370 protein-coding genes, 3 pseudogenes and 2 other annotated features (1 of these 375 only partly in view) are annotated in these 461,373 nt (G+C 50.3%); of the genes and pseudogenes, 300 read left to right on the forward strand and 73 right to left on the reverse strand.

From position 1 onward, the window contains the following. The first annotated feature begins 55 nt into the window (after nucleotides 1-55). From ACFOLF_RS25110 to ACFOLF_RS25230, 25 genes are all read left to right on the forward strand, one after another. The gene (locus ACFOLF_RS25110) at nucleotides 56-607 is read left to right on the forward strand and encodes an RNA polymerase sigma factor (RefSeq protein ID WP_379114324.1); all 552 of its coding nucleotides are present in this window, start codon (nucleotides 56-58) and stop codon (nucleotides 605-607) included. After that, complete coding sequence (locus ACFOLF_RS25115) at nucleotides 604-2,118, forward strand: extracellular solute-binding protein (RefSeq protein ID WP_210046814.1); 1,515 nt, start codon at nucleotides 604-606, stop codon at nucleotides 2,116-2,118. Before ACFOLF_RS25110 ends, ACFOLF_RS25115 begins: the two co-directional genes overlap by 4 nt. Further along, the gene (locus ACFOLF_RS25120) at nucleotides 2,115-3,521 is read left to right on the forward strand and encodes an ABC transporter substrate-binding protein (RefSeq protein ID WP_210046815.1); all 1,407 of its coding nucleotides are present in this window, start codon (nucleotides 2,115-2,117) and stop codon (nucleotides 3,519-3,521) included. The genes ACFOLF_RS25115 and ACFOLF_RS25120 overlap by 4 nt, the downstream gene beginning before the upstream one ends. Then, nucleotides 3,518-4,969: an ABC transporter substrate-binding protein gene (locus ACFOLF_RS25125; protein WP_210046816.1), complete on the forward strand. Its 1,452-nt coding sequence runs from the start codon at nucleotides 3,518-3,520 to the stop codon at nucleotides 4,967-4,969. The genes ACFOLF_RS25120 and ACFOLF_RS25125 overlap by 4 nt, the downstream gene beginning before the upstream one ends. 148 nt (nucleotides 4,970-5,117) lie before the next feature. Then, nucleotides 5,118-6,473, forward strand: coding sequence for an S-layer homology domain-containing protein (locus ACFOLF_RS25130; protein ID WP_210046817.1), 1,356 nt, complete (start codon nucleotides 5,118-5,120; stop codon nucleotides 6,471-6,473). 178 nt (nucleotides 6,474-6,651) lie between these two features. Further along, the gene (locus tag ACFOLF_RS25135; protein ID WP_210046818.1) at nucleotides 6,652-7,050 is read left to right on the forward strand and encodes a GNAT family N-acetyltransferase; all 399 of its coding nucleotides are present in this window, start codon (nucleotides 6,652-6,654) and stop codon (nucleotides 7,048-7,050) included. A 92-nt stretch (nucleotides 7,051-7,142) separates the two neighbouring features. Beyond that, the gene (locus tag ACFOLF_RS25140) at nucleotides 7,143-7,640 is read left to right on the forward strand and encodes a GNAT family N-acetyltransferase (protein ID WP_210046819.1); all 498 of its coding nucleotides are present in this window, start codon (nucleotides 7,143-7,145) and stop codon (nucleotides 7,638-7,640) included. A 259-nt stretch (nucleotides 7,641-7,899) separates the two neighbouring features. After that, the gene (locus ACFOLF_RS25145) at nucleotides 7,900-8,853 is read left to right on the forward strand and encodes a D-2-hydroxyacid dehydrogenase (RefSeq protein ID WP_210046820.1); all 954 of its coding nucleotides are present in this window, start codon (nucleotides 7,900-7,902) and stop codon (nucleotides 8,851-8,853) included. Nucleotides 8,854-8,940: 87 nt separating this feature from the next. Continuing rightward, a complete protein-coding gene (locus ACFOLF_RS25150) occupies nucleotides 8,941-9,825 on the forward strand; it encodes an SMP-30/gluconolactonase/LRE family protein (RefSeq protein ID WP_210046821.1) in 885 nt (294 codons plus the stop codon). A gap of 140 nt (nucleotides 9,826-9,965) precedes the next feature. Beyond that, the gene (locus ACFOLF_RS25155; protein WP_210046822.1) at nucleotides 9,966-10,967 is read left to right on the forward strand and encodes an aldo/keto reductase; all 1,002 of its coding nucleotides are present in this window, start codon (nucleotides 9,966-9,968) and stop codon (nucleotides 10,965-10,967) included. A 17-nt stretch (nucleotides 10,968-10,984) separates the two neighbouring features. After that, nucleotides 10,985-11,977, forward strand: coding sequence for a DUF4432 family protein (locus ACFOLF_RS25160; protein WP_210046823.1), 993 nt, complete (start codon nucleotides 10,985-10,987; stop codon nucleotides 11,975-11,977). Between the two features lie 25 nt (nucleotides 11,978-12,002). After that, a complete protein-coding gene (locus ACFOLF_RS25165) occupies nucleotides 12,003-14,129 on the forward strand; it encodes a hypothetical protein (protein WP_210046824.1) in 2,127 nt (708 codons plus the stop codon). Beyond that, nucleotides 14,101-15,642, forward strand: coding sequence for a response regulator transcription factor (locus ACFOLF_RS25170; RefSeq protein WP_210046825.1), 1,542 nt, complete (start codon nucleotides 14,101-14,103; stop codon nucleotides 15,640-15,642). The genes ACFOLF_RS25165 and ACFOLF_RS25170 overlap by 29 nt, the downstream gene beginning before the upstream one ends. Nucleotides 15,643-15,688: 46 nt before the next feature. Next, a complete protein-coding gene (locus ACFOLF_RS25175) occupies nucleotides 15,689-17,443 on the forward strand; it encodes a cache domain-containing sensor histidine kinase (RefSeq protein WP_210046826.1) in 1,755 nt (584 codons plus the stop codon). A gap of 88 nt (nucleotides 17,444-17,531) precedes the next feature. Beyond that, nucleotides 17,532-18,887, forward strand: a complete 1,356-nt coding sequence (locus ACFOLF_RS25180) for an ABC transporter substrate-binding protein (RefSeq protein WP_210046827.1) — start codon at nucleotides 17,532-17,534, stop codon at nucleotides 18,885-18,887. A 91-nt stretch (nucleotides 18,888-18,978) separates the two neighbouring features. After that, a complete protein-coding gene (locus ACFOLF_RS25185; RefSeq protein ID WP_210046828.1) occupies nucleotides 18,979-19,872 on the forward strand; it encodes a carbohydrate ABC transporter permease in 894 nt (297 codons plus the stop codon). Between the two features lie 3 nt (nucleotides 19,873-19,875). Continuing rightward, a complete protein-coding gene (locus ACFOLF_RS25190; protein WP_379114322.1) occupies nucleotides 19,876-20,694 on the forward strand; it encodes a carbohydrate ABC transporter permease in 819 nt (272 codons plus the stop codon). Nucleotides 20,695-20,706: 12 nt separating this feature from the next. Further along, entirely contained in the window at nucleotides 20,707-23,214 is a 2,508-nt protein-coding gene (locus ACFOLF_RS25195) for a beta-mannosidase (protein WP_210046829.1), read from the forward strand. Nucleotides 23,215-23,251: 37 nt separating this feature from the next. Next, entirely contained in the window at nucleotides 23,252-24,427 is a 1,176-nt protein-coding gene (locus ACFOLF_RS25200; RefSeq protein ID WP_210046830.1) for an enolase C-terminal domain-like protein, read from the forward strand. 96 nt (nucleotides 24,428-24,523) lie between these two features. Continuing rightward, nucleotides 24,524-25,609, forward strand: a complete 1,086-nt coding sequence (locus ACFOLF_RS25205) for a mandelate racemase/muconate lactonizing enzyme family protein (protein ID WP_210046831.1) — start codon at nucleotides 24,524-24,526, stop codon at nucleotides 25,607-25,609. 785 nt (nucleotides 25,610-26,394) lie between these two features. Further along, on the forward strand, nucleotides 26,395-28,527 hold the full coding sequence (locus tag ACFOLF_RS25210) for a helix-turn-helix domain-containing protein (protein WP_210046475.1): 2,133 nt from the start codon (nucleotides 26,395-26,397) through the stop codon (nucleotides 28,525-28,527). A gap of 309 nt (nucleotides 28,528-28,836) precedes the next feature. Beyond that, nucleotides 28,837-29,763, forward strand: coding sequence for an ABC transporter permease (locus tag ACFOLF_RS25215; protein ID WP_210046526.1), 927 nt, complete (start codon nucleotides 28,837-28,839; stop codon nucleotides 29,761-29,763). A gap of 19 nt (nucleotides 29,764-29,782) precedes the next feature. Beyond that, the gene (locus ACFOLF_RS25220) at nucleotides 29,783-30,676 is read left to right on the forward strand and encodes a carbohydrate ABC transporter permease (RefSeq protein WP_210046476.1); all 894 of its coding nucleotides are present in this window, start codon (nucleotides 29,783-29,785) and stop codon (nucleotides 30,674-30,676) included. Between the two features lie 31 nt (nucleotides 30,677-30,707). Continuing rightward, nucleotides 30,708-32,321, forward strand: coding sequence for an extracellular solute-binding protein (locus ACFOLF_RS25225; protein WP_210046477.1), 1,614 nt, complete (start codon nucleotides 30,708-30,710; stop codon nucleotides 32,319-32,321). Between the two features lie 367 nt (nucleotides 32,322-32,688). After that, complete coding sequence (locus tag ACFOLF_RS25230; RefSeq protein WP_210046478.1) at nucleotides 32,689-34,140, forward strand: FAD-dependent oxidoreductase; 1,452 nt, start codon at nucleotides 32,689-32,691, stop codon at nucleotides 34,138-34,140. A 242-nt stretch (nucleotides 34,141-34,382) separates the two neighbouring features. Here ACFOLF_RS25230 and ACFOLF_RS25235 read toward each other — a convergent pair whose 3' ends face one another. Both ACFOLF_RS25235 and ACFOLF_RS25240 read right to left on the reverse strand, forming a co-directional pair. Then, nucleotides 34,383-34,943, reverse strand: coding sequence for a redoxin domain-containing protein (locus ACFOLF_RS25235; RefSeq protein ID WP_210046479.1), 561 nt, complete (start codon nucleotides 34,941-34,943; stop codon nucleotides 34,383-34,385). A 76-nt stretch (nucleotides 34,944-35,019) separates the two neighbouring features. Then, on the reverse strand, nucleotides 35,020-35,706 hold the full coding sequence (locus ACFOLF_RS25240) for a Crp/Fnr family transcriptional regulator (RefSeq protein WP_210046480.1): 687 nt from the start codon (nucleotides 35,704-35,706) through the stop codon (nucleotides 35,020-35,022). A 444-nt stretch (nucleotides 35,707-36,150) separates the two neighbouring features. Between ACFOLF_RS25240 and ACFOLF_RS25245 the strand changes: the two genes are divergently transcribed. The 13 genes from ACFOLF_RS25245 (at nucleotide 36,151) to ACFOLF_RS25305 (ending at nucleotide 50,947) form a co-directional block, all read left to right on the forward strand. Continuing rightward, nucleotides 36,151-36,888 carry a GntR family transcriptional regulator gene (locus ACFOLF_RS25245; RefSeq protein ID WP_210046481.1) on the forward strand — a complete coding sequence of 246 codons (738 nt, stop codon included), beginning with the start codon at nucleotides 36,151-36,153 and terminating at the stop codon, nucleotides 36,886-36,888. Nucleotides 36,889-36,916: 28 nt separating this feature from the next. After that, nucleotides 36,917-37,780, forward strand: a complete 864-nt coding sequence (locus tag ACFOLF_RS25250) for a BtpA/SgcQ family protein (RefSeq protein ID WP_210046482.1) — start codon at nucleotides 36,917-36,919, stop codon at nucleotides 37,778-37,780. Further along, nucleotides 37,770-38,717, forward strand: coding sequence for a ribokinase (gene rbsK, locus ACFOLF_RS25255; RefSeq protein WP_210046483.1), 948 nt, complete (start codon nucleotides 37,770-37,772; stop codon nucleotides 38,715-38,717). The genes ACFOLF_RS25250 and rbsK overlap by 11 nt, the downstream gene beginning before the upstream one ends. A 2-nt stretch (nucleotides 38,718-38,719) precedes the next feature. Further along, the gene (locus ACFOLF_RS25260) at nucleotides 38,720-40,297 is read left to right on the forward strand and encodes an ABC transporter substrate-binding protein (RefSeq protein WP_210046484.1); all 1,578 of its coding nucleotides are present in this window, start codon (nucleotides 38,720-38,722) and stop codon (nucleotides 40,295-40,297) included. Nucleotides 40,298-40,319: 22 nt separating this feature from the next. Further along, nucleotides 40,320-41,273 carry an ABC transporter permease gene (locus tag ACFOLF_RS25265; protein ID WP_210046485.1) on the forward strand — a complete coding sequence of 318 codons (954 nt, stop codon included), beginning with the start codon at nucleotides 40,320-40,322 and terminating at the stop codon, nucleotides 41,271-41,273. Then, nucleotides 41,274-42,146 (forward strand): ABC transporter permease, encoded by an 873-nt coding sequence (locus tag ACFOLF_RS25270; RefSeq protein ID WP_210046486.1) that lies wholly within the window; start codon nucleotides 41,274-41,276, stop codon nucleotides 42,144-42,146. 21 nt (nucleotides 42,147-42,167) lie between these two features. Further along, nucleotides 42,168-43,775: a gamma-glutamyltransferase family protein gene (locus ACFOLF_RS25275; protein ID WP_210046487.1), complete on the forward strand. Its 1,608-nt coding sequence runs from the start codon at nucleotides 42,168-42,170 to the stop codon at nucleotides 43,773-43,775. A gap of 38 nt (nucleotides 43,776-43,813) precedes the next feature. Beyond that, nucleotides 43,814-44,809: an ABC transporter ATP-binding protein gene (locus ACFOLF_RS25280; protein ID WP_210046488.1), complete on the forward strand. Its 996-nt coding sequence runs from the start codon at nucleotides 43,814-43,816 to the stop codon at nucleotides 44,807-44,809. Continuing rightward, complete coding sequence (locus tag ACFOLF_RS25285) at nucleotides 44,806-45,771, forward strand: ABC transporter ATP-binding protein (RefSeq protein WP_210046489.1); 966 nt, start codon at nucleotides 44,806-44,808, stop codon at nucleotides 45,769-45,771. The genes ACFOLF_RS25280 and ACFOLF_RS25285 overlap by 4 nt, the downstream gene beginning before the upstream one ends. 29 nt (nucleotides 45,772-45,800) lie before the next feature. Then, nucleotides 45,801-46,568, forward strand: a complete 768-nt coding sequence (locus tag ACFOLF_RS25290) for a glutamine amidotransferase (RefSeq protein ID WP_210046490.1) — start codon at nucleotides 45,801-45,803, stop codon at nucleotides 46,566-46,568. Between the two features lie 13 nt (nucleotides 46,569-46,581). Then, entirely contained in the window at nucleotides 46,582-47,832 is a 1,251-nt protein-coding gene (locus ACFOLF_RS25295; RefSeq protein ID WP_210046491.1) for an ArgE/DapE family deacylase, read from the forward strand. Between the two features lie 585 nt (nucleotides 47,833-48,417). Further along, a complete protein-coding gene (locus tag ACFOLF_RS25300) occupies nucleotides 48,418-49,890 on the forward strand; it encodes a protein adenylyltransferase SelO (RefSeq protein WP_210046492.1) in 1,473 nt (490 codons plus the stop codon). Nucleotides 49,891-50,113: 223 nt separating this feature from the next. After that, nucleotides 50,114-50,947, forward strand: a complete 834-nt coding sequence (locus ACFOLF_RS25305) for a helix-turn-helix transcriptional regulator (protein ID WP_379114319.1) — start codon at nucleotides 50,114-50,116, stop codon at nucleotides 50,945-50,947. An 80-nt stretch (nucleotides 50,948-51,027) separates the two neighbouring features. Here the strand turns inward: ACFOLF_RS25305 and ACFOLF_RS25310 are convergent, their stop codons facing one another. After that, on the reverse strand, nucleotides 51,028-51,468 hold the full coding sequence (locus ACFOLF_RS25310) for a VOC family protein (RefSeq protein WP_210046493.1): 441 nt from the start codon (nucleotides 51,466-51,468) through the stop codon (nucleotides 51,028-51,030). Nucleotides 51,469-51,726: 258 nt separating this feature from the next. On the opposite strand from ACFOLF_RS25310, the gene ACFOLF_RS25315 reads away from it, so the two are divergent. From ACFOLF_RS25315 to ACFOLF_RS25325, 3 genes are all read left to right on the forward strand, one after another. Beyond that, entirely contained in the window at nucleotides 51,727-52,464 is a 738-nt protein-coding gene (locus ACFOLF_RS25315) for an alpha/beta fold hydrolase (RefSeq protein WP_210046494.1), read from the forward strand. Nucleotides 52,465-52,648: 184 nt separating this feature from the next. Continuing rightward, a complete protein-coding gene (locus tag ACFOLF_RS25320; protein WP_379114339.1) occupies nucleotides 52,649-53,719 on the forward strand; it encodes a CHAP domain-containing protein in 1,071 nt (356 codons plus the stop codon). A 367-nt stretch (nucleotides 53,720-54,086) separates the two neighbouring features. Continuing rightward, nucleotides 54,087-55,355: an alkaline phosphatase gene (locus ACFOLF_RS25325; protein ID WP_210046495.1), complete on the forward strand. Its 1,269-nt coding sequence runs from the start codon at nucleotides 54,087-54,089 to the stop codon at nucleotides 55,353-55,355. A gap of 116 nt (nucleotides 55,356-55,471) precedes the next feature. Here the strand turns inward: ACFOLF_RS25325 and ACFOLF_RS25330 are convergent, their stop codons facing one another. Then, on the reverse strand, nucleotides 55,472-56,383 hold the full coding sequence (locus ACFOLF_RS25330; protein WP_210046496.1) for an NADP-dependent oxidoreductase: 912 nt from the start codon (nucleotides 56,381-56,383) through the stop codon (nucleotides 55,472-55,474). Between the two features lie 202 nt (nucleotides 56,384-56,585). Here ACFOLF_RS25330 and ACFOLF_RS25335 point away from each other — a divergent pair, with 202 nt between their 5' ends. The 22 genes from ACFOLF_RS25335 (at nucleotide 56,586) to ACFOLF_RS25440 (ending at nucleotide 80,959) form a co-directional block, all read left to right on the forward strand. Continuing rightward, on the forward strand, nucleotides 56,586-57,461 hold the full coding sequence (locus ACFOLF_RS25335; protein WP_210046497.1) for a LysR family transcriptional regulator: 876 nt from the start codon (nucleotides 56,586-56,588) through the stop codon (nucleotides 57,459-57,461). A 16-nt stretch (nucleotides 57,462-57,477) separates the two neighbouring features. Beyond that, a complete protein-coding gene (locus ACFOLF_RS25340; RefSeq protein WP_210046498.1) occupies nucleotides 57,478-57,831 on the forward strand; it encodes a hypothetical protein in 354 nt (117 codons plus the stop codon). 100 nt (nucleotides 57,832-57,931) lie between these two features. Further along, nucleotides 57,932-58,483 carry a histidine phosphatase family protein gene (locus ACFOLF_RS25345; protein ID WP_379114317.1) on the forward strand — a complete coding sequence of 184 codons (552 nt, stop codon included), beginning with the start codon at nucleotides 57,932-57,934 and terminating at the stop codon, nucleotides 58,481-58,483. A gap of 113 nt (nucleotides 58,484-58,596) precedes the next feature. Then, on the forward strand, nucleotides 58,597-59,025 hold the full coding sequence (locus ACFOLF_RS25350) for a MarR family winged helix-turn-helix transcriptional regulator (RefSeq protein WP_210046499.1): 429 nt from the start codon (nucleotides 58,597-58,599) through the stop codon (nucleotides 59,023-59,025). Between the two features lie 146 nt (nucleotides 59,026-59,171). Further along, nucleotides 59,172-60,038: an NmrA family NAD(P)-binding protein gene (locus ACFOLF_RS25355; RefSeq protein WP_210046500.1), complete on the forward strand. Its 867-nt coding sequence runs from the start codon at nucleotides 59,172-59,174 to the stop codon at nucleotides 60,036-60,038. 4 nt (nucleotides 60,039-60,042) lie between these two features. Continuing rightward, nucleotides 60,043-60,528 carry an anthrone oxygenase family protein gene (locus ACFOLF_RS25360; protein ID WP_210046501.1) on the forward strand — a complete coding sequence of 162 codons (486 nt, stop codon included), beginning with the start codon at nucleotides 60,043-60,045 and terminating at the stop codon, nucleotides 60,526-60,528. Between the two features lie 144 nt (nucleotides 60,529-60,672). Then, entirely contained in the window at nucleotides 60,673-61,701 is a 1,029-nt protein-coding gene (locus ACFOLF_RS25365) for a serine hydrolase domain-containing protein (protein ID WP_210046502.1), read from the forward strand. A 75-nt stretch (nucleotides 61,702-61,776) separates the two neighbouring features. Continuing rightward, a complete protein-coding gene (locus ACFOLF_RS25370; protein WP_379219632.1) occupies nucleotides 61,777-62,133 on the forward strand; it encodes a MerR family transcriptional regulator in 357 nt (118 codons plus the stop codon). Nucleotides 62,134-62,165: 32 nt separating this feature from the next. After that, nucleotides 62,166-62,927, forward strand: a complete 762-nt coding sequence (locus ACFOLF_RS25375; RefSeq protein WP_210046503.1) for an AAA family ATPase — start codon at nucleotides 62,166-62,168, stop codon at nucleotides 62,925-62,927. 402 nt (nucleotides 62,928-63,329) lie between these two features. Beyond that, nucleotides 63,330-64,958, forward strand: coding sequence for a response regulator (locus tag ACFOLF_RS25380; RefSeq protein WP_210046504.1), 1,629 nt, complete (start codon nucleotides 63,330-63,332; stop codon nucleotides 64,956-64,958). A 37-nt stretch (nucleotides 64,959-64,995) separates the two neighbouring features. After that, nucleotides 64,996-66,723 (forward strand): cache domain-containing sensor histidine kinase, encoded by a 1,728-nt coding sequence (locus tag ACFOLF_RS25385; RefSeq protein ID WP_210046505.1) that lies wholly within the window; start codon nucleotides 64,996-64,998, stop codon nucleotides 66,721-66,723. Nucleotides 66,724-66,919: 196 nt separating this feature from the next. Then, nucleotides 66,920-67,840 (forward strand): ABC transporter permease, encoded by a 921-nt coding sequence (locus ACFOLF_RS25390; protein WP_210046506.1) that lies wholly within the window; start codon nucleotides 66,920-66,922, stop codon nucleotides 67,838-67,840. A 74-nt stretch (nucleotides 67,841-67,914) separates the two neighbouring features. Next, nucleotides 67,915-68,808: a carbohydrate ABC transporter permease gene (locus ACFOLF_RS25395; RefSeq protein ID WP_210046507.1), complete on the forward strand. Its 894-nt coding sequence runs from the start codon at nucleotides 67,915-67,917 to the stop codon at nucleotides 68,806-68,808. Nucleotides 68,809-68,907: 99 nt separating this feature from the next. Beyond that, on the forward strand, nucleotides 68,908-70,641 hold the full coding sequence (locus tag ACFOLF_RS25400) for an extracellular solute-binding protein (protein WP_210046508.1): 1,734 nt from the start codon (nucleotides 68,908-68,910) through the stop codon (nucleotides 70,639-70,641). An 85-nt stretch (nucleotides 70,642-70,726) separates the two neighbouring features. Further along, nucleotides 70,727-71,383, forward strand: coding sequence for a histidine phosphatase family protein (locus ACFOLF_RS25405; RefSeq protein WP_210046509.1), 657 nt, complete (start codon nucleotides 70,727-70,729; stop codon nucleotides 71,381-71,383). A gap of 39 nt (nucleotides 71,384-71,422) precedes the next feature. Then, the gene (locus tag ACFOLF_RS25410) at nucleotides 71,423-73,123 is read left to right on the forward strand and encodes a CehA/McbA family metallohydrolase (RefSeq protein WP_210046510.1); all 1,701 of its coding nucleotides are present in this window, start codon (nucleotides 71,423-71,425) and stop codon (nucleotides 73,121-73,123) included. A 171-nt stretch (nucleotides 73,124-73,294) separates the two neighbouring features. Continuing rightward, on the forward strand, nucleotides 73,295-73,717 hold the full coding sequence (locus tag ACFOLF_RS25415) for a VOC family protein (RefSeq protein ID WP_210046530.1): 423 nt from the start codon (nucleotides 73,295-73,297) through the stop codon (nucleotides 73,715-73,717). Nucleotides 73,718-73,990: 273 nt separating this feature from the next. After that, the gene (locus tag ACFOLF_RS25420) at nucleotides 73,991-75,526 is read left to right on the forward strand and encodes an extracellular solute-binding protein (protein WP_210046511.1); all 1,536 of its coding nucleotides are present in this window, start codon (nucleotides 73,991-73,993) and stop codon (nucleotides 75,524-75,526) included. 95 nt (nucleotides 75,527-75,621) lie between these two features. After that, complete coding sequence (locus tag ACFOLF_RS25425) at nucleotides 75,622-77,940, forward strand: helix-turn-helix domain-containing protein (protein WP_210046512.1); 2,319 nt, start codon at nucleotides 75,622-75,624, stop codon at nucleotides 77,938-77,940. 85 nt (nucleotides 77,941-78,025) lie between these two features. Further along, on the forward strand, nucleotides 78,026-79,123 hold the full coding sequence (locus ACFOLF_RS25430) for a mandelate racemase/muconate lactonizing enzyme family protein (protein WP_210046513.1): 1,098 nt from the start codon (nucleotides 78,026-78,028) through the stop codon (nucleotides 79,121-79,123). Next, the gene (locus ACFOLF_RS25435; RefSeq protein WP_210046514.1) at nucleotides 79,123-80,067 is read left to right on the forward strand and encodes an ABC transporter permease; all 945 of its coding nucleotides are present in this window, start codon (nucleotides 79,123-79,125) and stop codon (nucleotides 80,065-80,067) included. Before ACFOLF_RS25430 ends, ACFOLF_RS25435 begins: the two co-directional genes overlap by 1 nt. Before the next feature lie 13 nt (nucleotides 80,068-80,080). Next, entirely contained in the window at nucleotides 80,081-80,959 is an 879-nt protein-coding gene (locus ACFOLF_RS25440) for a carbohydrate ABC transporter permease (protein ID WP_210046515.1), read from the forward strand. A gap of 106 nt (nucleotides 80,960-81,065) precedes the next feature. Here ACFOLF_RS25440 and ACFOLF_RS25445 read toward each other — a convergent pair whose 3' ends face one another. Beyond that, complete coding sequence (locus tag ACFOLF_RS25445; protein WP_379219544.1) at nucleotides 81,066-82,097, reverse strand: peptidoglycan-binding domain-containing protein; 1,032 nt, start codon at nucleotides 82,095-82,097, stop codon at nucleotides 81,066-81,068. Between the two features lie 326 nt (nucleotides 82,098-82,423). Here ACFOLF_RS25445 and ACFOLF_RS25450 point away from each other — a divergent pair, with 326 nt between their 5' ends. After that, complete coding sequence (locus ACFOLF_RS25450) at nucleotides 82,424-83,212, forward strand: class I SAM-dependent methyltransferase (protein WP_210046517.1); 789 nt, start codon at nucleotides 82,424-82,426, stop codon at nucleotides 83,210-83,212. Between the two features lie 139 nt (nucleotides 83,213-83,351). Here ACFOLF_RS25450 and ACFOLF_RS25455 read toward each other — a convergent pair whose 3' ends face one another. Both ACFOLF_RS25455 and ACFOLF_RS25460 read right to left on the reverse strand, forming a co-directional pair. Further along, nucleotides 83,352-84,320: a metal-dependent hydrolase gene (locus tag ACFOLF_RS25455; RefSeq protein ID WP_210046518.1), complete on the reverse strand. Its 969-nt coding sequence runs from the start codon at nucleotides 84,318-84,320 to the stop codon at nucleotides 83,352-83,354. 62 nt (nucleotides 84,321-84,382) lie between these two features. Then, a complete protein-coding gene (locus ACFOLF_RS25460; protein ID WP_210046519.1) occupies nucleotides 84,383-85,567 on the reverse strand; it encodes a glycosyltransferase family 4 protein in 1,185 nt (394 codons plus the stop codon). Nucleotides 85,568-85,818: 251 nt separating this feature from the next. Between ACFOLF_RS25460 and ACFOLF_RS25465 the strand changes: the two genes are divergently transcribed. Next, on the forward strand, nucleotides 85,819-87,444 hold the full coding sequence (locus tag ACFOLF_RS25465; RefSeq protein ID WP_210046520.1) for a right-handed parallel beta-helix repeat-containing protein: 1,626 nt from the start codon (nucleotides 85,819-85,821) through the stop codon (nucleotides 87,442-87,444). A 21-nt stretch (nucleotides 87,445-87,465) separates the two neighbouring features. On the opposite strand, the gene ACFOLF_RS25470 is transcribed toward ACFOLF_RS25465, so the two are convergent. Next, nucleotides 87,466-87,624 (reverse strand): hypothetical protein, encoded by a 159-nt coding sequence (locus ACFOLF_RS25470; RefSeq protein ID WP_210046521.1) that lies wholly within the window; start codon nucleotides 87,622-87,624, stop codon nucleotides 87,466-87,468. A gap of 103 nt (nucleotides 87,625-87,727) precedes the next feature. Between ACFOLF_RS25470 and ACFOLF_RS25475 the strand changes: the two genes are divergently transcribed. The 3 genes from ACFOLF_RS25475 to ACFOLF_RS25485 all read left to right on the forward strand — a co-directional run bounded on the left by ACFOLF_RS25475 (nucleotide 87,728) and on the right by ACFOLF_RS25485 (nucleotide 92,752). Continuing rightward, the gene (locus ACFOLF_RS25475; RefSeq protein ID WP_210046522.1) at nucleotides 87,728-89,539 is read left to right on the forward strand and encodes an ABC transporter substrate-binding protein; all 1,812 of its coding nucleotides are present in this window, start codon (nucleotides 87,728-87,730) and stop codon (nucleotides 89,537-89,539) included. A gap of 85 nt (nucleotides 89,540-89,624) precedes the next feature. After that, complete coding sequence (locus tag ACFOLF_RS25480; RefSeq protein ID WP_210046523.1) at nucleotides 89,625-90,032, forward strand: DoxX family protein; 408 nt, start codon at nucleotides 89,625-89,627, stop codon at nucleotides 90,030-90,032. Between the two features lie 215 nt (nucleotides 90,033-90,247). Next, nucleotides 90,248-92,752 carry a right-handed parallel beta-helix repeat-containing protein gene (locus tag ACFOLF_RS25485; RefSeq protein ID WP_210046524.1) on the forward strand — a complete coding sequence of 835 codons (2,505 nt, stop codon included), beginning with the start codon at nucleotides 90,248-90,250 and terminating at the stop codon, nucleotides 92,750-92,752. A 134-nt stretch (nucleotides 92,753-92,886) separates the two neighbouring features. Here the strand turns inward: ACFOLF_RS25485 and ACFOLF_RS25490 are convergent, their stop codons facing one another. Then, nucleotides 92,887-94,158, reverse strand: coding sequence for a lactate racemase domain-containing protein (locus ACFOLF_RS25490; protein WP_210046525.1), 1,272 nt, complete (start codon nucleotides 94,156-94,158; stop codon nucleotides 92,887-92,889). A gap of 206 nt (nucleotides 94,159-94,364) precedes the next feature. On the opposite strand from ACFOLF_RS25490, the gene ACFOLF_RS25495 reads away from it, so the two are divergent. Beyond that, entirely contained in the window at nucleotides 94,365-94,847 is a 483-nt protein-coding gene (locus tag ACFOLF_RS25495; protein WP_379114315.1) for a GNAT family N-acetyltransferase, read from the forward strand. Nucleotides 94,848-94,905: 58 nt separating this feature from the next. Further along, nucleotides 94,906-96,127, forward strand: a pseudogene (locus ACFOLF_RS25500) (IS256 family transposase). A gap of 260 nt (nucleotides 96,128-96,387) precedes the next feature. On the opposite strand, the gene ACFOLF_RS25505 reads toward ACFOLF_RS25500, so the two are convergent. After that, the gene (locus ACFOLF_RS25505) at nucleotides 96,388-98,130 is read right to left on the reverse strand and encodes a UvrD-helicase domain-containing protein (protein WP_210044064.1); all 1,743 of its coding nucleotides are present in this window, start codon (nucleotides 98,128-98,130) and stop codon (nucleotides 96,388-96,390) included. A gap of 1 nt (nucleotide 98,131) precedes the next feature. Then, on the reverse strand, nucleotides 98,132-100,276 hold the full coding sequence (locus ACFOLF_RS25510; RefSeq protein ID WP_210044065.1) for an ATP-dependent nuclease: 2,145 nt from the start codon (nucleotides 100,274-100,276) through the stop codon (nucleotides 98,132-98,134). Nucleotides 100,277-100,638: 362 nt separating this feature from the next. Here ACFOLF_RS25510 and ACFOLF_RS25515 point away from each other — a divergent pair, with 362 nt between their 5' ends. Further along, nucleotides 100,639-100,917, forward strand: a complete 279-nt coding sequence (locus ACFOLF_RS25515; RefSeq protein ID WP_210044066.1) for a hypothetical protein — start codon at nucleotides 100,639-100,641, stop codon at nucleotides 100,915-100,917. An 85-nt stretch (nucleotides 100,918-101,002) separates the two neighbouring features. Here ACFOLF_RS25515 and ACFOLF_RS25520 read toward each other — a convergent pair whose 3' ends face one another. Then, a complete protein-coding gene (locus ACFOLF_RS25520; RefSeq protein ID WP_210044067.1) occupies nucleotides 101,003-101,869 on the reverse strand; it encodes an MBL fold metallo-hydrolase in 867 nt (288 codons plus the stop codon). Nucleotides 101,870-102,128: 259 nt separating this feature from the next. On the opposite strand from ACFOLF_RS25520, the gene ACFOLF_RS25525 reads away from it, so the two are divergent. The 4 genes from ACFOLF_RS25525 to ACFOLF_RS25540 all read left to right on the forward strand — a co-directional run bounded on the left by ACFOLF_RS25525 (nucleotide 102,129) and on the right by ACFOLF_RS25540 (nucleotide 104,352). Beyond that, nucleotides 102,129-102,479: a winged helix-turn-helix transcriptional regulator gene (locus tag ACFOLF_RS25525; RefSeq protein ID WP_210044068.1), complete on the forward strand. Its 351-nt coding sequence runs from the start codon at nucleotides 102,129-102,131 to the stop codon at nucleotides 102,477-102,479. A 164-nt stretch (nucleotides 102,480-102,643) separates the two neighbouring features. Then, entirely contained in the window at nucleotides 102,644-102,946 is a 303-nt protein-coding gene (locus ACFOLF_RS25530; protein WP_210044069.1) for an antibiotic biosynthesis monooxygenase family protein, read from the forward strand. Further along, on the forward strand, nucleotides 102,943-103,521 hold the full coding sequence (locus tag ACFOLF_RS25535) for a TMEM175 family protein (RefSeq protein WP_210044070.1): 579 nt from the start codon (nucleotides 102,943-102,945) through the stop codon (nucleotides 103,519-103,521). The genes ACFOLF_RS25530 and ACFOLF_RS25535 overlap by 4 nt, the downstream gene beginning before the upstream one ends. Before the next feature lie 51 nt (nucleotides 103,522-103,572). Continuing rightward, nucleotides 103,573-104,352, forward strand: coding sequence for a glycosyltransferase (locus ACFOLF_RS25540; protein WP_379113374.1), 780 nt, complete (start codon nucleotides 103,573-103,575; stop codon nucleotides 104,350-104,352). A gap of 130 nt (nucleotides 104,353-104,482) precedes the next feature. On the opposite strand, the gene ACFOLF_RS25545 is transcribed toward ACFOLF_RS25540, so the two are convergent. Further along, the gene (locus ACFOLF_RS25545) at nucleotides 104,483-105,616 is read right to left on the reverse strand and encodes an aldo/keto reductase (RefSeq protein ID WP_379113376.1); all 1,134 of its coding nucleotides are present in this window, start codon (nucleotides 105,614-105,616) and stop codon (nucleotides 104,483-104,485) included. 102 nt (nucleotides 105,617-105,718) lie between these two features. Here ACFOLF_RS25545 and ACFOLF_RS25550 point away from each other — a divergent pair, with 102 nt between their 5' ends. Continuing rightward, on the forward strand, nucleotides 105,719-106,573 hold the full coding sequence (locus ACFOLF_RS25550; RefSeq protein ID WP_210044072.1) for an AraC family transcriptional regulator: 855 nt from the start codon (nucleotides 105,719-105,721) through the stop codon (nucleotides 106,571-106,573). 182 nt (nucleotides 106,574-106,755) lie between these two features. Here the strand turns inward: ACFOLF_RS25550 and ACFOLF_RS25555 are convergent, their stop codons facing one another. Together ACFOLF_RS25555 and ACFOLF_RS25560 are read right to left on the reverse strand one after the other, a co-directional pair. Next, on the reverse strand, nucleotides 106,756-106,899 hold the full coding sequence (locus ACFOLF_RS25555) for a hypothetical protein (RefSeq protein ID WP_210044073.1): 144 nt from the start codon (nucleotides 106,897-106,899) through the stop codon (nucleotides 106,756-106,758). 21 nt (nucleotides 106,900-106,920) lie between these two features. After that, nucleotides 106,921-108,621, reverse strand: coding sequence for a carboxypeptidase-like regulatory domain-containing protein (locus tag ACFOLF_RS25560; protein ID WP_210044074.1), 1,701 nt, complete (start codon nucleotides 108,619-108,621; stop codon nucleotides 106,921-106,923). A gap of 308 nt (nucleotides 108,622-108,929) precedes the next feature. Between ACFOLF_RS25560 and ACFOLF_RS25565 the strand changes: the two genes are divergently transcribed. Beyond that, nucleotides 108,930-109,700 (forward strand): SDR family oxidoreductase, encoded by a 771-nt coding sequence (locus ACFOLF_RS25565; RefSeq protein WP_379113378.1) that lies wholly within the window; start codon nucleotides 108,930-108,932, stop codon nucleotides 109,698-109,700. Nucleotides 109,701-109,979: 279 nt separating this feature from the next. Further along, complete coding sequence (locus ACFOLF_RS25570) at nucleotides 109,980-110,942, forward strand: NAD(P)H-dependent glycerol-3-phosphate dehydrogenase (protein WP_210044075.1); 963 nt, start codon at nucleotides 109,980-109,982, stop codon at nucleotides 110,940-110,942. A gap of 176 nt (nucleotides 110,943-111,118) precedes the next feature. Here the strand turns inward: ACFOLF_RS25570 and ACFOLF_RS25575 are convergent, their stop codons facing one another. Continuing rightward, nucleotides 111,119-111,319 (reverse strand): hypothetical protein, encoded by a 201-nt coding sequence (locus ACFOLF_RS25575; protein ID WP_210044076.1) that lies wholly within the window; start codon nucleotides 111,317-111,319, stop codon nucleotides 111,119-111,121. A gap of 163 nt (nucleotides 111,320-111,482) precedes the next feature. On the opposite strand from ACFOLF_RS25575, the gene ACFOLF_RS25580 reads away from it, so the two are divergent. Next, the gene (locus ACFOLF_RS25580; RefSeq protein WP_210044077.1) at nucleotides 111,483-113,054 is read left to right on the forward strand and encodes an ABC-F family ATP-binding cassette domain-containing protein; all 1,572 of its coding nucleotides are present in this window, start codon (nucleotides 111,483-111,485) and stop codon (nucleotides 113,052-113,054) included. A gap of 31 nt (nucleotides 113,055-113,085) precedes the next feature. On the opposite strand, the gene ACFOLF_RS25585 is transcribed toward ACFOLF_RS25580, so the two are convergent. Beyond that, nucleotides 113,086-113,496, reverse strand: coding sequence for a hypothetical protein (locus ACFOLF_RS25585; protein ID WP_210044078.1), 411 nt, complete (start codon nucleotides 113,494-113,496; stop codon nucleotides 113,086-113,088). Between the two features lie 116 nt (nucleotides 113,497-113,612). Between ACFOLF_RS25585 and ACFOLF_RS25590 the strand changes: the two genes are divergently transcribed. The 3 genes from ACFOLF_RS25590 to asd all read left to right on the forward strand — a co-directional run bounded on the left by ACFOLF_RS25590 (nucleotide 113,613) and on the right by asd (nucleotide 116,616). Beyond that, nucleotides 113,613-114,185, forward strand: a complete 573-nt coding sequence (locus ACFOLF_RS25590; RefSeq protein WP_379113380.1) for a DinB family protein — start codon at nucleotides 113,613-113,615, stop codon at nucleotides 114,183-114,185. 491 nt (nucleotides 114,186-114,676) lie between these two features. Further along, nucleotides 114,677-115,123 carry a GNAT family N-acetyltransferase gene (locus ACFOLF_RS25595; RefSeq protein WP_210044080.1) on the forward strand — a complete coding sequence of 149 codons (447 nt, stop codon included), beginning with the start codon at nucleotides 114,677-114,679 and terminating at the stop codon, nucleotides 115,121-115,123. A gap of 69 nt (nucleotides 115,124-115,192) precedes the next feature. After that, nucleotides 115,193-115,453 (forward strand) — a binding site (T-box leader). Nucleotides 115,454-115,542: 89 nt separating this feature from the next. Continuing rightward, nucleotides 115,543-116,616, forward strand: a complete 1,074-nt coding sequence (gene asd / locus ACFOLF_RS25600) for an aspartate-semialdehyde dehydrogenase (protein WP_210044081.1) — start codon at nucleotides 115,543-115,545, stop codon at nucleotides 116,614-116,616. A 135-nt stretch (nucleotides 116,617-116,751) separates the two neighbouring features. On the opposite strand, the gene ACFOLF_RS25605 is transcribed toward asd, so the two are convergent. Next, entirely contained in the window at nucleotides 116,752-118,461 is a 1,710-nt protein-coding gene (locus ACFOLF_RS25605; protein WP_379113382.1) for a M20/M25/M40 family metallo-hydrolase, read from the reverse strand. 348 nt (nucleotides 118,462-118,809) lie between these two features. Between ACFOLF_RS25605 and ACFOLF_RS25610 the strand changes: the two genes are divergently transcribed. The 8 genes from ACFOLF_RS25610 (at nucleotide 118,810) to ACFOLF_RS25645 (ending at nucleotide 128,037) form a co-directional block, all read left to right on the forward strand. After that, complete coding sequence (locus ACFOLF_RS25610) at nucleotides 118,810-119,304, forward strand: DinB family protein (protein ID WP_210044082.1); 495 nt, start codon at nucleotides 118,810-118,812, stop codon at nucleotides 119,302-119,304. Nucleotides 119,305-119,368: 64 nt separating this feature from the next. Beyond that, entirely contained in the window at nucleotides 119,369-119,491 is a 123-nt protein-coding gene (locus tag ACFOLF_RS25615; RefSeq protein ID WP_379113384.1) for a hypothetical protein, read from the forward strand. Between the two features lie 167 nt (nucleotides 119,492-119,658). Continuing rightward, a complete protein-coding gene (locus tag ACFOLF_RS25620) occupies nucleotides 119,659-121,140 on the forward strand; it encodes a stalk domain-containing protein (protein WP_210044083.1) in 1,482 nt (493 codons plus the stop codon). An 80-nt stretch (nucleotides 121,141-121,220) separates the two neighbouring features. After that, nucleotides 121,221-122,453, forward strand: coding sequence for a S41 family peptidase (locus tag ACFOLF_RS25625; RefSeq protein WP_210044084.1), 1,233 nt, complete (start codon nucleotides 121,221-121,223; stop codon nucleotides 122,451-122,453). A gap of 204 nt (nucleotides 122,454-122,657) precedes the next feature. Continuing rightward, nucleotides 122,658-123,821 (forward strand): Gfo/Idh/MocA family protein, encoded by a 1,164-nt coding sequence (locus ACFOLF_RS25630; RefSeq protein WP_210044085.1) that lies wholly within the window; start codon nucleotides 122,658-122,660, stop codon nucleotides 123,819-123,821. A 175-nt stretch (nucleotides 123,822-123,996) separates the two neighbouring features. Continuing rightward, nucleotides 123,997-125,100: a Gfo/Idh/MocA family protein gene (locus tag ACFOLF_RS25635; RefSeq protein ID WP_379113386.1), complete on the forward strand. Its 1,104-nt coding sequence runs from the start codon at nucleotides 123,997-123,999 to the stop codon at nucleotides 125,098-125,100. A 148-nt stretch (nucleotides 125,101-125,248) separates the two neighbouring features. Next, nucleotides 125,249-125,935, forward strand: a complete 687-nt coding sequence (locus ACFOLF_RS25640) for a GntR family transcriptional regulator (RefSeq protein WP_379113388.1) — start codon at nucleotides 125,249-125,251, stop codon at nucleotides 125,933-125,935. Between the two features lie 5 nt (nucleotides 125,936-125,940). Next, nucleotides 125,941-128,037, forward strand: coding sequence for an alpha-glucuronidase family glycosyl hydrolase (locus ACFOLF_RS25645; protein WP_210044086.1), 2,097 nt, complete (start codon nucleotides 125,941-125,943; stop codon nucleotides 128,035-128,037). A gap of 496 nt (nucleotides 128,038-128,533) precedes the next feature. Here ACFOLF_RS25645 and ACFOLF_RS25650 read toward each other — a convergent pair whose 3' ends face one another. Beyond that, the gene (locus ACFOLF_RS25650; protein WP_210044087.1) at nucleotides 128,534-130,330 is read right to left on the reverse strand and encodes a glycoside hydrolase family 36 protein; all 1,797 of its coding nucleotides are present in this window, start codon (nucleotides 130,328-130,330) and stop codon (nucleotides 128,534-128,536) included. A 318-nt stretch (nucleotides 130,331-130,648) separates the two neighbouring features. On the opposite strand from ACFOLF_RS25650, the gene ACFOLF_RS25655 reads away from it, so the two are divergent. The 20 genes from ACFOLF_RS25655 to ACFOLF_RS25750 all read left to right on the forward strand — a co-directional run bounded on the left by ACFOLF_RS25655 (nucleotide 130,649) and on the right by ACFOLF_RS25750 (nucleotide 157,851). Beyond that, nucleotides 130,649-131,704, forward strand: coding sequence for a LacI family DNA-binding transcriptional regulator (locus tag ACFOLF_RS25655; protein WP_210044088.1), 1,056 nt, complete (start codon nucleotides 130,649-130,651; stop codon nucleotides 131,702-131,704). A gap of 71 nt (nucleotides 131,705-131,775) precedes the next feature. Then, nucleotides 131,776-133,068, forward strand: coding sequence for an ABC transporter substrate-binding protein (locus ACFOLF_RS25660; RefSeq protein ID WP_210044089.1), 1,293 nt, complete (start codon nucleotides 131,776-131,778; stop codon nucleotides 133,066-133,068). A gap of 12 nt (nucleotides 133,069-133,080) precedes the next feature. Continuing rightward, a complete protein-coding gene (locus ACFOLF_RS25665; protein WP_210044090.1) occupies nucleotides 133,081-134,139 on the forward strand; it encodes a carbohydrate ABC transporter permease in 1,059 nt (352 codons plus the stop codon). Continuing rightward, nucleotides 134,117-134,968, forward strand: coding sequence for a carbohydrate ABC transporter permease (locus ACFOLF_RS25670; RefSeq protein WP_210044091.1), 852 nt, complete (start codon nucleotides 134,117-134,119; stop codon nucleotides 134,966-134,968). The genes ACFOLF_RS25665 and ACFOLF_RS25670 overlap by 23 nt, the downstream gene beginning before the upstream one ends. 15 nt (nucleotides 134,969-134,983) lie before the next feature. Then, a complete protein-coding gene (locus ACFOLF_RS25675; RefSeq protein ID WP_210044092.1) occupies nucleotides 134,984-136,372 on the forward strand; it encodes an MGH1-like glycoside hydrolase domain-containing protein in 1,389 nt (462 codons plus the stop codon). A 416-nt stretch (nucleotides 136,373-136,788) separates the two neighbouring features. Then, complete coding sequence (locus ACFOLF_RS25680; RefSeq protein WP_379113409.1) at nucleotides 136,789-137,682, forward strand: ABC transporter permease; 894 nt, start codon at nucleotides 136,789-136,791, stop codon at nucleotides 137,680-137,682. 16 nt (nucleotides 137,683-137,698) lie between these two features. Beyond that, on the forward strand, nucleotides 137,699-138,556 hold the full coding sequence (locus ACFOLF_RS25685) for a carbohydrate ABC transporter permease (protein WP_210044093.1): 858 nt from the start codon (nucleotides 137,699-137,701) through the stop codon (nucleotides 138,554-138,556). A 51-nt stretch (nucleotides 138,557-138,607) separates the two neighbouring features. Then, a complete protein-coding gene (locus ACFOLF_RS25690) occupies nucleotides 138,608-140,197 on the forward strand; it encodes an extracellular solute-binding protein (protein ID WP_210044094.1) in 1,590 nt (529 codons plus the stop codon). Nucleotides 140,198-140,221: 24 nt separating this feature from the next. Beyond that, nucleotides 140,222-143,506, forward strand: a complete 3,285-nt coding sequence (locus ACFOLF_RS25695) for a carbohydrate-binding protein (protein ID WP_210044095.1) — start codon at nucleotides 140,222-140,224, stop codon at nucleotides 143,504-143,506. An 85-nt stretch (nucleotides 143,507-143,591) separates the two neighbouring features. Beyond that, nucleotides 143,592-144,626, forward strand: a complete 1,035-nt coding sequence (locus ACFOLF_RS25700) for an S-layer homology domain-containing protein (protein ID WP_379113393.1) — start codon at nucleotides 143,592-143,594, stop codon at nucleotides 144,624-144,626. Nucleotides 144,627-144,668: 42 nt separating this feature from the next. Beyond that, on the forward strand, nucleotides 144,669-145,592 hold the full coding sequence (locus tag ACFOLF_RS25705; protein ID WP_210044096.1) for a dockerin type I domain-containing protein: 924 nt from the start codon (nucleotides 144,669-144,671) through the stop codon (nucleotides 145,590-145,592). A 168-nt stretch (nucleotides 145,593-145,760) separates the two neighbouring features. Beyond that, nucleotides 145,761-147,401: an extracellular solute-binding protein gene (locus ACFOLF_RS25710; protein WP_210044097.1), complete on the forward strand. Its 1,641-nt coding sequence runs from the start codon at nucleotides 145,761-145,763 to the stop codon at nucleotides 147,399-147,401. Nucleotides 147,402-147,539: 138 nt separating this feature from the next. Next, on the forward strand, nucleotides 147,540-149,792 hold the full coding sequence (locus ACFOLF_RS25715) for a helix-turn-helix domain-containing protein (protein ID WP_210044098.1): 2,253 nt from the start codon (nucleotides 147,540-147,542) through the stop codon (nucleotides 149,790-149,792). Next, entirely contained in the window at nucleotides 149,782-150,567 is a 786-nt protein-coding gene (locus ACFOLF_RS25720; protein WP_210044099.1) for a helix-turn-helix domain-containing protein, read from the forward strand. Before ACFOLF_RS25715 ends, ACFOLF_RS25720 begins: the two co-directional genes overlap by 11 nt. 374 nt (nucleotides 150,568-150,941) lie before the next feature. Continuing rightward, complete coding sequence (locus ACFOLF_RS25725; RefSeq protein WP_210044100.1) at nucleotides 150,942-152,087, forward strand: cohesin domain-containing protein; 1,146 nt, start codon at nucleotides 150,942-150,944, stop codon at nucleotides 152,085-152,087. A gap of 27 nt (nucleotides 152,088-152,114) precedes the next feature. Continuing rightward, nucleotides 152,115-154,154 (forward strand): glucuronyl esterase domain-containing protein, encoded by a 2,040-nt coding sequence (locus ACFOLF_RS25730; RefSeq protein WP_210044101.1) that lies wholly within the window; start codon nucleotides 152,115-152,117, stop codon nucleotides 154,152-154,154. A 219-nt stretch (nucleotides 154,155-154,373) separates the two neighbouring features. After that, nucleotides 154,374-154,931, forward strand: a complete 558-nt coding sequence (locus tag ACFOLF_RS25735) for an NAD(P)H-dependent oxidoreductase (RefSeq protein WP_210044102.1) — start codon at nucleotides 154,374-154,376, stop codon at nucleotides 154,929-154,931. Between the two features lie 490 nt (nucleotides 154,932-155,421). Continuing rightward, nucleotides 155,422-156,303 carry an NAD-dependent epimerase/dehydratase family protein gene (locus tag ACFOLF_RS25740; protein WP_210044103.1) on the forward strand — a complete coding sequence of 294 codons (882 nt, stop codon included), beginning with the start codon at nucleotides 155,422-155,424 and terminating at the stop codon, nucleotides 156,301-156,303. Between the two features lie 167 nt (nucleotides 156,304-156,470). Continuing rightward, on the forward strand, nucleotides 156,471-157,022 hold the full coding sequence (locus tag ACFOLF_RS25745; RefSeq protein ID WP_210044104.1) for a TetR/AcrR family transcriptional regulator: 552 nt from the start codon (nucleotides 156,471-156,473) through the stop codon (nucleotides 157,020-157,022). 76 nt (nucleotides 157,023-157,098) lie between these two features. Then, nucleotides 157,099-157,851 (forward strand): glucose 1-dehydrogenase, encoded by a 753-nt coding sequence (locus tag ACFOLF_RS25750; RefSeq protein WP_210044105.1) that lies wholly within the window; start codon nucleotides 157,099-157,101, stop codon nucleotides 157,849-157,851. A 587-nt stretch (nucleotides 157,852-158,438) separates the two neighbouring features. Here the strand turns inward: ACFOLF_RS25750 and ACFOLF_RS25755 are convergent. Then, nucleotides 158,439-158,882 (reverse strand): SRPBCC family protein, encoded by a 444-nt coding sequence (locus ACFOLF_RS25755; RefSeq protein WP_210044106.1) that lies wholly within the window; start codon nucleotides 158,880-158,882, stop codon nucleotides 158,439-158,441. A 2-nt stretch (nucleotides 158,883-158,884) separates the two neighbouring features. Beyond that, a complete protein-coding gene (locus ACFOLF_RS25760; protein ID WP_210044107.1) occupies nucleotides 158,885-159,223 on the reverse strand; it encodes an ArsR/SmtB family transcription factor in 339 nt (112 codons plus the stop codon). Nucleotides 159,224-159,897: 674 nt separating this feature from the next. Here ACFOLF_RS25760 and ACFOLF_RS25765 point away from each other — a divergent pair. Continuing rightward, nucleotides 159,898-162,036, forward strand: coding sequence for a serine hydrolase (locus ACFOLF_RS25765; protein ID WP_379113395.1), 2,139 nt, complete (start codon nucleotides 159,898-159,900; stop codon nucleotides 162,034-162,036). 71 nt (nucleotides 162,037-162,107) lie between these two features. Here the strand turns inward: ACFOLF_RS25765 and ACFOLF_RS25770 are convergent, their stop codons facing one another. Next, nucleotides 162,108-163,268 carry an ROK family protein gene (locus ACFOLF_RS25770; protein ID WP_210044108.1) on the reverse strand — a complete coding sequence of 387 codons (1,161 nt, stop codon included), beginning with the start codon at nucleotides 163,266-163,268 and terminating at the stop codon, nucleotides 162,108-162,110. Between the two features lie 271 nt (nucleotides 163,269-163,539). On the opposite strand from ACFOLF_RS25770, the gene xylA reads away from it, so the two are divergent. Further along, nucleotides 163,540-164,853: a xylose isomerase gene (xylA, locus tag ACFOLF_RS25775; protein ID WP_210044109.1), complete on the forward strand. Its 1,314-nt coding sequence runs from the start codon at nucleotides 163,540-163,542 to the stop codon at nucleotides 164,851-164,853. A 50-nt stretch (nucleotides 164,854-164,903) separates the two neighbouring features. Continuing rightward, nucleotides 164,904-166,400 carry a xylulokinase gene (gene xylB, locus ACFOLF_RS25780; RefSeq protein ID WP_210044110.1) on the forward strand — a complete coding sequence of 499 codons (1,497 nt, stop codon included), beginning with the start codon at nucleotides 164,904-164,906 and terminating at the stop codon, nucleotides 166,398-166,400. Nucleotides 166,401-166,529: 129 nt separating this feature from the next. Here the strand turns inward: xylB and ACFOLF_RS25785 are convergent, their stop codons facing one another. After that, nucleotides 166,530-166,835, reverse strand: a complete 306-nt coding sequence (locus ACFOLF_RS25785; RefSeq protein ID WP_210044111.1) for a hypothetical protein — start codon at nucleotides 166,833-166,835, stop codon at nucleotides 166,530-166,532. Nucleotides 166,836-167,026: 191 nt separating this feature from the next. On the opposite strand from ACFOLF_RS25785, the gene ACFOLF_RS25790 reads away from it, so the two are divergent. From ACFOLF_RS25790 to ACFOLF_RS25800, 3 genes are all read left to right on the forward strand, one after another. Then, nucleotides 167,027-167,728 carry an ABC transporter ATP-binding protein gene (locus ACFOLF_RS25790; RefSeq protein ID WP_210044112.1) on the forward strand — a complete coding sequence of 234 codons (702 nt, stop codon included), beginning with the start codon at nucleotides 167,027-167,029 and terminating at the stop codon, nucleotides 167,726-167,728. Nucleotides 167,729-167,907: 179 nt separating this feature from the next. Further along, nucleotides 167,908-169,203, forward strand: coding sequence for an ABC transporter permease (locus tag ACFOLF_RS25795; RefSeq protein ID WP_210044113.1), 1,296 nt, complete (start codon nucleotides 167,908-167,910; stop codon nucleotides 169,201-169,203). 114 nt (nucleotides 169,204-169,317) lie between these two features. Then, nucleotides 169,318-169,713 (forward strand): hypothetical protein, encoded by a 396-nt coding sequence (locus ACFOLF_RS25800; protein ID WP_210044114.1) that lies wholly within the window; start codon nucleotides 169,318-169,320, stop codon nucleotides 169,711-169,713. Between the two features lie 118 nt (nucleotides 169,714-169,831). Here the strand turns inward: ACFOLF_RS25800 and ACFOLF_RS25805 are convergent, their stop codons facing one another. Continuing rightward, a complete protein-coding gene (locus ACFOLF_RS25805) occupies nucleotides 169,832-171,094 on the reverse strand; it encodes a BaiN/RdsA family NAD(P)/FAD-dependent oxidoreductase (RefSeq protein ID WP_210044115.1) in 1,263 nt (420 codons plus the stop codon). Between the two features lie 265 nt (nucleotides 171,095-171,359). Between ACFOLF_RS25805 and ACFOLF_RS25810 the strand changes: the two genes are divergently transcribed. The 8 genes from ACFOLF_RS25810 to ACFOLF_RS25845 all read left to right on the forward strand — a co-directional run bounded on the left by ACFOLF_RS25810 (nucleotide 171,360) and on the right by ACFOLF_RS25845 (nucleotide 178,389). Continuing rightward, nucleotides 171,360-173,042, forward strand: coding sequence for an ATP-binding protein (locus tag ACFOLF_RS25810; RefSeq protein ID WP_379113397.1), 1,683 nt, complete (start codon nucleotides 171,360-171,362; stop codon nucleotides 173,040-173,042). Between the two features lie 10 nt (nucleotides 173,043-173,052). After that, nucleotides 173,053-173,718 carry a hypothetical protein gene (locus ACFOLF_RS25815; protein WP_210044117.1) on the forward strand — a complete coding sequence of 222 codons (666 nt, stop codon included), beginning with the start codon at nucleotides 173,053-173,055 and terminating at the stop codon, nucleotides 173,716-173,718. A 46-nt stretch (nucleotides 173,719-173,764) separates the two neighbouring features. Next, entirely contained in the window at nucleotides 173,765-173,923 is a 159-nt protein-coding gene (locus tag ACFOLF_RS25820; protein WP_210044118.1) for a hypothetical protein, read from the forward strand. 124 nt (nucleotides 173,924-174,047) lie between these two features. Next, nucleotides 174,048-174,482, forward strand: a complete 435-nt coding sequence (locus tag ACFOLF_RS25825; RefSeq protein WP_210044119.1) for a BrxA/BrxB family bacilliredoxin — start codon at nucleotides 174,048-174,050, stop codon at nucleotides 174,480-174,482. A gap of 11 nt (nucleotides 174,483-174,493) precedes the next feature. Next, nucleotides 174,494-175,303 carry an ammonia-dependent NAD(+) synthetase gene (gene nadE / locus ACFOLF_RS25830; protein WP_210044120.1) on the forward strand — a complete coding sequence of 270 codons (810 nt, stop codon included), beginning with the start codon at nucleotides 174,494-174,496 and terminating at the stop codon, nucleotides 175,301-175,303. A 123-nt stretch (nucleotides 175,304-175,426) separates the two neighbouring features. Continuing rightward, on the forward strand, nucleotides 175,427-175,822 hold the full coding sequence (acpS, locus tag ACFOLF_RS25835; RefSeq protein ID WP_210044121.1) for a holo-ACP synthase: 396 nt from the start codon (nucleotides 175,427-175,429) through the stop codon (nucleotides 175,820-175,822). A gap of 379 nt (nucleotides 175,823-176,201) precedes the next feature. Beyond that, nucleotides 176,202-177,362, forward strand: a complete 1,161-nt coding sequence (locus ACFOLF_RS25840; RefSeq protein ID WP_210044122.1) for an MFS transporter — start codon at nucleotides 176,202-176,204, stop codon at nucleotides 177,360-177,362. Nucleotides 177,363-177,741: 379 nt separating this feature from the next. Further along, nucleotides 177,742-178,389, forward strand: coding sequence for a nitroreductase family protein (locus tag ACFOLF_RS25845; RefSeq protein ID WP_210044123.1), 648 nt, complete (start codon nucleotides 177,742-177,744; stop codon nucleotides 178,387-178,389). A 320-nt stretch (nucleotides 178,390-178,709) separates the two neighbouring features. On the opposite strand, the gene ACFOLF_RS25850 is transcribed toward ACFOLF_RS25845, so the two are convergent. Further along, the gene (locus tag ACFOLF_RS25850) at nucleotides 178,710-179,057 is read right to left on the reverse strand and encodes a c-type cytochrome (RefSeq protein WP_379113399.1); all 348 of its coding nucleotides are present in this window, start codon (nucleotides 179,055-179,057) and stop codon (nucleotides 178,710-178,712) included. A 293-nt stretch (nucleotides 179,058-179,350) separates the two neighbouring features. Between ACFOLF_RS25850 and ACFOLF_RS25855 the strand changes: the two genes are divergently transcribed. From ACFOLF_RS25855 to ACFOLF_RS25870, 4 genes are all read left to right on the forward strand, one after another. Then, entirely contained in the window at nucleotides 179,351-180,142 is a 792-nt protein-coding gene (locus ACFOLF_RS25855) for an AraC family transcriptional regulator (protein ID WP_379113411.1), read from the forward strand. A 1-nt stretch (nucleotide 180,143) separates the two neighbouring features. Then, nucleotides 180,144-181,601 (forward strand): A/G-specific adenine glycosylase, encoded by a 1,458-nt coding sequence (gene mutY / locus ACFOLF_RS25860; RefSeq protein ID WP_210044126.1) that lies wholly within the window; start codon nucleotides 180,144-180,146, stop codon nucleotides 181,599-181,601. Between the two features lie 72 nt (nucleotides 181,602-181,673). Further along, nucleotides 181,674-182,306 carry a bifunctional 4-hydroxy-2-oxoglutarate aldolase/2-dehydro-3-deoxy-phosphogluconate aldolase gene (locus ACFOLF_RS25865; protein WP_210044127.1) on the forward strand — a complete coding sequence of 211 codons (633 nt, stop codon included), beginning with the start codon at nucleotides 181,674-181,676 and terminating at the stop codon, nucleotides 182,304-182,306. 11 nt (nucleotides 182,307-182,317) lie between these two features. Beyond that, complete coding sequence (locus ACFOLF_RS25870) at nucleotides 182,318-183,205, forward strand: alpha/beta hydrolase (protein ID WP_210044128.1); 888 nt, start codon at nucleotides 182,318-182,320, stop codon at nucleotides 183,203-183,205. 923 nt (nucleotides 183,206-184,128) lie between these two features. Here the strand turns inward: ACFOLF_RS25870 and ACFOLF_RS25875 are convergent. After that, nucleotides 184,129-184,734: a TetR/AcrR family transcriptional regulator gene (locus ACFOLF_RS25875; protein WP_210044129.1), complete on the reverse strand. Its 606-nt coding sequence runs from the start codon at nucleotides 184,732-184,734 to the stop codon at nucleotides 184,129-184,131. Between the two features lie 207 nt (nucleotides 184,735-184,941). On the opposite strand from ACFOLF_RS25875, the gene ACFOLF_RS25880 reads away from it, so the two are divergent. From ACFOLF_RS25880 to ACFOLF_RS25900, 5 genes are all read left to right on the forward strand, one after another. Further along, nucleotides 184,942-186,093, forward strand: a complete 1,152-nt coding sequence (locus ACFOLF_RS25880) for a Gfo/Idh/MocA family protein (RefSeq protein WP_210044130.1) — start codon at nucleotides 184,942-184,944, stop codon at nucleotides 186,091-186,093. A 43-nt stretch (nucleotides 186,094-186,136) separates the two neighbouring features. Next, a complete protein-coding gene (locus ACFOLF_RS25885; RefSeq protein WP_210044131.1) occupies nucleotides 186,137-186,889 on the forward strand; it encodes a DsbA family oxidoreductase in 753 nt (250 codons plus the stop codon). A 27-nt stretch (nucleotides 186,890-186,916) separates the two neighbouring features. Further along, a complete protein-coding gene (locus tag ACFOLF_RS25890; RefSeq protein ID WP_210044132.1) occupies nucleotides 186,917-188,326 on the forward strand; it encodes an MFS transporter in 1,410 nt (469 codons plus the stop codon). Nucleotides 188,327-188,359: 33 nt separating this feature from the next. Continuing rightward, nucleotides 188,360-189,022: an NAD(P)H-dependent oxidoreductase gene (locus ACFOLF_RS25895; RefSeq protein ID WP_210044133.1), complete on the forward strand. Its 663-nt coding sequence runs from the start codon at nucleotides 188,360-188,362 to the stop codon at nucleotides 189,020-189,022. A gap of 143 nt (nucleotides 189,023-189,165) precedes the next feature. Further along, on the forward strand, nucleotides 189,166-189,765 hold the full coding sequence (locus ACFOLF_RS25900) for a nuclear transport factor 2 family protein (protein WP_210044134.1): 600 nt from the start codon (nucleotides 189,166-189,168) through the stop codon (nucleotides 189,763-189,765). A gap of 772 nt (nucleotides 189,766-190,537) precedes the next feature. Here the strand turns inward: ACFOLF_RS25900 and ACFOLF_RS25905 are convergent. The 3 genes from ACFOLF_RS25905 to ACFOLF_RS25915 form a co-directional block, all read right to left on the reverse strand. Next, on the reverse strand, nucleotides 190,538-190,855 hold the full coding sequence (locus ACFOLF_RS25905; protein ID WP_210044135.1) for a hypothetical protein: 318 nt from the start codon (nucleotides 190,853-190,855) through the stop codon (nucleotides 190,538-190,540). After that, complete coding sequence (locus ACFOLF_RS25910; RefSeq protein WP_210044136.1) at nucleotides 190,855-191,682, reverse strand: right-handed parallel beta-helix repeat-containing protein; 828 nt, start codon at nucleotides 191,680-191,682, stop codon at nucleotides 190,855-190,857. The genes ACFOLF_RS25905 and ACFOLF_RS25910 overlap by 1 nt, the downstream gene beginning before the upstream one ends. A gap of 108 nt (nucleotides 191,683-191,790) precedes the next feature. After that, nucleotides 191,791-192,228, reverse strand: a complete 438-nt coding sequence (locus ACFOLF_RS25915) for a hypothetical protein (protein ID WP_210044137.1) — start codon at nucleotides 192,226-192,228, stop codon at nucleotides 191,791-191,793. A 527-nt stretch (nucleotides 192,229-192,755) separates the two neighbouring features. On the opposite strand from ACFOLF_RS25915, the gene ACFOLF_RS25920 reads away from it, so the two are divergent. The 28 genes from ACFOLF_RS25920 (at nucleotide 192,756) to ACFOLF_RS26055 (ending at nucleotide 231,433) form a co-directional block, all read left to right on the forward strand. After that, on the forward strand, nucleotides 192,756-193,916 hold the full coding sequence (locus tag ACFOLF_RS25920; RefSeq protein ID WP_210044138.1) for a serine hydrolase domain-containing protein: 1,161 nt from the start codon (nucleotides 192,756-192,758) through the stop codon (nucleotides 193,914-193,916). A 408-nt stretch (nucleotides 193,917-194,324) separates the two neighbouring features. Continuing rightward, a complete protein-coding gene (locus ACFOLF_RS25925; protein WP_210044139.1) occupies nucleotides 194,325-196,046 on the forward strand; it encodes a sensor histidine kinase in 1,722 nt (573 codons plus the stop codon). Nucleotides 196,047-196,064: 18 nt separating this feature from the next. Then, the gene (locus ACFOLF_RS25930) at nucleotides 196,065-197,363 is read left to right on the forward strand and encodes a response regulator transcription factor (protein WP_210044140.1); all 1,299 of its coding nucleotides are present in this window, start codon (nucleotides 196,065-196,067) and stop codon (nucleotides 197,361-197,363) included. 104 nt (nucleotides 197,364-197,467) lie between these two features. Continuing rightward, entirely contained in the window at nucleotides 197,468-199,192 is a 1,725-nt protein-coding gene (locus ACFOLF_RS25935) for an extracellular solute-binding protein (RefSeq protein ID WP_210044141.1), read from the forward strand. A 74-nt stretch (nucleotides 199,193-199,266) separates the two neighbouring features. Next, complete coding sequence (locus ACFOLF_RS25940; protein ID WP_210044142.1) at nucleotides 199,267-200,217, forward strand: ABC transporter permease; 951 nt, start codon at nucleotides 199,267-199,269, stop codon at nucleotides 200,215-200,217. 16 nt (nucleotides 200,218-200,233) lie between these two features. Beyond that, nucleotides 200,234-201,124 (forward strand): carbohydrate ABC transporter permease, encoded by an 891-nt coding sequence (locus tag ACFOLF_RS25945; RefSeq protein WP_210044143.1) that lies wholly within the window; start codon nucleotides 200,234-200,236, stop codon nucleotides 201,122-201,124. Between the two features lie 52 nt (nucleotides 201,125-201,176). Next, nucleotides 201,177-202,298, forward strand: a complete 1,122-nt coding sequence (locus tag ACFOLF_RS25950; protein ID WP_210044144.1) for a glycosyltransferase WbsX family protein — start codon at nucleotides 201,177-201,179, stop codon at nucleotides 202,296-202,298. 522 nt (nucleotides 202,299-202,820) lie between these two features. Continuing rightward, the gene (locus ACFOLF_RS25955; protein WP_379113401.1) at nucleotides 202,821-204,548 is read left to right on the forward strand and encodes a sensor histidine kinase; all 1,728 of its coding nucleotides are present in this window, start codon (nucleotides 202,821-202,823) and stop codon (nucleotides 204,546-204,548) included. Between the two features lies 1 nt (nucleotide 204,549). Beyond that, the gene (locus ACFOLF_RS25960) at nucleotides 204,550-205,983 is read left to right on the forward strand and encodes a response regulator transcription factor (RefSeq protein WP_210044145.1); all 1,434 of its coding nucleotides are present in this window, start codon (nucleotides 204,550-204,552) and stop codon (nucleotides 205,981-205,983) included. Between the two features lie 148 nt (nucleotides 205,984-206,131). Beyond that, nucleotides 206,132-207,754, forward strand: a complete 1,623-nt coding sequence (locus ACFOLF_RS25965) for an extracellular solute-binding protein (protein ID WP_210044146.1) — start codon at nucleotides 206,132-206,134, stop codon at nucleotides 207,752-207,754. An 84-nt stretch (nucleotides 207,755-207,838) separates the two neighbouring features. Further along, nucleotides 207,839-208,729 (forward strand): ABC transporter permease, encoded by an 891-nt coding sequence (locus tag ACFOLF_RS25970; RefSeq protein WP_210044147.1) that lies wholly within the window; start codon nucleotides 207,839-207,841, stop codon nucleotides 208,727-208,729. Nucleotides 208,730-208,750: 21 nt separating this feature from the next. Next, complete coding sequence (locus ACFOLF_RS25975) at nucleotides 208,751-209,638, forward strand: carbohydrate ABC transporter permease (protein WP_210044148.1); 888 nt, start codon at nucleotides 208,751-208,753, stop codon at nucleotides 209,636-209,638. A 20-nt stretch (nucleotides 209,639-209,658) separates the two neighbouring features. Then, nucleotides 209,659-210,480: a phytanoyl-CoA dioxygenase family protein gene (locus tag ACFOLF_RS25980; RefSeq protein ID WP_210044149.1), complete on the forward strand. Its 822-nt coding sequence runs from the start codon at nucleotides 209,659-209,661 to the stop codon at nucleotides 210,478-210,480. 33 nt (nucleotides 210,481-210,513) lie between these two features. Further along, nucleotides 210,514-211,347, forward strand: coding sequence for a phytanoyl-CoA dioxygenase family protein (locus tag ACFOLF_RS25985; RefSeq protein WP_210044150.1), 834 nt, complete (start codon nucleotides 210,514-210,516; stop codon nucleotides 211,345-211,347). A gap of 11 nt (nucleotides 211,348-211,358) precedes the next feature. After that, complete coding sequence (locus tag ACFOLF_RS25990) at nucleotides 211,359-212,441, forward strand: Gfo/Idh/MocA family protein (protein ID WP_210044151.1); 1,083 nt, start codon at nucleotides 211,359-211,361, stop codon at nucleotides 212,439-212,441. A 47-nt stretch (nucleotides 212,442-212,488) separates the two neighbouring features. Next, a complete protein-coding gene (locus ACFOLF_RS25995; RefSeq protein ID WP_210044152.1) occupies nucleotides 212,489-213,280 on the forward strand; it encodes a sugar phosphate isomerase/epimerase family protein in 792 nt (263 codons plus the stop codon). A gap of 531 nt (nucleotides 213,281-213,811) precedes the next feature. Further along, entirely contained in the window at nucleotides 213,812-215,539 is a 1,728-nt protein-coding gene (locus ACFOLF_RS26000; protein ID WP_210044153.1) for a response regulator transcription factor, read from the forward strand. 19 nt (nucleotides 215,540-215,558) lie between these two features. Next, nucleotides 215,559-217,364 carry a cache domain-containing sensor histidine kinase gene (locus tag ACFOLF_RS26005; protein WP_379219548.1) on the forward strand — a complete coding sequence of 602 codons (1,806 nt, stop codon included), beginning with the start codon at nucleotides 215,559-215,561 and terminating at the stop codon, nucleotides 217,362-217,364. Between the two features lie 28 nt (nucleotides 217,365-217,392). After that, the gene (locus tag ACFOLF_RS26010; RefSeq protein ID WP_210044155.1) at nucleotides 217,393-218,853 is read left to right on the forward strand and encodes an ABC transporter substrate-binding protein; all 1,461 of its coding nucleotides are present in this window, start codon (nucleotides 217,393-217,395) and stop codon (nucleotides 218,851-218,853) included. 96 nt (nucleotides 218,854-218,949) lie between these two features. Then, entirely contained in the window at nucleotides 218,950-220,371 is a 1,422-nt protein-coding gene (locus ACFOLF_RS26015) for an ABC transporter substrate-binding protein (RefSeq protein WP_210044156.1), read from the forward strand. Nucleotides 220,372-220,486: 115 nt separating this feature from the next. Then, nucleotides 220,487-223,453, forward strand: a complete 2,967-nt coding sequence (locus ACFOLF_RS26020; RefSeq protein ID WP_210044158.1) for an extracellular solute-binding protein — start codon at nucleotides 220,487-220,489, stop codon at nucleotides 223,451-223,453. A gap of 21 nt (nucleotides 223,454-223,474) precedes the next feature. Further along, nucleotides 223,475-224,425, forward strand: coding sequence for a carbohydrate ABC transporter permease (locus ACFOLF_RS26025; protein WP_210044160.1), 951 nt, complete (start codon nucleotides 223,475-223,477; stop codon nucleotides 224,423-224,425). Between the two features lie 19 nt (nucleotides 224,426-224,444). Beyond that, on the forward strand, nucleotides 224,445-225,302 hold the full coding sequence (locus tag ACFOLF_RS26030) for a carbohydrate ABC transporter permease (protein WP_379113413.1): 858 nt from the start codon (nucleotides 224,445-224,447) through the stop codon (nucleotides 225,300-225,302). 12 nt (nucleotides 225,303-225,314) lie between these two features. Beyond that, on the forward strand, nucleotides 225,315-226,736 hold the full coding sequence (locus ACFOLF_RS26035; RefSeq protein ID WP_210044169.1) for a hypothetical protein: 1,422 nt from the start codon (nucleotides 225,315-225,317) through the stop codon (nucleotides 226,734-226,736). Continuing rightward, nucleotides 226,733-227,380 (forward strand): Yip1 family protein, encoded by a 648-nt coding sequence (locus ACFOLF_RS26040; RefSeq protein WP_210044170.1) that lies wholly within the window; start codon nucleotides 226,733-226,735, stop codon nucleotides 227,378-227,380. Before ACFOLF_RS26035 ends, ACFOLF_RS26040 begins: the two co-directional genes overlap by 4 nt. Nucleotides 227,381-227,389: 9 nt before the next feature. Beyond that, nucleotides 227,390-229,630 (forward strand): DUF5696 domain-containing protein, encoded by a 2,241-nt coding sequence (locus ACFOLF_RS26045; RefSeq protein ID WP_210044172.1) that lies wholly within the window; start codon nucleotides 227,390-227,392, stop codon nucleotides 229,628-229,630. Nucleotides 229,631-229,632: 2 nt separating this feature from the next. Beyond that, entirely contained in the window at nucleotides 229,633-230,502 is an 870-nt protein-coding gene (locus tag ACFOLF_RS26050) for a carbohydrate ABC transporter permease (protein ID WP_210044179.1), read from the forward strand. Between the two features lie 22 nt (nucleotides 230,503-230,524). Further along, nucleotides 230,525-231,433: a carbohydrate ABC transporter permease gene (locus ACFOLF_RS26055; protein WP_379113415.1), complete on the forward strand. Its 909-nt coding sequence runs from the start codon at nucleotides 230,525-230,527 to the stop codon at nucleotides 231,431-231,433. 264 nt (nucleotides 231,434-231,697) lie between these two features. On the opposite strand, the gene ACFOLF_RS26060 is transcribed toward ACFOLF_RS26055, so the two are convergent. Then, nucleotides 231,698-234,106: an amidase gene (locus ACFOLF_RS26060; RefSeq protein WP_379113403.1), complete on the reverse strand. Its 2,409-nt coding sequence runs from the start codon at nucleotides 234,104-234,106 to the stop codon at nucleotides 231,698-231,700. A 1,035-nt stretch (nucleotides 234,107-235,141) separates the two neighbouring features. On the opposite strand from ACFOLF_RS26060, the gene ACFOLF_RS26065 reads away from it, so the two are divergent. After that, nucleotides 235,142-235,495, forward strand: a complete 354-nt coding sequence (locus tag ACFOLF_RS26065) for a PadR family transcriptional regulator (protein WP_210044184.1) — start codon at nucleotides 235,142-235,144, stop codon at nucleotides 235,493-235,495. Continuing rightward, nucleotides 235,482-236,504, forward strand: coding sequence for a hypothetical protein (locus ACFOLF_RS26070; RefSeq protein WP_210044185.1), 1,023 nt, complete (start codon nucleotides 235,482-235,484; stop codon nucleotides 236,502-236,504). The genes ACFOLF_RS26065 and ACFOLF_RS26070 overlap by 14 nt, the downstream gene beginning before the upstream one ends. A 440-nt stretch (nucleotides 236,505-236,944) precedes the next feature. Here ACFOLF_RS26070 and ACFOLF_RS26075 read toward each other — a convergent pair whose 3' ends face one another. Both ACFOLF_RS26075 and ACFOLF_RS26080 read right to left on the reverse strand, forming a co-directional pair. Further along, complete coding sequence (locus ACFOLF_RS26075) at nucleotides 236,945-237,358, reverse strand: GNAT family N-acetyltransferase (protein ID WP_210044186.1); 414 nt, start codon at nucleotides 237,356-237,358, stop codon at nucleotides 236,945-236,947. Nucleotides 237,359-237,379: 21 nt separating this feature from the next. Next, nucleotides 237,380-237,844: a nuclear transport factor 2 family protein gene (locus ACFOLF_RS26080; RefSeq protein WP_210044188.1), complete on the reverse strand. Its 465-nt coding sequence runs from the start codon at nucleotides 237,842-237,844 to the stop codon at nucleotides 237,380-237,382. 509 nt (nucleotides 237,845-238,353) lie between these two features. On the opposite strand from ACFOLF_RS26080, the gene ACFOLF_RS26085 reads away from it, so the two are divergent. Then, the gene (locus tag ACFOLF_RS26085) at nucleotides 238,354-238,815 is read left to right on the forward strand and encodes a hypothetical protein (protein ID WP_210044190.1); all 462 of its coding nucleotides are present in this window, start codon (nucleotides 238,354-238,356) and stop codon (nucleotides 238,813-238,815) included. Nucleotides 238,816-238,889: 74 nt separating this feature from the next. On the opposite strand, the gene ACFOLF_RS26090 is transcribed toward ACFOLF_RS26085, so the two are convergent. The 3 genes and pseudogenes from ACFOLF_RS26090 to ACFOLF_RS26100 all read right to left on the reverse strand — a co-directional run bounded on the left by ACFOLF_RS26090 (nucleotide 238,890) and on the right by ACFOLF_RS26100 (nucleotide 240,212). Beyond that, a complete protein-coding gene (locus tag ACFOLF_RS26090; protein ID WP_210044193.1) occupies nucleotides 238,890-239,171 on the reverse strand; it encodes a dihydrofolate reductase family protein in 282 nt (93 codons plus the stop codon). Nucleotides 239,172-239,282: 111 nt separating this feature from the next. Further along, nucleotides 239,283-239,984, reverse strand: a pseudogene (locus tag ACFOLF_RS26095) (transposase); the annotation flags it as partial. Between the two features lie 81 nt (nucleotides 239,985-240,065). Further along, nucleotides 240,066-240,212, reverse strand: a complete 147-nt coding sequence (locus ACFOLF_RS26100; RefSeq protein ID WP_210044200.1) for a paeninodin family lasso peptide — start codon at nucleotides 240,210-240,212, stop codon at nucleotides 240,066-240,068. Between the two features lie 921 nt (nucleotides 240,213-241,133). On the opposite strand from ACFOLF_RS26100, the gene ACFOLF_RS26105 reads away from it, so the two are divergent. Then, nucleotides 241,134-242,060, forward strand: a complete 927-nt coding sequence (locus tag ACFOLF_RS26105; RefSeq protein ID WP_210044202.1) for an acetamidase/formamidase family protein — start codon at nucleotides 241,134-241,136, stop codon at nucleotides 242,058-242,060. Nucleotides 242,061-242,802: 742 nt separating this feature from the next. Here ACFOLF_RS26105 and ACFOLF_RS26110 read toward each other — a convergent pair. Continuing rightward, entirely contained in the window at nucleotides 242,803-243,885 is a 1,083-nt protein-coding gene (locus ACFOLF_RS26110; protein ID WP_379113407.1) for a lactonase family protein, read from the reverse strand. An 876-nt stretch (nucleotides 243,886-244,761) separates the two neighbouring features. Between ACFOLF_RS26110 and ACFOLF_RS38005 the strand changes: the two are divergent. The 3 genes and pseudogenes from ACFOLF_RS38005 (at nucleotide 244,762) to ACFOLF_RS26130 (ending at nucleotide 248,381) form a co-directional block, all read left to right on the forward strand. After that, nucleotides 244,762-246,096 (forward strand): annotated as a pseudogene (locus tag ACFOLF_RS38005) (IS110 family transposase). Between the two features lie 841 nt (nucleotides 246,097-246,937). Next, nucleotides 246,938-247,894, forward strand: coding sequence for a sigma-70 family RNA polymerase sigma factor (locus ACFOLF_RS26125; RefSeq protein ID WP_054975466.1), 957 nt, complete (start codon nucleotides 246,938-246,940; stop codon nucleotides 247,892-247,894). A gap of 61 nt (nucleotides 247,895-247,955) precedes the next feature. Further along, nucleotides 247,956-248,381 carry an SRPBCC family protein gene (locus ACFOLF_RS26130; protein WP_210044216.1) on the forward strand — a complete coding sequence of 142 codons (426 nt, stop codon included), beginning with the start codon at nucleotides 247,956-247,958 and terminating at the stop codon, nucleotides 248,379-248,381. Between the two features lie 79 nt (nucleotides 248,382-248,460). Here ACFOLF_RS26130 and ACFOLF_RS26135 read toward each other — a convergent pair whose 3' ends face one another. Beyond that, complete coding sequence (locus ACFOLF_RS26135) at nucleotides 248,461-248,877, reverse strand: VOC family protein (RefSeq protein WP_133235147.1); 417 nt, start codon at nucleotides 248,875-248,877, stop codon at nucleotides 248,461-248,463. A 527-nt stretch (nucleotides 248,878-249,404) separates the two neighbouring features. Between ACFOLF_RS26135 and ACFOLF_RS26140 the strand changes: the two genes are divergently transcribed. After that, nucleotides 249,405-249,668, forward strand: coding sequence for a hypothetical protein (locus ACFOLF_RS26140; RefSeq protein WP_210044218.1), 264 nt, complete (start codon nucleotides 249,405-249,407; stop codon nucleotides 249,666-249,668). A 228-nt stretch (nucleotides 249,669-249,896) separates the two neighbouring features. On the opposite strand, the gene ACFOLF_RS26145 is transcribed toward ACFOLF_RS26140, so the two are convergent. The 4 genes from ACFOLF_RS26145 to ACFOLF_RS26160 form a co-directional block, all read right to left on the reverse strand. After that, on the reverse strand, nucleotides 249,897-250,085 hold the full coding sequence (locus ACFOLF_RS26145; RefSeq protein ID WP_210044220.1) for a hypothetical protein: 189 nt from the start codon (nucleotides 250,083-250,085) through the stop codon (nucleotides 249,897-249,899). Between the two features lie 65 nt (nucleotides 250,086-250,150). After that, nucleotides 250,151-250,582, reverse strand: coding sequence for a hypothetical protein (locus tag ACFOLF_RS26150; protein WP_210044229.1), 432 nt, complete (start codon nucleotides 250,580-250,582; stop codon nucleotides 250,151-250,153). Then, nucleotides 250,579-250,785, reverse strand: a complete 207-nt coding sequence (locus ACFOLF_RS26155; protein WP_187102023.1) for a helix-turn-helix transcriptional regulator — start codon at nucleotides 250,783-250,785, stop codon at nucleotides 250,579-250,581. The genes ACFOLF_RS26150 and ACFOLF_RS26155 overlap by 4 nt, the downstream gene beginning before the upstream one ends. A gap of 327 nt (nucleotides 250,786-251,112) precedes the next feature. Next, nucleotides 251,113-251,664, reverse strand: coding sequence for a TetR/AcrR family transcriptional regulator (locus ACFOLF_RS26160; protein WP_210044231.1), 552 nt, complete (start codon nucleotides 251,662-251,664; stop codon nucleotides 251,113-251,115). A gap of 148 nt (nucleotides 251,665-251,812) precedes the next feature. Between ACFOLF_RS26160 and ACFOLF_RS26165 the strand changes: the two genes are divergently transcribed. The 7 genes from ACFOLF_RS26165 (at nucleotide 251,813) to ACFOLF_RS26195 (ending at nucleotide 257,846) form a co-directional block, all read left to right on the forward strand. Then, on the forward strand, nucleotides 251,813-252,751 hold the full coding sequence (locus tag ACFOLF_RS26165) for a ketopantoate reductase family protein (RefSeq protein WP_210044233.1): 939 nt from the start codon (nucleotides 251,813-251,815) through the stop codon (nucleotides 252,749-252,751). A 379-nt stretch (nucleotides 252,752-253,130) separates the two neighbouring features. Further along, on the forward strand, nucleotides 253,131-253,460 hold the full coding sequence (locus ACFOLF_RS26170) for a PadR family transcriptional regulator (protein ID WP_210044234.1): 330 nt from the start codon (nucleotides 253,131-253,133) through the stop codon (nucleotides 253,458-253,460). Nucleotides 253,461-253,475: 15 nt separating this feature from the next. Beyond that, the gene (locus ACFOLF_RS26175) at nucleotides 253,476-254,342 is read left to right on the forward strand and encodes a pentapeptide repeat-containing protein (protein ID WP_210044618.1); all 867 of its coding nucleotides are present in this window, start codon (nucleotides 253,476-253,478) and stop codon (nucleotides 254,340-254,342) included. A 14-nt stretch (nucleotides 254,343-254,356) separates the two neighbouring features. After that, the gene (locus tag ACFOLF_RS26180) at nucleotides 254,357-255,118 is read left to right on the forward strand and encodes an ABC transporter ATP-binding protein (protein WP_210044249.1); all 762 of its coding nucleotides are present in this window, start codon (nucleotides 254,357-254,359) and stop codon (nucleotides 255,116-255,118) included. Beyond that, nucleotides 255,118-255,885, forward strand: a complete 768-nt coding sequence (locus ACFOLF_RS26185) for an ABC transporter permease (RefSeq protein ID WP_210044251.1) — start codon at nucleotides 255,118-255,120, stop codon at nucleotides 255,883-255,885. The genes ACFOLF_RS26180 and ACFOLF_RS26185 overlap by 1 nt, the downstream gene beginning before the upstream one ends. A 290-nt stretch (nucleotides 255,886-256,175) precedes the next feature. Beyond that, on the forward strand, nucleotides 256,176-257,399 hold the full coding sequence (locus ACFOLF_RS26190; RefSeq protein ID WP_210044619.1) for a serine hydrolase domain-containing protein: 1,224 nt from the start codon (nucleotides 256,176-256,178) through the stop codon (nucleotides 257,397-257,399). 174 nt (nucleotides 257,400-257,573) lie between these two features. After that, nucleotides 257,574-257,846, forward strand: a complete 273-nt coding sequence (locus ACFOLF_RS26195; RefSeq protein WP_210044260.1) for a hypothetical protein — start codon at nucleotides 257,574-257,576, stop codon at nucleotides 257,844-257,846. An 18-nt stretch (nucleotides 257,847-257,864) separates the two neighbouring features. On the opposite strand, the gene ACFOLF_RS26200 is transcribed toward ACFOLF_RS26195, so the two are convergent. The 5 genes from ACFOLF_RS26200 to ACFOLF_RS26220 all read right to left on the reverse strand — a co-directional run bounded on the left by ACFOLF_RS26200 (nucleotide 257,865) and on the right by ACFOLF_RS26220 (nucleotide 262,757). Beyond that, nucleotides 257,865-258,071, reverse strand: coding sequence for a hypothetical protein (locus tag ACFOLF_RS26200; protein WP_210044262.1), 207 nt, complete (start codon nucleotides 258,069-258,071; stop codon nucleotides 257,865-257,867). Between the two features lie 159 nt (nucleotides 258,072-258,230). After that, nucleotides 258,231-259,691 carry an ABC transporter substrate-binding protein gene (locus ACFOLF_RS26205; RefSeq protein ID WP_210044270.1) on the reverse strand — a complete coding sequence of 487 codons (1,461 nt, stop codon included), beginning with the start codon at nucleotides 259,689-259,691 and terminating at the stop codon, nucleotides 258,231-258,233. A gap of 36 nt (nucleotides 259,692-259,727) precedes the next feature. Beyond that, entirely contained in the window at nucleotides 259,728-260,627 is a 900-nt protein-coding gene (locus ACFOLF_RS26210; RefSeq protein ID WP_210044272.1) for a sugar phosphate isomerase/epimerase family protein, read from the reverse strand. Between the two features lie 4 nt (nucleotides 260,628-260,631). Then, nucleotides 260,632-261,534: a sugar phosphate isomerase/epimerase family protein gene (locus ACFOLF_RS26215; protein WP_210044274.1), complete on the reverse strand. Its 903-nt coding sequence runs from the start codon at nucleotides 261,532-261,534 to the stop codon at nucleotides 260,632-260,634. Between the two features lie 194 nt (nucleotides 261,535-261,728). Next, the gene (locus ACFOLF_RS26220; protein ID WP_210044282.1) at nucleotides 261,729-262,757 is read right to left on the reverse strand and encodes a LacI family DNA-binding transcriptional regulator; all 1,029 of its coding nucleotides are present in this window, start codon (nucleotides 262,755-262,757) and stop codon (nucleotides 261,729-261,731) included. 343 nt (nucleotides 262,758-263,100) lie between these two features. On the opposite strand from ACFOLF_RS26220, the gene ACFOLF_RS26225 reads away from it, so the two are divergent. From ACFOLF_RS26225 to ACFOLF_RS26235, 3 genes are read left to right on the forward strand one after another with little or no spacing between them, the layout of a single operon-like run. After that, nucleotides 263,101-264,042: a carbohydrate ABC transporter permease gene (locus ACFOLF_RS26225; RefSeq protein ID WP_210044284.1), complete on the forward strand. Its 942-nt coding sequence runs from the start codon at nucleotides 263,101-263,103 to the stop codon at nucleotides 264,040-264,042. Continuing rightward, nucleotides 264,039-264,869 (forward strand): carbohydrate ABC transporter permease, encoded by an 831-nt coding sequence (locus ACFOLF_RS26230; RefSeq protein ID WP_210044286.1) that lies wholly within the window; start codon nucleotides 264,039-264,041, stop codon nucleotides 264,867-264,869. The genes ACFOLF_RS26225 and ACFOLF_RS26230 overlap by 4 nt, the downstream gene beginning before the upstream one ends. Nucleotides 264,870-264,917: 48 nt before the next feature. Then, the gene (locus ACFOLF_RS26235) at nucleotides 264,918-266,093 is read left to right on the forward strand and encodes an MFS transporter (protein WP_210044288.1); all 1,176 of its coding nucleotides are present in this window, start codon (nucleotides 264,918-264,920) and stop codon (nucleotides 266,091-266,093) included. A 187-nt stretch (nucleotides 266,094-266,280) separates the two neighbouring features. Here the strand turns inward: ACFOLF_RS26235 and ACFOLF_RS26240 are convergent, their stop codons facing one another. After that, the gene (locus ACFOLF_RS26240; protein WP_379219551.1) at nucleotides 266,281-266,559 is read right to left on the reverse strand and encodes a hypothetical protein; all 279 of its coding nucleotides are present in this window, start codon (nucleotides 266,557-266,559) and stop codon (nucleotides 266,281-266,283) included. Then, the gene (gene thpR, locus ACFOLF_RS26245; RefSeq protein ID WP_379219553.1) at nucleotides 266,510-266,950 is read right to left on the reverse strand and encodes an RNA 2',3'-cyclic phosphodiesterase; all 441 of its coding nucleotides are present in this window, start codon (nucleotides 266,948-266,950) and stop codon (nucleotides 266,510-266,512) included. Before thpR ends, ACFOLF_RS26240 begins: the two co-directional genes overlap by 50 nt. Before the next feature lie 261 nt (nucleotides 266,951-267,211). Between thpR and ACFOLF_RS26250 the strand changes: the two genes are divergently transcribed. The 4 genes from ACFOLF_RS26250 to ACFOLF_RS26265 are packed head-to-tail and all read left to right on the forward strand — an operon-like array spanning nucleotide 267,212 to nucleotide 270,326. After that, nucleotides 267,212-268,990 (forward strand): DUF5050 domain-containing protein, encoded by a 1,779-nt coding sequence (locus tag ACFOLF_RS26250; RefSeq protein WP_210044305.1) that lies wholly within the window; start codon nucleotides 267,212-267,214, stop codon nucleotides 268,988-268,990. 55 nt (nucleotides 268,991-269,045) lie between these two features. Next, the gene (locus tag ACFOLF_RS26255; RefSeq protein WP_210044307.1) at nucleotides 269,046-269,561 is read left to right on the forward strand and encodes a GNAT family N-acetyltransferase; all 516 of its coding nucleotides are present in this window, start codon (nucleotides 269,046-269,048) and stop codon (nucleotides 269,559-269,561) included. A 37-nt stretch (nucleotides 269,562-269,598) separates the two neighbouring features. Further along, nucleotides 269,599-270,003, forward strand: coding sequence for a hypothetical protein (locus ACFOLF_RS26260; RefSeq protein WP_210044316.1), 405 nt, complete (start codon nucleotides 269,599-269,601; stop codon nucleotides 270,001-270,003). Between the two features lie 59 nt (nucleotides 270,004-270,062). After that, on the forward strand, nucleotides 270,063-270,326 hold the full coding sequence (locus ACFOLF_RS26265) for an FAD-dependent thymidylate synthase (protein ID WP_379112998.1): 264 nt from the start codon (nucleotides 270,063-270,065) through the stop codon (nucleotides 270,324-270,326). A 112-nt stretch (nucleotides 270,327-270,438) separates the two neighbouring features. Here ACFOLF_RS26265 and ACFOLF_RS26270 read toward each other — a convergent pair whose 3' ends face one another. Together ACFOLF_RS26270 and ACFOLF_RS26275 are read right to left on the reverse strand one after the other, a co-directional pair. Continuing rightward, nucleotides 270,439-270,873: an SRPBCC family protein gene (locus tag ACFOLF_RS26270; RefSeq protein WP_210044324.1), complete on the reverse strand. Its 435-nt coding sequence runs from the start codon at nucleotides 270,871-270,873 to the stop codon at nucleotides 270,439-270,441. A 20-nt stretch (nucleotides 270,874-270,893) separates the two neighbouring features. Next, the gene (locus tag ACFOLF_RS26275; protein WP_210044325.1) at nucleotides 270,894-271,706 is read right to left on the reverse strand and encodes an N-acyl homoserine lactonase family protein; all 813 of its coding nucleotides are present in this window, start codon (nucleotides 271,704-271,706) and stop codon (nucleotides 270,894-270,896) included. Nucleotides 271,707-272,003: 297 nt separating this feature from the next. Here ACFOLF_RS26275 and ACFOLF_RS26280 point away from each other — a divergent pair, with 297 nt between their 5' ends. Together ACFOLF_RS26280 and ACFOLF_RS26285 are read left to right on the forward strand one after the other, a co-directional pair. After that, nucleotides 272,004-272,282, forward strand: coding sequence for a class I SAM-dependent methyltransferase (locus tag ACFOLF_RS26280; protein ID WP_210044327.1), 279 nt, complete (start codon nucleotides 272,004-272,006; stop codon nucleotides 272,280-272,282). Next, nucleotides 272,213-272,890 carry a class I SAM-dependent methyltransferase gene (locus ACFOLF_RS26285; protein ID WP_210044329.1) on the forward strand — a complete coding sequence of 226 codons (678 nt, stop codon included), beginning with the start codon at nucleotides 272,213-272,215 and terminating at the stop codon, nucleotides 272,888-272,890. Before ACFOLF_RS26280 ends, ACFOLF_RS26285 begins: the two co-directional genes overlap by 70 nt. A gap of 119 nt (nucleotides 272,891-273,009) precedes the next feature. Here ACFOLF_RS26285 and ACFOLF_RS26290 read toward each other — a convergent pair whose 3' ends face one another. After that, nucleotides 273,010-274,902, reverse strand: coding sequence for a PAS domain S-box protein (locus ACFOLF_RS26290; protein WP_210044332.1), 1,893 nt, complete (start codon nucleotides 274,900-274,902; stop codon nucleotides 273,010-273,012). Nucleotides 274,903-275,231: 329 nt separating this feature from the next. Here ACFOLF_RS26290 and ACFOLF_RS26295 point away from each other — a divergent pair, with 329 nt between their 5' ends. Together ACFOLF_RS26295 and ACFOLF_RS26300 are read left to right on the forward strand one after the other, a co-directional pair. Next, entirely contained in the window at nucleotides 275,232-276,137 is a 906-nt protein-coding gene (locus ACFOLF_RS26295; RefSeq protein WP_210044334.1) for an SDR family oxidoreductase, read from the forward strand. A 371-nt stretch (nucleotides 276,138-276,508) separates the two neighbouring features. Beyond that, nucleotides 276,509-276,721, forward strand: a complete 213-nt coding sequence (locus tag ACFOLF_RS26300) for an SRPBCC family protein (protein WP_210044336.1) — start codon at nucleotides 276,509-276,511, stop codon at nucleotides 276,719-276,721. Between the two features lie 131 nt (nucleotides 276,722-276,852). Here ACFOLF_RS26300 and ACFOLF_RS26305 read toward each other — a convergent pair whose 3' ends face one another. Then, a complete protein-coding gene (locus ACFOLF_RS26305; protein ID WP_210044343.1) occupies nucleotides 276,853-277,692 on the reverse strand; it encodes an SDR family NAD(P)-dependent oxidoreductase in 840 nt (279 codons plus the stop codon). Between the two features lie 303 nt (nucleotides 277,693-277,995). Between ACFOLF_RS26305 and ACFOLF_RS26310 the strand changes: the two genes are divergently transcribed. From ACFOLF_RS26310 to ACFOLF_RS26325, 4 genes are all read left to right on the forward strand, one after another. Continuing rightward, nucleotides 277,996-278,382: a MerR family transcriptional regulator gene (locus ACFOLF_RS26310; protein WP_210044345.1), complete on the forward strand. Its 387-nt coding sequence runs from the start codon at nucleotides 277,996-277,998 to the stop codon at nucleotides 278,380-278,382. A 174-nt stretch (nucleotides 278,383-278,556) separates the two neighbouring features. Beyond that, the gene (locus tag ACFOLF_RS26315; RefSeq protein ID WP_210044353.1) at nucleotides 278,557-283,170 is read left to right on the forward strand and encodes an S-layer homology domain-containing protein; all 4,614 of its coding nucleotides are present in this window, start codon (nucleotides 278,557-278,559) and stop codon (nucleotides 283,168-283,170) included. Between the two features lie 255 nt (nucleotides 283,171-283,425). Beyond that, nucleotides 283,426-283,857 (forward strand): SRPBCC family protein, encoded by a 432-nt coding sequence (locus tag ACFOLF_RS26320; RefSeq protein ID WP_210044355.1) that lies wholly within the window; start codon nucleotides 283,426-283,428, stop codon nucleotides 283,855-283,857. A 315-nt stretch (nucleotides 283,858-284,172) separates the two neighbouring features. Further along, nucleotides 284,173-285,168, forward strand: a complete 996-nt coding sequence (locus ACFOLF_RS26325; RefSeq protein WP_210044366.1) for an aldo/keto reductase — start codon at nucleotides 284,173-284,175, stop codon at nucleotides 285,166-285,168. A gap of 104 nt (nucleotides 285,169-285,272) precedes the next feature. On the opposite strand, the gene ACFOLF_RS26330 is transcribed toward ACFOLF_RS26325, so the two are convergent. From ACFOLF_RS26330 to ACFOLF_RS26345, 4 genes are all read right to left on the reverse strand, one after another. After that, complete coding sequence (locus ACFOLF_RS26330) at nucleotides 285,273-285,710, reverse strand: winged helix-turn-helix transcriptional regulator (protein WP_210044368.1); 438 nt, start codon at nucleotides 285,708-285,710, stop codon at nucleotides 285,273-285,275. A gap of 521 nt (nucleotides 285,711-286,231) precedes the next feature. Further along, a complete protein-coding gene (locus ACFOLF_RS26335) occupies nucleotides 286,232-287,599 on the reverse strand; it encodes an ABC transporter substrate-binding protein (RefSeq protein WP_210044383.1) in 1,368 nt (455 codons plus the stop codon). 140 nt (nucleotides 287,600-287,739) lie between these two features. Then, nucleotides 287,740-289,098 (reverse strand): LLM class flavin-dependent oxidoreductase, encoded by a 1,359-nt coding sequence (locus ACFOLF_RS26340; RefSeq protein ID WP_210044385.1) that lies wholly within the window; start codon nucleotides 289,096-289,098, stop codon nucleotides 287,740-287,742. A 47-nt stretch (nucleotides 289,099-289,145) separates the two neighbouring features. Further along, nucleotides 289,146-290,519 carry an LLM class flavin-dependent oxidoreductase gene (locus tag ACFOLF_RS26345; protein WP_210044387.1) on the reverse strand — a complete coding sequence of 458 codons (1,374 nt, stop codon included), beginning with the start codon at nucleotides 290,517-290,519 and terminating at the stop codon, nucleotides 289,146-289,148. Nucleotides 290,520-290,931: 412 nt separating this feature from the next. On the opposite strand from ACFOLF_RS26345, the gene ACFOLF_RS26350 reads away from it, so the two are divergent. After that, on the forward strand, nucleotides 290,932-292,551 hold the full coding sequence (locus ACFOLF_RS26350) for an ankyrin repeat domain-containing protein (RefSeq protein WP_210044405.1): 1,620 nt from the start codon (nucleotides 290,932-290,934) through the stop codon (nucleotides 292,549-292,551). Between the two features lie 128 nt (nucleotides 292,552-292,679). On the opposite strand, the gene ACFOLF_RS26355 is transcribed toward ACFOLF_RS26350, so the two are convergent. Beyond that, nucleotides 292,680-293,474 (reverse strand): cyanophycinase, encoded by a 795-nt coding sequence (locus tag ACFOLF_RS26355; protein ID WP_210044407.1) that lies wholly within the window; start codon nucleotides 293,472-293,474, stop codon nucleotides 292,680-292,682. Nucleotides 293,475-294,277: 803 nt separating this feature from the next. Here ACFOLF_RS26355 and ACFOLF_RS26360 point away from each other — a divergent pair. Next, complete coding sequence (locus ACFOLF_RS26360) at nucleotides 294,278-299,710, forward strand: S8 family serine peptidase (RefSeq protein WP_210044409.1); 5,433 nt, start codon at nucleotides 294,278-294,280, stop codon at nucleotides 299,708-299,710. Nucleotides 299,711-299,789: 79 nt separating this feature from the next. Here the strand turns inward: ACFOLF_RS26360 and ACFOLF_RS26365 are convergent, their stop codons facing one another. Beyond that, nucleotides 299,790-300,161: an iron chaperone gene (locus tag ACFOLF_RS26365; protein WP_210044411.1), complete on the reverse strand. Its 372-nt coding sequence runs from the start codon at nucleotides 300,159-300,161 to the stop codon at nucleotides 299,790-299,792. Nucleotides 300,162-300,600: 439 nt separating this feature from the next. Here ACFOLF_RS26365 and ACFOLF_RS26370 point away from each other — a divergent pair, with 439 nt between their 5' ends. The 27 genes from ACFOLF_RS26370 (at nucleotide 300,601) to ACFOLF_RS26500 (ending at nucleotide 331,179) form a co-directional block, all read left to right on the forward strand. Continuing rightward, the gene (locus ACFOLF_RS26370) at nucleotides 300,601-300,861 is read left to right on the forward strand and encodes a hypothetical protein (RefSeq protein ID WP_210044413.1); all 261 of its coding nucleotides are present in this window, start codon (nucleotides 300,601-300,603) and stop codon (nucleotides 300,859-300,861) included. 57 nt (nucleotides 300,862-300,918) lie between these two features. Next, on the forward strand, nucleotides 300,919-301,833 hold the full coding sequence (locus ACFOLF_RS26375; protein WP_210044421.1) for a phosphotransferase family protein: 915 nt from the start codon (nucleotides 300,919-300,921) through the stop codon (nucleotides 301,831-301,833). 109 nt (nucleotides 301,834-301,942) lie between these two features. After that, entirely contained in the window at nucleotides 301,943-302,779 is an 837-nt protein-coding gene (locus tag ACFOLF_RS26380; RefSeq protein WP_210044423.1) for a nucleotidyltransferase domain-containing protein, read from the forward strand. A 328-nt stretch (nucleotides 302,780-303,107) separates the two neighbouring features. Then, a complete protein-coding gene (locus tag ACFOLF_RS26385) occupies nucleotides 303,108-303,431 on the forward strand; it encodes a hypothetical protein (protein WP_210044425.1) in 324 nt (107 codons plus the stop codon). A 114-nt stretch (nucleotides 303,432-303,545) separates the two neighbouring features. After that, on the forward strand, nucleotides 303,546-303,737 hold the full coding sequence (locus ACFOLF_RS26390; RefSeq protein WP_210044427.1) for a hypothetical protein: 192 nt from the start codon (nucleotides 303,546-303,548) through the stop codon (nucleotides 303,735-303,737). 55 nt (nucleotides 303,738-303,792) lie between these two features. Further along, on the forward strand, nucleotides 303,793-304,401 hold the full coding sequence (locus tag ACFOLF_RS26395; protein WP_210044429.1) for a zinc dependent phospholipase C family protein: 609 nt from the start codon (nucleotides 303,793-303,795) through the stop codon (nucleotides 304,399-304,401). 246 nt (nucleotides 304,402-304,647) lie between these two features. Continuing rightward, complete coding sequence (locus tag ACFOLF_RS26400) at nucleotides 304,648-305,118, forward strand: DinB family protein (RefSeq protein ID WP_210044431.1); 471 nt, start codon at nucleotides 304,648-304,650, stop codon at nucleotides 305,116-305,118. A gap of 277 nt (nucleotides 305,119-305,395) precedes the next feature. Then, nucleotides 305,396-305,941 (forward strand): DinB family protein, encoded by a 546-nt coding sequence (locus ACFOLF_RS26405; protein ID WP_210044433.1) that lies wholly within the window; start codon nucleotides 305,396-305,398, stop codon nucleotides 305,939-305,941. 195 nt (nucleotides 305,942-306,136) lie between these two features. Further along, complete coding sequence (locus tag ACFOLF_RS26410; protein ID WP_210044435.1) at nucleotides 306,137-307,150, forward strand: ABC transporter substrate-binding protein; 1,014 nt, start codon at nucleotides 306,137-306,139, stop codon at nucleotides 307,148-307,150. Nucleotides 307,151-307,231: 81 nt separating this feature from the next. Next, a complete protein-coding gene (locus ACFOLF_RS26415) occupies nucleotides 307,232-308,827 on the forward strand; it encodes an AraC family transcriptional regulator (protein WP_210044437.1) in 1,596 nt (531 codons plus the stop codon). 253 nt (nucleotides 308,828-309,080) lie between these two features. Then, entirely contained in the window at nucleotides 309,081-309,299 is a 219-nt protein-coding gene (locus ACFOLF_RS26420) for a hypothetical protein (protein WP_210044440.1), read from the forward strand. Between the two features lie 180 nt (nucleotides 309,300-309,479). Continuing rightward, nucleotides 309,480-310,145: a short chain dehydrogenase gene (locus tag ACFOLF_RS26425; protein WP_210044442.1), complete on the forward strand. Its 666-nt coding sequence runs from the start codon at nucleotides 309,480-309,482 to the stop codon at nucleotides 310,143-310,145. A 235-nt stretch (nucleotides 310,146-310,380) separates the two neighbouring features. Further along, entirely contained in the window at nucleotides 310,381-310,719 is a 339-nt protein-coding gene (locus ACFOLF_RS26430) for a VOC family protein (RefSeq protein WP_210044444.1), read from the forward strand. Between the two features lie 182 nt (nucleotides 310,720-310,901). After that, on the forward strand, nucleotides 310,902-311,060 hold the full coding sequence (locus ACFOLF_RS26435; RefSeq protein ID WP_210044446.1) for a hypothetical protein: 159 nt from the start codon (nucleotides 310,902-310,904) through the stop codon (nucleotides 311,058-311,060). Nucleotides 311,061-311,217: 157 nt separating this feature from the next. Continuing rightward, the gene (locus tag ACFOLF_RS26440; protein ID WP_210044448.1) at nucleotides 311,218-311,709 is read left to right on the forward strand and encodes a hypothetical protein; all 492 of its coding nucleotides are present in this window, start codon (nucleotides 311,218-311,220) and stop codon (nucleotides 311,707-311,709) included. Nucleotides 311,710-311,800: 91 nt separating this feature from the next. Beyond that, the gene (locus ACFOLF_RS26445; RefSeq protein WP_210044450.1) at nucleotides 311,801-312,454 is read left to right on the forward strand and encodes a TetR/AcrR family transcriptional regulator; all 654 of its coding nucleotides are present in this window, start codon (nucleotides 311,801-311,803) and stop codon (nucleotides 312,452-312,454) included. A 118-nt stretch (nucleotides 312,455-312,572) separates the two neighbouring features. Next, nucleotides 312,573-313,817: an MFS transporter gene (locus ACFOLF_RS26450; protein ID WP_210044452.1), complete on the forward strand. Its 1,245-nt coding sequence runs from the start codon at nucleotides 312,573-312,575 to the stop codon at nucleotides 313,815-313,817. A 216-nt stretch (nucleotides 313,818-314,033) separates the two neighbouring features. Then, entirely contained in the window at nucleotides 314,034-314,570 is a 537-nt protein-coding gene (locus ACFOLF_RS26455) for a hypothetical protein (RefSeq protein ID WP_210044461.1), read from the forward strand. 327 nt (nucleotides 314,571-314,897) lie between these two features. Beyond that, complete coding sequence (locus ACFOLF_RS26460) at nucleotides 314,898-320,174, forward strand: Ig-like domain-containing protein (protein ID WP_210044470.1); 5,277 nt, start codon at nucleotides 314,898-314,900, stop codon at nucleotides 320,172-320,174. 76 nt (nucleotides 320,175-320,250) lie between these two features. After that, nucleotides 320,251-322,056, forward strand: a complete 1,806-nt coding sequence (locus ACFOLF_RS26465) for an S-layer homology domain-containing protein (RefSeq protein WP_210044472.1) — start codon at nucleotides 320,251-320,253, stop codon at nucleotides 322,054-322,056. Nucleotides 322,057-322,160: 104 nt separating this feature from the next. Next, entirely contained in the window at nucleotides 322,161-323,792 is a 1,632-nt protein-coding gene (locus ACFOLF_RS26470; RefSeq protein ID WP_210044490.1) for a response regulator, read from the forward strand. Then, a complete protein-coding gene (locus tag ACFOLF_RS26475) occupies nucleotides 323,785-325,509 on the forward strand; it encodes a cache domain-containing sensor histidine kinase (RefSeq protein ID WP_210044492.1) in 1,725 nt (574 codons plus the stop codon). Before ACFOLF_RS26470 ends, ACFOLF_RS26475 begins: the two co-directional genes overlap by 8 nt. Further along, nucleotides 325,485-326,483 (forward strand): substrate-binding domain-containing protein, encoded by a 999-nt coding sequence (locus ACFOLF_RS26480; RefSeq protein ID WP_210044494.1) that lies wholly within the window; start codon nucleotides 325,485-325,487, stop codon nucleotides 326,481-326,483. Before ACFOLF_RS26475 ends, ACFOLF_RS26480 begins: the two co-directional genes overlap by 25 nt. Before the next feature lie 114 nt (nucleotides 326,484-326,597). Continuing rightward, the gene (locus ACFOLF_RS26485; RefSeq protein WP_210044496.1) at nucleotides 326,598-327,635 is read left to right on the forward strand and encodes a galactose ABC transporter substrate-binding protein; all 1,038 of its coding nucleotides are present in this window, start codon (nucleotides 326,598-326,600) and stop codon (nucleotides 327,633-327,635) included. 79 nt (nucleotides 327,636-327,714) lie between these two features. Next, nucleotides 327,715-329,250 carry a sugar ABC transporter ATP-binding protein gene (locus ACFOLF_RS26490; RefSeq protein WP_210044498.1) on the forward strand — a complete coding sequence of 512 codons (1,536 nt, stop codon included), beginning with the start codon at nucleotides 327,715-327,717 and terminating at the stop codon, nucleotides 329,248-329,250. Beyond that, complete coding sequence (gene mglC / locus ACFOLF_RS26495) at nucleotides 329,247-330,266, forward strand: galactose/methyl galactoside ABC transporter permease MglC (RefSeq protein WP_210044506.1); 1,020 nt, start codon at nucleotides 329,247-329,249, stop codon at nucleotides 330,264-330,266. The genes ACFOLF_RS26490 and mglC overlap by 4 nt, the downstream gene beginning before the upstream one ends. A gap of 154 nt (nucleotides 330,267-330,420) precedes the next feature. After that, a complete protein-coding gene (locus ACFOLF_RS26500) occupies nucleotides 330,421-331,179 on the forward strand; it encodes a cyclase family protein (RefSeq protein ID WP_210044508.1) in 759 nt (252 codons plus the stop codon). Nucleotides 331,180-331,412: 233 nt separating this feature from the next. On the opposite strand, the gene ACFOLF_RS26505 is transcribed toward ACFOLF_RS26500, so the two are convergent. Then, nucleotides 331,413-332,315, reverse strand: a complete 903-nt coding sequence (locus ACFOLF_RS26505) for an aldo/keto reductase (RefSeq protein WP_210044510.1) — start codon at nucleotides 332,313-332,315, stop codon at nucleotides 331,413-331,415. 267 nt (nucleotides 332,316-332,582) lie between these two features. Between ACFOLF_RS26505 and ACFOLF_RS26510 the strand changes: the two genes are divergently transcribed. From ACFOLF_RS26510 to ACFOLF_RS26650, 29 genes are all read left to right on the forward strand, one after another. Beyond that, nucleotides 332,583-333,308, forward strand: a complete 726-nt coding sequence (locus ACFOLF_RS26510; protein WP_210044512.1) for a YebC/PmpR family DNA-binding transcriptional regulator — start codon at nucleotides 332,583-332,585, stop codon at nucleotides 333,306-333,308. A 237-nt stretch (nucleotides 333,309-333,545) separates the two neighbouring features. Beyond that, nucleotides 333,546-334,850 carry an ABC transporter substrate-binding protein gene (locus ACFOLF_RS26515; protein WP_210044522.1) on the forward strand — a complete coding sequence of 435 codons (1,305 nt, stop codon included), beginning with the start codon at nucleotides 333,546-333,548 and terminating at the stop codon, nucleotides 334,848-334,850. 68 nt (nucleotides 334,851-334,918) lie between these two features. Continuing rightward, nucleotides 334,919-335,713, forward strand: coding sequence for a Nif3-like dinuclear metal center hexameric protein (locus tag ACFOLF_RS26520; protein WP_210044540.1), 795 nt, complete (start codon nucleotides 334,919-334,921; stop codon nucleotides 335,711-335,713). 170 nt (nucleotides 335,714-335,883) lie between these two features. Further along, a complete protein-coding gene (locus tag ACFOLF_RS26525) occupies nucleotides 335,884-336,846 on the forward strand; it encodes a carbohydrate ABC transporter permease (RefSeq protein ID WP_210044542.1) in 963 nt (320 codons plus the stop codon). Then, the gene (locus ACFOLF_RS26530) at nucleotides 336,843-337,685 is read left to right on the forward strand and encodes a carbohydrate ABC transporter permease (protein ID WP_210044544.1); all 843 of its coding nucleotides are present in this window, start codon (nucleotides 336,843-336,845) and stop codon (nucleotides 337,683-337,685) included. Before ACFOLF_RS26525 ends, ACFOLF_RS26530 begins: the two co-directional genes overlap by 4 nt. Before the next feature lie 103 nt (nucleotides 337,686-337,788). Beyond that, nucleotides 337,789-339,543, forward strand: coding sequence for a sensor histidine kinase (locus ACFOLF_RS26535; protein ID WP_210044546.1), 1,755 nt, complete (start codon nucleotides 337,789-337,791; stop codon nucleotides 339,541-339,543). Between the two features lie 296 nt (nucleotides 339,544-339,839). Next, nucleotides 339,840-341,447, forward strand: a complete 1,608-nt coding sequence (locus ACFOLF_RS26540; RefSeq protein WP_210044548.1) for a response regulator — start codon at nucleotides 339,840-339,842, stop codon at nucleotides 341,445-341,447. 437 nt (nucleotides 341,448-341,884) lie between these two features. Further along, nucleotides 341,885-344,104 (forward strand): helix-turn-helix domain-containing protein, encoded by a 2,220-nt coding sequence (locus ACFOLF_RS26545; protein WP_379112995.1) that lies wholly within the window; start codon nucleotides 341,885-341,887, stop codon nucleotides 344,102-344,104. Nucleotides 344,105-344,424: 320 nt separating this feature from the next. After that, complete coding sequence (locus ACFOLF_RS26550) at nucleotides 344,425-344,604, forward strand: hypothetical protein (protein WP_210044553.1); 180 nt, start codon at nucleotides 344,425-344,427, stop codon at nucleotides 344,602-344,604. A gap of 38 nt (nucleotides 344,605-344,642) precedes the next feature. Next, nucleotides 344,643-348,020 carry a glucuronyl esterase domain-containing protein gene (locus ACFOLF_RS26555; protein WP_210044555.1) on the forward strand — a complete coding sequence of 1,126 codons (3,378 nt, stop codon included), beginning with the start codon at nucleotides 344,643-344,645 and terminating at the stop codon, nucleotides 348,018-348,020. Nucleotides 348,021-348,108: 88 nt separating this feature from the next. Next, complete coding sequence (locus tag ACFOLF_RS26560; RefSeq protein ID WP_210044557.1) at nucleotides 348,109-349,323, forward strand: S-layer homology domain-containing protein; 1,215 nt, start codon at nucleotides 348,109-348,111, stop codon at nucleotides 349,321-349,323. A gap of 237 nt (nucleotides 349,324-349,560) precedes the next feature. Then, entirely contained in the window at nucleotides 349,561-350,514 is a 954-nt protein-coding gene (locus tag ACFOLF_RS26565) for an ABC transporter permease (RefSeq protein WP_210044559.1), read from the forward strand. A 14-nt stretch (nucleotides 350,515-350,528) separates the two neighbouring features. After that, on the forward strand, nucleotides 350,529-351,401 hold the full coding sequence (locus ACFOLF_RS26570; protein WP_210044568.1) for a carbohydrate ABC transporter permease: 873 nt from the start codon (nucleotides 350,529-350,531) through the stop codon (nucleotides 351,399-351,401). Nucleotides 351,402-351,497: 96 nt separating this feature from the next. Beyond that, on the forward strand, nucleotides 351,498-353,144 hold the full coding sequence (locus ACFOLF_RS26575) for an extracellular solute-binding protein (protein ID WP_379112938.1): 1,647 nt from the start codon (nucleotides 351,498-351,500) through the stop codon (nucleotides 353,142-353,144). 508 nt (nucleotides 353,145-353,652) lie between these two features. Further along, complete coding sequence (locus ACFOLF_RS26580) at nucleotides 353,653-357,120, forward strand: glucuronyl esterase domain-containing protein (protein ID WP_210044581.1); 3,468 nt, start codon at nucleotides 353,653-353,655, stop codon at nucleotides 357,118-357,120. A gap of 461 nt (nucleotides 357,121-357,581) precedes the next feature. Next, entirely contained in the window at nucleotides 357,582-358,331 is a 750-nt protein-coding gene (locus tag ACFOLF_RS26585; RefSeq protein ID WP_210044590.1) for a 4'-phosphopantetheinyl transferase family protein, read from the forward strand. A gap of 206 nt (nucleotides 358,332-358,537) precedes the next feature. After that, nucleotides 358,538-360,184, forward strand: a complete 1,647-nt coding sequence (locus ACFOLF_RS26590) for an ABC transporter substrate-binding protein (protein ID WP_210044591.1) — start codon at nucleotides 358,538-358,540, stop codon at nucleotides 360,182-360,184. Nucleotides 360,185-360,292: 108 nt separating this feature from the next. Then, nucleotides 360,293-361,312, forward strand: a complete 1,020-nt coding sequence (locus ACFOLF_RS26595) for an iron-hydroxamate ABC transporter substrate-binding protein (protein ID WP_210044592.1) — start codon at nucleotides 360,293-360,295, stop codon at nucleotides 361,310-361,312. Nucleotides 361,313-361,333: 21 nt separating this feature from the next. Continuing rightward, nucleotides 361,334-362,341, forward strand: coding sequence for a FecCD family ABC transporter permease (locus ACFOLF_RS26600; RefSeq protein ID WP_210044593.1), 1,008 nt, complete (start codon nucleotides 361,334-361,336; stop codon nucleotides 362,339-362,341). Continuing rightward, on the forward strand, nucleotides 362,334-363,356 hold the full coding sequence (locus tag ACFOLF_RS26605; protein WP_210044594.1) for a FecCD family ABC transporter permease: 1,023 nt from the start codon (nucleotides 362,334-362,336) through the stop codon (nucleotides 363,354-363,356). The genes ACFOLF_RS26600 and ACFOLF_RS26605 overlap by 8 nt, the downstream gene beginning before the upstream one ends. Before the next feature lie 44 nt (nucleotides 363,357-363,400). Further along, nucleotides 363,401-363,958, forward strand: coding sequence for a nitroreductase family protein (locus ACFOLF_RS26610; protein WP_210044595.1), 558 nt, complete (start codon nucleotides 363,401-363,403; stop codon nucleotides 363,956-363,958). Between the two features lie 17 nt (nucleotides 363,959-363,975). Beyond that, on the forward strand, nucleotides 363,976-364,731 hold the full coding sequence (locus ACFOLF_RS26615; RefSeq protein ID WP_379112936.1) for an alpha/beta hydrolase: 756 nt from the start codon (nucleotides 363,976-363,978) through the stop codon (nucleotides 364,729-364,731). Between the two features lie 259 nt (nucleotides 364,732-364,990). Beyond that, complete coding sequence (locus ACFOLF_RS26620) at nucleotides 364,991-365,887, forward strand: alpha/beta hydrolase (protein WP_210044596.1); 897 nt, start codon at nucleotides 364,991-364,993, stop codon at nucleotides 365,885-365,887. 248 nt (nucleotides 365,888-366,135) lie between these two features. Then, nucleotides 366,136-366,921 carry a 2,3-dihydro-2,3-dihydroxybenzoate dehydrogenase gene (locus ACFOLF_RS26625; protein ID WP_210044597.1) on the forward strand — a complete coding sequence of 262 codons (786 nt, stop codon included), beginning with the start codon at nucleotides 366,136-366,138 and terminating at the stop codon, nucleotides 366,919-366,921. A 27-nt stretch (nucleotides 366,922-366,948) separates the two neighbouring features. Continuing rightward, on the forward strand, nucleotides 366,949-368,181 hold the full coding sequence (dhbC, locus tag ACFOLF_RS26630) for an isochorismate synthase DhbC (protein ID WP_210044598.1): 1,233 nt from the start codon (nucleotides 366,949-366,951) through the stop codon (nucleotides 368,179-368,181). Between the two features lie 29 nt (nucleotides 368,182-368,210). Next, nucleotides 368,211-369,863 (forward strand): (2,3-dihydroxybenzoyl)adenylate synthase, encoded by a 1,653-nt coding sequence (locus tag ACFOLF_RS26635; RefSeq protein WP_210044599.1) that lies wholly within the window; start codon nucleotides 368,211-368,213, stop codon nucleotides 369,861-369,863. A gap of 23 nt (nucleotides 369,864-369,886) precedes the next feature. After that, nucleotides 369,887-370,978 (forward strand): isochorismatase family protein, encoded by a 1,092-nt coding sequence (locus ACFOLF_RS26640; RefSeq protein WP_210044600.1) that lies wholly within the window; start codon nucleotides 369,887-369,889, stop codon nucleotides 370,976-370,978. 6 nt (nucleotides 370,979-370,984) lie between these two features. After that, complete coding sequence (locus ACFOLF_RS26645) at nucleotides 370,985-378,220, forward strand: amino acid adenylation domain-containing protein (protein ID WP_210044601.1); 7,236 nt, start codon at nucleotides 370,985-370,987, stop codon at nucleotides 378,218-378,220. Continuing rightward, nucleotides 378,204-378,416, forward strand: coding sequence for an MbtH family protein (locus ACFOLF_RS26650; protein ID WP_210044602.1), 213 nt, complete (start codon nucleotides 378,204-378,206; stop codon nucleotides 378,414-378,416). Before ACFOLF_RS26645 ends, ACFOLF_RS26650 begins: the two co-directional genes overlap by 17 nt. 142 nt (nucleotides 378,417-378,558) lie before the next feature. Here the strand turns inward: ACFOLF_RS26650 and ACFOLF_RS26655 are convergent, their stop codons facing one another. Genes ACFOLF_RS26655 through ACFOLF_RS26665 form a run of 3 tightly spaced genes read right to left on the reverse strand, consistent with a single transcriptional unit; the run spans nucleotide 378,559 to nucleotide 380,598 of the window. Then, entirely contained in the window at nucleotides 378,559-378,777 is a 219-nt protein-coding gene (locus ACFOLF_RS26655; protein ID WP_210044603.1) for a hypothetical protein, read from the reverse strand. Between the two features lie 25 nt (nucleotides 378,778-378,802). Then, entirely contained in the window at nucleotides 378,803-379,084 is a 282-nt protein-coding gene (locus ACFOLF_RS26660; protein ID WP_379112933.1) for a DUF6171 family protein, read from the reverse strand. 11 nt (nucleotides 379,085-379,095) lie between these two features. After that, nucleotides 379,096-380,598: an alpha-N-arabinofuranosidase gene (locus tag ACFOLF_RS26665; RefSeq protein ID WP_379112992.1), complete on the reverse strand. Its 1,503-nt coding sequence runs from the start codon at nucleotides 380,596-380,598 to the stop codon at nucleotides 379,096-379,098. Between the two features lie 295 nt (nucleotides 380,599-380,893). Here ACFOLF_RS26665 and ACFOLF_RS26670 point away from each other — a divergent pair, with 295 nt between their 5' ends. Further along, nucleotides 380,894-381,427 (forward strand): RNA polymerase sigma factor, encoded by a 534-nt coding sequence (locus ACFOLF_RS26670; protein ID WP_210044605.1) that lies wholly within the window; start codon nucleotides 380,894-380,896, stop codon nucleotides 381,425-381,427. A 161-nt stretch (nucleotides 381,428-381,588) separates the two neighbouring features. Here ACFOLF_RS26670 and ACFOLF_RS26675 read toward each other — a convergent pair whose 3' ends face one another. After that, nucleotides 381,589-381,843 carry a hypothetical protein gene (locus ACFOLF_RS26675; RefSeq protein ID WP_210044606.1) on the reverse strand — a complete coding sequence of 85 codons (255 nt, stop codon included), beginning with the start codon at nucleotides 381,841-381,843 and terminating at the stop codon, nucleotides 381,589-381,591. A 281-nt stretch (nucleotides 381,844-382,124) separates the two neighbouring features. On the opposite strand from ACFOLF_RS26675, the gene ACFOLF_RS26680 reads away from it, so the two are divergent. From ACFOLF_RS26680 to ACFOLF_RS26740, 13 genes are all read left to right on the forward strand, one after another. After that, complete coding sequence (locus tag ACFOLF_RS26680) at nucleotides 382,125-382,976, forward strand: NAD-dependent epimerase/dehydratase family protein (RefSeq protein ID WP_210044607.1); 852 nt, start codon at nucleotides 382,125-382,127, stop codon at nucleotides 382,974-382,976. Between the two features lie 994 nt (nucleotides 382,977-383,970). After that, the gene (locus tag ACFOLF_RS26685) at nucleotides 383,971-385,449 is read left to right on the forward strand and encodes an ABC transporter substrate-binding protein (protein ID WP_210045460.1); all 1,479 of its coding nucleotides are present in this window, start codon (nucleotides 383,971-383,973) and stop codon (nucleotides 385,447-385,449) included. Between the two features lie 99 nt (nucleotides 385,450-385,548). Next, on the forward strand, nucleotides 385,549-386,502 hold the full coding sequence (locus ACFOLF_RS26690) for a carbohydrate ABC transporter permease (RefSeq protein WP_210045461.1): 954 nt from the start codon (nucleotides 385,549-385,551) through the stop codon (nucleotides 386,500-386,502). Next, entirely contained in the window at nucleotides 386,499-387,332 is an 834-nt protein-coding gene (locus ACFOLF_RS26695) for a carbohydrate ABC transporter permease (protein WP_210045462.1), read from the forward strand. The genes ACFOLF_RS26690 and ACFOLF_RS26695 overlap by 4 nt, the downstream gene beginning before the upstream one ends. Nucleotides 387,333-387,616: 284 nt before the next feature. Next, on the forward strand, nucleotides 387,617-392,863 hold the full coding sequence (locus tag ACFOLF_RS26700) for an Ig-like domain-containing protein (protein ID WP_210045463.1): 5,247 nt from the start codon (nucleotides 387,617-387,619) through the stop codon (nucleotides 392,861-392,863). Between the two features lie 81 nt (nucleotides 392,864-392,944). Further along, nucleotides 392,945-393,991, forward strand: a complete 1,047-nt coding sequence (locus ACFOLF_RS26705; RefSeq protein ID WP_210045464.1) for an S-layer homology domain-containing protein — start codon at nucleotides 392,945-392,947, stop codon at nucleotides 393,989-393,991. 230 nt (nucleotides 393,992-394,221) lie between these two features. Continuing rightward, nucleotides 394,222-395,421, forward strand: a complete 1,200-nt coding sequence (locus ACFOLF_RS26710; protein ID WP_210045465.1) for a dockerin type I domain-containing protein — start codon at nucleotides 394,222-394,224, stop codon at nucleotides 395,419-395,421. A gap of 91 nt (nucleotides 395,422-395,512) precedes the next feature. Beyond that, entirely contained in the window at nucleotides 395,513-401,068 is a 5,556-nt protein-coding gene (locus tag ACFOLF_RS26715) for an Ig-like domain-containing protein (protein WP_210045466.1), read from the forward strand. Nucleotides 401,069-401,127: 59 nt separating this feature from the next. Next, nucleotides 401,128-401,421: a hypothetical protein gene (locus ACFOLF_RS26720; RefSeq protein WP_210045467.1), complete on the forward strand. Its 294-nt coding sequence runs from the start codon at nucleotides 401,128-401,130 to the stop codon at nucleotides 401,419-401,421. Between the two features lie 113 nt (nucleotides 401,422-401,534). Then, nucleotides 401,535-403,178, forward strand: coding sequence for a response regulator transcription factor (locus ACFOLF_RS26725; RefSeq protein WP_210045468.1), 1,644 nt, complete (start codon nucleotides 401,535-401,537; stop codon nucleotides 403,176-403,178). A 10-nt stretch (nucleotides 403,179-403,188) separates the two neighbouring features. Next, entirely contained in the window at nucleotides 403,189-405,030 is a 1,842-nt protein-coding gene (locus tag ACFOLF_RS26730) for a sensor histidine kinase (protein WP_210045469.1), read from the forward strand. Between the two features lie 57 nt (nucleotides 405,031-405,087). Then, on the forward strand, nucleotides 405,088-407,139 hold the full coding sequence (locus ACFOLF_RS26735; protein ID WP_210045470.1) for a glycoside hydrolase family 127 protein: 2,052 nt from the start codon (nucleotides 405,088-405,090) through the stop codon (nucleotides 407,137-407,139). A gap of 740 nt (nucleotides 407,140-407,879) precedes the next feature. Then, entirely contained in the window at nucleotides 407,880-408,698 is an 819-nt protein-coding gene (locus ACFOLF_RS26740; RefSeq protein WP_210045471.1) for a transglutaminase domain-containing protein, read from the forward strand. A 79-nt stretch (nucleotides 408,699-408,777) separates the two neighbouring features. On the opposite strand, the gene ACFOLF_RS26745 is transcribed toward ACFOLF_RS26740, so the two are convergent. The 3 genes from ACFOLF_RS26745 to ACFOLF_RS26755 form a co-directional block, all read right to left on the reverse strand. Further along, entirely contained in the window at nucleotides 408,778-409,929 is a 1,152-nt protein-coding gene (locus tag ACFOLF_RS26745; protein ID WP_210045472.1) for a metallophosphoesterase, read from the reverse strand. A 262-nt stretch (nucleotides 409,930-410,191) separates the two neighbouring features. Beyond that, nucleotides 410,192-411,172 carry an SPL family radical SAM protein gene (locus ACFOLF_RS26750; RefSeq protein WP_379112930.1) on the reverse strand — a complete coding sequence of 327 codons (981 nt, stop codon included), beginning with the start codon at nucleotides 411,170-411,172 and terminating at the stop codon, nucleotides 410,192-410,194. Between the two features lie 343 nt (nucleotides 411,173-411,515). Continuing rightward, complete coding sequence (locus tag ACFOLF_RS26755) at nucleotides 411,516-412,661, reverse strand: conserved virulence factor C family protein (RefSeq protein ID WP_210045473.1); 1,146 nt, start codon at nucleotides 412,659-412,661, stop codon at nucleotides 411,516-411,518. 223 nt (nucleotides 412,662-412,884) lie between these two features. Here ACFOLF_RS26755 and ACFOLF_RS26760 point away from each other — a divergent pair, with 223 nt between their 5' ends. The 6 genes from ACFOLF_RS26760 to ACFOLF_RS26785 all read left to right on the forward strand — a co-directional run bounded on the left by ACFOLF_RS26760 (nucleotide 412,885) and on the right by ACFOLF_RS26785 (nucleotide 421,539). Beyond that, nucleotides 412,885-415,605, forward strand: coding sequence for a CHASE3 domain-containing protein (locus ACFOLF_RS26760; protein WP_379112927.1), 2,721 nt, complete (start codon nucleotides 412,885-412,887; stop codon nucleotides 415,603-415,605). A gap of 154 nt (nucleotides 415,606-415,759) precedes the next feature. Then, the gene (locus ACFOLF_RS26765) at nucleotides 415,760-417,382 is read left to right on the forward strand and encodes an ABC-F family ATP-binding cassette domain-containing protein (RefSeq protein WP_210045474.1); all 1,623 of its coding nucleotides are present in this window, start codon (nucleotides 415,760-415,762) and stop codon (nucleotides 417,380-417,382) included. A 324-nt stretch (nucleotides 417,383-417,706) separates the two neighbouring features. Further along, complete coding sequence (locus tag ACFOLF_RS26770; RefSeq protein ID WP_210045475.1) at nucleotides 417,707-418,213, forward strand: zinc ribbon domain-containing protein; 507 nt, start codon at nucleotides 417,707-417,709, stop codon at nucleotides 418,211-418,213. A gap of 419 nt (nucleotides 418,214-418,632) precedes the next feature. Beyond that, complete coding sequence (locus ACFOLF_RS26775) at nucleotides 418,633-419,541, forward strand: cation diffusion facilitator family transporter (RefSeq protein WP_210045476.1); 909 nt, start codon at nucleotides 418,633-418,635, stop codon at nucleotides 419,539-419,541. A 277-nt stretch (nucleotides 419,542-419,818) separates the two neighbouring features. Next, entirely contained in the window at nucleotides 419,819-420,067 is a 249-nt protein-coding gene (locus ACFOLF_RS26780; protein WP_210045477.1) for a hypothetical protein, read from the forward strand. Nucleotides 420,068-420,549: 482 nt separating this feature from the next. Next, nucleotides 420,550-421,539 carry a C40 family peptidase gene (locus tag ACFOLF_RS26785; RefSeq protein ID WP_210045478.1) on the forward strand — a complete coding sequence of 330 codons (990 nt, stop codon included), beginning with the start codon at nucleotides 420,550-420,552 and terminating at the stop codon, nucleotides 421,537-421,539. Nucleotides 421,540-421,726: 187 nt separating this feature from the next. Here ACFOLF_RS26785 and ACFOLF_RS26790 read toward each other — a convergent pair whose 3' ends face one another. From ACFOLF_RS26790 to ACFOLF_RS26805, 4 genes are read right to left on the reverse strand one after another with little or no spacing between them, the layout of a single operon-like run. Beyond that, nucleotides 421,727-422,695: a type I phosphomannose isomerase catalytic subunit gene (locus ACFOLF_RS26790; RefSeq protein ID WP_210045479.1), complete on the reverse strand. Its 969-nt coding sequence runs from the start codon at nucleotides 422,693-422,695 to the stop codon at nucleotides 421,727-421,729. 40 nt (nucleotides 422,696-422,735) lie between these two features. After that, complete coding sequence (locus tag ACFOLF_RS26795; RefSeq protein ID WP_210045480.1) at nucleotides 422,736-423,131, reverse strand: VOC family protein; 396 nt, start codon at nucleotides 423,129-423,131, stop codon at nucleotides 422,736-422,738. Between the two features lie 40 nt (nucleotides 423,132-423,171). Continuing rightward, nucleotides 423,172-423,774, reverse strand: coding sequence for a class I SAM-dependent methyltransferase (locus ACFOLF_RS26800; protein ID WP_210045481.1), 603 nt, complete (start codon nucleotides 423,772-423,774; stop codon nucleotides 423,172-423,174). A 7-nt stretch (nucleotides 423,775-423,781) separates the two neighbouring features. Next, nucleotides 423,782-424,747, reverse strand: coding sequence for a TIGR01212 family radical SAM protein (locus ACFOLF_RS26805; protein WP_210045482.1), 966 nt, complete (start codon nucleotides 424,745-424,747; stop codon nucleotides 423,782-423,784). A gap of 311 nt (nucleotides 424,748-425,058) precedes the next feature. On the opposite strand from ACFOLF_RS26805, the gene ACFOLF_RS26810 reads away from it, so the two are divergent. Continuing rightward, a complete protein-coding gene (locus ACFOLF_RS26810) occupies nucleotides 425,059-425,262 on the forward strand; it encodes a hypothetical protein (protein WP_210045483.1) in 204 nt (67 codons plus the stop codon). A gap of 159 nt (nucleotides 425,263-425,421) precedes the next feature. Then, nucleotides 425,422-426,204, forward strand: coding sequence for a tRNA (guanosine(46)-N7)-methyltransferase TrmB (gene trmB, locus ACFOLF_RS26815; protein ID WP_210045484.1), 783 nt, complete (start codon nucleotides 425,422-425,424; stop codon nucleotides 426,202-426,204). Here trmB and ACFOLF_RS26820 read toward each other — a convergent pair. Further along, nucleotides 426,123-426,680 carry a phosphatase PAP2 family protein gene (locus ACFOLF_RS26820; RefSeq protein WP_210045485.1) on the reverse strand — a complete coding sequence of 186 codons (558 nt, stop codon included), beginning with the start codon at nucleotides 426,678-426,680 and terminating at the stop codon, nucleotides 426,123-426,125. The genes trmB and ACFOLF_RS26820 overlap by 82 nt on opposite strands. A 706-nt stretch (nucleotides 426,681-427,386) precedes the next feature. Here ACFOLF_RS26820 and ACFOLF_RS26825 point away from each other — a divergent pair. The 5 genes from ACFOLF_RS26825 (at nucleotide 427,387) to ACFOLF_RS26845 (ending at nucleotide 430,733) form a co-directional block, all read left to right on the forward strand. Next, nucleotides 427,387-428,625: a glycosyltransferase family 2 protein gene (locus ACFOLF_RS26825; protein ID WP_210045486.1), complete on the forward strand. Its 1,239-nt coding sequence runs from the start codon at nucleotides 427,387-427,389 to the stop codon at nucleotides 428,623-428,625. Between the two features lie 84 nt (nucleotides 428,626-428,709). Then, nucleotides 428,710-428,874, forward strand: a sequence feature (ribosomal protein L20 leader region). Nucleotides 428,875-428,879: 5 nt separating this feature from the next. Then, a complete protein-coding gene (gene infC / locus ACFOLF_RS26830; RefSeq protein WP_379219634.1) occupies nucleotides 428,880-429,422 on the forward strand; it encodes a translation initiation factor IF-3 in 543 nt (180 codons plus the stop codon). A gap of 27 nt (nucleotides 429,423-429,449) precedes the next feature. Then, nucleotides 429,450-429,650 (forward strand): 50S ribosomal protein L35, encoded by a 201-nt coding sequence (gene rpmI, locus ACFOLF_RS26835; protein ID WP_210045487.1) that lies wholly within the window; start codon nucleotides 429,450-429,452, stop codon nucleotides 429,648-429,650. A gap of 52 nt (nucleotides 429,651-429,702) precedes the next feature. Next, nucleotides 429,703-430,062 (forward strand): 50S ribosomal protein L20, encoded by a 360-nt coding sequence (rplT, locus tag ACFOLF_RS26840; protein ID WP_210045488.1) that lies wholly within the window; start codon nucleotides 429,703-429,705, stop codon nucleotides 430,060-430,062. 311 nt (nucleotides 430,063-430,373) lie between these two features. Next, complete coding sequence (locus ACFOLF_RS26845) at nucleotides 430,374-430,733, forward strand: hypothetical protein (RefSeq protein WP_210045489.1); 360 nt, start codon at nucleotides 430,374-430,376, stop codon at nucleotides 430,731-430,733. Between the two features lie 27 nt (nucleotides 430,734-430,760). Here the strand turns inward: ACFOLF_RS26845 and ACFOLF_RS26850 are convergent, their stop codons facing one another. Further along, nucleotides 430,761-431,216, reverse strand: coding sequence for a GNAT family N-acetyltransferase (locus ACFOLF_RS26850; RefSeq protein ID WP_210045490.1), 456 nt, complete (start codon nucleotides 431,214-431,216; stop codon nucleotides 430,761-430,763). A 711-nt stretch (nucleotides 431,217-431,927) separates the two neighbouring features. Between ACFOLF_RS26850 and ilvB the strand changes: the two genes are divergently transcribed. The 23 genes from ilvB (at nucleotide 431,928) to ACFOLF_RS26965 (ending at nucleotide 458,993) form a co-directional block, all read left to right on the forward strand. Further along, a complete protein-coding gene (ilvB, locus tag ACFOLF_RS26855; RefSeq protein ID WP_210045491.1) occupies nucleotides 431,928-433,673 on the forward strand; it encodes a biosynthetic-type acetolactate synthase large subunit in 1,746 nt (581 codons plus the stop codon). Further along, on the forward strand, nucleotides 433,670-434,155 hold the full coding sequence (gene ilvN / locus ACFOLF_RS26860) for an acetolactate synthase small subunit (protein ID WP_210045492.1): 486 nt from the start codon (nucleotides 433,670-433,672) through the stop codon (nucleotides 434,153-434,155). Before ilvB ends, ilvN begins: the two co-directional genes overlap by 4 nt. A 134-nt stretch (nucleotides 434,156-434,289) precedes the next feature. Then, on the forward strand, nucleotides 434,290-435,282 hold the full coding sequence (gene ilvC, locus ACFOLF_RS26865) for a ketol-acid reductoisomerase (protein ID WP_210045493.1): 993 nt from the start codon (nucleotides 434,290-434,292) through the stop codon (nucleotides 435,280-435,282). A 191-nt stretch (nucleotides 435,283-435,473) separates the two neighbouring features. Then, on the forward strand, nucleotides 435,474-437,018 hold the full coding sequence (locus ACFOLF_RS26870) for a 2-isopropylmalate synthase (protein WP_210045494.1): 1,545 nt from the start codon (nucleotides 435,474-435,476) through the stop codon (nucleotides 437,016-437,018). A 204-nt stretch (nucleotides 437,019-437,222) separates the two neighbouring features. After that, entirely contained in the window at nucleotides 437,223-438,584 is a 1,362-nt protein-coding gene (locus tag ACFOLF_RS26875) for a sensor histidine kinase (protein ID WP_210045495.1), read from the forward strand. Continuing rightward, nucleotides 438,581-439,243, forward strand: coding sequence for a response regulator (locus ACFOLF_RS26880; RefSeq protein ID WP_210045496.1), 663 nt, complete (start codon nucleotides 438,581-438,583; stop codon nucleotides 439,241-439,243). Before ACFOLF_RS26875 ends, ACFOLF_RS26880 begins: the two co-directional genes overlap by 4 nt. Before the next feature lie 261 nt (nucleotides 439,244-439,504). Further along, nucleotides 439,505-440,584, forward strand: coding sequence for a 3-isopropylmalate dehydrogenase (leuB, locus tag ACFOLF_RS26885; RefSeq protein WP_210045497.1), 1,080 nt, complete (start codon nucleotides 439,505-439,507; stop codon nucleotides 440,582-440,584). A gap of 247 nt (nucleotides 440,585-440,831) precedes the next feature. Next, a complete protein-coding gene (locus ACFOLF_RS26890; RefSeq protein WP_210045498.1) occupies nucleotides 440,832-441,380 on the forward strand; it encodes a peroxiredoxin in 549 nt (182 codons plus the stop codon). Between the two features lie 216 nt (nucleotides 441,381-441,596). Beyond that, a complete protein-coding gene (locus ACFOLF_RS26895) occupies nucleotides 441,597-442,022 on the forward strand; it encodes a hypothetical protein (protein ID WP_210045499.1) in 426 nt (141 codons plus the stop codon). A 99-nt stretch (nucleotides 442,023-442,121) separates the two neighbouring features. Beyond that, complete coding sequence (sigI, locus tag ACFOLF_RS26900; protein WP_379112925.1) at nucleotides 442,122-442,952, forward strand: RNA polymerase sigma factor SigI; 831 nt, start codon at nucleotides 442,122-442,124, stop codon at nucleotides 442,950-442,952. Further along, the gene (locus ACFOLF_RS26905) at nucleotides 442,949-444,376 is read left to right on the forward strand and encodes an anti-sigma-I factor RsgI family protein (RefSeq protein ID WP_210045500.1); all 1,428 of its coding nucleotides are present in this window, start codon (nucleotides 442,949-442,951) and stop codon (nucleotides 444,374-444,376) included. Before sigI ends, ACFOLF_RS26905 begins: the two co-directional genes overlap by 4 nt. Nucleotides 444,377-444,612: 236 nt before the next feature. After that, a complete protein-coding gene (locus tag ACFOLF_RS26910; protein ID WP_210045501.1) occupies nucleotides 444,613-444,984 on the forward strand; it encodes a hypothetical protein in 372 nt (123 codons plus the stop codon). 30 nt (nucleotides 444,985-445,014) lie between these two features. After that, nucleotides 445,015-446,388 carry an ATP-binding protein gene (locus ACFOLF_RS26915; protein ID WP_210045502.1) on the forward strand — a complete coding sequence of 458 codons (1,374 nt, stop codon included), beginning with the start codon at nucleotides 445,015-445,017 and terminating at the stop codon, nucleotides 446,386-446,388. Nucleotides 446,389-446,481: 93 nt separating this feature from the next. Then, a complete protein-coding gene (locus ACFOLF_RS26920; RefSeq protein ID WP_379112923.1) occupies nucleotides 446,482-448,005 on the forward strand; it encodes a leucyl aminopeptidase in 1,524 nt (507 codons plus the stop codon). A gap of 65 nt (nucleotides 448,006-448,070) precedes the next feature. Further along, nucleotides 448,071-449,345, forward strand: coding sequence for an MFS transporter (locus ACFOLF_RS26925; protein WP_210045503.1), 1,275 nt, complete (start codon nucleotides 448,071-448,073; stop codon nucleotides 449,343-449,345). Nucleotides 449,346-449,369: 24 nt separating this feature from the next. Then, nucleotides 449,370-449,978, forward strand: a complete 609-nt coding sequence (locus ACFOLF_RS26930; RefSeq protein ID WP_379112919.1) for a sulfite oxidase-like oxidoreductase — start codon at nucleotides 449,370-449,372, stop codon at nucleotides 449,976-449,978. Nucleotides 449,979-450,329: 351 nt separating this feature from the next. Then, nucleotides 450,330-450,704 carry an IDEAL domain-containing protein gene (locus ACFOLF_RS26935; protein ID WP_210045504.1) on the forward strand — a complete coding sequence of 125 codons (375 nt, stop codon included), beginning with the start codon at nucleotides 450,330-450,332 and terminating at the stop codon, nucleotides 450,702-450,704. Nucleotides 450,705-450,907: 203 nt separating this feature from the next. Beyond that, nucleotides 450,908-452,689, forward strand: coding sequence for a sensor histidine kinase (locus tag ACFOLF_RS26940; protein ID WP_210045505.1), 1,782 nt, complete (start codon nucleotides 450,908-450,910; stop codon nucleotides 452,687-452,689). After that, nucleotides 452,690-453,751: a response regulator gene (locus ACFOLF_RS26945; protein ID WP_210045506.1), complete on the forward strand. Its 1,062-nt coding sequence runs from the start codon at nucleotides 452,690-452,692 to the stop codon at nucleotides 453,749-453,751. A gap of 101 nt (nucleotides 453,752-453,852) precedes the next feature. After that, nucleotides 453,853-455,157, forward strand: coding sequence for an ABC transporter substrate-binding protein (locus ACFOLF_RS26950; protein WP_210045507.1), 1,305 nt, complete (start codon nucleotides 453,853-453,855; stop codon nucleotides 455,155-455,157). A 96-nt stretch (nucleotides 455,158-455,253) separates the two neighbouring features. After that, nucleotides 455,254-456,138, forward strand: a complete 885-nt coding sequence (locus ACFOLF_RS26955) for a carbohydrate ABC transporter permease (protein WP_210045508.1) — start codon at nucleotides 455,254-455,256, stop codon at nucleotides 456,136-456,138. After that, nucleotides 456,135-456,962: a carbohydrate ABC transporter permease gene (locus tag ACFOLF_RS26960; protein WP_210045509.1), complete on the forward strand. Its 828-nt coding sequence runs from the start codon at nucleotides 456,135-456,137 to the stop codon at nucleotides 456,960-456,962. Before ACFOLF_RS26955 ends, ACFOLF_RS26960 begins: the two co-directional genes overlap by 4 nt. A 27-nt stretch (nucleotides 456,963-456,989) precedes the next feature. Further along, entirely contained in the window at nucleotides 456,990-458,993 is a 2,004-nt protein-coding gene (locus ACFOLF_RS26965) for a beta-galactosidase (protein ID WP_210045510.1), read from the forward strand. Between the two features lie 81 nt (nucleotides 458,994-459,074). Here ACFOLF_RS26965 and ACFOLF_RS26970 read toward each other — a convergent pair whose 3' ends face one another. Further along, a complete protein-coding gene (locus tag ACFOLF_RS26970) occupies nucleotides 459,075-460,061 on the reverse strand; it encodes a LacI family DNA-binding transcriptional regulator (RefSeq protein WP_210045511.1) in 987 nt (328 codons plus the stop codon). A 356-nt stretch (nucleotides 460,062-460,417) separates the two neighbouring features. On the opposite strand from ACFOLF_RS26970, the gene ACFOLF_RS26975 reads away from it, so the two are divergent. After that, nucleotides 460,418-461,373 carry the 5' portion of an ABC transporter substrate-binding protein gene (locus ACFOLF_RS26975; RefSeq protein ID WP_210045512.1) on the forward strand. The gene runs 376 nt beyond the window's last position, so 956 of the gene's 1,332 nt are visible here — the first part of the coding sequence; it begins with the start codon at nucleotides 460,418-460,420; its stop codon lies beyond the right edge, outside the window.

A 461,373-nucleotide genomic window follows, 5' to 3' on the forward strand; every position in this document is an offset into this window, starting at 1 on the left:
TCTCCTTTCCGATTCGTCTACTTTTGCGAGGTGAACACAGTTGCAGTTCGATTACTTGAAACATGTTAAAGGCGGCTTGGACCGTCATGCCGTGCTCGACGAACTGATGCAGGCTTACGGCAAAGACGTCTGGAACTTCGCCTTCTTCATGACGCATCGAAGAGAGCTGGCCGACGATATTACCCAGGATGTATTCATCAAGGTGTTCGAGCATCTGTATAATTTCCGGGGTCAATCGTCGGTGAAAACATGGCTGCTGGCCATTACCCGCAATACGGCGCGCGACGTGCTGCGGTCGGCCTGGATTCGCCGTGTGACGCTCATGCCCAGCCGTCATGCGCAGCAGCAGACTCATGCTTCAGCGGAACAGGAGACAATCGACAAGCTCATGACCGAGCAGGTCTGGGGTGTCGTATTGAAGCTGCCTGCCAAGCTGCGTGAGGTAATGCTGCTGAGCAGTCATTACGGACTGTCGATGAATGAAATGGCGGACATGCTTGGAGTATCGACGGGCACCGTGAAATCAAGACTTCACCGGGGAAGGGCGGCGGTTAACCGCAAGCTGTCCGAGGATGCCATGCTGACCGGGGAGGAAAAGTGGACATGAAGGATCCGGTAAATCAATGGGAGCGCCGGTTGGCGGAGAAGCCTCCAATCCGAAATGGGTTCACCTCAGATATTGAACGCAAAGTGAGGGAACGCATCCGCATGAGAGAGAAGAAACGAAAATCGCCGTTTCGGGCTGCAGCGGCCATGATGTGCGTGGTTGTGCTGCTTGGCTGCGGCTGGTGGTTCCGCGACGATTTGATGCAAATTATACAGCCAGGCCATGCCGAAGACGCCATGGCTGCGCTTTTGAACGACTCCCTGGAGGATGAAGGGGATCTTATCCTTAAAGTCCAGGACTCCAAATACAGCAATTTCATGAATGATATCGGACGGCCGTTTGTTCTGCGTCATCCATCGGTGGAATTCCGTTTGACATTGCCTTCGGACGCTTCACTGAAGAATCTTGCGGAGTGGGTCGATCAGGAAATGCCCGATGTGCTCCGGTTGACGCCGGCTCAGTTCCAGGACCTCGCGGGACAGGGGAAATTGAAGTCTCTCGATATTCTGGCGGACAAGGATGGTGTAAAGCTGGATTCCATGTACGATCCGGTAGTCAAGACCATCCGTCAGCTTGGCGGAGGGGAACTGTACGGTTTTGCGCCTATCTTCAGTACGGAAGCCGTATATGTCAACAAGAAATTATTTGAGAAATACAAGATTGAGCTGCCAAAAGACGGAGTCACGACCGATGAGCTGCTGCAGATTGCCATGAAATTCAACGGCACCGGAGCAGCCGGACTATCCACCTCAACCGGCAGAAACGGATTCAGCTTGTTCAGCCAGCTGGGGAGCATCTCGGGACTGCGTTCGCTAAGTCCTGACGGCAGCCAATTGACGCTGGATACTCCGGCATGGAACAGCCTTTGGAGCGAAGTGACGGAGGGGCTGAAGGCTGGCTGGATCATAGACAATGTGATAGATTGGGCGGAACACCCGGGTGGACTATCGATGGAGCAATTGAGAAAGCTTGATGCCTTTGCCAATGGCAAGGCGGCGATGTCCATTAATACCTATTCTTACGGGAATCAGCTGGCCCAGTATAAGGTAAAGCCATCGGATGTCGAGTGGATGGCGGTTGCTCCGGCTGTGGTTGACGCATCGGCTGGTTTTTATCTGGATACGATCTATGCGGTCAATGCGCAGACGACCCAAGAGAAAGCGGCATGGGAGCTGGTGAAATTCGCAGGAGGGCCGGAGTACGCCAAAAAACTGCTCACTCAGACGGGCTCTTTGCCTGTTTATATGGATTCCAGGCAGTTAGCCTCCCTGCCTGCCGAGCAGTGGAAAGCCTTTTACCCGCCTGGTCTGGATCCGGAGCAAATTACGGCTTCCATCAAACGCTCCGGCAATGAGGAGCAGGCAAAGGCGCAGGGGCAAATCTATCAGATTGGCTCTGATACGATGAAGACGGTGTTGGACGGCAAGCTGCAGCCAGACCAAGCGCTGGCAAGCATGGAGGAGAAGCTGCAGAGCGCGAATCCCGATCTCCGAAAGGGGACTTCACCATGATTAGCAGCAGCTTGTTTACCCTATTCGCAGCCCGTCGGATTAAGCGATCCCTTATGAATATGACGGGTAGCCGTCTCGTCTTTGCAGGACTTGTCTCTCTCCTGCTGATGTCGGGCTGTTCGGATAGTTCAACTGCGCAGAAGCCTGCAGATGTCCTAAAGGTGGCCGGGGTAGACGAAACGACATTTGAATTCTATTATCAGGATTATTTTGATCTGGTTTACCCTGACCTTCCGGTTGAATTGGTTGCCATGGGAGATATTTATCAGGATAAAGACCCCATAAAGGCTTATAAGCAGCTGATTGAAAAGGAGAAGCCGGACATTATTATTTTGCCGTCGGCTTATTACAGCCCGCTCGCAGATCAAGGCCTGTTGGAGGATTTGACCGGCTGGATGAGCCGCTCGGACATGGCGGAGACGGATTATCAGCCGGGAGCTATAGCCATGCTGAAGGATAATGAAGAGAACAAAATATACGGTCTGGCTCCCTCATACGACTCTTCGCTGCTGTATTATAACGCCGATTTGTTCAAGCAGTATGGTATTGATCCCCCGACGAGCGGGATGACCTGGAAGGAGCTGCTTCAGCTGTCTTACCGCTTCAAGCAAGCGGGAGGCGGCATTGTCGGCTATCATGATCCATGGATGCAGGATTTGAACGCCCTTATATTCGATACGCTGAATGGAACCGAAGGCTTGCAGCTTGTAGATTGGCAGAGGGGCATACATTTGTTGGATACGCCCGCCTGGCATGATCTGCTGCAGACAGCCGTTGAAGCGGTTCGCAACGGGTCCATCGCCATTAAGGGCGTGGAGGTTCGCGTGGAGGACGGCGGCAGCTGGATCGACGAGGGGGCGATAGAGAAGCAGGATCTCTTCGCCAAAGGCAAAGCTGCGATGGCTATCGATATGTATGGCAACAGGAGCCGGTTTGATCAATCCAAGTTTGCCTGGAGTGCGGTCCTGCCTCCGGTGAACAGCGCTACCCGGGAGTCGGGCGGCTACATGCGGATGGATGGGGTTTTCAGCATATCCGCAAGCTCGGCGTTCAAGGAGGAGGCCTGGAAAATAATCCAGTTCATTGGCAGCGAGCGTGCCGCCAAGGTGATTTCCAAAACGGATGGCGGATTGTCGATCCGCCGCTCGGGACTTCAATTCAACACCAATCCGCTTGCGGCTGTTGCCTTCGAGCAGAAGCCGACTCTTAATGCGATTGACTTCACTGACCGAAGAGATTTCTATTTGAATGAGAATGCCATGGTTCAGAAGGAGCTGCAGATTGTGCTGCAGGGCAAGCAAAGCCTGGACGCCGCGATTCAAACCATGCAAAAGCAGGGACAGGCGTTTGTTGATGCTTTTGTGAAGAAGAACAAAGCGGATGAGGAGAAGACGGAACCGTGAGCGGGAGTGGGAAAAGAGATCATCGGATGCGCTGTGCCGCGGCTTTTCCGGCCGTTGAGGACATGAAGGCTGCTGACAATGCCGGAGAACAGGGTGACTGGCGGATTCCCCGCCGGAAGTGGAGCGGGGCCGCCATCATAGCCCTGCTGATGATTGGCTTGTCATTGATGGGAGGGTGCATGGATGGGCCCTCAAACGACAAGACGGCTAGCTCTCTAGTGATTGCTGTCAATTCCGAGATTGCTTACGATTCGGATTATCGGGATTATCTGGAGGCAGCTTTTCCGGATTTGAAATTCCGGCTGGTTGAGATGAAGATTGAGCCTGCCAAGGAGATGACCGGGCAATTAAAGCAGTTTATGCAGCGGGAGCAGCCGGATTTAATTATCGGCGTATTTGGTTATTACGTGTCGCTGGCCAACAGCGGATTGCTTGAGAATCTGTCGGTACGTCTGAAGGGCAGCGGAATATCAGCGGATGATTTTCAGCCTGGCGTTATCGAACGGCTTAAGCAGACGGCGGATGGGGAGCTGTACGGCTTGGCAGGGGAGTTTGACGCTCCTGTGCTTGTTTATAATGAGGATTTGTTTGCAAAATATGCCGTCGAGCTTCCCCATAATGATATGACGCTCCCGGAAATCTTCGAGCTGGCCAATTCATTCGCCCGGGCGGGCAGCGCTGGGGACGGGGTGGTCGGATTTCATCAATCGTTAAGCAGTATGCCGGCAGATCAGCTGAATAATTTGGCCCTGAGTGAAGGCATTCAGGCCTACAATCTGGACAAAGGCAAGATGACAATCGATACGCCGTCCTGGAAAATAGTCTTTCAAACGGTTGTCGATATGTATCGGGCCGGAACGCTTATGATGCAGGATGTTAAGACCGACAGGATAGGCGCGATGGAGGTATATGGACCGGAAGCGGTGGCTGAAGCAGATTTGTTCAAGCAGGCCAAGTCGGCCATGACGCTGGCGGATCATGGCCAGTATGCGCAGACCGGATTCAGGACCGGAGAGGCGACGCCGCCCGTTACCTCCTCCGATCGAAGCCGTACGTATCATATCTACGTACCCAATATTATGAGCATTCGCTCAGGATCACCAAACGCGGATGAGGCCTGGGAGGTTATCCGGTTTATGAACAGTGACCATATGGCGAAAGTCCGGGCCAATCTGAAGGATGATGGCTTCTCAAGCCTTAAAACCTATCAGCAGTATGATCGCGAGCCGGTCGTGGACGAGCTCTATGAGCTCCATTCCGTTCCACTGCCGACAGATGTTCCTCCTATGTCTCTCGATGTGGAAATGAAATTTTTTAATCAGCTCGCGGAGCTGGAAAACCGGGAAATCACGGCTGTAGTCAAGAAAGAGAAAACACTTGATGCAGCCATTCAAGTCATGCAGAAAGAAGGCCAGTTCCTGCTGAACGCGGCGATGCGCGCCGAGTGATAAAGAAGCGAATGAAGCGGACGAAAGAAAAAACAGAACGATGTTTATTCTTGGTATTGAAAAAATATTAATTCCTCATATTAGACTAAAAAATAATCTGATAGAATAGGAGGGGGATATAAAAAAAGGTATAAATTGGAGGAAAAACATGAAGAACAAGACGATCAGGATGTTTGCTCTTTCCTTGGTTTCTGTATGTTTGTTATTTTCATCGTTTGGCGTGGCATTCGGCGACACTGCATCAGCAGCATTGGATATTAAAGGGCATTGGGCGGAAAGCCAAATCAGCGGCTGGATCGATAAAGGCTATATTAAAGGTTACGAGGATGGGAGCTTCAAACCCAATAAGACAATAACCAGAGCAGAATTTAGTACACTGATTAACCGTTCTTTTGGATTTTCGGAAACAGCAGCAATTTCATTTGGAGATGTGGCCTCAAGCTACTGGGCCTACTCCGAAGCGGCAAAAGCTGTCAAAGCAGGATACATAAAAGGTTATGAGGATGGAACATTCGGGGTCAGCAAGCCGATAAGCAGACAGGAGGTTGCTGTTATTATTGGCAGATTGCTAAACCTGCCTGCTGTTAGTGCAGGAGCGTCATTTCAGGATGCAGGCCTGATCGCTGAATGGGCCAAAGATGCAGTGGGCCGGGCTGCTGCCAGTAATATTTTAGTAGGATATAAAGAAGACGGCAGCTTTAAGCCAACCAGCCCAATTACTCGTGCAGAAGCGGTCGTAACATTGGATCGCATTATTTCATACAAAGCGCCAACTGGATCAGCTGGATCAGTTGGGCCGGCTGGACCAGCAGGACCCGCAGGACCCGAAGGATCAACCGGACCCGCAGGACCAGCAGGGCCGTCAGGAGCAACGGGACCCGCAGGAGCAACGGGACCAGCGGGGCCGGCAGGAGCAGTAGGGCCAGCAGGACCGGCAGGAACTGATGGGGTAAATGGGGCAGATGGGATAAATGGAGCAGTAGGACCGGCAGGAGCAGTAGGTCCGGCGGGAGCAGATGGAGCAGATGGAGCCGACGGAGCAGATGGAGCCGACGGAGCAGCAGGGCCACCAGGACCGGCAGGTGTGGTAAGCTTTGCAGACTTTTTTGCCTTGATGCCTCCTGATAATGCAGCAACAGTTGCTCCGGGTACAGACGTAAATTTTCCGCAAGACGGACCTAGTAACGGAACTATTATCCGTACTGGTCCCAGTATGTTCAACTTGCCCGCAATTGGCACATATCAGGTCTTGTTTCAGGTGAGCGTGACCGAAGCGGGACAATTGATGTTAACGCTCAACGGCGCTGATTTGGCTTATACGGCAGTTGGGCGGGCTACAGGTACTTCTGAAATAGCAGGAATGGCTCTTGTGCAGACGACGGTCATCAATTCGGTACTCACTGTACGAAATCCAGCGGGCAATTCCACGGCACTAACCCTTACTCCTCTGGCAGGAGGAACAAGGCCTGTATCAGCACATCTTATTATTACGCAAGTTGCATAGATGGAGATAGAGCGGCAAATCTATGGTGTCCTCACCTTATTACAAGGTGGGGATTTTCCATGTCTGGATCGGTGCATGGGCGCGATATGGAGGAACAAAAATAGTGGAACAGCTTCTTTTGCCAGGACAAATATATGCTATACTAGCTGGAAACTAAACTAGAATAAGAGGTGGGCAAATGGCGATAGCGTACAAGATTAATGCTCCGCTTCTCTCAGGGGATGTTTCCGATGTATTCAAAAGCTCAGGAATCAAACGTCCGGCGGATGATCTTGACCGTATCCAGCGGATGATTGACAACGCCGACATTAACGTATCGGCCTGGGACGGGGACAAGCTCATCGGATTGGCCAGAGCGATTACCGATTTCTCCTATTGCTGTTATTTGTCCGATCTGGCAGTAAGTCAGGAGTATCAGAAGAGCGGGGTAGGTACAGAGCTTGTCAGGCAGCTGCGTGCGTATCTGGGGGATGAGGTCTCCTTATTATTAATCTCCGCGCCGACCGCGATGGATTATTACCCGCGTATCGGGTTTGAGAAGAATGATCGGGCATTTATAATACCAAGATCGAAGTAACGAGCGTTTGCAGAGCCTGTTAATCACTAAACCTTGGAAACATGAACGCCATTATTTCAATCCGGCAGCATGCCGTTTCGGAGGACTTCCACATGCATGAAATAAGATGGGCACGGCTGGAGGATGTCGAGGATTTGGGACGGGTGCACGCCGCATCCTATAGGGATGCTTATAAAGAGATCATGCCGGCTGATTATTTGGTCAAGGTTGCGGCTGAGGAACGGGCCAGGCACTTTGAACATTCCCTGTCTCAAGACATGGAACGGACTGCAATCATGCTGGTCAATGAAACAGCAATAGGCTGTCTGATAATCAACCCCTCCATTGAAGGCTTCGAAAGTACCGCTGAAATTTCGGCAATTTACCTGTTGAAGGAATATCAAGGCTCAGGGTATGGGACCCGTCTGCTTGATTGGGCAGTGGAGCGATTGAAGGAGCTGGGTTACATAAAAGTGATTCTGTGGGTGCTCCAGGAGAACAAGGCCGCAATCGGCTTCTACGAGCGTCGAAGCTTTGAATTCGACGGCACGGAGCGGGAGATCTACCGGAGCAGGAATTTGCGCCAAATGCGATTTCAAAAGGCGTTATGACAAGGCCTGATCGATTACGATGGAAAATAGGATAGAACCGTGCACAAGGCTGCCAATCCATTGGCAGCCTTGCTGCGTTTGCAAGCATGAACGCCAGCGTGAACATGGGTCTTTCCCGGCTTTCTGAAGTCTTTGTCCATGCCGTCCCGATCATAAAAAAGTGTAACGTATATTAAATTCGTTACAAATTATCAGAAGTAGCCGGTGATACAATATAAAGAGCACGATTAACCGAAGAATGTCCGGGAAGGAGATTGATATGATAGCGGCTATAAGCTATTCCGGCGATTTTATTCCGGACGATGGGCAGCTGCAAAGGATGAAGCGGCAGTTTCCCCAGGTGACGTTTATGGATAAAAAGCGGGATGAATGGGAGCTCGGCGGCCTCGAGAATGCCGAAATTCTGATTGGATTCCCATCTGACGGGATGCTTCAAACGATGAGAGCGCTAAAATGGCTGCAGCTGCCAAGCGCCGGAGCGGACAGCTATGCGAAGAGGCCTGCGCTGCCGGAGCATGTGGTCGTGACCTCCTCCAGCGGAGTATTCAGCGTCCCCGGAGCCGAGCATGCACTGGCGCTGATGCTGGCGCTGACGAGGCAGCTTCACGTTCATTTCCGCCAGCAATCGGAACGGATCTGGAAGCATAATCCGCGTTGTCTGGAAATTCAGGATTCGAACGTGACGATCATCGGCATGGGGGATATTGGAACGGAGTTGGCCCGGAAAGCGAAAGGGCTGGGAGCCTGCGTCATCGGGGTCAAACGGAGCTTGTCGGAACGTCCGTCTTTTGTCGATGAGCTGGTTGTGACCGCCGATCTGGACAGCGCCCTGGCCAAATCGGATTTTATCGTCTCCACACTTCCGCTGACGGCCGAGACCGAGGGTATAATCAGCGCTGAACGAATCGGGCGGATGAAGCGCGGAGCTGTTTTCATTAATATTGGACGCGGGCGCACCGTCGACGAGGAGGCGCTGATCGAAGCGCTGCAGAGCGGGCATCTTCATGGAGCGGGACTGGATGTTACGGCGGTGGAACCGCCCCAGGCAAGCAGCCTCTTGTGGGATATGCCGAACGTCATTCTGACGGCTCACGCGGCAGGCGTAAGTCCCAAAAAAGCGGAGAGAAGAACCGAATTATTCGCAGCCAATATTCAAAGATATTTGCAGGGCGAGCCGCTGCTTAATGTCATCGAACGGGGCAGAGGGTATTAAACGTTTATTGATCTTGGGTATGGCTGGTGATAAGATCGCATTACGGTAAAACCCAAGTATGACGCCTTAGGAAAGGAGAATGGATGAATGAAAATAATCCGTTATAACACGCTTCTCGATGAACTCATTCCCGAAGGGCGGGAAATTCATAAGCTTGCTTCCGGATATTCGTTCGCGGAAGGACCTGTCTGGTGTTCACGGACCAACCAGCTTTATTTCACAGACTTTCCCAACCATCATATTCATACCTGGAGCGAGGCGGATGGGGCACGGCTTTACAAGGAGCAAAGCGGCAGGGCGATCGGTCTTGCACTGGATGCGGAGGGCCGCCTGCTTCAGTGCGAATCGCTGGCGCGGCGGATTTCCCGCATTGAAGCGGATGGAGCCGTAGCCGCTCTGGCAACGCATTATCAGGGAAAGCGGTTGAATAATACGAACGATGTCATCGTGAAAAAGGACGGGACGATTTACTTCTCCGATCCCTACAGCGCGATGCTGGGAGATTCCAGAGATCTGGATTACAATGGCGTATTCAGGTACCGCCCGGCAACAGGAGCTGTCGATTTGCTGGTCGGCGACTTTGAGCGGCCTAACGGCCTGGCCTTTTCGCCCGATGAATCTCTGCTCTATATTAACGATACCAACAAACAGCATATTAAGGTGTATGATACTGCGCCCGACGGAACCGTAAACCCTGAAGGTCGGATCTTCGCAGAAATGGATGCGGCAATGGGGCCGGGGGCCGCGGATGGAATGAAAACCGATGAGCGGGGCAATGTGTATGTCACCGGTCCGGGCGGCATCTGGATATACGCGCCATCAGGGGAGCATTTGGGCAGAATCGAGCTGCCCGAGGTTGCAGCCAATTTATGCTTCGGCAGCGGGGCCGGCTCGCAGCGGAACGATATTTTGTATATTACCGCTTCCACTTCTTTATACAGTGTGAGGCTTGATGTTTGCGGAGCTATGTAGAATGGGTGCTTGCCACAACCTTATAGCATTTATAAGTTTTACGCCTATAAATGTCCATAAGATTTGAGGGAAGAAACGAACTGCTCCGCCAAAGAACGGCGATAGCCGTTTCTTCTTTTATAAACGGGGAGGGATACAGGATGAAGTTTGGTTATTTGGGACGATCCGGCATGAGAGTAAGCCGGTTATGCCTGGGTACGGCTGCTTTCGGCAGCGAGAAGAAGAAGCCGGGGGATTACGGCAGCGTGACGGAGCAGGAAGCGCATAACATCATGGATGCCGCTCTGGATGCGGGAATTAATTTTTTTGATACAGCCAATGTATACGGCGATCTCGGACAGCGCGGCATCACGGAGGAAATCATTGGCCGCTGGTTCGCCAAGGGCGGCAGCCGCCGCGAGCGGGTCGTGCTCGGCACGAAGGTCGGACGCATGTTTGACGATGACATCATCGACGGTCCGAATCAGCCGCAGGGACTGTCCTTATATAAAATCCGCCGCCATTTCGAAGCTTCGCTGAAACGATTGCAGACCGACCATATCGAGCTTTACCAGATGCACCACGTCGACCGCAACGTATTGTGGGAGGAGCTGTGGGAGGCCTTCGAGGGATTGGTGCGGCAGGGCAAGGTGGATTATATCGGCTCCTCGAATTTCGCAGGCCGGGATTTATTGAAAGCGCAATCAAGCGCCAAAGAGAGACATTTCATGGGCTTGATCTCCGAGCAGCATGGCTACAGTCTGGTCAACCGTTATGCCGAATTGGATACGCTTCCCACAGCAAGAGATCTGGGAATTGGCGTTACGATCTTCAGCCCCTTGGCCAGAGGGCTCCTGGCTCTCGACATCACGCGCCCTGTCCCGCAGACGCTGAGCGGTCATGCGCGCAAGCTGCTTGAGTCGCACCGTCCACAGCTTGAGCAGTACTCCGCCCTCTGCCGTGAGCTCGGGGAGAAGGAGGCTCACGTCGCCTTGGCCTGGTTGTTGGCGAATCCGGCAATCTCCGCGCCGATCATCGGCCCCTGTACGGTAGCGGAGCTCGAGGATTCGCTGAGGGCTGTCGAGATCGAGCTGGATGAGCCGACTCTAAGGCGGCTGGATGAGATTTTCCCGGCGCCGCGCGAGTTGAATATTTTTCAATAAAGAGGGTGGGGATCGCCATGTCGAATAACTCGCCGTGTACAATTGCTGAGACTGCTGTTTCCAATATAAAAATGCTGGTTTTGGAGAACATCCTGCTCAAAATCAGCATTTTGACCGGAAAAGGCGCCGATCTGTACGAATTCATCTATAAGCCCCTGGATATGGACGTCCTTCTGAAGACTGGCGCAGGACTCGAAGGCTTCCGCGGCAGGAATCTCGCCGAACAGCGGCTTGGGATGTATTCGGAGCTCTATGCGGGAGGCTGGCAGGACTGCCTGCCGCATAGAGCCCGATACGGCAGCATCGAGATTACGCAGGATACGGGCGGGATCGCCGCGACGCTTCCATGGGAGTATGAAATAATCGAGAACACGGCCGACAAGGCGGCTGTCCGCTGCTATATCCAGCTGCCGGAAATCCCCATGTATGTTGAGAAAACCTTCATGATCAGGCAGAACGATCCCGTCTTGTATATCGGGGAGCGAATCCGGAATACGGGAAACTCCGCTATCGCGTTTACCTGGACGCAGCATCCTGCGTTCGGGGGACAGTTTCTGGACGAACACGTGACCGTCGAGGTGCCGGATTGCATCGCATTCCATCCCCGTCAGTATGCGGCTGCTCCCGGCAGCGGTCTGGGCAGTTATGAGGAGCCGATAGACCGGATTACGCTGCCAAGCGGCGCAGCCAGGAATATTCGGGAGGTGCTTCCACGGGAGGCGCATGAACAATTATTTCTCGTGCTGAAAAATATCAGCGAGCCCTGGGCGAGGCTGGTCAACCGGAAGAAGGGAGTCGGCGTTTCGCTCCGCTGGAAGCTCGACGCTTTTCCGTACATCCGCTATTGGAGCAGCATCAGCGATGACATCTATACCGTTGCCATCGAGCCTTCCAATGACGCGTTTGCCTCGTTGGACGATTCTCTGACTCACGGCACTTTCCGGGAGCTGCAGCCGGGTGAGGAATATGCCACCGATTTTAGCTGCGGAATTTTTGAAACAACGGTCTAAATTCTCTGGAAAGAAGGGCTGCTCCATGACAGTGGCGATAACGGTTCGGGATGATTCTCCCAGATTGAAGCTGGCGCTTGGTCACTTGACCGAAGCGCTCGAAGAGATCGGGGAACCCTGGAGCTGCGGAGCGCCGGACAGTCCGGCGTCCACAACTATTATGATAACGGCAAGCGTAGAGGAAGCAGCATCGTACGGGCTGAACATGGATGCCGGCGTTCGAAGCGAGGGCTTTGAAATCCGCCAAGGCATTTATAAGGGCAGGCAGACGGTATACGTGCTGGCTGCCGAGGAAACGGGAGGGATGTACGGCATATTCGAGCTTGCCGAGCGGCTGCAGTCGAAGGGTAAGCTGCTGGATGTCCCGGAGTGCGTGATGAACGCCAAATTTCCCTTCCGCGCGCTGAAGTTTAATTTGCCCTGGTCCAGCTACAGGACGAATGAATGCTTCGACCTTCAGCACGACGCCGTCCGCGATCTGGACTTCTGGGTCCAGTTTCTCGATATGATGGCCAGGAACCGCTATAATACGCTGACACTCTGGAATCTGCACCCCTTTCCCTATATGATCAGGCCGGTGAATTTTCCGGAAGCCTGCCCCTTCACAGAGCAGGAATTATCGGAGTGGAGGCAGTATTGGACCTCGCTGTTCCAGATGGCGAAGGATCGTGGAATCGAAACCTATATGGTGAACTGGAATATTTTCGTATCGGAATCGTTCAAGGCGAACTACGACGCAAATGCTGTCAGCGATCTGCAGCATTATTACGGCGATTCCTATTCCACGGAGCAGATTAAGCAGTATAACCGCGAATGCGTAACGCAGTTGATCGACGAATACCCCGATTTGACCGGCCTTGGCACATCGCTGGGGGAAAGAATGCATGATATGACTCCGCAGGATAGGCAGACATGGATCGAGGATGTCTATTATGAAGGAATGAAGCGGGCAAGCCGGCCTGTCAAATTCATTCACCGCGCGCCGTTTTCCGTCGATCCGCAAATTACGAGAGACTCCATTGAGAACAACGGCTTTCTGCCCGAGCCGGTCTGGGTCGAAGTGAAGTTCAACTGGTCCCATGCCTATTCCTCCCCAAGACTGCTGCTCACGCATGGCGGTTCGGCAGGAATGGAGGGGTATTGGGATCGGCCGCCGGCCAATTACAAAATCACCTGGATGGTGCGCAATGAGGATTTCTTCACGCTCCGCTGGGCGCAGCCTGATTTCATCCGGACGCATATCTCGGCTAATGCTCATGACTATGTCGGCGGATATTATATCGGCTCCGAGTGCTTTATCCCTGCCGACGATTACTCTCATGCCGCGGGACATCCCCATATGGACTGGACCTATGCTTTCGAGAAAATGTGGCTGTATTACATGCTGTGGGGCCGGCTGCTGTACGATTCCGGGACGCCAGATACCGTCTTCGAGGAGGCAATCGGCCGGCGCTTCGGCAAATCCGCAGGGAGTCCGTTATTAAGCGCTTATTCCGCCGTCTGCAAAATGCCGATGGCGCTGGCCTCGTACTTTTCGTTCACATGGGACTTTACCTTATATGCGGAAGGCTTCATCGCAAGCGACAATACCAAATGCGACTCACCCGGCGATGCCTTCATTTCATTGCAGGATCTGCTGGAAAGCACGCCGTTCGATCCCGAATATTTGTCGCTCAGGGATTATACGGACCTGCTGCTGGGCGGCGGTTCCATGGAAGGGCGGACAACGCCCCTCCAGCTCGCGGATACGCTGGAAGCGGACGCCGGCCGCGGGTTGGCTTTGCTCGGGGCGATCCGCTCGGAGCGTCCGGCTCTTGACTGCGAGAAGGCGGATATTGAGGCGTGGGCGTATCTCGGTCTTTATTTTGCCGCCAAGCTGCGGGCCGGGGTGCATGCTGCGCTGTTTGAGAGAACCGGCGAAGAAGCGGAGCGGCAGAACGCTGTGGAATGGCTGAGTCCGCCGCATGCCGCCAGCCACTGGGAGGCGCTGATTGCGGTGACGAATGCCCATTACCGCGAGCAGCCTCTGATGCACCTGGGGGAAACGCCGTTCAGGTGGGATTTGTTCCGGCCGCAAATTGCGGCGGATATCGCATTTGCAAGCGGAAAAGAGGCGATAGAGCATGCTGAAGGTCATGATCGTAGAGGATGAGGATATCGTCAGAGATGAAATCAAGCATCTGATCGATTGGGAATATCACGGCTTCGCGCTCATCGCCGAAGCGAGGAACGGCCGCGAGGGCTTGCGGCTATTCGAGGAGCAGAATCCCGACATCATCATCTCGGACATCAAGATGCCCGTGCTCGGCGGCCTGGAAATGACGGCGGGCATTCTCGGCAGGCAGAAAAACAAGAAAATTATCCTGCTGACGGCCTTCGGAGATTTCGATTTTGCGCGCGAAGCGATCAAGCTGGGCATTCATTCCTATGTGCTGAAACATGAGCTGGACAGCGAAATATTAGTGGAAGAGCTCAATAAAGCGAAGCAGCAGATTGAACAGGAAGAGAGCGCGGGCTACCTGGCCAGAAAAGAGCATCTGCGGATGTTCCTCAAGCGCGCGGCATCGCAAACGGGTGAAGCGGAGACGGCAGGTCTCGCGAGTCCATTCCCCTGGCAGGGCAGGACGGGAATATTCATTGTGGGGCTTGACCGCAAGCCCCGGGAGCGGGAACCGCTGCAGCCTGTGGATGAAGGGATAGAGCGGGGCGAGTTTATCGACCTTCTGTATACCCGGCTGTTCAAAGGATTCGAAGCCGAGGCGGCCGATTTGTCCAACCGCGAATATGCGGTTTTTGTCCGGATTCCCCAGCCGTTCAGCGAGAGTAAAATGTACGAGTTCAACTGGGCGTTCGCCCGGCATCTTCAGCATCAAATTGCCCGGGCCAGCGGCCATACCGTGTCCATCGCCATCGGGCCGATTTTCGAGAATCCTCGCGCCACGAAGGAATCCTTGAAGAAAACAAGGGAAATCTACGCACTGAAAATTTTCAATAAAAGCAGCTGCATTCTGACCGGTGCCGGGAAGGCGCCGAATCAGGATATTCCCTATCCTGCGATAGAGCAGAAGCTGAAGGATATTCAGGATGACCTCAGCTTGAGTCGGTATGCTGACGTGATCGGGAAGATCAGAGATCTGTTTACACGCCAGCTGGTGTCGCTTCAGGATACGGGCTTGCTGCGCAAATGCATGTTTGAGCTGGTTCGGATCATCAATCTTCAGAAATCGCCGCAGCAGGGCGCTCCGATTATCGACCCTATTGAAAAGCTGGCGGAAATTCAGGATCTGGACAATGTATTTCAAATGTCCGACTGGTTTGAGTGCATTGTCGGGCAGATCTCGGAGGAGTCCAAATCGAAGCACAGCAGGAAGATCAGGGATGTGCTTCAATATATTCATGCCAATTATCAGAAGGATATTTCGCTGAATGAGGTTGCCGACAGGCTGGGGCTAAGTCTGATTTATACCAGTCAGCTGTTCAAGAAGGAGGTAGGCATTTCATTCGTCGTCTATCTCGCCAGGTACCGGATCGAACGCGCCCAGGAGCTTCTGGAGACGGGGAATTATAAAATCTATGAGGTGGGCTCGATGGTCGGCTATCAAACGGTGCAGTATTTTTGCAAAACCTATAAACGGATAACGGGAAGAAATCCCGGCAGCCGCTAACGCTATACGGCAGGAAGAGGGATCTTATGACAAGTCGGTTCAACTTATGAGAATCAAGACAAAAATCGTCACGCTGACTTTTCTCGCTATATTGCTTTCCGTCGGACTAATGGGAGTTTCCATGTACATTTACGTCAATCCCATTCTCAGCAGACAGACCATCAGAGACAACCAGACCATCGTCGGGAAAATAACGCAGCAGGTCTCGTACACGCTGGAGGATACGGTGACCTACGCCAAGGGGATTATCGTCAACGACCAGCTGCAGGCTTTATTGAAGAAAACGATGGTAACGGACGGTTACGACTATTTCTCGACGGTCTGGAAAATCAATACGCTGCTCAAGGAATACAATTTCCTTAGGGACAATATTATCGTGGATATGAGCATCGTCGATACGCATGGCAAGGCGCTCGAGCTGAGCGGCATTTACTACAGCGACCTGAGCGGGGGCTGGTACGACGATTTCAGAAACAGCCATACATATAACGGGGTCTCCAGACCCCATATCGTGGTCGCTCCGTCGAATACATCCCGTTTGAATGTGGTGACGTATGTGACCAATATCTATGATAAACAAAACCCCTCCCGGAGCGTTTATTTGGGCAAGCTGCTGATCAACCTGAACTATGCCGCACTGGTAAAGCCGATGCTCGTGGAGCCCTCACTCGGGATCAAGATTATCGCTTTCGACAAGTCGGAGCATACGATTTACTCCCCCGACCCATCCTCTGCCGCCATTCCCGATGAATTGCTGAAAGGGCCTTCACAGACCCAGAACGTCTTGTTCAGGGCGGGCCAGTATTATATCTTTGATTCGATTCCATCCAGCAACTGGACGATTACCGGAACGATATCCAAAAGCAAAATAAACGCGAATATGAAATATTTCAATTACGCGATTGTGTATATTTTTTTGATCTGCCTGCTGTTCATGTGGATCATCATTTATCCGGTAGCCGCCAATGTGGCAAAGCCCCTGCTCAAGCTGGTTCGCGGCATGAGGCAGGTGGCGAAGGGGGAATTCCACACCAATATCGTGGTGACAAGCGGAGACGAGATCGAGGAAGCGGCCAGAGTGTTCAACCGCATGGTCAAGGATATCAAGAAATTATTGGACGAGTCTGTCCTCATGGAGAAAAAGGAAAGAGAACTGGAGCTCAAAATGTTCATGCTGCAGATCAATCCGCATTTTATCTCCAACACCCTGAACGCCATTATTTACCTGGCGCGCAAGGCGAACGCCCCGGATATTGTCACGCTGACGAAGGCGTTCATCTCCTTCCTGCAGACAACGATCAGGAATCACCCCAAGATGCTCTCCAGCATCGGGGACGAGATGAACTATATCGACGACTACAATATGATCCTCAAATACAGGTATAACGATGCGGTGGAAGTCATCTGGCAGGTTGATGAGTCGTGCAAGGCATATAAAATTCCGAAAATGATCCTGTATCCGCTTGTCGAGAACAGTATCTTTCACGGGATTCTGCCTGCCTTGAGGAAGGGCTGGATACGGATCCATGTCTCATCCGACTCCAATGCGCTGAAGGTCAGCGTGGAGGACAACGGAGTTGGAATCAGCCCAGGCATTCTGGACAAGCTCCGGGGGCAGATGGCCTCGCCTGCGCTGGAGGAGGATCTGGATCACATCGGGCTGCTTAATGTAAACAACCGTCTGAAGCTGCTGTTCGGCCATACCAGTATTCTGAATATTGAAAGCACGGAAAACGAAGGTACGCTGATCTGGTTTTCGCTGCCGCTTATTTTCCTGACGCACGACCCTAAAAATGTATAACAGATCATAATTTTGAGCTATATTTTGCGATTCCCGCAGATGATAAATTCAAGATGCAGGAAAAAGATAAACAGGAGGAGGCAGTTGAATGAAATCACGCATTTGGAGGGGTATACCGTTATTTCTTGTCAGCATTCTTATAGGTACGCTGCTTGTGTCATGCAGCAGCGGCGGCGGTAACAACCAGACGGCCGCGAATAATGAAGAATCACAGCAGAGCTCAGACACAGGCGGGAAGACGGCGGAAAAAAAGACAGACATCAACATCTGGACATGGGATGTCTCGGACAGCCGCAAGAAACTGTATGAGGAATTTACCAAGCTGAATCCGCAGTACAATATCGTGCTGACCTCGGTTCTGGCCAAGGATATGGCGCAAAAGCTCCAAACTGCGCTTGCCTCGGGAGCCGATCTGCCGGATATCGCCTGGCTTGAACAGACGTTCCGCGGCAAGCTGCTGTCGCTGGACATTTGGGAGGATCTTTCCAAGGAGCCTTACAGTCTCGACACCTCCCAGCTGCTGGACTACCTGATACCCCTGGAAACGACAGATTCCGGCGTATATGTCGGGCCAGAGGCTCCTTCCGTAGCCGGCATGGCGTACAAGCGGGCTTTGGCCAAGGAATACTTCGGCACTGATGATCCTGCGGAGCTGGAGAAAATTTTTACCGACTGGGATGTATTTATCGAAAAGGGGAAGGAAGTTAAACAGAAATCAAATGGAAGCGTATTCATGTTTGCCAGTCTGGGCGATGCCTATGCGTTCCTGAAGGGCCAATCGAGCACGCCGTTCATCCAGGGCGATACGCTTAATTTCGATCAGGGCGTCAAGCCGATTCTGCAGAAGCTTGTGGAAATGAAGCAGGCGGGAATCGTCGATACGCTGGATGTTTCATCGCCGGCCGAAGGCACGTCATATACGGACGAGATTCATATCTTCTACCCGTGCGCCAACTGGTCCGTCGACTTCACGATCAAGGCCAATGACAAGGACGGGATTGGCCGCTGGGGCTTCATGATCCCGCCGGGCGGCCCTTTCCCTTTCGGCGGAACGGTTCAGGGGGTTCCGGCGAAGGCCAAGAACAAGGTGGGTGCAGCGGAACTGATCAAGTTCTTCTTCATGACCGAGAAGGGCTCGGAAATTATGCGTGACCAGAAAGGGAATTTCTCCCCTTACAAGCCTGTCTATGATATTCCGAATTTCTATTCCCATAAGGATGAGCATTTTGCGGGGCAGGATGTCATGGCCGTGTTCGATACGGATATTTTCCCCAAAATCAAATCGGTGCGTCTGCCGAGCAAATATGATCAGGATATCGATGATGCGATGAATGTTGCGATGCAGACGATCAACGCGTCCGAGGGCGGCAGTGTGTCCGTCGACGAGCTGGTCCAGAAAATGCAGGACGACATCATGACCAAGCAGCCGGATATCAAGGCATAGTTCCGTTAAAAGAAGCGGGGTTCGGGTTAACGCCCAACCCCCTTTATACACAGTCAGATGTTTTAACTCCATTCGTTAGAGGGTGAAGGATTTGCAATGGAATGGAAGAAAGCTGGTTCCCTATTTTCTCATTACTCCGTATTTTCTGCTGTATGCGCTGTTTAGTCTCTTCCCGATTGTGTACTCGCTTGTTCTCAGCTTTACAAGCTGGGACGGGATTTCCGCCAAGACGTTTGTCGGGTTGAAGAATTATATCCGTATCTTCACGGACGATCCGCTGTTCTACAAATCCATTTTCAACACGCTGCTGATCGTCGTGGTCACCATTCCGGTGGAGATTGTGCTGGGGCTGGCGCTTGCGGTATTCCTCAAGGATTTCTTCAGCAGATCCCGGACGACGTTCCAGTTAATCAATTTTTTCCCGTATATTACGACGCCCGTCGCGATCGGGATTATCTTTCAGATCATGTTCGACTGGAAGACCGGCACCGTGAACATTCTTCTGGAGAAGATCGGAGTGGACTCCGTCAACTGGCTCGGTACCTCCACGCCTGCGAGAATAGTGGTCATGATAATTGTAGGCTGGGTCGGATACGGCTATAAAATGGTGCTGTTTCTCTCGGGCTTGTCGACGATTCCCGAGGAGCTCTATGAATCGGCCAAAATCGACGGCGCGAAATGGATCAACTCCTTCTACTACATTACGCTTCCGATGCTGAAGCCGATCATGCTGTTCGTAGTCATTACGAGCATTATTAACGGGTTCAAGCTGTTCGATGAGCCCCAGCTTCTGTTCCAGTCGGCCTCACAGCCGATTGGAGGTCCCGATCATGCCGCAATGACCGTCGTGATGCGCTATTACGAAGTGGCGTTCAAGGATTTTCAATTCGGCTACGGCTCGGCGATTGCCTACAGCCTGTTTATCATCATTTCGATTTTTTCCTTTTTGACCTTGAAGATTATGAACCGCGGGGAGGAGACCTGACACTTGAGTATATCAATCGCAAAATGGCCGGTGTATTTCTTTGTGGCGGTCTTGTCCCTGCTTGCCCTGATTCCTTTCTATATGATGATTGTGATGGGCACCTATGTCAGCGAGGATCTGTACACGGGTCTAAAGCTGCTGCCGGGCAATTATTTCATTGAGAATTTCAAATCGATTATGGAGCAGAATTTTTTCAAATTTTATCTGAACAGCGTCTATGTCTCGGTGCTGAACACGGTCGGAGCCGTGCTGATCAGCGCCCTGACGGGCTTTGCTTTTGCCAAATACAATTTCAAGGCGAAGAAGTCGCTTTATTATTTTATTCTGGGCACGCTGATGATCCCTTCGCAGCTTGGACTGATCGGTTTCGTGGTGGAGATGCGGACGCTCGGACTTGCCAATACGCTGTATCCGCTCATTATCGGCGGCCTGGCCAACGCTTTCGGCGTTTTCTGGATGACGCAGTATATCGCAAGCTCCGTTCCCAATGAAATTATTGAGAGCGGTAGGCTGGACGGCTGCAGCGACCTCGGTATTTTCGCCAGGATTGTGCTGCCCGTCATCCGGCCGGCCATGATTACGCTTTTCCTGCTGTTCTTCTTATGGTCCTGGAACAATTATCTGACGCCGCTGGTTCTCATTAACAAGGAATCGTTATATACGATACCGCTTGCCATATCTACATTGGGGAGCGAATACCGGACGGATTATTCCGCCAGAATTCTGGCTCTTGCCATTGCGACGCTGCCGATTCTCGTCATATTCGGCTTCGGGTCCAAGCATCTTATCCGGGGACTTGTAGGCGGGAGCATCAAGGGATAGATAAGGAGTGCGATGATGAAACAGATTGTGGAGCTAAACGGGGACTGGGAGCTTAAGAGCTTCAAGCCGGTCGATCAAATAAACGCCGATAACAAGGAATGGGAGACGGCGGAGAACTGGATCAAGACTTCTGTGCCGGCGCAAGTACATGAGATATTGCTGCGGGAAGGCATTATCGAGGACCCTGCGCTGTGGGGGAAAACCGAAGCGTGCCTGTGGGTGGCCGAGCAGGACTGGATTTATCAATGTGAATTCGCCTGCGGAGAGCCTGCTGTATCCGGGGGAAAGGCCTATCTGCATTTCAAAGGTCTGGATACGCTGGCGGATATTTATTTGAACGGAAAGCATCTGGCCAGCCATAACGATATGTATCTGCCGCTCAGGGTGGATGTGACCGGCCGGCTGGAGCCGAATAACACCCTGATGATCCATTTTCACTCCGTGCATGAATATATCAAGCATCTGGAGCTGCCGGAGGAATGGATCGGCAAAATCAGACCGAGCCGGTTATTGCGGAAAAACGAGCATGATTTCACCATGTATCTGGGCGCCAAGCCTTATCTTACCCACGTGGGCATTTACGATAAGGTACTGCTGGAAGTGATAGACGAGGCGGAAATTATCGGGACGGATCTTCGGGTCAGGCTGCTGGACGGCTACGGACAAGGGACGATCAAGGTAACAGCCGACGGGTGGGGCAGCGTGGGAGAATGCGGGCTGAAGGTTGAAGTCCGAGATCCGGACCGGCGCCTTGTTGCGGAATACAGCGGCAGGGCAGACCGCAATCATAAAGGCCGATGGGGGCATTCCTGCGAATTGACCATCGACAGCCCCCGGTTATGGTGGCCGCGCGGCTACGGAGGGCAGCCGCTGTACGAGGTTGCCGTGGAGGTGCTGGTAAACGGCGAGGTCAGGGACCGTGAAGTGAAACAGATCGGATTCAGGGATGTTGTCATGGCGAAGCCGCTGGACTTTGTCATCAACGGGCGGCCTGTCAAATTATGGGGAGCCTTGTCTGCTCCGATTCAGGGCATTACGCATTGCTGGGACAATGAGAAATCCAATCTGCTGCTGGATATGCTAGAGAACTGCAATATGAACGCGCAGCGGGTATGGGGCGGATGCGACCGGTACGACGACGCGTTCTACCGGGAAGCGGACAAGAGGGGCATCCTCGTCTGGCAGGAATTTTTTCATGATTACGGCATGTTTCCCGATACGCCGGATTACCGCGAATTATGCAGGAAGGAAGCCGAATATCAGGTCAAGCGGCTGAAGCACCACCCTTCCATCCTGCTGTGGTGCGGCGGGAACGAATGCTTTATGGGGGCGGAATTCGAGCTGCCGGGCGAGTCTTATATTGGCGGCGAAATATTTCTCGAGGATTACAGAAACGTCTGCGGGACTCTCGATCCGGACCGGTATTATCATATCAATTCGCCATCGGGAGGCAGCTACTCCAATGATCCTCTGGAGGGGGACACGCACAGCTATACCAATACCTGGTATGTGCCTGGAGCCGATTATCCGGTCTTTATCGCAGAGGAAATCCGGACGTCGCCGCCAGCGGTGAAGAGCTTCGTCCGGTATATGGGAGAAGAGAGAGCGTGGCCCGCAGGGTACTCGGGAATGATCACCAGGAAGGACCAATACCCCTGGCCGGATACGTGGACGGAGCGCACGACTACATTCGGGTGGAGAAAAATCCCGCCGATCGAACAGTTCTACGATTCGGATGATCTCGAATCGGCGGTCTATAAATTCGGAGCGGCCCATGGACTCTACTTGAGGAAAATTATTGAGAACAACCGCAGAGGAAAACCGTCCGCAAGTCCGGAGGGAGAGCGGATCACCAAAGGGCATTTCGTCTGCAGATGGAATGATCCCTGGCCGGTCATCTATGGCTCGATGATCGACTATTATTTTGAACCCTATATTCCCTATTATGCTGTCAAAAGAGCGTACGAACCGGTTCTGCTCTCCTTCGACGTGAACAATTTCATTCATCTATGGGTGGTTAATGACAGCCCGGAGGATGTGGGGGGAACCTTGTTTATCAAGCTGTTCAACCCTACCGCCAACGGCTTTGCCGGAGAAATGACGAGGAAGGTAGCCGTCCCTCGGGGTGAATCGAAGCTCATTGCCAATCTGAATGAGTTCAACCAGTTTTCGAGAGAGTATATCCTCTACGCCTGTCTCGTAGACGGCACAGGCAAAGTCGTAGCCAGGACGAATGATTTCGTGGATATTGAAAAACATTTGAAATTTCCCGAAGCCAGGCTTAATATGGAAATAAACGGAAATTATTTGATGCTGACTACGGACCGGTTCGCCAGAAGCATTGAGCTTGGCGGCAGCGATGAGGGGGATGAGTTCGGCTGGCTGTTCGAGGACAATTACTTCGATCTGCTTCCGGGTGAAGAGAAGCGCATCCGAATATGGGGCAGGCACACGAAGGGAATCATTTCGGCCAAACCGTATTATTCGCCGTTCGTTACCAAGGTCTCTTTCAACCTGTAACTGTCATTCACGGCTCGGTTAAGAGAGGAGGAAACGAATGAAGATTACCGATGTTGAAGTCTGGAAATTGACCGGAGCGATCGATCCCGTGTGGGCGCATGACGAACGCTCCGCAGCGCCGCTGGACAGTTATTCCGACTACGCGCAGCGCAGCCAGCCGGTCAGTCTCGCGGATGGCAGGCTTCCCGTGGTCCGCCATTATGTGATCATTCATACAGACGAGGGAATTGACGGTCTATACGGGCCGATTGTGTACGAGGAGCAGGCGGATATTATCGTTAAAAGGATCAAACCGTTCCTGATCGGCCAGAATCCGCTTGATATCGAACGGCTGTGGGATCAAATGAGAGTTGACCGGCATGGACGTTCCGGATATTTCATGATGGCGCTCAGCGCGATTGACTGCGCGCTTTGGGATTTGCGCGGCAAATATTACAACGCGCCGGTTTACCGGCTGCTTGGAGGGCCGACACGCACACAGATTCCCGTATATGCCAGTACGCTCGGCTTTCCCATTGAGGCCGGAGCAGCCGGGAAGCAGGCGAAGGCTTTGGCCGGGGAGGGATTCACCGCGCAAAAATGGTTTTTCCGCCACGGTCCCTCGGGCGGCAGGGAGGGCAAGGCGATCAACCTGCGGATGGCGCAGGAGATCCGGGATGCGCTTGGCGGCGGGAGCGACTTCATGCTGGATTGCTGGATGGGCTGGGATGTGCCCTATGCGCTCGATATGATGGAGCAGCTGCGCGAATTGCGGCCGCTCTGGCTGGAGGAGCCGCTGCAGCCCAATCAATTGGACGGCTACGGGGTGCTTCAGGACCGGGGAGGGATACCGCTTGCGGCCGGCGAGCATCTGTATACGCGCAAGGAATTCAAGCCGTTCCTGGACCGGGGGCTGCTGGATTACGCGCAGCCGGATCCCGACTGGACCGGAGGCATTACGGAGCTGCGCAAAATCGCCATTCTTGCGGAAACCTTTGACGTCAAGTTCATTCCCCACGGCTGTACGGTAATGGCGAACCTTCATGTCATTGCGTCGCTGCCGCCTTCCGTCTGTCCTTATCTGGAATATTTAATCCGGTATCAGCGGCAGCAGAATCACTTTCATATCAATAAACTCGTACCGGTTGACGGTTTTCTGCCGCTGCCCGATCAGCCGGGTCTCGGAATTGAGCTGGACGAGAGCGCGATCCTGAGCAAAATGGTTTACAGTTAATAATACTAGAAGTCTGATGATTAACAGGTGGAGAAGGCGGAAGACGTTTCCGCATGCGCAGCCAGATTTTCACCAGACTTCTGCAGGAGGCCAAGAATGAAAATAACAAGCATCGAGACCTTTACGACCCGCCAGCTGTCGATCGTCCGCGTCACCTCGGAGGACGGATTGCAAGGCTACGGTCAGATTGCTCCCTATCATGCCAATATATCGGCGCTCGTACTTCACCAGCAGGTCGCGCCCCGCGCATTGGGCGCAGATTCGAATGAGCCGGGAGCGTTAGCCGAGCTTATTATCCGGGAAGAGCATAAATTTCCCGGCTCTTATATTTGCCGGGCGGTTGGCGGGTTGGATACGGCATTATGGGATTTGAAGGGGAAGCGTGCCGGGAAGAGCGTATGCGAGCTTCTGGGCGGACAGCCGCGGAAGCTGGATATTTACGGCTCCAGCATGAAGCGCAATATATCGCCGGCGGACGAAGCGGAGCGGATCAAGCGGCTCCAGGAAACGAATGGAATCCGTGCCTTCAAAATCCGCATCGCCAATAATTTCGGCAATGATGTGGACGTCTATCCCGGCCGTTCGGAACAGGTTGTTCGTGCGGTAAGGGAGGCTGTCGGCGACGATACGCTGCTGTTTGTCGATGCGAACAGCGGCTTGACGCCGGGCAAAGCGATCGAGACGGGCCGTATGCTGGAGCAGTACGGAGTATGCCACTTCGAGGAGCCTTGTCCCTATACGGAGCTGGAATGGACGAAGCAGGTAGCGGATGCGCTTGATATTCCGGTTACCGGCGGCGAGCAGGATACGGACCTGGCCCAGTTCCGGCGGATGATCGCGATGCGGGCGGTTGATATCGTCCAGCCGGATATCTGTTATGTCGGCGGCTTGAGCCGTGCCCTTGAAGCGGCGAAGATGGCGGAGTCGGCCGGGATGGTCTGCATGCCGCATGCCGCCAACCTGTCCATGGTCACGATATTCACGCTGCATATGGCCGCAGCGATCCCGAATGCAGGTGCCTTCATGGAGTATACCATCGAACAGGATGAATGGACGAAAGGTCTGCTTGCGACGCCCCTGGAGGTGGTCGGAGGTCAAGTGCAGGTTCCGGAAGGCCCGGGCTGGGGAGTAACGATCCGGCAGGAATGGCTGGATCGGGGAGACTATCAGATCAGCCGATAAAGAAGATTAACGCCTGCCTGAAGATATTCTTCAGGCAGGCGTTTTTTTTGAAATAGAAGAAAGTATAACCGTGGCCTATAGTCTGCTTCTATTTCACCGGAATGAAACAAGCCCCGCCTTCATGAGGACGGCGACAGCCGTTTCACCTTAAAATATAGGAAAGTATATCATTTCGCCATACTTTCTCTATATTTCACCGGAATGAAACGCGCCACCGCCATGAGGTCGGCGACAGCCGTTTCACCTTGAAATATAGGAAAGTATATCATTTCGCCATACTTTCTCTATATTTCACCGGAATGAAACGCGCCACCGCCATGAGGACGGCGACAGCCGTTTCACCTTGAAATATAGGAAAGTATATCATTTCGCCATACTTTCTCTATATTTCACCGGAATGAAACAAGCCCCGCCTTCATGAGGACGGCGACAGCCGTTTCACCTTGAAATATAGGAAAGTATATCATTTCGCCATACTTTCTCTATATTTCACCGGAATGAAACGCGCCACCGCCATGAGGTCGGCGACAGCCGTTTCACCTTAAAATATAGGAAAGTATATCATTTCGCCATACTTTCTCTATATTTCACCGGAATGAAACGCGCCCCGCCTTCATGAGGACGGCGACAGCCGTTTCACCTTGTGTGCCCATATCAAGAAACAAACCGCTTTTCCCTCACAGCAGCTGCTCAAAGACCCCTAAAAGGACGAACCCCGGCTTTATTTACCTGCAATAAATATCGTATAATGAAAGCGCTATATAATGGGTATGAGGATGGATGCCGTGTTCAATTTATATATAAAGTCCAAAGTGTTTCAACGTTATGTCTTCTCGTATCTGATTATTTTTTTCGTCCCGTTTATCGTCATGATCCTGTTTATTTACCATCAAACCGACGAGACATGGAATAATGAAATTGAAGAGGCGAACAGGAATAAATTGCTGCAGGCCAGTGAGCTGACCTATAATCGCATAAAGGAAATGAACCAAATTTCCGCCCGAATTACTTATGACTCGGATCTGACGCCCTACATGGTCAGTCATCCGTACAGCAGCCGGGAAGCGATCAAGAAATTGGGTATTTACAAGTCTTCAACCGCCATTATCGATGAAATTTTTCTGTTTTACCGAGATTCGCAGAATATGTACTCAGACCGCGGCTATTACTCTGTCGACACGCTGCTGAAGCGGATACTGGGGGCAAACGATATAGAGAAGGAACGTTTTTTAAATCTGATTAAAGGGCTCAAAACGCCGACTGTACTTCCTGCGGACTATTTCGGATCAGTGGATAATAAGAGGAAGGGTACGATGCTGTTTCTATGCCCCATCCCGCCGCATGAAACGAATAAGCACGGGACCGTCATCTATTTTGTCCAGGACGATGTGTTTCAGAACATGATGCACAGTGCCCTGGGCGACTTCGAAGGCCATGTTTATATTCTGAACGACAACAACGATATAATAACTTCTCAGAACAATGGCGGGGAGCTCCAATTCAAAGACTTGGAATCCGTTGATTTGTCGGCAGAAGGCATCTCCCAGGCAACTATTCATCATACGAAATATTCAGTGGTCACGGTCCGCTCGGCGGAGACCGGCTGGACGTTCGTCATGGCGATGCCGACCGCGCAATTCTTCAAGAAGGCGTTCCATCTTCCCATGCTCTTGCTGTTCATTGCTGCGTGGCTGATTCTTGCGGGATTGGCCCTGGCCCTGTTCTTCGCAGCGCATCAATACCGGCCGGTTAATCGTATGCAGGAACGGATGTCCGTTCAGGAGCCATACGTCCGGGATCAATGCTTGTTGAAGCTGCTGGGCGGGAGTTGGGAGGATCCGGACAATATCCGCGAGGTTTGCGCCATGTCCGGCATTGTTTTTCCATACCCTAATTTTTTCGTAGTTTATGTCTCTTTTGACGATTTGTTCTCGCATGAAGCGAAGGTGCGGAGTACGCTGCTAAAGAAACTGGAAGGCTGGCATTTGCAGGATGCGATTGGCTTTGGTGTGGAGCTTATTCATGATCATGCCATTGCGGTCTTGATAAATTGCTTGAATGACAAGTCCATGGAAAATGCGGTTCGCGACCTGGAACAGCAAAAGGCAGATTCGGGCCGAGGCGCGACGATGGGGGTCGGGGGAATATACGATGACATCACCCGCGTACATAATTCATACATCGAGGCCTCGGCGGCGACGGATTACAAGTTTGCCAGCGGAACCGATACCGTCGTTTATTTCAAGCCGTCAGGAGCCCAGATAGGGACGAGCGGCTGGTATCAGTCCGATATTCATCTCAAGCTTACGCAAAGCTTAAAAAAGGGCAATAAACAGGCGGCTGCGGAAACACTCGGTATGATGCTGCATCAGCTCAAGACGTTCCGCGTGCCGATTTATTTGCTTCGCTGCTATTGCTTCGATGTCATCAATATTGTCTTCCGGGCGGCGGCAAGCATGGAATATGCGAATGCAGCGCTGGAAGAGAAAATCGTCAATTTTACCTCTATTGAAGATTTGGAGACTCTGCTGCACCAATTCAATGAAGGAGTCTGCCGGCAAGCGGCCCAGAATAAGGAGATGGAGAGGCTGCTGTTAAGCGAACAGGTCATGCTCTATATCCAAAAGCATTTCAGAGAGAGCGATTTCAGTCTCGAGGGAACGGCAGCCCACTTCAAATTGTCCGAATCTTATCTTAGCCGGTTTATCAAAGAGAAAGCGGATATTACGTTCATGCAGTACTTGTGGGAGCTTCGGCTAAACGCGGTCAAGAGGGAACTTGAACATACCGTCAAGCCAATCAGAACCATCGTTCAGGAGGTTGGTTACCTCGACACGCCAAATTTCATCCGCAAATTCAAAAAGACGGAGGGATTGACGCCGGGCGAATACCGCAAGCGAAGAGCAGACATGCTTTGAAACAGGAGAGCACTTTCCATGGCGGATGTGCTCTTTTTTATCATTTCAAACGCGTTGTCATTTGGCGAATCGGTCCATTTGAAGTTCAAAAACTACATATTACTTATCAAGCTATGCGCCTGTGGCCGCCAAGTATTCGGCTTTGCGCATTGTCATTTGCAAAAATGACATGTTTACGGGGATACTGAGTCAGACATAAACTGAAAGCGCATCCAAAAACCGGTTTTTCTGGGCATGCACATCATCTTGCAAGGGGAGGAGATCTATTTGTTTAAAGCGGAGGAAGCCCTGGATCAAACCAGGAGAGGCATGGATAGAAAGCCGCAATCAGCGACAGGTATGGTTCTGAGAAACCTGAGTAAAACCTGGCAGCTGTATATACTGCTTCTTCCCTCTTTGCTCTACTTTTTCATTCTGCATTATATTCCGCTTTATGGCGTGCAGATTGCATTCAAGGAATACATTGCCACTCGGGGGATATGGGGCAGTCCATGGGTCGGCTTCGATCACTTTCAGCGATTCTTTAACTCCTACTACTTCAAGGACCTCATTCGAAACACGCTTGTACTCAATGTGTATGGATTGCTGCTGTTCCCATTGCCGATTATACTGGCGCTTTCATTTAACGAGGTCAAGCATGCAGCGTTCAAGAAATGGGCGCAGACGATTACTTATGCTCCCCATTTTATATCGACGGTCGTAATGGCAGGCATGATTATTGCCTTTCTCGACCCCGAGACTGGCTTGATCAACAATATTATAAAAGCGTTCGGAGGCGATTCGACTCCCTTCCTGATTATTCCGCACTGGTTCAAGCACATCTTCGTATGGTCGGGTCAATGGCAAGGTCTTGGATGGGGAGCGATCATTTACTTGGCGGCACTGGCAGGCGTGAATCCCGATCTGCACGATGCCGCGTCTGTCGATGGGGCTTCAAGAATGCGCCGGATATGGCATATCAACATTCCTGCCATTATGCCAACCATCATTATTCTGTTTATTTTGACGATGGGCAGCTTCATGTCAATTGGCTTCGAGAAGGTATTGCTGCTTCAGAATGCCTTGAATATGTCGTCATCCGACGTCATTCAGACCTTCGTGTACCGCAGCGGTCTGCTGCAATCGCAGTACAGCTTCTCTGCGGCGGTAGGGCTGTTCGATTCGCTTATTAATGTCGTCCTGCTGGTCACAGCCAACCAGATTGCCAGAAAAACAACGGAAAACAGCTTATGGTAAAGGGAGGGGAACGCTAATCATGAACCGGAGTCTGTCCGACCGAACATTTGATACGATCAATAATGGACTGCTGCTGATTGTCATCGGGATTATTCTTTTCCCCCTCCTGTTCGTCTTGTCAGCATCCATTAGCGATCCTATGCTTGTGAACAGCGGGAAGGTATGGATTTGGCCGCGCGGCATAACCTTCGAAGGCTACCAGCGCATCCTGCATAACAACGAAATATGGATGGGGTACCTGTACAGCATTGTATACACGGTTCTTGGAACATTGCTGCACCTGGCCGTGCTGCTGCCATGCGCCTATGCGCTGTCGAGAAAAGAATTGATGGGTAAAAAGCTGATACTGTGGTACTTTCTCTTGACCATGATGATCGGTGGAGGACTGATTCCGACGTATTTGCTGGTCAAGCAATTAGGCATGCTTAACACGGTATGGGCAATGGTCATTCCCGGCGTGGTGGGGGCGTGGGACATTCTTGTGGCAAAGACATTCTTTCAGCAAAATGTGCCTGATCCGCTCGTTGAGGCGGCCAAGGTGGACGGAGCATCCTACTTCTATATTTTTCTGCGTATCGCACTGCCCCTCTCCCTGCCCATAATTGCGGTCATGTCGCTCTTCCATGGGGTCGGCTTGTGGAATCAGTATTTCAATGCGCTGATCTATTTGAACGATGACAGTATGTATCCGCTGCAAATGGTGCTGCGCAAGATTCTCGTCGCTCAGGAGATGAGTTCCGAGAATATGTCGGGCAGTGCCATTCAGGCGGAAGCCATGGCTTCGCAAGCCCGTATCGCATCCATCTTAAAATATGGCGTCATCATCGTGTCCACACTGCCGCTGCTTATTGCGTATCCTTTCTTGCAGCGCTTCTTTCTGAAGGGCGTTCTGGTCGGTTCTATTAAAGAATGATAATAATCAGTTAAAGGAGATTTGAACAAGGATGAGGAAAAAATGGCTAACTATCTGTTTGTCATCTATAATGGCCGGATCCATGCTGCTGAGCGCATGCTCGAACGGCGGGGGCAATGAATCCGGGGCTGCGCTTGAGGACCGGGAACCAAGCGATAATTTCAACCAAACAGGATTCCCCATTGTTAAGGAGCCGATTAAAGTATCCATGATGGGCGCCAGGCACGCGCTTGTTGGCGAATGGAAGAATCTGCAGTTTTTCAAAGAAATGCAGGAAAAAACCAACATTCAATTTGAATTCAACACGCCTCCGCAGGCGGATTATGACGAGAAGAAGAATCTGTCCTTCGCCAGCGGTGAAATTCCAGACGTCTTCTTCGGAGGTCAGTTAACCCCGGATGATGAATTTACGTACGGCAAGCAGGGAGTTCTCATTCCATTGGAAGGTCTGGTCGAAAAATTTGCGCCGAATATTCAAAAGATGTTCGACGAGCATCCCGAAATTAAGAAATCGGTCACAACGCCGGACGGTCATATATACGCACTGCCATCCGTTAACATGGCTTCTATAGCCAAATTGCCGGCCACATGGATCAACGGGAATTGGCTGCAAAAGCTGGGTATATCAGAGCTTCCCCATACAACGGATGAACTGTATGAGCTGCTGACCGCGTTTAAAAACAAGGACCCTAACGGCAACGGCAAGCCGGATGAAATCCCGCTTACTTCGATTAATCTGGGTGATGTCCGCAACATCCTGCTGCCTGCCTTCGGAATTGTTGGAAGAGCGCATATCGTAAAGGATGGCAAAGTCATCTATGGAGCCGTACAACCTGAATATAAAGAGTACGTAACGTTTATGAATAAACTGTGGAGAGAGAAGCTGCTGGATCCCGGGACGTTCTCTCAGACGGTGGAACAGAAATCTGCCAAGGGAAATGCGGGGCAAATCGGCATGTTCACGGACTCGCTCCCCTATCTTACTTTGGGCGGAGACGCTGAGAGCTCCACCATACATCCGATTCTTCCGGCCCTTACCAGTTCTGCCGATCGTAAGCCGATGATTACCCAGTGGTCTGGAATGACAAGAGGAACGTTCGCCATTACGAACAAGAGTAAAGATCCGGAAGCGATGATCCGATGGGTCGATTATTTGTACAGTCCAGAAGGAGAAATATTGGTCCACTACGGCAAAGAAGGCGATCTGTGGGAATGGGCTGATCCGGAGAAGAAGCTGCGCAAATACAGGAACCCGCCTGCAGGCATGAACCTTGAGGAATACCGCGGAGGCAGCATTACACCTGCAGTCGGCGTGTCGATCCCGATGTTCACCCCCAATGAGGTAGAAGCCAACTGGAAAGATACCATGCATCAATACCGAATTAAAGAGGTAGACGAGAAGCTGGCGCCGTATGGAGAGCCCGTCTTCCCCGAAATCTATCTGCTGCCGGAAGAGAGACAGCAAATTCAGGGCATTGAAACCGACCTCAATACGTACCTGGAGAGCATGGAAGCCAAGCTGGTGGCAGGAGAAGCTCCCTTGGAGAATTGGGACACCTTCCAGAAGACGATTGAGGATATGCAAGTAGACAAGCTGCTCGAAGTGTATCAGACTGCCTATGACCGCTGGGCCGGAACGAACTAATAGAATAGAGCCGGCGGACAGCGCCGGACTGGTCCGCGAAGAAACGTCATAACCTATCCAAATTCGCAAGCCTGCTGCGCATATACCTTGGACCGGCTCCAGTTAAAGGAACCGGTCCGAGGTTTTCCTTTTATGATCGGAAAAACACAGGAAGACACCCTGGGAAGGAGTAGCTGACAGGCTTTACAAGGGAACTATTTTAATTGACAGCCGGAGTAAAATGAATTATTCTATTTTTGACTGAACAAATCAATCTAAAAACAGGATCGGAAACCCTCCCTTTCGTTTATTAAGGGGACTATCTTGGAGGGGGATTTTTTTTAACTTATTGTTGACTGAATTAATCAATCAAAAAGGAGAGGTTCACATGAACAGTACACAAAGGCAGGGAAAAGCGATTGTTATCGGAGGCAGCATGGCCGGTTTATTGGCGGGGAGGGTCTTGGCGGATTATTACGAAGAGGTGCTCATCATCGACAAGGATGAATTCCCCGGGCAGCAGCCCGAGGACCGTCTTGGCGTTCCGCACGGTTTTCATCCCCACCGGTTCACGAACCGCGGCAAGGAGATTACCGAGAAGCTTTTTCCCGGCTATGAGGAAGAATTGGTGGCACTCGGTTCCCCGTCTTCACTGAATAAGACCGCACATATGATGAGTCAATACGGCACGGTATCCAATCCTTATCCGCGCAACGATATCAAGTTCAGCCGGGCGGCGCTGGAGTGGGTCATCCGCGGCCGCGTAAAGCAAATTCCACAGATAAGGCTGCTTCCGAAGCATGATGTGCTGCAGCTCGTGACGACTTCGGACCGGACTGCCATTACAGGGGTTCAAATCAAGGAACGCGGAGCGTCCGGCCGGGAGAGTGAGCTTGCGGCGGATCTTGTGGTGGACGCCAGCGGCCGCGCCTCGAAGCTTACGCAATGGCTGACCGATCTGGGTTACGAGGTGCGTCAGGAAGACAAGATGAAAGCCGCAATCGGATACAGCACACGGCGTTACAGGGTGCCTGCCCATATGGCCCATCTGCCCGAGGAGTGGGATGTTATTAATATTATGGGCCAGCCGGCAAACGGAACGTTCACAGGCGTCTTCTCCTTTATCGAGAATCAGGTGGCCGAAATGGTGCTTTATCGCCCGGGAGGACAATACCCGCCAACGAATGCGGATGAATTCGAACAGGCTGTTGCCCAGCTTCCCAGCCCGATAATTGCGGAGATCCTGAAGGAGCTTGAACCGGTCACTCCGCCCCGGGGCTTTCGCGTACCGGAATTGTACCGCCGTCACTATGAGCTGATGGAAAGGTGGCCTGCCGGATTGCTGGTGCTGGGCGATGCTATCTGCATCTATGATCCTATCTTCGGTCAAGGCATCACGGTGGCGGCGATCGAAGCGGATATGCTGAGTGCCTGCTTGCAGGAGCAAAGGAGAAATCCTCAATCCGGCTTCGAGCAGAGCGTGCTGCGGAAAATGCAGGATGAGGCGATTACGCCTGCCTGGTGGCTCAACTGCGCGGCGGATTTGCAGTGGGAAGGCGTCGAATACGAAGCGGGGGGCGAGCCGCTCAAGGGGATTGCTTTTGCCCGGAGGTTCATGGATTTGATGCTGAAGGAGGGGACGGGAAATCATAATTTCCAATTATTCGGCATGTACTGGGCAGTGAATACATTATCGGTGCCGCTGCGCGAGCTGTTTAATCCGCAAATGGTCACAATGGCTCTTGAAGCATCCGACGAAGGCCGCCTGCTGCTTGCGGAGCTGCTGGAGGAGCATGGCCTGCCGCTTGCGGAAGCACTGGAAGAGATTATGCCTTGTTAAATAGACGCTTTATCCAGTGTCCAGGGGAGGCACTTTGAGGTCAAGAAGATCTACGATTACGAACGAATGATAGAGTAAGAGAGAGATGCTTATTTACAGCAATGAAGATTAGGGGGGCCTTACGATCGGCTCCCCTATTTGTTATACAGCCATACGGGACTGCTGAAGAAGCAGCAACCAAGAAACTGGTATTTTGGGCCTGGTACAGCCGCACTTGTAGACTTTCCTGTACGGGCTGAGTCTCAATTATCTTCAGTGACAAAATGCTCAATAACATCTAATGGCAGGTGATCCGTCACCAGCCGGCCGTAGTGTGCCATTTGGATAATGCCTTTCTCATCAATAAGGAATTCGGCCGGTATGCGGTGAAAATTGGCGCCTTCCTCCCGAGTCAAAGCGAAGCCTTCCGCCGCTGCTTCCTTGACGAACGTCTCTGTATTCGGATCTGCCATCGTTGCCTGCGTCTTCTCTTCGGATACCTCAACGGCATACAGGTCATAAAGCTTCGCCTCAGGATCGGCGATTATCGGAAATGGCGCTTCCTGCTGGCCGACATGGCGGGAAATACTGGTCTCAGGCGACTCGAATACCGCGATGATTTCGAGCCCATGCCGGCTCCACTGATCATAGCTGCGGATGTAGTGCCGCACCCGCAGATTGCACATGGCGCAGGCTGCGTTGCGGAAGAACGCAAGCAGCACCCTGCGGCCGCGCAGGCTGGACAATTGCAGTGGAGGGGCTCCGTCAACATGGGCAAACATGAAATCCGGTGCGGTCATTCCCTTGATTAATGGAATTCTCATGATAAATAGCCTCCTGGTGATATGATAGGGTAAACCTCAGTCTGAACCGACTGACTTTATCCTATCACGGAAAGCCTCAGTCTTCTGTGACCTGGTCACCAACAAGCTCCTTTAAAGCTTCCCGCTGCTGAATCGATACGCAGCCTCTTCCCGTTGTGATCCAGCCCTTCAACTGCATACGGTTCAGCTGGCGGCTGACTACTTCACGTACGGAACCAAGCTCGGCAGCCAGCTGTTTATGTGTAATATGGATGGTTGGCTGCTCCGCTGTCAGCTTCAACAGGACTTCTGCGAGACGGGCTTCCAGCGGCTTTGACAATTTTGCCGAGAGGCTGCCACCCATTCGGATCAGTCCATCCAGAATATTGCCGAACACCGCGTTCCGAATAGGGGCATGCCTCTGAATCCAGAGCAGAAACGAGCTCTTGGTGACGAAGAGGGCCGCAACCTCGGTCTCAGCCGTCATAGCCCCGGGATATTCGCGTTCGCTCAATCCGCTCAGCACCATCATGGCGCATATATCGCCGGCCGTCAGCCGGCTTGCAAGGGCTTCACGGCCGTCTTCGGTTATATTCGAGATTTGTACGGTTCCTGCTAGGAGGAACACGGCATATTCAGCGGCATCCTCGCTGCGGAACAGGGCCGAGTGCGCAGGAAAAACCCGGAGCACGGGCTGCGCATCGGCCCACTCCTCAGGCGAGAGCGCTTGAAAACAGGGAAAAACCTTGGATAGAGTGTGCAGCTCTGGGGAAAGTCGGGTCATGAGGATATTCTCCGATCGGACAGAATGATAGCCTTATTGTACAGGATCGGTGCGCGGATGGAAACTTTAGTTTGCTTGTAGGGATGAAGCAGATAAAGCAGGGGTATATTGCCGCATTCATATCATGAAACTGTATTGAAATTGAGCATAGACGATGAAAGAATACATTACATGAAAATAACATTGAATATGAAAGTTTCACATGATTATAGCTTCAATGGTAGATGGGCTTCGTCTCCAAAATATCTTGTCTATTAAAATAATGAACCTGCATTGACCCCTGGACCCCTTGATAAACGGGGTTTTTTCGCGTATCCAGTGATTTCCATAAAAAATATGATTGACAACATTCGATAGTATAGCTAAAATTCATCATAACAACATGATGTTATGTTATATTACATTAAATAATGATGAGCTCTATTTATGAAAAGAGGAGATTGAATGGCAGAAGTAAACCGATTGAACCGTTTACCTTTATATCTTCAGCTGAAGGAGGTCATTATCGAAAAAATCGATAACGGAGAATGGCTTCCGGGGGATAAAATTCCGACGGAAGAAAGCCTGCAGAAGCAGTTCGACATTAGCCGCATTACGGTGCGGCAGGCGATTACCGATCTGGTTGTCAGCGGCAGCCTGACAAGAATGCAGGGCAAAGGAACCTTCGTTGCAGAACCGAAGCTGGAGAACATCCGTCCCGAGCTGACAAGCTTCACCCATGAAATGAGCGAAAACCATCTTGTCGGCTCTCTGGTGCTCGATTGTTCGAATGTCATGGCGAGCGAGAGACTGCGCAGGAAATTCGATCTGCCCCCGAATTCCGAGGTGATGAAGCTGGAACGGATCCGGTTGGTTGACGGCCTGCCAATAGGCGTGAACAAAGTATTTCTAAACACCTCCATTACGCCTCAGGCGCATTTGAGCAAGTATGATTTTTCGTCCCATTCGCTGTATGCCGCCCTGGCCTTGGAGGGAGTCGAGCTGTCGGAAGCGGAAGAAACCGTTGAAGCCAGCCTGGCGGATGATTTACAAGCTTCGCTGCTCAACATCCCGGTTGGAGCACCTATTCTGCTGCTCACCAGGCTGACGAAGCTGAAGGATGGACGAACCTATGAATATGCCGAAATGGTGTTCAGAGCGGATAAGTACAAATATACGATCAAATTGAATTTGAAATCATAACTTACAACACGATTATAGGAGGACTACCATGTCAGGAATATTCCCACCCAAAACAAATGCCATCATGGATATTTTCAAAACAGACAAAGCGGTGATCGGCATGATCCACTTGAAAGCACTGCCCGGATCGCCCCATTTTCAAGGAGGAAATCTGGACGCGATCTTCGATTTTGCGATGAATGATGTCCGAGCTTTCGAAGAGGGCAAGGTTGACGGACTGATGCTGGAAAATTCCTGGGACATCCCCTTCTCCAAGCCGGAGGATATCGGGATGGACACGACAGCTGCATTCGCAGCTTTAGCGGTAAGAATCAAGCAGGAAACGAATTTGCCGATCGGCATTAACTGCCTGGCCAACGCAGCTATCCCGGCACTAGCCGTGGCCAAAGCCGCCGATCTGCCCTATGTCCGGGTCAATCAATGGGTGAATGCCTATGTAGCCAATGAAGGTTTTATCGAAGGGGCTTCGGCAAAAGCGATGAGATTCCGTTCGAATATCAAGGGAGAGAATATCAAAATTTTTGCCGATGTGCATGTCAAGCACGGCAGCCATTCGATAGTGGCCGACCGCAGCCTGGCAGACCAGACAAGAGATGCGATATTCTTTGATGCCGACGTTCTTATTGCTACGGGAAACCGGACAGGCCACGAAACATCTGTGGACGAAGTGAAGGGGATCAAGAGCAATACGGATTTGCCGGTCATTGTAGGCAGCGGAATGAGTGTCGATAACGCAGCCAACATTCTTTCGGAGTGCAATGGCTGTATTGTGGGCAGCTCCTTGAAAATAGACGGAAAATGGTGGAACCCGGTTGATGTTGACCGCGCGAAAGCCTTCATGCATGCAGTCATTGATTTACGCGTCAAGGAGGGTGCATCGGTTGGGAGCTGACATGCCGGATATCGTCGTATTTGGAACCATTAATATGGATTATGTTTCCTTTCTGGATCATCTTCCTGAAATTGGGGAGACGATTTCGACAAAGGTCTTCGGGATGTTCCCTGGAGGCAAGGCTGCCAATCAGGCTGTAGCGGCATCCCGTTTGGGATCCAAAGTGTCTCTGATCGGCCGTGTAGGTGATGACGAGTTGGGCAGGAAGCTGAAGGAGCATCTGGGCAAAGATGGCGTGTGCCATGATCTCGTACAATTCACGCCGGAATCACAGACGGGTATTTCCATGATCTGTGTGGACAAAGCAGGCCGGAATACGATCGTGACCCATTCGGGGGCAAGCGATTTATGGACGAAGCAGGATATCGACGCGGCCGAGACGATTATCAATCAAGCGAAATACGCCATGCTGCAAATTGAAATGGATATGGAGATCGCCCGCTATATCATCACGAAGGCCCGCCTTGCGGGAGTGAAGCTGGTATTGAATTTGGCACCCGTCATTCCGATCGATACCGAGCTTCTATCGATGGTCGATTACCTGATTGTGAATGAAACCGAAGCCTCCCAGCTTGCAGACATAACCGTAAATTCGGTGCAGACATCCAAGGCGGCAGCGCAAATCTTATTCGAGAGAGGCATTCAAAATGTTATTATTACGCTCGGTGAGGCAGGGGCCGTCTTGAAAACCGCCACATTATCCAGGCATTTTCAATCTCCGAAAGTAGAGGTGGTTGATTCCACGGCTGCCGGAGACTGCTTTGTGGCAGCGACGACACATTTTCTGTGCAAGGAAAAGGATCTGGAGATGGCGATCCAGAAAGCTGTCGAGGTTGCGGCATTGTCCGTAACCAAAGCGGGGGCTCAAACCTCTGCGCCGACTTACGACGAATATATGCAGTTCAAACAAAAAAATCAAAATTATGTGGAGGAATGACAATGAAAAGTTTCATTAAATCGGGAATTGCACTACTGACAGTACTTTTCGTGCTCGCAGGCTGCGGCGGAAACAACAGCGGCAGCAATAGCGGCAATACGTCTGCTCCACAAGATCCGGCGGCGCCAACCAATACTGCTCCCGCAGATGCAGCGCCGCCAGCCGCCTCTGGAGGTACGCTGAACGTTTCCCTGTACCTGTATCCAACTAAATTAGATCCGAAGTATTCCGTCTCCATAGCGGAGAAGAACTTGTACCAAAGCCTCTACGATAAGCTGCTTGATATCGACAAGGACGGCAACCTGATCCCGATGCTTGCAGAGAAGTGGGAGCTGTCTGACGATAAGAAAACCTATACATTCACTTTGCGCCAGGGCGTTAAATTCCAGGATGGCACCGACTTTAATGCCGACGCGGTGAAGTTTAACTTCGAACGCTACATGGAAGACGACTCCGCACAGAAAAACGCGCTGAAGAATGTCGATACGATCACTGTAGTTGATCCTTACACGGTCAAGGTTCAGTTAAAGGTGCCGTTTGCCCCATTCTTGTCTCTAATGATCGAAAAACCGGGCATGATGGTATCCCCGACTGCTGTGAAAAAATCGGAAACGGACTTTAACAATAACCCGGTAGGAACGGGCCCGTTCATGTTCAAATCGGCTGTAGCAGGCTCCTCGATTACATTGGTGAAGAACCCGAACTATTGGCAGGCAGGTCTGCCGAAGATGGATCAGGTCGTATTCAAAACCATTGAAGATACGAATGTAGCCTATGTAAATCTGGAAAGCGGCGATGTGGATATTTCCGATAAATTCCCCTTCAAAGAAATTGAAAATGCAAAAAACGATACGAAGGTGGATTTGATCAACGAACCGTCCCTTTCATTCGAAGGCATCTACCTGAACATGTCCAAGCCTCCATTCAACGATAAAGCGCTGCGTCAGGCAGTGGATATTATGATCGATCGCGACGCAATCGTGAAGGTTGCCTTGAACGGGGCGGGCGTACCTGGACGTTCACCGTTTGCACCGAATGTATTTGCTCATGGAGACAGCGATTCGGCTCCGAAACCGGATCTGGAGAAGGCCAAGCAAATCCTTAACGGCAAAACGTACTCCTTCACCTTGAAGGTCGGCACGCTGCCGGCCGATCAGCAAACTGCGCAAATGATTCAAAACATGCTCAAGCCAGCCGGAATCGAAGTGAAGCTGGAGAAGGTCGAAGTCGCCGCATTGGATGAACAAACCAAAAGCGGAAATTTCGAAGCCGCGCTCGCCTATTGGAGCGGACGTCAGGATCCGGATCAAAGCATCTACGATTGGGTTTACAGCACCGGAACGATGAACAGCTCCCATTACAGCAATCCCGATGTCGACAAAATGCTGGATGAAGCCCGCGTCGAGACCGACAACACGAAACGCAAAGCGATTTACGATCAAGTAATGAAGATTATTCAAGAGGACATTCCCTATGTATATCTCTATCACGGCAACAACACCTTGGGAGTTTCCAAGGCTGTCAAAGGCTTCACCTATATCCCGGATGGCATGATCCGAACCGTTAACATCAGCAAATGATAACATTACAGGGGGATTGTTCATGGCCTTTATAATCAGACGTTTGCTATTAACAATCCCGGTTGTTCTTCTGGTGACCATTATGGTTTTCTCGCTGCTGCAGCTGCTCCCCGGGGACCCGGCTTCCGTCATTCTCGGTCAGGATGCAACCCCGGAAATGCTGGATGCGCTTCGTGAACAGCTTGGTTTGAATAAACCGCTTCCGATTCAGTATGTGGATTGGCTGGTCGGGGTGCTGCATGGAGACCTGGGAAACTCGCTGGTCAACAATACGCCGGTCATCCAATTGATCAAGCAAAGTTTTCCCGCTACGCTGGAGCTGGCAATAGGCACATTCATCATTGTTATCCTGATTGCCCTGCCGGCAGGTATTATGGCGGCAACCCGTCCGGGCAGCTGGATCGACTACTCCAGTACATTATTTGCACTTTTCGGCATGTCGATTCCCCATTTCTGGCTGGGGATGATGTTTATTGTTATGTTTGCCATGAAATTAGGCTGGTTCCCGGCCTCGGGCTATGTTCCATTCATGGAAAATCCGGCGATGAATATGTCTGCCATGATCCTTCCGATTGTGGCGACAGGCCTCAGGGAATCGGCAGTTCTGATGCGGATGGTACGGAGCAGCCTGCTTGAAGTTATGAATGCCGACTACATCCGCACCGCTTATTCCAAAGGATTGGGCGAACGGTCCGTCATTGTGCGGCATGCCTTGAAGAATGCGCTCGTACCAATCGTAACGACCAGCGGCTTGATTATCGCCGGACTCCTGGGAGGTCTGGTCATTACAGAATCGATCTTCTCGATTCCGGGATTCGGCAAGCTGATAGTCGATTCCATATTCAAACGGGATTATGTTACCGTACAGGGTGCAATTCTCGTATCGGCATTATTGGTTGTATTCATCAATCTGTTCGTCGATCTGCTGTATATCATTATCGATCCGCGGACCAAATCCGGGAAGGGGGTCAAGTAAATGAGCAATCTGACTCCTGATCCAAGACCGAATAAGAACCTTCTTCTTTTCCGGAGATTTACACAGAACAGGCTGGCCGTCGTCGGTGCGGTAATCATTATATTGTTAGTGCTGGTTGCCCTCCTCGCGCCTTTTATTGCCCAATATGATCCCATTAACGACCAGGACTACTCGGCTCTGCTGCAAAATCCGGGTCATGGCCATCTCCTGGGAACGGATGATCTTGGCCGGGATACGTTCTCCCGACTCGTGTACGGAGCGCGATTAACGATTCAGGCTGCTGTCATATCGGTAGGCATTGCCGTACTGATCGGGGTTCCGATCGGACTGATAACCGGATACTTCCGGGGCTTCTGGGATGAATGGATTATTATGCGCGCCGTTGACGCGATCCAGGCATTCCCGTCCCTGATATTGGCGCTTGCCATGGCAGCCGCACTGGGCGGAGGCTTCTACAATGCCATGATTGCGATAGGAATCGGGTTTGTCCCCGCTTTTATCCGCATCACCCGGGCCCAGGTCATCACAGTGACATCTCTTGAATATGTCCAGGCCGCCAAGGCGATAGGCGGCAATCACTGGCGGATCATGTTCCTTCATGTTTTGCGCAACTCCATGTCCCCGATCCTGATCCAGATCACCTTGGCGATGGCTTCCGCCATTATTCAGGAAGCGGGGCTGTCGTATCTGGGGCTTGGCGCAAGACCGGAGCAGCCGAGCTGGGGATCGATGCTTTATATCGCGCAAGGCTACTTGAATGACACGCCTTTGCTTGCGGTCTGGCCGGGAATAGCGATCTTCCTGGTCGTCCTGAGCTTTAATCTCCTGGGTGATGGTATCCGGGAGCTGCTCGATCCGAAGTTGAAGAAATAACAAGGGGGAGGAACAAACGAGATGCCAAACGATCCTCTTTACTACCCGTACCCGTCGCGAAGAACGGTTATGTATGCCCGGAACGGGATGGTTGCCACCTCGCAGCCACTTGCATCTCAGGCAGGGCTTGAGATGATGAAACAAGGCGGGAATGCCATTGATGCCGCAATTGCGGCAGCAGCAGCGCTTACGGTAGTGGAGCCTCCGTCGAACGGAATTGGCGGCGATGCGTTTGCTCTGGTTTGGACGAAGGGCAAGCTGCATGGCTTGAACTCCAGTGGACCGGCTCCGCAGAACTTATCGCTTGATGCTTTGAATAAAATGGGCGTCAAGCAAATCGACAAGCACGGATTTATGCCGGTAACGGTTCCCGGAGCGCCGGCGGCCTGGGCGGAATTATCCGCCAGATTCGGCAGGCTGCCTCTGGAGAAGGTGCTTGAGCCTGCTATCCGCTATGCGGAGCAAGGATACCCCGTTTCTCCTGTGCTGGGCATGAATTGGGCGATGGAATTCCGCGATAATCATGAGCATTTGAAGGGCGAGGAGTTCAAAGGATGGTTCGATACCTTTATGCCTGGAGGAAGGGCGCCGGAAATCGGCGAAATCTGGCGTTCGCCCGATCATGCCAGGACGCTGCAATCCATTGCGGAGACGAAGGCGGAATCCTTTTACCGTGGAGAATTGGCTGAGCAAATAGACCGTTTCTCCAGAAAATATGGAGGATACTTGACGCTCGGAGATCTCTCCGCATTCAGGCCGGAATGGGTAGATCCGATTCATGTCAATTATCGCGGATATGAAGTTTGGGAAATCCCGCCTAACGGTCACGGGCTAGTGGCGCTGATGGCCTTGAATATTTTGAAGGGGTTCGATTTCTCCGCTCGCGATAGTGCCGAGACCTACCATAGACAACTGGAAGCCATGAAGCTGGCCTTCATGGATGGCAAGAAATATATTGCGGACAGCTCGAAAATGTCCGTGCAGGTGAAGGACCTGCTGTCGGATTCCTATGCGGAAGACCGCCGGCGGCTGATCGGGAACTATGCGCTGCAGCCGGAGCCGGGTAAGCCTCCCGGCGGAGGAACGGTATATTTAAGTACGGCGGACGCGGAAGGCAATATGGTGTCTTATATTCAAAGCAACTATATGGGTTTCGGATCCGGGCTGGTTGTGCCGGGAACCGGAATCGCACTGCATAACCGGGGATATAATTTTTCGCTGGATCCGTCGCATCCAAACTGTCTGGAGCCCGGCAAGAAGCCTTATCATACGATCATTCCCGGCTTTTTGACCAAAAACAATGAGCCTGTCGGACCGTTCGGCGTCATGGGAGCATTCATGCAGCCGCAGGGACATGTGCAGGTCGTGATGAATACAGTCGACTTCCATTTGAATCCTCAGGCTGCGCTTGATGCGCCGAGATGGCAGTGGCTGCAGGGCAAAACAGTTGAAGTTGAGCAGGCCGTTCCGCCGCATATTGTGGAGGCGCTCGCCCGAATGGGGCATGACATCATATATGCGGCAAGCTCGCGCACATTCGGACGCGGACAGATCATATGGAGACAGGAAAACGGAGTTTATACCGGTGGAACGGAACCAAGAGCGGACGGACAAGTGTCTATCTTTTGATTACTGAAGTCATCTTCACATGGAAATGAGGCAGGAATATGACAAACCTATTGGAAATCAGCGGTCTGAAGACGGAATTTACCAGTGACGGACGCATCATTCCTGCGGTAGACGGCGTCGATTTAACGATCAAAAAAGGTGAAATTGTAGGTGTTGTCGGGGAATCCGGCTGCGGTAAAAGCGTAACGTCATTATCCGTCATGAGACTGCTTCCCCGGAAAGGGGCGCGGATATCCGCCGGTTCGATCCGGTATAACGGCACCGACCTGCTGAAGCTGTCGGAGGATGAAATGCGAAAAGTCAGAGGCAACGAGATTGCGATGATTTTTCAGGATCCGATGACCTCGCTGAACCCTGTATATACGATCGGCGCTCAACTTAGCGAAGCGGTCATTCTGCATCGGGGATATTCGAAGAAGGAAGCCCGAAGCCATGTCATCGAGATGCTGAAGAGCGTTCATATTCCGAGAGCCGATAAACTGATTGATGAATACCCCCACCAATTGTCCGGAGGGATGCGGCAGCGGGTCATGATTGCGATGGCCATGTCATGCAGCCCCGACCTATTGATCGCGGATGAGCCTACAACGGCGCTGGATGTAACGATTCAGGCGCAGATTCTGGAGCTTATGCGGGAATTGCAGAACAAGCAGGGCACTTCCATTATGTTCATCACGCATGACTTGGGCGTCGTCTATGAAATGTGCGATCGAGTTCTGGTCATGTATGCAGGTCAGATTGTGGAGCAGGCCGATGTGGCCACCATCTTCGAAAAACCGTCTCACCCCTATACGCAGGGACTTTTGAAGTCGATCCCGCAGTTCGATAAGGTTCAAGCCCGCTTGGATTCGATATCAGGTCAAGTGCCTCTGCCCGGGACGGTAAAGCAGGGCTGCCGTTTTGCCTCCCGCTGCCCGGCTGTACACCCGAAATGTCTGGCGGAAGCCCCTCCATTATTTCAATTGGATAACGGGCAGATGAGCCGCTGCTGGCTGCACGAAAGCTCTGTCGTCAAGGAGGCTGCGCTAAGATGAATCCACTGCTTGAAGTAAAAGGATTGAAGAAATATTACCCCATCCAGTCCGTCGGAATCGGTAAATTGAAAAGCTTTGTCAAAGCGGTTGACGATGTGAGCTTCGAGGTGCAGGAAGGCGAAACCTTCGGCATCGTCGGAGAATCCGGCTGCGGCAAATCCACGACTGGCAAATCGATCCTCCGTCTGACCGAGCCAAGTGATGGAGAGGTTATTTTCCAGGGGCAAAACCTCATAAAGCTGAAATCATCCGAGCTTCGGAAAATGAGACATTATATGCAATTTGTCTTTCAGGACCCTTATGCTTCCTTGAATCCAAGAATGACCATCGGGGCCACTCTGGAGGAGCCTCTGAAGATTCACGGGTTGGTCAAAGGCAGGGAAATAAGGCGAAAAGTGAAGGAAATGCTGGAAATCGTAGGATTAACCGAGCATCATTATCATCGTTATCCGCATGAATTTTCCGGCGGGCAAAGACAGCGTATCGGTATTGCACGCGCCCTCATCACGAATCCGAAACTAATTATCGCCGATGAGCCGGTATCCGCATTGGACGTATCGATCCAATCGCAAATTCTGAATCTGATGAAGGATCTGCAGGATCAGTTTAAGCTGACATATATTTTTATTTCCCATGATTTGTCCGTTGTGCGCCATATCAGCGATCGGATCGGAGTTATGTATCTGGGCCGTATGATTGAAATGGCTCCCAAAAACAGCCTGTTTGAAAATCCCGCTCATCCCTATACGCAGGCCCTGCTGGGTGCAGTGCCGCAAACGAATAATCGTATCGCCCGCGAACGGATCGTATTGACCGGAGATGTGCCAAGTCCGGCGAATCCGCCTTCCGGGTGCACCTTCCATACACGCTGTCCTTCCTGCATGGACATTTGCAAAACGGACAAGCCGGAATTTAAGCAGACAGCCGACCAGCACTGGGTCGCTTGCCATTTGTTCTCGTAAATCAACCTCAAAATCGTGGAGGGACTTCTATGAAATCCGAATTATCCGTTCTTTTTGTTGGTGAAAGCTGGTTCATGCACACCATTGAAGTCAAAGGCTTCGATACATTCACGTTCTCCGGTTACGACGAAGCGGTTGAATGGATTCAGAAGGCGATCGAAACCTCGGGACATCGTTTCACCCATATTCCCTCTCACGAAGTATCGAAGCGGTTTCCTGCTACGCTTGCGGAGCTGCAGAAGTACGATGTGGTGTTGGTCAGCGATGTGGGAGCGAATACGTTCTTGCTCTCTCCCGACACTTTTCTCCGTTCCAAGCGGACGGTCAACAAGCTGGCGCTGATCGCTGAATTTGTGAAGCATGGCGGTGGTTTTGGGATGATTGGCGGGTATCTGACCTTCCAGGGAATCGAAGCGAAAGGGAATTATAAGCATACGATTATCGAGGAAATTTTGCCGGTCGAATTAATGGAAGGCGATGACCGGGTCGAGCTGCCGGAAGGAGTTGAGCTGACCATGAGTGAAGCTGCTCTTCCCTGGCTCGAAGGAATGCCGGAGAAGTGGCCTTATATTTTGGGATATAACCGGTTGAAGGCCAAAGAAGATGCAAATGTGCTCATTTCGAATGGGAAAGACCCGATTATTACAATCGGCAGCTATGGTGAAGGCCGGACACTGGCCTATGCGACGGATTGTTCTCCGCACTGGTCTCCGCTCGAATTTTGCGAGTGGGAATATTATTCCCTGCTCTGGGATCGCCTGATTACATCGCTGGCCCAGTCAGATCGTGTTAACTAAAGGAGTGTTACCCTTGGAAACCCCAGAAAAACAGCTGTTGTTCCTGGAGCGGTTGATCTCGCAGGATACAACCAACGAGCAGCATGGCGTATATGGAAAAGAAATGAACGCCCAGCAGGTCATCATGGAAAAATTCAATGAACTGGGCCTGGAAATAGATGTATTTGAACCGGAAAATGAGCGTTTATATGCCTATAAAGAAGCAGACCGGGGACATTATTATGAGAATAGACCCAATGTCGTAGGCGTTTGGAAAGGAACTGGCGGGGGGCGTTCCCTCATATTGAACGGACACATCGATACGATGCCATTCGACCAGCTGGATAAGTGGACCTCTCACCCGCTTCAGCCCACCCGTTCGGAAGGTAAGCTGTACGGACGGGGCAGCTGCGATATGAAAGCAGGCGTCGCCGCCATGATTATGGCGGTGGAGAACCTGGTCAAGCATGGAATGAGGCTCAAAGGCGATGTCATTCTGCAAAGCGTCGTTGACGAAGAAGGCGGAGGCAACGGAACGCTTGCCTGCCTCGACCGGGGTTACCGCGCCGATGCGGCGATCGTTACGGAGCCGACGGAGCTGCAGATCATGCCGGCGCATATGGGCTGGCTGTTCTTCAGAATATCTTTCACGGGCAAAGCGCTGCATTCCGCGCTGAAATGGCAGGGTGTCAATGCGATTGAGAAAGCCGCCAAGGTGATTCAGGCCTTGCAGGAGTTGGAGCGTGAATGGGCAATCAGCAAGCGTCATCCCCTGCTGCCTCCTCCGACGATCAATATCGGAACCATTCATGGTGGAATGGCTGGTTCGGTAGTGCCGGACCGCTGCATCCTGGATTTTGGGCTTCATTATCTTCCCGGAGACGCGGATGAGGAGAAGCTGGGCGGTCTCGTTGAAGCTGAAGTCATGGATATGCTCCGTCGGGTATTCGCCTCCGATGCCTGGATGACGGAGCATCCGCCTGTTATTGAGAAATATCAGGAAGGAAGCGGCTACGAGCTGCTGGCGGACCACCCGCTGATCGGCGCGGTTTCGTCCAGTTTTCAGAACATTTTTCATACGCTCCCACTCGTGTGGGGCTGCGAATATGGCAGCGATGCCCGGCTGCTGGCCAATTACGGCGATATCCCTACGGTCGTATTCGGTCCAGGCAGCATCCAGCAGGCTCATGGCATCGATGAGTTTGTGGAAATCAAGCAGTATTGGGATTGCATTAAGGTGCTGACGGATTTTATTTCCGACTGGTGCGGAGTCGCTGAGTCCTGATTTCAATCCTGCCTGTAGGAAGAGACGTCTTAAGCCGTCCTTTGGCGGGAAAGTTATTTTCTTCTCATACAAATATTAGAAAAATAGAGGCCAAATTTTATTCTTCTGATTTTCAAGAAAGCCGCAGCTTTGCGGCTTTTTTTAAAATAATAAGATGTAAAATACCTGAATATTTTACTTATATTTCTAAATGAAGAAACTTGCTGCACCGCCAAAAGGACGGCGAGAGCCGTTTCTTCTTGATTTATAGAATGTATAAGTTTCGCGCCTGTCATGTCTATAAAGTAAAGTAATTAGAATAAAATGTACTATAATGGAAGGTGAGGAAATTGGGGAAGCGCGAAGATATTTTGAATGCACTTCTCGGAGGAACAAGCCTTCATCAAGAACGATTGCCAATCGCCTGGGGAAATATCCGCTTGATGAAAATCGCATTCAGGAAACGATTGAAGCCTGCTGGAGGGCCATCAAGGCCTGATTCCGGCATTGGAGAATAATGGCAGCTGATAGGGCGGCAGGCATGTGTAAGCGGCACATGAGAGGGTATACTATCAGCAATACTAATCAGAAGGAAGAGTGAATATAATGGCGGAAGAGAAAACAAGAATCGAGCCGTGCTGGAGCTTTGACAATAGTTATGCGCGGCTGCCGGGAGCCTTCTTCTCCACGCTCGATGCAATCCCCGTACGGTCACCGGAATTAGTGATATTCAATGAGGGGCTGGCGGTCTCTCTCGGGCTGGATAGCCAGGCGCTGCAAAGCAAGGACGGCGTAGCGGAGCTTGCCGGGAACCGGGTTCCCGAGGGCGCCCTGCCGCTCGCTCAAGCTTATGCAGGGCATCAATTCGGCCATTTTACGATGCTGGGGGACGGACGGGCGCTGCTGCTGGGCGAGCAGATTACGCCTGCGGGCGAACGGGTGGACATACAGCTGAAGGGCTCCGGCCGTACGCCATATTCCCGCGGCGGCGATGGCCGGGCTGCGCTCGCGCCGATGCTGCGCGAATATATCATTAGCGAAGCGATGCATGCGCTTGGTATTCCGACCACCCGCAGCTTGGCGGTGGTAGCGACAGGGCAGTCGGTGATTCGCGAGGAGGAGCTGCCTGGCGCTATTTTGACCCGCGTAGCTGCCAGTCATTTGAGATTCGGCACTTTTCAATATGCGGCGGCACGGGATGCGATCGACGACCTCCGGGCTCTGGCGGATTATACATGGGATAGACACTTTAAAGACAGCGATGCCGGTGAGAACCGTTACCTTTCCCTGCTTCGGAATGTAATACAGCGTCAGGCTTCATTGATTGCCAAATGGCAGCAAGCGGGATTCATTCACGGGGTGATGAACACCGACAACATGACACTTAGCGGAGAGACTATCGATTATGGTCCCTGCGCCTTCATGGACGCCTATGACCCGGAAACGGTCTTCAGCTCTATTGATAGCCAAGGCCGCTATGCCTATGGCAATCAGCCGCGCATCGCCATGTGGAATCTCGCGAGACTTGCCGAAGCTTTATTGCCGCTGCTGCATGACGACGAAGAGCAGGCAGTCAGGCTGGCCGAAGAGGCGATCTCGCAATTTAGCGAGCTGTACAGCAGCAATTGGCTGGCAGGCATGAGGGCGAAGCTGGGAGTTTTCAATGAAGAGCCGGAGGATGAAGCTCTGATTGATGAGCTCCTCAAGATGATGCAGAAGCATGGCGCGGACTACACGAATACCTTCCGCGCTCTTACTTGGGATCGAACGAAAGAGACAGTACTGCACGGCACAGCCGAATTTGTCCAATGGCATGGCCGGTGGCAGGCGAGACGAAGCAGGCAGGAGCAAGCGAAGCCAGCCTCGCAGCAGTTGATGCAGGACAGCAATCCTGCGGTTATCCCGCGCAACCACCGGGTCGAAGCCGCTCTCGAGGCCGCCGTGAAAGGGGACCTCAGCGTCATGCAGCGGCTGCTTGCTGCGCTGTCGAAGCCTTACGCGCACTCCCCCGAACAGGAGGAGTATACTTCGCTGCCTGAACATTCCTCCCAACCTTATCGAACCTATTGCGGCACCTGAGTCTTCCGGTCTTAAATGCTTCAAATTATCCGTATTTACACACGAAAGAGAATACACACGAAAGAGAATGAGGCCGATACAAATGTATCGGCCTCATCAGCATGAAGATTTTATTGTGTTCGACGTTGTTTACGGAATAGACTTTCGGCAGTATGGCATAATATCCCTGGACGCGATATGACAATTCAATCCAAACGGATTATACTTTAAATGGTATGGATCAGTGAGAGTTTCGAAGGAGAGGGCGCATATAGCCACCGACGGCATTAAAATGAAAACGCTGGGTGAATTCCTGAAATCACGCAGGGAGCGGCTCCAGCCGGAACAAGCCGGCATCAACTTTTCCTATGGCAGACGAAGAACGCCAGGACTTAGACGGGAAGAAGCTGCCCTTCTGGCAGGAGTCAGCGTGACTTATTATACATGGCTGGAACAAGGGCGGGATGTGGCGGTATCCAGGGAAGTCATTGAGAGTATCGCAAAAGCGCTGCAGTTGACCGAAGATGAGCGCCTGCATCTCATTCAGCTGTCGAGTCCCCATTCATCCGGTCCCTCTGTCTCGATGGATGCGCAAATCAATTCGGAGTGGCAGATTATTATCAATCAATTAACGTATCCAGCCTTCATAACGAATGATCGATCGGAAGTGCTTGCCTGGAATCAGGCGGCCAATGAAATCATTGCGGACTTCGCAGCCTTGCCCGCTCAGGAACGTGTCTTGATCCGGTTATTGTTTGTTGATCCGGAATTGCGGCGGCGTCTGATCAATTGGGTAGAGTTCGCACGCTACTCGGTCGGGGTTTACCGGACTTATTACGATAATTATGCGGCAGACCCCTGGTATCGCGAGACGGTTGAACAATTAATCATGGACAGCGCTGAGTTCGCCGCCATGTGGGAACGGCATGATATCCAGCTCAAAAGAGTAAGCCGGGTGCTATACCAGGTCCCCGGAGCCGGAGAGCGCATGTATGACATCAATTCTTTTGACAGTCTCAATGGCAATATGAACTTGCACTGCTGCGTCTACATTCCGGTTGAGTCAGAGGAAGCATAGCCATAAAGGATGTGAGGCTTCCGCAATGCAGACGCTGTACACCAATCAGGCAGCCGGATCAATCGGCAGCCTGTCGGTTGTTATTGCTTGGGTGACTTGACCCACCATAAATTGTTGAAGGGATCAACAAAGCCGCCCATTATGCCATTTTCGTCTTCCATCACGGGTGTTACGGAAGTGCCGCCTGCCAGTTCTGCTCTCCGCACGGCCTCTGCTGCGTCATCAACATAGACATACATGTGAATATTCGATGGTTCCTTCGCTTTAAGTTCGGCATCGTACTTCTGTTCACCCGTGCTGCAATCCTCATCGCAATTGACGGCTTCCTCCGTACCATCAGCGAAGTAGAGCAGGCTTTCCCCGATTTTTAATTCACCATGCGTTATTTTTTTTCCGTTCGTACTCTTGACGATCAATCCGGCTTGAGCGCCAAAAGTGCTCTCTAAAAATTGGATCAAGACCTGCCCGTCAGTAACCATGATATAAGGAACAACATTCTGCTGCCCAGCTGGCACACCCATTTTATAACCACCTTTTCATTAAGAATTTTACGTACATCCTTATCCTACAACATTCATGCAAATGCCAATGTTTGCTTTCATTTATCCCTTTTTTACGGCATATGAATTATAAGGACTCTGTCATAAGGTTGAATTATTTATATAGGGCTGGAGAAGGGGATTTCGATGGTGGATTGAAACAGCCGGGAAAATAGAAATATGAGCTTGAAATGGCGTAGCGGCCTTCTTGTTTTAATCAGATATGTAAGGAGGAGTGTAATGACGCTGTATGCATCAACTCATGCGAATAACAACGATGTTAAAATCCATTACTACGATTCACTGGAAAAATCGAAATCAGATGGAAACAGCATTCCGTTAGTGGTTTGTCCAGGATTATCGGAGACAGCAGAGGAATATATTGACCTGCTTGAAGCTGTTTCACCCAGAAGATGTATACTTTTATCATTCCGAGGAAGAGGAGGGAGTGATACACCGGTTCATGGCTACAATCTTGACGATCATGTTTCCGATCTAGAAGCGGTTGTTCGACATGCTGGAGTGGAGTTGTTTCATTTGTTCGGCTATTCGCGTGGGGCATCATACGCGCTTGGCTATGCCCAAAAACATAAAGGGCAAATAAAATCTTTAATTCTTGGTGATTATCCTCCAGAACATCGGGCTATGTCCGAGGACTGGACGAAAGATTATATCCATAACTATTTGATGCCGCACAGTCGGACAAATTATATTCGTCCGGAAGCTGTTCTGGGTATTCAAAGTGAATCCTCCCAGTCGAGTCTTGAGAATGTGCTCTCAATGAATGTTTTAGTAGCCAGAGGTAAACTTCAGGGATCATTAATCACGGACAGCGATCTTCTGCGTTACAAGGAAATGTGCAGCAGATTATCTATAAAGGAATATCGTCGATCCGGACATGATATAAAAGAAAAGGAAAAGGAGCTTTTTTACAGCGATGTAGTGAGCTTTCTGGCTGGAATAAATAGCTCGCAATAGTTAAGAAAATTATGGTACTATTGATAGAATTATAGAAAATGAAGTTAATGGGCGACTAACTAATAAAGTCTTTATTTCGGGGCCAATGGATTAGAATAATGAAGGAGCTTGCTATCTGGCAGCTCCTCTTTTCAATTTGTACCTATTTATATTCGAACGAAATGAGGGAGAAAGCTTGAAAAGTGTGAAGACGAATAAGCGGCTGGACAGCGTCCGAGTGGCCGTTCAAGAAATGATCATGTCTATCGTTAGTAGAGCCAGGCAGCAGGAAGCGTGTGTCCATCTGTACGGAGTGTCCGCTTTTGCTTCGATGCTCGCATTGAAAAGAGGGCTTAATCAGGAACTGGCGGAGATCGCAGGATTGCTTCATGGTTATTATTTCTATAAAACCGGAATCCATGACTTTCCCGGTCCGAACAGCGCCGAGGCGGTAAGACCTGTTTTAAGAGATATGAACATTTTTACCAAAGAGGAGCAACTCATCATCCAACAGGCGATTTTCTATCAGGGAGAAAGAACCGGAACCCATGGTCCCTATGATGAAATGATCAAGGATGCTTATGTGATGCAGTCGTACTTTCAGAATAGGAGCCGAAGCTTATCGCAGCAGGATACCCCAAGGCTTCAAAAAGTGCTTCGTGAGCTGGGGATTTCTCATGAAATGCCGGAAAATATGCACAGTGAGGGTAGGGTATCCAGCAGCTTCTCCGCTGCCGGCAAACGGGGCAAGCTGGCCGACATAGCGGAAGCACTTGCGGGAGAAGACATAATTGGCGTTCCGGGAGATGAACGATATCGGGAAATCTGCCAGTATTGGCCGGATAGAAATGTCTATAAAGACTTGCAAAACAGCTGGTGTGCCGCATTCGTCTATCATTGCTGCCGGCAAGCCGGATTTCTACTGCCGATTCGGTACCCGAACTCGATCTGCCGGTTTGCAGGCGTAGGCGCTTGGCTAGAGTGGGCTGGGCTGCCGGAAACCGGATTTTTTCATGAAGACGATCAGAATGGGTTCACGCCGCAGCGCGGTGATATCGTGATCTATGAGAAGCTGCTGTTTGACGACCCGCATGATCATATTGGAATTCTACTGGCTTGTGAGGATGAGAAAATTCTAGTCGCTGAGGGCAATAGAGATAATCAGAATTTCTCCTGCGTCTTCTATAGGAACAGAAGGCATTGCATACGGGGCTATATCCGAATTGATGACAGCTACCGGTATCATTTTGACGGCAGCTATAGTCCGATTCTTTAGGGATAACAGATTTGTGAATGGATTCATAGTATTTTGGACAGCATTTCGCTTTATTTATTTTTGCTATAGAAATTGTTTATTTTTGGAAAATAACCCAGTTACCAAGGGCGGAAAGGGAGCCTTCAAGAGCTTTTATTGTCATGCACCGGATTGAATCCGTATAATGCGCGGTGGCTGGACCTGCGTTGTTAATAGCCCTATATACACAGGAAAAGCCAGCAAATACAAGGGAAATCCGAATGTCGTATATGCAGGCTTAAGCCGAATCTATCATTCTTCCCATTAACATTATATACATATTTCGAAAACATTCTCTTAATGTAAGTGCTTTAATATGAGGGAGTAAACATACCTTAGGAGGGAATATATGAAATCACAGAAAAAGAATGGATTCAAGGCAGCGATGGTAGCAACTGCGGCAACCGCCCTTCTCGTAACGAGCGTAGTCAGCGCACAAGCGCCTAATCGTGCAGAGGCTGCTTCTTCGCAAACGAAAAATGTAATTTTGTTCGTCGGCGACGGAATGGGAACAGCCCAGCGTGACGCAATCCGGCTTGCAACTGTAGGTGAAAACGGTAAACTGGCTATGGATGCTATGCCATACGTTGGTTTAATTCATACAAGATCCACTATCCCCGTTACGGATTCGGCTGCTTCAGCTACGGCTTATGCCAGCGGCGTAAAAACGTATAACGGCGCAATCGGCGTGGATGCCAACAAAAAACCGGTAAAAACAATCATGGAATACGCGAAAGATGCCGGAAAAGCCACTGGCGTAGTTACAACCAGCCAAGTTACGGATGCTACCGGCGCTGCATTCGGCGCGCATGTTGAAGACCGTGCCAAGCAAAGCGACATCGCCCTGCAGTACCTGACCAAAAGCAAAATTGACGTGCTTCTCGGCGGCGGCGAGGATTTCTGGTACCCTGCGGGCGATGCTGGCAAATTCAAAGACGAGCCGGCTGAAGATCCAGCAGAAAAAAGCAAGGGAACTCAAGGAAATCTGATCAACAAGGCTAAAGTATTGGGATACAGCTATGTTGCGAACAAAACCGATATGCAAAAAGCAAAAGGCGGCAAGCTGCTTGGACTGTTTGCCAATGAAGAGATGTTCCAGCAAAAACCGGAAGGCGAAGGGGATATTTACAACCCGATTGTCTCTCTTCCGGACATGACCAAAAAAGCGATTGACACGCTTGCGTCAAACAAAAAAGGCTTCTTCCTGATGGTTGAAGAAGAAGGCACGGATGAATTCGCTCACCAAAACAATGCCAAAATGACCATTAAAGCAGGTCAACAGCTGGACAAAGCCGTTCAAGTTGCCAAAGATTTTGCCAAGAAAAACCCGGATACGCTTGTCCTTGTACTTGCCGATCACGAAACAGGCGGGTTCTCCATTGAGGAAGTTGACGCCGAAGACGAGTCAGGCGACGCTATTTCCAAAGAAGACGGTCCTTTCGCCATTGTGAACTCCAAACATAACTTTGTTGTTGACTGGACAACCGCAGGTCATACGGCGGTCGATATCCCTTTAACGGCAATTGGCAAAAACGCCGAAATGTTCTCTGGTATTTATGAGAATACCGAAGTATTCACCAAGCTCATGCAGTCCCTGGGACTTAAAGTGAAAAAATAATGCATTAAAGTGCGAAACAAAGGCTAGCCAGTAATTCTGGCTAGCCTTGTTTGTGTCTCTGGAGGCACATATCTTCTCACAGATGAGTGTCCGACACGTCCGTTATTCCCGAGGAATTAATCGATTGTAAGAACAACCTTCCCGCGGCCATGTCCGGTTTCTACTTCCCGATGGGCATCGGCTGCGTCGGACAGCGTAAACGTTTTCCGTATATGAACCTGCAGCTTTCCCTGGGTATGAAGGTCGACGAGTTCGGCAAGCCGGGCTGCGGACCGCTGGCTGCGGATCGGACGAACTCCAAGCTCCTGTACAATGTCAAAGGCGGCGATTGTGCCGATGCGATCCTTGTTCGCAACGAGCTGTACCGAAGCGCGCAGAGCATCGCCTCCCGCCGCATCCAGCGCCGCGTCCACGCCATCCGGTGCGAGGCCCCGGACTCTTTCGACCAGACCGTCTCCATAGCTGACCGGAATCGCTCCGAGCGATCGAAGATAATCGTGATTTTGCTCGCTGGCTGTGCCAATGACGGTAGCCCCCCAGGACAAGGCTAACTGGACCGCGATCGTACCGACCCCGCCAGCGGCGGCATGAATCAATACGGTGTCGCCTTGGCTAACGCCCAATTCCTTCAGCGCAGTATGGGCAGTCTGCCCGGAGGCGGACAGCGCCCCTGCGACCTCCCATGCCATAGTCCGGGGTTTGGCCACGATCTGACTGCTGCTCACCACTACATAATCGGCATAGCATCCCAGCACCCGGAAGCCAAGAACCTCATTGCCGGCAGTGAAGCCGGTGACGCCTTCCCCGACCTGATCAATAATCCCCGCGAACTCGTTGCCAAGAATCTGAGGGAAATGCACTGCTGCCCCGGGTGGAGTCCAACCGCTGCGTACGGCCAAGTCGGCGGGCTGGACTCCGGCAGCCTTGACGCGGACCCGCACTTCGCCCGCGCCTGCTTGAGGAGCCTCAGCCTCGATTAGCTGCAAAACCTCCGGAGGGCCAAAGGAGAGAATTCCCGCTGCTCTCATGCTGCTTCCCCTCCCTGTCTGGGATAACGATTGTCCATCCAAGCTCACCCTTTCTTAAAATATTTGAACGTATAAAATGTATCTTTTCAGCCTTTCAATTGTTTGCCGGCATCATTTATTTTATAATAAAATGTAAATAAACAAAAATATATCTAAACACATATAATACATATACTTGAGTATATAAGGAGGAGGGACAAGGATGGAATTGCTGCAGCTGCAGTACTTTCGCAAGGTAGCCAAACTGGAGCATATGACGAAGGCTGCCGAGGAGCTGCGTATTGCGCAGCCCGCTCTCAGCAAGACGATTTCCCGATTGGAGGAGAGCGTAGGCGTGCCTTTGTTTGACCGTTATGGAAGACAAATCCGGCTTAATACATTTGGACAAATCTTTTTGAAAAAGGTCGAAGCGGCCCTTAGCGCGCTGGAAGAGGGGCAGAAGGAAATTACCGAGCTTGCGGGATTGGAGCATGGGGTCATTCATTTGGCGACATCCGCCCTGGACCGTTTAACAGAACCGCTGGGGGCGTTCCTCTCCCTCTACCCAGGAGTCAATATCCGGCTCACACAGGTTTCAAAAGAAGAAGAAATAACCCTTCTGCTTGGAGCAGGCGAAGCCGATATTTGTTTTACGGCTCTGCCCGTCGAACACCCGGAATTCAGTGCAACGACCGTGTTCAGCGAAGATGTTTTCTTGGCCGTTCCTCCCGGGCACCGGTTAGCGGAGCGTGGCAGTATTCGCTTGGAAGAGGTCGCGGATGAGCCGTTTATCGGCTACAAAGAGGGCATTCTTTTCCAACCGATGAATGATGGTTTCTTCCGCAAAGCGGGGATATCGCCAAAATACGTTTGCCAGGTAGACGAACCTGCCAGCATTTCAAATCTTGTCCGTGCCGGATTGGGAATTGCCCTTATCGGCGGGTGCGGAAGAAGTCCTGGTGTCCCGCTTCATCTGCTGCGTATTGAATATCCTGTGTGTCAGCGCAATTTTCAAATCATATGGCACGAGAAACGCTACCTATCTCTGGCAGCCCGCAAGTTCAGGGATTTTTTCGTCCAATATTTTGCCGAACAGTAAGGGGGGCTTGAATCTTATGAATAGACTGGCATGGGCTGCTCTTGTCATATTGTCTGCTATTGTATTGAGTTCCTGCAGCGCAATATCGCCCTCTTCGAGTGCAAATTGGGCATATGGCTTTGTGGTCTGGAACGGCGATATTTTTGAAGACATCAAGGAAGAGGTTGCAAAGGATGCAATTGAACAAAGTATCGGGGAAGTTAAAAAGTATTCCGATCACGAAGGAACATATGGCAATGGTTACTCTAATCTATTCAAAAAGGGTACAAAGCTTTATAAAATTCAGGGAGTAGATACGGAACAATTCATAGCAGCGGAATCAGACGGAAAGTATTTCAAGCTCAAGGATAACGGCAAGTATGGAAAATAACGAATCCGCCAGGTTTTTTGAGAAGGGAGCGTTACAAAATGGAGAAGACGACTTTATATTTAACGAGGCATGGAGAAACGCAATGGAATGTTGAAAAAAAATGCAAGGGCATCAGGATTCGTCGCTCACCAGCAGAGGGCTTTATCAAGCGCAAGCCTTGGGCGATTCTTTGAGAGCTGTTGATTTTGCGGCTGTCTATTCAAGCTCCAGCGTGAGAGCCGTTAAAACGGCTGAGCTTTTATCCCATTCGAGAAATCTGAGAATCGAGCCCAACGATTCCTTAAGAGAAATTTTTCTGGGAAGCTGGGAGGGTCAGAACAACATTGAACAATCTCAGCCGGAAGCTTATTATGCTTTTTGGAATACTCCGCATCTCTACAGCCCTCAGAACGGGGGAGAGTCTTTTCAAGACGTTTCCGATCGGGTCATTCCAGTGATTGAAGAGATCATTGCTGCCCACAAGGGAAAAGAGATTCTAGTCGTAACGCATTCCGTCACATTGAAACTGATTATGAGTTATTTTGAAGGCAGGCCCTTGGAAAAGCTGTGGGAGCCGCCATATCTGCATCCTACAAGTCTCAGTAAGGTTGTTATTCAAAACAACAATCCGACAATAGAGCTCCATGCAGATCTATCTCACATGAAAGAATAGAAAATGCGTAAAGGAAAATTCAGGCTTTACATTTTTTCGGGGATGTATTATATTTGTATGTGCAAACAATATTATTTTGTGACAGTGTCCATTCAAGAAATGAGGTACGATCCATGCTGGAAAATTATTTGAAGGAATGCCTGTATTTCACTGCGAACCGGCTCGGCAGGGTTATTACCAAGATGGCTGAGGATGAGTTTGCCGTAAGCGGATTATCGCCGACATATGGTTTTTTACTGATGGCCGTGTATGAGAAAGAAGGGATTTCACAGAAGGAGTTAGGCGGAATTCTTCATCTTCAGCCTTCAACGGTGACCCGCCTTGTCGAGAAGCTTGTCAGTAAAGGATTGATCTACAACCGTGTGGAAGGGCGATTGTCGCTCATATATGCAACGGATAAAGGCAAGGCATTGGAAGATGTGATCAATCAATGCTGGAACAATCTTCGGGCCCGCTATTCCGCCATTTTGGGGGAACAAGAAGGCGATGAACTAACCCTTCAATTATATAAAGTGAGCGATCAATTAGAAAATATCGAATGATTCAACTCCATTTTTTTAGAATAATATTTGCTTGTACAAACAATTTATGATGCTAATTGACGCTGATGATGATCGTTGTTTCCCCAGGTGGACAGAGGCTTAACGCCTTGCCTATAAACACAATTCATTTACAAGGAGGATTCATTATGAACGAAAATGCGCAAGAAAACGTCAACCAGGAGAGTGCTCATGAAAGGAAGCCGATCCTGATTCTTGGCGGAACAGGGAAGACAGGCAGCCGTGTGGCGATGCGGCTCACGCAGCTCGGCGTGCCGATAAGGATTGGCTCCCGCTCCGGTGAGCTGCCTTTTGATTGGGAGGATCAAGCAACCTGGGCAGCAGTCCTGCAGGGCGTGTCAGCGGTGTATATCACTTATTATCCCGACCTTGCACTGCCGGGGGCAGCAGCAGCTATCGGAGCATTCGCTGAGCTTGCGGTGAGCAGGGGAGTCAGGCGGCTGGTGCTGCTGTCCGGCAGAGGCGAGGAAGAGGCTCTGCTCAGCGAGCAAGCGCTGCGGAATTCAGGCGCAGATTGGACGATTCTGCGGGCGAGCTGGTTCTGCCAAAATTTCAGCGAAAGCTTCCTGATCGGGCCGGTCATGAGCGGTACGGTAGCTCTCCCGGCAGCGGATGTGGCTGAGCCGTTCGTCGATGCCGAGGACATTGCGGACGTCGCAGTCGCCGCCCTGACCGGGAACGGCCATGTGGGCCAGCTCTACGAATTGACCGGCCCGCGCGCGCTCACCTTTGCTGAAGCAACCAAGGAAATCGCCCAGGCCAGCGGACGGGAGGTCCGTTATGTGCAGGTCTCCGGGGAACAGTTCAAGTCGATGCTGGCGGAGGAGCATGTGCCTGACGAAATCGTACTGCTGCTGACCGATCTGTTCACCAAAGTATTGGACGGCCGCAACTCCCATCTGACGGATGGCGTTAAGCGTGCTCTGGGCAGAGAGCCGCGGGATTTTGCTGAATATGCACGAAACACTGCCGCAGCCGGCGTCTGGAGGATTTAGTATTATGGAGCGCTTGCTTGGCACATTAACCTTCGTCTCGGCACTTGGAACCGGATTGGTTGCCGGACTGTTCTTTGCCTTCTCGGCATTCGTGATGACAGCTCTCTCCCGTCTCCCGGCGGAGCAGGGCATTGCCGCTATGCAGTCCATTAACGTAACCGTCCTCAATCCATGGTTCAATACTGTGTTTTTCGGATCGGCCTTGACATCTGTTGTCCTGATCATCGTTTCATTCTTCAGATGGGGGGAAGCTGGCGTGATCTATCTGCTCGCCGGCAGCCTGCTCTATCTCGTAGGCTCCTTCCTGGTGACAGCTGTGTTCAACGTGCCGTTGAACGACATGCTTGCCGCTGTGGATCCCGCAAGCACCGAAGGCGCGGAACTATGGACACGTTACATCGCCGATTGGACGGCGTGGAATACGGTACGAACCGTCGCGAGCCTTGCTGCGCTGGCATCGTTCATCGCCGCATTCCGCATGGGGGAATGAGAGGAATCTTCTATAAGTATGGAATGGGTCAACCGGTATAGCGGTTGGCCTTTTGTTCATATCTAATCCCATGGTAGGATTAGGTTATCATGCTGTGTTGGTGAAGCGGAAAGAGCTTAATAACTGGAGGATGGAGACTTTAATTTGAAAAGAATCGTCAATGGACATTTTCAAGACCTCAATATCTACGCACAAAACATTCAAAAAGAGACAGGAGCAACAGCTGCTGCTGTTTGCATCATCCATAAAGACACTGTTGTAAACGAATGGTACGCTGGCACCCACGATTTCTCTCCGGAGTCGCGGAAGGTCGACGAAGCTACCCGGTTTAATGTAGGTTCCATACGTAAAACATATCTTGGGCTTGCAGTAAGCCTGCTCATAGAGCAGGGCAGGATCAACAGTGTTGATGACGAAATTGCGGGATACCTGAATGAGCCCGAGGAGGCCGCTAAAGGAGTAACGTTACGGCAGCTGCTCACGCATACTCACGGTTTAATGGAAGCAGACGGCGCGATCGTAAGAGAATTTCCGGCGGGTGAGAGCTGGGCGTACAGAAATACCGGCATTACCCTGTTAACCCGGTTGGTTAAGCATTTATCTGCACAAAATGTAAGCGAATTTGTGCAGAGCAGCATCCTTGCACCGTATCATTTGAATAAAACTGGTTGGAGAACTTCGTATGATGAGCACCTGATTTACAACTACTACAAGGACAAACATACCTGGGTTGGCCCTAATGACAGCGATGCGGGTGATCAAGGCAATTTATTTATCAGCGCTGAAGATATGGCGGCGTGGGGTTATATTCATCTTAGAAAAGGTTGTATGAATGGCAAGCAAGTCCTGCCGCAAACTGTTTTTGAACGGGTAACCGAATTACACACACCCTCCACAGTACCTGAGCATCTGCCCCGTAATGGATTTGTTTGGTGGCTTCAAAGCAGCAGTCCATTAAACCAGATCGGTGAACATGTACCCAATGGGGCGTATCAAATTCTCGGCATCACCGGATGTACTTGTTTGGTCATCCCGCATTATGACGCAGTAGTGGTAAGAATGTATAATCAATTAAACAATCCGGTTGGTTTTGATTATTTAAGCGAGATAAGGATGTTTGGAAATATCGCTGCCGGCCTGCTGGACAGCTATAAAGCCGCTCAACCCTCTTGACCTTCACATCATGTGATGGTTTAGTATGACATATATCAATCAAAGCGGGGAGGGCTCGTTATTCATATCAGTGAGCTGTCAGGGAGGACAGGAGTGAGTCTGCGTTCCCTGAGATACTATGAAGAAAAGAAGTTACTGAACCCCGTTCGCCTGGAGAACGGATATCGGGATTATGCGGAATCGGATGTTGAAAGGATTGCACTGATCCAGCTTTATTTTAGTCTTGGGCTCACAGCCAAGGAAATAATGGATTTCTTTGACTGTTTATTTCAAAATGGTACAAGACGGGAATGCCTGCCGAACGCCATAGAAGTGGCTGAAAGAAAGCTGGGCGACATCAAAAAACAAATCGGGATTCTTCGCAAAGCCGAGTCCCAGCTGGAAGAGCATTTGTACGAGTGGAGAAATGCGATCAATCAACAGTGGAATTAAATGAGAATGGCGCGAAGGAGGTCATGTGACAGATGGGCAGGCATTCTCCAGATCGTTTTTTGCGGGGCATTAGGCTTGATAGGGATGCGATCCCTTCCTTTGATCATTATCCATTTAATCTTGGCGTAATTCGGAGTCTCGGCAAGCTGGACTTTCATCCCAAAGTGAGCTACATCGTGGGTGAGAACGGAATGGGGAAATCGACGCTAATGGAGTCGATTGCCGTAGCCTGGGGATTTAATCCGGAAGGCGGCACCCGGAACTTCTCATTCTCCACGCAGTCCACACATTCCGATTTGCATAAATATATACGTTTGGTGCGCGGAGCGCATAAGCCGCGGGATGGATTCTTTTTCCGGGCGGAGAGTTATTATAACCTGGCGACGAATATCGAGGAGCTGGATAGGGAGGGCTCTGCCGGCCCACGCATTATAGATTCTTACGGGGGCAAGTCGCTGCATGAGCAATCCCACGGCGAGTCGTTTTTTGCCGCTTTCCTTCACCGTTTCGGAGGGCAGGGCTTATACATCCTGGATGAGCCTGAGGCCGCCTTGTCTCCTCTCCGGCAGATGGCCATGCTTTCGCGCATTCATGAGCTGGTCCAAAAAAACTCCCAGTTCATTATCTCCACCCATTCCCCCATTCTTATGGCATATCCGGATTCGATCATTTATAATCTGACTCCTGACGGGATTGAAACCACAACATTGGAAGCAACCGATCATTATATAATCATGAAGCAGTTCCTCAATAATAAAGAAAAAATGCTTCATGAGCTTTTTGACAATTTGTAAGGTGACATTGCACCCGCTTCACATCCTCCGTTCTTTGGAACCGTAAAAAATCAATCAAATTCAATCAAATGATAGAGTTATGACTAATATGGATCACTTTTACAAATAAAATGATTGACTGGAAGCAGCCATGTATCTATCCTTTAAATGAAGGCATGGTTTCAAGCGTTTGAATATCGGAACGATAGAGAGACCCAGCACCGTCCGGTGCTGGGTCTGTTTGGTTATGGCAAGAAATGGTCGGCATTTGATAAGTAATTGTTAAACCAGGAGCAAGCGGGATTATTCAGGAGGGTATTGGACTTTCCGTGTAGAACTAACGAAGATAGACCCTGTCGTTCAATGATGAACATGCTCTCGAGCAAATACGCGGTATAAACCTGTTTGCGAGGTGTAATGGAGATGAACACGCTTCTCATTGTAGAGGACAACGATTTTGAAAGAAATGCGCTGCAGCATTATGTCGATTGGGACTTATTGGGGGTCCGTGTCGTGGATACCGCTCATAATGGCAAGGATGGGCTGGAGAAAGCCAGGCTGCATCAGCCTGATATTATTATCAGTGATGTCAAAATGCCTGTTATGGATGGAATTGAGATGGCCAAAGCCATCGCTCATTTCAACCCGAACATAAAGTTTATTTTTTCAAGCGGACATGATGACGCGGAGACATTGAAGGAAGCGCTTGAGGTCAGGGCATACAGTTATCTGATCAAGCCTGTAAGACAAGAAGAATTGATTGCGGTTCTGAGAAGGATTGCATCGGTTTCCATGGACGAGAAGCTGTCGCATCGGGCAAGCAGGAAAATCATGGAGCAATTCCATCATAATCTGCCCCATCTTCAGACCAAATTTCTGGAGGAGCTGATGAACGGCCTGCACAGTCCGGATGAAGCGAACCTGATCTACACCCGGGCTAATGATTTGGAGCTGCAAATGACGGGGTCATACAAGCTGGCCTTGATTGAATTCGATTATGCGGCCAACACCGATATTTTCCAAAAATCCAGGTATCTGGGCAGCATTCTCACTGAGCTGCAGGATGCGTGCGATTCCAAGGACGTATTATTCATCAAGGATGGGGACAGCAGAATCATTGCGGTTCTCCATTCCCTGAAGGAAGATTCCGACAAAGATAAGCAGCTTCTTCACACGGTCGGGAACAAAATTGCTCTTCTCATGGAGGTGCAGCCCTTCAGGTATGTAATCGGCGTAAGCACCGGCGCTCCTAATTTGACCGATCTTGGAATGCTGTATAGACAGTGCTGCTCCACAATCAATGGAAAGGTCGGATTCGGGTATGGCAGCGTAATCACGTTCGAACAGGCGTATGCCCGTACATCTGCGCTGTCCGACCCGGACACTGGCCTTATGAAGCAGATTATCGACGAGATTGTGTCAGGGGCATGCGGGGGCAAGGATTGCGAAGAGAGCATACAGAAGCTGATGCATCTCATGACAACGGAGCATGATATGAAGCTGGAGCGCATTCAGAGTATAATGATCAGCTTATTCAGCAGCCTTTCCAAGAGCATGGCGAATATTGGAGAAAAGATCGACATGGTCGCAAAAGACGAATCGGAGCTTTTTCATGGTGTAGTCACGGCCAAGACGCTTCCCGATATTGTACATTACGTCCGTCAGGTTATGAATGAGGTTTCCTCGTATATGGGCCGCAAAAACCTGAATAAAGAAGATTATATGATCCAGGAAATTTTGAACATCCTGAATAAGGACTTTTGCAAATCGATCACGCTCTCATATATTTCCGACCGGGTGTTTTTGAGTCCCAATTATTTGAGGGTCCTGTTCAAGGATAAAATGAACATCAGCATACAGGATTATTTGACCCAGCTGAGGATCAACAAGGCCAAGGAGCTGCTGAGGCAAAACCGCTACAAGGTGCATGAAATCGGTGAAATGGTGGGGTATGAGAACAGCACGTATTTTAATCTTGTGTTTAAAAACAGTGTCCATATGACGCCCAAAGAGTACCGGAACAAGTATATGACCCAGGTAAGCGGGGCCTGACCCGTGAACGATGCCGGCAGCAAAAGGAGCAGGACTTATGAATACCGCATATAAAGTGAAATTTTTCTATGTTGTATTCGCCTTTACGATTGCAATCGTGCTGGTCAGCTCTGTCACCATCAGCTTGATTATTTATTACAGGTTCAATTCAGCCATCGCGAAGCAGAACGACGATTTCATTCAAAATACGAGCGCGCAGCTGAAGAGCAATGTGCTGACATTGGTCGATAATTGTGAAACCATTGCAGGAAATATCTATGCCGATACGGCTCTGCAGACTTTTCTGGAAGGCTATCATAATCAAAAAATCGATTACGATATGTTTGAGAAGTTCAATTCGATTACGGACAATCTCCAGAGCATTCTGAGCAATAATACGGAGATCAGCAGCATCAGCATTTACAAAAGGGATGCCGGGCTGGTCAGCAACGGAAAGGAAATCAGGATCTGGGGTCAATTCGGCCGAGTCGACCTGCTTCAGAAGGCAATGGATGCAGGGGGCAAGGATGTATGGGCCAGTTACCGGGATGAAGCAAGCGGCGCGTATAAAATTGTCCTGATGAAGTATTTGAATGTCTATGCGCCCGGAGGCGTGCTGGTCATCGAATTGAACGAAGAGAGCTTCTATGATCTTTACAAATCCGGAATGGCGAGCAATTATCTGTTCCTCATGGATAACCAGAATCAGGTGATCAGCTCCAACAGCAGAGGATCGATCGGGAAGGAAATCAATGCGCCCGTCAAGCGCTTTGTCAGCGAAGGAGAGGCGACAGGCAAGCTGGTTTATGACAATACCCGCTATTATCTGTTCAGCGAGCAGGTGAACGACAGCTGGTCGCTTGCCGTACTGTATGATTCCAACGAGATCGAGAAGGAAAAGAGAAACATAACCTACTATATTATCTTCTATACAGCCATTCTGATCCTTGTATCGATGCTTCTGGCCTTCCTTTTCTCGAAAAGATTTGCCGGGCAGGTAGACAAGCTGGTCGCCAAGATCAAGGAAATCGATAAGGGCAATCTGAATATCCAGCCGACAATCAGCCAGGTGAACGAGTTTTATTTGCTGGATCAGGCGCTTTATACGATGGCCCGGAATATTAACAGCCTGAACAGCGATATATTAAACGTCCAGAAGCAAAAGGAAGAAAGCGAAATTAAATATTTGCAGATGCAGATGAACCCGCATTTTCTGTACAATCTGCTCTCTGCCATCCGCTGGATAGCTTTTCGAGAGAAGCAGCAGCAGATTATGCACATCATCGATCATTTAAGCGATTTTTATAAAATTGCCCTGAGCAAAGGAAACGAAATCATCGGCATCCAGGATGAAATCAAACTGGTCCGAAGCTATGTCGAGCTGCAGAATTTGAGCTACAGCGGTCTCATTCGTTTAACAATCCGGATGGACGAGAGCCTGAACGACTTGCAGGTATGCAAAATGACCCTGCAGCCCTTTGTCGAGAACAGCATCGTGCATGGAATCGTGCGTGAGCAGCCCTTGAACATATCGGTCGAAATCATCCCTTTCGATGAAACGGGAGTGCGGATCCGCATCATGGACGATGGGTCCGGGATTGAGGAAGACTTTGTCCGGTTGATTGAGGATATGAACGGATTGAATACGATGACAAGCAGCGCAAGCTACGGGATTACCAATACGATTGTGCGGTTGAAATATTTGTACGGGGACCAGATAAGGATTCGCGCAGCACGGAGAACCCCTGGCACATTAATCGAAATCACCATTAAAAACGCCAGCTGAGCCATGTCGGTTCAACGGCGTTTTCATTTTATGCAGAATGTATCAAAAATGCATATATCCATCACAAATTGCCTGATCGAACTGCCATATTTACTATAAGCATTCGATGGATATTTGAATTGAAGGCACGGCCTGCCGGCACTAAAATTTAAGTAGAGAGAGAAACCAAAACATCAGGTGAAAGGAAGTTATCCATTTGACCGGGATTCAGAATCTTCTTTCGAAACTGAAGAAGCAGAAAGTGTTGATGCTCATGCTGATCCCTTTCCTGGCCCATCTGCTTTTATTTAAATATTATCCGATGTACGGCAATCTGATTGCCTTCAAGGATTATTCCTTCTCCAAAGGAATTATCGGAAGTCCCTGGGCGGGCTTCAAGTGGTTCGAGTATTTCTTCAATTCATCGGATTTCTGGATCGTTATGAGAAATACGGTTGTCATCAGCGTGCTTTCGTTGATTTTTACAACGGCGGCCTCCATCGTGTTTGCGATACTGGTATGCGAGCTCCGAAACCTGTACATGAAGAAGTTCGTACAGACGGTTTCGTATCTGCCTCATTTTATATCGTGGGTTGTCGTTGCGGGCATGGCTTTCACGCTGTTTTCTATTGACGGCGGCTCCATTAACAAGTTCCTGGTCGATATTCATGTTATCGATAAGCCTGTAAACTTCCTGGGCGACGAGCAATTGTACTGGCCGGTCATCACCTTTCTGAACGTATGGAAAAGTGCCGGATACAACTCCATTCTCTATATAGCCGCCATTACAGCCATAGACAGGCAGATGTACGAATCGGCAATTATCGACGGGGCCAACAAGTGGAAGCAAATTATCTATATTACGCTCCCTTGCATAAAACCGACCATTGTTATTCTGCTGGTACTAAGCTTGGGTTACGTGCTGAACGCGGGGCTCGATCAGCAGTTCTTCATGGGCAATCCCTTGAATATGGAGCATTCGCAGGTGCTTGATACGTATATCGTCCGATATGGGCTGCAGCAGCTCGAATATTCATACGGTACGGCGGTAGGCTTGTTCAGGAGCATCATCAGTCTGGTGCTGGTCGTCATCGCCAATATGATTTCGAGAAGGCTGTTTAAGATGGGCGTGTTTTAGTGAAAAAGTGCCCGTACGAACCGAAGGCCATTTTTGCACCATACTTTAAGATGATTTTTCGATGAGGTGGATTTGTGCTGATTTCAAGAGGCGAGAAGACGTTCCATGTACTTAATGCCATTATTCTGCTGCTTTTGTCGTTCACGGTCATATACCCCTTTATCAATATCTTCGCGATCTCGTTTAACGACGGGCAGGACGCCATGATAAAAGGCATATATCTCTGGCCGAGGAAATTCTCGATTGCGGCCTATGAGCTCATATTCAAGGAGCCTTTATTGGCGCACAGCGCTTATGTCAGCGTACTGAGGACGGTTCTCGGGACGATCGTTAATCTCGCAAGCACGGCGGTCATTGCCTATGTGCTGTCTAACAGACAGCTGTTATTCAGAAGAACGTTCATCTTTCTGTATGTGTTCACGATGTATTTTAACGGCGGCATCATACCCGAATTTCTGCTCATCCGGAGTCTCGGTCTCTATGATAATTTCGCTGTATATATTCTCCCCGGCCTTGTGGCTGCAATGCCGATCATGATCATGCGCCAGTTCTTCGAGGATCTGCCGCAGGCGCTGCTCGAATCGGCAAGGATTGACGGAGCTTCCGAGATACGGATCTTGATGCGGATCGTAATCCCGATGGCTGCGCCGGTTATGGCGACGGTTGCCCTGATGTATGCAGTCGGGCATTGGACCTCGTGGAATGATACGTATTTCTACACCAAGAACGATGGGAAACTGGCAACGCTGCAGGGCATCCTGGTCAAAATCCTGATGGAGTCGCAAGCCCAGAGCATGAGCTCCAACTACAGCGCGCTGATGGATTCCATGAGAGGCGAGAACAAGCCGACGTCCGAGGTGATCAAGATGGCTACCATCGTAGTAACAACCGTTCCGGTTCTGTGCGTCTATCCATTTCTGCAAAAATATTTCGTAAGCGGGATGACCATGGGAGCAGTCAAGGAATGAGGATTTCAATGATAGCCGGGGTCAGATGACGATTTGATCTCACGGCCGTTGCTGAAACTTTCAGATAGATAAACTATATAACGAAGGGAAATGGGAGAAATGAGACGTTGGACCAGAATGGCAAGTGTAGGATTAGTCGTATTTCTGCTTGCCGCCGTGTTTGCGGGCTGCAGCCAGCCGGAACCGGCTAAAAATAACGCACCGGCAGCTGATGCGGCCGCAAATACGGGGACAGCGGATGCTGGTTCCGAAACGGACGCTGCGGCACCGGATGCGAAAGAACCTCCAGTGGAATTGACCGTGCTGAATGCGGCAGGAGGTTCTCCAACCTTTGGTACAGGCGATCCTGTGTACGATGACAATCCGATCGCCAAGTATCTGCTCGACAATCTGAATATCAAGCTGAAATGGGAGGTTATCTCCGGCGACGGCGCCCAGGCTATGGGACTCAAGCTTGCGTCGGGTGATTACCCGGATATCATTACGAATTTGCAGCCGGAGACGTATCAGAAGATGCTGGACGACAACCGGCTGGTTGACATGGCTCCCCTTATTGAAGCCAATGGACCCAATATCCAGAAGGCGTATGGAGAAAAAACGCTTAATTTCCTTAAAACGGACGACAATCATTTGTATAGTCTGACTCAGCAATACGGCAATATCCCGGAAGGCTCTACACCGGCTGGCTATGGCTTCGGCTTTCAGATCAGAAAGGATATCTATGAAGCCATCGGCTCGCCCAAGATTGAGACAACCGACGACATCTATGCGGTCTTGAAAAAAATCAAGGACGATCCGAAGGTGAATAAAACCGGCAGCGGCGAAAGCGTGTGGCCAATCGGAACGTTCAAACGTTCATGGAACAACTTCCTGCAGGGCCTTGAGGCTATGGGAGGCTCCGGAACGGCCAAGTGGACCGTCAAAGACGGGAAAGTCCAATATTGGTTCAGAGAGCCTTGGGCGGAAACGGCCATGCAATTTTACAATAAGCTTTACAGGGAAGGGCTGCTGGATCCCGATTCATTCGTCGTGGAGCCGGATGCCTGGCAGAAAGAAAAGGTCAATACGGGAAGAATCGCAACTACGATCGGAGCCTGGAATATGGTCGCCGATGCCTGGGGCGAATTCAAGGCGGCGAATGTGCCGAATGCGGAAAATATGTACTTCCTGAATTTTGCCGTCAGCATACCCGGCGGCGAAACGCCGCAGCTCGTAAACATAAGCAGTGTAGGCAATGGCTATACGGTCATAACCGATAAGACGGAGGATAAGGAAGCGGCGATCAAGCTGCTGGATTTCCTGGCATCGCCGGAAGGCAATTTCATGGCGCATAACGGGCCGGAAGGCACGCAGTGGGAAATGAAGGACGGCGTTCCTACGCTGAAGCCCGAATATCTGGAAAGATGGAAAAACGGGGAAGGCGATGACAGCTTTGCCAAAGAAACGGGGATTGGCTTATACAGGCACTTCGTGGGTACGGACGTCCCCAAATCTCCTGCAGGCACCTATATGGTGCTGAAGGATGACCCTAAAGTGACAGGCCGGGTCGACTTTGCACAGCGGGATGAGGCGCTTGGCAAGTATTACTTCGACAGCGCGCCTTTCGTAGGTATTGAGACAGGACTGCCGCAGGATATCACGATGATGTACAGCACGATCGACAGCAAGCTCGGAGATGCCGTCTATAAGCCTGTTCTGGCTAATTCCGCAGAAGCCTCGCACGAGGAATGGCTTAAGTTCATCAAGGCAATGGATGATGCGGGAGCGGCCAAGGTCGAGGCGGCGGTTACCGAGAATTATCAGAAGAATCTTGTGAAGCTGGGATTGAAATAATCGTAATAAAGCTACAGGTGGATAAGGCCGGATGGCCTTATCCACTTTATTGGGAAAATTCACAGGACTGAAGGTGATGCCGATTATGAAATTGACCTTAATCAGACATGGAGAAATGTGCGGGGATCCGTTCATTTGCCCGGAAAGACCGGTACAGGGCTGCCTTACCGAAGAGTCAGGCATTCCGCAAGCGGAGGCGGCGGCGCAGGCGTTGAAGGATGTGCATTTCGATCATGCTTTCTCCTCTCCGTACGGCAGGGCTCTGCAGACGGCTGAAATTATTATGACTGGAAGAGAGACAGACATTGAAGTGCTGCATTTTCTGCATGAATGGATGCCAAGCCCAGAGCTTGCGAGCCTTCCAAGCACGGTATATGAACAAATCCAGCAGCAGGCTGAAGATGTGTATGCCGAAGAAAGCTGGAAGACGGACATGGGCGAAGGACATTTTGAAATGAGCGCCAGGATCATCCCGCCTTTTCTGAAGGAGTTGGACCGGTTGGGCATTCACAGCCGCATGGGCGGGTTTGTGCCTGAAGAGCACGCCCGGAATCTGTCCATAGCGGTATTCGCCCATGGAGGTTCTTTGGGGACGCTGCTGAATTTTCTGCTCGGGGTCAGGGCATTTCCGATAAGCGGCTTCCGCTTCGAGCTAACGGGTGTGGCGACGATTGATTTCAAGGAACGAAAAGGGATTTATTATCCCCAGCTGCGCATTTCGTCCATCCATGCCATTCAATAAGCGTTATGACAGCAATTCCAAATGTTTTGGAGGGACAGCATGGGAATCAGGATTAAGGTATATGATGCCAATGAACAATTAACGCCCTGCAGAATTGTGATCCGGAAATCCGGTAACGGGCCGGTTGAGGATAACGGGAACGCTGGCGAAATTATATATTGCAGCGGGGAACATGACTTTGAAGCGGTCAACGGCGAATACATGATCGAGGTGTTCAAGGGCAAGCTGTATGCTCCAGTCCGCCACACTGCGGCTGTGCATACCGGGAATGTCGAGTTCCGTGTGCAGCTCAAGCCTCTGGTGGATACAAGGAAGCTTGGCCTCTATTCATTCGATGCGCATTCCCATGTTTCCAGGAACGAGAACCTGGTGACCGGAAACCTCGGATGGGCCTCTACGGTTATGATGGCGGAGGATTTCAATTTCTTCTATGCCGGCTCGCCTTATGATCACGAAACGCATCTGGAGTATTTAAACAAAGAGTATAAGAGTGATGCCCCTTACCGCGAGCAGTTCGCTTCCGATATCAGGCAGATCAATCAGATCAATCAGGAAGGCTTCATCATCGATATCGGGAACGAGTTTGTCAAATGCAGGTATGGACATATATGCCTGTTCAATTTTGTGCAGAAGCCCCCCTTCAGCAAATATTACGACGAGGCGTGGGATCCCTGGAATGACAGCAACCGGCAGGGAGACGAGCCCCGCTATGAAATCTCCTATCCGTATGAAGCCGTTCTTGCGGAAAAGCAGGAGCATTCCTTCGCGTTCTCCGCTCATCCGACGAGCTGGTGGTGGGGAATGCACGATGTATTCATTACGAATATCGCGTCTACGCTGGCGTTTGATCTGTTGACGGGTGCCGTTGACGGTATGGTCATCATGGGCTATGGCAGCGACAAGAAAGCGTATCAGGACTTGTGGTTCGAGGCTTTGCGGAATGGCTATTTTATTCCCGGAGTGGCAGAAACGGACGTTTCCTTTGACGCAGTTCCGAAGCAGAGGTTTCTTCAATACAAGACGTATGCTTTTCTGGAAGAGTTCAGCATGCAGGCATTGGGAGCTGCTATGAAGAACGGCAGGAATATTGTCAGCTCCGGTCCCATTCTGGTTATGAGGGTAAACGGGCAGCTGCCGGGCGCCGTGTTCTCCTATGAAAGCGGGGAGGCGTTCGAGATTGCCATTGAGGCTTACAGCTGCTATGAGGCTTCACTTTCGACCGTACAGCTGATCGTCAATGGCGATATTGCAGCCGAGTATGCCGTGAGCGACATGCAGTATGATTGCACGCACCGGATAGAAGTGAAAGAAGACAGCTTCGTCATTGCCAAATGCTATGATTTTGCAGGAAATGTTGCGATTACCAGCCCGGTATATATTCGGAATCAACCGTTTGTGAATAAAGGCTATCTGTCGGACGTCAATGTTCATGTGCGTAAAGCGGGGAAACCCGCAGTTGGTGTGTACTGGTTGGATGATGAGCCGGGAAGAAACGCTTTCGAGGGCAAGGTGCTGGTGCAGATGAATCCGGTATCCAGCCTGCATATCTCCGTAGACGGAGAAGTCCGGACCGTCAAATTGTTCGAGCTGGATGAGCTGCAAAGGATATTTAAACATCTTTATCTGGGCGATTTTAACCGGGACAAGCGTTATCAGTCGGGCGAAGTGCCGGCTGACGCGTTCAAGATCGCGCGCGTGAAGGAAATACTCAACCATGTTGAGCTGAATGTGGAGTTCTAGGTTGAAGATGAGAGAAGCGTATAAGAGGTTCCAGATGAATCACCGCCCAGTCTGCCGCTATCGAGCGGGAGGTTGGGCTTTTTTTCATACTAGGATATAATGGATTCAAATTGGCGGTTGAGGCCGGTATTGCCGGGTGAAGAAACAGCAAATCGCGCAGGGAGGCAAATGATGAAACCACGGATTACGGTAATCACATTGGGCGTGGATGATTTGGAAAGATCGCTGGCATTCTACCGCGAGGGACTGGGACTGCCTACGCAAGGCATCATTGGCAAAGAGTTCGAGCATGGCGCCGTTGCTTTTTTTGAGCTGCAGGCAGGCTTAAAGCTTGCTATCTGGAACCGGAGGGATCTCGCCCATGAGGCGAAGGTCCATCAGACCGCATCAAGTTCTACCGAATTTACGATTGGCCACAATGTAGGCAGCAAGGAAGAAGTGGATCAGGTCATGGAGCAGGCCCGGAATGCTGGTGCCGTTATTACGGACCCGGCGCATGATGCTTTCTGGGGCGGATACTCCGGACACTTCCAGGACCCCGATGGCCATTTGTGGGAAGTCGTCTGGAATCCGCAGTGGGAGATCACGGAGTAGCGGAAATTCATCGTCTACATGCTCCACCAAGCAGGCCGCCAACCGGTTGTTACCGATGGCGGCTGTTTTGTTGTTCGCCAGCCTTCAAGCTGTCGCAAACCATGACAAAGGACTGCCAATCCTTGTTTTTACCCCGATTTTCACAGGCAGTTCAAGATCTGTCACTTACATGCAGTCCGGGATGCCGTTAAGATAAATGATGAAAACGTTGCCAAACGATGCGGATTCGTCCAATAATCCGGCAGCGGGTTAAAAATAATTTGGGAGGTCTATATGAACATTTTTTCTGGCAAGGCTCTAGGCTTGACCATGGTGCTGGTACTTTCCCTGGGCGTTGTCGCAGGATGCGGCGGCACCGGACAGAATGGGAACAAGGCGGCGCAAACGGGTGAGGCTGCGAAGAAACTGAGCGTTCAATTTATGGTTCCGTCATACGCCGATGTTCCGGATATGAACGATGAATACTGGACGGAATTTCAGAAGAGCAGCCAAACCGAACTGGATGTGGAATGGGTTCCCTCCGGCGACTACAACACCAAATTTGATCTGGTGCTGGCTTCCGGCAATATTCCGGAGGTGATCGTAGCCACCAGCACGACCCGCCCGACGCTGCAGAATGCCATCAATCAGGGAGCGTTCTGGGACTTGACGCCATTCCTGGACGACTTCAGCAAGTACCCGAATTTGAAAAACAACAGCTATGAGGAAATATGGAATTATATGAAGACAGGCGGCGGCATTTTCGGGATACCGCGAAACCGTCCGCAAATCGACATCAGCATCAAAATGCGGAAGGACTGGCTGGACAAGTTTAAGTTGCCGGTTCCGACCACTCTGGAAGAATACGAGACCGCTTTGAAAACAATCGTAAACGGCGATCCCGACGGCAACGGGAAGAAGGATACGGTCGGACTCATCGGGCAGGGCTTCCTGCTGGCTGATGGCGACGGGAGCTTCCTGTCCGCCTTCGGAGGATTGGATCCCGTATATGACCAGGAAGGCGGGCTGATCAATAAACTGCTAACGCCCAATTATACGGACATGGTGGGCTATTTCCGTCAATTGTATGCGGACGGCATTCTGGCGAAGGATTTCTCGGCGATCAAGCAGACGCAGGCGGAAGAAATGTACACCACCGGCCGCGCCGCATCCTATGCCCGGAATATTTGGCGGGATTATACCTTCGAGCAGGAGGTCAAGAAGGTTCAGCCGCAGGCTGAAATCATCTCTCTGCCACCGATGAAAGGACCAGGAGGTACAAGCGTGCAGCTGTCCACGCCATTCTCCGGAGCCTTCTATATTTCCAAGAAAGTGCCTGAAGAGAAAGTGAAGCAGATACTGGACTTTTTCGAGAAGACGACCACGATGGAGCAAACCGACTACAATTACTACGGCATCGAGGGCGTGGATTACACGATGGTAGACGGCCAGCAGCAGCTTACCGAGCTAGGGACCAGGCAGGTAACGGCGAACGGCACAGGCGCTATCTTCCCGCTTGCGTACAACAACAAGATGAAGGTTGTGAACCCGGCGGCCCCCAAAGCGTATAACGACGCAAAGATGAAATCGGTCGAGGAATACGCCAATGTCGGCAAGATCGATCCGTTCTCGATCATCAATTCCGATACCTGGACATCCGTCTGGACGAAATATGAGTCTGAATGGCAGTCGATGGTTATTAAAGCCATCGTCGGACAGGTGTCCATGGAGGAATACAAAGCTTACGTGGACAAGCTGAACGGCAGTCCAGATTTCAAGAAGTCATACCAGGAATTCGCGGCGGAGTACAAAGAGAAATTCGGCAAATAAAGCGCAAAGTGATCCTTGAACGTAAAGCTTGTAATTTCACGCTCTGCTCCCTATGATAATGAAAATAGAAATGGATTGGGAAAATGGGAGGATTTATGGCTAACTGGAGCAAATCTCTATTGAACTATTCAGGTATCGGTCGTCTGGCGAATCCGCGAAAGTATTTATACAAGCTGATCTGGCTGGGCTGCGTTTCCGTATGCATTCCCGTTATCTTGATCAGCATCGCCTACTATCAGTTCTCGATGAACCGGATGAACAGCTATATCCAGACCGAAAGCGGTTCGTCCCTGACGATCCTGAAAGACCGCGCCGAGAGAGTCCTGCAGGAAATCGAACAGGATTCGCTCCAGTTAGCCAAGGATCCCGTCATTCAGACCGCCTTTGCAGGCCCGTCCGATGAGAATGGACTTCTGAATATCGAGATTTTGAAGAAAATCGCTTTGGCCAAAAATTCCAACAGCTTCATTAATGAAATCTTCCTGTACGACAGTGCGGGAGAACGGATTCTTTCCAATGAATATGGTCCCATCGCCAAGTCGGAATACAAATATAAAGATAATATAGACCGGCTGCTGGAAAGCAGACATCCTGCCCAGTGGTCGCAGTTCAGCAGCAGACAAGGCTATATTACGTTTGCCAGAATGCTCCCGCTCATTGGAAACGGAGGACCTGCGGGGGTTCTGGGCTTCGAGATCGAGACCTCTGTTCTCAGCAAGTTTCTGGAAGCGGATACGGCTATTCTTACAGACGGCCAGGAGTTGATCGTCGTGAAGCTGCACGATCCGTTTGCCATCGATGGCCAGCCGGATGCCAGCAGGCTTCGCGAGACGGCCGGTTTAAAAGGCATTGACATCATCAAGGCATCGGATAAAAACGACGGTTATTTTACAGCGGAGGGCATGGACGGCAAATCCGCGCAGTACCGATATGTGAAAAATGTGTTCGGCCGAACTTATGTATCGGTCATCCCGGAACAAATCATTACCGATCAATTGAACTGGATCCGCAAAATGACGGTGCTTATTCTTGTCGTATTCGTAGGGATGGGAATCCTGTTGACCTATATCACCTCGAGGAGAGCCTACACGCCGATCGAACAGCTGATCAATCACAGCCGCTCTCTCAGCGCAGGAGGTATGAAGCATAAGGAGAACGAGCTGGATATCATCCGGGAGTCGCTGGATTATTTGAGCAAAGAAACCGGAAAGCTGGAATCGTATATGGAAACGATTGAGCCGTCCTTGCGGGAGAAGTTTCTCTATCAGCTGCTGGGCGGCGATTATACGAGAAATGAGACGCTTATTCAGGATTGCGGCATGTATGGCATAGAGGTTGAATTCACGAATGTCGTCCTGATTGTCGAGGCTGAAAATATATACAAGGAAAAACGGTTTCTGCCGGAGGATCGGGGAATTATCGCCTTCTCCCTGGCCAATGTGATGCAGGAGGTTCTCCGCGATCTGGGCCATCAAGGCTACGCGGTTCCTTATCAGGGAAGAGGGGCGGCGCTTCTTCAATTCAAGCCGGATATGCCGCAGGATACGATGCTGGAGAGGACCAAGGAATATGCCGCCGCTATAACGGAGGCGTTTACGAATTTTCTGTCCTTTGAGGTCACCGTCGGGATCGGGCGGTTCTATGCGCATGTGGCGGACGTTCCGGTTTCGTGCAAGGAAGCGGAAAATGCGCTCAATAACCGGATTTTTCAGGATTCGGAATCCGTTCTGTTCATCGAAGATGTGGAGCATGTCAAGAAACAGACTCATCTCAGTTATCCCAGAGAGCTGGAAGCGTCCATTGTGGAAACGCTGGACCAGGAGGATATCCCGGCTTCGATCCGGCATTTCAGGGCATTTACGGAAATTATGCAGAATTCCCAGTCATACGTGTTTACCTATCAGAGCTATCATGTCCTGCTATCGTCCTTGATCGTGGCCCTGGAGAATCAGGGGGCGAACGCGGTCGACATGATGGAGCATAATTTGTTCGGACAGCTCAGAAGCAAGGCAACCTCCCAGGAAATTTGCGACTGGTTCGAGGAGACGCTCTTTCCCCTTTATATATGGTTAACCCGCAACGACAGGGAAACAGCGGGAGAAACGGCCATTCAGACAGTCTGCAGCTATATCAGGGAAAATTGCGGAAGAGACCTGTCCCTGGTGCATTGCGCCGAAATCGTAGGCGTCAGCCCGTCCTATTTAAGCCGGCTGTTCAAGAAGAAAATGGGCAAGAACTTCCTGGAATATGTCGCGGAGAACAAGATCAACGAAGCCAAGCGGCTGTTAAAGGATACGGACCGGAGCATCAGCGAGGTTGCGATGGCTGTCGGATATTCCGAACGGAATTTTATCCGCATTTTTCAGCGTTATGTCCAGCTGACACCCGGCAACTTCAGAGCGCAGCACCGGTAGCTTGCGGAAGAAGTGCGGACATGGGCGGGACATGGGTGGACGCTGACGCGGCTGCCAAATTAGATGACGGACTGGAGGAACAGCAATGAAGATCAAAAGTATCGAGACCTTTACGACAAGACAGCTGTCTGTCGTCCGGGTTACTTCCCAGGATGGCCTTCAGGGATACGGGCAGATTGCCCCTTATCATGCCAATATATCGGCCCTTGTGCTGCACCAGCAGGTTGCGCCTCACGCACTCGGAGCGGATTGCAGCGAGATAGAAGCTTTGTCCGCGGCCATCATCCGCGAGGAGCATAAATTTCCCGGCTCCCACTTATGCCGGGCAGTAGGCGGATTGGACACGGCATTATGGGATCTGAAGGGCAAGCGGGAGGGGAAAAGCGTATGCGAGCTGCTGGGCGGCAGACCTCGCAAGGTGGAGGTATACGGTTCGAGCATGAGGCGGGACATCTCGCCTGGGGAGGAGGCGGAACGGCTCAGGCGGCTTCAGGAAACAGAGGGCTTCCGCGCCTTCAAAATCCGCATCGCAAGCAATTTCGGTCACGACAAGGATGTATATCCGGGCCGTTCGGAGCAGGTCGTGCGCGCGGCGCGGGCGGCAGTCGGTGACGACACCTCGCTGTTTGTTGATGCGAACAGCGGATTTACGCCGGGCAAGGCCATCGAGACAGGGGATATGCTGGCGCAGTATGGGGTATGTCATTTCGAGGAGCCATGTCCCTATACGGAGCTGGAGTGGACGAAGCAGGTGGCGGACGCTCTTGATATAGCGGTTGCCGGCGGCGAACAGGATACCGATCTGACTCAGTTCCGGCGGATGATCGCCATGCGGGCGGTGGACGTCGTCCAGCCGGACATCTGTTATGTCGGCGGCCTCAGCCGGGCGCTGGAGGTGGCCCGGATGGCGGAGTCCGCGGGCATGATCTGCATGCCGCATGCGGCTAATTTATCCATGCTTGCCGTGTTCACGCTTCATATGGTGGCAGCCATCCCCAATGCCGGAGATTATATGGAATACACGATCGAGCAGGATGACTGGACGAAGGGCCTGTTTACGGAGCCGCTGGCCGTGTCGGACGGCAGGGTGCAGGTTCCAGAGGGACCGGGCTGGGGGATAACCGTTAATCCGCAGTGGCTGGAGAAGGCGGAATACCGGATCAGTTCAAGCGGGGTGCTTTGATGCAAACTGCCGTCAAGAGTCAGCCTCGTCAGCCGCTTCTGTCCAGACTATGGGCCAGCCTGCTGCAGCACAAATGGATGTATGTGCTGGCGCTGCCGGGCGTCCTGTATTTTATTCTGTTCAAATTCGTGCCTTTCTGGGGGCTGCTGATCGCGTTCAAGGAGTACAACCCTTATAAGGGATTGTGGGGAAGTCCGTGGATCGGCTTCACGAATTTTACCGAGTTGTTCGCCAGCCAGATTTTCTACGATATGCTGCGGAACACATTTGCGATTAATATTTTCGGAATCATCTTTATGTTCCCTGTCCCTATCATACTGGCTATCATGCTGAATGAGGTCAGGCATGAGGTGTTCAAAAGGATCAATCAATCGATCGTTTACCTGCCTCATTTTCTGTCCTGGGTCGTAGTGGCCAGCATGACCTTCTTCATGCTCTCGACGGATGTGGGGATCGTGAACAAGATCATCTCCGGTATGGGCTTTGAAACGGTATCGTTTCTGTCCAATTCAAACTATTTCTGGGGGCTGATCACGCTTCAGAGCATGTGGAAGGAAGTAGGATGGGGCACCATTATCTTCCTGGCCGCCATTGCCGGGGTGGATCCCGGGCAATACGAGGCAGCCGTTATGGACGGGGCCTCGCGCATGAAGCAAATCTGGCATATTACGATCCCGGCGATTCGTCCGACGATCATCATTTTGCTTATATTACGGCTCGGCCATATGGCGGATGTCGGATTCGAGCAGGTGCTGCTCATGAACAACCCGCTCGTCACCTCCGTTTCCCAGGTATTCGACACCTATGCGTATACGATCGGGATTCTCGGAGGGAAGATCAGCGTAGGCGTAACTGTAGGGATGTTTAAAGGCGTTGTAGGCCTGATCCTTGTCCTGCTGTCGAATTATACGGTGAAGAAGCTGGGTCAAGAGGGCATTTATTAAGGGGGGACCAACTTTGAGTTTCGTAGCTTCCAAAAGATTGACTCTGTTCGATTATGTGAATTACTCGCTGCTCGCGATCATGTCGATCATTTGCGTCTTTCCGTTTATTTATGTATTCAGCGTTTCCTTCACCGATCCGAAGGTCTATGTGCCGCTGCAATTTTACTTGTTCCCGGAAAAATGGTCCTTGTCGGCGTACCGGTACATTCTGTCGACCAACAGCTTTATGAACGCTTTGAAAAGCACCGTGTTCGTAACGGGTATCGGAACCGTGCTGAGCGTTATCGTGTCGTTCACATTTGCCTATGTCCTCACCAAGAAAGCCGTGCCCGGCCGGAATGTGATGCTCGGAGGCGTTATTTTTACGCTGGTATTCAATGCCGGGATTTTGCCCAACTATTTGCTGATCAAGGATCTTGGACTGCTCAATTCACATTGGTCCCTGATCTTGTCCGGCCTGACCAACGCCTGGAGCCTGATCGTGATTAAAAGCTTTCTGGATACGCTCCCCTCGGAACTTGAGGATGCCGCCCGCATCGACGGCTGCTCCGATATCGGCGTCTTCTGGCGGATTATTGTCCCGCTGTCCATGCCGGCTGTCGCCGCTTTCACCTTATTCTTCGCAGTCGCGTACTGGAATACGTACTTCAATGCGCTGATCTATTTGACCGATGCCAAGAAATGGACGCTGCAGGTGCTGATCAAATCGCTTGTTATCGATTCGGATTCCAACGGCGTAGGCGGATCTGGCGGGTCAGACGACCGGGTTATTCCGCAGGAAACGATCCGTATGGCGTCCATTGTGCTGGCCATGGTGCCTATTCTGCTGGTCTATCCGTTCCTGCAGAAGCATTTTGCCAAAGGCGTTATGCTGGGGTCCGTGAAGGGCTAGAATAACTAATTAACCGAATAGAGAAGTTAAATAAGCCGGGACCCCTCCATTGGGAGCTTCCCGGCTTATATTTGTTTCTGATCAGGCTTGAAGGCTGCCGGAGATTTTATTGCGTGTCTTTTGATTGACCATATCCGCTGCCTTTATTATCGCCTTGGCTGTTTCCTTGATTTTGATCCTGACTTTGCTTGTCACCATGCCCATGGCTGCCTTCTCCGCCTTGGCCATAATCCTTGCTTTTGGTATCTTCTTTAGTTTTTTCTTCTACTTGGCCCTTGTCTTCTTGAATATTGTCATCTTGAATTTTGTTGTCTTTTTCCTTGGCTTTCTCTTCAATTTTTTGCCCTTGATCTTCTTGTTTGATTTCTATTTTTTCTTGGCCCCGATCTTGTCCCCGACCGGAGTCTTGACCTTGACCACCGCCAATACCGCCGCCATGGCCTTGACCACCGCCGATGCCACCGCCGTGGCCTTGTCCACCGCCAGTGCCGCCGCCATGGCCTTGACCACCGCCAGTGCCGCCGCCATGGCCTTGACCACCGCCAGTGCCGCCGCCGTGGCCTTGTCCACCGCCAGTGCCGCCGCCATGGCCTTGACCACCGCCGATGCCGCCGCCGTGGCCTTGTCCACCGCCAGTGCCGCCGCCATGGCCTTGACCACCGCCGATGCCGCCGCCGTGGCCTTGTCCACCGCCAGTGCCGCCGCCATGGCCTTGACCACCGCCGATGCCGCCATTTTTGCCGCCGCGAATACCTTGCTCGCGTATTTTTCCATTACCTTTACTTTGCGTGTGCATTTGGGTTCCTGTCTTCTTGCTTGCGTACACATAGATCAACGACTTGAGCGTCCTTTTGTCCACTGAGCCAGTCGCCGGAAGTCCATGTTTCTTCTGATAATATTTGACGCCGATGACAGTCAGAGCATTGTAATTCCCATCGATTGGGCCAGCGTAACTGCCAAGTGATTTCAGCATTCCCTGAATGACGTATACATCCGGACCCTTCGCCCCTTTACCGATCGCCGAGCTGACATCCGGAAAGCCAGTCATCAGCGCTATTACTAATAAGGCGGATCCGAGAAACTTTGCTGCCGATTTGAGGAGCTTTCCTCTTAAGCGAGGATATTGATTGTCCACCATTTTAATGAGACACCGTCCTTTGAATATAAGTTTATTTTGCCACGCCCTTACTATCCCATTATTTCATCCACATTATGCTTTATCTGGGCTGGTCAGATTTCCGGTTTATACTCAAAAACAATCCTTCCCAACCCTGCTGGTGAATGGATTAAACAAATAATCTGTTGAAATTATAAGGATTCCAAATTTTACTTAAATCAAGCTTGGAATTAATTTTACGCATCATTCGAATTCAGGAAAGCATTGAATAGACCCAGGAAATTACTTATATTGAAAGATGATGAATGGAATTTTAAGGAGATTTTGAATGAGCAGGAGGTTTTAGCGTGTATCCGAAGCTTGTAAACCCGAGGTCGCACAAGGACTGGTTAACGCCTCATTCGCATGCATGGTATGCTCAGCTTGCGCGTTTGACAGGGGAGTATGCTTTTCCATGGAATTCGACGGTCACGGAGCCGAATGGCGAGAGTAAGTTTAGAGATGAGGTCTCGCTGATGGTTCAGAATAAGAAGGTGCTGGATATTGGCTGCGGTCACGGCGACTTCACCATCCAATGGAGCCCGGTTGTGAAGCAGATTGTAGGTTTGGATATCACACGCGACTTTATTGAGACGGGCAGAAGCCGCAACCTGGCTAACGTATCTTTTGTTACGGCCAATACGAAGCATAAGCTTCCGTTTGAAACGGAAGCGTTTGATTGTGCTTACAATCGCAAAGGTCCGACCTCCGTCTATGCAGACTTAAAAAGGATCTTAAAAAAAGGCGGGCATATCCTTGGTCTGCATCCCGGGGATCGTATGTCTCCAGAATTGCCGCGGCTTTTCCCCAATCTTTTTGAACCGCTTCCTGATGGAACCCCCGTATGGGACAAAATCAAGAATAAGCTTGAAGAAGGGGGAATTACTCAAGCTGAAATCGAAACGGTCACGGCTGTCCAATATTTGCAGGAGCCTATGGACATTATTAAAATGTGCTGCTTTGGTCAGCTGCCATCCCTGCAAGAGATGGTCATAAATGAAAGCATGTCTGGAGTAGAACGGATTTTTTCCGGGCATGCGGTTGAAAGAGGGCTGCCAACAACGGTGGATCACTTCATCGTTCGCGCTGCCGTTTAATTGATGGACACGCGGCTCGGTTTATTGTGCAGCAAGGCAAAAGAAGAGAGCACCTGCTGCCAGGCGCTCTCTTATCCAAAGATTCAAGCACTATAACCACCCTTACGTACTCAACTGCTGCAACTGCCTCCCCCGAATATCATGCATATGGCGGCTCCCACATCTTCTTCCTCCACCCGATCGTGTCCCCGATCACCTGCAGCCGTTCATCCAGCATGACATCCATACCGAATGGAAGATCATGTCCGTGCCGGAAACGGACATCGCGCAGCTCAACCTTGTATCCGTCCTGAAGCTTCTGGCAGGAGATATGAACGCGATGCGTGAACCGGAGAAATGTTCGGACCCCGTCGCTGCCCATGACTGCTTGAATGATATCGTTTTGCTCCCCTTTTTCGAAGATCGCTTCTTCCTTCAAAGTCAATCCGCGGATCGAGCCCGTGATATAGGCCTGCCCGGTTTCATGAACATACTTCCACTCGTGGGGAAGCCCCCGCGGAATCAGGAAGGAATAGCCGGCGGTTCCGTAACGACGGCGGACAAGCTGCAGCATGAAGCGGCCAATCAGGAGGCGGCAGCCGATGAACAGAAAGGTTAAAGCATAGACAAGCGGAAAGACAGCCGCTGTCCCGAAGACGTCGAACACCCACAGGAGCAGCCCCGCTGCATGAAGAGAGAACAGAATCGGATCAAAGATCGGGATGATATCCGCATGGAACCATCTCCGCGAAACCGGTCTGAAGCACTGCACGCCGTAGGCATTAAATAAATCGAGGAAGACATGAAACATTACTCCGGCCATCGTCCATAGAAATATCGGGAGCAAATAGGCCCAGGCGTGGAAAGCGAGGGCGATCAGTGGGGCGAGGACAAGCGGCCACCCCGCAAGCATGGGAAGCGAATGGCTGAAGCCCCGATGATGCTGCAGGTATGATTTGTACCCGCGAATACGGATGACGGTATCGAAATCCGGAGCGTTCGAGCCGATGATTGTTGCCGCGAATAACCCGTAGACGGCGGTCGAATGACTGATGAGAGCGGGATCGGTAAGAGAGATTGCAAGTCCTCCCAACGTGGCGCCAATCAGAAGATGAGTTCCGGTATCCATATCCCATAAACCTCCTACTGAATCTTGGATGTGAACATGCGTCGTGCCGATGTGTGTCAGCTTCAGGCAATTTCGTCTTCTTCCGTGATAGCCGTCAGGATTTGACTTGCGGCGGCCAGTTGATTATTCTCCGTTTCGGCGATCTGCAGGCAGCGCGTATAGATGGCCTCCATCGCCTGGTCCCAGGTGCGCGTTAGCGCATAGGCCCTGGCTCTTGCCCCGAACTCCCGCCATTTGTCCGGATGCTCGAACCAGTCGGTCAAGGCCGCAAGGAAGCTCTCCGCATTTCTGGCTTGTGCATGCATTCCGGTCTTCCCATGCTGTACAATCTCGGTCACACCTCCGCTATTGGCGACAATAGCGGGAAGCCCGGACGCCGCAGCCTCCAGCACGACGTTGCCGAATGTTTCGGTCGAAGACGGGAACACGAACAAATCCGAGGATGCGTAAAGTTCCGCCAGAGACTCTCCGCTCTGATAGCCGGCGAACGTTACATTCTGCGGCACTTCCTGCCGGGCCTGCTCCATCATCGGGCCGTCGCCGACAACCAGCAGATGGACTTGATTGCGGATCGCATCCGGCAGCCGGTGCATCAGCTGGAAGAGGATATCCATATCCTTCTCCGGCGCCAGACGGCCGACGAACAGCAGCAGATACCGCTCCTTGATCCCGTAAATTTCCCGGATACGCTGCGAACGCTTCGCGGGTGTGAACAATTTGCAGTCGACTCCCCGAGTCCACAAGGCGAGATTGCTTAGCCCTTTGGCTTCCAGCAGGCTTATCGTCTCCAGCGAAGGCGCGAAGATGGCGCGGCAGGAACGGTGGAACCATTTGATATACGGCCAATAGCATGAACGGGCAAAAGGAAAGCGGTAGGATTCGAGGTAGCGGTCGAAATGGGTATGGTAAGAGGCTACGACAGGGATGTGCAGCTTTTGGGCGGCGGAAAGACCGGCGAGTCCGACATTGAACGGGGTTGCGATATGGACAAGATCAGGCTTGAACCGGGAAAGCTGCTTCCGAATGCGCAGCAAATTGGGAATAGCGAACCGGTATTCGGGATAGAGCAGGAGAGGGAGGCTGGCGAGCCTGCACACCTGATCTTCATAAGAGGGATCCGGTTCAGTCGGTACAAACAGCTTGCACTCGACTCCCCGGTCGGATAAATAATCGGTCCAGCGTTTCAAAGTAAGAGCAACGCCATTGATCTGCGGAATAAAAGTGTCTGAAAACACGGCAATTCGCATAGGGCCCACTCCTCCTTACGGATGATACCTTCACAGTAGTTCATGATTATTAGCGCTGATGCATGGTTGGGTAAAGAAATCATGAAGTTATGAAGGAGGAATCAGCCGGCGCGGCCGCAGCTTTTCAAATCCGTCATATTATGAAATAAATCGCCAGATCCTTGATGCTGCACAGGGCAGCTTTTCTTTATAGTGGAAGTGACGGCAGGGTGAGGCTGCTCCAAGACTAATGGGAGAAAGAAGGAGAACATATGAGTTCGGATAAAATCATCTATGTGAAGGATTATACCTCGCCATCCGGTCAGGACAGCGCGGATGGAATTCGGGAGGCGATTCGGGCAGCACTGGAGGCTGAAGCAGGATTAATCGTATTTGAGGCGGGGACATACAGGCTCACCTCGGTTGAGGTTGTCCAGACCGAAGGGATGGTGCATGATGCGGGGAGCGGCCATCAGTTGTGGAAGGATACCCATATTTCGATAAGCGGCGCGAAAGGCTTGACGCTGCAGGGAGCGATAGGCGATAACGGCGAGCCGGCTACCGTGCTGGCGGGTTACAATGACGGGAGTGTCAACGGTTATCTGCCGTCGATCCTGTGGTGCGAGGACAATGAAGCCCTCAGCCTGCGTCATTTGGCCTTTACGCGGGAGCCTGAATTTGCTTCTGCGGGAATCGTCACAAGCCGTTCGGAATCCTCCATTACGGTTGAGGTGTTCGCAGGGAATTCCTGCCATGAGGGGATGGGCACCTACTGCATGAACCGCCTGGATCCTTTGACCGGCGCGTTGACCGGCGAGAGTGTCACCTATGGCGGCGGGGCCGACGCGGATTGGGAGCAGGTCGGCAAGCGGAGTTTTGTCTTGAACAGCCAATCGGTTGCCTCCAAAGTGCAGCTGGGCGAGCATTTGTCATGGCATCAAGGCGCCCGGACAGATTTCCAGATTTACTTCGCCCGGTGCGACAATCTGGAGCTCAGCCGGCTTCGCATCAAGAATGCGAACGGCTTCGCCATGTTGACGGAAAGCTGCCGGCATATACGCGCCGAAGGAGTGGTCTTCAAGCCTGACGGGAACCGCTTGTTCACGGCACCGCGCGATGCCTGGAAGCTGTTCAAGTGCAGCGGCCATATCGAGATTAACCGGATGTATGTGGAAGGCGTCAGAATGGACGGGCAGAATATTCAGAGCAATTGGCTGTTTCTGGAGCGCAAGCTGTCTCCGCTGGAAGCTGTTTTCTTCTGCAAGTACACGTATGCGCCGCTGCAGATTGGCAGCCATATTGAATTTTATGATGGCGCGCATATGGAACGAAGAGTGATTGAGGATTGGTCGCTGGAAGAGAAGACCGAAGGGGGCCATAAGTATCGTATACGATTGCAGGAGGAGATTCCCGCATCCGCGCTCGAAGGCACGCTGTGTGCGGCAGACTGCTGGGAGGCTGACAGCTACACATGCACCGACTCGGAATTTGTCAACATCGCCGGTGCAGGCCATCTGGTGAGGAACGACCATGTTACGATCCAGCGCTGTACATACCGCAATACAATGAACCCGGGTATTCTTCTGGGGGCGGAGCTTCCAACCCATGCCGAGGGAGGCCATGCGACGCATATCCGTATAGAGGATTGCGTATTCGACCACTGCGGCTTCTATCCGCGATATGGCGCAGAAGGGTGCATCGGCATCAAATCCTCCGGCTTCGATGGTCCGTATAACCGGCATATTGCGATTAGCGGCAATGTATTCCGAAATTCGGCGATTGGCATTCACGCGATCGATGCGGATGAAGTTTCGGTGAGCCGCAACCTCTTCGAGGGTGTGGAGAGGCCGCTGGTGACTCAACCGGGAGTTACGGGAAAGGTAGAATTTGACGGCTAGACAACAGATGTACGATGCTGCTCACAGCTTTTGCAGCCACAGAGTCAGGCTTCTGAGCAGCTGAAGAACCAACCGCCCGGGCGGCGCTTGTGGTGATGTTTTCCAAGCCTCGCGCGCTGCTTTTTCCACATCGTCTCTGATTTGATTCATTCTCGTTTCGTATTCATACAGGTTGTTCATTTGTCACATCCCCTTTGTTTTTTATTATAGCTGGATAAAGATGAATAAAAATTGTAAAGTATTAATTATATATTTCATCTTTTATTCAGGGCAGGTGACCGGCATGATTCTGCAGCAGCAGTATTTGAAAATAAGGCAATTGCATCTGAACGAAATGCGGGGAACGAGCTTCGAAATCACCCTGCAGGAGCTGACAGATGTATTGGAATGCTCCGGGCGCAACGTGAATTTGATTCTGCGTAAAATGGAAGAGCAGCAGTGGATTGAGTGGGTTGCAGGGAGGGGGCGCGGCAATCGCTCGCAAATGACCTTCCTCGTCTCCCAGGAGTCGATCGTTCTGCAAATCGCACAGCAGTATGTGGAAAAAGGGGATCTTAAACAAGCGTTTGCTTTTCTGGATGAATACGCGCACTTGCCCTTTGTTAAAGAGCAGTTCATGTACTGGCTCGATACCCATTTTGGCTACCGGACGGAAACGAAGAATATGGATGTTATGGAAACACTGCGGATTCCATACGATAGAACGATTCAGTATATCGACCCGATTTTTATGCTCTATGCGGTGGAGTCGCATCTGGTCAAGCATGTCTTTGATTGCCTGGTCCGGTACGATTCGCTTCACGACCGTATTGAGCCTCATATCGCGCATTATTGGAGGAAGAATGAACAAGGTACGGAATGGATATTTTATATCCGCAAAGGGATTTATTTTCATCATGGCCGTGAGCTTACTGCCCATGACGTGAAGTTTACGCTGGAACGGTTGAATGACGATGAGATCAAGGCCCCCTTCCGCTGGCTGGTCTCCGATATTTCCCGGGTTGAAGTGGTCAATAACTATGTCCTGCGGATCTTTCTGACCAAAACCAATCACTTGTTCCTGCGGAATTTAAGCTTTGACCCCACTTCCATTGTTCCGCGGGATGCCGTACTGGACCTGGGAAGACAATTCACGAGATTGCCGGTAGGTACGGGACCTTTCAAGCTGGTGAAAAATGACGATAATATGATTGTGCTTGAGGCCTACCAGCAATATTTTGACAAGCGCGCCCATCTGGACCGGGTAGAGATATGGCGGACGCCGGAGCGGAATATGAGCAGCGGGAAGCGCGATACCGATTCCTATCAAATGCGCAATTATCTTTGCGGCGAGCTGGGGATGCAGGCCCCGTCCGCATGGATAGAGGTTGAGACCAGCGCTGTTTCCTGTCATTATATTTCCTTTAATTTATCCAAGGAGGGTCCGCAGCAGAATCCGTTATTCCGCAGGGCGTTGTTTCATGGATTGAATCGCAGGAGGCTGCTGGAAATCATGGTTTCAACAGATGCCAAAGCCGTGGAAAGCTTCTTTCCCGATCCTGAGATTACCGGTTATGAAGCTGCTTATGACCCTGAGTTAGCCCGGAAGCTGTTGGCGGATAGCGGCTACAAGGAAGAAAAAGTAACGGTATATGCAGCATTATCCAATGAAAGCACACAATGGTTTATGGAGGAATGCGGGATTCTGGGTGTTGAGCTGGATGTTATTGAACCGCCCAAGAATAGCATGGTGAAGGATGCTGGAATCAAGCAGGAGGATTTGACCATCGGTTCTATCGTAACGGAGGATGAATCGGCATTTTCGATGATTGAGTTATTTCTGTCCGGGAACAGCTGCTTCCATAAAAACCTGCGTCAGAGGGACTTGCAGCAGATCGAGGGGATTGTCCAACGAGTGTATGAGGAATCTTCGCCTGCCAAACGTTACGAGATCTCCAAAGAGCTGGAGCAGATGCTCAAGCTGGATGATGCCGTACTCTATTTGTATCATCGTCCGCTCAAAACACAGGTACATCCATCCTTGAAAGGGGTTCATCTCAACTCGATAGGCTGGGTGGACTTCAGAAGAGTGTGGTTTGAGACGAAGGACAAATGAGTGAAAATAGCAATTCAGAAGAAATCCGGCCTACCCGCTTATGCTAATATGGGTTTATCCAAAATTTGAGAAGGTGGGATAAATCATGACTACCAGCATTTCAAAAGGACGGCTTTGGACGGCGCGAATCATGAGCGGGGTAACGATTATATTTATGCTGTTCGACAGTATCCTTAAATTGTTTAAGCCTGCCCAGGTTGTGGAAGGGACAGTCACGCTGGGATATGCCGAGCATCATATCATGGTTATTGGAATACTCGGGCTGCTTTCTACTATTTTGTATGCCGTTCCACGCACGTCATTCCTGGGCGCACTGCTGCTGACCGGATATTATGGCGGAGTGCTTGCTACGCAAATTCGGATGGACGCCCCGCTTTTCAGTACGATTCTCTTTCCGGTCTACCTTGCTGTTTTGACTTGGGGAGGAGTTTGGTTGAGCAATGATAAAGTGCGCCAGCTTATGCCGTTTACGGACAGAGGGCTGGATAGATAGGTAGTCTCATCGTATCCGATAACATGATAGTCGATGCAATCAAGGACCGTCCGGGCAGCCGGACGGTCTTTTCAGCGCGGATTCATGTTCTGATGAAAGACGGGAGGAATCGCGGCGCGGACATTCATCTAATTTGCTCACATGCACAGACTATTCTTATCGATGCGGAATATGCTAAAACGACAAAGCTCTCAAATACAATAGGAGGTTTTAGTATGATGTATACTATTGATCTGGCTCTCTGGAACATCACTCCTGGACTACCATCTAAGCCTTACGTGACAGCCGACTACAACAGAGCGAATGACAATGTGAATGGATTCACAAATGCTATCGCATGGGCAGCGGATCAGGGATATAGCTACATTATCGTTCCTAAGGGCGAGTATGCGTTATGTTATCCCAATTCAATCAAGATCACCGACAGCTATATTACGGTCGACCTCAACGGTTCTACCTTCAAGGAAATATACGATTCCGAAGCGCAGTCTCCCTACGACACTGCAAATCGAACTGTGCTGCGTGATTACTATGCCTTCCCAAGCAATCAAGTACCTGGCGTTGCTTTTAAAATCGAAGAGTGTACACATACGAGTCTCATTAAGGGGATTATTATTGGAGACAAAGCCGACCGGTCATTTGCCGTTCCTAACGAAGAACGGAAAAATGAATGGACAAACGGCATACAGATCGGCAAAGGGGCCAGCTATATCAACGTAGGTAAAAATACGATCAGCTATTTTATGGCCGACGGGATATCGTTCATTAATTCCGGCGTAGCAGAGATGGTAGAATTTGCACTAGGCTTGTCTGTAAGCGATATCAACCCCAATACCGGCGCACTTATGGCTTCAACTACAAACATGGTCAGCAAGCTGCTGACTATACCTGCACATATACCGCCACATCAGGCTTTTCTTATTGCAGGATTTGGATATACCCGTGCAACTGCGATTAATGCAAAAGAGGTTGGTGTCTATTACTACAATGCTGCGGGTGCCTTCATCCGTGGTTTCAGCAACCAAAAGATATACAAACCGATCACAATCGTACCTGGCGCTGCGATGTTTCGTTTCGTATTCTACAACGAAACGAATATAACCAAGGATATGCAGATTCATCTGAAATTCGGTTTGACGCCGCATCATTGTACGGTTGAGGACAATGAAATCTTTGGCTGCCATAGAGGAGGCATTACGCCTGGCGGCAACGATCTGATTATTCAAAACAACATCCTTCACGATATCGGCGTCGAGTATCTGGACGGCAAGCCTATATTTAACGATCCAACCAGGTACTGCATCAATCAGGAGGATTCGTTTGGCGACAATACGCTCATCCGCAATAACATTATGTATAACTGCTTTCATGGCATCTTGTGCGGCGCCTACTTTCCAACGATAGAAAACAACCGGTTCTATAACTGCCTGGGTACAGCTATCAATCTGTACATCCTGAAAAAAGCAGTCGTAACCGGCAACTTCATTTACAAATGCGGCACTTCCCTTGGGCTTATGACTGCGGTTTTCCAAAACGCGCATGTAACATACAGAGACAATACAATCGTCGGCGGCAATCTGCTGCTGAACAATGGCGTGGGTTACCATATCACAGCCGAGGGCAATATGTTTGAGGACGTAATCAACCTCGCTTATCCTGACGATGACAGATGCGTATTCAGGGGCAACCACTTCAGGTGGAGCGATACTTTCTCCGGCGCACCCATGATCACAATTAACCATATTGAAGATTGCACGATGGAAGTAAAAGGAGCCAGAAAACTGATTACGCTCAAAGCCTATGAAATAAATCGTCTGGACGCCAAAAATACAACGATTCGGGTAAATACCCGTAACCAGCTGACTGTCAATGAAAATGTGAATTTCTATAACAGTACGTTTGATTCCTGCCAGATTGACAATCTTCTGTACGCAATGAAAGAACGGAAAGTAAATATTGTCAAAAGCAAGCTTACCGATACGATTGTGTTTATCGGCAATACGAATACCAATGGTCAGTACCCCTATACCGGCCTGAAGGACTGTACGGTCATTCTAAATACGCTGACCTGGCTTGTACAAACCAATTTCAATACTTCGAAAGGCACCGTACAAATTGAAGACAGCCAGCTTACGATCAATAATACCGCCTTCCTGTATCTGATCAAGAACGATTTGACCGCCGGGCTGCCGCCGCTCTTCACCTTTGCGTTGAAAAGAAGCCGTATCATCTATACCGGTCCTTCTAAATTGACGCTTGGTTTCTACAACAGCAAGGGTATAATTAAATCCTTCATCTCTGCACGAAATATATTCAGCAATATCACTTTGCCTGCAAGAGAGAATGTGTATGTTGGATACGATCCGGATAAGGAAAGAGATACCGTACCGACGTATGGCATTTTCTTTACGGGTCAAGTCATCCGAAATGCGTATCCGGCTGCCGGTGAACCTGAATATTGGCTGTGCTTATCCAGAGCGGGTACGCCGGATGATTTGCCAAGGACCGCTAATAATATTCTATGGACTGCTGCCACAGTCAAAGCGCTTGGCGATCAAGTAAATGCAGGAGGCCGTGTTTATACGGTTACGACTGCAGGTACGACCGGCGCTGCGGCTCCAGCCTGGCCAACAGTTGAAGGAAACACAGTTTCAGACGGCACTGTCGTTTGGACTGACAGCGGCTACCTTGCCGCTTTTGCTGCTGTGGGTAAAATTTAATAATATTTGACGGATGCATCAATGAAAAAAACGCAACGAGCGACAGAAAAATGGCTTCAGTCGTCTCATTGCGCTTATTTAAAGAAGCTCCAGATTCATGCAAGGCCTGGAGAATCAGGGGCTGCATGCCGGGCTCATTTCCTCAAATGCCCGCTTTCGTCAAACGCCAGTTCATAGCCCTCCGTTAAAATTTCAATATCCGGATGGTTCCGCGCTTCTTCCAGCAGCGTTTCGGATATCTCGATCTCCCCCAGATGCAGCGTATCTTGAATGCGCACCATTCTGCAGGCGGTATAATCCAAAATATTGCATGTCTTGACAGCCGCTTTGATAGCGTCCCTGTCATTAGGCAGGGTGGTCGCTATCTTCGTTGGGGCGCATACGGTTGAAGTCAGGCCATTCGCATAGGTGACTGGCCAGTCGGCTTGCTCGACCAGGCGCGAAGTTGTAAAGTCCGCTGTCCCGACACCGTTCGCGTTCCCTTTCGTTTCGGGCGTCAAATCAAGGACGACCATCTTGCTTACCTCAGGCCCGCCATGCGCATAGGGCGTAGGGTATCTGCCCGTGATATTAGGATCCATGCCGTCTCCGCTTATATTTTTGCCGATATAATCAATGACGAGCACATCCAGCCGCGGGAACAAGATCTTTGGAAGCCTTTGCTTCGCCTCAATGAGGAGAGCCGGCTCCAACGCTTCAATCTGATCCGCCGCAAGCACCTCAATCCGGCATGTTTCATCGTAGGCATTCTCGATCAGGGCCACTCCGAACAAAATCGGCAATTTGTCCATCATAAGCTTCGCCATTTTCGGAACATTCTCCGCCATATACGCAAAGCCCAGCTGGTGGCAGGCTTCCGCCCCCTTCTGCTTCCCTAAACCGATGGAGATCATCTTCATGATTCCGCTTTCAAATGGTCCGCGAAAAGCGGTATGCGGTTTCACTCTGTTCATCACCACGATGGCATCCGCTTCGGACGCGATTTTATCTACATAAACAGGCAATCCATTCTCCAGCTCATCCAGCTGAACGACCTCCATCGAAGAAAGGATCGGCGCTCCGACGGACAATTCTGTGATGCCGAGGTATTTCAAAACGTCCTTCTGCCCTTCAGCTGTGGCTCCGCCATGACTGCCCATGCAAGGTACGATAAAAGGATGCGCATGCCGTGCTTTTATCGCTTCTACCAATGTTTTGGTGAACGCGGCGATATTTGCAACTCCTCTGCTTCCAACAGCGACGGCCACTCTTTGTCCGGGTAGAATCTGACTCATTGCAGGACAGGCATCAAGCTTTCGGAGCAGTTCCCCGGCAGGATCATCGAGCTTCATCCCGTCGAATCTCTGCCGTATTCGAACCATCTTCGGAATCGGGATCGGCTCAAGCAGTTGACTGAGTATATTCATTCTGAAGTCTCCTTTTCTTTATTGCGTCTATACTCCAGTTTATCCGCTTTGTCATTCCGGGGCAATCGGAATAAACAAATTTGGAGTGGCTGCTGCACCCGACATCATGTGATTGTTTATTGGAAAAAAACAGGAAATCAAGTTATTTGCAAGAATATATACACAAGTATGCACAAATTTTTTTGATCAAATGAAGGAGGGTTACAATGATTCTCGAAACCAGGAGATTGATTATAAGAGAATTTAAGCCCGAGGATTTGGAAGATATACATGTCTATGCATCGAACCCATTAGTAGTCAAGCATATAATATGGGGACCCAACTCAAAAGAAGATACACAAAGCTATCTGAATACGGTAATTGAAATGCAAGAGCAAATGCCCCGCCTTGATTTTGAAGCAGCGGCAGTCTTGAAAGAAACAAGGCAGCTGATCGGCGGCTGCGGCTTCCACCTGTCCAGCCCATCACAAGGGGAGATAGGATATTGTTTTAATCCGCTTTTCTGGGGAAACGGCTTTGCAACAGAAGCTGCTGATGCTCTGCTTGGATTTGGTTTCCGCGAGCTCGGTCTCCATCGGATATTCGCGACTTGCCGTCCGGATAACATGGGGTCCGCCAAAGTGATGCAAAAAATAGGGATGACATACGAAGGACATATCAGGGAGCATATGCGGGAGTCTGTAAAATAGTTTGTGTAAACTCTCAAACCCATTACAATGGAAGAATAAGAGAGGTTGGGGAGAACACATGGGATTATGGACGAAACAGCAGCTCCGGCAGTTCATCAAGGAAAATAAGTTGGTCTCGGCACAAGATGCACAGAATGCATTGAAAGAGCTGTTTGCCGAAACGCTGCAGGAGATGCTGGAAGCCGAGATGGATGAACATCTGGGCTATGAGAAACACGACATGCAGAACAAACAAACGACCAACAGTCGTAATGGCAAGAGTAAGAAGAACATCGTCAGCGAGTATGGGGATCAGGAGATTGCTGTTCCTCGTGACCGGCAAGGGGAATTCGAGCCGCTTGTCGTCAAGAAGCACCAGTCCAATGTAACGGGGATTGAGGATCAAATTATCGCCCTCTACGCCAAAGGTGTCAGCACGCGAGACATTCAGGATCACCTGCAGAATCTGTATGGCATCGAGATCTCGCCCACCTTCATTTCCAACGTTACGAACAAGATCATTCCCCTAATCAAAGAGTGGCAGAACCGGCCCTTGCAAGGCGTGTACGCGGTTGTTTTTCTGGATGCCATTCACTTCAAGGTGAAGCAGGATGGGGCCATCGTGAACAAAGCAGCGTACATGGTTATCGGCATCGATTTGGACGGCAACAAGGATGTGCTGGGCATGTGGATTGGCGAGAATGAGTCGGCCAAGTTCTGGCTCAGTGTTCTCAATGATCTCAAGAACCGGGGTGTGCAGGATATTCTCATCATCTGTGTCGACAATCTGACGGGTTTCAGCCAAGCGATCCAAGCCTGCTACACGAAGACGGACATCCAGAAATGTATCATCCACCAGATCCGCAACTCCACTCGTTACGTCTCGTACAAGGATCTGAAGAAGGTAACAGCTGACCTGAAGCCGATTTACAAGGCCGCGACGGAGGAAATGGCGCTGCTGGAACTCGATCGCTTTGAAGAAACCTGGGGGAGTAAGTACCCGCTTATTATCCGCTCATGGCGCACGAACTGGGACGAGCTCGCCACCTTCTTCAAGTACCCACCCGAAATCCGCAAGCTCATCTATACCACGAATATCATTGAGAGTTACCATCGTCAGCTTCGCAAAGTGACGAAGGGAAAAAGCATCTTTCAGGGCGGATGAGTCGTTACTAAAAATGCTATATCTGGCCACCATGGATGTCACCCGTAAATGGACAGGCCGTGTTCAAAACTGGGGTCAAATGCTCCTGCAGCTCTCGGTCTTCTATCCGGATCGCATCGGGCAGCATTTACGATAAATCCCCCCTCGGGGGGAGCCTTCAAAAAAGAGTTTACACAAAAGATTTGACAGACCCATATGCGGCATAAAGGGAAATGGCATGACTCCTACCAATATTCTATTTTAGAAAATGAATATAAGTAATGAGCCTTTTTGGGTTGTATGTACGTTTGGTAAATAGTTGTCTCTAAGTTTCCCACCCTCTAACCAGTATTTTTTGAGTTCCCAATCGAATGGCTCTCGATAATTTTCCAAGCTCTATTAATTAGTCTTGAAAAGCTAATCCAGATTAAACTTTGCACAACAACTGATTAATTCGTCTGTTGGATTTAGCGGATTTCCTTTTCTAGTGACTCTCCCTTGTTCCGAAAATAAATATAGATTTTGTTTTGCACGTGAACATATTACGTAAAGTAATTTTCGGGTCTCAGAGGTTCTTTCTTCAGGAAAGTTAATAATCAAATCCCAATTGGGTATTAATCCATTTAAAAATCCAAACGCAATAACTGTTGTGTATTCTTCACCCTTCACTCCATGATATGAATTTATAACTACTCCACTTTTTTCTTGGAAACATTTTTTGAATGCATCCATGTCTGTAGTCAAGTTATTGTCAGTAATTCTTTGGTTAACTTTATCGAAAAAATCAATATAAGCCTTTTTCAAATGCATTTCTTGTTCTAAATCAATTTTACAAATTGAAAATAAAGAATTGACAGTATTTATTAATGTTTCTATCCCATTCTCATCACATACCTTTGCGGCATTAATGCATTTTAAAATGAAGTAACTATCAATGTTATCTGAAAGATGTATTTTATAATCGTCCGTTAAAATAGAAATTATTTCATTGGCAACTCTTTTCCTCATGCCAGTGTTCTTTCCAGCTACTGAAAACTTAAGTTGAGAAATGCGGTAAAAAACATTCATCGGGTCAAACTTTATAGGAGTTACATCTGGAGCATCGAAACTTACATTCGGCAATAGAGAACGCAGCGATTTGCTTATGGGATATAATAAGCCCCATTGTGGTGCAATAACACAAATTTCTTTTTCAGGCACCCCTAGCTCTAATTGTTCATTGATAATTTCTGCAATTCTTTTGGCTAGATCATCTCTATCTATTGTTCTATCATAAGATATTATTCCCATTTCATCTTTCAAATTTGACTCGGCTGATATATCAGACGATGCCACTTGAAAGTGTGAATAAAAGTCAATAGCTCTTTGGGTTGAACGGTAGCACCCATCCAATTGCTCTATCTCAAATGATGTTCCAAATAATTCATCTAATTGGGTTTTGTTTTTAGCTATACCTCCAATTCCTCCATATATAGCCTGATTTATATCACCTATAAAATAGAACCGGATAGCTCTATTTTCACGAGCAATGAGTCCTAATATATTGTATTGTAAGTCATTAGTGTCTTGATATTCATCGACATGCACACTTCGTAAGATACTTGATAGGTTATATCTAATAAAATTGTTAGAATTTACCAAGTCATAAGACAGTTTTAAAATCATATTGAAATCAATTTCCTTATTTTCTTCCAACCTTTTATTATATTCCTGAACTACTGTGGGATGTAAAAAAGGATCTTCATTAAAATTCAATTTAATTTGCAACTGCTCACATATTTCATTAGTGTATTGTCTTTGCACAAATTCATCAATGATATGATACCCTTTACTGATACGTTTAGAAAACATTGAATATGGCCTTATTATGAATTCTAGGCAAAATTGATGGATTGTGCCCGCCCATATGTTTTTTAAATCTATGTTGAAATTTATAAGTCTACTTTTAATTTCTTCGGATGCACGATTCGTATATGTAATTGCAATATTTAATTTATGAGAATCCGAGTGTGTTGTTGAAAGAAATGCCAGTCTGTAAGTAAGTGTTCTAGTTTTCCCGCTGCCAGGACAAGCTGTTAATAGCGTGTTTTTATCACTTATGCAAATTGCTCGCTGTTTGGGATTTAAGTCATCTAAAAACCATAATTTTTCGGTATCCATTTCAATACCATAAGAAAACAACATCTGTTTTTTGTATAAATAACGATACTATATCTTTTGGATATGTTCCACAAAATGTAGAAATTGCCTGTTCTTTTTCTTCCACAGTTTCGGCTTTCCTTGCAATTGAAAGCATGTCTATAATAACATCGCTTTCAGTATACTCAGACAAAGAGTACATCACCATTTTTAATTTAATATCCGTAGTAACAATTTCATGGCAAGCAAACGCAATTGCAGATAAGATGTAATCAGGTATCTGAACAGTTGCATTTATCTTACTAGAGAGCAAGGTTGCATACCAGCCTTTTCCGATTGAATCAGCTAATGTTAATACAGTATTAGCGCGATCTTCATCTGGACCTTCTAAAGCTTCTATGTGTCGCTTAATCGCCGCAGGTTGAGAGTAATGAGTTTCAATAATGTCCCTTATAAATTGTGAATTATCCTTGAATTTGGAAAATTCAACTTCAAATGTGTTTGTAGCGTAGAAAGTTGAAACCCAAGGGTTGTCAGCAAATAGACCGTCAAGCTTTTTCTGCCTACTTTCTCCTTTTTTCTCAGCGTTTTCACTGTAAAATGTACTAGTATCTCTAACTGCTTGATTATCCCTATCCGTAATAATAGAACAGTGTCGTTGAATTCTATCATTATCAAACAAGCATGCGATATATTCAAACACCGTACTTCCTACGTTGATTAATCCAATACCAAGTTCGTCTAATGTAATCCCCAATCCTTTTTTGACCATATTAGGAATTAGAATTTCTTCACCGTCTCCCTCAACAAGAAGAACTCCTTTTGAGAATAACAATACTGAACGTTTTGCATCTAAATACCTTTCAATACACTCCGATAGCCTTAAATTTTTTAAAAAAAGTCTGCTCTCTCCGAAGTGATCCAAATTTTGAATAGGTTGCATTACATATGAAACGTTTCCTCTTGTCTTAACAAGGTTTATTTTACTAATTTCTGATACTTCCGAAAGATGAGCTGAGTGTGTGGTCATAATGACTTGGGTATAATCTTTTGTAAGTTTTAAGTTGTCAAAAAGAGTCTTTTGAATATGAGTATGAATATGTGCCTCTGGTTCTTCAATAATCATTATATTGATAAGTTCACGAGTACGGTTAAATTTGTATTCAACTAATTTAAGTGCCATATAAATCATATTCAAGTGACCAAGCCCTAATAATTCGATATCATTTTGATTAGATGGTTTTATTGATAAATAGCGAGATAAAGCGTTTATTTCATCATTAAGCTGGGATTCCAATGCAATTTCGGGAGAATATACCATTCCTATCATATCCATAAGCTTTGAATTAATTTCTACGCCAATTTGGCCGATTTGCTTTACCTCAGAAATTGAAAGGTTCAACTCACTGATGTTATTTTTTATCTTTTCTATATCAACAGGATCAATTCGGGCTTCAATTGCCTCCACAATCCTTCGGATAGGATTTCTGGGCTTACGCATTTCATTTGCAACATCTCTTAATGCATCTATAAACATAACCGAGACATGATCTTGGATATCAGTAATATTCAGCTTACTTCCCAAAACCGTTGCGTCATCATCATCCGGGTTGCAGTAACTTCCCAGTTCAAAATCACCTACGATGCTTTTATATGCTGTTGGATCGGTGAAATCAGTTTGTGAACGTGATGTATAATAAAACTCATAATCTGATAGCTTTATCGCCTTTATAAGCTCATCAAATTCTGCTTTTGATTCTGCCTCATAAAGTTTTTTCCTAGTAGCCTTTTGGGGACGGATGAAAAGTGTAACTACTCCTATGTCTTCATTTCCACTATTAATATACGATTTTAGGAAACTCTCATTTTCTTGATCCGGTACAATTTCAGCACAAACCTCAGTTTGCTTGTCTTTTGTTGTGATATCCATAAAAACAGCAGAAATGATAATCCAGTGTCCACGCCATTCGCCAAGATCATATGAAAAGTCACTGTCTTTCAACTTTTTACTATTATAGTAATATGAGTCGTCTAATAGTAATCTTATTGCTGTAACTGCATTCGATTTTCCGGAGTCGTTTTCACCAATAATCGTGTTTGCACCTTGTGAAAAGTTAAATCTGACAGATTTTAAATTTTTGTAATTAACTATCTGTAAATATTTCAAGTACACGTAGATCCCCCCGATACGATCTGTCTATCGCCTAATTCTGATACATGAGTTTAAAACGGAAATCCTGAGAATATTCATAAATTACTGCTGTTATTTATGAATATTCGACAGTAAAACGGGTTCCCCTGCCAAAAGGCCCATTATTAGCCATGAGCAGGCAAAAATGGATGTCCTATCGAAGGATTTAAACTATCAACTCCTTCTTATGCCAGTAAACAACTACACAAATTATCATAGAAATAGCATGAAAGTGGTAAAACGGATTCTATGCAGACTAGAATTTTTATTACAAAGATGGCGGAGATTAAAACTCGCAGGGACGCGCGCGGAAGCGGTTAAGGGGATTGTTGAACATATTGAAGCTGAGAATTTTCCTTTCGATTGCAATGGGGACTTTTCTTGCCGCAATTATCCTGTTTCTAGTGGATGGATTGTTTATAGATTATCATCAGCGCTATGACGGTTTGGGAATATTGTCAACGTTCATATTCCCGCCAATCGGGATTGTTTGTGCGGGGCTTGCTTATAAAAAAACAGGCTCTGCCCTGGACATGACTTTGATAGGCCTTAATAGTATTGCTTTCCTGAGCTTCTTTTTGATGATGTTTTTTGGCATGTTATTCTTCGGTCCGTAGGATCGCCCGATCATTGTGTGATGCTCAGCTGCCAAAGTCCCTAAATAAGAGCTACGCCTCACAGTTGAGGCGTGGCTCTGGCAGCTTACTTCGTCGTTTTCAGATCGTATCGTTCTCCGGGCGCGAGTATGTGGAATCTTCTCTCCGAACGGGTAATGCCGCAAGACAGCTTGGCCGGGTCGCCGTTGAACGGCAGCGATTCAGGCGCGTCATATGTACCGTAGTGATGCGCGATAAGATCGGCGTCGCCAAGATGGTTGGCCAATTTAACGGCATTCTCAATTCCGAAGTGATACGGATCATTCGATACATCCAGCAGCAGGAGGTCGACTCCGCTCATCTCCAGATGCTCGGGCAGTAGACGGCTATCTCCAGTGTACCAGATAACCCCGTCCGGGCTGCTGATCAAGAAGCCGCAGCAGTCCTCCGGACCGTACGGCGGACCGAGTTTTTCCGGATCGGAAATTTGCCAGGCATGGTCGGCCCGCGTGAGGGCGATTTCGGCATTTCCGACCCGGAAGGTCTCGCCGATACGGAAAGCCCGGGCTTGATCGGCCGGTACTCCCAGACGCGCAAGCTCCCGTACAACGATGGCGGGACCTCCGTACATGCCGCCTGTTCGAATCAGAGCCGCGGCTGTATCCGGCGCCAGGTGATCATTATCCATATGCGAATAAAGCACAGCATCCAGATGCGGAACGTCCGCCGCCACAATCGGCAGAGGCACCAGCATCCGGTGGCCAAGCTCATTCACGCTAGGGGAGCCGTCCTTCATCATAATGACGGGATCAATCATAATCAGCGTTCCGCGGACGTTGATCAGGAATCCGGCTCCAGACAGCCACCAAATCGAGGTGCGGTTGGATGCGGTAAAGTCCTCAGCCGTGATCATCCTGGTATTGGGTGCAATGACTTGGGAGGCGGACGGTTCCTGCGGCATTTCCTGGGACATGCAGAATCATCTCCTTATAAAATTCGAATAGGGGATCGACTTCATAGTCTGGACCGGATGGATGGTTAACCTGGCAAGCAGACAAGATTCGCTGTTCTCCTTATATTCCCATACGATTCCCGGGACGGCAATCACTTAGCGGAAAATGTTGAAAACCATGTGACCTCATTTTAAACTATTATAGAGGTTGAACTGCGGGCCATAAAAAATCTTGTTCTCTCCCTTATCTGACCAAGCATTAAAGAGGAGTGGTATTGCCATGACCAAAGTATATGGTTGTCCGGTAGAAGTGACATTAGATGTATTGGGTGGCAAATGGAAGACAGTCATCCTGCGGTATCTTTCCAACCGGGCTTTACGCTACAGTCAGCTTCAACAGCGGATGCCGAATATTACACAGCGGATGCTGACCCTTCAATTGAAGGAGCTGGAGGAGGACGGCTTGATTCAGAGGGTCGTATTTGAGGAGCGGATTAAAAGGGTCGAGTATTCTCTCACCGAGTACGGCAAGAGTGTTGAGCCGATTCTTGAGCTTATGTGCGAATGGGGCAAACAGCGTATGCGTGAATTCAACCTGCAAGTGAGGACAATGGGGACGTCCGGCGGATAGTCCGCAGCTCAGGCAGCATTCAACGAACAAAAATGTGCCGTATTGTATGTTTGGGACCTGCTCTTTTATAATTCTGGATGTGGATATGCATTTTTCTGATCTGCGACAGGCCATACAGATCATTAAAGCGCAGCCAGAATAAATAATATGAAGGTGGGATACCCATGGTAGTGGAAATCATCCGGTATGACATAGCGCCAGAATCAGCTCAGCATTTCATAACAGCTTATACAGAGGCCGGGACGTATTTAAACCGATCTCCGCATTGTTTGTCCTATGAAATAATAAACGGCGTTGAAGAACCTAATCATTTCATTATCCGAATTGAATGGGAATCGATGGAGGGGCATATGCAAGGATTTCGCAGAAGTCCGGAATTTCAGCATTTTTTTGCAGGGGTTAAACCCTTCTTCAACGCGATCCTGGAGATGAAGCATTATAGCGTTATCGCAGCAAGCGACCGATGACCAAGACCCGGCTTGAGGCTCTGAGCGACGGCGTCATAGCCATCGTGATGACCATTCTAATCCTTGAATTTAAAGTTCCCAAGCTCGAATCCTCCGAAGGGGATTGGGTGCTCGTAAAGGATTTTATCCATGATCTGCCCGTTGTTCTCAGCTATATAATCAGTTTTCTGGTTCTGATTGTTTGGTGGATGTCTCATCATCAGCTGTTTCATGGAGCCGAATACATGGATCGCAAGACGATTATTCTGAACGGCATTTTTCTGATGTTTATCGCTTTCATCCCATACCCGACAGCGCTCATGGGTGAATACCCGAGCCTTCGTTTTCCTTCTATTTTGTATGGAATAATCGGTTTGCTCTGCGGAGGGAGTTATTATGGCCTGTATCACCATATACTGAACAAGAATGCCGGTCATCCGTTCAACGCTAGCGGGAATGCGCTTTCTTTCAAGAATACCTGGCTGCATTTGACTGTTTACATTATCGCAATAGGTATCGCTTTCGTCTCTCCGTATATTTCGATTGCCGTATACGCGGCAGTCCCGATCTATTTTATTGTTAAGAAAAATGGATAAAACAAACCCCTGCCCATTCTTGTCAACCTATCGCATAGGATGCGCCACCTCTTGAGAACTGACACCGTGCTTCAGCCGGTTTCATATGTTGAAGAGTGGAACGAAAGGGGTGACAATTTGGGCAGAGCAAGGGTGTCAGGTGGCGTTTCCATTATTACATGCACTAATCGCCCACAATTTTTTGATAATATATTAACAAATTATCGAAACCAGAAATATTCCAATAAAGAACTAATCATCATTCTTAATAAAAACAGCATGAATTTGAAGCACTTTAGAGGCAGAACCCGGGCCTATGACAATGTCTCGGTGTATAAGGTCCCCGAGAGAATATCGTTAGGCCAGTGTTTAAACTGTGGGATCATCAAAACAAGATTCCCGTTAATAGCAAAGTTTGACGATGACGATTATTACTCTCCGTACTACTTAAGGGAACAGGTTCATGCGCTCAGCCGCACAAAAAGCGATATTGTCGGAAAGCACGCTTGTCTTGTGTATCTTGAAGCCAGCAGGAAGTTAGTCATCAGGTCACCTATTGAGACTTCTAAATTTTTAGAGTTTGTGCAGGGAGGAACGATTTTATTTAAAAGAAAAGTGTTAAAGAACGTCCGCTTTGCGGACCGCTCCTTGGGAGAGGATGTCAACTTTTTGAGGAGCTGTAAGAAAAAGGGCTATAAAATATACGCCACATCTCCTTTTAATTACGTCTATATGCGCAGAAAAAATAAAAGCAATCATACATGGAGAGCTTCAGATCATTACTATTTGAATGGGAGTACACCATTAGCGGTGACAGGCGATTATCGAGCTATTGCAGATCGAAAAATATAAGGGACCTGTTCGTTTTATTAAAATACGAAACCTCAATTCGAAGGGCTGCCGCGTGGCAGCCCCTTCGTTGTGCGAACGGATTGACTAATATAAGGCTGAACGCCTGAGGGCCATCTCTATCTGCTGGTTATTATTTCAATGCCTCCGCAACGGGGGAATCCAGGGTCATGGTTGTATACCAATTCGGGTAGAGCGGTGCAGGGCGGGTCAATTGCTCCAGCCGAGCGATTTCTTCTGATGTCAAATTCAGATCGGCCGCATTCAAATTTTCCTCCAGCTGCGCGGCTTTGCTTGAGCCTATCAGCACGCTGCTCACATGAGACTGTGCCAGCAGCCAAGCGAGCGACACTTGTGCCGGTGTTGCGTCATGAGCACGAGCGATGTCGCCGACCGTATCAAGAATGCTGAACCCCCATTCTTTGTCAAGCGGGATAAAATCAAAGCTGCTCAGTCTGTTATTCGGATCCTTCAGATTGTCGCGGGTATATTTGCCGCTGAGGAAACCGCTGGCCAGAGGACTCCATACCGTTAATCCGACCCCGGCGCTCTTCATGAAAGGAACCGTATCGTGCTCGATATCTCTGCCGATTAAGGAATAGTACATTTGCCCGTTAATAAAGGTGGCCCATCTGCGTTCACGCTGCATCTGAACCGCCTGTGCAGCCAGCCAGGCCGGCCAGTTGGAATAACCGATGTACCGGATCTTGCCCTGCCGGACAAGATCGTTAAGCGCCTCCAATGTTTCTTCCAAGGGAGTGAATGGATCTGTCTTATGAACAATATACAGATCGATATAATCGGTGTTTAAACGGGCCAGGCTCGCCTCGCACGCAGCGAACAAATGCTTGCGGGACAGACCTGCCTGAACAAGGCCCGGGCCTGATCGAAATCCGGCTTTCGTGGCGATGACCGTCTCCTTGCGGCGTGCTCCCAGCAGCCTTCCCAGCATTTCCTCGCTTTGCCCGTCTGCATAACCGTCCGCCGTATCGAAGAAATTGATGCCGGCGGCGAGTGCCTGATCTATTAACCCCTGCGCATGATCTTGTCCTACCTTGTACACGCTTGGAATATTTCCCGTGCCAAATGTCATTGCCCCGAATGCCAGCCTGGATACGATTAATCCGGAATTGCCCAATTGAACGTATTTCATATTTTCCCAGTCTCCCGTTTTGTATGGCTTGAACATCACTTGAATCAAATTATACCTGGCGGAACCCAGGTTCATCTTGAACAAAACAACCGCATTATTGTACAAAATTCTCATGCCAAGCCTGTAACCCGTTGGTTATTACGAGAAGGATACGTTAAAATGATAGAGGACCAGATATGTTTTCGAGGGCTGTACTATGAAAAGGGGGATGGTTCCTTGCCAGATTCACCTGTTGCTACGAATGATGCTTCGGGATGGTCCGAATTGAAAATTTCGGCCTGGGAGGGCGTCTCCCCGCAGGAAGCGTTCGAGCCGGCTCTGGACAGCCATCTGATTGTTATTCATAAAACGCCGCAGCCGGTGCGAGTGTTTGAACGGGCTGACGGATATCATGGAGAAGGCATTGCAATGCCTGGCCACATTAATTTGTTCTCGGCAGGCGATATGTCGTACTGCAGATGGGATGAAGAACTTTCCTTTCTGAGGCTGGACTTGTCGCCGGTATTAACCACGAAAGTCGCCGCCGAGCTGGAGCTTCCTCTTGGAGGCGGCACCGCCATTGATTTTGGAAGACAAATCCGGCTGCAGGACGATCGGGTTGTGCAGGTAGCCCAGTGGCTGTACGAAGATATGAAGAATGGCGGGCCGGGAGGCAAGCTGTATACCGATTCCCTTATTCGGCTCTTGTCCATGCACTTGCTGCATCGGTTTGGTACGGCTTCCTCACGTCAGGCGGCTTCCCCCAGACAGCTGGCCCGAAAGCAATTGGACGGAGCCCTGCAGTATATTCATGATTATTTGGAACATGATATTTCCCTGGATGATATTGCGGCAGCGGCGCATGTAAGCCCATCCCATTTTATGAGGCTGTTCAAAGAGGCTACAGGGCTGCCGCCTCACCGGTATGTCATTCAAGAGCGAATCCGCAAAGCCCAGCATCTGCTGCTCGGCGGGCGTCCCACCCATGAGGTTGCCGCATCGCTGGGGTTCAGCGATCAGAGCCATTTTCACCGCCATTTCAAACGTATCCTCGGGGTCACTCCCCGTGAGTTTGTCCTTAATTTTCGTTAGCTGAGGCAGGATTGGAGCAGGAGGGTTACAATGATCATCGGAAAATGGTCGACAAGAGCAATTGGCGAACACCAGCCTTACGATAATAAAGCACACCAATTATTGTGAGTATGGATAATTTAGCATCGTAAATTGAAAAGAACGCGGGACCTCTCCCCGCGTTCTGGTTTTGTAATGCCGGATTAACTTATCCAAACCTCTTTCCACCACCCGGTCTCAATATCCCATTGATATTCCCAGTAGGCAGTGTCCTTAATTTCCAGCGACTCCAGGGTAGGCGGCTTCCACTCTTTTTTCTTGACTGCGGCATCGTCTGCATCATTCACTTTTGTCCCATCTCCTTTGATTTAAAAACTTCCGGAGCCCGAAAATTGACCAGTCACAAAATTCATTGAGTTCTGTTGGCCTGGTATATCAGAGAGACTTGTACTGTAATAACGTACATAATGTACCTGACCGGCCATTATCGTAATCGGTCCCGTATATTTTACGGAGGGCCCGTCATTGATCCAATAGAAGGTGTCCTTCACTCCTGATCCGCTGGGGTCACCAAAGGCTTTGAGAGTAAGAGTGAACCCGCTGATGTACTGGTTCCCGGCACTATTTACTGCAAAAATCGGATCAAGATGATATTTCGTGATGGGCGCTGTTTTATTTTCAATGTTTACAGTCATTTGATTCCTGGCCTCGACATGCCCCGCCCGGTCAATACTCCAGAACTCAAGAATATGGGCTCCGGGACCACCGTCAATGACGGCGTAGTGGACGTCTCCCCGATACGTCTTTTTGACAGGACCGCCATCAACGGTATAATACGTCCACTCCTCTACACCCGAAACCGTATCACTCGCTGCAAAATGAACGTAAGCGTAAGGTTGATAGGGCTCGTAGGTAATCTCACTTACAGTTGTAACAGGCGGGCTCTTGTCGACCGAGATGAAAATATCAGCTTCCCCCGTATTGCCGGCGGTGTCTGTGGCAGACCCATGGATGTAATGTCCGCCTTCTGCAGATACAATCTGAGGCGGGGAAATCGTAGCAACCGGCGTATCATCATTATCTTCTGCTATAAAGGATACCGTTACATCGTCCGTATACCACGCACCGAGATGCCCCCCATCGACATCAGGCGGCCGACTGGCCACAGCCGTCACCGCAGGTGGCATATCAACAAGATTCAATGCAATGTCAAGCGGCGCTGAAGAAGCGGCAGCTTGGATTGACGCGCTTCGGTACCCATCGGCTGATACTGTAATCGTATAATTGCTGTCAGGTTTGTTAAAAAAGACGAAAGCACCGATATTGTTCGTATATGCTACAGAGCCATCGCTCAATTCTACCGTTGCGGCGTTTAGTCCGTAATACGCGGATGCGAAATATCCAGTTACGGTACCATAGATGGTATGAGGAGGGGCTGGAATTTCAATAGACGCGTGATTGCCGATTCTTACATCGGATAATGAGCTGAAGCTCGGGTCTGTATTAACTGCTATTTCCAATGCTGTATGCGGTGTTGCGATATATTCAATTTCATAGTGACCGTTGGAATCGGTCATGTCCGAGCCCAATTCAATCCACCAGCTTGAGCGGACCCGGAATCCCACGCTTACCGTGTGATCGGGAACGGCAATACCGTTCAAAGTAATCGTGCCCTCGATCTTCTCGATCATGGCCGGGTCATACTGGAAATCAAATGTGGTTGCCCCAATTCCGATATCTTTCATTACCGGGTGGCCTTTAACGGTAAGCACAACAAGATTCGTGAAGTCACTCCGGTGAAATTCCGGAATTTCATAATGTCCGTTTTGATCAGTAGTCGCACTGGCAGTCTCGGGTCCAGGAAAATGACTATTGGCATAGGAGGCAAAGACCTTTAGACTCGCCCCTTGAATGGGTAGGCCATTCTCGTCGGTAATGGTTCCCTGCAAGGGGGCATACGTTACGGGATCCGCAGCAGCAAAGCCGGCATTGAAGTTGAGCAGTTGAATAACAAACACCACTAAAACGACCAACTTCACAATATATACTCTGGGCAAAACTGTTTTCATCTCAATCCTCCTTTTCGTTATAAAGGTAAGTTTCATTCTTAATAAAGAATAACACAATTTGCTAATGAAAGGTGGAACTTATTAACAATTTAGTGAGCTGTACAATTTCATGAAAAAGTGGCTGAAAAATGATGAAGGGCAGCTTATCCAGTACTTTTCAAAATTCTGTAATGGATGATTAGAATACCCCGTTGAGATCTCCACTTCGAGTCCGGTCAGGCTTGACCTTCACATGATGTGATGGATTAGAGTATCAGATACGGAATATGATTTATCGAAGAAAGATTTTACGTGAAGGAGACGGACAAATGATCAGTAAAATGAATCAGGAAATCCCCCGAATTGCCCTGGTTACAGGAGGCAACCGCGGTATAGGAAGGGAAATCGCCAGGCAGCTGGCTTTGAAGGGGCTGCAAGTATTGATCGGCTGCCGGGATGAAGACAAGGGACGGCATGCAGTTGAAGAGATGCGTCAGGAAGGACTGGCAGTTGAGCTGCAGGTCGTCGATGTAAATGATCCGGAAAGCGTCAGCAGGATGACAGAGCGAGTAAAACAACAATATGGACGTCTGGATATATTGGTAAATAATGCTGGAATTATACGGGATTACGGCGTTTCTGTGTTGGATGTGAAAGAGTCTGTAATTAAGGAGACATTCGAGACTAATTATTTTGGCGTATTGCGAATGATTCAAGCTGTTGTTCCTTTGATGAAAGAACATCAGTATGGACGCATCGTCAATCTGTCGTCTGGCCTGGGAGCTTTTGAGATTCTGGAGGGATTGTTGGGTCTTAAGGGATCCTCGTCAGCCTACCGCATCTCTAAAACCATGGTCAATGCCTTAACATGTTTAGCCGCACAGGATGTGGCCGGAACGGGTATCAAAGTGAACGCCGTTTGTCCTGGAAGGGTACAAACGGATATGGGAAGAGAGGCTGCTTCCCAGGCAGCCGCGGAAGGCCTGCCTGCTCTCCTGACGGTTGCAGAAGGAGCAGATACGGCCGTCTGGCTGGCAACTCTGGATGAAGAAGGTCCAAGCGGCGGATTTTTTCGCGAGCGCAAGCCTGTCGCCTGGTAGAGATTTATTTTATTGAAGGATCGGGGAAAAGGCTGCCGCGTGCAGCCTTTCTTGTTACTGAAAGTCAGCAACAAGGGATTCTTGCTTGCGGCAGCACTGCAGGCAGTCTGAGCGGAATGATAATACTGAAGAGTCCCACAACATGATTATGGAATTCATCCCCCTGTCCATCCTGTCACCTCCGCTCCCCTGCTGTTCTTTATTTTTCAGTGAGAGGGGGATATAATAGCCCCAACAGCTGCGGGCAGTGTAATGATAAAATAAAGGAAGTGCTAATTAATGAAAGTTGCCGTGCTTGGCTGCGGAAGATGGGGATCTTTTTTAGCGTGGTATGCCAATAAACTGGGACATGAAGTAACGTTATGGGGAAGAGAAGCATCCAAACATTATCAGAGATTGGTTGATAGCAGAACTAATGATTATTTAATATTACCTCAAACAATACATATAACGAATAAAATGGTAGAAGCCATTCAGTTTGCCGAAATCATATTGATCGCCATCAGCGCCCAGGAACTTAGAGGATTTGCAAAGCAGCTGAATACGATGGGAATAACGAATAAGTCCTTTGTTTTATGCATGAAGGGACTTGAAATGGAGTCTGGAGAAAGACTCTCGCAAGTATTAATGGAAGAAATACAATCACCTGTAAATGTAGCCATTTGGGTCGGACCTGGGCATGTTCAAGAATTTGTTCAAGACATTCCGAACTGTATGGTTATTGATTCAGATGACATGAACATAACGAAATGGATAGTAGACAGCTTCGGAAGCGACACGATACGATTCTATTATGGGCAGGATCTGTTAGGCAATGAAATCGGTGCTGCGGCTAAAAATGTAATTGGCATCGCAGCAGGCATGCTGGATGGATTGGGTTATACGAGCTTGAAGGGAGCATTAATGGCTCGAGGAACAAAAGAAATGGCGAGATTAGTCAAGGCAATGGGAGGCAGCGAATTAACGATTTACGGTTTGGGGCATCTTGGCGACTACGAAGCAACGGTGTTCTCCAGGCATAGTCATAACCGGCGTTTTGGCGAGGCATTTGTAACAAAGGAACCATTCGGGAAATTAGCTGAAGGAGCTGCAACTGTAAAAGCATTATTGCAATTGTCCGCAAAATATAATGTAGAGCTTCCTATCTGTCAGGCTGTTGACTCGGTACTCTCTGAGGGCAGCGATCCAAAAGAGCAGCTGATCAAACTATTTATGAGACCCGTGAAAGTTGAAGGTATTTAATGAACAAGTGGCAAAAGAGGGAGCGGGTTATGATAAGCCTGCGCCCTCAGTGATTACCAAGCCGTATTAATTCGTATGCGCTATCCCGAGATAATTTGGCCAGCCCTGCCTGAATGGAGAGGAGGGTTATTGCTGCTGAGCGAGATAGGGAAAATAACGCCATATTTCCTCTCGCATCAGCCTTTTTTCCGCTGCTGCTGAAGCTGGAGCTTCAGGGCTTTGTATTTGTTCACTCCGACTCCCACCAGGACTAAGCCGATGGCGAGCAGGATAATGCCCATCGGCTTGTTGACGTAGATCATGTCGACAATGCCGAAGATGACGAGCATCACGCCGAACACTGCAATGAGGAGCGGATTGGCTGGTTTGGATTTCATGGGACAAGCACCTCGTCTGTGAGTTTATATTTATCCACTCTAGTATAGCCCAAATGGCGGTTGTCCGCAGAAAAAACGAAGCGGGGATCAAGTATATGAAACATCAGGGGGGATCTGGGTTATAATCACGTTAGAATTAGCGGGATCTGGAAGGGTGATGACGATGAGCGTAATTCGTATGGAGAATGTAACCAAAAAATATGAAGATACATTGATTTTTCGCGATATCTATTTTCGTGTGGGCAAAGGAGAGCGCATCGGTCTTATTGGACGCAATGGCGCCGGTAAATCTACTGTGTTCAAGCTGATCCTGGGCAAAGAGGAGCCTACGTCCGGAAAAGTGGAAATAGATCCCCAGGTCAAGATCGGCTATTTCTCTCAATTCTCGGAAATGCAGGGAAGCTTGTCTGTGCAGCAGGAGCTGGAAATGTGCTTCGAGCAGGTTGCGCTGATCGAACGGGAGCTGCAGGAAGTAGGAGAGAAGCTGGGCCATGTTACGGATGATGGCGAGATGGAAGGGCTGCTTGAGCGGCAGGCGAAGCTCTTTGAACAGATGGAGCATTTGGACGGTTGGAATGTGTCCGTGGAAATCAATACGGTTCTAACCAAGCTGGGATTCGATGACAGGTCCCGCAATCAGCCCGTCAATGAGCTGTCAGGCGGATGGAGGAACCGCGCCGCGCTCGCCAAAATCCTGATTGAGCTTCCCGATGTCGTACTGCTCGACGAGCCGACGAACTTCCTGGATCTGGATGGCCTGGTGTGGCTGGAGCAGTGGCTGCACCGCTACAATGGCGCGATGATTCTGGTATCGCATGACCGGCAGTTCATCGATAGAGTGGTTACGCGTACGATTGAGATTGAGAACTATCATTTTCAGGAATACGAAGGGAATTATACCGATTTCATCCGAAAAAAGAAGCTGCGCAAAAAAGAATTGATCCGCCAGTTCGAGTGGGAGGAAGAGCTGCTCATCATGGAGTCTGAGGCGATCGACAGCCGCGCGAACAAAAAAACCTCAAAAGACCGGCTGTCGCGTCAGCTGGCTGATCGGAAGAAGCGGATTGAGCCTCATCCGGTTAACGTGCTCATTACCGACATTTATGAGAAATTGCGGTTCCCGGACAAGCTGTGCGAGCTGAAGCAGGTAGGGCAGACATATGGAGACCGGCGGATATTCCAGAACATAAGCTTCGATATCCAGAAGGAGGACCGCCTGGTTATCGTGGGCCCCAATGGAAGCGGGAAGTCCACGCTGATCAAGGTGCTTACGGGACAGGAGCAGCCCGACTCCGGCGAAGTGATCTGGGAGAAAGGCGTCAGCTACGCTTATTTCAACCGGATGTGGGATGAGCTTGATCTTAAGGATACCGTCAGTCATGCGGTGAATATTTACGGCCTTGGACTGGATGCTCCCCGGAAAAAAGTGAACAAGTTTCTATCCATGCTGCAGTTCTCGGAGCTGGATCTGGGCAAAGTCATTGGCACCCTTTCCGGCGGCCAGATGGCCCGGGTGGCTCTGGCGAAATGCCTTCTCTCGGGAGCAGCGGTCATCATACTGGATGAGCCAACCAACCATCTTGATCTGACAAGCATACAGGTTATGGAGCAGGCTTTGATTCATTTTCCCGGAGCTGTAGTTACGGTTAGCCATGACCGGTTTTTCATCGATAAAATAGCGACAAAAATGCTCGCTTTTGATCCTGAATCCGGAATAAGCGAGCAGAATGTATAGATTGTATGCGAGTGAGCGGGGGGCATTGGCTTCAGTGCTTCACGGCCAGCCGGCGGCATTCATGGTCAAGGCAGCAGAGACATCTGTCGGGGAGATTAGGGTCCAGCGCAGAATCGGTTTGTTGTTCTATCCTTTTTCCAAACAGCTCCTGTTCGTGGTGCTGGAACATGATCTCATGGTAAATATCGCCGAGCGGTGGTGGATGGGTTTCATGAATAGGAGGATCGTGGGGAATCCTTAGCTCCCGATTGCTTGTTCTGCAAATAGGCAGATTGATTGAACAAATTTTCACGATAATTAGCAGCAGCAGAGCCAGGCTTAGCATTACTATTCCTGATTTCCATGATGATGTTAAGCCCAGGACAAGGACAGAGAAAATAATGGCAGGATAAATAAAAAGGCAAGTAAAAAGAAGGATCAGAGGTTTTAATAAAAAATTCATGCGCCCCTCCTTTTTAATCGTTGTTATTTTATTAATATGCTGTCAGGGGTTATCCCTATTTTAGCGAAATCAAGGATAATGAAAATGCTCGTCTTGAAATGAAAGGAGAGGCAGCCTTGTCCATTAATAGAACCATCGAAGTAATAAACCACGAATTATTAAGCACAAAATCAGAGCTTAGTGCCTGGTTTAATAAAGATATTTCTAGTCTGAAGTATGCTCCTATCAGGGGCTGGAGTATCGAACAAATCCTTGAGCATATAACGATAACGAACCATTTTTTATTCATTTTGATTCGAAAAGCGAAGATAAAGGCACTCCATGCTGCATTAAAGGAAGATTTACTATCTGAATTAAGCAGGTATGAGTACAATCTGGACCAGCTCGACGATATTGCTGTTCATGGATCTTTCTCTTGGATAAGGCCGGATCATATGGAGCCGACAGGCAATGTGACTCACGATGAAATCAGAAGGAAGCTTGAAGAACAGTTTGACGAATGCTCCCGGATTTTGAATGAGATCAGACAAGGGGAAGGGATATTATATAAAACGATGATGTCCGTAAACAATCTGGGGAAGATGGATGTTTATCAATACATCTATTTCTTGTGTCAGCATGCCAAGAGGCATATTCAACAAATGCTTAAGGTGGAAGCGGAGTTTATGAGTCTTAAGGAAACAGAGTGACGATATACCTGTGGAGATGAATCAAGCTTTAATAAAGTACAATGGATTTTTCATTTTGAGAGGAGTGATGTGGTATGAACAATATCCAATCTGTGGTGGGAGTTACAAGAGGAGTATTGTTATAGAAGTCTGGTGACTAACTGGCGGAGCAGGCGGAAATAGTCTGGAGAAGAGTATGCGTTCGCCTTTGTACCCCGAATTTAACAATAGGGTTCAGACCAATCACATTTATACCGCGATTGGTTTTGAACCAGGGTGACAAAGCGATCCACGGTGTTTATTGTGGATTGCTTTGCACCAGAGGTATCCAAAATAAAAAAATTCAGGGGTACAACAGCGATCTCGAAAAGTGACAAGCGATAGACATGCTTGTAGCACTTGCGAGTATTGGAAGACGTTTCCTCATGCGCGCCTGTCTTTTTCACTGGGCTTTTAGAGACAGAGGAGCCTGTCAGATTCCTCTGTGAAGTTAACCTCGGGAGGAAATGTCCATGGGAATTATTCTAAAGCCGGTGTCTGCAGGGAACTGGTATGATTGTACGAAGCTTAAAGTCAAGACAGAGCAGCTCGGTGTTTTTCCGGCACCTGTTGTTTACTGGATTGCCGAATCCAAATATATAGATGAATATGAACTGCGAGCCGTATATTGGGATGAAGAATTAATCGGGTTTATTGTATTCTGCAATAAGCCGGATAACGACGGAAACTACTGGATACCTGCCTTCATGATCGATGAAAAGCATCAAGGCAAGGGCTACGGGAAAGCGGCAATGGAAAAACTAATCGAACTCATGAGCCTGATGAAATGTAAAAAATTAATGATTGGACATAGACCCAATAACGGGATTGCCGGGAGCCTCTATGAATCCTTGGGGTTTAATAAGGTCAGTGAAGAAGTAATAGACGGTGAAATCATACGTTTGCTTCAAATTCTCTAAAGGCAGGACATCGCGATACAAAAATATCTTTACTCTACTTCGATTAATTGTTATTCTTTTTCCAATACTTAAAATGCGATGATGAGAAAAGTAAATGAAGCATTCTTCCACAGAGAGCTCCGGCAGCTGAAAAGGAGTGAGGAATCCTTTATTGAAGAAAGCCTCTGAGCTGTACACCGGAACCTGTGAGGGGATGGTGTAACAGGAGCTCCTGTTATAGAGCTAGAGTATAAGCATCCTCGTATAGAGATGCCGTACTCGAAGAGGCGGATATGGCGACATATTTGCGAATCCGGGTGGTACCACGAGCATACTAATCTCGTCCCTGAGACTTTTTACAGTCTTGGGGGTGAGATTTTTTTTGTTTTCATAATCGGCATGCGGAAAGTAATATTCATACTAAACAAGGAGTGACTCAAATGTCCAGATTAAGAGCGGCAATCGTTGGAGCAACGGGAATGGCCGGGCAGCAGTTCGTGCAGGCATTGTCCAATCATCCGAATTTTGAAGTGGTTACTATGGTTACATCAAGAACGTTGAAAACATACGACGAGGCATTGCTGGAAGCAGACGGATCATCGAGATGGACACAGAATACGCCGGTTCCCGGAGATATGTCGGGAGTCCCGGTAGTCTCTTCCAGGGAATTCCGTCCAGATTCTGTCGATGTTATTTTCACGGCGATTGAATCCGATCTTGCCAAAGAGCTGGAGCCCTGGTTTGCCCAAACGACCCCGACCTTCTCGACGGCATCCGCATTTCGTTACTTCGATGATACTCCCCTTCTCATTACCGGAGTCAATGATGATCATGCGGAGTTAATCCGCAAACAGCAGCAGGAACGCAGCTGGAAAGGCTTCGTTCTGCCTGTTCCCAACTGTACGGTGACTGGACTTGCGGTGACTTTAAAACCGCTGCACGAGCATTTTGGAATTCAAAATGTTCTGATGGTCTCCATGCAATCCGTAAGCGGCGCCGGAAGAAGTCCCGGGGTCCGTACCCTGGATATTCTGGATAATATCATCCCGTACATCCCGAACGAAGAGGGGAAAGTCAGGAAAGAGCTTTTGAAGATACTTGGCGGATATTCCAGTGAGGGCATTACTCCGGCGGAGATTAGCATCAATTGTATATGTACGAGAGCGAACGTGCTGGATGGTCACACGGAATCCGTGTTTGTCGGTCTGAAGAAACAGGCAAATTTAACTGAAATTCGAGAAGCCATCAATCGCTATAATCCCTTCGACAGCTGCAAATTACATTCGGCTCCCGAGCGGATGATTCATCTATTTGATGACCCTTTTCGCCCTCAACCCCGCTTGGATCGCGAGCTGGGAGGCGGGATGACAACAAGTATGGGGAGACTGGAAGAGGAGCCGGTGCTGGGTGGCGTGAAATATGTCCTGGTCTCCCACAATACGAAGATGGGTGCGGGAAAAGGCGCAGTTCTGCTCGCTGAATCGATGCTGGCGCGTGGTTTGCTGAACGTGTAGTGCCTGGATATCAACGGACCGATACGGCAGCGCAAATAATAGCAGCGGCAGTTCTCAGACTTTATTTTATGAGTCCGAGTCTGCCGCTGCTTCTTTAATGGAAATACCTGTTACGGTCAATTGGAACGGAAGCTTTTATCTGTGACCATGATCCCTGGGCATACGGCAAAATAGAGGATAAATCAACGTGGATGACAGCGCTGCGAACGTGATCAGCGCGCCTGCCAGATCCAGCGTCATCAAGACGAATACGAGATACAATATCGGTGTGAACAGCAGGATGCCCGGCAACGCGAACAGCGTCGATACCCAGCTCCTGGCCCCTTCGCCCACCAGGTAAGATGCATTCAGCCCGATCAGGCTGATCAGAAGCGGCCATGTGAACAGGTAGCTCCCGCCCGGCAGATACAGGGTCGTCGCTGCGCAGAGGAGTACCCACAGCAGCAGCGCGCCGACCCACAGGTTCTCAGCCTTCACATAGCGCGAGCACCAGCGGATCAGAGGAACCGTTATCAGCAGCATGAACAGCAGCAGGCCAATGAAATAGTACGTACTGACACCGGGGTCTTTCACGATTGATACATAATACGGATGCGGCACGTTTGCTCGGAGAATATTCCATACCAAGGTGACTGCCCCGAACACCACCGCCAAACTAAGCAGGGACACGAGGAAGCCGCCTGTAAGTCCCTTCAGGCTCAAGCGGCGCCGATACAAGCCGTTCCATACGGTAAGGGCGAATAACAGAACGCCGATCAGCATGAAACCGAACGCCCAAGATTCCGGATAGCTGACCATGCTCCAGCCGAGGACATTAAAATAAACCCGGTTTTCCTGCTTTACGTCGTTCAGATCCAACTGGCCAAAATGCTTTGTCAGGCTAAGCATGTAGTTTCCTTGATGCTGGATGCTGGAACGATCGAGGTTCCCCGGCGTATCAATCTCCTCATGGTACGCATTCAAGCCCATGCCGAAGGCGAAATTCAGACCGGGCAGCCCGCCTTCGCGGAATTCCGTCAGATCGGTATCGTTGGGCATTAATTTATAGACGTTATAGATCAGGGAGTAAGCCACCGGTTGAGGAGCCGCCTTCATAAATTCCTGGATCATCCATCCGTTTTGCTCGCTGGTCTCGAACATGAAGGAAGGCCCCTTATTCCCCCGTGCTTCAAAATTGAGCACCATTCCGACATCCTTGGCTGAGGGATGCTCTTTCATAAATGCTTTTGCTCCCAGCATGCCGAGCTCTTCGCCGTCTGTCAAAAGCAGCAGAAGATCATTCTTAAGCGGCCCCGATGCTTGAAGCGCGCGTACCGTCTCCAGCATTGCCGCAATTGCCGAGCCGTCATCGGCAGCTCCCGGACCTTCCGGAACAGAATCATAATGCGCCGCGAGCATAACAGCCTTGCTGTTGTCCGTACCTGGAACACGCGCCATAATGTTCTCGATGGTTATGGTCTGCACGTCTGTCTGGAGATTGGGCCGATCCGGTCCGCTTGTCAGCCCGGACTCCAAACCCTGTGTGACCTCCACTCGCTGCACCTCCGGCTTCAAGCCCAAGCCTTCGAGCTCCGCCAACAAATAATTCCGGACCTGGTCATGCGCAGGAGAGCCCACTGGATGCGGTTCCTTCGCAATGACGTTTAGCTTCTCTATCGCGCGGGAAGCAGAGAATGTGTCTTCAGGAGCATCGGGCCCGGCGGGCTGCGGGGCCCGAATTTGAAGCAGTCCAATGAGCATTGCACCGAACAGTAGAGCCAGGATACAAATTCGCTTCAGCCACCTGGCTGCACCCGATCCGGCTGCTGGTTTTGCAGTGGTCGATATGGGATGATGGGGGGACACAAGATCACTCCTGATTTATAAATTTTAGAAAATTTGCAACCGATTTCATGAGCAGGTGCGCTGCCTATGATTTGCGGCGTTCCGAAGCTGCAGCAAGCTTCTTCCGTGGATTCGACCTCCTGAGCTGAATTATACGGGGCGGGGGAGGGGGCAGGAATGACCCTGAGAATGAGTTCGCTCCCGTACTTTGGTCGAGGGCAGACCAGCGGAAAACAGCATTTGCCGGGCAGGGGCAGCTTTAAAAAGTTGATTGAACAAACGGGCAGGAGACTTCGAAGGCTGTGGTAAAATAGGTTGTAAAAGCCTTATACTTGTGGAGAAGGGAATGAAGGCTGGAGGAGGGATTACATGAATTTTTCCAAAAAAGATGTTTTGTTAGATCAGCTTGCCGCATGTCATAATGACCTGAGCTGGTTTCCTACGTTTCTTGATTCCGTACAAGGGCTGACAGCAGAGCAGGCGGGCTGGCGTAGTGATTGTTCCAGTCATTCCATTTGGCAGCTTACCGGCCATCTGACCTATTGGAATGAAAAATGGCTGAGCTACTTTACCGGTAAGGAAACCTTCATAACAATTGGCAATAATAACGATAGCACCTTCGAAATAAAGGAAGAAATGAATGAAGAAAACTGGAAATCCGCGGTAGATAAACTGGATGCGGCATTCTTGGAATTTCGTAAAGTGATCGCGGACTCGCCTGAGTCGAAGCTGGATACCCACATCCCCAATTATCCGGATGAATGCCCTTGGTGGGCGGCCATCTCCAATCTTTGTACCCATAACGCGTATCATATTGGTCAGATTGTATTAATGCGCAAACAACAAGGCTGGACAAATAAATAATCTATACTTAGACAAACCTTCAATCGACGCGATTGTCCAGATCAGCTTCGATTCCAAGGAAGAGATGAGGAAGGCGCTGCAGGCCGACAGCTACAAGAAGGCGGACAAGATGCGCGAGGAGTACATGAGGGAAACCTCGATAGGTATTCACTCCGCCGTCGTCGACAAAATGCTGAAGCTGGTTTAGATGAAGAAGATCATTGAGGAGGAGCTTGCTATGGCGGCTCCTCTTTTTTTTGTGACTATAATCGCCTTAGCCTTATTTGTAACTAATTTCATTCGGCAGCGTCTAATCATAAGGAATTATATTCCCATGACTTGCTTAGTCTTACACTCGAGAGGAGAAACCGTTAAATGAAAAAATGGCTGATTCGTTTTAGTATGATTCTGTGTCTGGTTCTCTTGCCCTTCAATGCCCTGGCTGGAGCAGCAGCATCCAATGTCGAGGATTTCGATGCTTCATCGCTAATCAAATCCGACGGGACGTTATGGGTCTGGGGCAACCAACTATCCGTTCCTGCCCAGATACCAGGGATCACGGATGTTCAAAGGGTATTTTCTGATCAGTTCATTATGAAGAAAGACGGTTCAATTTGGCATTGGGAGCGGAATTTTGCAACTTCCGGGATACAAGTATCCCCTGTTGAGGCACTAAAAAATCTCACTCATGTATATTCCAATGGAAGCGAATCCCTGGCCATTGATGCAGACGGCAAGACCTATTTAATTCCTAAAGTCCAAGGCAAGCTCCAATTGGAGGAGATCGCAGCGCTGCCGGATATTGAAGATGTCGCGGACGTTAACTTTTATTATGAAATTCAGGATCAGCGCTGGATCCCGACATGGGTATTCCTGAAGCGTGACGGCACGGTATGGAGAAGCTCTGATTCGCTCAAGTCGTTTGAAGCCATCCAATCGCTTTCGGATATTGTGCAAATCGCACAGAACATAGCCGTCAAAAAAGACGGAACAGTGTGGTCCTGGCCATCGAAGTTCTCAGAAGATCAATTGCCGGCAGGCCCCTTGTCTGCAGTCCAAATGACTGCACTGACGCATATCAAACAGATCGTAACCAATGGCTCCACTGATTCTTATGCCGCTTTTGCCGTAATTGACGATAAGGGCAGCGTATGGTTTTGGGGAGCGACCACCACTGGCATGTCAGATGGAACGACCTCCCATCAATCGCCTGTACCGCTGCAGCTGACCAGCATCAAGGATGCCCGGTCCGTCTTTTTCGTTGAACAGTCCTTAATTGTGTTTACAGGTGATGGAAGCATATATGAGACCTCGGTCCATCGTGAAGCCATGCCTGCTAACCCCGATTTTACATTATTGGCGTCTGATGTGAGTCAAGTCAAGGCCGGAGATCGTCATGTGATCCTGCAAAAATCCAATGGCGGACTTTGGGGATGGGGCGTAAACAAGAATGGCGAGCTGGGAAGCGGGGATTACGAGTTCATGCATTCAACCCCCGTTCAAATGCAAAAGCCGGTTTCCATTCAGCTCAATGGAGAATCTGTGACAATGACGAGCGGCGTCATTATCCGGAATGGGCAAGCATTCATTCCGCTCCGTTCCCTGTTCGAGAAACTGGGCGCTAAAGTAACATGGGACGTATATAAGAAAATTGCCACTGTCAGCCGTGCGGCCGTTCAAATTTCGGTTGATTTTAATGGCGATACGAAATTGAACAACGTAGCGGTAAAGCTTGAGAACGAGCCATTTATACTAAGCGGCGCCTCGTACCTGCCGCTGCGTTTTATCAGCGAATCGCTGGGGGCAAAAGTCGAATGGGTGCAAGCACAGGACAAGATTACCATCACGATGAAATAGCACCGCGAACAAGGGAAGACACAAGCTTAAACAATTGTATAAGGCGCGGTTAAAATCAAAAATGGGGAGTGAAATCAACGATGGATGAGGGCTTGTCCCTGGAACGGCGGCTTCTTATCGTTTCGGAAACGTTCCGGTTGATCGAGAAATTTTTCATTCATTGGGAGGATGCGCTGATAACCCCAAACGAAATGGAACAAACGGCGGAGACTTTCTTTAAAAAAGCGGCAGATGCAAAAACGCGAATACAATTTAATTGGGTCAGGATGGAGTTGTTTGGCCGATTGCGCAACGCTCATTCCTGGTTTTCGGATCAAGGGGCGCCGGAGCCGGACAACGGCTATCTGGGATTTTCGTTATTGAATATGGGAGGGCAATGGGTAGTCGACCTTGATGCGACTGGTGCGCTGCAGCCGGGTGACGCCGTGTTAGCAATCGGAGGAAAATGTCCATCCGAATGGTATAGAGAGCTTGAGCCATTCATAGGCGCAAGCAAAGCTGATTCGAAGCAAATCCGCGCCCAATACTTATTTTCAGCCATTATTCCTGGAGTAACCTTGGAGGTAGAAATCCAGGATAAAAACGATTCAAGGCGTTCTGTCATGCTGTCAAGGATGAAGGGCGACGACAAACGATTGAAGACAGTGAATATGCCATCGGAAACGGAAGGCAAATGGCTTCAAAAAGGCAAGACTGCCTATATCAGAATCCCCAGCTTCACTCAACCCATATATGAAGAACGGGCATTGGGGCTCGTCAATGAGTATCAACACGCATCAACCATTGTAATCGATCTGCGCGGAAACGGGGGCGGTTCAACCCCCGTCCAATTGACAAGGCGGTTAATGGACCGGCCTTACCGGTCGTGGATGGAACGATCGCGTCATCCAGAGTGGCTCTGGCAGCGGCATGGAGGCGGCAATATAAAATTTGCAGACGATTACCGTTATGCAGAGAGGCAGCCTGATTGGATGCAACACTCAGGTGAAGGAGAACACTATACGGGCAGAATCATACTTCTTGGTGACCGCCGCGCCGGCTCTGCTGCTGAGGATTTTATTATGCCGTTCAAGGATAACGGAAGAGCTGAGATTGTAGGGGAGCATACCTGGGGCTCAAGAGGTCAGCCCATAATTAAGCATTTTGGCGATGATATCCAGATCGGAATCGGGACGATTCGCGCATACTTCCCCAGTGGGGATCCGTTTGAAGGCGTCGGGATAGCACCTGACATCGAGGTGGGATATACACGCGGGGAGCTTTATGACAAGACAGACTCTGCGCTTGAAAAGGCAATGGAGTTGATAGATTGATAGTTTTAAAGACGGAAGGGCTGTCCCTGTGGCAGCCCTTGATTCCGTTTTACAGGCAGATAAGCGCATTTGCCGGAATATGAACAGGAGCCTTCACAAACTATCATTGATATTTATTGCCATATTCGCTACAATACACCTTGTATACTAGTGCGATCAGTTGATGTTATTATTCATTTTTTTATCTAATTGGAGGTGCAGGCTATGATTCGAGTGGCTGTTATCGGTACGGGAGGTATTTCGGAAGCGCATTTGAAAGCGTATACCTCTCTTGGGGACCGCTGCAAAGTGGTGGCTTTATGCGATATTTCTCCGGAAAAGGCTGAAGCGCTGAAGCAAAAATACAATCTGGATTGCGAGATTTTTACCGATACGGAAGAAATTGCGTCCCACAATGAGGTGGATTTGGTATCGGTCTGCACACCTCCCTACATGCATGCTGAGCTTGCGATTGCCTGCTTGAATGGAGGTAAGCATGTATTGGTGGAAAAGCCGATGGCCTCCTCGCTTGAGGAATGCGACCGGATGCTGGAGGCGGCTGAGCGCTCTCAGCGGATTCTTTCCGTTGTGAGCCAGAACCGGTTCTATAATCCCATAATGAAATTGAAGCATGTGCTGGATTCCGGTCTCTTGGGCAAGGTCGTCCATGCACAGGCGGATTCGTTCTGGTGGCGCGGTCATGTTTATTATGATTTATGGTGGAGAGGGACATGGGAGAAGGAAGGCGGCGGCTGCACGCTGAATCATGCCGTGCATCATATCGATATGCTGCAGTGGCTGATGGGCATGCCGGACCGGCTCCAGGCTGTTACGAGCAATACTTCGCACGATAATGCGGAAGTGGAGGACTTGTCGATTGCCGTCTTGTCCTACGGAAATGGGGCGCTCGCCCAGATTACAAGCTCGGTCGTTCATCACGGCGAAGAGCAGCAGCTTGTGTTTCAGACGGAGAAGGCCAAGGTATCCGCTCCCTGGGACGTATATGCTTCGGTATCCCGAAGCAATGGTTTCCCCGAAAGGGACCCCGGGATGGAGCAGCGGATTGAGGAGATTTATCGTGAATATCCCGAAATCCCCTATACCGGCCATACAGGTCAAATCGACGATGTGCTGAAGGCTATCGAGAATCAGTCGTTAACTGTTCTTGCCGACGGGCATGAAGGGCGCAAAACGCTGGAGCTGATCACCGCAATTTACGAGGCAGCCCTGACCGGGCGGCAGGTCCAGCTGCCGCTGCAGCCGGACAGCTTGTTTTATACCCGGGCAGGCATTCTGGCGAACGCGCCTCATTTCTATGAAAAGACAAATTCAGTAGCGGGATTCGCGAATAACGAGATTACGCTTGGCAGCAATTATCAGGTCAAATAGCACTTATCATTCTGGGAATGAGAAGGGTTGGCGGTTATGTTATCGTTGGACAAAGCGGCAGTAATAGGAGGCATTGGCAGGGGCATCTGGGCTGCCAACGCTTTGTTTCCGGGATCCCCAGAGCCGGATTATGTCTCGGGAATTAATTTGAAAGTGAAAAGGGGATGGCTTGCTAATGGCTATGTATAAGCAATCTGGAGCCGCCACCTTCGGCATTATCGGGGGAGCCGGCTTCCGGGCGCAGTATTACCTGAGGATCGCGCAGGCGCTTCCCGACCGGTTCCGTGTTGGCGGCCTGGTGGTGCGGGATGCTGACAAGGGCAAGGCGATGGAGAAGCAGTGGAATATTCCTTCGTATCGTACGCTGGAGGAGATGCTGCAGGCGCAGCGGCTTGATTTTGTCGTCGTATCTGTGGGCTGGGCGGCATGCTTCGATTATTTGTTTCAATTGGCGGAGCGGGGAGTTCCGGCGCTCGCGGAAACGCCTCCGGCACCTGACCTGGACGGCCTGATCATGCTGCATGACAAGCTCACCAGCCAGGGCGCACGGATTCAGGTGGCTGAGCAGTATCAATATCATCCGCTGCAGATGGCGCGTTCGGCCGTTATCGAGGCGGGGCGGCTGGGGAGAGTGACGGAAACCACGGTATCGGTCTCTCAGCTGTATCATGCCGTCAGCCTGATCCGCAAAATGCTGGGTATCCGCTTCGAAGACGCGACGATCAAGGGAATGAGGTTCGAGTCCAGCTGGCTTGCGGGACCGACCCGCAGCGGTCCTCCAGCGGAAGAACGGCGGATCCCCATGCAGCGGGATTTGGCGTGGCTGAATTTCGGCGAGAAGCTGGGCATCTATGATTTTACAAAGGACCAGCATCGTTCGTGGACACGTTCCAACCACCTGTCCGTAAGAGGCGAGCGCGGTGAGATCTTCGACAGCCGCCTGACGGCGCTGGCCGACTTTTCCACGCCGCTCCATCTGGATTTCAAACGCATCAACAAGGGCGAGGTTGAAAATCAGGAGGGGTATTTCCTGCAGGGAATTATGGCGGGAGAACAGTGGGCGTACGAGAATCCCTTCGCGCCTGCAAGACTATATGACGACGAGATCGGGATCGCTGCCTGTCTGGCGCAGATGTCCGATTACGCCGCAGGCGGTGCAGAATTCTACGGGCTTCCCGAAGCGTCGCAGGATCATTATCTCGGAATGCTGCTGGAGCAGGCGGTACTGACCGGCGAAACGGTAACGTCAACCAGGCAGCCCTGGGCCGAAGGAGTCTGAAGAAGGCATTAGCAGGGACGAAAACGGCGGGTGGCGACAACAAGAGGGATCACGGCCCGTTGGCAGAAATCCGGCATCGGACAAGGGCGGAGCCGCCGTTTTCGTATAGGATAGGTGCATTAGCAGATTTTCCGGAGGAGTAGATGGGATGAAAGTAAGTATGGAAGCTTCGCGTTATGAAAAGGGATCAATGCGGGACTATGTGCACGATACGCTGAAAAAAAACATCATGGAGCTTAAGCTGGAGCCGGGGCGTTTTATCTCGGAGAAGGAAGTCGTTGAAGCCCTTCAGGTCAGCCGTACCCCGGTTCGCGAAGCTTTTGTCAAGCTGTCCCAGGAGGAATTAATCGAGACCATTCCCCAGAAAGGGTCTTTCATCTCCCTGATTGATATGAAGCAGGTCGAAGAATCCCGTTTCATCCGGGAGAAGCTGGAGATGGCGATCGTCCGCCAGGCGTGTGAAATACTGAGTGCCGAGCAGCTTCTGAGCCTGCAAAATCTAGTCGGCCTGCAGAAGCTTTGCGCCAGCGAGAATAACTATGAGCGGCTGTTTGAGCTCGATGAAGAATTTCATAAGCTGATCATAATCGGCTGCGGGAAAACGCGCACATGGACGCTGCTTCAGCAGCTCAATACGCATTACAACCGTATCAGGCTGCTTCGGTTAGCGGTCAATTATGACTGGGCTAATATCATCGTGCAGCATGAGGAGATCATAGAAGCCATACGCGGCAATAATCCGGATTTGGCGGAGCAAACGATGCTGCTGCATTTAAGCCAGGTGAATTTTGAAAAAGAGGAATTGAAGGAAAAATATCCGTCCTACTTCAAATAATAGATATGCAAGGGAGAGATGAGGTTTTGACGCAGGAAACAGCTGAAAACGGTTATGCGTGTTGGCTCGGTTATGCGGGAATTGCCGATGAAGCGCTTAGGAGCCAATATGAATCCTGGTGCTCTGAAATTGTGGCAGCCGCGGCAAAGACGGACATCCTGCAGACTGCAGCAGGGGAGCTGTCCGAGGGCATTGCTTCCTTGCTCGGAGTGCGGCCTGTCCAGACAGAATCGGCGCAGCGGAAGCGGTATATCCGGCTGGAAACGTTCGACCGTCCAGGGGATGCCGGCAGCGTTATCGACCCGGCTCATGCAGCCGGCTTGTCGGATGAAGGGTATGTGATCCGCACGGAAGAGGATGCCGGCAGCCAATATATCGTACTGGCAGGGAAAACGGATAAAGGCGTGCTCTATGCCGTCTTTCATCTGCTTCGTCTGATGCAGGACGGGGCGAGTCTGGAGGGGTTGTCCATTGCGGAAAACCCGAAAAACGGGCTGCGGATGATCGATCATTGGGATAATATGGATGGCAGCATCGAACGGGGGTATGCGGGAAAATCAATCTTTTACCGGGACAGCGATATCGCAGCTGACATGGCCCGTATCCGCGATTATGCCCGGCTGCTTGCCTCGGTCGGCCTCAATGCGGTTTCGATCAACAATGTCAATGTCCACCGCGTTGAGACAACCCTCATTACGGATGTGTTTCTGCCAAAAGTGGCGCAGATCGCCGGAGTATTTCGCTCCTACGGCATCAAGCTGTTCCTCAGCATCAACTACGCAAGCCCGATCCAGATTGGCGGCCTCACAACGGCAGACCCGGTCGATCCGGATGTGAAGCGCTGGTGGGCGGAGAAGGCGGCGGAGATTTACCGGTATGTTCCGGATTTCGGAGGATTTCTGGTCAAAGCCGATTCCGAATTCCGTCCTGGTCCGTTCACCTACGGGCGCGATCATGTGGACGGAGCGAATGTGCTGGCGGAAGCGCTGGAGCCGCATGGCGGTCTTGTCATCTGGCGCTGCTTCGTGTACAACTGCCTTCAGGACTGGCGTGACCGCAGCACCGACAGAGCCAAGGCGGCTTACGACCATTTCAAACCGCTGGACGGCAAGTTCCTGGATAATGTAATTTTGCAAATCAAGAACGGCCCGATGGATTTTCAGGTCCGCGAGCCGGTGTCGCCGCTCTTCGGCGCCCTGCCGCATACCAACCAGGTGCTGGAGCTGCAAATCACGCAGGAATATACGGGACAGCAGAAGCATCTGTGCTACCTGGTTCCCCAGTGGAAGGAAATTCTCGACTTTGACACTTATGCCAAAGGCGAAGGCTCAACGATTGCGGAGCTTGCAAGCGGCAGCCTATTCGACAGACCGCTTGGGGGGATGGCAGCCGTATCCAATATTGGCGACGACGCCAACTGGACCGGCCATACTTTGGCGCAGGCCAATCTGTACGGCTTCGGCCGGCTTGCCTGGAACCCGGCGTTATCGTCCGATCAGATTACACGGGAATGGATCAGCCAGACCTTCGGCAGCGATCCTTCCGCCCTGGATACCATATCCCGCATGCTGCTTGACTCATGGGGCATTTATGAGAATTATACAGCGCCGCTCGGCGTAGGCTGGATGGTGAATACGGGCCATCACTACGGTCCTGACGTGGATGGTTATGAATATTCCAAGTGGGGAACTTACCATTTTGCCGATAACTTGGGAATCGGAGTGGATCGAACCTTAAGTACGGGCACGGGTTATACCGCCCAGTACCACCCTCCACATGCGGAACAATACGAAGCTCTTGAGGATTGTCCCGATGAGCTGCTGCTGTTCTTCCATCACGTTCCCTACACGCACAAGCTCAAATCCGGTAAAACCGTGATACAGCATATTTACGACACGCATTTCGAGGGTGTGGAGCAGGCTGAGGGACTCGTGAATGCGTGGGCAACGCTCGAAAACAAAGTGGACAGCGGCCGTTACACGCAGGTGCTGGCACGGTTGACCGACCAAGCTGAGCATGCCAAGGAGTGGCGAGATATTATCAATACGTACTTCCTCCGCAAGTCAGGAATTCCAGACTCAAATAACCGCAAAATCTATTAAAACAAAAAGGCCGGGCATCCAGATGCCCGGTCTTTTTGCTATAAGTCTTTCTTTTTGAGCGATTAACTAAAGCTCTCAAGAACGAAAAAGATTTACGCTGGAAGCGCCAAAATCGCATCTCTGCCCTGCCAACATAGCTGGAATCAGCAATAAACGCATCACTGCCCCGCCAACATTACGCTGGAATCAGCAATAAACGCATCTCTGCCCCGCCAACATTACGCTGGAATCAGCAATAATCGTATCTCTGTCCCGCCAACGTTACGCTGGAATCAGCAATAATCGCATCTCTACCCCGCCAACGTTAGTAAGGGACGAAGTCCACCAGGCAACACGCGGGCGGCGCAAGGAAGTGTGTCCCGCAAGGGACGTAAACGCTCCTACATCAAAAGCCACAAAACCCCGTTCCTCTGCCTCGCCAACGTTATTCACCCGGGAGTCCAGAGGGCCGGCGCCTTCTGGGGTCCCCCTCAGGGGGATTTAGGGGGAGTAGTCCTCAGGGGGATTTAGGGGGGAATGTAAGCACCCTCTGAAAGCTGACAACACCCGCCCTCGGAACGCTCACCTCATGCAGTCCCTTATGCAGATCAAGCTCATAGGATTGGACGATCTGGCCGCGGCAATCTCTGGTCACCACATGGTAAAGCACATGATCAAGACCGCTTCTGACCGCAAGCCGGTCATGATAGGTTCCGTTCACAATAATCAGCCGATCCCATTCGTCATGGACCTCGACCACCATATCGGCGTATACGGCAGTGATCTGACTGCTGCGATCCCGCGCGCTGATAAGCGGATACATGAGCTCAGGCCCTTGGGGCAGCAGCTCGCCCTTCAACAGCAGCTCGCGGTGCTCCTTGCAGAATGCCAGCCAGAACCGGAGCATATCCAGATGGTGGGGTCCGATTTCGTCCAGACGGACGGATATTTGCGGAACCGAGAACAGCACGTTGATCAGCTGCATGGCCGCGCTTTCGACGGGTTCATTGGCATGGAACATAATCATATCGGAATGAACGGCCGTATTTCCCGACAACAAGCGGATATCCATTGTGCGGATACGGTTCTGGATCGAATCATTCGGGCAGTCGTTGGCCCGGAGCATGTTGCCGTATTTTCGCATCAGCGGGCCAATGTAGGTCTGCCGGAATTCGATCAGAATGTCGGGTTTGATCTCTCTCAGCCTGGCCATGACATCCGTGAGCAGCCTGTCCACCGCTTCCGGAACCGAATGATAGTCGCGGCCGTTCCCAAGCTCATCCTTCATATCCGGACTTAATTGAAAGCTGTCGACAAAATCGAGCTTCAAGCCGTCGATATTCCATTCCTTCACAGCCTGTTCATAGATATTGATCAGATATTCCCGGACCTCGGGAAAACGCGGATCCAGCACGCTGGCATTCAGCTTTTCATTAATGCCCAGATATTTTCCCTCAAAACGGCTCCACGTCCTGCTGTTTATCCCAACGAACGGCACCGAATACCACAGCATATAGTTCATGCCCTGTTCGTGAACGGCATCGACATGCTTCCTCATGTCCGGAATTTTCTCCGCACAAACCTCCCAATCGCCGGTATAGGCATAGCCGCGGTTATTATCGTCCGTTTGCCAGCCATCATCCACGATAATACTCTCACAGCCAATCGATCGGGCAAGCTCGGATTGACGTTCCAATTCGGAAGCGCTCAGCTCCTGATGGAAGGAATACCAGGTGGAGTACATGGGCTGCAGAGCGGCCTCGGGCACATTCGCGGGCAGGAATTCAGGGAAAGTCTCCCACCATTTCGATACATCGCGCAGCGTTACATAGTAAGGCAAATCTCTCCGGTCTATCCGAAGCACAGCTTCATAATGGTCGATTTCCGGCATAGGTTCTTCAAACAATGTAATCGAACATAGGAAAGTGGCATCTTCTTCATGAATGCCCGCTTTGATGGCCAGATGATTGAGCGCATCAGAGAAAGCAAAGGTCAGCCTGCTCCTGCCTTCCAGGTTGTACAGACAGGCAGCCGGGGCAAGCGAAGTGTTTTTGGACTGAAATCCCTCTCCCCAATCCACCTGGAATGCTTTATTGCGATCGGTGCCCGGATGCCACAACGAGTGAATATCGATGGCTGGATGGGACCAGCGGATATGATGGATGGGGGGAACCTGCTTCCGGCCGGCAGTCAGCCGGATATGAATCTCGAACACATCTTCTTCTATGGTTTTAACCTCTACAAAGCTTTTGAACGAGCTGATTTCGCTGCTGACGGTTACGACAGGATCATGCTTGTTGATTAAAGATTTCATAATTCCTCCTACTTGTGGGTAAAATCATTCCTGTGCGATGGTGCATTATGATTATAATGTTTACGAAACATATAGTAAACAATATTTTTTTTAATGCAGAAACCAGAATGTTGTTTCAAATATATCTGTCAAAAATTAAAATGAAAGCGTCGACATGATGGTATTGCCAAATAAACATCTGTTTGTTATAGTGAATTCATTCGATAGTTCGCTAATGTTTAGTAAACAAATAATTAATCATTGGCAGCTGTCTGCAAGAACATTACAATAAGCATGGGGGGATGTTTCCCAAATACTTTATTGAAAAGGTGATCTGGTTTGGCAACTATTCGTGATATTGCCCGTGAGGCAGGCGTCTCTCCATCTACAGTTTCGCGCGTACTCAGCGGAGATTCGTCATTATCGGTCCAGGAAGAAACCCGGAGAAAAATTATTTCAACCGCAGAACAATTACAATATAAAAGCGTTCAACGCCGTCAAACGACAAAAGCGGCACAGCTGAAGGATTACAAAATCGGATTGGTTACATTCTGTTCGGAGCAGCTTGAATCGGAGGATCCGTATTATCTGTCCATCCGGCTTCATATCGAGAAGGAATTCAATCAGCAGGGACTTCATATCACTAGAACCATCCGCTGGGTCAACCATGAATCCTATGAGAGCCTGTCGGGACTGGACGGCCTTATCGTGATCGGGAAATTCGAGTTTGATCCTTACAACCTGTTCTTCAGCCGGATTCAAAACGTGGTTTTCGTCGACTATTCTCCGGATGAGAACCGCTTTGATTCTGTCATCGTTGATTTTGAGAAAGTGACGACGACAGCGCTGGATCATTTGATCGGACTCGGGTACACCAAAATCGGCTTGATCAGCTCCAGGGATTTCATTAACCGTTTTGGCTCGAACACGGGCTTCGAATCGGTTGATCAACGGCAGAGCGGTTTCGAAAGCTATATGAAGCAAAAGAAATTATACATGCCCGAACATGTCCATATCGGACATAACTTCTCGATGTCCACCGGCTATCAGTTGATGAAGCAGGCGATAGAGAAGAAGAATTTGCCGCAGGCTTTTCTGATGGGGTCGGATCCTATGGCGATAGCGGCCAGCAGGGCGCTTAAGGAAGCGGGACTGAGGGTGCCTCAGGATATTGCCATTGTCGGCATTGACGATATTGAAATGGCCTCCTACTCGAATCCGCCTCTTACCACGGTCAAAATCTACACCGAACAAATGGGACAGACGGCTGTCAGAATGCTGTTGGAGCGTATCGGAGGAAGGGAAGTGCCGCTTAAGGTCGTGCTGCCGGCAAGACTGATCGTCAGAAGCAGCTGCGGGGCAAACAAAAGCCAATTTTCAGAAACGGTCGGTTAAGGCATTGGCAGAGGGCACCAATGATTCATGCAAGCAACCGGAGATATTATCATTACTAGGGGGAAATACAGATGAAAAAAGGGTTCGCCATCGTTTTGGCACTATGTATCGTAATCAGCTTATCCGCTTGTGGAAGCGGTAACGGAAACAACACCGCAAACGGCAATGCTCCGGCAGGAGAAAATACTGGCAATACCCCATCGGATGCCAATGCGGGAGGCGCCAAGGGCAGTATCACCTTCGCTTTCTGGGGGGCGCAGTCCGAAGCCGATGCCATCAATAATGTCGTCAGCAATTTCGAAGAGAAGAACCCCGATATCAAGGTCGAGAAGCAGTGGATTCAGCGGGATTATCTGACCAAGCTGCAAACGATGATTGCCGGAGGAACGGCGCCTGACGTCATTCTGATCTCAGGAGGCGACCTGCCGGGATTCGCAAACGCTTTCCAGGAAATGCAGGTGGATACTTCCGTATTCAGTTCTCCTTCCCTCGTGGAGTCCATGACTTACGAGGGCAAGGTTTATGCAGCTCCGTTCATTATCAAGCCCAAAGTAATGGCGGTTAATGTGGATCTTTTTGAGAAGAACAACATTCCGCTGCCAAGCAAGACAGAGCCCATGACGACAGATCAGTTCAAGGAGCTCTCCCAGAAACTGACCTCCGGCGAAGGGAAAACCAAGGTATTCGGTTCTGAACCGTTATGGCTGGGGAACTGGATCTATTCGTTCGGCGGCAGCTATTACAGCGAGGATAATACCAAATCGACAATTGATTCTCCGGAATCGATTTCGGCAGCCGAATACATCGTGCAAACCAAACAATCCGGCAATGTACCTAATGATACCGAGAAACAAGGGCAGGATATGATGAACTGGTTCCTGGGCGGAAGAATCGGCATGTATACCGACTTTGGTCCATGGTATTTGCCGCAGATGGCTGCAGTTGAAGGTTTTAATTGGGATATTTATCCAATACCGGGCGGCGGAGGCTCCAAAGAAGTCGATGGGCTGGCTATTGGCAAGACGAGCAAAAACGCTGAAGCGGCTCAGGTCTTCGTTAACTATTTGACGCAGAACGATGAAGCGCAGAAGATTATCGGGGGCAACAAGAACGCGTATGGTATTCCGGTTATTGCATCGGCAACGGCATCTTTCGAATCAATCTACCCGGAGAAGAATTTGAATGCCTTCGTTCAGGCAGCAGAGAAGCAGCACAATCAGGAAGCACAGAAACGTACAAGCGAAATCAATAATGAAATGAAAATGATCGACGACTTGACGCCTATCGGAATAGGCAAGCAGGATGTGAAGGAAGTATTCCCGAAACTGGCTGAGAATATAAACAAGATTTTACAACAAAACTAGCGGGAGCAGGCCATGAATGGAATAATCGAACGGATTTACAACTTCTATGAAACATTGGGGCTGCCGGCAGCTTTGCTGCCGCTTCTCCCTTTTCTTACGATTATTGCGGTTTTGTACGCCGTGATCATTATTATCGCCAGAATTCTGGTCAGGAAAAAAGTCATCCATAATAAAACAGCGAGCTTCTATTTGTTTGTCTCGATTTGGATTATCGGATTTTTGCTGTTTACATTAGGCCCTATGATATTCTCGTTCTATATCAGCTTCACCAAATGGGAAGTTGTCAGCTCGCCCCAGTGGACCGGCCTTGACAACTACCGAATGCTGTTTAAAGACACGATGTTCTACAAGGCGCTGAGCGTTACGTTTTACTACACGCTGGTAAGCGTACCCCTTCAGGTAGCGTTATCCTTTGCCATTGCCATGCTGATGAATTTGAAGCTGCGCGGCATTTATCTTTTCCGCACCATCTATTATCTGCCTACCTTGATTCAGGGTGTCGCGCAGATGGTGCTGTTTATCTGGATATTCAATCCGAACGTCGGTTTGATGAACTCCATACTTGGTTTATTCGGCATTACGGGCCCCGGCTGGTTCTCCAGTCCGAATTGGTCGATGCCTGCGGTCATCATCATGAGCCTGTGGACGGTCGGCGGCAACATGATCATCTATTTGGCCGGATTATCGGATATCCCCAAATCCCTGTACGAGCAGGCGGAGATCGACGGCGCCACGACCATGCGTAAGGTATGGCATGTGACGCTGCCGCAAATTTCCCCGATTCTGTTCTTTAACACGGTGACCAGCATGATCGGGGCTTTCCAGACCTTTACGCAGGGCTTCATGATCAGCGGGGGACCGGATAATTCCTTATTGTTCTATGCCTATTACCTCTATCAGAATGCCTTCATGTGGTTCAAAATGGGTTATGGCTCTGCGCTCGCCTGGGTGCTTTTTGTCATTATTCTGCTGTTTACCGCACTTGTTTTCCGGAGCAGCGCGATATGGGTCTATTACGAGACGGAGCAAAATGGAGGGAGGAAGCGTCGTGTCCGCAGAAAAACGTCATAAATCAGCCGGGAAGCCAATCAAATGGTTAGCGTATCTGGTTCTCATCATTGGCAGTGTTGCCTTCCTGTATCCCTTCGTCTGGATGATTGGCGCATCCTTGCGGAGTCTGGAAGAGATCGCTTCCTCCGGCATGAATGTATGGCCCGAAAGCTGGCGCTGGGATAATTATGCGAAGGCGCTGACGGCTTTTCCGTTCGGCCGTTACTTATTCAATACGCTGCTTACGACGGTCTTTCCTATTATCGGAACCGTGCTTTCCTGTTCCATTGTCGGCTATGCCTTCGCACGGCTGAAGGTGAGAGGAAGCGGGATCCTGTTCATTCTGGTCCTGTCCACCATGCTGCTGCCGGGCGAAGTAACCATGATTCCGCAATTTATTTTATTCAAACAGCTTGGCATGCTGGATACGCTGTATCCGTTAATCGTGCCATCATTTTTTGGCTCCGCCTTCTTTATCTTCCTGTTCCGCCAGTTTTATTCCCGGCTGCCTGTCGGCCTGGAGGAAGCGGCCATCATCGACGGGTGCGGCTATTTCAAAATTTGGCGGACGATCTTCCTGCCCCTGTCCAAACCGGCGCTCATCGGCGTAGCCGTTATGGTATTCATGGGGTCCTGGAACAACTTTATGGGGCCGCTGATCTATATCAACAGCGACAAATGGAAGACACTTACCCTCGGTTTGGCAGGATTCCAGGGAACCTATGCCACCGATACGAATTTACTGATGGCTGCGGCGATCGTCATTACACTGCCGTGTATCATTTTGTTCTTTGCCGCCCAGAAGGCGTTTATGGAAGGACTCACATTTTCAGGATCAAAAGAAAGCTAAAGAGAACGTATTGGAGTGGTGAAATTGACAAACTGGAATCAAATTCAATTCAAAGCTGGCGCAGTTACCTTCCAGTCATCAGATTCGCATCTGAATGACGGATTTAAATGGGCCAGGCAGCAGGCCATGGCATACGCCCATTCCGGCGGAGATCCGGTAGGCTTGTGGTATGAGGCGGCTCTGCCGAACAGGCAGGCATTTTGCATGCGCGATGTGGCGCATCACAGCATTGGAGCCGCTGTACTTGGCTTAAATTTGCATACGAAAAACATGTTTATGCGCTTTGCCGAGAATATAGCGGAGTCCCGGGACTGGTGCACCTATTGGGAGATAACCAAGGATAATGTGCCCGCTGAAGTAGATTATGAGAATGACCAGGACTTCTGGTATAATCTTCCTGCCAATTTCGACATTATCGAGGCAAGCTACCGTCAGTATTTGTGGACAGGCGATCAGGATTACCGGAATGATGCCATCATGCTTGATTTTTATCGCTTAACGGTAGAGAACTTTGTACAGACCTGGGACAAAGACGGAGACGGGATATTGGAGTACTATCCCGAATACGGCCGCAGAGGCCTGGCAACCTACAATGAAGCTGGCCTGCAGCCTTTGGCCGGCGGCGACATGATCGCCTTGCAGGCTGCCGGGTACCGAGCTTATGCGCGTCTGCTCGAACTTGAAGGCCGGCTTGAGGAATCCGCAGCCTATGCCGGAAAAGCCGGGGAGCTGGAGCAGCGCTACGACCAGGAATGGTGGAATGCAGACAAGGGACGTTTCTTCGGCGCCATGCTGCAGAATCGGACTTTCCTGGAAGCGTATAATGCTGAAGGCAATTTTTTGCCGCTATATTTTGGAGTCATCAAGGACAAGAGCAAATTGGAGAAAGCGCTTGAGGATTTGAAAAGGAACCGTGTGGCGAATGTGGAAGGAAAGACGTATCTCCCTGACGTTTTTTACCGGTATGGCCTTAACGAGGAGGCCTTGCAAGAATTGAAGGAGCTGGTTGATCCGTCATTGGAGCGCAGGGATTATCCTGAAGTATCCTACTGCGTGGTCGGTTCCATGGCAAGCGGACTCATGGGAATTTCGGCAGACGGCCAGTCGGCCATTACCACAATGTCCAGGCTGAGCAGCGGGCTTGAATGGGCGGAGCTGGGGAGCATTCCTATTTTGAACCGCACCCTTACGGTCCGGCATAACGGCATCGAAGAAACCACTGTCACCCTGCAGGAAGGGGAGCCCCTCCTCTGGAAGGCAGTTTTCCATACAAATTCCGGGACCATGCTGCATAACGGCAGTCCGGTTCAAGCAGCAACAGAACGGTCTGACGGCGGAGACGAGTACCGCTATCTTATGATTCAGGTGGCAGAAGGCGAGACTCACCGGGTCTCGTTGGGCTAAAAGCATCCAGCTGATTTCTCCTTCTTGATGGAAGAACCCGGAGGTTGAAAAAAACGCAGGGGCCAAGAGAGCTGCAGTAATCAATTGACGCGGACATTAGATTAATATGAACACGAACAAAGAAGGCAGCCGATTCCCGGCTGCCTTCTTTGTTATGCCCCATAATGCTTGTGCAGCGCGCTTTTCTACCCGTTTCTGCCTCTTTTACGAAAACAGTATCCTGCCGGAAATTTGTATGTTTGCCCGATTATCCTCCTTTTATGAAATGTGTATCTGATCGGAATCATGTCTGTAGATGCAAGCGGGCCAAAGCCGATACAATGACGAGGTGAAAATGACAGTCGACAAGAGGTGATCGTTTGGAGAAGGGACTTGCAATAAGAAAGGGCGGGACGCCAATTGGCAGCCGGTCTTCCATGTCCATCAGAATGTGGAAGGCCAGATGGTTTTATCTGTTTATGCTGCCGGGAATTATTTATTTTCTCATCTTTAAGATTTGGCCGATGTGGGGCGTCTTAATGGCCTTTCAGAACTATCAGCCGTCCCTGGGAATGTTCAGCAGCGATTGGGTGGGATTCAAGCATTTTGACCGGCTGTTTCATACACCGGAATTCTGGACGCTGTTCAGAAATACCTTCATGCTCGCCTTCTACAGTCTGGTGATCTACTTTCCGATTACGATCGTGCTGGCGGTTCTCTTGAATGAGGTGCGCCATGAAATGTTCAAGCGTTATGTGCAGACGCTGGTCTATGTTCCCCACTTCCTGTCCTGGGTGGTCGTCGCGGGAATTACCTTCCTGCTGCTAGGCTCCGAGGGCTTGATCAACAAATGGAATGAGGCCATCGGCTCAGGGCGCGTCGATTTCTTGTACAGTCCGGATTGGTTCCGTCCGCTCATTATGCTTCAAATTATATGGAAAGACGCCGGATGGGGCACTATTATTTTTCTTGCCGCACTGGCGGGGGTCAATGTGCAGCTGTATGAAGCGGCACGGATCGACGGAGCTTCCAGGCTGCGGATGATCTGGCATATTACGCTGCCGTCGATCCGAAGCGTAATCGTTATTCTATTGATCCTGCGGCTGGGCCACTTTCTCGACCTCGGGTTCGAGCAGATCTACCTGATGTTGAATGCCATCAACCGGGGAGTGGGCGAGGTATTCGATACGTATGTCTACCGCGTCGGTATTCAGCAGGGGCAGTTCAGCTACAGCGCGGCCGTCGGATTGTTCAAATCGGTGATCGGCCTGGTGCTGGTCTGGCTCGCGAATCGCTTGGCCAAGAAATTCGGCGAAGAAGGAATCTATTAAAAAAGGAGGTGCGGGCATGGTTTACGACAGGACGCTTGCGAATCGCCTGGGTGATATTCTGATCTACGTTTTCCTTGGCGCCGTATCAGTGCTGACCGTCCTCCCGTTCTTGTATGTACTGAGCAACTCTTTCTCTACAACGGAGGATATTTTCCCGCGGGAATGGACGCTGGATGCGTACCGGTACATATTCTCAACGGACAAATTCGTGCGCAGCCTCGGGGTCAGCGTCTACATTACGGCGCTCGGCTCCCTGCTCAGCCTGCTGTTCACATCCCTGATGGCTTACGGCCTTTCGGGCAAGAACATACCGGGTAAAAAAGCGGTGCTCATGATGGTGCTGTTCACGATTCTGTTCAGCGGCGGCATGATCCCGACCTATTTCGTCGTCCGCAATCTCGGGATGATCGACACGTATTGGGCGCTTATGATTCCGGGGCTGATGAGCGGATTTTATCTGCTCGTGATGAAGGAGTTTTTCCAGAATGTGCCTGAGGAGATGAAGGAAGCGGCGCAAATTGACGGCTGTCACGAGCTGTCCGTGTTCTTCCGGATCATCCTGCCGTTGTCCCTGCCTGCTATGGCGGCGTTCGGGATGTTCTACGCAGTCGGTCTATGGAATCAATACTTCAGCGCCATTCTTTATATCAACGACAATGAGAAATGGCCGGTGCAGGTGCTGCTCCAGCAGATTGTCGTGCAGGCATCGGGAAGCATCGGCGACTCCTCCCAAATGGGGGAGAACATGACCTTCTACGGACAATCGGTCCGGATGGCGGTTGTTATCGTGTCCACGATTCCGATCCTGCTTGTGTATCCGTTTTTGCAAAAGCATTTTGCCAAAGGCGTTCTTCTGGGCTCGGTGAAAGGCTGACCGGCCTTGAATTCTCCATAAAAAAATCAGCATTAACAGGAGGTCGTAAAGATGGTTAACAGAAGAAGATGGGCAGCGGGGGCATTATCCGTACTGCTCGCAGTCATGCTTGTCGTGACCGGATGCAGTTCGAATTCAGGGGGCGGCAATAATCCCGCACCGCAGCAGCCGGCAGACACGGCGAACAATGAAACGGCAAACAATGAACCGGCGGCGGCAGAGCCGGAGCCCGCTGATCCCGAGCCTTTTGCAATCAAGATGGCGGTGAATTTCGACGGAAAAGACGTTCCGCAGGCCGGAAATCCCGTGCAGCAGGCCATCGAAAGCTATACTCATACCCAATTGGAGATCGATCATTTCCCCGGAAATTCCTATCAGGATAAGCTCTCTGTCATGATCGCTTCAGGCGACCTGCCCCAGGTCATTGCAAGCTACGGCGCGCCGAAGCAATCGTACCTGCTCTCCGCGTTTCAAAATGATGTGTTTTGGGATATTTCTCCCTTCATCAAGGATTTTCCTAATCTATCCAGTCTGAATCAGGCCATCTACGATAATGTCGCATTCCAGGGAAAAGTATTCGGGCTTCCGAGGGAACGCCCGCTGGCCCGCGACGCTTTCATCTACAGGGTGGACTGGTTGAAGAATGTCGGCCTGCAGGAGCCGCAAACTGTTGAAGAGTTTCATCAGTTGCTTAAGGCGTTCAAGGATCAGGACCCGGACAAAAACGGGAAAAACGACACTTACGGCATGACGATGGGCGCATTGGGCGGCTCGGGACCTGCTCCATCCACATTCGGGGTATTCTTCGGAGCGCCGAACGTATGGGATGTTCAGGAAGGCAAATTTACCCGTGATGTATTTACACCGGAATATTTGGAAGGTCTGAAATTCCAGAAGCAGTTATTCGATGAAGGTCTGATCCATCCCGATTTCGCCATCATGGACCGTCCCAAAGTGGAAGGCGAATTCGAGAACAGCAAGGCCGGCGTCATCGCCAATTCCACTAATGTGGCGCTGTCTTATGAAGCCCGTATTCAACAGCACATTCCCGATGCGACAGTCGACTTCTTCAGCATTCTGAGCACGGACAAAGGCAAACGGATTGCGGCGGCTCTTGGCTCGAACGGCATTCTGATGTTCCCGAAATCTAGCGTGAAGACGGAAGATGATCTGAAGAAAATTCTGAAATTCTTCGACCAGCTGGCCGATCAGGAAATGGCGGATCTGCTGGAATGGGGAATTGAAGGAACGCATTATACCATGAAGGACGGCAAACCGGAAATTATCGACCAGGAGAAGTTTGACAACGAAGTCGGCTTCCCTTACAAATGGCCGCTTCGCGCCGTCTCGCTGGACGCGATCAAAATGCAGGGCAATGTGAATCCGCTGGTTACCAAAGAGCTTCAGGTTACAACGGAGAACCAGAATCATCTGGTGAACAATCCGGCTAATCCGTTCATCTCCCAAACGCAGGTGGAGCGCGGAGCCGAGCTTGAGCTGATCATCACGGATGCAAATACCAAATTCATCATGGGCGTGATGGACGAAGCGAAATGGAAAAGCGAGATGGACCGCTGGCTTTCAAGCGGCGGGGATCAAATAGCGAAGGAATATGAAGAGCAGTGGGCTGCCGCCCAATAGAAGCCAGAGGGAGTGACGTTCTTCATGATAACGAGGAATGCGGTCAAATTCTTAAGTTTATGCCTTTGTCTTTCTTTGGTCGTCAGCGGATGGGTGCTGCCGGAAGCAAAAGCGGCGGTCCCTGTCAGCAAGGTAACCTGGAACACGGAGCTGCAAAAGGTTGACGGCTTTGGCGGCTCCGGGGCCTTCCACAAGGCCGGCTCGATCATGCGGCTTCAGGAGCCTCTGCGGACGCAAATACTGGATATGATATTCTCCCGCGAAAGCGGCATCGGCATCAGCATCGTCCGCAACATGATGGGGGACGGCGGCACATGGGGCAGCAAAGAGTACGATGGGCCGACAGAAACGATCGAACCGGAGAAGGGCGTATTTGTCTGGGACGATCCCCAGTGGGCAACGAAAAAGGCTGACTTCGACAAATATCAAATCTGGTTCATGAATGAAGCCAAGAAGCGTGGCGTCACGACGTTTATGACCTCTTCCTGGAGCCCGCCGGCCTGGATGAAAACGAACAACAGCGTCCTGGGTACGGGCAACGGCAAATTGAAGAAGGAGAATTATCAGGACTATGCCGATTATTTGGCCGAATATGTTCTGGGCTACAAGAAGCATTTCGATCTGGATATCTCTTATATATCGCTGGCCAACGAGCCGAATATAGGCCCAGCCTATTCCGGCACGGTATGGACGGCCGATGAGATGAATGTCTTTATCCGCGATTATCTGGGACCGACCTTCGCTGCAAGAAAGGTGCCGGCCAAGATCGTTATGCCCGAGCATGTGAACTTCACCGAAGCTTATGCGCTTCCTGCGCTTAACGATCCCGTGACGGTCAATTATGTGGATGTCGTAGCTACACATGCTTATGGCATCGGCACGAATGTTCCCGAATTTCCGGTATCCAGGGAGAAAGGCAAGCCGATTTGGCAGACCGAGTATATGAATCAGGGAACGGGACTGCAAACCTTCGAGAACAACACCATTACCGATGCGCTGCGGTACGCAAACCTGATTGGCAATATGTTCGACAACACCGGCATCAGCGCTTACTTCTGGTGGTGGCCGGCCGCCAACAACGGAGCCGACGGCTCCGATCTGATCCGTCTGAGCAATGACGGCAGCAATCAGGCGCTCGCGCCGACGGAGAACGGCCAGTACCGGGTGTTCAAGCGATACTATTCTTTCGGCAACTACAGCCGGTTCATCCGTCCGGGTTATGTAATGATTGGCGCCGACAAGAATCCTGTGGACGAGGTTATGGTTACGGCCTATAAGGATCCGCAGACGGGGAATTTCTCTATCGTTGCGGTCAATAACGATTCCGGGCCGCAAACCATTACCTTTGATCTGCAGGACTTCCCGGGGGGAGTGGACGCAGTCGTTCCGTACCGCACCTCTCCCAATGAGAATTTGAAGAAGCTGGGCGATATCGCGGTTTCCGGCCAATCGTTCACGATGGAGCTCAAGGGCTCCAGTGTGACGACCTTTATACCAAAGAAATACGAGCTTCCTGCGCTTCCCGAACAGAAGGATGTCTTCTCGACTTATGAGGCAGAGGAAAATGACGGCCAGTCTCCGGGCGTGAAGGCGACAGTCGGCAGCGGCGGCGGTCAGGCAGTGACCGGTCTTAGCAATGGCGATTACATCAAATACGCGAATGTCAACTTTGCGGACGGCTCCGCAAACGGCGAAGCGAACAAGCGGTATGTGCTGAGCATGAATGCCCGTGTAGCCGCCCAGGGCGGGGGCAAAATTGAGATCAGGCTCGATGATCCGGCTTCCGGCAAGGTGGTCGGTACCCTGAATGTTCCTCCGCTGAACGATCCCGGCCGATGGCTGACGGTCTCTACGATGATCGATACCAATTCGGCCGATGGCGCCTACGGCTTCCACGATATGTATGTGGTGTTCACCGGCGGGCGGGACGGCAAGATGTTCAACGTCGATTCCTTTGCCTTCAACGACGGCAATCTGGCACCGGCGATCGGGGACAATCTGCTGGCCAATCCGGGCTTCGAAAGCGGTTCCTCAGCCTCTCCCTGGATTAGAAGCCATGGCGGCGGCAGCGATGGGACGGTCAATACAGTAACAACTTCCGTTTACAGCGGCTCGCGCGCAGGCCGGCTGCTGAACCGGCAGTCCGCAGACCCGACAGTGGGCATCGGACAGTCTATTCTGAACAAGCTTTATGATCAATTGAAATATGAGGTTACGGGATATTTCTATCCGTACAACAGCGGCTTCGAGCATGATACGGCGAGCATCTATCTGCGTGTGACCAGCGCCAGCAAAGGAATCTATACCGTTCCAGTCGCGCAGCAGGAATTGACAGCTTCAGCCTGGACGGCAGTCAAGGGACAGTTCACCTTCGAGGATCCGGGTGATGTGAGCGCGCTTCAGCTGGTGTATACGACAACGAGCTCCACAACTAATTTCTACCTGGACGATACCGGGCTGAAGGAGCTTGCAAGTCAGGCGAACGCGGTTACGCTTTATGGTGCCGATGCGGTTTCGGCTGGCGAATCCTTCGTTTTGACCTATGCTCTGGATGGTTCCCAGGGGGAAATAGCAGCTCAGGATATTACCGTGTCCTACGATCCGCAGAAGCTGGAGCTTGCTGATAATCCCTTAACGCCTGCCGATGATGAATTTATTGTGGCGGATTACAAGCAGATTCCGGGCCAAATCCGCATCCTCGCCATCCATCTGGGCGGGCTGCAGGCCAATCCTGACGGCGATCTCCTGAAGCTCCACTTCAAATCGCGGCCGGACGCGCAGGCGGGAACCACCGATGTCACCATCTCCAACCTGGTCGTTGCGAGCAGCGCGGGTGTCGAGAAGCAGCTTGAAGGCACGTCGCACAGCGTGCAGATCAATGTTATCGACAAGCAGGCTCTGACCGTGCAGATCGAAGCGGCGCAGGAAGCGTACGATGCGGCAGTGGAAGGCAGCCAAGTCGGACAATATCCGGCCGGCTCCAGAGCAGTACTGCTTGCTGCGATCAACAGCGCACAGGCCGTACACGACAGCCAGTCCTCCGCGCAGGCGCAAATCGAGCAAGCTGCAGCGGAGCTTCATACGGCGCTGCAGACCTTCCTTGCCTCTGTAATCGTGTCGGTGGGCGGCGATTACAACCATGACAACAAAGTAAGCGTCGGCGACCTGGCGCTTATGGTCAAAGCGTACGGATCAGTCTCTACCGATCCGGATTGGAATGATCTGAAGCAGTTCGACCTGAACAACGACAATGTTATCGATATTCAGGATCTTGTAACCGTTGCAAGACTTATTATCAACTGGCAATAGATACTGGAATGAACCGATTGCTTTGGGAGGAAGACATGGGATTCACGTCTTCCTCCCCCCCATTGATGGGAAGGGATGGATATGCATGTTGAGACGCAAATTTACCGCACTGGGCTTATGCTTGCTGCTTGGCCTTTCATTATTCCCTTATGCTGCAATGGGAGCGGACACGCCGCATTTTTCATTATCGGCAAACAATGAGGCTCCCGCTGTAGGTCAGGACATCCGCGTGACGGTCCAAGGGGAACAGCTGACTGATTTATATGGCTATGAATTGCGTATGAGCTATGATGCGGAGCATCTGCGCTTCAAGAGCGCTTCATCACACTGGACTGGACTTACCGTACCCGCGATGGACAAGGACGGGGAGATCGTCTTTGCGCATACGAAGCTTGGCAAGACTGCGGGGGAGAATGGCAAGGCTGCGATTGCGACCTTGTCCTTTGAGAGCATTGCCGCAGGTGAGACGGCTGTTGTGCTGACGAGGGTCAAGCTCGTCGACAGCCAGGTTGAGGCGGTGACGCTGACGCCGGATGTTGAGCTGAAGCTTGATATCGCTTCGGCGGAGAATGCCGTCACATACAGCGATCTGGATGGCCACTGGGCGAAGGCGGCGGTCGAGCGGGCGGCGGCACTCGGTATTGTGAAGGGCTATGAGGACGGCACCTTCCGTCCGAATGGCAAGGTTACCCGCGCCGAATTTGCCGCGATGCTGGTGCGCGCGGTTCAGCTGCCCGCGTCGGGAGACGGCGTGACGCTGAACTTCTCCGATCTGGACCGGATTCCCGAGTGGGCGAGGCCGTTTGTGTCGGAGGCGGCAGGGTCGGGCATCATCGTCGGGTATGCGGACCACACCTTCCGTTCCGCCAATTCCATTACCCGTGCTGAAATGGCGGTCATGATCGCCCGGGCTGCAGGGCTGAATATGGAAGCGGAGGGGAAATCCAAATTTGCCGATGCCGGCACCATTCCATCCTGGGCACATCCTGCCATCGCGGCAGCGGCGGAAGCCGGACTTGTAAACGGGAAGGGAAACAACCGCTTTGATCCTGCTGGTACGGCAACCCGTGCGGAAGCCGTGACTTTGATTATGGCTTTGCTGGACTACCGGGCGGATTAAGGCGTGAAGCTGCACCTGCTGGAAAGGAGAATGGAAAAGCCTATGAGATTGGGAGCGGGCGTAAGAAGATTGCTGGCGGCACTACTGCTGGGTATGACAGCAGGCCTCGGAGGATTGCCGGCTGCGCAGGCTGATAATGCGGAGAGTCCTTCTTTCGGGAGCATCCAGCTGCTTCCTGCCGTCGAGGGGGATTTGAACCAGGACGGCAACCGATCGGTCGGGGACTTGGCGATCGCAGCTTCGTCTATCGGCAGAACATCCGCCGATCCCGACTGGGGCAGCTATGCCGGTGCGGATGTGAGCGGGGACGGGCAGGTGGATATAGCTGACGTGTCCGAGATTGCCCGCTGGATACTGTCGGGCGTGGCGGAGGAGACAGCAGCCATCGTATTAACCGGACCGGGTACCGCAAGAGCGGGTGATAGCTTTGACTTGATATACGGATTAAGCGGGCGGAAGAGCGCCATAACCGCTGAGGATCTGACCTTGACGTATAATCCGGATCAACTGGAACTGACCGGCACAGAGGCTTTGGATGCCGAACGCTACGCGATCCTGGATCATGTCCAGTCACCGGGCGGAATTCGGTTCATAGCGGTCCGATTCGGAGAGCTGCAGTCCAGTCCAAGCGGCGACTTCGTCAAATTGCAGTTTAAAGTGAAGCCGGAAGCGGCATCGGGAGCATCGGCGATTACCGTTACCAGGTTGATTGTCAGTGACGGTCAAGGCATAGAAACTTCAGTGGGCAGCGCAGCCCATCATGTGACGATAAGCACCTCGCTGCCGGGTGATTACAACCACGACGGGAAAATGGGCGTAGGCGATCTGGCGGTTACCGCAAGATTCTATGGCCGGACTTCGGAGCAGCCGGATTGGATGGAAGCCAAGGATTATGACCTGAACGGAGATGGCATAGTCAATATACAAGACTTGGCGGAAATAGCAGCAGCGATTTTTGCAGGATAAGGAATAAAAAACTGCCACAAAGCATGCATGATATGGTGGAAGGAAGATTCTTTTTGGAATAATGTTAAGGCTCGGAAACAAGTATATGGACGTTTCCAGCTCACGCCTGCTACAATGATATTACTTCCAAAAGCTGGTGAAATAAGAGAAGGCGAGGCTGACAGATCCATGGTTATATGGAAGCGATTCCGGGTACTTACTGCCGCTAGTTCCTTAATGATTTTCTCCATGCTGCTGACGTTGACATCCTGCAACCCGGCAGCAGAATCTTCCGCCCCGCCCCTTGCAGCAGAAAAGCCTCAAATTACCGTCGGCATTTATGATCGTGGAAGCGTTCCCACCGCGGAAGGCACGGTAGACAATAACCGCTGGACCCGGTGGATTAACGAGCATAGTCCTGTGAATGTCAAATTTGTTCCGATCTCGCGCGGCGATTCCGTGCAGAAGTACAAGATGCTGCTGGCATCGGGAAAAGCGCCGGATTTGATCCTGGACTACGAATGGTCCTTTCTTAATGAGTTGATTGCCAATCAGCAGGTGCTTCCCATCGATGATCTGGTTGACCGCTACAGCAAGGATTACAAGCAGCTGCTGGATGCGTATCCTTCGGTGCGCAAGCTGGCCACGGAAGAGGACGGCAATATGTATCTGATCGCCCAGATAACAGGGATCAAGACCAATCATTCCCTGCTCATCCGCAGCGATTGGCTCGATGCGCTCCATCTGGAGCAGCCGCGTACGGCCGAGGAATTATATGAAGTATCGAAAGCGTTTACATATCAGGATCCTGACGGAAACGGCATCAAGGATACGCTGGGAATTAACTTTGCGGGATTGGGCTCGCTGCTGAACGGTCAAACGGCAGGCGGCATACGGCCTATCGATATGATGTTCCAGAACGTCGGTTATATCCTTGAAGACGGGAAGGTTATCCGGGCCTGGGACCGCGTGAAGGCTGCCCTGGACTATGAGAAACAATTGTTCGAGGACGGACTTATCGACCATAATTTCCTGGCGGACAGCAGCGGGGAGAAGGCCAAGCTCGATTTTGTGAACGGCAAGCTCGGCATATTCTGGGTAAGCAGCGGCATTGAGGATGCCTATCCCATTATCCAATCGCTCATTGATAAAGTCCCGTCCGCCAAAGTGAAGGCAATGCCGCTCCCGGAGGGGCCATTCGGTCAATTCAATCCGTTCGCCAAAGCCCCGGTTCAGCTCGTCGGAGCGATCAACAAGCAGGCGGAAAGCCCCAGGGATGTAATGAAATTCATCGACTTTATCGTGTCGGAGGAAGCCTTGACGGCGCTCCGGTTCGGGATAGAAGGCGAGCATTATTTCATCAATAAGGAAGGCTGTTATCAATATACCAGTCGGGAGAAGTATAATCGCGAGATGGCCTGGACCCTGGATCTGTACATGCCGGCTTCACGCATTATATTGGGCAAATGCAACTCGCTGGCGGCCTCGCTTAATCCGGAGGATCCGATCGACAAGGATTACATCATGATTGAGAAGCAGGGGGAGAAATTCTCTCTGAATCCCGCCCTGCAATTCGCTTATCCCATCGGGAATTGGCCGACCCTGCCCCAGACGCTGCAATTATCCATCAATGACGGCACCAAGGCGCTTACCGACATCTATAATAAAGCGATTGTGAACCCGTCGTATTCGGTTGAGCAGGCCGTTGCGGACGCACGGAATGCCTGGGAGCAGTCCGGAGGGCTTGCGGTGGATGAATATTACGGAAAATGGTTCACGGAGAAAAAGGATAGAGTGCTGTTCACCAAAGACTATTATTCTATCCGGTAGGGTGCCGGTTAACCTTGCAAAATAGCGGTCTTAAGTCAAGCTTGCTGCGCTGCTGCAAACGCTTGTTGTTGTGTCAATTGGGATACAAATTGTATCAGTTGGTGAATACAATGCTCATTTAAGAATTGAGGCGCCCCCGTGAACCGGAAATGGTTATATCGACAGCTCATTCCCTATGTCTCCTTTTTCGTGATGGTGCTTATCACTTTGGCCTGCATTACCTTCATCTCCCTGAACGACATGTCCAAGAAAGCCTCGCAGCAGGTCAATGCTTTAGCGACCGAACGCCTGCTGAGGCTGGTCGATTACTCGCTGCAGGAGATTGATAAGCTGGTAATAAAGGAATTGTCCGATAATTCCAGGCTGATTCGCTTCTTCTACGACAGCAAGGGCCTCGTCCTGGAGGAAGGCGCAGCCTCGGAGACGATCAGAGGCTGGAAGGTCATTAATCCGCTGATCGACTCGGTCTATCTGTACCGGAGAAGCGACAATACGGTTTTGACTAATCTGATGCGGATTCCCTTGTCCGCATTCCCGGATGCCGCCTTTCTGATTCCGCAGCTGAAGGAGCAGCCCTCCAAGCCGTGGAGCGATCCAAGAAGTTATCAGGAGCCGATATTTCAAGGCAGGACGGAACAGGTCGTCTCCCTGGTGAAGGATATCCCGTTCGCGAACGGAGAGCTCGGAGCCCTGGTGGTTAATGTCAAAACCTCCTCCATTAAGGCACTGCTGAATCCGGATTCCCAAATAAACGACGGCTATATTGAGCTGTTTAACCGGTCCGGCCATTCCTTCAGCGGCTCCGGCTCGGAGGAGGATGGGAAAATTCTGGCGGAGCTGCGCTCCGAATATACAGGATGGACGCTTCGCAGCGGTCTTAGCCGTTTTGCAGTGAAGCAGTTTCCCGAAGCCTCCATTATCATTCCTGCCGCTGCGGCATTATTTTTCACGATTATCGGCATTTTGTGGTTTATATTTATCGCCAGAATCAACTACAAGCCGATCGGTACGATCATGGACCGGCTGCAGTCTTTTACACAGCGGAAGGACAATATCATCGATTTTGAAGGCAATCATGAATTGATCATTATCGATTCCGCCATCGACCGTTTGATCCGCCAATCCATCGATTACGAGAAAACGCATGAGGAGGATCTGGTCTATAAGAAAAAGGTATTTTATCATGATGTGCTCATGGGCAACCGTGTCGTCGGGTCTGAGGAATGGCGGCGCGAGATGGCTGGCTTGCAGCTTCCTTACGATTCGCAGCAGTTTCGCGTCATTGTGGCCGAGATCGACAAGTATCCGCAATTTTGCGTGGAATACAGCCAGCGGGATCAGAATCTGATCAAATTCGCGATGGTCAACGTTGCCAAGGAAGTAGCCCTGTCCGTGAAATGCACCATTTGGCTGGAATGGCTGGAGAGCAACAAACTGGTTATGCTGCTTCTCGGCGACCCTCATAATGAAGTTCAAAAAAAGCCGGGCGTCACGGATCTGCTCGAACCCTTCCGCAGATGGGTCCAGGAGCATTTGAAATATACGGTAACGATTGGAGTAGGCAGTATCGTCGATTCGCCGGACAATATCTCGCTTTCGTTCGAGCAGGCGTCGGATACATTGAAGCAAAAGATTTTTTCGGGAACGAACAAGGTCATTTTTACGGAAAATACCATTGAGGATACGTACTACCTGTCGATTCATGAATTTTTGCCGGAAATCCGCCGAATACCGGTCATGTACCGGATGGGAGAGCCCAATTGGCAGGAAGCGTTCAATGAGCTGTTCGATTCGTTCCGCTCCGGAAGCATGAACCGGGATGACGCCGTTGCGCTGATCAACGTGCTTCTCAATACATTCCACAGAGAGATCAAAGAGCTTCCGGTGGATTATCAGAAAGTGTGGGAGAGTCTGGCGCTGCCGATGCTTAGCCAGACCTTCTCCACATTTGAAAGCCTGGAGGAGGTGCAGCAATCGTTTCTTGGTCCCTTGCTTACCTTCGAAGCACAGATGAAGCATTTGCGGGACAGCAAGCAGTATGCCTCCACAGTTGAGGAGGTACGACGCTATATTGATGAACATTATACAAATCCTGATCTCTCTCTGATTCATCTTGCCGATGTATTCAAAATCAATCCGAAATATATAAGCTACCTGTTCAAGGAACAATTAGGCATCAATTTCATCGATTATCTGTCTGTCGTCAGAATGGAGAATGCCAAGCAGATTCTATTGTCCACCGATCATTCGATTCCCGATATTGCCGTCCAGGTGGGTTATATTCATGCCGTTTCCTTCCATAGAGCCTTCAAGAAAATTGTTGGTGTGACGCCTGGGATTTACAGGAAGAAGAAAGAGCTCAATACGGGGGAGCGTTCATATGGGCATTAAACGATTTCAAAACCATATTCCCAGAGTCGTCTATTTTGTGGATCGGCGCTGCTTCCCCGAGTGGGAAATAGAGAAGCAAACGATCCACTTTCATGATCTTACTTTCGTCGTCGAAGGCCAGGCGGTTTATAAGGTGGACGGCCGGCAGCATGCGGTAGAAGCCGGTGACGTCATCTATATTCCGGCGGGCTGCGTCCGGGAGGCCAAGACGGTCAAGGAATCCCCGATGCACTCGTTCGCCTTCAATTTTGTATGGATGGACGCCTATCACAACAATCCTCTGCCATTTGAGAGGGTGAACAAGAATTTCAATACCAATGAGATATTCATTCATATCAGAGAGTTCAATGATGTCTGGATGAACAAGCAGCCGGGATATGTGATGCGGGCACGGGGGCTATTTCAATTGATCCTTCATCGTCTGCTGTCGATTTATTACGATCAATCCCTCGACACTCCCTATGATCCCAGAGTGAACAAAGTCAAGGCGTATATTATGGAGCACTTCGCTGAAGAGGTGGATATCGCGGAGATCGCCGCCATGCTTCAACTGCATCCTTTTTATTTAGGCAAGCTTTTCAAGAAAAATACGAATTATTCGGTCAAGGAATATATCAACAAAATACGCGTCAATCATGCGGAGATGATGCTGCATACAGGGGGATTTACCGTGAGCGAGGTAGCGGACCGGTGCGGGTTTAACGATATTTCGTATTTTAGCAAAGTATTCAAAGCGAGCAAAGGTTATTCTCCTTCTATGGCTGCAAAACTATAGTTAGTTTGAGCATTTCAAAAAAAATTACGATTTTTATATGGGATATATTATTATAAATATTTGATAATTACCAATTATTTTTGGTTTATCCATGGATTACAGATTATCGAATTCATATAATAACAACGTAAGAGGAGGCTGCAGTGAAGGGAGGAAAAGGTAGAGCATAATGCAGCCGCTATTTTCAACCTTATAGAATGTATAAGTTTCACATTTATCCATTTCTATAAGGTCTGAGGGAAGAAGCTTGCTGCGCCACCAAAGGACGGCGACAGCCGTTTCTTCTTATCTGGGCAATCTTCTTCGGGGATAAAATAATCGAAAAGAGGTGCCTTGGCGTCCAGGCAGCTTAATTCAAAGGAGAGATTAGGATTATGGGGAAAAGACTTTTATCCTGCATGCTGGCGATTGCTATGGTTTTCATAATGGCTAATACGCACGCCATGGCCGCAGACAGAGCCAGCGTCTTCGTCATGTTCTGGAATAATGACGATGCCAAAACCGTAAGCTTGTTTGAAACAAAGCACGTAGGCGACACAGTGGAAGATATAGTCCCGGCAGACTTGATACGCGAAGGCTATACGTTTGACGGGTGGTACCTGGATAATGAGACCTTCGTTAACAAATGGGATTTGAAAACGCCAGTTACCGGAACTAATCTGTTTCTATTTGCAAAATGGATAAAATCGGGCATTAGCGGCGGGAGCGTTCTGACCGGACCCGGAAGTGTTTCAGCCGGAGAAGCATTTGACATTACTTACAGTTTGAAGGATTACAGCGGCGAGGGGCTTGCGCAGGATATCACCGTTTCCTTCGATGCCGGCAAGCTGGAATTTGTCGGTTCGTCATCGCTGGACGAGGACTTTATCATCGTTGATCATAAAGAATCGGCACCGGGGGTTATTCGCTTCCTTAGCATTTTCCTCGACGATTTACAGACCGGTCCGGACGGCAGCCTGATGAAGCTGAGCTTCAAGGCGAAAGCGGACGCTGCAAGCGGGCAAGCGGATGTCAAAATCACGAATGCGGTGGTCGCTGACGGTGCAGGAGCAGAACATGAAGTCTCGGGAGCTTCGCATTCAATCGAGATTATCGGCGTCGAGAAGCTGACATTGGCCGAGTTGATTGAACAAGCGGGGACCTTGCATGACAACGCAGTCGAAGGAAAACAGGTCGGTCAATATCCGGCAGGCTCGAAAGCGGTGCTGAATACGGCGATCGTGGCGGCACAGCAGGTGCTGAACAATCCGTCCTCCACATTGACGGATATCGAACAGGCTGCAAATCAATTGAGGCAAGCGGTAAAAGTATTCAGCGATTCAGTCATTGTATACATTCCTGGAGATTACAACGACGATGATCAATTGAGTGTGGGCGATTTGGCAGTTATGGCAAAATCGTACGGCAAAACATCAGCTGATCCGGACTGGGATCTGGTGAAGAGCGGCGACATGAACGGCGACAACAAGATCGATATCGAGGATCTGGTGCTGGTAGCCCGAATGATCATTGAATGGTAGACCAATAGATAACAAGGAGGATGCACAATGTCCAGAGCGAAGAAATTATTATTCCTGCTGCTTTGTCTATTAATGATTTCAGAGACGGTTTCTACGGCAAACGCCGCCACAACCCCAACGGCCTTCCCGACCTTCCCGAATGTCGGAAGCCTTCAGCCTATTTATGAATTGCCTAATCTGTTTAAGTTTAATGACGGATCTATGGTTGAAACCGCTGCGGATTGGACGTCGCGCCGTGCGGAAATTGCCAATATGCTTCAATACTATGAATACGGCTACACTCAAAGGCCGGATACGCTAGTGGCAACACGTACCGGCAATACGCTGAATGTGACCATGACCAAAGAATATCCAAATCCTGACGATCAGGCAGCACCGATTGTTAAAACAACGACCTTTAGTGTTGCTTTCACGCTTCCAACCAAGGAGAATCTTGATACCATTGGCCAAAGCTTCCCGGTTCCGGCGTTTATCGGCGGCGGTCCGACAGGCTATCAGGCAAAGGGATATGCCTCTATCCCATGGCCAGGCAACACCAATGTTGGCAATAACGCCAATTACACCGGGACGTATTACGACTTGTTCCCTTACGACCCTGACAGTGTCGAGTTCAACACGGGCAAGCTGATTGCCAGCGCATGGGCCGCATCACGGGTTATAGATGCTCTGGAATGGCGTGATCCGGTTACCGGCAAGGGTCTTTTCCCTGAAATTGACGAAACCCAAATGATTTCTGCCGGATTTTCGCAAAATGGCAAGAGAGCGCTGTTGGCGGGCGCCTTTGATGAGCGCATGGGTATGGCGTATGTGCAGCATTCCGGCCAGTGGGGCGCGTCCAGTCTGCGTTTTACCCATGACTCCAAAAAATATCCCGCAGGCAACAACAACACCTATACGAACTATACAGCAGACGAAATGGATCCGAGCAGCTTGTACAGCGCCCGCACAGGCCTGCGCAAAGAACAGATGAGTCAGAATCAGGGCAGCTATGTTGCATGGTTTTCGTCTCGTGTGCAGCAGTTCACCAACGCCAACAAGTATGATTATCCGCTGGATCACCATGCTTTGATTGCGCTGATGGCGCCGCGCCCTGTGATGATAACAGAAGGTATGGACGATTTCTGGAACGGTCCTGAAAGTGTGGCTATCTCCACTGCCGGCGCAAAACCCGTATTTGAATTGCTGGGTGCGTCCCAGAACCTTGGGCTTGTCATCTCCCCCAAGACAAGACACGCGCAAACCAATCTTGAAACAGCCTCGGCTTTTGCCATGGCGGACATGAACTTCCGGGGGATTGCACCAACATTCACGGATTACCGCGGGAATGACATTGCAACCCAATCCGTTGTCCCAAGAGACTTCACGTTCCACCCGTTTGAAATCGACCCGACGGCAATACCATGGTCGGTACCGGGGCAGTATGGCGTTGCTACCGTTAATAAACGAGATTTTGTAGAGGGCCTTCCTGTAACGATACCGGTTGTGTCCGATGCTTCTGCGGTTACGATCAAGGACCCTGACGGAAAAGTACTAAGCACTCAGAATGTTGTAAACGGAAAAGCATCATTTGAGCTTGCGCCCAATCAAACCAAGGCCGGATATTATACCATTACCGCTTCCGGCGCAGAGAAGCGCAGCCGCGACATCAAGATTGAATGTATGACATTGGAATACATGTTCCGTCCGGAAATTCTGCTTGAATCCGAAGAGAACACATGGCATTGGGCTTTTCCCGAAAAAATCAACCCAGACACCATCCGCGTTTCCTTCGACAGCCGCAGCTATGAGGAGCTAAAAAAGGATATTCATAACGCTTCCGCAAATGTAAACGCACCAAGCACGGAGTACTCTCTTGAAATCCAAAACTATGGCGTCATGATACGCCGGTTTGGCAGGGATTACAAAGCCGGTCAAGCCCGCTACTTCGACGAGGCGCAGGGCAAAATGGTCACAGCCAAATTCGATCCTGTCAAAGTTATTCATATTGATGGCATTGAATTCCCGGATGTGCTTCCTGGCTATACCTTCTCGTTGACCATGGATATACCGGACGATTTGAATAATTGATGAACGAGCCTGTCTAAAATCAAACCCAAAAGCTGCGGACAAAAATATGCCGCAGCTTTTGGGTTTCTTCATGCGCCGCATGATGTACGTCGGCAGCCCAAACCATAACGGCACGGGAAGCTCCGGTATTTATTTAGCCAAGTCCAGTATATTTATCACTTGTTTGTTCACAATAATTTTGAAAATCAAATCCATGTTTGGAAAAGAGGCACATATGCAATGAAACATTTAATCATTTTTTCGCATCCCCAAAAAGACAGCTTTAACCATGCAATTTTGCAAAAGGCCACGGAAGGTCTCCGGAAAGGCGGGCATGAAGTAATTGTTAGAGATTTATATGATATGGGGTTTGATCCCGGCAAGAATATCTTTGAAGGAGCCGACGATGATGTACTCCGGGAACAAGAACATTTAATTTGGGCCGATGTAATCAGCTTCATATATCCCATTTGGTGGACAGGTCTTCCATCCATGATGAAAGGATATATTGAACGTGTTTTTTCATATGGATTTGCTTACAAATACATGGATGGAGTTCAAAAAGGTTTGCTAAAAGGAAAAAAAGCCGTGATTATTAATACGCAAGGTAAGTCCCTTGCTGAATATGAAGCAAATGGCATGCAGGATGCACTTCGTCTCACTTCTGATAAAGGAATATTTGAGTATTGTGGATTTGAAATACTGTATCACATATTCTTTGATTCAGTTGACCGCTCGGATGAACCTACGCGGAAAGCTTGGCTTGAAAAGGTAGCAGATATGACAAGTAAAGCGTAATATTGAAATTGAAGAGTAATATCTGAATCAAGTCCGCATTATCGCGGACTTTTAGTTTTCTAACCATATAACTTCTCATTATTCCAGCAGCAATTGAAAGGATTGCAAATAATTTTGATTGATCAATCAATAAATTTACTATTGCAAATCAATAGGGTGCGATTTATAATCAAATTATGATTGATCAATCAATAATAAGAAGCGGTGGCAACAATGAAAATATTCGTCAAGAAAAAAAACAAAAAAATGACCGATGAGGAAGTGAAAATATGAAACATAAAAAAATTATTGATAAGTGCTGGCGTATTCCTTTTACTTGCGGTTACTTACCTAAGTTTTGATTTTTAATTTGAATTAGAGGATAAATTTATTGAAGTTTAATTATTAATTATTGATTAATCAATTACTAAATGATGTTCTTGGAGCCTTTCCGTGTAGGAACAAAACAGGTAATTTTGCAGCTAATATTGAAAATACAGGAGTGAAAACGATGCGTAAAGCAATAGTTATTAGAGCAGGTCGTGGAATAGGTGGAGCATTAGTCGATGAACTAATAAGGGAAAGTGTAGATGTCATTGCCATTTCCGGGTCGCAGCGCAAGTTGGATCGGTTGAAAGAAACTTACCCTAATGCAACGAATTTGATTACTGTGCAGGGAAATGTACAGAATCCGGATGAACTACTAGTGGCTTCGTTGGGGGTAGACGTTATTTTCTGTGGCATCTATTTGACGTATGATGAGAAACCTGAGGCGGTTCAAGAAATGCTCAAAGCAGTTGAGAAAGTTTCGTCTCAAACGGGTGCGAAAGTTGTTGTAATCGAAGGTGTCTATCGTCCTGATAGAGAGAGCAAAATGACGTTCTCCGATAAACATTATTTACGTTTGATTAGTCCAGAGTTATATGGAGCAGCCGCTTCTAATACAATCATTCATTATCCGCTCAAAAAAATCGCGAAAGGGAAACCTGCGAAAGTTATAGGCAATCTATCTTTCAAACGGGAATACCTGTATCTCAAAGATGCCGCCAGATATGTGGTCGAGCTTGCCTTACAGGCATCCTCGTATGGGAAAACCTGGCGACTGCGCGGGGGGCCGGCAATTTCAACGGAAGAGCTGCTTTCCCTTGCAGGTTCGGCTATAAAAAGTGATCCCCATATCAAGCGAATCGGCGGATGGAAGCTGCGCCTGCTTCAAGCGTATGAGCCAGGAGCTAAGGCTTTTATGGAACTCTATGAAAGAGAAGACGGGGAGTCCCGAGAGAATAGTCTGGAATACAGCGGAAACGGATCGGTTACACCATATGAGGCGGGCACAGCCGAAACGATAACCAGCATGGTGGAAAGGTATAGAAGCCAGTCTTCGAAGGTATAACCAAAGATTGGTGCGGAGCTTATAAAGACCTGGCTCCGCATCAATTTCGTATAAAATTTGAATTCCTATAGTATTTGTGCTACAATACCTATCAACTAGTAAGTAAGTATCAATATGAGGTAAGCAACTTATTTGACACTTACTAATTAGTTGGTTAAAATGCGGATATGGACAATCGAAAAACACAAATTGTTGAGTTGGCGTTCAATTTAATTCAAGAAAAAGGTTACGTAGCATTCAGTTACGATGATTTGGCTAAGCCGCTCGGTGTAACCAAAGCCAGTATCCATTACCACTTTGAAAAAAAGGAGGATTTGGGGTTAACTATTGCCGATAGAATGCTGCAGGCTCTGGAACAATTCCCAGTACGCTTTGCATCACATACAGCTCAAGAAAGACTAAATAAATTTATTGAAGAGAGAATTGAACGATTCGGTGACCATGAAATCTGTCCGCTCTCCTCTCTTCAAACGGATTATGAGTCATTGCCGCAAGAGTTACAAAAAAAGGTTCAATTAGTTAGTCAAAAGGAAATAGCCGTGCTTGCGGATATTCTGACAGATATGAAAAGCGAAGGCTTACTTGAAAGCTCCAGCGACACCAATTCTTTAGCGTATCTAATTCTTTCTTGTGGTAAAGGAATTTTACAGTATCAGAGGGTTCTGGGTATAAGCGTATTCCCGCAATTATTCAAAGAAATGAGTCGCCTGATCTTTTAAAGAGAATGGCGACAAAAAAATGAAATAAACTTATTTACTAGTAAGTTAAATAAAATAACATTTAGGAGTGTTGAACATGGGTAAACTCGAAGGAAAAGTAGCGGTCGTAACGGGAGGAAACACGGGGATTGGTCTTGCAACAGCCCAACAATTCGTAGAAGAAGGAGCGTATGTTTACATCACGGGACGTAATCAGGCCGGACTTAATGATGCAGTGGAGCAAATCGGGAGAAATGTGACGGCAGTTCAAAGTGATGTTTCGAAAATAGCGGATTTGGATCGGCTTTACGATATTGTGACGAGAAACCACGGACACATTGACATTCTTTTTGCTAATGCCGGTATCGTGGAACACGCTCAATTGGGCCAAATAACAGAAGAAATTTTTGATCACAGTTTTGGTATTAATGTCAAAGGTGTGTTGTTTACTGTTCAAAAGGCGCTTCCGCTTTTTCGTGATGGCGGCTCGATTATTCTAAACAGCTCCGTCCAAGGCACCAGCGGTTCTTCTGGAGGAAGTATTTATGGTGCGACCAAAGCGGCCGTACGAGCTTTTGCGCGCAACTGGCTGGTGGATTTGAAAAATCGGCAGATCCGGGTTAATGTTGTAAGCCCCGGACCAATCAGAACGAACGGTCTGGCTGCAATTGCAGGTCCTGAGGAAGAACAACAGAACAAATTGCTGGAAGTCCTGGCAAACGCTGTACCGCAAGGAAGATTGGGCAGACCCGATGAAATTGCCAAGGCCGTTCTGTTTTTAGCTTCGGAGGATAGCAGTTTCGTAAATGGCATCGAACTCTTTGTTGATGGTGGCATGAAACAAGTATAAATTGGAAAACTTGCGTCTAACCCAAATAAGATACAGTGACGGCCAATTCCCTGTCGGGGAACTGGTCGTTTTTATTTCCGCGCGTGGTGTCGAGTTTTTCATTCGTTTATTTTGCCCTCTGATGACACAAACATCCCAACTTAACAATTCAATAAAATCAAGGAGCCTTGTTAGTATTGAGGGGATGTTTGTGTCGCGATCCAGTGACACAAACATCCCCTCATACGGTTCTATGGCACAATCATGTACGCATAAGAATCGATAATTATTTGCGGTGAATGCTCACCATGATCGCGTCTGCATTGGCGGCGGCGGCCGGCGATAGCCGGCAACGACCGTCTCCGCGACGTCCGGCGTCCCGATCGGACACGCCGGACGTCGCGGCCTGCTGCACAACGGGGGGGGGCGACCCTGATGCCAAAGCCGACGAGGACCGTGTGGGAGGACGATGCATCCTCGTCGCGGGCGCCGGTGGGACTTGGCCCATGCCGCCGTAGGCATCTTGCGAGCAGCCGTCTCACGGAGAGGATATCTGTTCGAAGATGAGAGGGACCCATGAAGGCTCCCTTTCTGTTCTTGCTCGCCATCTACTGCTTCTTGTCGTGCAGGTGCGTTGTCAAATCGTCCAGCGCATTGGACCAGCCATCGTAAAAGTACTTATCGCCGGGTTGACCGACCAATCCGCGCAGGTGGAAGATCATCTCGGTGCGGTCGCCCTGTGCGGTGAGGGTTAGGGTCACGACAGGGGAATTCTCGATGGGATCATCGGGGGAACCCCAGGTGAAGACGAGCCGTTCGAAAGGTACGACATCGAGGAACACACCCCCGGTGTGATACTCCTCGCCGGTCTCGCTGTTGACCATTGTGTAGCGGTAGCGTCCGCCTTCGCGGACGTCGAAGGAGATGGACTCCAGAGGTGTCGAAGGCAACCAGGCGGCGAGTTCCTTCTTCTCGGTCCAGGCGCGCCACACGAGCTCGCGGCGGACATTCAGGGTGCGGGTGATGGTGAACTCCGGTGCGGATGTAGACATGTTCATTGCTCCTCCTTTTTGATCATGGTCTTGAGGTGTTCTTCCAGTGCGTCGATGCGCTGGTTCCACTCACGGCGGTGTTTCTCGACCCAGGCCGATGCCTCATCGAGTGGCTCGGTGCGCATCGACAGGGTCCGCCACTGTGCATTCGCTGTGCGTTCGATCAGTCCTGCTCGCTCCAGCACATTGAGGTGCTGGGAGATCGCGGGTGCGCTAATCTCGAAGGGCTCGGCGATCTCCCCGACTGTCGCTGGCCTCTGTGACAGCCTGGTCAGGATGTTTCGGCGTGTCGGATCGGCAAGCGCAGCGAAGATGAGGCTGAGTGAGTCCTTCGCAGCCAATTAATAACCTCCTTAATTAAGTATATTATTAAATATAAGCCACAATGTGTAATCATGTCAAGCTGCCTGGAAAGGGTAGTGACGCACAGGACGAAGGATCGCTGGTGCGTACCTCGGCGGTGTGATGGTCTCGATGCGGGTGACAGGCGTCGGAGCGAGTTGCTAGGAGTTGATGCGCCCAGAGCCGATGGTGACTGTTCGCTGCCGACTTCCGTTTGTTTTGTTGGCATGTTTGTGTCACAACATTCTTCATCAACGGAATTGAATTTGAATCGTACGAAGCTTATAAGAATATGTTTGTGTCATTAGATATCTAGTTATCGATAATTTAAAGGAGATGTTACAGGTGCCAGTCTATTAAATATGGAATCTTATGGAACGACTGTGCCTCGGCTGCCGTAATATTATTACCCTCAAACAGGCAATTGTCCCGCTTAAATCTCCCATTGACAAAAATTACCCCTTTGATTACTATATCCTTAATAGATATATCCATAATGGATGTATCGATAAGTGATATTAAATCGATAGGGTTATCATGCGTGGATGATCCAATGACCTGATGGAGGTGATTTCTTGCCATAGCAAGAGAATTGTGGAATGCGGAAACAGTGATCTATATGAGACAACAATCCCATGGGAAAAATAAACGGTTAAGAGGAGTGAGCGGATAATTGAAACGGTTATTTTGGAAGTCGATGTCCTATGCAGGAGTTAAATCGTTAGTTATTGCGGCCTTGTCCATATCGCTCATAACACCAACAGCGCTTGCAGCAGAGGTTAGCAGCAGCAGCAGCGATTTGCAGCAGCCGAAGGACCTGACGGCAAGCAGCGCGGAAGTATTTCTGGATGAATTCTTTTCATCGGATGTTGTGAAACCCAATTATGTCGGAGCTTCAGTCGTCATCGTCAAAGACGGCCAGATCATCGCCGAAAAAGGCTATGGTTATGCAGATGCATCGAAGCAGAAAGCGGTAGACCCTGCCCAGACCGTGTTCCGCATCGCTTCCGTATCCAAAACCTTTACCGCTGCGGCCATTATGCAGCTTGTGGAGCAGGGGGAAATCGACTTGAAAGAAGATTTCCGCAGCTATGTCAACAATCTTGATTTCGACAATCCGTTTGATAAGCCTGTCACGGTCGAGCAGCTGCTCACCCACACAACCGGATTTGAAATCCGTGACCCGCAGGCAGAGGATATCCATCAGGATTTCGACAGGTTCGTGGAGATCGAAGACTATGTCCGCGGGCATATGCCGCCGGTAGTCCGCGAGCCCGGGACTTCATACATGTATGATAATTTCGCCTATCTGCTGCTGGGTCTTATTGTCCAGGAGGTCAGTGGAGAGCCCTACCAGACTTATATGGACGATCATATATTCGGTCCGCTCGGTATGGAGAACAGCGGTTTTCTGCTTGAAGGAAAGCTGAAAGAGAATCTGGCGATTGGTTATGATGCAGCCGGTAAACCGCTTGAGCTGTATACGGTTACACCAACGGTTATGCCGCATGGGGGGATGCTGTCGACCGCAGAGGATGTCGGTAAATTTATGACGGCATTCCTGAATGGGGGAACAAGCGGTTCAGGCCGTATTTTGTCAGAGGAATCCGTAGCTTCGATGGAACAATACCGTTCCTTTATTCATCCTTTGCTGCCCGATACCACCTATGGTTTTGAGGCGCCTTTCCAGCTTCCCGGAGCCGGCAGCAGCCCGCAAATCATTACCAAAGCCGGTGATTTAAACGGCTTCAGCTCTTATCTATTCCTGATTCCCGAACAGAATACCGGTGTTTTTCTTACTTACAACAAAGCGGGAGCGCTGCGGAATCTGTTCTATCCCCAGTTCATATCAACGTTCTTCCCGCAGTATGCCCAACCGGCTGTGCTGGACGAATATACACCGCAGTCCCCGCAAGAGCTGGATAAGTTCAAAGGGCTTTATGCCGATCTCCGGCTGAATGTTTTTGTTTCATCGCTTGGTGCTGATGAGCAGGGGGCGCTGTCGATTTCCGATACGTTTCTCGGTCCCCGCAGCCTGCGGCAACTAGACGATAATTTGTTTGTCGATAATATAACGAATCAGTTTACCGCGTTCAAGCTGGATGAAAACGGACAAGTCGCTTATATGAAGGAGCCCTATATTAATCCGCTGGGGTACAGCGGCAAGGGCGAGGAGGCAGTCGGGTTCAGCGATGTGAAGGATAGCCACCCGTATGCCAAATATATATTCGCGCTGCAGTCCCTGGGCTATTATCCTAATGATGCCGGAGAAGCATTCCATCCGGAGCAAAACGTAACAAGAGCGGAGTTTGTACAGAGAATATTGGAAGCAAGCCTTATCAAGGGCAGTAAAACAACCGAGCTTGCCTTCAAGGATATTGAAGGTCATCCGGCTGCGCCTTTCATTCAGATGGCCTATGAAATGGGTATGGTCACGGGAAACAGCGCCGGCCAGTTCGAGCCGGATCGGGCTATTACTCGCGAGGAGTATGCAGTCACGCTGTGGAGGCTCCTCAAAGCCCAGTACCCGCCGGAGATTTTTGAAGATGTGAAGCTGTCGGGGATAACGAAGGAATGGGCGGTTCAAGCCGTGCAAATGACGGTTGCACTGGGCTTGCATGGCCCGGAGGTTCAGATTGAGCCCGGAGGCGCTGCCGACTTCCATTCGATGAAGCCGGTGACACGTAAAGAGGAAGCGGCGGTCTTGTTCGCCATCCTTACCCAGCCAACTGATCAAATCGTGGCCGCGAAGAAGGCGGCTGCGGAGCAGCAGGCCAAACCCGACGCAGAAACGGCTGCAAAAGCATCATAAGATTCAGCGCGTTTCACCGATACTCCCGCTATTTTAGAGGAGGGTAAGCCCATTTCAGGAATGAAACGGGCTTACCCTCCGTCTTTTATTTTCACGAAAAACCGGCTGATTGCATAATACGCGGCTCCTCTTACCGCAGACTGTTCACTCAGCTCCGCAAACAGGATCTGCAGCTTCTCCCGGTGATAAGAGAGCGTACGTCTGCTTACGGCATCGCGCACAGCATCACCGATCCACTCGCGGGCCCGGCTCATCCGGTTGCCGATAATCACGACCTCGGGATTAAACACGTTGACAATATTGGCAATGCCAATCCCCAAGCATTCGCCGATCCTCCGCAGAAGCTCGATTACCTTTTCATCCCCTCTGCCGGCAGCTGCCAAAAGAGCCTCCAGATCGCCATAGCCCAAGGGCTCGGCCTGCTCAAGCAGCGCATTCTCGGAAGCGTACAGCTCCCAGCAGCCTTTATTGCCGCAGCGGCAGGGCTTGCCATTCATCTCGATCGACAAATGTCCGAGCTCACCGGAGAAGCCCGAAGCGCCCTTGTATAATTCTTTCCCGAGAATAATCCCGGTTCCGATCCCGATTCCCACACTGACATAGATTTGATCGGCAATTCCGCGCCCGGCGCCGTACTTCTGCTCACCCTGGGCTCCGGCATTCGCTTCATTGTCGATGGTAACCGGCACGCCGAAGCGCTCTCTCATGATGGCTTCCATCGGCACATGGGACCAGGCCAGATTCGGCGCAAACAGGATGTCGCCCTGATCATTGACGATTCCCGGGACGCCAATGCCGATCCCCACAAGACCGTAAGGACTCTCGGGCATGGCTGCGATCAAGGATTCGATGCAGTCATTCAGCTTCGGCAGCACGTCTTCAATCTCATGGGCCTTGAGCGTCAGCTCGCGCCCGGATATGACCGCTCCCTCCAGATCCGTAAGAACACCGCGGATGTAATTTACCCCCAGATCGATGCCAATGGCGTAACCTGCGCTGCCCCTGAATACCAGCATAACCGGCTTGCGTCCACCGCTTGACTCGCCAGGACCGGTCTCAATTACCAGATGAGCATCAATCAGATCCTGAACCAGACTGGATACGGTTGCTTTGTTAAGTCCGGTTTGCTCGGATATTTGGGCCCTGGATAGAGGAGCGTTCTTCAAAACGGCATCCAGCACAATCGCTGTATTGATTTTTTTGACAAGGGCCAAATCTCCGGTCGTTTTCATCGCTCAGGTTTCCTTTCTTCCAACTTCCTGTTCCACAATCATGGATATGGGAACGATTTTACCACGATCAGGACGAAGGTTGCATCTTTTGTTTGTTTGCTCAGGATAATAAGAGCGGGAGGAAGCAGCCAGAAGCAGAAGGGCAAATTTATTTTTTGAAAATTTGACTTAGTTTAATGGACAAACCAAGTTCGGGAATGCTAATATAACAATAAGAACGTTTTCAAGAATCAAACAGCTCGTCATAAACCATTTTAGGAGGCCCAAATTTATGAGTTATTTTAAATCAGTCGGCAAGATTGCGTTTGAAGGCAAAGGTTCGGACAATCCCCTTGCATTCAAGCATTACAACCCTCAGGAAATCGTACTTGGCAAACCGATGGAAGAGCATCTTCGTTTTGCTGTAGCGTACTGGCATACATTTACCGCATCCGGCGCAGATCCGTTTGGTGTAGGCACAGCGGTTCGCGGCTGGGATTCCGCCAACGCCATGGATCAGGCGAAAGCCCGCGTAGACGCCAATTTCGAATTCCTGGAGAAAATCGGCATTCCTTATTACTGCTTCCATGACCGCGATATCGCGCCTGAGGGCGAAACGCTGCAGGAAACCAACAAAAACCTCGATACCATTGTAGATCTGCTGGAGTCGAACATGAAGTCGACCGGAACAAAGCTGCTGTGGAATACAGCTAACATGTTCACGCATCCGCGTTTCGTTCATGGCGCAGGCACAACCTCCAATGCGGATGTTTATGCCTATGCCGGAGCGCAGCTGAAGAAAAGCCTTGAAGTGGGCAAGCGTCTGGGCGCTTCCAACTATGTATTCTGGGGCGGCCGCGAAGGCTACGACACGCTGCTTAACACGGATATGGCGCTGGAGCTCGACAACTTGGCGCGTCTGTTCCATATGGCAATCGCCTATGCGAATGAAATCGGTTTTGATGCCCAATTCCTGATCGAGCCGAAGCCGAAAGAGCCGACGAAGCATCAGTATGATTTTGACGCTGCGACGACGATTGCGTTCCTGCAAAAATATGATTTGAAAAATAAATTCAAGCTGAACCTTGAAGCGAATCACGCGACGCTTGCCGGCCATACGTTCGAGCACGAAATCCGCGTAGCCGCCATTAACGGCATGCTGGGATCGCTTGACGCCAACCAGGGCGATTTGCTGATTGGCTGGGATACCGACGAGTTCCCGACAGATCTGTATGCGACAACGCTGACTTTGTACGAAGTGCTCAAAGCCGGGGGACTTGGCGATGGCGGAATCAACTTCGACGCCAAAGTGCGCCGCGGATCGTTCGAGGACGAGGATCTGTTCCTGGCTCACATCGCCGGTATGGACAGCTATGCATGGGGACTGAAAGCGGCCGCCAAGCTGATTGAAAACAAAGTGCTCGACAATGTGCTCGACAACCGCTACAGCAGCTTCCGCGAAGGCATCGGCGCAGACATCGTTGCCGGCAAAGCCACGCTGCACACGCTGGAGCAGTATGCCCTGCAGAACAACCCGATCGTCAACATCTCGGGCCGCCAGGAACGGATTAAACTTCTGTTGAACGAAGCTATTTTCAACGTATAAGTTCGAGTATAAATTTTAACATCTATTTAATAGGGAGGCTCTGAGCTTATATGCCTTATGTTATCGGGATCGATCTTGGCACAAGCGCGGTGAAGGCGCTGCTGCTTGACAACAGCGGTGCGGTCGCCGGCGAAGCTACCCGGGAATATCCGCTGTTCCATGAGCATTCCGGCTGGAGCGAGCAGCGTCCGGATGATTGGGTGGAAGGAACGCTCGGCGCAATAGCCGAGCTGCTCCGCTCATCGGCAGTTGCGCCGGAAGCGGTAGAAGGCATCAGCTTCTCCGGTCAAATGCATGGACTTGTACTGCTGGATGGGGAAGGCAATCCTGTGCGCAACGCCATTCTCTGGAATGATACGCGCACAACGGCAGAGTGCCGCGAAATTGAACAGACGCTGGGAGCAGGTCTGCTCAACATTACGCGCAACCCTGCGCTGGAAGGCTTTACGCTGCCGAAGATTTTGTGGGTGCGCAAGCATGAGCCGGAGCTGTTCGCGCAGGCGGAGCTGTTCCTGCTGCCCAAGGATTACGTCCGTTACCGGCTGACAGGCACGCTGAATATGGATTATTCCGATGCGGCGGGAACGCTGCTGCTGGATGTTGCGGGCAAAAAATGGAGCCGCGATGTGCTGGCATCCTTCGGCCTTGGCGAATCCTTCTGCCCGCCGCTGGTTGAATCGCATGCACGGGTTGGAACGCTGCTGCCTGAGGCGGCTGAGCGCTCAGGTCTGCCCGCTGCGACTCAAGTATTCGCTGGCGGTGCGGACAATGCATGCGGCGCGATTGGAGCAGGCATCCTGCAGGAGGGACTTACGATGTGCAGCATCGGGACCTCAGGGGTTATTCTCTCCTACGAGGGCGGCAGCGGCAATGATTATGCCGGCAAGGTGCATTTCTTCAACCACGGCAAGGAGGATGCCTTCTATGCCATGGGCGTGACGCTTGCGGCCGGATACTCCTTGAGCTGGTTCAAGAATACGTTCGCCAAGGGCGAATCCTTCGATGAACTGCTCTTCGGCATTGACGGGATTGCTCCGGGTGCGAATGGCCTATTGTTTACACCTTATCTGGTGGGAGAACGTACGCCTCATGCTGATTCGGTCATCCGCGGAAGCTTCATCGGCATAGACGGCTCGCATGAACGGAAGCATTTTGCCAGGGCGGTTATGGAGGGCATTACCTTCTCGCTCAACGAGTCTGTCGACCTGTTCCGTCAGGCCGGCAAGACGGTCGATACCATCGTATCCATCGGCGGGGGCGCGCAGAATCCGGTCTGGCTGCAGATGCAGGCCGATATTTTCAATGCCGACGTCGTTGCGCTTGAGAATGAGCAGGGACCGGGCCTCGGAGCAGCTATGCTGGCCGCCTATGGCTGCGGCTGGTTCGAAAGTCTGGATGCATGCGCGGAACGTTTCGTGAAGCGGGCTTCTGTCTATAAGCCGCAGCAGGCGGCGGTAGACGCTTACGCAGGCCTGTTCCGTATTTATCAGGAGGTATATGGTCAGACACGGGGTTTGAACGAGGCGTTGAAGTCTTTCCGGAACTAGTTAACCGTATTACCGTTTAGCGCACTGGCTTATTGAGCCGCTTTCTTCGGGGTGCCCGAAGGGAGCGGCTATTTTTCGTGCCTTTATATTCGTGCCTTTATATTAGAAGACAGCGGATGAGATACGGAGCTATCCGCCCAGCTTGAACCGGGTCAAATGATCTTGAAGATTCTCTTTCATCAATATTTCCTGCTGCTTCTCCCCCATGAGATCGAAATGGGGAAAAGGGGGACGGTCATGAATATATTTGGGATTCAATCCATGCTTCACACACCATATCCTGAGCTGCTTCAGGTTGGCATTGCCGACTTTGGTGACGGAGGTGATATCGGGAAAACGCGGATCGTACCAGTAATGGGTCAAATAGGCGGTTTCTCCGCTTAAGACGGTTTTCTTCCAAAGGTTCAGTTCTGCTCTCGTTATGCCGAAGGCCAATGCTCCTCATCCTTTGCTTTGAGTGGTAGTAAAGAGTATATCACGGCCGGGACCGCTGTTGTATGCATGAATGCCTCCTCATCCTAAAGATGGTTATACGTGATTGACGGAGTACGATATACTATAATGAAGTGAAATAGGCTTGCCACGCGGTGAACGGTTTTGAAGATAAAGGAGTGAGCACGTAAACGATGAACGTATTAACGGTAGACATCCGAAATGCCGGCTATGAAGAGAGCAAGCCGATTATCCGCGACGTTTCCTTTTCCGTAGAGGCAGGCGAGCTGGTTGGATTGATTGGTCCCAACGGTGCGGGCAAAAGCACCACGATCAAGTCTCTGCTGGGACTTCTCCGCCATGTGGATGGGACGATCGTCTTCTCAGGCGAGAGCAAACGCTACGCCTATGTGCCGGAGCAGCCGGTGCTGTATGAATATATGACGCTCTGGGAGCATCTGCAGCTGGCGGCGGCAGCCTATGGACTGGATGAGACGACTTTTATGAAAAGAGCCGGATTGATGCTGGACAGGTTTCGCATGACCGATGATCGTCATCGTCTGCCTACTGGCTTCTCCAAAGGGATGCAGCAGAAGATGATGCTTATTATCGGCTTTATGCTGCAGCCTGATGTATATGTGGTGGATGAGCCCTTCGTAGGCCTGGACCCTCGCGCGACCCGTGATTTCCTGGAGCTGCTGGAGGCGGAACGACGCCGCGGGGCCGGAGTCCTGATGTGCACGCATGTGCTGGATACGGCCGAGAGAATCTGCAACCGGATCCTGCTTATTAATGGCGGCTCCGTTGTCGCCCAGGGGACGCTGGACGCCGTCAGGGAGCAGGCAGGCTGCGCTGCGGATGCGCCGCTTACGGATTGTTTCTATGCGCTTACTTGATCCGGGAAAACAGGCAGCACCTGCCGGAAGAGGCGCAGAACGCGGCCATCATGTTTTGTTTTTTAATTAGAAGTAAGTCTAATATCCGGTCTATATGGCAACATATATTTCTGAGATGAAGAAGCCTGCTGCGCCGTCAAAGAAAGACGGGCAGCCGGTTCTTCTTGGGAGGTTCTAAGGTGGAGTCAATACCAGCAGCACCGCTTGATGTGAAAGAGGACAAGCCCGGGAGCTGGACGGCAAGAAAGCTGTTCCGCCGCAGGGCGGTCCGTTATATCCGGGAGCAGTGGGGCGTCTGGCGTACGGCTCTGGATTGGTCGGTGTGGCTTTATATCGTGATCCCGGGACTCTGGATCGGGGGCGGGCTTTATGTGGAGCTGTGGCGCGACCCTCCGGTCTGGCTTGCCGACATGCCCTTGTGGGTTGGTGAGCGGGTTGCTTTGATTGCCGTATTGGTTGGACGTTTGCGGACGTTCGCGGAAGACGCCGATGTGCTCTTTCTCCTGCAGAGAAAAGAATGGGGCCGCAGCCTGACGCTGCGCGGCATGGGTTACACGGCTGTCATACTGTCTATTCTGACTGTTCTGATCTATGCGTTCCTGCTTCCTTTTCTCATTACCCTGCATGGCCTCACGATGAGCTCGGTCGTGTCATTGGCTGTATTTACCCTTATATGGTCAATGATCGGAGCAATTTGGCGCAACCTGATCGAAGGGCGCTACCGCGGCTGGCGCAAATGGCTGTGGAAGCTATTGTCCACCATTATATTGGGCGCCACCTATGTTATACCGGTTATCATATTCGGAGCGGATTGGCTTCAGCTGCTGCTGCCGATTGCGCTTGGAGCCGTCTTTCTCCTGGCTCTGATGCGCCTGAAGCTGCGGGCGCGCGATACATTCGACTCGGACGTCCAGCAGGAGCATAAGGCCCGTCTGGCCGTCACAGGGCTGCTTCTGCGGGGCGTCATCACCCGCAAGCCGCGTATCCAGTTGAACAGACCGTTGATTTTCCGCCAGTCGAACCGGATTTTCAAGTCATTTGATGCGGAGGCCATCTTGGCGGAGGCCGTTCTGAAATCTTTCCTGAGGCGCTTCTCCCTGCTTCGGATCTGGCTGAGCTTTGCCGCGCTTTCGGTGCTTGCCGTCAGCTTGTCGTCAGGGGGATTGAAGCTGCTCATAATCGCCGTTTTCCCTATTCTGTTGTCGCTTTGGGTTCAGTCTCATTGGCGGAATGTGATTGCTGAGGCTTTTATAGCTCAATTCCAGTGGCCGGACGACGTTCTCATGCAGTCCGGGGAACGTATCCGCTTCTGGATCGTGGTGCCTGCCGTTGGGTTTATGGGCCTGGTGGGAGGATTGCAAATGTACGGGCTTGGGGGGCTCCTGCTTATCGTACCGGCTGTATTCGTATGGATGGTCATCAATAAATTCCTGTCCACCTTCATGATGCTCAGATTCAAGCAGGAGAAGGGCTGAATCTCTGATGGATTCAGGCGGCGGTGAACGGCAGGTCTGCATGGCGCAGCATTAAAAAGGGCACACTGTTGACAATAGGGTCGACATTCCAAGTAGGAAGGGAAAGTGTGCGCGATGCGAAATTATATGGACCTGCTGTTTGAATTTGCTGATGAGAACGACGCGGCGCTGGCATCCAATACGCTGGATGAGCTTGGTTATGCTCCAGTGCTTTTGGAAGGAAAACCTAATGTTCATATTCAGCTGGACGGGGGAGATCTGACCTCTGCAATCGAGATCGCGCAAGCGCATGGCGGCAAGCTGGCTGTGCAGGAAATTCCCATTCCGGCGCATATGGTCAATGAGGACTGGATCGCCAAAGAGGAGCAAAGCGAGCCTGGGCAAACGGGATTAAATGTGCCCGATGACGAGGATTCCCTGCATAACCGCGACGAGGATACCCGGCAGGAAGATCTCACTGGCTGCGACAGCGGCACTTACGATCATTTTTCCGGCGATGTGCATAATTGAATAACGCGACAACCCAAACCTGGAATAGACGGCTTTGCAGGCATGCAGCGTCCGTCGTTCCTTCCTGCAAAGCTGACAGCGCCACAATGGCTGTCAGCTTTGTTCATGCCGAAGGGACTTATTGCCGCAGCGCAGCTGCGCTCATTCCTGCCGTATAGCCGGTTGTGAAGGCGGCCGTGATGTTATAACCTCCGGTGTACCCATGGATATCCAAAATTTCGCCGCAGAAGAACAGTCCCGGCGTCAGCCTGGATTGCATCGTGCCGGGATCGACTTCCTTCAGGTTTACACCGCCCCCGGTAACGAAAGCCTCTTCGATTGACAAGGTGCCGTTTACGTTGACCGGAATCCGCTTCATCAGCCGCATAAGCTCCATCCAGGGTCCTTTCGCCACATTGTCAAAGGTCAAATCCCCCGAAATTCCGCTGCGGCGCAGCAGCCATTCCAGCAGTCGCTCCTGCACGATCGAGCGAAGAACGTTTTTGATTGCCTTCTTGGGCTCCGCCTTGATGAGCGACATCGTACCCGTGTATAATTCGTCGGCCGATTGCTCCGGGAACAAATCAATACTGACCACTACATCACCCTTGGGATCCTTCCTGAGCGCCTTTACGACAAACTGGCTGCAGCGGAGTGCGGCAGGACCCGACAGGCCGAAATGGGTGAAAATCATATCCCCTTCATGCTCAACAAGCTTCTTTCCCTTCGCATTCCATACCGTGAGCGTGATGCTCTGCAGGGATATGCCCTGAAGCTCGCGGTTCTGGATCCAGGGCTCGGCAGAGGTAAGCGGCACCTCCGTGGGGTACAGCTCCGTAATCGTATGACCGGCCTGCTCCGCCCAGGGATAGCCATCACCGGTCGATCCGGTATGCGGCACGGATTTCCCTCCGGTCGCAATGATAACGGCTGCGCTTCTGATCTCTTCTCCTGAGCGCAGTTTCACGCCAAGCAGCCCTCCGTCCTTAATCAGTAGACCGGCCACCGGCTCGTTGACCCGCATCTCGACACCTTCCGAGCTTGCTTTGCGGATAAGAGTTTCCACGACCGATTTGGCTTTATCCGATACAGGAAACATTCGCCCGCGATCCTCTTCCTTCAAAGGAATGCCAAGCTGCTCGAAGAAAACCATAATGTCGCGGTTGCTGAACTGGGCAAGAGCGCTGTAGAGAAACCGCCCATTGCCGGGGATATGACGGATCAGCTCCTCGAGCTCCTTGGCATTGGTCACGTTGCATCGGCCGCCTCCGGAAATGCCAAGCTTTCTTCCCAGTTTATTGCCTTTATCAATAAGCAGGGTCCGGGCTCCTCTTTCTGCTGCAGCAATGGAAGCCATTAGTCCGGAAGGCCCTCCTCCCACAATGACGACATCGTAATTCATATATGCTCCTCGCTCATAAACAGTTATTTGGACAATGCTGCTGTGCTGCCAGATTCGTCTCCACTATCATACTACCTTTGTTCTTTTTGCGTCCATATTTGCTCCACTGCGTAGCGTCTATTCGACAACATCAGATTTTATGGCATTTTTCCTGAGTGAGTCAATGGATCGATGATTGTAAATTTGATAGACCTATGTTTTAATCGGAGTGAATGGGAATAAACAGCTGGTAAAATAAGGGATGGATTGGGGGGAGATCGGATATTTGTGGAAGCAAACGCTATTGCAACTCATTGTCGCTTTGATACCCGTGTTTGTCTTTCAGACGTGGACTGAGCATCTCAAACAAAACAAGGGATTTTCCATTTGTATTGCCTTGACCTGCAGCGTATCCATCTTGTTTGGATCCGTCACCACGATAAGCTTCCATGGGTTCGATCTTGATTTTCGGGCCATTCCATTACTGATCGGTTCTCTATATGGGGGAAGCTTTACAGCAGTCGCATTGGCATTCATGTTTGCGCTCTCACAGTTTCTGAGGAACGGATGGGGGATCGGAATCGATCTGGTCGGGCTTGTTATTGTTCTTATCCCAATGCTGTTTGTATCCATAAAACGATTTCAACAATCTTCGCTCAAAGAAAAACAGTTTATCGCCTTTTTTATGATCACCATTATGGCTTTGGTTATGGGAGATTCCTTATTCAGCCATCTTGTATCTTCCAGGCATTTCTATGATCCAGCCGCTGTCCGGTATTATTTATTGTATGGACTGATCAGCATGATTGCAGTGGTTTTTTGCATCAGCCTGATGGAAAAAATATTAAAAAGCCAAAAAAATATCGATGAGTTTCAAAATGTATCAAACGAGCTGCGAAGTGAGGCTCACACGCTCCACCAAATGCTTGAGGAAAGCCAAGTTGGCGTCATATTCGTGGACAGGAGCGGTATTGTTTCCCACATTAACAAGCGGGCCATGTGTATTCTGAACCATAAACTCTCATCGGGGGACCCGGAGGATTTGCTCGGCAAGTCCTATACCAGCCTTTACGAGAATGTGGAGCAGGACGAATTGGGACAGTTGATTGCTGAGGCGTTAAGCGGCAATAATATGTCCAGCGACAGCGTGCAGGAGCAGAGCAAGATTTATTTGAAGCAGGGATTCAGCGTCCGTGACCAGCAAAACAACACCGTTATCGGTGCGGCTCTTATGCTTTACGACAAGACGGAGGTAAGCCGTCTGCGCGATGAAGTCGGGCGGATGGAACGGCTTAGCCTCGTCGGGCAGATGGCTGCCAGCATCACGCATGAAATCCGCAATCCAATGGCCGTAATTCGCGGCTTCGTACAACTGATGCGGGAGCGCAGTCCCGATCATCAACAGGAATATTTTCGTATCGTCATGGACGAGCTTGATCGGGCCAACAGCATTATCAACGACTTTCTTTCTCTTGCCCAGAACCAGATGATTGAGAAGGAAAGCTGTTCGCTGCATGATCTGATCAATGAAATGCTGCCGCTGCTCTGGGCTGACGCCAATATGCGGGGGCAATCCATTGAACTGGAGCTGGCTGATCAAATGCCGCGCCTTCTGCTCAATGTAAAAGAGATGAAACAGCTTATATTGAATCTGGCCCGCAACGGGATGGAGGCCATGGATCAGAAGGGTGTGCTTACTCTTGGGACGGTCGTTCATGCCCAGCAGGTGGAGCTTCGGGTTGGCGACAACGGCTGCGGGATTTCCGCGGAGCAGCAGGAGAGGCTGTTCGAACCCTTTTATACAACAAAATTACGCGGTACAGGCCTTGGCCTTCCGCTTTGCCTTAGTATCGTAGAACGTCACGGGGGTCAAATCAAGGTTGAATCGACAGAAGGTGAAGGTACGCTGTTTATTGTAGCCTTCAGCATGCAGCAGCGAATACATGAGGCCGCAGCAGCGGTGGAATAAGGAGAATAGGATGCCGGAACTGGTTTCAATTGGATCAGCCCGCCTGGATGGCTTGCTGCTGACTTTTATTTTATCGGCCGCAGCCGGGCTTGGCGCATTGTGGCTGTGGCAGAGGAGAAGTCCGGATAGCCCGGACAGGGTCCTGCAGGATCTGTTGTTCAACGCAGTTGTAATTGCTTTGCTGGGATGGAAGCTGGCTTTTATAATAAGAGACCCCGAGTCAGTCTGGAATTCGCCGCAATCGCTGCTGCTTGTACGAGGAAGCGATACAGATGCCTTGATCGGCCTGTTCTTGGCCCTGTTGTATCTGCTGCTTGCGGTCAGAGTCCGCAAGCTTTCCTGGCTGCGTCTGTTGGATACCGCGGCTATGGCTGTCCTTCCGGGCAGTGCGGTTTGGAACGGGCTGACGGATTTTCCCTATCGGATTATCTATGCGCTGTTATTTCTTATTGTATACATATATCTTCTGCGGTCGGTCCAGGCAAGTGAGCCTGTAAGCGGAGAATACGGGAGAGCAGGGCTGCTGGGCGCGGGGATAGGAGGGCTGGTGGTCAGCCTGTTCGCTCCGTACCCGCCAGGCGATTTTCCGGATTTGACAGCGGGCCTGAGCGCTCTGCAGTGGTGCTTCATCCTGCTTGCGGCTGGAGGAGCGCTGCTGCAGGTAAAAAGGGGATAACCCGGCAGAATTGCGCACATACTAGCACCGGAAGGAGGTGCTGGCAGTGAACAACAGTCAAGACGGACAAACGAAGCAGGTTCCTGCGGAGGCGCAGGATAGCGCTGAGCAGAAGCAGCAGCGCAGACAGCAATCGGGCGGCAAGGCACCGGAATCGGCAGGTTTTGATAAGAAATTGGACGGCCCGAACCGGCCTTCGATATAGCGTCTGCGGCGGAAGCCGGCAATAGGGTCAGCAATCGGTCAGTGCCGGTTGCTTTTTCTTTTGCTTTCAAATTCCGTCGGCGTTATAATAGTAGAAAATGATCTCATATTAGGAGTGATTACACATGTCAATGTCTTTTGAACGATATATGCTCGATATGGTGCAGCCGATGCGCGATGATCTTACACGCCTTGGAATCGAGGAGCTTCGCACGCCTGAAGAAGTGGAAGCCAAGCTTCCGGATGCCAAAGGAACCGCGCTTGTTGTTGTCAACTCCGTTTGCGGCTGCGCAGCGGGTCAATGCCGTCCAGGGGTAGCCGAGGCGCTCCAGAACGAATTGAAGCCCGACCACCTGTACACCGTGTTTGCCGGACAGGATAAGGAAGCGACAGCCAAAGCTCGTGAATATTTTGCTCCATACCCTCCTTCATCTCCGTCGATTGCCATAATGAAAGACGGCGAACTGGTTTACTTTATCGAACGTCATCAAATCGAGAACCGTTCGGCAGCCGACATCGCGGCAGATCTGACTTCCGCTTTCGAACGTTTTTGCAGCTAAGAGGTGATGGGATGAGCTTACAGCAGGAAATTATTGCGAAGCTTGGCGTAAAACCGGAAATCGATCCGAAGGATGAAATACGCAAGCGGGTTGACTTTCTGAAGGAATACGTTGTGAAATCAGGGACGACCGGGCTGCTCATCGCAATAAGCGGCGGGATCGACAGCGCCGTTGCCACCGGCCTGTGCAAGCAAGCGACTGATGAGCTGTCTGCGGAGACAGGCAAGGATTATATGACGCTTGGCGTCTTCCAGCCCTACGGGGAGCAAAGCGATATTGCCCATAGCTACGAGGTGGCGGAGGCTTTTAACCTGAAGCACCGCATTGAAACCAACATTGAGGAAGCGGTTGATGAGGTCGCCCTTGAGGTGGAGCATGGCTTGAAGTCGATCGGCATGTCCCGGCATATCAGCCGCGGCGGCAAAGGCAATGTGAAGGCGCGTACCCGGATGGTTACGCAGTACGCATTGGCCTTTGAGCTTAATCTGCTGGTCGTTGGCACGGATCATGCCTCGGAAGCCATTACCGGCTTCTACACCAAATGGGGAGACGGGGCAGTTGATATTACCCCCCTCTCCACGCTGAACAAACGCCAGGTCCGCCAGCTGGCAGCCGTTCTCGGCGTTCCCGCAAGCGTACAGGGCAAAGCTCCTACCGCGGGACTTTGGGAAGGTCAGACGGACGAGGAAGAGCTGGGTATCACCTATGATGAGAACAGCGCTTATCTCGAAGGCAAAACGGTAAGCGATGCAGCACGCGAGAAGCTGGAACGCCAGTACATCAAGACTGCACATAAACGCGAGCCGATTCCCGGCATATAAGCAGTATGTCCAATAAGCTCTTCACCCTATCAGGTGGGGAGCTTATTGCCGTTTGCAGTCATTACGCTTCGGTGGACAATCCGGCATTCCGAATTACACAGCAAGCAAGGGAGAGAAATCTGAATGATTGTCGGGATCGGGCATGATTTGACATCGCTGGAACGAATGAAGAGGCTGCTGGAAGGAACTGCAGGAGCCCGTTTCCAGGAAAGGATATTAACGCCTCTTGAGCTGAAGAGGGCGGCTGAGATGAGCGGCCTGCGGCTTATTGAGTTCACAGCAGGTCGCTTCGCCGCCAAGGAAGCGGTATCCAAAGCCTTCGGCTGCGGAATCGGCCGTACGCTGTCCTTTCACGATATCGAGATTGGCCGCGATGATTGCGGCAAGCCGCTCTGCAGACTGGCTGACAAGGCTTGGGAGAGGCTCAGGATGTCTCCGACATCAACGGTCATCCATGTCACGATAACACATGATCACTCGCTGGCTTCGGCTTTTGTGATCGTTGAGCGAATGGCATAAGAGAAGCAGTCGGATTTCTGGTTAAAGGGAGCCCGGATTCACAGTCCGCGGGTCAGCATAATTTTGCAATAATAGGAAGGCAGTCCTGGTCTGAAACGGTCCGGGACTGCCTTTTTGCCGTTCTAATTTTTGATTTTACCTTCCAATTATTTGTACTGTTAGGTAAGATATAATGCTCTATAGACAGTCTTGAATTGTTTTTCCTTGAATTTTCTTATTGACAATAAAGGTTGGCTGCCTTATATTTACCTAACAGTACATATATATTGTGCCATAAAAAATGAGTTCGGAATAACTGCTATTACAGCTTAAAGAGACAAAGAATATAAACTGTAAAAGCTTAGATATCTCCATCTCAGAATTTCAGGAGGAGTACAAAATGAGCATGTCTTTGCCGTCAATTCGAACTTGGCTGGGAGTGATTTCTCTTGCGCTGGGGGCAGCCGTTATCGTGACGACCGAATTCATCCCTGTCGGCTTCCTGCCGAACGTTGCCGACGATTTGAATGTGACGCTTGGAGCTGCGGGATTGATGGTGCTCGTCCCTGGACTGAGCGCGGCTGTCGCGGCGCCTTTGGTTATCGTCGGAGCCGGCCGGCTCGACCGCCGCCTTCTGATTGTTATACTGGGCATTCTCGTCGTGCTGTCGAATGCGATTGCGTTCGTGGCGCCTAACTTCGGCATCCTGCTTCTGGCGAGAGTGTTCCTCGGGGTCGCGATTGGCGGTTTTTGGGCCGTGGTCCCTTCGTTGGGCTTTCGCCTGGCAGGCCCGGAGGCGGGCACGCGTGCAACGTCGGTTATTTTGGCAGGCTTATCGGCGGGTACCGTAATCGGACTCCCCGCAGGACAGTTCTTCGGGAACCTCATTGGATGGCGGTTGACTTTTGCCGGAGCGGCGGCTCTGGCGGTCCTGATCGTCGTCATTCAGCTTGCGGTTCTGCCGAAGATTCCGGCGATAGGCAGGATGCGGTTCTCTCACCTCATAAAGGTGTTCCGCGTTCCGATCGGCCGGACCGTGCTTATCGCTGGAGGAATGGTCACTGTGGGGCAGTTCGCCGCATCCACCTTTGTGACGCCGTTTCTCCTGCAGAATGCTCATATGGAGTCTGGGCTGGCTACTGTTCAGTTCCTTGGTTACGGGCTCGCCGGCATCGTCGGCACACTGCTCGGCAGTGCACTTGTGGCACGCAGCCGCATTTGGACCTTCGTGGGCGCCGCCGCCGCGTTCGGGGTCATCCTGGCCGTCCTGCCCGCACTGAGCGATGCTCCGATTATCGTCAGCATTCTTTTTGTGGCATGGGGCATCATATGGGGACTTGTGCCTCTGGCGCTTCAGACCCTGATGCTGACAGCAACTCCGGATGCCCCGGAAGCATCGTCCGCCATGCTGATCACCGTGATGCAGCTGGCCATTGCGGTCGGCTCCGCACTGGGGGGCCTGCTTGTTGACTCGGCCGGGCTGGCTGCCGTATTCATCGTCAGCGGAATCATTGCCATCGCTTCGTCGCTCTTTGGCCTTATCGCACGCCGCGGCGTGTGACTGATATCCAGTCGTTAAGAAACGGCGAAGCGTCGTGAGAAGGATGGGACTGCAGCGTACTGCATTGAAGATGTATGAATAGGCGATGATAACAGAAATTAAGGGCAGATGATTAATAATGATCCGGCCAGGAGGCCAGATTGACCGGCACATCGGCGAGATGGCTCCGCTTGCTGCCTGACGCTTCCGAAATGCAATTTACTGTGTCTCTACAATTCAACGGTTGACATTGGAGAGCGCAGGAATTAATATACCTTTAGGTACAAAACAATGTTCAACAATTTTTGCAAGGAATTTACCAGTGGCTCTACTGGGAAGTAAAGCCTTGTTTTAATGGCTTGACGAATTTATTAGTTCCATCATAGGAGGAGTTCAAAAAATGGAGACAAGCATATTCAAAGAGACTGATTTTTTCACCGTTATTCGCGATCGGCACGCGGTGCGCAAATATGATCCCAACGTGAAGATTCCCGTACAGGAGCTGAAAGAGATGCTGTCGCAGGCTACTCTCGCTCCTTCCGGAGCCAATGTGCAGCCTTGGAGATTTCTGGTCATTGACGATCCGGCTCTGAAAGAGAAGCTGCTGCCGGTTGCCTTTAATCAGGAGCAGACGGTGACTTCTGCCGCGATGGTTGTCGTATTGGCAGACCTGGAAGCCTATAAAGAAGTGGATAAAATTTATTCGCAGGCGGTCGAGGCCGGATACATGACGGGCGAGACGAAAGACCAGCTCGTCACAAACCTGACAAACCATTACACGAAATCCAGCCCTGACAAGACGAAAAGCGCTTTTCTCATTGATGCGGGCCTTGTCTCCATGCAGCTTATGCTTGTGGCAAAAGCGCATGGCTACGATACGGTACCAATGGCCGGTTATAACGCCCAGCAGCTCAAAGAATTGTTCGATATACCGGACCGCTATACCGATGTTATGCTGATTGCGGTCGGCAAAGCGCTTGAGCCCGCTCATCCGACTGTCCGCCTGCCTGTCGAAGACGTGACGTTCTGGAATGGTATCAGCAAATAATATCTCATCACCAGCTTGAAACTGTACTCCAATTGAAGGACATGTTTGAAATATAATGATCCGAAAACAGGCACCGGCGTTATCGCGCGCTGCCTGTTTTTCTTTTGTTTCAGGCGCTTTTCCGCATTTTCCCAAAGCGCCTGCCTCAGCTTGACTTCCTGAAGTCTGAAGCGTATGTTTATAATTCACGCCAAAATATAAAAAAAGAACCCTATCATCCGGTTGAAAGCGGATAGGGGTACTGTTGATCCTTTCGGATAGGTCAGTATGAAGAGCCTGCGCCAGTTGAGCGGGTTCTTTTTATATTAGAGGATAAATTGTCATTTCTTGCCGCTGAGCCAGCTTGCCAGCCCTTCGATCTCTTCGGCCGTCAGCCGCGACTCGAATGCAGGCATGCTCTCGCCGCCTTTTCTAATTTGCCGGGCGATTTGTTCCTTGGATAACCGCTTGCCTACATGCTGAAGATTCGTTTCAGGGCCCATTTTACCCTGGAGCTCCGAGCCATGACAGGATATACAGGCGGAGCGGGCGATTTGCACAACCTCGGCCGGGCCTTCCAGCGCGTTTGACGGACTTCCGCAGGCGCTTAGCAGCAAAATAGCCAGAATGGACAGAAGCAGGGATAGCAGCGGGCGCAAAGATGCCTGCCGATAGGATGGTATGATCACAAAGTCCTCCATTGTTCACCTTATAGAATCGTACTATGCCGCCAAAGGACAGTGCAGCCGTGTCTCCTGACTTTAGAACTAATCTTTCAGGGTATTTTCTCCAGTATAGGACGTTTGGGCAAACCTTTGCAAACCTGACATGCCCGGTCGTATCCTTTTAACCTTTTTGTACGTATAATGTTAGTTGGAGTGAATGAAAGTTTTCATTATTATGATGATTGGAGCAGAAAATGAAGCCTACCTACATGACGATCATCCGAAACTATTTTCACCATTTCCATGCTGATGTGGCAATGGCATCATTCTCATATACAAGACCGGGCTTGAGGGTGCAGAGCCTTCCCGAGTTTTATCGCTTATGGTACATAAAAGAAGGACAAGGGGTCCTTTATATGAACGGGCACCGCTATGAAGTACAAACAGGGCAGCTGTATCTGCTGCCGCCGGGATCCCAGATCGTTTTTGGCAGCGAGACTTTGCCTGCCATCGGCATCTACTGGTGCCACTTTCGCGCATCAATGGGAGATATGCAGCTGTTTGAGCTGCTCCAGCTCCCATTTTGCGTTAAACCCGTACATGGAGATCATATCATCGATTGCTTCGAAAGCCTCATCCATGCTTTTCACTCGACATCTTTGTCCAGTGATTTGAGGGTGAAGGCGGGCATGCTTGAGGTTATTGCTTATTATCTCGATTATTGCGGACAGCAGGAGGAGATTATGCAGCGAATCGATTCGCTCGAAGTGATCGATCGTGTGTTAGAATATATTGATGAGCACCTGGATGGCAATATTGGTGTGGACGAGCTGGCGAAGCTGGCTTTTTTGCACCCGAACTACTTTATCAGTTTTTTCAAAAGTGCAGTCGGTTTTTCGCCTATTCAGTATGTCAACAGAAGACGCCTGGAGGAAGCCAGACGGCTTCTGGAACAAACGGACCGCGCTGTGAATGAGGTTGCCGGGCAGGTGGGGCTGCAAAATCATTATTTGTCCCGGCTGTTCAAGCAGCATATCGGATTGTCTCCGACACAGTACAGGCGCGTTCACCGCGAATCGCATCTCTTGCTCGAGGAAGGTGACCACTAAGATGGATAGGGAAGCAGCAGATTATTTCAGCCGCGAGCTGCTCGGCTGGTACCGTGAGAATAAACGTGTCCTGCCATGGAGGATCAATCGTGATCCCTACAGGATCTGGGTATCCGAAGTGATGCTGCAGCAGACCCGGGTGGATACGGTCATTCCTTATTATGAACGTTTCATGGAGAAATTCCCTACGGCGGCTGCGCTTGCGCAGGCCCCCGAGGAGGAAGTGCTGAAGTGCTGGGAAGGGCTTGGCTATTATTCGCGTGCCCGCAACCTGCAGGCTGGAGCAAGCGAGGTGCTCACCCGGCACGGAGGCATAGTTCCGGATAACAAGGATGCCGTTTCGTCACTGCGGGGAGTAGGTCCTTACACGGCTGGCGCCATTATGAGCATTGCCTTCAACCGGCCGGAGCCGGCTGTGGACGGCAACGTCATGCGTGTGCTGTCGCGGTATTTCTGCCTGGAGGACAATATTGCCAAGCCCTCGACGAGGATCAAAATCGAGAAGCTTGCTAAGTCGCTCATTCCTGAGGGAGCGGCCGGCGATTTCAATCAGGCGCTCATGGAGCTTGGAGCGCTTGTCTGTACTCCCAAATCACCGGGCTGTCTGACCTGCCCGGTGATGGCGCACTGCGAGGGAAGGATGGCAGGGAAGGAGCATACGCTGCCGATCAAGACGAAGGCCAAGCCGCCGCGGCCGGAAATGCGGCTTGCCGCACTTGTTGTTGGCAGCGGCGAGCATGCCGGCAAGATACTGGTGCGTCAGCGACAGGGCAGCGGCCTGCTGGCCCGGATGTGGGAGCTGCCGCATGTATTGGGGCCCCAGCAGCCGCCAGGCGGCGAAGCGAGGCCCAGAGGCCGCGGGCGGAAAGCCGCCGCGGCTGGTGGCACTGCAGTTATCGGCAGCGGTGAAGCGCTGCTGATGCAGAGTGCAGCCGCAGCCGGAACAGATGGCGGCCTGCTTTCCCTGAAGAGCGCTGCGGAGCCGGATCTCATTCCGGATTCCGGGGTCGGACCTCGCGGCCCCGCTGCCAGCAGCGGCCTAGCAGGCAGGGCCAATACACACGCCATCCACGCGGATATGCTGTGCCGTGAGCTGTTTGCCCAGGATGGGCTGCTTGTCCGCCCGGCCGGCTGGTGGGGCGAGGCGGAGCATGTGTTCAGCCATATCGTTTGGGATGTGCAGGTGTACCGCGCGGAATTCGGGTATTGGCTTGCCAATGAAGCGGCGCTTGAAAAACCGGATCATTCGGGAGGAACGTTATTCGGGAGCGGAGGCGATCAGAATTTCCTCGCGGCTGAGTCGGATGCATCTTACACGACAAAGGGGAAACCGCGGAAGGAACCAAACGGCGGACTGCCTCCACACTACCGCTGGATCGGGCCGGAAGATATGCGCGAGCTGGCTTTTCCCAATGTTTTTCTGCGCCTGCTTCGGGATTATTGGGAAACCACCGATTGAATCTTGTACAGGATATCTTTTACAATAGAATAAGGCGCCAAAACAGCTATTAATGGAAATGGGGAATTTTGAATGAGCCAAATGTTGGATGTGCTGATCCGGGAGAAAATTGTGGCGATCTTCCGCAACATTGAGGACAAGTATGCCGACCAGGCAGCCGAGGCGCTGCTGGACGGCGGGATAACCCTGATGGAAATAACGATGAATACGCAGGGCGCTGCTGGGATGATCAGCCGATGGCGCGATAAATACGGGAACAGGGCGGGGATCGGCGCAGGAACGGTGCTTGATCTGACGATGGCGAAGGAAGCCGTCGCTGCAGGCGCCCAGTTTCTGATTTCTCCCAATCTGGATGAAGCGGTTGTCGATTACGGAACGAAGAACGGCATTTCCGTATGGCCAGGCGTTATGACGCCAACTGAGATTGTAAGGGCATGGAAAGCGGGAGCGGAAGCGGTGAAGATCTTTCCAATGGGTACGCTTGGATGGAAGTATTTGGCGGAAATCAAAGCGCCTCTGGATAAAATACCGATGATGGCCACCGGCGGCGTCGATCTGGACAATATTCAAGACTACTTCAAAGCAGGCGCCTGTTCCGTGGGAATGGGCAGCAAACTGGTAAATATGGAATGGGTGAGAGAAGGACGTTTTGATTTGCTGACCGAGCGGGCCCGTAAATTCGCGGATGCGGTCAAATCGCTGTAGGCGGTGTGAAGATGAGGATAGCTTTGATTATAAGCGCGGCGCTTGTCGCGCTTCTTTTGTGGTTGATCTGGATTATCGCAGCCAAAGCCCAGCAGCCGAGGAGAATGGCCAATCCTGCTGTTCCGGTCGGGCGCTACCGGTCATTAACATTCAACAGCGGAGGAATTGCGCTTCAGGCATGGCTCTTGTTTCCGGACAATGAGATGCAGTTCCGGGATTCCAGCCTGCTGCCGCTGGTTATTGTGGCGCATGGCTGGGGCTCTAATCGTTCGCGTGTGTTGAGATATACGCAGCCGCTGCTTGATGAGGGGCTCGCCGTTCTGCTGTATGATGCGCGAAGCCATGGGGACAGCGGAGCCATCAAAGCCCCTTCGGCGCTGATGTTTCGGGACGATATTCAAGCCGCGGTATTAGCTGCCCGCAAGCTGCCGGATATTGATCCGCAGCGGATAGCCGTTCTGGGCCATTCGCTCGGCGGCTTCGGCACGCTGCTCGCGCTGGGTGCGGGACTTCCTGTGCGGGCGGTTGTTACCGATTCGATGCCTACCCGCTTCGAGACCATGCTGAAGGCGGATTTGAAGCGGAAGAAGCTGCCGTTCTTCCCGCTTGGTTACTTCATTCCGGCGATTTGGCTGCTGCGTGCCGGGATCTCTCGTGCCGAATACAAGGCGGCACAAATTCCTTACGCGCTGGCGGCGAACGAAGCTGGTGCCGGGGTGCCGGTGTTGATGATTCATTCGAAGGGAGACAGCTTCATCCCGGCGGATGATCTGCGGATACTTGCGGAGCAGTGGCCGGTTGATGCCTTTTATGTGGAGGGAAGCGGGCACAGCCAGTCCGAGCAGGACCCGCGGTTTTGGAGCAAAGTGATTCCATTTCTTAAGGAGAATCTCTTATAACAAAAAAAGAGGCCTGCGGCAATATCCGCAGGCGCAAGAGAGAATATATAATAAAGGGGGGTCATGTCTCTATTATAGGCAAATAAGATGAAAAGAACATGAAGGAAACATTACAATTATATTACAAAAACATCCGGGTTCTGGAGCAGATAGAGAGCGACAGGTTCCGGATTAAAAAACATCCGGGTTCTGAGCAGATAGAAAGCGACAGGTTCCGGATTACAAAAACATCCGGGTTCTGGAGCAGATAGAAAGCGACAGGTTCCGGATTACAAAAACATCCGGGTTCTGGAGCAGATAGAGAGCGACAGGTTCCGGATTACAAAAACATCCGGGTTCTGGAGCAGATAGAAAGCGACAGGTTCCGGATTACAAAAACATCCGGGTTCTGGAGCAGTTAGAGAGCGACAGGTTCCGGATTAAAAAACATCCGGGTTCTGAGCAGATAGAAAGCGACAGGTTCCGGATTACAAAAACATCCGGGTTCTGGAGCAGATAGAAAGCGACAGGTTCCGGATTACAAAAACATCCGGGTTCTGGAGCAGTTAGAGAGCGACAGGTTCCGGATTAAAAAACATCCGGGTTCTGAGCAGATAGAAAGCGACAGGTTCCGGATTAAAAAACATCCGGGTTCTGGAGCAGATAGAGAGCGACTGATGAGGAAAATAAAGTTTTTTAATTGAAAATAAAGTTCTTTAGCGTAAAATAAAGTTCTTTAGTACTTATCCTGTTCAAATCGCTTCCGTGAATGAATTCGCTCCCAAGGCGGAAACAACTCATGCGTAGGCAGCAACCATTATTTATCGTTTATGTATTGAATCAATAAAGGCTATGGCATCAAACAATGTTAGGAGCCGCCACCTGAACAGCCGCTTACTTTGCGTAGGCGGCTGTTTTTTGCGTTTCGAATGCGATATCGTTCATCACTTGTGGAATAGCGGCTCGATGAACACGTGAAAGAGTTTGTTTTTAATCTCTTCTGTTGAATAACCGCGATGCTGCCTTTGGAAAATATAAACGTCCGGACGCAGCGTCGCCATGATGGCATCCGCCATGAAAACAGCAACGAGGGCGAGCTTCTCGTTATTCGTCGCGACTTCGTTCAATAATCGGACGATAACGGAATGAATGGACTCATAATGCTCCGAATAGAAAGGGACGTTTTGCTGCTCATCGCCGCCACTGTTCGCCTGAATGGCCGCCAGAACGGGAGAATGCGTCTCAAGCGATTCCAAATGATACAGAAGCACGGTTTCCAAACGATCTTTAATCGGGCTTGAGGTATGATCGCCTAAAAACGATTGGATCCGATCGTAGTTCTGGATGCAGCTTTCGCCGATGAGATCCCAGCACAATTCCCCTTTGTTCGTATAGCTTCGGTAAAGAGTACCTTGGCCGACTCCGGCTTCCCGTGCGATCTGACGCATGCTGACATGCTCGACCCCATATTCGGCGAACAAAGCGGCTGCCTTTTCTAAAATGATTTGTCTGCGTTCTTGCGCGTCTTTGCGAAGGTTTCTTTCCAACATTAGATTTCCCCCGTTTCCTAAGCATTATCCAGTTGACAACCGGACTGCGGTCCGGTTATATTGTATAGCAAGCGGACCGCGGTCCACTAACGAACTCGAATAACTCTTATTAGAACATATCTTATCCATCTTGTATAGGCGGATGAATATTGCAGGGAATAAAGTCCGAGGTCCGCGATCGCCAATTAGATTAGAGGAGGAAGTAAAATGTCAAATCGACAACAGCAAGCTAACCATAAGAAAATTGGTGTAGGTGTTATCGGTGCAAGTACGTCTAGCCCTGGGTGGGCCGTCGCGGCGCACATCCCGGCGGTTCAAGCGCTGCCGGACTTTGAACTGGTCGCGCTGAGCACGAGCAACCGTGAATCTGCGGATGCAGCCGCCAAAGCGTTCGATGTTCCCGGATTCGATAATTACCAGGATCTGATTAATTATCCTGAAGTAGACCTTGTCGTAATCGCAATTAACGTGCAATACCATTACGATATCGCTCGTGCTGCGATCGAAGCGGGCAAAATGGTATATAGCGAATGGCCACTCGGCATGTCCACGGAACAAGCGCAAGACTTGGCGGACCGTGCCAAGGAGGCGGGCGTTCGAACGTTTATCGGACTGCAGGCGCGTTATTCTCCGGCGATCCAACACGCTCGTGATTTGATCGTTCAAGGTTATATTGGCGATGTGCTTGCGACTACGCTATCCGGAACGGCTTTGATCTGGGGTCCCGTCACGATCCGGAAATTCGCTTATACGTACGATGTGAACTCCGGCGCGACCATGTTGGCGTCCGCAGGACTTCACGCCATCGACGGACTGAATTACGTACTCGGCGATTATGATAATGTGTCCGCGAAGCTGGAAGTTCGTCACCCCGAAGCTCAAATCGCAGACGATGGGACGACAATCAAAGTGACGGCTCCGGATCACATGGCCGTTATCGGCACACTTGAGAGCGGCGTGTTGGCGACGACCTTATACCGCAGCGGGACATCGCGAGACTTCGATTTGCGTTGGGAGATCATTGGTACGAATGGCGAGCTCGTCATCACCGCCGATTTTAACGGCAATATGCAAAATACCGAACTGAAATTGAGAGGCGGTAAAGGCGAGGACAAGACGCTCAGCGATATCGTCATTCCAAGCCAATTCACCGAAGATATCAAAGCGATTCCCGAAGGACCGGCAAGGGCAAGCAATATCGGAAAATTTTATGCAAGCTTGGCTAGAGATCTTCGCGAAGGCACGAATGAAACGCCGGACTTCGCACATGCCGTCAAACGCCACCAGCTGTACGACACGATCATGACGGCCTCACGTACCGGAGTCGCGCAACAAGTAAACCACACGAACACGCACTAAAAAATAACGGTTATGATGCGACCGGAGAGGATAGGGGAGGGGAATGTTCCACGTTCCTCCTCATCCGGCATGCATCCAGAAATCAGGAGAAAATAAGACGGAAATCGTGTGTCCATACTGTTGTATCGGAAAGCGGAAGTTTGAAGAAGGGTTAAAGAAGTTCGAGCATCGCGATTCGGTGGATATCGTGTACCGCAGCTTTGAACTTGATCCTCACATGGCAATTAACGTAAACGACGATATTTATGGGCTATCGGCCAAGAAATTTAGATCGATGAGAGCACATATGAAAGCTGTACATGACGATATCACAAAGCGAGCAGAACTTGACGGCCTTACATTCCATTATGATACTGCGATACACACGAACACGTTTAACGCGCAACGTCTACTGCATTATTCGGTGCAATTCGGAAAAACGAACGAATTGTTGGAACGGTTGTACAAAGCCTGTTTTACCGATTCCTTGCATATCGGGGACGTGAATACGCTTGTGGCGATTGCCCTAGAAGTCGGACTGGACGTCGCGGAGACGAAGGCGATGCTGGAAAGCGAGCAATACGCCGCCGAGGTAAGAGCGGACGAGCTTAAAGCACAAAAGTTAGGCATTCGAGGCGTCCCTTATTTCGTAATCAACGGAAAATACGCCACCTCCGGCGCGCAGAAGAAGGAAGTATTCACCGAGGCTCTAGAGCAAGCTTGGGCGGAAGAGCATTCCATCGTTCAATTTCGTTCCACAGTAGGGGATAAGGAAGCGCCGGCCTGCTTAGACGGTTCATGCGCAGTGGAGCACTGAGACTTAAACAAAATGGGGGTTAATTACGTGAGCGATCGGATTTCCAAAGCGAATATGTTGTTATTGATATTAGTTTGTTTCGCGCAATTTCTAGAAGTCATGAATTCTTCCACAGTGACTGTGGCAATACCGTCGATTCAATCGGCGCTTCATATGGATGCGAATAATTTACAGTGGATCGTAACGTCTTATGTCCTCACTTTCGCTTGTTTTCTGCTCATTGGCGGACGCGCAAGCGACTTGATCGGGAGGAAACGCGTGTTGACGCTCGGTTTAGCGATTTTTGCGGCGGCATCGCTTGCCGGCGGCTTCGCGATGAATCCGGTTTGGCTCATCGCGAGCAGGGCGATACAAGGGATCGGCGCAGCGCTATCCATTCCTGCGGCAATGTCGCTGATCAGTACGTCAATTCCCGAAGGCGCGCAACGGAATAAAGCTTTTGCCATCTTCGGTGCGTTAGGCTCGGGCGGTTTCGCGGCGGGTTCGATCGTCGGCGGGCTGCTGACGGACTCGGTCGGCTGGCGATCGTTGTTTTTCTTAAACGTTCCGCTCGGGATTGCGATCATTATCGGATTAGTATTTGTTAAAGAACGGCCGATGGAGCAAAAGAACAAGCCATCCATTGATTTGCCCGGCGCGATTGCCGTGCTGTTAGGCATATTCGTTCTGGTGTACGGGTTGTCCATGCCCGATGTGGATGGCAGCTGGTCGACCGCGAAAATCGCAACCTTGATCGCCGGAGCGCTTATTCTGGTCGGATTCGTCTTCATTGAGAAATATGCCATAAACCCGCTCATGCCGCTCCGATTGTTTCGTATCGGTTCGCTCGTATCATCGAATATTATCGGATTCTTGATGTATTCCTTCATGACCGCATTTATTTACTTTTCAACTTTGTATTTTCATGCGCTTGGCTATTCTTCATTAGTAACGGGCTTGGCTTTTCTGCCGCTCGGATTATCGTCCGTTCTAGCCACCCAAATCACGCCTTACTTCATGCGTAAATTCGGAGCGAAAATGTTATTGATCGTTTCGCAACTCATTAATGCGCTCGGCTTATTCTGGTTGAGCACGATGTCCATGGACAGCGTTTATGCCGCGTTTACTTTTCCGGTTTTCATTCTGTTGGGTCTGTCGACGGCAGCCGGATTTACGGCCATCATCGTAGGTTCCGTACGGGATGTACGACTTGAGGAGCATGGCGTCGCCGGCGGCATTGTGAATACGTTCCTGCAACTCGGAGGCAGTCTCGGATTATCCATTCTGGCAACGGTCGCGAGCTCGGTGACCGCCTCGGCAACCGATCCGTCGTCCAACGAAGCCATGCTTTCGGGATTCCACAACGCATTAGCCGTTGGTGGCAGCTTCGCGTTATTCGCTTTGCTCCTGGCCTTAATCAGCATGAGAAAGAAAAAAGCAACGGTGCAGCACACCTAGATCAATCTTTCGTCACCCCAAGGAGGAACCGACATGAATACGAACACGACAAAAAAAGAAGTGCTGGATGCTTATCATTTCAGACATGCGGCGAAAACATTCGACCCGACCAAAAAAATACCCGAAGAAGATTTTCGGTTTATTTTGGAAACGGGAAGATTATCGCCTAGTTCCAACGGGCTTGAGGCATGGAAATTTCTGGTCGTTCAAAATCCGGAACTTCGGGAAGAACTGCGGCCGTTCGCTTACGGCGCGTACAATCAACTGCCTACCGCGAGTCATATGGTCGTTATTCTTGCCCGTAAAGGACTTGTCCCGGAATCCCCTTATATTTTTGACCAACTGACAAAAGTTAAAAAATATCCCGCTGAAAAGGTGCGAAACAACGTAGGGGCATGGCATGATTTCTTCGATTCGTTCCATCTCGATAACGAACAAGCGAGAACGGCTTGGGCTGCCAAACAGACGTATATCGCACTAGGGAATATGATGACTTCCGCGGCGATGATCGGAGTCGACTCTTGTGCCATCGAAGGCTTTTTACCCGATAGGATCAACGAAATTTTCGCAAAACAGGGATTGCTCGGAGACGACGAGTACGAAGTAAGCGTCATGGTCGCTTTCGGTTATCGGGCGAAAGAACCGCACGATAAAACGAGAAGAACGATGGAGCAAGTATCCGAGTGGATTCTTTAACGTCCGTATAGTCGAGGTTGATTTATTATTGAGCGAAATAAGCCGAGATATTTCCTATTCCGGGCTTGATCTTGCCTGGAAGGAATTTCGGCTTCGTAGCGAAATGGCAGGCATTACCATAAACAAACAAAGGACGTGACGATATGTTGAAGAGTAAAAAGCTTCAAATAAGTTTGATTTTGGGGTTAGTTATTCTAACGATTATTATTTCGGGATGCTCGGATCAAAATATTGAGGCACAACAAACAACCCAGGACCCGCAAGCTGCTCAAATTACTGAACTTGAACAAAGATATCAAAACTTGGAAGACGTTGAAGAGATCAAAAAATTGAAAGCTCGCTATTTCCGTTTTATCGATGAAAAAAAATGGTCGGATTTTGCAGAGCTTTTTACTTCTGATGCCCATATTGAAATCGACGGCAATGTATTTAACGGCGGGGAAGCATTCGCCAAAGGGGCGGGGAGTGTCATCGGTGCTGCGCCTACGGTTCACCACGGACATATGCCCGAGATAGATATAATCGATCAGGAGAACGCGAAGGGCATTTGGGCAATGGAGGATATGTTGACCTATCCTGACGCAAAGGACGCTCCACCGGGGCATGACGGGTATGGTTCATATAGCGAAACATATAAGCGCGTGGATGGCGTCTGGAAAATTAGCAGCGTGGTTCTAACCCGATTCCGTATGGATCCTCTCGCAAACTGGAATCCTGGTACAGATCCTGTAACTGGGAAGTAACTGGCTTTTGACTACTAATATTGATAAAAATGAAAAAGTTACCCCTATGGACGCGATGGAGCTCCAAGGGACTTACAATATGAGCAATATTTGCTTTTTCGGTAAAAACCATCGTCGTACGAAGATGGTTTTGTATGATAACAATTGGCAAATCAGTTGAAACAAGGCTACCGGCAGTGGAAATGGGATGAAATTCTTGTCATTTCTGACATCAAGTTTTTTGGGCGAAACTATCAATTGGTTCTGTGTTTCTAATAGGAATAGTTTTGAAAGTGATTCGTGGTCTAAGGAATTACTACAGGACAGTATAAACTTGATTCTGATATACAAGAAAAAAGTGCTTAACTTTGCTTATGCAAGGTTGGGCACTTTTTTAATTGTTTCTTGGTTTCTAAGAAGACCAGTTCCTTATTTCCATTAAACAATTTTATTTTCCCTCACCAGCTACAGGTTCCGGATTACAAAAACATCCGGCAGCGCCGGGCAACTTCCGGACGGTGCAGGTCGGCGTGAATGACATTGCCCTCTCGTGGGATACGGTTACTTCGGCTACGTAATATAATCTGGCGAGAAACAACGAAGAGATCTTCAGGGGCGACCCGACGGCCAGTTACCACGATTGGGGACTGGAGTCGGGGATGTTCTACCGATACGAACTATTCACGGCGAACGGGACCGGACGAAGGGAATCCGCAGCACTGAACAGACTCATCACGCTCCAGAAACCCATTCGCTCGGTGTGAAGTGGGACATGTTCTTGTCATTCCGACAACTAACCGCTTTTATAAATATCGGAAATAAAGGATAATCCGGCTACGTTAGGAAAGGACATATATTGATCATAATTAATGACGGTGAAGGAGACGATTATTTTATACAGGCCAGCTGGCAATAGGCCGGTAGTGATAGAATAACAGCGAATAATTTGCCAATTAAAAGGAGGCTCAAGGATAACGGGCGTTGGATCCATGCTTCCATCCAGCAGCAATTGACCTAGTGGCGGGGTTGTTACGATCGTATTCGTAGTCGCATTGACCAAATCAATCTGCGCTTCCATTGCATTATCGGCAAATGCAGTTAAACTGATCATTAATTGTCCGTCTTCGGCAACCGTGAAGGGGGCCGTGGCCGCAGCGAAACCGAATACTGTCTATGTGCCGTCGTTGAATTCCAGATTGGTACCGGATCGGGAACAGTTCCGAACGCGGGATTATTGTCATTAACGAATTTCTGTAAGCGAGGCCACGTATAGTATTGAGGAACCTGGACGGCAAGCGTGCCTATCCCGGTAGTGGCGGCGGCCACTGCCGCAAAACGATCCGATGCCACGAATACATTCGTCGTAGTGCTGACTAGTCTTTGCACGGGAATTAACGGTGATGGCGCAATAAGCGGATCCTCGGTCAAGAATGGCATATATATGGTTACATTATCCGGGTCGATGATGGCTTGACCCGTTCCCGGACCACCGCCGTTAACCGATGGACCACTTGGATCTCCCCACCAATTATTCGTTGCATCCAGTTTTAAATTAGGCAAGGTTTGATTATAGCTTCCGGCTTCCACGTTTAATCCAGCTAGCAGATTGCCCATGATGCTATTGTGCTTGATTCGGACGTTGGAGTTCGGAGTAACGACAAACTCCAACCGGACTTCTATGCCACTGTCTCCATTTTCGCTCAAAATATTGTTCACAACCGTAATACGGTCATTACCACCCGCTAAAATGATCCCGAACAAATTATTGCTAATCGTATTTTCCAGAAAACAAACATTTTCGGCTGTTAGCACATATATCCCGCCATCAAAGGTGATTGCATTGTTGGAAACGAGTACGTTAAATACGGGAAAAGACGCCCCAATAAGAAGCATCGCAGCGTTTTGGTGATTCGTGAATTTATTGTTATCAATGTGCATTAGACAATCCGGAATCCGTATAAATGGCGGTGCCGCTCGACGATCCTGGTTGATTGTTATCTGTGATGAAGTTTTGGCGGACAAGGCTTTCAATCGTTCCGGTCGAGTTCATATTGATTCCGATGACATTATTGCGAATAATATTATTGAAAAGCCAGAATCCCGCAGAAGTATTCGTTGTCGATATGCCCGGTCCAACTGAGTTGTCTTGAATCGTAAGCCGTCGATTACGATCGCCTCGGCAGTCAGGACGAATGTGCCATTGGCAATATTCCCTTGTACGATCGACTCTTGATCAGAACTGCCGGATCGTGTTCGGGCATCTACGCCGTATTGGGCGCCATGCAACTGCATAGGTCTTAGGACGTTAATTAGCGGCTCATTATATAAACCGGCTGCGACCTGTACGGTTCCTTGCGTTGCCACCGCATTAACGCCTTCTTGAATCGTAGCAAATGCATTGGTTCCAATAATCATTCCTGGACCAACGACGGTACCGGCAGGCAATCCAGCCCAGCTGCTATTGACGTACACAACCTCTGGCATTTGCTATTCTCTCCTTGAATTTGATTTCTTTTCGAATGGATAAATTATTCAAAAGTTTCCATTTACGAATAAGCTTGAAGCAGACGATTACGCATCTGAATTTATTATTAAATTCATGCCATTTCACGAACACTAGATTTACACCAATAAATAGTTATATATCATATGACGGCGAATAACATTTGAATGGGTTTATCTACCTTGAGCGTTGAATTGCTGAAATTGAATTTCAATGCTGTACAGTACGTCTTTACAAGGGCATGGGACTGTTCCTCGCTGGCTCGGGCCGCAGGACATGACACAGCTTATCGTCCTCCGCGCCATCCAGGGGATCGGGCTTCTTGATGGGGATGGGCATGTTCGGCGCAATCACCTGCATTCCGCTGTTCTCGCAAGCCGTTTTGGGTTCTGGAGTTTCTTTATTACTTCTAATTAGTGGTATATTTATTTAGAAGCGGATTAATAGACTTAGATCCGGGAGCAACCTGCAAATAACCCATTTGGAGTTGGTGGAAGGAGGAGTAAAAATGAACTTTTCGAAACTGGAGGATTATCTGGATCGTTTTTACATGGAGAAAAACATTCCCGGCGTAGGTTTTGCAATGTATTACAAGCACAAGCCTGTCTTTGAGCACTATGCAGGATTTTCCGATGTAGAGAATCAAATCAAATTCGGACCCGATACGATTTTCAGGCTCTATTCAGCGACCAAAGTCATAACCTGTACGGCGCTCCTGCAATTGTTCGAGGCTGGAACGTTTAAGCTCAGCGATCCGCTATATGCGTATATTCCCGAGTACAGGAACATGACCGTCCGGCACATTCTGAAGGATGGGTCGGAGGAGGTGCGTCCTGCGCAGAACAACATCACTATTGAGCATCTGTTTAGCATGACGGCAGGTCTTGATAAACGGGATACCGGGGAGACCCGAAAAGTTATCGAGGAATCAAAAGGCGAGGGCAAAACGCTGGATGTTATCAAGGCGCTTGCCAAAGAACCGCTGATCTTCGAGCCGGGTACACATTTCAAATACAGTGCCTGCCATGATGTATTGGGTGCGCTTATCGAGGTGCTGTCGGGCAAGACCTTCGGGGCCTATCTCAAGGAGAATATTTTTGACAGGATCGGTATGAGTGAGACTTCTTTTGCTCTGAAGGACGAGAAGCGCTTCTGTAAGCTTTACAATAACTTCAATGGAAAGACGCATACTGCAAAGAGTATAGGGGAGACATTTGTTCTCCAACCAGGCAGGGCTTATGAGAGCGGCGGCGGCGGACTCTACTCTACCGTAGCCGATTACATCTTGTTTGCCGAGGCGTTGTGCAATTATGGCTTGGCGTCAAACGGCGAGCGCATCCTAAGAAAAGAGACAGTCAATGAGATGAGGACAAAGCGCTTATGCCAAGAGGCGCAGCAGGATTTCGCCAAATTCGGCGGAGTGAGCAAGAACGGCTACAGTTATGGTCTTGGCGTACGGACGCTGGTGGATAGGGAGGAAAACAACTCTTTGAGCCAAAATGGCGAATTCGGCTGGGACGGCGCCCGCGGGTGCTATGTTGTCATTGATCCGGAGGCAGAAGTGGCATTGTTCTATGCACAGCAAGAGGGAGGCTCTCCATGGTATCGCTGGCACGGGACGATACGAAATTACGCCTATGCCAGCGTCTGGGGAGATAAACCACTATAATATTGGTTATGAAAGCGATTAACCAGTGCAGCAAGATGAGCAAAAGATCCCGTCAAATACAATATTACATAAAACAGGCTGGTGCCCTTGACCGGGAGCCTTGGCTGCCTGTGGAAGCCATTAGGCAAATCTATCAAGGAATCTAACAAACAGGAAAAAAACTGAAAGAGGGCGTATCCAGATATGCGCTCTTTTTTAGCGCAGTTTAATAGATTTATGGAATTTATTTACATCAACATCAACCTCTCGTCTACTTCCATTTTATATAGTTTTGGAGTTTACGCCAATGATTTTACACACGCATTTCTATCTTTCCAGGCAGAGGAGCTCTAGCAGGGGGCTGTGTTTTTCGGTAACTTATGGCTTAATAAGGGAGGGAATATTTTAGTATAAGGAAGGAGATGGCCTTTGAAAATAGTCGGCTTTTGGCGAAGATCGATATTTATACGGCTTGTCCTTACCTTTCTGATCGTTATGGTACCGCTGTACGGAATCGGCATCAGTATGTACAAATGGGGCGTGACCGCGATCAAAAGGGAAATTCTCAATACAAAGGCAGCCCAGATGTCCTACTATCTGGATAAACTCGAAAAGGAGATTCAGGGACTCAAGCTGGTACAGTCTGATACGCTTTACAATGACGATATTAACCGGCTGGCCAATAGTGTTCCGTTCATGGACAATTACGAACGCGGTTATTATTTAAACAAGCTTCAACAGAGGCTGAGTGCGATTAAAAACGGCAGTAATTACATTGAAAATGTAATCGCCTACATACCATCCATAGGGCGGACAATTCCTGCAGAAGGCAGTATAGAAGATTTGCAGGAAACGGATTTGAAATGGATGACGTTCTTCGACAACTCGACTCCTTCGCAGTTGATTTATAGCGATGAGCAGCTGCTTCTTAACGCTTTTTTTCCGCCGAACTACATCAAGAAAAGCCCTCAGCCTTTATATGCTGTGCAGATCAAGCTATCCCTCCCTCGGCTCAAGGAGTCTCTGCAGCAATTCAACCTGAACGAGAATAGCGGTTCATTCCTTATGGATGCCCGCAAGCATTTGCTGATTTCAGACAATAGGGCAACGCCAACCCAGGAACGTATCCGCGTGCTGGTAGGCATTTCCGACAGCGGCAGCGGTTCAATTACGATTACAGATGAGCGTTACCTTTATATTTACCGCACTTCATCTTATATGGGTCTTACACTGGTCAGCTATATTCCGGAAAGCTCTCTGTTTGCCGGGCTGGGAAAATACGAATTCTCGTTCTGGCTGCTTTCTGTAGCGGTACTATTGATCATCATTCTTTTTTCGCTGACGATTCTCCGCTTTATCAGGATGCCGCTGCATACTCTGATCAGAGGGTTTAAACGGCTTGAAAACGGAGACATGGATTTCTCGATCGGTCATCGCTATGAAGACGAGTTTGGTTTTCTCTATGACAGATTCAATTCTATGCTCGGGCGGTTGCGATCGCTGATCGACCAGAACTATAAGCAGACCATCATGGTGCAGCGGGCGGAGCTGAAGCAGCTGCAAGCCCAGATAAACCCGCATTTTCTCTATAACAGTTTTTTTATCCTTTACACGATGACCAGGCGGGGCGAATATGAGCAATTAATGAAATTTCAACTTCAGCTGGGGGAGTATTTCCAATTTGTAACCCGAAATGCTTCGGATGAGGTAACTCTCGAGCAGGAAGTCAACCACGCGCGAACTTATTGCGATATACAGTCGATGCGATTCTCCAACAGAATTCGGGTGGAGTTCGGCGAGCTGCCGCCGGTCTATGCAAACGTAATTGTGCCGCGGTTAATTCTGCAGCCCATTATTGAGAACGCTTTCGAGCATGGATTGGAGAATCTGGAAGAGAACGGTCTGCTGAGAGTCCGGTTCCTTCCGGAGAAAGACGGGTTGCTCATTGAGGCAGCGAACAACGGAGCGCCGATGACAGACGAACAGCTCCGCAAATTCGAGTCCGATATAGAATCGAACGAACACGCGGAAGTCACAGGCTTGAGCAATATACACCGGCGGATCAGGCTGCTTCTCGGGAACGGGTGCGGTCTCAGCATTGCAAGCGGCGAGTTCGGTGTCGTGGTAACGATCCGGCTGGCAACAATCTGAACAAGAAGGGGGATTCCGATGTATACGCTTTTGATAGTCGATGATGAACCGATTATCGCCGACGGCTTGTATGAAGATTTCAAAGATTGCGGTGAATGGGAAATGGATGTGCATCGCGTCTATTCCGGGAAGGGAGCGCTCGAGCTATTGGGCCGGATGAAAGTCGATATTATCATTTCGGATATTCGTATGCCTGGTCTGGATGGAATCGGATTGCTTCATCATGTTAGAAGCAATTGGCCATCCTGCCGTGTGATCTTTTTAACCGGTTATAAGGAGTTTGACTACGCGCATCGCGCCATGGAGAACGGTGCAGTCCGATATATTCTGAAAACGGAAGGGTATGGCAAGGTAAGGGAGGCCGCCCGGCAGATCATAGCGGAGATTGAGCGGTCGCTTCGTGCCGAAGCGCTGATTGCCGAGGCGGAAGAAAGGCTTCAGGTATTGAACGAGATGATGCTGCAGGACATGCTGGCAGCCGCGCTGTGCGGAGAGATGGAGGCCGGTTCCGCCATTGCCGAAGAGCTGATGCGGATCGGCTTGCCTCTCAATCCCTTCAAGCCGGTCTGGATGGCTGTCTGCCGATTCGACACGCCATTCCCGCCGGTACCGTCAGGATATATGGCCAGGAAGGCATCAGTCGAAACGATCCGTCTGATTGCCGAGCAGTATTTTTCGCCACTTGTGGAGAGTGTCATGACCGCTTCCGGTTCGAATCTGATGGCATGGCTCCTGCAGGCGAAAAATACAAGCAACGGGTCTGAATTCTCCGGCCATCGGGATGAGCAAATCGGACTGTTCATCCGCGAAACGCTCGAAACCATCCAGAGGGCAGCAAAGGAAACGACGGAGCGGACGGTTTCGTTTGCGGTCTGCACGGAGACTATTGAATGGGAGCGGATTGCGGAAGCGTATCAATCGCTCGCGCTTCTTCTTGATTACCGGTTGGGTGCAGGTACGGAGATGCTTCGTACCGATAAGCAGGAGACCCGCTCCCAGGATATCGTTACCAAGGTCAAAGTCTATATTGACGCGCATCTTCACGAGGATATTTCTCTTGTTAGGCTTGCGGATCTGGTTCATTTCAATCCGACCTATCTGTCCCGCTTCTTTAAACAACAAACCGGTCTTAACCTTTCCGAATTCATCCAGACTGTCCGCTTAGACCGGGCCAAGCAGCTGCTGGCCGATTCCGAGAACCGCATCCACGACATAGCAGCATCGCTCGGTTATGGTTCCGCTTCGAACTTTGCCCGTTCCTTCAAGAAGTTGACGGGTCTCGCCCCACAGGATTACAGAGATGCATTTTGCAGGTAAACAAATGAATGGGGCGTAAAGAAATGATGATATGAAAACGCTTTAATCTTTTCTATAATGAAAACACGGTGGCCACTGTAAATAATGATTAAAGGGGAACGAGCATGGAAAAGAAATCTTCATACACAAAAATTTTCCTGATTGCTGTCTTTACGGCTGCAATTCTGGTTCTTACGGCCTGCGGAGATAACGCGACAACGAACAAAGAAAGCGATGATTCACCGCAAGCAAGCAATACATCGAACGACAACACGGGGGAAGCAGCCGTCTCTAATGCGGAAGACGCGAAGGGAATATACAGCCCTCCGATTACCGTTACATCGGTTATGGGCTTAAGCGATCAGGTCCAGAAAGCCGTCGCCATCAAGCCGGATGTTGCAAGCGACAACATATGGACCCGAGGCTATGAGAAGGAATTGGGAATCAAGGTTAACTACCTCTGGACGGTACCCGGGGCACAGATGGAACAAAAAATGAACGTGGCGATTTCTGCAAATGATTTGCCGGACATCATCCCTGCCAACTCACGTCAATTCAAGATGCTGGTTGATACGGGTGTGGCCATGGATATTACGAAACTGTTTGATCAGTACGCCTCCGATTTTACAAAGGAAATGATGGAAGCCGACAAGCAAATCGGTTTAAATCAGGCTACTGTGGAAGGCAAACTGATGGGTCTCCCGCAGCTGAATGGGGCTATTGATGCAGCATCGATGATTTGGATCCGGACGGATTGGCTGAAAAATCTCGGTCTGGAGCCTCCAAAGACAATGGACGATGTAATGAAAATCGCGGAGGCGTTCACTAAAAACGATCCGGACCAGAACGGAGTCAATGATACCTACGGACTTGGGCTCGTGAAGGACTTGATGGGCGGTTTTGCCGGGCTTGACGGTTTCTTCGAGGGCTATCACGGTTACATTAACGGGTGGATAGATGACGGAACGGGCAATCTTGTCTTTGGGGGGATACAGCCGCAAATCAAGAGCGCACTCGCCAAGGTGGCGGAACTGTATAAGAACGGATATATCGACAAGGAATTTTCCGTCAAAGACACCGCAAAGGTCGCAGAGTCGGTAACGGCTGGCAAAGTCGGAATGCAATTCGGCCAGCATTTCAACCCGTTCTACCCGCTGCAGGATGCGAAGAACAAGGACCCGAAAGCGGATTGGCAGGCGTTCCCGGTTGTCTCTGCAGACAGTGAGCCCGCTAAGCCGATGATTAACGGCTCTGCAGGCACGTTCTACGTCGTCAATAAGAATATGAAAAATCCGGAAGCAGCGATCAAGCTTTACAATTATTTCTATGCCAAAGACCCGGCGATCAGCCCGGAATTCGATCCCGCTTATCACGGCAAGAACGGCGAGCTCGAAAAAGCGCCGGATCAAAGCTTTCAATTGGCCACTATGTCGACGTTCTACCCGCAGCAGAACCTGTTCATCCATCAGAGCGTGAACAAGTATTTCAAGGAAAAGGATCAATCGGTCTTGGAGAATTACTGGGTCAAGGATAACGTGGAACAGATCGAGAAGTACAAGGCTGGCGATAATAAGCTCTGGAGCGCCTACGCTTGGGCGGGCCCCGACAACAGCGCATTCAACGTGATCGACTACTACGACAAGAATAATCTGTTTTTGCAAAACGGCTACATCAAAACCGATACGGACTCGACTACTCAAAAGGGAGCGACGCTTAAGCAGATGCGCGACGAGACGTTCACAAAAATCATTATGGGAACGGCGCCCGTCGATGAATTCGACGCTTACGTGATGAAATGGAAGAAGCTCGGCGGGGACGACATTACCAAAGAAGTCAACGCAGCCAAGTAAGGTCAACGAAGCCGGTTGGGTGGATGAATTCGATCCTTCAACCGGCTACAAATAGAACGGGGAGTGTAAAGGGAATGGCGATTAGACAAACCGCGGCTCAAATCGGCGGATATACCAAACGTGCGCGTGCCGCAGCGAAATTCAGGCAGCAGATTCCAATGCATCTCATGCTGCTCCCATGCATTCTGCTGGTCGCGGTCTTCAGCTACTATCCGATGGTTGGCATACTGATCGCATTTCAAAACTACAATCCGACGAAAGGGTTCTTCAATTCGAAGTTCGTCGGCCTCGAGAATTTTAACTATGTTTATGCGATGCCGGAGACGATGCAGGTGCTCTGGAATACGATCTTTATCGCGCTGCTAAAGATCATTTTCGGGCTGCTCGTACCCGTCATATTTGCGATATTGCTTGATATGGTCCGCCGCAGCTTCGTGAAGCGATCCATTCAGACGCTGATTTATATTCCGCACTTTTTGTCCTGGGTCATTCTGTCGGGCATCCTGGTTGACATTTTGTCCCCGACTGACGGCATCATCAGCTTCATGCTGAAAGGAATGGGGATCGAACCTGTTTTTTTCCTGGCAAACGAGAAAATATTCCCTTATATCCTGGTCGTTACCGATGTTTGGAAGGAGTTCGGCTACGGGACGATTATTTATCTGGCGGCGATCACTTCCATTAACACCTCGCTCTACGAGGCTGCCGTCATGGACGGCGCCAGCCGTTTCCGCCAAGTGCTGCATGTCACCATTCCGGGTATTATGCCCATTGTTGTGCTGATGGCGACGCTCAGTCTCGGCAACGTGCTGAACGCAGGCTTCGAGCAAGTGTTCAATCTGTACAGCCCCGTCGTATACAAGACCGGCGACATCCTGGATACATTCGTTTACCGGATCGGATTGCTGAACAGCCAATATGGCGTTGCTACCGCGGTCGGGCTGTTCAAATCAGTCGTTTCGTTTGTTTTCATCGTCGCGGGCTACAAGCTTGCCTCCAAATTCGCAGGCTATCGCATTTTCTGACAAAGGAGCGTGCAGCATGCATCACCAAACGTTCGGCAGCAAAGTATTCGAAGGCGTAAATTATCTACTCCTTGCTGCCAGTGCGCTGCTATGTATTTTTCCGATTATCCACGTGTTGGCCGTGTCCTTCAGCAGCAGTACCGCAGCTGCTGCCGGGGAGGTGACGCTATGGCCAGTCGACATTAACCTAAGCTCTTATAAATATGCGCTTAATAATCCGCAGTTTCTCACCTCCTTCCTTGTAACGCTGGAGCGTGTGGCGCTCGGCATTTCTGTCAATATGCTGTTGACTATTTTCGCGGCCTATCCTTTGTCCAAGGAACGCGGTGATCTGTATGGGCGGAATGTTTATTCGTGGTACCTGTTTATCACGATCATTTTCAGCGGCGGACTCATTCCCTGGTATATGACGGTTAAGCAGCTTGGCCTGCTGGACTCGGTGTGGGCGCTGATTCTGCCGGGTGCGGTCCCTGTATTCAACGTCATCATTTTGCTTAACTTTTTCCGCCAGCTCCCGAAGGAGATCGGCGAATCGGCCTTCATCGACGGCGCGGGTCATTGGACCATTCTAAGTCGAATTTATTTGCCGCTTTCGAAGCCGGCTCTTGCGACATTAGTGCTCTTTACCTGTGTAGGGCACTGGAACTCCTGGTTTGACGGGCTGATACTGATGAGCTCGCCGGATCATTATCCACTGCAATCCTATCTGCAGACGATCATCGTCAACCGCGATATGTCCCTGTTTACGACCGCCTCGCAGGAGGAACTCAAGACGTTGTCCCAGGTGTCCGACCGCACATTGAAATCGGCGCAGATTTTTATCGCGGCCGCCCCGATTCTGGCCGTGTATCCGTTTCTTCAGAAGTATTTTATGAAAGGTATTGTACTCGGCAGCGTGAAGGGTTGATGCCAGTTTGGCAACTATTGCTTTTCATACGTTTATATCAGGAGGGCTTCGCATGAAGAACATGAATAACTATGATGTAGCCGCTTATGTCTGGCCGGCTTATACGGGGGACGAACCCAGAACCAGGATGTTCTGGCCCGAAGGAATCGGAGAGTGGCAGTCCGTCAAAAATGCCGTGAGAAAATTTCCGGAACACGATTGGCCGAGGAAACCGTTATGGGGATATGTCAATGAAGCCGATCCCTATGTGATGGAAATGCAAATTAATGCTGCGGCAGACCACGGAGTCAATGTGTTTATCTATGACTGGTATTGGTATGACAAGCGGCCTTTCCTGGAGCAGTGTTTAAATAATGGCTACTTGAAAGCGCGAAACAATGACAGGGTTAAATTTTACTTGATGTGGGCGAATCACGACGTCAACCATACATGGGATATCCGGCTTTCTCATATGCAGGATACGGTCATCTGGGAGGCGTCGGTTGATCGGCCCGAGTTCGAACGAATTGCCAACCGGTTGATCGCCGAATACTTCAAACACCCGTCCTACTACACCATCGACGGCAAGCCTGTATTTATGATTTACGATCTGGCAAATTTAATGAAGGGCTTGGGAGGAGCAAGCGCAACCAAAGACGCGTTCGTATGGTTCCGAAACCGGGCGGTAGAGGAAGGGCTTCCGGGACTTCATCTTCAATTGACCCTATGGAGCGAGATGAGTTTCAATCTTAGCGGCGTCGATGGCGGCAAAGAGGCAACGACAAGCGAGGTTGTCACTCTGCTGGGATTTGACAGCTTGTCCCACTATCAGTTTGTGCATTTTGCAAATATCGACAGAGACTATGATGACATTATGAAGGATGTCGTTCAGGAATGGCAGCGTATTGACCAAACCTATGACATTCCTTATTTCCCGCATATTTCAATCGGATGGGACAACAATCCGCGATTTCGATTTCAGGAATTCCGTCCCGGCATTGTGAAGCAGAACACACCGGACAATGTGCAAAAGGCGCTTCAGCTGGCCAAGCAATATGCCGACAGTCATCCAGGTCAACGTCCATTGATCACCATTAACAGCTGGAACGAATGGACGGAAACCAGTTATCTTCAACCGGATGACCTATATGGGTACGGCTATCTTGAGGCAGTGAAGCAAACCTTCAAGAAGTAACAGGGCCAACTTCTATTAGATAGAAGTGATGTGGCAGAGAGAGTGTTAAACTTCCTTTATAAGGTAATTCTCGGTGGCTTCACACCTGCTTTTTTCGTGTTTTCATGCGACGCGTCGAACTCAATTAATTCAACAAAGCAGCTGGTTCCAGACTTTTTTTATCATGTGACAGAGGCAGGCGGCTCAACCGGCTGCCTTTTTGGCGCGCGCGATTGGACAGCATTCCTGGGGAATGGTTTTGGCTATCGAGATGGGATAGGCCTTGGACTTACGAAGGTCTGCAGGTAAGCTTTTACGGCAACGAAGTTTACGACCGGCATGGGCCGGGGCTGCATAGAGCCCCTGCCGGACACCGGGAAATGATTGTCGAATGTGCTGATGTTTTGATATACTGACCATAACTTTCTTGAAGGACGTCTCTCGTGGGCTGCACAATCAGCCTCGCGGTTAAGAAGAGACGTCTTTTTTCCACCTTACAGGAACCTATTTTACTCAATTCATAGAGTTTTGGAGGCGCATTCATTGAACCGCAGCTTATTGACCAGGCTATCCCTGAAGAAGCGGCTTCTCATCATTATTCTGACCAGCTCGCTTATCCCGTTGGCCTTAATTGGAACTCTTTCATACTATAAAATGTATTCCATGCTGGACAACAAAATCGAGTCAGGCGTGCAAAATAACTTGCAGCAGGTTGAACTTTCGCTGGAGAACACGTTATCCAACCTGAATCATGTTACACAGCAGCTAGCATTTAACGGAAGTATTGGACAAGATTTACAAAACTATCTGGATACAGCGGATGTATATGAAAAATCGCGATTAGAGAAGGAGCTCGTCAACGAGCTCAATATTATCAACTTTGCCAATCCGTCGATCGGGCTGACATTCTATTATTTTAAGAACGACCATCGCTTTTTATTTGAGAACTTCCCGATCAAAAAAGATTTTGATTTGGACAGCTTGCCCATTCTGCAGCAGTATGACAGCATCACTTATTATGGTCCGCACAAAGCCAGCAACCGGTTTGACGACAATAACGTCATCTCCGTCTTCCGGCAGGCCAATATCCCGGATCGGGACGATGTGTACGTTTATATTGAAACCGGATTCAAATTTGCCGAGAAAATATTGGAGAGCAGCCAGGATGGCATGCAGGTCGACCATCTGATCGTCAATGATCAGGGTTTGGTCAGCTACAGCGAGAATCCGGCTGATTTTCCTGTCGGCACGATGTATCCGGACGAGAATGTACCGGGCAAATCCTTGAAGCATAAGGGATATTATTTATTTCGGAATGTCAGCAATCAGGGCTGGAGCGTTGTTTCCGTCATCCCGCAGTCGGAGTACAGCAAGGAAATATCGGAATGGATCAAGCAGTTTGCCGGCTTCTCCCTATTGTCGATTGCCGTCAGTCTGCTGCTTGGCTGGCTGCTCTGGCGGATGGTGTACGTGCCTCTTACAAAATTCAATAAAGAGATCATGCAGCTGACAAACAAAAACTTTCATTCTGAGATCAAGACTTCGCAAATTCCCGAGTTCGATCATCTGCTGCATCAATTTTGGAACATGCGCAGGCGGATCTGGGAGCTGCTTGCCGAAGTGGAGCAGAAGGAGAAACGAAAAGCCGACCTTGAGGTCGAAAAGCTGATGTACCAGATCAATCCGCATTTTCTCTATAACACGCTCGATACGGTTTGCTGGCTTGCGCGCCTGAACGGCCAGGACGAGATCGACGGTCTTGTTACGTCACTCAACAAGCTGCTCCATTACAATCTGGACAAGCAGGGACAAGAAACGACGATCCGGCAGGAGATCGGCGCCCTGAGGGAATATTTGAATTTGCAGCAGATACGCTATGATTTTCGCTTTGGCGTGGAAATTGATGCTGACGCAACCATCGAAAATCTGGACATTCCCAAGTTTATTCTGCAGCCTCTTGTGGAGAACGCCTTATATCACGGATTGGGAGACGATGGGGTGATACAGGTGCGGGTCAGCCTGGAAGGATCGTCCCATGTCGTCCTCTCGGTAACCGATAACGGAATCGGATTATCCGGGGAGACCATTCATAAGCTGCTTCATAATGAGCGCGGCGAGAATAAGAAGATGGGGTTTGGCATCGGTATCAATTACGTCAAGCGCGTGCTTTCATCGCGATATGGATCGGAAGCCGTAATACAAATGAAAAGCAACGAGAGCGGAGGTACCACTGTTCTGCTTCGCATTCCTTTACAAAAGGCTGGTGTATGAGATGAACGTATTGATTGTGGATGATGATAAATTGGTCCGCAAAGGGCTGATGGTTCTGATGCCCTGGAAGCAATTCGGGCTGCAGGTTGTCGGAGAAGCGGCTAACGGCGAGGCAGCACTTCAATTTCTGCAGAATAATGATGTCCAAATGCTCGTTACCGATTTGGCCATGCCGGTCATGTCGGGCATCGAATTAATGCGCACCGTCCGCATCCGCTTCCCGGATATTTGGTTGATCGTCCTGACCTTCCATCAGGATTTCGAATATATTCAAGAATCGCTCCGGCTCGGTGCAATCGACTATATCGTGAAGACGCAGCTGGAAAAAGAGAAAATGGAGGATGTGCTTGCGCGCATTATGGGGAGGATTGCCGAAGAAACCGGGAAACGTCCGCCAGCGAGCCGGTTTCTGCCGGAGGAGAACGAGAAGCTTCAATTTCAGAGCGGGACCGGTCTTGTTTTATTATCCCTGACTCCCCGGCAGGACAGCGATTGGACTAGACGGCTGCCGGTTAGGCCGGGAGACTTTATGACGGAAGTGGAACAGGATTTATGGCTGTGGGTCCAAGGCGATAGCGATGCCTTGTCGCTGCAGGGTGAGGATTTGCCGGAACGGCTGCAGGTCGAGCCCGATATTGTTCTGATACGACTGCCCGATATTGAGGGCTTCGACAGAGGAGAGGCCGTCAAATGGCTGAGGGAGTTCCGCAACCGGGGATTGTTGTACGAATTGGAGGCGGGTAAGCGTCTGTACGATATATCTATTGTATCGGAGCAGGAGAACTGGCCGATCGTGTTCGAAGACGATGTGCGTGAAATGCATAAACGGTGGTCATCGCTCAGCTGGGTAAACAATGATCCGGTATTCAACGAGTGGTTGACTGATCTGAAGCTGATGCGGCTGCCGAAGGAGAGGCTGGAGAGTATCTTCTACTCCGCTGTCCGGGAATGGGAACGGACGCTCTCCGCCGATACAATATCCGGAAGCCGCCGGATCGGCAGCTTATTGTATTGGTACGAGTGGGAGGAATGGCTCCGCGAGACGCGGCGGAGCATGATCGATTTAACGAATAAATCGATGTACTCCGGGTCGATCGTGGACAGCATTCTCAAGGCGGCCGACTTGATTGCACAGGATATTACGCTGCAGACTGGTCTTGTCGAAATGGCCGGCACGGTTCACATGAGCCGCAGCTATTTCAGCCAATGCTTCAAGGATATTATCGGGAAGCCCTTCAATGAATATGTCCGCGACCGGCGGATTGCCAAAGCGGAGGAGCTGCTCGGACAGACGGGAATTCCGATCGTGATGATCGCGGAGAGAACCGGTTACCCGAATGAAAAATATTTCAGCCGGTTATTCCGCGAGCAGACGGGTCTGACGCCAAGCGAATACCGCCAGAAGCAGCGGGGTGCACTATCATCCAAAAAATAGCCATGAATCATCTTTTAGATAGGGATAGAGGACGTATATATAGTACGATCGTATACGAGATTATGGACGCTTGAGCTCCCGACGGGAGTTTTTTTCTTTTATAATGAAAACGCTAGCAAAATATTCAATCCAAAAAGGGTGGGAGAATATGAAAGTTGTGAAAATGCTCGGCCTTGTGTTGGCCGCCTCTCTTGTATTTGCGGGATGCAGCAGCAATAACGCCTCAGATACAAACACGGGAGGGCAGCAAGCATCCGACAATACGCCTGTGGATCCGTTTCGTTTGCCAGAGCCGGTAGAGATTCAGATCATCAAGTCCGTCCTTCCGGACCTGACCATGAAGGAAGGCGAGACGATCGAGGACAATGAGTATACCCGATATGTGTTCGACAAAACGAACATTAAAACCAAGGTCATGTGGTACGCTTCTTCGACCGATTATGATCAAAAAATGCAGCTGGCCGTCGCAAGCAACGACATGCCCGACATGATGGTGGTCGATGAGAAGACATTCCGCGCCATGGCGGCATCGGATCAGCTTGAAGATTTGACGGATGTGTACGAGAAATACGTGACGCCGGAAATCCGGAAGTTCTACCAGGCTACCGACAACAAGGTGATAGACGCCGCGACCTACGGCGGGAAATTGCTGGCGCTGCCGAGCGTGGGCATTCAAGCCGATGCCCCTTCCATGCTCTGGGTCCGTCAGGATTGGCTGGACAAGCTGGGCCTTCAGCCGCCCAAGAACATTGATGAATTGAGGGCCGTGCTCAAAGCGTTCGTGGAGAAGGATCCTGACGGAAACGGCGCCGCCGACACGATCGGCTTAACCGGCAATAACGTAACGCTCTCCGCCCAGGGCGGCGGCCTGCATGATTTCAAAGGGATCTTCAATGCATTCAATTCGTATCCCTTGACCTGGGTAAAGGATGAAACAGGCAATATCGTATATGGCTCGACGATGCCTGGAGTCAAGGAAGCGCTGAGCGTTATCCGCGATATGTACAAGGAAGGTCTTATCGATAAGGAATTCGCGCTGAGGAAAAGTCCCGATGAGCTTGTAGCCAGCGGCAAAGGAGGCGCGTTCTTCGGTCCCTGGTGGACGCCCTGGGCGCTGACCGCCTCAGTAAAGAATGACCCGAAGGCTGATTGGCGGGCTTACATGATTGGGGATAAGGACGGCAAGTACAATATCTCGTCACTGCCTGCCGCCCAGTCTTACCTCGTCGTCAAGAAAGGCTTCAAGCATCCGGAAGCGGCTGTCGTCTATGCCAATATGTATGATCAGGTGTCGCATACACCGGATGAAAAGGCCAAAAATCTGATCGTCGGCCATTCCCTCTGGCCGCTTACGATGATTACGGATTACCCTGATGCCGCAACGAAAAAACACGAGCTGCTTCTCGAAGCATTGGCAGGCAAGGTGAAGCCGGAAGAATTGGACGGGGAAATGCAATTGGTATACGAGCAGGCGCTCAAGGATAAGGCAAATCCCAAAGCGAATGCCGACGATTGGGCGGCGCCCCAGGCTTATTTGGTAGGAGCGGGCGTACTGGAGCTGGAAATGAATGCGATCGATCCCGTATTCAGCGCTTCAACCAAAACGATGGAGCGGCGGTGGGCCAACCTGCAGAAGCTGGAAAACGAAACGTTCTATAAAATCGTGCTGGGAAGCCTGGATTTGGATGCATTCGATAAGTTCGTGGAGGACTGGAAAGCCGAAGGCGGCGATACGATTATTAAAGAGATTGAGGAAGAAATACAGAAATAATCCAATGGATTGCATAAAGCGCCAAGGATGGACCGGCGCTTTATGTCCCTCTGCTGTTTCTTCAGGAAATGAGGCGTTATTAGAATGAAGCATAATACTTTTCAGAAGCACTACCACATGATGTTATTGCCGGGAATGATTCTGCTTATTATTTTTAGTGTCATTCCGATGGTCGGCATTGTGCTCGCCTTTAAGGATTTCAAAATGGGGCTGGGCTTTACGAAATCGCCCTGGGTCGGATTGGAAAACTTTAACTATTTATTTGATATGCGCGACAGCAAAACGATTTTTTTCAACACCATTAATATCGCTTTTTGGAAGATTGTCGCCAATAGCGTCCTGCCGTTGATTTTCGCCATTCTATTGAACGAAGTAAGGAAAGTAGCCTTCAAACGCTGGGTGCAGACGATCGTCTATTTGCCGCACTTCTTGTCCTGGGTTATTTTATCCGGCATTATAATCGATCTTCTCTCGCTCGACGGGGTGGTTAATAATGCGCTGCAAGCTTTTGGCATGGAGCCTATTATGTTCCTTGGAAGCAATACCCTGTTTCCGTGGATTATCATTTCAAGCGATGTTTGGAAGGAATTCGGTTTTAATGCGATTATCTACCTGGCGGCTCTGACCGGAATCAGCCTGACCTTATACGAAGCGGCTGAAATCGATGGCGCGTCATGGCTGCAAAAATTAAGACATGTTACGCTGCCGGGTATAGCACCGACCATCGTGCTTCTCGGAACGTTAAGCATCGGAAACATCTTGAATGCCGGATTCGATCAGATCTTCAATTTGTACAATCCGCTCGTGTATGACTCTGGCGATATTATTGATACGTACGTGTACCGTGTTGGTATTGTACAAGCCCAATTTGGTTTGGCGACTGCGGTTGGATTAATGAAATCGGTAATCGCATTGATCTTGATTTTCATCTCGTACCGGTTGGCCAGCAGATTTGCCAATTATCGTATCTTTTAACCAGAAAGGGGTGGCAAGCTCATGGTTCGGAACAAAACAGGGACGGCGCGTCTGTCACGAGGCACCTTATACCTCCTTATGACTGTTATAGCTGTTCTCTCATTGGCTCCGATTTTGTATACGGTCGCAGTATCCTTTAGTGATAAAGCCGCAGCGGCGGCGGGTAAAGTGACCTTGTGGCCCGTCGGTTTCAACACCTTTGCGTATGACACGATATTGAACGACAAAAATTTTCTCGGCTCTTTTTTCATATCCGTGAAGCGGGTGCTGGTAGGCGGCATCATCAATTTTGTGATAACGGTATCAATGGCATACCCGCTATCCCGTCAGGTTGCGGAATTTCGTTCCCGTGATCTGTACATGTGGTTCATCATTGTGACAATGCTGTTCAGCGGCGGGATCATTCCTCTCTATATTTTGATGAAATACTTGGGAATGTTCGACACCATTTGGGCTTTGGTGCTCCCGACTGCAGTACCGGTATTCAACGTTATTCTGCTGATGAATTTCTTCCGGAGCATTCCCAAGGAATTATCGGAAGCGGGGCATATCGATGGAGCAGGTCCATGGTACATGCTGATGAAGGTATTCATTCCGCTGTCCACGCCGGCTTTGGCCACAGTCACGTTGTTCAGCATTGTCAGCCATTGGAATTCCTTTTTTGACGGTCTCGTATTTATGCGGAGTATGGATAAATATCCGCTTCAAACGTATATTCAACAGTTTGTCGTTCAAACGAATCTGCAAAATGTATCCTCGGCAGAAAAGATTGAAATGTTCAAAAGGCTGTCCAATCAAACGTTGAATGCGGCGAAAATCGTGATTGGCATGCTTCCGATTCTTCTTATTTATCCATTCCTGCAAAGATATTTTATTCACGGCATCATGCTCGGCTCAGTCAAGGAATAGAACGCCCAGGGAGGACAGGTATGAACGGACAAATTCAACTGACAGGGGAAGAACTCGCGTTCTATCAGGAGAACGGATACTGGATAAGCGGCCGGATCTTCAATGACGAACAGCTGGAACGATTGCAGAGAGCCCATGACCGTATTTGGGACGGTGATTATGACGGAGACGGCTTTCCGCTGTCAGACTGGCATCCAAACGGCAATCCGCTTCAGCTTCGGAAGATGGACAATGCCTGGTGGATTAACGATGAAGTGAGAGAAGCGGTTACCAGCCCGCTGCTTGGGCAGATCGCGGCGCAGTTAATGGGCACTGGCGAAGCGAGGCTGTGGTACGACCAGGTCATTCATAAACCGGGAACCGGGCAGCAGGCCGCGGAGAAATCCGGGAATGTGGGCTGGCATCAGGATTATGCCTATTGGCAATGCACGGATACCGCTAATCTGGTGACGGCTTGGGTGGCGCTGCAGGATACGAAGGTACAGAACGGCTGCATGCTTGTCGTTCCGGGTTCGCACAAGTGGGGACTTATCCCGGCCAGCGATTCGTTCTTCGATCAGGATCTGGATTCCTTGAAGGAGCGGTTCGCCAAAGAGGGACGGGTGTGGAACGAGGTGCCGATGATCCTGAAGGCGGGAGAAGTGAGCTTTCATCATGCGTATACGCTGCATGCTTCGGGCCCTAATCTGTCCGATCAGCCGCGCCTGTCAGTCGTTGCGCATCTGATGCCGGGGAATACGGTTTACCGGAACAAAGGGCAGAATGTCGATAACATCCGCCTGCTTGGACCGCGGCCCAAAGAAGGGCAGCCATTCGATAATGCCTATTTCCCGAAATTGTGAATGATATTAAATCGAATAAATGGAGGAATTCAAATGAAAATTCAACTGACGGAACAAGAACGTTCGACCAGACAATTAAATCCGGAGACATTGGAAATTGCGGTTGAGCAGGTAAAAACCAATGGGTATATTCTATTCGATAAAGTGCTGAGCGATGAGAAAATCGCCCATATCCGCAAATCGTTCGATCCGCTTTTCGATGAATTTATTGAACGTAAAGGCTTCAATACGGGAACGAATCGCGCGCAAATGTTTCTCCCTTTCATGCAGCCCTACATCGACGAGGAGATTATTTGCAATCCGATTGCCACAGCCGTGCTCGACAGCATTCTCGGCGCAGACAACCGCTGTACGTATTTGGCTTCGGATACGCCGATGCCGGGCTCCGACTACCAGAATGTACATTGCGACATCATGCCTCTCTTCCCGGATTTGTCGATTCCGCTGCCAACCTTCAGCCTGGTTGTTAATATTCCGTTGGTCGATGTTACGGAAGAGAACGGGCCGCTTGAGGTTTGGCCTGGCGGTACACATCTGAATCCGGACCGGGCAAACCACGACACGCTGGACGGAAGCGTGAATCCGCATCTGCATATCGTGCGTGCGGCTGAACATATGCTCTCCGAGAAGGTGCTCATGTCCGCCGGTTCGATTGTGATTCGCGATATCCGGATGTGGCATCGCGGAACCCCGAACATCTCCAACGACCGCCGTACGAATCTGGCCATGATTTTTAACAAGAGCTGGTATGGCGGAGGCTCTTATATTCCGATCCCGCAAGAAACATATGATCAGCTGCCGCAGAAAGCCAAGGAAGCGTTCCGCATGGAGAAAATCGGTTTCCCGGCCAAGATGCCCTGGGAGTAATGGAGGATATAATGAGAATTTATCTTATTGGCGCAGGTGTAATCGGCCGGTATCACGCGGAGGCCATACGCAAGCTTCCCGCCGGCGAGCCTGTGGAGCTGAAGGCTGCAGATCCGAACGTGCAGGCGCTTGCCGCCTTCACAGAAACGTTTCCCGAGGCGAAAAGCTATTCTGATGCGCGTTCGATGCTTGCTGAGCCGGCGAGAGAGGACGATATCGTCATAGTCGGCACACCTCCGTTCACGCACTTTGAATTATCGCGGATGGCGCTGGAATCCGGCCGTCATGTATTATGCGAGAAACCGCTGGTGATGAACGGCCAGGAAGCCAAGGTGCTGCTTGAAACCGCAAAACGGCATAACCGCATGCTGGGATGCTGCAGCGACCGCTTCCTGGGCCTTTGCAAGACCGAAGAAATCAAATCCATGCTCCACTCGCAAACATTGGGCGAGGTTTATAAGGTGACATTCGTATACCGGAACCAGCGCGCCCGGGCGGGCGTGGAATACCAGAAGGAGAGCAAATGGTTTCTGGACCGCGCCAAGAGCGCGGGCGGGATTCTGATGGACTGGGGACCTTATGATTTCACAGTGCTCAATGATCTGCTGCAGCCTGAGTCAATTGAAGTTGCTGCAGCCTGGACAAGCAAGCCTGTAACGCAAGCCGATCCGGCGGATACGACATACGATGTCGAGGGCCATGTCGGCGCGATGCTGAAGTATTGTCTTGCCGGCGGCAAATCCGTATGGGTTCAATACGAGCGGGCATCCTGTACGCACGGCGAACCGTATCATCATGTTGAACTGGAAGGCACGCTGGGTGCGGTGAAGTGGTCGCCGTATTTTGAAACTGATCAGATTGATTACAAACGGGATAAAGAAGGACAAGTGGAAACGACGGAGAACCTAATGGCCCATAACGGCCCCTTTACCGTTATGGACCATCCGATCTATTACTTTTATTTGAAAGTCAAAGGACTGGACTCGCAAGCAACCATTAATGAGCAAGCGGTTTTCAATTTTCAATGCCTGCAGGCCATCTATGATTGCGCAGAATCGGGAACGCCGCAGACGGTGCCCCATTCCGTGTTATAGGAAGTTAACAATGCGCCTATCATCAGAAGGTAAAGGAGAATTGAGGGATGATCATAAAAGGATTTTCGACCGCGATGTACGGTTGGCATGAACGATTCCGGTTCGACCGAAGAGAGGCCTCCTGGGATGAAATATTCCGGGAGTGTGCGGCAGCAGGAATGAACGCCGTTGAAATCGATCCGGAGCCGGAGCTCGTAAGTCTGGCCCGGATGTACGGTTTATCCGTCTCGGGTGCCTATATCGGGCTTAATCTTCATGAACAGGCGATTCCTTTCGAGGAGAGCATCATGCCCCTGGCCCGCAGGCTGGCGGAGGCCGGAGGGACGGATCTGATCATAAATGCGGATCCCAAAGGCGGGTGGGGCGCTGCGCTCCCCAAAACAGAGGACGAATTTGAACGGCAAGGCGAGCATTTGTCGCGCATATCCGCTGCCGCAGGAGAATGGGGGCTGAAGGTCAGCCTGCATAATCATGCGGATGAGAAGCATAATGCGGAAGGCGACATGCGCAGCGTTATTGAGTACGCCAGTGCAGATGTGGGACTATGCGTGGACACGGGATGGGCGCATGCTGCGGGATACGACCCGATTGAGTGGATTCGGACCTACCCGGAAAGAATCGATGCCTTCCATTTAAGAAATCAACGGGGGCGAACTCCAACGGAAGATCTCCTTGAAGGGGACATCGATATGGAGAAGCTGCTTCAAGCACTGTCGGATATCGGATATAACGGCTGGCTGGCCTTCGAGCTGCTGCATAACGAAGAGAACCCGCCTGTGCGGACAATGGCCGAAGATGTCAGAAGATCGGTTGAATTTTTGAAGACGTTCATCCGCTAGGCGAGAGGGGGCATTTGCTCAAACGGCAAATGTCCCCTTTTATAATCAATATCGGAAGGGGACCGGAAATGCACACAGTGAAATCTTTTCGCACAAGTTAAGAGCATTTATAAATTATTTGCCCAAGAGCCGGCTGTTGCAGCCGGCTCTTTTTGCTGAACTGGAGCCGTGCCCGGTCCGGAATCAGCCCCTTTATGTATGCGGAAGATGTAGGGCGCCATATGTGTGCCCATTAACCTACCGCTACAATGGGACTGGGAATACTTGCCAAGCTATATTAGTTGTATGAGAATAAAGTAGACAGACTATAGTACTCCTTAACGAATATATAGGGATATTGGAGATGACTGCCTATGCGACCAAAATCGTGAAGTAAAAATAGTACACCAAATCCAAAAATATGCACATTATATAAATCCTTTCGCTTCTGTAAAATGGGTCACAACGGGCAGAGGGATGGGGGAAGGGGGGGATATGACGGAAACGGATGCGAGATACCAAGGATATCGATAGATTGAGGAGGACACTTGAATGTTTAAACTCATGATTGTGGATGATGAGCTTTGGATCCGGGAAGGTTTGAAACAAACCATAGACTGGGGGGCATACGGTATCCAACTTATTGGAGAAGCCGAAGATGGACGGAAGGCGCTCCTGCTGATAGATGACAATATCCCGGATATCGTTATTTCCGATATTAAAATGCCCTCCATGAATGGGTTGGAATTAATTGAAGAGCTAAAATTACGCGGCACAGATATTAAGGTGATCTTTATTAGCGGATTCAGCGACTTCGCATATGCCCAAAAAGCTGTCAAACTCGGTGCGTTCGATTATATTCTCAAGCCGATTGAGGAGAAGGTGCTGCTTGAGATCATTGAACGGTGTGTCTGCGAAATCATGAAAAAGAAGGAGGATTCTTACCGCTTGGAAGAATTATCAAGCCGGATTAGAGAGAGTTTACCACTCGCGAAACAGAAGCATCTGGAAATGTGTCTAACTCAACCTATGCCGGACAACGAATTACAGATCAAATGGAAAACGTTCCAGATTGAACTGGATCCGAATCGTCTCGTTATTTTGGCTGCCGTAGTACACGAATGGGGTGAACGAGACATGAATGAGAAGGAATGCTCACTTATTCGATACGCTCTTGGCAATCTGATGGAGGAGATGATTTCAGGCGATGGCATGCGATGCATCGCATGTCCTTTACATGAGAACGAGTTTCTTGATTTGGCGCTGATTGTTTCTCCACAAGAACATGACAAGCCGACAATGTATGAGCAATTATTCAGATGTGCTTATCGTGTCATCGAAGGAGCACAAAAATATCTGGGCATTCGAATTACCATTGGGATCAGCGATATTTCGGATAGAAAGAATCTTTATTCTGCATTTAAGGAAGCGCTTACAAAAAGTGCGGGTTATTTATCTGAAGAATCCGGTCATGTCTATGGCCCGGTAATCATGGAAAGCAGTTATATGGATGTCAATGCGCCTCCACGACATCCATTGCCGGCAGCGTATGCAGCATTCCAAATGCCGGGGGCGCGACAGTCAGTATCTTTTGCAGGGAGCATACCCGTCGCAACGATTAAAACAGAAGCGCTGGATGCTGCACGCTCTAATCGACTGCTGCACGCTTTGAAGCTGATGGATGAACATAAATGTTCCGAGATGCTTGACGATCAGACTGAGCATCTAAGAGAGCTCGTCAAACAAACATCCGCCATTGCGGTTCGAAGCGAGATGAACTTGTATATTGGTATTCTTCTTTCCAAATGGCGAGACCTATGCACCGCTAAGTATACCTCAGAACCCTTCAGAGTTACTCATCAACAGAAGCTTCAGCTTTATCGGTGTCCCCTTAATGAATGGAAATCCACGATCATGAGTGTCTTTTTAACAAAGAATACCACTGTGTCTGTGTCTGGACAGAAACGCATCATCGAAACAGCATTACGTTACATTCATGACAATTATCACCTTGGCATTAGCCTCAATAGTGTAGCGGAACATATATATTTGAACCCCTCTTATTTCAGCAGGCTGTTTCACGCAGAGGTTGGGGAAACGCTTAGCCGTTATCTCATTCGAATTCGGATTGCAAAAGCAAAGGAGCTGCTCGAGCAGACGCTGCTTAAGATTTATGAGATAGCAGATCGCGTAGGTTATAAGGACTTTCGGCATTTTGTCAAAATATTCAAAGAATATGAAGGGATGACACCAGCTCAGTTCCGCAACCACGGTATGTAGAAGAGGAGGAATCAGGACTGTGGCATTCATTAGGAGAATAAAGCTTACCAACGTAGGCATGAGGGTCTTTGGGTTGTATGTCGCCAGTATGCTTATCATTATTACGGTGATGGGGTATCTCTCTTATGTCAAATCCACCGAGATGATGGAGAACAAGATTGGCGGAATGGCTCTTCAGAATGTCCAGCAAATGAGTAAACGGATTGAAAAAATCATCGAAGGATACGAGGATCGCTCGCTGCTGGTCGTAGGCAACAAGGAAATTCAGAAGCAGCTGGATGGAGAGCTGTCTGACGAAATGGAACGAATCGAGAACAACAATAGCAATACGGCCTTTCTATCTAATCTGGTCAATTCAAGAAACGATGTGGATAGCGTTTACTTGTTTGGCGAGAAAGGCTTTTCCTATCATTACTCGCCTAGAGATTCAACCCCTGCCTATAATCCCTATATTTACGATCATTCCCTCGAGCTCTGGTACAAACAAATTCGCGAAGCAGACGGACAAGCGGTTTACTTCGGTATCCATAAGTCGTTTATTACGCCATGGAAGGCGGAATCCGGGCCCGTGTTCTGCTTCGGGCGGGCGGAGAAGGATTTTAATAGCCGCGGAGAAATTATCGGTGTTACGTTATATGAGATAGATCCCAAAGAGATTATGGATATTCTATCGGAAATCGACTACGACGGATCGGGCATGAATGTCATTATCGACGGAACCGGTCAGATTGTCGGCGACAAGGACGGCATACGCTTATCCAGTATGCTTGGTGTTCAATTGGAACAAAAGCATCAGGGTATATTCAGCAAACGAATCGATGGAGAAAAGGTGCTCGTTGTTTACAACAAGTTGGAAACAGCCCCCTGGACTCTAGTCGGTATGCTCCGCGGCTCGGAGTTGATGAAGGAAGCGAACGATATCCGCTTCTACATGTTATCGCTCGGAGTCCTGTTTTCCGCAATCGGTATCCTGTTGGCCTTGATTATTGCTTCGACGGTTCACCGGCCGCTGCAAAAGATGATTCGGGCTATGCATAAAGCGAAAAACGGCGATTTCGATGTACGTCTCGAGGACAAGCGGGAAGATGAATTCGGTTACTTGTTTATTCATTTTAACGAGATGGTCGCTCATATCAAGGAATTAATCAATGAACTATATGTGCAGAAGTTGTTGGAGCAGGATCTTCAGCTCAAGATGCTCGGCTCTCAGATTAACGCTCATTTTCTATACAATACGCTGGATTCGGTACACTGGATTGCACGGATTAACAAGGTGGACGATATCAGCACTATGGTCTTTGGGTTATCCAGGTATTTGCGGTTGAGTCTCAGCGAAGGCAGGGATGAGGTGTACGTCAGTGAGGTCGTACAATTGATCGATAGCTATATCATGATTCAGAAGGTTCGCTATCAGGATAAGTTCACTCTTCTCTTGAAAGCAGACACATCGCTTGCGGATTTTAAGGCGCTTAAATTTATATTTCAACCTATCGTAGAGAACGCGATTTATCATGGGCTGGAGAAAAAAACTGGCAAAGGCAGGCTTGATGTAGCATTTATTCGGGAATGCAATTGCATGAAGTTCATTGTAGCTGACGATGGGGCCGGGATATCGGATGATAAGTTGTCTGAGCTGCAGCTTATATTGAAAGGGGGGGAACCGCAGGATAATCGGAATTTTGCGCTGCGAAACATTAATTCACAGATTAAAATCGCTTACGGGCCTCAGTACGGGATTGAGATCCACAGCCGATACGGGGAAGGTACTACGGTTACGATGACGATACCGCTCACGAAGAGGGATCAGGTTAAGCATGCCAGCTGAACTCGTCCCATGCAGCAGATGCCGCAATATGCAACGGATTCCATTAATTGTAAGGGGGATTTATGTAAAGATGAGAGAGCTTTTACTTGGCGAGAAAAGCCGTGTATCTTCCATTCTTATCCTCATGATAGCCGTAATCATGTTATTGGCCGCTTGCAGCAGCAAAGAATTTTCGTATTCTGAAGCGGACACAGGGACGGCCAATGACAATGATGATTCGAGTGATGTAAAGAAGAGCAGCGAACCTGTAACGATAAGCTTCTGGTTTCCATGGGGAGGAGGATTTCAGAAAGAATTTTACGATACAGTCGTTAAACCGTTCGAAGCGGTTAATCCGGATATCAAAGTCCAAATGACTTTTGTTGAAAACTCTGATAATACCCAGGCTTCGGGTAAATTGCAGACCGCGATTGCAGGAGGCCAGGCACCGGATGTAGCAATGTTTGACCGGTTTATGGTCGGACAATGGGCCGAAATGGATTCTCTGGAGGATTTAACCTGGTATGCCATCCATGATGATATGGCAAGCCTCTATTACCCTAATGTATGGTCGGAAACTCAATATAAGGGCAGAACGTACGCCCTCCCTTGGAATATGGACAGCCGTGCTATGTTTTACAACAAATCCATGATGCAGGAAGCGGGCCTTGACCCGGACAAACCGCCGACAACGATAGCAGAGCTGGATGCAATGGCTGAAAGAATGTTCAAAAAAAACAGCAATGGAAGTTATGATCAGGTTGGTATTATACCTTGGATGGCCCAGGGGTTCTTATATACACATGGTTGGAACTTTGGCGGCCAATGGGAGAAGAACGGAGAACTTATGCCAAACGATCCGCAAATTGTCAAGGCGCTGGAATGGATCCAAAGCTATGCCAGGAAATATGACAACAAGAAAATGACGAATTTCTCGAATAGTTTGAGGCAACGCGGACAAAATCCGTTCATGTCCGGCAAAGTAGGTTTTATTTTTGAAGGCAACTGGCTGCTTAACGATATCGATAAGGCTAATTTTGAGTGGGGTGTAGCGCCGATGCCTTCAGAAGAGGGTAACAAATCGGTTACTTGGGCGGGAGGCTGGTCTTTCGTTATGCCTAAAGGAGCCACGAACCAAGATCAGGCGTGGAGGTTTATTAAATTCATTGCAGGTAAAGAGGGGGCGCTTCTTTGGGCAGGTCGACCGGCTAGCAATTATGATCTGACCTGTATTCCAGAAGTGAACGCACAGCTTGGATTGGATAAGAAGGAAAAAATGAACATATTCATCGAGCTGCTGGAGCATGCATTCATTCGTCCGGTAACGCCTGTGGGCGGATTCATGTGGGATGAGATGTATCGCATACAAAAACTGGCAGTCAATCTGCAGGGTGAACCAAAAGCCCTCCTGGGCGAAATGAAAAAGAATCTCGATGCTGAGCTTGCAAAAGTGAAGGCATTGGAAGGGTCGAAGATTGAGCGTAACCATAAAACAAAAATACTACACTAAATACAAACATAGGCACATTACCGAATTGAATTAAAGCGTTTACACTAAGGTGGTGTCAAAGATATCCATTGAGATGATTAAAAAGGAGGCTGGAAAGTGAAGAAAAAGAGTGTTGAAACTCTACAATTTAAAAGCAAAATGATTATGTTTGTTGTGGCTGCACTATTAGTTTCCATTGCATTAACAGGCTGCGGAGGCACGAATGAAGCAAGCGGAACGAATACATCAAATGGAAATAGTAAAAAAACCGGAGACAGTACAGCAAATGGAGATGATGCAAACAGCGGGGCCGATAACGGGAATAGCAAAGACAACGGCAAGCAAGTAACACTCGATTTTTGGTCATGGGGCGGCAAGTTCCAGCAGGATTATACGAAGATTGTTATTAGTGAATTCGAGAAATCGCATCCTAACATCAAAGTAAAATACATTACCGAACAAGGGACCGAGAAATTGACGACTCTGATTGCCGGAGGAACGCCTCCGGACGTGGCCTTACTCGATCGCTTTATGGCGGGAGCGTGGGCAGCCAAGGGGTCTCTCGAGAGCTTAACTCCTTATCTCGCAGACGGCACGGTTACCGCTGATGATTACTACCCCAGCGTTTGGGCAGAAGGGAATTACAAGAATGAATTATATGCTATGCCGTTCGGCACGGATAACCGGGCGATGTATTTCAACAAAACATTAATGAAAGAAGCCGGTCTTGACCCGGAGAAGCCACCGACTACTATTAGCGAGCTTGACGCGGCGGCTGAGAAGATATTCAAGAAAACAAGCAGCGGGTATGAGCAGGTCGGGTTAATTCCATGGATGAATCAGGGCTTCTTATATACCCAGGGATGGAACTTTGGCGGAGAATGGGCAAAAGACGAGGAACTAACGCCGAACGACCCTCAAATCGTGAAAGCGCTTGAATGGATGACTGGTTATGCGAAGAAGTATGACATGGCCAAAATTAACAATTTCAATGACGTAATGGGGAAAACCGGAATCAATCCATTCTGGACGGGGAAAGTCGGATTTGTGTTTGACGGAAACTGGATATTGAACGATTTGATCAATAATGCAAAGGTGAAACCGAAATTTGAATGGGGCGTCGCTCCGATGCCTGCAGAGGATGGACAGGCTCAATCCACCTGGGCAGGAGGCTGGTCTTGGGTTATGCCAAAAGGAGCCAAGCATCCTAAAGAAGCATGGGAGCTGCTCAAATATATCGGCGGTTATGAAGGTACGCTGCTCTGGGGAAAACGTGCGGATGCCGGAAATGATATTACAGCGATGCCGAAGGTGAATGAGGAGTTAAAAATAGCGGATAATCCAAAATTGAAAGTATTCCTGGATTTGATGCCAACCGCGCATACTCGCCCTGTTACCCCGGCAGGTCAAAAAATGTGGGATGAAACATTCCGTGTGACGGATTTAGCACTGAACGGGAAAGGCGAGCCCAAGAAACTGCTGGATGAAGCAAAAAAGAACGTGGATAACGAATTGAAAAAACTAGAAGCTGCCAAATAAATGATCAGACCGGTAAAGGGGAGATACGAAGCTGCCTCTTTCCTTTACCGATTTACCTGTAATGACAAATAAGACAACTGCCTGGATGAATTGAACGACAATGAGGTGACGGTTCTTGAAACGAAGTTGGAACAAAGCATTGAACTGGAAGAAATTCATGCTGTTATCGCTTGCCTTTCTTGTTTGTTCTGTAACCTTTGGTGGAAATTTTCAATCTTATGCCAGCGAGCGTTTAAGAGATCGGAATCAAAATCAAGGCATTCCGCAATCGGATAAAGATCATTTGTCTATAGACGATATTTTACAGCCGACCTACGGGAAGACATTGGCCGCTTATAACAAAGAAGGCTATGTACCTGCAGCGGGAGCGGAAATAGTCATCCCGGCAAATGAATTTTCGGCATTCGGCGGTTCTAGGCCTGCTTCGGAAGCTGTCGAAGGTCATTCAACCGCTCTGGTATGGGATAAAGGTACGACATGGCTGGAGTGGACGGTAGATATACCCTCAAGTGGACTTTACAACATAACGACAAATTATTATCCAATGCAGGGGAAACGGCTGCCTATACAACGTGAGCTGCTAATAGACGGACAGAGTCCATTTCGTGAAGCACAGCGGATCTATTTCTATCGCAACTGGATAGATCGAGGCGATCCCGTTCAGAACAATCAGGGAGATGATGTTCGCCCCAAGCAAGTGGAGGAGCCGGAATGGATGAGTTTGCCGGTTATGGACGGTAACGGGTTATATCCGGGACCCTTTCAATTTTACTTCAGTACGGGCAAACATGCCATACGGATGAATTATTTAGTAGAACCCATGGCATTGGATCAAATTCGGATAACAGCACCGGAACAATTGCCAAGCTATGACGCTATTAAACAATCCTATGGGGCGGAAGGATATGAATCCGTTTCGAATATAAATGTGAAGGTACAAGCGGAAAGCAATCCTGCAAAATCCGATCCGACCATTCGTAGAGAATCCAATGGCGATCCGCTAATGGAGCCGGCAGGGGATGGGAGTATACGGCTGAATGCATTCGGCGACTGGCGCTGGAGAAAAGGTGGTCAGAAAGCCACATGGGCATTCACAGTCCCAAAGGACGGATTATATAAGATTGGCATGAAATTTGGACAATGGTGGGGCGATGGGCTTCCGTCCTATCGTCAAATTCTCATAGATGGGAAGGTACCATTCAAAGAATTGGAATTATACCCGTTCACCTATTCGCGAAGCTGGCGAATCGAAACACTGCATAAACAAGGCAGCAAATCTGATCCTATGCTTATGCATTTATCGAAGGGGGAGCATACGCTCACCATGGTTGCCGAGGTCGGGCCTTACCAGCCGATTATCGAGGACTTAACGGCGGATACGCAGAAGCTGTCCGACCTGTATAGGCGCATCATTATGGTAACGGGACCTACTCCGGATCCAAACTTCGAATATGAACTGGGCAAGAAAGTGCCAAAGCTCATCGAGGATTTAAAGGTAATCGCGGACGACCTGATCGTTCAAATGGATGCATTGAAGGCTTTATCGGAGGAAGAGCCAAGCACGGTGAACAGTCTTCGTATGATGAATCATACATTCGAAAAAATGATCAAGAATCCGGATTCGATTCCAAGGCAGTTATCGGAGCTAAGCAATAGCCAAACGAGCTTGAGCACGCTGCTGATGGGTTTGCAGAATGTACCGCTTATACTCGACTACCTTGCAATCAGTTCACCGGATACCGAATATCCCAAAGTGAAGTCCAGCTTCCTGCAGAAGTCCATCAGTACGTTCCAAAACTTCATAGCCTCTTTCACGAAGGACTATACGGGCATTGGCAGTGTCTACGCTACAGGCGAGCCTGCTAAAGAAACGGGCCCGGTGATTGAGGTCTGGGTATCGCGAGGCAAAGAATGGGCGGAAATCATGAAGGATATGGCAGAAGAAGATTTTACACCGAAAACCGGTATCCGGATTAATGTCAATACGCTTCCAGCCGGACAATTAAATGCAGGCTCGGTCAATACGCTGCTGCTTGCCGCGAGTTCGGGCAAAGCGCCTGATGTCGCGACAGGTGTCGATGCACATTTACCTGTCGAATTTGCAATTCGGGATGCCTCGGTCGATTTATCGCAATTCCCGGATTATGCGGAGGTCAGTAAACGATTCTTGCCAGGATCGCTAATTCCGTTTCAATATAACGGGGGCAACTACGCACTCCCGGAGACACAGGATTTCAACGTACTTGTTTATCGTAAGGATATATTGAAGGAGCTCGGTGTGAGCATCCCGCAAACATGGGAAGACACGTACGCCATGCTTCCGATCCTGCAGCAAAATGGGATGCAGATGTTCTACCCGATCTCGTCACTTGGATTTATGCCTTTCCTTTACCAGAATGGCGGCGAATTCTATCATGCGAATGGGATGAATTCCGGACTTGATACTCCTGAAGCCTTTCAAGCCTTTACGGAGTGGACAGAACTATACACCAATTATAAATTTCCGGTTACAGCCAATTTCTTCAACCGTTTCCGGACGGGGGAAATGCCGATCGGCGTTGCCGACTATCTGACATACGTTCTACTCTCCACTGCAGCACCGGAACTAATTGGACGATGGGGTGTTGCACCATCGCCTGGCCATAAGAAAGCTGACGGTACGATTGACCGAACGAGCGGCGGTGCCGTTCAATCCGTTGCAATCTTCAAACAATCGAAGCATCAAAAGGAAGCGTGGGAATTTCTCAAATGGTGGACCAGTACAGAGAGCCAGGTTCAATTCGGTCAGGAACTCGAGGCTCTGCTCGGCGTAGAAGCGCGCTGGAATACAGCAAATATGGAAGCCTTCTCTCAGCTGCCTTGGCCAGAGGATGATTTGAAGGCTTTAACCGATCAGTGGAAGTATTACAAGGAACAGCCGTATGTGCTTGGCGGATACTTCACTGCGCGGAACATTGACAATGCGTGGAACCGCGTTGTTCTTGGGGGAATGAACATCAGAGAGTCGCTGGAACAGGGAATCAAGGATATTAATAAAGAGCTTGAAGCCAAACAAAAAGAATTCGGTTTTACTCCGGATTAGGGCGGCGGAAGGAGGAGCGAGATGCAAAGCAGTGTCGAAGTAAAAAGCCCGTTTCAGCTGGCATCACAGAAGGTAAGCCGATTCAAATTATCCCATGCAGGGAAGAGAGTTGCGCTTGGTTACTTATTTCTCAGCCCGTTTCTGATCCTCTTCATCGTGTTTACCGTTATCCCTGTCGTTCAATCCGTCTACCTCAGCTTTACCTACTACAACATGCTTCAGCCTGCCAAATGGGTCGGCTTATCGAATTATAGCGTCTTATTTCTGGAAGATGATATTTTCATCAAATCGCTCAAAAACACGTTCATCTTTGCTGTTATCGCTGGACCGCTCAGCTATTGTTTATCGTTTCTGCTTGCCTGGGTCATTAATACGCTTCGGGCTAGAATGTTATTTTCATTGGCCTTTTATGTGCCTTCCATTACAAGCGGAATCGCATTATCCATCGTCTGGCTCTACATATTCTCTGGCGACCGATACGGCCTGTTAAACAATTGGATGTTGAACTGGGGAATGATCAGCGAACCTATTCTATGGACGACCGACCCGGATACGATCATGCCTGTCATCATTATTGTTTCCTTATGGATGAGCATGGGGACGGGGTTCCTGGTCTTTCTTGCCGGGCTTCAGAATGTTTCGCCTGAGTTGTATGAAGCGGGGGCAATCGATGGCGTATCAAGCCGTTTCCAGGAACTCTGGTTTATTACGCTGCCGCGTATGAAGCCGCAGTTGTTGTTTGGGGCAGTGAACTCCATCGTGGCTGCCTTCGGTGTGTTCGATATTGCCGTAGCCATGGCCGGCATGCCAAGCCCCAACTATGCAGGGCATACGATTATTTCCCATCTCTTCGATTATGCGTTTATTCGGTTTGAGCTTGGGTACGCTTCTGCCATCGCGGTATTCCTGTTTTTTGTTACGCTTGGTTTGGGACGGATAGTCATGAAATTATTATCGTCCAAAGAACAATAAGGGGGCAAAGGACGTGTCGATGAACTATGCGAAATTTGTTACCCGCTTCAACAGGGGACTATTGTATGTCTTTATGATTGTTTTGGTCGGGTTCACGGCAATGCCGATCATTTATATGGTTTCGACGGCATTCAAGCCACTCGATGAGCTGTTCCTTTACCCGCCGAGATTCTTTGTGCAAAAGCCGACGCTGCGCAGCTTTTATGACTTGCTTACCGCTACGGACAGCTCTATCGTTCCTTTCTCGCGATACATCTTCAACAGTGTGTTCGTTTCAGGCTCGATCGTTGTTGCCAGCTTGATTGTGTGCAGCTTGGGTGCTTATGTGCTATCCAAATTCAGGCCGCCTGGCGCCGGGTTTATCTTTGCGGTGATTCTATCGGCTCTGATGTTCTCGCCGCAGGTCACGCAAATTCCGACCTATATGATTGTTTCCAGTCTGGGTTTGGTCAACACATATTGGGCATTAATTCTGCCGAAAATCGCGGTGGCCTTTAATATTTTCTTAATGAAGCAGTTCTTTGATCAAATTCCGGATGCGCTTATTGAGGCAGCACATATTGACGGCGCTTCGGAGTGGACCATTTTCTGGAGGGTCATCATGGCGGTAAGCAAGCCCGCTTGGTCGACACTGATCATTTTCTCTTTCATCGGGAACTGGAATGATTATTTCTCTGCCCTTGTTTTCACTACAAGTGAAACCATGAAGACTCTGCCGCTTGCGATTCAGACGCTTGCCGGGGGTCCGGGTGTGGTAGCGCGATCGGGTGCACTTGCTGCCGGTACCTTCCTGATTACGCTGCCCCCCATATTAATCTTTCTTTTGTTTCAGAAAATGGTTATGAATACGATGGTTCATTCCGGCATCAAATCCTAGGGGGCGGACACGATGGTCAAACGAATATCAGCGGTCCTGCTCGGCTGTCTGCTGTTTCTTATTTGCAGTTTGCCAGCCTATGCTCTCCCGCAAATGTCCTACACACTTGACCCGATGCATGGTTATAAGATTCCGATCCCGCTCACGTATACCGTCGATAAGGTCATCCTGGATGTGGGCAGTCCGGGATTGAATAAGCCAAGGGACCTGTTTATCGATGAGAAGGGTCTATTGTATATAGCAGACACAGATAATAACCGGATTGTGAAAATGAACACCGATGGAAAGGTGCTTGGCATCTACGGCAAGGAACAGGGAGTTGTGCTCGATCAACCGAGCGGCATCTTCGTAGATGGGCTGGGCGATATGTTCGTTGCGGATACGGGGAGCGGCAAGGTGATCCATCTGGCTTCTGATGGCAAGCTGGTTGAGGAATTCGTAAAGCCGGAATCCACGTTGATTAGTCCGGAAATGGAATTCGCTCCCGATAAAGTCATTATAGACCGTCGCGGCTACTTGTACGTGCTGAATAAGACGGATTACAGCGGGTTTATGATGATCGATGCCATGAATCGGTTTCGCGGTTATATTGGAGCAAACCGTGTTCCATTTGATTGGAAGAATCTCCTCATCCGGTTATTGGCAACGCCTGAGCAGAGAGAGCAGTTAAACAACGCCGTGCCTCAACAGAACGCTAATTTGACGATGGACAGTAAAGGATTTATCTATACGCCTACCGTTCTGATCGATACCGATCAGATTAAAAAATTTAATGCGATGGGTGAGAATATCTATAAAAAAGCTTTCTTCGGCGAGTCCTCGATTGATAGCGGAACGTTGGAGGTTCCGTATTTCGTCGATTTGGCGGTAGATCAATACGGTATTATTAATGCCTTGGATGCCATGTCGCGTAAGATTTATCAATACGATCAGGAAGGGAATTTGCTTGCTGTATTCGGCGGTCAAGGGGATGTAAAGAGCCGATTCGAATATCCAACCAGCATCGTAATCGATAAAAGCGGTACGATCTACGTCCTTGACCGTGATCGGAATAATATTCAAATCTTCAAGCCGACGCGGTTTGCGGAATTGATTCATCAAGCGAGTCAATTACATTTTAATGGGCGTTACCAGGAAGCCCTGCAGCCGTGGAAGGAAGTATTGAACATCGATGAAAATTATCCGTTAGCCCACCGGGGCGTAGCCAAGGCCCTGATGAAGGAAGAGAAATGGAAAGAGGCTATGAAGGAATTCAAGCTGGGTGAAGATCAGGATGGTTATTCGCTTGCTTTTGCCGAGTATCGGCATGACTTCATGCGTCAATACCTCGGCTGGATCCTGCTGGTGGCTGTTCTCATCATTTATGTGGTGTACCTTATTGTGAAGGTCATGATTCGCGTAACGAATTCCGTCATAAGGAGGTATGGCTATTGAACAGAGCAGCATCAATGAAACAGTCCTCCATGCGGTCCTTTCGGCTCGGGATCGCGATACTGTTTCATCCTGTGGACGGATTTGAAGAGCTGCAGAAGAACAAGCACCTGATCTCAGCCTTTGTGCTGATCCTTCTGACCTTGTGCGTCAGAATCGTGACGATATATATGACGAGCTTTCATATCACTTCTCTTCAGCCCAGGGACGCCGATTTGAATTTGGAATTAGTCCGATTCGTACTGCCGTTATTATCAGGGGTCATCGCTTGTTATTTGATTACGGCAATTATGGACGGTGAAGCTTATTTCAGCCAAATCCTCACGGCCATGTCCTATGCGCTGATTCCGTATATCGTGTTTGCGATTCCCTTGGCAGCGCTCTCCATTGTCATATCGAAAGGCGAGATTGGACTCTATAATAGTATCAGTCTCTTGATCTGGCTGTGGGTAGCCTTGCTCATCTTTATACAGCTCAAGGTGCTTAATGATTATTCCTTTAAGAAGTCGATTGGCGTCGTCCTGTTATCCATTTTTGCTTTCCTTACCTTCTGGGGGACGATCGGCCTCGTCTTTGCCCTGACGAACCATGTCATCCAATTTATCAACGAAATTGCCGTAGAAGTTCGATACTTGCTGGATAATTAAGGGGGTACCATGATTACGGGAAAATCCAAAAAGTGGATATACAATGTCGCGGTCATCCTGATATTTGCAGCGCTCGTGCTCTTGGCCTTACCTTCTCTGCAAAGAGCCATTGACCGGGCACATCAGGAAATAAAACCGAAAAACGGGGTCGTGGAGGCTTCTGCGGAACCATCTGCCTTGGATGCAGAGCCGGCGGATGCACAAAGCGAATTTGAGAAGGTGGGGGAAACGGACCGCCTCGAGTTAATGTTCCGCTCCTCTGATTCCGCCATTGTGGTGAAGGATAAGAAGAACGGATATAAGTGGGAATCTGCAGTACCGCTCGAGGACGTGGAGACAGATGGAAATGAGCTGTGGACGGCGAGCAGTCAGTCGGTCTTTCATCTGACGTTCACGGATCCAAGCTTGCCTGCCCTGGAAACCCAGGAAACAAACTCGGTCATAGAGCAGCCGAAGATGAAGGCGGTTTCTCTGGAAAACGGGATATCCGTTCACTACGATTTGCCCAGATTGCAAATCAGTTTTGATATGAGCTTTCAATTAAAGGGGAACTCGCTTGAGGTCACGGTACCGGGAAAGTCTATCAAAGAATCCAGGGATAATTGGGTCATGGCAATTGCTCCGCTCCCTTTTTTCGGAGCGGCATCGGATCATAAGGAAGGGTATTCCATTTATCCTGACGGTCCCGGCGCGCTGTCTACGTTTAAAACCAATCATCCCAATTATTTGAATCCTTATCATGCAAGTGTCTACGGTTCGGATACCATATCGTTCAACAATTATCAAAGGCAGCAGAATGCGCTGCTTCCCATATTCGGTCTGAAGGTCGGTAATAACGCATTCCTTGGGATGATTACGGATGGCGCTTATGACGCGAATATTCTCTACTCGCCAAGCGGCTATCTGATTAATTTAAACCGGGTTTCCTCCGAGCTCGTCTATAGACGGGAATATGAAGCTGTCAAGAAGGACGGGAATTTGACCAAGAAGCCGGAGAAAAACTTGATACGGGAAGATCATACGATCCGCTATGTTTTCTTCAGCGGGGAGGAAGCCGACTACAGTCACATGGCCTCGGCATACCGGGAATACCTGGTCAACGAACAAGGGCTGACTTCAAAAATCAGGAAAGAGGATCCTATTCCGTATGGTCTTGATTTGCTGATGGGGATCAAGAAGCACCAGATCCTGTTCGATGATTTCATTGCTTCTACTACATTCCCGCAAGCGCAGGAAATGATGGAAGACTTGAAAAAACGGGGTGTGGAATCCATTTCTGCAAATTTGCTTGGATGGACGAGAAAAGGCTATCTGGAATATCCTTCCGGAAGCGTTCCTTCCGGTCAATTGGGCGGTTTGAGTGGCTTGAATAAATTGAGCGATTATACTAAAAATAACAAATTCCAGTTATTTCTTCAGGATAATTACGTCGACGCCTGGAAGGGAAGCGGAGGATTCTCGACACGCAGCGACGTCGTTGTCGGAGCCAACCATTTTGCCGTGACGGATCGTTACAGTGAAATGTTTAATCTGAATGCGGGTAAGCAAAATTTGAAATTTCAAGGAGATGTGCTTGATCCGCTAAGTAAACTGGGGATTACCGGCATTAACTTTGATGGCATCGGTTATCAGGACTACTACGACTTTAACAAGGATTACCCCCTGACACGAGAAGGAACGGCCATGCAATGGATGGAGATGATGGAAAAATCCAGCAAGAAATTTGGTGGTGCCGCTGCTGTAGGCGGGAATGGGTACAGCATTCTGAAAGCGTCCCGCTTATTCGATATCCCAATGGAGGACAGCGGTTATTTCTTCACCGATGAAACCATTCCATTCTACCAAATGGTCGTACACGGACTCATTCCCTACTCGGGATATCCGCAAAATTTGTTTTATGATCCCCAGCTGCAGTTCCTTAAAATGGTGGAATATGGTTATATGCCTTACTATCAATTGACGAAGAATTTCTCGGAAGACCTAAAAGACACCTACTATAGCGATTTATTCAGTTCCTCGTACAACAACTGGGTAGATCAATCGGTCCAACAGTATAAAGAGATGAATGAGAAGCTGCAGCCGACATGGTCTCAATCGATCCAGGTGCATCGAAAACTGCAAAAGGATGTTTATGAAGTCGTTTATGGAGATGGCACTCGTGTCATTGTCAATTATTTACCGCGGGAAATTGAAATCGATGGTCTTCGTATTCCGGATAAAAACTATATCGTCGTGCCCAAGGGGGGATAAGCGTGAAAGAGCGAAGAATCGGCTTGGAAAGAAAAAAAATGCTGGCAGGCTACGTGTATATTGCCCCATGGGCCTTAGGCTTCGTCTTGTTTATGTTTTATCCGCTCGCTTACTCCCTTTGGCTTAGCTTTCATGAAGTCGTAGGCGTTGGCAATTTCCAGCTTGAATCTGTCGGCTGGAGAAATTTCAACAAAGCCTTTGTACTCGATACCGAATTCATTCCTTTATTTATCTCAGTCATTCAAGACGCCATAATCAATACACCGCTCATTTTAGTGTTTTCTTTATTTATCGCCATCCTGCTCAATCATAATATCAGGGGAAGGGCATTTTTTCGTGCCGCATTCTTTCTTCCCGTACTTATTGGTTCGGGGCTGGCCATGCAGCAGCTGCTGTACGCGGGGGTTGGAAAAGATACACTGGTGAACGGAATCGGCGTGCCTGATGAAGTGTTTCTTTATATGGGTCCGACATTCTCCCAAATCGTCTTTGATATGTTGAGCCGTTTAACCGTGATATTTTGGAAAACGGGTGTGCAGATCCTGCTCTTCCTTGCCGGATTACAGGGCATTTCCTTATCGCTGTATGAATCCGCAAGATGCGATGGAGCCACAGAGTGGGAGATGTTCTGGAAGATAACCCTTCCGCTCGTTACGCCAATTATTCTACTGAATCTGGTATTCACCTGTGTTGACTCTTTCACCGACATTAACAACCGGATGATGGTTTACATTAAAGATACGGCATTCACCAAGATCGAGATGGGCTACGCTTCGGGAATGGGCTGGATTTACTTCTTGTTTATATTTCTGCTGCTCATTATTGTATTCGTGTCGACCAAACGCTTTGTCATTTACACAGGAGAAAAATAAATGAGGAGGTGACCGCTGCGTGATGAGGAATAATAGTCTATTAAGCCGAATAGGCAGCAAAAGCCGCTGGATTGCGTTGATATATCGTATTTTCGTCTATGTGATTCTGATCGACTTGGCCTTTGTATTCCTATATCCTTTCATTTATATGATTACAACGTCGCTCAAGCAGCCGGCCGATCTCATGGATTTTACAATCAAATGGATTCCTACAAGTCTGGCTTGGGAAAATTTCTATTATGGAATGGCTGGTCTTGAATATTGGCCTCACTTTAACAATTCCGCCCTTATCTCTGTCTTAAGCGTGGTTGGGCAAGTATTGTCATGTTCCTTTGTTGCCTATGGATTTGCCAGAATCAAGTTTCCCGGGCGTGAAGCACTGTTTGTTTTGTGTATGTTTACGATGATCATTCCGCCGCAAACGATCATTGTGCCTTTATTTATCCAATACAAAACTATGGGATGGCTGGACAGCATGCTGCCTCTCGTCGTACCGGCATTTTTCGCAAACGGGCTTAGAGGCGCCTTGTTCATTTTTATCTTTCGTCAGTTGTTTCGAGGGCTTCCCTGGGAGCTGGAGGATGCCGCCAGGGTGGATGGCTGCGGGAGCTTTAAAGTGTACTGGAAAATCATCATGCCACTTACTCCTCCCGCAATTGTCGTAACAACGCTGCTTTCCCTAGTCTGGCATTGGAATGACTTCTTCGAGCCTTCTATCTTTCTTACATCCGAGGAAAAGTTCACTTTGCCGATGATGCTGCCGCGGCTCTACCAGTCACTGGATACGCTAACGGGCAGCAGCTTTGAAGTATTCAGTCTGCCGGTCGTTATGGCCGCTACGTTCTTTGCCCTGGTTCCGATGCTGCTTGTCTATCTCTTTCTACAGCGGTATTTCATTCAAGGCGTGGAACGTTCCGGATTAGTGGAGTAGGGTTGCGTGTGGTCTTACCTTGTCTTTTTATGGGAAAGATCCAGACTGGCACAAACTATTATATTTAGCGCAGGGATCATGGGTCTGCGGGCAGTTAGGTCCGACTCCTGTTGTCTTTTACCAACCCAATGAATTAAAAAGAGATCAGCCAGAAAAAACGGGCTGATCTCTCTTTTTTGTCCGGCCAGCGAAAACGTCAGCAGGTGAACGCGTGCAGGCTGGCAATCAACTGTCAGCCCCTGAATTATCCGGCTTACTTCTGTGCTAAGGCTTGTACGTAAGCGGCGGTACGAAGGCCGATAGCTGCCGCCCGTGGAATTTTTGCTCGAGGGCGTAGCCCATTCCAAGGATCTTTCCATCATTCCACGCACGTCCCACAAGCTGCATGGAGATCGAATACCCGTGCGGATTTGTACCCACTGGGACGATCACAGTCGGCAGACCGACGTTCGAAGTCAGAACGCCAGTGCCCCGGTCGGAAGACAGCTGGGAATCCGCGCTGCCATTGTTATACATGTCGCTGATAAATCCGGGATATAGAACGGCATCAACATTAAAATCATCCATCCAGTTCGCAATGATTTGTTTATAAACCGCACGATAGGTCAGATAGGAGTCGACCTGGGCCGGAGTCATTCTGGCGGTGTCACGAAGCTCCCGTTGATTGTACGGCAGGACGTGAGGAGATGCCAGCAGCTGGTCTCCGTCAGCGAATGGGAAGTCTTCATGCAGACCGATATAACGTGCCCAGCCTTCTTCGCTTCGGCTGCCCTCGGGGCTGCTTCCTCCGCTTGGCGGCGGCGTCATTTCGACCATCGTGCCGCCTGCAGCCTCGATCTCAGCAAATTTGTCCATTAACGCGTCTCCTGTTCCATCGTCTGCGTAGCTGGAGACGAAGGAGGCAGGAATATAACCGATTTTCTTGCCATTAAGCGCATTGGCGTCAAGGTAATCTGTCCAGTTATCCGGCTTGTACGTATCAGCGTTCTTAGTCAACACATCAAGAGGGTCTGTTCCTGTTGTCGCGTTAAGCAAATATGCCAGATCCGTGACAGTCCTGGCGATAGGACCCCCGTAGTCCTGCCCCCAAGTAAGCGGCATGACCCCGCGGGTGCTTGCCATACCGTCGGTGCCTCTGAACGTTGCCAGGCTGGCACCTGTGCTGGGAGCATATAATGAGACGCCTGTCTGGCTGCCCAGTGCACCGGCTGCCATGCTCGCAGCCACTGCTACAGCGGAGCCGCCGCTTGATCCGAACGATGTCTTCGACGGATAGAGAGCGTTCCAGACCTGTTTCCAGCCGCTTTCGCTGTAGCTGCCTGAATTGGCGAACTCGGACATGTTGGTCTTCCCAATCAGTACGGCGCCACTCTCACGCAGCTTCTCTACCTGGTAGGCATCCGTATCTGGCTGCCAGCCTTCAAGTGCGAGAGTCCCGCCGGTAGTTGGCATATCTTTGGTATCGTACAGATCTTTAATCGCAATTGGAATTCCGAGAAGTTCACCGGTTTCCCCGTTCTTACGAGCCTGATCAGCGGCTTTTGCCTGATCGATTGCATCGGTTGCGACGTACAGGAATGCATTAAATCCAAACTGTCCGCTATCGTACGCAGCAATCCGGTCGAGGTAGGCGCGGGTGATTTCTTCCGAAGTGGTTATACCCGCCTCCATGTCCTTTTGCATCTCTCCAATAGACTTGTTTACAATGTCGTATTTGGACGTTGTATACGGCTGAGCTGCCTCGGGAGATGCTGGAATATCGAGCCGGGTGACATCAGGACAAACACTGGCGTCAAACCATGGCAGATTGGATACATCCCAGTTCACTAACGAGCAGACTTCTGGTGAGGACAAATCAGAAAATTCCGGATCCACTGCAAGTTCCTTTAGTTCTTTAGCAGCGGCGCTCACTGCAGATGAACCGGTCGCGCCCAGGAATACGAAGTGGGCCAATGACTTTGTTTCGTCCGGTTTGACGGTTAAGCTGTTTACGTATCCATAGAAATTTGCTTCATTGCCGGTGGCAGCCAGAGGCGTTTCAAACGGGTTCCGTTCCTGGTTGCCCATTTTTGTCAGCGCGCCCGGGTATGGACCAGGTGTTCCCAGCACCACTCCGACCGGACGCTGCTCCTGGTTGGGAGTCGCCGCCAGCGTCCACGAATCTTCCGGAGTGATCGTTTTATCGCCGCTCGAAGTTGCTTGTACTATACTTTGAGCCTTGCCTGAACCGTAACCGAGATCCCCTCCAAACGAAACGTCAACCGTAACGGGTTCTTTGGTGGTATTCGTGAAGGTGTCAAAGAACCTCGTCCAGCTGCCGTCACTATCAACCTTTATTTCGCGGGTGATATGCACGCCTCCAAGATCAACGGCCTGCGTGGTTGCAAAAGTGTCAACTCCGTCGAACTTAAGTCCAAAACCGCGTATCATTTGACCGTTCAAACGTGGTTCAGGCTTCGTTGACACGCGGACAAAAATATTGCCAAACCCCTGAAGCGAAGATTCACTCGCTGTTCGGATGCTGCCGGTATCAAGTCCCGGCGGAGCAGCGTCATGGATCTGCCAAGTGATACCATTGTCGGAAGGTATGCTTGAAACTGCGGATACGGAGTTAGGGGATAACCCGACACTCAAAGATCCAAATGCGATCATGCCAGCAAGGAGTATAGACAAGTTCTTTTTTCGTCTGCTCGAGGATCCCGACGAATCGTGCGACGTGACTAGGTTCATTTGAGAACCACGTCTGGGTGAAAGTGCTGCAATCCTCATTTTCTTTAAGTTGTTGGTCAAAATCTCACAAACCTCCCTTTTAATAGGTACATAGATTACTATAAAATCTCTACAGCAAGTGACCCACATGACTTCATGTGGAAGTTAATCTAACACTTGTATCCTATGCAATTGGAAAATTGTAGTCAATCAGGAGTTCAGTTGATGAAAGCGCTTAAAATTATGTTTATCTGCCTATTAATCTATTTCTCTCTTGTTTACATATAATTCATAAATTTTGGTGTTATCAGAGATTTATATGGATATGGGGTTGACGAATATTTGCACTCCTTAAAACTCAAGAAAACATAAACGTTTCTATAAAATAATTATTTTTGTGTCATATTACATGACTTAATAACACGCGGGTCAAACTTCCATCATTCTCAGAGAATGAATCCCGGAACAAAAAATAACGTGACTGGAGCTGGTCAGCTACTATGAGAAAAAGCTTGGATGTCCTGAGAGCCGGATTGCCGAGGCGCGAAATGTTCTTTACTCAGTTATGTATCTGCTTGACAATCGTCAGCGGGATGATCGTTACCTGGAGCGATTGCACAAGCTGCGGCCAATCTGCACTGCGTTTAAAGTCGAACTCTGGAGACAGGGCATTGAGAGCAGGATGGCCTGTATAGGTATTCAGCAGGGACCGATGTCAACACCTGGCTGCAGAAGTACTTCATGTAACCTCAATCGAGCAGACGCCCGTATGGTCTGTACATCATATAAAGGGCCGGGACTTTCTCATTTTGAGGATCCCGGCTTTTGCGCTTTATATTGTTTGAAATATATAGGACTAGATATATTGAATCTTTCTTCAAGCATCACATACGCGTGTCGTACATGGATTGAAATCAAATATTATAAAATAAATGTTATTACACTATTTACAATAGTGTGTGACATACAGTATTATGAAATCAGGAGTTGATGAAATAAATGGATATCAATGAAACGATCAGCGGATTAACACAGGAGTTGCGGCGTGGAACGATTATTATCGGCGTGCTCAGTCAATTATCCGAACCGCAGTATGGTTATTCCCTGGTCTCCATCCTAGAGGAGAAGGGCATTAACATCGATCCAAGCACCTTGTACCCGCTCTTGCGTAGATTGGAGAAGCAGCAATTGCTTGAAAGCAAATGGGACACCAATGAAACTCGCCCTCGGAAGTACTATTTGCTCAGTTCTATGGGGAAGGAAGTTTACCTGCAGCTTTGTCTAGAATGGAGGAACATGAACATGAGCCTTGAAAATTTAATTGGAGGAGACGATGGGGATGGAGTTAGTTAATAGATACATTTTTGCGGTGACGCAAAAGCTGCCTGAGAAACAGAGGACGGATATAGAAAAAGAGCTGCAAGGTTTAATCGAGGATATGCTTGAAGAGCGCGTCCAAGGCAGAGAAGCGACCAGAACGGATGTGGAAGAGGTGCTTCTTGAACTCGGGAATCCGAGTGAATTATCTGAAAGGTACAGGGGAGATAAGAGATATCTGATTAGTCCGGCAATCTTTTCGACCTATCTGTCCGTTCTCAAGATGGTAATTATCTCGATTGCAGTTGCAATGGCAGTCGTGTTCACGATTGAAACGTTCATGACTCCATCGCAAGTCCTTCACCATTTGGTGAGCAATCTGGTTTCCTTCCTTATCGTGGGTTGCGTTCAAGGCTTCGCCTGGGTGACGATCATGTTTGTCATAATAGAGGTCGTAAATGCTAAGAAAAGGAAGCTGGGAATAAAGGGCGCCCATGACTGGAAACTGTCTGAATTACCAGCCCTGCCTGATCGTCGGATTCGAATTAAGCGTGCCGAACCTATAGCAAGCATAATCATTACCGTTTTATTCTTCGTGCTGTTTACCTTCTCAATCGACCTTCTTGGTGTATGGAGGTTTGAGGACGGCGGTTATTCGACGGTTGTGTCATTCTTCGATGAAGAAGTGTTTCGCGGGTTCCTGCCGATGATATGGATCCTGCTGGCCTTAAGCATCTTGAAAGATATCTTGATGATGATTTCAAGGAAGTGGACAGTAAGGCTAGTCGGCTTTGAAATCTTGCTCAATATGCTCTATTTCGTCCTCGCGGTGTTCATGTTCTCGGATATGGCGATATGGAATTCCGATTTTATGCAGCAACTAGCGCAATCCGGTATAACGCCGGTCCGCAGCGAGGCATTTGAAAGAGTGAGTGAGATTTGGGCTCGTATCAATGAAGGTTTAATCTATCTGATAGGATTAGTTATTGCCGTACACGTTATCTTCATGGCTGTTAAAGCATTTCGGATCAAACAGATCTCTTAATGTGTATCGATACTTGGTCGGGCCATTAGCGCAGAAACTCAAAGTTAATATAATTACAGATGACCGTATGCTGTCATCGTTACCCATGGGAACTTAATATCCTTGTTACTTAAATATTTCGACAACAATGTCGGTTTCGAGGAAGGGGAAGGTTTATCAAATCCAGATGTTTATGTACAATCGTTTACAAATAGGACCTCTATTACTTATTGAAGTAACAGGCACAGATAGCATAATTCAGACAAGAAATGAGGCAGCCGGCCAGAACAATCGGCTGCCTTTGCTCAACTAACAGGCAGGAATGATGAGGATTAGCAAAGAATAATTCATTGTCATGCAAATGAAAAGAGAAGTGAGGGAGAGCTTACTTGGAATCGGATGCGTGGATTCCCTTAATGAATATTGAAGATGATGGGTTTATTCGAGGTTCCCGGCAAAACCTAGCGAGCACAGAACGACTGGCTTCTCGATCTGCCGCCCCAGTACATTCCAATATTTTTGAAGCAAGTTCCTTTCTCGTCCGCATTTACAAGACCCAAACCATTCTTAAAATATAACGAGATAGCCCAAGTTGCTGCTTCCCATGTGCCGATCAGGATTGTCTTATCCGTAAGCTGCGTAATATTCATCAACAGTTTGGTTCCGATTCCACCTTGGCGTTGAGTTGTTCGGACATAAGCGTTCCGAATCAAGGCTACCTCGCCTTTATCTTGAATTCCCATGACACCACAAAGGCAAAGGTCTCCATGAACTAGTTCATCCCTATTCTTGACTGCTAATGATACCGATCCTCCGGAATGACGCCTTGTAAGCTTTAGCCGCATGGTTAATAAACCGGTAAATGTTGTTCTCATTCTTCTTCTCGCAAAATCGAATCATGCTATGTCTTCTTTAACATTATCCTGATTATAACCAAGTGCTGTATTTATAGCGACAGTGTCGAAATAGTATGGAAATCCTTCAATTACTAAATTGTCCTTTATTTTTAGGATTTGGGCGAAAGGTAGCCGGATTTCTATATCAGAATGTCTTGCAGTCGCCACTAAAGTACATCCCATAAAAAGGGTGTCACCGTCAAGTGTCGCAAGCATGTTCTCGGTATTCATGGAGTTCCACGAATTATGCATAATTTTAAAGAGTCTTCCAAGAGCTTCATAACCACGCCAATCGCCAGGATAAGGAAGCGAAGTTGGTTCATGCACCACGATGTCGGGGTGAAAGGCTGATTTAATACCACTAAAATCGCTTCCATCAGAGCGCATAAATTCCATCTCAGCTGTAAACATCCGGTTTAATATTTCCATTGCCTTTGTGTTGTTGTCGCTAAATGCATTATTCATTCATAAATTCCTCCATTCATCATTTTTCAATACATACTTAATTATAGATCATGAGAAGTTTCGAAATGTTGCTATTACATTCACAGATGTTCCAGATGGTTACATGAGAAGTTTCGAAATGTTGCTATTACATTCACAGATGTTCCAGATGGTTACTTTCAACTGAAAAGGAGACTTAGGATGAAATACAATACATTCAAATTAAAAGGATGAATTGTCCCCATCCATATGTGTTTTAGGTTTGCGAAGGACGAAGAGAAATGCGTAGCAGATTTAGCTGATTGGGGAGAAAGGAACAAGGTGAAGATAACCAATACATCTTTTTTAAATGGATATAAGATGTGAATGGAGTACCTTTGTTTGTTGAGCTAACTGGGCACGACAGCACAATTCCGAAGGGCAGCCGCGTGGCTGTCCTTCGGAATGCTAACAGGCAGGAATGCGCAACAAATATTTCCAATTTTCGTATATATCTGTGAGGATTAAAAGGTAAATGGGAGTGTGAGGAAGTGAAGCGAATAATCGGCATTATCTTTATATGTATATTTGTTCTTACCGGCTGCACAGAAGAAAATAATTATTATACCGATATTGAGAAAGATGATATTCCAGATATTAAAAATGCCCAGAATATAGAGTTTATCTACGAGTACAAGGGACATACCGACAATTGGGCAGCAGTTTATATCGTGTACAAAATGAAAGATAATGATAACCACATAACAAAAATGTCCTTAAAGTACATTGGAAAAAAGACAATACCGACTGGAAAGTTAAGCTACGCATATGATACAGAAGGTGGTGGAAGTGGGAGTGGTACTTTGCCCACTGACCAATCAAAATCTGGCATTTATAATCTAGGTTCTTCGGGAGGTAATGGCGCAATTGCAGCCAAAGATTCTATTGTTAAGATGCAGGTCAATTGGAATGAAAATACAGAAATGATGGAACTAAAACCCGATATGAATTGATGAGCATAATTTTAATACGGATTAGAGTTTATTATGCTAACAGGTACGTTAGTGGAACACCTTGTACGGCACGGCTATTTCTCCAACTCATAGCGGGCCGCGATAATGCCCGACTTGAGCGTTCGGCTGGACAGCAGCTTGAGCCTGATTTTCTCACCGTCGCCGTGGAATGCCGATTTTCCGCCGCCCAAGATGACCGGACAAATCGTCAGCAGGAATTCGTCGATCAGGCCGAGCTCAAGCAACGTCTTCGCCGCCCCCGGAATGCCGAAGATAACGAGATTTTTGCCAGGCTGCTCCTTGAGAGCTTGGATTCCTCTGCGATATTGTCCTTGATCAGCATCGTATTGTTCCATTCCACAATGTCCATCGAGCCGGAAATGACGATCTTCTTAACATCCTGCAGCCATTTGGCATGCTCCATACCGTGCCTCGACGCATTCGGATTGTCCAGCACCGTGGGCCAGTAGCCGGAAGGCCTCTTTCTTAGTCAGGATGGCAAAAATCCAGTGGATGAGTTTGTTTACACAAGCAATTACCGCTACTTTAAACAGCTTTCCTTCAGCACGTTTCTTATCATAATAAGCCCTTAATTTTTTATTTCTATTGCTTCGAATACCACACCGTACAGCTTGGTAGAGGGCTGTACGAAGCTTTCTGGAGCCATGCTTCGTGATTTTATTTATTGTTGCTATAAACTTGCCAGAAGAAAAAACACTTGGATCAACACCGGCAAAGGCCACCAGTTTCTTCGCGTGATCAAACCGATCGATTTCCCCGATCTCAGCTAAAATTGTTGCCGCAATCTTAGTACCAATACCGGGTATCGATTGGATTAAATCATATTCAAGCAACTCTTCAGCCAGGGCATCTACGGATTTATTAAGCGTTGCTAGATGGTCCTGGTATTGAAGAAGCAATTGGATGAGCAATTGCATGGAGATCAAATGGCTTGGAAAAGCCGTCTCCCTAAAGGGATTTCGCTTTGCTGCAGCCGCTAGGTTTTGAGCACGTTCCAAGCACCATGAGACGGATTTGCCGCATCCAGTAAGACGCCCGATTGCAGTTCTAATCTCCAACTCGGACATGGTTAGGACCTCTTTAGACGTTGGATGTAAAGCCAGAAATCGAAGGGAAACCTTCGAATAAAGGTCACCAAACACGCCATGAACGCCTTGAATAGTCATGAAAAAAATGCCCCTATACAAAAATGTATAGGGGACTTGGACTTGCTTCAGGTTAAGTACACATTACGAGACCGGAGGCGTATCGGTAATATCAAGGTCGCTCGGAGAAACAGCGTCAATGTACTTCATGCCTTTTCCCTCCAGCGTTCTGCTCACTTGCAGCGTTTCCAGGGTTGGCTGTTCCCAGACATTCTTAACTTGTTGTTCCATGTTATCACCTCCCTTCAAAGTGATTTCTTACAGTCTTTCATTGTACTCAGCAGTGGCAGTACAACGCCGCCAAAGGGGCACGGCCGGTCCTTCTTATTTTAGGATATTGGCTGTAAAATTAACAAATATATTTTTCATATCTTCTTCTACGACTGTACTGCCATAAATATGCTTACCTTCGTTGGTTGTATTTCCTTGTATAATAGTCCGCCTCCCGCATAGGAAACGTATATTCCGGCGTTCGGTTCTCCTTTACGGGGACTCATCGCGTTGTTCTTGAAAATAATAATACCGTGTCTTTAAAGTGGAATAGCTTTTCCCATAATCCGTATAAACGATATGCTCCGGATTTTTATTAATATTATAAACTCCCGGGGGTATGACGATTTTGCCTCCGCTTGGCGCTTCATCGATCATTTTTTGAATAGCCGGGGTATCATCCCTGATGGCTGGAGCAGCGGCTGCCGCGAGCTTATTGTTAATGTCAGCTATCTGTCCGGTAAGTTGGAAGACGGAAGTTTGTCTGAGACAGCTATAGGAAACAAAAAGAGCGGATGTACACGGGTTGTATCGTTATATGGAATTGATGATACCGATTGTATCATATAATGAATTTGAGATATCACTTCTATCAAATGAGTTTTTTTTAAGAAAACAATAGTAAAGCGGGTCTCGGTGCATGTTCAAGATTTTCGAACATCAAATAAAAACCTCAACCTGTAGGACAGAACTGGTAGTAATGCAAGCTGATTCGATGAAAAAGAGGCGTCGAAGTCGTTTTATTCCCCTCCGAATATAAGCAAAGTATAAATCTGTACTTTCTTATATTTTAAAAATTTTTTCATTCTCAATGATGTGGAATTTACTCTTAATGGGAGTATACTTAAAGGATCAAAAACAATTTGAAACTGAGGTGATTGAATGGCTGTACATGAGTTGGCGCCAAGCAGGTATTGGAATACGATCGGCTCGCATGAGCCGGTGCTGACCGTCAATGACGGCGACCGGATAACGACCTCGACGGTGGACGCCCGCGGATGGGATCGGCACGGAAATTCGGCTGCGATGGCGGGTAACCCGATGACCGGACCGTTTTATGTGAAAGGCGCGGAGCCCGGGGACACGCTTGTCGTCCGCTTCGAATCGATTGTGCCGAACCGCGAGTGGGCATGGTCGATGGATGTTCTTGCTCCCAATGTCGTCGATCCGTCCTATGTTCCGAAGCTTCCTAAAGCGGAAAGAAAGAGATGGAAGATCAATACCGAGAGCCGGACGGCTCAGCCGGAGCTCGAATCCGACATGATCGCCGGCTTGCAGCTTCCGCTTGCTCCCTTTTTCGGCTGCTTCGGCGTCGCTCCGGCGTTGGGCCAGGCTATCGGTACCGCAACCTCCGGTCAATACGGCGGCAATATGGACTACAGAGGCTTTGGAGCTTGCGAGACCATCTACTTGCCTGTATTCGTCCAAGGTGCGCTCTTTCATCTCGGGGATGGCCACGCCGTGCAAGGAGACGGCGAAATCGTGGGCACAGGGCTAGAAATTTCAATGGATACGACATTCTCGCTTTCATTGCTCAAAGGGCAAACGATCGGCTGGCCGCGCGGAGAGTCGGAGGATTCGATTTTTACGGTAGGAAACGCCAGACCTCTTGAGCAGGCCCTTCAGCATGCATCGACGGAGATGCTTCGCTGGCTGACCGATGAGAACGGCTATGGCTTAAGCGTACAGGAAGCAAGTCAATTAATGGGTCAGTGCGTAGAATACGAGGTAGGCAATGTTTTTAATCCTGCCTATACGATGGTATGCAAAATGAAAAAACGTTGGCTTCCTTCGAAGAAAGCAAAGTAACCCGCAGTGATATTTATTGTGGCTGTACTTATGACCCGTGCATACATAAATGTTGTCCCCAGTGGTATGCGAAATGATCTTATCCTTCAAACAATCGGCTCTTTGTTTATTATCGTTCCGTCTACGGATTCGGGGTTTGTTGATCAGTACGTTGGCAGTCAGTCTGTTTTCTCTATAGGGGAAAGCTCGTGATCGGTAAGAAATGAATAATCAACAATAGTTCAAACCGTCTTATAATAGGCGGTTTTTTCTTTTGCAATTCAATACCTTTTCCCCTTTAAACCAAATGATGGAATGTGCCAAAGACATCGTCTGCAACACACATGCGCCGGATAAAAACGGCGTACCGAAGTTTCTAACCAAAAGCATGAAGTGTAATAGGTGTGCCTATTCAATGAACCACCGTCAGGAAGAGCTCGCATGAGTTCTTCTTTTATATTTATGCTACAGGATGAAAATAAAAAAGACGATTCATGTTGAACCGTCATCTTAGGTAGGTTAGGGCGGACAATAGGACTGTTTCGGCAATGAAGACCTTAGATATGAAACATCGGACATTTTATAGGAGTGTCAAGGAATATGAATCATCACAACTATAATGTCGATAGGTACATATCTCTTTTTAAGTTATCGTGCATGTTAGTGAGGAGCTTGCCGCGCAGCAGCTCCTTTTTTGCTTCTTCGCAAAATCTCGGTTTTACGAACAACGAGGAGGATAACAAATTAGATTACGGCATATAGATCAAATTACCACCAAACCTTGCGATCCAAAATAGGAAACATAACTTGACGCAGCAACCTGTAATCTAACTAAACGACTGCCCTCGTCATTGATTTGAAATACCGATACTGTACCCTGATTTCCGTTAAGCGTATAGAGATATCGTCCATCTTGACTGACTTCAATATTCATAGGAAAACCGGTTGGTATTCCTGCCGGCGTACTGGTAACATGCCCGGCTACCGTTAAGGCACCGCTGCTGCTAATTAGAAAGATGGTTATTGTACCGTTTAAGGTGTTGGTCGCATATGCAAAACGTTCATTTTTCGATGCCGTCACCCAACAAGTGGCCTTTTGTCCCGTTGGTACAGAGCCACTTATTACTTGAAGTATGCCGTTGTCGCTTAAGGAATAGGAAGAAAGCGCATTAGAACCTACTTCCGTAACTAAAAGCAGCCCGGAGGAAAGGAAATAAGAGCCAAACGGCATGTTACCATTGGATTCATTAATCATTGGTCCTGTTACCGTGCCATTTTGATTAACGTTAAAGACGCTGAGACGGTTTGTGGTAAGTTCAGGTATAACTATTTTGCTTCCTTCAGGAGTGAACAGGACTTGCGCGGGTTGAGCATTAATGGTGCTTAGAGAGCGAATAGATCCTGGAATAGGAATAAGACGCCCGTTATCATCTACGTAAAAACCAGAAATATTCGACGCAAAATGATTGGCGTCATCTCCTATATTGGAGACATAGAGAAGGTTTCCGAAAATACCGATACTATTGGGTTGGGCACCTCCTGATGGTTTTATGTCCGAGAAGATAAGATGACCATTTTTAGTTACCATAAAGCTGCTGATACTATGACTACCTGCATTAACCGCAAAAAGGAAACGACCATCACGGGACAAAGTTAAAGAGCCTTGAGAATGAAGAGGATCGATTCCATCGTTCGGCGTTGCGGTTGACACTTCCTTTGTCCCCGTACCTTTTCCATAGGTCGGATAGGAAGCCGCAAAGGTGAGCAATCCATTCATGTTCCTGTAAAATGCCACGACCTGATTCATTTCGTTTGTATTGGTCATCATGTATACCATACTCGGCATTTTAGTGTTCTCCTCCTGCATATGACCAAATTATCAGGTCAAATTATGATAAATTGGTTCAAGAATGATATGTTTTATATTATTCTTCGGATTTATCTTTGAGACCTAAAACCAAGCTCAATCAGATAAGACACAGACCAATTGATTACAATAAAAAGCATATATTACGTAAGAATAAAAAACATCGCCTTGGAGGAGAAGGGCGATGTTTTTTGTGTTTCATCCTAAGAATAAGGTCAATATGATGGGACACTAGTGGGGATTGCGAAATCCCCGCTATGGGTGGGCAATTTCAGTTATTGCTGTAAGGAGAAAATAAAGTGCTAGACTGAAAAATAAAGTGCTAGACTCAGCAAATAAAGTTTTCTTAGTGCTTCATAGCTCAAACTAAAAACTACATGCTACTATCGTAGGAGCTTAGATTGAATAATGGAAATTTAATTTTCTAATTGTTTATGGTTTAATATAAATGAACCAGTTTTACCCCTGTCTACAACGTGTAGCCTCAAAGGACTTTAAAGTTTGCGGAAAACTGGTTCAATTTCCTATGTATGTAGTGCAGGAAATCATAGTATAGATGTTGAACTATAATTTGTGCAGTGACCTCTAGGGAAGCCACCGTCATAGGCATGGAGCCGGCTAATTAATATACCTGGACTTCTATTATAGATGGCACTGCACCCTTACCCCAATATTCAAACCAAACTTGCCATGACCAGGCAAGTTTTATTTTTTATTTAAGAACCTTATAGGAGGAAAAATAGACCATTTTGTCGAAACAAAGAACCTTATAGAAGAAAATGCAGTAACCCTTGAAATAATTGGGGCATATCATGACCTCTTTGTATAATGTGGGTTTTACTGCACTATCGTTAAATCCTGACATGCGAAGTTGAAAAGCACAAATCAGAAATTAATAAATGGTATCAATTTTATGTGGGTTTAGACATCGGTGCAGATTTTCATGTTGCTGCTTGTATTCCCTTTGAAAAATTCCGTAATGAAAAGGAATGGAAACGGCAAAAGACTATGAAGTTTTACTCCGATGGAAAAGGAATTATTGATTTCCTAACACAGTTAGGGAACATACGAGAAGGTTTTGGATTAGATCCATCAGACTTTTTTATTTTGTTAGAGCCCACTGGTGGTCATTACTCGTATTTAGTGATGAAAGTTCTTTTGGATGAAGGGTATCATTTGTTCCAAGTTGAAAATAAATCGGTAAAAGATTTTCGTGAACGTCAACTAGGCCTTAATGAAAAATCTGATGAGATTGATGCCAGGATCATGGCCTACATGGGCTGGCATAAAACACTACACCCAGATATGAAGGGTATACGATTAGTAAAACCTGCGACCCCTACACAGATTCTTTTTCGAACTTTAACGAGGGATAGATGGCTTCTTTCTACTCAATTAACTAGAAGGAAGAACCAGATACAACAGCTTTTTTCAGTTACGAATCCTGAGCTAAAGCGAGCATTTAAAAAGCCTGGCTCAACAATAACTGTTATGAAATAAGTTTTGCAGTACCCAACAGCAGAAGACATGTCTCAAGCAACACAAGAAGAGCTACGGAAAGCTCTTATTTCTGTTGGAGCCAAAACGATAGCGACGAAGGATTCAGCAATTTTAAGTGAATATTTACCGCACACCTTAGCCGTCCAAGTACATGGAGATAAGGATAAACAGATCCCTCCTCAGCCCTACACTGCTTTACTTAAGTCGTTTCCAATTATGAGTGATGTAATGGCTTGTACATTAATTGGTGCTATTGGTGATGTTGAACGGTTTTCAAATTATCTTGAATTTAAAAAGTACTTAGGCGTCGTTGCTGAAAATAAAACATCAGGAATTTCCGTCTCAAAATCTAGACAAACATATGAAGGTGTAAGGGATACTCGTCGAATTCTATTTTTAATGGTACTGGTGCTCATATCGCCTAATACAAAATCAAACCTATTTAAACATTATTATGATCGTTTGGTTAAAGGGCGGGGAATGAGTAAACGAAAAGCTATTGGTCATGTATGTGGTAAAATCGCACAGGTGATGTATTCTTGTTTGAAAAATAATCAAATGTATGATCCAGTCTTACATGCCAAACATCTGGGTGTCCCTTGGGATGAAAAATGCTTGGACATAAGAATGCCCAAAAACGTTGATGAATTAGAATCTAAAGCAGCCGAGTTTTCTGAAGAAATTGTGTAAACTTTACAACAAGAAGACGGCATACCGGATACTACTCGGATGCCGTTTTCTCAACTAACAGGCAGGATAGCTCCAGTATTCAGGTCCTGGCGTGAGGATTGCGAATTATTTCGAATTGTCATTGCCAACACTTGGGCACTTGTCGGCAAAATAGGCCTGAAGCGCACATATATCGCGTTATCTGCAGGTTGGTGATAAATCAACTTTCCCTCCTGCGTTCGTGGAATCATCGTTGGTTTTGTTCACGGTTCGGGTGGCTCATTTCTTCTTTATAAAAATCTGCCGGATAACACGGAGATGTATGCCAATATTTTGTTTATTATCATTAGTCTTTTCATTCTGAGTGTTTCGAAGAATAAAAGGCAGGCTTGAGGGTACCAGATGAAACTCGAACCACACAGGAACAGAAGGGGCGAACTTTCACTCCTTTTTTTGCTGCTCTGCTGCACACTACTGCTCCATAGCCAGATCATATTCAGCCAGTAGCTGTTGCAGATGAAGCTTGTACGCTTTCTAGGCATGCTTGCGAATGGGTGAACAAGTATTTTTAAGCGAGAAAGTGGAGACCACTCGAACGATTGTTGTGCGAGAACGATGAAATCGCCGGGCATATGCGCTCAGCGTCTTTGGATTTATATTTTAACGTTGATGCTCTTCGTTATCCCTGGCCTTCCGACGCAGTATTGTTCATGAAGTTGATCGCCCACATATGGCCGTCCAAGTCCTCGAAGGCCCATGATAAATGAACCCATAATCCTGCCTATTATTCTATTGAGGCTGTCCGCTTCATTGCATATAATGAAGGTACCGCCCTTCGGGGAGATCGTTAAGGGAGGCCGCGATGAACGAGACCGCATTTGACGAACCATTATTTGCAAGCTTGAAGCCGGGCTTAACCTCGTTCTGTTACCGAATGCTAGGCTCCATGGACGATGCGGATGATGCCGTTCAGGAGACGAGTATTCGGGTCTGGCAGAGCTGGAGCACGTTCAGACAGGATTCCTCGTTCAAAACTTGGGTCTATCGGATTGCCTCCAACCTGTGCTTGGACAAGCTGAGACAATCCAAACGCCGCGCGCTTCCCGTTGACCTGTTCGATCCGGCCGTCGCCATCGTCGAGCCGCGCGACACGCTGCCGGACTCTGCCTGGATCTGGCCGTCTCCCGACTTTGGGGGCAATCCGGAGGATCGGCTCGTCCGCAGAGATACCCTTCAACTGTGCTTCATCGCTCTCCTGCAGACCTTACCTCCGCGGCAGCGCGCGGTACTCATTTTGAAGGATGTATTTGAATGGTCCTCCAAGCAGATCGCGGAAACGTTGGCGATGTCGCCGGCAGCGGTGAACAGCGCCTTGCAAAGAGCCCGAGAGACGATGGACCGGGCGCAGCTTCGCTCGGATGAGCTCAGCAGCATGGACGTTCAACCGGAGCAGCAGCTGCTGTCCCGGTATGTGGAGGCCTTCGAGCAATTCGATATTGCTGCGCTCGTCGCGTTGTTCCACGAGGAAGGCTGCATGTCGATGCCGCCCTTCGAGATGTGGATCCGTGGCAAGGAAGATTTGTCCGCCTTCTATTCGCTTACTCGCTGGCATTGCGAAGGTTCGCGATTTGTGCCCATTACGGTGAATGGCGGTTATCCGGCGTTGGCCCAGTATATGCCGGGCAAAGAGGGCTCTGGCCTGGTACCCTGGGGCATCCACGTCATCGAAACCAAAGAAAATCAAATCCTGCACGTTCAAAACTTCATTCATACGCCATTATTTTCGCGTTTTGGGCTGCCTGAGCGAATTGACCAATGAATTTCGTCATTGGCTTACGTCTATATCATTGAGAATATCATGAGAGAGGTGTCTATTTAAATTGGAAACGAGTCAACCGACGAAAGTAACCGTGCAAGCCGTCATTCAAGCCCCTGTCGAGAAGGTATGGCGCTATTGGACCGAGCCGGATCACATCACGAAGTGGAATCAAGCGTCCGAGGACTGGCATGCGCCAAGAGCCGAAAACGATCTGCGGGTCGGCGGCAAGTTTCTGACACGGATGGAAGCGAAGGATGGCAGCATGGGCTTTGATTTTGGCGGCGTCTACGATGTCGCGAATCGGCATGAGGCGATCGGCTACACCATGGAAGACGGAAGAAGAGTGGATATTGCTTTCGTCGATCAAGGGAATGAGACGAAGGTCATTGAAACGTTCGACGCGGAAAGCTCCAATCCCGTCGAGTTCCAGCAAGCAGGCTGGCAAGCGATCATGGACAATTTCAAAGCCTATACCGAACAAAACTAATCATCGCGAAGAAGACGCCGGGGAAGATGCCCGGCGTCTTTCTTTTTGAACCCTAGTACGAGCGTGCTCTCCGTTAGCCTTAACCTTGTGCCGCATCCATGTTCATGTAGTTAATGGCCCACAGATGGCCGTCCAAGTCCACGAAGCCCCAATGATACATGAACCCATGATATTCAGGTTCAGCGTGCAATTTCCCGCCCAAGGAGACCGCGGTATTCACGATTTCATCGACCTTTTCCCGGCTCTCGAAGGCCAATGCGATCGTCATCTGCGCATACTTGCTCGTATCGACGGATTCCTTCTCCGTGAGCGTATTAAAGAATGCTTGATTGATCAGCATGACCTGCAGGTTGTCGCCGATCACGATGGCTACCGAATTCTCGTTCTCGGGGAATTGCGGGTTGAGCTCGAATCCGAGTCCGGTGAAGAACGCTTTCGATTGTTCTACGTTTTTTACAGGCAGGTTGAAGCTCGTGAATGCGGACGTTAATGCCATTTTCAAAACACCTCTTCGTCAAATTAGTTTGTGTTCATTTATGCCTTCGTTTATATAGACGACAGCCGATCCGGGAATTCATCGGTCTCATGGATTCGGAAGCGTAAATTTTGAAAAATAACTTGGTATTGAGTTCGGATACCCGCCATTCCCGTAAGGTTGCTTATTCTTATTGTGCAGGGATAAAGATTGAACCTCTCTAAAAAGGAATTCGTCTGAATATATGACAGTTAAAGGGTGGGTATCGAGTGACGGAATGAGGGAACGGTATGGAAATTAATGATAAAACCGAAGTACGAAAGAAAAAGTTCGAAACCGTCGCCATTTCAGTATTAGGTTAAATGTCTTTTTCATGATTACATTTCTCCTGTTCTCTTCACTAATCGTACGTTTTGCTTATCTACAGTTCGTCGAGGCTCCGAGTCTCTAGGAACGCCACACAAGCATGATCACGAAGGGCGTATCCATCCCGCCCATCCGCGGCAATATCCTATCAAATCGACAGCATGAGCCGGATCGTCGGCGACATGAAGCTGACCAAGCCGGTCAAGGGGCAGAATCTGTATCTAACGATTAATCGCAAGGTGCAGCTAACCGCGCAGCAAGCCATTCTCAATCAGATCGCGACAACCCGGTTAATTACACAGCCTGCCGGCGAGATCCTGCAGGCTGTTCAGCTAACGGAAAACGATAGTTTAACAACAATGCATGCTGCCGCAAAATTAGTGGCAGCATGCATTGTTGATTTCGGAAATTCTAAGAAACTCTACATGTTCTTATGTATGCTTTAATTAGAACGTTTATTTGAAAAATTGGAAATCATATAGCTTTAAACGGCATGCTAGCATTTGTTATTTTTGATCTTAAGAACTACACTACATTAGACTGACGATGCTTCATTAAGCCTAACGGGTAGGAGGTTTAAGATCAATCTCGGTGAACCATACCATAAATAACGGCAAGTTTTTTCCGGAATTCCTTAAGGGGCGTCTCGTAGATTCCAGTTCAATGTCTCTTATTTATGAAACAACATCGAATTTCAAAGTATTTCGATGTACTACGATATATTCACCTGTTGATTTATTCATTACTTGAGACACTTCTTCGGTATGTGTTATCTCAATCCAATCATTTTGTATATCCACTAATAATTTTACTTCCACATTATTTTCTCCGTATTTTAAACCACTATAAGATAATTTCGTCATTGTCTTCATTCCTTTCTTCATGATGAATATGTGTCGAATGCGATTTTCAATAAACAGCGATTTTATTACATCTCTTTAAAGTACTTCAATCGGTAATAAACGCCGTATCCAAGAATAAACAGGTAGGCAAAAACCAATAGCAATACCACTGTTAAATCTATAGCCATCAAGGCAATTGCTGTAATTAAGGCTCCAAGCACAAAAATCATCATGTCATATGCTTTCGCTTTTGCCCGATTAGTGATTGCCAGATTACGCTCATCTTTCTTCTCGATCTCTAGCTGCTTTGCTGCGGCGGGACTATGCTTCATCGCGTAGCGCAACATTATTTCTCCCATACCGAGGCCGAACATACCAGAGCCAAGTCCAACGCAGATATAAGGCAACGCTCGCAGCAGACCTTGCGGATCTTCAATTGTTTTGATGAAGTACACACCGACTGCTAGTAAGGATACGCCTACAACGGTAATCAAATAAGACAAAATAGTCTTGTTCATACATTCTCATCCTCCTCATAAATAAAGATTTCTTCGATAGTCATACCGAAAAAACGAGCAATCTTGAACGCTAAAAGGATCGATGGGTTATAACGTCCGTTTTCCAGCGAACCGATTGTTTGCCGTGACACTTCAAGAGCCATTGCTAATTCTTCTTGCTTAATTCCGCGTTGCTTGCGGATTTCTTCTAAACGGTTGTTCAATGCGTTCACCCTCCTCATGGAAAGCTAACTTTCCACAAAGAAAGCATATCGTGCTACCCGATCAATGTCAAGTTTGCTTTCCATTTTGGCAATAAAACAGGCCATCCCACAAAGGATGGCCCCAAAACTTGCCGTTACAGACAGCGCGGTGAACCGTATCAAAAATAGAGGCAATTTCTCTGAAGAAAAACTTGCAGAAGTCTGTATTTACAGAATGCGGACCCTTAAGAGTAGGTTAGGTCAGTCTTTATGGAGTATATTGTGTAAACAAGCTTATGCGCGCTTTTTTATTGTTATACAACATATGGATTGGTTTGAATGACAGACTCATTCTTTAAAATAGGGCGTAATCCCTCTTGAATACAGGTTCTCCACTAACTTGAAAAATTCTTCTGACGATAAATCCTTTTGACGCTGGAGCCAAAGACGAAATAAAGAAAGGGAAGTTGTCAGGTAAAACTCAATTAAGTAAGGCGTTAAGGAATGGTTTTGCGGAACTTTTAATTCTAATTGATCCAAAGTGATTTCTTTTTTTAAGCGTTTTAAAAAACGGGTACTTCCATAATCACCCAAAAGGGCATTAAGAACCAGGAGATGTTCTCTTTTGTCCAGACAATAGAGCGTATCTTGAACCGTATGCATCGATAGCTCTTTATTCGCCAATTCTTTTTTTATGTCATTCAATAAGTCATTTTCAACAGAGTCTAACAATTCGTAAATGTCAGTAAAGTATTGATAAAAGGTGCTGCGGTTATATCCTGACTTATTCGCAATTTCCTGAACCGAAATTTTCTCAATCGGCTTTTGGCTATATAACTCACAAAAAACTTCTACAAACTTTTGTCTTGTTTTCTCCGTTATTTGGGGTTGCTTTTTCATGTTTCCCTCCTACTAGCGAATAAGATTATCATCCGACAAATAATAAAAAACTGATGATTGATCAAGGAATAATAAAGATTTATAATCACATCATACAACATGTTGTCTGATAATCAAAAGGAAATGTTAATAAGTAGGGGTGGTTTTAATGTCAGCAAAACAAGATAGAATTTTAATTTTTGGTGCAGGTGTCATCGGGAGCATGTACGCAATTAAGCTTATTGAAGCAGGGTTTGACGTTAGCCTGTTTGCACATTCTAATAGATTTAAATCATTAAGAGAAAATGGCCTGCAATATAAAGAAAAAGGTACAGTTAGATCGATACAAGTGAATGTCATTGATACGCTCGAAAATGACGATGTATACGATTTTATTTTCGTTACCGTTCGTTATGATCGGTCCGAATCAGCGTTGTTAGCGCTAAAAGATAATCAAAGCAAAAATATAGTTACGATGACTAGTAATTCAATTGGATTTTCTTCGTGGCTGGAAATCGTAGGGGATAGACTTTTACCAGCTTTTCCCGGCTTCGGCGGACAGATTAAAGATGGAGTATTGCATGCTCGATTTCTACCAAAGATTATAGTGGCAACTGCATTTGGAGAAATTAATGGTGTAGTGACAGAACGCATAGAAAACCTCGCAAAATTATTTAAAACAGCAAAGCTTCCCTACGTTATTAAAAAGGATATGCAAGCGTATCTAATCACACATTCGGTATCAGACATTGCCATGTTGAGCGTTTTGCATTCTGAGAATAAGATAATTGACAAAAAAACAGCCAGAACCAGAAAGACGGCACGCAAAATAACAGTCACTTTAAAAGCGTATCTAAGGGCAATACAAAAAGCTGGCGTTTCAATTGATCCACCAATGCTTAAAATGGTGCTTAAATTTCCAAACTTATTTTTGGATCTTTTCTTTATGACATGGCTACGAACTAAAATGGTTAGGGATATGATGTTGCCGGATTATGCGAATAATGCTAACAATGAGATTGTGCAGCTGAGTAATGATTTAATGAAATTTTTAAGTCAAAATGATATCAAATCGGAAATACAGGCTAACGGATCTCAACTTTGGTAGCTGGACGACCACCAGACGAATCAATACGTGAATTTGAACTGGTGTAAAAAGGCCACATAATTAATCTAAAGCCCTCCTTTAACCAGGAGGGCGCTTTTTTATATAAAGAATGGTGTGCTTGAGGCAGGCAGCTCGCCGGTGCTGCAGGTAGCCGGTCCAGATCCGGAAGAGCTCCGCTGCATCGTGGCCAGATTCATCACGCAGCGATGCTGCTGGACAACCAGGAGCCGGAAAGCCACTCACCGGCGCCTCGATGCAGCCGGATCCGATCCGAAAGAACTCCTCTGCAGCGAGTCCCCTTCATCAAAGTATTATAATTAAAATACTACCTTGACAGTCAAAGTAGTATGTCGTATTATACAGCTATGGAGGTGATCGCATGAGCGAGAACAAAATCACATCCGACCTGCTGCGCGGGCATACCGATACGATGATTTTACGGCTCTTATCCGAAGCTGACCGCTACGGTTACGAGATTGTCAAGCTGATTGCCGAGCGCTCGGGCGGTGAGTATGAATTAAAGGAAGCCACGATGTACTCAAGCGTAAAGCGGCTTGAGATAGACGGCGATATCGAGTGGTATTGGGGCGATGAATCTCAGGGTGGACGGCGTAAATATTTCAGGATTACCGAAAAGGGTGAGGCTGCTTACGACCGTAACAAAAGCAATTGGGAGTACGCAAAGCGCGTGCTTGAAAACTTATTATAAAGGAGACTGGATATGATGAATGAGAAATTGACCCACTATTTGAACGGCGTGTTTGCACCCTACGATGAGGTAAAAAGCGTCACCGAATTAAAGACGGACCTGCTCTCCGATTTGCAGGAGCGGTTCCGGGAACTCAAAGCCGAGGGCAAGAATGATGAAACCGCTTTTGAAATGACCATTGAAAGCATCGGCGACATTGAGCAAACGGTACTGGAAGTCGCTAACCTCTCCCGCGCGCTGGAGCGGCAGGTGGTGACAAACTTTAACGGAAGCAACCTGGCGAAAAGCGACTTTGCAGGCGTTACGGCCCATAAAGGACAGTTTAAAGGCAGCGCGCTGCACGGATCCGACTTTGCGGGCGCAGACTTGACCGGCAGTTCGTTTAAGGGCAGCGACGTGCGTGAGGCCAATTTCGACGGAGCGAACCTGACGGACTGCAGCCTATCTGCCCTTGACCTGACGAATGCAAGCTTCGATCAATCGATCCTTGTACGCACGAGCTTCAACATGTCGGAACTGGCCGGAACAAAATTTATCGGTATAAAACTGACCGATGTCAAGTTGACCATGACCGATCTTAGAAAAGTGATCTTTGAAAACTGTATGTTTGACGGCGTTGACTTCAATTCCTCCGATCTGCGAGGGTTGCGATTTGACCGGCAGACCTTTATCGGCGTCAAGTTTGATAAGGCGGCACTAAACGAAGTTTCATTTAAAGGCGCGACACTCAAAAATACTTCATTCAATCCTGGTTTTACATTGTCCAAGAAGTACTACCGCGCCATCAAAACCATCTGCTTCGACGGTGCGATGATGGATAAGCTGACCTATGCCTCCCTTAAAGGCATAGGTGCCAATTTGTCAAAAGTTACGGTTATCTAAGGGAGGGGAAGAATATGCCAACCAAATCCATTCAAGTAAAAGGACTGCAAAAATCCTACAAGCAGCTTCAAGTCCTAAAGGGCGTAGATTTCGAGGTGGAAAAGGGTAGTATTTTCGCCCTCCTCGGCTCCAACGGGGCGGGCAAGACCACGGTTGTCAAAATCCTCACCACGCTGCTCAAGCCAGACAGCGGAACCGCCACCGTAAACGGATTCGATGTTGCGGCAAAACCCGACAATGTGCGGCAGGCAATCAGTCTGACCGGGCAATTTGCCGCCGTGGACGAAATGTTGACCGGACGGGAAAATCTCATCATGATTGCCAAGCTGCGATACCTCAAAAATCCGCGTCAGGTTGCGGACGACTTGCTTCACCGCTTCGGCTTGACAGACGCCGCCGACCGCAGGGCGTCTACGTATTCGGGCGGGATGCGCCGCAGGCTCGACATCGCCTTGAGCCTTGTGGGAAAACCGTCGATCATTTTCCTCGACGAGCCGACGACGGGGCTTGACCCCGAGGCGCGCATCGAGGTTTGGAAGATTGTCAAGGAGCTTGCCGGCGGCGGCACGACGGTCCTCCTGACCACGCAGTATTTGGAGGAAGCGGAGCAGCTTGCCGACCGAATTGCCATTCTGCACGAGGGCAGGATTATCGCCAGCGGCACGCTCTCGGAGCTTAAAAAGTTGTTCCCCTCCGCAAAGGTGGAGTATGTTGAAAAACAGCCGACATTGGAAGAGATATTCCTCTCCATCGTCGGCAAAAAGGAGGCGAAGTAATGGAGGCGTCAAAAAATCATTTCTTCACCGATATTAGCGTGATGCTCGGGCGTTCCATGCGCCATATTTTCCGCAGTATGGACACCATCATCACGGTCTGCATCACGCCGATTGCGATGATGCTGCTGTTCGTCTATGTGTTTGGCGGCGCCATCCAAACCGGAACGGATAACTATGTGAACTACCTGCTGCCCGGTATCCTGCTGATTGCGATTGCAAGCGGCATATCCTATACGGCTTACCGTCTGTTTTTGGATAAGCAGCGGGGCATCATCGAGCGGTTTCATACCATGCCGATTTCACGTTCCGCCTTGCTTTGGGGGCATGTGCTGACCTCGCTGGTATCCAATGCCATCTCGGTTGTCGTCATCATTCTCGTAGCGCTCATTATGGGCTTTCATTCGTCCGCCGGGATACTGTCATGGCTTGCAGTAGCTGGCATACTCGTATTGTTTACCTTGGCCTTAACCTGGGTCGCGGCGATTGCCGGGCTGACCGCAAAATCGGTGGAAGGCGCAACCGCCTTTTCCTACCCGATTATCTTCCTGCCGTTTATCAGCTCGGCGTTTGTGCCGACCGAGTCGATGCCGAGGGTCGTTCGCGCCTTTGCCGAAAACCAGCCGGTGACCTCGATCGTGGAAGCCATCCGTGCGCTGCTGTCAGGTCAGCCGGTGGGCAATGACATATGGGTCGCGCTTGCGTGGTGCGTCGGGATTTTGCTCGTAGCCTATTTCTTTGCAATGAGGGTGTATAAAAAGCGGGTGTGATAACGGTAACATTGAATTTGATGAAATCGAGAATAAACGTCTGACGAGCATATGGCTCTAAGCTAAGTGCGGGGACATATCTCGATTTTGATCACCCAGAACAGGAGGTGAGTTACCATGTGATTGCCAATAGTTATTCTCTTTGCTGCATCGAACACACCTTTTTTGACAAAGGGTTTTCCAGCATGAATAACGAATTAGTAGTTGAAAACAATAGGGCTGATAAAAAAGGAAGAGAGGGAAACCAAATGCAAAAGAGTACAACAGAAGATTTTAGTTCGTCGGAAAATATGAAGAATGTTGTTGGCTTCTCCGAAAAAGGGCTGCGCAGAATGCGAGAGGTGCTGGCACGGCATGTCGAGTCCGGGAAGATTCCCGGGCTGGTCGCCCTGGTCAGCCGGGGCGGTGAGACGCATGTCGAAGCGATCGGGACGATGCGCCATGATGGTGGCGCGCCGATGCGCCGGGACACGATCTTCCGAATGGCGTCAACGTCCAAGCCGGTCGCGGTCGCGGCGGCGATGATTTTGCTCGACGAGTGCCGGCTGCGGCTGGATGACCTGGTAGAGCAGTGGCTGCCTGAACTTGCCAATCGGCAGGTGCTCAAACGACCCGATAGTCCGCTGGACGATACTGTGCCAGCACGACGGCCGATTACCGTACGGGATCTGCTAACCTCCACGTTCGGGCTCGGCTTGGATTTTACGGCGCTGGGCACTCCGATTATGAACGCGTTTCTCGAGAAGAATCTCGCGCTCAATGTACCGCCGATGCCCGATCCGGATGAGTGGATGCGCCGCCTTGGCTCGCTTCCGCTGCAATACCAGCCCGGAGAACGCTGGCAATACAACGTCAGCAACGATCTACTCGGCGTGCTCGTTTCTAGAGTCACGGGCCAGTCGTATGGAACGTTCCTACGCGAACGTATCCTCGATCCGCTGGGCATGAAAGACACTGGTTTCTATGTGCCCGAAAGCAAGATCGACCGGCTGCCGCCCCTCTACGCCCCCGATCCGCAAACCAGAGAGTTCATCGTGTGGGACGAAGCCAAGGGGGGACTCCATAGCCAGCCTCCGGCGTTCGAGAGCGGCGGTGGCGGACTGTCCTCCACCGTCGACGACTATCACGCCTACTTCCGGATGCTGCTGAACAAAGGGATGCACGGGAGCAAACGGATCTTGTCCCGGGCCGCCGTCGAGCTAATGACCACCAACCGCCTAACGCCCGAGCAACAAGCCGTCCGAAACGAAATGGCCACCAACAACGTCCATATATCATTCGGCCAAGGGCAGCACGGTGGCTGGGGCATGGGGATGGCAGTGCGCACCTACCGCGGCGACTACGCGCCCATCGGCCAGTTCGGCTGGGACGGCGGAAGCGGCACCTCGACCTACGCCGACCCAGAAAATCAGCTCATCGGAATCCTGCTCACCCAACTTGGGTCGTCCGTCCCGGATCCGATGCATCTTATGCTCGACTTCTGGACCACGGTCTATCAGGCAATCGAAGACTAAAACCGAGATCGGCCCACATTAGCACCGACTCAACCTCTATGCTTGAACAAACCGCTATCAAACATCCCGAAGTAGTTAAAAAGATTCAAGATAGCTGGAGTCGGGCGTAAATCAAACTTGATCAACACATGGGACGATCAAACAGCCTTGCAAGTGAGTGGCAATTAATAGATAATGGGGGATATTGATATTGAATTTACAAACGATCCGCCCCAGCATGAAGCGTTTTCATTCAATAAAGCGTTTATGAGCCAAGAAAGACGTGATGCATTACAAGTCGGGGATGTTTGGCCGGCAGTACGTTTAAACACTGAAAAAAATAAGGTAATATTATTTCGGGAAAGAAAAAATGGCAATGTTGTCTACATTAACATTTTGTCTCGTGAGAATGAAGATGGAACACGCGAATGGTTTGTGGAAGGCCCTGCAGAAGAGTTAACAAAATAATATCAATCATTGGCACGTTTAGATGAAAAATAAAGCAAAAACCCACCGTAAGGAAGCCATATGCGGTGGGTTTTTGCTTGTTGCGAAACTTCCGGTACCGAACTCACGGTCGGGATATAATAAAATATTTTGATCCGACTTCTTCGCCGTCAAGCGCATAGAATCACCGTCAAGCTTCCATAAAAGTGTGACAGGTTCATCCAGTTTAAAATTAAATGTCTCCATTATAAACGCCCGCTCCTTTTGTGGTGTGAGATTGACACACAAGAACAAGCAGAGGAGGATCAAAATCAAAACCCCGAACAGATCACATTTAAGTGTGCTCTTCGGGGTTCAACGAAATAAAGAATACAGCTTAATTACCTTAGCAGAAATATTACATTCTTACGGATTAGCAGTATGCCAGTCCTGCAGCAATTGATTCGTTGAGGAATCAATATTCGAAATTGTCGTTGCCATATCCTGACTGCCGTTGCTGAATTTAATAATTTCATCTTGGATAAGCTGGTCCATATCAGTGAAAGAAGGTACCCATGGTTCTAAATATTTCGTGTAATTTTTAGAATGCTCCATAATGGTTTGGATAATATTAAATTGCGGGTTCTTTTCTAAAAATTGTTTCGTTCCTTCCAGTTCCATTGCTTGGTTATTCATTGGATAGTAACCAGTGCTCTTAAACCATTCTGCCGATACTTCAGGTGTAGCCAAATATTTCAAATAATCCCAGGCACCAAGAATGGAATCCTTGTTGCCGCGGTCAAAGAGATAAACGGCGGATCCGCCAACTCCTGTACCTGTAGTGCTGTTTTCATTCAGACGAGGCAATTCCGCTACCCCTACATCAAATAATCCGGCATCAATGATGTTTTTTGTTACACTCCCCATAGATGCAGTGGATGCTGGCATAATGGAATACAACCCGGATTGAAATCCTGCCATCGGAGAAGTATCCGTGTATTCTACACCGCCAGTAGCAAGAACCTTTTCCCATTCTGTTAACAAGGTTTCGAGTGTACCATCACTAGTCATCGAAAGTTCAGTTGGTGTATCTAAATGTCCATCTTCGTTATTGAAAATATATTTGTTCTCGCCTTGCATAGGAATCCATGTTCCGAGCAGGAAGAAACGCAATTTAATACCAATGCCGTAACGAGTAGTTTTATTATTCTCAACGACAGCCAGTTTATCTACCGCTGCAGCTAACTCTTCTAGTGTTGTCGGCGGTGATTTCGGATCTAAGCCCGCTTCTTTGAAGTGATCTTTATTGTAATAGATCATGATCGATGAGTTAGAGAATGGCAAGCCAAGCATCTTATCCTTATACATGGCATATTGCATTGCATTTTGATTCAAATCATTTAAGTTAATCCCTTCAGAATCTTGCTCGATAAAATCTTGAACAGGTACAATATATTCGGAATTTTTTACATCAAAAATCCCTTTAGAGCTTAGCTGCATAATATCCGGCAGTTCCTCTTGAGAATCGGATTGCAGGATCGCCGCTAATTTGGTAGATGCTTCATCATAAGTACCTTGGAAGGTAGGCGTAATCGTGATTCCTTTTTCTTTGCCGACCGACTCATTGTACTCTTTTGCAGTTTTCTCAATCATTTCTGCAGCCTCACCCGTCATCGAATGCCAAAAGATAACTTCTGTAGGCTTACTTGGTAAAAAATTTCCATCTGTTGGAACGACCGATGAGGTTGCTTCTCCCGTAGCTGCGGCATTAGTTGGGGTCGTCGCATTAGTGTTACTAGATGAGCTTGTAGAAGCTCCTGACGTGCATCCCGCAATTAAAGAGAGAACTAATGCAATGCCAAAAACTTTAGATAACCATTTATTCATGTCTGATTAAGCTCCTTGTATATAAGATTTTTAACATTATAATTTAGCTGCATGGGCATGAAATCTGTCGACACAATATTTGCCGATTTGATAAGCATAGCTTGCCGATATATCTTTCAAAGCTTCAGGCATTTGCTTTGTTAAACCATAAATTTCATAAGTAAAATCGCCTGAATAGCCAATGCTCCATAATGCATCTATAGCCTCTTCCCAGTTAACAGTCCCCATAAAAGGTGTAAAGTGTTGATCAGATATTGCCGTGTTATCATTAACATGAAGAGCAACTAAGCGACTGCCTAAAACCTTTACCGGACGAGATAAGTCTCGATACATACGATGCCCATGACCAAAATCCCAACATACACCAATTCGCTTATCGTTAAAAGAATCTGCTAATGCTGCTAATTCTTCGGCACGGGCAGAAAATTTACGGTGTTCCGGATATTCAATCATATTTTCAAATGCAATACCAACACCATTTTTAAGAGCCAGTTCAATCGAATCAGCGTAAAACTGATGGTTAAATTGTATACTTGCTTCCTCGTCAAATTCCGTTTCCTCACATTGAGTAAATGGATGAACAACACCCCATGAAACACCCAGCATACTGCTTGCAAGAACACTTCGTTCCATGTGTTTTACGTATAAAAGTCGTTGTTCTTCATTTTTCCAAGTCGGCATATATCCTGGGTTGTAAGGCAAATGGGATTGTGAGAACGTCACACCGAGTCGTTCCGCTTCATTCCGGATCATATAAATTTCATTTTGCCAATCCTCTTCCCACAGCTCTGTTCGGGTGAAGAAAAATTCGACAAAACTAAAATCCAAAACTTTAAATCCAGCCTGTCTGCAGCGCCTAACAGATTCGATATACGGTGTATGCATACGTCCGTTGCGGCCTTTTCCAAACAAGTTTGTAGATGTCACTAATCTCATAAGATTACTTGACCTCTCCGGATTTAGGGGCATTACCCAGAGAAAGTAAATACTCCCCAACTTTGTAACAAAATTCAGCAGTCACATTTTTAAGTTCATCCGGCATGTAATTGTTCGTTTTGATCTCATAAACGAAATCGCCCTTATACCCAATCTCTGTAAGCAGCGACATAATCGTTTCCCAATCGATATTCCCTAAGAAAGGCAATAAATGGTCATCTGTCAAACCATAATTATCATCGACATGAAGAGCAATGATTCTTTCACCTAGAAGACGAAGCGGGCGAACTTGGCTTTTATACATGCGGTTTGCATGTCCAATATCCCAACAAACACCTACGTGTGAATCGTTAAAAGAGTCAACTAATGTAATGAGCTCCTCTGCGATTGAACCAAAGCGCCGTTTGATATTTGTATCCACCATATTTTCAAATGCGATATTTACATTCCGTTTTACAGCTTCTTCTACTATAGAATCGTAGAATTGATGGTTCAAATTTAAGTTTGCTTCTTCATTATGCTCTTCAAACACCTGCTCTGTTAAAGGATGAACAACAGCAGCTTTTACACCTAACTCATGGCTTACGATCAGAGAGCGCCAAGTGATCTCATTAAAGAATGCTTCTTCCTCGGAACCTGCCGGGAACAATTTATTTCCGGGCAAATAAGGTAAATGTGATTGAGAGAATTCAACACCCAAATTTTGTGCGGCAATTTTGATTTTTTCAAGCTCGGCTTCCCAATTGGAGCCATTTAATTCGGTTTTATTATGGATCATTGCGCACATATTGAAATCCAGCACAGAGAAGCCTGTATCTTTGCATCTTTGGATAGATTCAATATAGCTGATGTGATCATCGGCGCCTCTTTTTTCTCGAAATAGACTTGTCATTGTTGCTAAACGCATGGTTTTCTCCTCCACTATCTTTAGAATTGTTTAATTGTTCTTCACTTGAACATGTGAAAAAAGAAAGAATACCGCAGCGGGATAAAAATAGTTATCGAAGTTTTATCGTCATAGCATTGGATTTATAATTACGAGTCGTACACGCGTTTTGGACGGGTAACATCACCACCTCCTTAAAAGAATTCTATTTATTTTTAAATTAAGGATCTGACGGAGTTTCGCAAAATAAATGAGGGCTCGATAATTAATGTTACTTCTTGTGCATTTTGCTTTTTGATACGGTTAATCATCGTCATGCATGCCATTTCACCCAGTTGTATTTTATGTCCATCAATTACGGTTAAAGAAAAGGGAGCATGTGTTGAAAGCAGCGATTCTTCATAACTAATAATTGAAATATCTTTAGGTACAGAAATTCCCTGCTCGTATAAAAAAAGAATGATTCCTGCAGTAATTCCGTCACTGCCGCCAAAAATGGCAGTTGGCTTAATTCCATCATTCCACAATTGTTTCAACGTTTGATATCCACCCAACCCCGTATACGGCGAATGCATGAAATAAATTTGCTCCATGCTAATGCCTAGTTCGGCAACAGCTGCCGCAAAGCCATTTTGTTTGTCTTGAGAAATCGAACTATGTGCTGGCCCGCTTATAAATGCTATTTGCTTATGTCCTTGCTCCAACAAATATTTTGCTCCTAAATAACCAACTTTGTTGGCGTTAACAGAAACAGAATCAACCCCTTCTTGATGACGTCCTATAATGACGACATGAATCCCTTGCTTAAGGACCAGATTAATAAAGGCATCGTCATATAATCCACCAATTAAAAATACACCGTCTACACGTTTGTTTTTAATTAAATCAGGCAGTTTTGCGTGGCCCGATACTGAAAAGCGTTCAGTAAGCAAGCTGTAATCTGTATTTCTTAAACAAGCGTTGATTCCGTAGGTAACATCATAAAGTAAGGTTTCGGGTACGGAGTCCATAGCATAAGGAAGAGAGGTCTCATCTGAAGTCAAGAAGATCAGCCCCAATGTTTTCGTTCGACTTGTTGTCAATGCCCTTGCAGCCATATTAGGCACATAGCCCAGGTCATTAATCGTTTGCCATACTTTATGTCTCGTTTCTAATTTCACCTTATCACTTTCGTTAATGACTAGTGAAACTGTACTTTTTGAGACCCCGGCAACTTTTGCGATATCTAAAATGGTTACACTCATCCTCAAGCTCCTTTTATTAGAACGTTCCAAAAACTGTTTTTATCGTAAGGGATGACGATGGAATATTCAAATTAAGATATTGTGTAGATCGAATCGAATTTTTATGAGAAGCATCTCTTAAATATTAAGTATTTATTGATTCGTTGACACCGAATAAAAGCATCCTGTATATTGAATCCCATCGGAGCGGGGTTTATCACGTGCATTGGATTTTATTTACGATGTGTATCTTGTCAGGAGTTTGCGAGCTTAAATTTCGGGAGGATCATTACTCTAAAGAATTGGAACCTTCCAATTTTTCGGGTGATTATGAAGTCAATAACTAGCTGGAGGAAGTTTTTATATGACGTCTTTTACGAGTGCTACTAAGAAAACGAACACCTTTCCATCACTGGCGCAGCTGGCAAGACGAAGAAAAAGAATTCAGACCCTTAAAGCTTATTTATTTTTGGCTCCAATAATCCCGTTTATATTAGCATTTGACTACTTTCCGTTTATTCGGACCTTTATTTATAGTCTATCTACGGTTAATTCACGAGGTGAGATTGTCGATTTTGTTGGATTGCAAAATTACATTAATATTTTAAGCCGTAAGGATTTTGTGAATTCAATTCTCGTTACTTTAAAATTTACGGCCATGTATGTTCCGCTTGCTATTATTTGTCCCTTATTACTAGCGTTGATTGCTTCACAGAAAAAACCTTTTTCTAACGTCTATCAGCTCTTGTATTCCATTCCAATGGCTGTATCCATGGCGGCAACCTGTTTAATATTTGAACACCTTTTGACTCGCAATGGGTTGTTAAATTATATTTTGAATTTATTGGGAGTCGCGAGCGACATCAATTGGTTAGGTGATTCTACATGGGCACTTCCGTCACTCGTGTTGATTTCAGTCTGGACGATGATGGGCTTTGACTTCATGCTGCTGCTTGCTGCTGTTCGTAATGTTCCGCAAGACTTAAGTGAATCGGCCGTTATCGATGGTGCCGGCTATTGGACAAAAACGTTAAAAATAACGATTCCAATGATTACTCCAACGTTGTTTTATGTCGTTTGTACGCAGATTATTGTAGGGTTGACAACCGTAGGACCCGTTATGATCCTTACCCAAGGAAATCCGCTTGGTCATACCTCTACATTAATTTATTATGTGTATACGTCAGGATTCCGCAGTCTGAATTATACGATTGGCAGTACAGCGAGTATTTGTGCATTTTTGCTTACACTTGTGTTTTTGCTTATTAACTTTTTATATGAAAAAAGAGGGGTTGTTTACGAATGAGAATGCAACGATCATGGAAAACCTCTCTGAACACTGTATTAAGCTTACTTCTTGGATTAATTGTGGCATTCCCATTGTTTTATGCTATCCTCGCGGGATTTAAAACCGAAGGGGAATTCGGGTCTTTTCCTCCAACCGTATTGCCGGATAGCTTCTCCTATCTAGAAAATTTTAAAGAAGTCCTTTTTAATACGATGATTCCCAGATTCATGTTGAATTCATTTATGATTGCGCTAATCGTGACCTTAGTCCGCTTACTGATATCGACCTTAGCCGCATATGCACTAGCGTTTATTAATTTTCCAGGTCGTAAATTTATGTTTGTTTTCATTCTTGGAACGATGATGATTCCTTCTGAAGCTTTGCTTATTTCGAATTTTATTACGGTTAGTAAATTACATCTGTTGAATAGCTATTTAGGAATCATGATTGTATTCTTTGTGAGTGCTGGACAAGTATTTATGTTTAGACAAGGTTTTAAGACCATATCCGGAACGTTAAGAGAAGCTGCTTTCTTGGATGGCTGCGGTGATTTCAAATTTTATGCAAGCATTTGTATACCCGTATCTGTTCCTGTTATTATTTCATTAGGGCTGTCCTCCTTTGTAGGTGTATGGAACTCTTATTTGTGGCCGTTGCTTGTCACTACCAAAGAAGAAATGAGGACCGTACAGGTTGGAATTACCTTATTATCTGCGCATGAAGGCAGCAACAATACACTTGTATTTGCGGGCATTGCCATTATATTGATTCCATCCGTTATCTTTTTTATGATTTTTCAACGCAATATGATTGGTGGTATTTTCAACGGCTCCATAAAAGGTTAACTGGCACCGTTCCATCGTACAAACTAGCTGAAGAGAGAGATGACATATGTGCATGGCAGCAGACTTTGGACAAAAAATTTCATAGCCATTTGCTTTAGCAGTTTTTTTATTTATATAACCGTCTATATGCTCAACACTACGCTCCCGACTTTTGTAAAGGAAGTCTTGCACGGCAATCAACAACAAATGGGCTTGGTCATTACACTTTGGTCGGTGGGTGTTATCGCATTTCGTTTATTTTCCGGTCGGTGGATCGAAATGATTGGCTTGAAAAAAACGGCAATTATTTCTTTTTTGTTATTTTTTCTAGCTGTTGCAATTTATTTAGGAGCGTATGGTATTTTATTTCTACTAATAGTACGTTTGATACACGGCGGCAGCTTTGCCGTCGCTGCTACTGCTACAAGTACCTTAGCTGCTGATCTGATTCCAGATTCTCAAAAAGGAGAAGGCATTGGGTACTTTAGTATGTTCATGAGCATTGCCATGGTCATTGGTCCAGCAATTGGAGCCTATGTGATACATGGATATGATAATAGCCAGGCCCTTTTTATCGTTAGCTTGATTTTATCTGGTCTATCCCTGATATGCTTAGTATTTGTTCGGCATTCTCAACAAACTTCTGTAAGACTAATAACGAATGAAAAAAAGTCCTGGCGTAATTTAATAGAGAGAAAAGTTCTTCCCATTTCATTCGTAGGATTTTTGCTGTCATTTTCCTATAGCTCGTTAACTTCATTTATCTTTTCTTATACAATGGAAATGAATTTAAGCCGCTTCTCGGGTCTGTTTTTTGTTATTTTTGCACTCATCATTATTGTTTCAAGACCACTTGTCGGTATAGCTTTAGATAAATGGCGAGAGCATTTTATCGTGTATCCGGGGACGATCATCTTTGTAATCGGGGTGATATTGCTAAGTAAATCAGAAACTGGATTTCTGTTATTACTTTCAGCAGCGATTATTGGATTTGGTTATGGAGCACTATTTCCATGCTTTCAGTTATTAGCTATTCAGGCTGTGGCCCTTGAACGTCGAAACATTGCCATTTCAACCTTTTTTTTGTTCTTTGATCTGGGCTTTGGCATTGGATCATTTGTACTTGGATGGATTGCAAGCAAGACAAGTTATCAAAGTATGTATCTTGTTGCAGCAATCGCCGGCTTAGCGTGTAGTGCTGTTTATTTTGCAGTGCATCATCCGTTTCTTAAGAGAGATAAATGAGAAAGTTTGAAATGTGCCACTTTATCAAGAACGAACCAGTTAAGCCCGATATCGACTTTATTAAATAATAGAAGTCCCATGCTTCACATCATGATTGTGCTGGTGCATCCACTATGGAAGAAGGAAGAGCCATGAGGAATCAATTCCTCACGGCTCTTTTTGCTCATTCCTATTCACTTCTATAAGGTCAGCGTAAAGCAAAGCGGGCTGCCGCTTCATACATCTGACGCTGATGCATATGGGTGCGGTACAGTACGATTTCATCGACCTGCCAACTTAGAGGATCTTTAACATTGTCATAAGCCTGCGGCTGCGTACTGTCATCGGAGTTGTGACCGGGTCCGTTGGCAAGCAGGTCGCTCGAATGGTCGGCCCGAAGGAGCTCCGGCGGGCTGAACTCATCCTTGCCTGTATATTTACGGGCGATGGTGAGATGGGGGCTGTAGGGGCGTTTTTTCCGCTGCAAAGCCGAGCGGCGCCGTTGCTTCGACGATCATGCGCTGAAGGCTGTGCAGCTGCTCGAGTTCGCCGCCGATTCCTGCCCAAAGCACACTTGGCTGCCCGGGTCTGCCGAAGGTTCTCGTATCCCGGAGCGATAAGGTGAATGGCTGGATTCTGCCCGAGCCGGCTGCGGACGCCAGGGCTGCCTTCAGTTCAGGGATCAGGACCGGAGCCGTATCGCCCAGAAATTGCAGCGTCACATGCAGGTCTGCCTCGTCTGTCCACTTGCGAAAGGGAAATGATGTACGGATATCTCTCGTCCATGCGCCGATCAATCGTTTCAGTGAATCCGGCAGCGGTACGGCTATAAACAGCCGCTGAGATTCCTTGGTTGGAGCGGTTGTCGGGGTGGTCATCTGGTTCTTCCTCCTTCACGAACAAGTCCGGTCTCATCCTTATTTTAACCTAGCCGGCTTTAAAGCAGACACTATATTGCATGTACAACCTGTTAGCATAGGTTATCATGGTGTGCTGGGTATACAGAAGGAGATGGGAATAGGGGGATGGTCCCGGTACGACACTTCTGAATGTCTGGACCGAAACATTTACGGTATGGTTGCGTCTTATGACTTGTAAGTAAATGGATTAAGCAGGATTTGGGAGAAGGAGGAATGTTTATGAAAAATTTTATAATGGCCATGTTAATAGGCATATGGTTTGTCAGCGGTTCTCTAACAACTTATGCGGCGGCTGAAGAGGGGGACAAAAAACCGTTAAACGAAGTTTTCGACCAGATTGTGATCGTTCCGTTCGATTATCAGAATAAAGTCTTTGCAAATGGACAAAAAACAGACTTCTATCAAGATTATCAAATCGTGCAGAGAGACGGACATATCCTGGTACCCATTCGATTGATGAGTGATCTGGCAACTCAAGCCAGCCAGTATAGCAGCATGTGGGAAGCGGTTTGGCAGCCTCAAAATCCGAATGACGTGCTCTTGAAGAATTCCAACTTAAACAAGATCATCAAATTTACGGTAAACAGCAAAACGATGCTGGTCAATAACCTGCCCCATGCCATCGACATCGCGCCGCAAAAAATAAACGGGAGAATCGTACTGCCTTTAAGGAGCGCGGCCGAGGCACTGGACAAAAAAATCGATTGGCTGGACGGTCTGGTCCTGATCGGCGACGAAAACGTAGATTTGCAGAACCCGCAGACGCTGGCTATCAAGGATCGGATCAAAGCCGAGTTGACCGATACCCGCAAACGGGTCGATTACACGCAAACCGTTTACCCTATTACGAAGTACGGAAACTCTGTTTACTATTTCAAGCGCAGTTATACAAACAACAGTGAAATACAAGCGTTGTACAAGAAAGCAGACGGACAGAAAGAGGTTCAAGTCCGAATACAGGGAAATGCCATATTTGACTTTGCGAACGTGATCGATGACGAGCTCTATTACATATCCATGGTTAATAACAAGGCCGAGCTGGATGCATTCAATTTGGCCGAAAATAAATCAAGGAAAATCTGTGCAGTCGAGCAGTGGAGGCCAGGGGACGGATGGCTGGTGAGTATTGAGAAAATCGACAATGAATTGTATGTCAACCTGCATTCCGGGGATTTGACGATGGGAAGCGAGGCGTTGTATAAGGTCGATCATGGCGCTCTGAAAAGCGTTGCAGGTGCAAAAAGCTTTATCCGCTTTATAAAAGAAGGTGACTATATATACCAAACGGATTTCGCGCCAATGAACGGCGGAGCCGATAATTTAAATCGGGTCGATACGAAGACGGGAGAAGCTTCATCTATAGGAGAACCGGGGTTTGCCTACGGAATCAACCGGAAGATAGACGACCGGGGCATCAGTTTTGGGACCAGCCATGCCATGTATATTAAAGACGGTTACCTGTATACGTTGGGCTATAAAGAAAGCGATCCTAAAGACGTAAGCTCGGTGTACAAAATCAATTTGGCCGACGGGACCCAGGTCAAGCTAAGCTCTCCGGCAAATGAATTCTGGATGGTGGACAACCGGATTTATTATTCCGACTCAAGCACAGGCTATTTGGGAAGGGTCGACTTGAATGGAAACAATGATCAGATTCTGGTTAAAAGAAAACTGATGCGGGCGCAGTTCTTTAACGGGAGTCTCTACTACACTGCAAGTGAGAATACGAAAGACAGCTCCGGTCTGGGAGAATTATACCGATATGATACCGCGAATGGGCGGGAAGTCAAACTAAGCGATAAATCGGTCAGTTCGTACTATGCGGGGAGTGCCGGCGTTTATTATCTGTCCAATGGCTATGACTTGGGATTATACAAAATTGATGCAGCCGGCCGCAATGTTCGTCTGGTTAAGGACACCATAAATTCTGCGGTATTAACGGATGAGGGGATAGTTTATACGATGGCTTATAAGGAGGGGATATATTCGGCGAAGTAGCATATCGTACGAAATCGCTATTCGTGTAAAATAAGCGGCATTGGGGGAATGTTGAATGAATACTCGCATCCAAATCAGACAAATGAAAAATGAAGATATTGGCATGGTTTTCCAAACACTTGAACACCATAATATCGGGAAACCAATGGACTATATAAAAAGGTGCTGGGAAGAGAATAAATCTGGGGAGCGGATCACACTTGTTGCTTTATATGATCAGAGTTTCACTGGATGGCTGCATCTTCTGTCCCAATCAAATTATCCGTATTTCGCAGACAAAGGGATTCCGGAGATCAATAATCTGGATGTTATTCCCTCTCAACGCCGACAAGGCATCGGCAACGCATTAATGGATGCGATCGAACAAATTGCCTTCGATAAATATGGTATTGTCGGAATCGGAGTTGGACTCTATTATGATTACGGTAATGCACAGCGGCTTTATGCAAAGCGGGGATACATCCCTGATGGAAGAGGAATGTTTTACGAAGGCCGACAGGTGGAGCCGGGTAGTTTTGTTCGAGTCGGACACGATCTGGCCCTGTATTTGACAAAAGATCGAACGATTTAATGAGCGTGAAATTGAGTGTGAGTCCATCCTGTAAGGGATGGACTTTATTACAATTGTTCTGCCGCGGCAGAGAAGTGGAAGTGGTTTTAATATTAAGCGTAATTTTGCTCAACCAATTGAAAATGTAATGGGGATAAATCCTTGGTTTATTCTATTAGCAATGTCAGGACTAAGTATTACGATGGGGGCATTCGGAATATCCGGTATTAACGGTTGGCTTTCTGTTTTAAGAGGGACAGCAACTGTGCAAATGGCTGAAGTTCAGCAGCAGGAATGTACTCCTCTTTATAGAATATTTCGTATTAGTCAAAGGAGGATCTATAATATGTCGTTGATAAAAGTTCTTAATGAGGGTTATGTACGGAACCCATCTTCTATATTCCAAAATCGGACCAATGGAGATCAAAGCCTGAGAACTCCAAACAAGGTAGTGGAGACATAATCTCATGGGAACTTGGTGATAAACATACACGGGAATTGATAGAATATATTTAGCTTGGTATAAAGAAATATGAAGAAGCTATAGCTGATGGTATTTGTGCTGAACAAGCTCGATTGTTTCTGCCCTCATATTGGATGTACGTCCGTTGGTATTGGACAGCCTCTGTACAATCGGTTGCTCATTTTTTAGCACAACGATTAGAACATGATGCTCAACAAGAAATTCAGGACTATGCAAAAGCAATTTTAGAGCTAATTCGTCCGATTTACCCAACATCGCTGGAACAGCTAGTCTCTAATGAAAAAGAAGAAACATTGAACTAACAGATAATTGAACAGAGCAGGTCACAACGGTGGTCTGCTTTTTCATTGGAACATACACGCTAGGGTAGCTCCTGTTGGCGGAGACACTCTCATTCAAAAGTATACGCCCGACTCATTCCATGATACTAATCTCCATAATGTTTTTTAATACAAGCAGATTATTCTTTACTTCAGTTTGTATATGCCCCTTTAAAAGCTTAAGCAGCACACCGCTAATACCGTTCGGCTTCATTGTCGCATAATTGGCCAGCAACGTTTTATTTCCCAGTTGCTTGAGTTCATATTTCATTTCATAAGAAAATCTGCCTCCGGTCGCTTGAAATTGCAGAAATTTGTTTTTTTGAGCCTTAATGATAGTTATCGTTTCTATTTCTACATGTTGACCTAAATTCCTTACTAACCTGTAGGTATCCTTGTGATCTTCTACCGCCTCGACACGAATAACTGCATAATTCCAAATTGAAAAGTTCTCCATTTTACTCAGATAGTCATAAATTTGATCCACACTGCTATCCATGATAATTTCATTGCTAAATGAAATTTCCAACGCTGACTCCTCCTTGTTTTTCAAGTTATTATTTTAGGCGCAATCTCGGGATCGTGATTGACGATGACCATTCTGCAATCGTCCCGTTTGGAAAACTCGCCCAGCCACGTTAGAGATTTATCCGCTTCTTCCATGCTTGTCGTCACACCTGGCAGTATATGTTGTTCCCACGATTTTCTGGCATATCCGACATCGCTGCCAAGCAAGACCCAGCCATCATCGGTTTTGACAAGTAAAGAGACCATGCCTGCACTATGTCCTGGTGTCAGTATGAGGTAGATCGAACCATCCCCGAACAAATCCAAACCTTTCTTGTAGGGACCGTGAGGAATAGATTTCATATCGAACTTTTCCATGTTTACACCTTCCCACATGGATTTAATATAGTTGCGATCTTTTAGCGCCGCTTTCCACTCCAAATCCGAAACAATAATGCGTTTTGCACCGTTAACATGTTTAATTCCGCTGACATGGTCGGAATGCAGATGAGTCATAATGACAAGATCAAGATCCTTATCCGTATACCCCAAACGCTGCAGCTGTTCTCTTATGGATTGTCCTGGAGGCAATACTCCAGAGATCATAGTGCTTGTCAAGAAGCCGAGATGTTTGCGCACGTTCACGCGCATATCTTCATGCCAGCCGGCATCGACCAATAGGAGTCCCTTCGGGTGCTCAATCAAATAGGCAGAAACGGGGACCCACATTCTCCAGCTATTGGGACGCAGCCAACCCGAGAATGGCAAGGGGTGAAGTGTTTTCTCCTTAAACGGCAAAGCGCGATCGACATTGACGCTTCCAGTGTGCAGTACGTGAATTTTAGTTTGGCTCATGTTTTTTTCTCCTTATAATTAAATGATGTGTCATCTATATTCCGATAATAAGTGATACATCATCTATTTGTCAAGGAAAATTCTGCACGGTAACGCCCACGATCGATTCAGATTGGGGAAATTGCATCCCTCTTTCTATTAAATTACGGGGCAGTATAGGTGTAATCTGGTAAAATATGATTGAGGAATGGAGTCATCGATTGTAGGAATCCATATAGATGCTGATCTAGAAACTGTACGACTGGGCTGTGATAATAGTCCGTTGCTAATGATGAGTAACATATAAGGAGGAATATAATGAACTGGAAGAATGACTATAAAATATTGCGCAAGTCATTTGAACAGTCCGCAAGCCTTTATCAGCAGGCGCGTCCGGATTACCCGGAAGAATTGTTCGATGATTTGATTCATGCGGCGGATTTGCATCCAGGCGATCGTTTGTTGGAAGTGGGTTGTGCTACAGGAAAGGCTACTCTTCCGTTAGCCAAGCGCGGATTTAAAATTACATGCGTAGACTTGGCGCTGAACTCGCTGCAGCTGCCCGTCAAAACCTTGTCGGAATGGACGTTGACATAATCACGGGAAGTATCGAGGACTGGCAACCAGAGACGGAGAAAGGGTTTGATCTGGTATTCGCTGCAACCGCTTGGAAGTGGGTTGATCCCGAAGTTCGATACCTCAAGGCATGGCAAATCCTTCGTCCAGGCGGACATCTGGCATTTTGGAACGCAGATCACGTTTTTCGAGACGGTGGGGACCCATTCTTCCGTGAAATTCAAGCCGTTTACTATGAGATCGGCGAGGGTAAATCGGTAGACAACAACGAATGGCCGCGGCCAGGCGAGCTGCGCGAGCAAAGAGATGAGATTGAGAAAAGCGGGCTGTTTGAGGTGGTTCACGTTCGACACTTCGATTGGGAGCGCATTTATCATGTTGATGAGTACATTAAACTACTCGAAACTTTCTCCGGACACATACTTATGGAGGAATGGAAACGCGATAAGCTCTTCAACGAAATCCGAGTTCGCCTTAATAGCCGTCCAGAAAAGTCGGTTCACCGCCACTGGGGCGCTGTTCTCCATGTCGCCCGCCGAAAGGATTGGGCGTTTGTGAAAGAGTTGGAACGAAAAGCGTTGCATTGGTACAAAGCGGGCAAGGAACATGCAGCTGACGAAGCGCGATAGCACAATGCCGGTCTGCAGCGCGGGGGCCCTTCACCACGGGCATTGCTTTCAACTTGATGGAAAGCGATATATCTCTGGATATAGAATAAGGCCGAACGTTTTAAACGTTCGGCTTTATTCTATTCGTTCACAAATTGGTTTAAAAGCTTTAGGATGACTTCGCGCTTCACAGGCTTGCTTACATACTCGTCCATCCCCGCAGCTATGCACTTTTCCCGGTCGCCCTTTAGGGCATTGGCTGTGACTGCGACGATGCGGGGACTTTGCTCCTTGAGCTCTTCTTTTATCTTCTTCGCTGCATCCAGGCCGTTCACAATCGGCATGTGCAGATCCATGAAGATGAGATCAAATGATTTTTTGCGCGTTGCTTCGACAACATCGATGCCGTTTGTGACATTGGTAACCGTATGCCCCATTTTTTCAAGCATTTTCGTCAGTACCAGCTGATTAATGGGATTGTCTTCAGCGACCAAAATGCTCGCCTTGCGTGACGTTTGATGCATTTGCATACGCATATCTTCACGGTTGGGTTTCGACGATTGCTTTAGCGGGATGGTAAAGGTAAACGTCGAGCCGCTCTTTCCGTCACTCTCAGCGTAAATCTCGCCATCCATCATTTCGATGATTTTGCGGCTGATGGCAAGACCGAGGCCAGTTCCTTCGTGTCTGCGCACCATAAAACTGTCAAGCTGCGCAAACGGTTCAAAAATGTCGTTAAGACGCTCGGGATCTATCCCAATGCCTGTATCTGTTATAATAAAGGCCAACCGGGGAGGAACTTCCTTCACTCGCATCACCTTAACCGAAATACTGCCCTTGATCGTAAATTTGACGGCATTTCCGAGTAGGTTTAGGAGCACCTGTTTCAAGCGATCGGCATCGCAATAAATAAAATCGGGAACATCGTGATTGATGGTGTAGGAGAGCTCCAGTTGCTTTTCATCGGCTCTCGTGGAAATGACGCCGAAGCTTTCCTTGATGCTGTTGCGCAGATCTACGGTATCCTCTTGCAGCTCACTTCGGCCTGCCTCGATTTTGGAAAGATCAAGGATGTCATTAATAATGTTGAGCAGGGTTTCCCCGCTTTTCCTGATGATCTCCAGATAGCCTCGCTGCTCGTCATTTACATCCGTGGAATCAAGCAAAATATCCGTCATTCCCACCACCCCATTCATGGGGGTGCGAATTTCGTGGCTCATCATAGCCAGAAACTCGCTCTTGGCTTTGTTCGTGGACTCAGCTGTCTCCTTTGCCAGCATCAGCTGCTTCTGCTCGGAGATATCCTTGCAGATGAGGTAAAACCCGATATTTTTCTGGTTCACAAAAATCGGTGCAAGACTCGTAAGCACTTCGACCACTTCATCGTCTTTGGTGACAATCGTGTCAATTTGCTGTTCAATCGTATTATCGTTAAGCGCCTTTTCTAAAATGAGGCTCACATTAGCCTGTCCAATTAAATTCGAAAGCTCCATCCCGATTAGATCCGTGTGGACTTGGTAGCCTGTCAACTTTTCCGCCATCGAGTTGGCGTTAATGATAATGCCGTTGAGGCCAAAGGAAATGACAGCGTCGTGGTTGTATTTTTTGAGCGACGTGTACCGTTCAACGGATTCCTGCAGCCGCTGTTCTGATTCTTTTTGCTTGGTAATGTCAATAATTTGGGCAATGTAATATATCGGCTGGCTCGCCTCGTTGCAGAACAATTTGATGGAGAGCAGTCCCCACAACGCGTCGCCGTTCTTTTTGATGTACCGCTTCTCGAGCTGTACCTCCCTATTATCATCTACCATCAGCGCCTTGAGATCGTCAAAGCTTGCCATATCATCATCGGGGTGAGTGAGATCGCCAAACAACTTGTTTTCAAACTCAGCACCGGTGTGGCCAAAGATTCTCTCAAAAGCAGGGTTTACTGTCAAAATCAAACCGTCTGGCGCAACAAGGGCAATTCCGAAGGACGCATGCTCAAACACTTGCTGATTGAAGGCTTCCTGGTTCAGGTTTACGCGGTGCATGGCTAACCTCCGTATAGTATAGGAACTGGATACGTAAAAATAGACCCCCATCTTTGAAGGTCTTATCAATTCATAAAACAAAATGGTTTCTGCAATATAGATTACCCGCCTGCTAACTTATTTAAACAGGTCACGCTAACCTGGAATTACAACAAAGCTTTCTGCTTTCAAGATATAGCTATCAATAACGGGCACGTTCTGTTTGCTCGAAAATATGTTGAACATATTTTTTATAATAGCATTGATTCGAACGGCATTGCTATCGAGTGCACTCTATACTTTAGCATTGCACATGTAAGTAATCATTTTCATTATAGGAGGAATTCTTTATGCGTGTTTTTGTCACAGGAGCGACGGGTTTCATCGGCTCCGGCATCGTACGCGAACTCATCAACGCTGGGCATCAGGTCCTGGGTCTCGCCCGTTCCGACACCTCCGCCGCGACTCTGGCGAGAGTCGGCATCGACGTGCACCGCGGTGACATCGACGACCTCGACAGCTTGCGTGCCGGAGCCGCTGCAGCAGACGCGGTGATCTACGCGGCGAATAAGCACATCTCCGAGACTGCCGACTCGGCTGCACGCGCGCAGGTTGAGCTAAACGCAGTTCAAGCGATCGGTTTGGAATTGGAAGGAACTCACAAACCCTTCGCGGTCACCTCGGGAGTCATAGGCCGCACGCCGGGACGCCTGCTCAGCGAAGAGACTCCTGCCGTTCCCAACACAATCACAGCGCTGCGTCTCCCAGTTGAGGAGTCCGTAATCGCAATGGCCGAGCGCGGCGTGCGCTCCTCTTCGGTGTTGTTGGCGCCGACCGTGCACGGCGAGTGCGACACGCGCGGATTCATTTCGACCCTAATCGGCATAGCTCGCGCGACTGGCATATCCGCCTTCGTCGGCGACGGATCGAACCGATGGCCTTCTGTGCATCGACTTGACGCGGCGGCCCTATTCCGGCTTGCTGTGGAATCCGCCCCGGCCGGTACGCGACTGCACGCGGTCGCCGAGGAGGGGGTGCCGTTTCGGGACGTCGCAGAGGCCATCGGCCGCCAGTTGAAAATCCCAGCTGTAAGTATGACGGCCGAGGAGGCAAGCCAGCACTTCAGATTTCTTGCCCCGTTGGTTTCAATCGACAACCCGGCGTCGAGCGCACTGACCCGGGAACGATTCGGCTGGCAGCCAACGCACCCTGCGCTGATCGCAGACATCGAAGAAGGCCACTACTTCAAACAATGAGCGCGACGGAAAACGAAAAACGGTCCACCCAGGCGGCTCAGTAGCCCGCCGGGGGCAATTGTAGGAGTGCACCGGCAGTCGTGGTCCTTGTTGGTCGAATGCTGCTTTGTAGGGATGGTCAGCGTCGTAGCTGGCTATTCGACCTTTGGATTTGATTACGGCGGCATGTACGACGAGGTGAGCATTAACGAGAGCTGGGCAAGGTCTTGTAATGTTTCGCGGAATGGGGAATAAGAAAATTTGCAAGCCAACTGGGCACAATAAAAGGAACGGCTGCCATGGCAGCTGCTCCTTTTTTCTACTGAAATAACGGGCAGGTGATTGGCGGATGCCAGTCAACAAATGAAAGGCGAAAAGCAGAAGAGTCGACTGTGGATTACCTTAGTATTGGAGATAAACATGATATCAACGCCTGGCAACTAGCATTGATCGATCCAGCACCATTGCACGTTAAAGGAGGAACTTTAGTGAAAAAACAAGATTTTGTCATTTCCCATGTCTTTGATGCGTCGATTGAAGAAGTATGGAGAGCCTGGCATAATGCGCAGAGAAATCATTATTTGGGTGTAAAGAAGAAGACTTGAAGTTGTACAGCAACAACGACAATAACATAAGCATGGAGGCTACGGAGGTGGAGGCAGCCTCACCCAATCTAGCCCCTATCCTGCACGCTTCTCCTTTGCCGCCTCTGCAGGTTTTCACCCCCATGTCTCAGTTAGTCAAAGTCTGTTGATGTAGCGAGAGCTTCCCATGCTGCCAGATCCCGTTGAACGCTTTCGATCTTCGTGCGGGCGACTTCGTAAGCATCCTTTCCAAGAAACAGATGCAGCGGCGGATGTTCGGACTCCGCTATGCGAATCAGCACATCCATCCCTTTCTTCGGATCACCCGGTTGATTCTGATCGTATTGTTTGAGGGCGGATTCCTGGGCTTCCCGGAGGGGAACATAATCGTCGATAAGATGGGTTGAACTCGTTTTCAAGGATACTGGGGATAAAAATTGGGTGCGAAAGTATCCGGGTTTAACAGCCGTTACATGAATCCCGAAAGGCTGAACATCCTGAGCCAGCGCTTCGCTCATTCCGTCTATGGCAAATTTGGTGGCCGCATAAATGGCGCTTCCGCCGAACCCGTAAAAGCCGGCTGTGGATGAGAAGTTGATAATATGTCCCGACCTCTGTTTTCGGAGCTGCGGCAGCGCTTGACGCACCACATTAAAGGTTCCGAACACGTTGACTTCGAAATTTTGCCTGGCGGCGGCATCAGGAATTTCCTCGAAGGGTCCGACCTGTCCGTAACCCGCATTATTAACGACCACATCCAATCGACCAAACCGCTCGACCGTTGCGGCTATCGCTCTTTTAACATCATTTTCATCCGACAAGTTCATTTGCAACGGAAGAAAATGATTGTTTTCACCCACAGCCCGCTGGAGATCTTGGGCGGTTCTCGACGTCGCGGCGACGTTGTATCCTCTTGCCAGCAGCATTTTAACCAACGTCAGGCCCATCCCCCTGGATGCACCCGTAACGAACCAGATTTTTTTCGTACTCAATTGAATTTCCCCTTCCAGGCAATGAATTTGTCAAGCTAGTAGAGCTATTAACAGCATACAGGCTAGAGTCTTGTCTAAGTCAAACAACTGAACCTCGATATCGGCGTATAACACATCGCGCCGTTCGACGAATCCACAAATTTACCGGTTGAGTTTGCCCTACGGCTGAGCTTGCTGAGTTGCTGTCGGACATCGATCACATGTCCGCCATCGTCCTCGCGAACGGCTCTTTATAGTTAAAACGGGGATATTAAGGTAGAATATCTTAGAGTAACTCTAATCTATAACAAGGAGTGCGGACATATGGCCTACACGATTAAGGAAGTTTCCGAGAAAACGGGAGTTTCCCGTTATACTTTACGCTTCTATGAAAAAGAAAGCGTGCTGCCCCATGTTAGGCGGGACGACAACGGAGTGCGTTTGTATAGTGAATCTGATATCGACTGGATTGAAACGGTGCAGGTCCTCCGTTCAACGGGCTTGCCTCTGGCGGAAATAAAGGAGTATGTAGAGCTGTACAAGGGCGGGCGCAAGACGCTGGATCAGCGGAGAACGTTGATGATGCGTCAAAAAAACAAAGTAGAGGAGCAAATTTCACTTTTTATGAAAACCTTAGAAAAGATCAATTACAAGCTTGCATTATTTGACGCCCAGGAAGAGAAGCTTGTGAATCTGCCGCAGACAAATTGAAAGAAAAAATTTCTCTGATTCGATAATGGAAGCCGCGCGTCTGCGGCTTTTTTTATTTTTGGTTGCATATCTGGATTTAAGATAGAGACCTTTACATGAAATTTAAATAGATGAGGCTGAAAATTAACACTAGATTGTTATGTTGAACGTTACATAAACGAAAGGAGCTTAACAATGCCAAGAAATAAGCTTTTGTCATCTTTGCTGGTAGTTGTGTTGCTTTTATCCTTCTTTGCGAATTTCTCCTCTAAGGTTTACGCCGAGGAGGTTATTGCAGAGGACAAGCCTGTTTTAAATAACGGAATCTACGAAATCAGCAACCCGGAGCAATTACTCTATATAAGTCAGAATTTCGGCGATCCCGATATTCCCAAAGACGGTTATTACAAGCTGATGAATGATATCGATATGAAGCTGATTACTAACTTTGAGCCATTCGGCAGATTTTACGGCACCTTCGATGGCAACCACAAAGTGATAGCTAATCTCAGAATTGATATGCCAAACAGCGGAACCGTAGGTTTTTTCAATCATCTTGGCGATTCCGATGTGCAGGCGGTTGCCAAAAACCTTGGCCTTGTCGATGTGTATATCCGCGGCGGACAAACGGTCGGCGGCGTGGCCGGCATGCTGTGGGGTACGGTCGAGAATGTATACGTAACGGGCGAGGTCATCGGCAGCGACCACAGCGTAGGCGGTATTGCAGGCAGAATTCCGGAGTACAGCTCCGGCACGATCAAGCAGACGCCCGCTCCGGACAAGGCTGCGCATCCCACGATCAGGAACAGTTATTCCCTCGTCAATGTCAGGGAGGAAGGGACCAAAGACAGTCAGGGCGGGCTGGCTGGACGTGTTCTGAACCCCAATACACTCATCGAGAACAGCTACTCGGCCGGCATCATTGACGGTTATACAAGAGTTGGCGGGCTTGTCGGCGATTTGAGAACCGGCGTTATCCGAAACAGTGTCGCTGCCAATCCGCTGATGACAGCAGCTGCCAATTCAGGCAGTGTAGGTTCGGCCGTGGGGCGGGTAAAGGCAGTTCCCGATCCCGATCCCGACCCGGATGTGGATTTGTATCCCCCAGCTGTTGCCACGGACCTCTTGTCGTTCGATAAAATGAAGAAGGTTGGCGACGCCAGCGGCGAATCGTTTGACGGCACAACCAAAACGGATGCACAGTTGTATGACCAGGCTACCTATGAAGCTCTGGGCTGGGATTTCGGGCATACATGGGAAATGCTTACGGTTACCGACGGAGGCAAAACGTTCAGTTCCCCCGTGCTGCAGGGCTTCGAGCATCAGGAGCTCGCCTTTGATTTTGATAACTATCTCTCCAGCATTGAAGTAACGGTGCAGGCAGGCGATGTCGAGTCCAATTCTGTCACTATCGACGTCTATGCGAGCGATACGGAAGATCGGGAAGCCAAGATTACGGATTACAGCATTATTCAATCCGCCAAGCGGCCGACCAGCGATCAAATCAAATGGGAGCAGCAGCCGCACAAAACTTTTACCGGCCTTGCTCCGTCAACGCAGTATACCTTTTGGATTAAGGTGCAGAGCGAAGACGGGAAGGAAAGCGGCTGGTCTCAGTTCAAGCAATACACCAAATATGCAATTCTGACCGATAAGATGCCCAAGGATATAAGTAATTCCATTACATTGGATCCCCAAACAAGCGCGTCGCTTGTCTGGTCGACAGACAATATCGATCTGGCGGACAGCACCGTTGAGATTGTGAAGAAGACCGACTCGGCAACTCTTCCGTCGAATCAATCCATAAGATTCAAGGGGAAGAACGAGGTCAAAGAGGTTCATATGACCCCGGGCGAGCTGGTCTTTGACGGAATAAGAAACTTCCACAGCGTAAGCGTGACAGGGCTGGAGCCCGGAACGGAATATATTTACCGGGTAGGGGATGCCGCCGAGGATGCATGGAGTCCTGCCGGAAGCTTCAAGACGGCGCCTGCTTCGGATGATTCGGTAATGCTCACTTACATGGCCGACCCGCAGGTTTCTAACTCGAGCGCGGCAAGCGCGGCAACATTCAAGACCGCGCAAGAGATGTTTCCCGATGCGTCCTTCACCTATATTGCCGGAGATCACACTGAAAGCGGCAGTTCCAACGGACAGTGGGATGTGCTTTTCCAGGCGGGGCAGGACTCCTTCATGAAAACACCTGTCGTGTCTGCGCTGGGTAATCACGATGAGGAAAATATGATTAAATATTATATGAATAATCCGGACGACCCGGACGCGGGGCTGCCAAGTGTTTATTCCTTCGACTACGGTCCAGCCCATTTCACTGTGCTTAACTCGGAGCACTACTCCGGGGAAGGCTTGGACAAGCAGATTGATTGGCTGAAGCAGGATGTGGCTGATTCGGATAAACAATGGCATATCGTGATGCTTCATAAATCGCTTTACGCCGCAACGGATCATGTAGATGATGAGGACATTAACGATCTCAGGGTCGCTCTTGCGCCTGTTTTACAGGAGTTGAACATAGACGCTGTGCTGATGGGACATGACCATAGCTTTTCGAGGGGCTTTGTCAAGGACGGCTATAATGCCAAGCCTGAAAAGCTGGCAGATAGCGGCAGCGAAGTGTTCATCAAGCCGGACTCGCCTTTGTACATTGTGAACGGAACGATGGGGAACTCGAAATGGTATCAAAAAATAAAATACGATAACACCTTGTATCATGTTTCGCCGGACTATGAATTTATCGATAAAACTTCGGCAACCTATGATACGTCGCTCCATCAGCAGAGCTTTACGGCTGTTAAAATAGAGGATGGTGTGATGTCGCTGGACACGTACTTCCTGGAGTATGATGCGAACGATCCGAACGGGTATGCGATAGCGCCGTATCTGTACGACTCTATCAAAATATCGAAAAACGATTACTACTGGCCCAAAGACAGTCAGCTAACAGCAAGCGATGTAACGCAAAACAGCTTATCCCTGGCATGGACGCCTGCGAATACACATGCGGAAAACGCCCAATACCGGTTGTACAAGGACGGATCGGTCATGGATACGGTTTACGGCAATTCTTACGGCGTCACGGGCCTGAACAAAGATACAACCTATAATTTCAAGGTCGAAACAGCCGACGCTTCCGGCGGCTGGAGCAGCAACGGTCCGGCTATTACGGTCCGGACGCCAGGCGACAAACCAGACGCTTCCAGCAATGCCGCTTTAAGCTCGCTTGCTTTAAGCGGGATTAAATTAGACCAGACGGTGACAGGGAATGTTTATGCCTATACGGCGACTGTACCAAACTCTGTCTCCGTAACCAGCGTTACCTATGAGACTGCCGACAGCCGCGCATCCGCGTATCTGCAGCTTGACGGCGTGAGGATAGATAATCCGGTTAATCTGAGTGTCGGCTCCAATGACATCAGCGTTGTCGTTACCTCCCAAGCCGGGACAAAGCAAACCTATTCGGTTGATGTAACGCGTAGAGGCATTGACTCGTGGCCTTCTTCACCGTCTAATCCGGCGGCGCCTGGACAAGATGATTTTAAAGTGAGTGATGCGACAAAATCCCTGTTGGGGCAAGACGCTTCTTCCATTCTGACGGCTCCGGTCACCGTTCAGCAAAATGCCGATGGAGTAACCGTCAATACCGTCAATGAAACTGAGCTGCTGGCAATGATGGCTGATACAGCCAATATTAAAGCTATTGTTGTGCCTGTATCGGTTTCCAGGAATGGCAAGTCCATTACGAGCTTTACGCCGGAGCTGCTGACGGAAGCAGGCAAACATGAGGCTTCGGCGAAGATCGTGCTTCAGGGCGACGGCTTCGCCTACGAGATTCCGGCGGCATTCATGAACGTGGACGCTCTAGCGAAAAAGCTCGGCCTGGATGCTTCAACCGTACAAAAGGCGACCATCAACGTGTCGATGAATGTAGTCTCGGATGCGGCTGCTCTTGAAGCCATCAGCAAGAGCGGAGGAAAGCTGCTGTCCAAAGCCGTTGAGTTTGCGATTTCAATAGCTTCCGACGGCAAGAATTATGATTTCAACGATTTTGAAGGAACTTACATCAACCGGTCTTTTGAACTCGAAGATGCTGCAGATCCTGCAAAATCGGTAGGAGCAGTCATTCATGACGACAGTTCTGTATCGCCTGTCCCGACCGTCTTCCCGAATGTTGGGGATCGGGCTGTGGCAGTAGTAAAAGCGGATCATAACTCGACCTATGCCGTAATCGGACACAGCACTGCGCTTACCGATATCGCCAATTCGTGGGCCAAGGAATTTATCCAGACGCTTGCCGACAAGATGATTATTAACGGCTACGAGGATGGAACATTCAAGCCCCGCAGCAACGTAACCCGTGCTGAATTTGTCACCATGCTGGCCGGCGGTCTGGGACTGGCCGATAAAGATGGAGCATCCAGCTTCACCGACGTATCGCCATCCGCATGGTATGGAGAAGTTGTCCATACAGTCAGCGAGCGCGGATTCATTACCGGTTACGAAGACGGGAGCTTCAAGCCCAACCAACAAATTTCACGGCAGGAAGAAGCTGTCATTCTTCTGCGGGTATTGAAATACCTGAACAAGCAGCCTGCGTCTGTCGACGCTGATGGCTTTAAGGATTCCGCTGCCATTGCCGGATATGCCAAGCAAGCAGTTTCCGTCCTGGCAACCTTAAACATCGTTGGAGGAGACGAGAACGGAAACTTTAATCCTGCGAGCTTCGCGACCCGTGCCGAAACAGCGAAAATGATGATGAACCTCATGAAGGAAACAGATTTTTTAAGCGAATAACGGGGCAAGTAAAACGATACCCCCATGATTTACGCATAAAGGAGCTGCCGCGGCAGCTCCTTTTATTTATGACGGATTGTCAAACTAAGTGCGGCAGTTCAACCATGATCTTGCACGACCTGATTTATATACCCGCTGCCATTAAGTTGAAAATCATGAAGAGACCTATAGAGTCATGGACTTCAGACATATCGACTGCAAGTGGATAATATGGTATTATCTGAGAATATAACATTCATATAAGGAGGTTATGTAATGGGAACAGGTAATCCGGTAACGATTACAGTAGAAACAATCGTTCATTCTCCCGTCGAAAGCGTGTGGGAATATTGGACGGAACCGAAGCATATCAAACAATGGAATAATGCCTCCGATGACTGGCACACGCCACACGCCGAGAATGATCTGAAGCCCGGCGGTAAATTCGTCTCAAGAATGGAAGCCAAAGACGGCAGCTTTGGATTTGATTTCGGCGGCGTGTACGACGAGGTGAGCATTAACGAGAGCATCTCCTATACGATGGCCGACGGCAGAAAAGTGAAGATCGCTTTTATTCGCCAAGACAACGACACGCGAATCATTGAATCATTCGACGCGGAAGAGACCAACGCCATCGAGATGCAGCAAGCCGGATGGCAGGCCATTATAAATAATTTCAAAAAATATGTGGAAACAGCTGTACAATAATAAAAAAACTTTCGCAGTTTTAGAAGCGCATGCTGACATCGGCATGCGCTTTGCTATGTATGCCTGGCAGGGGCGACATCTAAGACGCCGCATAATCGCGGCTTTTTTCATTATATGGATATATATTCTTTTCCACGTTCTCCGGCAAGCTGTTATGGACTCCTGCATGGACTCTACATTCAACAGTAAGTCACCTGAAGGTTACCAGATGAGTAAATAGTGCCTCCTTGTGGGTGGCTAACCTCTAATTCATACTAGATTTATGACTTGGTAGAACCAATCGCAATTTAAATCGAAATCGGAGGAAACCCTAAAATGCTAAAACGCAAACTTGGCCAAAGCAACGAAGCATTGTCGGAGATCGGACTCGGTTGTATGGGGATGTCGGATATGTACGGAGATGCGGATCGACTGGAGAGCATCGCAACGATCCACGCGGCGATGGAGGCGGGAATTACACTCTTGGATACCGGAGACTTCTATGGGTCGGGTCACAATGAAATGCTGATTAGCGAAGCACTGAAAGGGAGAAGCCGTGAGCAGGCTTTTATCGCTGTTAAATTTGGTGCCTTGCGCGATCCGAAAGGTGGTTGGGGCGGCGTCGATGGTCGCCCTGCTTCCGTGAAAAATTTCCTTGCCCAGACGTTGAAACGTCTAGACACCGATTATATCGATTTGTATCAACCAGCGAGACTTGATCCGAACGTACCGATCGAAGAGACGGTTGGCGCGGTCGCGGACATGGTTCAGGCGGGATATGTCCGGCATATCGGATTATCCGAGGTAGGTGTGGATACCATTCGCCGCGCTCATTCCGTGCATCCTGTCTCATGGCTGCAAATCGAATATTCTCTATTCAGTCGTGGCATTGAGCGAGAGATTTTGCCTGTATTACGTGAGCTGAAGATTTCGCTGAGTGCTTACGGGGTACTGTCCCGGGGGCTTCTGAGCGGAGCATGGACGAAGGAGCGATCAGGCAATCCGGCGGATATCCGCAACTTTGGGCCGCGTTTCCAAGGGGATAATCTTGAGCATAATCTGGAGCTGATCGAGAAGTTGCGCAGATTGGCGGAATCTCACGGCACCAATGTGGCGCAATTGGCTATTGCGTGGGTAATCGGTCAAGGGGAGAACATCATTCCGCTGATTGGTGCCCGCAAGCGCACACAATTGAACGATGCATTGAACGCAGTGGAAATACATCTGTCTCCCGAGGAATTGAATGATATAGGCAGCGTATTTGCCCCCGAAGAGGTGGCGGGAGAGCGTTATGACAAACATTCAATGGCATTATTGGACAGTGAGAAATAAAGAAGAAGACTAAAAAAGAAGCTCTCAGGATTATGTTCCTGAGAGCTTCTGAATCATTTTCTAAATTATCAGTTTCAGATGACATCGAAGAGTCGAAGGCAGTTTTATGCGTGGGGAGTGCTGCTGCTTTGCGCCAGGCGTTGACGATGGTTTGCCCCCCATTCAAACATGATGTCAAACATAGGCCCTAACGTATGCCCGTATACCGTCAATGAATACTCTACCTTTGGAGGGATATCAGGAATGACATTACGGTTTACTAAACCGTCTTCTTCCAGTTCACGAAGCTGCTGAGTCAGCATTTTCTGGGATATGCCTGAGAGCCTCCGGCGCAAATCGTTGAACCGCCGGGTCTTACCAACCAATTCATACAGCAGCTGCAGCTTCCATTTCCCGCTGAGAACGCGAAGGGTTGCCTCGATATTGATATCGCATTCTTCCTCGTGTTCAGTGTTTACTTCTCCATTTCGCAGCTGTTGCTCCTCAGTCGTCGTTATTTGATCCGGCCAAATGTCGTTAAGCTTTGGATTTTCTTTCGTCATATTCCCCACCCCCTTTTTGACAAACGCACTCTACCAAGAATACGGTAAGTTCCCAATAGAAAGCAACTTATGAGCAATCAACATGGGACTATAGGTAGAAGGATTATTCGATATACACAATATTCAAACAAAGGACTGAATATAGTTACCGACCCAGTTTGGGCAAATCGGATGGGGCTTTCCAGACGCTAAACATTACATTATGATAACTTCGAGAGCACACTCGTTAGAAAAAAGGCATCATTCCAGAATTTTCATCAATTATCTTTTTGCATGCAAATAATTTATCCACTTTGCTGCGAAAGTGATAACTTCATTTTCACCTGAAGATCGGTACAACCTCCATATTCTGTGGGGCGGCGCTATCACTCACTTTAAGCTATCAGGACTTGTAATGCCGGAAGAAAAAGCGGCTTCTTTCATTTATGGGATCAAGTTCTTGTCAATTGCTGATGAAGAGAACTTGATCCCATCCCCGATTGAAGTACGAAAATATTTTACAGACGCTTTACTGTTTACCGTTAATAGGGTTCCCCAAGTGTCGTGCGAAGGGTATCAACATCCTTGTTGATCGCTTCGGTTGCTTTGCGAATCGCCGAGTTCACATCGAGTCCATTGATTGCCAAATCTTCGGTAGCCTCTGTCAGCCGGATGAGGATGTCCGTCTCGTAAGGGTGGATATAATGGTTCAGAATCGGCGTACCTACAAATACATTCTGGATCGTTTTTCCTTTCAGTACCGGAATATCCTGTCCGAATTCCTTCTCCAGCTCCGGATTGATAATGGCGGGCACTCTGCCGTTGCGAGCGATTATGCGCTGCCCTTCATCCGACAGAAGCTCCTGGAGCACTTGGAAAGCTTCGTCTTGGTGCGGGCTTTTGCTGCTGATTCCGATGGTATGAATTTGTGCCTCCCTTGTCTTGGGCAATTGGTCCTCAAAGTTCGGAGAAGGGGCGAAATCCCAATTGAATTCCACACCCTGCTGGCGCAGTTCCTCTAACGGACCCACCATGTTCGCCAGGAAGGAGACCCGCATTCCAATCACCTGATCCTTCATGAACTGATCCCTGCCCCAGTTCCAGAACTTGTCTGTCGCAATATAACCGGGAATATCGAAAATCCTTTTTTGCAGATCGAATATCCTTCGCCACTCCGGCGTATCGATAGCGGCATCGCCTGTCTCTGCATCAAGCAGCGGAAGAGCGAGCGATTTGGACAATCCGGTCAGATTGTCCGCGGCCAGACCGACATAATGAACGCCGCTCTCGGTCCGGGTCAGTTTAGCCGCGATCTCCAGTGTCTGGTCCCACGTCAACTGCTTCTCCGTCGGATAAGGAACGCCGAATTTATCGAAGAGATCCTTGTTGTAATACATGATTTGCTGATTTATATTGAACGGAAGCGCGGAAATAGCATCGCCCCGGCCCTTGGTAATGCTCTTGATGTAATCGTACCCTATTGGCTTCAGGCGGCTCTCGTCAAAATGATGCCGTTTGATCAACTCGCGCAGATCCTGGAACACACCGGTGCGTACCAGCTGCGGGTTCGCGCTGCTGAAGATGATGTCCGGCGTATATGTAGTCAACACTTCTTCCGGTGGGGTATCTTCCGCCGGTGTAATCCGCTTGATCGTCACATTCGGATATTTCTTGTGGATGGGATCGGCGATCATTATCGCGAATTCGGAATCCGTAAATGTCGATCCGTAGCTATAAAATTTCAGTTCCAGCGGTTCGGCGCCCAGCTTCTTGAAATCTTCGTCATCGGCGCTTTCATTACTCGGGTGAGGGTCGGGGCTATTGGGGCTCCCATTGTTCCCCGTTGATGTGCAAGCTCCAAGAAACACCATTAGCATTGCGAGTTGAAGCCAAGTGATCGTCCTTTTCATTGTTCATCCTCCATATCTGTACAGCAAATTAGGGTTGCCCCGCCGTTCCTGTTGGAATGCCAGTCTTTGCCGAAACCAAAAAACCGAAGAAGCCCGTTAGGCATTCTCCGGTGATCCGGTAGGTATTGTTGGCACAAAATTTATCCGGAGGCATTCAGCGCGGCAAGACTTTGGCCGTTGGCAGCCCATACTTTCTTATGTTGGTTGTCGGGACGCGCAAGACCAAGATTTTCCCGCAGCGTCTTGCCCTCGTAAGCAGTACGGAAGATTCCGCGGTTCTGCAGTTCCGGTATCACCTTGTCCACGAAAGCTTCCAGACCGGACGGAATAATCGGCGGCAAAATGTTGAACCCGTCGGCGCCTCCTTCGCGAAACCATTTCTCAATGAAGTCCGCTACCTGCAGCACAGACCCCGAAAAGGTAACATGGCCATGTCCCCCTGCACTCCGGCTCAGGAACTGCTTGATCGTAAATTTATCCCGGATCGCAGCATCGATGATCACATCCCGTCGGGATGTGATTCCGACTCTGAAGTCCTCCGCTGGCCTCAACTTATCCAGCGGTACAGGCGCATCCAGCGGATATTCCGACAGGTCTACCGTAAAGAAACGGGACAAGTTTTGAAGGGAATGCTTCGTATTAAGCAGTGAAAATAACTCCTCTTCGAGGTCTCTGGCCTCCGCTTCCGTATCGCCGATAATCGGGCTCAATCCTGGTAATATGAGCAGTTGTTCCGAATTTCTTCCAAACTTGCCCAGTCTTCCTTTCACATCCCTATAGAATTCCTGCGCGGCTCCAAGCGTCTGTTGAGCGGTAAAGATTGCTTCCGCTGTTCTTGCCGCCAATTCCTTGCCGCCTTCGGAAGATCCGGCCTGCACGAGTACCGGATAGCCCTGCGGAGGACGTGGAATATTCAGTGGACCCTTCACTTTATAATATTCACCTTGAAAATTAATACTGTAGACCTTGTTTGAATCCAGCTGCTGACCCTTCTCTTTGTCATACACGAGAGCGTCCTCTTCCCAGCTGTCCCATAATTGCCTGACAACATCTACGAATTCCTCGCCGACCTTGTATCGCTGCTCTACATCCGGATGCTCATCCCGGCCGAAATTATGCGCCGCCGACTGGGCCCCTGTCACGATATTCCATGCAGCGCGTCCTTTGCTGATATGATCCAGCGAAGCGAATTGACGGGCAAGATGGAAGGGGTCGTTATAGGTCGTTCCGACTGTAGCGATAAAACCGATATGCTTCGTAAGCACGGCAAGCGCGGAAAACAATGTGAACGGCTCGAATCGGCGGGATGCGCCAGAGTATCCATCCGCAACAAATAATGAATCAAGTAACCCACGTTCAGCGATTCTCGCCTGATTGACGAAATGCGCCAGGTCCAGACCTCCGTTCGGATTAACCGATGGATGCCTCGAGGAAGCGGCATGATGTCCGGTACTGCGAATGAATACGTTGAAATGGGCTTTTCTATTGACGTTAGTCAACTTGTTCACCTCATAATCTTCTTTTTTATTCGGAATCAATTACGGCTTTACTGCACTGGATCGGATATATTTTCCTTGTTGGCCTGGTACCGGGCCGTCCATATTTCCCTATTTTTGTTCTCGGGTCGAGTCAGTCCGAGATTCTCGCGCAAGGTCGTACCCTCATAGGCCGTACGGAAAATTCCACGGTTCTGCAGCTCGGGAATGACCTTGTTAATAAATGTTTCCAAGCCATGAGGCACAACCTGCGGCAATAAATTGAATCCGTCCGCTCCGTGCTCCCGCACCCATGTTTCGATAAAATCCGCCACCTGAATGTAGGAGCCCGTATACGTGACATGCCCGTGTCCACCGGCGCTCCGATTCAGAAATTGACGAATCGTAAACTTCTCTCTGCGGACCGCATCGAGAACGACTTCGCGCCGGCTGGTAATACCGCTCTTACGGCTGCCGTCTTCCGGTTTGATTTTATCGATCGGCAACGGATCATCCAGCGAATACTCGGACAGATTGACGGAAAAAAAGCGCGAAGCCCGCTCAAGCGAATTCTCCAGATTCAAGAGGCCAAACAGATCATTCTCCAAATCTTTGGCCTCCGCTTCCGTTTCTCCGACAATGGGCGCAAGCCCGGGCATGATCACCAGTTGGTCAGGATTCCTTCCGTACTTAGCCAATCTTCCCTTGACGTCGGTATAGAAATTCTGTGCGGCTCCCAGCGTTTGCTGCGCAGTAAAGATTACCTCGGCATGCTTGGCCGCCAATTCCTTGCCGTCTTCAGAGGAACCCGCCTGCACCAGAACGGGGTAGCCCTGCGGCGGACGCGGGATGTTCAAGGGCCCTTTGACATTAAAGAATTTGCCTCTGAAATCAATTTCGTGAAGATTGATATGGTTAACCCGCAGCTCACTTTCCCCGATGCTGCCCGCACCTTCATCATCCCAGCTATCCCATAGCTGTTTGGTAACTTCGACGAATTCGTCGCCGATTGCATATCGTTCGCTCTGCTCCGGATAACCTCCCCACCTCGTAATGTTGTCCCCATCTCCCGGCGAATGCCCCGTGACAATATTCCAGGCGGCCCGGCCATTGCTCAAGTAATCAATCGACGCCAGCTTGCGGGCCACATGAAACGGATCGTTGTAGGTCGTGCTGACCGTTCCGATCAATCCGATATGCTTCGTCATTGCTGCCAACGCCGAAAGCAGAGTGAACGGCTCCAGCCTTCTGCCTGTTCCGGAATAATTGTCTGCCGTAAACAGCGAATCGATGAAGCCCCGCTCAGCCAAAAGAGCCAGTTCTGCATATTTATCAATATCCAGATCGCGTTCAGGTTCCGCTTCGGGGTGCCTCCATCCGCCAGCATGGTGGCCTGCTATACGCACAAACACATTCAGATGCACTTTCCGATTACGCTCGCTCAATTCATTCCACACTCCATTTTCGAAAATAATGATGGTCTGTCAGCAGAGCTGCTCGCCTGATCTGAAGGATCCAATGAGCTAACAACAAAAAACCGCAAACGAGCCGCAAGGCTGTTTCCGGTTGACCGGTAAATATATTATATTCGCATAAGAATACTGCGAAATAAACTTACTGCTGTATTGTGTATATTGTCAAGTCATTTTTATGTTCGAAGTGAGGGACCATAATGCTTTTTAACATGTGTACAGTGTCAAAGTGTATGGAAATGAAGGCAGATACGTACCAAGACGTATTCTCAAGCGATTGCAGCATATTTAATTTTTCAGTAAAATGGAAGAAAAATTATAATACTTTTGAAAGATTATTCACCCCGTATATCAAACGAATCTATCTCTGACGGTGGGTGTGAGCATGGAATCGAAAAAGATATTCAGAGGGTTTGACCTTACAGCTATCGAAGAGAGCAAAAGGGAAACGATTATTCATTCTATGCTCGGAGACACTGCAGCTTTAGAAGCACTGCTTCGAAATGACGCGGGACTTGCAAACTGCACATGGGGATATTTCACCCCTTTACATTTTGCTGTCAGGTCAGGAAATACCGAATCGGTCAAATTGTTGTTGGAATATGGAGCGGATGTAACCAAGCACACACAAATTCTCGGATGGCAGGACGATCCTTTGACCAAAGCCAAAGATCGCGGATACCAACAAATCGTGGACATCCTGGAGCAGCATCTTGCACAAAATTTTCAAACCTCGCCTGCGGGCAACAAAATTGCAAGTTGGATAAAAGAGGGACAGAGAGAGAATGTACTTCGGGAATTGGATCATTCTCCAGAGCTGGTTAGGTCGGGCGACGAACGGGGCAATACTCCCCTGCACTGGGCTGTTCTCACCCGACAGATCGGGTTAATTGAAGATTTGCTCCGCCGCGGAGCGGATATTCAAGCCAAAAGGTCGGACGGGGCCATGCCCATCCATCTTGCTATTCACGGTGATTATTGGTTTCGTGCAGCTCGGGATCTAAGTGAGCAAGCGATGAGAAACCAATGGTTCCTTGTTGGATTTTTGGTAGCGTGCGGCGCAGAGTACGATATCTGGGCCGCTTCAACCGTCGGCGACTCTGTCCGTGTTGCTTCCTTACTGCATACGGATCCCAAGTTAGTTAACGCGAAAAATTCAGTGGATAGGAGACCTTTAAGCTACGCGGCCAAGTACGGGAATGCTAATACGGTAAAGCTTTTGCTGGATCAGGGTGCTGATCCGAATGCCGAGGAAAGAGACGCTCCGCAAGGAAGTGCGCTTTGGGCTGCGGTTGCAGGCAACCATGAGGAGTGTGCAAGGTTGCTCTTGGAGCGTGGTGCGGATCCGAATTCCAGTGTGGAGTCAGGAGCCAATCCTGTTAGCATTGCCATGAGCAACGGCAACGACTTGTTGATGAAGCTGCTTTATACCTATGGAGCCTCGGTTAATCTTGACGCAGCTTGTTGGATGGAGAGAATCGATTTAGTGGGTGAAATCCTAAAAGCTAACCCGTCTTTGATAAATGCCGGCGGTGACTATGGACCGCTCTGTATGGCTGCAGGATCCGGACACACAGACATCGTCAGGATGCTTATTAGAGGCGGAGCAGATTTAAACGCTCCTTGGTATGCCAATAATTTCATGGGATATGCCATTGACAGCGGTCTGGAAATGGTCAGATTACTGCTGGAGTCCGGTGCGGATGCGAATAACGCAAATTGGGTAGGTGTTTCGTATCTCCATAAGGCTGCATGGCTCGGCAACTTGGAATTTGCTAAGCTTCTCATTGAATTTGGAGCTGAGCTAAACGTGGTTGACGAGGAGAGCCAATCTACTCCACTCGGTTGGGCAGCGAAATATGGAAAGACCGAATTAGTTCGCTTTTTGCTGGACAAGGGAGCGAATCCTCGTCTTCCGGAACATGAAAAGTGGGCTCAGCCTCTTGAGTGGGCTGAACGTAGAGGACATAAAGATATCATAACGTTACTTTCTCAATTGAATTGACCAAAACTTGCGTTACACAGTGCGGAATATGTCACCGCCCGGCATTCCCGAACCATGGTATACGACAAAGAGGGTACCCGATCGGGCACCCTTAAACTTGCCGTTACCAATTCAGGTCATTACGCTCTCTACTCGTTTGACGCCTGATTGGAAGCCTGATTCATATTGTATGATAATTTTGCTTCTCTTGTTTCCAGGTTGAATGTATCTCCAGGGGATAGAAAATAAAATTTACCGCCTGTAGTATTCATATACTCCTTGTCATAAATGGACACATAACTTTTACCTACTACTTCAAAGGTTGTTCCCTGAACCACAATGGCCGTTCCTTCGTCAATACCAATACCCAGCAGCTCCGGATGAGCGGAGATAACTTCAACTAGATCAAAATGACGGTTTCGACGTAACAAATGCTGGTCAATCGTGACGTTTTTCAAGAAACCAAAACCCTCCTCATGGTCACCCATAAGAATGGTGTTTGTTTGAGTATCTCCTCTTACCAAATAGGACCCTTGGATTGTCGCACCCGCAGAAGTTCCGCCAATAGTACCTCCCCGGTCAAGAAGAGCGTTCAATTCCTGATAAACTTTCGTGTGCAGGTAGGCGTCAGCAAGCCTCCATTGTCTTCCGCCCGAAAACCATACGGCATGGGCCGATTTTATTGGAGCGGCGAACTCCTCCGTATCAGCCAAATTTCGATCGTTAGTGTGAAGGAAAGTGATATTGGCAGCCCCAGCTTGTTCAAAAGCAGTTAAATCCTGTCCTTTATTGGCATTCAGGTTCTCTTCTTGAGCCGTAGGAATCACAATGATTGAAGCTTGCGTACCGCCTGCCAATCCTATAAACCGCTCAATTACATCCGAATGCAAGCGTCCCCCGCCTGCAATAACCAAAGAACCATTTTCCAGACCTTTTGAAATCATACACACCATCCATCCCCTCATTTTTTATGTCCATAAGAAGATTCTTTTTTGTTGATATGATAGTTTAGTATGAAAATTATATCATTTTTATTAAAAACTGACATACAGGAATCTTATTTGTATCTATGATTTCTTGACGATTCAATATTAATGGATGTTGGAGGAGCCCAAAAGCTCGGAATAAAAGCGGTATGTTGAACCAAGACACTACCTCAAATGATTACGCCCGACTATGGTTGTTATGTCCTTACGCTAACGGGCACGAGAGTTAATAAACAAAAGGAGGAGGCAGCCGACCTAAGTGAATAGGCTGTCTTTCACAACTAACAGGCATTAGTGTTAAATTCTGGAATTATCTGCGATAATTTTGATTTTCTTGTAAGGAACACTTACATAAGTGCTTGTAAGTTTCTTGTAATATCTTTATACTTTACTCAAGCTTAAATACCCTCGTGTAAGAATTCAGGAATAAATATGTTCCTTAACTCACTCTAAAAAGACCCACAACATCCTCTGTTTCTACTTCTATTGATTTTCGCTTCCTCCCATCTAAGATGACATTCTCTCTGATTTGACTCGCAAATTGTATGTATTGACTCTATTACTAACGTTTGATTCACCTTAAAGGGGGTGGTTATCAAAAAAGGACAAGCCAGATTTGGTTGTGTGCTTCTCGCCGGTTAGTGGTTTATTTGGTGTTTCTAAGCGTACTAGTTTTGTTATTGCTGTAAGCAAAAATGTATTCCAAAAATTTGGAGAAGATCCTACCGTTTTCTATTCCATTTTAAAGGAGTGTAGTAGACTTGGTCACAGCGAAAAAAACTAAAAGAACGTTCTCACTCGGGATGGCTTTCCTCCTGGCAGTGTCTATTGTTATTCCGGTTGGCGCTGCTCCTGCAACGGCGGCATCAGACAAAGTCGATTTGCGATCTGCTTCCCCGGATTTGATTACGGCGAAAGTGGATTCCAAGATGAACAAACTTTTTGAAGAAGACAAGTACGTGACTTATCTCGTCAAATTAAGTGAGCAGGCAGATACCGGACTTGCTGCTCAGAAGGCATTTGAACTCGCAACGGCTCAAAAGGCAACACCTGCGGCCGCGAAGAAGTCAGCAAGGACATCAGTCGTAAATACGCTTCGAGAGGCTGCAACCCGTACTCAAATCCCGATTCAAAAGTATCTGGATGCGCAGCAGGCTTCAGGAGGAGTTAAGGAATACAAGAGCTTCTTTATCGTCAACTCCCTGGCTGTGACCAGTACGAAGGAAGTAATGGAAGAACTCGCTCTCCAGCCCGGAATTGATAAAATTCTTCCGAACGAAGAACGCTTTCTCCAGGAAGTTACCGTGGACAAGAATGCTTCCACACCAAAGGCAAGCGCTACAGCCAGCGGTTCTTCTACTGCTGTTAAGGGTTCCGAGGCAAAAGCCTCAGATTTTGACCCTGAAAACATCGAGTGGAACATTGCCCAAGTCAATGCTCCTGAAATATGGGAACAAGGGATCGATGGTTCCGGTATTGTTGTGGCTAACTTGGATACAGGCGTTGAATATACGCATCCTGCATTGGCAAGCAAGTGGCGCGGTTTGGATGCGAGTGGCAATGTCGTGGATCCGGAGCTCAGCTGGTACGATCCGCACAGCGGTTCTTCGATGCCGACGGATGCTGAGGGTCACGGAACGCATACGATGGGTACGATGGTCGGTGCGGAAGAGGATGGCACCAATATTATAGGCGTTGCTCCCGGTGCAAAATGGATGGCGGTCCGGATTTTTAATCCATCTACAACGGATGCCATCATCCTCGACGGTGCGCAGTGGCTGCTTGCTCCGGTTGATGAAGAAGGAAATCTTCACCCTGAACTTGCGCCGGATGTTGTAAACAACTCTTGGGGCGGAGGTCCAGGCATCGACGAGTGGTTCCGTCCGATCGTACAAGCCTGGCGGGATGCTCAGATTTTCCCTGAATTTTCTGCAGGCAATACTACAATAACGAATCCCGGCGGACCTGGATCTGTTGCAAACCCGGCCAACTATCCGGAATCGTTCGCTACCGGGGCTACGGATGTTAACGGCAACCTGGCGGATTTTTCACTTCAAGGACCTTCTCCTTATGGCGAGATCAAGCCCGAGGTTTCTGCGCCAGGTGTAAACATCCGTTCATCTGTTCCTGGCGGCGGTTATGAAGGCGGCTGGAACGGAACGTCAATGGCTGGCCCTCATACAACAGCGATCGCAGCGCTCTTGCTGCAAGCCAATAATTCGCTCACTGTAGACGATCTGGAAGATATCTTGACGGAAACGGCGACGGAAAGAACCGATAGCAATTTTCCGGATTCGCCTAACAACGGTTATGGACATGGTATCGTAAATGCGCTTGATGCGGTTGGTTCTGTCCTTCAAGGTGTTGGATCTGTAACGGGCCGCGTAACCATTGATGGAGATGATCTGACAGCGCCTGAGCTCGAGCACACGGTAGTTGAGACCGTTTATGCGGGACTTGATACCGCCATTACAATTGGTGCGAGCGATAATGTAGGAGTAACGGATGTCAGCGTATTTGCTAGAATTAAAGGAACGGGTCTCTATGGTTACATACCAGCGGAGCTCACTTCCGGAGATGGGTTAAACGGGACTTACCGGGCAGTGATTCCTGCTTCACTCATTGAAGAACCGGGACTTGAATATTACATTCGTGTCAACGATTACGGCAATAACGGTTATGATACGAAAGTATATTCTGTAACCGTACTGGAAGGAATTGAACCTGGTTATTTCCAAGATTTTGAAAGAAATTCTGTTGGATTCCTGCCAGACTTCGAAAACCCATGGGTATGGGGAACTCCCGAAAGCGGTCCTGGAAGTGCATATTCCGGAGACAGTGTTATGGCAACGAATTTAACGGGCACTTATGCACCGGGCTCCAGCACGGCCTTAATCGCACCGCCAATCAACCTGGTTGATGTGCCGGAGGGCGGATTGTTATCCTTCAAGCAATGGTATGACCTAGAAGATAACGGCGATTTTGGAAGTGTTTATATCGCAACGGAAGACAGCGGCTATGAGTTCGAACAGCTGCTTACTTTCACCGGCAGCAGCGAGGCATGGGTCAACCAATATATCGATTTGACAGCATATGCGGGTCAAAAAGTATATATAGCTTTCTTGCTGACTTCCAATAGTTCGATTGAAGGCGAAGGGTGGTATATTGACGATTTCTCCTTGCAGCTGCCAGATGAAGAGGCTCCGGCTTCCCCGACAGAGTTGACGGGAACACCCTCCATTCTTGGTGATGTCACCCTGAACTGGACTGCTCCGGCAGAGGAAGATTTGAAAGAGTACAATGTTTACCGTTCTGACGTTTCAGGCTCAGGTTATGAGCTTATCGGAACGACTGCTGACACGACTTATGTGGACAGCATCACGAGTGAAGGAGACGCCGCAACTTATTATTATGTAGTCAAGGCAAAAGATTACAGCGGGAATGAAAGCGCGGCTTCCAACGAAATTTCTGTAGATGTTCAAGTGCCTGAATCGATCTTCAGTGATTCGTTTGACAGTGCAGACGATAACGGCTGGACGCACTCAGGCACGCATGATGAATGGGAACGAGGAGTCCCTTCTGCACCTGGGCCGGCTGCCGCTGTGAGTCCGCCTAATGTATGGGGAACGGATCTCGACAGCACCTATGAGAATGACGCGAGCTTCTCCTTGGTATCGCCTGTCATTGATTTGACTGCAAACAGCAATGCAGCTCTTACCTTTAATCAATGGTATGAGATCGAGAGAAACTATGATGATGCATACGTAGAAATAACAGCTGACGGTGGTTCAACTTGGACGGAGATCGCTTATTTCTCCGATCCGAATGAAGGAAAACAATGGTCCCCTGTATTCATTGATTTAAATGACTACGTTGGAGGCGAGGTTCAGGTACGATTCAGATTCACATCAGACGGCAGTGTTACGAATGCGGGATGGTATCTGGATGATTTCCGGGTACTTGCAGTCGAAGCTCCTGAATCTACAGCAAGCGATACAAACTCCGAAACGGTCAAAGAAAAGGCTGTAGAGAAAGCTCCTGTATTAAGAGACGTTTCTGCTCCGGTATTGAGTGACTTTGGTGCAAGCAAAAGCATTTCGACACAAGGCGATTCAGTCTCCAAAGAAGATGAGGTCGGGATCTTCAGTCTTCCTGTTTCAGCGACGGTAACCGTGGTTGAAACCGGACGTTCCGTACGTACAGATCCCTACACGGGCCGTTACAGCTTCAATCATGTAGCAGGCGATTACAATCTGAAGGTGGAATCCTATGGATACTATCCACAAACGGTTCCGGTAACCATTGCGGATGGGCAGACGCGTTCAGTCAACTTCCAATTGGAGGCTGTTCCCCAGGGCACCATTACGGGTACAGTGAGGAATGAACGTACTGGAGAACCGATTGCTGACGCGGTTATCATGGTGATGGAGGATGCACAGGTAGCTCCAGTACGTACCGGAGAAGACGGAACATTTGCGCTTACCGTATATGAAGGAGAGTATAGCCTGTCCATCTCCGCACTGGATTACTACAGTAAATCCATAACAGTCGATGTTCCCGCAAACGGCACTGTAACGCAGGATGTTGATCTGAAGCCATTTATCGGCCATGCAGGCGAAATTGCTTACGATGATGGCACAGCGGAAAATGCACATGCGTTTTATGCTGCAGGTAATGGATGGGCCGTTCGGATGACACCGGAATCTGAAGCGGCTCAAGTGACCGGAGCTTCCTTCCGTTTCTGGAACACGGAATGGCCTGTACCGGGAGGGACAGAATTCAAGTATGCCATATATGATGCTTCGGGACCGGATGGCACCCCTGGACGTCAGCTCGCCGGACCATTTGATGGAACAGCTCTTCGCAATGATGAGTGGACGGTGGTCGAGTTTGCTGAACCGGTATCGGTTGCAGGTGATTTCTACATCGTCTACATCCAGACGCAGCCGGATCCGAATGCGCCAGGACTTGGTACAGACGAAAGCAGTACTGTTTCGGGGCGAAATTGGCAATTGGTCAGCGGAGTATGGTCACTTTCCCCTGTAGAAGAAGGAAATTACATGATCCGCGCAGCTGTACAGTATCCGGTCAATGCTCCAGTCTTCACATCACCGGCTGAGGATACTTACACCAATGAAGAACGCATTACCATTACCGGTACTTCTTCTGCCAATGGATCTACCGTTGTCATTTATAACGGGGACGAAGAGGCAGGAACAGCATTAATAGAAGACAGTCGATTTGAAGCGGCGATTGACTTAAATACCGGTGAGAACGTCCTGACCGCTGAGGTATTGGTCGGTGAAGAGGTAACTGACCGCTCTGCGCCAGTCACCGTAACCCTTGATCAAACGGCGCCTGAACTGGCAGTGACTTCTCCTGAGGATGGAGAGAAAACAAATGCAGAGGCGTATGCCGTCAGTGGTACGGTAACGGATGAATTCCTAAGTGAACTTACCGTTAACGGTGAGGCTGCTGAGGTTGCTGAAGACGGCAGCTTTGTTCACCGAATATTGATTAATCCGGGTGAGAATGTCATTACTGTAACCGCCACGGACTTGGCAGGCAATGAAACGACGATTTCTCGTACGGTGATTGCAGACTGGAATGCACCGGTGATCACGAATTTGAATCCTCTCACGGATATGCATCTCACAGTAGGGGAAGCGGTCTATGTATCCTTTGACAGTGATCCCGGTCTTTCCGCTTCCTTCCGTATCGAACTGCCAGGAAACACTCTATCCAGTTTCAACGAAACCGCGATGACCGAAACGACATCCGGTCATTATGAAGGAGCCTATATAACTCCGGCGACGCTGCGCCTTGAAGGCGGAGTCATCGTCGTTAGAGTATGGGATGCCGCAGGCAATGAAATTGAAGCAACGGCCCTTGGCAGAGTATATGTAACAGAGGACGGGGAAGAGCCGGCTCCTCCTAATATTGCACCTGTAGCGCTAATTCAAGGACCCAATGCAGCACAGCGCAAGCGTGACGTAACGTTTGATGGCACTGCCTCCTATGATGAGGACGGCAGCATTGTCTCCTATGAATGGAATTTTGGGGACAGATCAACAGGCAGCGGCGAAACAGCTACACATGCTTATGCGAAAAAAGGAAACTATACAGTTGAGCTGACCGTTACAGATGATCAAGGTGCAACGAACACAAAAACCTTTGCCATTAGAATCCGTTAAACCAGTTTTATGAAAAAGCGGAATGAAGCAGCTCCAGCTCTTCATGGCATTTCATATGGTTGAGGGGAACTTATAACTCCTATTTCCGCCAAAAAGTGGAACAGTCTGCCCTATCCAAAATATTAAACTCGATCATTTTCTCCAGTAATGAGAACTCAACCGGACTATCCCACCGGATACGCACCAGCTCCTTGGTGTGATCATAGCCAGCCTGCACAATTTCATCAGAAAAATGATTAATCCCTGTTCTTTCCGGGGCAACAGCCAAATGATGTTTGGCTACGCTAAAGCCTATAATAAATGTGCTGTGATCGGTAAACATAGGCTGATTCCACGCAAATTTTGGCATTAAATTTGGAAATTTATTCGTTACCCAAGTCAAAACTTCTTCCGTTCTGGCCCGATGCTGCGTGTTATCAATATGCCCTAAATATTCTGCAAAAACTTCCATTTGCTCCCTCCTGAAATAAAAATTATGTCGTTCAGAGAAGTTCCTCAAACCCTTAAACAACACCTATTATGCAAATTATAGAGCATAGAAATTGCCCCGAATAGATGGACACAGAGAAAACCTCTATAATAAACGATACAGGGATTCACAAAGGGACAAGTGTGAAAGAACGCGGCAAACCGAACTAGGGATAAGCCACGATGTTAGCCAAAGGAGGGTATAGATGAGGAAACAACTAAAAAGCAAAGCTATTGTTATATTAATACTAATTACCTGTTGTTTTCCCTTTCTTTTATATTGGTGGTTGTATCATATCCTTAATTCTTCATTGGTACCATGAAAGCTTCAACATCGTTTTTATGGTACACTCTCCATAAATTTGGCCAGGAAATAGGGTGTAATGAGCATCAGGCTGTCCCAATGAAGGAGCGGAGATCAAATGACGGTAACTCAGTTATCTAATTATTTATTTTTAGGCTCTACAGCACTTCTGATTCTTACACTATTAATTAAAGGTTTAGGACGACGTGGAATGTCGGGAACAGATCCGTATTCAGGATCAACTACAGATATTCAATTAGAGCATAACCATAGAGAGGTTATTCAAACACAAGATAATCTGATGAAGGCCATACTCAAATCCTATCTAGTTTGGATCTCTATAATTGGTATAGCAACATCAATTATTATAACAATGTAAGTGAAATAATATAGTTAATACAATACTGTATATCAAATGCCCAGAAGGAGCGTCACGATGCAAATAACCGAAGTCCGGGAATATATCCCGGAGTTGTGGAAAGCGACGGACGTGTCAAAGATTCATAAAGGCTTCTCTTATGATGGGAAATATCTCGTTTACGAAGGCGGTGACAAGCCGGTTTACGTGCTTCGTACTGCCGCTTTCAATCAGAGCGAACGCAAACGCCGGGAGTTTGAGGCGGTAGGCCGCATACACGGCCTCGGCGTCCGAACCTCGGAGCCAGTTGCATTCGGTACGGTCGAGGCGCTTGATTTATGTTACATGGTTTTGCGTTATGTCGAGGGGGAAGACGCTTCCGAGAGGCTGCCGCTAATGACGGCTGACGAACAGTACAACGTGGGTGTCGATGCCGGACGGGAGCTGCTTATGATGCACGATGTGGAAGCGCCTGAGAATATGGAAGCGTGGTCAATGCGAAGAATAGCGAAGCACAACCTTCAATTGGCAGAATACCGCCGCTGTGGGGTCAGGCTGCCTGAGGAGGATGCGGTTGTCGCCTTTATCGAAGAGCAATTGCCGCTATTGGAGGGTCGCCCGAACCGGTTTCAGCACGACGACTTTCATCCCGGCAATCTGCTCGTGCATGGCGGCGCTTATGCGGCGGCGATCGATTTCAACCGGTACGACTGGGGAGACCCGTATCACGATTTTCTGAAAATCGCTTACTTCAGCCGCGAGGTCAGCATTCCGTTCTCGATTGGGCAAATCGACGGTTATTTTAGCGGAAAGATTCCGGAAAAATTCTGGAGCCTGTATGCGCTATATTCGGCGCTGATTATGTTCGGAACGATCAGTTGGACGCTCAAGGTGGTGCCGGCACAAATCGATTCGATGATGGCCCGCATCCGTACAGTGCTGGACGATCACCGGAATTTTGAAAGCGCTGTACCAACCTGGTACAAACGTTAGTCTGGGCAATCCGTTAAGAAGGTGACTGAACTGGAAATTAACTATAGCTTGAAGCACATGTTCCCCTTTTTTATCAGGGGAAAATATAATAGCCAATCACGGAGGGTCTATGGAACTTGAGAATACAATTTCTATGCTTGTTAACGGTCTGAAGCAAATAAACGGCGTGAGGGCTATTGTTCTTGGCGGCTCAAGAGCCAGAGGAAATCATACTCACAACTCAGATATCGATATTGGCCTATATTACGATTCGAGAAGCGGATTAGATATTCCTGGGCTTCAACAGCTAGCCGCCGCTATGGATGATGCTGGCAGACATAACTTGGTTACGGAGATCGGCGGCTGGGGGCCGTGGATCAATGGTGGCGGCTGGCTGGTTGTTAATCATTATCCTGTTGATTTTCTATATCGCGATCTGAACAAGGTATCTGACGTGATCGAGCAATGTCGCTCGGGGGAAATTACTATTGATTATCAGCCGGGGCATCCACATGGATTTATCAACTCGATTTATTTCTCGGAGATCGCGTTATGCCAAGTATTATGGGATCCTTCCGGTACTATTGGAGAAATGAAGACAAGAACGGTTCCGTATCCGCCTGAATTGAAAAAGTCCATGATTCACAAGTTTTTTTGGGAAGCGGCTTTTGCACTTGATAATGGGAGAAAGGGGATGTATAAAACAGATCTGGCGTACATCGCCGGGTGCTGTTTTCGGTCGATATCCTGTTTGAATCAGGTCTTGTTCGCTGTTAACGAGTGCTACTTGATGAACGAAAAAGGGGCTGTTGCAATTGCAGATTCATTTAGAATGGCACCAAGGCAATACTCCAAGAGAGTAAATAATATAGTCAGTTTAGTCACAGAGGATCAGGATTTTTTGGAGAAGTCCTTCAATGAGCTGTGTGATCTGATTGAAGAAACTAAGACTTTTATAAAGAATTAAATGGTTACGGGAGCAGAGGAGGTTTGACGATGTCCAGGGGAAAGATTATTTATCATAGTGTTTCTTTTGTGGTCTTTATTTCATTGCTTTTATTTATTATTGCTTTTCTGAAATATCACTTCATGAGTTCTCTTAAATTAACATATTATCAATCAGACCGGGTTATCGTATGGATCTTGATCTCGTGTGTTCTTTCAATAAACGCTTTAAGTTTTTTGAATTATTTAAAAAAACGATTATTAGAATAAATAAAGACTGAGGTTCAGATTTAACTGGTAATGACTACAATAAGGTTGAATCAACCCATACGCTGAGGGAGCGAATTGATTTGACAATAAAACGATCGTTTGGATCGGGATCAATTGCATTATTTGTTCTCATTTCGGGATTTTTATTTAATTTTAAATTTCAAAACGACTTTATGATAAGCCATTATCTGTTTCATTTGTTCAACTGGGATATATATACGAATGGAGACGAGGGTTTTCACATTCCGTTTATAGCCGCTATCATTTTTTGGTTGCCAACAGTGTTAATTTCAAAAAAATACCCCAATGATTTTGGTACATCTTTGAGTTATAAGGTAGGCGGATTTATGCTGGTTGCAAGCAGTATCGTTTTTACAGTTTTCTTATTGGGGATCCTTGTATAAATTACTAAAGGCTGCCGCGCGGCTGGCCCTCATTCGGCTAACGGATATTGTTTTGAAGGATACGAAAGCGGAATATTGATTCCTTCATAGGAACGTATAGGGAGGGTGGATCATTTGGCAGAAGATCAAGAAATACAGGCGCTAAAGGAGCGGATTATTATACTCGAAACAAAAATTGAAATGTTGGATTCGAAAGAACATGAACGCCCATTTTGGGTAAATGTACTTATTGGCTTTGCAGTTACATTGGGGTTTATCTTGCTTCTTACTTTGATAATCCCAGCTATCTTGCTTAGCTTCAACTAGGGAATCATGATTAATTTGCGGAATATAACATTCTTCTTGAGGGGGCCAGCAAGTAATGGGTTCGAGAATGATGCACCTTATTATTGCTAATCAAATAGCCGACCATTTTTCCATAAGAGATAAACCGGCATTTTTGCTGGGGGGAATTGTACCTGATGCAGTTTCTCCTAAAGAATTATCCCATTTTTTTGCCGGAAGCCATAGTGATTACACAAGGAGTATTGATTATGAAAAATTCATAAATAAATATAGCTCCCATAAGCATGCCAATTATATATTGGGTTATTATACTCATTTAATTGCTGATGATATATGGTTAAAAGGCTTCTTTATACCTTGGTTAAAGAATAGACTTGAGAACGACAAGGACGTTTTGGATCGATATCACAATGACTTCCGTTTGTTAAATGGAAAGTTATTGGACTATTACAACGTTGCAAACAATTTTACCCAGGTGATTGCAAAAGAGGTTGAAATCGTTGAATTAGAAGAAGTCACAGAAAAAGATATAGAAAAATTTCTACCTGAGGTATTTGAAGATATGAATGATGAACAAAGCTCAATTAAAGAGGAGTTGAGTGTGTTTACTTTTGAACAAATCGTTGGTTATATAGAGACTTCAGTTGAGAAGGGTGCTATGCATATTAAACATCTGATCCGATAGAGTTCTTCCGCTGGGCAAAAGAGGTTGACGCACCGGAAATCATCATGTAAGATTATGGCATCGACAAAGGAGGTGGGAGCTATGAATAAAAACCGCATAGATGTTATGCCGCAACTAGCCCCCCTTACGGAACAGATGTGCGTTTAGGATACGCCGTACGCGTGTCCGCTCTATTCTGGCCATGGGCTGATTGCCCGTGGTCTTTTTTATGCTTTCAAATTCAGGTTCTATTAGGAGGCAAAACAGATGTTGAAATTATTCGAGTATAACTGGCAAGTTCGGCAAGACTGGTTCGCTTGGTGCCAAGACGTTTCTGAAGAAGAACTGCTCAAGAAGCGGACAGGCGGGATCGGAAGCATTTTGCACACGTTGTTTCATATCGTGGATGTGGAATTCAGTTGGATATCCGGTCTGCAAATGAAGCCGGAGTTCACGGAGCCATTCGAACCCTATGCCACCCTGCAGAAGGTGACGGAATTATCCGCCAGGTTTCACGAGGAAGTCCGTCCTTTTGTCCTGTCGTGGACCGATGAAATGGATTCGAAGGATTTAACGGAATTAACGCCAAAGGGGGAACCCGTTACCTTCAAATATGGAGAAGTCATGCGGCATGTCATCGCCCATGAAATCCACCATATCGGCCAATTGTCCGTGTGGTCGAGGGAAGCGGGCAAAGTCCCTGTAACGGCTAATCTCATTCGCCGGGGATTGTTTTAAAAAAACCAATAAGCTGATTATCGGAAAGTGCAATTAAACTTTCCCGGCATGATAGTTTTAAAAAGACGAAAAAAGAGCTGGAAAGGCAGCTCCTTTTTCGTCTTTTTTTGGCGATGATTGAGCTAATGAGAGGAGAGTGGTTGAAAAAATCATGATAAAATGTTTGCTTGTCATCATTGTCGATACATAGACTTTTTGATAAAATATTAGTTATTAAGCAAACATTTTTAATAAATGTTTGTTTTTTATTTGACATAGGAATCGGAGGAGAGCAGCTATGAACGATAAAAATATTCAAAGCACGACAGACTGCATCCGGCATACACTACATTTCCAGTTTGAAATCTCATGGAAAATGCTAGAGATTCATCTCGATGGCCTTGAAGATGAAGAGTATCTGTGGCGACCCGCTTCAAAGGGGCTTCATGTTTTTAATGAATCAGGAGTCTGGCGCGCAGATTGGCCGGAATCAGAGGCTTACGATATTGGACCGGCGAGTATAGCTTGGTTAACATGGCATATCATGTTTTGGTGGACAATGGTTCTTGACTATTCCTTTGGAAAAGGAACATTAACGCGTGAGGATGTTAGCTGTCCTGGCAACATCATCGAAACGAGGGAGAGAATCACACACTTGCGTCATGAATGGAAAACTGCAGTGGCCAAGTTGTTGGACGATGAACTTCTTTCTAACGATCGAACAAGATGGCCTTTCACCGATAAGCCATTTCATGCGCTTGCAGGCTGGCTAAATCTTGAACTTATAAAGAATGCTGCTGAAATCGGTTACTGCCGGTTCCTTTATGCCGCTCAAAAGAAATAATTCATGCTGCATATTCATAACCATCCAAAAGACGGCGCAATCCTCCTTTGAGCTCCGTCTGGCACATCCAATACCGCGAAACATGGCCGGATTTTCGGCCGCACATGTCCGAATTTTCCATGGTCAATGGCTGAGGAATCTCATATAATAAATGATATTGATTCTCATTTTCATAAAAGGGTGTGGATTTCAACAATGCTTCGCAACAGAACATGGCCAGGACTTGCACTCGTTTTCATCATGCTCGCCGTGATGCTGACCGCCTGCGGTGGAGGGGACGGAGGGAAGGGTGCCGCAAATTCGCCGTCTCCTGCCGCCTCACCGTCACAGACGCCTTCGGCTTCTCCGGATACGGCTGCCGTCCGCTCCTATACGGACGCGCTCGGACGGACAGTCGATATTCCGGCGAACCCGCAGCGGATCGTTACAACGCAATATTTGCCGGAGCTGCTTGCTGTCGGCGTCAAGCCGATCGGCGCCGTCACCCATCTGCTCACCAGCTTTGCGTCGGTTAAGGATCAGATCGCCGGCATTGAGGATCTCGGTGCCATCAACGAAATGAATCTCGAGAAGACGCTCGAGCTGCAGCCGGATCTGATCATCGCCACGGAATCGAGCGACATCGATATGCTGGACAAGCTCGGCAAAATCGCGCCGACGGTCGTCGTCAAATGGGATGGACGCGATCCGTTTCAGCATTTTCGCGACGTCGCCGATATCGTGGGCAAAAACGACGCGGCAGAGGCGTGGACCCAGGCTTACGAAAAAAAAGCCGAGGACGCCCGCGCGAAGCTGGCCTCCTACGTCAAGCCCGGCGAGACGTTCGGCGTCGTTGTCATCGGCGGCTACGAGAAGGGCCAGCTGCGGGTTTACGGGCCGGGCAATGTCGGCTATACTTTGTTTGACACACTGAAATTTCCGATGACCGATGCGGTCAAGACAGAGTGGGGCAAGGGCAACAACCAGCTCGGCCTCAAGATTTCGCTTGAGAAGCTGCCGGAGTTCGCTTCGGCCGACAGGCTGTTTCTCGTCAAGTTCGACAACGACCCCGATTTCGTGACACAGGTGGAGAACAGCAGTCTGTGGAAGGATCTTCCGGCCGTGAAGAATGGGAAAGTGTACACTGTGGACGATAATATATGGTTTTCGTACGATGTTATGAGCTTCAACGCCCAGCTCGATGACGCGATCAGGCTGCTGGGCAGCTGAGAACGAAGTGAGGGCCAAATGGGCAATCCGGTTCTTCGACGATGTCGAAGAACTTCTTTCTTTTTCCTGGGAGGAATGGTTATGAACGAGCAAATGCGGCCGTCGGCCGCGCGGCTGCCGCTATTTTATGTCTGGTCGGGATCCTGCCGGATCGCGGCGGGCGATCCGCCGGAATTGGTCTGCCGTGAGACCGTAAGTCATGTGTTCGTCACCGCCTATGAAGGTTCCGGCGTCGTGAGGACCGGGCGGGAGAGCTTCGCTGTTGCTGCAGGAACATGCATTATCGTCGGTCCCGGCTCGACGATCCGGCTGGACAGCCCGCATGGCGCTTGGAGCGCGGCGTTCACCTCCTTTGACGCCATCCGTACATACGGAGCGGAGCCTGACCCGGAGCCGCTCCTGCCGACTGGCGAGATCCGGATCGGCTCGTATTCCCGGTTCGCCGAGCTGGCCGGACGGCTGTACGACAATCGGGAGCCGTCCGGCCAACTGGAGGAATACGGGAACCACGCGCTGTTCCAGGAAATGATTCTGATCGCCATGAACGCGGCCTTGGCGGGGACGGAGCCGGATTCCGAACAGGCGGTCCGGCATACGATCGACCAGCTGCGGCGGTCGTATTGGCTCGACCACAGCCATCAGCGGCTAGCTGAGATGGCCGGTCTGTCGCCCCGGCAGTATTCCCGCATTTTTCAGCGAATTACAGGGAAAAGTCCGATTGATTATTTGATCGGGCTGCGGATCGACGAGGCGAAGCGCAAGCTGGTCGACGCCAGGGAACCGCTGCAGGAAATAGCCGGCAGCGTCGGCTTCCGCGATCCGTTCCATTTCAGCCGCAGCTTCAAGCGTCATACGGGATTGTCGCCGAAGCTGTACGCCATTCTGCGGAAGCCGGAGCGCAAGGTCGCGTCCCTCCAATATCTCGGCGAGATGCTGTCGCTCGGCGTAAAGCCTGCCGGCGCTCCCAGCGAGCTGATGGACGGCGGCTATCTGAGAAGCCGGGTGGACGGCATCGAGACGATCGGCGTGTCCGTCGTCACGCCGGACTGGGATAAGCTGCAGCGGTTGAAGCCGGATGTTATCGTCACCTTCGACGGCCATCATTACGCCGACTACGCGAAAATTGCGCCTACACTCGACGTCAAATGGCAATTGCCTTTTCTCGACCGTTTCCGGCTGATCGCCGAGGCGGTCGACAAGCGCCGCGAAGCGGAGTTCTGGATCGCCCGCTATCACCAGCGGGCCAGGGAAATTCGAGAGGAGTTGGCCGCTCATGTCCCGTCCTGCCGGACGGTGTCATTTTTCTGGAGCCAGGGGCTGCCCGATACGTTTCAGGTGTATTACGACATTCAAGTGCTGTACAAAGCGCTGGCCTTTGCCTCTCCGCCGGCTGTGCAGGCCGTACAGCGGCTGACCGACCATCCGTTCAAGTCGGATGTGCCCGTAGCCGACCTTCCGCTTTACGCGGGTGACTATATCTTCATCGTCGTCTCGGACGACGAACGTTCTCAGTGCCGCTTCCTGGAGCTGACGCGCAGCGCGTTATGGCGCAATCTGCCGGCGGTCCGTGACGGACGCGCTTACCGCGTAACCGTGGATTGGGTACGCGAGGATCCGCTATCGCTGATGGGCCAGTTGGAGGATGCCCTCGCGCTGATCAGCCGCCGGGGCGGGTGAGCCGGCTGGAAATGCATGGCTTCATGACCATGACGAACCTGTTAGAACAGGATATAGTATAACAAGGCTGAAAGATTTGTTTGTTGATGAAACCATAGAAAAATAGGGATTGGGCTGAATAAACGGCTGGACGAAGCTGCCAGTATACGATAGTTCAATGCCGAAGGATCCTCGTGACTAACGGGAGTATAACGCAATTTTTCCCCGTTTTCGTCTGCTAATGGGAGTAATCGGTCAGAAGGGCGTGCAAACGGTGAAAAAGATCTTCCTCTCTTTGGTGCTATTACTATTTCTTTGTGCGTGTCAAAATCAATTTAATTCTAAGGGGTGGTTAGATAATCCCGAAAAAAGAAATAGTATGGTGGATAATTTGTTAGATAATTACGATCTTAAAGGAAAGACGGAGGACGAAATTATCAGTTTATTGGGTGAGCCTGAGCAGAAGATAGATCAACCTGTTCCTGCAGTCTAGGACTGAACTGCACCCCGTCAAGTAGACAGTACAAATAATACATTCAATTAAACGGCCTTAGTCCTGTATTGCACCGGGCTGAGGCTTATTTGTTCCCAGATATCCAAGAGCCTGGATAAAAAATCCTCATGAAGTTTTAGGTTTTGAAGTTGTTGCACAAGAATAAGGAGGGGAATTCATATGAATAACCAGGAGTTGCATTTAAGAAAATCGCAAAATCCCAAAAAAATAATCGTGATCGGAGCCACGGGAACCATCGGCAACGCGGTCGCCAATACTCTTGAAGAAAAAAATTATGAAGTTGTTCGTGCATCGCGTAAAGGAGCGGTTCAAGTGGATCTGGAGGACTCAGTTTCCATTGATGCGCTCTTTGCGGAGGTGCACAATGTCGACGCAGTCGTTGTCACAGCTGGAAGCGGCAAATTGACTCCACTTGAATTTCTTTCAGAAGAAGACTTCACGTATGGTATGAAGAGCAAAGTGCTGGGACAGGTTGCTCTCATACGCCGCGCAGTCGATCATTTGCGTGATGGGGGATCCATTACAATCACAAGCGGCAATATGTTCGAGAACCTCATTCCCGGCAGTGCGGTAAGCGCATTTGTGAACAATGGTCTTGAAGGCTTCGTCCGTGCCGCGGCGGCGGAGCTGCCGCGTGGAATTCGATTAAATATCGTCAGCCCAGGCTGGGTAAAGGAATCACTGGCGAGCATGAGCATGGATTTACGGGTGAATCTTGGATTGGAAAATGTAAATGGAACATTTGCGATTGACGTGGCGCAAGCCTATGTTAAGGCACTCGAAGGGACCATGCAGGGGCAGACAATCACCCCGAAGGCCTTTTGATCCTTCATGGACAATTTTATTGAGGTACATGAGAGATAAGGAATCTAAACTTGCGACACTAAGCGCGTCTGCGATCTCCAGCAGTTCATTCAAAATCCTTCAAGAAACGTGACGGATTATCTGCTTAGAAGATACATAATTTAAGGTGATTTTACCCGAACCCTGCCACTTGCATGAATGTAATATAATGAGGATGAAACACGGTTCAAGAACGAATTGAGGAGAGGGTGGGAAAATGAAAATCAAACATCTCAATCTAACCGTTACGAATGTCTCAACTGCTCGGACGTTTCTGGAAACTTATTTTGGCATGACATGCGGGGGCAGCCGAGGAAACAGCTTTGCGGCGTTGTTTGATGACGATGGCTTCGTCCTGACTTTAATGAAAGGGGAAGAAGTCCGTTATCCGAAAACCTTCCATATTGGATTCCCCCAGGAAAATGAAGAACAAGTGAATGCGATCAATCAACGCTTAAAAGAGGATGGCTTTGATGTGAAACCTCCCCAACAAGCACATGGTTATACCTTTTATGTCGAAGCACCAGGAGGATTCACAGTAGAAGTACTCTGCTGATTGAAGGGAATTTTCAATAGGCCCGATAGTGCATTCCGAGGGGCTGCCGCGCGGCAGCCCTTCGCTCAACAGTACGGAGCTTGCGCACTCCATGCTATTATTAAGCTAGCCGTCAGAATCTTCACACAAACAGACAGAAGAGATTAGTCAGGGTCCAACTATAACGACAACAGGAGGTAATAATGAAAATTTTTCTTTATTGTATCTACGCTGGTATATTAGGGGTTATTTCTTTTTTTACTCATGAAATTGTTGCTTTTGTTCTTTTAGGCTTTATTTTAATAGCTCTTAATAATGTTTTGACAGTCCTCAAAGAGATTTCTAATAAGCTTGATAAATAAACAATATACATTATCGTACGACGAAGGGGGTATTGTCCGGCTCGCTCATCAATGAGGTATTGGATGTCACTGTGCCAATCTCAGAGGGGAAGGTATCCGGGCACCAGGTGACATTGGATGGTTGGCATCCTGTTGTATATTAGGACAGGAAAATGGCATGCAACAGCAGGTGGGAGGGAGAAAGATACTTAATTGGCTATTGAGTGATTGGATGGCAATTATCGTGATCATTGTATGGTTAGTGTTTATTTTCGTTATACTGTTTAGTTCTCTGGTATTCAAAAACATGGTTTTAAAAATCATCTCCGCGGCACTCATGCTTACCTTACTGATTTCGATACCCTGTATTGGACACTCGGATTGGAACCGCGAATATAAATTAAAGGCCGGGATCAATAATTTACGCTTAGAAGATATGACAATTTACTCCGATAAGAATGCCGTTAAAGAAATAATTGCCAGCCCACACCCGATACAGATCAATACTTCTAGCGGTTTAAAAATTCAGAATGAAGGAAGTACTCTTTTCTTTACACAAGTTGTTCAAATAGAAGATAAGAGCTACAGCATAAGAATGGCTTGTTATATGTACCCTTTAGCATGGACACCGTATCAAACATGGGAAGTAAATTTAATAAGAAGGGCCTGATTAATTTTCTTATTTATTTGCCTTGACAATTCGACGGGTATCCGATACATTAGTTACATACCAACCGAATGTATGAAAGGAGGAAGGAATCTTGGCAAGAAATAAACACCCTGAAGAAACGATAAATCAGATTCTCAACGTTTCGTTGAGCCTGTTTATGGAAAAAGGTTATGAACAGACCTCTATTCAGGATATTATAAACGGTCTTGGCGGGCTTACGAAGGGTGCCATTTATCACCATTTCAAGTCAAAGGAGGATATCATGTTGGCGGTGATCGAACAGCTCTACAAAGGAGTTGACGATAATTTGATCGCCATCCGGGATGACAAGGCACTTAACGGTCTGGATAAGCTTCGCCGAATCATCCGCGTCTCTTTGAATAATCCCGTCCAACTGGAAATGATGTCCACGGCGCCTAATCTCCTGAACAATCCAAGGATGCTGGCAGCCCAAATGCAAAGCGTAATCGAAGATGCAGTGCCCATTTATATCCAGCCCATCATCGAGCAGGGAATAGCGGATGGCTCCATCCAAACCGACTATCCCAAGGAGCTTAGCGAAACGATCATGCTGCTCAGCAGTCTGTGGCTGACCCCCTTGATTTTTGAAGCTCCAGCCGAGGATATGCTTCGCCGGTGCCGGTTCTTCCAGATAGTATTGCAAGGACTAGGACTTGACCTGCTCGATGAGCAAATGATCGACCGGTATGCGGAGTTTTATCGTTTGTACAGTGAAAAGATATGAAAGCCGGCTGAAGGTTTTAGGCTTAAAATAACTGCCTCTGAGGCAGATTATTTTTTGGCATTATACATACCTTCGGTTGGTATCAAAAAAATACGAGCTAAAAAATGGAGGAATACTTATGAAACAGCAATGGAAAAAAACATTCGCCTTAATCTTCAGCGGTCAGCTCTTCTCGATCCTGACCACATCCATGGTTCAATTCTCGATCATTTGGCATCTGACGGCGACGACCGAGTCTGCGATTGTCCTGATGATCGCCGGGCTTGCCGGATTTTTGCCGCAGGTCATTCTGGGTCCTTTTATCGGTGTGTGGCTTGACCGCTGGAACCGCAAGAAAACCATGATTGCAGCCGATGGGACGATTGCCCTCTTCAGCTTGGCTTTAGGTATCTATTATTACGTGGGCGACCCGAGCCTGGTATTTGTTTATGTCATCCTGTTGATCCGCTCGACCGCTTCATCGTTCCATGCCCCTGCGTTCCAGGCGGCAATACCACTGATGGCTCCGGAAGATCAGCTGACACGGGTGGCAGGCTGGCAGCAAATGATCCAATCTGTCTCGATGATAGCCGGACCTGTCCTCGGCATTGCGGTATACTCGGCCACTTCTCTTGGCATTGTACTGTTTCTGGATGTGTTTGGCGCTTTGATCGCCAATTTGATGCTGTTGCTCACGAAAATCCATCAGCCAAAGGCGGAAGCCACTCCATCAGCCCCTTCCTTCTATAGCGAATTCAAGCTTGGCTGGCAAGCCTTTATTCAGGCAAAACCGATTGTTCTGCTTACCATCGGCACCGCGATTTTCGGTATTGCGTTCATGCCGCTTCCGACCTTGTTTCCCTTGATGACCCTGTCGCATTTCGGACGCGGCGGCTACAACGCGAGTATGGTCGAAGCCTTATTCGGTATCGGAATGATTCTTGGCGCGATCCTGTTATCCATGCTCGGTTCCCGCTTGAAAGACATTGCGTATATTTGCATCAGCCTGGTTGGAATCGGCCTCACCTGCGTAGCGATCGGTGTCATCAGCCAAGAGTCGTTCATCCTGTTCGTCATCCTTTCCTCCGTCATGGGAATGGCGGCCCCATTCTTCAATGGCCCTTATATGGCGATGCTTCAACGAGCATATGAACCTGCCATACTGGGCCGCGTTATCTCTCTGGTGACCAGCGTCACGCTGCTCTCCGCGCCGATCGGGCTCGCTCTGGCAGGACCGATTGTGAACAAATTCGGCATGCAAACGTGGTTCTTCTGGTCAGGCATCGCCACGATATTAACGGGCTTCTTCATGTATGTCCAGTTCAAACGCATGCATGCGAGCGAACGTTTAGACAGCCTGGGCAGCGTAAACCAGTCCCTTTAAGGGGGCTGGTTTTTCCGGTTCATACGATCTGTTTACGTGTTGGAGCTGTCGTTAACACAGGATTTCGCCCGTTGAAAAGGAGTGAGGGCAAGAAAAAAGATTCCTGCCAGCAGGCGGGGGGGATGAAAGAAACTTTCCAGACACTGGTAACGTATAATGGTTGAGTTTAAAGCTGCAGGAACGTCTTTTTAAGTGTTCTGGTGAGGAGATGGTTTCTTGTCAAAAATAATGAAAATCATTTTATCCATCGCTGCGATATTAATCGTTTCACTCGGACTGAAGGACGATACGCAAGGCATTGAAACGGCTGTTCTTTCTTTAAACCAGCCAATGACAAACCTTGTTCGGATTGAACGATTAGAAAATAAAAATGCTATCGCATTTTATGAATGGGGCGCTGCTCCACAAGAGTATTTCGGTATTGCAATGGTAAAGAAAAATCTATTTGGCTGGCATTTTATTGGCGGCTCCACTTCGCAAACTCCAAAGGGATATAAGTTAGGCTGGTCTTATTCAGACTTAAGGGGGGAGTTCTCAAAGTACACGGAGATTAGTTATGGAAAAATTTTCGAATCCGATGTTGAAAGCGTACTTGTTACGACTAACAAAGGAAAGCGATATCCAGCAAAGATTCTTGAATACGATAGCGGCGAAAGGTTATGGTTCTTAATTACAGATGGAGTAGACCTGGCAGGTTCCACTGTAATAGGCCGTTCTGCAAATGGAGAAATAATTGAACAGATTCCAGGCTAAGTGACGAGAATAAATATCTGCTGGAAATTTACGAGAATATGAATGATAACATCGATATGAATGCGGGAACGATTATTGACGGAACGGAAATGATCGATCATGTCGGAAGTAGAGGCCGAATGCTACACTTGCTGATTATTCAAAAAAGCGTATTGCTCCCGTCGGCAGTAGGCTTTTTGTCGTTCCGACGCTGACGCAGATATAATTGACAGTCCTGTCAAAGAATATGAGAAATTCGATAGAACGCATGAGAATATTCAATTCCGCCATGGTCTCCCCGGAAGCATAATGAATGAGAAGTAAATCACAATCGGGGAGGTTGTAAGATTGAATCAAATTTTATTGTATTTTAAACTCCGCAAGAGATCATCGTTAGACAAGGCTCCACTGTACCAGGACGAAATGAGGGTTAAGCAAAGTAAAAATGGAAGCGCAATCAAAAAAACTGTAAGTATGATCTTATGCGGCATACTTGCAGTAACGCTGCTGCCTTCATTCCCGGCAAGCGCCGACTCAAACCCGGCAGCTTCGGCTTCGAAGGTTATCACAGCAGTAGCGGAAGATAATGAACGCAGCATTGATTTTAATGACAACTGGCAGTTTTATCTCGCAACCCGTACGCCGGCGCTCATCTCCGGCAATATCGTCAATGGGCTGCAGGATCCTCCCGATGCGCCCGCTGCTGCCGACATTGTTAAATCCGGTTTTGACGACCGTTCATGGAGAACGCTGAATGTTCCTCACGACTGGAGCATTGAAGGACAGAAGCTTGCAGGCTCAAGCAACTCGCAAGGTTATTTGCAGGGAGGGCTGGGCTGGTACCGCAAAACCTTCACGCTGCCGGAATCCATGGGAGACAAGAAGATTGCCATCGACTTTGAAGGCGTTTACGCAGACTCCGTTGTTTATGTGAACGGCAATCTGGTTGGCGAATACCCGAGCGGCTATACCGGATTTTCTTACGATATCACTCCTTATGTGACGCTGGGAAGCGATCAGCCGAATGTCATAGCCGTCAAAGTGCAGAATATGGCCCCATCGGGCCGTTGGTACACAGGCTCCGGCATTACAAGACCGGTCAGCCTTGTCGTAACCGACAAAACGCGTTTTCTGCGGCATGGCCTCACCTATACCACGCCTGGACTTGAAGCCGCGTACAAAGCGGATAAAGGCGCCGATTTGGCGGTGACCGCGGATATTTACTCTGAAGCTTCCAATGGGGTAACAAATATCCGCACGTCCGTTATTGCGGCTGACGGAAGTGTCGTCGCGACACATACCAGTGATGTGGTCGATTATAATCCGTCTACAAAGCTTACCTTGAACGACAGCTTTAAGGTGCCGGATGTTCACCTCTGGTCGATAGACGATCCGTATCTGTACACGATCCGTACGGAGCTGATTACCGAAATCAACGGCGGCACCGGACCGAATGTCGTCGATTCGATCGATACGTCATACGGGTTCCGTTGGGTTGAAATCAAGGATGTAGATGTGACGGATGCCGATGCGTCCGCTAATTCCGGCGGCTTTTATTTGAATGGCGTCTATACGAAGCTCCAGGGCGTCGATCTGCATCATGATGACGGGGCACTGGGAGCAGCCAGCACGCTGGATGCGGCCATGCGGAAATTCAGGATTCTCAAGGATATGGGCGTCAACGCCTTCAGAACCTCGCATAACCCGCCGAGCAAAGAAGTTATTCTTGCTTGCGAGAAGCTGGGGATCGTCGTTATGGAAGAAGCCTTTGACGGTTGGGGGAGCCGCAAGGCTACCTACGATTTTGGCAACTGGTTCCTGACAAGTATGCCCGAGGGCTGGGCGGGTTCGGTCCTTGCGCCGGTTCCGAGCACCAATGGCGCTCAATTTATGTGGAGCGACTGGGTTTTGCAGGAAATGGTAAACCGCGATAAAAACTCTCCGGCCGTCATTATGTGGTCGATCGGCAATGAGGTGCGGGGAGTCGGCACGAAGCCCGCCTGGATGAATACGCAGGAATTGTATGGCGTCGCCTCCTTCAACGAGTACAGCGAAGCCATCCGCCTGAAGCGCGATGTTCTGGCAATCGACCCATCCCGGCCGGTCGTCATGGGCGGCGACCAGGAGCGGACTCCGCCGACGCCTACCAGCGTTTGGGGTCTCATCAATAATTATCTGGATGGATACGGCTTGAATTACAATACGGCGCAATCCGTGGATACGCTGGCAACGCGGTTCCCGAATACGTTCTTCTTTGAATCGGAATCTTCTTCGCAAACAAGCGCGCGCGGAGTCTATCAGGACGTCCAATTGGTCAATACCGGCGTGAACCAGACACCGGGCTCGCGCGGAACATCGTCGTATGATAACAATTTTGCTTCCTGGACGATGGGCAACGAGTACGGCTTGAAGAAAGACCGGGACAGAAAACCGTTTATCGGCCAGTTTATATGGACGGGCTTCGATTACATAGGCGAGCCCACTCCGTACAATGTATACCCGGTAGGCGTCTCCTCCTTCGGCGCTATCGACACAGCTGGATTCCCCAAGGACTCCTTCTATCTCTTTCAAAGCCAATGGACGTCGGAGCCCATGTCGCATATTGTGCCCATGAACTGGACCAGTTGGACGCCAGGGGAGATCGTGGACGTATGGGTCAACACCAACCAGCAAAGCGCGGAGCTGTTCCTGAACGGCGAATCGCTGGGCCGCAAGAGCTTCGATATCAAGACAACCAATTACAGCAAAAAATACTACGAAACCTCTGAACCGACCAAGGATGACAAGCTGAATACCAGCGGCACCAACACAGGGGGATATCTGAGCCCGACCGGTGAGTACGGAAAGCTTCATCTCACCTGGAAGGTGCCCTTCGCGCCAGGAACACTGGAAGTAAAAACGTACGCGGATCCAACCAGTCCGGTGGTGACGTCCACCGACGTCGTAAAAACGGCAGGCCAGCCCTACACGCTTAAAATGACGGCGGACAAGCCGGTCATTACCGCCGACGGACGCAGCCTGGCTTATATTGAAACCGATGTAGTGGACGAGAACGGCAGCCTGGTTCCGGATGCCAATCAACTGGTTAAATTCAATGTTATGGGCGGCTCGATTGTCGGTGTGGACAATGGGCAGCAGGAAAGCGCGGAGCTCTATAAATGGGACAATGTGGACCGAAGCGTATATTCGGAACGCTCCGCATACAACGGCAAGGTGCTTGTCATTGTCCAGTCGAATAAAGGACAGACAGGCCCGATCACGGTAACCGCCTCCTTCGACGGCTCCGCTCCGGCGCAAGCGACAGTATTTGCCGCTGCTGCAGATGCGACCGGCAATGTTGGAATAACACCGGTCACCCTTCATGTGAAAAAGGGAGACGATGTCAATCTTCCGGCTCAGGTGACCGTAGTCAAGGCGGACGGGACGACTTCCCGGCAAGCCGTCTCCTGGAGCAATATTCCGGCTTCAACGGTGGCGGGATCCTTCCAGGCCACAGCGTCAGTCGGGGGTCTGCAGGCCATCGCTTATGTAGATGTATACGACTTTGCCGAAGCTGGCGTCAGCGTTGCCGCTGCCAAAGGGGACATGCCGGTCTTGCCGGCTAATGTGAAGGTTCGTTATACCAACGGTCTGAGTGTAATGAAGCCCGTAACATGGGAGGAAATTGCGCCAAGCCAGCTGGAGTCAAACGGCGTAATCACGGTGAACGGTCAAATTGCAGGATTGCCGAATCCGGCAAAAGCCACGGTTGTGGTGACGGATCAGTATACGCCTGACGTCAATCTCGCCCGCAGCGCGGCGGGAACTGGAACCCAGGATACCGTTTCGGCTGCCGGACCGCTTGCAACGGCTACATTTACAAACGGTACATCCTATCCTAATTTAATGTTGGACGGCAACAAGACAAGCGCCGGCTGGAGCAACAGATACAGCATCTCGGCAACGGCGAATCTGCCGGCAGTCAACAATACGCGTCCTTATGAATTTGTGCAGGTGTATTGGCCGAAGCAGCAAAACTTCGATTCCATGAAGCTTTATTTCGCGATTGGCGGTACGGCTCCAACGAATAATCTGCCAAAATCGCTTGATGTTCAATACTGGGACGGCTTGAAGTGGGTATCCGCCGGTAATCAGAACATTGCGTGGGCGGCAGCTGCTAACGAAGCGACCACGATCACATTTGACAGCCTAACATCTGCCAAGGTGCGTGTGGGCATGGAGAATGCCACTCCATACTCCAGCGCGGCCGGAGCCATGACCATTACTGAACTCGAAGTGCTCGGCAATCAGTTCAACGAACCGGTTATCCAGGAAATTCCGGGAATCCATGTGACGACAACAGCGGGGGTCGCGCCGATATTGCCGCCGGTAGTCGAAGCGGTATATTCCGATGGATCGAGGGCCCAGGTTGCAGTAACATGGAATGCTGTTGATCCCGCTTCCTATGCTCAAGCCGGAAGCTTCACCGTTAACGGGACCGTCAGCGGTTCCAATGTGCAGGCGGCAGCGACCGTTGCAGTAACGGAAGATTCCAAAGTGACGGGAGTGAGCTTGAACAAAGATAAACTGTCGCTGACAGTCGGAGGCAGCGAGACGTTAATCGTCACCGTTGAACCTGAAGGGGCGGCCAACAAAACGGTAACATGGTCGGTCTACGATCCGGCAATCGCGGCAGTAAGCGATAACGGAACCGTTACGGCTGTGTCTCCCGGCGAGACCTATGTAACGGCAACGACGGCAGACGGAGGTTTTACCGCCAAAGCCGATGTTACGGTAACGGCAAGCGATGCCCCGAACACATCGTTAACGGGACCGGCGCAGGTGTCGCGCGGTCAAACGTTCGTGACAAGCTATGGTCTTGACCGAGTGCAGGGCAGTGTCATACAAGAGATTTATGCGCAGGATGTCTCGATTACCTTTGATACGGCGGCATTTGAATTTGTGGAGGCCGTATCCGTGAAGGAGGGGCTGGCAGTTGTGGATCATCAATTAACGGATGCAGGGCAGCTTCGCCTCATTCTGGCGAGCCAAGGGCCGGGCGGCGCCATTCGTTCGGACGGACCGCTGGTCGATTTGAAATGGAAAGTGAAAGATAATGCGGGCATCCCGGCAGCTGCGATCCAGGTGGCCTCCGCCACATTAAGCAGCAATACGGGTCAGGAGGCGGCAGCTAACGGCTCTGTCCTGAACATTCAGCTTTTATTGGTGGATAAGTCCGCATTAAACACTCTGATTAGTACAGTGCAGGCAGCTTTAAGCGCGGCAGTGGAAGGTACCAAGTCAGGGCAGTATCCTGCAGGCTCCAAAGCGATTTTGCAAGCGGAGCTGACGTCCGCCGAACAAACAGCCAGTGATTCTGCAGCGACTCAAGCTCAGGTCGATCATGCCGGAGAATCTTTGAACAACGCTCTGCAATTATTCCTGGGCAAGCAAATCGCCGCGATTCCGGGCGATGTCAATGGCGATGGCAAAGTGTCGATCGGCGATCTGGGAATAATTTCGGCGAACTACGGATTGAACAGCGAGGACAGCAGCTGGAACGAGATTAAGCGGCTGGATTTGAACAATGACAACGTCATCGATATTATGGATCTGATCGTGGTCGCCAGAAATATTTTAGTGTAAACGGCTGTGAGGGAAAGGGGCCTGCTATCAATGGGGTCACCCCTTTCCCGTTCAGCAAAACGGAGGCATGGGATACATGGGAAGGAAAGCGCGCCGGAACGGGTTAATGGTTGTAACGGTCATCGGTTTGAGCATCATGTTGTATCTGGTTGGAGCTGCTGCAGCTTCGGCAGAAGCCGTGTTTGCATTGGATACGGATGCGGGGCAGGTGCAGCCAAACGGGGAATTTATTGTCACGGTTCAGGCCAAGGACGTTCAGGACGTTTATGGATATGAATTGAAACTGAGCTATGACGGGCAAAAACTTGAATTTGTAGACGTCGTTCAGTACATGACAGACGCCGGCTATAAGGTTCCTCCCGTTCAGGAGGGGAATCAGGTTACGATTCCATTTACCAAGCTTAGAAATGTAGCCGGAGAATCCGGCGATGTGGTGATCGCGAAGGTGAAATTCAAGGCCAAAGCCAATACCGAAGGCAAGGCGGCCATACATCTGGACCGGGTAAAACTAGGAGACAGCCAATTGAATGCGCTGGTATGGGATGCGGGAACAAGTATTGATGTTACCATCACGAACTCTGGCAGTCCGGGCAGTCCGGGGAGCGGTAACGGCAGTCCCGGAAATCCGGCCGTCCCAACTCCCCGATCCGAAATTCCATTGGAGGAAAACGATAAAACAGTAGAAATTACGGAAGCACAAGACGGTACGCAGACGGTTCATGTCAAGGTCAAGCCGTCTATACTGGAGGCCTATCTGGATGAGCTTGGCAGGGTTCCGGATGGCGGAAAACTCGTGATTGATGTAGAATCGGCCGATGCGCTATTGTTAGATATACCTGTGCAGGCATTTCAGAGGTATGAATCCGGGAAAACCATCATTTCGATACGCAGCGGGTTTGCATCGTACGATTTGCCTCTGCATGTTCTGCAAACGGCATCATTAGCCGGCAAGCTTGAGGCCGATGCCGGGCAGATGACTCTTGTCATTGCCATCCGCAAGTTAAATGAAGCGGAAACCGGGCTGTTGAAGAGCCGGCTGAATGCCGGCATGACGCTGCTCGGAACGCCTGTCGAGTACCGGATTTCCGTTGCGGCCAACGGAAAGACGATCGGGATCAGCGAATTTGGCCAAACCTTTGTGAACCGCAGCATCATTATTCCCGGTCTCCAGGACTCCGTGACCGCGACAGCCTTCTATACCGATACGGTCAACGGCAGGATCTTGTTCGCACCGTCGCAATTTGCGCCCCGGACCGACGGAAAGACGGAGGTTGTCATAAAACGCAACGGAAACAGCGTCTACGGCGTCGTTTCCTACAAGCAGACGTTCTCTGATATTCAGTCGCACTGGGCCGCCGGTGAAATTGAGAGATTAGCGTCGAAGCTGATTGTAAAAGGCGACAGCGGAACGTTGTTCTCGCCGAACCGGACGATTAACAGAGCGGAGTTCGCTGCCCTTCTGGTGCGGGCTTTAGGCTTGAAGGGGGAGGGAGAAGCGTCCTTTACAGATGTAAATGAAGATGCATGGTATGCGGAGCCGGTTCAGACCGGTGCCGAGTTTGGGCTTATAGACGGCTTTGAAGACGGAACGTTCCGGCCAACTCAGCTTGTTACCCGCGAACAAATGGCCGTGATGGCATCCCGGGCAATAAGCTTGACAGGGTACAGGGCGGATACGGCAACCGATCCGGATACTCTCCTGTCGGGCTATCTCGACAAGGCTGAGGTTGGCGCATGGGCCAGACAGGCTGTGGCCGAGAACATAGACATCGGCTTGCTGACCGGCATGACGGAAAATACGCTGGAACCACGCAGCACCGCTACGCGGGCCCAGGCTGTCATGCTGCTGTCGCGCTTGCTGATGCATATTAATTTCATATAGTCGTTTGGCAGCGTGTTTTGAACGGCTCCCGTATCCGCAGATACGGGGGTCGTTCTTCCTGTTATGAAGCGGCCAAACAGGCACCGCGATATGGGGGATATCGAATGTATAAATTAATGTTGGTTGATGATGAGGCGGATGTGCGCGAAGGCATGCTTGGCGAGGTAGACTGGGCAGGTCTTGGAATTGAGGTCATTGCGACCGCCGAGAACGGAAAAGAAGCGTTGGACATGCTGGACAGGGTTACGCCGGATGTCGTCGTAACAGACATAAGTATGCCGTACATGAACGGTCTTGAATTGGCGGAGAAAATCCGCGAGCTTCGGCCGACTGTGAAAATTATTATCTTTACCGGGTTCGACGAATTTGAATATGCGCGGCGCGCGATCAAGCTTCACATTGATGAATATCTGTTAAAGCCTTTCTCCTCGCAGGAGTTTACGCATGTGCTGCGCAAGGTCAAGCAGACCATCGACGAGGAGATCGATGCCAGAAAAAATATAGAAACGCTCCGCGAGCATTACAGGCAAAGCCTGCCTTTGCTGCAGCAGCTGTTTTTGTCGTCGCTCATGAGCAGAAAGCTGACAATTCTTGAGCTGCACAGCCATTCGGAATTATGCGGCTTGCAGTTGGAGGGGGGCTCCTTCATCGTCGCGGTTATACGCGTGGATTCCCAGCCTGAGGAGGACGTTGGCCTCGCTTCGGATAAAGCGCTCCAGTTGTTCGCCCTCTACAACATTGCCGGTGAAATTGCCGGGCGGCTGGAACCGCCGGCCAGGGCATTTATTCACGGCCATGATGTTGTCATTCTGGCTTCGGGTCCGGAAACCTCCCGGAATTCGCTCATCTACCGCATATCCGCCGCAATGGAGGAAATCAGGCAAGGGGTCGAAAAATATTTAAAATGCACCGTCACCATCGGTCTGGGCACGCCTATCGGGCGGCTGGTTGACGCTAAGGAAGCTTACGATTCCGCTGCACAAGCGCTGGATTATCGTCTGCTGCTGGGCAATAACCGGGTCATTCTGATCGGCGACGTTGAGCAGAGGACGCCTACCCCTGCCGCCCGGTTCGACGAGCTGAAGCAGCAGGCGCTTATGCGCTGCATTAAGGTCGGCACGGAGCCGGAGCTGCTCACGATTATTAGCGAGCTGTTTCGGGAACTATCCGATACGGGCGGAACGGTGATGGATTTGCAGCTCTATTTGCTTGAGCTGGTAACGGCAATATTTCGCGTTGCGAAGGAGGTTGGGACTGCGATTGAACAGGTGCCGTCCTCCGAGACAAGCCTGTTTGCGCAAATCGACCGGTTTCAAAACCTTGAAGAGGCGAAGCATTGGGCCGTCCATGTCAGCATCCGTCTTATGCGTCAAATTGCGAGTGAACGCCGCTCTACGCAAAGATCTCTGATTGAACAAGCCAAAGAATATGTGAAAGGGCATTATGCGGACCCTGAGCTGAGCGTTCAGAAGCTGTGCGGCGAGCTCTACATCAGCGCGGGCTATTTCAGCGGCTTGTTCAAGAAAGAAACCAGACAAACCTTCGTTGCCTATCTTCAGCAATTCCGTATGGAGATTGCCAAGGAGCTGCTTTGCACGACAGATATGAAAGCGTTTGAAATAGCCGAGAAGGCAGGCTATGCCGATCCGAATTATTTCAGCTTTTCCTTCAAGAAGCTGTACGGCATTTCGCCGAAGGAATACCGGAGCAGCGCAAGGGTGCCGGTCGATGAATAATCTCCTGCGGAGTATCCAGTTCTGGATTACAGCCTCGTTCGTGTCTTTGTCCGTGCTGGCGATGCTGCTCGTCGGATTTTTGCTGTACAGCAAATTTGCCGCAACGGCCGGATTGAACGCGGAGAGGAGCACCCAGCAAATTGTGCAGCAGGTTTCCTATAATGTAGAAGCTTATTTGAATGGCACCGCCGGCACCTTCTCACTGATCGAAGATAAAATTCAGAAGTCCCGGCAATTTCCCGACTCTCAGCTGCAGCGGGAGCTGGACACGGTGCTGGATACGAGGGAGGACATTGTATCGATTACCTTTTTTGACCGCCATGGCAATCTTGTAGCCGATATTCCAGAGGGGGTGCAGCGCAAATATACCAATGTCCCGACACAAGGCTGGTTTGTACAGGCACTGAAGGATCGGCAGCCCGTCTCGTTCTCGTCCCCCCATATTCAGAACCTGTTCAAAGGCAGGTACCCCTGGGTTGTATCCTTAAGCAAAAAATTGACCCTTGAGAAGGAAGGCCAAGCCATCGAAGGCGTGCTGCTGCTCGACGTCAACTTCAAGACCATCGACACATTGATGCAGAAGGTCAGCCTGGGGGAGAAAGGATACGTCTATATGATTGACGCTTACGGCAATATTGTCTATCACCCGCAGCAGCAGCTGATTTATGCGGGGCTGAAAAGCGAGAATGTCGAGCGGGTAAGCCGGGTCTCCAATGCTTCCTTTAAAGACACCGCTTTGGGAGAGGAACGGCTTATTACGGTTCAGACGATACCCGGCATCCAGTGGAAGGTGATCGGCGTATCGTTTATGGACGAGGCGGTTACGACGCGCAGGGAAATGACGGAATTCATGCTCAAGCTGATGCTTTCCGTTCTGGGTTTCGTCGTCATCTTGGCTTATTTTGTCTCCTCTTATTTGTCGCGGCCGATCAAAAGTCTGGAGCGTTCCATGAAACGGGTCGAGCAGGGCAATTTCGGCACGACGATTAATGTGCACGGCTATGTCGAAGTCGTGAAGCTGTCGGCCCGCTTCAATATTATGGTCACACGGATAAGAGATTTGATGAAGCAGATCGTCGAAGAGCAGGAAGAGAAGCGCAAACGTGAATTTGAAGTGCTTCAGGCGCAAATTAATCCGCACTTTTTATACAATACCTTGAATTCAGTCGTCCGATTGGCCAGCTCCGGGAAGAACGAGGATGTTGTCCGGATGATTACCTCGCTGTCCCGGTTTTTCCGGATTTCGCTGAGCAGGGGAGACAATATTATTTTGCTTTGCGACGAGCTTGAGCATATCCGCAGCTATTTGACGATCCAGGAAATCCGGTTCAAAAAGAAATTCACCTTTTCCATCGAAGCAAGCGAAAACCTGCTGATGTGCAAAACGATAAAGCTGATCCTGCAGCCGATTGTGGAAAATTCGATTTATCACGGCTTTGAGAAAATGGTGGATCCCGGCATGATCCGGATTTCGGCTGAAGCGGTCGGGGACCGGATCCGTCTTCAGGTAAAGGACAACGGACTGGGCATTCCGCCTGACCGGCTGCGTGTACTGCTGCGGGGCTCGCGCACGGAAGGAGAAGGCTCGGGTGTGGGACTGCGCAATGTGCATGAACGGATTCAATTGTATTTCGGCATGCAGTACGGCATTGAAGTGGCAAGCGAGCTGGAGGAAGGAACGGAGGTGAATGTATGGATTCCGCTTGGGTTGGAATAAAGCCTGCGTCTGCAGCCAGATGCCTGCTTCTCATAAGTGTCTTAATCCTGCTTGTTACCGGATGTGGCGGAGGCAGCGACGCAACGGCTTCGGTCGGCAGGAAGAAAATCGCCATGGTCGTGAAGATGAACCAGGGCGAGTATTGGGGAACGGTGCAGATGGGAGCGGAGGTTGCGGCGAAGGAATTCGGGGTTGATCTGCGTTTTACGGCCCCGCCCCTGGAAACGGATGTCCGCGGGCAAATCCGGTTGGTCGAGCAGGCCATCGACTGGAAGGTCGACGCTCTTATATTGGCAGCCAACGATTATTTATCGCTCGGCCAGGCGACTGACAAGGCCGGAAGCGCCGGAATTCCCGTTATCTCGATTGATACCGAGGTGGCTTCAACGAAAGCGAAAAGCTACATCGGCACCGATAATTATGCCGCCGGGCGGAAGGCCGGGATGGAGCTGATCGAACAGACCGGCGACAACAGCAGGGTCGCCGTCGTCAGCTTCGTCGAAGGCGCGCGAAATGCCGTGCAGAGAGAGGAGGGCCTGCTCAATTTGCTTGCGCAGTATTCCGGCGTGCAGGTCGTCGATCTGCGGTATGCCCAGTCGGATATTGCGACCGCCGAGCAGGTTACAAGAGAAATTCTTCAGGAATACGGCCAAATAGACGGCATTGTTGCATTGAATGCCATTGCGACGATCGGCGTCATGAACGTGGTGGCAGAGCTTGGTATGGGCGAAAAAATCAAGGTAATCGGCTTTGACAGCACTTCGGAAATTATGGAGATGCTGCAGGAAGGCGTCATCCAGTCCACGATTGTGCAAAATCCCTTTACGATGGGCTACCTGAGCGTCAAGTATGCGGTGGAGGCGGCAGACGGGAAAAAGCTCCCGGAGCGGGTGGACAGCGGTACGGTCGTTATTGATATCAACAATATGCTGGACGAGAAAAACCAGAAGCTGCTGTTTCCCTTTATCAAATAAAGGCATGAGAAAATCGATAGAACACATGAGAATAATCAATTCCGCCAAGGCCCTCCCGGGAGCATAATGAAAACGTAGCGGGAACAAATACACATTAATCGGGAGGTTGTATGCATGAAAAAGATGATTTCAGTACTTGCCATTGGCGCGATGCTCTCCACGGCAGCGGTCGGCTGTTCGAATGAGCCAAATACGGCATCAAACGGGGGCAGCGGCGGTGATTTGCCGACAGTCGGCGTGGCCATTTACAAATTTGACGACACGTTTATGACGGGCGTCCGCAACGCCATTTCCGAGGCGGCAAGCGGAGTGGCGACTGTCGATATCGTTGACAGCCAAAACTCGCAGCCTACGCAGAACGACAAGGTTGATTTGTTCATTACGAAAAAGGTGAGCGCTTTGGCTATCAACTCGGTAGACCGGACAGCGGCAGGCACTCTGATCGATAAAGCAAAGGCAGCGGATACGCCGATTGTATTCTTCAACCGCGAGCCGCTGCCGGAGGATATGCAGAAGTGGGATAAAGTGTATTATGTCGGCGCAAAGGCCGAGGAGTCGGGCACGATGTCCGGGGAGCTGATCGTAGACTACTGGAAAGCCAACCCGGCAGCGGACAAGAACGGCGATGGCGTGCTGCAGTATGTCATGCTCAAGGGCGAGCCGGGCCACCAGGACGCGGAGCTTCGTACGGAGTATTCGGTCAAGGCGATTGAAGCGGCAGGCATCAAGGTAGAGAAGGTTGCGGAAGATACGGCGATGTGGGACAGAGTGAAGGGACAGGAAAAGATGTCGGCGTTCCTTGCAGCCAATGGCGATAAAATCGAAGCGGTGCTGGCGAACAACGACGATATGGCTCTGGGAGCGATCGAGGCGTTAAAGGCGGCAGGCTATTTCACAGGCGATAAAACAATGCCGGTCGTCGGCGTAGATGCAACGGCTCCCGCGCTGCAGGCGCTGCAGGACGGGACGATGCTGGGCACCGTCCTGAACGATGCGGTCAATCAGGGCAAAGCGACGCTGAACATTGCCGCAGCAGTCGCCAAGGGCGAGACGCCCAACAAGGAAACGACCGGCTACGACCTTGTAGACGGCAAGTATGTATGGGTACCTTACGTGAAAATCACGAAGGACAACATGGACGACGCAAAGTAAAAAGGGAAGTCGGAAAGGGGCAGGCGGAAAGCTCGTCTGGCCCTTTCTGCTGCATTAAACGGGGAGTGGAGGGATCGTAATGGGCGAATATCTTTTAGAAATGAACGGCATTTCGAAGGAATTCCCGGGTGTGAAGGCCCTTGATCAGGTTGCGCTGCATGTCCGGCCGGGGACCGTTCATGCGCTGATGGGGGAAAACGGCGCAGGCAAATCAACGTTAATGAAATGTTTATTCGGCATTTATCAACCGGACTCGGGCGAGATTAAGCTTAGCGGTCAGCAGGTAGCGATCCAGAATTCCAGAGATGCCCTGAATCTGGGCGTCTCCATGATTCATCAGGAGCTGCATCCGGTGCCCTACCGCAATGTGATGGAAAATATTTGGCTCGGACGGTTTCCCACCTTCGGCTATGGGCCATTCCGGTTAGTAAATGAAAAAAAAATGTATCAGGATACATTGGAGATCTTCCGCGACCTTGATATCGATATCGATCCGCGGGCTCAGACGGGATCGCTGTCCGTCTCGAAGATCCAGTCGCTTGAAATCGTCAAGGCCGTATCGTTCCATTCGAAGGTAATCGTAATGGACGAACCGACATCCTCGCTTACCGGCAACGAGGTGGAGCAGCTGTTCACCATCATTAACCGGCTTCGCTCGCGCGGTGTATCCATCATCTATATCTCTCACAAAATGGAGGAAATCCTGCGTATTTCCGACGATGTGACAATTATGCGTGACGGCAAGCGGGTAGGGACATGGGCGGCTGGCGAGCTGACGATGGATCTGATCATTAAACGGATGGTCGGCCGCGACTTGACGGAGCGCTTCCCGGAACGGACGCATGTGCCGGGGGATACGCTGATGAAGGTCGAGTCCTTAAGCTCGGCGAATCCGAAATCGTTCCAGAACGTATCTTTTGAACTGCGCAAAGGGGAGATTCTGGGTCTTGGCGGACTTGTCGGCGCGCAGCGGACCGAGCTGGTCGAAGCGCTGTTCGGTCTTCGCAGCGTCGCTTCCGGCACCGTATCGATCCATGGCAAAGCCGTAAGGATCAAATCGCCTTCCGATGCGAAGAGGCATAGAATCGCCCTGCTGACAGAGGAGAGGCGGGCCACCGGCATATTTCCCGTGCTGTCGGTGTACGAGAATACGATTATAGCCAATTTGGGCCGCTACCAGAACCGGGCAGGCCTGCTGAATGAGCGCAAAGGAAGAGAAGAGGCGCAGCAGAATGTCGAGAAGCTGCGGACGAAGACGCCGTCGGTGAACACCCAGATCCGTAATCTGTCGGGAGGGAATCAGCAGAAGGTGCTGCTTGCGCGCTGGCTGCTTACCGAGCCGGATATTTTGCTTCTGGATGAGCCTACGCGCGGCATCGATGTCGGCGCCAAATATGAAATTTATACGATTATTGCACAGCTGGCCAAACAGGGAAAAAGCATTATCATGATTTCCTCCGAAATGCCGGAGCTGATTGGCATGTCCGACCGGATCATGGTCATGTCCGAGGGCCGTAAGACGGGAATCGTAGAGGGCGGCGCGGCAACGGAGCAGGAGATCATGAGACTGGCCGCACAGCAGCGGTCGGTTGAATCAGGGAGGGTTAACGAATGAATACACAAACCATGTTGAAAGTCAGAACTTATTTGGCGCAGCGCGCTATATTCGTTGTATTGATACTGCTGGTTATCGGAATCGCGATTGCGGATCCGCATTTTTTGGGCTTTTCGACGCTGCGCGACATTCTGCAGCAATCCTCCACAAGATTGATTATCGCGCTGGGCGCGGCTTTCATTCTCATCACGGGCGGGGTGGATTTATCCGCGGGCCGGGTTGTCGGGCTGACGGCCGTCATCTCGGCTTCCATGCTTCAGATCGAGTCGTACACAAACCGGTTTTTTCCGGATCTTCCACAGCTGTGGGTGGGCACTCCAATTATTGTAGGCATTATCGCGGGCCTGCTGGTGGGACTGGTGAACGGCTTGATCATCGCCAAGCTTCACGTGCCCCCGTTCATCGCCACGTTGGGCACAATGGTCGGCATATACGGGGTCAACTCCATCTACTTCGACATGGAGCCGAACCAGTCGCAGCCGATCGGAGGCCTCCGCCCGGATTTCACGAAATGGGGCTCCGGCTTTATCGATCTCGGGGGCGGCTACTCGATCCCCAACATTGTCATTATCGCAGTAATCGTCGCCTTGATCTGCTGGGTCGTGTTCAATAAAACGCGGCTTGGCAAAAACATGTACGCCATCGGCGGCAACGTTCAGGCGGCGCATGTATCGGGCATTAATGTTGCCCGCAGCCTCATTGCCGTCTATTCCATCTCCGGGGCGCTTTACGGACTCGCGGGAGTACTGGAGGCGGCGCGCACCGGCGGAGCGACAAACAATTACGGCAATATGTACGAGCTTGACGCTATTGCGGCCTGCGTGGTCGGGGGTGTTTCAACGGCCGGCGGCATCGGTACGGTGCCAGGCGTTATGGCGGGCGTGCTGATCTTCGGCGTGATCAACTACGGTCTGACCTTTATCGGTGTCAGCCCTTATTGGCAGCTGATCATTAAAGGTCTCATTATCGTCGCAGCCGTTGCATTCGATATCCGCAAGTATATGGCTAAAAAATAATTGGCTCCTGGAGCGCTTATTCAGATACATCAGTTGACTGATGTATCTGAATAAACTGAAAGATTAAGTTATCGTAAATGTTCATAACGGCAGGTGATCTGCAGTTAGAGCAATATGGTATAATACCCGGTGACAATGAAGGGGGATTTATGCGATGAAGCTTATCGACTTGAGCGTGCCGATCAGTCCGAGCATCCGCGAGCCGCTGCCGGCGAAAATCGAGTATGCGACTCATGAGGACGGGGCGCTGCAAGCGGCGGAGGCACTCGGCCTCAAGCAGGAGGATTTTCCGGAAGGCAAGGCGTGGGCGACGGAAACGGTGACGCTGAACACGCATGCTGGCACTCATATTGACGCGCCGTGGCACTACTGGCCGACTTCGGAAGGAAAGCAGGCAAGGACGATTGACGAGCTGCCGCTGGAATGGTTTTATTCTGATGGCGTGGTGCTCGATTTCAGCGGGAAGCCGCCTGGTTACGAGATTCAGACGGATGACCTGATTACCGAGCTGAAACGGATTGGATATACGCTGAAACCGCTCGATATCGTACTTATCCGGAGCGATGCGGACAAACGGCTGTATCACGAGCATTATGCATTCCTTCACGCCGGGGTATCGGCCGAGGCTACGCTGTGGCTGCTGGATCAAGGGATCAAGGTAGTCGGTACTGACGGCTGGGGCTGGGATATCCCGCTCAACCTGCAGGCTGAAGCGTATAAGATGCAGCCGAGGGAAGGCGTCCTGTGGGCAGCGCATTATGTCGGCAAGGACCGCGAATATTGCCAAATCGAGAAGCTGGCCAATTTGGAGCAAATTCCGAAGCCGTTTGGCTTCAAAGTCAGCTGCTTTCCGGTCAAAGTCGAAAAGGCGAGTGCCGGCTGGGCCCGTCCGGTCGCAATCGTGGAGGAGTAATACGAAAAAACAAAAGCCGATTTTTCCTGCGACAAGAGAGGAAGAATCGGCTTTGTTCAAATAGAAGAAAGTATAAAACCCACTATGCCTTTGCTTATATTTCTGAGGGAAGAAACTCGTTGCGCTCCCAGAGGACGGCGTTAGCCGGTTCTTCTTGGTTTCAACAGATCCCCCCGTTACAGACCAGAGCAAGGGGACTTTCATCCCAACTTATAGACTTTATAAGCTGCGGCTCAGCCGAGTCCGCGCCAATCCGGCTCGGCCCTTTCCTTCCATACAGCGCGGATCGCTTCGTATTCGGCCTGCCCGAGCACTCCATTCTGCAGATAGGCGGCATTCTGCTGCCATCTGCCTTCCCTGGCCGTGCCGACGATCGCCGAATGGACGCCGGGAACGGCCAGGGTGAAGCGGAGCGCCGTCTTCAGCACGGCTTCGCCGTCCTTTTGCAGAAAATCGTAGTCCAGCTTCTGCAGCCGGTTCCAGTTCTCCTGATGGCGCTCGTTATTGATATTCTCCGGCGCGAACCAGACTGCGTTGGCGACGGGGCGCTTGGCCACCACGCCGATGCCCTGCCTGGCCGCCTCCGGCAAAGTCAGCTCGATCGCTTCCTGATCGGCGATGCTGACAGAAGTCTGGAGCGACTGGAACGCTCCGCACTGCACGGCATAAAGCGCGGCGTAATGGTCGCCGCTGTAGCCCGCGAAGCGGATTTTCCCCTTCTCTCTGGCCCGCAGCAGCACCTCGATCACGTCGCCCTGACGCAAAATGTCCTCGGAGCAGTTATGCAGATGAATGACGTCGATATAGTCCGTCCTCAGCCGCTTCAGGCTGCGGTCGATCGTCTCCTCCAGCAGCGAAGGCTCCCAGTCCGGGCGCTCATACCCCGCCACCTTGCCATGCCCGCATTTGGTAAACAAATAATAATCGCTCCGGCGATGGCCGACTGCTTGCCCGATCAGCTCTTCGCTGTCGCCGTAGCATTCGCCGGTATCGATCAGATTCAATCCCGAATCAAGCGCGCTGCCGAGCAGCCGTTCAATTGTCCTGGCCTCTGCTTGAATAAACCCGATTTCTGCCGCGCCAAAGCCCAGCATGCTCACCTGCATGCCGGTATTGCCGTATTCCCTTCGTTCCATTTCCGCCACTCCTCTTCTTCAGATTGAAGTTGAATTGCCTGTCATCATCATTATGGCATATGCCTGGCGTCCGTAATGTAGAGGATTCTGACCTGTTTGGCGGCATTGCTGCGGAGGGCGTGGTTCTAGGATGCCGTGACCGCCAGCTGCTTTGAACCCCCGAAGGCGGCAAATACCGCTTCTCTAATGTTTTGTCCCATAAGACTGGCCTACAGCTTAATAAATCGGCTATAATTAATGTAAAGCAAAGTAGAAAGCGGGGACAGTATGGGACGTAAGTGGAACAATATTAAAGAAAAGAAAGCATCCAAGGATGCGAACGTGAGCCGTATTTATGCAAAGTTTGGCCTGGAAATTTATGTGGCGGCCAAGAAGGGCGAGCCCGATCCGGAATCAAACCGGACGCTGAGGGTTGTACTCGAACGGGCTAAAACATACAATGTGCCAAAAGCGATCATTGACCGCGCGATTGAAAAAGCAAAAGGCAGCGGCGATGAAAACTATGTAGAACTGCGGTACGAGGGCTTCGGGCCAAACGGCTCAATGGTCATCGTGGATACGTTGACGAATAACGTAAACCGCACGGCTCCGGAGGTTCGCTCCGCATTTAATAAGAATGGCGGCAGCATGGGAGTTAGCGGTTCGGTATCGTATATGTTCGATTCAACGGCTGTTTTTGGCCTGGCGGACAAATCATTGGATGAGGTCATGGAGCTATTGCTGGAATCTGACGTTGATGTGAGGGACATTGTGGAGGAAGACGGGATCATTATTGTTTATGCCGAGCCCGATCAATTCCATGCCGTCCAGGAGGCGTTCAAAAATGCCGGTATTACCGAATTTACCGTTGCGGAGCTGACCATGCTTGCCCAGAATTACGTAACTCTTCCAGAGGATTCCCAGGCGCAATTCGAGAAATTAATTGACGCGCTGGAGGATTTGGAGGATGTTCAACAGGTCTATCACAATGTGGATCTGGGCGAATCGGACTAGCTTGTGAACCATGCTGGCGGGATTCAAAATCAGGATCATTCCACGGGAAGCCGCGTATAACGCGGCTTTTTTTGACCTTATAGCCCCGCAGCCTCCGGCCGGGCGGGTGAACTGATCCTGAGAAATCGGGCTATTTTAAAATAATTCGTGCATCGCTCTTATATGAACTTTCATGCTAACTTGTTACTCTTAATAGCAGAGCAGGATATTCATTGTTCAAAAACAGGAGGGTTAACGATGTTGAAATGGAAGCGTTCTCTGACAGTCTTCGTTGCAATTGCTTTAGTGGGCTTGCTGGCCGCATGCGGCGGCGGAAATGAGCCAAACAACGGTTCGGAGTCTGCGGGCTCTGCAGCAGAAACGGGAGATAAGCCGGTCAAGCTGCGCATTATGTGGTGGGGTGCCCAGGAGCGGCATGAGGCAACACTGGCGGCGCTTGATCTGTACACGAAAAATAATCCGAATGTTACGTTCGAACCGGAGTATTCCGGCATAGACGGTTATCTGGACAAGCTGTCAACGCAGGCTGCGGCCAATAACGCGCCGGATGTTATTCAACTGGATCCGGGCTGGACTCCGGATTGGGCGGCCCGTAATCAATTGGCGCTCTTGACGCCAGAAGTCGATGTAAGTAAAATTGATCCGAAATTGCTGGCCGGAGGACAAGCAGACGGCAATCAATACGCCGTGCCGCTGGGTTCTGTCGCTTATGGAATGATCTTCGACAAGGCGGCGCTGGATAAGCTCGGAGTTAAAACGCCTGCCAATGACTGGACGTGGGACGATTTCTTCGCGTTGGCGGAGGAAACCAAAAGCAAGCTGCCGGACGGACAGTACTTTACCAAGGATTATGCAGGCGACTATTTTGCCTATTCGGCATTCCAGTACAGCAAAGGCAAAGGCACGATTGTGTCGAAGGACGGCAAATTCAACGTTGATGAGGCTACCTTTCTGGAATGGACCAAAAAATTCGAGGAGCTGCGCAAGGAAGGAATCGTTCCTCCGGCAGATATCAATTCATCAGACAAAGAATTTGATCCCCAGCTGGATCTGATGGTTGCCGGCAAGATTCTCATTCGTTTCAGTTTTTCCAATAATTACGGTTCATGGGACAGCTTAAAGCAGGGAGCTTACGCGCTTGTAGAAATGCCTCGTTCGACAGAAGCGGGAGGATGGCTCAAGCCTTCCATGTATCTGGCCGTTTCCGCAGCCTCCAAGAAAACAGACGAAGCCAAAAAATTCGTCAATTGGTTCGTAAACGACCCCGAGGCGGCTAAAATATTGAAGACCTCGCGCGGGCTGCCGGTTAATAAGGACAATGCGGCCGCACTGGAAGCCAGTATGAGCGATATCGATAAAGTCGGCATGGGGCTTCTTCGCGAAACGGAGAAGGACGGACAAACCTGGACAGCCGGACCTGGGGGCTGGACGAACTATGTGGACAAGGATTGGCCGCTTGTCCGCGATTCGCTCAGCTTCAACAAAATAACACCGGAGCAGGCTTTCGAGCAGCTGAAGTCGGCAGCAAAGGCATATGAATAACAAATAAAGAACGTGAGGCCCGGAACAGGCATTGTTCCGGGCCTGGCGTTATTGAAGGGGAGGCAGCCATGACGATATGCATTAATGACGTCTTGAACAAACTAACGGAGCCCGTTGACCGGCTTGAGCAAACGGTAGACGGGCTGGAGTCAGGAGATCCGTCCACAGCTGTGAAAGGAATCGCAACCACGTTCATGGCGACGCAGGACGTGATTGAACAGGCAATTGCAGCGGGAGCGAATTTGATTATCTCGCATGAGGGAACATTTTACAGCCACCATAACCAAGGCGAAGCCCTGCAGCATGATCCGGTCTATCAGCAAAAACAAAAGCTTGTCGATGAGTCCTGCATCGCTATTTACAGGTTTCACGATTATTGGCACCGTTATCGGCCTGACGGGATTATGGCAGGGTTAGTCGAGGAATTGGGCTGGGCATCCTGTGTGATTGAGCATCAGCCGGCGGCTTCAATTGTCACTGTTCCGGCTATGACTGTCCAAGAAATAGCCGAATGCGCGAAGCGCAATCTGGACATCCCCTACGTACGCGTGGTCGGGGATTTATCCTTGACATGTACCCGGATCGGGTTGCTGGCAGGGTACAGAGGCGGAGGCGCCTTGTCCATCCCGCTCTTGGGGAAAGAGAATGTGGACTTGATTATAGCAGGGGAAGGCCCGGAATGGGAGACTCCGGAATATGTGCGCGATGCTGTCCATCAGCAGAGACGGAAGGCTTTGATCATGCTGGGTCATGCCCAAAGCGAAGAACCCGGCATGAAGTATCTGTCCAAGCGGATCGAAGACTGGTTTCCTGCGATTCCGGTTCATTTTATTTCCGGGAAGCATGTCTTCCGAATGGTGTAACCCCGGGGGAGCGGCGTGACCGCGGGACCTTCTGGAAGAAGCGGCGAGAATACCGCTTCTTCTTTTTTTTTCGTTATATTTTGAAAGAATTCGAGGATTCCTCTCCTTTAGTCTATGGGAACCCGCCTTTATACTTAAAGTATAAAATTGATTACAAGAGGTGACTACACATGAAACGTTCCACAGCCGTTACCGCAAACATTACTGAGAACGCCAGGAAAAAGCGTTCTACCCCAAGCAGATGGAACGCTCCCGTTGCGGGCTACTTGTTTATTTCACCTTGGCTGCTCGGCTTTATCGGACTTACCGCGTATCCGCTATTCTTGTCATTGTATTATTCGCTTACCGACTACACCTTGATGGAGCCCATCAAATGGGTAGGCACCCGCAACTACGAGCTTATATTTACGGAGGATCCCAAATTCGTGCAGTCCGTAAAAGTAACATTCATGTACGTCATTGCGTCCGTTCCGTTGAAGCTCGCCGCTGCCCTGTTCGTAGCATTGGTGCTTAATAAGGCGATAAAGGGCATCAGCTTCTACCGCACAGCGATCTATTTCCCTTCGCTGATTGGCGGAAGCATAGCGGTGTCGCTGCTGTGGCGGAATATTTTCGGCGTTGATGGGATATTCAATAAAATTATTGCGGTCTTCGGCATAGAGGGAAAAGGATGGATCACAAGCCCCGATACGGCACTGGGGACGCTCGTTCTGCTCACGGTCTGGCAATTCGGCTCGACCATGGTCATTTTTCTTGCAGGGCTGAAGCAGATTCCAAATGATCTGTACGAAGCCTCGTCGGTGGACGGCGCCAACAAGCCCATTCAATTTTTCAGAATTACGCTGCCCATGCTTTCGCCGATCTTGTACTTCAATCTTGTCATGGCCGTTATCGGCGCGTTCCAGATGTTCACCTCGGCTTTTGTCATTACGAACGGGGGACCGATGAACTCCACCTATGTCTATGCCCTTTACTTGTATGAGCGGGCATTCAGCCGGTATCAGCTGGGCTACTCCTCGGCATTGGCCTGGGTTATGCTCGTCATCATTGTGGTGGCAACGATCGTTATCGCCGGCACCTCGAAATATTGGGTGTTCTACGAAGCACAGCCGGGAGGGAGAAAGCGCAAATGACAAAAAAATGGAGTCTGGCTGTCCGGCATATTTTCATGATCGTCTTCAGCGTCTTGATGCTGTACCCGGTCCTTTGGTGGATCGGCGCATCGCTCAAACAAAACAGCGAGCTTAGCTCGCCGAACATCTTCCCTTCCGTACCCCAATGGAGCAACTTTGTAAAAGGCTGGAACTCGGTTCCCGGGCATTCCTTCACGGATTTTTATCTCAACACATTCGGACTGGAGCTTGCCGTGCTCATTGCTACGCTTATTTCCAGCACGCTTGTTGCGTTCGGATTCGCAAGGCTGGACTTTCCGCTCAAAAGCTTCTGGTTCGCTCTGCTCATGCTGACGCTGATGATGCCGGGACAGGTGCTGATTATTCCGCAATATGCCTTGTTTTATCAGCTGGGCTGGGTAAACACGTATCTGCCGTTTATCGTGCCTCACCTGCTGGCAAGCGGGGCGGGCGGAACGTTCTTTGTCTTCCTGCTGATTCAATTTGTGCGCGGGATTCCGAGAGAGCTTGACGAATCGGCCAAAATGGACGGCTGCACCTGGTTCGATATTTATTGGAGAGTCGTCATGCCCCTGACCAAGCCTGCTATCGTTACCGTCATGATCTTCTGCTTCCTGTGGAATTGGGACGATTTCCTCGGTCATCTGCTGTACATCAACTCGGTAGACAAATATACGGTCGGCCTGGCGCTGAGGATGATCAACGATTCCCAATCCGCCCAGCAATGGGGCCAGCTGCTGGCGATGTCGCTTGTATCCATCATTCCTGCCACGCTCGTCTTTATGTTCCTGCAGAAGTATTTTGTTGAAGGAATTGCAACAACCGGGATAAAAGGATAAGATGAAGAACAATCAGGAGTCCAATAGCGGTAAAGCGGCGAATCTCATTCGCGGCTTTACCGTTTCTTTCGCCTGAGACGGAAGATAAAGGAAGTGAATCGGCATGACCAATCCGTTCAAAAAATTCAGAATCGACCGCCTCTTCTTCCGCAGCTTCGCCTTGCTGATCATAGTAGTCCTTGCCTTCGTCGCATGGACAAGCTACAACATTTCGTCGAAGGCGCTTGTGCGGACCACCTCCCACTACCAGCAACAATTGCTCGATGAGCTGAATAATGAAATCACGACGCGTCTTGTCATGATCGAGCAAATCTCGCTGTCTACCTCCCGGGACAATGAGCTGATCACCTTTCTTGTGAACACGCAGGATGAATTTGACCGGTACCGGGGGTACGTGGGAGTTGAACGCGCGCTGGCGAATCTGACCTATTCCATACCGCTTATCCAGGGGATCGATTTGTACATGGACCGCCCTCAAAGCGGGGATGCCAAAAGCTATATCCAATTTCGCAATATCAGGGATCTGAATAAACAGGATTGGTCTCAATATCTCGTCAACAGCGATTTTGCGTGGTCCAGCGAACATGAGATTCCGAGCTTTCAAGGCGATGTTCCCGTGCTAAGCTTTGCCAGAAAGATTGTGTATGAAGACAAATATTTAGGTGTGCTTGTCGTTCATGTGAAGGCCAAGGAAATTCAGACGCTGCTGACGGGCAATTCCTCGGGATCGAATCGTATGATGACGAACACCGAGGGGCAGCAGTTTCTGAAGATCGGCCAGGCGCTGAATCAGACGGAGCTGTCCAAATGGATCGATGTCAAAAGCGACCAATCCGGTTATGTCCATATCCGGGGAAATCCGGAGGTGCGTGATTCACTCCTTGTTTATTCGAAGCTGACTGATTCCAGTTGGACTTTGGTGGAAATCACGCCATGGGATCAAATTACGGCAAGCAGCTTCCAGTTGGCCGAGGTGATTGTACTTATTGGCATTGCAGCCGTTCTGTTGGTGCTGCTGCTTACCCACTATCTAAGCGGACAGTTCACGAAGCCAATCAAAGAGATGGTAACGGCGATGAGACAGTATTCTGTAAGCGGAAACAATGTGGAGCTCCCGGCGGATTACGAGAATGAATTCGGTTATTTGTTTGCCGGTTACCGCAAGCAGAATGAGCGCATCGAGGAATTGTATCTTTCCGTTCAACGCCGGTATGAGCAGCAGAAAAAAGCCGAGATTGAGGCGCTGCAGGCCAATATCAACCCGCATTTTCTGTACAATATGCTGGATCAGCTCAACTGGATGGCCATTGAAGCCGGACAGGGCGAGCTCAGCCGGATTCTGGAGCTGATGGGGCGTATGTTCCGGATCGGCTTGTCCAATGGCGAGAGCTTTATCACAATCAGCGAGGAGCTTGAGCATATCAATTGCTATTTGGAGATCCAGCAGCTGCGCTGGGGAGGCGGATTGCAGTATACGATAGAGGTTCCACAAGACATCCAGCATTTGTTTATTCCGAAGCTAACCCTTCAACCGTTCGTGGAGAATTCGGTCGTCCACGGCTTTAATAAGCGAATTAACGGTCACATCCGTATTCAGATGAGCAGCAGGAACCATTCTTTACAAATCATCATTGATGATGACGGTACCGGACTCAAGCGCGTGGCGGAGGGGAAACAGAAACGTCGAACGGGAGGCTATGGCATCCGTAATGTGCGGGAAAGAATCGCCGGTTATTTCGGAGATTGCTATGGTGTTGTCCTGACGGATCGGGAAGAAGGGGGAACCAGGGTCGAAATTACCCTTCCGCTGCTGACCGAGCCGCAGCCTAAAGAGCAGGCAGATAACAATCCCGTGTAAATAGTTAAGCTTTAAAAAATAAAGCGTGAATCTCTAGAAATCCGGTGATCAACTGGCGGAGCAGGCGGAAATAGTCTGGAGAAGCGTAGCGCTCGCCTTTGTACCCCGAATTTAACAAATGAAGCTACCCAAAATCAAAAAATTCAGGGGTACAACAGCGATCGGAAGACGTTTTTCGCATGCGCAGCCAGATTTTTTCACCGGACTTCTAAGATTTGCATGTCTGATACGGATTGGTAGTATAAAGAGTGAAAGCGATTTCTTCGCTGCTGTTGAAGTTAAAGGAGGTCGGTTTTGTGTGGAAGATTGCCATCATTGACGATGAACGCCATGTGCTGCAAGGAATGAAGCGCGTTATTCCCTGGGATGAGCTGAATGCGCAGTGGGCGGGGGAAGCCTTGAACGGCGAAGACGGACTGGACTTGATCCGGGAGACCCAACCGGATATTGTGATCACCGATATTTATATGCCGGTGATGAACGGCCTGGATATGATGGAGCAGCTGCGGAAGGAAGGGTTTAACGGCAAAATCATTATTCTTAGCGGATATTCGGATTTCGAGCATGCCAGACAGGCGCTGAGGCATAACGTAAGCGATTATGTATCCAAGCCGATCAGCGTGCCGACTTTAAAATCGATAATAGGTAAAGTTATTCAGGAGCTGGTGGAAGAAGAAGAGAAAAGAGTCCGGCAAGGCGAGCTTGAGCATAAGCTGATGCTGTACGAGCCTTTCATCGAGAAGGAGTGGGTGCGATCGGCTGCGGTCGGCACACTGGACAGCTCCTACCAGAATGGCAGCCATCTGCCGCAGCCTTACCTCTACTGGCTGGAGAGCAATCATGCAACGCTCGGCATTGATCTGGTCCGCGATGTTCGTGCAAGCGAGCTTTCCCTGTCTGACTGGAACCTGTTTCGTTTTGCTATCAGCAATATCGCATGCGAGGTCGCCGGTAAAGTGTTCCCCCATATGGAATACACGGAGCTCCACAGCACAAGAGCGCTGATCATCGTCCACCCGGGAGCCGGAAGCCCGGAGCAGGTGGAGAAGAAGCTGGAGGAACTGGGCCTGAAACTGATCGACAGCATCAAGCTTTACCTGAAGCTGGTTATTCGCGTCGGGATCGGTGGCGTTAAAGGGGCATGGGTGAAAATCCCGGATTCGACGGAGGAAGCCTTCCGAGCTATTGATTTGAGGGACCGGCGGGTTGTCCCTGCTTACGATTTGTTTGCTTACAGACAGAAAATAAGAGAGCAGGAATCGGTTGTCCTGTTTCCCGTCAAATTCTCTTATAAGCTGGCAAGCGCCATCAAAGCGTCCAAGGAGGCCGAAGCGCATCAGCTTGTTGCCGATTATATCGGAAAGCTGGAGAAGCAAGGCGGGATGACGCAGGATTATATACAGATGCTGGGAAGCGAGCTATGGGGCATTTTTACGTATTGCCTGTATGAAGCCGGCCTGGTGCTTGACGATCTGTTCGCGAATGATCAGATTGCCAAAGAATTGTTCGGCCTGACCCGGCCGGAGCAATTGGCGGAATGGCTCACAACCAAAATATCCGTGATTTGCAGCAACCGGCAGTGGAAGGGGAGCAGCAAGCACAGGCAGGTCGTAGACTTTATGACGCATTTTATTCATGAGCATTACGCGGAGGAAGTGACTCTTGCCGAGCTGTCGGACAAGGTGTTTATTTCGCGGAATCATTTATCCATTATTTTCAAAAATATGACGGGTGAAACCTTCAACAACTATCTTACCCGGGTGCGGATAGAGAAGGCGAGAGAGCTGCTGCTTGAGCAGAATCTGATGGTATACGAGGTAGCTGAGCGGGTCGGGTATAAGAATGTCCCCTATTTCAGCACCCTGTTCAAAAAAATCACCGGCATGAACCCAACAGAGCTGTGAGGAAGCCCGGCCTGCCCCGCCATGTATGACAATTTCAATTTTAGCAAATCAGAAAGGCATGCTTGAATTCCAGATGTTGAATCCGGAATTTCGGCATGCCTTTCTTCCTGATGTTCAATAAAAAGGCAAACCATTTAACCCGGAGAAAATGGAAAGGCCTCTCGATCTTCCGATAAATAAATGTATACGCTTACAAATATCGTGCTATTTTAAAGCAAATCGTGCATCATTCGCATATGAATTTCTATCCGTAGTTGATACAATTTTCCCCATAGTCTGATTTGCTCGTCAGGTGAGCGTGAGAGGGTGGTGACCGATACAATCATTAAAGCGTAATAATCCGTACCCCATTACATACCCGGTGGCGATTCCCGACTGACCTTCTGCTTTTTTTTCTAATCGAAACGCCGAGAACAGGAGCGTGGATTCGATTGAGGATGAATTGGTATTACCGCATGCTGCTTTCGTATACTCCGATTTTCTTCGTAGTTATTTCTTCCATTATTTTTGTGTTTTTCACCGTGCTCAATAATGCCTCCGAGAACCGATACATGGATACGAATCGAACGATTGTCGAGCAAATGATGCGCAATACCGATGCGAACCTGAAGCTGATCGAACGCAACGTCGTCAGCGGACTGGTGAATAATAACGCGATACAGGACTATTTCTCCGACAGGCCCAAAACCGTCTATGATTACTTCGTCATTCAAAAGAACCTGATCGATTTGAAATCGTTGTTTCCTTTTGTCCATTCCATCTATCTGTACAAGGAGTCCGACAGGCGGGTACTAGCCGACTCGGGAGCCTATCAGCTGGCGTCGTTTGCCGACAAGCCGTTTCTGATGTCTGCCTACGGCAGCCAGGGATTGTCCGGCTGGACGAACCCGAGGGCTTATTCCCTGTCAATGCCGGACCATAATCCCCAGAAGGTCGTTTCTCTCGTCAAGTTATTCCCGAACGCATCGTTGAAGCAAGGAGCGGTGGTCGTCAGCATTTATACCGGCTCCATCGTCGAGTTTCTGAACAGTTTCGTTGAGAAAAGCAGCGGCTCCGTCCGATTGCTGGATTCGGAGCGACAGCCTTTTCAAACAGGAAGCGCAGCGGTCGATCCGCCGCAATTATATGCTCATTCCCCCTATACGGGATGGTATTACTATACCGACAGCGTGCATGCGAAGCAGTTTACTGTGCTGTCCTTTCTCTCGAATGTTTGGGTAATTGTCGTGCTGATCATGATCGTGCTTGCGCTCGGCGGATTTACATTCATTACCCATATGCACTACAAGCCGCTTGAGGCTATCTTCGGGAAGGTCGGCGGTTATACGGCCCGCAAAGGCGAAGAGATTGGCAGGAAGACCCCCCGCAACGAGTTTGCTTTCATCGAGACCGCACTGGATCATTTGCTCAAAAAGTCGCTTGATTACGACAATCTGTATAAAGAAGACACGGCGCTGCGCCAGCAGCAGCTGTTTCAGGAGCTTTTGGCGGGACACCGGACATCAAGCCAGGCCGAGTGGGAGCGGCAAATGGCCGCACTCAGCCTGCCGCATGCATTCGACCGTCTTGGTGTCGTCGCGCTGGAAATCGATCATTATCGTGCATTTACCAAAAAGTATAAGCAGAGCGACCAGCATCTATTGAAATTCATTTTGGAAAGCGCTTTCCGGGAGCTGGCCCAGCAGCGGGATTTGTTCGTATGGCATGCCTGGATGAAGCCTTATCAAATTGTGTTTGCCGTTCATTTGTTTGAATCGGAAACGCCATACGGCGACACGATGCGATTGATATGCGAGGATTTTCGGACATGGATCAACCGCCATCTGGAGCTGACCGTTTCGGCTGGGATCGGCGAAGAATCAAGTTCCGTCCCTATGATCGTTCAATCCTGCCGCAATGCGCAGGAAAATGTCGCCTATAAAGCGGTTTTCGGAACGAATACCGTTATCGATAATCGAATGAGGCAAACTAAGGCTGACGGGGATGCCTATTTCTATTTCCAGGCCGTTCAGGATATGACGCAGTCCTTCCGGAAAGACGAGAAGAGCTGGAAGGAGAAGCTCATTCGAATTTTCGAATCGATGAATGCGACTTTGGTGACCAAACAGGCGATGGCGGAGTTTATGAGCAATGTGACGAGGCAGCTGACGAAAGAGCTAGGCATGTTGTCCCCGGATATTCAGCTCCTGTGGATGGAGTATTATGAGCTTTTATTCGAGGAGCTGGTGGACGATTCCGAAACGCTGGCTGAGCTGCAGGAGCAGCTGACGGCTGCAATGGAAAAGCTCGAAGGCGAGCTCATGCGGCAGCGCATCAACAGAAAGCATCATAGCGTTGCCGTCCAGGTGAAAAATTATATTGATGAGCATTACGCGGACCCGGGCCTGTCGCTCATACAGATTAGCGACAGATTCGGCCTGGAGTCCAGCACGCTCAGTCATTTGTTCAAAGAAGAGCTCGGAGAGAAGTTTATCGACTATGTACTGAAGCTGCGGTTTGGCCATGCCAAACGGCTGCTCGTGGAGTCGGATGAACCCATCTTAAGCATCGCGGAGAAGGTCGGATACAATCATGTCATTTCCTTCCACCGGGCCTTCAAGAAGCTGTACAACCTCCCTCCCGGAGAATACCGCAGCCTGCACCGTTCTGACCGTTAGATTACTGCGTTTTCCGGGGAAATTCCCCGGTTTCCAAGAAAGGTTAAGTCTGTTTAAATCGTAATAATCACGTTGTGCAGGGCTTGTTTGGTGCGGGTTAGTTGCCCAATTATTGTTAATTTCCAAGTGTGGCGGACGGGTGTTAGATTGGTGGTCAAGAATGTTTGCCACAATCAGGAAGGGGAGGGCTCATGCGGCTGCTGCACCGGCAAACAGGCAAGAAGACAGCAGCCGCGCATGGCATGTCCGCTGTTAATAGATGACAGCGGGATTGGCAATCGCTCGAAGCGAACAAACGGCACCGGCAGGGGGAACATGATTTGAAGGAATGGAAGCGATTTCATTTCTGGCCGTGCCGCTGGCAAGGCAAAAAAACAGCTGATTTCGAAAGGGAGGTGGAGCTGCTTCCAAGCGGCATTGCTGCCTTAAACTGCAAGGTCAAGCAAACAGCAGCGGATCAATGGAACCGAAGCTCTGGCTGTTGGCAGGTTCCAATGTAAATGAATAATGCCTATTCAAAAAAACAGGAGGAAGATGCATGAAAACCAAGAAAAAACTGTTAAGTGCCATCCTGGGCGTACTTCTGAGCTTCTCAATGGTGCCCTCCGTCTTCGCTACAAATGCGTATTATCCATCCAACCAGGGTCCGTCCCAAGCCCAGCCTCCCGCGGGACGCGAGTATTTCCCTACGGACATCAATAAGCTGCCCAGCTCCGACGGCCTGCCTGACCTGTTTAAATTCCTTGACCCGACGAAGGGAACGAACGGTTATGCGACCACCAAGGCAGAGTGGGATCAGCGCCGGGCGGAGATCTCCGACGAGCTGCAGTACTACTACTACGGCCATAAGGAACAGACCAGGAAGGAGGATGTCACCTATTCCGGCACCTTCGGCACGAGCAACGCAGCGTTGACGGTTACCGTCAATAATCCGGAAAACGGAAAATCCGGCAGCTACAACGTAACCGGCATTTACATCCCGACCTACAAGGATGGTGTGGCCGATGCCGATCTGAAAAACGGCGAAACGAACATCGCGCCTCCCTATCCCTTTGTTATCGGCGTAGGCGGCGGCGTTTCCGCCAATATGCGCAACGCCTTCCTGCGTCACGGCTATGCCGTGATGAACAACCCCACCGGCACGATCTACAGCGACAACGCCAGCCGCACCGGCCTGTACACCACATTGTATCCATTCAACAAGGATACGTACGAGGGAGATTCCGGCGCGTTGATGGCATGGGCATGGGGCATCTCCCGGACCATTGACGCGCTAGAGAACGGCGCGTATCAAGGCCTTATCGACCCGACCCGCTCGGTCGTCACCGGCGTGTCCCGCAACGGCAAGGGCGCGGCTCTCGCCGGGGCATTCGACGAGCGCATCAGCATTGTTGTGCCCGTGGATCCCGGTCAAGGCGGCATAGCATCCATGCGCTATTCCTCCGAGGGTCGCATCTACAACTACAACGTGCCGAACAGCGCGAACGGGGCTCCCAATGCCTCCTACAGCAACTCCAACATGAACCGCAGCTTCTTCCGCAACGAGAAGCCGACAAACCTGCTGTCTCCAAGCGAAGCCCACTGGCTTGGCGTCAAGGCCGAGGATTTCCGCTTTGACCTTGACAAGCTTCCGTTTGATTCGCATGCTCTTGCGGCGCTGGTCGCTCCGAGGCCGCTTATCACCTTTACCGGGGAAGGCTTTGATTGGCTGGGCTCCCCGTCCAATGTGCTTGCCACTGTCGCCGCCAAAGAGGTCTATGAGCTGCTCGGCGCAGGCGGCAATATCGGCGTATATGTCCATGACGGCGCGCATGCCTTTCAGGACCGCGACCACGCCTATGTGCTGGCTATGATGGACCGCGAGTTCCACGGCGGAAAATACGGCGATCCTCTCAAGGTTGAAGGACCCGATACGCTCGGCGTTAACGTCAACCCGCCGGTTCGCCCGGCGGCAACCTACGGCAGCGTATGGGAAATGTCGAGCTATCCGTTTGAGGTAGACAGCTCGTATATTCAATGGTCACGGCCGGGCAAATATTCACTCTATACCACGAACGAGATGGTAACAGCAGGTTATCCGGCAACGATCAAGGCGTATTCCGACGCTTCGCAGGTGATGTTGAACACGGGTGCTGGCGTCTATACCGCTGATGTTGTTGGCGGCGTCGCCACCTTCACCCTCAGCGCCGACAAGGTTGCGGCGGGCCGCTACACGCTCTCCACCATCGGCAAGGCCAAGGACAGCCAGACGGTCTATCTCCAGAGCTATGACCTGACGGGTATCCTCCGTACCAGCCTCACGGCTGACGACACCGGCGACAATCAACGCTGGATCTTCGGCTTCACGAGCAAGGTCGACAAGAATGCCATCAAGATCTTCGCCAACGACGTGCCGGTTCCGGCCAGCGTGAACGAAGCACAGGAGCCCGGCTGGATTCTTCCTTACGGCGCTTCTATCCTGACTGGCTATTCCAGCGCCGATGCGGACAACACCAACAAGCACTCATTCTTCCAGGAAGATGTTCCCGGCTTCCCGGCCGTTTATACAGCAGGAGTGAACAGGGTTGTCCGTCTTGAGGATGTCAAACTCGAATCATTGCCCGATTATAATTTCCAGTTCTCTTATGATTTGAACATGGCCAAGGCTGTCCTGCCGCCGTCCTGGCCGTCCACCAATATCAAGATCGGGCCGAGTCCCAACTGGCCGCAGTTCCCGAACAAGAACACCGATACGGGCGAAAGGCCGGAATCGCTTCCGTGGCCGACCACCAAGCTGGGAGACGTTACCTTCAATCCCAAGAACACGATGATCACGGCGGCCGATACCAGCGTATCCGTAGGCTTTGCGAATCCGATGGATCCGCAGAACTTCGGCTTCGGCACAAGTTTCGCCGAGGATTACACCGTCCAGTGGAGTGAGAACAACACCATCGTCACCATCGGCTTTGACAAGCCTCTCTCTGCAGGCAGCGAACTCACGCTTGTCCGGCTGAAGGATGCGGCGGGCAACGTTAATGTCAAGCCTTACGTCTTTGATCTCGCGCCGAAGGCCGTTACCGGCATCACCGTCACGCCGCCGAACAAGGTGGAGTACAAGGTTGGCGAGCGCATTGATCTGACGGGGCTTGTTGTTACCGCAGCCTTTGAGGATGGCACATCCAAGGCAGTCAGCAGCTATGAAACCGACGTGAAGGACGGTACGCTGGTGCAAAAAGCCGGCACCACAGAGGCGACAGTCAGCTTCTCCGGCTTCACCGCCAAATTCAATATTACGGCCACATTGCCCGAGAGCATCATCTACACGGTCAATGTGCCGGAAAGCGTCATCGTCAACAGCAAAGATAAGGAAACACCTGTCAAATTTACGCTAGACGCAGGAAATTACACCGGCTTGCAGGGCTTCAACGCCAGGGTGAAATACGACGCGGATCTCACATACGTAAGCGCAGTCGGCAAATCCGGCGTATCGGTTGTAGACGCCAAGAACGACGCAGGCAAGAAGGAGCTTCAGCTTGCCGTTGCCAAGCTGGGCGCTCCTATCTCCTCCGGAGAGAATCTTTTGAACCTGCTTGATCTGAACTTTACCGTTCCCGCGGGTTATGTCGGCGACGTGAGCGTGGAGATCATCATTGAGTTTGCAAGCAATGGCAAAAACGAATTAGCTGTCACTCCGCTGAATAACACGGCGACGGTGACGGTGGGCTCCTATATGGTGCTTACCTACGATATTAACAACGACAAAGTCGTTGACTGGAACGACTTCTATGCCGTTGCCGGCTACTATGGAGCCTCCAGCCTCGACAGCAACTGGCGGGAGAACGCCTATCGCGCCGATTATACGGGCGATGGCAAGGTGGGCATAGACGACCTGCTGGTCTTCATCCAGGTTCTTAATGACAACAGCATAGGATTTTAACAGCAGCCAAATCGTTCATTCAGGAAAGATTGTGACCGGCGCCGGGAGTACGTTATCCCGGTGCCGACACGCTTAGGAGGAAAATATCATGAGAGTTTTGAGAAAATCGCGTCACGCAGTATGTATTGCGCTCTCATTTGTTCTATTGGTTTGTATGGCCGGCCTGCCGGTGAATGCCGCTCCATCGAATGCCGAAGCCGCACCGATCAATGTGGAAACAGCACCGATCAATGTGGAAACAGCACTGACCGAATTCACGGTGACGATTTCCCTCACGGAAAAAGAAAAATATGCCGGCGTGGAGATGTCGGTAGAACTGTCGGATGGCATAAAGTATGTAAGCCATGAGATGGAGCCGAGTTTTACAAGCCTTTATCAGTATAACGGCACACGGCACCTTATCGGCGGGATGACGACAGAAGGAAAGAATGTTTTCTCCGGCAAGCTTGAGGTAGGTGTGCTGAAATTAAATTATCAGGGTAACGCGAACGAAACCATCTCTATTTCTCCCGCGGTAAGCCGGTATGACGGCGACGGCAAACCGGTTTCCACTCCAAAGAAAGAGCAGACCATTCAGATTTCCCGTCCTGGCAGCGAGGCCAATCCCGGCGGAGAAAACTCCGGTACAGGCGGCAGCAGTGGCGGCGGCAAAACCATTATCCTGGATGAGCAAAACGCAAATATTGAGATCGTGCTTGACGATGCTGTCCCTCTCGCCGGTTTGCCCAGCTTCACCGATATAAGCGGACACTGGGCGGAAAGCTACATTCTTTCTCTCGCCGCACAGCAGGTTGTGTCCGGCGTTAGAAACGGCAAGTTCAGTCCGAACGGCAAGCTCACCCGCGCCGAATTTGTGCAGATGTTCTATAACGCGTTTGGCAGCGGAGCGCAGCCCGCCGGCCCGCTGACCTTCGGGGACACTGTACCCGGCGGATGGTATACAAACGCCATAGCCTGGGCCACGGACAACGGGATTGTGACCGGCTACACCGAAAAAGCGTTTGGCCCGAACGATCCGATCAGGCGTCAGGACATCACGGTCATTATGTCACGCCTTGCTTCCACTTTCGACATGGATCTCAAGGCAGGACAGAAGCAAGCTGCGTTTGCGGATGATCAATTGATAGGCGGCTATGCAAAAGCTGCCGTGTATCAAATGCAGTCGGCCTCCATCATCGCAGGCAAGGGGAACAACATTTTTGATCCTCTCGGCAACACAACACGCGCCGAAGCCGCCAAAATTCTTTACATTATTCTTGAAAAAGCCGGCAAGATCGACCCGGCTTACACGATTCCCTCCTGATGGAGCGCTAACGCCGCTGAGAATATCTTCATACTAGGCGGCGTTTTGCCTGTGGATCCAGGGAAATTCTCCGTTTTCAAGAAAGGTTAAGTTCATTAAAAAGTGTTAACTGCCCCGGTACCTAGCAGATTTTGGTCAGGTTAACCTCCCGATTATTGTTAATTTCCAAGCGTGGCGGACGGGTGTTAGACTGGTGCTCAAGAACGGTTTGTCACATTTAGGAAGAGGAGGCTTACCATGGCTACTGCAACGACCAGCCGGCAAGAAAAGACGGCAGTCCGCGTACGGCGTATCCGTTTCAAGACGCTGAAGCGGGATTGGCAATTATATGCGCTGTTGATATTGCCCTTGGTTTATTTTGTCTTGTTCAAGTATGTTCCCATGTTTGGCATCATTATTGCGTTCAAGGACTACAACATGTTTAAAGGAGTTCTGGCAAGCCCCTGGATCGGTTTTGAGACATTCCGGGAAGTGTTCGCCATGGATGCTTTCTACAATGCGCTGCGCAACACCTTTGTACTGAATTTTCTGGATTTGGTGATCAGCTTCCCCATCCCGATTATTCTGGCGATTCTGCTTAACGAGCTCCGTGTGAAGTGGTTCAAGAAGGGAGCCCAGACGATCCTGTATTTGCCCCATTTCATTTCCTGGGTCATTATTGGCGGGATGGCCCTCCAATTGCTCGCAACGAACACCGGTATCGTGAACATTATTTTAAAATCATTCGGATTGGAAGCGATTCCATTCCTGACCGAGCCGCTGTATTGGGTTCTCTCTTACCTGGGCATCGGCATATGGCAAAGCGCAGGGTGGGGAACCATCATCTATCTGGCCGCTCTGACCGGCATCAACAGAGACCTGTATGAAGCAGCAGATGTGGACGGAGCGAACCGGATGCGGAAAATCTGGCATATTACCATGCCTGGCATCAAGCCGACGATTATCATTCTATTAATCATTAATATCGGACATATGGCCAGCATTGGCTTTGACCGTCCTTTCGTCCTGAGCAATCCCCTTGTAACGGATGTATCTGAAGTCATCAGCACCTATGTGTACAAGATCGGGATCCAGTCGGCGCGTTATACGATCGCTACCGCTATCGGCCTGTTCCAGGCTGTTGTCGGGCTCATCTTTCTGCTGTCTGCCGATTTTATTTCCCGCAAAGTCAATGATCAAGGCATTTGGTAGGGGGGAGGAGAATTATGACCAGAAAAGGAAACGAAAGAGTCGTCGATGCGATCATTATATGCTTTATCACCGTAGCGGGAGTATTATGCCTCGTGCCTATGCTCCATATCTTCGCCCTGTCGCTCAGCTCCAACAGCCCGATCATGGCCGGCAAGGTCACCATTATTCCCATGGACATCGATTTGACGGCTTACAAGACCGTATTCGGCAATCCGGAAATGATTCGCTCCCTGGTGTTTACCATCGGGCTTGTCACGCTGTTTACCGTTTTCTCTATGATTATGACGGTTATGGCTGCTTACCCGCTAACCAAAGAGAGGCTGAAGGGGAGAACCCTGTTTCTGCTCATCATCGTGCTGACCATGTTCTTCAGCGGCGGCATCATTCCGGAATATTTGCTGATCAAAAACCTGCATCTGCTCGATACGGTCTGGGCGCTCATTCTGCCGGGAGCGATTAATGCCTTCTATCTGCTCATTATCAAGACGTTCTTCTCTTCTATTCCACTGGAGCTGGAAGAATCTGCGCGTATGGACGGAGCAGGCCATTTCAAGATTCTGATCCGACTGGTGCTGCCCTTGTCTCTCCCGGTGCTGGCTACGCTCAGCCTGTTCTACGCCGTAGGACGCTGGAACGGGTTTATGGACGCGCTTCTGTATATCACCAAATCGGAGCTGTACCCGCTTCAATTGAGGCTGTACGAGATGGTTATCAACAGTCAGGTCATTGATATGGCTACCGCAGAGGGGATGAATGCCGCTGCTCCGGTGCCGGAGAGCCTCAAGGCAGCGTCCATTATGTTCGCAACCCTGCCCATTCTTCTTATCTATCCATGGCTGCAGCGGTATTTTATCTCAGGCATGATGATCGGGGCAGTCAAAGGCTGATAGTCGCTCTTCGTCAGATCATACGGCCCTTAAGCCGTCCTCGCGAAGGTTGCTATAGATAGAAAAAAACCAAAATATGAAGGGAGCCAAAGTCTGATGAAAATCGCAATCCGAAAAACAGGCATGATTATGTTCACCTTGCTATTGTTTGCATCCGTATTGGCAGGCTGCAGCAGCGGCAACAATTCGGACAACGGCACAGCGCCAGCAAACACGCCGGCGAACACGCCGACTGAAGCGCCAGCGGACAATCAGGGGGATGAGAACAAGCCGGCAGCAGAAGAGCCTAAAGGAGATCCAATCACACTGCGGGTAGAGCTGTTTGACCGCAACAACACGCCGGCTGGAGCGCCGCCTATCACGGACAACTTTATGACCCAGTTTATTCAAAAGAATTTCGGCGATCCGAACAACATCAAGGTGGAGTTCGTCACCGTCCCGCGCTCGCAGGAGGTGGATAAGCTGAACGTGCTGATGGCCGCCAACCAGGCTCCGGATATCGCCTACACGTATGACCAGCCAACCGTTCAGAAATATGTCAAAGACGGCGGGTTGACCGATCTTGGCCCCTTGATCGAGCAGTTTGGCCCGAACCTGAAGAAGACGATGGGCGATGAGCTCCTCAGTTACGGGATATTTGACGGCAAGCAGTACACGGTTCCGGCAAAACGCGTGCTGACCGCGCAAATGACGACGTTTATCCGCGAGGATTGGCTGAAGGAGCTCAATTTGCCGCTGCCAGAAACGACAGAACAATTTTACGAAACATTGAAAGCGTTCAAGGAGAAGAAACCGGGAAAATCCGGCGACAACGTCATTCCATACGGCTATATCGACTATTTCCATATGCACGCCCTGCAGTATTCGTTCTGGGAGTGGGATAAAATCTCGCAGGAAGACCTGTATGCGAATGCGGAATGGCTGATGCCGGGAAATAAGGAAGCCTACCGTTTCCTGAACAAGCTGTATAATGAAGGACTGATCGATCCCGACTTCCCGCTGCAAATGAACAAGGATACGCAGCAGTTCCAGAAGGACCTGATCAATGGCCGGGTCGGCGCCGCTACACCGAATACCAACGAGCCCGTATACATGGGGTATTACACGGAATTGAAGAAGGCGGATCCGAACGCAAGCTTGGCGCTGATTGACCCGTTCACGGACGCAAACGGCAAGCATCCCAAGCCGGTGTATTCCCCGAACGGCATGTATATTTTGGTTCCGAAGGCCAGCAAAAACGCCGAGGCCGCAGTCAAATACCTGGACTGGATGTCCCAGCCGGAAAATATTATTACGCTGCAGAACGGTACGGAAGGCGAAACCTACAAGATGGAGAACGGTCTTCCCTATACGCTTGACAATGATTTGGTCAATCAAACACTGTATAACTATTTCGATTACTGCATTATTCTGAACGGCAAATATGTAAGCAACACGGACGAAAAGCTGAATATCGAAGCGAACGCATCCGATCCGGCATTTAAGGATTTTACGGTAGAGAGTATCGAGAAAGGCATGTCCGACGGGATCGTCAAGCCTCGTGTCTTAACGCCAATTGAGTCGGAGATCAAATATGCGACCACCCTGGATGCCAAAAACGACGAGATTATGGTCAAAGTCGTAACGGCGAAAACAGCAGACTTTGACAAGGTCTACGACAAGGAAGTTCAGGATTATATGAAAATCGGCGGACAGGAAGTCATGGACGAGAAACGCAAAGCGTTCAAGTCGGAAAATCCTTAAGTTCACGTATTGGAAGCTGGGAACCGTCCGGCAGACTGCCAAGCAGGTATTGAGTGCGGGATTCAATAAAGCTGCAGGGAAGCAGCTGCTGTGCGAAGAACAGAGTAGTGGATTCTGAAGGATAAGGGAAACTGCTGTTTATGGCGGTTTCTCTTTTTTTTTGAAATATCGGAAAGTATAACTTCTGCTGCTCCGGCAGCAATAGTTTTTGGAATTTTGATATGAATAGGAGAAAGGTTATTAGACAGGAATATCGCTGGTTTCATTACAGGCTAGCCGTAGGATAATGGATAATATTCAAATAGATAAGAAGATGATAAGTTGTTTGAAAGCGCTTGTATGACTTGTATACATGGTACAAGCAGCTAATTGAATACAGGACAGGGGGTTACATTCTCGCAGCCTATATCAAGCACAAACCGGGACTTGAATACCGCAGCGTCCCGCATTTTTCACAGGCCAACTAACATGCAAAGTGCTATTAATTCTAACAAAGGAGATGTTTGTAATGAAAAAGCCAAAACGCATCATCGGCCTTATCCTGGCCGCTCTGATGCTCATGCCCGTTCCCCTGAACACGGCGCAGGCAGGCTCGGCTGACAGCAATCTGGAGAAAGCCGCGTATTCCGTCAGAGGATATGCCTCGGCTCAGTTGGCTGCCGCTGACTTTACCGTTTCATTCCACACAAACGGTGGCAATGCCGTACCGGAGCAAAGTGTTGCAGCCGGGGAACCGGCAAAAAAACCTGCTGACCCTGTAAGAGAGGGGAAAGAATTTGCAGGCTGGTTCTCTAATGAAGATTTAACATCCGCCTATTATTTCAATGCACCTGTAATTGAAAGCCGGACCCTGTATGCAAAGTGGTTGTCTGCAACAGAATTCAAAAGCGCAGCGGAATTGGACAAGGTCTATGAGCTTCCGAACCCCTTCCGGTTTTATGACGGGACGATGGTGACCGATCCTTCACAGTGGCCGGAAAGACGGGCTGAGCTCGATGAGATGTATCAGACCTACTTTATGGGCAATATTCCTGATGCGCCGGAGGAATTAAGCGCCACGAGAAGCGGAAACAAGCTTACCATTACAATGAAGGCTGGAGAAGTTACGCAGACAGTGGATGTTACCATTACGCTGCCTACGGCTGAACAAGCCGCTGCCGCAGGCGTTACCGCTCCTTATCCGCTCGTCATTGGCGATAGCGGCACTGCTTATACCAATGCCGGTTACGCTACAGCCTCCATACCGGCGTTTGCCAGCCAGAACGCGGCAAGAACAGGTATTCTGAATAATCTGTTCCCGTACGATGCCAAAACCAATGATTTTACCTACATTTCGGCCCAAAGCTGGGGTGTCCGCCGTTTTATGGACGCTCTGGAAGTTGTGGCTGCTGACGGCAAGGTGCTTTTCCCAGAGATTAATTCCAAGCAGGTTATGACGATGGGACTCTCAATAGGGGGCAAGCTCTCGTTGGCTATGGCGGCATTTGAGCCCCGTATTGCAATCGGCGGCTCCGATCAATCCGGTCAATTCGGCGCAGCAAGTATACGTCTTGGCTATGACGGCAGAGTCTATCCATGGAGAATGGGCCAGTCCAACGAATCCATGCCGGCTGCAAGCCAGAGCAGCGGCTCATGGACGTCGCTGAATCTCCAAGAAATGGCCATTGTCGGTTCGACGAACGGCTATACGGATGGCAAAGGATTCGGAGGGGCCGGCACAGCCAAACAGTATCCTTGGGGACTGTCCGTTCCAAAGGACGGGATTACCTTCGAAGGAACAACCACTCCCGGTTATGATGACCTGTTCAAAGTGCCTGTAGACGCAAACTCGCTGGTTGCTCTGATGGCGCCGCGTCCTGTCATCGTAATGGGCGGTACGGAACACGGCTGGACGATTGCCGAAAGCCAGGCACAATCTGTCTTCGCCGCCAGAAAGGTATATGAATTTCTTGGCGCTGACCCGCGCCGCGCTCAGGTTACCCTTACCGTCCAGGGCCATACCATTACTTCGTATAACCGCAACGCCTTGCTGATGATGGGTCAGAAATATTTCCGCGGTATCGATAATCCGATCCTTGACCAGGACATCCGCTGGACTGAAGCGTCGTCCCTGGGGATTACATCTGCGACAAACACCGCATATGCGGATGCAAACGCATACACCACTCCGTATACGCCTTCTTATGATGCCATTCCCTGGGGGATTCCAGGCCACTATAATATCGATCTTGATGCCAGCAGATTCCTGCAGGGCTACGGCGCTTCGTTTACGGCGAGCACAACGGCGGATACCATTTCCATTTATGAACCATTTGGAGCTTTAATCCGTACCGTTGCGGTTGCAGACGGAAAAGCGAAAATTACGCTTTCGCCCGGGGAAACGAAGGAATACGGTTCATACAAGCTCGTAGCCAAAGGCGCAGGCTTGAAGGACGGTGTTCAATACATCGAAGTGGCTACGAACAAAATAACATTCTTTGGCAGCAATAACATGTTCAAATATGCCAAGGTTATTTTCGATCCTTTGATCACCACGGTCAAAAACAACAATGATGTTGCCGCTGACAACGGCAGCAGCGTCAGATTCATTTTCGGCGCAAGAATAGACCCGACGAATGTCAAAGTGAAGGTAAACGGAAATGAGAAATTCAACGGCGAAGTGATCGACCGTTCTGGTTATACACAGGAAGGCCAGGAGCCGTATTGGTATTTCCCTGCGCCAGGCTACTATTCGAACAATGCTGTCGCCGTTAACGATGTTTCATTGGCCAATTATCAAACGGCAGAATTCACCGGTGTGAGATTCCTTGATTTCTTCCCTGATCTCACGTTCAGCTTTAATTTCTTCAAAAAAGCAGGAGAGCCGACAAGCAGCTATGATCAGCTTCCATCCTGGACAGTCGATAACTATCAAGCGATCGGCGTTTCCGGTGACAGAATCCTGCTTTCATGGCCTAAAGCCAATAATGCACAAAGCTATTCCGTGTTTGTTGACGGCAAGCTCGTTGGAAGCACTGAGGATAATGTATATCAGCTCAACGAATTGGCTTCCGGAACAAGCTATAATGTCAAGGTAGCTGCCGTTAACCAAACTGGCTCCGCTGCAGAGAATCTTGCTGCTGACATTCGTACACTGGAAGGCCCTGTGCCTGAGGGAGTTGTTTTGAACGGGACCGATGCCGTCAAAGCAGGCCAATCCTTCGACCTGACTTACGGCTTGAATGGGGTCGAAGCCGAGATTCTGGCTCAGGATATCACCATAGAATACGATGCGGACTTAATCGGGCTTGTATCTCCTCCGGTCTCGACGGACGATAAGAAATTCGTTGTCGTCGATTACGAGGATGAGCCAGGAAAGCTTCGTATCCTTGGCATTCATCTTGGTGAGCTTCAGGCTGACCCGAACGGCGGACAGATTACATTATCCTTCAAAGCGAAATCGGATGCCACGGCCGGTATCGCCAATATCAAGGTTGCGAATGTGATCGCGGCCAACAAAGAAGGCGTTGAATCGACACTTGAGGGAACCACTCATAATGTACAAATCGACGTTATCAATAAAACGGCTCTGAACGAGCTTATTGACGAGGCGCAAGGGGCACACGATCATGCGGTGGAGGGCAAGCTTCCAGGACAGTATCCTGCAGGCTCGAAAGCGCTTCTGCAAGCGGCAATTGATCTGGCCCAGGGCGTGGCAGCCAATGAGGATGCTTCACAAACGGAGGTGGAGCAGGCTGCGTCCGCATTGAACGAGGCTCTGCAGACATTCAAAGCATCGGTTATTGAGAAAATTCCAGGCGACAGCAACAACGATAACAAAATAAGTATTGGCGACCTGGCGATCATGGCGGCTGCTTACGGCAAAACGTCGGCGGATGCAGACTGGGATTCGGTGAAGAACTATGATAGGAATGCGGATGGAGCGATCGATATTCTGGATTTGGTTACGTTGGCAAGAGAAATTCTTAACTGGTGATGATAGAGCAGATTTTAACTCATCAGGGGGATAACAGCATTTATGAATGCGAAGGGTTTAAGGAGCAGATGAAATGGCCGGGATGACTACAGTTTAAGCAATAAGGATCTCGGAAATGTTATTGGAGCGATCAGGGCTTGCTGCCCGTCGGCTCCACCAAGAAAACCCAGACTATATGCGTCTGGGTTTTCTTGCATTTTTTTTAGACGACAGGTTAAATCAAATAGAGCAGACTCATATATGATGAGCAGCAGTCGGCAGGAATTAGGCCATATTCACGCTAAAATCCAAGACTTTTGGTTGACAAATGATTGATTTTACTGGAAGGTCAGATTAATGATATCCTATTTTCCAAAACAACGCGGAGGATTCTATGAATAGCTTCAACCATATCAATTACCCCGTGCAGGCGGCCATCGACTTCGTTCAGGGGGAATTATTGCGAGCAGGAGGGGACCGGGATGAGAGTGACGGCAGTGCGTGTCCATACGGAAGAAAGCCGCGGGCGATATGCTGAAGTGCTGGGGCACATATCGTCCGGAAAGCTGGACAGGCTGCAGCGTTTTCGTCATAACAAAGATTTTAATTTAGGACTGATGGCGGAGCTGCTCATACGTACCATGATTGGCGAGGAGCTCGGGCTAGCCAATTCGGCATTGCGGATCGTGCCTGACAACAACGGGAAACCGCAGCTCGAAGGGATTGCAGACTTTCATTTCAACGTTGCGCATTCAGGCGAGTGGGTGGCCTGCATCACGGACCGGCAGCCTGTCGGCATTGATGTAGAGCAGATCAAAGAGGTTGAGCCCGGCATTGCAAGGCGATTTTTCACGGAGCAGGAAGCGGCGGATCTCGATAGATTGACAGGCGTCGAGCGTACGAGGGCCTTCTACCGGCTGTGGACGCTGAAGGAAAGTTATATGAAGGCCGATGGGCGGGGGATGCGGCTTGGACTTGATACGTTCAGCTTCTCTATTGACGATAGCGTCGGGAGCCCCGGAATTAAGTTGAACACAGAGCTTCTGCTGCAGCATTGCAGTTTTCGGCTGTACGATTGCTGCCCAGGATATGAGCTTGCGGTATGCGCCATGCATGATTCGTTCCCTGATGAAGCGTCGGTGTGGGACGAGGAAGAGCTTCTCCGGCGATTCGAATCCATCCGTTCTCCTTATAATTTCCTGCAGGCAGGGAAAAGGCGGGGTCACCCTTAAGCTTGTCTTCTCAGTCGAATGAATCGGAAGAGCCGATTTGGACGACTTTTTTTGCAATGCTTTTAAAATAGCCTATAATTTGTTACACTTGTAATGATAATGATTATCAATATCATATAGATAAATGGAAATTGACTTGCTCTCTGCGGAGCCTTGTGGCACAGGGCGGAAGCTTAGCGTATTGAGAATAGGGATGGTGGAGAAGGATGAATCATATTGAGTCTGTAAGGAAGAAAGAACCGGTTCTGGTGTTCGATGGGCTGCTGTTCCGCTTGCGGGATATCGAGCTGATACGGGCAGACAGCGACTGGCGGACGGAGCAGCAGTTTGCCGCTTCACATGTTCTCATGACCGTGAGCAGCGGTCAAGGCTCCTTGACGATGGACAGCTTGGACTGCCGGCTGAGACCGGATGCCGCAATTGTATGTCCTCCCGGCCAAACCTACGGAATCTCAGCCGAAAAAAACGATGGTATGAAGCTCTTTCTCCTCCGTTTCGACGCACTCCGGGAAACGGAGCACAATGAGGAGGGGGTGCGTTATGTGAAGGAAGCTTGTTTGCAGTCGTTGACAGGCGAGCTGCCGGTATATCCGGCCGGACAAATGGCGGCATTATGCGAATCGATATACAGCCAGTGGCACAGCCAGGATGGGCTGGAGCGTTATCACAGCCAGCTCGCTTTTCAGGAAATGCTCTATTTTCTATTGAAGAACTCGTTTCGCCAGCCGGAGGATTCGCGTACATCGCTGGAACTGGCAAAGGCGCATATGGAGCAGTGTTACAATGAAAATTTGACGATAGAACAACTGGCGCGCATCGCGGATATCAGTCCGAAATATTTTGTCGACTTGTTCAAGAAAACATACGGTACAAGCGCGATCGATTATTTGACAGAGCTGCGCATAAACCGGGCCAAGCAATTCATGGCGCAGTCCGGTGCCAAGCTGCGGGACATCGCCCATCAGGTCGGCTACAACGACGAATTTTATTTCAGCCGCAAATTCAAGAAGGAGGTCGGCGTGACCCCTACGGTCTATCTGAAAAGCCGCCGCCGCAAAATCGCCGCCTACGGTTCCGCCATAACCGGCCAGCTGCTCGCGCTCAAAATCATTCCGTATGCTGCGCCGCTTCATCCGAAATGGACGGCTTACTATTACAAGAAGTACCGGAGCGATATTCCCGTCCATCTTAGCGCGTACCGCAAAAATCAGCATTGGGAGTCAAATATCGAAACGCTGCAGCTTGCGCATCCCGATCTGGTTATCAGCATGGATGAATTGAAAGAGGGAGAGAAGGAGCGGCTCGACCAGATATCGTCTGTGTTCTATGTGCCGGAGACGGTAATGGGCTGGCGTGAGCACTTGCGGCTGACGGGCGAGTTTTTGGGAGAATCGGCAGAAGCCGAGCTTTGGCTCCGAAGCTATGACCGGAAGGTGAAGTCCGCCAGGGAGCAGCTGCAGCACGCGGTGAAGGAAGACCAATTCCTCATTGTGCGCATATCCAAGCAGCGGCTGTACATCCACTGCAACCGGAGCATGAAGGAGGTTTTTTACGAGGATTTGCAGCTGGCGCCCGCTTATCTTTGCGACTCTGTCTATGACCAGCCGATTACACTGGAGCAGCTGGCCGGGATCGATGCCGACCGTTTGCTGCTGATGGTATTCCAGGAGAACGAGACGCTTGCGTATTGGCAAGCGCTGCAGCATTCGATCATGTGGCAGGAATTGAAGGCAGTCCGGAACAACCGGGTCTATCCGATTCCTTCGCATCCATGGCGTGAATACTCCGCGGTTGCGCATGAGAGAATCGTAGATGAGTCGCTGATGCTTCTATCAGGAAATCGTCCAAAATGAAATCTGGATATCGTCCATGGTCGGATAGGAAGCCCTGCCTTATAATCAATAATGATAATCGTTATCAATTAATAGACTGCAGCAGGCGAGAGGAGATTTACGAGAATCATGAAAAAGAGAGTATTAGGTGCAGGTCTGATCGCTATATTTTGCTTGTCTCTGGCGGCCTGCGGTGGCGCCAAGAATGAAAATTCGGCGCCGGCAAGCGGTAATGCTGTCACTGGTGAGGAGAAGGCGACAAATAACAGCGCGGATCAGAAGACGGAAGAACCGGCCGCGAACGAAACCAGAACCATCCATTACCTCGATCAGGATTACACGGTTCCGGCCAAAACAGACAAAATCGTCATCACCGGCAGCTTCGAAGCGATGGAAGACGCGCTCGTGCTGGGCGTCCAGCCGATAGGCGCGAGCACGATTGGCGGCAAGTTTCCGGACATGTTCACCGACATCATGGGCTCAGCGAAGCCGATCGGGGAGAAAATCCAGCCGAATATGGAGACGATTCTGACGCTTAAACCGGATGTCATTCTCGGCAGCTCGAAATTCAAGCCGGAAGTAAGCGAGAATCTGGCGAAAATCGCTCCGACCATGCCCGTCTCGCATATCTCGACGAACTGGGAAGCCAACCTGCGCCTGCTCGCGGAGCTGACAGGCAAGCAGGATCAGGCCGAGCAGGTGCTGCAAAATTACAAGGCGGATGTTGTGGCGGCGAAAGCCCAGCTCGGCGAACGCTTGAAGGATAAGAAGATCGCCATCATCCGGCTCAGAACCGGCAGCATTATGATTTATCAGCAGGATATTTTCTTCAACCCCTCGCTCTATGAAGATTTGGGACTGCAGGTGCCGGATCAGGTGAAAGCGGCTAAAGCGCAGGAGACGATTTCTCTGGAGAAGTTCAGCGAGATGAATCCGGATTATCTGTTTGTGCAGTTCGCGGAGGACGAGAACAAGGAGCAGCCGAAAGCGCTGGAGGATCTGCAGAACAATCCGATCTGGCAGAGCATTAATGCGGTCAAAAACGGCAAAGTGTTCGTAAATGTCGTCGATCCGCTTGCGCAGGGCGGCACGGCGTGGAGTAAAATCAATTTCCTGAAAGCTGCGGTGGAGAAGCTGGGGACCGAATAAGACGAGGCGGGTACTGACGATATGCGACTAAGAATTCCAATACCGGTCTTTATTCTGGCGGTCTCGCCGTTTGTGATTGTGCTTACCGTTCTCTTATCCATCCTCTACGGGGCCAAGGACATTGGCTGGAGCACGGTATGGGATGCGCTCTTTCATTTCGATTCCGGCAATGTGAACCACCAGATCGTGATTCACTCCCGTTTGCCAAGGGTGATTGGAGCGCTTCTGATTGGAGCATTTCTGGCCATATCGGGAGCCGTCATGCAGGGGATGACAAGAAATTATCTTGCGTCCCCTTCGATTATGGGCGTGTCGGACGGCTCGGTATTTGTCGTTACGCTGTGCATGATTTTTATACCGGGCTCCTCTTCCCTGGAGCTGATTCTGTTTTCCTTCGCCGGCTCGGCTCTGGGGGCGGGCATTTCATTCGGGCTTGCGTCTTTGCTTCCCGGCGGCATGACTCCGGTGCGAATGGCCATCATCGGCACTGTGATCGGAACGTTTCTGAGCAGTATTTCGGCGGCATTTGCTTCGTATTTTCAAATCTCGCAAAATATCAGCTTTTGGTACAACGCCAGGCTGCATCAGATCGATCCCGATATGATGCTGCTCTCGATTCCATTTGCTGCGGCCGGAATCGTAATGGCGCTCTGGATATCCAAGTCGATTACGATTTTGTCCATGGGCGAGGAAATATCCATAAGTCTCGGACAACGAACGATGCTTGTGAAGGCAGCCGCCACCGCCAGCGTCGTTATTCTGACCGGAGTCTCCGTTGCGCTTGTCGGCAAAATCGGCTTCGTCGGTTTGATCATTCCGCATATAACCCGATTTCTGACCGGTCTGGATTACCGCTGGATTATTCCTTGCGCCGGGGTGCTCGGAGCAATCTTTCTCGCACTGTCTGACATAGGCAGCCGGTTCCTGAATTATCCGTTCGAGACGCCGATCGGTGTCGTCACATCCTTGATCGGCGTTCCTTTCTTCCTCTATTTGATTCGCAAGAGAGGAGGGGGGAGCGATGCCTAGAAATTCGGCGATCCGCTATTGGCTCGTTATGCTCGCCAGCCTTGGCCTTATACTGGGGGCGATCTATATCAGCCTGACAAACGGCCAATTCGACATGTCGGTCACGGATGTGGCAAAGACGCTGCTGCGGATCCATCCGTCGCCCGACTATGATCTGGTTATATTCGATTTCAGGCTGCCCCGTATCGTCATTGCCGCGCTGGTCGGCTTCGCTCTCGGCATCGCGGGTGCCGTCATCCAGGGAGTGACGAGAAACGGGCTGGCCGATCCGGGAATCTTGGGCATCAACGCGGGTGCAGGAGCGGCAATCGTCCTTTTTATGTTCTTCTTCCAGGGCGGGTTCAACGCACTTGGATGGCTGTCCACGCTGTCGATGCCGTTGTTCGGCCTGATTGGCGGTTTGGGAGCTGCAGCGCTCATTTATTTTTTTTCATGGCGGAACGGGAAGCTGGATTCCCAGCGGCTCATTCTGGTCGGTATCGCAGTCGGCTCCGGTCTCGGGGCGCTGACGCTGTTTCTCTCGCTGAGGATGAATCCGCATGACTTCGAGATGGCTGCCGTATGGCTGACAGGCAGCATCTGGAATGCCAACTGGGCCTATATTGTCTCGATGCTGCCATGGCTCATAGTGCTCATTCCGATGATCATGCGAAAAGCGTATATCATCGACTTGCTTCAGCTGGGAGAGGATGGCGCCAAGAGCCTTGGCGTCTCCACGGAGAAGGATAAGAATACGCTGCTGCTCGGCAGCATCGGGATCGTGAGCGTATGCGTCTCCGTATCGGGAAATATCGGATTCATCGGACTGATGGCGCCTCACATCGCCAGAAGGCTGGTCGGTATTCATTACCAGCGCGTTCTTCCCGTCAGCGGCATGATGGGTATGGCGCTGGTTATCGTCTCCGACTGTATCGCGAGAATGGTCTTCGCTCCGGCCGAGCTGGCCGTCGGAATCGTCATTTCGATCATCGGCGTCCCTTATTTTGTGTATTTGCTGTACAAGGCCAAAGCCTGAGGAATGCCGGACAACTCACTACGGTTAAAAAGGAGGGTATTATTATGGAGCTTGCCCAATTATTGCGGCAACGCCGTTCGGTACACAGCTTCGAGGATCGTCCCGTCTCCCCGGAACAGGTGACGCAGTGGCTGGAAGCCGCTGTCTGGGTGCCTAATTACCACATGACCCAGCCATGGAGGTTTATTCTCACCTATGGCGAGGGACGCCGGAAGATCGCTTCCGCGCTCCGTCAACTGAAGGAAGCGGGCTCGGAGAAGAACAGCGACATCGGGCAAAGGTTTTACGATAAGATCATGGCCATCCCCATGATCCTGACCGTACTGATGAAGGAAGATCCGAGACTGACGGTGAGAGAAGAGGATTACGCGTCGACCTGCTGCATCATCCATAATCTCAGCTTGCTCGCGTGGGAGCAGGGTATCGGCATGGTATGGGAAACATATGGCTGGCTCCACGATGACTTATTCCGCGAGGCGGTGGGCATCCGGCCCGGGGAAAAAGCGGTAGGCAATCTTCATATCGGCTATCCCGGCAAAATTCCGGCCGCGAGGCCCCGGATTCCCGCCTCTCAATTGATTACAATATACGATCAGGCTTGATCGAAGGTCAGGAGGGTATGATGAACGGCACCATGGTTAGCGAATCGTTCAAGGGGAGGGAGCTTGCGATTTACCTGCCGCCGTCCTATGACGGCAGCCGGTCATCCTTCCCTGTGGCGTACGTACAGGACGGCTGTACCCTGTTTGATCCGCAGCATAATGACGTCCTGATCCGACTGGAGCGGATGTTCGCGGACGGCGTGCTCGGCGAGCTGATGCTTGTTGGCGTTGAACCGGGCAACCGGCTTGATGAATACACGCCCTGGCCGGCGAAGGCGTTATCGGAGCAATTTGCGGATTTCGGCGGAAAGGGCTTCGGCTATGCGGCATTTCTCACGGCTGAATTGAAACCGTATATCGACCGGGCATACCGGACGGACAGCCGCCCGCAATCGACAGGCATGATCGGAGCGTCGCTCGGCGGACTGATCTCGCTGTACACAGCTTATTTATATCCGAATGTTATAGGCAGAATCGGTTCAATATCCGGATCACTCTGGTACGAAGATTTTATCGACTTTATGCAAACAGAAAAGATTGATTATTCAGATTTGAAAGTTTATATGGATGTCGGCAGCGAGGAAGGATCTGGGAAGCAGAGTATTCAAAAGGATATGGTTCCGAACACACGAAGGGCGCATGCCATATTGGCTGGCATCGGACTCACCGGTGACCGGCTGCGGTTTGTTGAAGAGGAGGGGATGCCGCATGGCCCCGCATTTTTCGTGAAACGGTTCCCCGAAGCAGTGAAATGGTTATTCGCGGGAGAATAAAACAGCAGCAATACATGGAAGGGACCTCCCCTTGATTGCGGGATCCGACACGCCTATAAATTTCTATAAGGCATGAGGAAGAAGCTGACTTTGCCGCCAAAGGACGGCGAAGCCGTTTCTTCTCGAAATATAAGAAAGTAAAAATTTCGCTATACTTTGCTTATATTTCTGAGGGAAGAAACTAACTTTTGCCGCCAAAGGACGGCGAAGCCGTTTCTTCTTGTTCGTCACAAAAATACTGAGAAGGAATGAATGCCCGATGGCTGGACAATTAAACGAAGGGGCGGCAAATAAGGAAACGACGGCAAGGGACGGCAGGGTTACGATCCCGCGAACCGTGCAGCGCGTCATGCATTCGCGCGACGGCAGAAGCGAATACCGGATTTGCGTAGCCTATCCCGGCGAAGAAGCGCCGCCTGCGGGCTTTCCGGTTATTTACCTGCTTGACGCCAATGCCGTATTCGGGACGATGGTGGAGACGATGCGTGTTCTGGCAAGCCGCACGGACAAGACAGGGGTCGTTCCGGCGATTATTGTGGGCATCGGTTACGATACGGAACTTCCGTTCTCGTCTGCCCGCCATTATGATTTTACGATGCCGGTTGACGCAGCCGAACTGCCTCAGTCACCCGGTGGCCGGGTATGGCCGCGCCAAGGGGGAGCGGAGGCGTTCCTGCAGTTCATTGAAGGGGATTTGAAGCCTGCAATCGAGCGCGAATTCAGAATCGATCGTGCCCGGCAAACGATTTTCGGCCATTCCCTTGGAGGCCTATTTGTCCTGCACATGCTTTTCGTCAAACCGCAGGCGTTCCGGACCTATGTGGCGGGCAGTCCGTCGATTCACTGGAACAAGCGCTTCCTGGAGGCGAAGGAGCGGGAATTCGCTGCCCGCCTGGAGCGGGAGCGGCTGGAGACCCGCGTATATGTGGCGGCCGGGGAACTGGAGCAAACCCATAAAAGCCGGATCAACGATAATGCGCGCGAGCTGTGCGAACGCTTGTCTGCACTCGCGGATCGCGGAGTAAGCGCCCTTTACAAGGAATTTGAAGGCGAAGGCCACATATCGGTGCTTCCGGTCCTGATCAGCCATGCCGTCAGGTTTGCGTTGAAGGACACGTCCGGCAGGGCGGCCCCGCCAGACGGCGGACAGTTCTGAGAGGAATCCCCAACGGGAGACTGGGCTGAGAATCGGAGCTTAACAGGCAGCATTGTTGGGATTAATTGATAATGATTATTATTATCAATTAATCCCGGACTACGATGAGAGGGTGATGCCGGCTAAAAAACAGATGCGGTCGGTTAGCGCAAGCACACAAGGCGGTTGCCATACCGGCCATGAGCTCCGTATTTTATGGAGTCCCGGGCATGGAAGCGGCTCTAAACTCGAGGAGAGGACAGGATGCTATGGATTTTATCGACATAGAAGGCAAGGTTGCGCTCGTAACTGGCGCTGCCCAAGGTATCGGGGAAGCGGTAGCGCGTGCGCTCGCCGCACACGGGGCTGTTGTCGCCGCCGTAGACCGGAACGCCGAAGGGCTTATCCGGCTTGTGAGCGAGCTTGCGGCAGGCGGAAGCCATGCGGCGGCATTTCATGCGGATGTGAGCGACAGCGCGGACATTAATGAAGCTGTAGGGCAGATCGAGCGTGAGCTTGGCCCCATTGAAATTGTAGTCAATGTCGCCGGAGTACTGCGGACGAATCCAGTCGAGTCGATCAGCGACGAGGAATGGGAAACGATTTTTGCGGTCAACTCGTCCGGCGTATTCCATGTATGCCGTGCGGCAGCGCAGCGGATGACACCGCGCAAGTCGGGAGTGATCATTACGGTCGGCTCCAATGCCGCCGATGTTCCGCGCATGCGGATGGCCGCTTATGCGGCCTCCAAAGCGGCCGCGACAATGTTCACCAAATGTCTGGGGCTTGAGCTTGCCCGGCATCATATCCGCTGCAATATCGTGTCGCCGGGTTCGACCGAAACCGCGATGCAGTGGTCGCTCTGGCCGGATGAGAGCGGAGGGGAAGCCGTGATTGCCGGCTCGCTTGAAAGCTTTCGGGTCGGAATCCCGCTGCAGAAGCTGGCTGAGACATCGGATATTGCCGATGCGGTTCTCTTCCTGGCTTCCGACCGCGCACGTCATATTACGATGCAGGATTTGCGCGTCGATGGCGGCGCTGCTTTGGGAGTTTAAAAACGATTGTCAAAGGAGGCCAAAGCAATGATGGAACAAAATGTTATCTCCGCGGCGCATGCCAATGACCTTCTTGATGATTATCGGGCAGGCTCTTCCTTTTTCTTGTCGTCGCGGAAGCAGACCCTGCTGACGCAGGGCGTATCCGTCGTCGTGCCGGGCGGGCAGGGGCCGAATGAATTGAAGCTGCTGCCGGGGCGCGTGACGGAGCTGCTGAAGAACGTCAGGCAATCCGGACAGGGCATCCCGATCGTCGCAGGCGCAGTGCCCTTCGACGATACGATGCCGGCCCGGCTTGTTGTGCCGATGGCTATCCGGTTGGCAGGTCCGCTTCAAATCGATCCATCTGCTCAAGCGCAGCGGCCTGCAGGAGCGTCTTATGAAATACAAGATGTGCCGGAACCGGCAATATACGAGCGAGGCGTGGAGCGGGTGCTGGCGCTGCTTGGAATCGGCAATATCTCGAAGGTGGTCTTGTCACGAACGCTCGAACTGACCTCGTCGTCGGCAGTCGATGTTAATCAGCTGCTTCGCAATCTGGCCCGGAATAATGCGTCCGGCTATACGTTCGCCGCAGATTTGCCCAGACGGGCAACAAGCGGGCTTTATTCGGATTCCTCTACCGCAGGGTCAGGCAAGCGAACACTGATCGGAGCCAGTCCGGAACTGCTCGTTTCAAGGAAAGGGCTGCATGTGTTGTCCAATCCCCTGGCGGGGTCTATGCCCCGCAGCGACGATCCGGTCGAGGACGAACGGCGGGCGGCCGAACTGCTCATGTCCCGGAAAGATCTGCATGAGCATGCGGTTGTCGTCGATGCCGTCGCTGCAGCGCTTCGAATCTACTGCCGGAACCTGGAAGCTCCGGCAAAGCCATCTCTTATTCGAACCCCGACGATGTGGCATCTGTCGAGTGAGATCAGAGGTGAGCTGGATGATCCCTCCATCTCTTCGATCGAGCTTGCTGCTGCGCTGCATCCGACTCCGGCTGTCTGCGGAACGCCGACCGGGCTGGCGCGGGCAGCGATTCGCGAAATCGAACCGTTCGACCGGGAATTTTATACGGGTATGGTCGGCTGGTGCGATGCGGCCGGCGACGGCGAGTGGGCGGTCACGATCCGCTGCGCGGAGGTCGAAGACAGGTCGGTCCGCATGTACGCGGGAGCCGGGATTGTCGCGGGATCTGTCCCCGCGGCGGAGCTGGCGGAAACATCCGCCAAGTTTCGCACGCTGCTGCGCGCTATGGGTCTGAGTCACGAATAGCCAGAATAATGAAGAAGGAGGGATCAATTATGTTCGATAGATGCCCGGCGTGGCCGGAGGAATTTGCCCGAAGGTACAAAGAGACGGGCTGCTGGCAAGGGGAGACATTCGGAGAGCTGCTGCGGGTTCTGGCGGTCCGTCATGGAGACCGCACTGCCATCGTCTGCGGAGACAGCCGTATGAGCTACGGCGAGCTGGATGCTAGAGCCGGCCGGCTGGCGGCGGGTTTCCTTGAGCTTGGCATCAAGCCAATGGATCGCGTCATCGTCCAGCTGCCCAACATCGCGGAGTTCATTGAGGTCATCTTCGCGCTGTTCCGGATCGGCGCTCTGCCGGTCTTCGCCTTGCCGTTGCACCGGAGTGCAGAAATCACCTACTTCTGCGAGTTTACCGAAGCGGCCGCATACATTATACCGGACGTTCACGCAGGCTTTGATTACAGAGAGCTGGCCAGACAGATCCAGGACCGCGTACCGGCGCTTCGCGTCATCGTGGCGGGCGCATCGGAGGAATTCGCGGCGCTCGCCGGTCTGTATGCAGCTTCAGCTCACGGGAGCTTTCCCAAAGTAAGCTCCGGTGATGTCGCTTTCCTTCAGCTCTCCGGAGGAAGCACGGGACTGCCGAAGCTGATTCCCCGGACACATGACGACTATATATACAGCCTGCGTGTCAGCGCCGAAATATGCGGCCTCGACGAAAGCAGCGTGTACCTTGCCGCGCTTCCGGCCGCCCACAACTATCCGCTAAGCTCGCCGGGTGTACTCGGCACGCTGTATGCCGGCGGCAAAGTCGTTCTCGCCCCGGGTCCAAGCCCGGACGAGGCATTCCCTCTTATTGAGCGGGAACGCGTCACGATCACGGCACTGGTCCCGCCCCTTGCGATGATCTGGCTGGAGGCGTCGTCATCGCTTAGCAGCGACCTGTCCAGTCTTCAGGTGCTGCAGGTGGGCGGGGCCAAATTCAGCGTGGAAACGGCGCGCCGCGTTCGTCCCGTCCTCGGCTGCATGCTGCAGCAGGTGTACGGGATGGCTGAAGGACTGGTCAATTATACAAGATTGGACGACTCTGAGGAGGTCATCGTGGGTACCCAGGGCAGGCCGATGTCGCCTTACGACGAGATCCGCCTGGTCGATGAGGACGATTGCGAAGTGAAGCCGGGTGAGACCGGGCATTTGTTGACGCGCGGACCTTACACGATCCGCGGGTATTACAAGGCCAAGGAGCATAACGCCAAGGCATTTACTTCTGACGGTTTTTATCGGACCGGGGATCTGGCGCGGCTGACTCAGACCGGCTATCTCGTTGTGGAAGGGCGGGCAAAGGATCAGATCAACCGCGGCGGTGACAAGGTCGCAGCCGAGGAGGTCGAGAATCATCTCCTGGCGCATGCTGCCGTTCTTGATGCGGCGGTCGTTTCGATGCCCGACGAGTTTCTCGGTGAACGGTCCTGCGCATTCGTCATCCCCCGCGGACATCCGCCATCAGCTGCCGAGCTGAAAAAATTTTTGCGGGAACGGGGTCTGGCGCCTTATAAAATTCCCGACCGGGTGGAGTGGGTCGAATCATTTCCGCAGACCCTGGTAGGCAAGGTAAGCAAAAAGGCGCTGCGCGAGGTTATCGCCCGGAAGCTGCTGGCCGCTGCCGGGAACCGCGTATCGTTTAGCGGCGACAGCGCTCATTAAATTAACGAAAGAAGGGATTTTGTATGGCTTTACCTTCCATTTTACCTTATACGATGCCAACTGCCTCCGAATTGCCGGAGAATAAAGTGTCATGGTCGCCCGATCCGAAACGCGCCGTCCTGCTCATTCACGATATGCAGCAATATTTTGTCGATGCTTTTACACCTGGGGAATCGCCCGTGAACGAGCTTGTCGCGAATATCTCTATGCTGCGGAAGCAATGCGTGGAATTCGGCATTCCTGTCGTCTATACGGCGCAGCCCGGCGGACAAACGCTCCAGCAGCGGGGGCTGCTGCAGGACTTCTGGGGAGCGGGCATTAACGGCGGGCCTTATCAGAAGCGGATCATAGAGGAGCTTGCGCCGGAGCAGCAGGATATCGTTCTGACAAAGTGGCGGTACAGCGCATTCCGCAAAACGAATCTGCTGGAACTATTGAACGGACAAGGCCGCGATCAGTTGATCGTATGCGGTATTTATGCCCATATCGGCTGCCTGCTGACCGCGTGCGACGCATTTATGCAGGAGGTGGAGCCGTTCTTTGTCGCCGATGCGGTGGCGGATTTTACATTGGAGCATCATCGGATGGCGATAAAGTACGCGGCGGATCGCTGCGCGGTCGCGACCTCGATGCAGCAGCTGCTCGACAAGCTGCGGACGGCGCAGGACGCGGCGGACCAGGCGGACCAGGCGCTTAATGAAGCCGTCATAACGACGGGCGAAGGAGGCGGTGCGGAATCGGGTAGAGCAGCCGGAACGGCGGATGAATCGGCCGCGGCTTCCGATGAAGGAAAGGCCTCGGCAAGCGATTCCACCCAAGCCTTAGCAGAAGACGGCAGTCTGCCGCTCACACTGGACCTTATACGCGAGCAGGTCGCTGAGCTTTTGCAGGAATCACCCGCCGAAGTAGGCGATCACGATGATCTGGTTCATGAAAAAGGGCTCGATTCCATAAGAATTATGAGTCTAGTCGAGCGTTGGAGGTATACCGGCGCCGGGATTACCTTCGTGGAACTGGCCGAGCGGCCAACGCTTATCGACTGGTGGAAGCTGCTGTCTTCGCGTTCGCTGCCGGCACTGCCGAACACCGATTATTTCGCTTGGCGGAGGGGGTAGAGAACGATGCTTAACCGTCAGGATGGCTGCCGGCCTTTATCGGGCGCGCAGTCCGGTATTTGGTTCGCACAACAGCTCGACCCGGAAAACCCGATCTATAACACAGGGGAATGGGTAGAAATTCACGGGCCGGTGGATACCGCCTGCTTCGAGGCCGCGCTGCGCCAGGCCGTTGGCGAGGCGGAATCGCTGCATGCCCGTTTCGGGGAGGACCGGGATGGCCCATGGCAAATCATCGATCCTTCATCCGATTGGCCGCTGCACAGGATCGACGTCAGCGCCGAGCCCAACCCGCGGGAAGCCGCCGAAGCATGGATGAAGGGCGATCTCGCTCGGCCGGTCGATCTGACATGCGGCCCGATCTTCGCCGAAGCCTTGTTCAAGGCGGCCTCCGACCGTTACTTCTGGTACCAGCGCATTCATCATATCGCGATCGACGGCTACGGCTTCTCGCTCATCGCCCAGCGTGTGGCCAAGCTGTACACTGCGCTCGCCGGAGATGCGCCTTTCGAAGCGAATGCCTTCGCTCCGCTTCGTCTCATTCTGGAAGAAGAGGCGGCTTATCGCGCTTCGGAGAAGTACGGGCAGGACCGCCGCTATTGGATGGAGCGCTTCGCCGACGAGCCCGATGCAGTCAGTCTGGCCGAATGGGCTCCACGCACATCCGCAAGCTTCCTCCGCAGAACCTCGTATTTGCCCCCGGTCAGCGCGGATTTACTGCGCGGGGCGGCAAGCCGCTGCGGAGCCGGAGCCGGTTGGCCGGATGTCGTCATTGCGGCGGCGGCGGCTTATGTCCACCGTCTGACCGGGGCCAGGGACGTTGTCTTGGGACTGCCGATGATGAACCGTCTCGGCTCTGCCTCTCTGCGCGTTCCGGGCATGGTCATGAATCTGCTTCCGCTGCGCCTGCAAGTCCGGCCGGACATGACGTTGTCCGCTCTTATCCGGCAGATTGCCGGGGGAATTCGCGAGCTGCGCCGCCATCAGGGCTACCGTCACGAAGAGCTGCGCCGCGATCTGAAGCTGCTTGGCGGCAACCGCCGCTTGTTTGGGCCGCAAATCAATGTGATGCCATTCGACTACGGCCTGCAGTTCGCCGGCTTCCGCAGCACGACGCATAATCTCTCGGCTGGTCCGGTCGATGATCTGTCGATCAATGTATACGACAGAGCCGACGGCAGCGGCTTGCGCATCGATCTGGATGCGAATCCCGCCGTTTACAGCGAAGACGATCTTGCGTCTCACCAGCGCCGGTTCGTGCGCTTTTTGGAAACGGCGGCGGCAGCCGACATGAATTCGCCGATCGGACGGATCGGGCTTCTTCTGCCGGAAGAGAGCCGCCAAGTATTGGCGGAGTGGAATGAGACCGAGCAAGCCGTGCCGGAGGCTGGAACTGCCGCTTTGTTCGAGATGCAGGCCGCCCGAAGTCCCCAGGCGACGGCCGTTATCTGCGGCGATAACTCACTGAGCTATGCCGAGCTGAACGCACGGGCGAACCGGCTGGCTCATCTGCTGATCGAACGGGGAGCAGGCTCCGGGGAGATAGTCGCTTTGGCGCTGCCGCGTTCGGGGGATATGGTCGTCGGGCTGCTGGCTGTGCTCAAGACGGGGGCGGCCTATCTGCCTCTGGATACCGATTATCCGGCCGACCGGGTCGCTTATATGCTCGGCGATGCCCGTCCGGGATTTATGCTCACATGCGAGCAGATGCTCCCCGGACTGCCCGAGACCGGAGGACTGCTGCGCATCGTGCTGGATGAGCCCGATACGATTGCGGAGCTGGGTCAATACTCCGCATCGAATCCGGGCAATGCCGACCGCATCCGGCCGCTATCGCTTCTGAGTCCAGCCTACGTCATTTACACCTCCGGCTCGACCGGCAAACCCAAAGGCGTCATGATTTCATATGCAAGCCTCAGCAACTTCCTCTTCGCGATGCAGGATCAATTCATGCTGGGCGAACGGGACCGGCTGCTGGCCGTCACGACGATCGCATTCGACATATCCGCTCTCGAGATCTATCTTCCTCTGCTGACGGGAGGAGCGGTTGCGGTTGCCCGGAAGATATCGATTCAGGACCCGGCCGAGCTGGCGGAATTAATCCAGGCAACCGGCGCTACGGTTATGCAGGCAACGCCGACGCTGTGGCATGTGCTCGCAGCGGCGGCTCCCGAGAAGCTGCGGGGCCTCCGTGTGCTCGTTGGCGGGGAGGCGCTTCCGGGCGCGCTCACGCTCACGCTGCATAATCTCGGCTGCCGGATTACGAATCTTTACGGGCCGACGGAAACCACCATCTGGTCGACTTCAGCAGAGCTGCAAAGCGGATATGCAGGGGCGCCGCCAATCGGCAGACCCATCTGGAACACGCAGGTTTATGTGCTGGATGCCGGCCTGCAGCCGGTCCCCCCTGGCGTGATCGGCGAGCTGTACATTGCCGGCGCCGGTGTCGCTCTCGGGTATTTGGGCCGTCCGGGCTTGACGGCTGAGCGCTTCGTCGCCGATCCGTTCGGACAGCCGGGCGCCCGGATGTATCGTACGGGCGATCTTGTAAGATGGCGTGCGGACGGGCAGCTGGATTATGTCAGCCGCGCCGATCATCAGATCAAGATTCGCGGATTCCGGATCGAGCTGGGCGAAATCGAGGCTGTGCTTGCCCGTCATAACGGCATCGCACAGGCAACGGTTATGGTGCGAGAAGACCAGCCGGGCGATAAGCGGCTGATTGCTTATATCGTTCCGGCTTCCGCTTCCGCCCCGGAGTCGGCGGAGCTGCGGCGTCATGTCGCGGCCAGCCTTCCCGACTATATGGCACCATCGGCGTTCGTAGCGATGGCCGGACTGCCGCTTACTCCGAACGGCAAGATTGACCGGAAGGCGCTGCCTGCGCCCGATCTCGCTGCGGAGATTACAGGGCGGGGGCCGCGCACGCCCCGCGAGGAAATATTGGCCGATCTCTTTGCCGAGGTGCTCGGATTGCCGAGGATTGGCATCGATGACGGATTTTTCGAGCTTGGCGGTCATTCGCTTCTCGCCGGCCGTCTGATGATCCGCATTCGCGATGCGCTCGGCGTCGAGCTGGGAATCGGCAGTCTATTCGAAGCGCCGACCGTTGCCGCTCTGGCGAAGCGGCTCGATCGGGCGCAGAACGCCCGGCCGCCGGTGCTGCCGGCAGAACGGACGGCTGAGGCTCCGCTTTCCTTTTCTCAGCGCCGCTTGTGGTTCCTTCACTGTCTGGAAGGGCCAAGTCCGACTTATAACATCCCGCTTGTGGCGCACCTGTCCGGCGAGCTTGATCGTGATGCTCTGCAGGCGGCGATTAGCGACATTGTTGAGCGGCATGAGACGCTGCGCACCATTTTTCCCGAGACGCTCGGCACTTCGCATCAGCTGGTTCGGGATGCGGCAGAGGCGCGGCCTGAGCTGATCACGGCCAGCGTCAGCGAGCGCGGGCTGCCCGAGGCGCTGGCTGCCGCAGTGCGCCACAGCTTCGATCTCGCCGTTCAGCCGGCGTTTCGCATCGAATTGTTCGAGCTTGGACCGGGCAAGCATGTGCTGCTTCTGCTGCTTCACCATATTGTCGGCGACGGCTGGTCCTTGACTCCGCTGGCCCGCGATCTTGCCGCAGCGTATGCTGCACGCTGCCGGGGCAAAGCTCCGGCATGGTCTGCTCTGCCGGTGCAATACGCCGATTATGCGCTTTGGCAGAATCGGCTGCTCGGCAGCGAGAGCGATCCGGACAGCCTGATTGCCAAGCAGCTCGATTACTGGAACCGCACGCTGCAGCATTTGCCGGATCAGCTGGAGCTGCCTGCCGACTTTCCGCGGCCCGCGGGGACCAGCTATAGGGGCGATACGATCGGGGTGGTGATCGATTCTGCGCTTCATGGCCGTCTGCTCGCGCTTGCCCGTGATTGCAGGTCAAGCCTGTTCATGGTGCTTCAAGCCGGTCTTGCGGCTCTGCTCACCAGACTGGGCGCGGGGACCGACATCCCGATCGGCAGTCCGATCGCGGGACGGAGCGACGACGCGCTCGACAATCTCGTCGGCTTGTTCGTCAATACGCTGGTGCTGCGCACTGACACATCGGGCGATCCGAGCTTCCGCGAGCTGCTTGGCCGTGTGCGCAAGGTGAATCTGGACGCTTATGAGCATCAGGATGTGCCCTTCGAGCGTCTCGTCGAGGTGTTGAATCCAGCCAGATCCCGGGCGAGACATCCGCTGTTCCAAATTATGCTGGCGTTCCAGAACACGCCTGACGCAGTGCTTGAGCTGCCTGGCATTGAGTCAAGCCTACGGATCGCCACCGTCGGCTCAGCCAAGTTTGATCTCACGCTGGAGCTCCGCGAACGGCGCGCGTCGGACGGCGGGCCCGGCGGCATCGAAGGCCTGATCGAATTCAGCACCGATTTATTCAAGAAGGAGACGGTTCAGACGATGGCGGCGCGCCTCTTAAGGCTGCTCGAAGCCGGGGCGGCCGATCCCGACAAGCCGATCGGACGGCTTGGGATTTTGGCGGCTGAGGAACGTCGAAAAATACTGGTCGAATGGAACGGGAACGACCGGCAGGAGAATGACCGGATAACAGTGCCGCCTGCAACTGTTCCAGAGCTGTTCGAGGCGCAGGCTGCCCGCAGCTCCGGGAATGCCGCGATCGTATTCGAAGACGATGTATGGAGCTACGCCGGGCTTAACGAGCAGGCGAACCGGCTGGCCTACCTGCTGATCGGCCGTGGCGTAGGCCCGGAGCGGATTGTCGCATTGGCAATGCCGCGTTCGATGGAAATGGTCGTGAGTATTCTCGCTGTGCTGAAGGCCGGAGGCGCCTACTTGCCGCTCGACCCGGATTATCCGGCAGACCGTATCGCTTTCATGCTCGGCGATACGAAGCCCGTATGCCTATTGACTCTCGCGGAGGCAGCGGCATCTTTGCCCGACACCGGGAATGTGCCGCTGATCGTGCTGGACGGGCCGGATACCATACGCCGCCTGGGACAATGTCCCGATACGAACCCGGGCGATGCGCAGCGAATCCATCCCCTGTCGCCGCAAAACCCGGCCTATGTGATTTATACCTCGGGTTCGACGGGCAAGCCGAAAGGCGTCGTCATCCCGCATCAGAACGTCGCAAGACTGTTCGGCTCTACCGATCACTGGTTTCAATTTGGAGCGGACGATGTCTGGACCTTGTTTCATTCGTACGCCTTCGATTTCTCGGTTTGGGAGCTATGGGGTCCGCTGCTGCATGGCGGCCGTCTTGTTGTCGTGCCTCATGCGATCAGCCGCTCGCCCGAAGAGTTTTCACGTCTTCTGGTGCGCGAAGGCGTGACTGTACTCAACCAGACCCCGTCGGCGTTCTATCAATTGATGCAGGCGGACCGGGAAAATCCGGAGATCGGGCAGAGATTGTCGCTTCGTTATGTGATATTCGGAGGCGAAGCGCTTGAACTGAGCCGTCTGGAAGAATGGTACAGCCGTCATCCCGAACATGCTCCGGTACTTGTGAACATGTACGGCATTACGGAGACAACGGTCCATGTCAGCTACAACGCGCTCGATCGGGGAGTCGCATCCAGGAGGGCGAACAGTCTGATCGGACGCGCCATACCGGATCTTGACGTCTATGTGCTCGACGACAGCCTGCAGCCGGTGCCGCCGGGGGTGGTGGGCGAGATGTATATTGCCGGCGAAGGTCTGGCCCGCGGCTATCACGGGCGTCCCGGTTTGACAGCGGAGCGGTTCGTTGCCAATCCGTTCGGCCCGCCAGGAACCAGAATGTACCGTACGGGCGATCTTGCCCGCTTTCTTGCGGACGGTTCGCTTGATTATATCGGCCGGGCCGACCACCAGATCAAAATCCGCGGCTTCCGGATTGAAATGGGCGAAATCGAGGCCATGCTGGTTCGGCATCCGTATGTGGCGCAAGCAGCAGTGACGGTTCGCGAGGATCAGCCGGGGGATAAACGTCTGATCGCTTACGTGGTTGCATCTTCGGAGGCAGCGCCTGAGCCTTACGAGCTTCGCCGTTATGTCGGCCTCAGCTTGCCGGATTATATGGTTCCATCCGCTATCGTCGTCATTGGCGCGCTTCCGCTCACAGCGAACGGCAAGCTTGACCGAAAGGCGCTGCCTGCGCCCGATCTTGCGTCCACCGTCAGCGGACGTGTTCCGCGTACGCCGCGGGAGGAGCTTCTGTGTGATCTGTTCGCCGAGATTCTCGGCTTGCGGAGAGTCGGGATCGATGACGGCTTCTTCGATCTTGGCGGCCATTCCCTGCTGGCGGTCCGTTTGATGAGCCGAATTCGGGATGCTCTGGGCGTCGAGCTGAGCATCGGCAGCTTGTTCGAAGCGCCGACGGTGGCCGGTCTTGCCGAGCGGCTCGAAACGGGCAGCGGTTCGGGAGCGCTGGAAGTCCTGCTGCCGCTGCGGACGCATGGGGAGCAATCCCCGCTGTTTTGCATCCATCCGGCAGGCGGGCTCAGCTGGTGCTATGCGGGGCTGATGAAGTCGCTTGGCAAGGATTATCCGATCTACGGCTTGCAGGCGCGCGGCATTGGTCAGCGCGAGGGGCTGCCGAAGACGCTGGATGAGATGGCGGCGGATTATATCGCGCATATCCGCAAGGTTCAGCCCAGCGGGCCGTACCATCTGCTCGGCTGGTCGCTCGGCGGCAATGTCGCCCACGCAATCGCGGTCCTGCTTCAAAGCGAAGGCGAGCAGATCAAGCTTCTTGTTATGCTGGACGCTTACCCCAGCCACTTCCTTCCATTGAAGGAGGGGCCGGACGAGCAGGAAGCGCTGATCGCGCTGCTCGCCCTTGGCGGGTATGATCCGGACAGCATGGGGGAGCAGCCGCTCACTCTTGCCAGCGCCGTCGCCACTCTTCGACGCGATGGCAGCGCGCTTGCGAGCCTTGACGAGACGACGATTCTGAATTTGAAAGAGACGTATGTCAATTCTGTACGGCTGCTGGGCGGTTTTGTGCCGAAACGATTCAAGGGAGAATTGCTGTTCTTCAGGTCCACGGTCATACCGGAGTGGTTTGCTCCGATCGACCCTGAAACGTGGCTGCCATATATCGACGGACAAATCGTGCAGCATGACATCGATTGCCGGCACAAGGATCTATGTCAGCCTGTGCCGCTTGCCGAAATCGGCCAAGTGCTCGCAGACAAACTGCATGCAATGAAAAGCGGCGATACGCGAACCGATGGGAGGGAGAGCATCTATGAGCAATCCGTTTGAAAACATGGACGGGGCTTACCTCGTTTTGATCAATGGGGAAGGGCAGTATTCGTTATGGCCGGCTTTCGTGGAGACGCCGAAGGGCTGGTCCGCCGTCTACGGACAAGAAAGCCGCCAGTCCTGCCTGGACTATATCAATTCGAAATGGACGGACATGCGGCCGGCAAGCCTGCACGCTTTGCCGACGCTGGGCTGAAGAGCGAGGCGGCCCCGATCCGGCATACTGTGCTTAGGGCGAGTATCCGAAGCATCCGCTGGAACGTTATGACTTTAATGAGAACATTCATGCTCGATGTACCGCTATCCTGTTAAATAAAATCAAATTTGTTTGCCTCCCCCTAGCGGGAGGTTTTTTGTTGGCGCTTAATAGTGCCGCCAATCAGATTCATCCAAGGATTCGTCTCTTGCAGTATCCGTTTGTCGTTTTGTCCAGCACCGGCTTTGTAAATGGGGCCTTCAGCGCTGCTTCTTGCCGAACAGCATAAGATTTCATGTATCGGCGTTGAACACATCCAGTAGAAAACAGATAAACAAGGGGAGTGCAGCATGATAATCATGATACACTCCCCTTGCTGGCTTTATTTATGGCTCTGCCATCCACCGGTCTCCGCCCGGATGGGGACAGCGCTTTTCCACAAACTTGGCGGAGACGCGGACAATACAGCCGCACAGCATGCAGGTTGTGCCATCCAGCAGCCTGGCGCATTCGCGGCAGGCGCCGAGTCTCCGCTCGTACAGCTCATCGGGCACGCAGCTGCCGTTCTTGACCAGATTCGACGACAAGATCCGGTTGATTTGCTCTTCCGTCACCTTGTAATGATCGGAGCAGCCTTTGCAGGAAGAGGTATGATTCATAGGATTCATGGAGATGGTTCCTATTCCGCAGCAATTTCAAGCAAGACTACTGACATCGGCGCAAGCTTCGCCTTGATTGCGGAGCCTTCTCTGGTGAAGGACTGGAATGGGGCTGGTTTCACATTGTCGGGCTGTTCAAACGTATTATGTGCATCGATGACATCGGCAGACAGCCCTGTGCCTGTGATGGAGAGCGTTTTGTTTTCCAATCCCCGAAGCTCAATCTCAACTTCAGCTCCGTCCTGATGGCTTACATTGCATAAGCTGACATGAATGCGGCCTTGCCCATCTTCAGTGGCCGAAGCGGAGATCTGCGGTATGCTGCCGCTTTCTCCTTCATAGTCCTGCGATATGCTATGTGTATGGAGACGGGCCGCATCCTGATGAACCTTGAACAGGTCGAACAAATGATAGGTTGGCGTCAGAAGCATTTTCTCCCCCTCCGTCAAGATCACGGACTGCAGCACATTCACAATTTGGGCAAGGTTCGCCATCTGCACTCTGTCGCAGTGCTCTTGGAAGATATGAAGGGTGATCCCGGCTACGAGCGCATCGCGAATCGTATTCTGCTGGTACAGGAAGCCCGGATTGGTGCCAGGCTCTACGTCGAACCAGGTCCCCCACTCGTCCACAATCAATCCGACCCGCTTGTCGGGGTCATACTGGTCCATAATGGCGGAGTGCTTTGTGATCAACTCCTCCATATAAAGCGCTTTCTTCATGGTTAGATGCCACTCGTTTTCCGGGAAGCCTGTCGCTGCTCCTTTTCCATCCCAGAAGCTGCCGGGAACCGTATAATAATGAAGACTGATCGCATCCATCTTCGTATGGGCTTCCTTCATCAGCGTTTCCATCCAGCGGTAATCTGCTCCGTTAGGGCCGCAGGCGATTTTGTATATCCGGTTGTCTTCGTAATTCCGGACATACGTCTGGTATTGCCGATAGAGATCGGCGTAATATTCGGGACGCATATTGCCGCCGCAGCCCCAGTTTTCGTTGCCCACGCCAAAATATTTGATGTGCCACGGCTTCTCCCGGCCGTTCTGCTTGCGCAGGTCCGCCATCGGGGACACGCCGCCCGAGGTCATATATTCCACCCACTCCGACATTTCCTGGACCGTCCCACTGCCAACGTTGCCGGATATGTAGGGCTCGCATTCCAGCATTTCACACAGCATCAGAAATTCATGGGTACCGAAGTGGTTATTCTCAATGACGCCGCCCCAATGCGTATTGATCATCCGCTTGCGGGATTCTCTTGGACCGATGCCGTCCTTCCAATGATACTCGTCGGCGAAGCAGCCTCCCGGCCAGCGCAGTACAGGAATGTTAAGCTTCTTGAGCGAAGCAACAACATCATTACGGATACCATTCGTATTCGGAATGGGAGAATCCTCGCCAACCCAGATTCCTTCATAAATACATCTACCCAAATGCTCGGAGAAATGACCGTATAGATTGCGGTTGACTGTGCCCTCTTTTAAATCCGTATTCACAATGACTTTGTTGGCTACTGTTTTCAGATCTGCCACTGCCAGCTTCATCTCCTTGGATTAATATTATTATTAATTAATATAATGATTATATTAATTAATATCATAATAGGAGTTTTTGGAGTTATTTGCAACTTTTTCTGCTTGGTGAACAGGCGGATTAAAAGGCGGGTAACTTTGTTACATGCTTTTTACAAGTTGGAGAAGCTTTATTCATATCGAACTTATAGGATAAGAGAGGGATAGACCCGGTTAAGGAGAGAAAGATCGTCATGACAGGGTGAACGATGATGGGGGAGATCATCTTTCGAGAGGGTGGGCTTCTATGCTAAAGGATGAACAGACAGCGAAGGATGGAGCAATGGACGAAGCTTTCAGCGCTTTATATCAAAAGCACTACAAGCAAGTTTATTATTCTGCCTATTCGATTATAAGAGACCACTTTCTGGCTCAGGATGTGGCACAGGAAACCTTCATGAAGATTTTCCGCCGTTTCCATACGTTGAAGGATAAAGAAAAGAAGGAAGCCTGGCTAAACGCCATTTCCAGAAATACAGCTATCGACTTTTACAGGAAAAGACTTAGAAGACAGGAAATATGGAACGATAATATCGAATTCATCACTGGAGCTGCCGAAGAAGGAATGGAGCATTCACTAGAAATGAAAACCGTCCACGAACTGCTCTTGTCATTGGAACCGGAGCATCGGCAGTCTCTTTTGCTTATATATGAATACGGGATGTCCTATGAACAGCTGGCACGTTTTCAGAACACCTCCGTTAGTGCAGTGAAGTCACAGCTACACCGCTCAAAAAAGAAACTGCAGTCCATGGCACGGGAAATGGAACAGTCATGCTGACCCTATATTGGACAGATGGTTAAAAGAGATTTTAGCCAATCTGCAGGAGATTGGTCGGTAAGCAGACAATGATGGGATTGAATCGGCATCAGTCTCATCCCCGGAACATGGAGCGGGAGCGGTTTTGTGAGCCAATAAGAGACCAGGCTCGGCGGGATGTTTCAGCCGTTCGGCCGGATGGAGGCAGCCGAGCCGCCTGGATCAATAATTATCAGATTGCTTACATTGGGGCGGATGGCGCTCTGGAATAGATCGCGTACCGGATGGGCAAGGATCTGACGATTTAAGCGGGCAAGCTGCAGGGAAATAATATTTTGAACGAAACGTCGGGTTATCTGGGTGTTGTTCCCTTCTGGACGGCATGGAGTCCAGAAAACAGCAGGCTTGTGATTGATGGACAGAAGCCGTATGTACAAGAGATAAGGCCTGCGTCTGTGTCTATTGCAGTCCAGGCAGCAGATAACGAGCCTTTTATTATAGAATTTCAATGAAATGCGTTGAGCAGGCGATCAAGGTACAGATGATAATAATCAGAAGGTCAACGATTATATGGAGGTATTATAAAGTATAGTAGATATATCATCTATAATTAAATGTAAATGAATTCACTACTTTTAATTGTATAGGGCGGAACGTATACTATAAGAGGTTTATAGAAAAGTTCTGGTGAAAGACCAAATAGGAGGAGGCCAGTAGAATGGCGAAAGTAGTGGTTACCGGCGGAAGCGGGATGCTGGGCAAATGGGTGGTCAGGCATTTTGTCGAACAGGGCTATGACGTAATAAACGCGGACGTAAAGCATCCTGAGGAACCGCTTTGTCCGACGCTTCTCATAGATCTGAACAACCTTGGCGAAACATACGGCGTACTGGCGGGAGCGGATGCCGTTGTGCATCTTGCGGCTATTCCGGCTGCGCATATCAAGCCAAGCGAAGTGACCTTCAACAACAATGTCATGTCTACGTACAATATTTTGGAAGCGGCTGCAGGACTCGGAATCAAGAAGGCGGTTATCGCTTCAAGCGAGTCTTCCTACGGCATCGTGTTTGCGGTTAACCGCTTTGGTCCGCAGTATGTGCCGGTCGATGAGGAGCATCCGCAGCTGCCTCAGGACAGCTACGGCCTGTCCAAGGTAGTGAATGAGCAGACAGCGGACATGTTCCACCGCCGCACCGGCATGCAGGTCGTATCGATGCGGATCGGCAACGTTATTGCGCCGGATGCATACAAGGGGTTCCCGCGTTTCATTCATAATCCGGAGATGCGTGACCGGATTCTGTGGAGCTATGTGGATACCCGCGATGTTGCCGAAGCATGCCGTCTGGCGATAGAAACGGACGGGCTCGGTTCGGTCGCCCTCAATTTGGCCGCCGACGATACGAGCATGGCGGTGCCGAGCCGCGACCTGATGGCTGCGCGTTTTCCCGAGGTGAACGATTTCCGCCAGCCGCTTGCCGGCTACGAATCGCTGCTGAGCAACGAGAAAGCGAAGCGGCTGCTCGGCTGGCAGCCCAAGCATGTCTGGCGCGATTATGTAAAAGAAGAGTAGGAAATTTACAGGGAAGATTGCGTAAAAAAACGCAGTATAAGCGGTAAATATGAACGCCTCTTGATTCGGCTATGCCGGATTGAGGGGCGTTTTTGCCGTTCAACATGATAGAGCGGAAAAAGCGTCATGGCACACTCCGGTTCCGGCCCCTGTCCGAACCACTGTAGCCAGGAAATACCTTGATAGACTGCCACTTCAGCGCACGAAAGCACCCATCAGCCTCTCCAGTGAGGAAAAACCGTCTTGGACACGCACCGGCCCCTGTCCGAACCAATGCAGCCAGGAAAAACCTTGCTAGAGCACCACTTCAGCGTGCGAAAGCACCCGCCAGCCTCTCCAGTGAGGAAAAACCGTCTTGGACACGCACCGGCCCCTGTCCGAACCAATGCAGCCAGGAAAAACCTTGCTAGAGCACCACTTCAGCGTGCGAAAGCACCCGCCAGCCTCTCCAGTGAGGAAAAACCGTCTTGGACACACACTAGCCCCTGTCCGAACTACTGCAGCCAGGAAAAACCTTACTAGAGTGCCACTTCAGCGCGCGAAAGCACCAAACAGCCTCTCCAGTGAGGAAAAACCGTCTTAGACACACACTAGCCCCTGTCCGAACCACTGCAGCCAGGAAAAACCTTACTAGAGTGCCACTTCAGCGCGCGAAAGCACCGAACAGCCTCTCCAGTGAGGAAAAACCGTCTTAGACACGCACCGGCCCCTACCCGGACCACTGCAGCCATTGGACACACACCGCCGAATGGCGTTAGGTGGTTCCCAAAGCAGGGGTTCCTTTTCCCCAGAGAGCTCCGTCCCTGCTTAAAGCTTATAGTTAGATCGTCCCGGCCGCTGCACTCTTGCCTCACATTACCGTTTTTTCGCCAACTCCTTTAGATAGTCCACCAACCGCAAGAATATCCAATTTTCTACTGTAAGCGCGTTCAATATAATAATGTCAGAGGCCGCATACAGCGCCTCATCACAGTGAATATCGGGAGGGTTATGAATGAAGAAGAGGAGAACGGCACTTGCTTTACTGGTCATTCTTACGCTGGTCCTCAGCAGCTTGCTCAGCGCTTGTTCCTCAAACGGAGGCAATAACAACAAGGCTGAAGAGGGCGGAGCGAACGTGCCGGCCAACCAGCCTGCCAATCAACCGGCTGATGAGCCTGCCAATACGCCGGCCAACAACGCGAACAGCGAGCCTCAGGAAGAGAGCAAGGAGCCGGTGACGCTGAAATTCACCTACTGGGGAAGCCCGCAGGAGAAGACGGCGCTGGAGCAGGCGACGAAGAAATTTACCGAGAAGTACCCCTGGATAACGGTGGAACCGATCCATATTCCAGAGGCCGACTATGATGCCAAAATCACTGCGATGGTAGCCGGCAACGAGTCGCCGGACCTCGGCTATATGCACGGCGAGCTGGCCGATCCCTGGCAGAATGAAGGGAAGTTCGTCAATTTGTTCGAGCTGCTCGATAAGGATACGGAGCTCAAACGGGAAGACTTCCTCGATTACATCTGGTTCAAGGCATCCGACGACTTCGCATACGGCATCAGCACGGCAGGCGAAATGTTCGGCCTGTTCTACAACAAGGATCTGTTTGATGCGGCAAAAGCGGCGTACCCGCCGGCGAAGCCGGAGGAAGCCTGGACATGGGATGAATTCGTAGAGGTGGCCAAGAAGCTGACTCTCGACAAGAACGGCAAGAACGCCTCCGAGGAGGGCTTTGATCCGAAGAATATCAAGCAGTACGGCGTTTCCTTCGAGACATGGTGGGGACCGGTGCAGGCGCAGGTCGTCAACAATGAAGGCGAATGGATCACGAAGGACGGCAAATTCGGCTTCAGCCAGCCGGAGGCGACCGAAGCCATTCAGCGAATGGCCGATCTGATCAATGTCCATCATGTGGCGCCATCGCCGGTTCAGGCGAAATCGATTCCGTCGCAAGCCGTGGCTCTGCAGTCGAAGCTCGTTGCCATGTCGATGCACGGACAATGGATCAATCTGGATTTGGGCGCAGCCAAGGTGAACTACGACATCGGAGTTCTGCCGAAAATGAAACGCAGCGTGCCGATGGGCACAAGCGGTCTGTCCGTCATTTATAAATCATCGCCGCATATTGAAGAGGCGTGGATGCTGACTAAATTCCTGGAAAATCCGGAAGGCTCGATTGATCTGTACAAAGGCGGCTTGTGGATGCCGACCATGACCAAATGGTATACGGACCCCGCGCTTGTCGCGCAGTGGGCCGAGAACAACCCGGCGCATCCGGCAGGCTTCAAGGATGCCATGATGAACAATCTGCTCAATAACGCCGTTCCCTCTGCACCTTATTACGTCAAGAACTTCTCGAAAATCAACGCGATTACATTCGCTGAGATCGATGCCGTCATGCTTGGCAAGAAGACAGCGGCCGAGGCAATGAAGGAAGCGGAAGCGAAGGTGCTGCCCGAAATTCAAGGACGCTACGACGCCCCTTAAGTCAATATCAGATCTGGACGGCCATGCAGGCTGTCAGCAGCGGCCGGACTATTCCCGGTCCGGCCGCTTCAATGAATATGCAAATTGGAGAGAAACCTTATGAAAACGGTAACGGAAGTCAAGGGCGCGCTCAGCGCCGAGCCTTCGGTAAAGAAAAGAAAACGGGCCGGAGATTTCTTCTATGGCGTGCTGTTCGCTTCACCCGTGCTGGCCGGTTATTTGATCTTCGTCATTATTCCGATCGCCGTCACGCTGTTTCTGAGCTTCACCGAATACAATGTCGGCACGACTCCAAAGTTTATCGGACTCGATAACTACACCCGTCTCTTCAGCGGGGCCGATACGTTCTTCTACCCGGCGGTAAGAGCGACAGTGTACTATGTTGGCGTCAGCGTTCCGCTCGGCATCATCATTTCCTTCTTCGTCGCGATACTGCTTAATCAGCGAATCGCCGGCAGGGCGGTTTTCCGGGGCATTTTCTACCTGCCGGTCATTATTCCGCTGGCCGCTTCCTCCATGGTATGGCTGTGGCTGCTCCAGCCGGACTTCGGCATCGTCAATTTTGCGCTCGAATCGCTGCATCTGCCAACGTCCAAATGGCTTGGAGAGATGAATTCCGTCATCCCGACGCTCATTTTATTCAGCTTCTGGACGCTCGGCAACACGATCGTCATCTTTCTCGCGGGGCTTCAGAACATTCCGTCCCATCTGTACGAGGCGATTGAAATCGACGGCGGGAACGCCTTCGCGAAGCTGATCTATGTGACGATCCCGCTCAGCTCGCCGATCATTTTTTTCAACACGGTCATTGCTTTTATCAACGGCTTCCAGACCTTCGTCCAGCCGGCGGTCATGACGCAGGGAGGACCGGGCACCTCCAGTCTGCTGTACGTGCTGTTCCTGTTCAACGAAGGCTTCAAATTCGCCAGAATGGGCAGCGCCAGCGCGATTTCGATGCTGCTGTTCATCGTGATTATCCTGTTCACGGCTGTCATATTCATATTTTCCAAAACGCTGGTTCATTACGAAGGGCAGGGGGGCGGAAAAAAATGAGAAAACTATCGCTCTTAAACAAGACGATTGTCTATATTCTGCTGCTTGCCGGAAGCGTGTTCTGCCTGTTCCCGATTATCTGGATGCTTCGCACCTCCGTTATTCAGATGGGGGACTTGTATCAGGTGCCGCCGAAGCTCATTCCGCCAAAGCTGATACTCGACAATTTCCGGGATGCGCTCAGCGCGTATCCGTTCGGACGGTTTTTCATGAACAGCGCGATTATTACGCTGTCGGCGATCGCCGGGGTGCTGCTCTCTGCGTCGATCTGCGCCTACAGCTTCTCGCGGATCGAATGGTACGGCCGGGATAAGGTATTCGGTTTTATATTGACGGGCCTGATGATTCCATTCTTTGTCGTCATGATCCCGCAGTTCGTCTTCTGGAAAACGCTTAATCTGACGGATACGTTCGTACCGCTTATTGCGCCGGCCTGGTTCGGCGGCGGGGTGTTCAACATCTTTTTGCTGCGGCAGTTCTTCATGAGCATTCCCCGCGATCTGGACGAAGCGGCCAAGGTGGACGGGGCTGGCCATTTCCGGATTTACTGGCAGATTGTGCTGCCGATCAGCAAGCAGGCGATGATCGTCGTCGGGCTGCTGACCTTTCTCGCCAACTGGAACGATTATCTGGGTCCCCTCGCGTTTATTACCTCCGAGAAGCATTACACGCTCATGCAGGGACTGACCTTGTTCCAGGGCTCCTATTCCGCGCAGTGGAATCTGATGATGGCGGCGACCTCCGTAATTGTCATCCCATCTCTCATCGTCTTTCTGTTTGCCCAGCGTTATTTTATCGAAGGCATTGCCATGACAGGAATAAAAGGGTAGGCATATGCCCGTTCTTACAGCATGGCCGCCCTTTTGGAAGGGAGTGATGCCGCAAAAAGAAACCGCTTGCAAGTCGAGCTCCGGCGATCAATTAGAGAAAGAAGAATGACAGCGCCGCCGGATATTTGGAAGCGTCCGGGCTATCCGCCCGTCACATCTTTATGACCGCAGCTTGAGGCGCACCGGACGTGAAACATTAGCAGTGACATTAATTTCGGGAGGTTATGGTATGCTGCGCGTTGCAAAACAAGTGAAGTTGACCATGAACAATAAGGAGGTATTGTATGCTGCGCTTTAAGAGCACCATTCGCAAGTCGGTCGGCAAATCGGTAGCGGGCACGGTTATGGCTGTATCGCTGCTGCTGGGTCCCGGCATGTTCGTTTCCGCAGCGGATGCGGTCCCGCATAATAACGATCCGGGCATGCCCGTGTTCGTCAATCCCGGCGACAAGCCGGTTGTCCCTGCGGAGCCTGCCGCTTACGCCGCCGGAAGCAGCATGATGAGAGCCATGTATGAGGCGGATATAGCCGCCGGCGGGACCTCGTACTGGATGGATAGATTGCTGGCCCGCTCCGGCAACGATACAACGGGGAGCTACATGCTTTCGCGGGGCAAGGCGCTTTATATGTACAAACATACCGCATCGGTTATCGGGTTCGGGAACGATGTGGCTTATTGGGACGAGATCAGCAACCAGAAGGCGTATTCCATCCAGGCGGCAGGCGTAACGTTCACGGAGGATTCCTCCAAGCGCTACCAGACGCCGAGCTACTGGTACGGATTCTTCAACGCGGCGACGGCCGGCTACACGCTGGAGGAAACGAAATTCATCACCGACAATAACGTTGCCGTGACCAATGTAACGATCAAGAATACGGGGACGAGCAGCAAAAGTCTGACGCTGACGGCAGACTCGCCTTATGCGACGACAGCCTCGGCGGACGGCGCCGAGCTGACCGGCGTCATCGACGTGAAGAACAAGCTGACCAAGCTGTATCCGCGCTTGAGCGGCGACGGCATGTCGGCAGCCGGCGGAATTTTGACCAGAGCGGTCGAGCTTGCAGCCGGAGAGTCGGTTACGATCAAGTTCCAGATGGGCTTTATCGCCAATGAGATCCCGCAATCGCTGACCGATTACAACCGCTATAAGGGCTACGACGCGAATACGGCTTACTTGACTCAAATGAAGGAATACAACGAGTGGTGGGCGGACAATATTCCGTACATCGACGTTCCCGACGAGAATATCAAGAAAATCGTGTATTACCGCTGGTGGCTGAACCGCTTCAATTTCCTTGACGCGAACATTCCCGGCAACGACTTCCAGTTCCCGATTTCCGTGGAAGGCGCTCTTGGGTATAACAACGCGATCGTGCTGACACAGCCGATGCATATGCAGGATCTGAAATATTTGCGCAATCCGATCTATTCCTACGGGGATTGGGTGTCGGCGGGCGAGGTATCCAGGGACAGTCTGTTCACCGATAATCCAGGCGACCCCGCCAACTGGAACAACAGCTATACCCAATACATTGGAGACTCCGCGTGGCAGACGTATCAGGTCCACGGAGGACAGACCAAGATTCTGAACAATCTGGCGCGTTACTCGGAGAAGGATGTCAAGGGCCAGCTGGACCGGTTCGATACCAACGACAACTATCTGATCAACTATGATTGGGGCTCGTTGACAGGTAATGACGCGGACACCAATGCGTTCAATTATTACCAGAAGCGGGGCAATATCGATCAGGACCGCACGGAAAGCGCATTTGTCTACGGCAACGCCAAGGCTGCGGCCAATGCTTACACACTGCTTGGCAATACGGCCAAAGCCGACGAGATGAACGAGCTTGCCGGGAAAATCCGGGAGGCATTCCTGAACATTCTGTGGGACGATTCGACCGATATGTTCCTGCAAAAGGACTTATTCTCCAACAGCTTCATCCCTTGGAAGGATTCAAACAATTACTACGCCTTCCAGATGGACGGACTTATTCCGAAGGATGATCCCAAGTACCTGGAATCGCTCCGTTTCTGGGCGGACAAGGATGAATTTCCGATCTTCCCGTTCTATACTGCGAACCAGAAGGACAAAGCGCTGGCAGTGGCGGCGGGAGTCGGAGGAAGCAATAACTTCTCCAACATCAACGCCACGGGCGACATGAGGCTCTTCACCGAAGTGCTGCGAAAATACCCGGATCAATCCTATATCACGGCGGATATGTACAAGAAGCTGATGTACTGGACCGGCTGGGCTATGGCGCCAAACGGCAATATTCAATACCTGGACAACAACGAATACTGGTACAACTGGAACCCGACGACCAAGCAAATCGGCGGCAGATCCGGCATTCACCATAACATTCTCGGCAATTACAATTACTCGGTTATTGAGGATATCGGCGGACTCGTGCCGCGTATCGATTCCACGGTGGAGCTGTGGCCGATCGATATCGGATGGGATAAATTCACCGTCAACAATCTGAGCTATCATGGCAGCGACATGACCATCGTATGGGATAAACCGGACGGTACGGTCAGCTATCCAGGCTCCCCTGAGGGCTACTCGCTGTATATCGACGGCAAGCTGGCGTTTACCACGGATAAGCTGGCCCATCTGGAATGGAATCCGGCTACCGGCGAAGTGTCCGTCAAGGACGCAAGCGGAGCAGCTGTGCTTGCTCATAACAGCAGCGCGAGTCTGAAAGCGGCCAATGAGGTCGACCTGTCGACGAACGAGCGTGCGGTCGATCTGTTCCAGAAGGCCGGCGTGGATCTTTCAGCCGAGTCGGGCAGCGCGGACAATTTGGCGCTGAACGCCAATGCGACAGCATCCTTCACCGCTCCCAACACATCGACGGCCAATGCCGTGAACGGCTTTACCATCAGCGGCAATGCATACTCGTCGGGCGGCTTCCGCGCTGATCCTCCAATTTGGGGCAGCAAGGGCTCGACGAACGCGCAGGACTGGTTCCAGCTCGATCTGGGCGCACCGAAGAAGTTCGACGATATCAAGCTGTATTTCTACAATGACAAGCCGACAAACACGTACAGCGAGCCTTCCTTGTACTCGGTTCAATATTTGGACGATGAGTCCGGCACCTGGAAATCGATTCCCGGCCAATACAAGTCGCCGACTCTGGCCAATTTCAACCATGATCAATTCCCGCCTGTAACGGCGCAGAAGCTCAGAGTCCTGATGACGCCGAAAGCAGGCTTTGGCATCGGGCTCAAGGAAATTCAAGTGTTCAGTACCGGTGTAAAAGCTCCGGAAGCGGTCAATACGCCGCCGGTTGTGCTGGCTCAGCAGGATTCGGGCGCGAAGATTCCGCTCAAGGCCAGCCTGCTCGCTTCAATCACGGATGACGGAGCCCCGGACGGCAAGCTTTCTTCGCTCTGGACGCTGAAGAGCGGACCGGCAGGCGGCCAGGCGATCTTCGCCAATGCTGCCAATGCGAATACCATTGCCAGCTTCAGCAAGCCGGGCACCTATGTCGTGACAGTCACCGCTACCGACGGCGAGTTGTCGACAGCCGTCGATGTCACGGTAACGGTCGATCCGCTGCCTAATGAAGTGAATGTGGCCCTGGCCGCGACGGCAAGCACCTCCTACGTCTCGACATGGGAGAATCTGAATGCGATCAAGGACGGCTACGATCCGCGCAACTCCACGGATAAAACGGGCGGCGGTTACGGCAACTGGAATGCCTCCGGCGCAACCCAGTGGGTCCAGTACGACTGGCAGTCGCCGGTCAATATCAATAAATCGGATGTGTACTGGTGGACGGACAACGGCGGGATACTCGCCCCGACGGCCAGCAAGCTGCAGTATTGGAACGGCACCGCCTTCGTCGATGTGCCGAGCACGACAGGCAACGGGGTGGCACTGAACAAATACAACACGACAACCTTCCCCTCGATCACAACGACGAAGCTGCGGATGACGATCACCAGAGGAACGCAGTGGACCGGTATACTGGAATGGAAGGTATACGCTTCCCCAACGGCCAGCGTCAAGCCGGTCAAGGTCAGCACGCTGCATGATGTGCAGCCGGTTCTGCCGGCTCAAGTAACCAAGGTTCTGGTCGACGGCACAACCTCCCAGGCATCCGTGCTGTGGGATCCGATTACAGCCGGACAGCTGGCTGTTCCGGGCAGCTTCACCATTACCGGGGCAGTTGACGGTACGAATGTGCCGGCTGAAGCAACCGTATATGTTCGTGTGACGGGTGCGGTTACGATTACGAGCATTGCCGATGAGAATGTGGTCACGACCGTGGGCAAGGCTCCGCTTCTGCCATCGGTTGTCGAGGCGACCTATAACGACGGATCGGTCGACAACGTGAACATTACGGTAGTCTGGAACGAATACGATCACGAGCTGTTGAATCAGCCTGGACAATTCACCGTCAGCGGCAAGGTGGCGGGAACCACAATTACAGCCAAAGCCAATGTAACGGTGATGAATGATACGGGTACGCCTGTTGTCACCAGCATCACTGATATCAATGTAACGACGGAGTCGGGGACGGCTCCCGTGCTGCCTGCTGCGGTAGCGGCCAAGTACAGTGACGGCACGACCAAACAGGCAGCAGTGGTATGGGATGCGATTGATCCGGCGAAATATGCCGCTGCGGGAGTCTTCTCCGTGAACGGTACGGTAGCCGGAACGACAGTGAAGGCCAAAGCGAACGTGACGGTCACCTCTTCGCTGTCAGGCACCCTTACCGGTCCTGCTACGGTAGAAGGCGGACAGTCGTTCGAATTGACCTTCGGCTTGAGCGCTTCGGCGAAAAATATGCTGGCCCAGGATCTGACTGTTACGTACGATGCCGACAAACTGGAATGGATCGGCGTGGACGACACGATGCTGAATGAGAACATCGTGCTCGTCGGCGAAGACGCGAAGGCGGGCAGTGTGAGGCTTCTGACCGTTAATATTGGAACGAACCCGGACGTGTCCGGCGATATTATGAAGCTTCAATTCAAGGCGAAAGCGACCGATGCGTCGACTTCCGCCAATGTATCCATCCCGCAGGTGACATTGGCTGACGCAAGCGGCGTGGAAACGGTCATACCGGGCAAAGCACTCGCAATTGGCATCAATGCCATCGACAAAGCGGCGCTTCGCTCATTGATCGATGAGGCGCAGGCTGCATACGATGCGGCCGTTACCGGTGCACAGCCTGGTCAATATCCGGCTGGCGCGAAAGCGGCTCTGCTGGCAGCGATTGACGATGCCAAGGCAGTAGCCGGGGACAGCGGATCGACTTCGGAGGAGGTTGCCGGGGCGGTCACCGATCTGAACGCAGCGCTTCAAACCTTCAAGGCTGCGGTCATCACGGGTATTCCGGGCGACATCAACCATGATGACAAAGTAAGCATCGGCGACCTTGCTATTGTTGCCGCAGGCTACGGCAAGACATCGGCCGATCCGAACTGGTCACAGTACGAGAAATCCGACTACAACAGCGACGGCAAAATTGATATTGAGGATCTGTCCGCGCTGGCAAGACTGATACTCGGTTAATTAGCACTTGAAGAATAAGCATACGGAGGGGAACGGCCGACTGTGCCGTCCCCTCATTTCCTACGAGAGGAAGGTTTCCCGATGAATTTGAAATGGCCGCCAATCCTTCTGTCTATCGTTATGATCCTGCTCTATGGTCTGCAGCCTTCCGCCGCAATGGCGGCGCAGAGCCCTTCCTTCAAGCTGGCATTCTCAACATCCGCTCCGACCGTGGGGCAATCGGTAACGGTAACCGTAACCGGGTCGAATTTGTCGGATGTTTACGGATACGAGGTTAATTTTGTTTACGACAAGAAAGTGCTTATGTTCAAAAGCGCGAAGAGCACGGCAAAAGGCTTCTCCGTTTCACCAACGCCTAAGGAGGACCGCATCGTCTTCGCCCACACGAAGACGGGTGAGGTTGCCGGGGACAGCGGCAGCATTGAGCTGTGCACGCTTACCTTTGAAGTGCTGGCCGAAGGCGACGCTTCGGTGAAGCTGACGGATGTGAAGCTGGTGGACAGCAAGCTCAAAGCCGTGAAATTGACAGCCGGCGTGCAGGCCAAGGCGAAGACCGGCAAAAGCGACGGCACGGAGCTGTTGTTCTCCGATATCAAGGGCCATTGGGCTAAGGAGAATATCGAACGTGCGGTTGGCCTGGGCTTTGTGACGGGTTATGAGGACGGGAAATTCCGTCCGCAGGGACAGGTGACAAGAGCCGAATTCGCGGCGATGCTGGCGCGTGCGCTGAAGCTCGATGGCGAAGGCGGAGGAACTGCCGGTTTTACCGACAGCGGTCATATCCCGCAGTGGGCGGCATCCTTCATCTCCCAGGCGGCATCAGCCGGCATACTGGAGGGTTATGAAGACGGCTCGTTCCGTGCGGGCAATTCCATCACAAGAGCGGAAATTACCGTCATGCTGACGCGGTCCTTGAAGCTGAATCCGGATTCCGGGCTGAAATCATCCTTCGCGGACGCTGCGCAAATTCCCGCCTGGGCGCACCCGTCGGTCGCTGCTGCTTCGGAAGCCGGCCTGATTCAGGGAAGAGGGGGCAACCTGTTCGCTCCGATGGAGCATGCGACGCGGGCTGAAGTGGTCACTTTGATTTTGGCGCTTCTGGATTACCGCGCGGAAACTGCGGGGTAGACCGGCATCGCAGCTTCGCGAAGGGAGCAGCCGGGAACCCGGCAAAGTACGCGAACGGATAGCCAAGCGCAGGATGCGATGCTGGCGTGAGGCCGATCGGCGTGCAGCCGGGAACCCGGCACAGTACGCGAACAGCAGCCAAGCGCAAGAAGGGATGCTGATGTGAAATCGATCAGCGTGCAGCCGGTAATCCGGATAACGTACACAACGGGGAAGAAAGGAGCTTGGGCATGCGGTTATTCAATCGCGCACCTGTTATTCATATTTTTCTCGCATTCGTCATTTTTGCAGCGGTTTTGTGGATGCCGCTGTGCCCGTCATTATTCGCCGCAGACGCCGTCAGTACGGAAGACAGCGCCGATGCGGCCGGTCTTGAAAAGTCCAATCCGGCTGCGGCCGCAAGCAGCGCGGATCTGAACGGCGACGGCAGGCTTGGTATCGGCGATCTCGGCATCATGGCCGCTTCCTATGGCCGGACGTCGGCAGACCCTGACTGGCAGCAGCATGCCAAAGCGGATCTGAACGGCGATGGAATCGTCGATATTGCCGATTTGACGAGCCTCGCTTCACAGATTTTGCTGGGCAAGCCGGTGGAGCCGTCCGGTCTGTCGGCCGCTTTGTCTGGACCGTCTGAAGCTGCGGCCGGAGGGGAATTTGAAACCTTTTATGGACTCACCGGACTGGAGGGCGTTCTCTATGCCCATGACATATCGGTGACCTATGATCCGGAAGCATTGGAGTTTCTGGATGCCGTGCCGGCAAGGGACGGCTTTGCGATTGCGGGGCAGACGCAGGGCAGTGGCGGACAGCTTCGTATTATAGCGGCAAGTCCGGGACTTGACAGCGGCATACGCGATAACGGTCCGCTGCTGAAGCTGCGCTGGAAGGTGAGGGCTGCCAATGGGGCGGGGAGCACCACGATTGCGGCAGCTGCGGTTGCGGCGGAAGCCGACGGCAGGGAGCATGGCGTCAAGGAAGCGGTGTTTGCGCTGCGGATCGTGACTGGCGAGGTCGATAAAACAGCCCTCAGGCAGCTGATCGCCGAAGCGCAGGCTGTGCTGGATGCCGCGTCGGAGGGGACGATGCCGGGGCAGTATCCGTCGGGAGCGAAGGCGCTGCTTGCTGCGGAGATCGGCCGGGCCGAATTGGTCGAAGAGGATGCCGGCGCGGCAGCGGATGCGGTTGCCAGGGCCGTGTCGGATTTGACGGATGCGCTGCAATCGTTCCAATCCTCCGTTAACGCACAGGAGCCGGGAGATATAAACAACGATGGCCGGCATAGTGTCGGCGATCTGGGAGCCATGGCCGTTTATTACGGCAAAAGCTCCTCCGATCCTGATTGGGATCGCATTAAGGCAGCGGACCTGACGGGCGACGGTGTCGTGGATATAGAGGATTTAGCCAGGCTTGCCATTCTGATTTTGGGCTGATTGAAAATAAATCATTTAAATCGGGAGGGTTGCCTTATGGTAGGCGTTTCCATACAAGCAAACGCTTGTACGATTGTGAGGGAGACATCGCATGCGGCTGTTTAAAGGCTCGATCTACAGAAAAGCGGCTGTGGCCGTTCTGATGTCCTCCATGCTGCTGAATTTGAATCCGGGGGTGTTTGCCGTATCGGGAGGCTCTGTCGCTTCTGCGGAAAGTGCTGGGGCTGTTGAGACGCCGGCGTTTGCCGCCGCCAAGACGGCGGCAGGCACAGGAGAGGATGATGCTTTGCTGCTCGCAGCGGCAAGCGCCTGGGATGTTAATCTCGCTTCCGGGGCAACGGTGAGCACATCGTTTATTTCCTCGTGGGAAACGTTGAATGCGATCAAGGACGGTCACGATCCAACCAGTTCGACCGATAAGACCGGGGGGGCTTACGGCAACTGGAATAATGCGAGCGCAGCGCAGTGGGTTCAATACGAGTGGCCGGCGCCGGTCCATATCAGCAAGTCCGACGTCTATTGGTGGACCGATAATGGCGGCATACTGGCACCGACGGCCAGCAAGCTGCAGTTCTGGGACGGCAGCGCATTCGTGGATGTACCGGCTGCGATTGGCGGCGGAGTTGCGCTTAACACGTACAATACGACGACGTTTTATCCGGTGGAGACGACCAGATTGCGCATGACGGTAATTAGAGGCGCGCAGTGGACCGGAATTCTGGAGTGGAAGGTTTATGCCACGCCGGCGGTCAGCATCAAGCCGGTCAAGCTTGGTACGCCGATCGGCGTGCAGCCGGCACTGCCAACCAAGGCGGTCAAGATACTCGCCGACGGCTCGGCAGTGGAGGCTGCGGTAGTCTGGCCGACTGTGACCGCCGAGCAGCTGGCGCAGGCCGGCAGCTTCCGGATTGAAGGGGATGTTGAGGGAACGGATCTTCAAGCTGAAGCTGCTGTTTATGTGAGAGCGTCCGGGGTTGTAACGATCACTGCGGTTGCTGAAGAGAACATCTCGACCTGGGTGGGCAAGGCGCCCCGGCTGCCGTCCGTTGTCGAAGCAACCTATGACGACGGTTCAGTCGATAACATCAGCAGCAGGGTGACCTGGAATCCGTATGACCCGGATTTGCTGAAGCAGCCCGGACAATTTACGGTTGCCGGTTCGGTGACGGGCACTTCCATCGAAGCTAAAGCGAATGTGACGGTCACGGAACCGTCTGTCATGACGATTGCGGATTCATCCGTCTCGACGGTTGCCGGCAAAGCGCCAGTGCTGCCGGCGAAGGTAATGGCCGTCTACAATAATGCGACAACGGCTTCGCTGGATGTCGTATGGGATGCGGTCACCCCGGAGCAGTATGCCGCGGCGGGCTCGTTCACGGTTAACGGCATGATCGCCGGCACGCCGATTAAAGCCAAGGCGAGCGTCACAGTGATCGCCAAAGCCGTCGTGAGCTACGAGCCCTTCCCGACCGTCTATACCGTCGTTGGCGTGGCTCCGGTTATGCCGGCCGTGGCAGTGGCTGTATATAATGACGGGTCAAAAGGGCAAGTGACAGGTGTCACATGGCCTGCCATCACCCCATCCAGCTATGCAGCCACAGGTATGTTTACAACAGCCAATCCGACCATTCCGGGCAGACCATCCAGCGTTGCCAGACCAGGCGCGACCGTTATCGTCCTGGCGATTGCGGCGCTGCATGACGCATACGCCGTGACGGAGGCAGGAACGGCTCCGGTGTTTCCGGCTGCGGTTCAGGCTTCCATGAGCGATGGAACAGTCAGGCAGCTGAGTGCGGCCTGGAATTCCCCGGCTCCTTCGCAATATGCGCAGAAGGGAGTCTTCAGCGTCAATGGTACAGTCGCTGGAGCGTCCGGGCCGGTTAAGACGATCGTGACCGTGCTCTCCGCTGGAGCGGCGGCTGTCAGCCTGTCTCCTGTAAGCGTAGAGACGCTGCTGCTCGCACAGCCAGCGCTGCCCGGGGCGGTGCCGGCGCGCTACAGCGACGGCACGGACGGGTATGCTTCCGTCGTTTGGGATGATGTACCGGGGTCCCAATACGAAGCAGTCGGCGAGTTCACTGTCGCCGGTACGGTGGCAGGCTTCTCCGCTGCCAGAGCGGAAGCGAAAGTAACGGTTGTTGCTCCGGTTATCACAGGCTATAAACCGGTTGCGACGATCACGACGCCGCGGACCGCTCCTGTTCTGCCTGCAAGAGTAACGGCTTTGTACGGCAATGGAACCACCGGGACAGTTGACGTAGTCTGGGCGCCGGTCAGCTTGTCCGCATATGCGCAGCCCGGCACCTTTCATGTAACCGGCGCTGCAGCTGGATCGGACCTGCCAGTCGCGGCAGACGTCACTGTGGCGGAGCCGAACCGTTCGACCCGTATCGGGAATCCGCTGCTGACGAATATTTTTACTGCGGATCCCGGCGCTCTGACCTACCGCAATACGTTCTACATCTATGCAGGACATGACGAAGCGCCCAGAACGGCAACCGATTTCCTGATGAATGACTGGCATATTCTCTCCTCTACGGATATGCAGCACTGGAACGACAATGGTCCTGCTATGCGCTACGAAGTCTTCAGCTGGGCAAGCGGCCAGGCTTATGCCGGCCAGACCATCGAGAAGAACGGCAAATTTTACTGGTACTGTCCGGTGGGAACGAGCAGCGGATTTGCAATCGGAGTTGCGGTCAGCGACAGTCCTCTTGGCCCGTGGAAAGATGCCAGAGGCACCTCGCTCATCAACAGCACGACGGTGAACGGCAGTGCGCTCAATATCGACCCCACGATCTTTACCGATACGGACGGCCAGACGTATTTGTACTGGGGCTCCTACAATACGGTGCGGATGATCAAGCTGAACAGCGATATGATTTCTTACAGCGAGCCGGTTATTACGCCGGTCGGTCTGACCCGCTACTGGGAAGCTCCCTATCTGAACAAAATCGGAGATAAATATTATTTCTCCTATGCAGCGGGGGCTAATCCGGCTACGATCGATTATGCCATGAGCGACAGCCCGGCTGGCCCATGGACTTACAAGGGAACGATTAATGATGTTACGAGTTCCCCGACGAATCATGACGCGATTCAATTTTTCCGTGGAAAATATTATTTTGTCTATCATACCTCGGACGTATCGGGAGGCTTCGACTACCAGCGGAATATTGCCGTTGATCTCATCACGGTCAATCCCGACGGTACCCTGAACAAGGTGGTGCAGACGAAGACCGGACCGGGCCCGGCTGCGGTTGACGGCAATATCGCCTACTTCGCATCCACCTCGGCATCCTATTCGTCTGTGGAGGATACGATCCTCGCTCTTAATGACGGCTATGAGCCGGACACATCGAGAGATCGGAGCAAGGATGTATTCAGCACCCGTTCCGGCAAACAGTGGGTGCAGTATGAATGGTCCGAAGCCCGCACGATCGATTCCGTCGACCTCTACTGGTACGATGACGGGGCGGGTACTCGGGTGCCGGCCTCCTACAAGCTGGAATTCTGGAACGGCAGCAGCTTCGAAGCGGTGCCGCATGCAGACGGCTACGGCGTGCAGAAGGACCGTTTCAATACGACGAAATTCGATATGGTGACAACGACGAAGCTTCGTCTGGAGCTCACCGGGAGTGCCGAATCAGGAACCGGCATCGAGGAATGGAGAGTCAACGATCCGAAGACGGTTGTATCCATCGACGGACCTGTCAGTGTCCACACGCCGGCGGGGACGCCTGCCGTGCTGCCGGAAACATTGACGGCGAACACGATAGACGGCAAGAAGAAGAATGTGACGATCCAGTGGGCGTCCGTTCCTTCCTCCAATTACGCGTCGCCGAGGCAATTCCAGGTTGAGGGAATGCTCGCGGACTCTGACGCCAGAGTCGAGGCCATCGTGACTGTCGATCCCGTTCAAGGACAGGTTTATATCAGCGGCCTGACCGAGACGAAGACGGCGACAATGGCGGGCACTGCACCTGTGCTGCCTCCGGCGGTCAAGGCTTCCTATACTGATCATTCCTACAAGGATGCAGCCGTGGTATGGAATACGGTAGATCCTGCGTTGTATAAGCTGCCCGGGCAATTTGCCGTGGAGGGCATGGTCGTGGGGACCGATCTGAAGGCTAAAGTGACAGTAGTCGTCACGATGGACCCGGCCAAACCGAATCTCGCGCTCAAAGCAACTGCCTCCGCTACGCATGCCCAGGGCGGAACAGCCATGCATAAAAACATCAATGACGGAGCTGATCCCGCCAGCTCCAGAGCGACGCCCAACTACAACAACTGGCCGAATTTCGGCACAGAGACGGCGGAGCTTGCCTGGAGCACACCGGTTTCGGTAAACAGATCGGATGTTTACTGGTTTGCGGACGGCAACGCGGGCGGTGTGAAAGCGCCGGTATCCGCCAAGCTGGAATACTGGAACGGGACTGCTTTTGTCCCTGTAGCGAATGCGCAGGGCAATGGACTTCTTCTGAACCAGTACAATATGACGACATTCGATGCGGTCACGACAACACGGCTGCGCCTGACCTTTACCGGAACCGGCACCGAAGCGACAGGCATCCTGGAATGGAAAGCATTCGCGGCCAATCCGGTCAAGAGCGTTCAGACGGTCAGCGTCGATACGGAGGCCAAGTCCGCTCCGCAGCTGCCGCCGAACGTAACGGCCGTCTATATGAATGATTCCACGGCTGAGCTGGCTGTGGCATGGGATGCCGTTCAACCGGTTCAATATGCGCAGGCCGGGGAGTTTACCGTATATGGCACGGTAACCGGCACCGACCAGCCGGCCAGAGCCATTGTCACCGTGCATGACGCGGGCGGCGGGACGTTAACCGGTCCTGAATCGGTTGCTGGCGGGCAGCCGTTCGAGCTGACTCTGGCTGTGAACGGCGCCGGAGCCGATGTTCTGGCTTTGGATGCGACTGTCACCTTCGACGGGGATAAAGTGGAATGGATAGGAACGGGCGATATCCTTAAGGATGGGCTTGCGCTTGTCGGAGAGGATGCGAAGCCGGGCAAGGTCAGGCTGATCCTCGCCAATATCGGCGAAACCCGCGGCGACATAAGCGGGAATCTGCTCAGGCTTCAGTTCAAAGCGAAGGATACCGGCGCAGCCGGTACGGCGGGCTTTGCGGTTGCTTCGTTAACCGCAGCCGATTCCACAGGGGCGGAAACCGGTCTTGCGGGCGGCTCATGGACGGTAAGCATCCGTCATATCGACAAGACGGCGCTTGCGGCTGTGATCGCGGAAGCGCAGGCCGCGCATGATGCTGCAGCAGAAGGCACGGCTGCAGGGCAATACCCTGCCGGCTCGAAAGCGGAGCTGCAGGCGGCCATCGATGATGCGAAGGCTGTTGCGGCGGATTCCGCAGCAACGGATGAGCAGGTGGAGCAGGCGGCAGCGAGTCTGGCTGAGTCGCTGCAGGCCTTCAGGGACGCGGTTATCAAAACGCGGCCGGGTGATATGAATGACGATGACAAAGTTACAGTCGGAGATCTTGCCATTATTGCAGCCGCATACGGCAGGACAGCGGCAGATCCGAACTGGCCGCAGTATGCGAAATCCGATCTGAACGCGGATGGTCTGATCGACATCGAAGACCTTTCGGCGATGGCAAGACTGATATTCGGATAACCGCACGTCAAGTCAGGTGAAGGAAAGGAACAGCAAGTACCAGGCAGCCGGAAACGACGATGATAATCCGTTTCATGGCTGCCCGGTTTTTTAAACGTTTTGAATTTACCCAAGTCTCACCCTATAAATTCCTGTACGTTACGTTCCAAGTTTGCCCTCCAAGGGCGGCATCAGCCGGTAGTTCTTATGAAGTATGTACAATGCATCATGACGACAACATTCCTGCCGGGCAAAATTTTGAAAAGCAGGCCGCAGGGCTTGCTGCCGCCGCCGGGACATCAGGTGCGGCTCCGGCGGCATTTCACAAAACATTCACGGTTCAACCGTTGTTTCTACAGGGTTCTACAAAATAAGCGTTTGCAATTTGTAAGCGCATTCAATTAGTATTGAAGATACATATTGTATCTTCAGACTGGCTGATTGCCGTTGATCTGTTGATGGATAATCTTGCGGATCTGGTGGGAGGTTGCAGCTTATTTATAACATACTGCTTGTTGATGATGAACCGATGCATTTGGCTGGACTGTCGAATATGTTTCACAAGCTCCGGCCCCATTATGCGGTCTATACCGCCAGAAACGGGAAGGAAGCGCTGAGCTTCTGTACGGAGGAATCCTTTCAGATCATTATTACGGATATTCAGATGCCGATGATGGATGGGCTTGAATTTATCGGAAGCCTGGGCGATGACAATAATCCGCGCAAGGTTATATTTTTGAGCGGATACGGCAATTTCGATTATGCGCAGAAAGCGATCGGTCTTGGTTCCTTTGATTATTTGCTGAAGCCGCTCGATGTCGATCAATTTACGCATGTGCTGGAGAAGGCCGAGCGAAGCATCGAGACGGAGGTCCGGCTGCTGGAGGAGAAAAGGCAGATGGAGCAGAAGCTGCAGCGTGTATTCCCGGTCTATCATCAACGGATATTGAATGGATGGTTAAAGGGAGAAGCCGATACGCCTGCCAAACAAACCGAAGTCGAGGATATTCTCGGTTTCGGCGGAGCCGGCCGACTGCTGCTGACGGATATTGCCTACGATGCAAGCCGGATCCCGCAGCCGGAAGCGAGCTCCTGCAAAATGAAAATCAAGGACGCCATCGGAGATCTGATTGGCGATTACGGCCGATTCTGCAGCTTTTTTCTGGACCAGGATGGCAGTCGGCTCATAACGGCAACGGATGCGCCGCTGTCTGCCACCGTGCTCGAGGCCTTGTCCGGCATTTCGGAGGCTGTTGAAATCGAAGGGCAGACTGGCGGGCTTCGCATGTCCATTGGTATCAGCGTCGAGGCGGCGAATATCGCGCTTGCGGGGCCAAGGCTCGCGGCACAGGCGCGGCATGCCTGCGAAGGCCGGTTTTACGAGCCGGGCAGGCGGGTATTCCTTGGCGTCAGCCCGGATGTATTCGGCGTTAAACAGCCGCAGCCCAAGGTACAGCTGCCGTCCCCGCATGGCAGCAAGGATGCGGCGCTGCTGACCGGCGTTCTTCACAACGGGGATGTGCGCGAACGGGAATCATTCGTCTGCGGCATGTTTGAGCGAATTGCGGCCCCGGGGTGGCCGGAGCCCGGAGAGCTCCTGCGGTATATCGCCGCGCTGTTTGCCGAAGCGGTCGACACGCCTGAATTTCTGGGGCAGGATGAGCTTCGTTCCTCCCTGCTTGAGGTAATTGACAGCCGATTGAAACAGTCGGCCGATATAGAGGATCTGAAGAAGAACGCCGTATCCGTGCTGGGCACGATTGCGGACCGGATGCGGGAATTGAAAACAAGCCGCAAAGAAGCGCTCATTCAGCACTGTCTGGCCTACATTGACGAGCATTATATGGAGGATTTGTCGCTGGAATCGGTATCCGCCGTCTTTCATTTCAGCTCCAGCTACTTCAGCAATTATTTTAAAAGCAAGATGAACATCAATTTCAGTCTCTATCTGACCCAGATCAGACTGGCGAAGGCGAAGGAGCTGCTCGAGGGGAGCAACGACAAAGTGTATCAAATTGCCGCCAAGCTTGGCTATCAGGATGTGAAATATTTCAACCGCGTGTTCAAGAAAGAGTTCTCTCTTACGCCCGAGGAATACCGCACTATATCACGCTCTATGACCCGGCGCTAGGAGGGGCACTATGAAACTGCTGCCTTCGCTGCGGGAACGGTTTATGCGCATGCGGTTCCGCACCAAGCTGATTTTCTTCTACGTGCTGCTTATCTCGCTGCCCTCCATTATTAACGGCTTCGAGCATTACAGCACGAGCTCGGGAATTATCCTGGACAACTCCAGAGACAGCATCCTGGAAATCGTGAAGAAGAACAATGAAATTATCGACATCATTCTCAGCGGAATCGAGGAGCGTACCTTATCGCTCATCTCCGATCAGGATCTGTACGATCTGTTCAATCATGTGACCGACAAGAGCGACCACAGCCTGGTGCAGATGGATAAGAAAGTGACGGCGATTCTGACCAAATATTTTGGCCGGGATCAGGACAAATATACGGCGCAGCTGGTCACCAGCTATTACAGCTTTGGCGGCAACGCCCCGTCGATCACGACAAATTCACCCTTCTTCTCCGTATCGCCCGAGGGCTTCCGGTCCTCGGATATTTACCGCCGGGCGATCGAAGAGCAGGGCAAATTGATCTGGATTCCGACCTACGACTATTCCAGCAAATTCGCCCAGCCGGAGCTGAGGGGCGTCGATCCCAAATTCAAATATATGTTTTCGACCGCCCGGGTCATCAACAGCGCCCCGATTGTGGACGGCGTCATCCGCTCGTTTGCGGCTCATGTCGAGAAGCCGGTGCTGCTGATCAATTTCTCTGAAACGTATTACCGGGATATTCTGAAATTCAGCCTCCCGATCAAGGATTCTTATATGTATGTCGTCTCGGATAAGGGAGAGATCGTCTACCATCCGGACACGGCGAAGCTGGCGACGCTTGATACAAGCGGATGGTTGGATGCCGCCTTCAAGGCGGAGAACGGGACGCTGACCGGAGAGGTGGACGGCAATGAGATGCTGATCTGCTTTGACACCTCGACCGTGACAGGCTGGAAGACGATATCCGTCGTTCCCTACAAGCAGCTGATCCGCGAGCTGCCCGCCATCCGTTATCTGGACCTGATACTCGCGGGAACGCTGACGCTGCTGGCCATTGTTATTGCGTATATCCTATCGGGCTGGCTGATCAAGCCGATCAAGAAGCTGCTGGTCGCGATCCATTTGACGGGAACCGGCGATTTTTCCACCAAGATTCCCGATCAGCCCGACTACGAATTTAATGTTCTGATCAAGAAGTTCAATCATATGAACGATAAAATCCAGGAGCTGATCCGGGAAAACTACGAGGTTACGCTCAGGGAGAAGGAGGCGGAGATTATGGCGCTCAACCTGCAGCTTAATCCGCATTTCCTGTACAATACCCTGAATATCATCAACTGGATGGCAATCGGCAAGGACCAGCAGGCCATCAGCAAAATGATCGTCAGCCTGTCGAATATGCTGCAGTATACGGTCAACAACAAGCAGGAGCCGGTTCGTCTGAAGGACGACTTGATCTGGCTTCGCGGCTATACGCATATTATGGAAAAGCGTTTCGATGGCGTATTTACCATCCAAATCGAAATGGACGGCTTGCCCGAGGAATGCAAGGTCCCGAAGCTGTTTCTTCAACCGATAATCGAGAATGCCATTATTCATGGATTTGAGGATGCGCGCTCCGGAGGGCTGATCGTCATCAGCGGCGAAGAGTCTTCCGGCGTGTTGTGCTTCAAGGTGGCGGACAACGGTAAGGGGATGGACAAAAGCACGGTGCAAAAGCTGCTGGACCCGCAATCGGATGGCATCGGGATCAAAAACATCGAGCAGCGGATCAAGCTGCTGTATGGAGAGGATTATGGGCTGAAGATAGACTCGGCGGAAGGCGAAGGGACGGTCGTGACGATCAGGCTGCCGCTTCAATTCTAGGTGCGCCGAGCAGGTTGGATGTTTTGCATGGATGCTACTTCGAAAGGACGATACAAGATGAAACCGAAATCGCAGCAGTCCACATTTCATGAACAATCAGAACGCGCAAAAGGCGACGCATCCTTTTCTGATCGTTTTGGGGAAGAAACTAACTTTGCCTCCAGAGGACGGAGACAGCCGTTTCTTCTTGCGGCAGCGGAGATTCAGGATGATTTCTGGTCCGATTATATCCGGCTTGTCCGCGAGGTGGTTGTGCCTTATCAATGGGAGGTTTTGAACGACCGGGTGCCGGGGGCCGCGCCGAGCGGCGCGATTCGCAATTACCGCATCGCCGCGGGCGATGAGGAGGGAGAATTCTACGGGATGGTGTTCCAGGACAGCGATGTGGCCAAATGGCTGGAAGCCGTCGGTTATTTGCTGGGGACTGCACCCGATTCGGAGCTTGAGCGAGCGGCCGATGAAGTGATCGATATCGTCGCCAGAGCCCAGCAGCCGGACGGTTATCTGAACACCTATTTCACGGTAAAGGAGCCAGCGGGCAGATGGACCAATCTGGCGGAATGCCATGAGCTGTATTGTGCCGGACATCTGATCGAAGCGGCTGTGGCCTATTACAACGCAACGGGAAAAAACAGACTGCTGGACGTCGTATGCCGGTATGCCGACTATATCGGCACCGTGTTCGGCACTGAGCCGGGCAAGCTGCAGGGCTATGACGGCCATCAGGAGATCGAGCTTGCGCTGGTCAAGCTCTACCACGCCACCGGCGAAGAGCGTTACCTGAAGCTGAGCCAATATTTTCTCGATCAGCGCGGGGCGCAGCCTCATTTTTACGAGAAGGAGCTGCAGCAGCGCGGCGGAACGGTTCATTTTCCGGAAATATCGGTGACCCGCGATTATGCATACAGCCAGGCTCATCTTCCCGTCCGCGAACAGGCGGCGGCCGAGGGGCATGCCGTCCGTGTCGTTTATATGTGCGCGGGCATGGCGGATGTTGCCGCTGAAACCTCTGATGCAAAGCTGCTTGAAGCCTGCGCAAAGCTGTGGCGCAATATTGTCTCCAAGCGGATGTACATTACAGGCGGGATCGGTTCAATGGCGCATGGGGAATCGTTCACGCTGGACTATGATCTGCCGGGGGATACGGCCTATGCGGAGACCTGCGCCTCGATCGGCCTCATCTTTTTCGCCCGCCGGATGCTGCGGCTTGAACCGAAGAGCGAGTATGCCGACGTGCTGGAACGGGCTTTGTACAATACGGTTCTGAGTGGAATGTCGCAGGACGGCAAACGATTCTTTTATGTTAATCCCCTGGAGGTTTATCCGCATGCGCATGGCAAGAACAGATTGTACGATCATGTCATGCCGGAGCGCCAGGGCTGGTTCGGCTGTGCCTGCTGCCCGCCCAATATCGCCAGGCTGCTCGCCTCGCTGGGGCAGTATATTTACGGCACGCAGGATAGAACGCTTTATACGCATTTGTATATCGGCAGCAGGCTGAAGTGGCAGCTGGACGATCAACATGTGCTGATCGAGCAGAACTCGCGTTATACACAGGAAGGAACCGTCAGCTTCCGGGTCGTTCCGGAATCGCCGGTTTCCTTCCGGTTGGCGCTGCGGATACCGGATTGGTGCGGGGAAGCAGCTTGCCTTGTGAATGGCATTCCTCTCGAGCTAGATGAGCTGGTTGAGGATGGATATGCGGTTATTAACCGGCTATGGGAAGCGGGGGATACCGTAGATTTAACATTCTCCATGCCTGTGCTGCGGATGAAGGGGCATCCGCATATCCGCCAGACCGCAGGGAAGACGGCCATTCAGCGCGGACCTTTTGTTTATTGTCTGGAGGAGGCGGACAATGGGCCGGATTTGCATCAAATTGTTTTGCCTGAGGGCAGCCGTCTTGAAGCAAGCCCGGAAGCGCAGCCGGCGGGCGGGATTCCGCACATAACCGGGCAGGCCCTCAGGCGGGGCGGCGACGAATGGAATGGAGCCTTGTACCGCAGCGGTGTGAGCGGGCAATCGAAGCCTGTTGAGGTCACATTCATCCCCTATTACACTTGGGCGAACAGGGGAGCAGGCGAAATGGCGGTATGGATCAGAGACTAACCGAAAAGCCGGGTCAGGCTTCAGTCCAGCCCTGTTTCCAGCTGAATTGATACCTCTATGATTCCCGGCCTAACGTACAACACTCCGCTGGCAGTCTCCTTATTGTGCGTCAGAGGAGTTTCCTGTTGAACGGGATGTTGACGGCTATTACACCGACTTACCTCAGCGTGGGGAGAGCCCCGCGAGGCGCCGAAAGTAAACGGGAGCACATTCTGAACCGCTGCTATCGCGGGGCTGAAGGTGCTTTTTCGTTTTTAAATGATAGTTGTGCAAGGCGCGGCTTTAGATAGCTCTGATTTGCCGAAAGCTGCCGCGTATGATTGCGCTATCTGGACCGGGAAAGAAACAAGGCTTCTTTGCTGCCGCAAGCAAGCAGCCGGCTGACGGCATACTGTGCATTGTACTATGCAGGTAGACTGGTCGACTGGGCCGTGGATCTCTTCTTTGTTTCGTTTTCCCCTATAATCGTAAACCTTATACGGATTCCGCGCATTTAAACTATTTTTTCGTGCGAACGGTATCAGATGCGGCTTTTTTGTGTTTGAATGAGAGCGGAAATAATAAAGAAGAGCTTGTGCCAAATACTTGGGCCGAATTCTTGATAGACGGGACCTGGAGAAGGACAAACAGCAGGATTTGCGCTATAAAGATAACGGATCATGATTAATTGCCGCCAAAGCTTTATTCCCCCTTCTGCGTTAGGGTATAATGGAACAAAATGGAGAAAAGGGAGGCGGACTATGAACAGGCTTTCTTCTATCATGGGGGTTATCATCATCCTGCTAACCTTTGTGCTCGGCTCGGATTTCAGCTTCACCAAGGTTAAAGCCGCTTCGGACCTGTCCACGCTTGGGGAGCTTAAAGACCATGTGAAGCAGCAGCTGCTGCTGCAGAAAACCGAGATGAATATTGATTATTCAGGGAACAAAGATGAGCTCTCGGCTCATATTGCGAGCCTGCTCAAGGAAGCCTTCGAAGCGGATGATTATACGGCGTATATCGTGGATTCTTATCTGTATGCGGTTCATACATGGGGCGGAGACGCCAATATCAAGCTGACGGTCAAATACCGGGAGACCCCGGAGCAGAAGCTTATCGTGCAGGAGAAGGTCCGTGATCTGCTGCCCGACATTATACAACCATCAATGTCCCAGAGGGAAAAGGTAAAGGCGATCCACGACTGGATCGTGCTGCATCTGGCGTATGACGAATCCCTGCAGCGTTATACGGCCTATGAGGCGCTTGAATACGGGCAGGCGGTATGTCAGGGCTATGCGCTGCTTCTATATCGAATGCTGTCCTCAGCAGGTATCGAATCCCGTATGATTGAGGGCAAAGTCGGTGAAATCAGCCATGTCTGGAACTTGGTCAATATCGATTCCGACTGGTATCATCTGGATGCAACATGGGATGATCCCACACCGGACCAGGCTGGAGTTGTCAGCTACAATTATTTTCTGAAAACCGACGCCCAGATGAGGATCGACCACCAATGGGTCAAACGCTATCCTGCTGCTGTCACCAATGATTCAGCCGCTGCTGCTTCCAACATCTCTTAGCCTGCCGCCTTCGAGGATAAGGATACTCCCTAAACCAAAAGCAAATACTATTCCGATCAAATAATCTTGACTATTCAGCTTAATAATCGAAAATGATATCTCTCATCGTTACGGATGACCCGGATTCGGGTGAATCGCTGGTTAAGACGGCACCGCGGGTTAATCCGGAGGCTGTGGCATCCAACTGATCCGGGCTCATATCATCCATGAATGGATGATCGCTCAGGCCTGCTGACAAAGGATCCTGAAGAGGAGCATGGTCGAAAACCTCTCCTATGGGCCGATCCAGCCATACCTGTGTCTGCTGCTCATGCCGCTCGGTTAATTTCATGATCTGGATGTCGGGCTGAACGGTTTCATTCGTAAGGATAAGCGAGGCCGTTTTCTGGGCAATCATCCACGCCTCCTTTCGTTTGACCAGCTGAATGCTGACTTTACCAAGTGCCAGCCCATTACAGCCAGGCTGCAAAATCGTCACCCCGTTTACCTCATCGGTCAGCAGCTGGTGCTGATGGCCGGTGAGCAGCACATCCACGCCTTCCAGCTCGGTGCACATCGCATACGCCTGATTCTCGCCGCTTAAAGCTTCGACGGCTTCTCCAGTATCCGGATCCCGCTCAAGACCGCCATGATAGGAAATGATCATGACGTCCGGCTTCTCCACATTCCGTATAAGCTCCACCCATTTCTTCGCTGCGCTCAGCGCATCGATGAAGGTTAACCCGTGAATAAATTCGGGAATTTCCCATTGAGGAATGAAATGTGTCGTAAGACCAAGAATCGCTACTTTGGCTTCTTGACGAATTTGTCTGATGAGATAAGGCTGGCCGAACGCCGGCTGCCTGGTTCGGGAATCGATGATATTGGCAGACAGCCACGGGAAAGCCGAGTCATGGACAGCCTGCCGGAGGATTTCAAGGCCATAGTTGAAATCGTGATTCCCGAGCACCGCAGCATTGTAGCCCAGATGATTAAGGGTCATAATGGCAGGATGAATGCCCGACCGGTTATATTTGACAAAGTGGTGCATCAACGGCGTTCCCTGCAGCAGATCGCCATTATCGATCAGAAGCAGCTGCGGATCCCGCTCACGCTCCTGCCGGATCATAGCAGCCAGCTTCGCCAGTCCCAGATGCTTGATTTGCCGGCTTTGGTAGTCCGTGGGGTAGATATGGCCATGAATGTCGCTTGTGCAAAGTAAAGTGAACGACTGAGTATCCGTATGCGCCATTTTTTGTAGGGGCTCCTTCTTCAATTTTGCTTTTCAAAAGCGCAGCAGCATGAGTACGGGTCTGTACTAGGTTTGCATAATACGAAGAAATTATGAGCCGCTTTACGAAAAAAAATGTGACGTAATTTGGCCAAATAAAAACAAGGCGGGCACAATCCGGTTAATTCGGATAATCCCGCCTTGTTTTCATGTCTATAGGGCTTATGAGAAGAAACTTGCCGTGTCACCAAAGGGAGGGAAGTTTCTTCTTGAAGACACAGAATCAAAATAGAAATTCAAGCTGCTCCACGGCTCCGCCGGCAGCGGAACGAGTCTGGCGCAATTGCTGTTCGGGGGGCATGGAATCCGCTTGTAAATCCCTGCGGCGCTGCGGTCGACCGGACAAGCCGTATTGCTCGAGCAGCTTATGCACCATCTCCATCAGTTGATCCGCATAAGCGCGGTTGGCGTATGCGCCCGGAAACAGATTGCGGTAAGCGGCAAGAAGCTGGGGGAAATGGAGCTCCAGCATATGCAGATACCAAGTTTTCACGTCAGGAGACAGACGCAGCAGGGAAGCGTGCGCGAATGCGGTGCCGTGGTCCCGGGCGGCGGCAATCAGCTGCTCAAGATCCCTGCCGGAGTCGGTCAGACAAGGGAGAATCGGAGCTATGAAAATTCCGGCCCGAATGTCCCGCTTCATAAGAGCTTCGACGGTTTCCAGTCGTTTGGCCGGAAAAGGGGTTGCGGGCTCCATCTTGCGTGTAACATCGGCGCGCAGCGTGTTGATGCTGATGTTAATGGACGAGATGCGCATCTCTGACAGCAGGTCGAGGTCGCGCAAAATGAGCGGCGAGCGCGTAGTAATCGAGGTGAGAATCCGGTACTTGGCCAGCACCTTAAGGATTTCCCTTGTTATCATCGCCTTGCCTTCAATGGGCTGATATGGGTCGGTTGCCGTACCAATTGCAATCAGACCGATCTGATCTGCAGCTGCATCGAGATCTCCGCCGAATTTTTTGGCTTTTTTGGCCAACTGGGCTTCAAGCGCTTCTGCCGCGTTTTGCTTGATCGTGATCCGGTTTTGAAATTCATCGTCGGCTTCCCGGCCGATAAAGCTCTGAAACGCACGCGCATAGCAGAAGCTGCAGCCATGGGTGCAGCCGCGGTACGGATTAATGGACCATTCGAACGGCATTGATTTGGCAGTGACTTTATTCAGCGTTTGCTTCGCCACCGCGTATTCATATATTTTTTTCGCCAATTTTCATGTACCTCTTTCTTGGATTGGGAACGGATTGCTCCATGCAGCATAATCAGCTGAGGACAGAACATTAACCGGAACATATGTTTGATAGAACAACTATACCAAACGTACGTTCGCATGTAAACAGGAAGATAAATCCGGGATTATTCATGGAGAGGCTTGGATTCATGCATGCAAAAAAGGACAGCCCCTACGAAGCAGCAGCTCGCTTGGGGTCTGTCCTTTTATATTCGGCTATTGGTGTACAACCTGACTGGATGCCCAGCAATCAAGGAATGAAGAGATTGCCGAGCGATTAAATGAAGCAGCAGAGGCTGCATCCTGCATATCCGGTATAAACTTAATCGCGGTTTCGTGAGGTCATTTGCTGCCAGACGGAGCCGGCGGCTTCTTCGCCGCGCTCGATCCTCTCAAGCGCAATCCGCGCCTGCAGGCTGACTTCAAACTCGGAATCCGCAGCAGCCTCACGCAGCGCCTCGACGGCTGTCTCGTCTCCGGCCTCGTAGAGAAACCGGGCCGCGCGCCAGCGGACCAGCTTGTTGCGGTCCAGCAAGGCCTCGATCATCGGACCGGTGGCCGAAGGATCGCCCAGATCCGAGAGCGTATCGCCGGCGGTGCGCCGTACGGAAGCGGAGGAGTCGCGCAGCGCCTGAAACAACAGCGGCAGCGCCTCCGGCACGCGCAGATCGCCCAGATAAACGACGGCCAGTCTGCGGATGGAGACGTTGTCGTCGGCAATTGCCTTGGCGAGCAGCGGCAGCATCGCCGGCTCCGGCGAAGTGCGCGAGAGCGCCTCGTAGCGTACGCTCCAGTCCGGCGAAGCGAGCCGCTCGGCAAGCTCGGCCGCCGTCAGCGGGGCGGGCCGCACCGGGGCCGCCGCCGCTTGGGCATCGCCGCCGCTTTGACCGGCAGCGGCGGCGGCGGCCACAAGCTCGTCAAGCCGCTCCTGCGGGTAGGCGGCTTCGAGCTCCTTCACGAGCTCCGCGGCAATCTCCTCGGGCTCGCCGTAGCGGATCCCGAGCTCCTCCAGCTTGCGCTCGCGAATGAGGGAAGCGGCAGCCGCGGCGGTTACCGCTTCTGTGAATGCCGCAGGCAGGGCGGCCTTGATCTCGCGGTCCCCCATACGGACGCGCACCTGCATCGGGATGCCGCGGTACATTTGCACCGATGCGTGGGCTTCGCCATAATGCTCCTGCGATATCCCGCCGCCTGCTTCCTGCGCGTCTTCGCCGCTTTGCAGCAGAGCCCGCGCCTCTGCCAGAATTCGCTCCCAGTCGGCACCCGGCTTGCGGTCCAGGGCAATGAAATCCGCGGTGCGGAACAATCCGCGCACTCCGTCTATGTCCAGCAGCCCGCGCAGCTGCTCCTGCGCGTCGCCTGCATTTTCTTTCTTATAGCTGAGCCGTTGTCCCTGCGGAAGCTTCTCGTCAACGTTGAGCTTCATGGAATTGGGGCTTGGCGTCGGTTCAATGGATAATAGCTTCATGATAATGCCTCCATTTCGGATTGTTTCATTCCCTTACAAGTTTAAACCATTACCGATTCCATCACAAACGTCTCCAGGCGGTACGATGCCAATGGCATATCATTTATCGTCTGAAAATTGCCATTAAGTTTTATGCAAAACTATCAGGATATAGTATATTATTTAGTAGGACTGACACTGGGCAGAAGCAAAATCTGTTACGAAACAAGGGCAGGAGCAGATAATGATGTCGATTTATTCAGGGCGGAGCATACGTTTCAAAATATTCATCGGTTACCTTGTAGTAGTCTTATGTCTGGCATTATCCGTTTTCCTCGTCTCGACCCGTATCTCATCGCTGCAGAACGAAATTGATTTTATTTCTGATCACGATATCGAAGTTCATAATCTGACCAATGAAATTGAGAAGAAATTTCTTAATATGGAAACCGCACAGCGCGGCTATATCATTACAGGCGATACCAATTATCTTTCCCCTTATAATGAAGCGATAGACAGCTGGAAAGATGATTATACCCGGCTTTATGCTCTTCTGACCGATAATGCCAGCCAGCAGGACAGACTTGCGAAGCTGAAAGTAACGCTTCAGCATTGGATCGATATTGCCGGAGCTCCGACGATCGACATGAAGAGAGAGAATAAAACAGCCGAAATTTTTGAATTTTTCAAGACGGATCCGGGCAAAGCGGATATGGATTCGATCCGTTCCCAGTTTGAGGATTTCCGCGCAACGGAGAAAGTGCTGACAAGCGACCGCGCGGAGCGGCTGAAAGAGCAGAATAATATTTTGAAAATCGGAATGTACAGCCTGTTGGTCATCGTCGCCTTGATCTCGGTCGCGGCTGCCATGATTATTTCGCGGGCGATCGTGAACACGATCAAGGAAGTGACCCGGTCAATCGGCGAAATCGCCTCTTCCGGCGGCGACCTGACCCGGAGAATTGAAATCAAGACCAGGGACGAAATCCGCGATCTTGCCATTGCTACCAACAACCTGCTGGAGTCGCAGGAGCAGCAGAACTGGAAGCAGATGAAGCTGACCGAGGTGGTCAGCATGTATCAGGGGGTAGGAGATCTCGATTTGCTGGCCCCGCTTTTTATTGCCAAAATAACGCCTCTCCTGGATGCCTCTTACGGTGTGTTTTATATCCATAGCGGTCAGGGCGAGCATTTCAGGCTTGTCAACAAAGCCTCTTATGCCGCGTCAGGCGCCGAGGTTGGAGCAAGGAGCTTTCGGCTTGGTGAAGGCCTTGTGGGACAGGCCGCAAGAGATAAAAGGATTATTCAGCTGGACCGGGTACCCGGCGATTATATCCAGATCAGCTCGGGACTGGGACAAACCGCTGCAAGCCAGATTCTGATCGCTCCTGTGGAGTTCGAGGGAGAAGTCGTGGCCGTTGTTGAATTGGCGACGCTCGGGGCCTTCAATGACCTGCAGCTAAAGCTCCTCAGTACAGTTCTGGAAACCTTCGGGACGACGATTAACAGCGTTGAAAGCCGGATGGAGGTTGAGCGGCTGCTGAAGGATTCCCAAACGATGACCGAGGAGCTGCAGGTGCAATCGGAAGAAATGCAGACGCAGCAGGAAGAACTGCGCGTTGCCAACGAGCATCTGGAGGAACAGAACCGTTTTGCCGAGGAGAAATCCAACGAGCTTGAGAAAACGCGCATTGTGCTTGAGGAGCATGCGGGCAAGCTTGAGCAAAGCTCCATCTATAAATCGCAGTTTTTGGCCAATATGTCGCATGAGCTGCGCACCCCGCTTAACAGCATGCTGATCCTGTCGCAGATGCTGGGTGAGAACCGCAATGGCACGCATACCCCTGAGGAGCAGGAATATGCCCGCATTATACATTCGGCAGGCCAGGATCTCCTGACGCTGATTAACGATATACTGGATTTGTCCAAGGTCGAGTCAGGCAAAATGGACATTGTCATAGAGCCCATGAATATGACGGAGCTTCCCTCCATGCTGGAACAGCAATTCTCCAAAGTGGCGGAGCAGAAAGGGCTTGACTTTGTTATCGAATGGGGGCCTGATGTTCCCGAGCTGTTCTATACCGATACGCAGCGGCTGCTGCAAATTATCAAGAACCTGCTGTCCAACGGCTTCAAATTTACGGAGAAGGGCTCGGTTATGTTCAAAGTCAGCAGGCTTGACGCCGAGGAAATGGGCAGATTGCTTGGGGTGGACAAGAGCAGGGTGGAATATGGGCTGTCAATTTCCGTTACGGATACGGGAATCGGAATCGCGCCGGACAAGCTTACTCTCATCTTCGATGCTTTCCATCAGGCGGACGGCACCACGAGCAGGCATTACGGCGGAACGGGTCTTGGCTTGTCCATCAGCCGCGAATTTGCCAAATTGATCGGCGGGGAAATAAGGGTCGAAAGCGAAGAAGGCGCAGGAAGCACCTTCACTTTGATTGTGCCTTCCAAGGAACAGGAGATTGTGGAGCTGCTTGCCGCTCAGGCGGAATTTATGGCTGCGGAAGAGAAGCAGGCTTCTGGCGGTGGTGGCTCTGTGGAACAAGCGGCTGCCGTTCATATGGAAACTTCCGGTTTCAAGAAGAAGAAGATCCTTGTGGTCGACGATGATATCCGGAACGTATTCGCGCTGACGAATGCCTTGGAGAACGAAGGAATGAACGTGCTGTCGGCTCAGGATGGGCAGGAATGCCTGAGTATTTTGCAGACAGAGACGGATATTGATATGGTGCTGATGGATATCATGATGCCGGTAATGGACGGATACGATACGATGAGGGCAATCCGGAGAATTCCGCGCCTGGAGCAGCTGCCTATTATAGCAGTTACGGCCAAGGCGATGAAGCAGGACCGCGAGAAATGCCTGGAGGCGGGTGCGTCGGATTATATCAGCAAGCCGCTTGACATGAATCAGTTGTTCTCCCTGATGCAGGTATGGCTGAGAAAAAGATCGTAGTCAAAGCTTGAAAATAGAGATGGCGGAGATTGACGTGATTTCTGAATCTTCAAAAACGGGCGCAGAAGTGAAGCTCGCATGGGAATAATGCGCCTTCATGTGTTATAATGGTGTGATGAACTAGATTTTGGAGTGAAGGACGGGATCACACACAATGATTAGTACAAGCGGCATTACGCTTCGCTACGGCAAGCGGGCGCTATTCGAAGATGTGAATATTAAATTCACGCCGGGCAACTGTTATGGATTGATCGGCGCCAACGGAGCGGGCAAATCGACGTTTCTGAAGATATTGTCCGGCGAGGTTGAGCAATCGAGCGGCGAAGTTCATATTACTCCGGGAGAGCGCCTGGCGGTCCTGAAGCAAAACCATTACGAGTACGATGAGTTTCGTGTACTTGAGACGGTCATCATGGGCTACAAGAAGCTGTTCGAGGTAATGAAAGAGAAAGACGCCATCTATTCCAAAACGGAATTTACCGATGAAGACGGGATGCGCGCCGGCGAGCTGGAAGCGGAATTCGCCGATATGAACGGCTGGGAAGCGGAGTCCGAAGCGGCCAGCATGCTGAACGGTCTGGGCATTCCGCCGGAGCTGCATGACAAGACGATGGCAGAGATCTCCGGCAACGAGAAGGTACGGGTCCTGCTCGCGCAAGCTTTGTTCGGAACGCCGAACATTCTGCTGCTCGATGAGCCTACCAACTACCTCGATATGGAATCGATCCACTGGCTTGAGGATTTCCTGGGCAATTATGAGGGCACCGTCATTGTCGTTTCTCATGACCGGCATTTCCTTAATCAGGTATGTACGCATATTGCGGACATTGATTTCGGCAAAATCCAGCTGTACGTGGGCAACTACGATTTCTGGTACGAGTCCAGCCAGCTTGCTCTCTCCCTGATGAGGGATTCGAACAAGAAGAAGGAAGACAAGATCAAGGAGCTGCAGGCGTTCATTCAACGCTTCAGCGCCAACAAATCCAAGTCGAAGCAGGCAACTTCACGTAAGAAGCTGCTCGACAAAATTTCACTTGACGACATTCGTCCGTCGAACCGCAAATATCCGTTTATCAACTTCAAGCCGGAGCGCGAAGCGGGCAAACAGCTTCTGCTGACCGAAGGGCTGACGAAGACAGTAGACGGAGTTACGTTGATCGACAACTGGACGCTGGCCGTCAACAAAGGCGATAAGATCGCTCTAGTTGGTCCGAATACGCTGCCTAAGACGGTGCTGTTTCAGGTGCTGACCGGCGAGCTCGAGCCGGACTCCGGAAATTATCAATGGGGCGTCACCACGACACAGGCTTATTTTCCGAAGGACAATGCGGCCTATTTTGATGGCGTGGAGATGAACCTTGTCGACTGGCTTCGCCAATATTCCAAGGATCAGGATGAGAGCTTTATCCGCGGCTTCCTGGGCCGGATGCTGTTCTCGGGGGACGAAGCGCTTAAGAAGGCAAGCGTATTGTCCGGGGGTGAGAAAGTCCGCTGCATGCTCTCCAAGATGATGCTTTCGGGCTCGAACGTACTGCTGATGGACGAACCGACCAACCATTTGGATCTCGAATCCATTACCGCGCTGAATAATGGTCTCATTGATTTTGACGGTACATTGATCTTCACCTCGCATGACCATCAGTTCGTCCAAACGATCGCGAACCGGATTATCGAAATTACGCCAAACGGGGTAATTGACAGGATTATGTCCTATGATGAATACCTGGAGAATGATGAGGTCAAGGCGCTTCGCGAGCGGATGTATCCGCCCGAGTAAGATCTATCCTTGAGCAGCATAATGGTCTGGCTTGTCTCGAATGATCAGGCCGGCAGCGGAGTGGTTGAGTTTCCTCTTATGAGGAGGCTCAGCTGCTTTTTTTTGTTGATCCGGTAATAAGTAAGTGCTCTATGCCTCCTTTGGCAATCGATTGGATCGGTTGCTGAAGCAAGCGAAGGAAGGGGACGGTGATGGAACAGCTGAATAAGAACCGTTCGCTCATCGTGCTGCTTATCATCCGCACAGACATAGCTTGAAGGATACTCATGTGTTAATATAAAAGAATTATAGGAGAATTTTGACGAAACGAGGGAGAAGATGGCTATGTCTTTTTTCGATAAAATGAAGCAGGGAGCAAGCGACGCGGCCAGGAAGGCGCAGCAGACCGTAGAAATCACGAAGCTCAAATCGCAAATATCCGGCAAAGAGAAAGAAAAGGATAAATTATTTTATCTCATTGGAACAGCTATACATGCCTCTCACCAGGAGGGGAATATTGCGCAATCCGAAGAGGAGGTTGTAAGCCACTGTCTGAAGGTGGATGGCCTGAATCAGGAGATTCAGTTTCTGGAAGAGCGCATCAAGAATATCCGGTTTGAGAAAACCTGCCCGACCTGCAGCATTGTTGTTCCATTGGATACGAGATTTTGCCCCGGATGCGGGACGCCTTTTCCTGAGGAGCCAAGACCTGAGAACACGATTGGCGAGATCCGTGTCATCTGCAATCATTGTCTGACGGAGAATGATCTTAGCAGCAAGCACTGCCTGTCTTGTGGAAATAAGCTCTCGGGCGGTGAACCGGAGCGGCTCGAGGAAGAACCGGGATATTAAACACAGCGCACTGTTCTTATTTCATGCGATGGCAGCCTTCGAGGAAGGCTGTTTTTATTTTGTCCTTTATAAGTATGATTTGAAGAATTAACGTTACTGGCAAGCTGTGCCGGTATGGCATAATCGATACTATTGTTTTTGTGAATACGCTAGGAGTTGATGCTCTCCCGCCATCCAGAGGCAGGGTTCTTTTGTCGTTGTGCAGCATAAGTTTCATTTTCTCCCGGAACGGATATGCTAGAATGCAGCAGGCGGAAACGCCAATTTGAGCCGGCGCAAACAAGTTGTGCCGCGGCATAAATGTAAGGTCTTTGCCAACACTGTTTCTCTAGACCCACACGATATTGGTTTAGTATGATAACGACATCAGAAAAAATGGCACGAGCGTAAGTTACATAAAGAGAAAGAGGTGCCTGGCATTGAATCAGTATCAGGAGATAAGACAGGGCGAGAAGGGAGCCTTGGTGAGTATCGGGGCGTATATCGTGCTGTCGGGCTGCAAGCTCGTGGCCGGGTACGGGTTTGACTCCTCGGCGCTTGTCGCCGACGGTTTCAATAACCTGACGGATATTGTCGCCTCGACCGCGGTCCTGGTTGGACTGCGGATCTCACAAAAACCGCCGGATAAGGACCATCCTTATGGACATTTCCGTGCGGAAACGATCGCGGCTCTGATCGCTTCTTTCATTATGGCCACAGTAGGGATTCAAGTGCTGATTGATGCCTTCAAGTCTTTGTTTGCCGATCATAAGGCTGTTCCGGGTCTAGTCTCCGCATGGATAGCGCTGGCGGCCGGAGCGGTAATGGCGGGTGTCTACATATATAATAAAAGATTGGCCAAACGGATTAATAACCAGGCTTTGCTCGCAGCGGCCAAAGATAATTTGTCGGACGCGCTTGTCAGCGTTGGAGCGGCTGTGGGGATAATCGGCGCACAATTCGGTTTGCCGTGGCTGGATCCGGTAGCTGCACTGGCGGTAGGCGCTATTATTTGCAAAACGGCCTGGGAAATCTTCTACAGCTCGACTCATGCGCTCACGGATGGTTTCAATGAGAACGAGCTTCACTCCTTGCGCGGGACGATTGAGAGCACACATGGTGTCCGTTCCATCAAAGACATTAAAGCCCGTGTTCATGGCAGCAATGTCTTGATCGATGTCGTAGTGCAGGTAGATCCGGAGCTGACGCTTGTCGAGAGCCACCGGATAAGCGATGAGATTGAGCGGCGCATGGAGCGCAAGCATAATATAATGAGTGTTCATGTTCATGTGGAGCCTATGGGAATGGAAGATGGGGAGCAGCCTGGCTCAGAGCCGGCTCAGACCTGATAGCATTAACCGGCGCGTATAGCGCTGGTTTTTTTTGTCACCATTCTAATGCCGGAGAGCCAAACATATAATAGCCTTCTAACGGATATTTTTTCTCCATGGTTCCAAAAAAATGGGTTTCTGTCCAGAGAATATGGGTAAGGATACAGTAGAGCCTTTAGTTGGCTTATGTTGCTGTTCATTGAGGCAGAGATTTCTCTATCATAAAAGCAGCAGCATTGGGGAAAAAGATACAAGCAAGGCTGTGTGCATACTCAGATACAAAGGAGGCGTTTTTATGCTTTTGCCAGTGGAATCCAAACAAATTGCTTTCTGCTCTTATAACGAAAATGAGTCCTTGCTGCATGTCTATTTTCATACCGGTGAAATTATTGCGTTTCCTTCTATAAAAAAAGGGGAATATCAATCCATCATCGACGCGACAAACCGCTATGACGTATTAATGGATATCACGCAGAAGGGACATGAGGTGCCGGGCTATCGTGTGGATTGGCAAACAAGTGCCGAGGCTTGGCAGAACATGTAATTGAAATGATTTCCAATGGATGAATTATGAGACAAATTTAATGCAAAAGAACCATAAATGTAAAATATGAAAGACCGGATCGATAATGGAAACAATTACCTCGGAACTAAAACTACTGGGATAAAATAGTTCCAAAGTACTTATATAGGACCGATTGTAAAAGGTATATTAATGTCATGAAAGTAAGATTTGGCAATGGTTTTTTTCCAAAAGCATCCCTTCGGGGGTGCTTTTTTTTATTATTTATGTAATCGCTTTCATAATCCTAATATCCTATACCTGCCATGGTAAATTAAGCCGAAGGTATGATTTATCCTTGAAACGGGTGGAAAGTACAATGGGAAAGGGCGAGCAGGATTGACCTAAATTGGAAGATCAAGGAGGGGTATGCTAAAGGAACTAAATTGTTATCCATCGGAACATGAGAATTGAAATCACCGCGAATATATCAAAGCAAGCCAAAAATGGAGGTCATCACTGGAATGAAAAAACGTACAACTATGATTTTGGCCCTTATTCTGATTGCTCTATTGAATGTCCCCTTGACGGCTATGGCAGCATCGGCGGAAATTGTAGCCTCGGTCAGCTTTCGGAGCGGCCCATCGACATCCAGCAGTGTGATGAAGTATCTGCATGCCGGTGACAAGGTTGAAATATTGTCTGAAGTCAACGACTATTGGTACCAGGTAAAAGATTCCGGGGGCAGCACCGGCTATGTGTCCACCTCCAGCCGTTATATCAAGCCGTCGGCAGCTTCGGGAGGCAGCGCGCCGGCAGGTACGGGAACAGGAACAATCATATCCTCCGTTTCCTTTCGTGAAGGACCTTCCACCAGCGCTGCGCGCATGCGTTATCTGGCCAGAGGTGAAACGGTAACCATTCTGAGCCAGCCGAACTCCTACTGGTACAACGTAAGGGATTCGCACGGAGTGACGGGATATATCAGCACGGACAAGCAGTACATACAAGTAAGCGGACAGCCGACGGCTCCTGTTAATCCGGGCAATGGAAACAACGGAAGCGGCGATCAGAACGCACTGGTCGAAAAAGTGATTGCTGCCGGCATGAAATATTTGGGCACGCCTTATGAGTTCGGCTCCGACCGCAATACGACGACAACCTTTGACTGCTCCGATTTTGTCCGGACGGCATTCAAAGACGGCATCAACCTTACTTTACCGGCAGATTCCCGTCAGCAGGGAACTTATGTCAAGCAAAAGGGTCATACCACAACAAACTGGCAGCAGCTGAAGCGCGGAGATCTCATGTTCTTCATGTCCTATAAAGGAACCTCCAAATCGGCCTATTCCGGCATTGATAAATCAAAACAGACGATTACCCATGTTGGAATCTATCTGGGCAATGGCCAAATCCTGCAGACGTACTCCAAAGAATCAGGCGGCGTCCGCACGGACACGATTGCCGGCAAGCATTGGGAATACCGCTTCATGTTCGGCGGAAGCGCGATTTGATGATAGAACCGGGCATCATCCTCATAAGGATCACTTGAAGCCCGATAGCTAATTAAAAATCCCCGTCAGGAAGCGGGACCCGAAACGGTCCCGTTCTGGCGGGGATTTTTTATTGGAATGCGGACAGCTTCTTGGATACACTCGCCCTCGCAAAACATGGGGAGTCAATGCTGATTATGCGCGAAAGTTAAGGAGTGGTGCTGCGCAGGACGGTCATTTCGCCGTCAAGCTCATAGGCGCCGAGACTGGCGGGAAGCAGAAAGCATTCTCCTGCCTTGATCTCCTGCTTGCCTCCGCTCCAGCCAATGGCTCCCGTGCCTTCAGCCACCACGAGGATTACGAAGCTCTCTGCAGTCGTGGAGAGCTTCCACGGTGCCCGCACCAACCCTTTTTCAACGATAAAATAGGGTGATTTGGCAATTTGCAGCCATTCATTGGCCTTGGCCGCATCCGTCTTCATCCTGGTTGCGCCTGCGCCCTCATAAGCAATGACATTCAGTGAATCTTCAACATGCAGCTCGCGGAGCTTGCCGTCCAGACCTGGGCGGTTGTAGTCGTACACCCGATAGGTCGTATCGGAATTTTGCTGAATTTCGGCTACGACGACACCGGCGCACAAAGCGTGAACGGTCCCTGCCGGAATATAGAAGGCATCTCCTGCTTCCACGGGGACCTCCTGCAAACAGCCCATAACCTTGCCTTCCTCAATGGCTTTGGCGAGAATGCCGCGGTCAACGCCGTCTTTGAGGCCATAAATGATTTTCGCACCAGGTTTGGCTTCAAGAATATACCACATTTCCGTCTTTCCGAGCTCGCCAGCGGGCAGGCCTTCGTAAGAATCAGTCGGATGGACCTGAATGGACAGGTCATCATTGCAATCCAGCAGCTTGATCAGCAGCGGGAAGCGGCCGTTGCGCTCGGAAAATCCTTTTGTTCCGAAGAATTCCCGTCCGTATTTTTCTCTGATGTCGTCAAGTCCAAGTCCGGCCAGCTCGCCATTCATAACTTTGGTTATACCGTTAGGATGATCGCCGATCATCCATCCTTCGCCAATAGCGCCATCCGGAAGCTCGAGTCCAAACTGTTCAAGGGCGCGGCCGCCCCAAATGCGTTCTTTCATTTCGGCTTTGAATTGCAGGGGATAAGCTTGTGTCAAGTGGATCTCTCCTTTATTTATGTATAGTGGTGTGCCGGTTCTATCGGCCAGGGGCAGGCTGGAACATCTCGAGAAACTCGCCATCGGGGCCATAAAAGAAAAAATAACGCGCTCCATTGGGCAATGTCGTGATTTCGGTGTCTCTTAATGGAACGCCAAGCTGCTTGATACGGGCAAATTCTGCCTCAACATCATCCACGGTGAAGGCGGTATGATGAGTTCTGCCTTCAACAGCCAGCTCTCCTTCGTAGCCTTCCACCAGCTCAAGCTGGGATTCCTGGGCGTCAGCCCCCGCGAGAAAAGCAAGACGAATGATGCCGTTGGTGTGCGTCATGGTATACTGATGCTTCAAACCGACTACTTCGGTATAAAAGGGAATCGATTGATCCAAATCCTTAACCATGATGCCTACATGCTCCAGTTTACGTACAGCCATTATAAATTCCTCCTTATAATTTCAAGCGATTGCTCCGGGATTAGTCTTTGGTCTGGATTGATTTCTTCTCTACCGCCAGCAGGAAAGGCGAGGCAGGCTTCTGCGGCATGCGGTACAGCACAGCTTGTCCCGCACCCTGGGGCAGCGAGGACGCCCATTGCTCCACAGCAGCGGCTTCCTGATCGCCTCCGGGGTGGCCGGGATACAGCACGATTGTCAAAATGCCGCCCGGACGAAGCAGCCCAAGGGACGCATCCAGGGCGGCGAGCGTAGATGCGGTCTTTGTGATAATGGAAGTATCGGCCTCAGGTCCCGGGAGGAAGCCAAGATTGAACATGACAGCGCCCAGGCGCTTCCTGGAATCCTCCGCGATATGCATGGCCATGCCGGCATGGCTGCCATGAATCAGACACAACTCGGGAAGCCGCTCCCGGGGGAGGGCCGAAGCAAACCGCTCCTTCGTGCGCCGGAGAGCCTGCTCCTGAATATCGAAGGCATATACACGGCCGCGGGGGCCGATCTGCTCGGCCAGGAACAGAGTGTCATTGCCATTGCCGCATGTCGCATCAACAGCTGTATCTCCGGGAGACAGCCGGTCGCCAGCCAGCTTGTGCGCCATGCCCAGAACGGATAGGAACCCCATTCTCAGCCTATGCCTCCCATAACCGGCCCTGCCAGGTATTGCGGCGGCTGAGCTCATCATCAATGGCATTGAGCACTTCCCACTTCTTCAGGCTCCACATGGGTCCGATAAGCAGGTCGCGGGGAGCGTCGCCGGTCAGCCGGTGGACAATCATCTCCGGAGGGAGCAGTTCCAGTGTATCGGCGATCAGACCAATATATTCATCCTGGTCAAGAAAACGCAGCAGACCGGCTTCATATTGCTTGACCATGGGTGTCTTGCGCATCAGATGCAGCAGGTGGATTTTGATTCCCTGTATATCCATGGCTGCCACCGCGCGCCCTGTATCCAGCATCATCTCATGTGTTTCCTGGGGCAGGCCGTAGATAATATGCGCGCATACGCGTATTCCTCGCGCCCGCAGACGTGCGACGGCATCCTTATAGCATTCGGTATCATGCGCCCGGTTGATCAATTGCGACGTGGATTCGTGAACCGTCTGCAGTCCCATCTCTACCCATAGATAGGTGCGTTCGTTCAGCTCCGCCAAATAGTCCACCACATCATCCGGCAGGCAATCCGGTCTTGTCGCGATCGACAAACCAACGACACCAGGCTGGCTCAGAATCGCTTCATAATATTCACGGAGCTCTTCAACAGGAGCATAGGTGTTGGTATAAGCCTGAAAATATCCAATATAACGCGCCTCGGGCCATTTTAGATGCTGCAGATCCCTGATCGTATTAAACTGCGTGACCAGATCGTCCCGGCGGCTGCCGGCAAAATCTCCCGATCCCCGCGCGCTGCAGAATGTGCAGCCGCCGGCAGCGATGGAGCCATCGCGGTTGGGGCAGGTGAACCCTGCATCCAGCATGACCTTGAATACTTTCCCGCCGAACTGCTCGCGCATTTCATAGTTCCAGGTATGGAACCGTTTATCCGACCACTGCCTGGGTGCAGCGCCCGGATGGTCAATCTGCGTAATCGCCTGCATAGCATGTTCTCCTCTTGCATAAGTCATCTTGCAATCATTAATCACAATTGTATCGAAAATTTGCACGGAGCGCTACGCCGCCGCCCCATCTCAATAATAATCCAGTTTTAAACGACTGGAGAACCCCATTATTTACTGGAAAAAAATCCGCTCAAATTAACGAAAAAGGCTTGCAATACCTTACATAAAGTGTTATATTAAAAGTGCGACAAATCAACATTTTCGGTTATTTCACCCTTATTCCAATCACTTGTCATAGCTTGTCGGTTTTCTGGAAATTCTATTAACTAAAAACCGTGAGGTGATTCAGGATGAACACGCAAGTGAAAATTCCCCAAGGGGACGAGAAGGTTACGATTCAGTTGACGCGCAAGGAAATGATGGCACTGGCCGGTATTCGCTTTCATGGCAACCATAATATTGAAGTTTCAGCTCGCAAGAAGCTGAATGAAGCTTTGGTGGAAACCTATGAATCGGACAGCGCGCAGGGCAATTCCCGTCAGATACTTAATTAAAAAGGTTTTTTGAATATACAGCCTAAGCCGAGCGGCGAGACTTCTGACGCCATCGGCTTTTTGTTTTTTTATATTTGGGGCTGGTCTTTACAAGCGGGCTGTTGTTCGGCACAATAAGGACGAATAAGGGTAAAGCGATATTGGAGGAATCAAGCGACTATGCGTCTTAGAGGAAGAAAAGGAATTCGGGAAAGCTTGGAAGCGCAGCCGGAGCTCGTCGTTCTGGAGGCGGCGCCGCTCAAGGGGCGCTGGAGCGAATTATTTGACAATGACCATCCTATTTATGTGGAGCTTGGAATGGGCAAAGGACGTTTTATCACGGATATGAGCGTTCGAAATCCTCAGATTAACTACATCGGCATTGATATGTACGACGAGCTGATTCGCCGGGCAAGCGACAAGGCGCGCATCGCCTGGGCGGAAAAAGGGGAAGAGAATCCGCGGAATCTGGCGCTCGTCCGTGCTAATATCGAGACGATCGAAGACATTTTTGCTCCCGGGGAGATCCAGCGCATACATTTGAATTTCAGCGATCCCTGGCCAAAAGGCAAACATGCGCGAAGAAGGCTGACCCACTCGCGGTTTGTGTCGAAATACATCGAGATTCTGAATTCACTCGGTGAAATTCATTTCAAGACAGACTCCCAGTCTCTGTTCGAGTTTTCGCTGAACAGCTTCGCGGACATGGAGCTTCATATGCGGAGCATTTCACTCGATTTGCATAAGGAAGGATTGCGCGACGATCTCGTGCTGACTGAATATGAAGCCAAATTTGTCGATCGCGGCAATCCGATCTACCGGGTGGAGGTTGTCATCGGCCAAGAGGCTTTGTCTGCGCACAGGGAAACCAAGCGGCAGACTCAGTTGAAGGACCAGGTGGCGCACACCAGCATCGAGGTCAGCGATCCCAGTACAGCCCCTGCTGCAACATCAGAGGGATAATGCAGTCCCAGATACATCCTCGACCATCCGACGGAGACGCCAAGAATAAGAGCGACCGGCAGCAGCAGAGGCATCAGAGCGGATTCTGCGGCCAGCCAGGGCATCAGCCAGGCAAAAATAGCTGTGGTATGTCCGGATGGGAATGAGGAATCACATAATGGCTTGAGCACTGTGTTTACCTTGGGCAGAGCTTGATGCGGTCTCAAACGCCGGAATTTGCGCTTCACAAGCGCGACCGGTAAATGGCTGATGGCGACTGCAATCGCCGCCTGCCAACCAGCGGTATGCCAGGGCTCGGCGGCCAGCAGCGCGCATAATAGGGCGGTGACCAGTGTGAACGTCGCGCCGCCCGTATGCGTGATCATATTCAACCATCTTCCCAGCCATTTATTCAAACCCCGATGGGAAGGTCCGCGGTTCACCCACAGAAATATCCGCTGCTCATTGGATTGCAGCCAGTACACGACTCGACTCACAGAGCAAACCTCCTTCCTTAAGGCGAAGCTGGATTTTCCGAATTTATTTTCAGTTTACAGCCGATTTGTTCACGCTGTGTCAATCCGCATCATTTGCTTATCACTATTTAACCACATATAGGCTTATACGAACTAGGGTGCAAATTAGAGTTCCAGTTCGTTTCTTGTATCTTGCGAGCTATTTGGGGGCGTTTATTCAAAGAAAAACGCCTATTTTGCATGGACGGGAGAATTTAATCGTATTTTGACCGAAAATTTCCGTTTTACAATCGGCATAGGATGGTTAAGATGTTATGGAGATACATGAGAAGCTTAAGTTAGGATACTGTCCAAAACGCCGTATCCAATGGTGAATGATGGAAATATGCCTTTGCGTTCATCATTTCGTCACATTGGAAACAGGCTTGGATGAAACTTTTCCCATTGTATTTTCGTTAAGTAAATGGGCAGCATTTTTCGTAAACGAGTCAAAATAAGGGAGTAACGACAGAAAAACATGGTTTGAGCTCATTGAATGGTTATGTAAGCCCTTTTCCAAGCTTACATGACCGAAAAAAGGCCATTTGCGCTTTTGACAAAAAGAATAATTGTGTGGAAAATCATTATGGCTGCGGAAAACAAACATAAAACCGCATCAATGAACAACGCACGCAACAAAAAACAGAGAGAATATGAAAAATGGGGTCTCAAGGGGGCAGTAAAAGTTATGGTCAATTCTCTTTTAATTTTTTTCCAGATCTTCTTGGCTTTCGTCGGTGTTTACCAGTTTACAATTTCGTTATTCGGTATCGTCAGAAAAAAGAGACATCTCAACCACAAACCGCAAAAGTCGTTCGCAGTGCTTGTCGCCGCTCACAATGAGGCGCAGGTGGTCGGGGCATTAATCGAAAACCTGAAAAAGCTTGATTATCCGAAAGAACTTTACGATATTTTTGTCATTTGCGACAACTGCACAGATACCACCGCCGACATTGCACGAAGCCATGGCGTTCATGCCTGCGAGAGGAAAAATCCGCATTTGCGCGGCAAAGGACATGCGATTGAATGGATGCTCAAGGAGCTGTGGGGCATGTCCCGCCAGTACGATGCGATCGTCATGTTTGATGCCGACAACCTGGTCGGTAACGATTTCCTCGTCCACATGAATAATGACCTTTGTGAAGGCAAGAAAGTCATTCAGGGTTATCTGGATACGAAGAATCCTGCCGATTCATGGGTTACAGCATCGTATGCCATCACGTACTGGTATTGCAACCGGCTGTGGCAGCTGTCCCGCAGAAACCTGAACATGGCCAACTACCTCGGAGGAACAGGCATGTGCTTTGACTCCGAGCTGTTGAAGGAAATGGGTTGGGGAGCAACCAGCCTGGTAGAGGATCTGGAGTTCTCGATGCGGTGTGTAAAACGCGGTATTCACCCGGTACTTAATTACGACGCCAAGGTATACGACGAGAAGCCGCTGACCTTCAAGGCTTCATCACGCCAGCGTCTGCGCTGGATGCAGGGGCATTTTACAGTAGCGCGGCATTACTTCTTCCCGCTGCTGTGGGCGAGCATCAAGGAGCGCAATTTTGTGAAATTCGATGCCGCACTGTATTCCATCTCGGTGTACAATACCTTTATCGGCTTTGTAGCGACTGCGATGCTCTGGATGGATAATATTATTCCTGCCCATAATGCCTTTACGTCGATTTATTATTACCTGCCGTATTGGGTGCCGATTGTTGCGATCTCAGCAACAGCGGTCATGTTCCCGCTCGTGATGATTCTGGAAGGCATCAAATCCGGCAAGATGTATGCGCATCTGCTGTCCATGATCGTATTCCAGCTCTCATGGCTGCCTATTACGTTCTATGCCTTCTTTACACAAAACAACAAGCAATGGAGCCATACCCAGCATACGCGTGTGCTTCGTCTGGAAGAAGTGCAAAGCAAACAGGTCTGATCTGACTTCGCTTGTCATTTGATGATTGACATCAATTGGATTGTTATGCTATATTAATTCGGTAGCGCCAGAATGTCTGGTGTTAAGCAAAAGCAGAAGCACCCGCTTCTCACCTGTCCGGCAGTCGGCTGGCTGGTTCGCGATCGATGATTGACTTAGGCTCGCCGCTAGAGAGTGGCGATGATTGAAATGCCTACAATCTTGGTTAATGGAATGCGGGTCCGTGCGGATCCGCATTTTTTATTTTGTTTGTGATTCGCAAAATTTGGAGGTGGCAGGTTATTAGCAGGGAACATCAAATCAACGATGAAATTCGGGCCCGCGAGGTACGTGTAGTAGGTGCCGAGGGAGAACAAATCGGAATCAAATTATTTCGTGAAGCGCTGCAAATGGCAATCGATTTAAACATGGATCTTGTTAACATTGCGCCCACTGCGAAACCGCCGGTTTGCCGCATCATGGATTATGGCAAATTCCGCTATGAAACGCAGAAGAAAGAGAAGGAAGCCCGCAAGAATCAGAAGATTGTGGACACCAAGGAAGTGTGGTTCCGTGCCAATATCGACGAGAACGACTACCAGACAAAGTTCCGCAATGTTGTGAAGTTTCTGGGTGAAGGCGACAAAGTGAAATGCTCCGTCCGTTTCCGCGGCCGCGAAATTACGCATGCATCCGTCGGTCAGAAAATTCTTGACCGGTTGGCGAAGGAAGTTGCCGATCTGTGCGTGATGGAACGTATGCCGAAGCTTGAAGGCCGCAGCATGATCATGATATTGGCGCCCAAAACAACCAACTAACGTTTAATCTATGAGGAGGATCATCAAATGCCTAAAATGAAAACACACAGCAGTTTGAAAGACCGCTTCAAAATCACCGGAACCGGCAAAGTAAAACGCTTCAAGGCGTTCCGCAATCATTTGCTCTCCGGCAAGTCAGCCCGTCAAAAGCGTGTACTGGCAACGCAGCCGCTTATGGCAGCAGGCGATGTACGCCGCTTGAAGCAAGGTCTTTCAAACTTGAAATAGTACATTACGAGAGTAAACATAAGCATAACCAACATTCGGGAGGTTTCTATTCATGGCAAGAGTTAAAGGCGGATTTGTCCGCGCACGTCGTCGTAAAAGAGTTTTGAAGCTGGCTAAAGGCTACTTCGGCTCCAAGCATCGCCTGTTTAAAACAGCAAAAGAGCAAGTGATGAAATCGCTGCTCTACGCATACCGCGACCGTCGTCGCAACAAACGCGATTTCCGCAGACTGTGGATCGTTCGTATCAATGCTGCAGCACGTTTGAACGGGCTGTCATACAGCAAGTTCATGTTCGGCTTGAAACAAGCTGGAGTTGAAGTGAACCGCAAAATGCTCGCTGACCTTGCCGTCAATGACATTAATGCATTCAACTCGCTTGCAGGCATCGCAAAAGAGAAAGTAAACGCGTAGCGTTTACACATAGCATGAAACAAAAAGAGCCTTCCATCTATGGAACAGGCTCTTTTTTGTTGTGTCCATTGAAATTTGCGAAATTCAAGGCATGTGACCCTATCCCGCTGCCTATGCTCAAAGAAGTAACTAAAAACAGGACAACCGCACGGCCTATCTTTGTCCCTTATGGACAACGGTACAGTCCCTAATTGCCGGTTCCGAATAAGCTATATAGGACAACTAAGCTTTCGGTGCCTCAAGCGAATGGCCCTATGCAGAGGGGATGCCGGAAGTAAAGGTTCGCAAGAAAATTAGAGGAGGGATTGCATATGCAACGCGTCTCCAATGAGCAAGCTCGTAAACTTGTTGGCAAAACCATTTATGCGGTTCGCAAAGACGGCTCGGTACGGACGGGCAAGCTCGTCCGCGTCCATCAGAATAAGCTCTATTTGCGACCGGCCGGCAAAGATAAAGCAAAATCAGTCAAGACCAAAGCGATTCTGCCGCTCGTACTGTTTGATTTACTGGCAATCGGCACACTTCCGTTTGCCGGCGGCTTCGGCGGTGGCTTTGGTGGCTTCGGAGGTGGCTTCGGAGGCGGCGGCTTTGGAGGCCCTTATGGCGGCGGCTTCGGAGGCGGCGGCTTCGGAGGCCCATGCTGCCAGCCGGGATTTAAAAACTTTTATTAATAACTGCCGTTTTGCAGCCCGGGGGAGTTAAAAAGAGGTTGTCAATGATTTGATCATTTCATAGCATTGATAATCTGGCAGTTCACGGACGGTTTTATAGCCGAGCTGGGTATAAAGCCGCATTGCGCGGGGATTGCTGTAATCCACGAATAACCGGGCTGTTTTACATTTGTGAATCCGTCCGTATGCTTCCCCTTGTGCCATCAATTGGGTTCCCAGCTGTTTTCCCCGATGCTGGGGATGAACGGCGAGCATGTCGTAAAGCAGCGTCTCACCTCGTATATAGAGATGGACGAAGCCCATCGGCGTGCTCGTTTTTGTTCGTGCAGCGACGAAGGTGACGCCGTCACGAAGCCGCTTGGGCAGATCGCGGATTGCTTGCGCATCCCTGGGGGATGTCGTATAGGAAAGTGGGATCAGTTCCCTGATTATCAGGCGGATAATCTCGGGATCATCGGTCCGCGCCCGTCTACGTCTAATCAATGAGATCAACCCGCTTTCGGCCAGGCTTGAATTTGCAGCTGCTCATACCGGCTTTTATAATGCTTTACCATCTTATGTACGGACGCCGGGAATTGCTCCGCAGTGCAAGGATGGATTTCTTAAGTTTTTGCTTCGGCAGAAGCTTATAATGGTTCTTGACTAACCCAGTGCCGAAGCATATAATAAGCTGTAAGCAAGACGAAGCTCATCATATGATGCAAGTAATCGCTGGCACGAAGTATCGGGCTGGGCTATGTGTCGTCATGGATGATAAGCGTTATATTCCGGAAATATCGGAACGGCCAAGCAGGTTTAGTTCTGATATTCACAAAATAATGTATCTGCTATGAAGAGGACGAAGTGTTAAGGGCTCTTTTGCTCAGAGAGCGGACGGATTTGCTGCAACCGTCGCCAAAAACCCTTTCCAACGAGCTCACCTCGGAGCTGTTTCCCTGAAAAGCTTTCCCGATTGGATGATGATTGAAGCATCTTATAGTGGAGACCGTATTAGGGGAAATCGTAGGGCACACGTTAATGTGCCAGGGTATGAACGATGGCGTGCACGCCGTTCTTACCTGTTGAGGTTATTTGCTGCGAAGTGAATAACAAACCTGGGTGGTACCACGGAAGATATACCTTTCGTCCCTAGACGCTGAACAAGCGTCAGGGCGCGGAAGGTTTTTTTGTTTTTCTAGAGAGGAGGACGACTTAATGGTCGCTCAAAGTGCAACGCTAAGGTCAAAGGGAGAATTGATGGAAAGAATGAGTAAACCAGATGTCATTACCGGTTCGGAAATGCTGCTTCGCAGCTTGGTGCTTGAGGGTGTCGATTGTGTCTTCGGTTATCCCGGAGGAGCTGTATTGTTCATTTATGATGCGATGCATGGATTCTCGGATTTCCATCATCTGCTGACCCGTCACGAGCAAGGCGCCATTCATGCGGCAGACGGCTATGCGCGTGCAAGCGGTAAAGTCGGCGTATGTATAGCGACGTCGGGACCGGGAGCTACGAATTTAGTGACAGGTATCGCAACCGCGTATATGGATTCGGTGCCGCTTGTCGTCATCACCGGCAATGTAGCGACGAATTTTATCGGGACGGATGCTTTTCAGGAAGCGGATATTACCGGCATTACGATGCCGATTACCAAACATAGCTATCTGGTGCGCGACGTTAAGGATCTGCCCCGCATTATCCATGAGGCTTTCCATATTGCCAACACTGGCCGCAAAGGCCCGGTATTGATCGATATTCCCAAGGATGTATCCTCGCACAAGGCGATGTTCAAGCCTGTGAACGAAGTCAGCATCCGCGGCTACAATCCGACGGTTTCGGCGAAGAAGCCGCAAATTGACAAAATGATCAAAGCCATTGAGGAAGCGGAACGTCCGGTCATTCTTGCGGGCGGAGGGGTTGTATATTCCGGCGGGCATGAGGAATTGTATGAATTCGCCACCAAAGCGGGCGTACCGATTACAACGACGCTGCTCGGTCTTGGCGCATTCCCGAGCGGCCACGAGCTGTGGATGGGAATGCCGGGTATGCACGGCACCTTTACAGCCAATAAAGCTATCCAAGGGGCCGACCTGCTGGTTAATATCGGAGCGCGCTTCGACGACCGGGTAACGATGAAGCTCGACGGTTTTGCTCCGAATGCAAAAATTGTACACATTGACATCGATCCGGCGGAAATCGGCAAGAACGTTCCTACCGATATTCCGATCGTTGGCGATATCAAAACCGTGCTGCAGCAGGCCAACAAGGAAGTGAAGTATGCAGCCAAAGCCGATGCCTGGCGTGCGCATATTCAGCAATCCAAGCTGGATCATCCGCTGGGTTACGTCGATTCCGAAGTGGTGCTGAAGCCGCAGTGGGTTATCGAGATGATCCATGAGACGACCAAGGGCGAAGCGATCGTAACGACAGACGTCGGTCAGCATCAAATGTGGGCGGCGCAGTATTACCGTTTTAATCAGCCCCGTTCCTGGATCACATCCGGGGGCCTCGGCACGATGGGCTTTGGATTCCCGTCCTCCATCGGCGCCCAGATGGCGCATCCTGACCGGCTGGTTGTCTCCATCAATGGAGACGGCGGCATGCAGATGTGCGCGCAGGAGCTGGCGGTTTGCGCGATTAACAACATACCGGTCAAAGTGGCCATTATCAACAACCAGGTGCTTGGAATGGTTCGTCAGTGGCAGGAGCTGATTTATGAGAACCGGACCAGCCACATTGATTTGGCGGGCAGCCCGGACTTCGTAAAGCTGTCTGAAGCTTATGGAGTAAAGGCTTTCCGTGCGACGAACAAGGAAGAAGCGCGTGATGCCTGGATTGCGGCCTTGGATCATCCGGGACCGGCTGTTGTCGAATTTGTCGTCCGCAAAGACGAGAATGTCTATCCGATGGTTACGCAAGGATCGACGATCGATGATATGCTATTGGGGGATTCGGAATGAAGAAACATACAATCGCCGTACTCGTAAACGATCAACCCGGCGTTCTGCAGCGCGTTTCCGGCTTGTTCGGACGCCGGGGGTTCAATATTGAAAGCATCACCGTGGGAACAAGCGAGGAACCGGGCTTGTCCCGGATGGTCATCGTCACGTCTGGCGATGATCACACGCTTGAGCAAGTAACAAAGCAATTGTACAAGCTTATTGACGTTATCAAGGTTATCGATCTGAGCGCCAACCCTATGGTCGGCCGCGAATTGGCACTGATCAAGGTCAATGCCGAACCCTCATCCCGTCCGGAGATTCTCGGAGTGGTGGATACGTTCCGGGCAGCTGTGGTAGATATTGGCACAAGCACGCTGATGGTTCAGGTTGTCGGCGATACCGACAAGATTGACGCCATGGTAGAGCTCCTGAAGCCTTACGGTATCCGCGAGCTGTCACGCACTGGCGTAACCGCTATGATCCGCGGCAGCGCCAAGTAGTAGAAGAAGCTAAACATGAACCGCCATTTTGGGCGGGAGTTAAAGCGGGGGAGCTCGGGATAGCAGCTTTATTCCGACCATCCCTCCTTTAACACCCGCTCAAAAGGGTCAAATTAAAGGAGGCTTTATTATCAATGGCAGTTACATTGTATTATGAAAAAGATGCAGACCAAAGCGTTCTGCAAGGTAAAACGATCGCCGTTATCGGTTACGGCAGCCAAGGACATGCGCAAGCACAAAACCTGCGCGACAGCGGTTTGAAAGTGGTTATCGGTCTTCGTTCCGGTAAATCGGCTGACAAAGCTAAAAACGACGGTTTTGAAGTGTTATCCGTAGCGGAAGCGACGAAAATCGCTGATGTCGTACAAATCCTGATGCCTGATGAAACGCAAGCCAAAGTGTACAAGGAAGAAATTGAACCAAACCTGAAAAAAGGCGCGGCTCTCTTGTTCTCCCATGGCTTTAACGTTCATTTTGGACAAATTATCCCTAATAAAGATACCGATGTACTGCTCGTCGCTCCTAAATCGCCGGGCCACATGGTTCGCCGCACCTATGTAGAAGGCTTTGGAGTTCCAGGGCTTATCGCAATCGAGCAGGATGCTACAGGCAATGCCAAAGCAATCGGCCTTGCATATGCAAAAGGTATCGGCTGTACCCGTGCAGGCGTTATCGAAACATCTTTCCGTGAAGAGACCGAAACCGACTTGTTCGGTGAGCAAGCGGTACTTTGCGGAGGAGCAAGCGCACTGGTTAAAGCAGGCTTCGAAACGCTGGTTGAAGCCGGCTACGCGCCAGAGATGGCTTACTTCGAGTGCTTGCATGAGCTGAAGCTGATCGTCGATCTGATGTATGAAGGCGGACTTGCTTCCATGCGCGATTCGATCTCCAACACTGCTGAGTACGGCGACTACGTTTCCGGCCCTCGCATTGTAACAGATGAAACGAAAAAAGCGATGAAAGCTGTTCTGGAAGACATCCAAACCGGACGTTTCGCCCGTGACTTCATCCTTGAGAACCAATCCAACCGCGCTATGCTGACGGCTACACGCCGCAACGAAGCCGAGCATCCAATCGAGGTTGTCGGCGGACAGCTTCGTGAATTGATGCACTGGATCAAGAAGTAATCGACTGTTGAATTAGCTGACGGGGAAAGAAGGCTGCGTCGTTTACGCTATATGAACGGCGGGCTTGTTTTTCTTCTTAAATACGGTTGCATCTTATCCCGGATTATCGGGACGCTCCCCGCACTGCCTGCCTGGCAAATGGGGGGGGAGTCTCGCCATCCGGGATCATTCCGTTCATGGAGGTGTACGACTTGCGTAAAATTTATGTATTTGATACGACGCTTCGCGATGGCGAGCAATCACCCGGTGTGAACCTGAACACGAAAGAAAAGGTCGAAATCGGCCTGCAGCTGGAAAAGCTGGGCGTCGACCGGATTGAAGCCGGTTTTCCTGCCGCCTCTCCAGGCGACCTGGAGGCTGTTAATGCGGTTGCGCGCGCCGTTAAGAACGCGACAATCATCGGTCTGGCCCGTTCGCGGGAGCAGGATATTGACGCGGTCAAGGAAGCGTTGAAGGGCGCGCAGGATCCCTGCATCCACTTGTTTCTGGCTACGTCGCCGATTCACCGCAAGCACAAGCTGCGGATGGAGAAGGAGCAGGTGCTGGAAACTGCCGAGAGAGCGATCCGTTATGCGAAACAGTATTTTGATAAGGTGGAATTCTCCCCGGAGGATGCCGGCCGCACGGAGCTTGATTTTCTCTGTGAAGTAACGGCGATGGCCATTCGCGCCGGTGCGACGGTCGTTAATATTCCGGACACGGTGGGCTATATGAATCCGTCCGAATTCGGCCATATATTCAAAACGCTGAAATCGGAGGTTCCGGGCATCGAGAAGATTCAGCTGAGCGCGCATTGTCATGATGATTTGGGAATGGCAACAGCCAATGCGCTGGCGGCGATTCTGAACGGCGCCGATCAGATTGAAGGCACCATTAACGGAATTGGCGAGCGTGCGGGCAATACCGCAATCGAGGAAGTCGCGATGGCGCTTGCGACGCGCGCTGATTTCTTCCAGGCGAAGACGTCGCTCACGCTGAGCGAAATTGCCAAGACGAGCCGTCTGGTCAGCAAGCTGACCGGCATGGTCGTACCGGGCAACAAAGCAATCGTGGGAGCAAACGCGTTCGCGCATGAATCCGGGATCCATCAGGACGGCATGCTGAAGGAGAAAACGACCTACGAGATTATTTCGCCTGATATTATCGGCTTGAAGGAATCCAAGCTTGTTCTTGGCAAGCACTCCGGACGGCACGCCTTCCGCGAGAAGCTTATCGATTTGGGCTATGATCTGGACGAGGAGTCCGTGAACAAGGCGTTCGCGAAATTCAAGGATCTGGCCGATAAGAAGAAGGATGTCAGCGATGAGGATATTCGCGCGCTTCTTGAGGAGAAGCTGGTGGATACGCCCGAAGTCTTTACGCTGGAAACGATCCAGGTCAGCTACGGCAACCAGTCGGTGCCAAGCGCCACTGTCCGTATCAGCATTGAGGAGCGCGGTGTAAGGGAGCAAAAAGCGGAGGGCAACGGCTCCGTCGATGCGATCTACAATGCGATTGACGCGGTGACCGGAGAAGTGGTCGAGCTGGAAGACTACTCGATCAAGTCTGTTACACAGGGCAAGGACGCGCTTGGCGAGGTCCATGTCGTGCTTGGTCAGGAAGGCGTATCGGCGCAGGGCCGCGGCCTGAGCACCGACATTCTGGAAGCCAGCGCACGCGCCTATATCGATGCGCTTAATCGTTTGATCGATAAACGCAAGTCGCCGGGCCGGCGCGATAAGATGAGCCTGATTTAAAGCCGGAGTCCGTAATTATAGCATGACCGCAAACAGAGAACGCCTCAGCCTCCCCTTTGATTGGTGGAGCTGAAGCGTTTTTTTTCGGTTCTCAGTCAGAATATATAGCATTTGATGTCCGCCTGTCTTTGTTTTTTCCCCGCTTAGGTCTATGAACCCATGCTATAATGGGGGTATATATGTTTTGGGAGGATCGTAAAGCGGATGCTATTTGTTTGGATCGCGCTGTGGACCACATCTGCCTTGCTGATGGCAACCAACCGGAAGAGCGTCGCCGTTCGCTGGCTCAGTCTGGTCGCGTTCTGTGGCGGGACTGGCGCACTGGCCTCCAATTTTGATGGCTGGATTTTGGCCTGGCTTGAATCCGGGCTGATCAGTAACGATCGTGAGAAGCTGCTGCGCATTCTTCAGCGGGGCTGCTCCTGGATAAGCTATTATGTTCTGCCATACGCATTTCTTTGCTTTGCTTCCGCCTATCATGTGGGGGCGATTCCATTCTCCTACGCCAGGAAGCTTCCAATCGCAGCGCTGCTGTTTCCCGTGGGGATGCTCGCGGTTCCGGTAACCTCGAATACCCCTGTCCATTTTGGACTTTTGGCGATATGGGCAATTCCCTATTTGATTCTGGGAGCCGTACTGCTCCTTATGAAGCGTGACCGTCATCCGGCTGATCGGCGAGCGCATGCGGTGATGATGGCCGCGGTCCTTCCAGCGGTCCTGATTGCGCTGTTTATGAATTATTTGCTGCCTTTATTCGGCGTTTACGGCATGTGGCGTTATAATGTGTGGCCAATCGCCTTTGCATTTGTTGTTTTTATAATAGCGTTGTTTAATTTTGGTTTTCTTGGGGTTCAGCTTCTTATTGAGCGCAAAAGACTGGATTTCTCGCTGCGGGCGATTACAAGCGGCACAGCCATGCTCAATCACGCCATCAAGAATGACATTGGCAAAATCAAGCTGTTCAGCGACAAAATCGCGCGGGCGGCTGAACCGGATCAGGAGCTGCGGGATGATATCCGCGTCATCGGTTCTGCTGCCGTGCACATCGAGGAAATGATCCGCAGCGTGCACGAACGCACCCAGGAGCTCCGGCTGCAGCCGGAGCAGATCAGTCTTGCTCCCCTGGTTCGCGAGCAGTTGAAGGCGCTTAAGCCTCGGCTCCAGGGCAGGATCGTTCTTCATGCCGACTATGATGAGGGAGCTGCTGTTCTGGCTGATCCCGCACAAACGGCTGAGGCGATCAACAATGTGCTGTCCAACGCGGTTGAAGCGATGCCGGAAGGCGGAGAGCTCAGAGTGAGAGTGATTGGCGGAAAGCGCGGCAGCACCATTGAGGTACGCGACAGCGGCGTGGGAATCGAAAAGCGGCATCTGCGCAAAGTCACAGAGCCCTTCTTTACGACGAAAAGCGGCAAAGCCATGAATTTCGGGCTTGGTCTGGCATACTGCAGCCAGCTGATGCATCGGCAGGGCGGCGAACTGAAATTGCAAAGCGAGTCCGGCAGGGGAACTGTAGTGTCCTTCCATTTTCCAGCGATTAAACAGGCAAAAGGAGCATGGCGATGACAGATGTTAACCGCATACGAGTGATGATTGTGGAAGATGATCCCGATTGGCGCAGAGGGTTGGCCGCCTACATTAACAGTCAGCCTGACATGAGTACGGTCGCGGAGGCGGATACGGCGGAGAATGCACTGCAGCGTGCGGGTGAGGTGAACCCGGATGTCATCCTGCTTGATATTATGCTTGCCGACAGCCCTGATGGGCTGAGACTTGCAGGAGAGCTCCCTTTGTCGTCGGATGCGCGGATTATTATGCTAACCTCTATGGACGATAAAGCATTCGTTGTGGAAGCGTTCCGTGCCGGGGCGGTTAATTACCTGGTCAAATCGGATTTCTCGACAATCCCCGAAGCCGTCCGTAAGGCGGCAGCCGATCACTCGTCGATTGATGCCTCCGCAGCCCGCCAGATGCTGGAGGAGTTCCGGCGCCTGAAGCGTCTAGAGCGGGAATACGAGGTGGATAAGTTCAAGCGGCAGGTTACTCCCTCAGAGCTGCAGCTGCTATCCATGATTCACGAAGGATACAGTCAATCCGAGATTGCGGAGAAGGAATTTCTGTCGCTGCGTACGGTCAAAAATCATGTAACCAATATTTTGCGCAAGCTGGGCGGCAAAAGCAGCAAGGATGCTGCCCAAAAAGCTAAGGACATGGGGTTGTTCTAGAGACTGCATAGAACTGCCCAAAGCTGATTCCACGAAAGCAGAAGCAAAATAAGCCCGTTTACTCTTAACTGCCCGGTTATATGCTTATGCGTAACGCCTATAAAAGTCATAGCTTTAATATCTTTGTCTTATGCGCGGAAATATGGTACAACTGAACATAGACTGAGAATCATAATCAAAAGGGCTGTCAGCTTCGGCAGCGAACGCATCGCGCCCTCAAGAGCGGCAGCAGCCCCATTCAAAGGAGAGTTCATTACCATTATGGCAGACGTGAAAAAAATAGCGGTCATCGCGGGCGACGGAATCGGACCGGAAGTTGTAGCCGAGGCGCTTAAAGTATTGAAGAGAACCGAGGAGCTGTTTGGTTACCAGTTCGAAACCGAGCATGGCTTGTTCGGCGGTATCGCCATCGACGAGAAGGGCACTCCGCTGCCTCAGGAAACGCTCGACATTTGCAAGGGGGCCGACGCAGTGCTGCTTGGAGCGGTTGGCGGACCCAAATGGGATAACAATCCGAAGGAGCTTCGTCCCGAAACCGGACTGCTCGGCATCCGCAAGGCGCTCGGCCTGTTCTCCAATATTCGTCCGGCAACTGTATTTGACTGCCTCAAAGAAGCTTCTACATTGAAGCCTGAAGTGCTTGAAGGCACAGATCTGATTGTTGTGCGCGAGCTTACCGGAGGAATTTATTTTGGCGAGAAATTCCGCCGCGAGGGTGCAGGCGGCGAAGAAGCCGTGGATACTTGCGTATACAATGTAACGGAGATTGAGCGCATTGTCCGCCAGGCGTTCGAGATTGCCCGGACACGCCGCAAGAAGCTGGCATCGGTCGACAAGGCGAACGTACTGGAAACCTCCCGCCTGTGGCGCGAGGTTGTGAACCGGATCGCCCCTGACTATCCCGATGTGGAGCTGGAGCATGTTCTGGTCGATAACTGCGCAATGCAGCTGCTCCGCCGTCCGTCAAGCTTCGATGTTATTGTAACGGAAAACATGTTCGGCGATATTCTGAGCGATGAAGCGGCGATGCTGACCGGTTCAATCGGTATGCTGCAATCCGCATCCCTGGGCGAAGGAAGCTTCGGCCTCTATGAGCCGGTACATGGTTCTGCGCCTGATATTGCGGGACAAGGCATTTCCAATCCGATCGCGACTATTCTTTCCGTTGCGCTGATGTTCAGACTGACCTTTGACTATAAGGATGCTGCGCAATCGATCGAGGATGCCGTTGAATCCGTGCTTAACGCCGGCCACCGCACGGGAGATATCGCGGTTGATAAAAGCAAGGCGATCGGCACCGTTGCCATGGGCGATTTGATTATTGCCGCTATGAAGAAATAATTTATAATAATTATTAAAAAGTAATTATTTCATTCTTGACTTTGTTACAAAGTGATGTTAGGATTTTAAACAGGGCAAGAATTCTTTAGGCGCATGCAATTCCCAAATCCGGTCATCCGTACCAATCGGGACTGGGTGAAGGGAGGCGCCGAATAATCAAGCGCAAGCTTCCCGGGGCTGACTACCGCACAAGCGGAAGTGGTCAAGGGAAGCAAAAGCGCGAAAAAAACTTAGGAGGTATTCACAAATGGCAGAACGTTTGGTAGGTCGTCCGGCTCCTGATTTCTCTTTGGAAACCGTGACTGGAAATGGACAAGATTTCGGCAATGCATCCCTTGCAGACTACAAAGGCAAATGGTTAGTGCTCTTCTTCTATCCTTTGGATTTCACTTTTGTGTGTCCGACAGAAATCACTGCTCTTAGTGAAGCAGCAAGCCAATTCAGCGAGCTGAAAACCGAAATTCTGGGTGTCAGCGTAGACAGCAAACACAGCCACCGCGCTTGGATCAATACACCTGTTAACGATAACGGTCTTGGCAAATTGAACTTCCCTCTTGCCGCAGACATCACGAAAAGTGTTGCCCGTGACTACGGCGTCCTGATCGAAGAAGAAGGCATCGCGCTTCGCGGCCTGTTCATCATCGATCCGGAAGGCGAAATCAAATATCAAGTCGTTAACCATAACGATGTAGGCCGCAGCGTTGAAGAAACGCTTCGTGTTCTGCAGGCGCTGCAATCCGGCGGCTTGTGCCCGATCAACTGGAAACCAGGCGACAAACATCTGGTTGCGAAATAAATTTTTCCTTTATTAATCAATAAAACCCGGCAGTCTCCGTGAGACTGCCGGGTTTTCGCCGTATTCCCCACCTGTGGCAAACGAAGGCCGGTCAAGTAGGGCGGGTATTAATCCGCAGTCAAGCAGGAATTATAAACATAGGTGACGAATACCTTTATAAAAGTTTAAAACCTGATTCTTACAGATGTTCAATGTGGAGTAAGGAGGGAGACTGTCATGAGTTTCTGTTGCGGTGCAAGCATGATTGGCACAAACGGTACGTTAAAACATTTTCGTACACATATTCATAATGTTCCTATTTTATTCTGTCCGGTATGTCATCGAGTGGAAATTCATCATATGGTTGAGAACGAATATGAAATCTTGGCTGAATATGCCCACGGCGACGGTGCTTCCGAAGTCGATTTTCTTGAATATGTGGAGCAGGACAATGTCACCCTGTTCGAGAACTGCGTAAACAACGAGGACGAGGATCCCATGGACGTCGTACAAAATCAGATCGATATGGCACTTGATCTGCTCTGCTTTGCTAAACAAATTTCTGATGAAGCTTGGCAAACGGAATTGAAACGAAGGCTGGGAACGCTAAGCCAGCGGCGTAACAAACTTCGTAAGCGGCGGACATCTGAAGGATATTGTTAACGGTTTACGCCTCCTTGTCAAGGGGGCTTTTTTCTTTGATAAGGCCAGGTTGTTGCACCCCCTCAAGACAGAGGATCAGCACGAAGCATGTAAGGTGAGGTGGAATGGTTGCTACTCGTCGTATTCAAACGATTATTCGGCAAACACGGGGCCGGCTTGCCGCCGCAGAAGCACGACAGGGCCAGTCCCGAGACGATGGTGGAGCTTATCCGTTCCGGTGAAGCTTCGCGCGATGAATTCATCGCTGCCTATAAGCCGTATATCGCTAAAGTTACGAGCCGTTTTTGCAAAAGATACATAGATCCCATGCGGGATGATGAGTTCAGTATTGCGCTCAGCGCCTTCAACGAGGCGATTGAGCAGTTTTCAAGCCAGGCAGGAAAATCGTTTCTCGGCTTTGTCGAAACGGTGATCCGGCGCAGGCTTATTGACTATGTGCGAAAAGAACAGCGCCATCACTTATGTGTACCCTACAGCGCTTTTGATAGTTTGGATGAAGAGGGACAAAATGTAAATCCCATTGAACTGCGGGAATCGGTTCACCGCTATCAGCTTTCTCAAGAAGCGGACTCCAGGAAAATGGAAATTGCTGAATATAACCGCAATTTGCAAATGTATGGCATTTCCTTTATGGATTTGCCGGATTTATCGCCTAAGCATACAGATTCCCGGCAGATGCTGATTGCTATTAGCTGCAGTCTGGCTACGGATCCAGGGATGTACATGACATTAAAAACGACCCGCAAGCTCCCGGTTAAAGAGCTTTGTGAGGTTTCCGGAGTTTCGAGAAAAACCATTGAGCGGAACCGCAAATATCTGATTGCACTAGCTGTGCTGCAGCATGGGGACTACCCTTATCTCCAGCATTATTTGGAGCCCGTTCTATCATCTTACAGGGAAGCAGCGCCGTCGAAGGGAGAGAGAGTATGAATCGCGGAATCATAATGGAGGTAGGCAAACGTCATTTGATCGTGCTGACGCCTGACGGCTCATTCTATCGGGTGCCTTTCAAACCGGATGCATCCATCGGCGAAGAGATAACTTTTCCGGCGAGTGCCAGACGGAATCGTCCGCGCAGCATATACCGCTTAAGCGCGCTGGCCGTCGCGCTCACCCTTCTTCTTCTCATACCTTTGCTGCTGATACCCTTCAAGGAACATTCGGCTGTGGCCGCATATTTGACGATGGATATCAATCCTAGCCTGGAGCTGGGAATTGACGAGAGCGAGCGCGTGATTGAGCTTCGCGCCCTGAATCAGGCGGGAGCTGCTGTCATTACAGATCTTCCCTTCCGTGATTTGCCTCTGGAGCAGGTGACGGAGTCGATCATGGAGCGTATTCAAGCCAGGCCTTATTTTGCAAATCATGAAGGCAATATTGTCATTACAAGCATTATGATGAGGCAGGATGACGACGTATTCTACGAATCGCTGCTGACGCAGCATATGGATGAAGCCGTTCAAAAGGCGCTGGCCGAATCCTCTCTCCCAAGCGAAGCCCATGTTGAAGTGACGACGTTGTCTGCGCCGAAGGAAGTGCGGGATGAAGCCAATGAACAGGGGATATCTACCGGAAAAATGGCTGTTTATTTGCTGGCCAAGAGCCAGGGGCATGAGGTTACCGTAGAAGAATTGAAGAAACATTCGATTTCCCACACCACGGAAGACTGGGGAGGAGTCAAAGCGGTTGTCGGTGATACGGAGAAGGTTCAGCCTGATCAGAACAAGAAACAGCTCCAGGAGCTGCTGAAGCAGGAGAAGGATTTGCAAAGCCAGGTGAAAAATACTGCGTCTGATCAGTCGCAAACGGCGGATAAGGAGAAGCAGCCCGGAACAAGTGAGAAGGATGCCGCGCCCTCGGGAATTAACAAGGATAAGAAAGAAGCGGCTGCCAGCAAGGATTCCGGGGATAAAGAACGCTCCGCTAGCAAAGCGAATACCAGTAAAACTTCACCAAGGAAGGGGAGCGAGGTAAATACGGCGCTGCATCCAAATGAGGCTGAAGGGGCACTTGCAGATAAGAAGCATCCCATCCCGAAAAGGCATGATAAGGATAACCCCAATCAGAACCAGGATAAGGTTAATAACCAGCGCGGCAGCAGTAAAAACCAGGACAGCAGCCGGCATCGCAGCAGCGATAACCGGGACGGGCTGAATAATAGAAGCTATGGGACCACAAGGGGCGGGAATCTGCAACATCAGCAGGAGCGCTCCCGGGACGGCCAATCGGATTCCAAACAAGGACGCGGGCGGGAAGAGTCAAAAGACACTTCCAAAGGCCGCGATTTTGACGCAAAAGGGAGAAGAATCCAAGGAGGCGCCGATGATCGGCGATCAGGTGGGAACAAGCAGTAATAACCAGAATATTACAGGAATATCACGGAATAAGTGATATTTACCACAATATTACAGATTAGTCCCGGAACAGGGACGAAAGCTTGGGTATATTGTTCCTTTTTGGAACAGCGTATTTCGACAGTATCTCCTGTTGACACAAAATAGATGATATCTCTATGATTAGTATAGGCATATCCCTACTTGGAAGCAGACCAGGAATAATTGGTTTAACGAAGTGGAGGCGATATCGTATAGTGGAAATGTTCCATTTTCGCGGGACGGCCGATGTCATCATCGCACGTCAGAGAGGAAGGGGCATTGCAAAAGCGATCGGCTTTGGTCTCGTTGATCAGACGATTATTGCGTATATCATTTCAGAATTGGCAATAAAGCTGAATGCATTCAGTGAGAAAGGATATATGGGAATACGAACCATCGCCGGATGCAGAGAAGAATCGGAGCTCGGCATCGAAGTGCGGCTGTTTGACCAATTTCATGGACTGAGCCGGGGCCAAATAACCAATGTGGAGAAGCTCGTCGATGATATGGATATGATACGTGATCGTGCACACGGGACTGTGATGACGTTTCGTAAATGGCTGGTCTCTCCGCTTCATATCGATTAACCGATTTGTGCTGCAGGAGAGGGGTAGAACATGCAAGCAATTCGAAAACGCTACTTTCCGGCTCTTGCCGAGTATATTCGCAGCGGCAGCGAGGCATCACTCTTTCAAGCGACCGAAATAGGAAAATTGCTGCATGGCATTCATCCGGAGGACATCATCGCGATACATGAGGAATCCATGCAAACGCTGGTGGCGAATGTGGAATCTGAAGAAGCGCTTCAACTATACAGCCGGTCCTTTATTTTCCTGATTGAGCTGATGGTCGCCTTCAGATTCCGGCTGCAGCCGGACGAGACTCCGGAGCAGCGCTTTAATGAAATGCGCGATATGCTGCTGAGTTCCCATCGTTCATTTCGGATGGTCAAAAATAAATACGAGAATGTGCTGCAGCACATGGACAGCGGCATTGCGATATTTGACAGCGATGGCATCCTGTCCTTTATTAATTTGCAGATGGCCAAGATGCTTGATATTCCCCGCAAAACACTCATCGGTTGCAATCTTCGGGAAATTCTGGCCAACTCGCAGCTGCGGCGGGGCACCAAACGTATTTTGATAAAGCTTTACAAGGAAATGTTTCTGAGAAGAAGCCGTTATATGGAGTTTCAGGATTCCAGCGGCCGCCATATGCTGGTGACGGTTACATACGGGGATCAGCTGGATGGCGATTATTTGTTCAGCGTGAAGGATGTAACGGAGTATAAGCAGATCGAGCAGAGCGCTTACCAGAATGATAAATTGGCGATGCTGGGCAAGATTGCGGCGGCGATCGCCCACGAGATCCGCAATCCTCTGACATCGATCCGGGGCTTCATTCAGCTTCTGCGCCCACATTTGCTGCAGCTTGGAAAAGAAGAATATGCCCGGATTATATTGGCTGAGATCGATCGGGCTAACGATATCATTTATGAGTTTCTTAACTCCTCCAAGCCGTCTGCTCCCATGAAACAGAATATTCCCATCAACTCGCTGCTTCGGGAAGTGATTTTGCTGTGCGAAAGCGAAGCGCATATGAAGGGCTGCCAAATCCAGTTTGAATCCTATGATGAAGAGCTCACGGTATCGATTGATGTGAAGCAGATCAAGCAGGTTATTCTGAACATCGTGCGCAACGCCATGGATGCCATCGAGGAGATGAAAGACGAACGTTCGGGGTTGATCGATATTGTGACTATGAGGGATGGCACCTATGCGGAAATTACGATACGCGACAATGGACAAGGGATGGATCATACGACGAAAGCAAAGCTGTTTGAGCCCTTTTTCACAACAAAGGCAGCCGGTACCGGTCTGGGTCTTTCGGTGAGCTACCGGATCATCCGCAACCATGGCGGGACCATACGGCTATCCAGCAACAGCGGCGTGGGAACGGAGTTCAATATCTATTTGCCATTGGTGGAATAAACGATTAGAATCGGGTTATAAACTTGGTTCTGGGTATGTACTCAGTAATCGGTTCAACCCGATTTTTTGCATACAAAAAAAGGAATATGAATAATGAAAGCGGTGATTCGGATGAGTATAAGGTTTACATATGCGGCACAGGAAGCAGAATTCGATACGATTGTCTGTTTCGTGAGCCGGGAAGAGTTGCGTGCGGAGGAGGCAGCGGATGGCCAGTGGGTTCATCCCCAGCTTGATGAATCTCTCAGAACGCATTTTCATAGCAAACTATTCAACGCGGAGCCCAGGGAGACGCTTTGTCTGGCTACGCTTGGACTTCTTCCGCAAGCCTATGTTATTTACGTCGGCGTGCCGAGTACGGATCTGAACGCTGATAGTCTTCGTGATGCTGCAGCGGCAGCCGCGAAGTCGGCTAAACGGGTGAAGGCTGTTTCTGTCCGCCAGATTCTGCCCGGAGGAATCTCTATCATTACTCAGGAATCTATGGTTATAGAGTTTGCGCAGGCCTTGACGGAAGGCTACCTGCTTGGCAGCTTCAGCCGCAAGTCGGAGAAGAAGGACGAGGAGAAGCGGCAGTCGACGCTTCAGACCGTCAATTATACGCACGCAGGCTCGCAGTCGCATGCAGCCGCTTCCTGGGATGCAGGGATACGGCGCGGCACGGTATTCGCGGAATCAGTTGGCTATGCGCGCGACCTGGTCAATCTGCCGGGCAATAAGCTTACCCCCGAGATGCTGGCGGAAGAGGCGGAGGCCCTGGCTTTGACGCATGGTCTGGATTGTGAGGTTCTCGATGAATGGTCCGCAGCGGAGCAGGGGATGGGGGGACTCTTGGGCGTCGGACAGGGAAGCGCCAATCCGCCAAGAATGATCGTACTTCACTATACCGGTGCTCCACAGGACAAGGATGTCTGGGGTCTTGTCGGCAAAGGCATTACCTTCGATACCGGAGGGATTTCGCTCAAGAAGCCGCAGGGAATGGAGGCTATGATCTCCGATATGGGAGGCGCCGCGGCTGTGCTCGGCGCTATGCGGATAATTGGCGAGCTGCAGCCAGCGGTTAACGTGGTGGCTGTAATCCCTACTGCTGAGAATATGCCGTCGGACCGCGCGTTCAAGCCGGGCGATGTGATCAAGACGATGAGCGGTCTCACCATTGAGGTTGTCAATACCGATGCCGAGGGCCGTCTTGTACTGGCAGACGGATTGACCATGGCTATCCGCCGCGGAGCAACGAGACTCGTCGATGTGGCTACATTGACAGGCGCCGTACTGGTCACGCTGGGCAATGTGGCTACGGGTGCCGTGACCAATGATGAGACCCTGCTGCAGGAAGTGATGCATGCGTCCAAGAAAGCAGGCGAGCGGATCTGGCAGCTGCCCGCATATCCGGAATTCCGCAAGCAGCTGGAGAGCGATGCAGCGGACATGAAGAACAGTGGCGGCCGGTTCGGCGGCGCCAGCAGCGGTGGATTGTTTATCGGGGCTTTTGCCGAGGAGAGGCCTTGGGTGCATCTGGATATTGCCGGAACGGCGTATCTGGATCGTGAGCGCTCCTGGGAGTCCAAGGGTGGAACAGGCGTGATGGTGCGGACGCTCGGTGAGCTGTTGGTGTAAAAATTTTGACAGTGGTGTTAGCAGAAATACAGTCGGGCCAGTCATCCAGAAGGGGATAAAACACCATGTCATTTTGGCTTCATCTCATTTCGGTTTTTCGCCGAAAGAAGCTGTCCGACCAGCGTAGAGGTCTGCTAACCTCGATTATGGAAGGAATTCCGGCCACCATTATCGGCAATTTGCTGGGCGGCCCTATGTTAACGATTTATATTGTCTTCCTGGGAGGCAACTCGGAGGATGTCGGTCTGGCCGTTGCGATCCCGCAGCTGGCCAATCTGGTGCAATTGGTGGCCGCATTCTCGATGCAGCGCTTTAACAACCGCCGGCTGCTGCTCACCGTCTTTGGCATAACCCACCGGATTATTTGGGTAGCCACCGGATTCATTCCTTTCTTCGTGACTGAGGAGCTGCGCGTTCCTGTATTTATCGGGATGTTCCTGGTGTCCTTCGTAAGTGCGTCCACAAGCGGTATGTTTTTTACCTCGATGATCGCCGATATGGTGCCGATGAAGGTGCGCGGGCGTTATTTTGGCATCCGCAATACGATCCACTGGGCATTTGCCAGTATTTCGCTGCTGGTTGGCGGTCAGATTCTTGATCATTTCAACGAGCAAACCGGCTTTGTCATCTTGTATGCTGTCAGTGCGGTTTGTACGGTGTGGAATGGAATTGAGCTGTGGCGCTATCCGAACCTGCCCTTCGAGCGGTCGATGGAGACAAGCTCCGCAGCGCTGTTTCTCAAGCCGCTGAAGGATTCGGCTTATATGCGGGCAGTAGTGTTTATCGCATTGTTTATTTTGCTGCAAAATGTGGCTATTCCGTTGTTTTCCTTCGTGATGCTGGAAATTCTGGATATCAGCAAATGGAGAATTACGGTGATCACGACGGTTCAAATGATTGCAATGATGTTTAGCTATTATTATTGGGGCACACTAAATACAAGATTCGCCACGCGCACACTGCTGCTCTGGACGCTGCCGATTATTTCGGCTTCCTGCATGCTGTGGGCGGGCATCGAGATTTTGCCTGCGCTGCTGGTGCTGATTATTGTTCATTGCGCGCTTGGATTTGGCCTCGGCGGATACAACCTGCTGGTATTCAATCTGATCATTGGCGACACGCCCAAATCGGATCGTCCGATGTATGTGGCGGTTTATTCCGCGCTTACCGGCCTTACCGGCTTCATCGGGCCGCTGGTTGGCGGCTATATCTACAACTGGATTGATGAAAGCCCGTTTTGGCTGCAAAGCTATGGCATCTCCTTCCTGTTTGGAGCGGCCATGCTCGCGTTGTCGTTAACAGTGGGACCATTGGTATTTCGTACGCGGCGAGGCCTATAACCCCTAGTTTGGAGGCGATAAGTGATGGGAATGGAATTGGATCTTGCTCAAGGCAGAAGGGATGACGAGGCATTACGGGTCCCGCCCGGACAGCGGCTGACGGCGGGATTCCCGGTATTGCATTACGGCGAGGTGCCTTATTACCGGGATATGAGCAAATGGGATTTGCGGATATTCGGCTTGGTGGATGAAGCTGCGGTTATTCCCTACAGCGACTTTATGAAGCTGCCGATGAAGGAATTCGGCAACGATATCCATTGCGTTACCACATGGTCCAAGCTGGACAATGTGTGGGAGGGCGTACCGGTGGCAGCGGTAATGGAGAAGGTAAAGCTGAGGCCTGAGGCGAAATTTGTCATGCTGCATGCGGAGCATGGCTGGTCGACGAATTTGCCATTGGAGGATTTTATGCGGGATACCTCTTTCCTGGCCATCCGTCATAACGGGGAGCTGCTGACGCCGGATCACGGTTATCCGGTGCGGATGGTCGTACCGCATCTCTACTTCTGGAAAAGCGCAAAATGGCTGCGCGGCATCGAGTTTATGGCCGAAGACAAGCCGGGCTTCTGGGAGCGCAACGGGTATCACATGTATGGGGACCCTTGGAAGGAACAGCGCTACGATTTTGAGTGAGAATAACTCTTCAGCCCTAAAAAGCGTCAGCACGCGACCTCTCCTGGAGGGGGCTGCACTGATGCTTTTTTGAACGTTGGATGGAAGCGTTTATCCACAAAAAACTTCATAAATTCCCGTGAGAGGAGACGTGGTTTCTAGCAGTCCCAAGGATGATTCAGCTTTTTACATGCTCTCAATATTTCTCAGCGGAAGGATTGACAATAGTAACTGTAACAGTTATAATTACAGTATGCCAGACAATACCAGACGGGAATTCAGCATCATGCTGTGAGTCGTCAAATTGTCTAGACAGGTGTAACTTAGTTTGTTACAGATTGTTAGTAAATTTCACGATGGGTGGTGTTGTAGATGACATTTGAAATAAGCGATTGGGTACAGGCGAATACGAGCAACGGAGAATTGATTCATGGTTATATTGAATCCATGGACGGGCAGCAGGGAATAGTGAAGCTGATGGTAGTTAAATCCGATAATGAAGAAGCAGTTGGGAAATCGATCACGGTTCGTGAGCATGGCCTGAAGCGTTTACCGGTAGCCTCGTTTGACGATGTCGGGCAAATACTGAACCTCATCGACTTGGCTCTTTCAACGCATGACGAAGCCTGGTTCACGGAGCTGACCGCGAAGCTGAAACCAGCCGAACAGAACGCTCAGGAAAGCCGCAATTTTCCCAGAATCCATACATCCTTTACCAACCGTCTCGGGCTTTATGACATCAAATAAGGACCAACGGTATGGTAATAAAATAACCTCAAACTAGTCAATCGTCAAGTATTATACTTGGCGATTTTTTTTGTGTCTTCATTTGGGGATACTTTACAGACGACTCCCGGCTTTTTCAATTTTGTGCTATGTTAGGAAGGCCCGAAAAAAAGCGGCATACGAACCAGGATATTTCGGCGCATATTTTTACGAGGAGGTCCAATATGGCTTTTTTGAAATCCGTTTATATCGCAATAACGGGGCCTTTCCGCAAAAGCATCCGCAATAAGCTGATCCTGATCATGGTGGTCCTCACGGTGCTGCCGGTTATCATTGTGACGCTGCTTGCAACGGACAACACGAGGGCTTCCATGGAGGACGAGGTGCTGGCATCGAATCTGTCACGAATCGGATGGACCGGGGATTATCTGGAGCAGGAGCTGTCCGGGCTCAACACCATTGTTTATACGATCTTCATCAGCCCTGCCCTTAATGAATATCTGCGTGTACTGGATGAAACCAGCAATGCGAGCTTGTACGATGTGCAAAAGGAAGTCATTGACACGATTACCTCCGTCTCTTATTCGGCGAATGAGAATTTGTTCGATATCCAGCTGTATATGCTGAAGAATCATAAGCAGTTCAAGATCAGCATGATGCAGACGGCGATCAAAACGCCGCCTCATATCCCGGACATGTATTTGCGGATGATTGCCGGCAAAGAGGATTATCTGATTCAGAACAGCACGGAAACCCCAGGCTATTTTGAGCTGACCCGGAGCTTGAACCGTTTTGAGACGAAAGAGCAGCTGGGTTTTGTCACGCTCAAGGTGAACTGGAAAATAACCGCTGATGCCATGGACCTGATTAATCCGGGTCTTGAGAGCACGGTGTTCATAGCCGATCAGGCCGGCAAAATCATGTTTCAGCCCAGCGGCACACAGAAGCAGGAAGACGTGGAAGGATTGCTGCAGCAGATGGGCAGCGGTCCGGGCTACCTCAAAACCAAGGATAATTATGTCTTCTACGATACGCTCGATCCCTGGGGCCTGAAGCTGGTCAAAATGATTCCGATGTCCCAAATCAATCAAAGCGCCAGAACGACGCTGCAATACGGGTTGATTGTCGGCGCCGTGTCCATTGTCGTGTCCCTGGCGATTGCCATTATTATGGCCTGGACCTCGTCCAAACCGATTGTGAAGCTGGCCCGGTCCATGCAGAATCTGAGCTTCATGAAGGATGAGAATATCTCGCCTACCAAACGGGTCGATGAAATCGGGCTGCTGGAGCTCAAAATGTACAATATGTCACAGCGGATACGGGATCATATCAAGACGGAGTACAGCATCAATCTGGAGAAGCAAACAGCGCAGCTGAAAGCGCTGCAGGCCCAAATCAACCCGCATTTTCTGCAAAACACGCTGCAGCTTATCGGCGGAATGGCTTTCTCGCAGACGCCGGACCGCCTGTATGCGGTGATCAAGGCACTGAGCGATATGTTCAGATACGTCATCCGCGAGCCGAATGAATGGGTGGAGCTGGAGAAGGAATTTAATCATCTGCGCAATTATCTGTTCATTCAAGGCCAGCGGTATCCCAACCGGATTGTGACGCAGATCGCGGTGGAGCCGGGCCTTGAGATCTGTCAGATACCGAAGCTGATTTTGCAGCCGATCGCCGAGAATGCCTTTATACACGGTTTTGATCTGAAGTCGTCAAGCTGGACATTGACGGTGAAGGCCGCCAGGTACGGACAGGGGATGCTTATTACCGTTCAGGATAACGGGAAGGGCATGAGCGCAGAGAGGCTGGACAGGGTGAACCGCAAGCTGCAGATTGATGCGGATTCAATCGGGACAAGCGGTGATCATATCGGGCTTAGCAATGTGGCAGCGCGAATCAGACTGCATGATGGCCCTGACTATGGCGTCACGATGGAGAGCGTTCTGGGCTTGGGAACAACGGTAAGAATTTATTTGCCAATGACGGAAATGGGGGAGAACTAAATGATCAGGGCGATTATCGTGGATGACGAGCAGTGGACAAGAGATATTATCAAACGGTTCGGCTCCTGGCAGGAGCTTGATATGGAAATTGTAGGCGAGGCTGAGGATGGGCTGGAGGCTGAAAGGCTGATTCAGATGTTTGCTCCGCAGCTTGTCATTACCGATATGCATATGCCGGGCGCAGGCGGCGTGGAGCTGCTGAAATATTTGAACGAGAGCCATCCGGAAATCAAAATTATTGTGGTCAGCGGCTACGATGATTTTGAGTTTACCAGGCATGCCATAAGGTATAAGGTCAACGAGTATCTGTTGAAGCCGATCGATGCGGCGGAGCTCAACCATGCCCTGGGCAAATGCAAGGCGGAGCTGGAAGCCGAGCCGGCAGGATCAGGCGGATATGTTCCTTTCGACGCCGATATTCTTCATTTGATCAAACGGTACAAGCTGCTCTTGTCCGTTCATTACCATGAGCTGAATGAAGAGGGAATCAGACATGTGCTGGATGCCTTTTTGCAGGAGCTTCAGTCGGCGGGATATAGCGATAAAACCTGGATGAGACAGCTGTACCAGGAATTCCTGTCCCATCTCAAGGAGCTGATGGTGAGCAATTCCGTTGAGCTTGGCCAGGTGGAGTTTGATTCAGAGCTCATGCTGCCCGGTCTTGAAGGGATGGTCCAGCAGCTGGGCGAGCGTTATTTGACCTCTCTGCAATTGCTGATCCAGCAGCGGAAATTCCGCAATAAGCTGAATCTGGATGAGATCAAAACCTTTATCGATTACAATTTTGCCGAGTCGATCTCGCTGGAGAAGGTTGCCCGCTCATTTTTTGTATCGAAAGAGTATTTAAGCAAAATATTTAAGCAGGAATTTGGACAAAATATGACGGATTACGTGCAGCAGGTGCGAATGATAAAGGCAAAGGAATGGATTCTTCAGGGGATCCCGATCAAGACAGTGGCCGAGATGTGCGGCTATGAGGAGCTGGGATATTTCTACAGAGTATTCAAGAAACAGCATGGGATTGCCCCGGGAGAATTGCGCAAAGGAACGCATGAAGTTTAATAAAGTGCAAAGAGAAAGGATAATTCCGTCCAATTAAACGCTTTCATTTAAGTATTACAATGAAACCGTATTCAAATCAGGTGTCAGGGAGGTCTTCACAGATGAAAAAAGCATGGAGTATTGTACTTAGCACGGCTCTGTCTGTCGGTCTGTTGGCAGGATGCGGCAGCGGTGGCGGCACAAATAACAATACGAATGGTGCAGCAGATGGAGGCAATGCGAACGCAGGCAAGCCAAAATCGGTCACACTTAAATTTTTTATTGGCCAGCCCCGCTTCAAGCAGCAATACGAGGGTTACATCAATGATTTTGTAGCCAAAGAGAAAGCGGAAAAAAATGTGGATATCAAAGTTCAGCTGGAAATGCCGAACTCGGATAACGCTCCACAAATTTTGAAAACGCGTATGGCATCCAATGATGCCCCGGATATTTTCAGCCTTCACGCGGTCAATGAGGCACCTTCTTTCTACAAGGCCGGATACCTGGAAGATCTGACGAATCAGCCGCTTGCCGACAAGCTGCTGGACAGCGTCAAGCCTTCTGTAACGATTGATAATAAAATTGTAGCTGTTCCGATGGAATCTCTGGCATGGGGCTTCCTCTACAACAAGAAAATCTTCGCAGACAACGGCATCACGCCTCCGACAACCTTGACGGAAATGAAGGCGATCGTCGAAAAACTCAAAGCGAAGAAAATCACGCCGTTCCTCCTCTCCTATCAGGAGGCCTGGATTCCGCAGCTGTTCCTGCCGCTTTCGGTAGGCGCGCTTGTCAGTACGGATCACAAGGATTTCATCGACAAGATGAATAAGGACGAAGGTTCTTTTGCCGAAATGAAGGATATGTTCAACATTATCGACCTGGTTAATGCGAACGGTACGGACAAAGCGATGGAAGTTAACGGAGACGACGGCGCAGCAGCGTTTGCAGCCGGCAAAGCGGCCATGTGGATCCAAGGTCCATGGTTCGCCGATACGATTCTCAAATCCAAAGCTGATTTTGATTTCGGCGTTGCGCCGCTGCCGGTTAACGATAACCCGGATGCAACGAGAATCGATCTGAGTACGTCAACGGCACTGGCTGTATCGCCTTCAAGCAAAAATAAAGAGTACGCGCTTGATTTCCTGAACTATGTACTGGATGACAAGACTTCCAGCGCATTTTATGAAAGCTTGAAATTCAATCCGGTTGCCAAATCCCATACGTTTGAAACGTATCCTTGGGTAAATGATGCCATGGTCTATGTGAAAGATGGCAAATCCTATCAGGATCCGGTTATGCCGCAAGCCGTTAAGGATGAAGTCGGCAAAGCGCTGCAAAGCTATTTTGTGAAGCAAATGTCGCAGGATGACGTGATTAAAGCGTTGGATAAAGCCTGGAAGGACTTCAACAAAGTAAACAAATAAGCCAATCCGCTGCGGAAGAGAGCAAAGTCCCCCGGGCCTTAAGCTCCCTTCCGCCTTTTTCCAAAGTGTGCGACTCCAATCATGAGGTGATGGAACATGTTAGCAAAGCAAGTTAAAAGGTATGCCTCTTTGTTTGGTTTCTTGGCGCCTTCTCTGATCCTTTATACCGCTTTTCTGCTGATTCCGATGCTGGGTGCCATGTATTACAGCATTACGGACTGGAATGGCCTGAACCCGACCTATGATTTTGTCGGGCTTACCAATTTTGTTGAAGCGCTCAAGGATGACCCGGATTTTCTGACTTCTTTGTGGTTTACATTGAAGTATGTTGTGTTTATGGTTGTACTGCAAAATGTTTTTGCACTGTTTCTGGCTGTACTTATCGAATCGCGGACCAGGTCCAAAGGGTTCTTCCGGACGTTATTCTTTATGCCTAATATGATCAGTATGATTATCGGCGCCTTTATGTGGACCTTTATCTTCACGCAGGTCACAACACAGCTTGCCGAGAAAACATTCCTGACCTTCATGGATCAATCCTGGATCGGCGATCCCAAGTTTTCCTTCTTCTCGATTATTATCGTTTCCCTATGGAACGGTGTCGGTTATATGATGATTATCTATTTGGCAGGCCTGCAGGGCGTTCCGCAATCGCTGAAGGAAGCGGCGGTCATCGACGGGGCCAATGCCTGGCAGCGGTTCAGAAGCGTGACGCTCCCCATGATTACGCATGCGGTCACCATCTGTTTCTTCCTGACGCTCAACGGAGCCTTCAAAGTGTTTGAGGTCGTATACGGGCTGACAGGCGGCGGACCTGGCAGGAGCACACAGGTCATTACGATGAATATCTACGAGGAAGCCTTCTCCAACAACTTCCGTTATGGCTATGCCAGCGCCAAATCGATCATTTTGTTTATTATCGTATTGATCGTTACGATCATTCAAATCAGCGTCACGAAGCGAAGAGAGGTGGAGTCATGAGTAAGAACCGGTCTGCTTCCATTCTGATCAATGCCGTCCTCACGGTGCTTGGAGCCATATCCTTCTTCCCGATCTATATGGCGTTTATCAATTCGTTCAAAACGCAGGGGGAAATGTTCAGCTCGGTTATGTCTCTTCCGACCAAGCTGCACTTTGAGAACTACAGTCAGGCCTTCACGCAGATTCATCTGCTGAACAGCACCCTCAACTCGGTCATTGTATCTGTTATCGGCATCGCCGGGATTGTTTTCTCGGCCGGTCTTGCAGGCTACAAGCTGTCCAGAACGCCTGGCAAGCTGAGCGCTTTTATTTTCTTCCTGTTCGTTTCTTCCATGCTGGTGCCGTTCCACTCGATCATGATATCACTGACGCGGGTGGCCAAAAGCCTGCATCTGCAGGGCAGCGCCGCAGGGCTTGGCCTGATCTATATCGGGCTGGGCGTCAATATGGCCATCTTTCTCTATCATGGCTTCGTCAAATCGATTCCGCGGGAGCTGGAGGAATCGGCGCATATAGACGGCTGCGGCGAGTTTCAGACGTATTTCCGCATTATTTTCCCGCTGCTGCTGCCGATTACGGTGACGATCGCCATTCTCGATTTTCTGTGGATCTGGAATGACTTCCTGCTTCCGCTGCTGATGCTGACTGACGTCACGCGCTATACGCTCATTCTTTCGACCAATATGCTGTTTGGCGAATACAACAAGGAATGGTCGCTTATTCTCGCGGCGCTGGTGCTTACGGCGATTCCGGTCATTATCATCTATGCCTTCTTCCAGCGCTTCATCATGGAAGGAATTACGGAAGGCGCCATTAAGGGCTAAACGGTGCGAATTGAAGGGGGCGGCAGTGTGAAGCAGCTGTTGTACGGCGTGGCCTATTATGATGAGTATATGCCATATGAAAGGCTCGACCGGGATATTGAAATGATGAAAGCGGCGGGTATCAATGTAGTGCGGATCGCGGAATCGACCTGGAGCACGCATGAGCCGCAAAATGGCATATTTGATTTCTCCTCCGTCGACCGGGTGCTGGACGCGATGCATCAGGCGGGAATCGCCGTTATTGTAGGAACGCCGACTTATGCGGTTCCGACATGGATGGTTCGCGAGCACCCGGACGTGCTGGCGGAAACGGAGAAGGGGCCGGGGCGTTATGGCGCAAGACAGATCATGGATATCACCCATCCTGTCTATCTCTTCTACGCGGAGCGGATCATCCGCAAGCTGATCTCCCGCGTCAGCGCCCACCCCGCTGTGATCGGCTATCAGACGGACAACGAAACGAAGCATTATCACACCTCGGGACCGAATGTACAGCTTCGTTTTGTCAAATACATGCGGGATAAATTCAAGTCTCTGGATGAGATCAACCGCCGCTTCGGGCTGGATTATTGGAGCAACCGGATCAACGGCTGGGAAGACTTCCCGTCCGTAATAGGGACGGTCAACGGCAGTCTGGGGGCGGAATTCGCCAGATTCCAGCGCAAGCTGGTAACGGATTTTCTCGCCTGGCAGGCGGCGATTGTAGGCGAATACAAGCAGGCGGGTCAATTTGTTACGCAAAATTTCGATTTTGAATGGCGGGGCTACTCCTACGGCGTTCAGCCGGATGTGGATCATTTTGCCGCTGCGGAGACCTTTGATATTGCCGGTGTGGACATTTATCATCCCTCGCAGGATGAGCTGACCGGGACGGAAATTTCGTTCGGCGGCGATATGGCGCGATCTCTGAAAGGGAGCAATTATCTGGTGATGGAGACGCAGGCCCAGGCCTTCGCCCATTGGGTTCCCTATCCGGGTCAGCTCCGGCTGCAGGCGTTCAGCCATCTGGCTTCGGGAGCCAATATGGTCGCTTACTGGCATTGGCATTCCATCCATAATTCCTTCGAGACTTACTGGAAGGGGCTGCTCAGCCACGATTTTCAGCCTAATCCGGTGTACAATGAAGCCGGAACGATCGGTCGGGATTTCGGCCGGCTTAGCACTCACTTGATCAACCTGAAGAAAAGTAACAGAGCTGCAATATTGGTCAGCAACGAGTCCTTGACCGCTCTGGAATGGTTCAAGCTGCCAGGCGGCTTCAAATACAATGATATTGTCCGACGTCTCTACGATGGACTGTACCGGATGAATATCGAATGCGATTTTGTGCATCCGGGAAGCAGCAATTTGGCGGAATATTCCCTGCTGATCGTACCGGCGCTTTATACAGCTCCAAGCGAGCTGCTGGAGAAGCTTAATGCTTTTGTCCGGGAAGGCGGCCATATCGTCTACACGTTCAAAAGCGGTTTTGCCGACGAGGATGTGAAGGTTCGCACAACCGCTCAGCCGGGGATGATCGGGGAAGCCTGCGGAATCTCCTACAGCATGTTTGCCGAGCCCCGCAAGGTCGGTTTAAGGGACGATCCCTATCAGGTTGGGGAAGAGGACAATGTGATTGAAGCCTGGATGGAATTGATCACCCCGCATTCGGCGGAGGTGCTCGCATATTACGATCATCCGCATTGGGGAGAATATGCCGCCATTACCCGCAATCATTACGGGAAAGGCAGCGCCACCTACATAGGCTGTCTGCCGAGTCCTGCCCTAACAGCCAAGCTGCTGGAGCAGGCTGTCCGGGAAGCGGGATTATGGAGCGTGGAGCAGCAGCTGGCATTCCCGCTGATTATCAAGTCGGGAATGAATGAGCTTGGCCGCCGCATCCGCTATATTTTTAACTATTCGGATCAGCCGGCAAGCTTTAACAGCCCGTTTGCCGATGCACAGGAGCTGCTTTCGGGCAAGCCGGTTGAGAGCGGACAGGAGCTGACGCTTGACCGCTGGGGATTTGCTATTCTGGAAGAGCGGAGCTAGTGCGGCCCGGCTGCCAGCTTGCAACACTTGCGAGTGTTGGAAGACGTTTCTCCATGCGCAGCACGATTTTTCACCGAACCTTCAAAGAGATTCGCCGGGGACGATGGCATGCCGGATAAACGACTCATCCGGGACGTCGCGGCCCTGAATCCGTGCAATTAATGTATCAGCCAGACGGGCGCCGATTTCATTCACATTGTAATCCACGGTCGCAAGGGCCGGATTGACGTAATTCAGAATATCGATATTGTCAAAACCCATCAGCCCAACCTGATCCGGCACACGGATCTTTTGGGCTTTTAGCCATTTCAGGATCTCCAGCGCATAGATATCGCTTGAACAGAGGATCGCGATTTTCCCGCGGGACTGCTCGTACAGAGCTGAGATTTCCGCTATATATTCCCTGGACATGACGACCTTGAAGCCGAGGTCCGGGTTTCTTCCGCAAGCCTCCAGCAGTCCGGCGTATCTCTGCTCGGGAACATAGATATTCTCCTCCCCCCGGCGGCGGAGCGGGAGACTGACATAGATCAGCTGCCGGTATCCAAGGCCTGCCAGATGATCGACGGCGTCGCTGATGGCCTGCTTGTCATTCAGCCAGACGTAGGGGAATGGCCCGGATATGCGGTTGCCGAAGGTGACAATGGGCGTACGGGATTTAAGCAGCGCGGACTCGAATTTCTTGCCCTCATTGATGGACAGCAGCGCGATCCCGTCCACCTTGCGGTCGAGCAGACTGTTGATATATTCGAGCTCGAGCTCCTTGCTGCGGTTGGACAGGACAAGATAGACAAAATAACCCTGCTTTCGAGCCTCGGCTTCGAAGGCGTGAAATAACTGGGAGAAAATCTGGTTCTGAATATCGAACAGCACGATCCCAAGCGTTTTTGTATGTCCTTTTACAAGACTTTGAGCAAGGAAATGGGGGCGGTAACCGAGCTCCTCGGCCACCTTCAATATTTTTGCCCGTGTAGCCGGACGGATGCCGGGACGATTGTTCAGCGCCCTGTCCACCGTTCCTCTGGTAACTCCGCATAGCTCGGCAATTTGCTTACTGGTAACATTCATGACGGGCTTTGCCTCCGCTGTAGTATCAATTTGACTTATCGTAACGCAGATCAATATCGGGGTCAAGACAGCCGGGAAAACCGACAAATTTCGCGTTCAAACGGTCCTTATGCGATAAAAATAAAACGTTTACATGAAAAAAAGCCTGTGCTATGATCAAAATGTTCACGTGAACGTAATATGAAAATTGGTGTATGTGGTTTGTTCTGGAAATTGGGAGGACGCTCCCTCAAGCAGGTTATAATATTTTTTTGTTTAATTTCGTGCACGTGAACGAAAGCAGCTGGTCTCCGCAGCTTCAATGACGTCTACCTATACGGGGGTCAGACTAAATTCAAGCAGGGATGGTGTTCATCTTGAAGAAATTATTGCTGTTTCCTCTTCTGATTATGATGATAATCGCAATGCTTGCCGCTTGCAGCTCGTCCGGTACGACAACCAATCAAACGAACGACGGCACTGGCGGGGACAATACCGCAGATAGTGAGGCTGCAGGGAATTCAACGACCGGCGAGAAAGCTGAACTGACGCTGGTGTGGGGCAAAGGCGACGCATCCGACGCCCAGCTTAAAGTCATCCTGGCGGAATTCAATAAGCTTTATCCCGACATTAAGGTCAAGCGGATTGAAGTGGTGAACAAGGGCTGGGCTGATTATTTCAACAAAATTCAAACGATGATTGCCGGAGGAAACCCGCCGGATGTCATCCGGGTAGCCATTGAAGGCATCCAGATGTTCGCCAGGCAGGATCTTCTGCTTCCGCTCGATCCTTACATGGAAGTAGATCCGGAAGCGCTGGACGATTATGACGATCTTCATCCCAAGCTGCAGGCTCCATTTGTCGTGGACGGCAAGACTTACGGCTTTGTGTGGGACTGGAACAATATCGTCATGCATTTCAACACGGATCTGCTGAAGGAGGCGGGCCTGCCGCTGCCAGGCAAGGACTGGACCCGGGATGATTTTCTGGAATATGCCCAGAAGCTGACAACGGATAAGAACGGCAGGAAGGTATACGGGTTTGCCATTCCGAATTTTTACTTCGGCGCATCAGCCTGGTTGTACAACAATGATGCCAGCATCCTGAATGAAGACATGACGGCCAGCAGGCTGGACGATCCCAATGCGATCGAGATCATGCAGTTTTTTCAGGATTTGATCTATAAATATAAAGTCGCGCCGGTTCCGGGTCCCAAGACGGATGCCACGCAAATGCTGATGAGCGGTCAGGTTGCCATGTATGCGGCAGGCAAATGGCCGTTCGCCTCCTATGACAAGAACAAGTTCACCAGCATCGGCCTGCAGCTGCTGCC

The sequence above is a fragment of the Paenibacillus sepulcri genome (genome assembly GCF_042647105.1).
Lineage (GTDB): Bacteria > Bacillota > Bacilli > Paenibacillales > Paenibacillaceae > Paenibacillus_Z > Paenibacillus_Z sepulcri.

Coding starts and splice junctions, on each gene's coding strand:
- ACFOLF_RS25115 (WP_210046814.1), top strand. CDS start 604: ATGAAGGATCCGGTAAATCAATGGGAGCGCCGGTTGGCGGAGAAGCCT.
- ACFOLF_RS25120 (WP_210046815.1), top strand. CDS start 2,115: ATGATTAGCAGCAGCTTGTTTACCCTATTCGCAGCCCGTCGGATTAAG.
- ACFOLF_RS25130 (WP_210046817.1), top strand. CDS start 5,118: ATGAAGAACAAGACGATCAGGATGTTTGCTCTTTCCTTGGTTTCTGTA.
- ACFOLF_RS25135 (WP_210046818.1), top strand. CDS start 6,652: ATGGCGATAGCGTACAAGATTAATGCTCCGCTTCTCTCAGGGGATGTT.
- ACFOLF_RS25140 (WP_210046819.1), top strand. CDS start 7,143: ATGCATGAAATAAGATGGGCACGGCTGGAGGATGTCGAGGATTTGGGA.
- ACFOLF_RS25145 (WP_210046820.1), top strand. CDS start 7,900: ATGATAGCGGCTATAAGCTATTCCGGCGATTTTATTCCGGACGATGGG.
- ACFOLF_RS25150 (WP_210046821.1), top strand. CDS start 8,941: ATGAAAATAATCCGTTATAACACGCTTCTCGATGAACTCATTCCCGAA.
- ACFOLF_RS25155 (WP_210046822.1), top strand. CDS start 9,966: ATGAAGTTTGGTTATTTGGGACGATCCGGCATGAGAGTAAGCCGGTTA.
- ACFOLF_RS25160 (WP_210046823.1), top strand. CDS start 10,985: ATGTCGAATAACTCGCCGTGTACAATTGCTGAGACTGCTGTTTCCAAT.
- ACFOLF_RS25165 (WP_210046824.1), top strand. CDS start 12,003: ATGACAGTGGCGATAACGGTTCGGGATGATTCTCCCAGATTGAAGCTG.
- ACFOLF_RS25170 (WP_210046825.1), top strand. CDS start 14,101: ATGCTGAAGGTCATGATCGTAGAGGATGAGGATATCGTCAGAGATGAA.
- ACFOLF_RS25175 (WP_210046826.1), top strand. CDS start 15,689: ATGAGAATCAAGACAAAAATCGTCACGCTGACTTTTCTCGCTATATTG.
- ACFOLF_RS25180 (WP_210046827.1), top strand. CDS start 17,532: ATGAAATCACGCATTTGGAGGGGTATACCGTTATTTCTTGTCAGCATT.
- ACFOLF_RS25195 (WP_210046829.1), top strand. CDS start 20,707: ATGATGAAACAGATTGTGGAGCTAAACGGGGACTGGGAGCTTAAGAGC.
- ACFOLF_RS25200 (WP_210046830.1), top strand. CDS start 23,252: ATGAAGATTACCGATGTTGAAGTCTGGAAATTGACCGGAGCGATCGAT.
- ACFOLF_RS25205 (WP_210046831.1), top strand. CDS start 24,524: ATGAAAATAACAAGCATCGAGACCTTTACGACCCGCCAGCTGTCGATC.
- ACFOLF_RS25215 (WP_210046526.1), top strand. CDS start 28,837: ATGGATAGAAAGCCGCAATCAGCGACAGGTATGGTTCTGAGAAACCTG.
- ACFOLF_RS25220 (WP_210046476.1), top strand. CDS start 29,783: ATGAACCGGAGTCTGTCCGACCGAACATTTGATACGATCAATAATGGA.
- ACFOLF_RS25225 (WP_210046477.1), top strand. CDS start 30,708: ATGAGGAAAAAATGGCTAACTATCTGTTTGTCATCTATAATGGCCGGA.
- ACFOLF_RS25230 (WP_210046478.1), top strand. CDS start 32,689: ATGAACAGTACACAAAGGCAGGGAAAAGCGATTGTTATCGGAGGCAGC.
- ACFOLF_RS25235 (WP_210046479.1), bottom strand. CDS start 34,943: ATGAGAATTCCATTAATCAAGGGAATGACCGCACCGGATTTCATGTTT.
- ACFOLF_RS25240 (WP_210046480.1), bottom strand. CDS start 35,706: ATGACCCGACTTTCCCCAGAGCTGCACACTCTATCCAAGGTTTTTCCC.
- ACFOLF_RS25245 (WP_210046481.1), top strand. CDS start 36,151: ATGGCAGAAGTAAACCGATTGAACCGTTTACCTTTATATCTTCAGCTG.
- ACFOLF_RS25250 (WP_210046482.1), top strand. CDS start 36,917: ATGTCAGGAATATTCCCACCCAAAACAAATGCCATCATGGATATTTTC.
- ACFOLF_RS25260 (WP_210046484.1), top strand. CDS start 38,720: ATGAAAAGTTTCATTAAATCGGGAATTGCACTACTGACAGTACTTTTC.
- ACFOLF_RS25265 (WP_210046485.1), top strand. CDS start 40,320: ATGGCCTTTATAATCAGACGTTTGCTATTAACAATCCCGGTTGTTCTT.
- ACFOLF_RS25270 (WP_210046486.1), top strand. CDS start 41,274: ATGAGCAATCTGACTCCTGATCCAAGACCGAATAAGAACCTTCTTCTT.
- ACFOLF_RS25275 (WP_210046487.1), top strand. CDS start 42,168: ATGCCAAACGATCCTCTTTACTACCCGTACCCGTCGCGAAGAACGGTT.
- ACFOLF_RS25280 (WP_210046488.1), top strand. CDS start 43,814: ATGACAAACCTATTGGAAATCAGCGGTCTGAAGACGGAATTTACCAGT.
- ACFOLF_RS25285 (WP_210046489.1), top strand. CDS start 44,806: ATGAATCCACTGCTTGAAGTAAAAGGATTGAAGAAATATTACCCCATC.
- ACFOLF_RS25290 (WP_210046490.1), top strand. CDS start 45,801: ATGAAATCCGAATTATCCGTTCTTTTTGTTGGTGAAAGCTGGTTCATG.
- ACFOLF_RS25300 (WP_210046492.1), top strand. CDS start 48,418: ATGGCGGAAGAGAAAACAAGAATCGAGCCGTGCTGGAGCTTTGACAAT.
- ACFOLF_RS25310 (WP_210046493.1), bottom strand. CDS start 51,468: ATGGGTGTGCCAGCTGGGCAGCAGAATGTTGTTCCTTATATCATGGTT.
- ACFOLF_RS25315 (WP_210046494.1), top strand. CDS start 51,727: ATGACGCTGTATGCATCAACTCATGCGAATAACAACGATGTTAAAATC.
- ACFOLF_RS25325 (WP_210046495.1), top strand. CDS start 54,087: ATGAAATCACAGAAAAAGAATGGATTCAAGGCAGCGATGGTAGCAACT.
- ACFOLF_RS25330 (WP_210046496.1), bottom strand. CDS start 56,383: ATGAGAGCAGCGGGAATTCTCTCCTTTGGCCCTCCGGAGGTTTTGCAG.
- ACFOLF_RS25335 (WP_210046497.1), top strand. CDS start 56,586: ATGGAATTGCTGCAGCTGCAGTACTTTCGCAAGGTAGCCAAACTGGAG.
- ACFOLF_RS25340 (WP_210046498.1), top strand. CDS start 57,478: ATGAATAGACTGGCATGGGCTGCTCTTGTCATATTGTCTGCTATTGTA.
- ACFOLF_RS25345 (WP_379114317.1), top strand. CDS start 57,932: ATGCAAGGGCATCAGGATTCGTCGCTCACCAGCAGAGGGCTTTATCAA.
- ACFOLF_RS25350 (WP_210046499.1), top strand. CDS start 58,597: ATGCTGGAAAATTATTTGAAGGAATGCCTGTATTTCACTGCGAACCGG.
- ACFOLF_RS25355 (WP_210046500.1), top strand. CDS start 59,172: ATGAACGAAAATGCGCAAGAAAACGTCAACCAGGAGAGTGCTCATGAA.
- ACFOLF_RS25360 (WP_210046501.1), top strand. CDS start 60,043: ATGGAGCGCTTGCTTGGCACATTAACCTTCGTCTCGGCACTTGGAACC.
- ACFOLF_RS25375 (WP_210046503.1), top strand. CDS start 62,166: ATGGGCAGGCATTCTCCAGATCGTTTTTTGCGGGGCATTAGGCTTGAT.
- ACFOLF_RS25380 (WP_210046504.1), top strand. CDS start 63,330: ATGAACACGCTTCTCATTGTAGAGGACAACGATTTTGAAAGAAATGCG.
- ACFOLF_RS25385 (WP_210046505.1), top strand. CDS start 64,996: ATGAATACCGCATATAAAGTGAAATTTTTCTATGTTGTATTCGCCTTT.
- ACFOLF_RS25400 (WP_210046508.1), top strand. CDS start 68,908: ATGAGACGTTGGACCAGAATGGCAAGTGTAGGATTAGTCGTATTTCTG.
- ACFOLF_RS25405 (WP_210046509.1), top strand. CDS start 70,727: ATGAAATTGACCTTAATCAGACATGGAGAAATGTGCGGGGATCCGTTC.
- ACFOLF_RS25410 (WP_210046510.1), top strand. CDS start 71,423: ATGGGAATCAGGATTAAGGTATATGATGCCAATGAACAATTAACGCCC.
- ACFOLF_RS25415 (WP_210046530.1), top strand. CDS start 73,295: ATGAAACCACGGATTACGGTAATCACATTGGGCGTGGATGATTTGGAA.
- ACFOLF_RS25420 (WP_210046511.1), top strand. CDS start 73,991: ATGAACATTTTTTCTGGCAAGGCTCTAGGCTTGACCATGGTGCTGGTA.
- ACFOLF_RS25425 (WP_210046512.1), top strand. CDS start 75,622: ATGGCTAACTGGAGCAAATCTCTATTGAACTATTCAGGTATCGGTCGT.
- ACFOLF_RS25430 (WP_210046513.1), top strand. CDS start 78,026: ATGAAGATCAAAAGTATCGAGACCTTTACGACAAGACAGCTGTCTGTC.
- ACFOLF_RS25435 (WP_210046514.1), top strand. CDS start 79,123: ATGCAAACTGCCGTCAAGAGTCAGCCTCGTCAGCCGCTTCTGTCCAGA.
- ACFOLF_RS25445 (WP_379219544.1), bottom strand. CDS start 82,097: ATGGTGGACAATCAATATCCTCGCTTAAGAGGAAAGCTCCTCAAATCG.
- ACFOLF_RS25455 (WP_210046518.1), bottom strand. CDS start 84,320: ATGGATACCGGAACTCATCTTCTGATTGGCGCCACGTTGGGAGGACTT.
- ACFOLF_RS25460 (WP_210046519.1), bottom strand. CDS start 85,567: ATGCGAATTGCCGTGTTTTCAGACACTTTTATTCCGCAGATCAATGGC.
- ACFOLF_RS25465 (WP_210046520.1), top strand. CDS start 85,819: ATGAGTTCGGATAAAATCATCTATGTGAAGGATTATACCTCGCCATCC.
- ACFOLF_RS25470 (WP_210046521.1), bottom strand. CDS start 87,624: ATGAACAACCTGTATGAATACGAAACGAGAATGAATCAAATCAGAGAC.
- ACFOLF_RS25475 (WP_210046522.1), top strand. CDS start 87,728: ATGATTCTGCAGCAGCAGTATTTGAAAATAAGGCAATTGCATCTGAAC.
- ACFOLF_RS25480 (WP_210046523.1), top strand. CDS start 89,625: ATGACTACCAGCATTTCAAAAGGACGGCTTTGGACGGCGCGAATCATG.
- ACFOLF_RS25485 (WP_210046524.1), top strand. CDS start 90,248: ATGATGTATACTATTGATCTGGCTCTCTGGAACATCACTCCTGGACTA.
- ACFOLF_RS25490 (WP_210046525.1), bottom strand. CDS start 94,158: ATGAATATACTCAGTCAACTGCTTGAGCCGATCCCGATTCCGAAGATG.
- ACFOLF_RS25495 (WP_379114315.1), top strand. CDS start 94,365: ATGATTCTCGAAACCAGGAGATTGATTATAAGAGAATTTAAGCCCGAG.
- ACFOLF_RS25505 (WP_210044064.1), bottom strand. CDS start 98,130: ATGGATACCGAAAAATTATGGTTTTTAGATGACTTAAATCCCAAACAG.
- ACFOLF_RS25520 (WP_210044067.1), bottom strand. CDS start 101,869: ATGTCCCAGGAAATGCCGCAGGAACCGTCCGCCTCCCAAGTCATTGCA.
- ACFOLF_RS25525 (WP_210044068.1), top strand. CDS start 102,129: ATGACCAAAGTATATGGTTGTCCGGTAGAAGTGACATTAGATGTATTG.
- ACFOLF_RS25530 (WP_210044069.1), top strand. CDS start 102,644: ATGGTAGTGGAAATCATCCGGTATGACATAGCGCCAGAATCAGCTCAG.
- ACFOLF_RS25535 (WP_210044070.1), top strand. CDS start 102,943: ATGACCAAGACCCGGCTTGAGGCTCTGAGCGACGGCGTCATAGCCATC.
- ACFOLF_RS25545 (WP_379113376.1), bottom strand. CDS start 105,616: ATGAGAATTTTGTACAATAATGCGGTTGTTTTGTTCAAGATGAACCTG.
- ACFOLF_RS25560 (WP_210044074.1), bottom strand. CDS start 108,621: ATGAAAACAGTTTTGCCCAGAGTATATATTGTGAAGTTGGTCGTTTTA.
- ACFOLF_RS25565 (WP_379113378.1), top strand. CDS start 108,930: ATGATCAGTAAAATGAATCAGGAAATCCCCCGAATTGCCCTGGTTACA.
- ACFOLF_RS25570 (WP_210044075.1), top strand. CDS start 109,980: ATGAAAGTTGCCGTGCTTGGCTGCGGAAGATGGGGATCTTTTTTAGCG.
- ACFOLF_RS25575 (WP_210044076.1), bottom strand. CDS start 111,319: ATGAAATCCAAACCAGCCAATCCGCTCCTCATTGCAGTGTTCGGCGTG.
- ACFOLF_RS25580 (WP_210044077.1), top strand. CDS start 111,483: ATGAGCGTAATTCGTATGGAGAATGTAACCAAAAAATATGAAGATACA.
- ACFOLF_RS25585 (WP_210044078.1), bottom strand. CDS start 113,496: ATGAATTTTTTATTAAAACCTCTGATCCTTCTTTTTACTTGCCTTTTT.
- ACFOLF_RS25595 (WP_210044080.1), top strand. CDS start 114,677: ATGGGAATTATTCTAAAGCCGGTGTCTGCAGGGAACTGGTATGATTGT.
- asd (WP_210044081.1), top strand. CDS start 115,543: ATGTCCAGATTAAGAGCGGCAATCGTTGGAGCAACGGGAATGGCCGGG.
- ACFOLF_RS25610 (WP_210044082.1), top strand. CDS start 118,810: ATGAATTTTTCCAAAAAAGATGTTTTGTTAGATCAGCTTGCCGCATGT.
- ACFOLF_RS25615 (WP_379113384.1), top strand. CDS start 119,369: ATGAGGAAGGCGCTGCAGGCCGACAGCTACAAGAAGGCGGACAAGATG.
- ACFOLF_RS25620 (WP_210044083.1), top strand. CDS start 119,659: ATGAAAAAATGGCTGATTCGTTTTAGTATGATTCTGTGTCTGGTTCTC.
- ACFOLF_RS25625 (WP_210044084.1), top strand. CDS start 121,221: ATGGATGAGGGCTTGTCCCTGGAACGGCGGCTTCTTATCGTTTCGGAA.
- ACFOLF_RS25630 (WP_210044085.1), top strand. CDS start 122,658: ATGATTCGAGTGGCTGTTATCGGTACGGGAGGTATTTCGGAAGCGCAT.
- ACFOLF_RS25635 (WP_379113386.1), top strand. CDS start 123,997: ATGGCTATGTATAAGCAATCTGGAGCCGCCACCTTCGGCATTATCGGG.
- ACFOLF_RS25640 (WP_379113388.1), top strand. CDS start 125,249: ATGAAAGTAAGTATGGAAGCTTCGCGTTATGAAAAGGGATCAATGCGG.
- ACFOLF_RS25645 (WP_210044086.1), top strand. CDS start 125,941: ATGCAAGGGAGAGATGAGGTTTTGACGCAGGAAACAGCTGAAAACGGT.
- ACFOLF_RS25650 (WP_210044087.1), bottom strand. CDS start 130,330: ATGAAATCTTTAATCAACAAGCATGATCCTGTCGTAACCGTCAGCAGC.
- ACFOLF_RS25660 (WP_210044089.1), top strand. CDS start 131,776: ATGAAAAAAGGGTTCGCCATCGTTTTGGCACTATGTATCGTAATCAGC.
- ACFOLF_RS25665 (WP_210044090.1), top strand. CDS start 133,081: ATGAATGGAATAATCGAACGGATTTACAACTTCTATGAAACATTGGGG.
- ACFOLF_RS25680 (WP_379113409.1), top strand. CDS start 136,789: ATGTCCATCAGAATGTGGAAGGCCAGATGGTTTTATCTGTTTATGCTG.
- ACFOLF_RS25685 (WP_210044093.1), top strand. CDS start 137,699: ATGGTTTACGACAGGACGCTTGCGAATCGCCTGGGTGATATTCTGATC.
- ACFOLF_RS25690 (WP_210044094.1), top strand. CDS start 138,608: ATGGTTAACAGAAGAAGATGGGCAGCGGGGGCATTATCCGTACTGCTC.
- ACFOLF_RS25695 (WP_210044095.1), top strand. CDS start 140,222: ATGATAACGAGGAATGCGGTCAAATTCTTAAGTTTATGCCTTTGTCTT.
- ACFOLF_RS25700 (WP_379113393.1), top strand. CDS start 143,592: ATGTTGAGACGCAAATTTACCGCACTGGGCTTATGCTTGCTGCTTGGC.
- ACFOLF_RS25705 (WP_210044096.1), top strand. CDS start 144,669: ATGAGATTGGGAGCGGGCGTAAGAAGATTGCTGGCGGCACTACTGCTG.
- ACFOLF_RS25710 (WP_210044097.1), top strand. CDS start 145,761: ATGGTTATATGGAAGCGATTCCGGGTACTTACTGCCGCTAGTTCCTTA.
- ACFOLF_RS25720 (WP_210044099.1), top strand. CDS start 149,782: ATGGGCATTAAACGATTTCAAAACCATATTCCCAGAGTCGTCTATTTT.
- ACFOLF_RS25725 (WP_210044100.1), top strand. CDS start 150,942: ATGGGGAAAAGACTTTTATCCTGCATGCTGGCGATTGCTATGGTTTTC.
- ACFOLF_RS25730 (WP_210044101.1), top strand. CDS start 152,115: ATGTCCAGAGCGAAGAAATTATTATTCCTGCTGCTTTGTCTATTAATG.
- ACFOLF_RS25735 (WP_210044102.1), top strand. CDS start 154,374: ATGAAACATTTAATCATTTTTTCGCATCCCCAAAAAGACAGCTTTAAC.
- ACFOLF_RS25740 (WP_210044103.1), top strand. CDS start 155,422: ATGCGTAAAGCAATAGTTATTAGAGCAGGTCGTGGAATAGGTGGAGCA.
- ACFOLF_RS25745 (WP_210044104.1), top strand. CDS start 156,471: ATGGACAATCGAAAAACACAAATTGTTGAGTTGGCGTTCAATTTAATT.
- ACFOLF_RS25750 (WP_210044105.1), top strand. CDS start 157,099: ATGGGTAAACTCGAAGGAAAAGTAGCGGTCGTAACGGGAGGAAACACG.
- ACFOLF_RS25755 (WP_210044106.1), bottom strand. CDS start 158,882: ATGTCTACATCCGCACCGGAGTTCACCATCACCCGCACCCTGAATGTC.
- ACFOLF_RS25770 (WP_210044108.1), bottom strand. CDS start 163,268: ATGAAAACGACCGGAGATTTGGCCCTTGTCAAAAAAATCAATACAGCG.
- xylA (WP_210044109.1), top strand. CDS start 163,540: ATGAGTTATTTTAAATCAGTCGGCAAGATTGCGTTTGAAGGCAAAGGT.
- xylB (WP_210044110.1), top strand. CDS start 164,904: ATGCCTTATGTTATCGGGATCGATCTTGGCACAAGCGCGGTGAAGGCG.
- ACFOLF_RS25790 (WP_210044112.1), top strand. CDS start 167,027: ATGAACGTATTAACGGTAGACATCCGAAATGCCGGCTATGAAGAGAGC.
- ACFOLF_RS25800 (WP_210044114.1), top strand. CDS start 169,318: ATGCGAAATTATATGGACCTGCTGTTTGAATTTGCTGATGAGAACGAC.
- ACFOLF_RS25805 (WP_210044115.1), bottom strand. CDS start 171,094: ATGAATTACGATGTCGTCATTGTGGGAGGAGGGCCTTCCGGACTAATG.
- ACFOLF_RS25815 (WP_210044117.1), top strand. CDS start 173,053: ATGCCGGAACTGGTTTCAATTGGATCAGCCCGCCTGGATGGCTTGCTG.
- ACFOLF_RS25825 (WP_210044119.1), top strand. CDS start 174,048: ATGTCAATGTCTTTTGAACGATATATGCTCGATATGGTGCAGCCGATG.
- nadE (WP_210044120.1), top strand. CDS start 174,494: ATGAGCTTACAGCAGGAAATTATTGCGAAGCTTGGCGTAAAACCGGAA.
- acpS (WP_210044121.1), top strand. CDS start 175,427: ATGATTGTCGGGATCGGGCATGATTTGACATCGCTGGAACGAATGAAG.
- ACFOLF_RS25840 (WP_210044122.1), top strand. CDS start 176,202: ATGAGCATGTCTTTGCCGTCAATTCGAACTTGGCTGGGAGTGATTTCT.
- ACFOLF_RS25845 (WP_210044123.1), top strand. CDS start 177,742: ATGGAGACAAGCATATTCAAAGAGACTGATTTTTTCACCGTTATTCGC.
- ACFOLF_RS25855 (WP_379113411.1), top strand. CDS start 179,351: ATGGCATCATTCTCATATACAAGACCGGGCTTGAGGGTGCAGAGCCTT.
- mutY (WP_210044126.1), top strand. CDS start 180,144: ATGGATAGGGAAGCAGCAGATTATTTCAGCCGCGAGCTGCTCGGCTGG.
- ACFOLF_RS25865 (WP_210044127.1), top strand. CDS start 181,674: ATGAGCCAAATGTTGGATGTGCTGATCCGGGAGAAAATTGTGGCGATC.
- ACFOLF_RS25870 (WP_210044128.1), top strand. CDS start 182,318: ATGAGGATAGCTTTGATTATAAGCGCGGCGCTTGTCGCGCTTCTTTTG.
- ACFOLF_RS25875 (WP_210044129.1), bottom strand. CDS start 184,734: ATGTTGGAAAGAAACCTTCGCAAAGACGCGCAAGAACGCAGACAAATC.
- ACFOLF_RS25880 (WP_210044130.1), top strand. CDS start 184,942: ATGTCAAATCGACAACAGCAAGCTAACCATAAGAAAATTGGTGTAGGT.
- ACFOLF_RS25885 (WP_210044131.1), top strand. CDS start 186,137: ATGTTCCACGTTCCTCCTCATCCGGCATGCATCCAGAAATCAGGAGAA.
- ACFOLF_RS25895 (WP_210044133.1), top strand. CDS start 188,360: ATGAATACGAACACGACAAAAAAAGAAGTGCTGGATGCTTATCATTTC.
- ACFOLF_RS25900 (WP_210044134.1), top strand. CDS start 189,166: ATGTTGAAGAGTAAAAAGCTTCAAATAAGTTTGATTTTGGGGTTAGTT.
- ACFOLF_RS25905 (WP_210044135.1), bottom strand. CDS start 190,855: ATGATCAGTTTAACTGCATTTGCCGATAATGCAATGGAAGCGCAGATT.
- ACFOLF_RS25910 (WP_210044136.1), bottom strand. CDS start 191,682: ATGCACATTGATAACAATAAATTCACGAATCACCAAAACGCTGCGATG.
- ACFOLF_RS25915 (WP_210044137.1), bottom strand. CDS start 192,228: ATGCCAGAGGTTGTGTACGTCAATAGCAGCTGGGCTGGATTGCCTGCC.
- ACFOLF_RS25920 (WP_210044138.1), top strand. CDS start 192,756: ATGAACTTTTCGAAACTGGAGGATTATCTGGATCGTTTTTACATGGAG.
- ACFOLF_RS25930 (WP_210044140.1), top strand. CDS start 196,065: ATGTATACGCTTTTGATAGTCGATGATGAACCGATTATCGCCGACGGC.
- ACFOLF_RS25935 (WP_210044141.1), top strand. CDS start 197,468: ATGGAAAAGAAATCTTCATACACAAAAATTTTCCTGATTGCTGTCTTT.
- ACFOLF_RS25940 (WP_210044142.1), top strand. CDS start 199,267: ATGGCGATTAGACAAACCGCGGCTCAAATCGGCGGATATACCAAACGT.
- ACFOLF_RS25945 (WP_210044143.1), top strand. CDS start 200,234: ATGCATCACCAAACGTTCGGCAGCAAAGTATTCGAAGGCGTAAATTAT.
- ACFOLF_RS25950 (WP_210044144.1), top strand. CDS start 201,177: ATGAAGAACATGAATAACTATGATGTAGCCGCTTATGTCTGGCCGGCT.
- ACFOLF_RS25960 (WP_210044145.1), top strand. CDS start 204,550: ATGAACGTATTGATTGTGGATGATGATAAATTGGTCCGCAAAGGGCTG.
- ACFOLF_RS25965 (WP_210044146.1), top strand. CDS start 206,132: ATGAAAGTTGTGAAAATGCTCGGCCTTGTGTTGGCCGCCTCTCTTGTA.
- ACFOLF_RS25970 (WP_210044147.1), top strand. CDS start 207,839: ATGAAGCATAATACTTTTCAGAAGCACTACCACATGATGTTATTGCCG.
- ACFOLF_RS25975 (WP_210044148.1), top strand. CDS start 208,751: ATGGTTCGGAACAAAACAGGGACGGCGCGTCTGTCACGAGGCACCTTA.
- ACFOLF_RS25980 (WP_210044149.1), top strand. CDS start 209,659: ATGAACGGACAAATTCAACTGACAGGGGAAGAACTCGCGTTCTATCAG.
- ACFOLF_RS25985 (WP_210044150.1), top strand. CDS start 210,514: ATGAAAATTCAACTGACGGAACAAGAACGTTCGACCAGACAATTAAAT.
- ACFOLF_RS25990 (WP_210044151.1), top strand. CDS start 211,359: ATGAGAATTTATCTTATTGGCGCAGGTGTAATCGGCCGGTATCACGCG.
- ACFOLF_RS25995 (WP_210044152.1), top strand. CDS start 212,489: ATGATCATAAAAGGATTTTCGACCGCGATGTACGGTTGGCATGAACGA.
- ACFOLF_RS26000 (WP_210044153.1), top strand. CDS start 213,812: ATGTTTAAACTCATGATTGTGGATGATGAGCTTTGGATCCGGGAAGGT.
- ACFOLF_RS26010 (WP_210044155.1), top strand. CDS start 217,393: ATGCAACGGATTCCATTAATTGTAAGGGGGATTTATGTAAAGATGAGA.
- ACFOLF_RS26025 (WP_210044160.1), top strand. CDS start 223,475: ATGCAAAGCAGTGTCGAAGTAAAAAGCCCGTTTCAGCTGGCATCACAG.
- ACFOLF_RS26030 (WP_379113413.1), top strand. CDS start 224,445: ATGAACTATGCGAAATTTGTTACCCGCTTCAACAGGGGACTATTGTAT.
- ACFOLF_RS26035 (WP_210044169.1), top strand. CDS start 225,315: ATGGTCAAACGAATATCAGCGGTCCTGCTCGGCTGTCTGCTGTTTCTT.
- ACFOLF_RS26045 (WP_210044172.1), top strand. CDS start 227,390: ATGATTACGGGAAAATCCAAAAAGTGGATATACAATGTCGCGGTCATC.
- ACFOLF_RS26055 (WP_379113415.1), top strand. CDS start 230,525: ATGAGGAATAATAGTCTATTAAGCCGAATAGGCAGCAAAAGCCGCTGG.
- ACFOLF_RS26065 (WP_210044184.1), top strand. CDS start 235,142: ATGGATATCAATGAAACGATCAGCGGATTAACACAGGAGTTGCGGCGT.
- ACFOLF_RS26070 (WP_210044185.1), top strand. CDS start 235,482: ATGGAGTTAGTTAATAGATACATTTTTGCGGTGACGCAAAAGCTGCCT.
- ACFOLF_RS26075 (WP_210044186.1), bottom strand. CDS start 237,358: ATGAGAACAACATTTACCGGTTTATTAACCATGCGGCTAAAGCTTACA.
- ACFOLF_RS26080 (WP_210044188.1), bottom strand. CDS start 237,844: ATGAATAATGCATTTAGCGACAACAACACAAAGGCAATGGAAATATTA.
- ACFOLF_RS26090 (WP_210044193.1), bottom strand. CDS start 239,171: ATGGAACAATACGATGCTGATCAAGGACAATATCGCAGAGGAATCCAA.
- ACFOLF_RS26100 (WP_210044200.1), bottom strand. CDS start 240,212: ATGGAACAACAAGTTAAGAATGTCTGGGAACAGCCAACCCTGGAAACG.
- ACFOLF_RS26105 (WP_210044202.1), top strand. CDS start 241,134: ATGGCTGTACATGAGTTGGCGCCAAGCAGGTATTGGAATACGATCGGC.
- ACFOLF_RS26110 (WP_379113407.1), bottom strand. CDS start 243,885: ATGCCGAGTATGGTATACATGATGACCAATACAAACGAAATGAATCAG.
- ACFOLF_RS26125 (WP_054975466.1), top strand. CDS start 246,938: ATGAACGAGACCGCATTTGACGAACCATTATTTGCAAGCTTGAAGCCG.
- ACFOLF_RS26135 (WP_133235147.1), bottom strand. CDS start 248,877: ATGGCATTAACGTCCGCATTCACGAGCTTCAACCTGCCTGTAAAAAAC.
- ACFOLF_RS26140 (WP_210044218.1), top strand. CDS start 249,405: ATGAAGCTGACCAAGCCGGTCAAGGGGCAGAATCTGTATCTAACGATT.
- ACFOLF_RS26145 (WP_210044220.1), bottom strand. CDS start 250,085: ATGACGAAATTATCTTATAGTGGTTTAAAATACGGAGAAAATAATGTG.
- ACFOLF_RS26150 (WP_210044229.1), bottom strand. CDS start 250,582: ATGAACAAGACTATTTTGTCTTATTTGATTACCGTTGTAGGCGTATCC.
- ACFOLF_RS26160 (WP_210044231.1), bottom strand. CDS start 251,664: ATGAAAAAGCAACCCCAAATAACGGAGAAAACAAGACAAAAGTTTGTA.
- ACFOLF_RS26165 (WP_210044233.1), top strand. CDS start 251,813: ATGTCAGCAAAACAAGATAGAATTTTAATTTTTGGTGCAGGTGTCATC.
- ACFOLF_RS26170 (WP_210044234.1), top strand. CDS start 253,131: ATGAGCGAGAACAAAATCACATCCGACCTGCTGCGCGGGCATACCGAT.
- ACFOLF_RS26175 (WP_210044618.1), top strand. CDS start 253,476: ATGAATGAGAAATTGACCCACTATTTGAACGGCGTGTTTGCACCCTAC.
- ACFOLF_RS26180 (WP_210044249.1), top strand. CDS start 254,357: ATGCCAACCAAATCCATTCAAGTAAAAGGACTGCAAAAATCCTACAAG.
- ACFOLF_RS26185 (WP_210044251.1), top strand. CDS start 255,118: ATGGAGGCGTCAAAAAATCATTTCTTCACCGATATTAGCGTGATGCTC.
- ACFOLF_RS26190 (WP_210044619.1), top strand. CDS start 256,176: ATGAAGAATGTTGTTGGCTTCTCCGAAAAAGGGCTGCGCAGAATGCGA.
- ACFOLF_RS26195 (WP_210044260.1), top strand. CDS start 257,574: ATGGGGGATATTGATATTGAATTTACAAACGATCCGCCCCAGCATGAA.
- ACFOLF_RS26200 (WP_210044262.1), bottom strand. CDS start 258,071: ATGGAGACATTTAATTTTAAACTGGATGAACCTGTCACACTTTTATGG.
- ACFOLF_RS26205 (WP_210044270.1), bottom strand. CDS start 259,691: ATGAATAAATGGTTATCTAAAGTTTTTGGCATTGCATTAGTTCTCTCT.
- ACFOLF_RS26210 (WP_210044272.1), bottom strand. CDS start 260,627: ATGAGATTAGTGACATCTACAAACTTGTTTGGAAAAGGCCGCAACGGA.
- ACFOLF_RS26215 (WP_210044274.1), bottom strand. CDS start 261,534: ATGCGTTTAGCAACAATGACAAGTCTATTTCGAGAAAAAAGAGGCGCC.
- ACFOLF_RS26220 (WP_210044282.1), bottom strand. CDS start 262,757: ATGAGTGTAACCATTTTAGATATCGCAAAAGTTGCCGGGGTCTCAAAA.
- ACFOLF_RS26225 (WP_210044284.1), top strand. CDS start 263,101: ATGACGTCTTTTACGAGTGCTACTAAGAAAACGAACACCTTTCCATCA.
- ACFOLF_RS26230 (WP_210044286.1), top strand. CDS start 264,039: ATGAGAATGCAACGATCATGGAAAACCTCTCTGAACACTGTATTAAGC.
- thpR (WP_379219553.1), bottom strand. CDS start 266,950: ATGACCACCCCGACAACCGCTCCAACCAAGGAATCTCAGCGGCTGTTT.
- ACFOLF_RS26250 (WP_210044305.1), top strand. CDS start 267,212: ATGAAAAATTTTATAATGGCCATGTTAATAGGCATATGGTTTGTCAGC.
- ACFOLF_RS26255 (WP_210044307.1), top strand. CDS start 269,046: ATGAATACTCGCATCCAAATCAGACAAATGAAAAATGAAGATATTGGC.
- ACFOLF_RS26260 (WP_210044316.1), top strand. CDS start 269,599: ATGGACTTTATTACAATTGTTCTGCCGCGGCAGAGAAGTGGAAGTGGT.
- ACFOLF_RS26275 (WP_210044325.1), bottom strand. CDS start 271,706: ATGAGCCAAACTAAAATTCACGTACTGCACACTGGAAGCGTCAATGTC.
- ACFOLF_RS26280 (WP_210044327.1), top strand. CDS start 272,004: ATGAACTGGAAGAATGACTATAAAATATTGCGCAAGTCATTTGAACAG.
- ACFOLF_RS26285 (WP_210044329.1), top strand. CDS start 272,213: ATGCGTAGACTTGGCGCTGAACTCGCTGCAGCTGCCCGTCAAAACCTT.
- ACFOLF_RS26290 (WP_210044332.1), bottom strand. CDS start 274,902: ATGCACCGCGTAAACCTGAACCAGGAAGCCTTCAATCAGCAAGTGTTT.
- ACFOLF_RS26295 (WP_210044334.1), top strand. CDS start 275,232: ATGCGTGTTTTTGTCACAGGAGCGACGGGTTTCATCGGCTCCGGCATC.
- ACFOLF_RS26310 (WP_210044345.1), top strand. CDS start 277,996: ATGGCCTACACGATTAAGGAAGTTTCCGAGAAAACGGGAGTTTCCCGT.
- ACFOLF_RS26315 (WP_210044353.1), top strand. CDS start 278,557: ATGCCAAGAAATAAGCTTTTGTCATCTTTGCTGGTAGTTGTGTTGCTT.
- ACFOLF_RS26320 (WP_210044355.1), top strand. CDS start 283,426: ATGGGAACAGGTAATCCGGTAACGATTACAGTAGAAACAATCGTTCAT.
- ACFOLF_RS26325 (WP_210044366.1), top strand. CDS start 284,173: ATGCTAAAACGCAAACTTGGCCAAAGCAACGAAGCATTGTCGGAGATC.
- ACFOLF_RS26330 (WP_210044368.1), bottom strand. CDS start 285,710: ATGACGAAAGAAAATCCAAAGCTTAACGACATTTGGCCGGATCAAATA.
- ACFOLF_RS26335 (WP_210044383.1), bottom strand. CDS start 287,599: ATGAAAAGGACGATCACTTGGCTTCAACTCGCAATGCTAATGGTGTTT.
- ACFOLF_RS26350 (WP_210044405.1), top strand. CDS start 290,932: ATGGAATCGAAAAAGATATTCAGAGGGTTTGACCTTACAGCTATCGAA.
- ACFOLF_RS26355 (WP_210044407.1), bottom strand. CDS start 293,474: ATGATTTCAAAAGGTCTGGAAAATGGTTCTTTGGTTATTGCAGGCGGG.
- ACFOLF_RS26365 (WP_210044411.1), bottom strand. CDS start 300,161: ATGGAAGTTTTTGCAGAATATTTAGGGCATATTGATAACACGCAGCAT.
- ACFOLF_RS26370 (WP_210044413.1), top strand. CDS start 300,601: ATGACGGTAACTCAGTTATCTAATTATTTATTTTTAGGCTCTACAGCA.
- ACFOLF_RS26375 (WP_210044421.1), top strand. CDS start 300,919: ATGCAAATAACCGAAGTCCGGGAATATATCCCGGAGTTGTGGAAAGCG.
- ACFOLF_RS26380 (WP_210044423.1), top strand. CDS start 301,943: ATGGAACTTGAGAATACAATTTCTATGCTTGTTAACGGTCTGAAGCAA.
- ACFOLF_RS26395 (WP_210044429.1), top strand. CDS start 303,793: ATGGGTTCGAGAATGATGCACCTTATTATTGCTAATCAAATAGCCGAC.
- ACFOLF_RS26400 (WP_210044431.1), top strand. CDS start 304,648: ATGTTGAAATTATTCGAGTATAACTGGCAAGTTCGGCAAGACTGGTTC.
- ACFOLF_RS26405 (WP_210044433.1), top strand. CDS start 305,396: ATGAACGATAAAAATATTCAAAGCACGACAGACTGCATCCGGCATACA.
- ACFOLF_RS26410 (WP_210044435.1), top strand. CDS start 306,137: ATGCTTCGCAACAGAACATGGCCAGGACTTGCACTCGTTTTCATCATG.
- ACFOLF_RS26415 (WP_210044437.1), top strand. CDS start 307,232: ATGAACGAGCAAATGCGGCCGTCGGCCGCGCGGCTGCCGCTATTTTAT.
- ACFOLF_RS26425 (WP_210044442.1), top strand. CDS start 309,480: ATGAATAACCAGGAGTTGCATTTAAGAAAATCGCAAAATCCCAAAAAA.
- ACFOLF_RS26430 (WP_210044444.1), top strand. CDS start 310,381: ATGAAAATCAAACATCTCAATCTAACCGTTACGAATGTCTCAACTGCT.
- ACFOLF_RS26435 (WP_210044446.1), top strand. CDS start 310,902: ATGAAAATTTTTCTTTATTGTATCTACGCTGGTATATTAGGGGTTATT.
- ACFOLF_RS26440 (WP_210044448.1), top strand. CDS start 311,218: ATGCAACAGCAGGTGGGAGGGAGAAAGATACTTAATTGGCTATTGAGT.
- ACFOLF_RS26450 (WP_210044452.1), top strand. CDS start 312,573: ATGAAACAGCAATGGAAAAAAACATTCGCCTTAATCTTCAGCGGTCAG.
- ACFOLF_RS26465 (WP_210044472.1), top strand. CDS start 320,251: ATGGGAAGGAAAGCGCGCCGGAACGGGTTAATGGTTGTAACGGTCATC.
- ACFOLF_RS26470 (WP_210044490.1), top strand. CDS start 322,161: ATGTATAAATTAATGTTGGTTGATGATGAGGCGGATGTGCGCGAAGGC.
- ACFOLF_RS26475 (WP_210044492.1), top strand. CDS start 323,785: ATGAATAATCTCCTGCGGAGTATCCAGTTCTGGATTACAGCCTCGTTC.
- ACFOLF_RS26480 (WP_210044494.1), top strand. CDS start 325,485: ATGGATTCCGCTTGGGTTGGAATAAAGCCTGCGTCTGCAGCCAGATGC.
- ACFOLF_RS26485 (WP_210044496.1), top strand. CDS start 326,598: ATGAAAAAGATGATTTCAGTACTTGCCATTGGCGCGATGCTCTCCACG.
- ACFOLF_RS26490 (WP_210044498.1), top strand. CDS start 327,715: ATGGGCGAATATCTTTTAGAAATGAACGGCATTTCGAAGGAATTCCCG.
- mglC (WP_210044506.1), top strand. CDS start 329,247: ATGAATACACAAACCATGTTGAAAGTCAGAACTTATTTGGCGCAGCGC.
- ACFOLF_RS26500 (WP_210044508.1), top strand. CDS start 330,421: ATGAAGCTTATCGACTTGAGCGTGCCGATCAGTCCGAGCATCCGCGAG.
- ACFOLF_RS26505 (WP_210044510.1), bottom strand. CDS start 332,315: ATGGAACGAAGGGAATACGGCAATACCGGCATGCAGGTGAGCATGCTG.
- ACFOLF_RS26510 (WP_210044512.1), top strand. CDS start 332,583: ATGGGACGTAAGTGGAACAATATTAAAGAAAAGAAAGCATCCAAGGAT.
- ACFOLF_RS26515 (WP_210044522.1), top strand. CDS start 333,546: ATGTTGAAATGGAAGCGTTCTCTGACAGTCTTCGTTGCAATTGCTTTA.
- ACFOLF_RS26520 (WP_210044540.1), top strand. CDS start 334,919: ATGACGATATGCATTAATGACGTCTTGAACAAACTAACGGAGCCCGTT.
- ACFOLF_RS26525 (WP_210044542.1), top strand. CDS start 335,884: ATGAAACGTTCCACAGCCGTTACCGCAAACATTACTGAGAACGCCAGG.
- ACFOLF_RS26530 (WP_210044544.1), top strand. CDS start 336,843: ATGACAAAAAAATGGAGTCTGGCTGTCCGGCATATTTTCATGATCGTC.
- ACFOLF_RS26535 (WP_210044546.1), top strand. CDS start 337,789: ATGACCAATCCGTTCAAAAAATTCAGAATCGACCGCCTCTTCTTCCGC.
- ACFOLF_RS26545 (WP_379112995.1), top strand. CDS start 341,885: ATGAATTGGTATTACCGCATGCTGCTTTCGTATACTCCGATTTTCTTC.
- ACFOLF_RS26555 (WP_210044555.1), top strand. CDS start 344,643: ATGAAAACCAAGAAAAAACTGTTAAGTGCCATCCTGGGCGTACTTCTG.
- ACFOLF_RS26560 (WP_210044557.1), top strand. CDS start 348,109: ATGAGAGTTTTGAGAAAATCGCGTCACGCAGTATGTATTGCGCTCTCA.
- ACFOLF_RS26565 (WP_210044559.1), top strand. CDS start 349,561: ATGGCTACTGCAACGACCAGCCGGCAAGAAAAGACGGCAGTCCGCGTA.
- ACFOLF_RS26570 (WP_210044568.1), top strand. CDS start 350,529: ATGACCAGAAAAGGAAACGAAAGAGTCGTCGATGCGATCATTATATGC.
- ACFOLF_RS26575 (WP_379112938.1), top strand. CDS start 351,498: ATGAAAATCGCAATCCGAAAAACAGGCATGATTATGTTCACCTTGCTA.
- ACFOLF_RS26580 (WP_210044581.1), top strand. CDS start 353,653: ATGAAAAAGCCAAAACGCATCATCGGCCTTATCCTGGCCGCTCTGATG.
- ACFOLF_RS26585 (WP_210044590.1), top strand. CDS start 357,582: ATGAGAGTGACGGCAGTGCGTGTCCATACGGAAGAAAGCCGCGGGCGA.
- ACFOLF_RS26590 (WP_210044591.1), top strand. CDS start 358,538: ATGAATCATATTGAGTCTGTAAGGAAGAAAGAACCGGTTCTGGTGTTC.
- ACFOLF_RS26595 (WP_210044592.1), top strand. CDS start 360,293: ATGAAAAAGAGAGTATTAGGTGCAGGTCTGATCGCTATATTTTGCTTG.
- ACFOLF_RS26600 (WP_210044593.1), top strand. CDS start 361,334: ATGCGACTAAGAATTCCAATACCGGTCTTTATTCTGGCGGTCTCGCCG.
- ACFOLF_RS26605 (WP_210044594.1), top strand. CDS start 362,334: ATGCCTAGAAATTCGGCGATCCGCTATTGGCTCGTTATGCTCGCCAGC.
- ACFOLF_RS26610 (WP_210044595.1), top strand. CDS start 363,401: ATGGAGCTTGCCCAATTATTGCGGCAACGCCGTTCGGTACACAGCTTC.
- ACFOLF_RS26615 (WP_379112936.1), top strand. CDS start 363,976: ATGATGAACGGCACCATGGTTAGCGAATCGTTCAAGGGGAGGGAGCTT.
- ACFOLF_RS26620 (WP_210044596.1), top strand. CDS start 364,991: ATGGCTGGACAATTAAACGAAGGGGCGGCAAATAAGGAAACGACGGCA.
- ACFOLF_RS26625 (WP_210044597.1), top strand. CDS start 366,136: ATGGATTTTATCGACATAGAAGGCAAGGTTGCGCTCGTAACTGGCGCT.
- dhbC (WP_210044598.1), top strand. CDS start 366,949: ATGATGGAACAAAATGTTATCTCCGCGGCGCATGCCAATGACCTTCTT.
- ACFOLF_RS26635 (WP_210044599.1), top strand. CDS start 368,211: ATGTTCGATAGATGCCCGGCGTGGCCGGAGGAATTTGCCCGAAGGTAC.
- ACFOLF_RS26640 (WP_210044600.1), top strand. CDS start 369,887: ATGGCTTTACCTTCCATTTTACCTTATACGATGCCAACTGCCTCCGAA.
- ACFOLF_RS26645 (WP_210044601.1), top strand. CDS start 370,985: ATGCTTAACCGTCAGGATGGCTGCCGGCCTTTATCGGGCGCGCAGTCC.
- ACFOLF_RS26650 (WP_210044602.1), top strand. CDS start 378,204: ATGAGCAATCCGTTTGAAAACATGGACGGGGCTTACCTCGTTTTGATC.
- ACFOLF_RS26655 (WP_210044603.1), bottom strand. CDS start 378,777: ATGATTATCATGCTGCACTCCCCTTGTTTATCTGTTTTCTACTGGATG.
- ACFOLF_RS26660 (WP_379112933.1), bottom strand. CDS start 379,084: ATGAATCCTATGAATCATACCTCTTCCTGCAAAGGCTGCTCCGATCAT.
- ACFOLF_RS26670 (WP_210044605.1), top strand. CDS start 380,894: ATGCTAAAGGATGAACAGACAGCGAAGGATGGAGCAATGGACGAAGCT.
- ACFOLF_RS26680 (WP_210044607.1), top strand. CDS start 382,125: ATGGCGAAAGTAGTGGTTACCGGCGGAAGCGGGATGCTGGGCAAATGG.
- ACFOLF_RS26685 (WP_210045460.1), top strand. CDS start 383,971: ATGAAGAAGAGGAGAACGGCACTTGCTTTACTGGTCATTCTTACGCTG.
- ACFOLF_RS26690 (WP_210045461.1), top strand. CDS start 385,549: ATGAAAACGGTAACGGAAGTCAAGGGCGCGCTCAGCGCCGAGCCTTCG.
- ACFOLF_RS26695 (WP_210045462.1), top strand. CDS start 386,499: ATGAGAAAACTATCGCTCTTAAACAAGACGATTGTCTATATTCTGCTG.
- ACFOLF_RS26700 (WP_210045463.1), top strand. CDS start 387,617: ATGCTGCGCTTTAAGAGCACCATTCGCAAGTCGGTCGGCAAATCGGTA.
- ACFOLF_RS26705 (WP_210045464.1), top strand. CDS start 392,945: ATGAATTTGAAATGGCCGCCAATCCTTCTGTCTATCGTTATGATCCTG.
- ACFOLF_RS26710 (WP_210045465.1), top strand. CDS start 394,222: ATGCGGTTATTCAATCGCGCACCTGTTATTCATATTTTTCTCGCATTC.
- ACFOLF_RS26715 (WP_210045466.1), top strand. CDS start 395,513: ATGCGGCTGTTTAAAGGCTCGATCTACAGAAAAGCGGCTGTGGCCGTT.
- ACFOLF_RS26720 (WP_210045467.1), top strand. CDS start 401,128: ATGATAATCCGTTTCATGGCTGCCCGGTTTTTTAAACGTTTTGAATTT.
- ACFOLF_RS26730 (WP_210045469.1), top strand. CDS start 403,189: ATGAAACTGCTGCCTTCGCTGCGGGAACGGTTTATGCGCATGCGGTTC.
- ACFOLF_RS26735 (WP_210045470.1), top strand. CDS start 405,088: ATGAAACCGAAATCGCAGCAGTCCACATTTCATGAACAATCAGAACGC.
- ACFOLF_RS26740 (WP_210045471.1), top strand. CDS start 407,880: ATGAACAGGCTTTCTTCTATCATGGGGGTTATCATCATCCTGCTAACC.
- ACFOLF_RS26745 (WP_210045472.1), bottom strand. CDS start 409,929: ATGGCGCATACGGATACTCAGTCGTTCACTTTACTTTGCACAAGCGAC.
- ACFOLF_RS26755 (WP_210045473.1), bottom strand. CDS start 412,661: ATGAAGCTATTATCCATTGAACCGACGCCAAGCCCCAATTCCATGAAG.
- ACFOLF_RS26760 (WP_379112927.1), top strand. CDS start 412,885: ATGATGTCGATTTATTCAGGGCGGAGCATACGTTTCAAAATATTCATC.
- ACFOLF_RS26765 (WP_210045474.1), top strand. CDS start 415,760: ATGATTAGTACAAGCGGCATTACGCTTCGCTACGGCAAGCGGGCGCTA.
- ACFOLF_RS26770 (WP_210045475.1), top strand. CDS start 417,707: ATGTCTTTTTTCGATAAAATGAAGCAGGGAGCAAGCGACGCGGCCAGG.
- ACFOLF_RS26780 (WP_210045477.1), top strand. CDS start 419,819: ATGCTTTTGCCAGTGGAATCCAAACAAATTGCTTTCTGCTCTTATAAC.
- ACFOLF_RS26785 (WP_210045478.1), top strand. CDS start 420,550: ATGAAAAAACGTACAACTATGATTTTGGCCCTTATTCTGATTGCTCTA.
- ACFOLF_RS26795 (WP_210045480.1), bottom strand. CDS start 423,131: ATGGCTGTACGTAAACTGGAGCATGTAGGCATCATGGTTAAGGATTTG.
- ACFOLF_RS26800 (WP_210045481.1), bottom strand. CDS start 423,774: ATGGGGTTCCTATCCGTTCTGGGCATGGCGCACAAGCTGGCTGGCGAC.
- ACFOLF_RS26805 (WP_210045482.1), bottom strand. CDS start 424,747: ATGCAGGCGATTACGCAGATTGACCATCCGGGCGCTGCACCCAGGCAG.
- ACFOLF_RS26810 (WP_210045483.1), top strand. CDS start 425,059: ATGAACACGCAAGTGAAAATTCCCCAAGGGGACGAGAAGGTTACGATT.
- trmB (WP_210045484.1), top strand. CDS start 425,422: ATGCGTCTTAGAGGAAGAAAAGGAATTCGGGAAAGCTTGGAAGCGCAG.
- ACFOLF_RS26825 (WP_210045486.1), top strand. CDS start 427,387: ATGGTCAATTCTCTTTTAATTTTTTTCCAGATCTTCTTGGCTTTCGTC.
- rpmI (WP_210045487.1), top strand. CDS start 429,450: ATGCCTAAAATGAAAACACACAGCAGTTTGAAAGACCGCTTCAAAATC.
- rplT (WP_210045488.1), top strand. CDS start 429,703: ATGGCAAGAGTTAAAGGCGGATTTGTCCGCGCACGTCGTCGTAAAAGA.
- ACFOLF_RS26845 (WP_210045489.1), top strand. CDS start 430,374: ATGCAACGCGTCTCCAATGAGCAAGCTCGTAAACTTGTTGGCAAAACC.
- ilvB (WP_210045491.1), top strand. CDS start 431,928: ATGGTCGCTCAAAGTGCAACGCTAAGGTCAAAGGGAGAATTGATGGAA.
- ilvN (WP_210045492.1), top strand. CDS start 433,670: ATGAAGAAACATACAATCGCCGTACTCGTAAACGATCAACCCGGCGTT.
- ilvC (WP_210045493.1), top strand. CDS start 434,290: ATGGCAGTTACATTGTATTATGAAAAAGATGCAGACCAAAGCGTTCTG.
- ACFOLF_RS26875 (WP_210045495.1), top strand. CDS start 437,223: ATGCTATTTGTTTGGATCGCGCTGTGGACCACATCTGCCTTGCTGATG.
- ACFOLF_RS26880 (WP_210045496.1), top strand. CDS start 438,581: ATGACAGATGTTAACCGCATACGAGTGATGATTGTGGAAGATGATCCC.
- leuB (WP_210045497.1), top strand. CDS start 439,505: ATGGCAGACGTGAAAAAAATAGCGGTCATCGCGGGCGACGGAATCGGA.
- ACFOLF_RS26890 (WP_210045498.1), top strand. CDS start 440,832: ATGGCAGAACGTTTGGTAGGTCGTCCGGCTCCTGATTTCTCTTTGGAA.
- ACFOLF_RS26895 (WP_210045499.1), top strand. CDS start 441,597: ATGAGTTTCTGTTGCGGTGCAAGCATGATTGGCACAAACGGTACGTTA.
- ACFOLF_RS26905 (WP_210045500.1), top strand. CDS start 442,949: ATGAATCGCGGAATCATAATGGAGGTAGGCAAACGTCATTTGATCGTG.
- ACFOLF_RS26915 (WP_210045502.1), top strand. CDS start 445,015: ATGCAAGCAATTCGAAAACGCTACTTTCCGGCTCTTGCCGAGTATATT.
- ACFOLF_RS26920 (WP_379112923.1), top strand. CDS start 446,482: ATGAAAGCGGTGATTCGGATGAGTATAAGGTTTACATATGCGGCACAG.
- ACFOLF_RS26925 (WP_210045503.1), top strand. CDS start 448,071: ATGTCATTTTGGCTTCATCTCATTTCGGTTTTTCGCCGAAAGAAGCTG.
- ACFOLF_RS26930 (WP_379112919.1), top strand. CDS start 449,370: ATGGGAATGGAATTGGATCTTGCTCAAGGCAGAAGGGATGACGAGGCA.
- ACFOLF_RS26935 (WP_210045504.1), top strand. CDS start 450,330: ATGACATTTGAAATAAGCGATTGGGTACAGGCGAATACGAGCAACGGA.
- ACFOLF_RS26940 (WP_210045505.1), top strand. CDS start 450,908: ATGGCTTTTTTGAAATCCGTTTATATCGCAATAACGGGGCCTTTCCGC.
- ACFOLF_RS26945 (WP_210045506.1), top strand. CDS start 452,690: ATGATCAGGGCGATTATCGTGGATGACGAGCAGTGGACAAGAGATATT.
- ACFOLF_RS26950 (WP_210045507.1), top strand. CDS start 453,853: ATGAAAAAAGCATGGAGTATTGTACTTAGCACGGCTCTGTCTGTCGGT.
- ACFOLF_RS26955 (WP_210045508.1), top strand. CDS start 455,254: ATGTTAGCAAAGCAAGTTAAAAGGTATGCCTCTTTGTTTGGTTTCTTG.
- ACFOLF_RS26960 (WP_210045509.1), top strand. CDS start 456,135: ATGAGTAAGAACCGGTCTGCTTCCATTCTGATCAATGCCGTCCTCACG.
- ACFOLF_RS26970 (WP_210045511.1), bottom strand. CDS start 460,061: ATGAATGTTACCAGTAAGCAAATTGCCGAGCTATGCGGAGTTACCAGA.